The 459,506-nt window shown below is 60.7% G+C and carries 434 protein-coding genes and 3 riboswitches (2 of these 437 running past the window's edge); of the genes, 366 read left to right on the top strand and 68 right to left on the bottom strand.

The annotated features are described in order from the left end of the window. From CIC07_RS14800 to spoVM, 20 genes are all read left to right on the top strand, one after another. A protein-coding gene (locus tag CIC07_RS14800) for a calcium-translocating P-type ATPase, SERCA-type (RefSeq protein ID WP_076355087.1) crosses the window boundary here: on the top strand, positions 1–251 show its final stretch. The gene continues 2,542 nt to the left of window position 1, outside the view; 251 of the gene's 2,793 nt are visible here — the last part of the coding sequence; its start codon lies off the left edge, out of view; its stop codon occupies positions 249–251. Positions 252–393: 142 nt separating this feature from the next. Beyond that, complete coding sequence (locus CIC07_RS14795) at positions 394–915, top strand: GNAT family N-acetyltransferase (protein WP_076355089.1); 522 nt, start codon at positions 394–396, stop codon at positions 913–915. Positions 916–1,060: 145 nt separating this feature from the next. Further along, a complete protein-coding gene (gene dapF / locus CIC07_RS14790; protein WP_076355091.1) occupies positions 1,061–1,891 on the top strand; it encodes a diaminopimelate epimerase in 831 nt (276 codons plus the stop codon). A 509-nt stretch (positions 1,892–2,400) separates the two neighbouring features. Further along, on the top strand, positions 2,401–2,661 hold the full coding sequence (remA, locus tag CIC07_RS14785; protein ID WP_006036475.1) for an extracellular matrix/biofilm regulator RemA: 261 nt from the start codon (positions 2,401–2,403) through the stop codon (positions 2,659–2,661). Positions 2,662–2,675: 14 nt separating this feature from the next. Continuing rightward, a complete protein-coding gene (gene gmk, locus CIC07_RS14780) occupies positions 2,676–3,296 on the top strand; it encodes a guanylate kinase (protein ID WP_076355095.1) in 621 nt (206 codons plus the stop codon). A 16-nt stretch (positions 3,297–3,312) separates the two neighbouring features. Beyond that, positions 3,313–3,516, top strand: coding sequence for a DNA-directed RNA polymerase subunit omega (rpoZ, locus tag CIC07_RS14775; protein ID WP_048747187.1), 204 nt, complete (start codon positions 3,313–3,315; stop codon positions 3,514–3,516). Positions 3,517–3,674: 158 nt separating this feature from the next. Beyond that, entirely contained in the window at positions 3,675–4,895 is a 1,221-nt protein-coding gene (gene coaBC, locus CIC07_RS14770) for a bifunctional phosphopantothenoylcysteine decarboxylase/phosphopantothenate--cysteine ligase CoaBC (protein ID WP_076355097.1), read from the top strand. Continuing rightward, positions 4,892–7,525, top strand: a complete 2,634-nt coding sequence (gene priA / locus CIC07_RS14765) for a primosomal protein N' (RefSeq protein WP_076355099.1) — start codon at positions 4,892–4,894, stop codon at positions 7,523–7,525. Before coaBC ends, priA begins: the two co-directional genes overlap by 4 nt. A gap of 93 nt (positions 7,526–7,618) precedes the next feature. After that, positions 7,619–8,107 carry a peptide deformylase gene (gene def / locus CIC07_RS14760; RefSeq protein WP_076355101.1) on the top strand — a complete coding sequence of 163 codons (489 nt, stop codon included), beginning with the start codon at positions 7,619–7,621 and terminating at the stop codon, positions 8,105–8,107. Positions 8,108–8,115: 8 nt separating this feature from the next. After that, positions 8,116–9,084 carry a methionyl-tRNA formyltransferase gene (gene fmt, locus CIC07_RS14755; protein WP_076355103.1) on the top strand — a complete coding sequence of 323 codons (969 nt, stop codon included), beginning with the start codon at positions 8,116–8,118 and terminating at the stop codon, positions 9,082–9,084. 77 nt (positions 9,085–9,161) lie between these two features. Beyond that, positions 9,162–10,754 (top strand): 16S rRNA (cytosine(967)-C(5))-methyltransferase RsmB, encoded by a 1,593-nt coding sequence (rsmB, locus tag CIC07_RS14750; protein WP_083688069.1) that lies wholly within the window; start codon positions 9,162–9,164, stop codon positions 10,752–10,754. Between the two features lie 378 nt (positions 10,755–11,132). Next, positions 11,133–12,914, top strand: coding sequence for an LTA synthase family protein (locus tag CIC07_RS14745; protein ID WP_076355107.1), 1,782 nt, complete (start codon positions 11,133–11,135; stop codon positions 12,912–12,914). 227 nt (positions 12,915–13,141) lie between these two features. Beyond that, complete coding sequence (locus CIC07_RS14740; RefSeq protein WP_076355109.1) at positions 13,142–13,651, top strand: hypothetical protein; 510 nt, start codon at positions 13,142–13,144, stop codon at positions 13,649–13,651. 132 nt (positions 13,652–13,783) lie between these two features. Beyond that, complete coding sequence (gene rlmN, locus CIC07_RS14735) at positions 13,784–14,857, top strand: dual-specificity RNA methyltransferase RlmN (protein ID WP_076355111.1); 1,074 nt, start codon at positions 13,784–13,786, stop codon at positions 14,855–14,857. 19 nt (positions 14,858–14,876) lie between these two features. After that, positions 14,877–15,626: a Stp1/IreP family PP2C-type Ser/Thr phosphatase gene (locus CIC07_RS14730; RefSeq protein WP_327205365.1), complete on the top strand. Its 750-nt coding sequence runs from the start codon at positions 14,877–14,879 to the stop codon at positions 15,624–15,626. 10 nt (positions 15,627–15,636) lie between these two features. Then, entirely contained in the window at positions 15,637–17,826 is a 2,190-nt protein-coding gene (gene pknB / locus CIC07_RS14725) for a Stk1 family PASTA domain-containing Ser/Thr kinase (RefSeq protein WP_076355113.1), read from the top strand. Continuing rightward, the gene (gene rsgA / locus CIC07_RS14720) at positions 17,810–18,757 is read left to right on the top strand and encodes a ribosome small subunit-dependent GTPase A (protein ID WP_076355115.1); all 948 of its coding nucleotides are present in this window, start codon (positions 17,810–17,812) and stop codon (positions 18,755–18,757) included. Before pknB ends, rsgA begins: the two co-directional genes overlap by 17 nt. Positions 18,758–18,759: 2 nt before the next feature. Continuing rightward, on the top strand, positions 18,760–19,404 hold the full coding sequence (rpe, locus tag CIC07_RS14715; protein WP_076355117.1) for a ribulose-phosphate 3-epimerase: 645 nt from the start codon (positions 18,760–18,762) through the stop codon (positions 19,402–19,404). Positions 19,405–19,409: 5 nt separating this feature from the next. Then, positions 19,410–19,679: a hypothetical protein gene (locus CIC07_RS14710; RefSeq protein WP_076355119.1), complete on the top strand. Its 270-nt coding sequence runs from the start codon at positions 19,410–19,412 to the stop codon at positions 19,677–19,679. A gap of 218 nt (positions 19,680–19,897) precedes the next feature. Beyond that, positions 19,898–19,978 (top strand): stage V sporulation protein SpoVM, encoded by an 81-nt coding sequence (gene spoVM, locus CIC07_RS14705; RefSeq protein ID WP_040711006.1) that lies wholly within the window; start codon positions 19,898–19,900, stop codon positions 19,976–19,978. A 132-nt stretch (positions 19,979–20,110) separates the two neighbouring features. On the opposite strand, the gene rpmB is transcribed toward spoVM, so the two are convergent. After that, on the bottom strand, positions 20,111–20,299 hold the full coding sequence (rpmB, locus tag CIC07_RS14700; protein ID WP_048748286.1) for a 50S ribosomal protein L28: 189 nt from the start codon (positions 20,297–20,299) through the stop codon (positions 20,111–20,113). Positions 20,300–20,599: 300 nt separating this feature from the next. Between rpmB and CIC07_RS14695 the strand changes: the two genes are divergently transcribed. From CIC07_RS14695 to CIC07_RS14665, 7 genes are all read left to right on the top strand, one after another. Beyond that, a complete protein-coding gene (locus CIC07_RS14695; protein ID WP_049867603.1) occupies positions 20,600–20,959 on the top strand; it encodes an Asp23/Gls24 family envelope stress response protein in 360 nt (119 codons plus the stop codon). An 18-nt stretch (positions 20,960–20,977) separates the two neighbouring features. Continuing rightward, positions 20,978–22,786, top strand: a complete 1,809-nt coding sequence (locus CIC07_RS14690) for a DAK2 domain-containing protein (protein ID WP_094248053.1) — start codon at positions 20,978–20,980, stop codon at positions 22,784–22,786. A 78-nt stretch (positions 22,787–22,864) separates the two neighbouring features. Next, complete coding sequence (locus CIC07_RS14685; protein WP_076355121.1) at positions 22,865–23,722, top strand: DegV family protein; 858 nt, start codon at positions 22,865–22,867, stop codon at positions 23,720–23,722. Next, positions 23,719–25,785 carry an ATP-dependent DNA helicase RecG gene (gene recG, locus CIC07_RS14680; RefSeq protein ID WP_076355123.1) on the top strand — a complete coding sequence of 689 codons (2,067 nt, stop codon included), beginning with the start codon at positions 23,719–23,721 and terminating at the stop codon, positions 25,783–25,785. Before CIC07_RS14685 ends, recG begins: the two co-directional genes overlap by 4 nt. A gap of 297 nt (positions 25,786–26,082) precedes the next feature. Beyond that, complete coding sequence (locus CIC07_RS14675) at positions 26,083–26,370, top strand: stage VI sporulation protein F (protein ID WP_076355125.1); 288 nt, start codon at positions 26,083–26,085, stop codon at positions 26,368–26,370. A 152-nt stretch (positions 26,371–26,522) separates the two neighbouring features. After that, positions 26,523–27,560 carry a YeiH family protein gene (locus tag CIC07_RS14670; RefSeq protein WP_076356920.1) on the top strand — a complete coding sequence of 346 codons (1,038 nt, stop codon included), beginning with the start codon at positions 26,523–26,525 and terminating at the stop codon, positions 27,558–27,560. A 169-nt stretch (positions 27,561–27,729) separates the two neighbouring features. After that, on the top strand, positions 27,730–28,356 hold the full coding sequence (locus tag CIC07_RS14665; RefSeq protein ID WP_076355127.1) for an SGNH/GDSL hydrolase family protein: 627 nt from the start codon (positions 27,730–27,732) through the stop codon (positions 28,354–28,356). Positions 28,357–28,596: 240 nt separating this feature from the next. Here the strand turns inward: CIC07_RS14665 and CIC07_RS14660 are convergent, their stop codons facing one another. Then, on the bottom strand, positions 28,597–29,046 hold the full coding sequence (locus tag CIC07_RS14660) for a GNAT family N-acetyltransferase (RefSeq protein ID WP_076355129.1): 450 nt from the start codon (positions 29,044–29,046) through the stop codon (positions 28,597–28,599). 285 nt (positions 29,047–29,331) lie between these two features. Between CIC07_RS14660 and CIC07_RS14655 the strand changes: the two genes are divergently transcribed. Genes CIC07_RS14655 through CIC07_RS14645 form a run of 3 tightly spaced genes read left to right on the top strand, consistent with a single transcriptional unit; the run spans position 29,332 to position 30,723 of the window. Then, positions 29,332–29,703 carry a GNAT family N-acetyltransferase gene (locus CIC07_RS14655; protein WP_076355131.1) on the top strand — a complete coding sequence of 124 codons (372 nt, stop codon included), beginning with the start codon at positions 29,332–29,334 and terminating at the stop codon, positions 29,701–29,703. 4 nt (positions 29,704–29,707) lie between these two features. Continuing rightward, entirely contained in the window at positions 29,708–29,932 is a 225-nt protein-coding gene (locus CIC07_RS14650; protein WP_234992896.1) for a DUF4177 domain-containing protein, read from the top strand. Continuing rightward, the gene (locus CIC07_RS14645) at positions 29,929–30,723 is read left to right on the top strand and encodes a class I SAM-dependent methyltransferase (protein ID WP_234992897.1); all 795 of its coding nucleotides are present in this window, start codon (positions 29,929–29,931) and stop codon (positions 30,721–30,723) included. Before CIC07_RS14650 ends, CIC07_RS14645 begins: the two co-directional genes overlap by 4 nt. Before the next feature lie 120 nt (positions 30,724–30,843). Here CIC07_RS14645 and CIC07_RS14640 read toward each other — a convergent pair whose 3' ends face one another. Further along, complete coding sequence (locus CIC07_RS14640) at positions 30,844–31,518, bottom strand: SOS response-associated peptidase (RefSeq protein WP_076355133.1); 675 nt, start codon at positions 31,516–31,518, stop codon at positions 30,844–30,846. A gap of 279 nt (positions 31,519–31,797) precedes the next feature. Here CIC07_RS14640 and CIC07_RS14635 point away from each other — a divergent pair, with 279 nt between their 5' ends. The 5 genes from CIC07_RS14635 (at position 31,798) to CIC07_RS14615 (ending at position 38,769) form a co-directional block, all read left to right on the top strand. Beyond that, positions 31,798–33,372 carry a DUF2515 family protein gene (locus tag CIC07_RS14635; protein ID WP_076355135.1) on the top strand — a complete coding sequence of 525 codons (1,575 nt, stop codon included), beginning with the start codon at positions 31,798–31,800 and terminating at the stop codon, positions 33,370–33,372. A 202-nt stretch (positions 33,373–33,574) separates the two neighbouring features. Next, complete coding sequence (locus CIC07_RS14630) at positions 33,575–35,347, top strand: sensor histidine kinase (RefSeq protein ID WP_094248052.1); 1,773 nt, start codon at positions 33,575–33,577, stop codon at positions 35,345–35,347. Then, positions 35,325–36,665, top strand: a complete 1,341-nt coding sequence (locus tag CIC07_RS14625; RefSeq protein ID WP_076355140.1) for a response regulator — start codon at positions 35,325–35,327, stop codon at positions 36,663–36,665. The genes CIC07_RS14630 and CIC07_RS14625 overlap by 23 nt, the downstream gene beginning before the upstream one ends. 28 nt (positions 36,666–36,693) lie before the next feature. After that, positions 36,694–38,046 (top strand): extracellular solute-binding protein, encoded by a 1,353-nt coding sequence (locus CIC07_RS14620; protein ID WP_076355141.1) that lies wholly within the window; start codon positions 36,694–36,696, stop codon positions 38,044–38,046. 27 nt (positions 38,047–38,073) lie between these two features. After that, the gene (locus CIC07_RS14615) at positions 38,074–38,769 is read left to right on the top strand and encodes a GNAT family N-acetyltransferase (protein ID WP_076355143.1); all 696 of its coding nucleotides are present in this window, start codon (positions 38,074–38,076) and stop codon (positions 38,767–38,769) included. Positions 38,770–38,852: 83 nt separating this feature from the next. On the opposite strand, the gene CIC07_RS25190 is transcribed toward CIC07_RS14615, so the two are convergent. Beyond that, positions 38,853–38,984: a sporulation protein YjcZ gene (locus tag CIC07_RS25190; protein ID WP_200801146.1), complete on the bottom strand. Its 132-nt coding sequence runs from the start codon at positions 38,982–38,984 to the stop codon at positions 38,853–38,855. Positions 38,985–39,194: 210 nt separating this feature from the next. Between CIC07_RS25190 and CIC07_RS14610 the strand changes: the two genes are divergently transcribed. The 6 genes from CIC07_RS14610 (at position 39,195) to CIC07_RS14590 (ending at position 44,069) form a co-directional block, all read left to right on the top strand. Further along, a complete protein-coding gene (locus tag CIC07_RS14610) occupies positions 39,195–39,290 on the top strand; it encodes a YjcZ family sporulation protein (protein ID WP_121234964.1) in 96 nt (31 codons plus the stop codon). 226 nt (positions 39,291–39,516) lie between these two features. Then, positions 39,517–39,609, top strand: a complete 93-nt coding sequence (locus CIC07_RS14605) for a YjcZ family sporulation protein (RefSeq protein ID WP_083687926.1) — start codon at positions 39,517–39,519, stop codon at positions 39,607–39,609. A 226-nt stretch (positions 39,610–39,835) separates the two neighbouring features. Next, the gene (locus CIC07_RS25455; protein ID WP_217696598.1) at positions 39,836–39,934 is read left to right on the top strand and encodes a YjcZ family sporulation protein; all 99 of its coding nucleotides are present in this window, start codon (positions 39,836–39,838) and stop codon (positions 39,932–39,934) included. Positions 39,935–40,393: 459 nt separating this feature from the next. Beyond that, positions 40,394–41,134, top strand: coding sequence for a hypothetical protein (locus CIC07_RS14600; RefSeq protein WP_076355145.1), 741 nt, complete (start codon positions 40,394–40,396; stop codon positions 41,132–41,134). Between the two features lie 219 nt (positions 41,135–41,353). Continuing rightward, positions 41,354–42,064, top strand: a complete 711-nt coding sequence (locus CIC07_RS14595; protein ID WP_076355147.1) for a G1 family glutamic endopeptidase — start codon at positions 41,354–41,356, stop codon at positions 42,062–42,064. A gap of 160 nt (positions 42,065–42,224) precedes the next feature. Then, positions 42,225–44,069 (top strand): ABC transporter substrate-binding protein, encoded by a 1,845-nt coding sequence (locus CIC07_RS14590; RefSeq protein WP_076355149.1) that lies wholly within the window; start codon positions 42,225–42,227, stop codon positions 44,067–44,069. A gap of 537 nt (positions 44,070–44,606) precedes the next feature. Here the strand turns inward: CIC07_RS14590 and CIC07_RS14585 are convergent. Further along, the gene (locus tag CIC07_RS14585) at positions 44,607–44,771 is read right to left on the bottom strand and encodes a hypothetical protein (protein ID WP_157741917.1); all 165 of its coding nucleotides are present in this window, start codon (positions 44,769–44,771) and stop codon (positions 44,607–44,609) included. A gap of 69 nt (positions 44,772–44,840) precedes the next feature. Between CIC07_RS14585 and CIC07_RS14580 the strand changes: the two genes are divergently transcribed. Genes CIC07_RS14580 through CIC07_RS14565 form a run of 4 tightly spaced genes read left to right on the top strand, consistent with a single transcriptional unit; the run spans position 44,841 to position 48,546 of the window. Continuing rightward, a complete protein-coding gene (locus CIC07_RS14580) occupies positions 44,841–45,851 on the top strand; it encodes an ABC transporter permease (RefSeq protein ID WP_076355155.1) in 1,011 nt (336 codons plus the stop codon). A 1-nt stretch (position 45,852) separates the two neighbouring features. After that, a complete protein-coding gene (locus CIC07_RS14575) occupies positions 45,853–46,698 on the top strand; it encodes an ABC transporter permease (protein ID WP_076355157.1) in 846 nt (281 codons plus the stop codon). Next, a complete protein-coding gene (locus tag CIC07_RS14570) occupies positions 46,695–47,756 on the top strand; it encodes an ABC transporter ATP-binding protein (protein ID WP_076355159.1) in 1,062 nt (353 codons plus the stop codon). Before CIC07_RS14575 ends, CIC07_RS14570 begins: the two co-directional genes overlap by 4 nt. Continuing rightward, positions 47,737–48,546: an ABC transporter ATP-binding protein gene (locus CIC07_RS14565; protein WP_076355161.1), complete on the top strand. Its 810-nt coding sequence runs from the start codon at positions 47,737–47,739 to the stop codon at positions 48,544–48,546. Before CIC07_RS14570 ends, CIC07_RS14565 begins: the two co-directional genes overlap by 20 nt. A gap of 95 nt (positions 48,547–48,641) precedes the next feature. On the opposite strand, the gene CIC07_RS14560 is transcribed toward CIC07_RS14565, so the two are convergent. Beyond that, the gene (locus tag CIC07_RS14560; protein ID WP_076355163.1) at positions 48,642–50,747 is read right to left on the bottom strand and encodes a GxGYxYP domain-containing protein; all 2,106 of its coding nucleotides are present in this window, start codon (positions 50,745–50,747) and stop codon (positions 48,642–48,644) included. A gap of 345 nt (positions 50,748–51,092) precedes the next feature. Between CIC07_RS14560 and CIC07_RS14555 the strand changes: the two genes are divergently transcribed. The 8 genes from CIC07_RS14555 (at position 51,093) to CIC07_RS14520 (ending at position 63,354) form a co-directional block, all read left to right on the top strand. Further along, complete coding sequence (locus CIC07_RS14555; RefSeq protein WP_076355165.1) at positions 51,093–52,253, top strand: GntR family transcriptional regulator; 1,161 nt, start codon at positions 51,093–51,095, stop codon at positions 52,251–52,253. Positions 52,254–52,507: 254 nt separating this feature from the next. Next, the gene (locus tag CIC07_RS14550) at positions 52,508–55,642 is read left to right on the top strand and encodes an alpha-mannosidase (protein ID WP_094248051.1); all 3,135 of its coding nucleotides are present in this window, start codon (positions 52,508–52,510) and stop codon (positions 55,640–55,642) included. A gap of 162 nt (positions 55,643–55,804) precedes the next feature. Beyond that, positions 55,805–56,722 (top strand): ABC transporter permease, encoded by a 918-nt coding sequence (locus CIC07_RS14545; protein ID WP_076355169.1) that lies wholly within the window; start codon positions 55,805–55,807, stop codon positions 56,720–56,722. A 23-nt stretch (positions 56,723–56,745) separates the two neighbouring features. Next, positions 56,746–57,642, top strand: a complete 897-nt coding sequence (locus tag CIC07_RS14540) for a carbohydrate ABC transporter permease (RefSeq protein WP_076355171.1) — start codon at positions 56,746–56,748, stop codon at positions 57,640–57,642. 93 nt (positions 57,643–57,735) lie between these two features. Then, a complete protein-coding gene (locus CIC07_RS14535) occupies positions 57,736–59,397 on the top strand; it encodes an extracellular solute-binding protein (RefSeq protein ID WP_076355173.1) in 1,662 nt (553 codons plus the stop codon). A gap of 90 nt (positions 59,398–59,487) precedes the next feature. Beyond that, a complete protein-coding gene (locus CIC07_RS14530) occupies positions 59,488–61,881 on the top strand; it encodes a hypothetical protein (protein ID WP_076355175.1) in 2,394 nt (797 codons plus the stop codon). Positions 61,882–62,020: 139 nt separating this feature from the next. Next, positions 62,021–62,392 carry an STAS/SEC14 domain-containing protein gene (locus tag CIC07_RS14525; RefSeq protein ID WP_076355177.1) on the top strand — a complete coding sequence of 124 codons (372 nt, stop codon included), beginning with the start codon at positions 62,021–62,023 and terminating at the stop codon, positions 62,390–62,392. A 368-nt stretch (positions 62,393–62,760) separates the two neighbouring features. Next, positions 62,761–63,354, top strand: a complete 594-nt coding sequence (locus tag CIC07_RS14520) for a YdeI/OmpD-associated family protein (RefSeq protein ID WP_076355181.1) — start codon at positions 62,761–62,763, stop codon at positions 63,352–63,354. Between the two features lie 114 nt (positions 63,355–63,468). Here the strand turns inward: CIC07_RS14520 and CIC07_RS14515 are convergent, their stop codons facing one another. Together CIC07_RS14515 and CIC07_RS14510 are read right to left on the bottom strand one after the other, a co-directional pair. After that, on the bottom strand, positions 63,469–64,377 hold the full coding sequence (locus tag CIC07_RS14515) for a copper amine oxidase N-terminal domain-containing protein (protein ID WP_076355183.1): 909 nt from the start codon (positions 64,375–64,377) through the stop codon (positions 63,469–63,471). A gap of 108 nt (positions 64,378–64,485) precedes the next feature. Then, the gene (locus tag CIC07_RS14510) at positions 64,486–66,411 is read right to left on the bottom strand and encodes a glycoside hydrolase family 13 protein (protein ID WP_076355185.1); all 1,926 of its coding nucleotides are present in this window, start codon (positions 66,409–66,411) and stop codon (positions 64,486–64,488) included. A gap of 352 nt (positions 66,412–66,763) precedes the next feature. On the opposite strand from CIC07_RS14510, the gene CIC07_RS14505 reads away from it, so the two are divergent. After that, entirely contained in the window at positions 66,764–68,017 is a 1,254-nt protein-coding gene (locus CIC07_RS14505; RefSeq protein ID WP_076355187.1) for a DNA polymerase IV, read from the top strand. Further along, the gene (locus CIC07_RS14500; protein ID WP_076355189.1) at positions 68,014–68,490 is read left to right on the top strand and encodes a YhjD family protein; all 477 of its coding nucleotides are present in this window, start codon (positions 68,014–68,016) and stop codon (positions 68,488–68,490) included. The genes CIC07_RS14505 and CIC07_RS14500 overlap by 4 nt, the downstream gene beginning before the upstream one ends. Positions 68,491–68,630: 140 nt before the next feature. Here CIC07_RS14500 and CIC07_RS14495 read toward each other — a convergent pair whose 3' ends face one another. Continuing rightward, complete coding sequence (locus CIC07_RS14495) at positions 68,631–69,557, bottom strand: zinc-dependent alcohol dehydrogenase family protein (protein ID WP_327205366.1); 927 nt, start codon at positions 69,555–69,557, stop codon at positions 68,631–68,633. Between the two features lie 171 nt (positions 69,558–69,728). On the opposite strand from CIC07_RS14495, the gene CIC07_RS25865 reads away from it, so the two are divergent. The 11 genes from CIC07_RS25865 (at position 69,729) to CIC07_RS14445 (ending at position 79,728) form a co-directional block, all read left to right on the top strand. Continuing rightward, positions 69,729–70,046: a hypothetical protein gene (locus tag CIC07_RS25865; RefSeq protein ID WP_481855864.1), complete on the top strand. Its 318-nt coding sequence runs from the start codon at positions 69,729–69,731 to the stop codon at positions 70,044–70,046. Further along, positions 70,030–70,218 carry a hypothetical protein gene (locus tag CIC07_RS25860; RefSeq protein ID WP_442953334.1) on the top strand — a complete coding sequence of 63 codons (189 nt, stop codon included), beginning with the start codon at positions 70,030–70,032 and terminating at the stop codon, positions 70,216–70,218. The genes CIC07_RS25865 and CIC07_RS25860 overlap by 17 nt, the downstream gene beginning before the upstream one ends. Positions 70,219–70,331: 113 nt before the next feature. After that, entirely contained in the window at positions 70,332–70,970 is a 639-nt protein-coding gene (locus tag CIC07_RS14485) for a pyroglutamyl-peptidase I (RefSeq protein WP_076355193.1), read from the top strand. Between the two features lie 106 nt (positions 70,971–71,076). Then, the gene (locus tag CIC07_RS14480; protein ID WP_076355195.1) at positions 71,077–72,753 is read left to right on the top strand and encodes a spore germination protein; all 1,677 of its coding nucleotides are present in this window, start codon (positions 71,077–71,079) and stop codon (positions 72,751–72,753) included. Then, on the top strand, positions 72,750–73,988 hold the full coding sequence (locus CIC07_RS14475) for a Ger(x)C family spore germination protein (RefSeq protein ID WP_076355197.1): 1,239 nt from the start codon (positions 72,750–72,752) through the stop codon (positions 73,986–73,988). Before CIC07_RS14480 ends, CIC07_RS14475 begins: the two co-directional genes overlap by 4 nt. A gap of 4 nt (positions 73,989–73,992) precedes the next feature. Further along, positions 73,993–75,414: a GerAB/ArcD/ProY family transporter gene (locus CIC07_RS14470; protein ID WP_076355199.1), complete on the top strand. Its 1,422-nt coding sequence runs from the start codon at positions 73,993–73,995 to the stop codon at positions 75,412–75,414. Positions 75,415–75,489: 75 nt separating this feature from the next. After that, a riboswitch (TPP riboswitch) is annotated at positions 75,490–75,598 on the top strand. 142 nt (positions 75,599–75,740) lie between these two features. Beyond that, the gene (locus CIC07_RS14465) at positions 75,741–76,802 is read left to right on the top strand and encodes an ABC transporter substrate-binding protein (protein ID WP_083688079.1); all 1,062 of its coding nucleotides are present in this window, start codon (positions 75,741–75,743) and stop codon (positions 76,800–76,802) included. Between the two features lie 29 nt (positions 76,803–76,831). Next, positions 76,832–77,134 carry a thiamine-binding protein gene (locus CIC07_RS14460; protein WP_048749819.1) on the top strand — a complete coding sequence of 101 codons (303 nt, stop codon included), beginning with the start codon at positions 76,832–76,834 and terminating at the stop codon, positions 77,132–77,134. Next, positions 77,124–77,900 (top strand): ABC transporter permease, encoded by a 777-nt coding sequence (locus tag CIC07_RS14455; RefSeq protein ID WP_076355201.1) that lies wholly within the window; start codon positions 77,124–77,126, stop codon positions 77,898–77,900. The genes CIC07_RS14460 and CIC07_RS14455 overlap by 11 nt, the downstream gene beginning before the upstream one ends. After that, the gene (locus CIC07_RS14450) at positions 77,897–78,673 is read left to right on the top strand and encodes an ABC transporter ATP-binding protein (RefSeq protein WP_076355203.1); all 777 of its coding nucleotides are present in this window, start codon (positions 77,897–77,899) and stop codon (positions 78,671–78,673) included. Before CIC07_RS14455 ends, CIC07_RS14450 begins: the two co-directional genes overlap by 4 nt. Then, positions 78,670–79,728 carry a TatD family hydrolase gene (locus tag CIC07_RS14445; protein ID WP_327205367.1) on the top strand — a complete coding sequence of 353 codons (1,059 nt, stop codon included), beginning with the start codon at positions 78,670–78,672 and terminating at the stop codon, positions 79,726–79,728. Before CIC07_RS14450 ends, CIC07_RS14445 begins: the two co-directional genes overlap by 4 nt. 42 nt (positions 79,729–79,770) lie before the next feature. Here the strand turns inward: CIC07_RS14445 and CIC07_RS14440 are convergent, their stop codons facing one another. The 4 genes from CIC07_RS14440 to CIC07_RS14425 form a co-directional block, all read right to left on the bottom strand. After that, complete coding sequence (locus tag CIC07_RS14440) at positions 79,771–80,340, bottom strand: TetR-like C-terminal domain-containing protein (RefSeq protein ID WP_076355205.1); 570 nt, start codon at positions 80,338–80,340, stop codon at positions 79,771–79,773. Beyond that, positions 80,318–81,055, bottom strand: a complete 738-nt coding sequence (locus CIC07_RS14435) for an MBL fold metallo-hydrolase (protein WP_076355207.1) — start codon at positions 81,053–81,055, stop codon at positions 80,318–80,320. The genes CIC07_RS14440 and CIC07_RS14435 overlap by 23 nt, the downstream gene beginning before the upstream one ends. A 254-nt stretch (positions 81,056–81,309) precedes the next feature. Next, on the bottom strand, positions 81,310–81,882 hold the full coding sequence (locus CIC07_RS14430; RefSeq protein WP_076355210.1) for a GNAT family N-acetyltransferase: 573 nt from the start codon (positions 81,880–81,882) through the stop codon (positions 81,310–81,312). Positions 81,883–81,982: 100 nt separating this feature from the next. Beyond that, entirely contained in the window at positions 81,983–83,164 is a 1,182-nt protein-coding gene (locus CIC07_RS14425) for a YhgE/Pip domain-containing protein (protein ID WP_076355211.1), read from the bottom strand. A gap of 174 nt (positions 83,165–83,338) precedes the next feature. Between CIC07_RS14425 and CIC07_RS14420 the strand changes: the two genes are divergently transcribed. The 5 genes from CIC07_RS14420 (at position 83,339) to def (CIC07_RS14400) (ending at position 86,155) form a co-directional block, all read left to right on the top strand. Next, positions 83,339–84,013: a TetR/AcrR family transcriptional regulator gene (locus CIC07_RS14420; RefSeq protein ID WP_076355212.1), complete on the top strand. Its 675-nt coding sequence runs from the start codon at positions 83,339–83,341 to the stop codon at positions 84,011–84,013. Positions 84,014–84,046: 33 nt separating this feature from the next. Then, entirely contained in the window at positions 84,047–84,451 is a 405-nt protein-coding gene (locus CIC07_RS14415) for a hypothetical protein (protein WP_083687929.1), read from the top strand. A gap of 41 nt (positions 84,452–84,492) precedes the next feature. Further along, positions 84,493–85,029, top strand: coding sequence for a GrpB family protein (locus CIC07_RS14410; RefSeq protein ID WP_234992899.1), 537 nt, complete (start codon positions 84,493–84,495; stop codon positions 85,027–85,029). After that, positions 85,026–85,526: an NUDIX domain-containing protein gene (locus CIC07_RS14405; RefSeq protein ID WP_083687930.1), complete on the top strand. Its 501-nt coding sequence runs from the start codon at positions 85,026–85,028 to the stop codon at positions 85,524–85,526. Before CIC07_RS14410 ends, CIC07_RS14405 begins: the two co-directional genes overlap by 4 nt. A gap of 113 nt (positions 85,527–85,639) precedes the next feature. Next, positions 85,640–86,155, top strand: a complete 516-nt coding sequence (def, locus tag CIC07_RS14400) for a peptide deformylase (RefSeq protein WP_076355215.1) — start codon at positions 85,640–85,642, stop codon at positions 86,153–86,155. A 79-nt stretch (positions 86,156–86,234) separates the two neighbouring features. Here the strand turns inward: def (CIC07_RS14400) and CIC07_RS14395 are convergent, their stop codons facing one another. Next, positions 86,235–86,837, bottom strand: coding sequence for a TetR/AcrR family transcriptional regulator (locus CIC07_RS14395; RefSeq protein ID WP_076355217.1), 603 nt, complete (start codon positions 86,835–86,837; stop codon positions 86,235–86,237). Positions 86,838–87,120: 283 nt separating this feature from the next. On the opposite strand from CIC07_RS14395, the gene CIC07_RS14390 reads away from it, so the two are divergent. After that, a complete protein-coding gene (locus CIC07_RS14390) occupies positions 87,121–88,551 on the top strand; it encodes a DHA2 family efflux MFS transporter permease subunit (protein WP_083688081.1) in 1,431 nt (476 codons plus the stop codon). Positions 88,552–88,806: 255 nt separating this feature from the next. Next, entirely contained in the window at positions 88,807–89,208 is a 402-nt protein-coding gene (gene arr / locus CIC07_RS14385; protein ID WP_076355221.1) for an NAD(+)--rifampin ADP-ribosyltransferase, read from the top strand. 200 nt (positions 89,209–89,408) lie between these two features. On the opposite strand, the gene CIC07_RS14380 is transcribed toward arr, so the two are convergent. Then, complete coding sequence (locus CIC07_RS14380; RefSeq protein WP_076355223.1) at positions 89,409–89,813, bottom strand: DUF1259 domain-containing protein; 405 nt, start codon at positions 89,811–89,813, stop codon at positions 89,409–89,411. 485 nt (positions 89,814–90,298) lie between these two features. Between CIC07_RS14380 and miaB the strand changes: the two genes are divergently transcribed. The 5 genes from miaB (at position 90,299) to CIC07_RS14355 (ending at position 96,631) form a co-directional block, all read left to right on the top strand. Next, complete coding sequence (gene miaB, locus CIC07_RS14375; RefSeq protein WP_083688083.1) at positions 90,299–91,792, top strand: tRNA (N6-isopentenyl adenosine(37)-C2)-methylthiotransferase MiaB; 1,494 nt, start codon at positions 90,299–90,301, stop codon at positions 91,790–91,792. A gap of 212 nt (positions 91,793–92,004) precedes the next feature. Further along, complete coding sequence (locus CIC07_RS14370; RefSeq protein WP_083687931.1) at positions 92,005–92,757, top strand: glycoside hydrolase domain-containing protein; 753 nt, start codon at positions 92,005–92,007, stop codon at positions 92,755–92,757. A gap of 312 nt (positions 92,758–93,069) precedes the next feature. Continuing rightward, the gene (locus tag CIC07_RS14365) at positions 93,070–94,236 is read left to right on the top strand and encodes a phosphodiester glycosidase family protein (RefSeq protein WP_076355227.1); all 1,167 of its coding nucleotides are present in this window, start codon (positions 93,070–93,072) and stop codon (positions 94,234–94,236) included. 237 nt (positions 94,237–94,473) lie between these two features. Next, positions 94,474–95,910, top strand: a complete 1,437-nt coding sequence (locus CIC07_RS14360; protein ID WP_076355229.1) for an amino acid ABC transporter substrate-binding protein/permease — start codon at positions 94,474–94,476, stop codon at positions 95,908–95,910. Next, positions 95,903–96,631 (top strand): amino acid ABC transporter ATP-binding protein, encoded by a 729-nt coding sequence (locus tag CIC07_RS14355; protein WP_076355231.1) that lies wholly within the window; start codon positions 95,903–95,905, stop codon positions 96,629–96,631. Before CIC07_RS14360 ends, CIC07_RS14355 begins: the two co-directional genes overlap by 8 nt. Before the next feature lie 64 nt (positions 96,632–96,695). Here CIC07_RS14355 and CIC07_RS14350 read toward each other — a convergent pair whose 3' ends face one another. Continuing rightward, positions 96,696–97,127, bottom strand: coding sequence for a NucA/NucB deoxyribonuclease domain-containing protein (locus CIC07_RS14350; protein WP_076355233.1), 432 nt, complete (start codon positions 97,125–97,127; stop codon positions 96,696–96,698). Between the two features lie 190 nt (positions 97,128–97,317). Here CIC07_RS14350 and CIC07_RS14345 point away from each other — a divergent pair, with 190 nt between their 5' ends. The 3 genes from CIC07_RS14345 to CIC07_RS14335 all read left to right on the top strand — a co-directional run bounded on the left by CIC07_RS14345 (position 97,318) and on the right by CIC07_RS14335 (position 101,085). After that, complete coding sequence (locus tag CIC07_RS14345) at positions 97,318–98,142, top strand: hypothetical protein (protein WP_076355235.1); 825 nt, start codon at positions 97,318–97,320, stop codon at positions 98,140–98,142. 540 nt (positions 98,143–98,682) lie between these two features. Then, positions 98,683–99,165: a pyrophosphohydrolase domain-containing protein gene (locus tag CIC07_RS14340; protein ID WP_076355237.1), complete on the top strand. Its 483-nt coding sequence runs from the start codon at positions 98,683–98,685 to the stop codon at positions 99,163–99,165. A gap of 189 nt (positions 99,166–99,354) precedes the next feature. Further along, complete coding sequence (locus CIC07_RS14335) at positions 99,355–101,085, top strand: ribonuclease J (protein WP_083687934.1); 1,731 nt, start codon at positions 99,355–99,357, stop codon at positions 101,083–101,085. Positions 101,086–101,095: 10 nt separating this feature from the next. Here CIC07_RS14335 and rocF read toward each other — a convergent pair whose 3' ends face one another. Both rocF and CIC07_RS14325 read right to left on the bottom strand, forming a co-directional pair. Then, positions 101,096–101,998, bottom strand: a complete 903-nt coding sequence (gene rocF / locus CIC07_RS14330; RefSeq protein ID WP_076355239.1) for an arginase — start codon at positions 101,996–101,998, stop codon at positions 101,096–101,098. A 37-nt stretch (positions 101,999–102,035) separates the two neighbouring features. Next, positions 102,036–102,968 carry a proline dehydrogenase family protein gene (locus CIC07_RS14325; RefSeq protein WP_076355241.1) on the bottom strand — a complete coding sequence of 311 codons (933 nt, stop codon included), beginning with the start codon at positions 102,966–102,968 and terminating at the stop codon, positions 102,036–102,038. A 138-nt stretch (positions 102,969–103,106) separates the two neighbouring features. On the opposite strand from CIC07_RS14325, the gene pruA reads away from it, so the two are divergent. Further along, positions 103,107–104,654: an L-glutamate gamma-semialdehyde dehydrogenase gene (gene pruA / locus CIC07_RS14320; RefSeq protein WP_076355243.1), complete on the top strand. Its 1,548-nt coding sequence runs from the start codon at positions 103,107–103,109 to the stop codon at positions 104,652–104,654. A 145-nt stretch (positions 104,655–104,799) separates the two neighbouring features. Here the strand turns inward: pruA and CIC07_RS14315 are convergent, their stop codons facing one another. After that, positions 104,800–106,641: a fibronectin type III domain-containing protein gene (locus CIC07_RS14315; protein ID WP_076355245.1), complete on the bottom strand. Its 1,842-nt coding sequence runs from the start codon at positions 106,639–106,641 to the stop codon at positions 104,800–104,802. A gap of 390 nt (positions 106,642–107,031) precedes the next feature. On the opposite strand from CIC07_RS14315, the gene rsmD reads away from it, so the two are divergent. Both rsmD and coaD read left to right on the top strand, forming a co-directional pair. Further along, a complete protein-coding gene (gene rsmD / locus CIC07_RS14310) occupies positions 107,032–107,619 on the top strand; it encodes a 16S rRNA (guanine(966)-N(2))-methyltransferase RsmD (protein WP_076355247.1) in 588 nt (195 codons plus the stop codon). After that, positions 107,609–108,160 (top strand): pantetheine-phosphate adenylyltransferase, encoded by a 552-nt coding sequence (gene coaD / locus CIC07_RS14305; protein WP_083688085.1) that lies wholly within the window; start codon positions 107,609–107,611, stop codon positions 108,158–108,160. Before rsmD ends, coaD begins: the two co-directional genes overlap by 11 nt. A gap of 18 nt (positions 108,161–108,178) precedes the next feature. Here the strand turns inward: coaD and CIC07_RS14300 are convergent, their stop codons facing one another. Continuing rightward, positions 108,179–109,375: a hypothetical protein gene (locus CIC07_RS14300; protein ID WP_076355249.1), complete on the bottom strand. Its 1,197-nt coding sequence runs from the start codon at positions 109,373–109,375 to the stop codon at positions 108,179–108,181. 189 nt (positions 109,376–109,564) lie between these two features. Between CIC07_RS14300 and CIC07_RS14295 the strand changes: the two genes are divergently transcribed. Further along, on the top strand, positions 109,565–110,698 hold the full coding sequence (locus tag CIC07_RS14295; protein WP_076355251.1) for a S16 family serine protease: 1,134 nt from the start codon (positions 109,565–109,567) through the stop codon (positions 110,696–110,698). A 48-nt stretch (positions 110,699–110,746) separates the two neighbouring features. Here the strand turns inward: CIC07_RS14295 and CIC07_RS14290 are convergent, their stop codons facing one another. Further along, positions 110,747–112,012 carry a nucleotidyltransferase gene (locus CIC07_RS14290; protein ID WP_076355253.1) on the bottom strand — a complete coding sequence of 422 codons (1,266 nt, stop codon included), beginning with the start codon at positions 112,010–112,012 and terminating at the stop codon, positions 110,747–110,749. A gap of 134 nt (positions 112,013–112,146) precedes the next feature. Here CIC07_RS14290 and CIC07_RS14285 point away from each other — a divergent pair, with 134 nt between their 5' ends. From CIC07_RS14285 to CIC07_RS14170, 24 genes are all read left to right on the top strand, one after another. Beyond that, complete coding sequence (locus CIC07_RS14285) at positions 112,147–112,650, top strand: YceD family protein (protein ID WP_076355255.1); 504 nt, start codon at positions 112,147–112,149, stop codon at positions 112,648–112,650. Positions 112,651–112,705: 55 nt separating this feature from the next. Further along, positions 112,706–112,879: a 50S ribosomal protein L32 gene (gene rpmF / locus CIC07_RS14280; RefSeq protein ID WP_021880971.1), complete on the top strand. Its 174-nt coding sequence runs from the start codon at positions 112,706–112,708 to the stop codon at positions 112,877–112,879. A gap of 205 nt (positions 112,880–113,084) precedes the next feature. Continuing rightward, positions 113,085–113,675, top strand: a complete 591-nt coding sequence (gene fapR / locus CIC07_RS14275) for a transcription factor FapR (protein ID WP_048744880.1) — start codon at positions 113,085–113,087, stop codon at positions 113,673–113,675. Position 113,676: 1 nt separating this feature from the next. Beyond that, on the top strand, positions 113,677–114,678 hold the full coding sequence (gene plsX / locus CIC07_RS14270; protein WP_076355257.1) for a phosphate acyltransferase PlsX: 1,002 nt from the start codon (positions 113,677–113,679) through the stop codon (positions 114,676–114,678). Then, positions 114,675–115,661: a beta-ketoacyl-ACP synthase III gene (locus CIC07_RS14265; protein ID WP_076355259.1), complete on the top strand. Its 987-nt coding sequence runs from the start codon at positions 114,675–114,677 to the stop codon at positions 115,659–115,661. The genes plsX and CIC07_RS14265 overlap by 4 nt, the downstream gene beginning before the upstream one ends. Before the next feature lie 55 nt (positions 115,662–115,716). Then, a complete protein-coding gene (fabD, locus tag CIC07_RS14260; RefSeq protein ID WP_076356934.1) occupies positions 115,717–116,652 on the top strand; it encodes an ACP S-malonyltransferase in 936 nt (311 codons plus the stop codon). A 76-nt stretch (positions 116,653–116,728) separates the two neighbouring features. After that, on the top strand, positions 116,729–117,478 hold the full coding sequence (fabG, locus tag CIC07_RS14255) for a 3-oxoacyl-[acyl-carrier-protein] reductase (protein WP_076355261.1): 750 nt from the start codon (positions 116,729–116,731) through the stop codon (positions 117,476–117,478). 196 nt (positions 117,479–117,674) lie between these two features. Continuing rightward, positions 117,675–117,908 (top strand): acyl carrier protein, encoded by a 234-nt coding sequence (gene acpP / locus CIC07_RS14250; protein WP_021880976.1) that lies wholly within the window; start codon positions 117,675–117,677, stop codon positions 117,906–117,908. A 305-nt stretch (positions 117,909–118,213) separates the two neighbouring features. Then, complete coding sequence (gene fabF / locus CIC07_RS14245; RefSeq protein WP_076355263.1) at positions 118,214–119,455, top strand: beta-ketoacyl-ACP synthase II; 1,242 nt, start codon at positions 118,214–118,216, stop codon at positions 119,453–119,455. Further along, on the top strand, positions 119,445–120,149 hold the full coding sequence (gene rnc, locus CIC07_RS14240) for a ribonuclease III (protein ID WP_076355265.1): 705 nt from the start codon (positions 119,445–119,447) through the stop codon (positions 120,147–120,149). The genes fabF and rnc overlap by 11 nt, the downstream gene beginning before the upstream one ends. A gap of 144 nt (positions 120,150–120,293) precedes the next feature. Next, positions 120,294–123,872, top strand: a complete 3,579-nt coding sequence (gene smc, locus CIC07_RS14235; protein WP_076355267.1) for a chromosome segregation protein SMC — start codon at positions 120,294–120,296, stop codon at positions 123,870–123,872. Positions 123,873–123,944: 72 nt separating this feature from the next. After that, positions 123,945–124,940 (top strand): signal recognition particle-docking protein FtsY, encoded by a 996-nt coding sequence (gene ftsY / locus CIC07_RS14230; protein WP_076355269.1) that lies wholly within the window; start codon positions 123,945–123,947, stop codon positions 124,938–124,940. A 118-nt stretch (positions 124,941–125,058) separates the two neighbouring features. Continuing rightward, positions 125,059–125,439, top strand: a complete 381-nt coding sequence (gene ylxM, locus CIC07_RS14225; protein ID WP_076355271.1) for a YlxM family DNA-binding protein — start codon at positions 125,059–125,061, stop codon at positions 125,437–125,439. A gap of 69 nt (positions 125,440–125,508) precedes the next feature. Further along, the gene (ffh, locus tag CIC07_RS14220) at positions 125,509–126,885 is read left to right on the top strand and encodes a signal recognition particle protein (protein ID WP_076355273.1); all 1,377 of its coding nucleotides are present in this window, start codon (positions 125,509–125,511) and stop codon (positions 126,883–126,885) included. An 83-nt stretch (positions 126,886–126,968) separates the two neighbouring features. Continuing rightward, complete coding sequence (gene rpsP, locus CIC07_RS14215; protein ID WP_048748695.1) at positions 126,969–127,241, top strand: 30S ribosomal protein S16; 273 nt, start codon at positions 126,969–126,971, stop codon at positions 127,239–127,241. Between the two features lie 157 nt (positions 127,242–127,398). Then, a complete protein-coding gene (gene rimM / locus CIC07_RS14210) occupies positions 127,399–127,917 on the top strand; it encodes a ribosome maturation factor RimM (protein WP_076355275.1) in 519 nt (172 codons plus the stop codon). A 4-nt stretch (positions 127,918–127,921) separates the two neighbouring features. Then, complete coding sequence (gene trmD, locus CIC07_RS14205) at positions 127,922–128,707, top strand: tRNA (guanosine(37)-N1)-methyltransferase TrmD (RefSeq protein WP_076355277.1); 786 nt, start codon at positions 127,922–127,924, stop codon at positions 128,705–128,707. A 167-nt stretch (positions 128,708–128,874) separates the two neighbouring features. After that, on the top strand, positions 128,875–129,219 hold the full coding sequence (rplS, locus tag CIC07_RS14200) for a 50S ribosomal protein L19 (protein WP_048746497.1): 345 nt from the start codon (positions 128,875–128,877) through the stop codon (positions 129,217–129,219). A 142-nt stretch (positions 129,220–129,361) separates the two neighbouring features. Continuing rightward, positions 129,362–129,979 (top strand): signal peptidase I, encoded by a 618-nt coding sequence (gene lepB, locus CIC07_RS14195; RefSeq protein WP_076355279.1) that lies wholly within the window; start codon positions 129,362–129,364, stop codon positions 129,977–129,979. Positions 129,980–130,034: 55 nt separating this feature from the next. After that, on the top strand, positions 130,035–130,910 hold the full coding sequence (ylqF, locus tag CIC07_RS14190) for a ribosome biogenesis GTPase YlqF (protein WP_076355281.1): 876 nt from the start codon (positions 130,035–130,037) through the stop codon (positions 130,908–130,910). Between the two features lie 110 nt (positions 130,911–131,020). Further along, the gene (locus tag CIC07_RS14185; protein ID WP_076356936.1) at positions 131,021–131,635 is read left to right on the top strand and encodes a ribonuclease HII; all 615 of its coding nucleotides are present in this window, start codon (positions 131,021–131,023) and stop codon (positions 131,633–131,635) included. 321 nt (positions 131,636–131,956) lie between these two features. Next, positions 131,957–134,107, top strand: a complete 2,151-nt coding sequence (locus CIC07_RS14180; RefSeq protein ID WP_076355283.1) for a TP0910 N-terminal domain-containing protein — start codon at positions 131,957–131,959, stop codon at positions 134,105–134,107. Then, the gene (locus CIC07_RS14175; protein WP_076355285.1) at positions 134,104–134,424 is read left to right on the top strand and encodes an EscU/YscU/HrcU family type III secretion system export apparatus switch protein; all 321 of its coding nucleotides are present in this window, start codon (positions 134,104–134,106) and stop codon (positions 134,422–134,424) included. Before CIC07_RS14180 ends, CIC07_RS14175 begins: the two co-directional genes overlap by 4 nt. Continuing rightward, positions 134,421–134,846, top strand: coding sequence for a YraN family protein (locus CIC07_RS14170; protein WP_083687938.1), 426 nt, complete (start codon positions 134,421–134,423; stop codon positions 134,844–134,846). The genes CIC07_RS14175 and CIC07_RS14170 overlap by 4 nt, the downstream gene beginning before the upstream one ends. Positions 134,847–134,977: 131 nt before the next feature. Here CIC07_RS14170 and CIC07_RS14165 read toward each other — a convergent pair whose 3' ends face one another. Both CIC07_RS14165 and CIC07_RS14160 read right to left on the bottom strand, forming a co-directional pair. Beyond that, positions 134,978–135,397 (bottom strand): hypothetical protein, encoded by a 420-nt coding sequence (locus CIC07_RS14165; protein WP_076355287.1) that lies wholly within the window; start codon positions 135,395–135,397, stop codon positions 134,978–134,980. 93 nt (positions 135,398–135,490) lie between these two features. Beyond that, a complete protein-coding gene (locus CIC07_RS14160) occupies positions 135,491–137,041 on the bottom strand; it encodes a YifB family Mg chelatase-like AAA ATPase (protein WP_076355289.1) in 1,551 nt (516 codons plus the stop codon). Between the two features lie 269 nt (positions 137,042–137,310). On the opposite strand from CIC07_RS14160, the gene sucC reads away from it, so the two are divergent. The 97 genes from sucC (at position 137,311) to CIC07_RS13675 (ending at position 237,906) form a co-directional block, all read left to right on the top strand. Beyond that, positions 137,311–138,471, top strand: coding sequence for an ADP-forming succinate--CoA ligase subunit beta (sucC, locus tag CIC07_RS14155; protein WP_021879141.1), 1,161 nt, complete (start codon positions 137,311–137,313; stop codon positions 138,469–138,471). Positions 138,472–138,520: 49 nt separating this feature from the next. Then, positions 138,521–139,450, top strand: a complete 930-nt coding sequence (sucD, locus tag CIC07_RS14150; protein WP_076355291.1) for a succinate--CoA ligase subunit alpha — start codon at positions 138,521–138,523, stop codon at positions 139,448–139,450. Positions 139,451–139,625: 175 nt separating this feature from the next. Beyond that, a complete protein-coding gene (gene dprA / locus CIC07_RS14145; RefSeq protein WP_076355293.1) occupies positions 139,626–140,735 on the top strand; it encodes a DNA-processing protein DprA in 1,110 nt (369 codons plus the stop codon). Between the two features lie 27 nt (positions 140,736–140,762). Then, entirely contained in the window at positions 140,763–142,862 is a 2,100-nt protein-coding gene (gene topA / locus CIC07_RS14140; protein WP_076355294.1) for a type I DNA topoisomerase, read from the top strand. Positions 142,863–142,958: 96 nt separating this feature from the next. After that, positions 142,959–144,293 (top strand): FADH(2)-oxidizing methylenetetrahydrofolate--tRNA-(uracil(54)-C(5))-methyltransferase TrmFO, encoded by a 1,335-nt coding sequence (gene trmFO, locus CIC07_RS14135; protein ID WP_076356940.1) that lies wholly within the window; start codon positions 142,959–142,961, stop codon positions 144,291–144,293. 27 nt (positions 144,294–144,320) lie between these two features. Beyond that, positions 144,321–144,863, top strand: a complete 543-nt coding sequence (gene hslV, locus CIC07_RS14130; protein WP_048746485.1) for an ATP-dependent protease subunit HslV — start codon at positions 144,321–144,323, stop codon at positions 144,861–144,863. A 54-nt stretch (positions 144,864–144,917) separates the two neighbouring features. Next, a complete protein-coding gene (hslU, locus tag CIC07_RS14125) occupies positions 144,918–146,312 on the top strand; it encodes an ATP-dependent protease ATPase subunit HslU (RefSeq protein ID WP_076355295.1) in 1,395 nt (464 codons plus the stop codon). 25 nt (positions 146,313–146,337) lie between these two features. Next, positions 146,338–147,111 carry a GTP-sensing pleiotropic transcriptional regulator CodY gene (gene codY, locus CIC07_RS14120; protein ID WP_076355296.1) on the top strand — a complete coding sequence of 258 codons (774 nt, stop codon included), beginning with the start codon at positions 146,338–146,340 and terminating at the stop codon, positions 147,109–147,111. A gap of 262 nt (positions 147,112–147,373) precedes the next feature. Further along, positions 147,374–147,742 (top strand): flagellar basal body rod protein FlgB, encoded by a 369-nt coding sequence (flgB, locus tag CIC07_RS14115; RefSeq protein ID WP_094248393.1) that lies wholly within the window; start codon positions 147,374–147,376, stop codon positions 147,740–147,742. Between the two features lie 3 nt (positions 147,743–147,745). Continuing rightward, on the top strand, positions 147,746–148,192 hold the full coding sequence (flgC, locus tag CIC07_RS14110) for a flagellar basal body rod protein FlgC (RefSeq protein ID WP_021881388.1): 447 nt from the start codon (positions 147,746–147,748) through the stop codon (positions 148,190–148,192). Positions 148,193–148,213: 21 nt separating this feature from the next. Further along, positions 148,214–148,522, top strand: a complete 309-nt coding sequence (gene fliE / locus CIC07_RS14105) for a flagellar hook-basal body complex protein FliE (RefSeq protein ID WP_076355300.1) — start codon at positions 148,214–148,216, stop codon at positions 148,520–148,522. Between the two features lie 39 nt (positions 148,523–148,561). Beyond that, positions 148,562–150,127 carry a flagellar basal-body MS-ring/collar protein FliF gene (fliF, locus tag CIC07_RS14100; RefSeq protein ID WP_076355302.1) on the top strand — a complete coding sequence of 522 codons (1,566 nt, stop codon included), beginning with the start codon at positions 148,562–148,564 and terminating at the stop codon, positions 150,125–150,127. Between the two features lie 12 nt (positions 150,128–150,139). Further along, positions 150,140–151,153: a flagellar motor switch protein FliG gene (gene fliG, locus CIC07_RS14095; RefSeq protein WP_049867540.1), complete on the top strand. Its 1,014-nt coding sequence runs from the start codon at positions 150,140–150,142 to the stop codon at positions 151,151–151,153. Then, a complete protein-coding gene (locus CIC07_RS14090; RefSeq protein WP_076355304.1) occupies positions 151,146–151,997 on the top strand; it encodes a FliH/SctL family protein in 852 nt (283 codons plus the stop codon). Before fliG ends, CIC07_RS14090 begins: the two co-directional genes overlap by 8 nt. Beyond that, a complete protein-coding gene (gene fliI, locus CIC07_RS14085; protein WP_076355306.1) occupies positions 151,994–153,319 on the top strand; it encodes a flagellar protein export ATPase FliI in 1,326 nt (441 codons plus the stop codon). Before CIC07_RS14090 ends, fliI begins: the two co-directional genes overlap by 4 nt. An 8-nt stretch (positions 153,320–153,327) precedes the next feature. Next, a complete protein-coding gene (fliJ, locus tag CIC07_RS14080; protein WP_076355308.1) occupies positions 153,328–153,774 on the top strand; it encodes a flagellar export protein FliJ in 447 nt (148 codons plus the stop codon). 53 nt (positions 153,775–153,827) lie between these two features. After that, complete coding sequence (locus CIC07_RS14075; protein ID WP_076355310.1) at positions 153,828–154,727, top strand: magnesium transporter MgtE N-terminal domain-containing protein; 900 nt, start codon at positions 153,828–153,830, stop codon at positions 154,725–154,727. A gap of 15 nt (positions 154,728–154,742) precedes the next feature. Continuing rightward, positions 154,743–156,194, top strand: coding sequence for a flagellar hook-length control protein FliK (locus CIC07_RS14070; RefSeq protein ID WP_076355312.1), 1,452 nt, complete (start codon positions 154,743–154,745; stop codon positions 156,192–156,194). Between the two features lie 23 nt (positions 156,195–156,217). Beyond that, complete coding sequence (locus CIC07_RS14065; protein WP_076355314.1) at positions 156,218–156,715, top strand: flagellar hook capping FlgD N-terminal domain-containing protein; 498 nt, start codon at positions 156,218–156,220, stop codon at positions 156,713–156,715. 37 nt (positions 156,716–156,752) lie between these two features. Then, on the top strand, positions 156,753–157,568 hold the full coding sequence (gene flgG / locus CIC07_RS14060; RefSeq protein ID WP_076355316.1) for a flagellar basal body rod protein FlgG: 816 nt from the start codon (positions 156,753–156,755) through the stop codon (positions 157,566–157,568). 89 nt (positions 157,569–157,657) lie between these two features. Further along, the gene (locus CIC07_RS14055; RefSeq protein ID WP_021879168.1) at positions 157,658–157,876 is read left to right on the top strand and encodes a flagellar FlbD family protein; all 219 of its coding nucleotides are present in this window, start codon (positions 157,658–157,660) and stop codon (positions 157,874–157,876) included. A gap of 5 nt (positions 157,877–157,881) precedes the next feature. After that, complete coding sequence (locus CIC07_RS14050) at positions 157,882–158,364, top strand: flagellar basal body-associated FliL family protein (RefSeq protein ID WP_076355318.1); 483 nt, start codon at positions 157,882–157,884, stop codon at positions 158,362–158,364. A 36-nt stretch (positions 158,365–158,400) separates the two neighbouring features. Beyond that, entirely contained in the window at positions 158,401–159,402 is a 1,002-nt protein-coding gene (gene fliM / locus CIC07_RS14045) for a flagellar motor switch protein FliM (RefSeq protein WP_048745248.1), read from the top strand. Continuing rightward, the gene (gene fliY / locus CIC07_RS14040) at positions 159,392–160,657 is read left to right on the top strand and encodes a flagellar motor switch phosphatase FliY (RefSeq protein WP_076355320.1); all 1,266 of its coding nucleotides are present in this window, start codon (positions 159,392–159,394) and stop codon (positions 160,655–160,657) included. The genes fliM and fliY overlap by 11 nt, the downstream gene beginning before the upstream one ends. 24 nt (positions 160,658–160,681) lie before the next feature. Next, positions 160,682–161,044, top strand: a complete 363-nt coding sequence (locus CIC07_RS14035) for a response regulator (protein ID WP_021879164.1) — start codon at positions 160,682–160,684, stop codon at positions 161,042–161,044. 107 nt (positions 161,045–161,151) lie between these two features. Then, entirely contained in the window at positions 161,152–161,682 is a 531-nt protein-coding gene (locus CIC07_RS14030) for a FliO/MopB family protein (RefSeq protein ID WP_076355322.1), read from the top strand. A gap of 23 nt (positions 161,683–161,705) precedes the next feature. Next, on the top strand, positions 161,706–162,431 hold the full coding sequence (gene fliP / locus CIC07_RS14025) for a flagellar type III secretion system pore protein FliP (protein ID WP_442953341.1): 726 nt from the start codon (positions 161,706–161,708) through the stop codon (positions 162,429–162,431). Between the two features lie 24 nt (positions 162,432–162,455). Continuing rightward, on the top strand, positions 162,456–162,725 hold the full coding sequence (gene fliQ / locus CIC07_RS14020; protein ID WP_021879160.1) for a flagellar biosynthesis protein FliQ: 270 nt from the start codon (positions 162,456–162,458) through the stop codon (positions 162,723–162,725). Between the two features lie 10 nt (positions 162,726–162,735). Next, positions 162,736–163,533: a flagellar biosynthetic protein FliR gene (fliR, locus tag CIC07_RS14015; RefSeq protein WP_076355326.1), complete on the top strand. Its 798-nt coding sequence runs from the start codon at positions 162,736–162,738 to the stop codon at positions 163,531–163,533. A 14-nt stretch (positions 163,534–163,547) separates the two neighbouring features. Then, positions 163,548–164,642 carry a flagellar biosynthesis protein FlhB gene (gene flhB, locus CIC07_RS14010; RefSeq protein WP_076355328.1) on the top strand — a complete coding sequence of 365 codons (1,095 nt, stop codon included), beginning with the start codon at positions 163,548–163,550 and terminating at the stop codon, positions 164,640–164,642. A gap of 23 nt (positions 164,643–164,665) precedes the next feature. Then, positions 164,666–166,699 (top strand): flagellar biosynthesis protein FlhA, encoded by a 2,034-nt coding sequence (gene flhA, locus CIC07_RS14005; protein ID WP_076355330.1) that lies wholly within the window; start codon positions 164,666–164,668, stop codon positions 166,697–166,699. Continuing rightward, the gene (gene flhF, locus CIC07_RS14000; RefSeq protein ID WP_076355332.1) at positions 166,696–168,060 is read left to right on the top strand and encodes a flagellar biosynthesis GTPase FlhF; all 1,365 of its coding nucleotides are present in this window, start codon (positions 166,696–166,698) and stop codon (positions 168,058–168,060) included. The genes flhA and flhF overlap by 4 nt, the downstream gene beginning before the upstream one ends. Continuing rightward, positions 168,053–168,922 (top strand): MinD/ParA family protein, encoded by an 870-nt coding sequence (locus CIC07_RS13995; protein WP_076355334.1) that lies wholly within the window; start codon positions 168,053–168,055, stop codon positions 168,920–168,922. The genes flhF and CIC07_RS13995 overlap by 8 nt, the downstream gene beginning before the upstream one ends. Positions 168,923–168,952: 30 nt before the next feature. Continuing rightward, complete coding sequence (locus tag CIC07_RS13990; RefSeq protein WP_076355336.1) at positions 168,953–170,275, top strand: protein-glutamate methylesterase/protein-glutamine glutaminase; 1,323 nt, start codon at positions 168,953–168,955, stop codon at positions 170,273–170,275. Positions 170,276–170,313: 38 nt separating this feature from the next. Further along, on the top strand, positions 170,314–172,374 hold the full coding sequence (locus CIC07_RS13985; protein ID WP_076355338.1) for a chemotaxis protein CheA: 2,061 nt from the start codon (positions 170,314–170,316) through the stop codon (positions 172,372–172,374). Between the two features lie 23 nt (positions 172,375–172,397). After that, complete coding sequence (locus CIC07_RS13980) at positions 172,398–172,859, top strand: chemotaxis protein CheW (RefSeq protein WP_076355340.1); 462 nt, start codon at positions 172,398–172,400, stop codon at positions 172,857–172,859. 5 nt (positions 172,860–172,864) lie between these two features. Continuing rightward, positions 172,865–173,485, top strand: a complete 621-nt coding sequence (locus CIC07_RS13975) for a chemotaxis protein CheC (protein WP_442953335.1) — start codon at positions 172,865–172,867, stop codon at positions 173,483–173,485. Beyond that, positions 173,482–173,976, top strand: a complete 495-nt coding sequence (locus CIC07_RS13970; RefSeq protein WP_076355342.1) for a chemotaxis protein CheD — start codon at positions 173,482–173,484, stop codon at positions 173,974–173,976. Before CIC07_RS13975 ends, CIC07_RS13970 begins: the two co-directional genes overlap by 4 nt. A 2-nt stretch (positions 173,977–173,978) precedes the next feature. Further along, complete coding sequence (locus CIC07_RS13965) at positions 173,979–174,440, top strand: hypothetical protein (RefSeq protein WP_076355344.1); 462 nt, start codon at positions 173,979–173,981, stop codon at positions 174,438–174,440. A 72-nt stretch (positions 174,441–174,512) separates the two neighbouring features. Next, positions 174,513–175,301 (top strand): FliA/WhiG family RNA polymerase sigma factor, encoded by a 789-nt coding sequence (locus CIC07_RS13960; RefSeq protein ID WP_048747526.1) that lies wholly within the window; start codon positions 174,513–174,515, stop codon positions 175,299–175,301. A 13-nt stretch (positions 175,302–175,314) separates the two neighbouring features. Beyond that, a complete protein-coding gene (locus tag CIC07_RS13955) occupies positions 175,315–176,718 on the top strand; it encodes a flagellar assembly protein A (RefSeq protein WP_076355346.1) in 1,404 nt (467 codons plus the stop codon). A gap of 9 nt (positions 176,719–176,727) precedes the next feature. After that, positions 176,728–177,045 (top strand): hypothetical protein, encoded by a 318-nt coding sequence (locus tag CIC07_RS13950; protein WP_076355348.1) that lies wholly within the window; start codon positions 176,728–176,730, stop codon positions 177,043–177,045. Between the two features lie 33 nt (positions 177,046–177,078). Beyond that, on the top strand, positions 177,079–177,606 hold the full coding sequence (locus CIC07_RS13945; RefSeq protein ID WP_076355350.1) for a hypothetical protein: 528 nt from the start codon (positions 177,079–177,081) through the stop codon (positions 177,604–177,606). Further along, a complete protein-coding gene (locus tag CIC07_RS13940; RefSeq protein ID WP_076355352.1) occupies positions 177,596–178,258 on the top strand; it encodes an MltG/YceG/YrrL family protein in 663 nt (220 codons plus the stop codon). The genes CIC07_RS13945 and CIC07_RS13940 overlap by 11 nt, the downstream gene beginning before the upstream one ends. A gap of 191 nt (positions 178,259–178,449) precedes the next feature. Beyond that, the gene (rpsB, locus tag CIC07_RS13935) at positions 178,450–179,148 is read left to right on the top strand and encodes a 30S ribosomal protein S2 (RefSeq protein WP_048747535.1); all 699 of its coding nucleotides are present in this window, start codon (positions 178,450–178,452) and stop codon (positions 179,146–179,148) included. 141 nt (positions 179,149–179,289) lie between these two features. Further along, complete coding sequence (tsf, locus tag CIC07_RS13930; RefSeq protein ID WP_076355354.1) at positions 179,290–179,940, top strand: translation elongation factor Ts; 651 nt, start codon at positions 179,290–179,292, stop codon at positions 179,938–179,940. A gap of 154 nt (positions 179,941–180,094) precedes the next feature. Then, complete coding sequence (pyrH, locus tag CIC07_RS13925; protein WP_048747540.1) at positions 180,095–180,823, top strand: UMP kinase; 729 nt, start codon at positions 180,095–180,097, stop codon at positions 180,821–180,823. 1 nt (position 180,824) lies between these two features. Beyond that, positions 180,825–181,379 carry a ribosome recycling factor gene (frr, locus tag CIC07_RS13920; protein ID WP_076355356.1) on the top strand — a complete coding sequence of 185 codons (555 nt, stop codon included), beginning with the start codon at positions 180,825–180,827 and terminating at the stop codon, positions 181,377–181,379. 118 nt (positions 181,380–181,497) lie between these two features. Beyond that, on the top strand, positions 181,498–182,262 hold the full coding sequence (locus CIC07_RS13915; protein WP_076355358.1) for an undecaprenyl pyrophosphate synthase: 765 nt from the start codon (positions 181,498–181,500) through the stop codon (positions 182,260–182,262). Between the two features lie 29 nt (positions 182,263–182,291). Next, entirely contained in the window at positions 182,292–183,086 is a 795-nt protein-coding gene (locus CIC07_RS13910) for a phosphatidate cytidylyltransferase (RefSeq protein WP_076355360.1), read from the top strand. Between the two features lie 37 nt (positions 183,087–183,123). Then, positions 183,124–184,266, top strand: coding sequence for a 1-deoxy-D-xylulose-5-phosphate reductoisomerase (locus CIC07_RS13905; protein WP_076355362.1), 1,143 nt, complete (start codon positions 183,124–183,126; stop codon positions 184,264–184,266). 287 nt (positions 184,267–184,553) lie between these two features. Then, entirely contained in the window at positions 184,554–185,828 is a 1,275-nt protein-coding gene (gene rseP, locus CIC07_RS13900; RefSeq protein ID WP_076355364.1) for an RIP metalloprotease RseP, read from the top strand. 12 nt (positions 185,829–185,840) lie between these two features. Further along, a complete protein-coding gene (gene proS / locus CIC07_RS13895) occupies positions 185,841–187,289 on the top strand; it encodes a proline--tRNA ligase (protein ID WP_076355366.1) in 1,449 nt (482 codons plus the stop codon). A gap of 354 nt (positions 187,290–187,643) precedes the next feature. Next, a complete protein-coding gene (locus CIC07_RS13890) occupies positions 187,644–191,945 on the top strand; it encodes a PolC-type DNA polymerase III (RefSeq protein WP_076355368.1) in 4,302 nt (1,433 codons plus the stop codon). Positions 191,946–192,131: 186 nt separating this feature from the next. Further along, on the top strand, positions 192,132–192,593 hold the full coding sequence (gene rimP, locus CIC07_RS13885; protein WP_076355370.1) for a ribosome maturation factor RimP: 462 nt from the start codon (positions 192,132–192,134) through the stop codon (positions 192,591–192,593). 27 nt (positions 192,594–192,620) lie between these two features. After that, the gene (nusA, locus tag CIC07_RS13880; RefSeq protein WP_076355372.1) at positions 192,621–193,718 is read left to right on the top strand and encodes a transcription termination factor NusA; all 1,098 of its coding nucleotides are present in this window, start codon (positions 192,621–192,623) and stop codon (positions 193,716–193,718) included. A gap of 65 nt (positions 193,719–193,783) precedes the next feature. Further along, positions 193,784–194,101: an RNase P modulator RnpM gene (gene rnpM, locus CIC07_RS13875; RefSeq protein ID WP_076355374.1), complete on the top strand. Its 318-nt coding sequence runs from the start codon at positions 193,784–193,786 to the stop codon at positions 194,099–194,101. Next, positions 194,091–194,417, top strand: coding sequence for a YlxQ family RNA-binding protein (locus tag CIC07_RS13870; protein ID WP_021879640.1), 327 nt, complete (start codon positions 194,091–194,093; stop codon positions 194,415–194,417). Before rnpM ends, CIC07_RS13870 begins: the two co-directional genes overlap by 11 nt. Beyond that, positions 194,410–197,172: a translation initiation factor IF-2 gene (infB, locus tag CIC07_RS13865; protein ID WP_076355376.1), complete on the top strand. Its 2,763-nt coding sequence runs from the start codon at positions 194,410–194,412 to the stop codon at positions 197,170–197,172. Before CIC07_RS13870 ends, infB begins: the two co-directional genes overlap by 8 nt. Positions 197,173–197,186: 14 nt before the next feature. Beyond that, entirely contained in the window at positions 197,187–197,543 is a 357-nt protein-coding gene (gene rbfA / locus CIC07_RS13860; protein WP_048745314.1) for a 30S ribosome-binding factor RbfA, read from the top strand. Continuing rightward, entirely contained in the window at positions 197,540–198,523 is a 984-nt protein-coding gene (locus CIC07_RS13855; protein ID WP_076355378.1) for a DHH family phosphoesterase, read from the top strand. The genes rbfA and CIC07_RS13855 overlap by 4 nt, the downstream gene beginning before the upstream one ends. Beyond that, positions 198,523–199,440: a tRNA pseudouridine(55) synthase TruB gene (gene truB, locus CIC07_RS13850; RefSeq protein ID WP_076355380.1), complete on the top strand. Its 918-nt coding sequence runs from the start codon at positions 198,523–198,525 to the stop codon at positions 199,438–199,440. The genes CIC07_RS13855 and truB overlap by 1 nt, the downstream gene beginning before the upstream one ends. A gap of 81 nt (positions 199,441–199,521) precedes the next feature. Next, entirely contained in the window at positions 199,522–200,493 is a 972-nt protein-coding gene (locus CIC07_RS13845) for a bifunctional riboflavin kinase/FAD synthetase (protein WP_083687941.1), read from the top strand. Positions 200,494–200,683: 190 nt separating this feature from the next. Further along, positions 200,684–200,953, top strand: a complete 270-nt coding sequence (gene rpsO, locus CIC07_RS13840) for a 30S ribosomal protein S15 (protein ID WP_021878678.1) — start codon at positions 200,684–200,686, stop codon at positions 200,951–200,953. A gap of 198 nt (positions 200,954–201,151) precedes the next feature. Continuing rightward, positions 201,152–203,251 (top strand): polyribonucleotide nucleotidyltransferase, encoded by a 2,100-nt coding sequence (gene pnp, locus CIC07_RS13835; protein WP_076355382.1) that lies wholly within the window; start codon positions 201,152–201,154, stop codon positions 203,249–203,251. A 191-nt stretch (positions 203,252–203,442) separates the two neighbouring features. Further along, positions 203,443–204,426 (top strand): polysaccharide deacetylase family protein, encoded by a 984-nt coding sequence (locus tag CIC07_RS13830; RefSeq protein WP_076355384.1) that lies wholly within the window; start codon positions 203,443–203,445, stop codon positions 204,424–204,426. Between the two features lie 39 nt (positions 204,427–204,465). Continuing rightward, on the top strand, positions 204,466–205,731 hold the full coding sequence (locus CIC07_RS13825; protein WP_076355386.1) for a M16 family metallopeptidase: 1,266 nt from the start codon (positions 204,466–204,468) through the stop codon (positions 205,729–205,731). A gap of 40 nt (positions 205,732–205,771) precedes the next feature. Continuing rightward, a complete protein-coding gene (gene dut / locus CIC07_RS13820; protein WP_481855897.1) occupies positions 205,772–206,155 on the top strand; it encodes a dUTP diphosphatase in 384 nt (127 codons plus the stop codon). Between the two features lie 348 nt (positions 206,156–206,503). Beyond that, positions 206,504–207,400, top strand: coding sequence for a dipicolinate synthase subunit DpsA (gene dpsA / locus CIC07_RS13815; RefSeq protein ID WP_076355390.1), 897 nt, complete (start codon positions 206,504–206,506; stop codon positions 207,398–207,400). Next, positions 207,400–207,987, top strand: coding sequence for a dipicolinate synthase subunit B (locus CIC07_RS13810; RefSeq protein WP_076355392.1), 588 nt, complete (start codon positions 207,400–207,402; stop codon positions 207,985–207,987). Before dpsA ends, CIC07_RS13810 begins: the two co-directional genes overlap by 1 nt. Positions 207,988–208,304: 317 nt before the next feature. Next, a complete protein-coding gene (gene dapG / locus CIC07_RS13805) occupies positions 208,305–209,522 on the top strand; it encodes an aspartate kinase (RefSeq protein ID WP_076355394.1) in 1,218 nt (405 codons plus the stop codon). 107 nt (positions 209,523–209,629) lie between these two features. Next, positions 209,630–210,499, top strand: coding sequence for a 4-hydroxy-tetrahydrodipicolinate synthase (gene dapA / locus CIC07_RS13800; RefSeq protein ID WP_076355396.1), 870 nt, complete (start codon positions 209,630–209,632; stop codon positions 210,497–210,499). Positions 210,500–210,838: 339 nt separating this feature from the next. Continuing rightward, positions 210,839–212,518, top strand: coding sequence for a ribonuclease J (locus tag CIC07_RS13795; RefSeq protein ID WP_076355398.1), 1,680 nt, complete (start codon positions 210,839–210,841; stop codon positions 212,516–212,518). A gap of 335 nt (positions 212,519–212,853) precedes the next feature. Further along, on the top strand, positions 212,854–213,663 hold the full coding sequence (locus tag CIC07_RS13790; protein WP_234992901.1) for a ClpP family protease: 810 nt from the start codon (positions 212,854–212,856) through the stop codon (positions 213,661–213,663). Continuing rightward, positions 213,660–213,884 (top strand): YlzJ-like family protein, encoded by a 225-nt coding sequence (locus CIC07_RS13785; RefSeq protein ID WP_076355400.1) that lies wholly within the window; start codon positions 213,660–213,662, stop codon positions 213,882–213,884. The genes CIC07_RS13790 and CIC07_RS13785 overlap by 4 nt, the downstream gene beginning before the upstream one ends. A gap of 110 nt (positions 213,885–213,994) precedes the next feature. Further along, the gene (locus CIC07_RS13780; protein WP_157741916.1) at positions 213,995–216,646 is read left to right on the top strand and encodes a DNA translocase FtsK; all 2,652 of its coding nucleotides are present in this window, start codon (positions 213,995–213,997) and stop codon (positions 216,644–216,646) included. A gap of 109 nt (positions 216,647–216,755) precedes the next feature. After that, complete coding sequence (sleB, locus tag CIC07_RS13775; protein WP_076355402.1) at positions 216,756–217,565, top strand: spore cortex-lytic enzyme; 810 nt, start codon at positions 216,756–216,758, stop codon at positions 217,563–217,565. Between the two features lie 136 nt (positions 217,566–217,701). Continuing rightward, positions 217,702–218,973 (top strand): EF-P 5-aminopentanol modification-associated protein YfmF, encoded by a 1,272-nt coding sequence (gene yfmF / locus CIC07_RS13770; RefSeq protein WP_076355404.1) that lies wholly within the window; start codon positions 217,702–217,704, stop codon positions 218,971–218,973. 4 nt (positions 218,974–218,977) lie between these two features. After that, positions 218,978–220,267: an EF-P 5-aminopentanol modification-associated protein YfmH gene (yfmH, locus tag CIC07_RS13765; protein ID WP_076355406.1), complete on the top strand. Its 1,290-nt coding sequence runs from the start codon at positions 218,978–218,980 to the stop codon at positions 220,265–220,267. After that, entirely contained in the window at positions 220,264–221,013 is a 750-nt protein-coding gene (gene ymfI / locus CIC07_RS13760; protein ID WP_076355408.1) for an elongation factor P 5-aminopentanone reductase, read from the top strand. Before yfmH ends, ymfI begins: the two co-directional genes overlap by 4 nt. A 115-nt stretch (positions 221,014–221,128) precedes the next feature. Then, positions 221,129–221,380, top strand: coding sequence for a DUF3243 domain-containing protein (locus CIC07_RS13755; protein ID WP_048750011.1), 252 nt, complete (start codon positions 221,129–221,131; stop codon positions 221,378–221,380). Positions 221,381–221,559: 179 nt separating this feature from the next. Further along, the gene (locus CIC07_RS13750) at positions 221,560–222,324 is read left to right on the top strand and encodes a DUF3388 domain-containing protein (RefSeq protein ID WP_076355410.1); all 765 of its coding nucleotides are present in this window, start codon (positions 221,560–221,562) and stop codon (positions 222,322–222,324) included. 23 nt (positions 222,325–222,347) lie between these two features. Then, on the top strand, positions 222,348–223,286 hold the full coding sequence (locus CIC07_RS13745; RefSeq protein WP_076355412.1) for a helix-turn-helix domain-containing protein: 939 nt from the start codon (positions 222,348–222,350) through the stop codon (positions 223,284–223,286). A 239-nt stretch (positions 223,287–223,525) separates the two neighbouring features. Continuing rightward, positions 223,526–224,017 carry a YajQ family cyclic di-GMP-binding protein gene (locus tag CIC07_RS13740; RefSeq protein ID WP_076355414.1) on the top strand — a complete coding sequence of 164 codons (492 nt, stop codon included), beginning with the start codon at positions 223,526–223,528 and terminating at the stop codon, positions 224,015–224,017. Between the two features lie 134 nt (positions 224,018–224,151). After that, positions 224,152–224,727 carry a CDP-diacylglycerol--glycerol-3-phosphate 3-phosphatidyltransferase gene (gene pgsA / locus CIC07_RS13735; RefSeq protein WP_076355416.1) on the top strand — a complete coding sequence of 192 codons (576 nt, stop codon included), beginning with the start codon at positions 224,152–224,154 and terminating at the stop codon, positions 224,725–224,727. 207 nt (positions 224,728–224,934) lie between these two features. Next, entirely contained in the window at positions 224,935–226,185 is a 1,251-nt protein-coding gene (locus tag CIC07_RS13730; RefSeq protein ID WP_076355418.1) for a competence/damage-inducible protein A, read from the top strand. A gap of 285 nt (positions 226,186–226,470) precedes the next feature. Next, positions 226,471–227,535: a recombinase RecA gene (gene recA / locus CIC07_RS13725; RefSeq protein WP_076355420.1), complete on the top strand. Its 1,065-nt coding sequence runs from the start codon at positions 226,471–226,473 to the stop codon at positions 227,533–227,535. Between the two features lie 125 nt (positions 227,536–227,660). Continuing rightward, positions 227,661–228,341, top strand: coding sequence for a RecX family transcriptional regulator (locus CIC07_RS13720; RefSeq protein WP_076355422.1), 681 nt, complete (start codon positions 227,661–227,663; stop codon positions 228,339–228,341). 187 nt (positions 228,342–228,528) lie between these two features. Further along, positions 228,529–230,073 (top strand): ribonuclease Y, encoded by a 1,545-nt coding sequence (gene rny / locus CIC07_RS13715; protein ID WP_048746436.1) that lies wholly within the window; start codon positions 228,529–228,531, stop codon positions 230,071–230,073. A 64-nt stretch (positions 230,074–230,137) separates the two neighbouring features. Beyond that, positions 230,138–230,932: a TIGR00282 family metallophosphoesterase gene (locus CIC07_RS13710; protein ID WP_175619184.1), complete on the top strand. Its 795-nt coding sequence runs from the start codon at positions 230,138–230,140 to the stop codon at positions 230,930–230,932. Positions 230,933–231,058: 126 nt separating this feature from the next. Next, a complete protein-coding gene (locus CIC07_RS13705; RefSeq protein WP_048746433.1) occupies positions 231,059–231,319 on the top strand; it encodes a stage V sporulation protein S in 261 nt (86 codons plus the stop codon). A 120-nt stretch (positions 231,320–231,439) separates the two neighbouring features. Then, on the top strand, positions 231,440–232,408 hold the full coding sequence (locus CIC07_RS13700) for a dipeptidase (RefSeq protein WP_076355426.1): 969 nt from the start codon (positions 231,440–231,442) through the stop codon (positions 232,406–232,408). 152 nt (positions 232,409–232,560) lie between these two features. Further along, positions 232,561–234,312 (top strand): 2-oxoacid:acceptor oxidoreductase subunit alpha, encoded by a 1,752-nt coding sequence (locus CIC07_RS13695; RefSeq protein ID WP_076355428.1) that lies wholly within the window; start codon positions 232,561–232,563, stop codon positions 234,310–234,312. Further along, positions 234,299–235,171, top strand: coding sequence for a 2-oxoacid:ferredoxin oxidoreductase subunit beta (locus CIC07_RS13690; protein ID WP_076355430.1), 873 nt, complete (start codon positions 234,299–234,301; stop codon positions 235,169–235,171). The genes CIC07_RS13695 and CIC07_RS13690 overlap by 14 nt, the downstream gene beginning before the upstream one ends. Positions 235,172–235,518: 347 nt before the next feature. Then, positions 235,519–236,091, top strand: coding sequence for a phosphate propanoyltransferase (gene pduL / locus CIC07_RS13685; RefSeq protein WP_076355432.1), 573 nt, complete (start codon positions 235,519–235,521; stop codon positions 236,089–236,091). 135 nt (positions 236,092–236,226) lie between these two features. After that, positions 236,227–236,727 carry a YlbF/YmcA family competence regulator gene (locus CIC07_RS13680; RefSeq protein WP_076355434.1) on the top strand — a complete coding sequence of 167 codons (501 nt, stop codon included), beginning with the start codon at positions 236,227–236,229 and terminating at the stop codon, positions 236,725–236,727. A 15-nt stretch (positions 236,728–236,742) separates the two neighbouring features. After that, on the top strand, positions 236,743–237,906 hold the full coding sequence (locus tag CIC07_RS13675) for an iron-containing alcohol dehydrogenase (RefSeq protein ID WP_076355439.1): 1,164 nt from the start codon (positions 236,743–236,745) through the stop codon (positions 237,904–237,906). Between the two features lie 85 nt (positions 237,907–237,991). Here the strand turns inward: CIC07_RS13675 and CIC07_RS13670 are convergent, their stop codons facing one another. After that, the gene (locus tag CIC07_RS13670; RefSeq protein ID WP_234992903.1) at positions 237,992–238,609 is read right to left on the bottom strand and encodes a biotin transporter BioY; all 618 of its coding nucleotides are present in this window, start codon (positions 238,607–238,609) and stop codon (positions 237,992–237,994) included. A 131-nt stretch (positions 238,610–238,740) separates the two neighbouring features. Here CIC07_RS13670 and CIC07_RS13665 point away from each other — a divergent pair, with 131 nt between their 5' ends. From CIC07_RS13665 to CIC07_RS13615, 11 genes are all read left to right on the top strand, one after another. Continuing rightward, entirely contained in the window at positions 238,741–241,584 is a 2,844-nt protein-coding gene (locus tag CIC07_RS13665; RefSeq protein ID WP_076355441.1) for an ATP-binding cassette domain-containing protein, read from the top strand. Between the two features lie 154 nt (positions 241,585–241,738). Then, positions 241,739–242,953, top strand: coding sequence for an MFS transporter (locus tag CIC07_RS13660; protein ID WP_240923479.1), 1,215 nt, complete (start codon positions 241,739–241,741; stop codon positions 242,951–242,953). A gap of 251 nt (positions 242,954–243,204) precedes the next feature. Continuing rightward, complete coding sequence (gene lepB / locus CIC07_RS13655; RefSeq protein ID WP_076355443.1) at positions 243,205–243,762, top strand: signal peptidase I; 558 nt, start codon at positions 243,205–243,207, stop codon at positions 243,760–243,762. Positions 243,763–243,840: 78 nt separating this feature from the next. After that, a complete protein-coding gene (locus CIC07_RS13650; RefSeq protein ID WP_157741915.1) occupies positions 243,841–244,815 on the top strand; it encodes a DUF4184 family protein in 975 nt (324 codons plus the stop codon). A gap of 262 nt (positions 244,816–245,077) precedes the next feature. Next, complete coding sequence (locus tag CIC07_RS13645; RefSeq protein ID WP_076355447.1) at positions 245,078–246,541, top strand: sensor histidine kinase; 1,464 nt, start codon at positions 245,078–245,080, stop codon at positions 246,539–246,541. Next, a complete protein-coding gene (locus CIC07_RS13640; protein ID WP_076355449.1) occupies positions 246,538–247,230 on the top strand; it encodes a response regulator transcription factor in 693 nt (230 codons plus the stop codon). Before CIC07_RS13645 ends, CIC07_RS13640 begins: the two co-directional genes overlap by 4 nt. A 61-nt stretch (positions 247,231–247,291) precedes the next feature. Next, positions 247,292–250,459, top strand: a complete 3,168-nt coding sequence (locus CIC07_RS13635) for an efflux RND transporter permease subunit (protein ID WP_076355451.1) — start codon at positions 247,292–247,294, stop codon at positions 250,457–250,459. 115 nt (positions 250,460–250,574) lie between these two features. After that, positions 250,575–251,018 carry a DUF3889 domain-containing protein gene (locus tag CIC07_RS13630; RefSeq protein WP_076355453.1) on the top strand — a complete coding sequence of 148 codons (444 nt, stop codon included), beginning with the start codon at positions 250,575–250,577 and terminating at the stop codon, positions 251,016–251,018. A 40-nt stretch (positions 251,019–251,058) separates the two neighbouring features. After that, entirely contained in the window at positions 251,059–251,373 is a 315-nt protein-coding gene (locus tag CIC07_RS13625) for a YbjQ family protein (RefSeq protein ID WP_076355455.1), read from the top strand. Continuing rightward, complete coding sequence (locus CIC07_RS13620) at positions 251,370–251,762, top strand: DnaJ family domain-containing protein (protein WP_076355457.1); 393 nt, start codon at positions 251,370–251,372, stop codon at positions 251,760–251,762. The genes CIC07_RS13625 and CIC07_RS13620 overlap by 4 nt, the downstream gene beginning before the upstream one ends. Then, positions 251,752–252,060, top strand: a complete 309-nt coding sequence (locus CIC07_RS13615) for a rhodanese-like domain-containing protein (RefSeq protein ID WP_076355459.1) — start codon at positions 251,752–251,754, stop codon at positions 252,058–252,060. Before CIC07_RS13620 ends, CIC07_RS13615 begins: the two co-directional genes overlap by 11 nt. Positions 252,061–252,116: 56 nt before the next feature. Here CIC07_RS13615 and CIC07_RS13610 read toward each other — a convergent pair whose 3' ends face one another. Beyond that, positions 252,117–253,550 (bottom strand): sensor domain-containing diguanylate cyclase, encoded by a 1,434-nt coding sequence (locus CIC07_RS13610; protein ID WP_076355461.1) that lies wholly within the window; start codon positions 253,548–253,550, stop codon positions 252,117–252,119. Positions 253,551–253,755: 205 nt separating this feature from the next. Here CIC07_RS13610 and CIC07_RS13605 point away from each other — a divergent pair, with 205 nt between their 5' ends. Then, positions 253,756–256,005 carry a heavy metal translocating P-type ATPase gene (locus CIC07_RS13605; RefSeq protein WP_076355463.1) on the top strand — a complete coding sequence of 750 codons (2,250 nt, stop codon included), beginning with the start codon at positions 253,756–253,758 and terminating at the stop codon, positions 256,003–256,005. Between the two features lie 108 nt (positions 256,006–256,113). Then, positions 256,114–256,809, top strand: coding sequence for an MOSC domain-containing protein (locus tag CIC07_RS13600; RefSeq protein ID WP_076355465.1), 696 nt, complete (start codon positions 256,114–256,116; stop codon positions 256,807–256,809). A 59-nt stretch (positions 256,810–256,868) separates the two neighbouring features. Here CIC07_RS13600 and gluQRS read toward each other — a convergent pair whose 3' ends face one another. Next, positions 256,869–257,846 (bottom strand): tRNA glutamyl-Q(34) synthetase GluQRS, encoded by a 978-nt coding sequence (gene gluQRS, locus CIC07_RS13595; RefSeq protein ID WP_076355467.1) that lies wholly within the window; start codon positions 257,844–257,846, stop codon positions 256,869–256,871. 370 nt (positions 257,847–258,216) lie between these two features. Here gluQRS and CIC07_RS13590 point away from each other — a divergent pair, with 370 nt between their 5' ends. From CIC07_RS13590 to CIC07_RS13525, 14 genes are all read left to right on the top strand, one after another. Then, positions 258,217–259,218 carry a hypothetical protein gene (locus CIC07_RS13590; RefSeq protein ID WP_139334413.1) on the top strand — a complete coding sequence of 334 codons (1,002 nt, stop codon included), beginning with the start codon at positions 258,217–258,219 and terminating at the stop codon, positions 259,216–259,218. A gap of 116 nt (positions 259,219–259,334) precedes the next feature. After that, entirely contained in the window at positions 259,335–260,285 is a 951-nt protein-coding gene (gene corA / locus CIC07_RS13585; protein ID WP_076355473.1) for a magnesium/cobalt transporter CorA, read from the top strand. A gap of 240 nt (positions 260,286–260,525) precedes the next feature. After that, complete coding sequence (locus tag CIC07_RS13580) at positions 260,526–261,089, top strand: RNA polymerase sigma factor (RefSeq protein WP_076355475.1); 564 nt, start codon at positions 260,526–260,528, stop codon at positions 261,087–261,089. After that, the gene (locus CIC07_RS13575) at positions 261,086–262,642 is read left to right on the top strand and encodes an ABC transporter substrate-binding protein (protein ID WP_076355477.1); all 1,557 of its coding nucleotides are present in this window, start codon (positions 261,086–261,088) and stop codon (positions 262,640–262,642) included. Before CIC07_RS13580 ends, CIC07_RS13575 begins: the two co-directional genes overlap by 4 nt. Then, positions 262,629–263,987: an ABC transporter substrate-binding protein gene (locus tag CIC07_RS13570; protein ID WP_076552902.1), complete on the top strand. Its 1,359-nt coding sequence runs from the start codon at positions 262,629–262,631 to the stop codon at positions 263,985–263,987. Before CIC07_RS13575 ends, CIC07_RS13570 begins: the two co-directional genes overlap by 14 nt. Before the next feature lie 412 nt (positions 263,988–264,399). Beyond that, positions 264,400–266,958 (top strand): ATP-dependent helicase HrpB, encoded by a 2,559-nt coding sequence (gene hrpB / locus CIC07_RS13565; RefSeq protein ID WP_076355481.1) that lies wholly within the window; start codon positions 264,400–264,402, stop codon positions 266,956–266,958. A gap of 113 nt (positions 266,959–267,071) precedes the next feature. Next, positions 267,072–267,344 (top strand): DUF1294 domain-containing protein, encoded by a 273-nt coding sequence (locus CIC07_RS13560; protein WP_076355483.1) that lies wholly within the window; start codon positions 267,072–267,074, stop codon positions 267,342–267,344. Positions 267,345–267,495: 151 nt separating this feature from the next. Further along, positions 267,496–269,568 carry a HelD family protein gene (locus tag CIC07_RS13555; RefSeq protein ID WP_076355485.1) on the top strand — a complete coding sequence of 691 codons (2,073 nt, stop codon included), beginning with the start codon at positions 267,496–267,498 and terminating at the stop codon, positions 269,566–269,568. Positions 269,569–269,908: 340 nt separating this feature from the next. After that, positions 269,909–270,733, top strand: coding sequence for an EcsC family protein (locus tag CIC07_RS13550; RefSeq protein WP_076355489.1), 825 nt, complete (start codon positions 269,909–269,911; stop codon positions 270,731–270,733). 14 nt (positions 270,734–270,747) lie between these two features. Beyond that, positions 270,748–271,974 (top strand): nitric oxide synthase oxygenase, encoded by a 1,227-nt coding sequence (locus tag CIC07_RS13545; protein WP_083688091.1) that lies wholly within the window; start codon positions 270,748–270,750, stop codon positions 271,972–271,974. A gap of 288 nt (positions 271,975–272,262) precedes the next feature. Next, complete coding sequence (locus tag CIC07_RS13540) at positions 272,263–273,951, top strand: spore germination protein (protein WP_076355493.1); 1,689 nt, start codon at positions 272,263–272,265, stop codon at positions 273,949–273,951. Then, positions 273,948–275,048: a GerAB/ArcD/ProY family transporter gene (locus CIC07_RS13535; RefSeq protein WP_076355495.1), complete on the top strand. Its 1,101-nt coding sequence runs from the start codon at positions 273,948–273,950 to the stop codon at positions 275,046–275,048. Before CIC07_RS13540 ends, CIC07_RS13535 begins: the two co-directional genes overlap by 4 nt. Continuing rightward, positions 275,045–276,334, top strand: coding sequence for a Ger(x)C family spore germination protein (locus CIC07_RS13530; RefSeq protein WP_076355497.1), 1,290 nt, complete (start codon positions 275,045–275,047; stop codon positions 276,332–276,334). The genes CIC07_RS13535 and CIC07_RS13530 overlap by 4 nt, the downstream gene beginning before the upstream one ends. 2 nt (positions 276,335–276,336) lie before the next feature. Then, complete coding sequence (locus tag CIC07_RS13525; RefSeq protein ID WP_076355499.1) at positions 276,337–276,519, top strand: hypothetical protein; 183 nt, start codon at positions 276,337–276,339, stop codon at positions 276,517–276,519. A gap of 102 nt (positions 276,520–276,621) precedes the next feature. Here CIC07_RS13525 and CIC07_RS13520 read toward each other — a convergent pair whose 3' ends face one another. After that, on the bottom strand, positions 276,622–277,842 hold the full coding sequence (locus CIC07_RS13520) for an MFS transporter (RefSeq protein WP_442953336.1): 1,221 nt from the start codon (positions 277,840–277,842) through the stop codon (positions 276,622–276,624). Positions 277,843–278,020: 178 nt separating this feature from the next. On the opposite strand from CIC07_RS13520, the gene CIC07_RS13515 reads away from it, so the two are divergent. The 9 genes from CIC07_RS13515 (at position 278,021) to CIC07_RS13475 (ending at position 285,764) form a co-directional block, all read left to right on the top strand. Then, positions 278,021–278,602: a TetR/AcrR family transcriptional regulator gene (locus tag CIC07_RS13515; protein WP_076356952.1), complete on the top strand. Its 582-nt coding sequence runs from the start codon at positions 278,021–278,023 to the stop codon at positions 278,600–278,602. Between the two features lie 321 nt (positions 278,603–278,923). Continuing rightward, positions 278,924–281,776, top strand: coding sequence for a Na+/H+ antiporter subunit A (locus CIC07_RS13510; RefSeq protein WP_076355503.1), 2,853 nt, complete (start codon positions 278,924–278,926; stop codon positions 281,774–281,776). After that, on the top strand, positions 281,777–282,115 hold the full coding sequence (locus tag CIC07_RS13505; RefSeq protein WP_076355505.1) for a Na(+)/H(+) antiporter subunit C: 339 nt from the start codon (positions 281,777–281,779) through the stop codon (positions 282,113–282,115). It abuts the gene before it with no gap. Beyond that, positions 282,108–283,595: a Na+/H+ antiporter subunit D gene (locus CIC07_RS13500; protein WP_076355507.1), complete on the top strand. Its 1,488-nt coding sequence runs from the start codon at positions 282,108–282,110 to the stop codon at positions 283,593–283,595. Before CIC07_RS13505 ends, CIC07_RS13500 begins: the two co-directional genes overlap by 8 nt. Continuing rightward, complete coding sequence (locus CIC07_RS13495; RefSeq protein WP_076355509.1) at positions 283,595–284,074, top strand: Na+/H+ antiporter subunit E; 480 nt, start codon at positions 283,595–283,597, stop codon at positions 284,072–284,074. The genes CIC07_RS13500 and CIC07_RS13495 overlap by 1 nt, the downstream gene beginning before the upstream one ends. Beyond that, positions 284,071–284,346 (top strand): Na(+)/H(+) antiporter subunit F1, encoded by a 276-nt coding sequence (locus tag CIC07_RS13490; RefSeq protein WP_076355511.1) that lies wholly within the window; start codon positions 284,071–284,073, stop codon positions 284,344–284,346. The genes CIC07_RS13495 and CIC07_RS13490 overlap by 4 nt, the downstream gene beginning before the upstream one ends. Further along, positions 284,339–284,740, top strand: coding sequence for a monovalent cation/H(+) antiporter subunit G (mnhG, locus tag CIC07_RS13485; protein ID WP_076355513.1), 402 nt, complete (start codon positions 284,339–284,341; stop codon positions 284,738–284,740). The genes CIC07_RS13490 and mnhG overlap by 8 nt, the downstream gene beginning before the upstream one ends. 218 nt (positions 284,741–284,958) lie before the next feature. Next, a complete protein-coding gene (locus tag CIC07_RS13480; RefSeq protein WP_083687945.1) occupies positions 284,959–285,489 on the top strand; it encodes a GNAT family N-acetyltransferase in 531 nt (176 codons plus the stop codon). A gap of 89 nt (positions 285,490–285,578) precedes the next feature. Continuing rightward, positions 285,579–285,764, top strand: a complete 186-nt coding sequence (locus CIC07_RS13475) for a hypothetical protein (RefSeq protein WP_076355515.1) — start codon at positions 285,579–285,581, stop codon at positions 285,762–285,764. A 172-nt stretch (positions 285,765–285,936) separates the two neighbouring features. Here the strand turns inward: CIC07_RS13475 and CIC07_RS13470 are convergent, their stop codons facing one another. Continuing rightward, positions 285,937–287,436 (bottom strand): phytoene desaturase family protein, encoded by a 1,500-nt coding sequence (locus CIC07_RS13470; protein WP_076355517.1) that lies wholly within the window; start codon positions 287,434–287,436, stop codon positions 285,937–285,939. 161 nt (positions 287,437–287,597) lie between these two features. Between CIC07_RS13470 and CIC07_RS13465 the strand changes: the two genes are divergently transcribed. From CIC07_RS13465 to CIC07_RS13445, 5 genes are all read left to right on the top strand, one after another. Further along, on the top strand, positions 287,598–288,740 hold the full coding sequence (locus CIC07_RS13465) for a glycosyltransferase family 2 protein (RefSeq protein WP_076355519.1): 1,143 nt from the start codon (positions 287,598–287,600) through the stop codon (positions 288,738–288,740). Beyond that, positions 288,730–289,275, top strand: a complete 546-nt coding sequence (locus CIC07_RS13460) for a glycosyl-4,4'-diaponeurosporenoate acyltransferase CrtO family protein (RefSeq protein ID WP_076355521.1) — start codon at positions 288,730–288,732, stop codon at positions 289,273–289,275. The genes CIC07_RS13465 and CIC07_RS13460 overlap by 11 nt, the downstream gene beginning before the upstream one ends. Further along, the gene (locus CIC07_RS13455) at positions 289,265–290,413 is read left to right on the top strand and encodes a DUF3900 domain-containing protein (protein ID WP_083687946.1); all 1,149 of its coding nucleotides are present in this window, start codon (positions 289,265–289,267) and stop codon (positions 290,411–290,413) included. The genes CIC07_RS13460 and CIC07_RS13455 overlap by 11 nt, the downstream gene beginning before the upstream one ends. 45 nt (positions 290,414–290,458) lie before the next feature. After that, positions 290,459–290,818 carry a Lin0512 family protein gene (locus CIC07_RS13450; protein ID WP_076355523.1) on the top strand — a complete coding sequence of 120 codons (360 nt, stop codon included), beginning with the start codon at positions 290,459–290,461 and terminating at the stop codon, positions 290,816–290,818. Between the two features lie 69 nt (positions 290,819–290,887). After that, positions 290,888–291,685: an undecaprenyl-diphosphate phosphatase gene (locus CIC07_RS13445; RefSeq protein ID WP_076355525.1), complete on the top strand. Its 798-nt coding sequence runs from the start codon at positions 290,888–290,890 to the stop codon at positions 291,683–291,685. A gap of 204 nt (positions 291,686–291,889) precedes the next feature. Here the strand turns inward: CIC07_RS13445 and CIC07_RS13440 are convergent, their stop codons facing one another. Further along, complete coding sequence (locus CIC07_RS13440) at positions 291,890–292,063, bottom strand: hypothetical protein (protein WP_164762916.1); 174 nt, start codon at positions 292,061–292,063, stop codon at positions 291,890–291,892. A 719-nt stretch (positions 292,064–292,782) separates the two neighbouring features. Here CIC07_RS13440 and CIC07_RS13435 point away from each other — a divergent pair. Then, complete coding sequence (locus CIC07_RS13435) at positions 292,783–293,955, top strand: WD40/YVTN/BNR-like repeat-containing protein (RefSeq protein WP_076355527.1); 1,173 nt, start codon at positions 292,783–292,785, stop codon at positions 293,953–293,955. Between the two features lie 220 nt (positions 293,956–294,175). On the opposite strand, the gene CIC07_RS13430 is transcribed toward CIC07_RS13435, so the two are convergent. Next, positions 294,176–295,600, bottom strand: a complete 1,425-nt coding sequence (locus tag CIC07_RS13430; protein WP_076355529.1) for a hypothetical protein — start codon at positions 295,598–295,600, stop codon at positions 294,176–294,178. Between the two features lie 84 nt (positions 295,601–295,684). Beyond that, complete coding sequence (gene helD / locus CIC07_RS13425) at positions 295,685–298,048, bottom strand: RNA polymerase recycling motor HelD (RefSeq protein ID WP_076355531.1); 2,364 nt, start codon at positions 298,046–298,048, stop codon at positions 295,685–295,687. A 297-nt stretch (positions 298,049–298,345) separates the two neighbouring features. On the opposite strand from helD, the gene CIC07_RS13420 reads away from it, so the two are divergent. The 7 genes from CIC07_RS13420 (at position 298,346) to CIC07_RS13390 (ending at position 303,889) form a co-directional block, all read left to right on the top strand. After that, on the top strand, positions 298,346–298,786 hold the full coding sequence (locus CIC07_RS13420; RefSeq protein WP_076355533.1) for a hypothetical protein: 441 nt from the start codon (positions 298,346–298,348) through the stop codon (positions 298,784–298,786). A gap of 68 nt (positions 298,787–298,854) precedes the next feature. Next, positions 298,855–299,415, top strand: coding sequence for a macro domain-containing protein (locus CIC07_RS13415; RefSeq protein ID WP_076355535.1), 561 nt, complete (start codon positions 298,855–298,857; stop codon positions 299,413–299,415). Between the two features lie 158 nt (positions 299,416–299,573). After that, entirely contained in the window at positions 299,574–300,947 is a 1,374-nt protein-coding gene (locus CIC07_RS13410; protein ID WP_094248047.1) for a sensor histidine kinase, read from the top strand. Beyond that, complete coding sequence (locus CIC07_RS13405) at positions 300,937–301,596, top strand: response regulator transcription factor (protein WP_076355539.1); 660 nt, start codon at positions 300,937–300,939, stop codon at positions 301,594–301,596. Before CIC07_RS13410 ends, CIC07_RS13405 begins: the two co-directional genes overlap by 11 nt. Before the next feature lie 153 nt (positions 301,597–301,749). Continuing rightward, positions 301,750–302,199, top strand: a complete 450-nt coding sequence (locus tag CIC07_RS13400) for a thiol-disulfide oxidoreductase DCC family protein (protein WP_076355541.1) — start codon at positions 301,750–301,752, stop codon at positions 302,197–302,199. Further along, positions 302,196–303,185 carry a DoxX-like family protein gene (locus CIC07_RS13395; RefSeq protein WP_076355543.1) on the top strand — a complete coding sequence of 330 codons (990 nt, stop codon included), beginning with the start codon at positions 302,196–302,198 and terminating at the stop codon, positions 303,183–303,185. Before CIC07_RS13400 ends, CIC07_RS13395 begins: the two co-directional genes overlap by 4 nt. Beyond that, a complete protein-coding gene (locus CIC07_RS13390; RefSeq protein WP_076355545.1) occupies positions 303,182–303,889 on the top strand; it encodes a DUF4166 domain-containing protein in 708 nt (235 codons plus the stop codon). Before CIC07_RS13395 ends, CIC07_RS13390 begins: the two co-directional genes overlap by 4 nt. Before the next feature lie 129 nt (positions 303,890–304,018). Here the strand turns inward: CIC07_RS13390 and CIC07_RS13385 are convergent, their stop codons facing one another. Together CIC07_RS13385 and mprF are read right to left on the bottom strand one after the other, a co-directional pair. After that, entirely contained in the window at positions 304,019–305,137 is a 1,119-nt protein-coding gene (locus CIC07_RS13385) for a polysaccharide deacetylase family protein (RefSeq protein ID WP_076355547.1), read from the bottom strand. Between the two features lie 87 nt (positions 305,138–305,224). Further along, positions 305,225–307,933: a bifunctional lysylphosphatidylglycerol flippase/synthetase MprF gene (gene mprF, locus CIC07_RS13380; protein WP_346775642.1), complete on the bottom strand. Its 2,709-nt coding sequence runs from the start codon at positions 307,931–307,933 to the stop codon at positions 305,225–305,227. A 172-nt stretch (positions 307,934–308,105) separates the two neighbouring features. On the opposite strand from mprF, the gene CIC07_RS13375 reads away from it, so the two are divergent. Continuing rightward, on the top strand, positions 308,106–308,378 hold the full coding sequence (locus tag CIC07_RS13375; protein WP_083687949.1) for a hypothetical protein: 273 nt from the start codon (positions 308,106–308,108) through the stop codon (positions 308,376–308,378). A 210-nt stretch (positions 308,379–308,588) separates the two neighbouring features. On the opposite strand, the gene CIC07_RS13370 is transcribed toward CIC07_RS13375, so the two are convergent. After that, positions 308,589–309,032 carry a GNAT family N-acetyltransferase gene (locus tag CIC07_RS13370; protein WP_076355549.1) on the bottom strand — a complete coding sequence of 148 codons (444 nt, stop codon included), beginning with the start codon at positions 309,030–309,032 and terminating at the stop codon, positions 308,589–308,591. 96 nt (positions 309,033–309,128) lie between these two features. On the opposite strand from CIC07_RS13370, the gene CIC07_RS13365 reads away from it, so the two are divergent. From CIC07_RS13365 to CIC07_RS13310, 12 genes are all read left to right on the top strand, one after another. Then, positions 309,129–309,878, top strand: coding sequence for a metallophosphoesterase family protein (locus CIC07_RS13365; RefSeq protein ID WP_076355551.1), 750 nt, complete (start codon positions 309,129–309,131; stop codon positions 309,876–309,878). 93 nt (positions 309,879–309,971) lie between these two features. Beyond that, positions 309,972–310,553 (top strand): TraR/DksA C4-type zinc finger protein, encoded by a 582-nt coding sequence (locus CIC07_RS13360; RefSeq protein ID WP_076355553.1) that lies wholly within the window; start codon positions 309,972–309,974, stop codon positions 310,551–310,553. 97 nt (positions 310,554–310,650) lie between these two features. Further along, a complete protein-coding gene (locus tag CIC07_RS13355; RefSeq protein WP_076355555.1) occupies positions 310,651–311,403 on the top strand; it encodes a DUF421 domain-containing protein in 753 nt (250 codons plus the stop codon). Positions 311,404–311,474: 71 nt separating this feature from the next. Further along, positions 311,475–313,226 (top strand): ABC transporter ATP-binding protein, encoded by a 1,752-nt coding sequence (locus tag CIC07_RS13350; RefSeq protein WP_076355557.1) that lies wholly within the window; start codon positions 311,475–311,477, stop codon positions 313,224–313,226. Further along, on the top strand, positions 313,223–315,100 hold the full coding sequence (locus tag CIC07_RS13345; protein WP_094248046.1) for an ABC transporter ATP-binding protein: 1,878 nt from the start codon (positions 313,223–313,225) through the stop codon (positions 315,098–315,100). Before CIC07_RS13350 ends, CIC07_RS13345 begins: the two co-directional genes overlap by 4 nt. A 99-nt stretch (positions 315,101–315,199) precedes the next feature. Continuing rightward, positions 315,200–316,111, top strand: a complete 912-nt coding sequence (locus CIC07_RS13340) for a helix-turn-helix domain-containing protein (RefSeq protein WP_076355561.1) — start codon at positions 315,200–315,202, stop codon at positions 316,109–316,111. A 191-nt stretch (positions 316,112–316,302) separates the two neighbouring features. Continuing rightward, positions 316,303–317,295 carry a serine hydrolase domain-containing protein gene (locus CIC07_RS13335; protein WP_139334415.1) on the top strand — a complete coding sequence of 331 codons (993 nt, stop codon included), beginning with the start codon at positions 316,303–316,305 and terminating at the stop codon, positions 317,293–317,295. 55 nt (positions 317,296–317,350) lie between these two features. Then, positions 317,351–317,692 carry a hypothetical protein gene (locus CIC07_RS13330; RefSeq protein WP_076355565.1) on the top strand — a complete coding sequence of 114 codons (342 nt, stop codon included), beginning with the start codon at positions 317,351–317,353 and terminating at the stop codon, positions 317,690–317,692. Positions 317,693–317,855: 163 nt separating this feature from the next. Further along, entirely contained in the window at positions 317,856–318,245 is a 390-nt protein-coding gene (locus tag CIC07_RS13325) for a hypothetical protein (RefSeq protein ID WP_076355567.1), read from the top strand. A gap of 112 nt (positions 318,246–318,357) precedes the next feature. Next, a complete protein-coding gene (locus CIC07_RS13320; protein WP_076355569.1) occupies positions 318,358–318,792 on the top strand; it encodes an organic hydroperoxide resistance protein in 435 nt (144 codons plus the stop codon). 227 nt (positions 318,793–319,019) lie between these two features. Beyond that, complete coding sequence (locus CIC07_RS13315; RefSeq protein WP_076355571.1) at positions 319,020–319,772, top strand: GNAT family N-acetyltransferase; 753 nt, start codon at positions 319,020–319,022, stop codon at positions 319,770–319,772. Positions 319,773–319,880: 108 nt separating this feature from the next. After that, the gene (locus CIC07_RS13310; RefSeq protein ID WP_021878586.1) at positions 319,881–320,099 is read left to right on the top strand and encodes a cold-inducible protein YdjO-related protein; all 219 of its coding nucleotides are present in this window, start codon (positions 319,881–319,883) and stop codon (positions 320,097–320,099) included. A gap of 263 nt (positions 320,100–320,362) precedes the next feature. On the opposite strand, the gene CIC07_RS13305 is transcribed toward CIC07_RS13310, so the two are convergent. Next, a complete protein-coding gene (locus tag CIC07_RS13305) occupies positions 320,363–321,397 on the bottom strand; it encodes a HoxN/HupN/NixA family nickel/cobalt transporter (protein ID WP_076356962.1) in 1,035 nt (344 codons plus the stop codon). 180 nt (positions 321,398–321,577) lie between these two features. Here CIC07_RS13305 and CIC07_RS13300 point away from each other — a divergent pair, with 180 nt between their 5' ends. The 7 genes from CIC07_RS13300 (at position 321,578) to CIC07_RS13270 (ending at position 328,998) form a co-directional block, all read left to right on the top strand. Next, positions 321,578–322,042, top strand: coding sequence for an SACOL1771 family peroxiredoxin (locus tag CIC07_RS13300; protein ID WP_076355573.1), 465 nt, complete (start codon positions 321,578–321,580; stop codon positions 322,040–322,042). Beyond that, complete coding sequence (locus CIC07_RS13295; RefSeq protein ID WP_076355575.1) at positions 322,039–324,078, top strand: peptidoglycan D,D-transpeptidase FtsI family protein; 2,040 nt, start codon at positions 322,039–322,041, stop codon at positions 324,076–324,078. Before CIC07_RS13300 ends, CIC07_RS13295 begins: the two co-directional genes overlap by 4 nt. Positions 324,079–324,128: 50 nt before the next feature. Next, positions 324,129–324,437: an HNH endonuclease gene (locus CIC07_RS13290; RefSeq protein WP_094248389.1), complete on the top strand. Its 309-nt coding sequence runs from the start codon at positions 324,129–324,131 to the stop codon at positions 324,435–324,437. Between the two features lie 195 nt (positions 324,438–324,632). Then, positions 324,633–326,513 (top strand): LTA synthase family protein, encoded by a 1,881-nt coding sequence (locus CIC07_RS13285; RefSeq protein ID WP_076355579.1) that lies wholly within the window; start codon positions 324,633–324,635, stop codon positions 326,511–326,513. Between the two features lie 93 nt (positions 326,514–326,606). Continuing rightward, entirely contained in the window at positions 326,607–327,671 is a 1,065-nt protein-coding gene (locus CIC07_RS13280) for a lactonase family protein (RefSeq protein WP_076355581.1), read from the top strand. Positions 327,672–327,952: 281 nt separating this feature from the next. Beyond that, positions 327,953–328,111, top strand: a complete 159-nt coding sequence (locus tag CIC07_RS13275) for a hypothetical protein (RefSeq protein ID WP_157741914.1) — start codon at positions 327,953–327,955, stop codon at positions 328,109–328,111. A 98-nt stretch (positions 328,112–328,209) separates the two neighbouring features. Then, positions 328,210–328,998, top strand: coding sequence for an SDR family oxidoreductase (locus CIC07_RS13270; RefSeq protein WP_076355583.1), 789 nt, complete (start codon positions 328,210–328,212; stop codon positions 328,996–328,998). Positions 328,999–329,070: 72 nt separating this feature from the next. On the opposite strand, the gene CIC07_RS13265 is transcribed toward CIC07_RS13270, so the two are convergent. Further along, a complete protein-coding gene (locus CIC07_RS13265; RefSeq protein ID WP_076355585.1) occupies positions 329,071–329,547 on the bottom strand; it encodes a GNAT family N-acetyltransferase in 477 nt (158 codons plus the stop codon). Further along, positions 329,544–330,137: a CGNR zinc finger domain-containing protein gene (locus CIC07_RS13260; RefSeq protein ID WP_076355587.1), complete on the bottom strand. Its 594-nt coding sequence runs from the start codon at positions 330,135–330,137 to the stop codon at positions 329,544–329,546. Before CIC07_RS13260 ends, CIC07_RS13265 begins: the two co-directional genes overlap by 4 nt. 158 nt (positions 330,138–330,295) lie before the next feature. Here CIC07_RS13260 and CIC07_RS13255 point away from each other — a divergent pair, with 158 nt between their 5' ends. Next, positions 330,296–330,802: a DinB family protein gene (locus CIC07_RS13255; RefSeq protein WP_076355589.1), complete on the top strand. Its 507-nt coding sequence runs from the start codon at positions 330,296–330,298 to the stop codon at positions 330,800–330,802. Between the two features lie 54 nt (positions 330,803–330,856). Here CIC07_RS13255 and CIC07_RS13250 read toward each other — a convergent pair whose 3' ends face one another. The 3 genes from CIC07_RS13250 to CIC07_RS13240 all read right to left on the bottom strand — a co-directional run bounded on the left by CIC07_RS13250 (position 330,857) and on the right by CIC07_RS13240 (position 334,406). Next, positions 330,857–332,107, bottom strand: a complete 1,251-nt coding sequence (locus CIC07_RS13250; RefSeq protein WP_076355591.1) for a DNA glycosylase AlkZ-like family protein — start codon at positions 332,105–332,107, stop codon at positions 330,857–330,859. A gap of 356 nt (positions 332,108–332,463) precedes the next feature. After that, entirely contained in the window at positions 332,464–333,852 is a 1,389-nt protein-coding gene (locus CIC07_RS13245; RefSeq protein WP_076355593.1) for a PucR family transcriptional regulator, read from the bottom strand. A gap of 368 nt (positions 333,853–334,220) precedes the next feature. Then, on the bottom strand, positions 334,221–334,406 hold the full coding sequence (locus tag CIC07_RS13240; protein WP_076355596.1) for a hypothetical protein: 186 nt from the start codon (positions 334,404–334,406) through the stop codon (positions 334,221–334,223). Positions 334,407–334,580: 174 nt separating this feature from the next. Between CIC07_RS13240 and deoC the strand changes: the two genes are divergently transcribed. The 7 genes from deoC to CIC07_RS13205 all read left to right on the top strand — a co-directional run bounded on the left by deoC (position 334,581) and on the right by CIC07_RS13205 (position 341,501). After that, the gene (gene deoC / locus CIC07_RS13235) at positions 334,581–335,255 is read left to right on the top strand and encodes a deoxyribose-phosphate aldolase (protein ID WP_076355597.1); all 675 of its coding nucleotides are present in this window, start codon (positions 334,581–334,583) and stop codon (positions 335,253–335,255) included. 224 nt (positions 335,256–335,479) lie between these two features. Beyond that, positions 335,480–336,661 carry a phosphopentomutase gene (gene deoB, locus CIC07_RS13230; protein ID WP_076355598.1) on the top strand — a complete coding sequence of 394 codons (1,182 nt, stop codon included), beginning with the start codon at positions 335,480–335,482 and terminating at the stop codon, positions 336,659–336,661. 48 nt (positions 336,662–336,709) lie between these two features. After that, the gene (gene deoD, locus CIC07_RS13225; protein ID WP_076355599.1) at positions 336,710–337,426 is read left to right on the top strand and encodes a purine-nucleoside phosphorylase; all 717 of its coding nucleotides are present in this window, start codon (positions 336,710–336,712) and stop codon (positions 337,424–337,426) included. 168 nt (positions 337,427–337,594) lie between these two features. Then, positions 337,595–338,896, top strand: a complete 1,302-nt coding sequence (locus CIC07_RS13220; protein ID WP_076355600.1) for a pyrimidine-nucleoside phosphorylase — start codon at positions 337,595–337,597, stop codon at positions 338,894–338,896. Positions 338,897–339,101: 205 nt separating this feature from the next. Then, the gene (locus CIC07_RS13215) at positions 339,102–340,148 is read left to right on the top strand and encodes a M42 family metallopeptidase (RefSeq protein ID WP_076355601.1); all 1,047 of its coding nucleotides are present in this window, start codon (positions 339,102–339,104) and stop codon (positions 340,146–340,148) included. Positions 340,149–340,200: 52 nt separating this feature from the next. Continuing rightward, positions 340,201–340,812, top strand: coding sequence for a thymidine kinase (locus CIC07_RS13210; RefSeq protein ID WP_076355603.1), 612 nt, complete (start codon positions 340,201–340,203; stop codon positions 340,810–340,812). A gap of 428 nt (positions 340,813–341,240) precedes the next feature. Then, positions 341,241–341,501: an HPr family phosphocarrier protein gene (locus tag CIC07_RS13205; RefSeq protein ID WP_076355606.1), complete on the top strand. Its 261-nt coding sequence runs from the start codon at positions 341,241–341,243 to the stop codon at positions 341,499–341,501. Positions 341,502–341,595: 94 nt separating this feature from the next. On the opposite strand, the gene CIC07_RS13200 is transcribed toward CIC07_RS13205, so the two are convergent. Then, a complete protein-coding gene (locus CIC07_RS13200; RefSeq protein WP_234992905.1) occupies positions 341,596–342,507 on the bottom strand; it encodes a DMT family transporter in 912 nt (303 codons plus the stop codon). 142 nt (positions 342,508–342,649) lie between these two features. Between CIC07_RS13200 and CIC07_RS13195 the strand changes: the two genes are divergently transcribed. Beyond that, positions 342,650–342,973, top strand: coding sequence for an antibiotic biosynthesis monooxygenase (locus tag CIC07_RS13195; RefSeq protein WP_076355609.1), 324 nt, complete (start codon positions 342,650–342,652; stop codon positions 342,971–342,973). Positions 342,974–343,052: 79 nt separating this feature from the next. Next, on the top strand, positions 343,053–343,244 hold the full coding sequence (locus CIC07_RS13190; protein ID WP_076355611.1) for a hypothetical protein: 192 nt from the start codon (positions 343,053–343,055) through the stop codon (positions 343,242–343,244). 82 nt (positions 343,245–343,326) lie between these two features. Here CIC07_RS13190 and CIC07_RS13185 read toward each other — a convergent pair whose 3' ends face one another. Then, the gene (locus tag CIC07_RS13185) at positions 343,327–344,028 is read right to left on the bottom strand and encodes an HAD family hydrolase (RefSeq protein ID WP_076355613.1); all 702 of its coding nucleotides are present in this window, start codon (positions 344,026–344,028) and stop codon (positions 343,327–343,329) included. Between the two features lie 168 nt (positions 344,029–344,196). Between CIC07_RS13185 and CIC07_RS25680 the strand changes: the two genes are divergently transcribed. Continuing rightward, positions 344,197–345,240, top strand: coding sequence for a globin-coupled sensor protein (locus CIC07_RS25680; RefSeq protein WP_076355615.1), 1,044 nt, complete (start codon positions 344,197–344,199; stop codon positions 345,238–345,240). 68 nt (positions 345,241–345,308) lie between these two features. Here the strand turns inward: CIC07_RS25680 and CIC07_RS13175 are convergent, their stop codons facing one another. Next, a complete protein-coding gene (locus tag CIC07_RS13175; protein ID WP_076355617.1) occupies positions 345,309–346,772 on the bottom strand; it encodes an NAD(P)/FAD-dependent oxidoreductase in 1,464 nt (487 codons plus the stop codon). Positions 346,773–346,820: 48 nt separating this feature from the next. Then, a riboswitch (purine riboswitch) is annotated at positions 346,821–346,920 on the bottom strand. A gap of 292 nt (positions 346,921–347,212) precedes the next feature. Here CIC07_RS13175 and CIC07_RS13170 point away from each other — a divergent pair. Next, positions 347,213–347,899, top strand: a complete 687-nt coding sequence (locus tag CIC07_RS13170; RefSeq protein ID WP_076355619.1) for a Na-translocating system protein MpsC family protein — start codon at positions 347,213–347,215, stop codon at positions 347,897–347,899. A gap of 108 nt (positions 347,900–348,007) precedes the next feature. After that, positions 348,008–349,102 carry a sensor histidine kinase gene (locus tag CIC07_RS13165; protein ID WP_076355621.1) on the top strand — a complete coding sequence of 365 codons (1,095 nt, stop codon included), beginning with the start codon at positions 348,008–348,010 and terminating at the stop codon, positions 349,100–349,102. Here CIC07_RS13165 and glsA read toward each other — a convergent pair. Further along, positions 349,099–350,040: a glutaminase A gene (gene glsA, locus CIC07_RS13160; RefSeq protein ID WP_076355624.1), complete on the bottom strand. Its 942-nt coding sequence runs from the start codon at positions 350,038–350,040 to the stop codon at positions 349,099–349,101. The genes CIC07_RS13165 and glsA overlap by 4 nt on opposite strands. Before the next feature lie 203 nt (positions 350,041–350,243). Here glsA and CIC07_RS13155 point away from each other — a divergent pair, with 203 nt between their 5' ends. Further along, the gene (locus CIC07_RS13155; protein WP_076355626.1) at positions 350,244–351,593 is read left to right on the top strand and encodes a PDZ domain-containing protein; all 1,350 of its coding nucleotides are present in this window, start codon (positions 350,244–350,246) and stop codon (positions 351,591–351,593) included. Positions 351,594–351,649: 56 nt separating this feature from the next. Here CIC07_RS13155 and CIC07_RS13150 read toward each other — a convergent pair whose 3' ends face one another. Then, a complete protein-coding gene (locus CIC07_RS13150) occupies positions 351,650–352,720 on the bottom strand; it encodes a permease (protein WP_076355628.1) in 1,071 nt (356 codons plus the stop codon). Between the two features lie 181 nt (positions 352,721–352,901). Here CIC07_RS13150 and selD point away from each other — a divergent pair, with 181 nt between their 5' ends. Both selD and mnmH read left to right on the top strand, forming a co-directional pair. Then, entirely contained in the window at positions 352,902–353,951 is a 1,050-nt protein-coding gene (gene selD / locus CIC07_RS13145) for a selenide, water dikinase SelD (protein WP_076355630.1), read from the top strand. An 11-nt stretch (positions 353,952–353,962) separates the two neighbouring features. Next, on the top strand, positions 353,963–355,006 hold the full coding sequence (gene mnmH / locus CIC07_RS13140) for a tRNA 2-selenouridine(34) synthase MnmH (protein ID WP_076355632.1): 1,044 nt from the start codon (positions 353,963–353,965) through the stop codon (positions 355,004–355,006). A gap of 117 nt (positions 355,007–355,123) precedes the next feature. Here the strand turns inward: mnmH and CIC07_RS13135 are convergent, their stop codons facing one another. From CIC07_RS13135 to CIC07_RS13120, 4 genes are all read right to left on the bottom strand, one after another. After that, complete coding sequence (locus CIC07_RS13135) at positions 355,124–355,987, bottom strand: SDR family oxidoreductase (RefSeq protein ID WP_076355634.1); 864 nt, start codon at positions 355,985–355,987, stop codon at positions 355,124–355,126. Between the two features lie 79 nt (positions 355,988–356,066). Further along, on the bottom strand, positions 356,067–357,038 hold the full coding sequence (locus CIC07_RS13130) for an electron transfer flavoprotein subunit alpha/FixB family protein (protein WP_076355636.1): 972 nt from the start codon (positions 357,036–357,038) through the stop codon (positions 356,067–356,069). 36 nt (positions 357,039–357,074) lie between these two features. Beyond that, positions 357,075–357,842 (bottom strand): electron transfer flavoprotein subunit beta/FixA family protein, encoded by a 768-nt coding sequence (locus tag CIC07_RS13125; RefSeq protein ID WP_076355638.1) that lies wholly within the window; start codon positions 357,840–357,842, stop codon positions 357,075–357,077. Positions 357,843–357,875: 33 nt separating this feature from the next. Beyond that, complete coding sequence (locus tag CIC07_RS13120; protein ID WP_076355640.1) at positions 357,876–358,460, bottom strand: fatty acid metabolism transcriptional regulator FadR; 585 nt, start codon at positions 358,458–358,460, stop codon at positions 357,876–357,878. A gap of 346 nt (positions 358,461–358,806) precedes the next feature. Between CIC07_RS13120 and CIC07_RS13115 the strand changes: the two genes are divergently transcribed. The 6 genes from CIC07_RS13115 (at position 358,807) to CIC07_RS13090 (ending at position 369,219) form a co-directional block, all read left to right on the top strand. Then, positions 358,807–361,077, top strand: coding sequence for a (Fe-S)-binding protein (locus CIC07_RS13115; protein ID WP_076355644.1), 2,271 nt, complete (start codon positions 358,807–358,809; stop codon positions 361,075–361,077). Between the two features lie 156 nt (positions 361,078–361,233). Beyond that, positions 361,234–363,633, top strand: a complete 2,400-nt coding sequence (locus CIC07_RS13110) for a 3-hydroxyacyl-CoA dehydrogenase/enoyl-CoA hydratase family protein (protein ID WP_076355646.1) — start codon at positions 361,234–361,236, stop codon at positions 363,631–363,633. Positions 363,634–363,927: 294 nt separating this feature from the next. Beyond that, complete coding sequence (locus CIC07_RS13105) at positions 363,928–365,112, top strand: acetyl-CoA C-acyltransferase (protein ID WP_076355648.1); 1,185 nt, start codon at positions 363,928–363,930, stop codon at positions 365,110–365,112. Between the two features lie 144 nt (positions 365,113–365,256). Further along, positions 365,257–367,041: an acyl-CoA dehydrogenase FadE gene (locus tag CIC07_RS13100; protein ID WP_083687951.1), complete on the top strand. Its 1,785-nt coding sequence runs from the start codon at positions 365,257–365,259 to the stop codon at positions 367,039–367,041. A 25-nt stretch (positions 367,042–367,066) separates the two neighbouring features. Further along, complete coding sequence (locus tag CIC07_RS13095) at positions 367,067–368,758, top strand: AMP-binding protein (protein ID WP_076355652.1); 1,692 nt, start codon at positions 367,067–367,069, stop codon at positions 368,756–368,758. A gap of 26 nt (positions 368,759–368,784) precedes the next feature. Further along, positions 368,785–369,219 carry a PaaI family thioesterase gene (locus CIC07_RS13090; RefSeq protein ID WP_083688095.1) on the top strand — a complete coding sequence of 145 codons (435 nt, stop codon included), beginning with the start codon at positions 368,785–368,787 and terminating at the stop codon, positions 369,217–369,219. Positions 369,220–369,240: 21 nt separating this feature from the next. Here CIC07_RS13090 and CIC07_RS13085 read toward each other — a convergent pair whose 3' ends face one another. After that, positions 369,241–369,462: a hypothetical protein gene (locus tag CIC07_RS13085; RefSeq protein ID WP_139334836.1), complete on the bottom strand. Its 222-nt coding sequence runs from the start codon at positions 369,460–369,462 to the stop codon at positions 369,241–369,243. A 138-nt stretch (positions 369,463–369,600) separates the two neighbouring features. On the opposite strand from CIC07_RS13085, the gene CIC07_RS13080 reads away from it, so the two are divergent. The 6 genes from CIC07_RS13080 to CIC07_RS13055 all read left to right on the top strand — a co-directional run bounded on the left by CIC07_RS13080 (position 369,601) and on the right by CIC07_RS13055 (position 374,123). Beyond that, positions 369,601–370,278 (top strand): NAD-dependent epimerase/dehydratase family protein, encoded by a 678-nt coding sequence (locus CIC07_RS13080; protein WP_076355654.1) that lies wholly within the window; start codon positions 369,601–369,603, stop codon positions 370,276–370,278. A 29-nt stretch (positions 370,279–370,307) separates the two neighbouring features. Further along, the gene (locus CIC07_RS13075; protein WP_076355656.1) at positions 370,308–370,613 is read left to right on the top strand and encodes a hypothetical protein; all 306 of its coding nucleotides are present in this window, start codon (positions 370,308–370,310) and stop codon (positions 370,611–370,613) included. A 46-nt stretch (positions 370,614–370,659) separates the two neighbouring features. Next, complete coding sequence (locus CIC07_RS13070) at positions 370,660–371,403, top strand: hypothetical protein (RefSeq protein WP_076355658.1); 744 nt, start codon at positions 370,660–370,662, stop codon at positions 371,401–371,403. A 55-nt stretch (positions 371,404–371,458) separates the two neighbouring features. Beyond that, positions 371,459–373,381: an ATP-dependent DNA helicase gene (locus tag CIC07_RS13065; protein WP_076355660.1), complete on the top strand. Its 1,923-nt coding sequence runs from the start codon at positions 371,459–371,461 to the stop codon at positions 373,379–373,381. 1 nt (position 373,382) lies between these two features. Then, on the top strand, positions 373,383–373,682 hold the full coding sequence (locus CIC07_RS13060) for a DUF6509 family protein (RefSeq protein ID WP_076355662.1): 300 nt from the start codon (positions 373,383–373,385) through the stop codon (positions 373,680–373,682). A gap of 63 nt (positions 373,683–373,745) precedes the next feature. Further along, a complete protein-coding gene (locus CIC07_RS13055) occupies positions 373,746–374,123 on the top strand; it encodes an MGMT family protein (RefSeq protein WP_076355664.1) in 378 nt (125 codons plus the stop codon). Here CIC07_RS13055 and CIC07_RS13050 read toward each other — a convergent pair. Next, a complete protein-coding gene (locus CIC07_RS13050; protein WP_234992906.1) occupies positions 374,120–375,100 on the bottom strand; it encodes a DMT family transporter in 981 nt (326 codons plus the stop codon). The two genes, CIC07_RS13055 and CIC07_RS13050, sit on opposite strands and share 4 nt — an antisense overlap. Positions 375,101–375,222: 122 nt before the next feature. Then, a riboswitch (FMN riboswitch) is annotated at positions 375,223–375,376 on the bottom strand. Between the two features lie 132 nt (positions 375,377–375,508). Here CIC07_RS13050 and CIC07_RS13045 point away from each other — a divergent pair. Beyond that, positions 375,509–375,895 carry a hypothetical protein gene (locus tag CIC07_RS13045; protein ID WP_076355666.1) on the top strand — a complete coding sequence of 129 codons (387 nt, stop codon included), beginning with the start codon at positions 375,509–375,511 and terminating at the stop codon, positions 375,893–375,895. 244 nt (positions 375,896–376,139) lie between these two features. Here CIC07_RS13045 and CIC07_RS13040 read toward each other — a convergent pair whose 3' ends face one another. Continuing rightward, complete coding sequence (locus CIC07_RS13040) at positions 376,140–377,495, bottom strand: MFS transporter (protein WP_076355668.1); 1,356 nt, start codon at positions 377,493–377,495, stop codon at positions 376,140–376,142. 127 nt (positions 377,496–377,622) lie between these two features. On the opposite strand from CIC07_RS13040, the gene CIC07_RS13035 reads away from it, so the two are divergent. From CIC07_RS13035 to CIC07_RS13010, 6 genes are all read left to right on the top strand, one after another. Further along, complete coding sequence (locus tag CIC07_RS13035; RefSeq protein WP_076355670.1) at positions 377,623–379,104, top strand: aminotransferase-like domain-containing protein; 1,482 nt, start codon at positions 377,623–377,625, stop codon at positions 379,102–379,104. A 1-nt stretch (position 379,105) separates the two neighbouring features. After that, positions 379,106–379,822 (top strand): response regulator transcription factor, encoded by a 717-nt coding sequence (locus CIC07_RS13030; RefSeq protein WP_076355672.1) that lies wholly within the window; start codon positions 379,106–379,108, stop codon positions 379,820–379,822. Next, positions 379,819–381,204: a sensor histidine kinase gene (locus CIC07_RS13025; protein WP_076355674.1), complete on the top strand. Its 1,386-nt coding sequence runs from the start codon at positions 379,819–379,821 to the stop codon at positions 381,202–381,204. The genes CIC07_RS13030 and CIC07_RS13025 overlap by 4 nt, the downstream gene beginning before the upstream one ends. Positions 381,205–381,308: 104 nt before the next feature. Then, positions 381,309–381,989, top strand: a complete 681-nt coding sequence (locus tag CIC07_RS13020; protein WP_076355676.1) for an ABC transporter ATP-binding protein — start codon at positions 381,309–381,311, stop codon at positions 381,987–381,989. Next, positions 381,989–384,760, top strand: coding sequence for an FtsX-like permease family protein (locus CIC07_RS13015; protein WP_076355678.1), 2,772 nt, complete (start codon positions 381,989–381,991; stop codon positions 384,758–384,760). The genes CIC07_RS13020 and CIC07_RS13015 overlap by 1 nt, the downstream gene beginning before the upstream one ends. Before the next feature lie 205 nt (positions 384,761–384,965). Then, positions 384,966–385,211 carry a hypothetical protein gene (locus CIC07_RS13010; RefSeq protein WP_076355680.1) on the top strand — a complete coding sequence of 82 codons (246 nt, stop codon included), beginning with the start codon at positions 384,966–384,968 and terminating at the stop codon, positions 385,209–385,211. A gap of 1 nt (position 385,212) precedes the next feature. Here CIC07_RS13010 and CIC07_RS13005 read toward each other — a convergent pair whose 3' ends face one another. Beyond that, complete coding sequence (locus tag CIC07_RS13005) at positions 385,213–386,115, bottom strand: DMT family transporter (protein WP_076355682.1); 903 nt, start codon at positions 386,113–386,115, stop codon at positions 385,213–385,215. A 136-nt stretch (positions 386,116–386,251) separates the two neighbouring features. On the opposite strand from CIC07_RS13005, the gene CIC07_RS13000 reads away from it, so the two are divergent. Next, positions 386,252–387,130, top strand: coding sequence for a LysR family transcriptional regulator (locus tag CIC07_RS13000; RefSeq protein ID WP_076356968.1), 879 nt, complete (start codon positions 386,252–386,254; stop codon positions 387,128–387,130). Positions 387,131–387,198: 68 nt separating this feature from the next. Here the strand turns inward: CIC07_RS13000 and CIC07_RS12995 are convergent, their stop codons facing one another. Continuing rightward, the gene (locus CIC07_RS12995; RefSeq protein WP_234992907.1) at positions 387,199–388,455 is read right to left on the bottom strand and encodes an N-acetylmuramoyl-L-alanine amidase; all 1,257 of its coding nucleotides are present in this window, start codon (positions 388,453–388,455) and stop codon (positions 387,199–387,201) included. 125 nt (positions 388,456–388,580) lie between these two features. After that, positions 388,581–388,889: a hypothetical protein gene (locus tag CIC07_RS12990; RefSeq protein WP_076355686.1), complete on the bottom strand. Its 309-nt coding sequence runs from the start codon at positions 388,887–388,889 to the stop codon at positions 388,581–388,583. Positions 388,890–389,036: 147 nt separating this feature from the next. On the opposite strand from CIC07_RS12990, the gene CIC07_RS12985 reads away from it, so the two are divergent. The 3 genes from CIC07_RS12985 (at position 389,037) to CIC07_RS12975 (ending at position 390,946) form a co-directional block, all read left to right on the top strand. After that, entirely contained in the window at positions 389,037–390,116 is a 1,080-nt protein-coding gene (locus CIC07_RS12985) for a Rossmann-fold NAD(P)-binding domain-containing protein (protein WP_076355688.1), read from the top strand. 54 nt (positions 390,117–390,170) lie between these two features. Continuing rightward, positions 390,171–390,467: a hypothetical protein gene (locus tag CIC07_RS12980; RefSeq protein WP_076355690.1), complete on the top strand. Its 297-nt coding sequence runs from the start codon at positions 390,171–390,173 to the stop codon at positions 390,465–390,467. 104 nt (positions 390,468–390,571) lie between these two features. Further along, complete coding sequence (locus CIC07_RS12975; protein ID WP_076355691.1) at positions 390,572–390,946, top strand: hypothetical protein; 375 nt, start codon at positions 390,572–390,574, stop codon at positions 390,944–390,946. Between the two features lie 69 nt (positions 390,947–391,015). On the opposite strand, the gene CIC07_RS12970 is transcribed toward CIC07_RS12975, so the two are convergent. Further along, positions 391,016–391,378, bottom strand: a complete 363-nt coding sequence (locus CIC07_RS12970; RefSeq protein ID WP_076355692.1) for a DUF423 domain-containing protein — start codon at positions 391,376–391,378, stop codon at positions 391,016–391,018. 111 nt (positions 391,379–391,489) lie between these two features. On the opposite strand from CIC07_RS12970, the gene CIC07_RS12965 reads away from it, so the two are divergent. The 8 genes from CIC07_RS12965 (at position 391,490) to CIC07_RS12930 (ending at position 400,309) form a co-directional block, all read left to right on the top strand. Then, a complete protein-coding gene (locus CIC07_RS12965) occupies positions 391,490–392,038 on the top strand; it encodes a cysteine hydrolase family protein (RefSeq protein WP_076356970.1) in 549 nt (182 codons plus the stop codon). A gap of 110 nt (positions 392,039–392,148) precedes the next feature. Beyond that, the gene (locus CIC07_RS12960) at positions 392,149–393,444 is read left to right on the top strand and encodes an MFS transporter (RefSeq protein ID WP_076355694.1); all 1,296 of its coding nucleotides are present in this window, start codon (positions 392,149–392,151) and stop codon (positions 393,442–393,444) included. Between the two features lie 74 nt (positions 393,445–393,518). Further along, the gene (locus CIC07_RS12955) at positions 393,519–394,235 is read left to right on the top strand and encodes a class I SAM-dependent methyltransferase (protein ID WP_076355696.1); all 717 of its coding nucleotides are present in this window, start codon (positions 393,519–393,521) and stop codon (positions 394,233–394,235) included. 215 nt (positions 394,236–394,450) lie between these two features. After that, a complete protein-coding gene (locus CIC07_RS12950; protein ID WP_157741913.1) occupies positions 394,451–395,956 on the top strand; it encodes an FTR1 family iron permease in 1,506 nt (501 codons plus the stop codon). 35 nt (positions 395,957–395,991) lie between these two features. Then, on the top strand, positions 395,992–397,170 hold the full coding sequence (efeO, locus tag CIC07_RS12945; RefSeq protein ID WP_076355698.1) for an iron uptake system protein EfeO: 1,179 nt from the start codon (positions 395,992–395,994) through the stop codon (positions 397,168–397,170). A 22-nt stretch (positions 397,171–397,192) separates the two neighbouring features. After that, complete coding sequence (gene efeB / locus CIC07_RS12940; protein WP_076355700.1) at positions 397,193–398,422, top strand: iron uptake transporter deferrochelatase/peroxidase subunit; 1,230 nt, start codon at positions 397,193–397,195, stop codon at positions 398,420–398,422. A 132-nt stretch (positions 398,423–398,554) separates the two neighbouring features. After that, the gene (gene gnd, locus CIC07_RS12935; RefSeq protein WP_076355702.1) at positions 398,555–399,451 is read left to right on the top strand and encodes a phosphogluconate dehydrogenase (NAD(+)-dependent, decarboxylating); all 897 of its coding nucleotides are present in this window, start codon (positions 398,555–398,557) and stop codon (positions 399,449–399,451) included. Between the two features lie 48 nt (positions 399,452–399,499). Then, a complete protein-coding gene (locus tag CIC07_RS12930) occupies positions 399,500–400,309 on the top strand; it encodes an MBL fold metallo-hydrolase (RefSeq protein ID WP_234992908.1) in 810 nt (269 codons plus the stop codon). A gap of 65 nt (positions 400,310–400,374) precedes the next feature. On the opposite strand, the gene CIC07_RS12925 is transcribed toward CIC07_RS12930, so the two are convergent. From CIC07_RS12925 to CIC07_RS12915, 3 genes are read right to left on the bottom strand one after another with little or no spacing between them, the layout of a single operon-like run. Beyond that, positions 400,375–401,526, bottom strand: a complete 1,152-nt coding sequence (locus CIC07_RS12925) for a Ger(x)C family spore germination protein (protein WP_076355706.1) — start codon at positions 401,524–401,526, stop codon at positions 400,375–400,377. Beyond that, a complete protein-coding gene (locus tag CIC07_RS12920) occupies positions 401,523–403,049 on the bottom strand; it encodes a spore germination protein (protein WP_076355708.1) in 1,527 nt (508 codons plus the stop codon). The genes CIC07_RS12925 and CIC07_RS12920 overlap by 4 nt, the downstream gene beginning before the upstream one ends. Continuing rightward, entirely contained in the window at positions 402,994–404,139 is a 1,146-nt protein-coding gene (locus tag CIC07_RS12915) for an endospore germination permease (RefSeq protein ID WP_076355710.1), read from the bottom strand. Before CIC07_RS12915 ends, CIC07_RS12920 begins: the two co-directional genes overlap by 56 nt. Positions 404,140–404,235: 96 nt before the next feature. On the opposite strand from CIC07_RS12915, the gene CIC07_RS12910 reads away from it, so the two are divergent. The 5 genes from CIC07_RS12910 (at position 404,236) to CIC07_RS12890 (ending at position 408,008) form a co-directional block, all read left to right on the top strand. Next, positions 404,236–404,814 (top strand): DUF1697 domain-containing protein, encoded by a 579-nt coding sequence (locus CIC07_RS12910; RefSeq protein WP_083687959.1) that lies wholly within the window; start codon positions 404,236–404,238, stop codon positions 404,812–404,814. Between the two features lie 136 nt (positions 404,815–404,950). Beyond that, a complete protein-coding gene (locus CIC07_RS12905; RefSeq protein ID WP_076355712.1) occupies positions 404,951–405,880 on the top strand; it encodes an RluA family pseudouridine synthase in 930 nt (309 codons plus the stop codon). A gap of 130 nt (positions 405,881–406,010) precedes the next feature. Next, the gene (locus tag CIC07_RS12900; RefSeq protein ID WP_076355714.1) at positions 406,011–406,433 is read left to right on the top strand and encodes a DUF1801 domain-containing protein; all 423 of its coding nucleotides are present in this window, start codon (positions 406,011–406,013) and stop codon (positions 406,431–406,433) included. Positions 406,434–406,530: 97 nt separating this feature from the next. Further along, positions 406,531–407,409 carry a phosphotransferase gene (locus CIC07_RS12895; protein WP_327205371.1) on the top strand — a complete coding sequence of 293 codons (879 nt, stop codon included), beginning with the start codon at positions 406,531–406,533 and terminating at the stop codon, positions 407,407–407,409. A gap of 26 nt (positions 407,410–407,435) precedes the next feature. Beyond that, entirely contained in the window at positions 407,436–408,008 is a 573-nt protein-coding gene (locus CIC07_RS12890; RefSeq protein WP_076355718.1) for a histidine phosphatase family protein, read from the top strand. 98 nt (positions 408,009–408,106) lie between these two features. Here the strand turns inward: CIC07_RS12890 and CIC07_RS12885 are convergent, their stop codons facing one another. After that, positions 408,107–408,691, bottom strand: a complete 585-nt coding sequence (locus CIC07_RS12885) for a GNAT family N-acetyltransferase (RefSeq protein ID WP_076355720.1) — start codon at positions 408,689–408,691, stop codon at positions 408,107–408,109. Between CIC07_RS12885 and CIC07_RS12880 the strand changes: the two genes are divergently transcribed. Together CIC07_RS12880 and CIC07_RS12875 are read left to right on the top strand one after the other, a co-directional pair. Beyond that, positions 408,608–408,790: a hypothetical protein gene (locus tag CIC07_RS12880; protein ID WP_165895275.1), complete on the top strand. Its 183-nt coding sequence runs from the start codon at positions 408,608–408,610 to the stop codon at positions 408,788–408,790. The two genes, CIC07_RS12885 and CIC07_RS12880, sit on opposite strands and share 84 nt — an antisense overlap. A gap of 20 nt (positions 408,791–408,810) precedes the next feature. Beyond that, a complete protein-coding gene (locus CIC07_RS12875; protein ID WP_076355722.1) occupies positions 408,811–409,707 on the top strand; it encodes a methyltransferase in 897 nt (298 codons plus the stop codon). Positions 409,708–409,715: 8 nt separating this feature from the next. On the opposite strand, the gene CIC07_RS12870 is transcribed toward CIC07_RS12875, so the two are convergent. Next, positions 409,716–410,447 carry a class I SAM-dependent methyltransferase gene (locus CIC07_RS12870; RefSeq protein WP_442953342.1) on the bottom strand — a complete coding sequence of 244 codons (732 nt, stop codon included), beginning with the start codon at positions 410,445–410,447 and terminating at the stop codon, positions 409,716–409,718. A 188-nt stretch (positions 410,448–410,635) separates the two neighbouring features. Here CIC07_RS12870 and CIC07_RS12865 point away from each other — a divergent pair, with 188 nt between their 5' ends. The 8 genes from CIC07_RS12865 (at position 410,636) to CIC07_RS12835 (ending at position 418,105) form a co-directional block, all read left to right on the top strand. Then, positions 410,636–411,355 (top strand): YebC/PmpR family DNA-binding transcriptional regulator, encoded by a 720-nt coding sequence (locus CIC07_RS12865; RefSeq protein ID WP_076355726.1) that lies wholly within the window; start codon positions 410,636–410,638, stop codon positions 411,353–411,355. Between the two features lie 315 nt (positions 411,356–411,670). Beyond that, entirely contained in the window at positions 411,671–411,943 is a 273-nt protein-coding gene (locus CIC07_RS25435; RefSeq protein WP_076355728.1) for a hypothetical protein, read from the top strand. Beyond that, positions 411,922–412,506 carry a PadR family transcriptional regulator gene (locus CIC07_RS12860; protein ID WP_157741912.1) on the top strand — a complete coding sequence of 195 codons (585 nt, stop codon included), beginning with the start codon at positions 411,922–411,924 and terminating at the stop codon, positions 412,504–412,506. The genes CIC07_RS25435 and CIC07_RS12860 overlap by 22 nt, the downstream gene beginning before the upstream one ends. Continuing rightward, positions 412,503–414,242, top strand: coding sequence for an ABC transporter ATP-binding protein (locus CIC07_RS12855; protein WP_076355732.1), 1,740 nt, complete (start codon positions 412,503–412,505; stop codon positions 414,240–414,242). Before CIC07_RS12860 ends, CIC07_RS12855 begins: the two co-directional genes overlap by 4 nt. 4 nt (positions 414,243–414,246) lie before the next feature. Beyond that, positions 414,247–416,001 (top strand): ABC transporter ATP-binding protein, encoded by a 1,755-nt coding sequence (locus CIC07_RS12850; protein ID WP_076355734.1) that lies wholly within the window; start codon positions 414,247–414,249, stop codon positions 415,999–416,001. Further along, positions 415,931–416,947, top strand: a complete 1,017-nt coding sequence (locus CIC07_RS12845) for a LysR family transcriptional regulator (protein ID WP_234992909.1) — start codon at positions 415,931–415,933, stop codon at positions 416,945–416,947. Before CIC07_RS12850 ends, CIC07_RS12845 begins: the two co-directional genes overlap by 71 nt. Before the next feature lie 99 nt (positions 416,948–417,046). Then, positions 417,047–417,484: a rhodanese-like domain-containing protein gene (locus CIC07_RS12840; RefSeq protein ID WP_076355736.1), complete on the top strand. Its 438-nt coding sequence runs from the start codon at positions 417,047–417,049 to the stop codon at positions 417,482–417,484. An 84-nt stretch (positions 417,485–417,568) separates the two neighbouring features. Further along, complete coding sequence (locus CIC07_RS12835; protein ID WP_157741911.1) at positions 417,569–418,105, top strand: hypothetical protein; 537 nt, start codon at positions 417,569–417,571, stop codon at positions 418,103–418,105. 211 nt (positions 418,106–418,316) lie between these two features. Here CIC07_RS12835 and CIC07_RS12830 read toward each other — a convergent pair whose 3' ends face one another. Together CIC07_RS12830 and CIC07_RS12825 are read right to left on the bottom strand one after the other, a co-directional pair. Beyond that, on the bottom strand, positions 418,317–419,042 hold the full coding sequence (locus tag CIC07_RS12830; protein WP_076355740.1) for a response regulator: 726 nt from the start codon (positions 419,040–419,042) through the stop codon (positions 418,317–418,319). Between the two features lie 15 nt (positions 419,043–419,057). Further along, positions 419,058–420,650, bottom strand: a complete 1,593-nt coding sequence (locus tag CIC07_RS12825; RefSeq protein WP_076355742.1) for an ATP-binding protein — start codon at positions 420,648–420,650, stop codon at positions 419,058–419,060. A gap of 211 nt (positions 420,651–420,861) precedes the next feature. Here CIC07_RS12825 and CIC07_RS12820 point away from each other — a divergent pair, with 211 nt between their 5' ends. The 3 genes from CIC07_RS12820 to CIC07_RS12810 are packed head-to-tail and all read left to right on the top strand — an operon-like array spanning position 420,862 to position 423,922. Then, positions 420,862–421,875 (top strand): tripartite tricarboxylate transporter substrate binding protein, encoded by a 1,014-nt coding sequence (locus tag CIC07_RS12820; RefSeq protein WP_076355744.1) that lies wholly within the window; start codon positions 420,862–420,864, stop codon positions 421,873–421,875. Between the two features lie 46 nt (positions 421,876–421,921). Further along, the gene (locus CIC07_RS12815) at positions 421,922–422,383 is read left to right on the top strand and encodes a tripartite tricarboxylate transporter TctB family protein (RefSeq protein ID WP_076355746.1); all 462 of its coding nucleotides are present in this window, start codon (positions 421,922–421,924) and stop codon (positions 422,381–422,383) included. A gap of 12 nt (positions 422,384–422,395) precedes the next feature. Further along, positions 422,396–423,922: a tripartite tricarboxylate transporter permease gene (locus tag CIC07_RS12810; protein WP_076355748.1), complete on the top strand. Its 1,527-nt coding sequence runs from the start codon at positions 422,396–422,398 to the stop codon at positions 423,920–423,922. A gap of 449 nt (positions 423,923–424,371) precedes the next feature. Here the strand turns inward: CIC07_RS12810 and CIC07_RS12805 are convergent, their stop codons facing one another. After that, positions 424,372–425,928, bottom strand: a complete 1,557-nt coding sequence (locus tag CIC07_RS12805) for an S-layer homology domain-containing protein (RefSeq protein ID WP_076355750.1) — start codon at positions 425,926–425,928, stop codon at positions 424,372–424,374. Positions 425,929–426,143: 215 nt separating this feature from the next. Here CIC07_RS12805 and CIC07_RS12800 point away from each other — a divergent pair, with 215 nt between their 5' ends. The 9 genes from CIC07_RS12800 to CIC07_RS12760 all read left to right on the top strand — a co-directional run bounded on the left by CIC07_RS12800 (position 426,144) and on the right by CIC07_RS12760 (position 432,161). Then, entirely contained in the window at positions 426,144–426,338 is a 195-nt protein-coding gene (locus CIC07_RS12800; RefSeq protein ID WP_021881569.1) for a DUF3934 family protein, read from the top strand. Between the two features lie 86 nt (positions 426,339–426,424). Continuing rightward, positions 426,425–426,934 (top strand): zinc ribbon domain-containing protein, encoded by a 510-nt coding sequence (locus tag CIC07_RS25430; RefSeq protein WP_083687963.1) that lies wholly within the window; start codon positions 426,425–426,427, stop codon positions 426,932–426,934. After that, positions 426,931–428,040, top strand: a complete 1,110-nt coding sequence (locus tag CIC07_RS12790) for a DmpA family aminopeptidase (RefSeq protein ID WP_076355752.1) — start codon at positions 426,931–426,933, stop codon at positions 428,038–428,040. The genes CIC07_RS25430 and CIC07_RS12790 overlap by 4 nt, the downstream gene beginning before the upstream one ends. 268 nt (positions 428,041–428,308) lie before the next feature. Then, on the top strand, positions 428,309–428,734 hold the full coding sequence (locus CIC07_RS12785; protein ID WP_076355754.1) for a DMT family transporter: 426 nt from the start codon (positions 428,309–428,311) through the stop codon (positions 428,732–428,734). A gap of 42 nt (positions 428,735–428,776) precedes the next feature. Next, the gene (locus tag CIC07_RS12780) at positions 428,777–429,484 is read left to right on the top strand and encodes a Crp/Fnr family transcriptional regulator (protein WP_076355756.1); all 708 of its coding nucleotides are present in this window, start codon (positions 428,777–428,779) and stop codon (positions 429,482–429,484) included. Between the two features lie 6 nt (positions 429,485–429,490). Further along, positions 429,491–429,976, top strand: a complete 486-nt coding sequence (locus CIC07_RS12775) for a DMT family transporter (RefSeq protein ID WP_076355758.1) — start codon at positions 429,491–429,493, stop codon at positions 429,974–429,976. Between the two features lie 2 nt (positions 429,977–429,978). Beyond that, positions 429,979–430,680: a YjjG family noncanonical pyrimidine nucleotidase gene (locus tag CIC07_RS12770; RefSeq protein WP_076355760.1), complete on the top strand. Its 702-nt coding sequence runs from the start codon at positions 429,979–429,981 to the stop codon at positions 430,678–430,680. 260 nt (positions 430,681–430,940) lie between these two features. Beyond that, a complete protein-coding gene (locus tag CIC07_RS12765; protein WP_076355762.1) occupies positions 430,941–431,600 on the top strand; it encodes a FusB/FusC family EF-G-binding protein in 660 nt (219 codons plus the stop codon). A 75-nt stretch (positions 431,601–431,675) separates the two neighbouring features. Next, entirely contained in the window at positions 431,676–432,161 is a 486-nt protein-coding gene (locus tag CIC07_RS12760) for a GNAT family N-acetyltransferase (RefSeq protein WP_076355764.1), read from the top strand. Positions 432,162–432,276: 115 nt separating this feature from the next. Here the strand turns inward: CIC07_RS12760 and CIC07_RS12755 are convergent, their stop codons facing one another. Then, positions 432,277–433,434: an MFS transporter gene (locus CIC07_RS12755; RefSeq protein ID WP_076355766.1), complete on the bottom strand. Its 1,158-nt coding sequence runs from the start codon at positions 433,432–433,434 to the stop codon at positions 432,277–432,279. Between the two features lies 1 nt (position 433,435). Continuing rightward, complete coding sequence (locus tag CIC07_RS12750; protein WP_076355768.1) at positions 433,436–434,287, bottom strand: NAD-dependent epimerase/dehydratase family protein; 852 nt, start codon at positions 434,285–434,287, stop codon at positions 433,436–433,438. Between the two features lie 264 nt (positions 434,288–434,551). Here CIC07_RS12750 and CIC07_RS12745 point away from each other — a divergent pair, with 264 nt between their 5' ends. After that, positions 434,552–435,076 (top strand): VanZ family protein, encoded by a 525-nt coding sequence (locus CIC07_RS12745; protein WP_157741910.1) that lies wholly within the window; start codon positions 434,552–434,554, stop codon positions 435,074–435,076. Between the two features lie 116 nt (positions 435,077–435,192). Beyond that, positions 435,193–436,263, top strand: a complete 1,071-nt coding sequence (locus CIC07_RS12740) for an SDR family oxidoreductase (protein WP_076355772.1) — start codon at positions 435,193–435,195, stop codon at positions 436,261–436,263. A 49-nt stretch (positions 436,264–436,312) separates the two neighbouring features. Here the strand turns inward: CIC07_RS12740 and CIC07_RS12735 are convergent, their stop codons facing one another. Continuing rightward, positions 436,313–436,699 carry a winged helix-turn-helix transcriptional regulator gene (locus tag CIC07_RS12735; protein ID WP_076356980.1) on the bottom strand — a complete coding sequence of 129 codons (387 nt, stop codon included), beginning with the start codon at positions 436,697–436,699 and terminating at the stop codon, positions 436,313–436,315. Between the two features lie 307 nt (positions 436,700–437,006). Here CIC07_RS12735 and CIC07_RS12730 point away from each other — a divergent pair, with 307 nt between their 5' ends. Then, positions 437,007–438,287 carry a family 16 glycosylhydrolase gene (locus CIC07_RS12730; RefSeq protein ID WP_094248041.1) on the top strand — a complete coding sequence of 427 codons (1,281 nt, stop codon included), beginning with the start codon at positions 437,007–437,009 and terminating at the stop codon, positions 438,285–438,287. A gap of 96 nt (positions 438,288–438,383) precedes the next feature. On the opposite strand, the gene CIC07_RS12725 is transcribed toward CIC07_RS12730, so the two are convergent. Next, entirely contained in the window at positions 438,384–438,809 is a 426-nt protein-coding gene (locus CIC07_RS12725; RefSeq protein WP_083687966.1) for a tetratricopeptide repeat protein, read from the bottom strand. Positions 438,810–438,969: 160 nt separating this feature from the next. Between CIC07_RS12725 and CIC07_RS12720 the strand changes: the two genes are divergently transcribed. The 14 genes from CIC07_RS12720 to CIC07_RS12655 all read left to right on the top strand — a co-directional run. Further along, entirely contained in the window at positions 438,970–440,034 is a 1,065-nt protein-coding gene (locus tag CIC07_RS12720) for a serine hydrolase domain-containing protein (RefSeq protein WP_234992910.1), read from the top strand. Positions 440,035–440,369: 335 nt separating this feature from the next. Then, on the top strand, positions 440,370–443,825 hold the full coding sequence (locus CIC07_RS12715; protein WP_234992911.1) for a discoidin domain-containing protein: 3,456 nt from the start codon (positions 440,370–440,372) through the stop codon (positions 443,823–443,825). A gap of 117 nt (positions 443,826–443,942) precedes the next feature. Continuing rightward, positions 443,943–444,521 (top strand): class I SAM-dependent methyltransferase, encoded by a 579-nt coding sequence (locus CIC07_RS12710; RefSeq protein WP_076355774.1) that lies wholly within the window; start codon positions 443,943–443,945, stop codon positions 444,519–444,521. A gap of 279 nt (positions 444,522–444,800) precedes the next feature. Continuing rightward, positions 444,801–446,870 carry a bifunctional aldolase/short-chain dehydrogenase gene (locus CIC07_RS12705; RefSeq protein ID WP_076355776.1) on the top strand — a complete coding sequence of 690 codons (2,070 nt, stop codon included), beginning with the start codon at positions 444,801–444,803 and terminating at the stop codon, positions 446,868–446,870. Between the two features lie 12 nt (positions 446,871–446,882). Beyond that, positions 446,883–448,151, top strand: coding sequence for an L-rhamnose isomerase (gene rhaA, locus CIC07_RS12700; RefSeq protein WP_076355778.1), 1,269 nt, complete (start codon positions 446,883–446,885; stop codon positions 448,149–448,151). A gap of 17 nt (positions 448,152–448,168) precedes the next feature. Continuing rightward, positions 448,169–449,635 (top strand): rhamnulokinase, encoded by a 1,467-nt coding sequence (locus CIC07_RS12695; RefSeq protein ID WP_076355780.1) that lies wholly within the window; start codon positions 448,169–448,171, stop codon positions 449,633–449,635. 196 nt (positions 449,636–449,831) lie between these two features. Further along, positions 449,832–450,560: a (Fe-S)-binding protein gene (locus tag CIC07_RS12690; RefSeq protein ID WP_076355782.1), complete on the top strand. Its 729-nt coding sequence runs from the start codon at positions 449,832–449,834 to the stop codon at positions 450,558–450,560. Then, positions 450,557–452,062, top strand: coding sequence for a LutB/LldF family L-lactate oxidation iron-sulfur protein (locus tag CIC07_RS12685; RefSeq protein WP_076355784.1), 1,506 nt, complete (start codon positions 450,557–450,559; stop codon positions 452,060–452,062). The genes CIC07_RS12690 and CIC07_RS12685 overlap by 4 nt, the downstream gene beginning before the upstream one ends. Beyond that, positions 452,055–452,786: a LutC/YkgG family protein gene (locus tag CIC07_RS12680; protein WP_076355786.1), complete on the top strand. Its 732-nt coding sequence runs from the start codon at positions 452,055–452,057 to the stop codon at positions 452,784–452,786. The genes CIC07_RS12685 and CIC07_RS12680 overlap by 8 nt, the downstream gene beginning before the upstream one ends. Positions 452,787–452,875: 89 nt before the next feature. Further along, complete coding sequence (locus CIC07_RS12675; protein ID WP_076355788.1) at positions 452,876–453,652, top strand: DeoR/GlpR family DNA-binding transcription regulator; 777 nt, start codon at positions 452,876–452,878, stop codon at positions 453,650–453,652. A 141-nt stretch (positions 453,653–453,793) separates the two neighbouring features. Next, a complete protein-coding gene (locus tag CIC07_RS12670) occupies positions 453,794–455,296 on the top strand; it encodes an L-fucose/L-arabinose isomerase family protein (protein WP_076355790.1) in 1,503 nt (500 codons plus the stop codon). A gap of 46 nt (positions 455,297–455,342) precedes the next feature. Then, positions 455,343–456,386, top strand: coding sequence for an autoinducer 2 ABC transporter substrate-binding protein (locus CIC07_RS12665; RefSeq protein WP_083687967.1), 1,044 nt, complete (start codon positions 455,343–455,345; stop codon positions 456,384–456,386). Continuing rightward, a complete protein-coding gene (locus CIC07_RS12660) occupies positions 456,376–458,223 on the top strand; it encodes a cache domain-containing sensor histidine kinase (protein WP_076355792.1) in 1,848 nt (615 codons plus the stop codon). The genes CIC07_RS12665 and CIC07_RS12660 overlap by 11 nt, the downstream gene beginning before the upstream one ends. After that, positions 458,220–459,506: the 5' portion of a response regulator transcription factor gene (locus CIC07_RS12655; protein ID WP_234992912.1), read on the top strand. The gene runs 378 nt beyond the window's last position; 1,287 of the gene's 1,665 nt are visible here — the first part of the coding sequence; the start codon lies at positions 458,220–458,222; its stop codon lies off the right edge, out of view. Before CIC07_RS12660 ends, CIC07_RS12655 begins: the two co-directional genes overlap by 4 nt.

Raw genomic sequence — 459,506 nt, 5'->3', positions numbered from 1 at the left:
TGCTGCAGAACAAATATCTGGTCCTGTCGGTCCTTTCTTCGCTGGGCCTCATGCTGGCCGTCGTGTATGTTCCCGCCCTGCAGCCGATCTTCAAGACGGTTCCGATCGGCTTCCGCGAATGGTGCCTCGTCTTCGTGGCCGGCGGCATCCCGACGTTCCTGATGGGAGTGGGCAGCGTGCTGGGATCGTCCAAGCGGCGCAAGCCGAAAGCCCGCATCTCCTACACGGGCGGTCAGACCAGCGTCCGCTGAGCGGATTTCGGAGCGCGCGTCGTTGTGGCCGTTCAAAGCAAGCCCCCCGGCCGGATGCCGGGGGGTTTGCCGCGTTTTACCCCGGAAGTCCGAGGAGGCTATAATAAAGGAAACAAGGAAGCATCCAAGGAGGCCGTGCAGGATGAGAATAAGAACGGAAATGCCGCGGGACATCGGCGCCATCCATGAGATCAACGCCCTGGCGTTCGGCAGGGAGGACGAAGCCCTGCTGGTGGCGGCTGTCCGGGCTTCGGCCGCATTCGTCCCGGAGCTGTCGCTGGTGGCGGAAGAGGATGGCGCGCTCATCGGACATATTCTCTTCAGCGTCGCCTCGGTCGAGACGCCGGAAGGGAAGCCGGAGCCGACGCTGGCGCTCGCTCCGATGGCCGTCAAGCCGGAATTCCAGCAGCGGGGAATCGGTTCGGAGCTGGTCAGGGAAGGGCTCGAGCGAGCCGCGGAGCTGGGCTTCCGCCATGCCATCGTGCTGGGCCACCCGGAGTTCTATCCGAGGTTCGGCTTCCGGCCAGCCCGTCCATCCGGCATAGAAGCCCCTTTTCCCGTGCCCGAGGAAGCCTTCATGGCCGTCGAGCTGCTGGCGGGAGCGCTGGAAGGGATATCCGGGATCGTCCGGTACCCGGCTGCGTTCGACTCGGTCAACGGATAGACGCGGGGAAAAAGTACAAATCTTAGACGCAATCGGGAATAGCCTTGCCCGGCTTGATGCGCTATCCTAATTACGACGGCCGCCCGCAGCGGCGGCGACCAGCAGGCCATCAATGCTTCGGCATATCAAAAGGAGAGCATCTATCGTGGAATTCACCAAAATGCACGGCCTTGGCAATGATTTTATCGTCGTATTCGGAGAAAAGGACCTTCCGGCCGGAGCGGACGAGCTTGCGGTGTCCCTGTGCAACCGCTTCTTCGGCATCGGAGCCGACGGGCTCGTCTATATCCTGCCTTCCGCAAGGGCGGACTTCCGCATGCGCATCATCAATTCCGACGGCTCCGAGGCGGAGCAATGCGGCAACGCGATCCGCTGCGTAGCCAAGTATGTCTTCGACAACGGCCATACGGATAAGGAACGGCTGACGATTGAAACGCTTGGAGCCGGCGTGCAGCAGGTCGAGATCACCCCGCAAGACGGCAAGGCGGCGTTCATCCGCGTCGACATGGGGGAGCCGATCCTGCAGGGGCTGCAGGTTCCGACGACGGTCGATGCCGACCGGGTCATCGGGCATCCGGTCGAAGTGGACGGACGGGAGTTCCGGTTCACGGCCGTATCGATGGGCAACCCCCATGCGGTCATCTATGTCGACGACGCGGCCGGATTCGACCTTGCCGCCTGGGGCCCCAAGCTGGAGACGCATCCGCTGTTCCCGCGCAAGACGAACGTCGAGTTCGTGACCGTCAATACCCGCAGCCAGGCCGACATGCGCGTATGGGAGCGCGGCGCGGGCCCGACGCTGGCATGCGGCACGGGAGCCTGCGCGACCGTCGTCTCCTCCGTGCTCAACGGGCTGACCGACCGCAAGGCGACGGTTTCCCTCAAGGGCGGCGATCTGCTGATCGAATGGAACGAAGAAGACAATCATGTGTACATGACCGGACCGGCGGCGGAAGCATTCCGCGGAACCGTGTAGGGAGCTGTCCGAGCCCATGGAGAAGATCCGCCCGCGAGGGCGGATCTTTGCTTTGTCCGGATGAAGGCATCGCGCAGCGGAGATCATGAGCCGGCGGTTCCGCAAGATCCTCTTTGCGGCGAACAGGCTGCCGGAGGCCGTTTTTCCGGCGGACGGATAAGGCGGGCTTCATCCAAGAGCGGGCTGCCGGGGGATGATGGCCGGCGAGAGCAGAAGGCGGCGTTCAGAGGCGCAAATTACGCCTCGAATTCTATTTTTCTCGCGAAATCGCATTGAACCTTGTTCGTTTGGCGAATATCGATTAGAATAGGTACACGACTGTCCGCCTGGGCTTATGCCCGGGTGCGGAACGGGATGACGCTTGGGACGGCCGCCGGAGCGGCGGACGGAACGTTTGCGCCGTGTTTTTTGTGTCAACACTAGTTGCAATGGTTCTGCCCATTGCCAGATGGCGGGTCTTTTTGGGAAGACCGCTATCTGTTCCAATCTGTCCGGAGGGAGAACCTGACATGGCTATCAAGCTCATCAATATCGGCTTCGGCAACATCGTATCGGCTAACCGGATCATCTCGATCGTAAGTCCGGAATCGGCGCCGATCAAGAGAATCATTCAGGAAGCGCGGGATCGCCACATGCTTATCGACGCCACGTACGGCAGGCGCACGCGGGCGGTTATCATTACGGACAGCGACCATGTCATTTTGTCGGCCGTGCAGCCGGAGACGGTCGCGCACCGGTTGTCCGCGAAGGATGACGATCACGACGAATAATAGCGGGGAGTATTATGAATAAGGGATTATTAATCGTATTGTCCGGACCTTCCGGCGTCGGCAAAGGCACGGTATGCTCCGTGCTCCGCCACAAGATGCCGGAGCTGGTCTACTCGGTGTCGGCGACGACCCGCAGCCCGAGACAGGGAGAGACGGACGGCATCAATTACTTCTTCAAGTCGCGGGAGCAGTTCCAGGACATGATGGCTCGCGGAGCCATGCTGGAATATGCGGAGTACGTGGGCAATTATTACGGCACTCCCCGCGACTTCGTGGAGAGCACCATCAACAGCGGCAAGGATATCATTCTCGAGATCGAAGTCCAGGGAGCGCTCAAGGTCAAGGAAACGTTTCCCGAGGGCGTCTTTATTTTTCTGATGCCTCCTTCGCTCGACGTCCTGAAGCAGCGCATCACCGGACGCGGCACGGAAACCCAGGAGGTCATCGATTCCCGGATGTCCGTCGCCGCCGAGGAGATCAACCTCATCCGCTATTACGACTACGCCGTCGTCAACGACGAGATCGACGCGGCCTGCCACCGGATCCAGAGCATCGTCACCGCCGAGCATTGCCGCAAGGAACGTTATTTGGCGGGGCTCGCGCATGATATGCAGACCGCATCCGAAAAAGCCTGAAACGGAGTGATTAGCCATGTTGTATCCATCCATTGACGAGATGATGAAGAAAGTCGACAGCAAGTACTCCCTGGTCGTCGCGGCATCGCGCCGCGCGCGTGCCCTGAGGGACGGAGAGAAGACCGAGCTGCGCGGACAGAAATCCCATAAGCAGGTAGGCGTCGCCCTCGAGGAGATCTACCACGACCTCGTGCAAGTGGAGCAGCGCAACGAAGACTAGGACATGCCGGCCGCAGCCCGGCTGCGGAAGCGCATGATAGATAGCAGCATAGCGGTACGCTTAACAACCCTCTGCGGTTGTTATTTTTTTAGCGGAAGCAAACCCGGCGGAGTGGCCGGTGCCGGGTGGCATTTGCCGATGAGGGAGGAGAACACCCCATGCTTCAGGGAAAAAGAATCGTTCTGGGAATAACGGGAGGCATCGCGGCCTACAAGGGCGCCGCTCTATGCAGCAAGCTGGTCCAGGCCGGCGCCGAGGTGCATGTCATCATGACGGAATCGGCGGCGAAGTTCATCACGCCGCTGACGCTGCAGACGCTGTCCCGCCACCCTGTTTATCTGGACACCTTCGACGAGCGCGATCCCTCCGTCGTGTCCCATATCGAGCTGGCGGACAAGGCCGACCTGATCCTGCTCGCGCCGGCTACGGCCAACACGCTCGCGAAGCTGGCGGCGGGGCTGGCCGACGACATGCTTGGCGCGACGCTGCTCGCCGCGACGTCTCCGGTCATCGCGGCTCCGGCGATGAATGTCCACATGTACGAGCATCCGGCGACGGTCGCGAATATGGAGCTGCTCGGCAGCCGGGGAGTCCGCTTCATCGACCCCGGAACCGGCCAGCTCGCTTGCGGCTACGTGGCCAAGGGCCGCTTGGCCGAGCCGGAGGAGATCGTGCTGGCGGTCGAGCGGTTTTTCGCTTCGGGCAAGCTGCTGGAAGGAAAGAAGGTAGTCGTGACGGCGGGAGGCACGGTCGAGCGCTTTGATCCCGTCCGCTATCTGACGAATGATTCGTCGGGCAAAATGGGCTTTGCCATCGCGGAAGCCGCCCGCGATATGGGCGCGCATGTGACGCTGATCGCCGGCCGCGTGTCGCAGCCGCTTCCCGGAGGCATGAAGATCCTGCGCGTCGAATCCGCGCAGGAGATGCTGGAGGCGGCGGGCAGCGTCTTCGACGACGCCGACATCGTGGTCAAGGCGGCGGCAGTCGCCGACTACCGGCCCGTCGTGCGGCATACCTCCAAGCTGAAGAAGACGGGCGGCACGCTTGTCCTTGAGCTGGAGAAGACGGCCGACATCCTGACCGCTCTGGGCGAGCGCAAGAAGCGCCAGTTTCTGGTCGGCTTCGCCGCCGAGACGGAGTCTCTGGACGAGCATGCGATGGACAAGCTGCGCCGCAAGAACTGCGATCTCATCGTCGGCAACGACGTCTCGATGGAGGGGGCGGGCTTCAACGGCGACACCAATGCGGTCCGGATCTTCGACAAGGACGGTCTCGTTGAATCATTGCCCGTCATGAGCAAGCGCGGCGCCGGCGAGCGGCTGCTGCGCCTTGTCGCGGAACGGATCGGCTCGAAGGAGCCGGAGGGATCGGAATCATGATCGCCGGCGTCATCGTCGATGTGCCGAGCCGCCAGACAGACCGGCCCTTCAGCTACGAGGTGCCGCCCGCCATGGAGGAGTGGATCGAGCCGGGCAGCCGTGTCGGCGTTCCATTCGGCGGACGGACCGTGCAGGGCTTCGTCGTCAGCCTGTCCGACGAAGCCCCGGCCGACAGCGCCGGAAAGCTCAAGCCGATCGCCGAGCTGCTGGATCCGCTGCCGCCGCTCCTTCCCGATCTGGTCGAGCTCGCCCAGTGGATGAGCGGGAAGTACTGCTGCACCTGGACGGCAGCGCTGCAGGCGATGATACCTGCCGCGATCAAAGGAAAGGCCGAACGGTACATCCGCCTTGCGGAAGACGGAGACGGGAAGGCCAATCTCCTGCACGCCGAGCCGTCCGGGAACGCCGGATCGGCTTCGGGGCGGCAGGAGGGTCATTCCGCCGCCGCGGGAAACGCTGCGGCCGGCTGGAACGATGGCAAGGGCATGGTCCAGGCTGCGGTCGCCCAGCAGCAGCTGCCCCTGGAGCAGCTGCCTCCGGCTCTGGTCCAGGAGCTGCGGCGCTCCGGCGACATGCGTCTGGATCTCGTCGCGCAGCGGTACCCGGAAGCCGGCGCGGCGATCAAGCGGGCGCTCGCTGCGGGAGTGCTGGCCGAAGAGACATCGATCCGGGACCGGCTCGCCGTCCGCAAGCAGCTGACGGTGTATCCGCCCGAGGATCGGGCCGCCGCGGAGGCGGCGCTGTCCGCGATGTCGAAGCAGGCTGCCCGGCAGCGGGAGCTGCTGGAATATGTTCTTGAACTGAGCGGGCCGGTCACGCTGCAGGCGATGCTGTCGGAGACGGGCGCCAGCGCCTCCTCCGCCAAGGCGCTCGAGGCCAAGGGCCTGATCGCGATCCGCGAGGCGGAGCAGCAGCGGGATCCTTATGCCGGCCGCGAGTTCCGGCGCAGCGAGCCGCTGCCGCTGACGGATGCGCAGCGGGAAGTTTTCGTGCGGCTGAAGGCTGCGGTGGAAGCTCCGGAGCCGGCGACGTTCCTGCTGCATGGAGTGACGGGGAGCGGCAAGACCGAGATCTACATGCAGTCCATCCAGCGGGCTCTCGAGCTCGGCATGGAGGCGATCGTCCTCGTGCCGGAGATTTCCCTGACGCCTCAGATGGTGGAGCGGTTCAAGGGGCGCTTCGGAGACGAGGTCGCTGTCCTGCACAGCCGCCTCTCGAGCGGAGAGCGCTACGACGAATGGCGGCGGATCCGCCGCGGCGGCGCCAAGGTGGCGATCGGCGCGCGCTCCGCCGTGTTCGCACCGTTCGGCAAGCTCGGCCTGGTCATCATCGACGAGGAGCATGAATCCAGCTACAAGCAGGAAGAAACGCCGAAGTATCATGCCCGCGAGGTCGCCGTGCGCCGCGCGCGGCAGCAAGGCGCCGTCGTCGTGCTCGGCTCGGCGACGCCGTCGCTCGAAAGTTTCGCGGCAGCCGTCCGCGGAGGCGCGGGCGGCAACGGGGCTTTGCTGGAGCTCAGCGAACGGGTAGGGGCGCGGCCGCTTCCGCCCGTCAAGATTGTCGATATGCGGGATGAGCTGAAAAGCGGGAACCGCTCCATGTTCAGCCGCGATCTTCATGAAGGGCTGCAAGCCCGGCTCGAACGGGGAGAGCAATCCGTGCTTCTGCTCAACCGGCGGGGCTATTCCACCTTCGTCATCTGCCGCTCCTGCGGGTACACGGCCGTGTGCCCGCATTGCGACATCTCGCTCACCTACCACCAGAAGACGCGCGCGATGCGCTGCCATTACTGCGGCCATGCGGAGCTTGCGCCCCGGACATGCCCGTCCTGCTCCAGCGAGCAGATCCGGTATTTCGGAGCGGGCACGCAAAAGGTGGAGGAGGAGCTGGCGAAGCTGTTCCCGGGCATCCGGGTCATCCGGATGGACGTCGACACGACGACGGAGAAGAACGCCCATGAGAAATGGCTGACGCTCTTCGGCGAACGCAAGGCGGATGTGCTGCTCGGCACCCAGATGGTCGCCAAAGGGCTTGATTTCCCGTACGTGACCCTTGTCGGCGTCATCGCGGCGGATACGTCGCTCAACCTGCCCGATTTTCGGGCGGGCGAGCGGACGTTCCAGCTGCTGACGCAGGTCGCGGGCCGCGCCGGACGCCATCATCTGCCGGGGGAGGTCGTCATCCAGACGTACAACCCCGGCCATTACGCCGTCACGGCCGCTCAGCACCATGATTACGGAGGCTTCGTGGAGGAGGAGATGAAGCATCGCCGCATGATGGGCTACCCGCCTTTCTGCAGGCTTATCCTCGTCACGATGTCCCATGAGCAGCTCGCCACCCTCTCTTCGGTAAGCGACCGCTTCGCAAGCAAGCTGCGGGCTCTTGCCGCCGAGAGAGGCGTGCTGGCGCCGCTGCAGAGCGGCGGGGAGCGGGCGTTCGACCTGCTCGGTCCTGTCGCGTCCCCGATATCGCGGATGAAGGACAAATACCGGTTCCAGTGCATGATCAAATACAGGGGAGCCGTCGACGCTTCCATGCTCGTCAAGGAAGCGATAACCCGCACCGAAGCGGAGGCGGCGCGTTCCGGCGTGCTGTTCAGCGTCGATGTGGATCCCCAAATGATTTTATAGAAATAGGCCTTATCGCCTGTTGTCCCGACATATCCTTCTACATCCGGCCCAGGCGTCTACTACTACGAAGCAATCAAGGAAGGTGCATCCATCATGGCCATTCGGCTTATCGTTCAAAATCCCGACTCCGTCCTGCGCGAGGTCGCCAAGGAAGTCACGAAGTTCAACTCCAATCTCCATAAGCTGCTCAAGGATATGGCGGAAACGATGTACGACGCGGAAGGCGTCGGTCTGGCCGCGCCTCAGGTCGGCATCTCCAAGCGTGTCATCGTCGTCGACGTCGGCGACGAGAACGGCCTGATCGAGATGGTCAATCCGGAAATTCTGGAGCGCTCGGGAGAGCAGTTCGGACCGGAAGGCTGCCTCAGCATCGCCAACCTCAACGGGGATGTGCGCCGCGCCGAAAAGGTGAAGGTGCGCGGCCAGAACCGCGATGGCGAATTTTTCGAGGTGGAGGCGGAAGGCTTCCTGGCGCGCGCGTTCCAGCATGAGGTCGACCATCTGAACGGCATTCTGTTCATCGACCTGGCGGAAGAGCTGTACGACGGGTCCGCCCGCGACCGCCGCGAAGACGGGGAGTGAGGAAGCCGATGCGCATTGTTTTCATGGGTACGCCGGACTTCGCGGTCCCTTCGCTGCTGTGGCTGCTCGGGCCTGAAGCCCGCAGCCTCGGCTGCGAGGTGGTCGGCGTCGTGACTCAGCCGGACCGTCCGAAGGGCCGCAAGCGGGAGCTTACCCCTCCCCCGGTCAAAGCCGCCGCTTTGGAGCACGGCTTGCCCGTGCTTCAGCCGGAGCGCATGCGCCGGCCGGAAGCGGTGGAGGAGCTGAAGCTGCTTGCTCCCGAGCTGATCGTGACGGCGGCCTTCGGGCAGATTCTGCCGGTTGCGGTGCTGGAGATGCCCCGGTTCGGCTGCATCAACGTCCATGGCTCGCTGCTGCCGAAATACCGGGGCGGCGCTCCGATCCAGCGCTCCATCATGAACGGCGAGACGGAGACCGGAGTGACGATCATGCATATGGCGGAAGGCCTCGACACCGGCGACATGATCAGCCGCGTCGTCGTGCCGATCACGGACGGGGACGATTCCGGGACGATGTTCGCCAAGCTCAGCGACGCCGGAGCCCGGCTGCTGGCCGACACCTTGCCGCAGCTGCTGGCCGGAGAGGCTCCCCGCGTTCCGCAGGATGACAGCGAGGCGACGTACGCGCCCAATCTCAGCCGAGACGACGAGCGTCTGGACTGGAGCCGCGGTGCGCGCGAGCTGTTCAACCAGGTGCGCGGCCTCTCGCCGATGGCGGGCGGTTTCACGCTGCTGGGCGGCGAGCCTTTCAAGGTTCGCGCCTGCCGGGTCGAGCGTGAGGGCGGCAGCGGAGCGCCCGGCGAAGTGGTCGATGCCGGCGAAGAAGGCATCGTCGTGCAATGCGGCAGCGGCCGGCTGCTGCTGACGGAGATCCAGCCCGCAGGCAAGCGCGCGATGGCCGCCGCCGAGTGGCTGAAGGGCGCGAGGCTGCAGCGCGGCGCCGTCTTCGGCATCGAAGCCGGCGGAGAAGCGCTGTGAGCGGCCGCACGACCGGGCCGGGCGGACAAGCCGGCGGCCCCGGCGCGGCAGGCCGCAGCGGCGCCAAAGCCGGCGGCATGGCCAAGGCCGGCGGCCAGGCTCCGCCTAAGCCGGCGAAGGCGCAGGCCTCAGCCGGCCAGCGCGGCCGGCAAGGCTCGGCGCCGGTCCGGAACGCATCCGGACAAGCCGGCTCCGGTACAAAGCCTGCCGCAGGCAAAGGCGCAGAGCGCCAGGCTGCCGGGCAAGGACAGCATAGCCGCGGCAGCGCAGCCTCCAGGCAGCCTCGCAGCGCGCGCGAGCTCGCGCTCGACGCTCTCATCCGCGTCGAGCGGGATGGAGCCTACAGCAATCTGCAGCTCAACCGCGCGCTGCTGGACTCCGGCTTGTCCCGCGCGGATTCCGGCCTAGCGACCGAGCTTGTGTACGGCACGCTGCAGCGCAGGCTTACGCTCGACCACTGGCTGGCGGGCTTCATTCCCAAGGGGCTGCGCAAGCTGGAGCCATGGGTGCTCTCCCTGCTGCGGATGAGCCTGTACCAGCTCGTCTATCTGGACCGGGTTCCCGCTCATGCGGCTGTGAACGAGGCCGTCAACATCGGCCGCCGCCGGGGCCACTCCGGCATCGCCGGAATGGTGAACGGCGTGCTGCGCAGCGTCGTGCGGCAGTTGCCTCGGCTGAAGGCCGAAACCTTCGCTGCCGAAGCGGACGCGCCGCGCCGCTTGTCGCTGCGGCATTCCTATCCGCAGTGGCTGGCTGAGCGCTGGATCTCCGCTCTCGGCGAGGAGGCTGCGGAAGCGGTCATGGCCTCGGGCAACGAGGCGCCGCACGGCAGCCTGCGGCTCAATCCGCTGCGGACGACGCCGTCCGAGGCGCTGCGCCTGCTGGAAGAGGCGGGACTCGCCGCCCGGCCGGCATCGGCTCTGCCGGATTCCGGCATTGTCGTGGATCGCGGCGGCAATCTGGCCATGACCGACGGCTACGCCAAAGGATTATGGAGCATACAGGACGAGAGCTCGATGCTTGTCGCCGCTGCGGCGAATCCCCGGCCCGGCAGCCGCGTCCTGGACTGCTGCGCCGCTCCGGGCGGCAAGTCGACGCATCTGGCGGAGCTGATGGGCGATCGAGGCGAGGTCGTCTCGAACGACCTGCATGCCCACAAGCTGGCGCTGATCGAGGACAACGCCAAGCGGCTCGGCCTCCGGGCCGTGCATCCCGTTACCGGGGACGCCGCGGAGCTCGGACGGCTGTATCCGGCGGAGTCGTTCGATCTCGTCCTGCTGGACGCGCCTTGTTCCGGTCTCGGCGTCATCCGCCGCAAGCCGGAAATCAAGTGGACGAAGTCCGAGGGCGACATCAAGGACATCGCCGCGCTCCAGACCCGCCTGCTGGAGGCGGCGGCCGGCCTGGTCAAGCCGGGAGGAGTGCTGCTGTACAGCACCTGCACGATCGAGCATTCGGAGAACGCCGGACAGGTCGCCGCATTCCTGGGACGCCATCCCGAATATGCGCTGGATCCCGGCGGCTGGCCGGAGAAGGTGCTGGAGCCGCTGCGGGCGGCCGGAGTGGCCGGCGCGGAGGAAGCTGTCTTCGACGGCTCCCTGCAGCTGCTGCCCCAGCATTTCGGCAGCGACGGCTTTTATATCGCTAGGCTGACTAAAAAGGCTGATTGACTCCAAGAACCGCAAAAACCCGAATCCCATCGCTGGATTCGGGTTTTTTGCAGTGGAAATCGATAGGTCTGGATGGTGTCGACGGCCTCGGAAAATACATCTGCACAGACGGACAACTCTATTTTTTCCACCTAGAAGCCGGCAGGAGGACGTCGCGGCGAAGAGGGCCGAAATCCCCGGATTCCGGGCCTCCGAAGTCCCGGGTTTCGGGCTTCCGATAAGCCTTCCGGCCTTCCTTTCCCGAAATCCATGGTGCCGAGGTTGGCATCTCTTTTCTAGTATATTAAAATAAAGTAAAGGGAACTTGGGAGAATACCGGACAGGGAGTAGATGCACTTGCGAAGTTGGATCAAGCCTACGCGAAGGATCGTATTGACCATGCTTGCGCTTTATCTCGTCGCCATGCTGCTGAACGCGGGCATGCAGGCGGCGTCGATGGGAATGGATTACGGCGCGGTGAGACAGTGGATTTCCGGCCAGTACCCGCTGTTTTTCATGGGGAGCTTCATTTTCTTCTTCCTCCTCCTGGCTGCGGCATCCATCGTCCGCAATGTGTACGGAGGCACGGCGCTCGTGACCGCGGTCACCGCCCTTACGGGCACAGCCGTCTATCAGAAAATGAAAGCGACGGGAGAGCCGCTCTTCCCGTGGGATCTGCTGCAGCTGAAAAACGCCGGCGAAATGGCCTCCATGACCCGGGGAATGTTCTCGCCGCTTGTCATCGTGCTCACGCTCGCCGTCGTGGGCAGCTTCGGCTTCCTCGTATTCAAACTTCCGAAGCTGCGCTTTCCGCTCGTTCTGCGCGTCGTATTCGCCGCGTGCTCCATCACGGGGATCTTCTTCTTCGTCCATATCATGGAGAGCAAGGACAGCACGCTTCTGAACAGGATCAGCTACGAGGATATCTTTTGGGACCAGAAGCAGAACTACCAGTACAACGGCTTTGTCATCGCTTTCGCCTCCAACCTGACGGGGAGCATGATGGCCGAGCCCGACGGCTACAGCAAGGAGGCCGTCGAGGCGATCGCCGCCAAATACGCGTCCATTCCGGATGCGGAGCCGGCCGCCTCGCCGGCCGAAGCGCCCAACATCGTGTTCGTGATGAACGAGGCTTTCTTCGATCTGACCCGGGTGACGGACTACAAGCTCAGCGAGGACCCGCTTCCGTTCCTGCATGAAACGAGCAGGACGAAGCCGTCCGGCTACGTGCTTTCGCCTGAATTCGGAGGCAGCACGGCGAATGTCGAATTCGAGGCGCTGACCGGCCTCACCAACTATTTTCTGAATGACGGCTCCGTGCCGTTCCAGCAAAATCTGACCAAGCAGACGGACCTGCCCTCGATCGTCAGCATTTTGAAGCAGCGCGGATATGCGGCGCTGGCTCTCCATCCTTTCGATAAAACCTTCTACAGCCGAAACACCGTCTACCCGATGCTCGGCTTCGAGACATTCACCAGCTCCAAGGAAATGCCGAACCGGGAGTACCTGTCCTCCCGCAGCTACGTCTCCGACATGGCCGCGATGAAGGAAGCGGTGCGCGAGCTCAAGGAGCAGGAGAAGACCGGCAAGCCGGCGTTCCTTCATCTCGTCACGATGCAGAACCACTTCCCGTACACGAACAAGACCATCCACGGCATGAACACGGTGCGGGCGGCTGGCGTCGATTCCGAGTACAGCGATCAGGTGGAGACGTACGCCGAAGGGATCAAGCATACGGACGGCGCCCTGTCGTACTTGTCCTCGGCCATCCAGCAGCTCGGCAGGCCTACGGTCGTCATCCTGTGGGGAGATCATCTGCCCGGCCTTCCGGCCAAGGTGTATGACGATGCAGGCTGGACGGACGAAAGGCTCCGCCACGAAACGCCGCTGCTCGTGCTTTCCAATTACGAGGTGGGCAGCAAGCCGCTCGGCACGTTGAGCCCGTCTTTCATCGGACCCGAGATCTTCTCCTACGCAGGCCAGAAGCTGCCAGCCTACTACAAGCTGCTTCATGAGGTCAAGACGGCCATGCCGGGATTGAACAAGAAGGTGCTGCTCGGTCCGGACGGGAAGGTCGAGGAGCCGACGGCGGAGCAGCAGGCTCTTCTCGACGACTACAAGATGATCCAGTACGACCTGCTGGAGGGCAAGGGTTATGCCAAGGAAATCATGTTCAGCTAAAACCGACGCCGGCTTTTCGAAGCCGGAAGCCTCCAAGCCGGCGCTCCATGCGCCGGCTTCCTGTTTGCCAGGGAGCGGAATCCGTCCTTCCGCAGCGCATTGATTCCGGCCGGGAGGAGAGGGCGCCGCTCCCGGCTTCGCCGCAGGGGCAACAGGAAACAATTGCCGTTCCATGCTCGTCTTATCCATGTGCGAGCAATGGGATGGCGACGGGGGGCGATTGAAGGATGGACAGGAGAAGAAAACGGCTTCGGCAGGCGGCGCCGATTGCGGCGGCCGTATTGGTCCTGGCGCTGCTGGCGGACATGAACGGCTACTATGGACATCGCGTTCCCGGCGGCGCCGCAGAAGCCTTCCGGACGCGGCTGCTGGAGACGGTCGGACAAGGAGAGCAGGTCAGGCTGTCGGAGCTGACGGAGTTCGACTGGGATCGGATGGCCGTCATTCCTCCTTATATGAACTGGGAACAGATGGAGGCGGCCGCCGGGGCTGAATGGACGAACGCCAGGACTTATCCGGGCTACGTGCTCCTGCGGATGCTGCCCGATACGTGCACGATGTGCGACGAAGGAATGCACAGGCTCGTATTCGCCAAGGGAAGCCGTGTGACGGCGGACGTGCCGTTATCCCGGATGGACCTTGACTTTACCGGCTTGAGCGGCATCGCCCGCACGGAGGAGCCGATCGTCGGGACGAGGCATGCGGGAAGTCCGCTGGTCGTTGCCATCCGGCCCTGACAGCCGCGCGCCGGCAGGCTGTGGTCTTGCGAGGGACGTTTGTGGTAAACTAGAGCGACGAGCGTCCTGCGGCAACGGATTCCGGCAGCCGGATGACGGATTGAATGACAATGAAATGAGTGAAGCAACGAAATGAAAGCATTTGACCAGCCCTACATTGTGGAAACGCCTTTTATATATGATTTTTCGCTTGATCAGCTCCAGGCATGGATGAAGGAGCAGAGCCAGCCCGCCTTCCGCGCGGGCCAGCTGTTCGACTGGCTGTACGTGAAGCGCGTCGCCTCGTTCGAGGAGATGACCAACCTGCCCAAGGAGCTCCGGGACAAGCTGGCGGAATCGTTCCAGTTCGTCACGCTGACCGAGATCACCCGTTTCGAATCGAAGGACGGGACGGTCAAGTTCCTGTTCGGCCTTCATGACAATCATGCGATCGAGACGGTCATCATGCGCCACAATTACGGCAACAGCGTCTGCGTGACGACCCAGGTCGGCTGCCGCATCGGCTGCACGTTCTGCGCCTCCACGCTGGGCGGGCTCAAGCGCAATCTGACCGCCGGCGAGATCATCGCGCAGGTCGTCAAGGCTCAGCAGATGCTTGATCCGAGCGGAGAGCGCGTCTCCAGCATCGTCATCATGGGCTCCGGCGAGCCGTTCGAGAACTACGAGGCGACGATGGGCTTCCTGCGCACGATGATCCACGAGAAGGGGCTCAACATCGGGCAGCGCCACATTACGGTATCCACGAGCGGCATCGTGCCGAGCATGTACAAGTTCACGGACGAGAACACGCAGATCAATCTGGCGATCTCGATCCATGCGCCGAACGATGAGCTGCGCTCCAAGCTGATGCCGGTCAACCGCCGCTATCCGTTCCAGGAGGTCATCGACGCCTGCCGGAACTATATCGCCAAGACGGGCCGCAGGATCACATTCGAGTATGCCCTGATCGGCGGCACCAACGACCGGCCGGAGCATGCGCAGGAGCTTGCCGAGGTGCTCAAGGGCATGCTCTGCCACGTCAACCTGATTCCGGTCAACCATGTGCCGGAGCGCAAGTATGTGCGCACGCCGCGGGAGGATATTTTCGAATTCCAGAGAATTCTGGAGAAGAACGGCATCAACGCGACGATCCGCCGCGAGCAGGGCCACGACATCGCGGCAGCCTGCGGCCAGCTTCGCGCCAAGCATATGGAACTTACGCAGTGAGGTGACGGGATTGATAACAGTGAACCGCAGTGATATCGGCCGGATCCGGATGGCCAACGAAGACCGCTCCTGGGCGGGCGTGACGGACGGAGGCTTGACCGTCGCCATCGTGGCCGACGGCATGGGCGGCCATCAGGCCGGAGACGTGGCGAGCCAGCTTGCCGTCGACGCCTTCCGCGAGGAAGTGGAATCCGCAGGCGCCGGCATGACGGAGGAAGAAGCTCATGAGCTTCTGCGCCGGGCGATCCGCAAAGCCAACGAGGTCGTATTCGACATGGCCTCGCGCAACGAGCAGTACCACAACATGGGCACGACGGTCGTCGCGGCCCTGTTTGTCGAGGAGCAGCGGCTGATCGTCGGCCATATCGGCGACAGCAGGGCATACCGCATCTCCGAAGGCGGCATCACGCTGCTGACCGAGGATCACACGCTCGTCAACGAGCTTGTCCGCTCCGGGCAGATCAGCTATGAGGAGGCGGCGCATCATCCCCGCCGCAACGTGCTGACGCGCGCGCTGGGCACGGACTCCGAGACGGAGCTGGAGCTTCAGGCGCTGCCTTGGGCGGCAGGCGATATTCTGCTGCTGTGCAGCGACGGCCTGAGCGGAATGGTCGGCGACGAGGACATCCGCATGACAGTATCCGCCGAAGGATCCTCTCTGGAGGAAAAGGCCGAGTCTCTGATCCAGCAGGCGCTGGCAGCAGGCGGGGACGACAATATTACGGTAGTGCTGCTGCAATCCGGCTCCGGCACGGACGGAGAGGAGTGAGCGTAAGCGCATGATCGGCAGAGAATTAGGTGGACGCTATGAAATCCTGTCCCGCATTGGCGGGGGAGGCATGGCGCTCGTATACAAAGCCCACGACGTGCTGCTCAGCCGCAACGTCGCGGTGAAAGTGCTTCGTTCCCAGTATGTCCATGATGAGGAGTTCATCCGGCGCTTCCGCCGCGAGGCGCAATCCGCCGCCGCCCTGTCCCATCCCAACGTCGTCAGCATCTATGATGTGGGGCAGGAGGAAGACGTCCATTACATCGTCATGGAATATGTAGAAGGCCATAATCTCAATGAAATCATTCAGGAGCGGGCGCCGCTCCAGGCGGACGAGGCGGTGCGGATCTCCTCGCAGATCGCAGACGCCCTGGACCACGCGCATCAGAACCATATCATCCACCGCGACATCAAGCCGCACAATATTCTGATCGGCCGCAACGGCCGGGTCAAGGTGACGGATTTCGGCATCGCCCGCGCGGTGACGTCCTCGACGATCACCCAGACGGGCTCGGTGATCGGCTCCGTGCATTATTTCTCGCCGGAGCATGCCAAAGGCGTCAGCACGGGAGAAAAATCGGATATCTATTCGCTCGGCATCGTTCTCTATCAGATGGTGACGGGCAGGCTTCCTTTCCTCGGCGAAAGCCCGATCAGCGTCGCGCTCAAGCATCTGCAGGAGCCGCTTGAGGATCCGAAGTCGGTCAATCCGCTCATTCCGCAAAGCGTGGAGAACATCATCATCAAGGCGACGCGCAAAAACCCTTCCGAACGGTACCGGACGGCAGGCGAGATGCTGGAGGATCTGGAGACTTCCTTAAGGCCGGAAAGAATCCGGGAGCCCAAGATTACGTTTGCGCCAGGCGACATGGACGAGACGAGGGTCATGCCGGCGATCCGACCCGGCATGCTCGCGAACGAAGGCAAGCCATCATTCGAATATCCGGCCGGCGGGCAGGGATCCGCGGCGAAGGACACCGCGCGCATGGCGCCCGCCGAGGAGGAAGAAGAGGAGGAGCCTCCCCGCCGCAGAGGCTGGGTCAAGCCTCTCGTCATCATCCTGATCACGCTCGCCGTCATCGGAGCCGTTTACGGCGTATTCCGCGTCGTATCGGGATCCCTCGACGTGGCGGAGGTCGAGGTGCCTTATGTGGTCGGACAGACCGAGCAGCAGGCCCGCACGATGCTGGAGGACGCGGGGCTTATGATCGCCGAGCCTTCCATCCGCGCCTTCAAGGCGGACATTCCGAAGGACCAGGTCTTTGCCCAGTCCAAGTCCAACATGCGGGTGAAGAAGGGCTCGCGCGTCCAGCTGTCGGTCAGCGACGGACCGGAGCTGAAGAAGCTGGACAGCTACGTCGGCCAGAAGGTCCAGGACGTCGTCGCGGCCCTGCAGGATCTCGGCCTGGGATCCGGCCAGATCAAGCAGACCGAGGTGTTCGACGCATCGGCGGAGCCGGGAACGGTCATCAGCCAGAATCCGCCGCCCGATACCGACCTGGACCCGACAACGGCGACGGTGACGCTCACCGTCAGCAAGGGCCAGGAAACGGTGCCGATGCCGGATCTGGTCGGCAAGTCGATCGACGACGCCAAGAAGATGCTGCGCGATGCGGGACTTGAAGTCCGCGACGAGAACATCCTGAAGCAGGACAGCTACGAGAAGGAAGGAACCGTCCTGTCCCAGGATCCGTACGGCCCCGGCTCGAAAGTCTCCAAGGGCACCCAGATTTCGCTGACGGTCAGCGGAGGCTTCCCTAAGGATGCCTTGGATTATACGTTCAACCTGCTCATCTCCCCTTCGCGGGCGGGCAAGTCGAGCGAGATCCGGATCGTCTACAGCGACGCGACGGGCAACGACATCGAAACGCGGAAGACCAGCATCAAGGAGACCAGAAGCTTCGACGTCAAAGTCGTGCTCGCTCCCAATACGGAAGCGCTCGTGAAGATCTACCGCGACGGCCAGCTGGCCGATACGTTCTCGCGCTCCTACGAGGACGAGAAGGCGGGCAGGGACTCGGGGCCGATGGCCGTGCCGGGAACGGATCCGACCCCGTCGCCGACGCCTGAAGCGACGCCGACGCCGGATCTCGGAGCTGTCGCTCCTCCGGATGGAGAGAACACTTCGATGGACCCGGGCGGCAAGCAAGGCAAAGACAAAGACAAGGATAAGGACGGCGACCATGACGGAAACGACTGATTACTCCGGCACAACGGGCGAAGGCCTGATCGTCAAGGCGCTTAGCGGTTTCTATTACGTCATTCCGGACGGCGCCAGCGGGAAGCCTCTGCAATGCAGGGCGCGCGGAATCTTCAAGAAGCGGGGCGAGTCCCCGCTTGTCGGCGACCGCGTCGTCTACAGCGCGAGCGCGACGGGCGAAGGCACGGTGGAGGAGATTCTTCCCCGCAGCACGGAGCTCGTCCGGCCGCCCGTGGCCAATGCCGATCTGGCGGTGCTCGTGTTTTCCGTATCCGAGCCGTCGCTCAGCCTGACCCTTTTGGACAAATTCCTGGTCCATATCGAGCATTCGGGCCTAGAAGCGGTGTTATGCCTGAGCAAGCAGGACTTGTCCGCGGACGGTCCGGACGCGAAGGAAGCCCGCGAAGCCATCGATACGGTGGAGCGGGTATACCGGCCGATCGGCTATCGGGTCATCGGCACGAGCTCCAGGCAGGGCAGCGGGCTGGAAGAGATCCGCGCCGTGCTCAAGGGTCGGCTGGCCTTGTTCGCGGGGCAGTCGGGCGTAGGCAAGTCATCCCTGCTCAACGCGCTCGTTCCGGAGCTGAAGCTGGAGACGAACGAGATCAGCTCCAAGCTGGGCCGCGGCAAGCATACGACGCGTCACGTGGAGCTGGTCGAAGCCGGGTCGGAGCCGGGAGACGGCTATGTCGCCGATACTCCCGGCTTCAGCCAGCTGGACTTCCAGGAGCTCGGCATCGAGGACATGTCCTACGGCTTCAAGGAAATGCGGGAGCTGTCTCCGGACTGCAAGTTCCGGGGCTGCACGCATACCCATGAGCCGGGCTGCGCCGTTACGGCCGCGCTCGCGGAAGGAACGGTCGCGCAGAGCCGGTACGACAGCTATGTGCAGTTTCTGGGTGAAATGAAAGAGAAGAAGCGGAGGTACTGAACATGACCATCATCGCGCCATCCATCTTATCCGCTGATTTTTCCAAGCTTGGGGAAGAGATCGCCGCCGTCGAGAAGGCGGGAGCGGACTGGATCCATGTGGACATCATGGACGGCCATTTCGTCCCCAATCTGACCTTCGGCCCTCCGATCATGGGAGCGGTCCGGCATGTGACGAAGCTTCCATTCGACGTGCATCTCATGATCGAGCAGCCGCAGCAGTATATCGAAGACTACGCGAGAGCCGGCGCGGACCGCATCACCGTGCATCTGGAAGCGTGCACCCATCTGCACCGGGTCATCCACCAGATCAAGGAGCTGGGGCTTCCTGCGGGCGTGGCGATCAATCCCGGCACTCCGGTGCAACTGCTGGAGCCGGTTCTCGACGATGTCGACCTCGTGCTGATCATGACGGTGAATCCGGGCTTCGGCGGCCAATCGTTCATCCCATACTCGCTCGACAAGCTGAGGACGCTTCGGGGCATGCTGCACGAGCGCGGCCGCAGCGGCGTCCATGTGCAGGTGGATGGAGGCATCAATGCCGCGACAGCGCCGCTCGTGCGCGAAGCGGGCGCGGATGTGTTCGTTGCCGGCAGCTACGTATACGGGGCGGAGGATCTGGCGGCGGCGATAGCGTCGCTGCGGTAGGCGCCATGGAGACGGAGAGCAGATGGAGAGGATTCGCCGCGGCGATGCTCTACGGCATCGCCTGCGGCCTGCTGATGACTTTGTTCGTCATGGTGCCCGGCGTCATCCGGTTCGTTTTTTCCCTGTTGGCTTTATGGCTGGGTCTGCGTTTTTTCCGGACCCACGAGACGGTATGGAGGCGAGTCGGCTTCGTCTTCTTATCCGTTCTCTTCTTCATCCTGTCCGTCATCGCATACACGATGTACGTCTTCGTCAAGCACGGTACCGCTCCGTAAGGCAGGCGGCCGCCCAGGCTGAGGCGGAGGCGGAATAGGACAATGTCTTCCCGCATAGGATGGTTACATGAACTTCAGGTTCTTGTAGCCTTTTTTTGTTGTGCATGAAGAGATAAGGGGCGAATGTTCGCGGCTGGAGGCGGCCCGGCAGCCTCATTCGGGCGGAAGAGCGGCCCGGCAGTGAATACACGACCAGCGATTCCGAGGAGGGATGAAGCATGAAATTCTACACGATCAAGCTGCCTAAGTTTCTGGGCGGATTCGTCAAGGCCATCTTGAACACCTTCCAAAAAAGCTGACTTCCGTGAGCAGCTGCCGGCCCTTCCGAACTGAAAAGCCCGCAAAAAAGCACCTGGGCATAAGCCCAGGTGCTTTTTGTCGTCGGAAAGAAGGTACAGGCATGTCCCTTCTTGGACGCAAAGGCGTGTTCACTACACGCGGGTTACCTTGCCGGATTTCAGCGCGCGGGTGCTGACCCATACGCGTTTAGGCTTGCCGTCGACGAGAATGCGCACTTTTTGGACGTTGACGCCCCAAGTACGGCGGTTGCGGTTATTCGCGTGGGAAACGTGGTTTCCGGTGCCCGGAGCTTTGCCGGTTACGAAACATTTGCGAGACATGCGATACACCTCCTTTACAGCTTGCAGGTCGCCCTATGCGAACAACAAAGTCCGCATGAAAACATACTTGGATATCTTAACATACAATAGGCGCTTGATCAACCATCGTTTGGCAGGCGGGACGCGGCGCCGCAGCAGTCAAGAGCAGGCGCATTTGCGAGAAAAACGAAGGGAAGAGCGTTTCAGGCTTCATAAACGGGCTGAAATATAGTACAATGGATGTCAGTCCTTGTTCCCAGGGAATAGTAGGGCGTGCAGCTTGCCAAGTTCTGCCCGATACGAAGGAGTGTGTAACCTGCCATGCCCATGCAGCTATCGACCGAATTAGGTAAAATTTTTGTAACTGACGATGTCATCGCCGTCATTGCGGGATCTGCGGCGCTCGAATGCTACGGGCTTGTCGGCATGGCCTCGCGCAAGCAGCTCAAGGACGGCATCGCCGAGCTGCTCAAGAGGGACAACCTTTCCCGCGGAGTGGAAGTGCGGCGCGAGAACGAAGAATTTCACATCGACCTGCATATCATCGTAAGCTACGGCACCCGGATTTCCGAGGTCGCCCATAATATCCAGACCAAAGTCAAATACGTGCTGAACGAAGTGATCGGCCTGAGGGTAGACCATGTCCATATCTTTGTCCAGGGCGTGCGGGTCATCAGTTAGTGGAAGGGGAAATTTTGCTTGGGAAAGCGCTTTATTAACGGTTCGGACTTCGCCGGTATGGTTTTGCTCGGTGCGGAGAATTTGCAGCGGGGCGCGGAACGCGTCAACGCTTTGAATGTATTCCCCGTTCCCGACGGCGATACGGGTACGAATATGAACTTGACGATGGCTTCCGGAGTGCGGGAGCTGCAGAATAAGAAATCGGACTCGGTGGGCCGTACGGCTGAGGCTTTGTCCAAAGGCCTTTTGATGGGCGCCCGAGGCAATTCCGGGGTCATTCTGTCCCAGCTTTTCCGCGGAACCGCAAAAGCGCTGGCCGGCCTGGACGAGGCAGGTCCCGTGCAATTCGCCGCCGCCCTGCAGCAAGGAGTCGACATGGCCTACAAGGCCGTCGTGAAGCCGGTCGAAGGCACGATCCTGACGGTAGCCAGGGAGACGGCCCGCCATGCCCAGACGGCAGCACGGCGTACGGACGACATGGAATCCCTGATGAGGGAGGTGCTGTCTCAGGCGGAAGAGACGCTGCGGCGCACGCAGGAGATGCTTCCGGTGCTGAAGCAGGTCGGAGTCGTCGATTCCGGCGGCCAAGGGCTGGTGCTCATCTACGAGGGCTTCTTGGCCTACTTTGTCGAGAATCGGCTGCCCGCGCTTTCGGAAGCCGCCCCGGTCGAGGCCTTCCGCGAGCATGGCCGCTCCTCCGATCCTCTGCCGGCTTATCCTGCAAGCCCGCAGCCGGCAGGCCGTTCCGGAGCCAAAGCCCAGGCGCGGCTATCGACGAGCGAGATCGAATTTTTCTACGACATGGAGTTCTTCATCAAGCCCAAGCTTGCTCTGCCGGGAGCTCCGGCCTTCGATGAAGAAGGCTATCGGCAGCAGCTGGCGAAGGACGGCGACTCCATTCTGGTCATCGCCGAAGAAGACCTCGTCAAGGTCCACGTCCACTCCCGCCGCCCCGGCGACGTGCTGAATCTGTCTCTTCCATACGGCGAGCTGACGGATTTCCATATTCTCAACATGAGGGAGCAGCACCGGGAGCTGCTCGGCGAGGATGCCTTCAACGAAGCGGTACGCGGTCTGGACATGGCTGCGGACGAGGCGCTTGCCGTAGCGGAAGTGCTGGCGGGGTCGGCTTCCGCTCTGCAGACGCCTCCGGAATCCGTTCATGAATGGGCTCCTTACGGCATTATCGCCGTCGCGATCGGTGACGGCATCTCCGGCATCTTCCTCGACAACAACGTCGATGTCGTGCTGTCCGGGGGACAGACGATGAATCCGAGCACCGAGGATTTCGTCAACGCGATCGAAGCGCTGCCGGCCGAGCACATCTATCTGCTCCCGAACAACAGCAACATCATACTCGCCGCTGAGCAGGCAGCCGAGCTGTCCGGCCGCAGCGTAAGCGTCATCCCGACCCGTACAGTGCCGCAAGGCCTCGCGGCGGTGCTCGCCTTCAAGGAGAACGAGACGCCGGAGCGCAACAACGCTCTCATGGCCGGCGCGGCCAAGGCGGTGCGTTCGGGAAGCGTCACGCAAGCCGTCCGCAATACCGAGATCGACGGCGTGGAAGTCCGTGAGGGCGATTACATCGGCATCTTCGAGAAGGCGATCGTCGTCTCGGAGCCGACGCTCCTGGAGTCCTGCAAGGGACTTGTCGGACGCCTGCTGGCGGATGGCGGCGACCTGCTGACCATCCTTACGGGAGAAGATTCCACGGTAGAAGGCACGGAGGAGCTGGCGGCCTGGATCGCCGATGCCCACCCGGATGTCGAGCTTGAAGTGCATGAAGGCGGACAACCGCTTTACCCTTATTTGTTTGCCCTGGAATAACGGGGATATCCGGCTGGAGGACGGTTGGAACAGATCGTCCTCCAGCCGAACAGCAGCAGTCCGTGGAGGTTGACGTTAATGACGACGAAGGTTCGGATAGTAACCGACAGTACAGCGGATATTCCGCGCGAAGTCCGGGAGCGGCTGAACATCGAGATGGTGCCGCTCCAGGTGCTTTTTGGAACCGAATCCTATCTGGATTCCGTTACGCTCCAGGCCGATGAATTCTACGAGAAGCTGGAGAAGTTCAGCGGGCTGCCGACGACATCGCAGCCTTCCCCGTCCGAATTCATGAGCGTATACGAGCGGATTCTGGATGAATCTCCCGATGCGCCGATCATCTCCATCCATCTGTCCTCCCAGTTCAGCGGCACCTTCCAATCCGCTCTGCTTGCCCAATCGCTGATCGAGAGGGAGGCCGACATTACGGCGGTGGACTCCAAGTCGGCTTCCTACGGCAACGGCATGCTGGTCGTGAAGGCCGCCGAGATGGCCGAGGCCGGCGCGTCCAAGGAGGAAATTCTGGACGAAGTGTACCGGATGCGCAAGGAGACGGGGCTCTACTTCCTCGTGGATACGCTGGAATACCTTCAGAAAGGCGGACGGATCGGCAAAGCCTCGGCATTTTTCGGATCCATCCTCAATATCAAGCCGATCCTGTCCATCGATGACGAAGGCTCCATCACGCCCGTGGACAAGGTCCGCGGCACCAAAAAAGCGGTGCAACGCGTCGTTGACCTGCTGAAGGAAAAGTTCGGCGACGATCCTGTGGCGGTCCACTTCGCCTGGGGATACCAAAGAGGCTCCGCGCTCGATCTGTATGAAGCGATCAACGCTTCGTTCCAGATCCGCCATACGACCACCACGACGCTCGGTCCTGTCATCGGCGCCCATGTAGGCCCAGGTACCGCAGCGGTGTTCATGCAGAGAGCATGACCCATAATCCTCTTGCCCGGCTGGAAGAAATTCCGCTGAGGCAGATCAAAGGCGTGAGCGCTCCGAAGGAGCAGGAGCTTCACGCCTTTGGCATCTATAACGCAGCCGATCTGTTGAACTATTTTCCTTTCCGCTACGAGGATTACCGTCTCCGTTCCCTCGGAGAGGTGAAGGACGGCGAGAAGATCACCGTTCAGGGCGTAATCCGGGGGCTGCCGATGGTCGCCCGCTTCGGCAAAGGAAAGGCCCGCATCACCTGCAAGGCCGAAGTGGACGGGCAGCTGGTGACGGCGGTCTGGTTCAACCGGATGTTCCTCAAGGATCAGCTGACGCTGAGCCGGGAAATTACGCTCACAGGCAAATGGGACGCCCGGCGGATGCAGCTGACGGTGACCGACTCGGAGTTTCCCGACAAGGGAGTCGCCAAAACGGGCACGCTGCAGCCGGTCTATTCGGTCGGAGGCGGCATTACGCAGGCTTGGATGCGCAAGACGATCGGACAAGCGCTGGCTCAATACGGCAGCCTGCTGGAGGAGAACCTTCCGGAGAGGCTCGTGGCGAAGTACAAGCTCATGCCGAGAGCCGAGGCGGTGCTGCATATCCATCATCCCGAGCATCCGCAGGACGGGCAAGGCGCGCGCAGAAGGCTCGTCTACGAGGAGCTGTTCTTCTTCCAGCTCAAGCTGCAGGCATACCGGATGCTGAACCGCCGCCGCGCGGACGGCATCGTCCACCGGGTCGATCCGGAGGTCATCCGCCAGTTCGCGGCATCGCTGCCGTTCGAGCTGACGGATGCCCAGAAGAAGGTCGTCAATGAGATTCTTGCCGACATGCGCCAGCCCCATGCGATGAACCGCCTGCTGCAGGGCGACGTCGGCGCGGGCAAGACGGTCGTCGCCGCCATCGCTCTGCTCGCGGCCGTCAAGGCCGGGCATCAGGGAGCGCTCATGGTGCCGACGGAAATATTGGCGGAGCAGCATATGAGGTCTCTGACGAGGCTGTACGAGTCGGCCGGCGTCCAGACCGCGCTGCTTACCGGCAGTGTAGGGGAGCGCAAGCGCCGCGATCTGCTCGCCGGGCTGCAGATGGGGCTCATCGACGTGCTGATCGGGACGCATGCGCTGATCCAGGACGACGTCGTTTTCCGCTCGCTTGGTCTCGTCGTCACGGATGAGCAGCATCGGTTCGGCGTCAATCAGCGCAGCGTGCTCAGACGCAAGGGACCGAGTCCGGACGTGCTGACGATGACGGCGACGCCGATTCCGCGCACGCTCGCCATTACCGCGTTCGGAGACATGGACGTGTCTACGATCAAGGAACGCCCGAAGGGACGCATCCCGATCAAAACCTATTGGGTCAAGCATGGCATGATGGACCGGGTATTCGGGTTCATCCGCAGGGAGACGGCGGAAGGACGGCAGGCTTATGTCATCTGCCCGCTCATCGAGGAATCCGAGAAGCTGGACGTGCAGAATGCGATCGATCAGTTCGTGCAGCTGCAGCAGGCTTTCCCGGATCTGAAGGTCGGCCTGCTGCATGGCAGGATGACGACGGCCGAGAAGGACGAGGTCATGCGGGCGTTCGGCGAGAACGAGCTGCAGGTGCTCGTCGCGACGACGGTCGTGGAGGTCGGCGTCGACGTTCCCAACGCGACGCTGATGATCATCATGGACGCGGAGCGCTTCGGCCTCTCGCAGCTGCATCAGCTGCGCGGCCGGGTAGGGCGCGGCGCCCATGCCTCTTACTGCGTGCTCGTGGCGGATCCGAAGACCGAGACCGGCCGCGAGCGGATGGCCGTCATGCAGGAGACCGACGACGGCTTCGAGGTGGCGCGGCGCGATCTGGAGCTGAGGGGTCCCGGCGATTTCTTCGGCACGAAGCAGAGCGGCCTGCCGGACTTCAAGCTGGCCGACATGGCCGCTGACTTCGCCGTGCTGGAGGCCGCCCGGGACGATGCGGCGGACATCGCCGCCGAGCCTGATTTCTGGACCGCATCGGCCTACGCCGACATTAGGGCGATGCTTGCCAAGGATCCGATCTTCCAGGGAGCGCAGCTCGACTGAGCCTTGGCGTTTCCGTGCCTGGAGCGGCAGTCGCCAAGGATTCGAGGTATCACAGCAATCAGATTCAAGCTGGGCATCGACAACCGTGTCTTGTTTTGCCCGTAATATCTGGGTCTTGCACCTCAGCAGTTGGCGGCTGAGGTCCTGCCCCGCAGCTGCTGACCGGCTGCGGGGCGTTTTTGCGTCCCATGCGCTTAATTCGCCTTTCTCAGGAAACTCTCGGATGGGCCCGGCATAGGATAACATCGGTGGTTTTTGGGGTGTTGCCCGACCAAATCGATGGAGGTGCCTGGCTGCATGAGCTACGTAAAGTACGGAATACGGCCCGAATTCGTAGAACGCGTCAAGCTGAAGCTGAAAAATCCGGCGGTGAAGGATCGCATCAAGCTGCTCGTGAACGGAATTACGAAGTACGATCTGGCCGACCGCGCCAAAGTGAAAAAGCTGGTCCGCAACGGAGCCGGCATCCTGCAGGAAAAGCTGACGGATACTCAGGAGGAGCAGCTGGTCCAGTTCGTGCTGAGCCTCAAGATCGATCCGAACAATACTTTCCACCTCATCAAGCTATGGGGAATGTTTCGCTGAGCAGGACGGAGCGCCTGCATCCTTCATCGTCCGCATAAGCTTTCCTGATGACAGGCATAGAGGATCTGAATTTCACATCCCTCCCCAACTGTCCTATAGTGAAATCAACAACAGGACGGAAGGTGAAGGGTTTGACACAGGTTCAGGTACAGATACAGGCGGCATTCAAGCAGCTGCCCGGAAACAAGGGGTTCGCCTTCGGGCTTTTCCTGACGGCGATGCTGGCGGCTGCGGCGAAGATGATCGCCGAGCTGCCGGGATTCCAGGTATTCGGTCCGCTGGTGCTGGCAATCGTGCTTGGCATGGCCTACCGGCATTTTGCGGGAGGAGTGCCGGCGGCGGCAGGAACGGGCATCTCGTTCGCCTCGAAAACGCTGCTGCGGGCGGGCATCGTCCTGCTCGGCATGAGGCTGAATCTCGGCGACATCGTGTCGGCCGGACCCCGGGTGCTCGCCATCGACGCCATCCACATCGCGGTGACGATTCCATTCGTCGCCTGGATCGCTTCGCGTCTGGGAACAAGCCGGAATCTGGGACTGCTCACCGCCTGCGGAACCGCGATCTGCGGCGCGGCGGCCGTCGCGGCCATATCGCCGCAGCTCAAGGCCAAGGAGGAGGAGACGGCTGCGGCTGCAGCGGTCGTCGCTATCCTCGGCACCATCTTCACGCTGATCTACACGCTGCTCTATCCGGTGCTTGGAATGAGCGCTTCGGGTTACGGAATCTTCTCCGGCTCGACGCTCCATGAGGTTGCCCATGTGCTGGCTGCGGCGGCGCCGGGCGGACGCGAGGCGGTCGACATGGCCGTCGTCGTCAAGCTTGCCCGCGTGGCGATGCTGGTCCCGGTCGCGCTGCTGCTCGGCATGTGGACGGCCAGGAAAAGCCGCGCCGGCAGCGGAAACGGAGCCGCAGCAAAAACGCCGGTGACGATACCCTGGTTTATTTTCGGATTTCTGGCGGTCAGCGCCATCCATACGACAGGGCTGGTTCCGGAGGCTGCAGCTTCCGCGCTGGTCACGGCGGCTTACCTGCTGATCGCCATGGCGATGGCTGGACTCGGACTGGGCGTAGACGTCAAAATGTTCAGGCGGCTTGGACCAAAGGCTTTCGCGGCGGGGCTTGCCGGCTCGGTGCTGCTGACGGCGATCGGCTTCGGCCTGGTCCATCTGCTCGGACTCGCGCAGGGCTGAGCCTGCGCTCCTCGATGGCTGGAGTCGGCATTCGCAGAAGGATGGATAGTTGGGCGGCCTCGGTTCCGGGGCCGCCTTTCTGCTCTGATTATCCGCTTGATGTTCAACGGATGAATGCGTCTCCATTTTACTCGTCAAGGTGTATAATGGGCGATGGAGGTGTACATACATGACTTATATTGAAGATGGAGCCGTCGTATTGTTTCAGGGCGACAGCATTACCGACGCCGGGCGAGACCGCAGCCAGGGAGACAGCCTCGGTTCCGGATACGCTCTGATGGCAGCCGCTCAGTTCGGAAGAAAGCATCCGCTCAAGGACGTGAAGTTCCTCAACAGAGGCATCGGGGGAGATCGCGTCGTCGACCTCGCCAGCCGGTGGGAGGAGGACTGCCTGGAGCTGCGCCCGTCCTGGCTGTCGGTCTATATCGGCATCAACGATACTTGGAGACGGTTCGACAGCGGCGTGCCGCTGAGCGCGGAAGCGTACCGGGACACGTATCGATCCATCCTGGAACGGGCGCTGGAGAAGAACGCCCCGAAGCTCATTCTCGTGGAGCCGTTCGTGCTGCCGGTGAATGAGGGGCAGAAGGCGTGGCGCGAGGATCTGGATCCCAAGATCCAGGCCGTGCGCGAGCTTGCGGGAGAATACAAGGCTCTCTATGTTCCGCTCGACGGCCTGTTCGCCCAAGCGGCGGCCGCGACAGGACCGGCTTACTGGGCTCCGGACGGCGTCCATCCTTCCCCGGCGGGCAACGCGCTGATCGCCGAGGCCTGGCTGAACGCGGTGAAGGCGTAACCGTTCTTCTGGGGTGCTGAAAAGTATCGGCAGAATTAGAGCGACAAAAGCCGAATGCACAGGCAAAGATCGGCGACAAGCGGCAGGCATTCCGGCTTGAGAGCGGAGCTGGACTCTGCTGGCGGATCGCCCCACAACGAGCAGAAGCCCGCCGGAGGAGGCGGGCTTCTTCCTTTGCTTCAGCCTTTTTCTGCCTGCGCAAAGGTCGGCGGTCAAGGCCGCTTCTGCGGCAAGCCTGCATCAGGCAAGCGGACGCAGCTTCTTCTTGAAGCCGGCTTCGCGGGCGAAGCCGACCGATTCATAGAAGGCATGCGCTTCGCTGCGGCGGGAGCCGGACACGAGAATCATATACGTGCATTGATGCGCGTTCGCGAAGCTTTCCAGATCCGCCATCAGCTTTTTTCCGACGCCGCCGCCCCGGCAATGAGCCGAAACAACAACGTTCTCGATCAGCAAATAGGGGCGGAGGCCGCCGACGAGATCGGGGCAGATTACGCCCATCGCCGTGCCGACGAGCCGCTCTCCGTCGGAGGCTACGGCTACCCGGATGCCTTCGCTGCCGGCCAAGCTGTCCAGCCGCTCGGCCAGAGCCGCCGGATCGGTATCCGTCCCGGTCAGCTCCAGCAGCAGCTCCGCCAGGGACGCGGCATCCGCAGGCACGGCGCCGCGCAGTTCAATGGAATTCGACATGGTTGTCGAGGCCGCCTCTCTCTGTTCAATTTTTCTACAGCATACCAAAATCGGCTTTATCCGTCTTGTCCCGAAGGAAGAAGCAGCTCCAGGGCGAATTGAAGAGTATGGGAACGAGAGGGGAGCATGGAGTTCATGAGGGTGGTGGCGTCTCCAGACGGAGGCTGGCCCCGCACCTCGAGCTTCGGTGTGAAGAGAAATTGACCTTGATCCAATAAGCTCTGATGCGTGGAGAGGAGAAGAGGCCGTGAGCGGATCTCAGCAGGGCCGAGGGGCGGATATCCATTGCGTGCCGACGAGCTTGAGGCTGCGGCGGCTGAACGCATCTGTCCGACGCTGCTGACCGAGGCCGTGGACGGGACGCCCGCAGCTTATGCGAATCTGTATGAATCGGAAGGGAAGTTATGGCTCGGCAATGTCATCGTAAGTCCCGATTACCGCGGCAAGGGAGCCGCCGCAGCGCTTCTGGAAGCGATGGAGGCGGCTGCCGCGGAGCGGGTGCGGGAGCTCCATCTGACCTGCCACGGCCCCAATGGAAAGGCTCTGTTGTTCTATGCCGGCGCAGGCTGGATGCCTTGGGACATCCGCAAGATGGAGGGGCCGGATGGAACGCCGATCGCGGCCATCCGTATGAGGAAGCGGCTGGCGCAGGATTGAAAGGATGACGATCGAAAGGATGATGGAAATGGGACGCTGGGAATACAAAACGCTCAAGCATCAATTCGGAGGCTGGACGGGCACCAAAATCAACATCGAAGATCTCGACGGCCGGCTGAACCTGCTTGGAGCCGAAGGGTGGGAGCTGGCCTCGTCCTTCGATACGAGCCGTTACGAGGGAGCCTCGACGGGAATCGTAATGATCTTCAAGCGATGGGTGGAGGCATGATCGGCAGCAGGGAGGATGCCATGTTCGGCGGCCGGCTGAGGATGGGCTTCGATGAAAGCCTGCAGGATTCCGGCGAGGCCTTCTCGGGCTGGGACTTCGGGTATTTGACGGCAACCGGCCGCATGATCGAGTATCCTCTCCCATGGAGTTACCGCAATCTGCTGGAGCCTTATAAAAAAGCCGCTTCCTCCATGCTCGACATGGGCACGGGAGGAGGGGAGTTCCTGCAGCGGCTCAAGCCGCTGCCTCCCGACACCAGGGCGACGGAAGGATATCTGCCCAATGTGGAGGTCGCGCGCCGAAGGCTGGAAGAGGAAGGCGTGCAAGTGGCCTACATCGAGCGAGTCGATGACATCCCCTATCCCGATGAGTCGTTCGACTTGATCATTAACCGGCATGAGTCGTACTGCGCCTCCGAGCTTCGCCGCGTGCTGAAGCCCGGAGGCATATTCATCACCCAGCAGGTAGGCGGCAGCAACGACCGCGAGTTCAACGAGCGCCTCGGACAGGCGCCGCCGGCCCATGCGGACTGGACGCTGGACAAAACATGCGGAGAGCTGGAAGCGGCGGGCTTGCAGCTGCTCTGGCAGGACGAGGCTCTCACGCACACCCGGTTTTACGATATCGGGGCCATCGTCCGCTACTTGACCATTATCGAGTGGCAGGTCGAAGGCTTCTCTCCGGACGCATACCGCGACGCGCTGAGAGGGATCCATGAGGAGATCGAAAGACGGGGCTGGATGGACGTCACCTGCCACCGGTTCGTGCTCGCGGCAGCCAAGCCGGCATGAGGCGGCGGGCAGAAACGGAGGCTGACGGAGCCGGCAGCCGCGGAATATCCTGGAGAGCCGTCATGGACGCCTCTCCAAAAAAGCGAAAAGCCTTTCGGATGTCCGAAAGGCTTTTCGAGGTCAATCCACAAGCGGCTCGATGCATTCATGCGAGTCGTTCTTGACGCTGCCGACGCCGGCGCCGACCGGATAGGCGTGCATCTCTTCCTCCGGATAGGGGACGAGCAGCGGCGACAGGAGGGCCGCATCCTGGACGCCGCGGTCCAGCCACAGAGGCTCGTCCTCCCGCCGCAGGATGACCGGCATCCGGTCGTGAATGGAGGCCATCAGCCCGTTCGGAGACGTCGTCAGCACCGTGCAGGTGGACAAGCGTTCCCCAGCCGGCGATATCCACGTCTCGTAGAGGCCGGCCATGGCAAAGGGCTCCCGGCTGCGGAGCGTAATGCGCATCGGCTGCTTACCCGAATCCGTGCGCTGCCACTCGTAGAAGCCGTCGGCAGGAATGAGGCAGCGCTTGCGGCGAAGCGCATCCCGGAACGCCGGTTTGGCAGCGGCCGTTTCGGCTCTGGCGTTGAGCATGCGGCTCCCGATCTTCGGTTCGCCGGCCCAAGGCGGGACCAGTCCCCACTTCAGCTCGCCCAGCCGGTTGTGCTTGCCGTCGCTGACGACGGCCATGACCATCTGGCCCGGAGCGACGTTGTAGCGGGGCTCCAGCTGCGGGATCGTCGTTTCCCCGATCAAAAAACGGAGCATGAGCTCTTCCAGCGTGACGGTCAGCGTATAACGTCCGCACATGGTTGTCCCTCCTCAAGAAAGTCGAAAGCCGGATGCTCGCAGCCCTTCAGCTTCCATAAGCATAGTATGTCCGCTGACTTTCGGCAAATCTCCGATCGGCGGCCCCGGTGCCCGGCTGCCGGTCATGTGCGCTCCATTATGGCGCAGGTGCCGCGTGGACGTCTGGCCTGCCGTCCGTCTCCGCCCTGTCGCCGATGAACGGATGTCCGGAGGATTAAGCGGGAAGCTTTCAGACTATACTGGGAACAGACTGATTCGGTGCGGGAGGAAGACGGGCATATGAAGGAACGCAAGGCCGGAAACGAGAACGGACAACGGCAACGGCCCGGTAAGCAGGACTTTGCGGCCGATATCCGGGAAGCGGCGGACGGAGGGGGCGCGGATGGCGGCATCGACGCTGCGCCTGACGTCAAAAACGCTCCTGCCCCCCGCAAGCATCCGCTGCTGAGGCTGCTCCTGCTGCCGGCTGCGCTGCCTATGGCGGCGGCAGCCTACGCGGCCGCCAAGCGGCGCAGCCGCCGGGCTTCCCGCGAGCTGGCAGAGCGGGCCGCTCCGCTGACGCTGACCGCTCCGTCCGTCGCGGAGCTGCGCGCCGCCTGGCAGAAGCTGGAGCGGGCTGCCGCCAAGAAAGCCTCCTTCCCTGCCCCGGGCTGGCTGCCGCATCCTCATGCCGTCTCCAGCAAGCTAGGCCTGCCGTCGCCCGATCCGGCATGGGCGATCGAAGCCGCGGCCGCGCCGGGAACGCCGCCTCAAGCAGGCGGCCCTGCCGGAGATGCCGCGCTGCTGCAGCGCATCCGCGCCGAGACCGCGCGGATGAACCGCAACAACCTGACCCGGACGGAAGCCTACCGCCAGTTCTACCTGCGGCGCCCGGAGGTCCACTGGGCGCTGCTGGCCCATATGGTGAGCCGCAACGGCGGCTGGAACATGACCGATCTGCAAGGCGAATGGCTGCCCCGGCTGCTCGACACCGCCAAGCGAAGGGTATGCTTCGGGATGCTGGAGAGAGCCAACGCGCTTATTTTCCATGACGCTTATGCACAGCTGCTTCTGTACGAGGAGAGCAGGCGAAGCGGGCGCAGCCTGCTGCATCTGCTGCCGGCGCTCGGAGTGTCGGCCTTCATGCGGCCGGTCTGGCAGCAGTTCCTCCGCACGGGCGATGCGGCGCCGCTGACGATCGGGCTGATCGTCAACGAGCAGAACTTCATCGAGAGCCGGGTCGTCCAGAACGCCTACTACCGGCGCAAGGTGCTGGGCACGTTCTACTTCGGCATGCAGTCGGTGCTGCAGCTGAACCAGGTCGTATTTCCTTACGGCCGCGACGAGAACGGAGAACCGCTGCTCGCAGGGCTCATTCTCGAGGATTTCTCCGATCTTAAGGAGCGGATCGAGTTCGGCAAGCGGCTGTACGCGCTGCTGTTCGGAGTGCCGGGTGTGGCGGAGGGCGTCCTTGAGTTCGTCAAAAAAAACCGTCATACAGGGTCGCGCAGCGACTACGCCCCCGAGATGTACGCATCCGTACGCCGTTCCCCGCCGACCGCCGCCTACCGGGAACGCCTCTCCGGCGGACGGCTGCGCGAAGGAGCGGAGCCCCTCTACAGCCCGCCGCTGCAAGCGGCCTGGTCGGATCGTCCCGTCGATGATCCGGAGCCGGGGGACTGGTTCGCGGGCGCCGCTTCCGTCCTTCCTTATTTCCGCGGCTTGCCGCTGCCGCATCCGTTCGAGATGACGGCCGACTACCGCATCGCGCTCGGCAAGGTGGAGCTTGCCGTGCTTGCCGCGCAAGCTGCCGGCGCCGCGGCCAAGCCGTCTCTGCGGCCCGCTCCTCCCGCAGAGGAAGAAAGCATGGACTAGGCATTCCAGCCGGCTCCGGATCCCGTCCGGACCGGCTTTTTTTGTCCAGCCGGCTGGCTGCGGGCATCTCCAGGACGGCCGCCCGGTCAGCGGCGGCCGAAGCAATCACTTGTTCGCTTGGCGCCCGGAGGGCGATGGCGTATGATAGGAGCACAACCGAGATCAAGCCCTGCCATCCATTCCAGCTTCGGGCGGTGAGACGATGGGAAGCAGACGGTTTTTCAGCCTCAGATCCAAGGTTCTGCTGTTCACCGTGGCGGTGGCCGTTATTCCGCTTGTAATTGTAAGCGGTTTCTCGACCTTTGAATCGACAAAGCTCATTCAGAGCCAAGTCGCCCAGCTGAAGCTGGAAAGCGCGCGTGCCGTATCCAGCCATCTCGACATGATGATGAACGACGTCAACACCGTTTCCCTGAATCTCATCCAGAATCGGGATGTGTCCGCCTATCTGTCCTCGAAGGATCCCGCCGCCCGGCAAAAGCAGCTCTCGCGAATCCTGTCCATCTGCAACGAGCAAGCCTTCAACAAGCCTTATCTGTTCTCGATCTATTTGCAGGATCTCGGCGAGAAGGGCATCGACACGAGGGGCGCGCTCAACGCGATTCCTCCCGACCGGCTGCTGCGCGCCAAGGAGCTGAAAGGAGGCGACAGCTGGTATCCCGACAGCGTCTACGTCCAGAACAAGGAGATCAAGGTCATCACCATGATCCGGGACATCCGGGATATCAACGATGTCGGCCGCTCGCTGGGCGTGCTCAAAATCAATATTCCGCAAAGCAGCATCCTCGAGCTGTATCGAAGCGGCATGCCGGGAGAGAGTCCCTTCTACTTGCTGGACGGCAGCCGGATCGTGCTCACCTCGGAGAAGACCGGTCCGGATGGAGGCGCCGCGCCTCCGCCGCTGCCAGCCGGCGGGCTCGGCTCCGCGGACGAGGGCCAGTACGCCGCGGAGCTGGACGGAGCGAGCTACCTGGCGGTGTACTACCGGATGAGCCGTCCCGATTGGCATATCGTGGAGCTGACGCCGCTGCGGCAAATAGCCGAGCCTGCAGCGGTGATCCGGCGCTTCGCCTACGCCTCCATGCTGGCGAGCCTGGCCGTCTGCCTGGCCTTCATCCTCATCTTCGCCTCCAAGGTGCTGAAGCCGCTGAAGAAGATCCGGGTGCTCATGCGCCATGTGGAGCGAGAGAACTTCGGCGGGCAGATGGAGGTGAAGGGCAGCGACGAGATCGCCCTGCTGTCGCATGGCTTCAACCGGATGTCGCGCAAGCTGGATGAATTGATCAACGAGGTCCATGTGTCGCGGATGAAGCAGAAGGATGCGGAGCTGAAGGCGCTCGAGGAGCAGATCAATCCCCATTTCCTCTACAACACGCTGGATATGATCTACTGGATGTGCCGGATGGAGCGCGCCTTCGAGACGTCGCTCATGATCAATTCCCTCTCCCAGCTGTTCCGGATCGGCCTGAACAGCGGCAGCCGCTTCACGACCGTCGAGAAGGAGGTCGAGCATATCCGCCATTACATGGCGATCCAGCAGAAGCGGCATGACGGCGGAATCCGGTTTCTGGAAGAGATCGATCTCTCCGTCCTTCCCTGCAAGGTGACGAAGATCGTGCTGCAGCCGATCGTGGAAAATGCGGTTCGCCACGGCATTGAGGCGGGCGGCGGGGAAGGCGTGATCCGGCTGCGGATCTACCGCCAGGGAGGCGATCTTCTCTACGAGGTCGCCGACGACGGCGCCGGGGCGGATGAACGGGAAATCCGGAACCGGCTGGAGGCTGGCGAGTCCGGCGAGGGAAGCCGCAGGGAGGGAGGCCTTGGCTTGCCCAATATCAGGGATCGGATCCGGCTGAACTACGGCGCCGGCTACGGTCTCGAATTCCGTAGCATTCCGGGGAGAGGCACGGTCGTTACCGTGCGCCAGCCATGCACAGAGGGGGAGGCTGTCCATGTTCAGGGTCATGCTGGTTGACGATGAGAAGATGGTGCGAAGAGGAATACGGATGTCCATCGATTGGCAGCGTTACGGCGTCGAGATCGCATCCGAAGCCCGCAACGGGGCGGAAGCCTTGGAAAAGCTGCGGGAGGAGCCGGTCGATCTCATCCTCTCGGATATCCGGATGCCGGTCATGTCGGGCATCGAGCTGGCGCGCACGGTCAAGCAGCAGTATCCCGACGTGGAAATGGTGCTGCTGAGCGGCTATGAAGACTTCGCCTGCGCCAAGGAGGCGATGGCGCTCGGCATCCGGCATTACCTGCTCAAGCCGGTGCTGGCCGACAATCTGGTGGAGACCGTATCGGGACTTCGCGACGAGGAGGAGGAGCGCAGGCTCCGGCGGCAAGGAGAGCAGCTGAGAGGACAGCTGTTCCGGGCGAGCGCTCCTCTGCTCAAGTCGAGGCTGGTCGCGGGGATGCTGGAAGGCAGGATCGGCCGGAAGGAGCTTCTCGAGCAGGCGCGCCTGCTGGGCATGGAGCTGGGAGCTCCTCCCTACGCCGCATTCGCAGCCGAAGTGGACGGCTACCGGCAGCTGCAGGAGCGTCTCACGCCCTCGGAGCTGGATGCTTACGGATATGCCTTGCTGAACATCGCCGAGGAAACGCTCGCCGCCGCATCCGGGAACCCGGTCTGCATAACGGCGATCCGCCCCGGCAGGCTGGCAGGGATCATCCCTGTGCCGAGCGGGAAGCTCGCTTTGGAAGCATTGGAACGGGTTGCGGAAAATGTCCACGCTTGCCTGGGCGTGTCCGTTGCGGCTGGAACCTCTCTTCCGCTCTGGAGTCTCGAGGATGCGGGACGAGGCTACGCCGAAGCTCTCGCCGCCCTTCGCCGGAAGGCTGATCCCGCGAGGGGAGGCGCTGTCGCGTGCTTGGCCTCGAATCCCGATAGCCGGCTTCCGGAGGCTGAGCCGGCTGCGCTTGCCGAAGAGGCGGATGGCCGGGCATGCGCGGAAGAGGCCGTCCGCAAGCCCAGCGCCGCAAGCCGTCTCGTCAAGGAGGTCATCGCCTTTGCCGCCGCGAACGGCGACAAGCCGATCGGACTGGCGGAAGCGGCGCATCATGCGGGAGTGACGGCGGCTCATCTGAGCAAGGTGTTCAAGGAAGAGACGGGGACGACCTTCATCAAATGGCTGACGAGGCACAGGATGGAGGAAGCGCAGCGGCTGCTGCGGGGCAGCCGCATGAGGACGGCGGATATCGCCTGCAAGGTCGGGTATCAGGACTACAAGTATTTCTCGCTGATGTTCAAGAAGCACGCGGGAATGTCCCCTCGGGACTACCGCAATCGATAGCCGGCTGGAGCCAAGGGGGGAATGCTTCATGATCAAGCGGATCGCGGCGGCGCTGCTGCTTGCGGTTCTGGCCGCGGCCGCCGCCGGCTGCCGCAGCGATCCGGAGTCGCCGCCGGCAGCGGCGCCTGCAGCGGGGACGGGAGATCCGATGCGGATAACGCTCACGGATTCCTGGCTGCCCACCTCTACCGCCGCCGTCGATGTCGTCCATCGCGAGCTGGTGGACCAGTTCCGCCGGGAGCATCCCGGCCTGGAGCTGGCCGAGGATGTGCTGGACAACAACGCCTTGAAGCAGAAAATCAAGACGCTGGCAGCAGGAAACGCTCTGCCGGATGTCTTCATGGTGCTCGGCTCGGATGCCCGGATGCTGCTCGGCAACGGCTTGATCCAGCCGGTGGACGGCGTTCTAGCGGCCGATCCTAGCTGGAGCGGCGGATTCAGGCCCGAGGCGTTCGACGACTTCACCTTCGACGGCAGGCGGGCGGCCGTCCCGATGCAGATTACGGCGACCTCGCTCGTATTCTACAACAGCGCCATGTTCCGCGAAGCGGGGTACGAACGGTTTCCGGACAGCTGGGAGGAGCTTCTCCAGGCGCTGGAGAAGCTCAAGAAGCTGGGCTATACGCCGATCTCGTTCGGCAACAGGGATGCCTGGGTAGCAGGCTCGTGCCTGTTCAGCACGCTGGCGGAACGTTATGTCGGAGAGGCGTGGATGAACGATGCCGTCGCCGGCACGGCCAAGTACAGTGACGCCCCGTTCGTGGAGGCGCTTCGGGCCGTTCGCAGCCTGGCAGACAAAGGGCTGCTGAACGCCGATCGGGGAACGCTCGACAACGTGCAGCAGCGGGAGCTGTACTATCAGGGCAAAGCGGCGGTCGTGCTGGAGGGCGGCTGGGCCGTATCGTCGTTCGCCGCGGATGCGCCTCCGCATGTAGCCGCGCAGACCAGGCTGGCGCTGCTGCCGGCGCCGGCCGCCGCACCGGACGGGCAAGAAGGCGGCGGCCTGACGGTATCCGGCGGTTCCGGCTGGGGCATCGCCTTCAAGGCGGGCTTGAGCGGCGAACGCCTTGAGAGCGCATTGGAGCTCGTGAAGCTGCTCACCGGCTCGGAGCAGGCCAATCGGGCCGCCGAGAGAGGCGACTTGTCCGGCTCGCATCCGACCGATTACAATGAGGGCGCGTCGACGCCGCTGTTCAGGGAGTATTTGTCGTTGATGCGCCAGGTCCGCCTGACGCCGGTGTTCGATGTCCGGCTGCCCGCCGGTGTCACCGAGGCGATGTATGACGGGATACAGGAGCTGCTGCGGACGGATTCGGAGCTGACTCCGGAGGCGCTGGCGGCAAGGATTCAATCAGCCGCTGAAGCAGATGCGGGAGGATGATTGAGCTTGCGGAAGGGGGAAGGAAGAATGGCGGGAAAGGCGGATAGGATCGGCGATTATGAACTGATGGCGATTCAAGCGGATATTTTGTTCAAGAGCGGTCGCTGCGGCAGGATGATCGCGGTCAACGAGCCGTCCGGCTCGGCTGCGCCGCTCTTTTTTCTCGGGAGGACGAGACAGGGAGATGTGATCCGCTTCGGCGAGGATTTTCCGGACGACCTGCGGGATGGTTTTGAGCGTGCGGCGGGGAGAGGCCGGACCGGGCTGGAGCTGGCGGAGCTGATTCGGAGCGGGAACGGCATTCGTGAATTGAAGTCGGTCTGGATGGGACCGGCTTATCTGTTCAAAAACCCTGTTCAGGCAGCCGGCGGAGCCATCCGAATTGCGAGCGAGAACAGGAATTTGCTTGATTCCGGATTTCCGGGCTTGGCCGAAGGGCTGGAGGACCGGCAGCCGGTTTTTGCCGTCGTCGCAGACGGGCGGGCCGTGTCGGTCTGCTTCAGCGCAAGAAAAAGCCCCCTTGGAGCGGAGGCCGGGCTGGAGACGCTGCCGGGCCATCGAGGCCGGGGGCTCGCGATCATGTGCGCGGAAGCATGGGCCCAGGCGCTGCAGGCCGGCGGCATGCTGCCGTTTTACAGCACCTCATGGGACAATTTCGCTTCGCAGTCGGTCGCCCGCAAGCTGGGCCTGCATGCATACGGCGTGGATATCCACGTTCGTTAGAGCTTTCATGTCCCTGCGGCAGGACGAAATCAAAAAAGAGGACCGCGGAGGTCCTCTTTTGCCTTAGAAAATGACATTCAGCACTAGCAAAGGAAAGCGCGTGTAATGATGACGAGCAGAATGAAGAGGACCAGGATCGCGGCCGTGCTCATGCCGAACCCGCCGTATCCGCAGCCTACGCCTTCTCCGCCTACTCCGCCGACTCCATAAGACATTTGTCATTTCTCCCTTCGGTAGACTGAGATATCCTATGCCGGCCGTTCCGGTTATGGCTGGACTCCGGGAGAAATGGGCGCGAAAATAGGCCCTTCCGCTTGAGGAGATCAGGCTGCCCCTAGCATAAGCACAACTATACCTCCCGTCCAAACATCGCTGCCGATAGATACATAAGGTAGGGTATACTCAAGTGAAAGGGGAAATGGAAGATGTCTGAAGTCGGCCACGTCAAATCCATCAGCACAGCCGCTGTTCTGGTCCTGTTCATTCTGCTGGTCATCGTAAGCGCCTCTTTCCTGTACTAATCAGGTAAAAATCAGCTTTCCAGATGAAGACGCGGAGCGAAAGCTTCCGCGTTTTTTCTTTTTTCCGTTTCCATTCCGGCATGGCGGCTGCGCCGTCACGCACCCCATGCAGCTGTCTATAAAACTGCGGAATACCCTAGCATAAGCACAAATATGCCTCCCGTCCAAACATCGTGCATGGGAGATACATAAGGTAGAGTAGCAAGAACGAAAGGGGAAATGAAAAATGTCCGAATATGGTCATGGCAGACTCAGCACAGGCGCCATCCTGGTCCTGTTCATCCTGCTGGTCATCGTAAGCGCCTCTTTCCTGAACTAGTTCAAGGAGCGGCATGAGGGCGCATGGGGAGACGCGGAATGCAAATTCCGCGTCTTTTTCATTTCGGCTCATGCATCCGCCTTGCTCCGGACCGCCATGCAGGCGGGGACGGCTGTCTATGAATCTGCCGAATTCCCTAGCATAAGCACAATTATACTTCCCGTCCAAACGTCGCGTACGGGAGATACATAACGTAGAGTAGAACTTGCGAAAGGGGTTTTGAATCATGCCGGAAGCTGGCTATGGCAATGCTTTCTCCAGCACAGGCGCCATTCTGGTCCTGTATGTGCTGCTCGTCATCGTCGTTAGTTCTTTCATGTCCTGATCCGTTTCAACAGGATGGCTTCAAAAGGAAGAGACGCGGAATGCTAGATTCCGCGTCTCTTTGATTTGGCTCCGATCGGGAATGCAGGGAGCCGACAGGGAATGCCGATATGGGCAACGAGGAGGATCACCCCGGCTTCCGGCTCTTGTCTGGCCGGAGACATGCCTAGGGAAGGAAACATTTGGGCGCAGCGGCACGTCTGGTTAAGAAGCGGTCCTGATCAGCTTGGAGGACCATGATGATGCCCAGCAGCCTGCCGAGGCCGAAGCTTCCGTTTCAGCCGAGGCCGCGCTCTGCGTATGCCGCATCCGTGCTTCCAACCGATCGGCGCAAGGGCGGCGGGATTCGGCATGAAATCATGGAGGCGATGAGCGTTGAATAGGACAAGATCCAGGGGCCTTTTCTTCGTTGCCGCCGTTCTGATTGGAGGGCCGCAGGCCGGCATAAGGGGGATGGAAAATGAACAGACGTATACGGGTTCGCCCGGCTGCCGTGGCGATGGCGTTGATCGCCTTGACGGTTTGCGCCGGTCTTCTATCGTTCAACGGCGCTAGGGGGGCGGCAGGAACGAAGTGCATGTCGATTCCCGAGTGGGTGGATATTCTGCATGTCAACGGGCTCTCCTATGTGCGCAATTCCGAAGCGGCGGCAGCCTTGCCGGTTGGACGGCTTGGTCCCCGCATCGGCAGCGTGAAGTTCAGGATGGCGGATAACGCCTGCACCGACTACAAAATGAAGGACGGGGACGCCGCTTTTCTGCCGATCGGCACCGAAATCCATGCCTTGAAGGGGTACAGGCCGGACTTCCGCCTGGCAGCGGGCGGCAAGATTTATGAAGTGCAGTCCAATCCCCGGGCGAGGACGATCGGGGAGCTGATGGATATTGAAGGCAAGGTCGTCGCCGTCAGCTTGCATAGCGGCATGGACGGCAAACGCATTGGAGATTTCACGCCGGAAGCTTCCGAGGCTTTTCTTAAGGCTTTGCTGCCGCTGCCTCTGTTGGACGATACGAGGGAGATGTTCAAGCATGCGGGCAGCGACCGCGCTCAGATCGCTCTGCTTCTGGAGGACGGAACGACTTCATGGATCGCCTTCTACACGGGCAACAACAGTTTTTCGGCCGGCGCTTACGGCACCGAAGAGCTGAAGCGGCTAGTCGTCGGCGAACGGGAGCGCATCAAGAAAGCAGCCGGCATGTAAAGCTCCTCCAATGGAGCCGTGAGGGACGGAGCTCAGCTCCGCATGGAGCGGGGTGCATGTCTTCGGAAAGGGATCGGCATTCCTTGTTGCCGGGCAGAGCTGCGCTCAAGCGGCATGGAACGGCTTGGGCCCGTTTTCTCGCTGGCAGCCGGATGCCCATGCAGGCTTCCTGGCCGATGCATAATGGATATAGCATCTCCCTCAAAAGGTTGTGAACAGATGCCCTATCGGTTATCCCGAGCAATGCAAGCCGCTTGCCGCGGCAAAAAAAATTCGCCTGTCCTCGCTAACGCAGGCTGGACCTCGTCGAACTGGAGCGGATACGCGGCAACCGGCAGCAAAGGCGCGTTCCGAAGCATCTCCGCCTCCTGGACCGTGCCGTTCGTGCTGCCCTCGGAGCGCTCCTCGTATTCCTCCGCCTGGATCGGCATCGACGGCTACAACAACAGCAGCCTGATCCAGACCGGTACCGAGCATGAATGCGTGAACGGCAAAGCGAACTATTACGCCTGGTGGGAAATTCTGCCCCGGGCCGAGACGAGGATCAGGCTGCCGGTATTTCCCGGAGACCTTATCGAGGCTTCCATCGTCAAGCTGAGCCTGTCCAAATGGCTCATCCGGCTGCGCAACGTCACCCGGGGCTGGCTGTTCCGGACCGTCCAGGCGTACAAGGGGCCGCAGACGTCGGCGGAGTGGATCGTGGAGGCTCCGGCCATCGGCGGAGCCATCACCCGCATGGCCCGCTTGACGCCGACAGCATTCCGCTGCTGCCGCCTCAACGGCCGGAATCCGGAGCTGACTGGGGCGGAGCGGGGCATTATGGTCCAGAACGGCATCGTCACGGCGATTCCTTCCCGTCCGAACCGCGCCGGGGACGCCTTCCTCGTCCGCAGCGTGCGCCTGCGCATGCCGGCGGCCGACGTTTCCTGAGAGCGGCTGCCGCAGATCGGAGGCTCTACCCCAAAAAAATAGATATAATCCCAAAACTGCCACCATTTACGGTCCTTCGGGGCCGTTTTATACTTATTTATGTAAACGCTTACTTATGGGGAAGGCATCCAATTTAGTTGAGGAATGGGGAGAGGAAGCCATGAAGCGTAAAGCGCTAGCCTTAACGTTCGCCTCGGTCATGATGACGGGGTCGCTGCTGGCCGCATGCAGCAATTCCACGCCGCCGCCGACAAGCGCGGCGAACACCGGAGGGACGGAGGCGACCAAGGAGCCGGCCGCGAGCGCCGATCCTTCGGCCAGCCCGCAGCCGACCGCGAGCACCGACAGCTCCGGCGGAGCCAAGGAAACGCCGCGCAACGAGACGCTCTATATCAACGGCCTGCAGTGGGGAGCGCCGACCAACTTCAACCTGCTGAGCGGCAACCCGGCTTTTCCGATCAACTACGGCAACTCCCGCGAGCTCGTGTATGAAACGCTGTTCATGATTAACATGATCGACGGAAAGCTCGAGCCTCTCCTCGGCAAGTCGTACAGCTGGACGGACGACAAGACGCTGCGCATCGAGCTGAACCCGGACGCCAAGTGGAGCGACGGCCAGCCTTTTACTTCCGATGATGTCGTGTATACCTATGGCCTCGGCAAAAAATACGAGCTCAACTGGTCCAGCTACTGGGATTACATCCAGGACGTCAAGGCGGACGGAGTCAATGCGGTCGTCATCAGCCTGAACCCTGCCAACGCCAACAAACTGACCGTAACCGAGAGCATCGAGCTGATGCCGATGCTTCCGAAGCATATTTGGGAAGCGATCGAGACGAAGTCGAACAACGACCTGGCGACGATCCGCAAGGAAATGAACGCCGATCCGGTCGGCACCGGACCCTACAAGCTCATGTTCTACAACGACCAGAAGATCACGCTCATCCGCGACGACAGCTATTGGGGCCAGAAGCTGTTCGGCAAGCTGCCTGCTCCGAAATATATCACGCATGTCATCTACAAGGACAACGCGGCCGGGGACCTGGCGTTCAAGAGCGGCCAGGTGGACGTCTCGCAGCAATTCACGCCGCAGGTGTGGAAGATGCAGGAGAACGCTCCGATCAAGACTTATTTGAAGGAGGCTCCTTATTATCTGCCGGGCTCGATGCCGTCCATCTTCTTCAATATGTCGAAGAAAGGCCTCGATTCGCCGGAAGTCCGCAAGGCGATCGCGATGTCCATCGACTACAAGAAAGTGTCGCAGCTGGCCATGAGCGGTTATTCGGGCGACATGAAGCCTTCGCTGACGCTCGATACGCCGGCGGAGTCCAAGTTCGTCGACCAGGACGCCATCAAGTCGCTGCAGTGGACGACGGACACGAAGGCCGCGAACGCGCTGCTCGACAGCATCGGGGCCAAGAAGGGCAAGGACGGCATTCGCGTGCTGAACGGCCAGCGCCTCGGCCCGTACGATGTCGAATGCCCGTACGGCTGGTCCGACTGGAACGCCGCGCTGGAGATCGTCGCCCAGAGCGCCAAGGCGATCGGCATCGAGATCCGCACGAAATTCCCGGAAGCTCCGGTATGGACGAACGACCTGCAGACGGGTAAGTTCGACATCATCATGAACACGCCGGCGGGCAACGTGACGCCGAGCAATCCGTGGAGCCGCGCACGCACGATCATGTATTCCAAAGGCGTGGCGCCGGCAGGCGAGATGGCCTTCTGGAACTGGGGCCGCTACAAAAACGACAAGGCCGACCAGCTGATCGACAAGATCCCGACCGCATCCGACGCCGAAGCCAAGACGATGTACACGGAGCTGACGCAAATCTGGCTGAAGGACGTTCCGTCCATTCCGCTGATGTACCGTCCCTGGGTGTTCTACACCGTGAACGAGTCGGTCTGGAAGGGCTTCCCGGTCGACGGGGACGGCAGCAACATTCCGCCGCAGATCGCGATGGACGGGGCGGGCATCAAGGCTCTCTATAAGATTTCGAACTGACGGAATTCAGTTCCTCCGGACCTTGAAGCTGCGCCGGCCGGCTCTGCTTCCGGACATTCGGACCGAACCGCCGCTGCGCGTGCCGATCTCTCTTCCGATCGCGGTTGAACTCGGATGCTCTGATTTCTGACCCCTGCCAGGGTAGGCATCCTCGTTCAAAGGCGAACGCGTTGCTTCTCCAGAGAGAACCGGCCCGCTCCGCTTCGGGCAGCCGGACCTTGAAGCTGCGCGGCCATCTCCGCTTGCAGCCGGACCGAACCGCCGCTGCGCGTGCCGATCTCTCCTCCGATCGCGGTTGAACTCGGATACTCTGATTGCTGACCCCTGCCAGGGTAGGCATCCTCGTTCAAAGGCGAACGCGTTGCTTCTCCAGAGAGAATCGGCCCGCTCCGCTCCGGGCAGCCGGACCTTGAAGCTGCGCGGCCATCTCCGCTTGCAGCCGGACCGAACCGCCGCTGCGCGTGCCGATCTCTCCTCCGATCGCGGTTGAACTCGGATGCTCTGATGGCTGACCCCTGCCAGGGTAGGCATCCTCGTTCAAAGGCGAACGCGTTGCTTCTCCAGAGAGAATCGGCCCGCTCCGCTCCGGGCAGCCGGACCTTGAAGCTGCGCGGCCATCTCCGCTTGCAGCCGGACCGAACCGCCGCTGCGCGTGCCGATCTCTCCTCCGATCGCGCATGCATGGTCAAGCCTTGTCCGCAATCATCGCCTCGCAACCACAGGGCCGCCGCAAATGCGGCCGGCCCTTTCCCTTAAAGGAAGGTGAAGCTCTTGAACGCCTACGCCCGCTATTTCCTGAAGAAGTCCGGCTGGTATCTCGTCACGCTGCTGATCGCGCTGATTCTCAATTTCCTGCTGCCGAGGCTCATCGAGGGCAACCCGGTCAGCACGATCGCCTCCCAGGTGTCGCAAGGAATGACGGACAGCGATTCCATCAAGAAGGTGTACGACAACTTCATGAAGGAGTTCGGGGTGGACAAACCGCTCCTCGCGCAGTTCGGCATCTACCTCCAGAAGCTCGTCACCGGCGACCTCGGAACGTCATTCGGCCTGTACCCGCGCAAGGTGTCCGACATCCTGATGGCCGCCGTCCCCTGGACGGTCGCGCTCCAGCTTCCCGCCATCCTCGTCGGCTGGATCATCGGCAACGTGCTCGGCGCGGTGGCCGCCTACCGCAAGGGCGTCTTCGACAAGGTGCTGTTCCCGGCGGCGCTGTTCGTGAATTCGATCCCTTTTTTCACCCTCGCCATCATCATGCTGTACCTGCTCGCGATCACGCTGAAATGGTTCCCGATGTCGGGAGGCTACGATTATCAGATGGTGCCGCATCTCAGCCTCGACTTCATCCTCTCGGTGCTCCGCCACCACACGCTGCCGTTCCTCTCGATCGTGCTCGTCACGATCGGCGGCCAGGCGATCGGCATGAGGGAGATGAGCATCTACGAGCTGAACTCCGACTATGTGCTGTACAGCAAGCTGCTCGGCATCCGCGATTCCCGAGTGGCGCGGTATGTGTTCAAGAATGCGATGCTGCCGCAAATTACGGGCCTTGCCCTGTCCATCGGCACGATGGTCGGCGGCTCGCTCATCTGCGAGATCGTCTTCAGCTACCCCGGCATCGGCACCTGGCTGTTCACGGCCATCCGGCAGCTGGATTACCCGCTCATCTCCGGCTGCACGCTGCTGATCGCGCTGACGGTGCTGCTGGCGAACTTCACGATCGAGATCGTCTACGGCATCGTCGATCCCCGCATCAAGGCGTCCCAAATGGAGGAGAACTGAGATGAAGCATTCCGTAGGCATTCTGATCCGTTCGCCCAAGTTCATGTTCGGCGCCATCATGCTGCTGCTGATGGTCGCGCTTGTCGTCATCGTGCCGCTGATCAACCGGGCCGACCCGCTGTCGATGGAGGCGCTGGCGTTCCAGCCTCCGGGCGGGAGGCTGCTGCTCGGCTCCGACAACTTCGGCCGCGACCTGTTCCTGGAGCTCGTCTACGGCATCCGCACCTCCATCATGGTCGGCCTCGTCGCGGGCGTCTTCGCCACGATCATCGGCCTGGCGATCGGGCTGCTGTGCGGATACGCCGGGGGCCTGCTCGACAATATCCTGACCGCGGTCACGAACATGTTCATCGTCATTCCGTCGTTCATCATCCTGATCCTCATCTCCGTCAGCATCAACTCCCGCAGCTCGCTGCTCGTCGCCGTCATCATCGGCCTGACGAGCTGGCCGTGGACCGCGCGGGCGGTACGCGCGCAGACGAGCTCGCTGAGGAACCGGGACCATGTCAATCTGGCCAAAATATCGGGACACAGCACACCGAAGATCATCGTCTTCGAAATCCTGCCGTATATCGCTTCCTATGTCGTCATGGCCTTCATCCTGCAGGTCGCCTCCGGCATCCTGTCGGAGGCTTCCATCTCGATGCTCGGCCTGGGGCCGTACAACACGATTTCGCTCGGCATCATCATGAACTGGGCGCTCGTCTTCGAGGCTCCGGTGGCCGGGGCGTGGTGGGCGTTCATCCCGGCGGCCTTCTCGATCGCCGTCATCACCTTCTCGCTGTACATGATCAACACCGGCATGGACGAGATCTTCAATCCGAAAATCAGGAGTGAGCGCGCATGAGCCGGAAGCTGGCGGATCTGCAACCCGAACTTGCCCCCGAGCCCCTGCGGCGCGTATTGGAGGTCGAGGGGCTCAAGACGTATTACCGGACGCGCCTGAACGAAAAGGTGTTCGCCGTCGACGGCGTCGACTTCGCGCTCGAGGAGGGCAAGGCGCTCGGCATCGCCGGCGAGTCCGGCTGCGGCAAGTCGACGCTGTCGATGAGCCTGATGGGCTTTTATTTCCCGCCTCTTTATTACGGGGAAGGCTCCATCTCCATCGGCGGCATCGATATCATGAAGCTCGGCAAGGAACGGCTGCGCAAGCAGATTCTCGGCCGGGAGATCGCCTACATTCCGCAGGCGGCGATGAACGCGCTCAATCCGACGCTGAAGATCATCCGCTTCATCGAGGATCTCATGAAGGAGCATCAGCCCAAGCTGACGAAGCCGCAGGTGAGGGCGATGGCGGAGGAGAGGTTCCGCACGCTGCATCTCGCTCCGGAGGTGCTGGACGCCTATCCGAGCGAGCTGTCGGGCGGCATGAAGCAGCGGACCGTCATCGCCATCTCGACCATTCTCAATCCGAAGGTGCTCGTCGCCGACGAGCCGACCTCCGCGCTCGACGTCACCTCGCAGAAGGCGGTCATCCGCCTGCTCAAGGAGCTGCTGGAGAAGAAATTCATCCGTTCCCTCATCTTCATCACGCATGAGCTGCCGCTGCTCTACCATGTGACGGACGACATCATGGTCATGTATGCGGGCGAGATCGTCGAGCGGGGCATGGCGCAGCAGATGGTGTTCGATCCTGTCCATCCTTACACCAAGCGGCTGATGGGCTCCATCATCGTCCCCGAGGAAGGCATGAAGGACCACAAGCTGTCCGCCATTCCCGGAGCTCCGCCCAACCTCAAGAACGTGCCGGAAGGCTGCCGCTTCGCGGAGCGCTGCGACTTCGCGCGGGAGGAATGCCGCAGCGGCAAGATTCCGATGCGCGGGGAGGCCGGCAGGACGTACCGCTGCATATTCGGCGTGGAAACCTTGAAGGAGTGGTATGCGGATGAAGAAGTTCAGCGATAAGGACATTCTGCTCGCCGGAGTCGGCGTCACCAAGGTGTTCGGCTACGGCAAAAAGAAGAAGACGGCCGTGCGGGAAGTGGACTTCGCCTTCCACAAGGGCGAGATCATTTCCATCGTCGGAGAGAGCGGCAGCGGCAAGACGACGCTCGCCAAGATGCTGCTCGGCCTGCTCAAGGAAACGGGCGGCAGGATACAATACGAAGGAGCTCCCAGACGGCTGAAGGGGCATAAGGAGCGCCGGAATTATTGGAAGGACATCCAGGCGATTTTCCAGGACCCGTTCTCCTCGTTCAATATGTTCCACCGGGTCGAGAAGCTGCTGCGGGACTGCATCGCCCTGCAGAATCTGCAGCTGACCAAGGACGAAGAGCGCAAGCGGATGATCGACGCCTGCTCGTTCGTCAACCTGAAATTCGACGAGCTGTACAACAAGTACCCGTTCGAGCTGTCCGGCGGGCAGATGCAGCGGCTCATGATCGCGCGCATCTTCATGATGCGGCCGCGCATCCTGATCGCCGACGAGCCGACCTCGATGATCGACGCCTGCTCCCGCTCCACCATTCTCGACATGCTCATGAAGCTGCGGGAGGAGAACGGGATGACGATCATCTTCATCACGCATGACGTCGGGCTGGCCTATTACGTGAGCGATACGCTCTATATTATGGAGAAAGGCCGCATCGTGGAAAAAGGGCCGGCGGAGCGGGTCATCCTGCAGCCGCAGCATGCCTACACGCAGCAGCTCATCGCGGATGTGCCGAAAATTCATGAGGAATGGAATCTGGCCTGAGAAGCGGCCGGGGATAAGCGAAAAAGCCAATTCGGCCTGAAAAGGGCTGGATTGGCTTTTTTTCTGCCAGCAGGAGCGGCCCAAACGGCTTCCGTTTATGGCTGCTCCTGCTGCTCCTGCTGCTCCTGTTCCGCCTTGCCGGACAACGGCCGCAGCCCGTTCGCCTCGCGGACGAGCGAGAAGTACTGATCGGCCCGGACGGCTTCGAATTCAGGACCGAGAGAGCTGTTCAAGGCGACGACGTCGCTCGGGGTCATGTTCCAGGCGAGCAGGCCGAGCGAGATGAAGAGGGGCGACTTGCCGTCCCACTTCGCCTTGGCTTCCGCCAGAATGCGCTGGCCGTCCTTGACCGTGCCGATGCCCTGGATCGTCGAGACCGGCAGCTTGTTTTTGGCCAGCTCGACGCCGAAGCGGTCTTCCCAGCTGAGGAACAGGCCGGGAGCATGGTATTCGTCGGCATAGGCTTCCGCCTTCGCGTCGCTGAGCGGAACGTTTTCGCTGTCGTTGCGGTTCAGCACGTACGGGATCGTCATGCCGGTTTTTTTCAGGTACGGATAGGTTGCCTTCAAATAGGACGGGAAGGTGCTGTCCGGCCAGGCGTTCGCATAGAAGTACCCGGCGCCGGAAGGTCCGGAGATGAGCTGGTCGCTGGACGTCGCCGTCTTCAGGTAGTAGTCCAGAATGGCCGGAGCGCCGTCGTACAGCAGCGGGCTGGACGTCCAGTTGAGCGGCACCTTGCCGCGGGAAGGATCGTCCCACAGGACGCGCATCCGATGCTGGTTGTACTGGAGGTTGTCGCCTTCGCTGAATGTATAGGTGACGTAGATCTTGTTCTGCAGCTTCGGAGCTTTGGCCGCCTTGAGCGGCGAAGCCGCCGATCTGCCGCCCGAGAATACGGTCATGTTGCTGAACCAGTCGGCGGCAAGCACGTACACGCTGTGCCTGGAGGTGATCTCCACGGAGCTGAATTCGCCGACGGTATCGTTGCTGAACCAGCCGAGATAAGGGGTGCCGGGCTGCACATCCGACAGGATGCGCTCGAACAGCTCCCGCTGCGCCGGCACGTTGGAGTCGAGCCAAAATACCATCGCCTTGTTCGCGACGGCGTAGTCGCGCAGGTAGCCGTAAGGCTCCCTCTGCCCGGAGGATGCCGGCTGCTCGCTGCCGGCGCTGACCTTGAACTGGTTCCACATCTCGACGGATGCCGTCAGCTGCCTGGTCCCTGCCGGAGGCGTGAAGCGGTAGACGAAGTAACGTCCGTTGTCGGCGAAGCGGTGGCCGCCGCTGCCGGCCGATACCTGGGAGCTCTGGGCGTCGTACAGGAACGGCTCCTCCTCGGGAGTGCCGGGAACGAAGCTCGCGATCGTCTGCCCGTCGGCCTTGACGGTAACCTCGTGCACGGCCGGTCCCCAGCCGTCCTCGGGGAAGGCGTCGTCGAAGCGCAGATAGACCGATTGCCCGCCGAGGAAAGGCGACAGGTCGAGGTCGTACACCTTGCGGTTGCCCGCGTCCCGCTCCTGCGACGTCTCCTGCGCGACCGTCTTGTACGAGGCCGGGATGCCGGTGGACGGCAGGCGGACGGACGTATCGGGGCTGAGGCCGACGAGCATCCGGTGGGTCGTCTGGCTCCATAGATGCTCGTACTGCCAGGCGTAGGCATCGAGCCGGTCCTTGAAGCGGCCCTGCAGGTCGTCGAGCACCTTGAAGGAATAAGGAGGAGCCGTCAGCTTTTTCGCCAGCTCGGGGCTCGCGACGACCGCATCCTTGATTCCCGCCAGGGTGGTCGCCACGTTGATGGAATCAGGCACTCCAGGGTCATAAACGACGATGCCCTTGACCTCGCTTTTGAACTTGTCCAGCAGCGACCATTCATTGTCGCGGACCTTGTAAGGGACGTCGAGATCGTTCAGCCAGGCGAACTTGCCCTCTTCCTTGCTCTCGAGCAAATAAATGCGCGGCTCGCTGCGGTTGACAAGGCCTTGGAGCGTGGCCAGAAGGAGCTTCACATCGCCGGGAGCGTCATAGATATCCGCCACTTCAAGCTGCTTGGCCTTGGCGAAGCGGGGGAGCTGCTGCTGCTGGGGCCAGGAGATGGAACCGGACGGGAGGCTCTTCTGAGCGTCCGGCTCGGCGGATGCGGCGAAGGAGAAGGACAATGTGCAGGCCAATGCGAGACTGGCTGCCGCAAGCTTGCGAATCATCACGAAACACCTCTTTTGTTCGGAATAGGTTGCTTTCCAAGCCTTGTTCGGGAGATCGGTCCCTGCGCTCCCGAGGCTCACCTCCTTGATGGGGAGTGGCGAAACGATTGGGTTTGAATGCGCTTGCATTTATATTAAATATATTATACATATATAATTCAAGCTATTCGACAAAGAATGCGGTGAAAACACGCCAAAAGGCTGGGGTTTAGTTCTAGCGAAGCAGGGGATATCAAAAGGGATTTGCGGCTCCGTGCCCAGGGAGGAGAAAAGGAAAACGGTTGCGCAACGATAAGCAAGAATATATTATATATACAAATCTCGGACCGAAACTGGTGATGGAAAATGAGCTCGACAGATCGAACTCCGCTGTATCAGAAAATTCAGGATTACATCCGCGACCTTGTCGATTCGAACGAGCTGAAGGAAGGCGAACGGATTCCGACGGAAAAAGAGCTGATGGAGCGGTTCAACGTAAGCAAGATCACGGTCGTCAACGCCTTGTCCGGCCTGGCCGCCGAGAAGCTGATCACCCGGGTGCCCGGGCGCGGCAGCTTCGTGAGCGGAAGGCAGCCCGAAGAGGCCGCCCCGGATGCCCCGCTGCTCCAGCCGGGCGCGGCGGCGGCTCCGGAGCGGGGAGCGGGGAGGCGGCGGAGCGGCCTGATCGGCCTCGTCATGCCGTCCATCGACGACTATTTCGCCATCCGGCTTATCGACGGCGTGCGCATGGCGCTCGAGGACAAGGGCTATCGAAGCGTGATCCTGCTCTCCGGAGGCCAGGTGGACCAGGAGAAGGAAGCGATCAAGACGCTGAAGGAAATCGGGGCCGAGGGGCTGCTGATCTTTCCCGTGGACGAGGAGCAGTACAATGAAGAAATTCTCGCGATGAAGTTCTCCGGATTTCCGTTCGTGCTGATCGACCGCTATCTGCCCGGGGTGGAGACGAATTACATCGCCGCCGACGGAAGGATGGGCACGAGTCTGGCGGTGGACCATCTATGGGAGCTCGGACATCGCGAGATCGCCATCTGCTCCGACTCGCCGATGCAGACCGTTACGGTGCAGGAGCGTCTCGAAGGCTACATGAACGAGCTGAAAAACAAAGGAGCGCTCATCAATCCCGCCCATATGATCACCGGCTTCCGGGTGGAAAGCCTCAAGCAAGCGGAGACGCATCCGCTGTTCCGATATATCCGCAACCGGATGGCGACCGCTTATATCACGCTGAACGGGCGGCTGGCGGTTCAGATCTACCAGATGGCGCTGCAGGCCGGGCTGCGCGTGCCGGAGGATCTGTCCATCGTCAGCTTCGACGATCCCACCTCGATCGTGGAGGAATTCAGCATGTTCACGCACATCCGGCAGTTCGAATTCGATATGGGCAGCCGGGCGGCCGACAAGCTGCTGGAGGTCATAGGCAAAGGCGGAGCTGGAGGCGGCTACACGAAAACGCTGCTGGAGCCCGAGCTCGTCGTCCGCCAGACGACATCGGGCCCGCCGCTTTAGAGATGCCCTGCGCGTCGCATCGGCCTGTCCGGCCCGCGCCGCCGATTTCCTGCAGACGGCTCCTCGCCTTCAAGGCGTCGGAGCCGTTTTTTGATGGCGCTTTTTTATGGATTCCGGTTCCTCCAGGGGGCCGGATTTTTTATTCCTTTATTTCCTAAAAAACATATTGAACATATACAATAGATATATTATAGTTGGTTTGAGCTTGAGGAAAGAATTAGAGGCTGAGCCTGCATAAAGGAGACGGTTAAAGCATGCCATACGAAGTCATCCGGCCTGAACAATTGAGAGGCGTGCTGGGACGCCTGCAGGCCAACATATACGAGCCCGTCGCCGAGCTTGCCGTATCGGCCTGGGTGACGCCCGAGCCGGTGCCGTACGAGGAGCGCAGGTCGGGAAGGCTCGTCCGGCTCCGGCCGGGAGAGCGCTGGGGAGAGCTGTGGGACTGCGCCTGGTTCCATTTCTCCGGCTCCGTGCCGGAGTCGGCCAAGGGCGGAAAAGTCGTGCTGCTCATCGACGTGAACGGCGAGCTTTGCCTGGTGGACGAGGAAGGGTCGCCGGTCCAGGGGCTGACCAACATCAATTCCGAGTTCGACTTTTCGCTCGGCCTGCCGGGCAAGCGGGTCGTGCCTGTAAGCGAGCGCTGCAGCGGAACGGAAGCCATCGACCTGTGGGGCGATGCGGGCTGCAACGACCTGTTCGGCCGCTACCGCAGCGGCACGCTCAAGGAAGCGGTCGTCGCCGTCTGCAGGGAGGAGCTGCGGCAGCTGTACTACGATTTCGAGGTGCTGCTGGAGACGGCGGAGCGGCTGCCTGCCGGCTCCGCGCGCAAGGAGCGGATCTTCCGCACGCTGCATGACGCCTTGCATCGGCTCGCGGGCCTGACGGACGAGGAGATCGCGCAGGCGCGGAGCCTGCTCGGCGAGCAGCTCGCCAAGCGCGGCGGCGATCCCGTGCTGACGATCAGCGCCGTCGGCCATGCGCATATCGATCTGGCGTGGCTCTGGCCGATCCGGGAGACGATCCGCAAGGGAGCCCGGACGTTCTCGACGGCGCTGTCCATGATGGAGCGCTATCCGGACTATGTGTTCGGAGCGAGCCAGCCGCAGCTGTACGAATGGATGAAGATCCATTATCCGAAGCTGTACGGACGGATCAAGGAGCGCGTAGCCGAGGGACGCTGGGAGCCGCAGGGCGCGATGTGGGTCGAGTCGGACACGAACGTTCCGGGCGGAGAATCGCTCGTGCGCCAGCTGCTCTACGGCAAGCGGTATTTCCAGCAAGAGTTCGGCCAGGAGATGAAGTCGCTCTGGATGCCGGATGTGTTCGGCTACACGGCCAGCCTGCCGCAGCTGCTGAAGAAGGCCGGCGTCGATTACATGATGACGCAGAAGCTGAGCTGGAGCGTGTACAACCGCCATCCGCACCACACGTTCATGTGGGAGGGGATCGACGGCTCGCAGGTGCTGACGCATATGCCTCCCGAGGATACGTACAACAGTCCGGCGGCGCCGCGCTCGATCGTGAAGGCGGAGCAGGAGTATTTGGACAAAGGCATATCCGACCGCGCGCTCATGCTGTTCGGCATCGGCGACGGCGGCGGCGGACCGGGAGAAGAGCATCTCGAGCGGCTCGCCCGGGAGCATGACCTGCTCGGGCTGAGCCCGGTCGAGCAGGAGCCGTCCTCGCGCTTTTTCGAGCGGCTCGCCGAGGGCTCGGAGCGCTATGAGACGTGGCGCGGAGAGCTGTACCTGGAGAAGCATCAGGGAACGCTGACGAGCCAGGGCCGGAGCAAGCGCTACAACCGCAAGCTGGAGAAGGCGCTGCGCGAGCTGGAATTCGCCGCCGTGCTCGCCGAGATGGCGGACGGCAGTCCGTATCCGGCCCGGGAGCTGGAGGAGATCTGGAAGGAAGTGCTTCTCTATCAATTCCACGATATACTGCCGGGCTCCTCGATCAAGCGGGTCTACGACGAATCGCTGGAACGGTATGAAGCTCTTCTGGAGCGGACGGAAGAGCTCATGACGGAAGCTTACGCCAGCGCGTCCGGCGGAGCGTCCGGCACCGCCGTCTTCAACTCGCTTCCTTGGGAGCGGGAGGAATGGATGCATCTGGACGGCCGCTGGCAGCTCGTGCGCGTGCCTGCGATGGGCTTCGTTTCGGTCGCAGGAGCTGCTCCAGAGGCGAAGGATGCCGCTGAATTCCCTGGCCTGCGGGTTTCGGCCGAGGGCCGGGCCATCGAGAACGGGCTGCTGGCGCTGGCCTTCGATGCGGAGGGAGGCATTGTCTCGATCCTCGACAAGGAGGCCGGCCGCGAGCTCGTGCAGCCGGGACGGGGCGCCAACGCGCTGCGCGTCTACTCCGATGACGGAGATGCCTGGGACTTCCGCCAGGATTACCGGGCAGCCGGAGGAACGGCGCTGCGTCTCGAGGAGATCGAAGCGTTCGCGGACGGGCCGAAGGCCGGCCTGATCATGCGGTATGCTATCGGCAGCTCGACCCTTGTCCAGCGGGTGATGCTGACGGACGGCAGCCGCCGGATCGACTTCGAGACGAAGGTCGATTGGAAGGAGTCGGGCAAGATGCTCCGCACCTCGTTCCCGCTCGGCATCCGCTGCGATTCCGTCAGCTGCGACATCCAGTTCGGCTATCTGAAGCGGCCGACGCATCGCAATACGATGTGGGATTACGCCAAGGACGAGATCTGCGCCCATCATTACGCGGATCTATCCGAGCCCGACTACGGCGTGGCGCTGCTCAACGACTGCAAGTACGGCCATCGCGCCGAGGGCGGAGAGCTGGATCTCAACCTGCTGCGCAGTCCGTCCTATCCCGATCCGGAAGCCGACAGGGCCGAGCATGAGTTCACCTACTCCCTGTATCCGCATTCCGGCGACCATGTCCAGGCCGGCATCTACCGGCGCGGCTACGAGCTGAACGTGCCTCTGCGTACCGTAGCTGCGGCATCGCCTGTTCCGTCCTCTCAGGACGGCGCCGCTCCGACAACGGCGCAGGCTGCGGCGGTGTCCGCAGGCGCCGCGGCGGCCGAGACCGCCGCAGCGGCCGAGACCGCCGCAGCGGCCGGCATGCCTTCGGCGGGAGCCGCCGGCTGGCAGGAAGGACGCTCGTTCCTGCTGCCGGACCATCCGCATGTGATGGTGGAGGCGGTGAAGCGCGCCGAGGATGACGGAGATCTCGTCATCCGGCTGTACGAGACGGCCGGCACGCGGCTGCGGACGACGCTGCAGGCGGGCTTCGCCCTCTCGGGAGCGTGGCTGGCCGATCTGATGGAGCAGAAGCAGGAGCGGCTGGAAGTAACCGGCGATGCCTTCGAGCTGGCCTTCGACCCGTTCGAGGTCAAGACGCTCAAGCTGTCTCTGCAGCCGTAAGCATCCGGTCAGCCGAGGCTTTCGGCTGGCCGCCAATCGAGCCCCATTCTGCGAAGCCGCGGCTTCCCCCGAACCGACTCACCGGAGACGCGGCGCCTGCCGAACGACAGCAGGCGCCGTCCGATCCGGCCGTTCCCCAACCCGACAAGGAGGTTGAATCCCATGATGGCTAACCCGCTGCTGAAGCGGATCTGGCGGCACAAGCTGTTCTATCTGTTCATGCTGCCCGGCATCGTCTGGTTTTTCCTGTTCTCCTACGTTCCTCTTTACGGCATTCAAGTCGCCTTCCGCGATTTCCGGTTTTCCGGCGGCTTTACCGGCAGCCCGTGGGCCGGCCTGAAATACTTCCATCAATTTTTCGATTACTACCAGTCCAGCCAGCTGATCCGCAACACGCTGCTCATCAGCGGCCTCAAGCTGCTGATCGGATTCGCGATGCCGATCCTGCTGGCGATCCTGCTCAACGAGGTTCGGATCCTTAAATTCAAGAAAACTTTGCAAACGCTTTCTTATCTGCCTTACTTCGTCTCCTGGGTCGTCGTCGTGACGCTCATGCAGCGCCTGCTCACTCCTTACGGCGGTCCGGTCAACGATCTGCTCCTCTCCTCCGGGGCCTTGAAGGACCCTGTCCAGTTCCTCAACAACACCACCTGGTTCTACCAGATCATCGTCGGCTCCGACGTATGGAAGAACATCGGCTGGAACTCCATCATCTACATGGCCGCCATCGCCGGCATCGACCAGCAGCTGTACGAGGCGGCGAGGATCGACGGCGCGGGCCGGTTCCGCCAGATCTGGCATGTCACGCTGCCGGGCGTCCGCAACATCGCGGTCATCCTGTTCATCCTCGCCACCGGCAGCCTCATGAGCGCGGGCTACGAGCAGCTGCTGCTGCTGAACGGGCCGGCGACCGCCGCCATCGGCAGCGTGCTCGACGTGCATGTCATCAGCGCCGGCATCGGCGAAGGACGGCTCAGCTATGCGGCCGCGGTCGGCTTGTTCCAGAGCTTCATCGCGCTCGTGCTGATCCTGACCGTCAACCGGATCGCCCGCAAGGTCAGCGACGTATCCCTTTTCTAATCCGAAAGGAGGCTCCGCTCAACATGGGAAGGCGCAAATTCTCCCTCTTCAGCGTGTTCAACTACACCGTCCTGACGCTGTTCGGGCTGTCGATGATCTACCCGTTCATCTATATTCTCGTCTACTCGCTGAACGACGGCAAAGATTCCATGATGGGGGCGCTCTACTTCTACCCCCGCCAGTTCACGCTCGACAACTACGCGCAGATCTTCGACAACGCCAAGATCTGGCAGGCCTACAAGATCACGCTGCTGCGGACGCTGCTCGGCACGTTCCTGCATGTGACGCTGTGCACGCTGATGGCCTACGCGCTCTCCAAGAAGACGCTGCCCGGCCGGACGTTCTTCACCTTCTATATTTTCCTGCCGACGATCTTCAGCGCGGGCTTCATCCCCTACTTCATCACGCTCCAGAAGCTCCATCTCATCAACAGCTTCTGGGTCTACGTCATTCCGATGCTGTTCAGCTTCTTCCACATCGTCATCATCCGCACGTTCCTGCAAGGAATTCCGGAGGAGCTGGAGGAGTCGGCCCGCATCGACGGCTACGGCGACTTCCAGATCTTCCTGAGGATCATTCTCCCTCTGTCGGGACCGGTGCTGGCGACGATCTCGCTCTTCATCGGCGTCTCCCACTGGAACGACTGGTTCAGCGGGGCCTACTACGTCTCCGACAAGAGCCTCATTCCCGTCCAGACGCTGCTTCAGCAGATGCTCACCGAAGCGGAAGCGCTGTCGTCCTCCATGCAGCGGGCGGCCCAGCAGGGCGGCCAGACGATGAACGTCAACGTGGCGGGAGCGACGCCGGAATCGCTGCGGATGGCGCTGCTGGTCATCACCGTGTTCCCGATCCTGTGCATCTATCCGTTTCTGCAGAAATACTTCGTCAAGGGCGTCATGATGGGCTCGGTCAAAGGCTAGGGTAAACGTCCCGCAGCCGGCGGATCGGGCTCAAGCCGGCCGGCCGGGAAGGGACTTTATCATATACCACTTACGAATATCGGAGGGGTTACCATGAGGAACAAGCGGACGAAGGCTGCGGCGGCGCTGCTAGCGGCGGCGGTGATGGGCGGCACGCTCATCGGCTGCAGCAACGGCGGAGGCAACGATGCGGCAGCGGGCAATGGCGGCGGGGACGGCGGCTCGGGCAAGGAAGTGACGCTGAAGATTTTGCACAACTGGAACGGATCCGGCACCGGGGATGTCGATCCGACGCCCGTCGCCAAGGCGATCGAGGAGAAGACCGGCGTCAAGGTGAAGATGGATTACACCAAAGGCAGCGAGGTCGAGAAGGTGAACCAGATCTTCGCGACGCAGGATCTGCCGGACATCTACACGGGACCGGCCTGGGGCGGGGAGCTGGACGGCATCATCAAGGCGGCCAATGAGGACCAGCTCGTCGACATCTCCGGCAAGCTGGGCAACTACCCGAACCTCGCCAAGGCGATCGCCAAGGAGAACGTGCCGCCCGCCCTGTACGACAAGGCGATCGGAGCATTCGGCGACAAGAAGTACATGATGTACCAGAACCAGCCTTCGACCGACAAGGACGCCATGGACTGGCTGTACGGCTTCTACGTGCGCAAGGACATCGCCGAGAAGGTCGGCATCGATCCGCAGTCGGTCAAGACGAAGGACGACATGTACAATTTCCTCAAGAAAATCAAGGATGCGGGACTGAAGGAGAACGGAATGCCGGTCATCCCGCTCGGCGGCTTCCACAGCGGCTGGGCCGTCGGCATCGGCAGCACGATGTTCTACGGCTCCGATTACGTCGACAAGGGCGACGGCACGCTTGAGCATGTGTTCTTCACCAAGCCTTACGAGGATTACACGCTGTACTACCGCAAGCTCATCTCCGAGGGGCTGCTCGATCCGGAGGCGTTCACGCAGACCGACCCGATCGCCAACGAGAAGATCAAGCAAGGGCGCATCGCCGTCCTGGCCGCGCATCTGCCCGCGATCATCGACGCCTCCAAGGATTATGTGAAAGCGCATCCGGGAACCGACTATGTCCCGGTAGGCCCGCTGGAGCGGGCCGGCGCCGAGCCGGATCGTCCGGTCGATCTGGGCATCCAGGGCAACAACGTGACCGTCATCACCAAGGCATGCAAAAACGTCGACGCCGCGCTGAAGCTGCTTGACTTCCTCGCCTCGGACGAAGGCTTCAGGCTGGTCCATTACGGCGTGGAAGGGGTCCATTACGACATGGTGGACGGCAAGCCCGTCGCCAAGCCGGACTACTTCGACAAGTTCGCCGGCGACACGACGGGCAAGGCCAAGAAGAACGAAGGCTTCGCCATCGGCTACGAGGACATGACCGGCCAGGACCGCACGAACACTCTCGGAGGCGACATCTGGGCGGATCAGGACCGGATCTCCAAGATGGACAATGCGCGCAAGATTTTGCGTCCGAACGGCATCTCGGTCATCTCGGCCTACAACCCGGGAGACGTCATGGCCAAGTCGCCTCAGTGGGAGGCGCTCAAGCCGTCCATGGATCAGATCGGGGACGTGTGGAAGGAAGCGATCTTCACCAAGTCCGACGACGCGGCGCTCAAGGTCATCGGCGCGCTGCGCGACCAGCTGAACAAGACCGGCTATCCGGAGGCGATCAAGTACGTGAACGACAACCTCAAGGGCAAGGAAGTCGTCAAGCTGGCGATGCCGAACTGACGCTGGTCCGCAAGGCTGCGGGGAGGCCGGAGCCGCAAGGGGAAGGCTGCGGGCGAGCTTGAGACCGAACGGGAAAGGGGACGGACGCATTTGAACCGGAACGGGCAGGAAAGGCAGGAATGGACGGGATTCCAGGAATCCCGTCCCTACGGGCCGAAGTACGATCTGCGCACCGATTTCGTCATGGTGTACGGCATCTCGGAGGATCTGCCGCGGCGGATCGAAGGGTGGAAAAAAGCCGGCTACAGGATCCATCTCATGACCGGCGTCTCTTGGGGAGAGTACCAGGATTATCTGTACGGCCGCTTCGACGGCCGGGAGCATTGGGATGAAGCGCAGACGGAGCGCTCCGGCGGCCATCTGCTGCATGGCAAGGATGTGCCGTACATGGTGCCGACGATCTCTTTCGCCGACTACCTGGCCGCGCATATCAGGAAGGCGATCGACTGCGGCGTCGAGGCGATTCATCTGGAGGAGCCGGAGTTCTGGGCGCAGGCGGGCTACGAGGGAGCGTTCAAGCGGGAGTGGCTGAACCATTACGGAACGGAGTGGCAGGAGCCGCATTCCTCGCCGGATGCCCAGTACCGCGCCTCCAAGCTGAAGGCGGCGATGTATTACCGCGCTCTCGACCGGATCTGCAGCGAGATGAAGGAATACTCCCTCGTCGCCTACGGACGGCGGGTCCGGTTCTACGTGCCGACGCACAGCCTGATCAACTACACGCAGTGGCGGATCGTCAGTCCCGAGGCGCTGCTCGTCTCGATGCCGTCCTGCGACGGCTTCATCGCCCAGATCTGGACCGGAACGGCGCGCACGGCCAACGTCTACAAGGGAGTCCGCCGCGAGCGGACTTTCGAGACGGCGTATCTGGAGTACGGCATCATGCAGGAGCTTACGCGCGGAACAGGGCGGGAGATGTGGTTCCTGCACGATCCGATCGAGGACAATCCGCGCTACAGCTGGAGCGACTACCGCCGCAACTATCGGGCGACGGTAACCGCCTCGCTGCTACATCCCGGAGTCAGCCGGTACGAGGTCTGTCCTTGGCCTTGGCGGGTGTTCGAGCTTCCCTACCCGACCGAGGACGGGAAGGGCAAGGAGACGATTCCCGGCGGGTACGCCACCGTTCTGCTGACGGTCATGAACGCGCTGCGCGACATGCACAACCACAACGAGGTTTCCGGGGCCGACGGGGAATGGGCTGCCCGGACGGGAGGCATCGGGCTCTGCCTCGCCAACTCGGCCATGTACCAGCGCGGAGACGTTCTGGCGGAGGGGGAGGAGGAAGAGGGCTTCAATTATGACGGCACCGCAGCGGCAGACGGCCTGACGGAGCGGCAGCAGGAGCTGCTCGACTGGTCGGCGTTCTACGGGCTGGCGCTGCCGCCGGTGAAGAAGGGCATTCCTCTCCGTCCTGTCCAGCTGGACAATATGCTGACCTTCCCCGGTTATCTGGAGGGCTACCGCGTGCTGCTGCTGAGCTATGAATTCATGAAGCCGGAGCATCCCGGCATCCATCAGGCGCTTGGCCAGTGGGTGCGCGAGGGCGGCGTGCTGATCTACGCCGGCGACGGCTCGGATCCCTATCACGGCGTCAGGGAATGGTGGAACCGCGGCGCAGGCAGCCGGGTATATGAGCGTCCGGAGGAGCATCTGTTCGAATCGATGGGGCTCGGACGAGACCCGGAGGAAGGCGAGCATGCCGTGGGGGACGGAGCGGTCCTGCATCTGAACCGCCATCCGGCCGAGCTGTCCCGTTCTCCGGAAGGCGCAGAGAAGGTGCTCGCCTTGATCCGGCGCGCGCTGGAGCTGCGCGGAGAAGCGGATGCGTACAGGGAAAGCGGCGTTCTGCGCATCCAGCGCGGCCCGTATGTGATCGCGCATGCGCTGGACGAAGCGGAGACAACGGAAACAACGGAAACAACGGAAACGGCTGCCGTCTTCGCGACGGAGAAGAAGGCCGCGCAGACGGTGCTTCAAGGCGGCTTCATCGATCTGTTCGAGGCCGACCTGCCCGTTCTGCGGCGGGTCGAGCTGGCGCCGGGCGAGGATTGCCTGCTCTATGACTTGAGCTATGCCGGAACATGCGCCGAAGCTTCTGCGGGCTCTGCGCCGGAGGGAGGGAGCCGTGAGGCCGGAGAGGCCGGCGGCTGCGGGGCGGCACTGCTCGTCAGCTCGTCGCGCATCCGGGACGAGCGCCGGGAAGGCTCCTGCTTCTCCTATGTGTCGGAGTCGCCGGCCGGCATCCTGGTGAGCACAAGGCTGCGGGTCCCTTCCAGCCCGGCCCGGGTTTCGGCTGAGCCGGCCGATGCCGGAGCGTCCGGGGAAACATCCGGCTCCTCCGCGGGCTTATCCGGCCGGGATGCGGCCGTAGAGGCCGATGAGCTTTCCGTGGAGACCGTGTTCGATTCGGCATCGTCGACGCTGCTTCTGCGGCATCCCGGCCGTCCGTCCGGCGTCCGGATCACGATGGAATGGGTTTGATGAATAAGGAGAAGCCGCCTTTCCCCGGGAAGGCGGCTTTCGTTTTTTTTAATTCTCTAGGCAAAAAGACCTAAGAATTTGAGCCGGATCTTCCGTTAATAAAGAAGTCGGTAGAGTAAATTCATTCAAGAGGTGGATTATGAGTTCCGTCAAAATCATTCATAAGGCCAAGCGTATTCTGGAAATCGTCTGGGACGGCAATGTGGCTCCCGAAGAAGTCGACGCCATCAATTCCCAGCTGCTGCAAATGGTGAAGGACGAGGGGATGGACGATTTCAGCCTTATCGTCGACATGCGGGAGATGAAGGCCTTCAATCCAGCGGCACGGGAGCGGCTGGTGGAGCATCAGCGCGACATCAAGGCTGCGGGCTTGAGCGCGGCTGCTGTTGTCGTCGCCAGCAAGATCAGCGAGCTTCAGCTGCGCCGCACGGCTGCCGAATCCCAGCACTCGACCGAAACGCATTGGTCCTCCTATGAAGAGGCGCTTCAATATTTGACTGAAAAAGCCTGATCGACGGGAAAGGCGAAGCGGCCCTTGCGGAGATCCAGTCTTGAATCGGCGGATGGCGAAGAAGAAATATCCGAACCAGGCCCGTTCGCTCCGTGGAGCGCTCGGGCCTGGTTTTTTATTCCTGGCCGAGACGGAAGGCGCTGGCCGCATCGCCCGGCGGCGGTGTGCGTCCATCCTCAGCGGCGCGGGAGCGGAAGGCTGCGCCGCCTATCCTGCTGGAAAATTTTATGGCATGATAGGGCTGGAGGGGATTCTGTGAAAGCAAGAGCGGCCTGGACGGCTCCCGTTCCCCAGAGACGGCCGTGAAGAGATGGCTGCGGGACGTTTGGATTGACATTCGATTACGACTTGGAAAAGGAGGGGCAGGCATGCCGAAACCAAACGGACCAGGAAAGCCGATCCTGACGTTCGCCGATGCGGCTCGATTCGACGCCTGGCTGGAAGAGTTCCACGGGGATTCGTCCGGAATCAGGCTGAGGATCGCCAAAAAAGGAGCCGCGGACCATTCGATTGCTTACGAGGCGGCTCTGGAATGCGCCTTGCGCTGGGGGTGGATCGACAGCCGCAAGGAGAAGGCGGACGAGGACAGCTGGCTGCAGCATTTCACGCCGCGCCGCTCCGGGAGCGTCTGGTCGCGGATCAACCGCGACAAGGCGGAGCGGCTCATCGCCGAAGGGCGGATGCAGCCGCCCGGCCTGGAGGCGGTCGACGAAGCCCGCCGCAGCGGCTCATGGGACAAGGCTTACGACAGCCAGAGCGGCATGGAGCTGCCGGAGGATTTCGCGGCGGAGCTGGAGCGGCGGCCCGCGGCCCGGGATTTTTTCGCCGGGCTGGACAGCCGGAACCGGTATGGAATGCTGTATCGCGTCCATCAGGCCAAAAAGCCGGAGACGCGCGCGGCCCGTATCCTCGCGTTTGCCGACATGCTTGAGCGCGGGGAACGGATCTATCCCAAGAAGTGATAACCAGCTGGATTTCCCGGGCGCTGGAGGCTTTCCTCGGCGGCCTGGCCGAAAAGTGAAAAGAGCGCCGTCCCTTCCGAAGGAGGGACACGCTCTTTTTTTGCTTGCGAAGAGTTATTTTCCGTCGGTGCGCTTTTCCCCGTCAATCGGGACGATGAGCTTGTTCTTGTACTCCGGATGGCTGGCGCGCTCGATGGCGTCGAGCTCCTTGGCGTCGCCATTGGAATCGATGGAGCCGTAATACATATAACCGGCCATGACATTGTCCGTGAAATAGTAGCCGGGAGCGATGCTTTTCGGCTTGGTTCCCTTTTCCTTGGGCGGCTGGCCGTAGATCTCGCTCCTCTGATAGACGGTCTGAGCGATTCCATCCGCGTCGATGACAACCGAGGAGAGCAGCTGCTTGTACACCATCTCGTAGCGCAGAGCCTCGCCTGCCGGGAAGCTGTAGGTGACGGAGAAGCCCTCGCCCTCCGCAGCCAGCGGGTCCTTCAGCGAGAGGGCTTTAAGGGCGATCGCAGCCTGGCGGGCCGCGGCGAGATCGCCGCCCATGAGCGCGTCGTACTTCCTTTGCCCGTTCGGCGTCCGGACGATGGTGCGGCTCTTGGCGCTGTCGTAGGCGACATAAGCCCCCATGCTCTCGCTTACGAACCGGACCGGCACATAGGTTTTGCCGTCCCGGATGACGATGGAGACGTCGAGCGGAACCGGCTTGCCGTCGACGATTGCCGTCCTGGAGCCCTCCTTCAGCTCGATGACCTTGCTGTTGTCCTTGCTGGCGGCCCGCACGGTGCGCGTCTTGGCATCGTACGAGTAGGTCAGCCAGTCCGGATCCTGGAGGGAGCGGAGCTGGAGCAGCATGCGCCCGCCCAAGCTGAGGGCGGACGGTTGGGCCTGCCCGTCGATGAAGAGGAGAGGGGCGGGAGCCGCCGCTTTCGCTTCGGCCACGCCGCTGCCCGGCAGGACCGCTCCCGCGATCAGCGCCGCAGCCGCTGCGGCTTTCATGGCTTTGACAGCTTTCATTTGGTTTCCCTCGCTTTCGAATGAGTGTCCGTATAACGGACGGGAATGAAAGGGAAATGTTTCAAAAAAGAATGATCCCGCGCCGGAGCCGGAGGAGAAGCCCGCTCCTCAACCGGCCTCCGCCGCCTCGAGGACGACAAAGCCGTAGGGCGGAAGCTCGACGGCAAGCAGGCCGTCGGCTTCCGTCCGGATGGAACCGCGTTCCTCGAAGCTGGAGAGGAGCGTCCTCCAAGCGGGATTCCGCCCGGCGGAATCCGTCCCGGACGGAGCGGCCGGGAGCGTCGGCGAGGCGGCTTCAGGGCGGACGGCTTGTCCGGGCGAAGGGCTGGAGGACGCGGATTCGCCCGGCTCGCCGAACCCGCGGAAGGAGAGGGGCTGAGCGGCATCGCTGCCGTGCGGAGGCGCCGCGCCGAACCGCAGGCTCGCCGTCTCGCCGCGGGCGTTCATCGCGATGAGCAGGCGCTGTCCGCCGCCCGCGCGCTCGTAGGCGAGAGCGCCTTCGCCCGGATCCGCCTGCAGGAAGCGGAGTCCGGCGCTCCGCAGCGCGGGAGAGGAGCGGCGCAGGGCGATGGCGGCCTTGTAAAAGGCGAGCAGGTCGGCGTTCTGCCGGCCGGCATCCCATTCCATGCATTTGCGGCAGCCGGGATCCCCGTCGCCGTCGAGGCCGACCTCGTCGCCGTAGTAGATGCAGGGCGCCCCGGGATAAGCGAGCAGGAACAGGGCGGCCAGCTTCATCCTGGGGACGCTGCCGCCGCATATCGTCAGCAGGCGCGGCGTGTCGTGGCTGCCGAGCAGATTGAACGCCGCCTCGGTCGCCTGGCGCGGGTAGGCGGCCAGCTGGCGGCCGATCGCATCGGCGAATTCGCCGGCGCCGATGTCCTCCTGGGCGAAGAATTCCAGCACGGCGCTGGAAAACGGGTAGTTCATGACGGCGTCGAACTGGTCGCCCTGCAGCCACATCATGGAATCATGCCAGATTTCGCCGAGAATGTACGCATCGGGTCTGGCCTCCTTGACGGCCAGGCGGAATTCGCGCCAGAACCGGTGATCGACCTCGTTGGCCACGTCCAGGCGCCAGCCGTCGATGCCGATCTCCTCGATCCAGTACCGAGCGACCTCCAGCAGGTACTTCCTGACCTCGGGATGAGCCGTGTTCAGCTTGGGCATGAGCGGCTCGAAAGCGTAGGTCTCGTAGGGGGAGGAGCCGCCGCTGCCGCTCGGCCATGGACGCCTGTGGAACCACCCGGCATAACGGGAGCGTTCCCCGTTCTCCAGCGCATCCGCGAACGGCGCGAACGATTGCCCGCAATGGTTGAAGACGGCGTCCAGCAGCACGCGTATCCCTCGCGCATGGCAGAGGTCCACGAGCTCCTTCAGCTTGGCGTTGGTGCCGAAGCTGCGGTCGACCCGCATGTAATCCTGCGTGTCGTACTTATGGTTGGTCTCGGCCTCGAACACGGGCGTGAAATAAATCGCGTTCACGCCGAGCTCCGTCAGATGGTCCAGCCGGTCCATCACTCCCTGGAGGTCTCCTCCGAAAAAGCTTTCCTCGGAAGGCTCCCCTCCCCAGGGCAGCGTTCCTTCCGGATCGAGGGACGGGTCGCCGTTCGCGAACCGTTCGGGGAAGATCTGATAGAATACCGCGTCCTTCACCCAGGCGGGGGGCTCGAACACATCCGCGGCGTTCAAATAGGGGAACTCGAACAGCGCCGGCGGATTGTCGGGAAGCTCCTCGACGAAGCCTGCTTCGGTCATATAGAGCGTCTGCCCGCCGGAATGGAGCCTGAAGGCGTAGCGGAGGCGGCGGAAGGCGGGGATGACCGCCGCCTCCCAGTAATCGAACATGGCGTCGCTGGCGAACACGCGCAGCTCGATGTCCGTTGCGGTCTGCTCCCATCCGTACTTGTCGCCGGCTACCGCCTGCACCCGGTCGATGTCGCCGCGCTTCGTGCGCAGGCGCAGATGCACTGTCTCCGTGTCATACGCATAGGCCCAATTCAGCTTGGGCCGGTGATAGACCGCTTCCCGCAGCATCGTCATCTCTCCTTGATCATCTGGTTGCGCCGGAGGCCGGCCCCGATCGGCGGCGGCCATCCGGCTTCAGACATAAAATACCATCCTGCTCCGCCTTCCAAACAAGGGAGAGGGCCGCGCCTCCGGCAAGCGGAAGCGCGAGTCCGGAGCGTCCGGCAGCCTCCGCCTCAAGGCCGCCGGACGTCGTCCTCCCAGCCGCGGCGCGGCTTCGGCGGCTGGATGATTTTTCTCCTTGCATAGGGAACATACATTCGGTATATAATACGTCTAGAGCAAGATGCGAACATACATTCGATCGGCAGGGAGAGGGGAAGTCTCCGCGAGCCCGCTCCCGCAGAACAGGAGGTGCCCGGTGGAGAGAGTGATCATGCTGGCAGACTGCCAGTCGTTCTACGCTTCGGTAGAGAAGGCGGCGCATCCCGAATATCACGACAAGCCGGTTGCCGTGGGCGACCCGTCCCGGATGAACGGCATCGTGCTGGCCGCCTGCCCGATGGCCAAGGCCCGCGGCGTGACGACGGCCTCGCGGGTCGGCGAGGCGCTGGCCCACTGCCCGGAGCTGGTCGTCATCCGGCCGCGGATGGCCATGTATATCGAAGTGTCCCTGTTCATCACGAAGATATTCGAGACGTACACCGATCTCGTGGAGCCTTACAGCATCGACGAGCAGTTCCTCGACGTGACCGGCTCGGCAGGCTACTACGGCTCGCCGGACGAGATGGCGCGCAATATCCAGAACCATATCCAGCTGTCCACGGGCATCTGGTCGAGGGTCGGCATCGGCCCCACCAAGATCCTCGCCAAGATGGCGACGGACAATTACGCCAAGAAAAGCCCGGAGGGCGTCTTCGAGCTGAACCCCGGCAAGCTGGAGTCGACGCTGTGGACGCTGCCCGTGCACCAGATGTTCATGGTGGCCTCGCGGATGACGCGGCATTTCACGCGGATGGGGCTGAATACGATCGGGGACATCGCGCGGCTGGACTTCTCCGAGTTCAAGCGGCGGATGCGGCTGGAGATGGGCAAGCAGAGCGACATCCAGGCGGGCTATTACTGGCAGACGGCGAGAGGGATCGATCCCAGCCCGGTCGTGACCGGCATCCGCCATCAGCTCAAGTCGGTCAGCCACGGCAAGGCGCTGCGCTGGCGGCTGTACCGCCATCTGCCGGACATCGAGGTCGTGCTGCTGGAGCTCGTCGTGGAGGTATGCCAGCGCACGAGGCGGCATGGCTGCATGGGCTCGGTCGTCTCGGTCGCCGCCATGGAGACCGACGGCGAGCGCTCGTCCTGGTTCAGCCGCCAGCTGACGCTGCCCCAGCCGACCTCGCTGACGCATGAGGTCGCCGCGGCGGTGCGGGAGCTGTTCGTCCGGCATTGGAGCGGCCTGCCGGTGGGCCGGCTGAACATCTCCCTGTCCGGACTGACGGATGACAGCGTCATGCAGCTGACGCTGTTCGAGGACCGCACCCGGGCGTACAGCAAGGAGAAGACGATCGACCGGATCAAGCAGCGGTTCGGATCCGATGCCATCATGCGGGCTTCCTCGCTGCTGGAATCGGGCGTGGCCCGCGAGCGGGCCGAACAAATTGGGGGGCATTACAAATGAGCAAGCTGGACGGCAACGAGCGCTGGAAGTCCAAGATGCTGCTGACAGAGCATGTGGAGCAGTACGACGGGCAGCATTCCGCCCGGGAGGCCAAGGTGACGACGGCGGAGGAGCGCGTCATGATCCGGGATTACATCCTGCTGCCCCATATGGAGAAGATGGTCCAGAAAAGCCTGTCCGAGCTCGAGAACTCGTCCAATCTGATGCGGCGCCTGTACGGGATGGCGGGCCATCGGGTGCTGGACCGGATCATGCAGGACCTGTACGCCCTGCGGCGGGAGCTCAAGGCGCGCAACATCCGCATCCTCGCGGAGGAGCAGTCGAACTCGGTCGTGTACCACCGCTATTACTGCCGGGGCTACGAGGAGCATTTCGGCATGACGCGGGAGGTCATGCGCTCGGAGATCAGCTGGCAGCTGTCCCGTTACACGACGGAGATCGGCGAGCTGCTGAAGGGCGGAGCGGGGAAGTGAAGCCGAATGAGGCGCGACAAAGCAAGGAGCCGTTTGCCCGGGGCAGACGGCTCCTTTGTTGCGTCAGGGTGTGCGCTCACTTCGCTTCGATCGGGATTGCACACCCTGGCCTGTTGAGCTGATCCGCGGAATGGATTCCATCATGTCAGCAGCAGTTTCCCTTGCCGTCCCGATCGTTCGGCTGCCTGCACCGCTTTTGCAATCTCGGCCAAAGGATACCTCGCTTCAATATTTCCCAGGACGAGCTGCTTTTGACGAAGCAATGCGAAAATTTGCAGGAAGGAGTGTTGCCATTCCTCGACGGAGATCCCTTGCAGCCAATGCCGCAGATGAAACAGTTTCGATCGGACATCAAGCTCCATCGCGATTCGCTTCCAATCCACTTGCAGCCCTGACAGCAGCCCGATGGACACAAAAAGGCCGCCCCGCCGGACAGCGCGCGCAAGATCATAGCCTTCTCCTCCGCCGACGGAATCGATCGCGGCCGCGACGCCCCGCCCCATCGTTATGTCCATCACCGTGTCATAGACTCCGCTCTCCGAACCGTCGACCACATGCCGCGCTCCTAATTGCAGCAGTTCTTGCGTAGAGTCCGAGCTCCGCACGACGGCGATGAGCCTGTATCCGAAAACAGCCGACAATTGGGCGAAAATCCGTCCGATCGCAGAGCTGCACGCATTGACGAGCAAGAAGGAATCCGGGGAGCGCTCCAGAAGCTCCTTGCAAATGATCCATGCCGTGAGAGGATTGATGTAGGATCGGGAAGCATCATCATCCGGGATGAAATGGGGGACCTCGACAGACAAGGAGGAAGAAGCCTTTACGTATTGCTGCCAGGTCCCTTCTCCCCGAAGGGGCAATACACGCTTGCCCAGCATGGATTTCTGCACTCTGCTGCCAACCGCGATGACGGATCCCACGCCCTCATAGCCCGGTATGCACGGCAGCGGGATACGGTGCCGGTAAGCGCCGCGGATCGGGATCAAGTCCGACGGATTGATCGGGCGGGCGATCATCTCCACCAGAATCTCATCCGGCTCCAGGCGGGCAGCGGTCCGCTGTTCCACGGCCAAGACGTCCTGCGGTTCGCCGAATGCATGAAAACAAATGCTTTGTCCTTCCATAGGCCCCATCCTTTGTGCTTTTTCATCAAACCGATACCATAAACATTGGGATCTAGTGTATCATGAAGCCGGCTGCAATACGTGTACTTTGTGAAAAGCGGGAGGCGAAATGGCGTGGCTCAGGATGAGGAAGTGTTAAAAGGCGGCAATATCAATCACATTGTCCGCATGGCGGACACCGTACGCCGCCCGACCGGCTATTGGAGTCCTTCTGTCCATCGGCTTCTGAGACAGCTGGAGCAACGAGGGTTCGAGGGAGCGCCAAGATTTCTGGGAATCGATTCCTCCGATCGTGAAATATTGACCTTTGCTTCTGGAGAGGTTCCAGGAAACGGCTATCCCGACCTTCAGCCGTACATGTGGTCGGACGAAAGGACGCCGCCGCAGAATTCGGCTGTTTTTCGAATCCTATGGAATGCCTGTACCCGATGATTTGCCGAAGTGGATCGTTCAGCGCCTGACGGCACTATGCGAGACATTGAAGACCGGTGCCGCCGAAGGGAATCCAGCCTTTCAAAAAATGGTCGATGAGGGACATCTGGCGCATGATGAGAACGAAATTCGCTTTGTGGAAGATCATGCTGAAGGCTGGATCAGGAATTAGCGGCCGAAGAGCGCATCCTATCGGGCATGCGCGGGGCGGCTATGTGAGGCCGTGCGGGTTCCCTGCGGAGCCGGCATGTCTTACTATGGAAAAGAAAAGGAGAGTGGGCGCATATGATCAAGGTGCTGGTATCCGGCTTCGAGCCGTTCGGAGGCGACGACGTCAATCCGACCGGCTGGCTGATGGAGAAGCTGAAGGAGGAGCGTCTCGAGGGCGTGGAGCTTCGCACGGTGCTGCTTCCGGTTCATTTCGACGAATGCGGCGACCGGCTCATCGGAGAGATGGACGCGTTCAAGCCTCATGCCGTCATCGCATGCGGACTGGCCAAGGGCCGCACGGCCATTACGCCGGAGCGGATCGCCGTGAACGTCAAGGATGTCCCGGTCCGTTCGCATGGCGACAACCGGGGCGCCCGGCCTTCCGACGAGCCGATTGCCGAGGAGGGGCCGGACGGACTGTTCTCCACGCTGCCGGTGCGCGCCATGACGCAGCGTCTGGCGGAGCTCGGCATCCCCTGCGAAATTTCCAATACAGCCGGAACCTACATATGCAACAACACGATGTACCGGGCGCTCCATCACATCCGCAGCCTCGGACTTCCGGTCTTGGCCGGGTTCGTGCATTTTCCCGCCTCGGCGGAGATGGCGGCCGCGCAGCCTTCGGTCCCGTTCATGCCGCAGGAGATGATGCTGCAGGGGCTGACGGCGATGATCGGGGTCGTAGCGAATTTGCGGCAGAAGGAAGGAAGCTGAAAAACGGCATCCCGATTGAAGCCGGCAGCCCGCCAGGAGGGCGGACGGATAATTAAGCCCCTCTCTGCCCAGAATAAGGTCATTCTGGATAAGGGAGGGGTTTGTTTTGTCTGCAGCCCAAAGCGGAAACGGCTCGGCGGAAAACAGCGCAAGCGGCAGCCAAAGCAGCGGGGGCGCCGGGGCAAGCGGCGGCAAGGACGGCAAAGGAAGAGCCGGCGGCGGCAACGGCGGCGCGCCGAAGCCCCCTCCTCTCGGAAGGAGGAAGACGGCCACCGCGCTGAGCCCGTCGCTGGCCGCCAACGCCCATGCGATCCGCATGCAGTTCCATCACAGCGGAGACCTGCGCCTGCGGCTGCTGTCCAGCGGGGCTCTGCCCGGCGTCCAGCTGGCCGCGCTGTATGTGCAGGGAATCGTGGACGAGGAGGCGATCCGCAAGAACGTCCTTGAGCCGCTGCAGGCGGCGGAGGAAGCGGAGCCCGGCAGCTTCAAGGGAAGGGGCCGGCTCAAGGAGCGCATCCAGCGGCTGCGCCTGAACGTGATCTCCACCGGCCTGACGGAGCCGGTGCGGACGCTGGAAGGAGCGCTCGACGCGCTGCTGCTCGGCTGCTGCCTGCTGCTCGTCGAAGGCAGCGACGAAGCCGTGGCGGCGGAGGCTGCGGGCGGGGAAACCCGCCCTGTCGGCGAACCGACGGCCCAGACGGTCATCCGGGGACCCCAGCATGCGTTCACGGAGTCGGCCCAGACGAATGTCGGCCTCATCCGCAGAATCATCCGCTCGGAGAGGCTGACGGTGGAGTCGCGGCGCATCGGGCGGGAGACATGCACGGAGGTGTCTCTGCTGTACATGAGCGGCATCGCGGATGCCGAGATCGTGCAGGAGGCGCGCAGTCGCCTGGACGACATCGACATCGACAGCGTCCTGGACAGCGGCTACATCGAGGAGTTCATCCAGGATTCCTCGTTCACCCCGTTCCCGACCGTGCTCAACACGGAACGTCCCGACCAGGCGGCAGCCGGGCTGCTGGAGGGACATTTCGCGGTCGTGGTCGACGGCAGCCCTTACGTGCTGCTCGGTCCCGTGACGTTTTTCCGGTTTTTCCAATCGCCGGAGGACCATTATCAGCGCTTCGACATCGCCAGCTTCCTGCGGCTGATCCGGATCGCGGCCTTTTTCATTTCCATGCATTTGCCGGCTCTCTATATCGCCATCACGACCTTCCATCAGGAAATGCTTCCGAGCAATCTGCTCATCGGCTTGTCCGCGCAGCGCGAGGGGGTCCCCTTCCCGGCCTTGGTGGAAGCGTTCCTGATGGAGCTGACCTTCGAGGTGCTGCGCGAGGCGGGGGTCCGCATGCCGCGCGCCATCGGACCGGCGATCTCCATCGTAGGAGCGCTCGTGCTCGGCACGGCGGCCGTGCAGGCGGGGCTGGTCTCCGCGGCGATGGTCATCATCGTCGCCTTCACGGCGATCTCCAACTTCGTCGTTCCGCAGATCAACATCGCCATCGCCGCGCGGCTGATCCGCTTCCTGCTCATGGTCAGCGCGGGAATTCTCGGCTTTGTCGGCATCATCTCGGTCGATCTGTTCGTCATCATCCACCTCGCCGGCCTGTATTCCTTCGGCGTGCCCTATCTCAAGCCGGTCGCTCCGTATGTCAAAGGCGAATGGAAGGATACGTTCGTCCGGGCGCCGCGCTGGAGCCTCGTCAGACGGCCGGTCATCGCGCAGAAGGGAGGCAGGCGCAGGCAGCCCGGAGGCAAGCCCAAGCGCCAGAATTCATGAGCCGGGGCATCGTCGGACGTTGGGCGCTGCTGCTGGCGGCGGCGCTGCTGCTCCTTCCGCTTGCCGGCTGCTGGGACCGGAAGGAGCTCAACGAGCTCGGCATCATCTCTGCGACCGGCATCGACCTCACCGAGGAGGGAAAGTGGAAAATCAGCTATCAGCTGGTCATTCCAAGCGCCATCTCTTCCCAGAACGGCTTCACGAGCACGACGGAATCTCCGGTCAACGTCTTCTCCACGGAAGGAGACAGCGTGCGGGGCGCCGTATCCCGGGCGACGCAGGAGATGTCCCGGAGCCTCTACTTCGGGCACAACCAAGTCGTCGTCATCGGCGAGCGCGCCGCCCGCAAGGGCATCGGCGGCTTGCTCGACGTCTATCTCCGCAACGGCAATTCCCGGGAGACGGTCATGGTGTTCGTGACCGAGGGCGAAGCCCGGCCCATCCTGGAGCAGCTGCTTCCGATGGAGAGGATATCGGGCACCGCCCTGACGAAGCTGATCGCGCTGGAAAAAGAGAGCGGGGGCAACTTCCGCCCCCAGACCGTCTATTCGATGCTGCTGCAGCTGCTCGGCCCTCTCCACGCTTCCGCCGCTCCCGGCATCGCGATCAGCGGATCGGGCGAGGGCGTGCGCAACGTGGACGCGAACAAGAACACGTCGACGCCTTCGAAGGTGAGGCTGCAGAAGCTGGCCTTGTTCCGGGACGACCATATGATCGGCTGGATCCGCACGCATGAGAGCCGGGGCCTGCTCTGGCTGCGCAGCGAAGTGTCCGGGACGACGATCTCCTTTCCATGCCGTGAAGGAGGGCCCAAGGTCAACAGCGCCCGGATCACCGGGCTCAAGACGAAGATGAAGCCCTCGCGGAGCGGAGACGGCTGGCTGCTCCAGGCGAATGTCGAGGCGGACGCAACCCTGTTCGAGTATACATGCGGCGGAAATCTTCATGATCCGGCTGCGGTTGCCGGCATCGAGCGCCTGCTCGGCCAGCAGGTCCGATCCGACATCGAGGACGGACTGAAAGCTTCCCAGAGACTGAAGGCGGATGTGGCCGGCATCGGCGAAGCGGTGCGGCGGAAGTATCCGCGCACGTGGAAAGGAATCGCTTCGGAGTGGAACGGCAGGCTCTACCCCGAGATGAAAGCCGAGATCAGGGTCGATGTCGGACTGATCAAGACAGGCCGGAGCAACCGCTCCTACGAGCAGGCGAGCGAGGACAGCCGGGAGAGGAAGTGAGGGCATGAAAGCCAAGGAAGCAAGCGTAAGCGCGGGGCAGATCGCCGTCTTTCTCGTGCTGTTCACCATCGGCAGCACGCCGATGTTCGAGCTCGGATCCGAGGCGGGACAGGATTCCTGGATTGCGATCGGCATCGCCGCCGCCGCGGGCTTCTGCCTGCTGCTCGTCTACCGCGCGCTCTACAACCGGGCCCCCGATACGAATCTGGCCGGACTGTACAAGCTGCATTTCGGCAAGCTGCTCGGCGGCCTGCTCGGCGCGGCGCTGGCTGTCGTCTTCGCCCTGGAATCGATGCGCAACGTGCGCGACTTCGGGGAGCTGATCTCCGCCACCTTGCTGCCGCAGACGCCGATGTGGTGCACGATGCTGGTCCTGACGGGAATCGTCTACTACACCTCGAAGCAGGGAGTAGAGGCGTTTTTCCGGGTCAACCAAGTGCTGATTCCGGTGCTGGCCGTCAGCTACATTTCCCTTCTGGGGCTGTTTCTGGCGTCGGGCCTGCTCGACCTCAACCGTCTGCGGCCCGTGCTGGAGCATGGCTTCAGGCCTGTCCTGCACGCGGCGTTTCCCGATATCCTGTCGTTTCCGTTCGGACAGGTCATGGTGCTGATGATGTTCTGGACCTATGCGAGGCGCTCTCCGTCCACGGGCGCGATGTCTTATGGCGCCTATGCCGGCGTCTCGCTGTTCCTGATTGCGGTCAACATGGTGCTGATCATGGTGCTCGGTCCGGAGCTGTATCGGCTCGCCGAGCTTCCGACGCTGGAGGCGGTGGAGCAGATCCGGCTGTTCAACTTTCTGGAGCGGCTCGATATTCTCGTGACGCTGCTGCTGTACATCGGGCTGTACGTCAAGGCGACCGGACTGTTTTTCGGTTCGGTCATCGCTTTGCGGACAGCCTGGGGAGTTCCCTATCGGGCGGGCGCCCTCGTCATGGCTCCGCTCATCTTCACGGCGAGCCTCCTGGAGCCTGTCCTGTCGCAGCATTTATGGACGGGCATGACCGTCTACCTGAAATTCAGTCCCTATTACCAGATCGCGCTTCCGCTGCTCATGCTGGTCATGGGAATCGGCTGGGTCAAAAAGAAAGCGCAGCGGCAGGCGGGGCAGGGCGGCGGAAAGGCGGGAGCCGGCGGGCAGGCCAAGGGCCGCGGAGCCGGCGGCCAGAGCGGCGGCGGCCAAAGCGGTGCCGGAAAGGCAGCCGGCGGCGCCGGGACGGGCCGAGGCGGACAGCCGGGGAACGGGCAGGAAGGCGCCGATGACAGCGCCAACAAGGCCGGAGGCCAGGACGGGCAGGAAGGCGCCGATCAAGGCTCGCAAGCCGGCAAGGACGGCGGGCGAAACAAGGCTCGCGGAGCGCCGGCCGACTCCGGCGCCAAGAAGCCGTCTTCAGGCTCGGAAAGTCCGGAGGCCGGCTCTACATGATGCCGCGCGCCCGCAAATTTCGACACGGAAGGTTGCAATAAAAGGCTCCTCTGCTATAATGGCTCTATTGACAACCGAATGAGCCTGGGGAGCTGGCGTACGCCGGCTGAGAGGGGAGAAGCATCCCGACCCGTTAAACCTGATCTGGATAATGCCAGCGTAGGAACCGCATGTCAGCCGAGCCTTTTGCCGCCCTCGGGCGCAAATGGATTCAAGTGACGAAGACGTCTTCCTTGGGAGACGTCTTTTTTTATTCCCTGACATGCTGGCGCTCCGGACAGGGCTCGGCCGGGCTCACGGCTGCGAGAGAAAGAAGGGGAAGCAACATGGGCATTCCAAGCAAGATGGGCAAAAAAGCGGGGCTGGCCGCGCTTGTTCTGGCGACGCTGCTGGCAGGCTGCGGCAACGGCAGCGGAAACGGCGCAAGCAGCGGGAACGGCGGCGCGGCGACGCCGGCGCCTTCCGGCACCGCCACGGCCGCGCCGGTCAAAAAAGTGAAGGTCGTCCTCGACTGGACGCCGAACACGAATCATACCGGGCTGTACGTCGCCCGGGACAAAGGCTTTTTCCTGAACCACGGCCTCGACGTCGAGATCGTGCAGCCGCCGGAGGGGACGGCCGCCGATACGCTGGTCGCCAAGGGGGAGGCTGAATTCGGCGTCGGCTACCAGGAGAACATCACGCTCGCCCGCAGCGAGGGCTTGCCGCTCGTGTCGCTGGCGGCCGTCATCCAGCACAACACTTCCGGCTTTGCTTCGCCGGAAGCCAAAGGCATCAAGGACCCGAAAGCATTCGAGGGCAAAACCTACGGCGGCTGGGGAGCGCCGGTCGAGCAGGAGGTCATCTCCTCGCTCATGCAGGAGCAGGGCGCCGATGTCGGCAAGGTCAAGATCGTCAACATGGGCAACGCGGACTTTTTCACCGCCGTGAAGCGGAATATCGACTTCGCCTGGATCTATTACGCCTGGACAGGGGTAGAGGCGGAGCTGCGCGGGGAGAAGCTGAACATGGTGTACTTGACCGACTACAGCAAAAAGCTGGATTATTACACGCCGGTGCTGGAAACGAGCGAGAAGCTGATCCAGGAAAGCCCTGATGTGGTGAAGGCATTCATGGCCGGAGCTTCCGAGGGCTATGCCTACGCGATCTCCGAGCCCGCCGCCGCCGCGGACATCCTGATCAAGGCCGTTCCGGACCTCAATCCGGAGCTCGTGCGCGCCAGCCAGAAGTGGCTGAGCCCCAAATATCAGGATGACGCTCCGCGCTGGGGCGAGCAGAAGGCGGAGGTCTGGACGAACTATGCCGAATGGATGCATGAGCACAAGCTGCTGGGCACCTTGCCGGATCTGTCCAAGGCGTTCACGAACGATTACTTGCCGGCATCTTGATGCCGGCTGACGGGGAGAGGGAACCGGATATGGCCAATGCACTCGTAAGCATTCAGATTTTGCCGACGACGCCCGGCGGGGAAAGCGTGCTTCCGTACGTGGACCGGGCGATCGAGATCATCAAGGAGGCCGGCGTTCCGTACCGTGTCGCGCCGCTCGAGACGACGATGGAGGGCGACCTCGTGCGCCTGCTCGCCGTCGTCGCGGAGATGAGCAAGGAGATGGCGGCGATGGGCTGCCCGTCCGTCATCTCTCAGGTGAAGATTTACTACAACCCGGAGAACGGCGCCTCGATGGACCGGCTGCTGGAGAAATACCCGGATGGACAGTAGAACGATCCGATGGGGGGCTCTGCTGCCCCCGGTCGTCGTCATGGCCGCCTTCCTGCTCTTGTGGGAGGCGGCCGTCCGTCTGTCCGGGACGGAGGCGTGGCTGCTGCCCGCCCCGAGCGATATCGCCCGCGATGCCTGGGCGGCCCGCCCGAGACTGGCAGAGCACACCGGAGCGACCTTGAGCCTGACGCTGCTCGGCTTCGCCGGCGGCGCGGCCGCGGGCCTGCTGCTGGGAGCCGTCCTGCACCTGCTGCCGCTCATGAGGTCGGGCTTCTATCCGCTGCTCGTCCTGTCGCAGAACATTCCCGTCATCGCGATCGGGCCTCTGCTCGTCATCTGGTTCGGCTTCGGGCTGCTGCCCAAGCTGCTGCTCGTCATGCTCGTCTGCTTTTTCCCCGTCTGCGTCGCGATGCTCGGCGGCCTCCAGGGAGCGGATCCGGGCCTGGAGCGGTACATGCGGATGATCGGAGCGGGGCGCTGGCGCCGCTTCCTCAGCCTGGAGCTGCCCGGCTCGCTGCCGCAGCTGTTCTCCGGCCTCAAGATCGCCGCTTCGTACAGCGTGACGAGCGCGGTCGTGGCGGAGTGGATCGGCTCCGACCGGGGGCTCGGCTACTTCATGCTGCTGTCCTCCAAGGGCTTCAAAACTTCGCTCGTATTCGCCGGAGTCGCGCTTGTCGTGCTGCTCAGCCTGCTGCTGTTCGCAGCTGTCGCAGGAGCGGAGAAGCTGGCGCTGTCCTGGCGGCCGCGCAAGGAGGGAGGACGATGAACATGCTTGAAATCCGGAATCTGCGCAAGTCGTTCACCGGCCGCGGCGGCGTCATCGAAGTGCTTGGCGGACTGTCCCTGACTGTGGGCGAAGGCGAGTTCGTCTCGCTCGTCGGCCCTTCCGGCAGCGGCAAAACGACGCTGCTCAGCCTCATCGGGGGGCTGGAGCGGCCGGACTCCGGCGAGATCATGCTCGCCGGGAAGCCGGCTACGGATGGAGCCGGCCGCGCCGCCTACATGCCGCAGCAGGCCGCGCTTCTGCCCTGGAGGACGGTCCAGGGCAACATCGAGCTGGCGCTGCGCATCGCGGGCAGAGACCGCGCCGGGGCGAAGCGTCTTGCCGAGGAAGGACTGCGCAGGCTCGGTCTGGAGGCCTATGCCCGCTCGTATCCGCATGTGCTGTCCGGCGGCATGCAGCAGCGCGTCTCGTTTTTGCGCGCCCTGCTGTCCCCGCAGCCGCTCATGCTGCTCGACGAGCCGTTCGGAGCGCTCGACGCGCTTACCCGGCAGCGGATGCAGCGCTGGCTGCTGTCGCTGTGGGAGGAGGAGCGCCGCTCGGTGCTGTTCGTCACCCATTCCATCGAGGAGGCGCTGCTGCTGTCCGACCGCGTTCTCGTCCTGTCGGCATCGCCGGCCGTCGTCGTACAGGAGCTCCAGGTGCCGTTTGCGCGCCCGCGCAGCGGAAAGCTGGGAAGCGATCCGCGATTCGGCGAGCTGAAGGAGTCGCTCTATGAATCGCTCGGAAGCCTGGAAGAGGGGGATATGCCGCTATGAACCCGTTGGGAGCAGATGCTGGATCCGGAAAGTCGTCATCGCCGCCGGCTGGAGCTGCCGTGAAGGGCTCCGAAGCTGGAGCCGTCGGGGAACGCACCGCAGCTGGAGCTGCCTGGAAGCGCTCCGAGCTGGAGCCGTCGGGGAACGCGCCGCGGCTGGAGCTGCCCGGCAGCGCTTCGGAGCCGGGGCTTCCGCAGACGCCGCAGAGCCGGGGCGACGCCTCCGACTGCCGGAATGAAGCGGCGTCGATGAGCGGGGCCCGGCTGCCGCTCATCGACACCCACATCCATCTGGAGCAGTATGCCGCGGATGAGCTCCAGAGCATGCTGGAGCAGTCGTTCAGCGGCGGCCTGACGGGGGCGGTCGCCGTGTCCATGGATCTGGATTCCGCCAAGCGGACGCGGGAGCTCGCCCGGGCGCATCCCGGCCGGATCATGCCGGCTTACGGCTGGCATCCGGAGCAGGAGCTTCCGGACGAGGCCGAGATGCAGGCGCTGCTGACCTGGATCCGGGAGCGCCATGAAGCCGGGGAGGCGTTCGCGATCGGCGAGGTCGGCCTTCCTTACTACATGCGGACGGAGGCCGAAGCGGCGGGACGGAAATTCGACGACGCGGGGCATTTGCGCATCCTGCGGGAATTCGTCTCCCTTGCCGCCGATACCGGACGAGTCATCATTCTGCATGCCGTCTACGAGGACGCCGCCAAGGCGCTGGAGCTGCTGCGGGAATTCGGCGTCGCCCGCGCGCATTTCCACTGGTACAAGGGAGACGAGGCCGTGACGCGAATGCTCGCGGATGCCGGATTCTACATCTCGCTCACTCCGGATGTGCTCTACGAGGAGGAAATCCGCCCGCTTGCCGTCTCGTACCCGCTGGAGCGTCTCATGACGGAGACGGACGGTCCGTGGCCGTTCGAGGGGCCGTTCGCCGGGCAGGCGACCCATCCGCTCATGATGCGGGAGTCGGTCGGGGAAATCGCCCGTCTGAGAGGGATGGACGAGAGAGAGGCTGCCTTTGCGTTGGCGGCGAACGCGCGCCGGCTGTATTTTTCCTGAGACACGAAGAGGCGCCCGGATTGTATCCGGGCGCCTCTTCGATTATTTTGCCCGTTGCCGAAGGCCTTCCATATACGTATCCACCAGCATGCGAAAAGTGGCGTCGGTGTCCAGCGGCATGCCGAAGCCGCCGACTCTCTCCAGCGAAACGAAGCCATGCAGCAGGCTGCGGATGCCGCGAACCGCATGGATGGCGGCATCGCCCTGCAGCTCGAAGCCGGACAAGGCATCGAGCGCAAGCCGCACAACGGTTCCGCCGGCCTGCTGAAGCTGCTCGTCCTCCGGCTCGGGAGCCCTTTGGACCGCTTCGTACAGTCCCGGATGCGTCCGCGCGAACTGAAGATAAGCGGCGCAGAACGAACGCATGGCCTCGTCGCCTTGCTTGCCGTCGAGCGCCAGCACGAGGCGGCCGTTCAGCCGCTCCAGCGCGTTCAGCGCGAGCAGCCGCCGGAGCTCGGGCAGGCCGGCCACATGGTTGTAGAGAGACGGAGAGCGGACGTTCAGCTTCTGGGCCAGCGACGCCAGCGTCACGGCCTCGAAGCCATGGGCGTCGGCAAGCTCGGCCGCCGCTCCCAGCAGCGCTGCTTGGTCAAGACCGATTCGCGGCGACATGGGCTTTGCCTCCTTGGCGGAATTCGGCTTGCCGGATGGCCTGTTGCAGAGCGGCTCCCGGCTGCTGCATCATGCGTCCGTGGCCGGCTGCGAGAAGCGTCGGCTTCAGAGCGGCAAGCTTGCGGGCGGACTCCAGCGCGACATCCGCGTTCCAGGTAGCCATGGCGGGAAACGGGAACAGGATCCGCATCTGGCCGCTGACGGCGAGGCCGCCGCGGACCTGGAACGCATCCCCGACCAGCAGCGACCCGTTGCGGCCATCGAGGAACGCCATCGAGCCGGGAGTGTGTCCGGGAGCGGCGATGGCGGTCAGCGAGCCGAGCGCGTCGCCGTCCCGCAGCAGCACGTCGGGGCGGGTCTTCAGGTTTTTCGGAATATCGCCGCGGATCGGAGTGGACGGCTCTCCTTCGTCAAGGGACAGATCCCCGACCAGCAGCCTTGCATCTCGGGCTGACAGATAGACGGGAACATGAGGCAGCGCCGACTTGAGAGCGTCCAGCGCTCCGACATGGTCGCCGTGGGCATGGGTCAGCACGATGCGGGCGATCGGCTTGCCGATCGAGGCGGCCGCCTGGAGGATGCCCTTCGAGCTGTACGGAAGCGCGGCGTCGATTAGCGTCAGCCCGTCTTCCTCTTCGACGAAATAAGCGTTGACCGGGAACAGGCGGGGGAGAAAGGCCAGCTGGCGAACCGTTTGGTTCCGAACCGTTTTCATAGGGAATCCGCTCCTTCATTAAAACTAATCTGATTAGTCTCAATATAACTAATGATATTAGTTTTCGCAAGCCCTTTTTTCGCAACCTGTGTATTTGATCGCTTTCTTGCCTTGCTGAGAGCGGACGGAAGCGGCAAAAGCCCCGTCCCTGTCGGCGGATGCCCCCGGCAAAAAAAACAGCGGCAGAACCGAATGGGCGTCAAGCCAGGTTCTGCCGCTGTTCAAGTTTCGCCGATGGACAAGCCGCAGCTTGCTCACCACAGCATTCTTTCGCCGAGCTCCAGCTGCACGCCGCCAGACCGGAAGGACTCGCGATGGTGGCGGGCCTTGGGAGAAGCCAGATGAAGCATGGTCGCGAGGCCGAGGGAATCGCTGCGCAAAGGCCGCTCCCGCGTGCCGCCGATCAAGGCAAGCCCGCCGGCCCGTTCCCATCCGCCCCGGGTATAAAAGGGGACCAGATCGGCATGGCAGGTGAACAAGCTTATATCGGCTTTTTGCGACATCGTATAGGAAAAGGCTTCCCGAATCAGCCTCAGTCCGAAGCCTTGCCGGCGGTAGAGAGGATTCGTCAGCACTTCGCTGATTCCGAAGGCTTCGTACGTCTCGCCCTCATGAAGCATCGTCATGCGGGGAATGGCGAGATGGCAGATGACGACGCCGTTGTCGGCATAAATCAGCGAATGGGGCCGGGTGGAGGGCTGGCCCGGCCAAGCGGCGGGCTCCCCGTCCCGGAACGCTTGGGGCCATTCCGTCCGCATGAAGGCGATGATCTGGTCTTTCAGGTGTGCAGGACAATCCTCCTGGGGAATTTGCAGCAGCTGCATCATGGCGTTCTTCTCCTTATCCGGTCAGGCTCCGACAATAAGAGTGGACGGCGGCCTGTCCTGTCAGAATACCCGAAGCCGGCTCGGAAAAGAAGCCCGGCCTTCACGCCGACGCCGGAACCGTGTCGGCCTTGCTGCCGGTCCGGGGTTTCCTCCATCCCGATCCCAGCAGCGCCAGAAGGCATCCGCCGGCGATGCATGCCAGCACTGTGGCGCTGCCGCCGGCTGAGTCCAGGCCGCCGAAGTACATCACTTCCCGCAAGCCGTAAGCCGCGAACCGCAGCGGAGTCCAGGAGTAGATCCAGAGCCGGGATGTCTCTGTCAGGAATTCCGGGGCCATGTTGAGCAGAGGCATGGAGAAGAACATGAGCAGGACGAGAATTCCCATCGCGGGGAACCCGATCCAGTTGAGCAGCGCGGACTGCAGCATATAGAAGGCGGCGGCGGCAAGCCAGAGGAACAGCCAGGTGTCCAGCGAGTGCGCGAGCTCCATGCCATACCAGGAGGAGGCGGTCCACACGAGGAATCCCGACGCGATGCCGGCGATGACGATGCCGATGACCGGCTGCCAAGCGACTGCCGCCGGCCTCCCCGCTCCTGCCTGGACGGCTTTGCCGCCGGCCAGGAAGAGCATCATGGCGCTGACCAGGCTGCCCATCCACATGATCTGGGTAAGCAGGCCGGGCGCGCTGCCGGAAGCGTTGTTGGCGCCGACCGGATGAACGGTTTCTTCCTGCACCCGGATCGGGGCCAGAAGCGCCTGAGCCGCGGCGATCGGAAGCTGCTGCGAGTTCGGTGCGATTCCGGCGAGCATCGATCGGGACAGCTCAGCTCCCGCCATGCTCATGACCTGCCCCAGTCCTTGCCGGACGACGGTCGAGGCTTGGGCGTTCAAGCCTTCGCTGACGAGAATCCGCGCGGTCGGCTGCTGCGGAGCGGCTCCGGATATCGAGGCGACGCCGGAGCTGAGATCGGCGGGGAGGATGAGCGCTCCGTACAATTCCCTGGCGTCCAAAGCCTCGCGGGCGGCTTGCTCCGAATCGAGGACGGTCCATTTGATCGGCAGCTTGTCATTGGAGAGCAGCTGCTCCTTCAGCTTCTCGCCGACCGCAAGCGAGCCTCCGCCGGGAAGCTCCGCCGGCCGGTCGAGAATGACCAGAGCCGCCGGCACCTCCTTCGGCTTCGTGCCGAGCACGGACCCCATCATTGCGGCACCGAACACGACGAGAACGGCAAGAACGACGATCATTCCAATCCATACCATTTTTTGCTTGAAGATGGCCATAACTCCTATCCGCTCCTTCTCAATGTGCAAATGAACACTATGTTGAATACAAAGCACGTTGTTAATTATAATGAGAGGAGCATAAAGCACAATCATCACATTTCACCGGAGTGTCGAGTATTCGTCATGATCGGCGGAAGTGTTCAGCAACAGCCTGATCCGGGAGGAATAGACATGCATTCAAACACAGGAAAGCCGGATCGGAGACGAGCCCGCACGAAGCAGCTGCTCTATGAAGCCCTTATGAGCCTCGTCCTGGAAAAGGGGGCGGAGAACGTGACCGTGACCGATATCGCCGGACGCGCCGACGTCAACCGGGGAACGTTCTATTTGCATTACCGGGACGTGCCGGACATGCTCCAGCAGCTGAAGGACGAGGTGTTCAACCGGATCCGGACCGAGGTGGAGAAGCTGGATAAGGCGGAAGCGTGGGCGTACGCCGATCGGGATGAGGCTTATCCCCAGAGCGTTGCCATCTTCGACACGCTGGCGGCGCATGCCGACTTTCTCCGCGCGATGTTCGGGCCGCTAGGCGACATGTCCTACGCCCTGCGGTTCCGCCAGCTGTTCACGGAGCATGTCTACGAGAAGGCCAAAGACATGCCGGAGCGCAAATCGAGCATGCCGCCGGATTATTTCGCCGCGTATGTGACGTCGGCGAACTTTGGTCTCCTCATGCATTGGATCGGATCGGGAATGAACCTGACCTCCGAAGAGATGGCGAGAATCATGATCCGCACCATGCACTATGGGCCGCTCGTCGCGCTCGGCTTGAAGGAGGCTCCCGCCGGCGGTAAGCGGGTGGGCGGGGAAGGAATGAACGGGGATGGACCGTCGGGTCCGTCCTGAATATCCAGATCGGCGGACAGTCCGGGAGGGAATATGAACCGATTGCAGCTCATCCGCGATTACGAAAAGAAATACCATGACGACTGCTACGAAAACCAGATTCTGTTTCAAAGCGGCTCCTGGCTGGAAAAGCCGGTGCGGACCGTGCTCGACCTGTTCGGGCAGCTGGAGCGCCGGCGCGGCATCCACGCTCTCATCGTCAATGCAGGCGTAAGGGAAGTCAGCCTGGCGACGGGGGAGGAGCTGGATCCGAAGTTCGAGCTGCTGCTGGATGCGGAGGAGCTGGGCTCCTTGCTGGCGGAGAAGTACCGGGGCTGGGAGCTGCTGCGTCACGCCGTGAAGCCTTACGCGCTGGAAATCGAGCGCGACGGGGTGCCGGTCTCCCTGAGCAGCGACGTCGTGACCTGGGCGGCCAGAAAAAGATCGGAAACAGGATAGGCAGACAGGACAGGAACATATATAGGAGGGGATGGAGCAAGTTGGGAACGAACCGAGTCATCGTCATGGAATACGATCCTTCATGGCAAATGGAATACGAAAGCGAAAAGGCTCACATTCTTGCCGCGCTGGCCGGGGAGAGCATAAGGGTGGAGCATATCGGCAGCACCTCGGTGCCGGGTCTGGCCGCCAAGCCGATTCTGGACATAGCCGTTGGCGTGGAGCAGCTGGCCGTCGCCGATTCATTCATCCAGCCGCTGGCTGCACTCGGCTATGAATATGTGCCCAAGCCACAATTCCCCGAGCGGCGCTTTTTTCGGCGGGGCCAATGGGGAAAGGGAACCCATCATCTGCATGTCTACGAGATCGGGAGCAAGGAGTGGAAGGACAATTTGCTGTTCCGCGACAGCCTACGCAGCGATTCGGGACTGCTGAGGCAGTATGCCGAGCTGAAGGCTGATTTGGCCAGCCGGCATCCGGATGACCGGGCGGCTTATACGGCTCATAAGGGGCCGTTCATCCGGACCGTGATGGAGCGGGCGGGGAGGCGGGCACAGGGCAAGGAGACAAATCCATGAAGCTGAGACAGATGGCCACCGCATTCATTAGCCGGGACGGACATTACATCATGATGGAGAAGGACAAGAGCCGCTGGTTCGGCTTCCCGTTCTGGACTGCGCTTGGAGGGCATCTGGAGCCGGAGGAAATTTCGGATCCGGACACGGCTGTGCGGAGAGAAATTCTTGAAGAGAGCGGCCTTCTGCTGGATGAGGTGACGGATCTGATGCTCCGGTATGTGCTGATGCGGCAAAAGGATGATGAAATTCGAATCCAGTATGTCTATTTTGGACGAACGGAGAAGGCAGAGCTCGTAAACTCCGACGAAGGCAAGCTTCATTGGATCGCCGAACACGAGCTGACGGGATTGCATCTGTCTGCAGTAATTCGGGAAATGCTGCTGCATTATTTTCGGCATCGCGACGAACGGCTTGTCTATTCCGGTACGATCAAGGCGGGCGAGGACGAAGAAGCGGTCATGCAATGGAGCGAGCTCAAGGATCCTCAAGTATTTTAGGTCGGTTCACCCTATGCCGGCATCAGCTGAAAGGAATCGGCATGGCGCAGGAGCGCATGCCGGTAAGCTTGCGGAGACATGCTCCACCGCAAAAATAGAAGGGAGCCTGAGTGATGGCCGTAAAAGAAATCCTGCCGTTCGGAGACCCCATTCTCCGCCGCAGGGCCCGCGAGGTCGACAGCGTCGATGAGCGCACGATCCGCTACCTCGACAGCCTCGCCGAGACGCTGTACGCACGGGAAGGCAGGGCGGGACTTGCCGCTCCGCAGGTCGGCATCCTGCGGCGCCTCATCGTCATGGACTGCGGAGAGGGCTTGATCGAGCTCATCAATCCGGAGATCATCCACCGGGAAGGCGAGCAGACGGGAGCGGAGGGCTGCCTCTCCTTGCCAGGGTATTACGGCAATGTGACGCGCTCGCAGAGGGTGCAAGTAAAAACGCTGACCCGGTCGGGCGAGACCGCCGTGCTGCACGGAGAAGGCTATCTGGCCCGCTGCATGCAGCATGAGATCGATCATTTGGACGGAATCCTGTATGTCGACCACGTCCGCGAGAACTGGCTGACCGAGGAGCACACGGGACGAAGGGCCAATCTCCTGCCGATCCTGCAGCTGAGCCGGAAGACTTGAGATTTCGACGGGCCGGAGCGGTTCTGGAGCCGATCCGAATTCCGTTCGAAGCGGCGCATCTGCGGAATCTTGCCGTTATTTATGATGCCCCCGCATCGTTCGTTTTCGTCATGATCGAGAAATGCTTGGCCAGAAAGGCCGGCGAATAAGGCATGTCGTTTCTCACCCAAGCTACGATCGTTCCGATCAGAGCCGCGGATCCGTACCAGATCGCAATGTCCTTAGGCGTGCCCGTTTTCGTGAGGAAAGCGTCGCTGCCCGACCTTTCGATTCTTAAGGCGATCGATTCCGACAGCATCTTGAGCAACCGTTCGGTAAACACCGGCGTCCGTTTCGAGCCGAGAACGATCTTATAGAACTTGGCATGCTCCGCGATATGCTGGAGAAGGTTGACCAGCTTGAGCGATTCGGCTTCTTCCGGCGATCGGTCGTTCACCTCGGATTGGTTCAATACCCGCTGGATATCATCTACCATATCGTCCGCCATCTTCTCCAGCATGTCGGGTATATCGCGATAGTGCAAATAAAAGGTGACGCGGTTGATCGTCGCGCGCTCCGCGATCCGGTTGACGGATATTTTTTCGAGATCCATTTCCTGCAGGAGATCGATCAAAGCATCCTTCAACAGCTGCCGAGTACGGAGCACCCGGGGATCGACACGAGGCTTGGCGGGTTCTGTCATGGTTTTCGGCTCCTTCATCAGATACTTTACAATAATTCGTTTTATGTCTGTTATGTGCGAACTGAACGACATATATCCACAATGTGATGACTAGTTTACATTTTGCCCCGATGCGTTACTTGTAAGATACTGCTTTCTGAATATAATCTAATTTATACAGTGTCGATTATCTTACACATTGTAAATTAAGTCTAGATTATAGGTTTGGAGAGGATGGAGCAAGTTGAGCACAAGCAAGGAATTAAACGCCAGTAACATAAAAAAGGGACCGATCTTGTTCATCATGATTTTGGGAGCCTTTTTAGCGACGCTGAATCAAACGATCATGAGCGTCGCCACTCCGGAGCTGATGAACGATTTCAACATTACGGCTGCGACCGCGCAGTGGCTGACGACGGGTTATATGCTCGTCAACGGGGTGCTGATCCCGATCACGGCTTTCTTCATGCAGCGGTTCACGACGAGGCAGCTGTTCCAGGCCTCCATGATGATCTTCCTTGTCGGAACGATCGTATCGGCTCTCTCGCATAGCTTCCCTGTCCTGTTGACCGGACGGATGATCCAGGCGGCAGGCGCAGGCATCATCATGCCGCTGCTCATGAATGTCATCCTGACGCTGTTCCCTCCGGAGAAGCGGGGAGCCGCCATGGGGATGATGGGTCTGGCCATCATTTTCGCCCCGGCCATCGGCCCGACTCTCGCCGGCTATATTCTGGAAAACTACGCTTGGGAAACGCTGTTCTACGGAATGATTCCCTTTACTCTTATCGTCATCGTCTGCGGATTCATCTTCTTGCGGAATGTATCGGAGCGGGGCCAGGCGAAGATCGACATGCTCAGCGTGCTGCTGTCCACCGTCGGCTTCGGCGCTTTGCTCTATGGCTTCAGCCGGGCCGCCGGCAAAGGCTGGTCGAGCGCGGAAGTCATCTCCACCATCGCTGCCGGCGTGCTGGCGCTCGTCCTGTTCTCGCTGCGGCAGCTGACCTCCAAAAGTCCGCTGCTTGACCTGCGGGCGTTCAAGTACAATATGTTCTCCTTGACGACGGTCATTAATGTCGCGATTACGATGGTCATGTACGCGGATATGATGCTGCTTCCGCTCTATCTCCAAAATGCCCGCGGCTATACGGCTCTCGAATCCGGCCTGCTGCTGCTTCCCGGCGCGCTTGTCATGGGCTTCATGATGCCGGTTGCCGGAAGGCTGTTCGACCGCTTCGGCGCCAAGTGGCTGGCTGTCGTAGGCCTAATCATCACCATCGTGACGACAATCGGCTTCACGGACCTGACGGACTCCACCAGCTATACGTATCTGGTCCTCATGTCCACAGGCCGCAGGATCGGGATGGCGCTGCTGCTGATGCCGGTGCAGACCGCAGGCTTGAACCAGCTGCCGAACCGGCTTAATGCGCATGGCACGGCCATCTCCAACACGGTGCGGCAGGTAGCCGGCGCCGTAGGCACTTCCCTGCTCATTACCGTCATGTCCAGCCGCGCCAAGACGCATGCTCAGGAGATGATGGCATCGGGCGCGGCCCAGACGAAGGAGCAGCTGGCGATGCAAGCCTCCATCCAAGGCATCAACGATGCCTACCTCGTCATCGTCGGAATCGGCGTTGTCGCGCTGGTCCTTTCCTTCTTCATCAAGAAAGTCAAGCAAGTGACGGAAGTGGAATCCACAAGCACGGCGACGAAGTCGGCCGTACAAGAAGCTTAACGGCCCGCCGCAGGCTGCTGCCGGTTTCCGCAAGACAGCCTATCCAGACGGCTTTCCTTTTCGCGAAGGAAGGCCGTCTTTTTTTTCTGTCCACGGGCCTCAAGGCCCAGCTGTGTTGTGAAAATAAAGTGTAAGACTGAAAAATAAAGGTTTGGACCGTGAAAGTAAAGTTGAAGACTGGCAGTCGGCATTAAGGTATCGGGCGGATTTCATGATAAAATTAGATTATCTGACTGAGATAGGGGTGGTGGCGAGATGGCTGAAAGTCTTGACAAAGGTCCTTATTATCATGGGACACGAGCAGATTTGCAGATTGGAGACTTGCTCACAGCTGGCTTTCGCTCCAATTACAATCCCGATGTTGTGATGAATCACATTTATTTTACGGCTTTGCGCGATGGGGCTGGGCTGGCTGCTGAGTTGGCAAAAGGCAATGGTGCACCGCGCGTGTATCTCGTTGAGCCGACTGGCGGCTGGGAAAATGATCCAAATGTGACGGACAAGAAATTTCCAGGCAATCCGACGCGATCCTATCGCAGCACAGCCCCACTGAAAATTGTTGGCGAAGTGAAAGATTGGGTGCGACAAACGCCTGAACAACTCGCAGTCTGGAGAGAACGTTTGGCGAAAATAGATAAAGGCGAAATTCTGAATTAGCTCAACTGTTAAATGGTCAGGAGACATCTATCAAACCCAATATTTGATCCTGACGGCCTCCATCGAGCTGTCGGGAAACGATAACACCAACAAAATGAAGGCTGCCGATCGCAATGGATCCGCAGCCTTCGCTCAACTAACAGGGAGAGATTAATTTAGGGAGGAATAAAAAAGGAGTGAAATCATTTGCAGCAGTGCTCTTACATCGCAGGGTAGCTTGTTAATGTTGAATAAGCATAGGCAACCTTTTCAGCAAAATTAAGAGGAGGCTCTACGGATTGAAAATGAATATACAACAGGTTTGGTTGAATGAATATCCAATGATTATGTAATGCGCTCACGATGATCCCTTGTTGAACCAATGCCCGATTAAATGCATACACTTCTTCTTCTAAAATGGCTACCTCCCCTATATTGAGAGCATTTCCTTTCTCGTCTAAAGATTCGAACAAAACATTTGCGAGCAAAAAACCTTTACTTGGACGTCCCATTACCATTACTGGAAAGTTCCGTTTTAATGAAACAGAGCATACACCATTTTCAAACTTACCCTCCCCTTTTAGAATCTGACCAAATTGTTGACAAATCATTTGGTGTCCATTCAATTCGATCACCCTTTTAAGTATTGATGAATTAAATCTTATCTTTGGTAACGAAATATAAAGTAATATATGACACCTGGAGCGATTTTATGAAGGTTGGATCATATTACTGATCATATGTTGTAACCGCAGACTTTCGGATGACTACACCACTAAGCTCATCCTTTCATAATGATATAATTAATAAAAGAATGTGAAAGATTGAACTTAAAGTAACGGAAAACGATAGTTCCATAAACCAGCAGCAGTCTAGGACTTATTTTCAGGTCCTAATCTGCCGCTGGTTTTATATTTGAACAGTCTAGAACTGCAGCGATCTCTGGGCGCACCTCCTTACTCCGGCATGCGGGGCATGGTAAGATGAAGCCATTCGGGATTCTGGATCAGAGCAGGGGAGCATCATGTCGGCCGATGCCGGTACATAAGAGGAGGAAACCATTTTGTCCAAGGACTACTCCAAGTATTTTGATTTTTCGAACGCCAAGCTTATGCGCCAGGAGGACGGCAAGACGGTCTACCGGATCAACGGCCGCACGATCCAGATCAGCTCGGCACCGTCCTACAAGGAGGAGAAGAAGCGCGGCAAGGAAGAGGTGGAGGTCCACCGGGAATTCCTCATTCCCGAGCGGATGAAGGATTTCGGCCGGGGCAAGCGCTATCTGATCCGCACCTACGGCTGCCAGATGAACGAGCATGATACCGAGGCGATGCGGGGAATGTTCGAGCAGATGGGTTATGAAGCGACGGACGAGTACGCCCTGTCCGACGTCATCCTGCTCAATACTTGCGCGATCCGCGAGAATGCGGAAGACAAGGTGTTCGGCGAGCTGGGGCATCTTAAAAAGCTCAAGACCGAACGGCCCGGCCTGCTGCTCGGCCTTTGCGGCTGCATGCCGCAGGAGGAGACGGTCGTCGGCCGCATTCTCCAGAAGCACGGCTTCGTCGACATGGTCTTCGGCACCCACAACATCCATCGGCTGCCCCGTCTGCTCGAGGAGGCGGCGCTGAGCAAGGAAATGGTCGTCGAGGTATGGTCCAAGGAAGGCGACATCATCGAGAACATGCCCAAGAAGCGCGAGGGGCTTCGGGCATGGGTGAACATCATGTACGGCTGCGACAAGTTCTGCACGTACTGCATCGTCCCCTACACGCGCGGCAAGGAGCGCAGCCGCCGTCCGGAGGATGTGCTGGCCGAGGTCCGGGAGCTGGCCGCTCAAGGCTACAAGGAAGTGACGCTGCTCGGCCAGAACGTCAACGCCTACGGCAAGGACTTCGAGGATATCCGTTACCGGTTCGGAGATCTGATGCGGGATATTGCCGGCATCGCCGTCCCGCGGGTCCGCTTCACGACCTCCCATCCGCGCGACTTCGACGATCAGCTGATTTCCGTTCTCGCGCAGCGCGGCAATCTCGTGGAGCATATCCACCTGCCGGTCCAGTCGGGCAGCACGGAGGTGCTGAAGAGGATGAGCCGCAAGTATACGAGAGAGGCGTATCTGGAGCTCACGGGCAAAATCCGGGCGGCGATTCCGGACGCGGTGCTGACCAGCGACATCATCGTCGGGTTTCCCGGCGAGACGGAGGAGCAGTTCGAGGAGACGCTGTCGCTCGTTCGCGAGGTCAGGTTCGACTTCGCCTATACGTTCATCCACTCGCCGAGGGAGGGAACTCCGGCTGCGGGCATGGACAACGACGTGCCGGAGGAGGTCAAGAAAGCCCGGCTGACGAGGCTGAACGCCTTGCTCGCCGAGATCGGCCGGGAAGCCCATGAGGCGCTGCTGGGGCGGACGGTTGAAGTGCTGGTCGAGAGCGAAAGCAAGAACCGGCCGGATATGCTGTCCGGGCGCACGCGCAGCAACAAGCTCGTTCATCTGGAAGGGCCGAAGTCGCTGATCGGACAGTTCGTCCAGGCGAGAATCGTCGATGCCCACACCTGGTACATCAAGGGCGAGCTCGTGGCGGAGACGAGCGAGGCGGGTTGAGATCCATTGGGAGCAGGCTGCGCGGCAGCCTGCTTTTTTTGGTAGGGGACCAAAAGCGGTGCACGCCTGTTTTGCCTGGACGCCGTTCGGTGAAGAGGTTCGCGCGGATGGCGCGACATATTTTTGAAGGACGGAGCGGCGTCAGCCCGAGAGAATCCGGCAGTCCCGTCATAGACTGATAGGGAGAGAACGGATGCAAGGAGGAGAGGAAGATGAAAGGAATCGATTGCGCGGTTCCGTTGACCGCTTCAACGGCCAAGGCGGCGGCCGCGGCCGGCTATGCTTTCGCCTGCCGCTACCTCGTGCCGGCGGCGTATGCCTGGAAGAGGCTGACGCGCGCCGAGGCCGAGGCCATCACGGGAGCGGGCATGATGATCGTCTCCGTATACGAGACGGCGAACAACCGCGCGGCATCGGGAGCGGCGGCCGGCAAGGCCGACGGAGCGGCTGCGCTTCTGGAGGCGCAAGCCGTCGGGCAGCCGGCCGGCAGCGTCATCTATTTCGCCGTCGACTATGATGCCCAGGCATCGGATTATGCCGCGATCGAGGCTTATCTGACAGCGGCCCGGGCGCAAATTCCGGCTTATCGGATCGGCGTGTACGGCTCCTATGCCGTCGTGGAGGAGATGGCCAGGCGAGGAGCGGCCCAGGCGTACTGGCAGACGTATTCCTGGAGCCGGGGCAAGCTCAGCAGCCGCGCCAATATCCGCCAGTACAGCAACGATCAGAAGCTTGCGGGCATGACGGTGGATTTCAACGAATCATTCGGTGGAGAAGGATGGTGGAATACGATGGCATCGGCATTCAAGGATGTTCCCGACAGCTACTGGGCGAGCTCGGCGATCGGGAGAGCGGTGAAGGAAAATCTGATGGCAGGTTACCCGGACGGAACCTTCAAGCCGGATCAGCCGCTTACGAGGGCGGAGATGGCGGTCATTCTGTCCCGTCTGCTCGACAGGGGCTGATTCCGTCGGGAGGCGAAGAGAAGAGCAAGCGGCAGCCGGAAGTTGATAGGCTCCCCATAAGGTAGACAGGTGAAAGAATAAAATGCCTGCTATCGCGAGGGGAGCTTTTTGTTATGCCCTGTTTTCAATCCTGATGAAAGCAGGAATGTTTTTGACAAGCAGTTTCTCCTTCGTTGCTTCCAAATCCTCCCTTTCATCAGGAAAAAGACTAACAGCGGCAAGCCTTGAGGTCGACATAAATAAAGGCGGTCCGCGGCTGCAGTGCGGTCGGACCGCGACTACAGCAAGGCTGGAACGAAAGGGAGTCAGGCAATGAAGACATCATCTGCAAGCCGAAAATCGAGGGGAATGCTGCTGCTGGCGGCAGCATCGCTGTTTCCGGGCCTGGCGCTGGGAGCCGCGCCGGCTCATGCGGCGGAGAAAACATACGGATACACGGACGCCGACGCGTCGTTCGTGCCGCTCCGCGCGCTCAAGCAGCTGCCCGGGATGAGCGTGTCCTGGGACGCAGGCAAAGAGACGGCCGAAATTGTGCGGGACGGCAGCAAGGCCGTTCTGACGATCGGCAAAAAAGAAGCCGTCGCGAACGGGGAGAAGGCCTCGTTGAATAGAGCTCCTTTTCTGGAAAACGGGGCTGCTTACGTGCCTCTTTCCTTTTTGAGCAAGCAATTCGGCATCGGGTCGGAGCGGCTCCTGTCGGCTAATGCCGTATCCCTGTCCCTGGACGGCGGGAAGCTCAGGCTGCCGCTTGTGCCGAGAGGCGCCTTCAGCGTGGCGAGAAAGCCGATCGTCATCGAAAGCAGGTCGGTCAAGGCGGCAGGCAGAAGCTTCTCCGTCCAGACGGCGAAGGTGTCGCTGATGGACCCCCGCGTCGACCTGGAGGTGGCTGTCGCCGGAGGCAAGGCGGGACGTACCGAGGAGCTGGCGGCGATGGCGAAGCGCGGAGGGGCGGTTCTCGCCGTCAACGGGGCTTTCTTCGACGCGTATACCGATTCCAGCGTCAAAAATCCATACGGATACCTGTTCAATGGAGGGCAGATGCTCTACAAGAGCTCCGGCGACAAAAAGACGGTCTTCACCTTCGATTCCAATATGCTGACCGAGCTGCTGTCCGGCGCCGAGTTCGAGGCCCGCTATCCGGACGGCGGTGTGGACGGAGCGGTGCAGGCAGGACCAAGGCTGCTGAAGGATGGAGCTGCGGCGATTGATCCGAAGACGGAAGGCTTCCGCGATCCGAAGATTTTGACGGGCGGCGGTTCCCGCAGCGCGCTGGGCCTGACCCGCGACCACAAGCTGATCATCGTGACGACCGGAGGCGCGACCATTCCGCAGCTGGCCGCCGTCATGAAGAGCCTCGGCGCCTGGCAGGCGATGAACCTCGATGGAGGCGCATCGAGCGGCCTTTATTACGACGGCAAGTACTTGACGAGGCCGGGCCGCCTTCTGAGCAACGCCTTGATGGTCCGTCTGGTGAAATGATTCGGGCGGATGCCTTCGATCCGCAGCTCCGCAAGGCGATGAGGAGCCCTTAGAACGGCAGGAACAGAATGAAGCTCGCCCCGGTATTCCGCCGGGGCTTTTTGGCATGCTAATCCAGAGGCCTTTCGCAAACGGCCGCGAAATTTGGTACAATGAAAAATCCCCGCCGAGTGCGTAAATCGTGGGGTATTCGTTTATAAACATCTGTACTGTTTGAAAAAGAATGCGGAGGTCTGTATGAAATCATTGCGCGCTTTATGGTTTACAATGGCAGTCATGCTGTTTGCCGCGACGGGACTGGCCGGGTCCGTACAGCCGGCGTCGGCGGCCGAGCAGGCCGTCAAAACGTATGACATCGCCACGGATGTCACGTTCGCTCCGTTCGAGTTCCAGGATGTCAACGGACAGTATGTCGGCATCGACATGGATCTGATCCGGGCGATCGCCGAGGATCAGAACTTCAAGGTCAACATTAAGCCGCTCGGCTTCAACGCAGCCGTGCAGGCGCTCGAGGCGAAGCAGGTGGACGGCGTCATCGCCGGCATGAGCATCACCGACGAGCGCAAGGCGAAGTTCGACTTCTCCACTCCGTACTTCACGTCCGGGGTCATCATGGCTGTCAAGGCCGACAACGACTCCATCAAGGGCTATGAAGACCTCAAGGGCAAGCGGGTAGCCGTCAAAACCGGTACGGAAGGTTATTCGTATGCGGAATCCATCAGCGCCAAATACGGCTTCAAACTCGTGCCGTTCGACGACTCCGCCCAGATGTACGACGAGGTCAAGGGCGGCAATTCGGCTGCCTGCTTCGACGATTATCCCGTGTTGGAGTATGGCGTCAAGCAGAACAACGGCCTGAAAACGGTCGGTGAGCGGACCGAAGGTGCTTCCTATGGGTTTGCAGTAGGGAAGGGCCAAAATGCCGAGCTGCTGGAAAAATTCAACCAAGGCTTTGCGAACTTGGAGCAGAACGGCAAGCTGAAAGAAATAAAAGAAAAATACCTCGTAGCGGCTGCGAACAAAACCGGCTGGGCGCTCGTCGTCGAATCGCTGCCGGCGCTGCTCAAGGGACTCGGCAAAACGCTGCTGTACACGATCGTATCGCTCTTCTTCGCCTTCATTCTGGGCCTGATCTTCGGCTTCATGAAGGTCGGCCGCAATCGCTGGCTGCGCGGCATCGCCACGGTATTCGTGGACATCTTCCGCGGCATACCGCTGATCGTGCTGGCATTCTTCATTTATTTCGGCATTCCGCAGGCGCTCGACTTCAAGATGCCGCTCTTCCTGGCGGCCGTCCTGACGCTCTCGCTCAACGCCGGCGCGTATATGACGGAAATCATCCGCGGCGGCATCCAGTCCATCGACCGCGGCCAGATGGAAGCGGCCCGCTCGCTGGGCTTGTCCTACCGCAAGGCGATGATCAAAATCGTCATTCCGCAGGCGGTGAAGGTCATGATCCCATCCTTCATCAACCAGATGGTCATCACGCTCAAGGATACGTCCATTCTGTCCGTCATCGGACTCGTGGAGCTGACCCAGTCGGGCAAGATCGTCATCGCCCGCACGTTCGAGTCGTTCATCATCTGGGCCACGGTAGCGGTCATGTACCTCATCGTCATCACGGTGCTGACGAAGATTGCCGACGGGATGGAAAGGAAGATCAAGAATGGGTAAAATCAGCGTCACCGGACTTAAAAAGAGCTTCGGCACGAACCATGTCCTCAAAGGCATCGACCTGAAGGTCCAGGAAGGCGAGGTCGTCTGCGTCATCGGACCTTCCGGCTCCGGCAAGAGCACCTTGCTGCGCTGCCTGAACCGGCTGGAGGACATCACGGAAGGCACGGTCATGGTGGACGAGATGGACATCAACGACCGCCGCACGGATATCAACAAGGTTCGCGAAAATATCGGGATGGTATTCCAGCATTTCAACCTGTTCCCCAATATGACGGTGCTGAAAAACATCATGTTCGCTCCCGTGGAGCTGAACAAGCTGAAGGCGGAGGAAGCCAGGACCGCGGCCTTGAAGCTGCTCGACCGGGTCGGACTGGCGGACAAGGCGAATGCCTATCCGGCCTCGCTGTCCGGCGGGCAGAAGCAGCGCGTGGCGATCGCCCGCGCGCTGGCGATGAACCCCGACATCATGCTGTTCGACGAGCCGACCTCGGCTCTCGATCCGGAAATGGTCGGCGAGGTGCTCGGCGTCATGAAGGATCTGGCCCGCGAGGGCATGACGATGGTCATCGTCACCCACGAGATGGGCTTTGCCCGCGAGGTGGCCGGCCGCGTCATCTTCATGGACGGCGGCTACATCGTGGAGGAAGGCTCGCCGGAGCAGGTGTTCGGCAGTCCGAAGCATGAGCGTACGATCAGCTTCCTGGACAAGGTTTTGTAGGGTGAAAAAAGCGTTCCGCCCCTGTTCGACAGGGCGGAACGCTTTTTTTGTGCGAGAGGGCTTCTCAGCGGACGACGATCCGGATTCTCGTCCCGTCCGGATAGTCGCTCAGCTGGTTGCCGATCCAGGAGCCGGCGCCCCGGTTGTCGGAGGATTTGACGTAGGCGACATCGGCGCCGCTGCCTCCTTCGCGGCACATGGCCATCGGCCATTCGTCCCGGTCGTATTTCTTTTTGGTCGGAATGCCTTTGAGCGACAGCTTGCGGTTCTCCTCCGCTCCTTCCCTTTGGATCGTACAGATGGGGGAGGCTCCTTTGGAGACGGCGCTGCGGATATGCTCCGCTGTCTCCGGGTAGCGGTCGGACGGAAAATAGATCGTGACGTCGTGGCCTGTTGGAGCGGGAGGCGCCTGCTCCCATTCGATGCTGCAGCCGCCTGCGAAGGCAGCCAGCAGGAGCAGCAGGGCCAGGCTCCATAACGGCAAAAGTTTCTTCATGTTGTCGATTCTGTTCCTTTCCGTGGCTTCGCCGCATGTATGTACTAGAAAAGTATACCAGCGCGGAGGAGGAAGAAAAGACTTGAATTGTCCCGACAGGCCCGAAAGGGCTAGTCTAAGCGGCTCCGGGCTTCTATAAACTATAGAAACGGCCTTTTGGGCAGATGCGGATCCGCTTGGAGGAGGAGGCATGGGCAAGCTGAAGATCGGAGTGGCGGCGAGAGCGCTTGCAGCGGCGCTCCTGCTATTGACATTGAGCACGGGGGCGGCAGCCGCTGCTGAAGGCAGGCTGATAACGGAAGCGGGAGTGCGGGGGATGCCGGCGGCGATGTCCTTGGCCACGAATTTCGTGGCGATGACTTCAGAGAGGGCGGACAGCGGAAATCATGGGCAAGCCAGAGAAGCTGCGGATGCGGCCGATACAGGTCGTGCGGCAGCGGATGCCGGCATGGCCGGCATGGACCATGGCCAGCCTCCCGGCGGCGGAACCGAGACGTTCGGATTTGCGGCGGCCAAAGTATTGTCCTTGCTGGCGGCCGGGATCGCCGTCATCTACTATACGCTTCGGATTCGATGGATGAGGAGCGCGCCGCGCATGCATCTCATGATGGCCAGCATGACGCTCGCGATGGCGGCGGGGCTGACGGGGGGGACGCTGCTCGCTCTCGTCACGGCCAGCTTTTCGCTCTCTGCGATGGCCGCAGCGGCGGCCTGCGCGGCAGCCGGTTATATGGCTGGCAGCCCGCACGGAGTCTTGCCTTCTCTTGAAGGAGCCCTTGCCGGGTTCATGGGCGGACTGATGGGAGGCATGATGGGCTACATGTCGCTCGGAGACCATCCAGTTGCCGTGCTGGCCTTCGTGGATGCGTCGCTTGCCGCGGCAGCCGTCCTGCTGTCGAGGCTGCTCCGGGAGTGCTCGGTCCTGCTTGCCGCCGCCGAACCGAAGGAGCAATGGCACGACGAGGAAGGGGAATCTTTCGAAGAGCGGCTGGTCCAGAAATTCGTGGGCGATTAGGTATAAATGTCCGGTAAGCGGGCATCATGAGGATATCGGCGTCGAGAGATGCCGTAGACACCGCGGAGAAGGCTTACGTTTCCCCATAAGCTCTTCGTCCGGTTTCTCCTCTCCCATGATAAGGGCGCCCCGCAAGGGGCGCCCGATTTTTGTTGCAAACGAAGGGCATTTATCTCATACAGCGGTGGAGGAGCCTGGTTGCCGTGTTTTTGCTCTTATTCATAGGCGTCTGTGCTGTTGATCCACATTAATGTGATTTCTGGATCCGGTTCATGGCCTGCGGGAGTCCTATTATGGGAGGCAAGAGACTCCTTACGTCCGCTGCTTCCCGGTCGATGGCGCAGACGGAAGACTTGCCTGCGGCCAAGGCGCTCCGGATAGGGGCGGCGGTTGCCGGATGCCGGTCGGAAGGAAGGTGGCCTTCGTGCCGTCAAAATGAACGGCGGACATGCAGCAGGGAAGCTCCTGGCCGTTCTCATCGCCTGCTCGCGATGGTACAATGAGGAACGTGAACTCATTCGCGAAGGGGTTAGGGGAACGATGAACAAGCATTACGAGCAGGTGAAGCAATTCCACGCCGCCTTCGGCGCTCCGGTCGCGGAAGCTCCGACGATGGCTTTCAGAGGAGAAGGGGAAGCCGTCGCCGAAGCCGGGCGGGCGACCGAGGAGCTGGCAGGCCGGATGAAAGCCGCCTCGCTTCAAGGGCAAGGCGGAAGGGCGCTGGCGAGGGCATCCTGGATGACCGAGGAGATCGGCGAGTTTTTGGCGGCGGAGACGGTCGAGGATCAGGCCGACGCGCTGATCGACCTGATGTACTTCGCGCTCGGGACCTTCGTCGAGATGGGCGTCGAGCCGGAGAGGCTGTTCGAGATCGTACATGCCGCCAATATGGCCAAGCTCGGGCCGGACGGCAAGCCGATCTACAACGAGCAGGGCAAGGTCGCCAAGCCGGCCGGCTGGCAGGCGCCGGAGCCGCAGCTGATCGCGGAGATCGAGCGGCAGAAGCGGACGGCCAAAGTCTAGCCGATGCAAAAAGGCTGTTTCAGATTCGAAGTGAAACACCGAACCCCTTCAGCTTGAGGGGTTTGGTGTTTTGTTTTTCATGGACCAAGCCGGCCGGTTCTGTTTTTTTTGCTCTTCAAGCGCATTTCGACCGGCTCAATCGGGAATCCCAATATCATCATCGGCTGGAAGCGAAGCGGAGGAAATGGGATGGATGGAGTCAAGAATGAACGGCGCGGATATGCGCCGGAAGCAGAGGGGGCCGGAGGGCAGCCGCGTCCTTCCAGGCTGCTCGCGGCAGCTCTCGGAGGCGTCAACGAAATCGGCAAAAACATGTACATGCTTCAGTGCGGAGAAGATATCGTCCTGATCGACTGCGGCTCCAAGTTTCCGGACGAGAGCCAGCCCGGCGTCGATCTGATCGTGCCGGAGCTGTCCTATCTGATCGAGCGCAGGGACCAGGTGCGGGCGCTGCTGGTTACCCACGGGCATGAGGACCATATCGGAGGCATTCCGTATTTATTGAAGCAGCTGCCCGTGCCGGTGTACGCGACGAGGCTGACGATGGGACTGATCGAGATCAAGCTGAAGGAGCATGGCCTGATGGGCGATGCGCAGCTTCATATCATTGACGCGGACTCGGCCGTCGAGCTCGGCGGCTGCTTCAAGGCGGCTTTTTTCACGATCAGCCACAGCATCCCGGACTGCCTCGGAATCGTCTTTGATACCCCTCAGGGAACGATCGTGCATACGGGAGATTTCAAGTTCGACATGTCACCGGTCAGCGGTCCCTATCCGGATCTGCATCGGATGGCCGACATCGGCAGCAAGGGAGTCCAGCTGCTGCTCTCCGAGAGCACCAACGCCGAAAGGCCGGGCTTCACCCCCTCGGAGAGGGTCGTCGGAGGCCATATTCTGGATGCCTTCTCCAAGGCGAAGCAGAGAGTGTTCCTATCCACCTTCGCCTCCAATGTGAACCGGGTGCAGCAGGTCGTCGACGCCTCGGCCGCGACAGGCCGCAAGCTCGTGCTGCTCGGGAGAAGCATGGTGAATGTCGTGGATGTCGCGGCCTCTCTCGGGTACTTGAACGTGCCGGAGGAGCTGATCATCGACGCCGGCGAAGCAGGGGATCATCCGCCGGAGCGGATTGCCGTGCTGTGCACCGGCAGCCAGGGAGAGCCGATGGCGGCGCTTGCCAGGCTGGCCGCAGGCAGCCACCGCCAGATGAGCATCGCTCCCGGGGACACCGTGATCCTCGCGGCCGGCGCGATTCCGGGCAACGAGCGGAGCGTCTCCCGGATCATCGATCATCTGTACCAGATCGGGGCGAACGTCATTTACGGAGCGGGAAGCGCGACCGGCATGCATGTGTCGGGACATGGCAGCCAGGAAGAGCTGAAGCTCATGCTGACCTTGATGAAGCCGCGATATCTCATTCCGGTCCACGGAGAGTTCCGGATGCTGCATCAGCATCGCCTGCTCGCGGCAGCGGTCGGTATTCCGCAGGAGCGCGTCTTCATCCTGAACAACGGCGATACGGTGGAGCTGGCCGGCGGCGAGGCCCGCAAGGGGAAATCGATTCCGGCCGGAAGCAGCCTGGTCGACGGCCTCGGACGGGATGTGGGCCAGATCGTGCTGCGGGACCGCAGGCAGCTGTCCGGCGACGGCATGCTCGTCGTCGTGGTGACGCTGAGCGAGTACGACGGGCGCATGCTGGCGAAGCCGGAAATCATCTCCCGCGGCTTCGTGTACGTCCGGGACAACGAGGAGCTGATGGCCGGCATCCAGGAGCTCGTGCTGAAGACGGTGAACGGCTTGGAAGAAGAGCGGCCGGGCCGGTGGAATCTCGTTAAGCGTTCGCTCAAGGATGATCTGGCCCGCCATATTTACGCTCGGACGAGAAGAAGGCCGATGATCCTGCCGATCGTCATCGAGGTATAGAGCTGGTCGGCTAGAGGATCTTCTCTCCGAAAAGGGAGGCCAGCAGCTCCACCGCCAGGCGGGCCGTCCGGTTCCCGCTGTCGAGCCGAGGATTGACCTCGACCAGCTCCGCCGAGGTGAGAAGGCCGGCTTCATGCAGCAGCTCCATGGCCAAATGGGCTTCGCGGTAAGACAGCCCGCCGCGCACCGGCGTGCCGGTGCCGGGCGCCTCTCCGGGATCGACGCTGTCGATGTCGAAGCTGAGATGGACGCCGTCCGATCCGTTCGAGACGATCGCGATCGCCTCCTTCATGACGTCGGCCATGCCCCTGCGGTCGATGTCATGCATGGTGAAGCAGGCGATGCCGAGCCTGCCGATGATTTCCCGCTCCCCCTCGTCGAGGGAACGGGCTCCGACAAGCGCGATGCGCTCCGGCTGGAGCTTCGGGGAATAACCCCCGACGGCGGCCAGGTCCGGATCTCCGAAGCCGAGGCAGGCCGCGAGCGACATGCCGTGAAGATTGCCGGACGGGGTGGTAGAGGGGGTATTGAGATCGGAGTGGGCGTCGATCCACAGGACGCCCAGCCTCTCCCGGCGGGAGGCCAGGCCGGCTATCGTCCCGATGGCGATGCTGTGGTCGCCGCCCAGTATGAGGGGGAAGCCCCCGTCGGCAGCGGCAGCCGCTGCCGCTGCCGTTTCTTCGGCCATTGCCAGCACCCGGCCCCAATGCTTCATGCCTGGGGCGCTTCGGAACTCGGCCTGCAGGCTTGCCGCCGGGACGCGGGCCAGCACAACGGCTTGCCGCCCCAGGCCGGCAAGCCGTTCGGCCAGGCCTGCCTGGAGCAGCGCTTCGGGACCGGATGCGGCGCCTCCGCGCCCGGCGCCGTAATCGAACGCCACGGGCAGGATGCGGACGGGCACAGTTGGATTCATCGACATTCTCCTCTCGTCGGGTCAGGGCGGCCTGAATTCAGCTCCGCTTGAACAGGTTCCTCAGGACAAAGCCGACATTTTCGGGGCGCTCCGCAAGCCTTCTGACGAAATACGGATACCACCGCTCTCCGTAGGGCACATAACAGCGGACGGTATATCCTTCGGCGGCAAGCTGCTCCTGCATCGACATCCTCATTCCGTACAGCATCTGGAACTCGAAGGCTCCCCTCGAGACTCCGCGCCGGGCCGCGTAAGCCTTGGTCCAGCGGATGATCTCGTCGTCATGCGTGGCCACGGCCGTGTAGACGCCGCTGTCCAGCCGCATCCGGATCAGCCGCTTGAAGCTGGCCGCGACCGTATCCGGCTTGGCGAACGCGATCGCCCGGCTTTCCTTGTACGCCCCCTTCACGAGCCGGAGATTGATGCGGGCGTTGCTGAGCTTGCGCACATCCTCGGCGCTTCGGTACAAATAGGCCTGGATGACCGTTCCGGTATTGGTCAGCCCTTCCTTGTGCAGCCTGCGCACGAGCTCGATGGTGCGTCCCGTATAGGGACTGTCCTCCATGTCCAGCCGCACGAATGCGCCTCTGGACTTGGCTTCCCTGGCGATCGCCGTGATCCGCTCCCGGCAGGAGGCTTCATCCAGGGCAAGCCCCATCTGCGTCGGCTTCAGCGACACATTGCCGGACAGCCCTTCCAGATGCAATCGCTGCAGCAGCAGAATATAGGCATCCCGGTAGGCATCCGCTTCTTCCAGCGTCTTGATTCCTTCCCCGAGATGATCCATCGACACCTGAATGCCTTTGTCGCGCAATCGGCATGCGGCTGCGACCGCTTCGTCCAGCGTCGTTCCGGCGACGAAGCGGGAAGCTCCGAGCTTCATGCCGACTTTATGGGCGGCAGCTTCTACGGCGCCGTTGCCGGCGAGTCCAAGCAGCACCGAACGGTATATTTTGTTGCCCAATCCCATCGAGCCCTCATCCTCCCTCCGCCGGCGCTTGTGGCGCGAGCGGCTCCAAGTCATGTTCAAGGCCGGTCATGATTATATATAGGCAGAGTGCCCGACACCCATGACTGCAAGCCAAAAGGACATACGGAGGCGAATGAGATGCTGGAACCGTTCCGCAACGAGCCGCTCACCGATTTCCGCGACGACCGCAACCGCTCGCTGTTCCATGCGGCGCTCGATGAAGAGCGCGGACGCCAGGGCCTGACCTATCCGCTTCTGATCGGAGGCAGGGAGAGGATGGAAGGCGCGACGGCGGATTCCGTCAATCCCGCACGGTATGGAGATGTGATCGGACGGGTCGTCCAGGCGGACCTGCGCCAGGCGGCGGAAGCGGTGGAGGCGGCCCACGCCGCCGCAGCCGGCTGGGCGCGGGAGCCGTTCGCCGTGAGGGCGCGGATCCTATACCGCGCGGCGGCGCTGCTCAGAAGGCGCAAGCATGAATTTTCCGCGCTCATGGTGCTGGAGGCGGGCAAGCCCTGGGGGGAAGCCGACGCCGATACGGCGGAGGCGATCGATTTTCTGGACTATTACGGCCGCGAGGCCGAGCGCATCGGCGCGCCGCAGCCGCTGATCCGCCTGCAGGGGGAAGACAACGAGCTTCTCTATATTCCGCTCGGAACCGGGGTCGTCATTCCGCCGTGGAATTTCCCGCTCGCGATCATGGCCGGCATGACGGCGGCCGCGCTCGTCTGCGGCAATCCGGTCGTGTTCAAGCCGGCCAGCCCGACAGCGGTCATCGCAGCGAGGTTCGTCGCGCTGCTGCTGGAAGCGGGACTGCCGGAGCAGGCCATCCAGTTCGTGCCGGGACCGGGATCGGTCATCGGCGACGCGCTGGTGGATCATCCCCTCACCCGGTTCATCAGCTTTACGGGATCGCTGGAGACGGGGCTGCGGATCCATGAGAGAGCGTCGCGGCTGGCCAAAGGCCAGCGCTGGATGAAGCGGGTCGTCGCGGAGCTTGGCGGCAAGGATGCGATCGTCGTCGACAAAAGCGCCGATCTCGAGGCGGCCGCGGAGGCGATCGCGGCTTCGGCCTTCGGCTTTTCGGGGCAGAAATGCAGCGCCTGCTCCCGCGCGATCATCCATGCCGGCGTCTATGACCGCGTGCTGGAGGACGTGGTGCGCCGCGCTTCGGGGCTGCGGGTCGGCGATCCGGCCGAATACGGCACCGACATGGGGCCGGTCATCGACAAGGCGGCGCTGCGCAAGATCGCGGACTATGTCGAGATCGGCAGCGGCGAAGGCAAGATCGTCTGGGGCGGCGGCACCGACGACAGCTATGGCTATTTCGCCCAGCCGACGATCATTGAGGGGGTGGACCGCAAGGCGAGAGTGGCCCAGGAGGAGATTTTCGGGCCCGTGCTGGCGTTCATTCGGGCGGACGATTATGGCGATGCGCTCGACATCGCCAACGATACGGCTTACGGCCTTGCCGGCTCGGTATTTTCAGGCAAGCGGGCGCATCTGGAAGAGGCCCGGCGCTCCTTCCATGTCGGGAATCTGTACTTGAACCGCAAATGCACCGGCGCGCTCGTCGGCGTGCATCCGTTCGGAGGCTTCAATCTGTCCGGCACCGATTCCAAGGCCGGCGGCAGCGATTATCTGCTGCAGTTCACGCAGGCGAAGGCGATATCGGAGAAGCTGTAGGGAGCGGCAGGGACGCTGCGGCACTGCCAATGCAGAACTGAGAACCAGAGCAGCGGACATGGCAAAAAAAGTCCGGACCGCCGGCGGAAGACCGCCGGCGTCCGGACTTTTCATCGTTCTCAGGCTGCCCTGGATGTCTCCGGCTCTAGGCTTGGAGCAGCCAAAGGGCGGGAACGTTCGGAGGCTCCCAGCCTTGGAGGGAAGTGTGCGGCTGGCGGCATGAATACGTCTTGCCGCCGTAGGTGGCGAGATCGCCGGTTTTGTAGGCGACGCCCGCAGCCCAAGCCTGCGCGCCGGCGGCATCGGTGGACGCCGTCACGGCAGCGGCGGCGGAGACGTTGCCTGCGGCGTCCCTGGCCTTGACCGTGAACGTATAGGAGGTTCCGGCGGCCAGGCCCGACACGGTGACGCTCGTGCCGGATACGGCCAGCTGCTGGCTGCCGTAGGCGACGGTGTATCCGGTCACGCCGATATTGTCGGTCGAAGCGGTCCAGGACAGCGAGATGGAGGAGGAGGTCTTGCCTGCGACAGTCAATCCCGCAGGCGCGCTCGGAGGCGTCGTGTCGCCCGAAGCCGCGCTCGTGCGAACATTCAGCGCCGCGCTGGCGGCGGATAGATTGCCGGCGGCATCCTTCGCCCTGACGGTGAACGAATAGCTTGTATCCGGAGCGAGGCCGGCGATGACGGCGGAAGTTCCGGAGACATTGAGCTGGGTCGAGCCGTAGCTCACGACATAGCCGGCCACCCCGACGTTGTCGGTCGAAGCGGACCAGGACAGCGACACGCTGGTGGAGGACACGCCTGTCGACGCCAGACTGGCCGGGGCGGACGGCGGCTGCGTATCCGGCGCCTGCGGAGCGATCGCGTTCAGATAGGCCCGGTGCTTGGTGGAGAATTCGAAGCTGTTGAATTTATCCCAATTGATCGACCAGGTCATCAGGCCGCCGAAGTTCGGATAGCCGGTCGAGCTGCCTCTCGTTTTGTACGAGGACAGCTGCTTGCCCTTGATGAGGGCATCCAGCGCCGTCTGCACGTCCGCAACGGATGTGAATCCGCCGCCGGCATTGCCGTTGGCCGGCAGTCCGAGAACGACCTGCTCCTGCTTGAGCGCAGGGAATGCCTGGCTGGCGTTTTTGGCGACGGGGAAGCCGGTCAGCAGCATATCGGCCATCGCGACATGGAAGTCGGCGTTGCCCATCGTGTGGTATTGGTCGTCCAGGCCGGTGATCGGGCCGGAATTGTAATTCTGCACCTGCAGCCAGTCGAGGATGTCCCGGGTGGCGTGGATGACGGGCAGATAAGCGCCGGCGCGCGAATCGCAGCTGATGCAGCTGCCGCCGTAGAACGAATAGCCGAGCTGGACGAAAAACGTTTCCGGGGCCATCGTCAGAATGAAGCTGTCGGTCCCGTATTTTCCGTTGATGGACCGCAGGGCGCTGATCAGGTTGACGATGACCGGCGTCGTCGGATTGCGGAAGTCCGAATCGCCTGCGTTCAAATAGAGGGAATGTCCCTCGAAGTCGACGTCGAGGCCGTCGAAGCCGTATTTATCGATGATTCCGGTCACCGAGGATACAAAGGCGTCTCTTGCCGCGGCGGTCGCCAGCTGGACCTGCCCGTTGGCGCCCCCGATGGAGATGAGCACTTTTTTGCCTTTGCTTTTCAAATAGGCGACATCCGCCTTGAAGTCCGCTTCGGTATAGTTGTAGGGAGCGAAGCCGATGCTGCCCGTCGTGCTGCCTCCGACCGGCTCCGCGAAGGAAACGTTGACGACGTCGAAGTCGGGCGAGACGTCGCGCAGGCGGATGAAGCCGGAGCCGTTGTCGAAGTTGTGCCAGTAGCCGACGATTTTGTAGCCGCCGGCAGGAGCGGCCGAGGCGCGGGACGGAATCGCGGCCATGCTCAGAATCGACGCAGCCAGGACGGCCAGGCAGAGCCAGGCGGCCAGCAGCGCTCTGCGCGGCATGGAAGATGGATAAGCGTACATGATGAAGCCTCCTCTAAAGGATTCGGGATGGGGTAAACGGGCTTAGCGCCGCTGCATTCAAGCGGCTGAACCTGTTCGCGGGCTGCCGTTCGGGCTGCCGGACCGAGCCTCCTTTCGCAGGGAATGGAACGAGGGGGAGACGATGCGTCTTCGGCGCTGAATCCTTGACGCTGATTCTATTATCAGGGGCTCGGACTGCGGACAGAAGGGAGAAGTTACGATCGTGCAGGGGATAATTTCCTCTTGGGCTGCATGGAGAGCCGCCGCTGCGGTCCCGGGGACAGGCCGGCGCGGGCTGCCGGACGCGCTTCCAAACGCATCCGCGGTTGTGGTACGATAGCAGGGCAAATGGGCGGCTGAAGCCGTTAGAAGCAGGAGGGGCAGGCACGAATGAGAGTAATCGCGGGCGAGGCCAAGGGCAGGCCGCTGAAGGCGGTGCCGGGCATGAATACGCGTCCGACGACCGACAAGGTGAAGGAAGCCGTGTTCAGCATGATCGGCCCTTATTTTGAAGGGGGATGGGCGCTGGACCTGTTCGCCGGCACGGGAGGCCTCGGCATCGAGGCGCTGAGCCGCGGCATGGAGAAGGCGGTCTTCGTCGACCAGGACCGGACGAGCATTGCGGTCGTCAAGGCCAATGTGGAGGCGGCAGGCATGTCCGGACGCGCCGAAATATATACGAACGACGCCGGAAGGGCGGTCAAGGCGCTCGCGAAGCGGGGAATATCGTTCGCGGCCGTATTCCTTGATCCGCCCTATCGGCTGACCCATATGGATGCGCAGATCATGGAGCTGCTGGAGCGCCGGCTGCTCGCTGACGATGCGGTGATTGTGGTGGAGCATGACGCAGGGCGCGCATACCCCGAAGTCATCGGCGGCTGCGAGCAGACGAGAAGAGTGCAATATGGCGAGACGGCCGTGACCGTATATCGGTATCGGCCTCAACAGACGGAGGTTGCGGATGCAGATGGGAACTAATTCGGGCGGCACACAGGACGGCTTGAAGGATGAGGACGGATTGATCCTGAGCGGCAGGGTGGCTGTCTACCCGGGAAGCTTCGACCCTGTCACTTGCGGGCATCTCGACATCATCCAGCGGGCGGCCAGGCAATTCGATACGGTGATCGTGGCCGTTCTGAACAACACGAGCAAAAACCCGCTGTTCTCCGTCGAGGAGCGTCTGGAGCTGCTGGCGGAGATCACGCGGGACATCCCCAACGTGGAGATCGACAGCTTCCGCGACCTGACGGTCCGCTTCATGCGCTCGCGCGGAGCGCGCACGATCGTGCGGGGCATCCGGTCGGTGACGGATTTCGAATACGAGCTGCAGCTGGCGTCGATGAACCATCAGCTTGACGGCGACATCGAGACGATCTTCATGATGACGAATCCCAAATACTCCTACCTCAGCTCCAGCATCGTCAAGGAGATCGCCCGCTTTCATGGAAGCGTCAAGGATCTCGTTCCGCCGGAAGTCGAGAGGGAGCTTGAACGCAAATACGCAGACCGGCAGCCTTGAGCGGCCGGTCTGTCGTCGCTAGGCTCGGCGGCGCAGTCCGCGGACGGCGGCCGAGAGCAGGAGCAGGGCGGCCAGAATGGCGGCCCAGGCTGCGGCGGAATAAGGAAGGGATGGCCAGAGGGAGGCCGGCAGAGCTTCCCCCCAGCCGGACATGCCGCGAGTGAGGAAGGCTGGACGCGCGGCGGAAGCGGCCGTCTCGGCGAAGGCGGCCAGCGCGCTCAGCGGTCTCCATAGAAGGAGGGTCAAGCCGGCGGCGATGGCGGAGGCGAGCAGCCTGGCTCCGGCCAGCGGGAGCAGCCGCAGTCCGGTTCCCGACGACGCTCCGGCCGCTTGGAGCAAGGAGCAGAGCCCGCCCCACGAGAGCGCTGCGGCGATGGCTGCCGCCTGCAGCAGCGAGGCCGGCTCGGGAGCGTGCCAGCTTGCGAGGGCGTTCGTGCCGAGATGGACTTCCGTCAGCGAGACCATAAGCGGCCCTTGAACGGCCTCGGGAAGAAACGGCTGAAGCAGCCGGATGACGACGGCGGCCAGGATGATGAGTCCGCCGGCGTTCATGAGCTGCTGCACCGCTCCGGCGACGCCGTCGCCCAAAGCTTTGCCGAAGGAGCGGCCGTCCCGCTTCCGGCCTTCTTCCATCGCGAGCACGATGCGCCAGGCCGCTCCTTGGCCGCCCTCCGGCGGTGTCTGTTCCTCCGAGGGAAGGGCCGGCTGAGGCTTCCGCGTCCCGATGCTGACGATCATGCCGGCGGCGAGGCTGGACAGCCAGAGCAAGGGCATGAGCATGAGCCCGAACCGGGGCTGGTGGAGGAAGCCGGCGCCGACGACGACGATGACGAAGAGCGGATTGGGCAGATGGGCTGCGGCGAGCAGCCGCTGTCCTTCCGATCGGGTCAGGCGTCCGCTGGACACAAGCGATGCCGCTGCCTGGGCTCCGGCAGGGAAGCCTCCGGTCCAGCCTTGGACGAGGCCCCAGCCTGCCGCTCCGGGAAGCCGCAGCAGCCTGGTCGTCAGCGGAGCCAGCATGGCTCCGATGGCGTCGACGAGGCCGAAGGCGAGCATCAGCTCCGCCAGCACGAGGAAGGGCAGCAGCGAGGGGAAGACGAAGTTCCACCAGAGGGAGAGGCCGGAGAGCGAGGCTTGAAACGCTTCGGACGTTCCTCCGACGATGGCTGCGACGAGCAGGACGGCGGCGCAGGCGGTGAGCAGGGTACGCAGCATGAGGGAGCCTCCTGGCGGGTTGGAATGGTCTGCCGATGGTTTGTCCGCTTTGTCCGCGTCCAAACAGTACCTAACTATACGCCTCGCGCGGACAGGTTAGAACGCCACTTGCCTGGGAGCGGGCGGTCCGTCCGGAGACGCCCGCCTCGCTGCCCGCAGCTGCGATCAACAGGAAGGAGGGCTTGCTCCATGCGTTTCAATCCAGCCCGCTTGCCGGCCGCCGGATCCCGCCGTCGAACGGGAGCCGCCCGCAGGCTGCTTCCGTTTGCCGCTTTAGGGGCGGTCCTGCTTCTTTGCGCCGTGCCGCGTCCCTATTACATCGTGAAGCCGGGCTTTGCGCTGGATGCGGCCGAGCTGCTCCCGCCGGGCCAGCCGGAGAGCGGCCAGGGGAGCTGGCTGTATACGGCCATCCGGGTCGACGATGCCAGCGCCGCCGAAGCGGCGGCCGCATGGCTTATCCAAGGCCGTCAGGTGATGGAGAAGAGAGCTTTGCTGAAGGGCGAGTCGGAGGCCGACTACATGGCCGGCATGAAACGGGTCATGGAAGCGTCCCAAGCCGATGCCGCGGAGGCTGCCTACCGGCTGTCCGGGGCTTCTTATCTCCCCGTTCCGGAGAAGGTCGTCGTTCTCGAAGGGGGGCGCTTGGGAAAAGGAGCCGAGCTCGTCGCGGGCGATCTCGTCATGAGCTGCGCCGGAAATCCCGTCGAATCCCTGTCGGCTCTGGCGTCTTGCCTGGACGCCAGAGCCGCCGCTGGCGGAGGCGCCGGCTTGGAGCTGACGCGCGGTTCGCGGACGATCGCCGTACAGGTCGAGATGAGCCGGGATCAGCTGAGCGCGCATGCCGAAGGGCTTCGGAGAACGGCTTCCGGCAGGGAGCCGGCAGCCGGGTCGGAAGCCGAAAAAGCGCCCGCCGCAAATGCGGCGGGCGCTCCGGCATGGGGAGAGCTGCGAGTCATCCGAGACGGGCAGACCGGACTCCCGCTGGAATGGAAGGAAGCCTCCGCCGGCGGACCGTCGGCGGGATTGATGATGGCGCTGGCCGTGTACGATCGCCTGACGGCGGGAGACGGCACCGGCGGCCTGAAGGTTGCCGGTACCGGAACGATGTCGCCGGACGGCTCCGTCGGAGCTGTCGGCGGCGTCGCCCAGAAGGTCGCAGCCGCAGCGGCTGCCGGAGCCGATCTGTTCCTCGTCCCTCCGCAGGAGAGGCGGGAGGCGGAGGCGTCGGCGCAGCGGCTGCGAACGCCGATGAAGATCGCCGCGGCCGCGACGCTGAAGGCTGCGGCGGAGGCTGTCGCCGCGCAGGCGGCGCAGCGGAAGTAGCCTTCTTTCCCGAAGCAGCGGCATCGCGTATCCTCGGCCTGCTGCCGATCACTCCAGGCGGACGGGAGGCTCGTAATAGTCGCGGAACAGCTCTTTCGGCCCGGGCGGGGCCGTTCCGCCGCGGCCGGCGGACGCGTACACGGCTGTCGCCCGCACGTCCAGCTCCAGCATGGAGAGCCCCTGCGGAGCTCTCGCGGCGCTGAGCAGAACGGGCGCCGAAGCGGAGCGCCGCATCCGCGCCAGCAGCTCCCGTCCTTTTGGGGTGAAGCCGAGCACGCGGATGTAGCCGGGTCCTCCGCTCAGCCGCTCGGGAGACAGCTCGTCCTTGCGCAGGTCCAGCAGCACGCCGAGCAGGGCGCGCTGGAGCCTGGTTCTCGTGTAGCGCTTCGTTTTCATCGCCTGCAGCAGCGCCTCCATGCCGGCTGAGGGCAGCTGCCGAAGGCTTGCCAGCAGGCGATGCTCCAGTCCTTCGCCCATGCCGAGGATGCCTGCGAGCGAAGCCGGCGTGCCGGTCAGGATCCGGTGCAGCAGCTGGGGGAAATAATCGTCCCAGGAGCGCGGAGCGTTGCCGTCCCGCCACTGGCGCTCCAGCACCTCGATCGTGCCGGGAGGCACGAACGGAGCAAGCGAAGAGAGGCTGCTTCCTTCGGAGAGCATTTTTCTGAGGGCGGTCGCGCTTGCGATGGAGCCGGATTCCGCCAGCGGATCGTGGTAGCCGGCTCCTTCGCGGCGGATCGTGAGCGGCTCCATCGTTCCCTTGAGCCGCCGCAAGGCGATGAGGTAGTGAAGGCCGAGCGTCTGGTTCGGAAGCGCAAGCTCCTCCGGAGCCAGTCCCAGATCGGCGGCGTCTCCGGACAGGGACATATAGTCCATCAGGGCCGATGAATACGCGGATGGATAGGGCGCGCCTTCTCCGAGGCGATGGCGCAGCAGGGCGCGGAATTCGGCCGGCTCGTCCGCCAGCAGGCCGGCTGCGCGGCTCAGCGGCTCCAGCCTTCCGCTCTCGCTGCCGAAGCAGAACGCGTCGACGACGCCGGTCGACTCCAGCACCGCGACGGCGCCGTGCGCGAACCATTCGGCAGGCTGCACGGAGTAGGCGAGCGGAAGCTCCAGCACGAGGTCGCAGCCTCCGAGCAGAGCGGTGCGGGCCCGAGCCCACTTGTCCATGAGCGCGGGCTCGCCGCGCTGCAGGAAATGGCCGCTCATGACGGCGACGACGGCATCGGCGCCCGCGGCCTCTACGGATTTTTGCAAATGATAGGCATGGCCGTTGTGAAAAGGGTTATACTCGACGATAAGACCAGCTGTGCGCATAATACACCTCGACAGATCGGCAGATTTCCGCTTTACTATAGCATGAAATGTCCCGAGCGGTAATCGGAGGGCTTTTGGTTGACAAATGGTTCCCGCGCTCGATATAATAAATTTTGTTTGTTTGGAGTGATCTTATGGAATTTCGTGTTATGGAAGTTGTTTCCAAAGGGGTCGAGCACAGCTTCAACGAAGAGCTGGACATGCAGGAGCTTTTGGGCGACCGCAAGGACGTCCTGTCCGCTAGTCCGCTTCGCGCCAGCCTTGCCGTACGTCCTTTTGACGGGACCGCGCAGGTAAGCGGAGAGCTTAGCGCCGATTTCAAAATGGCTTGTTCCCGATGTCTGGAGCCGGCCGAGGAGCATATCGTCATTCCGATCGAAGAACGGTTTGCCCATGTTTCCGCGGTGAAGGACATGAACGAGGACGAAGATCTGATCATCGTGGACGAGGACAAGGTCGACCTGAAGCCTTATGTCGAGGGCACCATGCTTCTCTATCTTCCGATGTCTCCGCTATGCAGCGACGACTGCAAGGGGCTTTGTCCGGATTGCGGGATCAATCTCAACGAGCAATCATGCGGCTGTTCCCAGGATAGGATCGATCCGAGGTTCGAGGCGCTTAAGAAGCTTCTGGAGTAGGACTTGGCATGATTGTCGGCTGAAGCCGCCCATTCTTTTAAGGAGGTGTTAGACAATGGCAGTACCACAACGTAGAACGTCCAAAACCCGCCGCGACAAACGCCGCACGCACTTCAAGCTTGCAGTGCCGGGCATGGTGAAATGCGAGCAGTGCGGAGAGCTCAAGCTGGCTCACCATGTTTGCAAAGTATGCGGATACTACAAAACCAAAGAGGTTATTTCCCAGTAGTCTCTTGCCGTTCCCGTCACGGGGACATTCTCGAAGCGCTCCGCCTCAGTGGCGGAGCGTTTTTTATTGCCCGGGGCAGGCGCCGCGCGGCTTTCGATGACGTCTGGAGGCAGGGCGCGGGCAGTCCATTGCGGCCATCGGCGATTTTCTATATACTGAATTGGTACCAGGTGTTAAAAATGAGACGGTCGAAGGTGGTGGCGGTATCGAGCGCCTACCGAAGAAGCAGCGGCACCAGCAGCTGCTGGGCCTGTTGGACGACAACCCGTTCGTCACGGATCGGGAGCTGACAAGGCTGCTTAGAGTAAGCATACAGACGATCCGGCTGGACCGGATGGAGCTCGGCATTCCGGAGCTGCGCGAGCGGATGAAGCTGATGGCGGAGCGCTCCTACGATGCCGTGCGCTCGCTTCCGCTGGACGAGGTCATCGGCGAGATCGTGGACCTGCAGCTCGACAAAAGCGGGATTTCCCTGTTCGAAATCGGCGAGGAGCATTCGTTCTCGCGGACCGGCATTGCAAGGGGCCACCATATTTTCGCCCAGGCCAACTCTCTTGCCGTCGCCGTGATCAACGACGAGATCGCTTTGACGGCTACCGCCGACATCCGTTTCCTCCGGTCCGTCCGGCTGGGGGAGAAATGCATCGCCAAAGCGTACGTCCGCTCCAATACCGGGCAGCGGAGCAAGGCGAAGGTGGAGGTATTCTCCTATGTCGGAGACGAGATGGTGTTCGAAGGCCATTTCGTCATCCATCGTTCCGGGGGAGAGGCGGCCGCGCCAGAAGGAGGAGAATAGCGTGAGAATTGCCATCGATGCGATGGGAGGCGACCATGCGCCTGGCCAGATCGTGCTGGGCGCGCTGGAAGCGGCCCGCCAGTGGCCGGATACGGAAATCCTGCTGGTGGGGGATGAGGCTGCGATCGAGGCTGCCCTTGGGGGGCAATCGGCGGCCAACCTGACGGTTCAGCATGCATCCGAGAAAATAGAGAGCGACGAAGAGCCGGTGAAAGCGGTCCGCCGCAAAAAGGACGCCTCGATGGTGGTGGCCGGACGGATGCTGAAGGAAAAATCCGTCGATGCCATGCTGTCTGCCGGCAATACGGGCGCCTTGATGACAACCGGCCTGCTTGTCGTCGGCCGCATGCCCGGAATCGAGCGGCCTGCGCTGACGACCGTGCTGCCGACGATGGACAACAAGGGCGTGCTCGCTCTGGATCTCGGCGCCAACATGGATGCCAAGCCGGAGCATCTGATGCAGTATGCCGTGATGGGGAGCATTTACCGCTCCAAGGTCGAAGGCATCGAGCGGCCGCGTGTCGGCCTGCTCAACGTCGGCACCGAAGCTTCCAAGGGCAACGAGCTGACGAAGGCGGCCTACGGCTTGATCGAGGCGGCGTCCGTGCATTTCATCGGCAACGTGGAGTCCAGGGACGTCATGCAGCGCAACTGCGACGTCCTGGTCTGCGACGGATTCGCCGGCAATATATTGCTCAAGACGATGGAGGGCACGGCAGGCGCCGTCATGAAGGAGATCAAGGGAGCTTTCACGAAATCCCTCATGACGAAGCTTGCCGCAGCCATCATGATGCCGGGGCTCAAGGGCCTTCGCGACAAGATGGACTACTCCCATCACGGGGGGGCTCCGCTTCTCGGCTTGAACGGCCTTGTCGTCAAATGCCACGGCTCCTCCAATGCGGCCGCCGTCAAGAACGCGGTCCGGATAGCCCGGACCGCGCTGCAAGCCGGCCTCATCGAGACGGTAGCCGCGGAAATCAGCGGAAAAGAGGACTTATCATGAATCTAATCCCAGTCGGTATTATCGGTACGGGCAAATACGTTCCGGAACGAGTGTTGACCAATAAAGATCTCGAACAGATGGTGGAGACGAACGACGAGTGGATCGTCACCCGCACCGGCATGCGGGAACGCCGCATCGCGGCGCCGGAGCAGGCGACCTCCGATCTCGCCTACGAGGCTTCCGTCAAGGCGCTTGACAGCGCTGGCATCGCGGCGGAGGACCTGGACCTGATCGTGGTGGCGACAATCACCCCGGACATGTTCTTCCCGTCCACGGCCAGCCTGCTCCAGGATCGGCTAGGCGCCAAGCGCGCAGCCGCTTTCGACCTGTCCGCCGCATGCTCGGGCTTCATCTACGGCCTGGCGACGGCAGCCAACATGGTGGCGACCGGAATGTACAAGAACGTGCTGGTCGTCGGGGCCGAATGCCTCTCGCGGATTACGGATTACACGGACCGCAACACATGCATCCTGTTCGGCGACGGAGCGGGCGCCGTCGTGCTCGGCGAAGTGCCGGCCGGCCGCGGCTTTAAGTCCTTCGATCTCGGGTCGGACGGCTCGGGCGGCCATCTGCTCAAGATTCCCGGCGGCGGATCGCGCATTCCGTCCACGGCGGAGTCGGTCGAGGAGAAGCATCATTTCCTCAAGATGGCTGGAAACGACGTCTTCAAGTTCGCTGTCCGGGTCATGGGCGCCGCAGCCGACGACGCGCTGCGCAAAGCCGGCCTGACCAAGCAGGACATCGACCTGCTGATTCCGCACCAGGCCAACATCCGCATCATCCAGGCGGCGCTCAACCGGCTCGACCTGCCGGAGGAGAAGGCCGTCATCAACCTCGACCGCTACGGCAACGTGTCCGCCGCATCGATTCCGCTTGCCCTTTGCGACGCCGTCGAGCAAGGCAGAGTATCCGAGGGAGACACGCTGCTCATGGTGGGCTTCGGCGGCGGCCTTACGTGGGGAGCGGCCGTCCTGGTCTGGTAAGCAAGCCTTTCAGGGTAATTTCCGTGAAGGAAACCATTTGATCGGAGGAGCATCTTTGAGCAAAATCGCATTCGTATTTCCGGGGCAGGGAGCTCAGGCCGTCGGCATGGGGCGGGATCTGTACGAATCCAACGCCCGCGCCAAAGCCGTATTCGACGAAGCCGACGCGGCACTGGGCTTCCCGCTGTCCGACATTGTATTCAACGGTCCCGACGAGGCTCTCAAGCAGACGGCCAACACGCAGCCCGCGCTGCTGACGACGAGCGTTGCCTTCCTGGAAGCGTTCAAGGAATCCGGCATTTCGCCGGCTTACGCCGCGGGCCACAGCCTGGGCGAATACAGCGCGCTGGTGGCCGCAGGCTCGCTCGGCTTCGCCGATGCGGTCCGCACCGTCCGCGCCAGAGGCGAGTTCATGGAGCAGGCCGTTCCTGGCGGACAGGGAGCCATGGCGGCCGTTCTCGGCGCCGAGCGCGGACCGCTCGCGGATCTGTGCGCTTCGATCACGGCCGAAGGCAAGCCGGTGGAGCTGGCCAACGTCAACTGCCCGGGACAGATCGTCGTGTCGGGCAGCGCGGAGGGCGTAGCGGCAGCTGTGGAGAGGATCAAGGAGGCCGGAGCCAAGCGGGCGATTCCGCTCGAAGTGAGCGGCCCCTTCCATTCCTCTCTGATGAAGCCTGCCGCTGCGCGGCTGGCCGAGGTTCTGGAGCAGGTCGAGTTCAAGGACGCGTTGTACCCTGTCGTCGCCAATGTGAACGCGGCAGCCGTGCAGGCGGCCGGCGACATCCGCAGGCTGCTGGTGGAGCAGGTCTATTCTCCCGTGCTGTGGGAAGATACGGTCCGGATGCTGATCGCCGAGGGTGTGGACACCTTCGTCGAGATCGGATCGGGCAGCGTTCTGGCCGGGCTCATCAAGAAGACGGACCGCGGAGCTCGCGTCATCAGCGTGAACAGCGCCGATTCGCTCGCGTCCGCGATCCAGGAGCTTGCCTAGCATACAGCTTGCAGCGGCGTCAGGCCCAAGCCTGCGCCGGCGGCATCAGCAGTCATTTAGATAGGAGGAACACGCCATGTTTGCAGATTTGTCGGGCCGCACGGCCCTCGTGACAGGCGCTTCCCGCGGCATCGGACGCGCGATCGCGATCGCTCTGGCCGAAGCCGGAGCCGACGTCGCGGTCAATTATTCCGGCAGCGAGGCGGCGGCGGCGGAAACGGCAGCCGCTATCGAGGCCCTCGGCCGCAAAGCGGTGATCCTCAAAGCCAACGTAGGCAAGGCCGCCGAGTTCGACGAAATGGTCAAGTCCGTCCTGGACGCCTTCGGGAAGCTCGACATCCTCGTCAACAACGCCGGCATCACGCGCGACAACCTGATCATGCGGATGAAGGAAGAGGAGTTCGACCAGGTCATCGAAACGAATCTGAAGGGCGTCTTCAACGGCATTAAAGCCGTCACGCGTCCCATGATGAAGCAGCGTTCGGGCCGGATCATCAACATCTCTTCCGTTGTCGGTGCGTTGGGCAACCCGGGTCAGGCCAACTATGTCGCCGCCAAGGCCGGCGTCATCGGCCTCACCAAGTCCGCCGCCCGCGAGCTGAGCTCGCGCGGAATTACGGTGAACTGCATCGCTCCGGGCTTCATCGAGACGGAAATGACGGACAAGCTTCCCGAGGACGTCAAAGGCTCCATGATGGGCGGCATTCCGCTCGCCCGTCTCGGCAAGCCGGAGGACATCGCGGCTGCCGTCCGCTTCCTGGCGTCGTCCGAGGCTTCTTATATGACCGGCCAGACGGTGCATGTCGACGGCGGCATGTACATGTAATGACGGCATTGGGGAAATGATAAGTCGCTGCCGGCGATCGGCGGGCATTCCACGCGCCTGGCGGGACGGGACAAGCCGATAGACCGGGGCTGTCCCGGCCTTCCGGGCGGAAAGCGGCCGCCGGCGGCAAGGAAACGTTTGCGGTCTGGCATTTTAAATTGGATTCTCGTATAATACCATGGAGGAGGTGAACCGGATGTCCGAAGTAGTGGATCGCGTCAAACGCATCGTAGTGGATCGTCTTGGCGTAGACGAGGCGGAAGTTACCCTCGAAGCTTCTTTCAAGGATGACCTCGGCGCTGACTCGTTAGACGTCGTTGAACTCGTCATGGAGCTTGAAGATGAATTCGACCTGGAAATCTCTGATGAAGATGCGGAGAAGATCACGACGGTGGGAGAAGTAGTCAATTACATACAATCTCATACGTAATTGTCCACGAGAGTCCCGTTTCACGACGGGACTTCTCTCTTCATCACCGCAAGATTATTCCGCGGCCCCATCAAGCCGTTTGATCGGCGGCCATTCTCTCCCTGATTCTCCAAACGTCATCCGCACATGCGCTCGTCCCGGATCGGGATCGAGGCGCCATATCCGAACTCACTAACCTGCATGCTGCAGCTGCGATGGACAAGCCCGCTGCCTAGCGGAGCAAGGCCCGCATGCTGATGGATAGATATAGTTGCAAGACGGCGCAAGACGTGCCGTCCACATTGCCGTTCTCCGAGGTGAATTGAATGAATAAACGAGTGGTAGTAACAGGCTTGGGCGTACTGACCGCCCTTGGCGACAACAAAGAGCAGTTCTGGGGCAGCCTGATGGAAGGCAAATCCGGCGTATCGGAGATCGAATCATTCGATATTTCCGAATACCCGACCAAGATCGCGGCCGAAATCAAAGGCTTCGACCCGGAGAGCTACGGTCTCGACCGGAAAGAAGCGCGCCGCATGGACCGCTTCGTCCAGCTGGCTGTCGTGGCGAGCCTCAAGGCTGTCGAGGACTCCGGCCTGCGCATCGGCGAGAACAGCGATGCCGAGCGCACAGGCGTCATGGTCGGCTCCGGCATCGGGGGCCTCGGCACTTGGGAGGACCAGCACAGCGTGCTGCTGGAAAAAGGGCCCAAGCGCGTCAGCCCGTTCTTCATTCCGATGATGATCGCGAACATGGCTTCCGGCCAAGTATCGATGGCGACCGGCGCCAAAGGTCCCAACACGACCGTCGTAACGGCCTGCGCGACGGGCACCCATACGATCGGGGATTCGTTCAAGATGATCCAGCGCGGCGACGCCGACGTCATGATCTGCGGCGGCGCGGAATCCACGATCCGTCCGATGGCCATGGCCGGCTTCTGCTCCATGCGCGCCATGTCGGTGCGCAACGACGAGCCTCAGAAGGCGAGCCGTCCATTCGATGTCGACCGCGACGGATTCGTCATGGGCGAAGGGGCAGGCGTCCTCATCCTGGAATCGATGGAGCATGCCGAGGCGCGAGGCGCCCATATCTATGCCGAGGTGATCGGCTACGGCATGAGCGGAGACGCCCATCATATGACGGAGCCGGATCCGGACGGAGCGGCCCGCTGCATGAAGATGGCGCTGCGCGACGCGAAGCTGGAGCCGGAGAGCATCGATTACATCAATGCGCACGGGACTTCGACGCCGGTCGGCGACAAATCCGAGACGACGGCGATCAAGAATACGTTCGGAGAGCATGCCTACAAAGTCGCCGTCAGCTCCACCAAGTCGATGACGGGACATCTGCTCGGCGCCGCAGGCGGCGTTGAGGCGGTCATCCTGGCGTTGACGCTGCAGAACGGCGTCATCGCTCCGACGATCAACCTCGACAATCAGGATCCGGAATGCGATCTGGACTACGTGCCGAACGTTCCGCGCCAGGCGGATGTCCGCACGGCGTTGTCCAACTCCTTCGGATTCGGAGGCCACAACGCGACGATCATCATGAAGAAATATGAAGCGTGAGCGATTTCAGGACCTGCAGCGCCAGCTAGGCTTCACCTTCGCCAAGCCCCAGCTGCTGAGACAGGCTTTCACGCATACTTCTTATGTGAACGAACACCGCGATGCCGTAACCGAAGACAATGAACGGCTCGAATTTCTCGGCGATGCCGTGCTTCAGCTGCTCGTGTCCGAGCATCTGTTCCAGACTTATCCCGAGCGCCCGGAAGGGGATCTCACCCGGATGCGGGCGGCGATCGTCTGCGAGCCTTCGCTGGCCCGATTCGCCGAGCGGCTTGATTTCGGCTCGTTCGTCCGTCTCGGCAAAGGCGAGGAGCAGCTTGGCGGCAGGCAGCGTCCCGCGCTGCTGGCCGATCTGTTCGAGGCTTTTGTCGGGTCGCTTTATTTGGACGCCGGGGTCGACACGGTGAGGGACTTTCTCCGCCGGGTGATGTTCGCCAGGCTGGAAGGCAACGAGGGCCTCTCCGGCAAGGATTACAAGTCCAAGCTGCAGGAGCGCGTGCAGAACCTTTCCCTTGGCGGCGTTGAATACCGCGTTGCCGAGGAGCGCGGTCCGGCCCATGACCGGGAGTTCGTCGTTCATGTCCTTGTCGGCGAGGAGATTCGCGGGCGGGGCATCGGACGCACCAAGAAGGAAGCGGAGCAGAAGGCCGCCGAGGAGGCTTGGCAGGCTGTTTCGGAGCCGCAGGCCGAGTAGCACCGCCAGCCATCCAGGGCCCGGCACCGTCAATTCAGGTGCCCGGGCTTTTTTTACTGCCTATGGAAGGATTCGATGCGCCAAGCACGCTGACCAGCCGCCCTGCCGTATGGTACAATAGCCACAAGAGGTGAACCGCTACCCATGTTGTTGAAACGGATTGAATTATCGGGCTTCAAATCCTTTGCGGACAAAACCGAAATGGAGTTTGTGCGCGGCATTACCGCCGTCGTCGGGCCTAACGGCAGCGGCAAGAGCAATATTTCCGACGGCATCCGGTGGGTGCTCGGCGAGCAGAGCGCCAAGAGCCTGCGCGGCGGCAAGATGGAAGACATCATCTTCGCCGGAAGCGACGCCCGCAAGGCGGTCAATTACGGCGAGGTCTCGCTGACGCTGGACAACTCGGACGGCACGCTGTCGCTCGAGCATCAGGAGGTGACAGTGACCAGGCGGGTGCACCGGAGCGGCGACAGCGAATACATGATCAACCGCCAGTCCTGCCGGCTCAAGGACATTACGGAGCTGTTCATGGATACGGGCATCGGCAAGGAGGCCTATTCCATCATCGGGCAGGGCCGCATCGAGGAAATCCTCAGCACCCGTTCGGAGGACCGGCGCGGCATCTTCGAGGAAGCCTCCGGCATCGTGAAGTACAAATCCCGCAAGCGGGAAGCCCAGCGCAAGCTGGACGACACCGAGAGCAACCTGCTGCGCATCTACGACCTCGTCTCGGAGCTGGAGGATCAGGTCGAGCCGCTGCGGGAGCAGTCGGAGCGGGCAATCCAGTTCAAGGCTCTCAAGGAAGAGCTCAAGAGCAGCGAGATCGGCTTGTACGTCCATCAGATCGATCAGGTGCATCAAGGCTGGAACGAGAACAACGCCAAGCTCGAGGTTCTCCGCAAGGAGGAGCTGGAGCTGTCCTCGGTCGTCAGCAAGCATGATGCGCTGCTGGAGAAGGACCGCATGCAGCTGCGCGAGCTGGAGTCGCAGCTGGAGGAGCTGCATGCGGCGATGCTGCAGTACAGCGAGGACTACGAGAAATGCGAAGGCTACGGCGAGGTGCTCAAGGAGCGCCGCCGCAATCTCGACGGCAACCGCGACCAGCTGGAGCAATCGCTGGAATCGCTGCGCGGCCGCCAAGAGCAGATGGCCGCGGAGGAAGAGGAGATCCGGGCCAAGGCAAGCGCCTTGGAGGCTGTCCTCATCGATCTGCGCAGCCGCATGCAGGGAGAGGAAGGCCGCCTGGCGGGAGTCGCCGGGGGCACTTCGACCGAAGCGGGCGAATCGCTCAAGGGGGAATTGCTGGAAGTGCTGAGCACGATGGCCCAGCTGCGCAACGAAATCCGCTATTCCGAGCAGCAGAAGGAAGCGCTCCAGCGCCGAATGGACCGCCTTGGCGGCGAAGAGGGCAAATGGCAGGAGAATTCGGAGCGGCTGGAGAGCCGCAGGGCCGAGCTTGAGCTGTCGCTCAAGGAGACGGTGCAGGAGCTGGAGTCCGTCCGGAACCAATACATACAGCAATCCCAGCGGGTGCAGGAAATCCAGCGTCTGCAGGAAGAAGCGGCTTCCGCCTTGCGCAAATGGGAGCAGCGGCTGGAGGCGCTCACCTCGCGCCGGGACACGATGAAGGAAATGCAGGATGCGCTGGACGGCTTCATGCACGGCGTCCGCGAGGTGCTCAAGGCGTCGCGGCGCTCTTCCGGAGGCCTCGAGGGCGTGCACGGCGCGGTAGCCGAGCTCGTCCGGGTACCCCAGCGGATCGAGACCGCGGTCGAGACTGCACTGGGCGGAGCGCTGCAGCATGTCGTCATGCAGGACGAACGGACCGCGCGCGCGGCCATCGCGTTCCTGAAGCAGCGTCAGCTGGGTCGGGCGACGTTCCTTCCCCTGGATGTGATCAAGGGCAGATCGGTGCCCGAGCAGGACAAGCGCCAGGCCGCATCGATGGAAGGCTACATCGGCGTTGCCGCCGAGCTGGTGAGCAGCGAGCCGCGATACGAGAACATCGTGAACAATCTTCTCGGCAACGTGCTTCTGGCCGAGAATCTGGAATGTGCGAACCGGATCGCAGCCCGCTGCGGCTACCGCTTCCGCGTCGTGACGCTGGAAGGCGACGTCGTCAATGCCGGCGGCTCCATGACCGGGGGCAGCCTCCAGAAGAAAGGCGCAAGCCTGCTCGGCCGCCAGCGGCAGATCGAGCAGCTGGACATGGAAGCGTCCGACATGCAGAAGCAGCTCGATCGGCTTCGGGGGGAACAGTCGGACTTGCGCAAGGAAGCGTCCATCGCCGCCCAAAATCGGGACGAGCATCGGGAGACGGCGGAGCGGCTGAACGTGCAGGAGCAGCAGCGGCGCACGGAGCTGCAGCATGTCATGAGCGAAGCCGCCGCGCTAGCCGAACAGGGCGCGGTCTTCAGTTCCGACCGCAGCGGCAACGAAGAGGAGCTGCGCCAGCTGGACCAGGCCGCGGCGGAAGCCGCCAGCCGGCTGGATGAGCTGGGCATACGCGAAGCGGGCCTGCAGGAGGCGATCGCGATGGCGGAGCAGCGTCGCAAGGCGAGCGAGTCGGCCAAGGAGGAGCTGCAGGGGCAGCTGACCGATCTCAAGATCCGGGTCGCGAAGGCGGACCAGGAGCGGCTTGCCGTTCAGGACGTGCTGAACCGGATCAAGGGCGAGAGCGGACGGGCGCGTTCGGAGGCGGCCTCCCTGGAGGCTGCGCTGCGCGACCGGCTTCAAGAGCAGGAATCGCTCGAAGCCGAGTCGGTGAAGCAGATCGAGGAGCTCAACCGGCTGCGGCTGCGCAAGGAGGAATGCTCCGCGCAGACGGATCTCAAGCGGTCGGCGCGCGCGGACAAAAGCAAGGAGCTTGAGCTGGGCGAAAGCGAAACCCGCGAGCAGCGCAGCGGACTGAAGCGCGTCGAGGAGCAGCTCCGGCAGACGGAAATCGCCGTCAACCGGCTGGATGTGGAGCTGGACAACCTTCTGCGCAAGCTGAGCGAGGAATACGGCCTCAGCTATGAGCTGGCCAAAGCCCGCTATTCCATGGCGGGAGAAGCCGCCGAAGTGCAGACGGCGGTGCGCGATCTGAAGCGGCGCATCGCCTCGCTCGGCGAAGTCAACCTCGGCGCCATCGAAGAGTACCAGCGGGTCCGGGAACGCTATGAATTCCTGGATGCCCAGAGGCTGGATCTGGTCGAGGCCAAGGCGACCCTTTATGAAGTCATCCGCGAGATGGACGAGGAGATGTCGAAGCGCTTCCGAATCACCTTCGAGGAGATTCGCCGCCATTTCGTCGTCGTATTCTCCAAGCTGTTCGGAGGAGGACGAGCCGATCTCGTGCTCGTCGATCCTGAACGGGTGCTCGAGACGGGCATCGACATCGTAGCCCAGCCTCCGGGCAAGAAGCTGCAGAACCTGCAGCTGCTCTCCGGCGGCGAGAGGGCGCTCACCGCGATCGCGCTGCTGTTCGCCATCCTTCAGGTCAAGCCCGTTCCGTTCTGCGTGCTCGACGAGGTGGAGGCTGCGCTCGACGAGGCCAACGTCGCCCGCTTCGCCCAGTATTTGCGGGAGTTCTCGGAGCTGACCCAGTTCATCGTCGTCACCCACCGCAAAGGCACGATGGAGGAAGCGGACGTGCTGTACGGCGTCACGATGGAGGAGGGCGGCGTCTCCAAGCTCGTATCGGTGCGGCTTGAGGACGAGGACGCGGCCGTATCGGCCTGAATGGCGCAAGAGAGGGCGGCAGCCGCATGGCTGCCTGCCCCGACCATAGAATGAAGGACCGGAGGAAACGGCATGGGATTTTTCAAGAAGCTTAGAGAAAGCATCGCCTCCAAGACGGAGTCGGTCACGACGATATTCAAGGACGGGCTGGCTAAAACCCGCACGGCTCTCGTGGAGCGGGTGGAGGAGCTCATCACCCGCAGGAAAAAGATCGACGAGGATTTCTACGAGGAGCTGGAGGAAATACTCATCGGCGCGGATGTCGGCGTCAATACCGTCATGGAATTGATCGACGACCTGCGCTCCGAAGTGAAGAAGCGCAAGATCGAGGACGCCGCGCAGCTGCAGCCGGTGCTGTCGGAGAAGCTGATCGGCCTGCTCGGCAGCGACAGCGGCAGCGGGCTGCGCATGGCGGACGAGGGGATCACGGTCATCCTGTTCGTCGGGGTCAACGGCGTCGGCAAGACGACGACGATCGGCAAGCTCGCCCACAAGTTCAAGAGCGAGGGCAAATCGGTGCTGATGGCGGCCGGCGACACATTCCGGGCCGGCGCGATCGAGCAGCTGGAAGTGTGGGGCCAGCGCGTCGGCGTGGACGTCATCCGGCAGCAGGCGGGCTCCGATCCGGCTGCGGTCATGTATGACGCCGTCCAGGCGGCCAAGCAGCGCAAGGCGGACGTGCTTCTGTGCGACACGGCGGGCAGGCTGCAGAACAAAAGCAACCTGATGGAAGAGCTGAACAAGATCTTCCGCGTCATCCAGCGCGAGATTCCTGGCGCTCCGCATGAGGTGCTGCTCGTTCTGGACGCCAATACGGGGCAGAACGCGCTCAGCCAGGCCAAGATGTTCGGCGAGAAGAGCGGCGTGACCGGCCTCGTGCTGACAAAGCTCGACAGCACGGCCAAAGGCGGAATCGTCATCGCGATCCGCCATGAGCTGGACCTTCCCGTCAAGTTCGTCGGCCTCGGAGAGAAGATGGAGGATCTCCAGCAATTCGACTCCGAGCAGTTCGTGCATGCGTTGTTCGCAGGCCTTATCCGGGATCAGGATTCCGGCTCGGAACAATAGCCGATTGCTGACAAGGTCAAAAGCTTGACACCTGACCCGGCGTAGGGTATGATAAGTTTCGCTAACGCAGGATGACCGGCGGCGGCCGGCCTGCAGGATCTGGAAGGAGCTGCTGCCGATGGCTGCCGATCAGCGCGATGCGCTGGAGAAGACGACGCGGATCAACATGCTGTTCGATCTGTACGGTCTGCTGCTTACGGAGAAGCAGGTGTCCATCCTGACTTATTATTTCCTGGACGATTTCTCGCTCGGAGAGATCGCCGCCGAGCTCGGCGTCAGCCGCCAAGCGGTATATGAGCATGTCAAGCGCGGCGCGGCGCTGCTGGAGGATTACGAGTCGAAGCTCGGACTGCTGTCCCGCTCGCTATCGGCGGCCAGGCTGCTGGACGAGCTCCAGGCAGGGCTTGGAGAGCTCTCTCCCACGCCGGCCGGAGCCAAGCTCGCCGAGCTCGCAGAGGCTCTCCGGGAGTCGTTGATGCCGGGAGAGCAGGAGAACTGAAGAAGGACCGCCTTGGAGCGGCTTGAATAAATACATGATACGCATGGAAGCGGACAGGAGGTGGCGGGAATGGCTTTTGAAGGGTTGTCTAGCCGGCTGCAGAACGTATTCGGCAAGCTGCGGGGCAAAGGCAAGGTAACGGAAGACGATGTGAACGAAGCCATGCGCGAGGTCAGACTCGCACTGCTGGAAGCCGACGTCAACTTCAAGGTCGTCAAGGAATTCATCGCCAAGGTGAAGGAGCGCGCCCTCGGCCAGGAGCTGCAGAAGAGCTTCACGCCGGGCATGGTCATCATCGACATCGTCAACAAGGAATTGACGGAGCTGATGGGCGGCACGCAGAGCAAGCTCGCCAAGGCGAACCGTCCTCCGACGGTCATCATGATGGCGGGCCTGCAAGGCGCCGGCAAGACGACGACTTCCGGCAAGCTCGCCCTGATGCTGAAGAAATCCAACCACAAGCCGCTGCTCGTGGCGGGCGACATCTATCGCCCGGCGGCGATCAAGCAGCTGCAGGTCGTGGGCGGAGGCATCGGCGTGCCGGTGTTCAGTCTCGGCGACCAGACTTCTCCGGTCGAGATCGCCCGCCAGGGCGTCGAGCATGCCAAGGAGAACGGCCTGGATTATGTCATCATCGATACGGCCGGCCGCCTTCATATTGACGAAGCGCTCATGGACGAGCTGAAGCAGATCCATGAGGTGACGAAGCCCGATGAAGTGCTTCTGGTCGTGGATGCGATGACCGGCCAGGAAGCGGTCAACGTCGCCCAGAGCTTCCATGACCAGCTCGCGCTCACCGGCGTCGTGCTGACGAAGCTCGACGGCGATACCCGCGGCGGCGCGGCCCTCTCGGTCAAGGCCGTCACGGGCTGTCCGATCAAGTTCGCCGCGACCGGCGAGAAGATCGAGCCGCTGGAGCCGTTCCATCCGGAACGGATGGCTTCCCGGATTCTCGGCATGGGCGACATGCTCTCCCTCATCGAGAAGGCTCAGTCGAGCATCGACGCCGACAAGGCTGCCGAGATGGAGCGCAAGATGCGCAACGCCGAGTTCACCTTCGAGGATTTCCTGGAGCAGATGGAGCAGGTCCGCAGCATGGGCCCGCTGGATCAGATCATGGATATGCTGCCCGGCATGAACAAGATGAAGGGCATGAAGGATCTCAAAGTGGACGACAAGCAGGTCGGCCGTGTCGAAGCGATCGTGAAGTCGATGACGATAGAAGAGAAGCGCAAGCCCGAGCTTCTCAACCACAGCCGCCGCAAGCGGATCGCCGCAGGCAGCGGCACCTCGGTGGCGGAAGTCAACCGGCTGATCAAGCAGTTCGACGACATGCGCAAGATGATGAAGCAATTCTCCTCCATGATGGGTCCGAAAGGTCCCAAAGGCGGCATGAAAGGCCTCAAAGGCTTGCTCGGCAAAAACATGAAGTTCCCGTTCGGCTGATCTTCAGCCTGCGATAACGTCCAGAACGCATTCCCTCCAGGGAAAGCCGAAGACGTCTTATTCTTTCAAGGAGGTGAAGTATAATGGCAGTACGTATCCGTCTCAAACGCATTGGTGCCCATAAAGCCCCGTTCTACCGTCTGGTAGTTTCTGATTCCCGTTCGCCGCGTGACGGCCGTTTCATCGAAGAAATCGGCACTTATAACCCGGTTGCACAACCGGCTCAAGTGAACATCGACGAAGAAAAAGCCCTCAAATGGCTGCAAACCGGAGCTCAAGCATCCGACACCGTCCGCAACCTGCTTTCCAAAGCAGGCGTGCTCAAGAAATTCCACGAGCAGAAACTTCAAAAGTAAGGATCTTCCCCGCAAGGGGATTTCCCGAATATAAGCTCGGAAAAGGGTTAGGATGAATATCCTAGCCCTTTTGCTTCCGAATTTATATCTTGTCGGCGCCAGGAGCGATCGTCGTGATCATTCGGATCGGGCGTCAATAACCAAGGAGGAACTGAGCATGGCGGATCAGTGGTTTACAGTCGGCGAGATCGTGAATACGCAAGGCATACGCGGCGAGCTTAAGGTCGTGCCGCATACGGACTTTGCCGATCAGCGCTTTGCCCCGGGAAGCAGGCTTTCCTTGCAGAAGGATGGCGCTCCCGGCAGCATTCAGGTCGAGGTTCAAAGCTCCAGATCCCATAAGAACGTGTACATCGTCAAGCTGAAAGGCTACGAAAACATCAACGAGGTCGAAAAGTTCAAGGGCTATCTGATGAAGGTGTCCGATTCCCAGCGCGAGCCGCTTGCAAAGGGCGAATTCTACTACACGGACATCATCGGCTCCGAAGTCGTCACGGAAGAGGGGGAAAGCCTCGGTCTCGTGACCGAGATTCTCCGTCCCGGCGCCAATGATGTCTGGGCGGTGGAGCTGAAGGACGGCAAAGAGCTGCTGCTTCCTTACATCGACGACGTCGTGCTCGACGTGAACGTGCGCGCGAAGCGAGTAACGGTGCGGCTCATGGAAGGATTGATGTAAGGAGATGCGCATCGACGTTTTGACGCTGTTCCCGGAAATGTTCGACGGCGTGTTCGGAGCGAGCATTCTCGGCAAGGCCAGGGACAAAGGCATCGTTTCGCTGCAGGCAGTCAACTTTCGGAATTATGCCAACAACAAGCACAATACCGTCGATGATTATCCCTACGGAGGCGGCGGCGGCATGGTGCTGAAGGCCGAGCCGGTGTTCTCGGCGGTCGAGGATCTGCTCGCGGGCTCCAGCGGCGACGCCGGCGAGTCCCAGGCGGCGGAGAACAAGCCTCGGGTCATTCTGATGTGTCCGCAAGGCGAGCCGTTCAGCCAGCGCAAGGCGGAAGAGCTCTCGCGCGAGGATCGCCTGATTTTCATATGCGGCCATTACGAGGGCTACGACGAGCGCATCCGGGAGCATCTCGTGACCGACGAGCTGTCGATCGGCGACTACGTGCTGACCGGAGGCGAGCTGCCGGCGATGGTCATGATCGACAGCGTCGTGCGGCTGCTGCCTGGCGTGCTCGGCAACGAATCGTCCGCCGTTACGGACTCCTACAGCACCGGACTGCTTGAATACCCGCATTATACACGTCCGGCCAGCTTCCGCGGCTGGGATGTTCCCGAGGTGCTGATCTCCGGACATCACCGCAACATCGACGCCTGGCGGCGCCAGCAATCGCTGCACCGGACGCTCCAGCGCCGGCCTGATCTGCTGGAGACGGCGGAGCTGACGGACAAAGAGCGGAAATGGCTGCGGGAGCAACAGTCCCGGGCAGCGGGTCCGGAATCTTTTTCCTGAAAGACGGCTCGATTCATGAAGACGAGGTTGTTTTCCGGGCTTGGATATGGTATGATTTGAAATGTTGTTTTAATGACTCGGACGGTCCTCTATCGGCCATGATCCGGCTCACAAGGCGAGCCGGTTAGCTTATATGAACGTCTATGGTGGAAGGAGTGACTAAACTCATGAATCTTTTACAAACGATTGCTCAAGAACAGCTTCGCACGGACATCCCTAGCTTCCGTCCAGGCGACACGCTGAAGGTGTACGTAAAGGTTATCGAGGGTTCCCGTGAGCGGGTTCAGCTGTTCGAGGGCGTTGTTATCAAACGTCGCGGCGGCGGAATCAGCGAGACTTTCACAGTCCGCAAAATTTCTTACGGCGTTGGCGTGGAGCGTACGTTCCCGATCAACTCGCCTAAGATTGACCGCATCGAAGTTACCCGTCGCGGCAAAGTTCGTCGCGCGAAACTGTACTACCTGCGCGAACTGCGCGGCAAAGCGGCCCGTATCAAGGAAATCCGCCGCTAAGAATGGAACGTCAAGAGGGGCTTGCCGCAAACAAGCCCCTTTTCGTTATTTTAAGCCATTATTTCCGAAGGCCTCTGCGCCCCGGCAATTCTTTTTATAAACCAATACCCTATTCGTGTGACGAAAGAAGGCTGAACTGCAGATGGCTGAAGAGCAGTTTCCAGAAGAGCAGAATGCGGCAACGCGCGGCGGCAAAGCCCGCAAGGAAGTGTTTGAATGGGTCAAGGCGCTGGCGATCGCGGCCATTCTCGTATGGCTGATCCGCTGGTTCCTCTTCGCTCCGTTCGCTGTCGACGGACCTTCCATGCAGCCTAACTTCCACACGGGTGAACGGCTGATCGTCAACAAGATCATCTTCGACATCAGGCAGCCGCATCGCGGTGAAGTGGTCGTATTCCATGTTCCCCAGGAGGGAAGGGATTTCATCAAGCGCGTCATCGCGCTCCCGGGCGACAAGGTCAAGGTCGAGGGCGACGACGTCTTCGTCAACGATGTCAAGCAGGACGAGCCTTACCTGAAGCAAGCCATCGAGGAAGCGAACAAAAAAGGCGAGCTGTGGAACCAGAGCGGACCGAACTTCCCCAACGAGAACGTGACCGAAGGCACGGTTCCCGCCGACTCCTTCCTGGCGATGGGCGACAACCGCAGCAACAGCGAGGACAGCCGCAGAATCGGCTATATCCCTTACAAGCAGTTGATCGGACGCGCGGACGTCATTTTCTGGCCGCCATCCGACATGAAGATCATCAAACACGGTTAACCTAGAGGAAGCTCTGCTTCCCAGGTTCCGACGATAGAACAAATGAGGTGCTGGCATGACGATTCAGTGGTTCCCCGGACATATGACGCGGGCAAGAAGGCAGATCGAAGACAAGCTCAAGCTGATCGACATCGCGATCGAGCTGCTCGACGCCCGCGTTCCCATGTCCAGCCGCAACCCTATGGTCGACGACATCCTGAGGGGCAAACCACGTCTCATCCTGCTGAACAAGGCAGACCTGGCCGATTCCCGAGAAACGGAACGGTGGATGCAATACTTTGCTTCCAAAGGGTATGTGAGCCTGGCCGTCGATTCCTCGACCGGTTCCAGGGTGAATGAGATTCCCGTCAAGGTGAGGGAAATCCTTCATGAAAAAATCCAGCGCATGCTGGACCGGGGCATGAACCCGCGCGCCATGCGCGCGCTGATTGTCGGCATTCCCAACGTCGGCAAGTCCACCTTGACCAACCGGCTGGCCGGCAGGCATATCGCCGCCACCGGAGACCGTCCCGGCGTCACCAAGGGGCAGCAATGGATCAAGGTCGGCTCGGAGATGGAGCTGCTCGATACGCCGGGCATCCTGTGGCCGAAGTTCGAGGATCAGCTTGTAGGCTACAAGCTCGCCATGACCGGCGCGATCAAGGAGCAGGTGCTCAATATCGAAGACGTGGCGTACTTTGCCGTCCGCGTGCTCGTAGAGAGATACTGGCCCGAGATGCAGGAACGTTTCGGCCTGGAAGAACAGCCGGAGGATTTCGATGACAACTTGCAGATTGTCGGGGTCATGGAACAGATCGGCCGCAACCGCGGTTGTCTGCTCAGCGGCGGCCGAATCGATCTGGAAAAGGTATCCGGAATCATCCTGCGGGAGCTTCGTGCCGGCAAGCTCGGACGCCTCACGCTGGAAGCGGCGCCTCCGGCAAGGCCATGACGCCGCGCCGCAAAGCGGATCAGCCGAATCCGGAAGCTTCTCCTTCATTATGGGAGGATGGATCGGCATCCGGTGAAGCCGCTGCCGCCGGCTCGGGCGAGCCGGCGGATCTGCTTTCCTACGAGCGGCAGCTCTGGGAATCGGGAGCCGAGCATGTCTGCGGCGTGGACGAAGTCGGGCGGGGCTGCCTGTTCGGCGATGTCGTCGCTGCGGCGGTCATTTTGCCGCGAGGGCTCGTCCTCGACGGAGTCGACGATTCCAAGAAGCTTTCGGAGAAAAAGCGCGAGAGGCTCTACGAAGTCATCCTGGACTCCGCTCTTGCCTGGGCGGTCGCGAGAATCGATTGCGAGACGATCGACCGCATCAACATCCGCCAGGCTTCGCGTCTGGCCATGAAGCAGGCGGTGGAATCGCTCGGCGTACGGCCTTGCCATCTGCTGGTCGATGCCGAGACCGTCGATCTGGACTTTCCGCAAACGTCCATTATTCATGGCGATGCGGTGAGCCAGAGCATCGGGGCGGCATCCATCCTGGCCAAGGTGACCCGTGACCGTCTCTGCAAGGAGATATGGGATCTGCATTATCCGGCTTACGGGATTGCCGTACATAAAGGCTATGCGACCAAGCATCACCGCTCCATGCTGCTCGAGCACGGACCGAGCCCGCTCCATCGGCGTTCGTTCCTCGGCAAGATATTGCCGGGGGAGCAGCTGGCGCTGTTTTAGACCGATTGGACCCTTGCGGAAACGCAAGGGTTTTTTGATTATCTCAGTTGTCAGGATGCGCCTTCCTGTTTGCCGATGACGCCAGACGAGATTTTGTCCGGCGTTCGATTGTAGCCTCAGTCGAGATCGGGAGCTCAAGCCTTCCTTGCGTAATGTTGCCGATGCAGATTGGAAATGTAGAAACGGGCTAGATGACATGGTCGGCTTGGAATAAGAATAGAACTAGCGATCCTGATCGACAACCATTATGTTTTACCGCGTAAATGTCGATAAAGGACTACAGAGAAATTAGGACTTAAGCGAGCGGAGGCCGTAACGACGATGAATATCGGAAGTCTCATCAAACTGATCGGCGACGTGCAGCCAGCTGCCAGCCGCACGCTGGAGCTGCGCCCCGGCCAGACGGTCCGGGCCCAGGTCGTGGAGCTGATGGGGGACAATGAAGCGCTTTTGCAGATCGGCGGCACACAGCTCGTCGCCAAGTTGGAGACGCCTTTGAAGCAAGGGCAGACGGCTGTCCTCCAGGTGCAATCGGAAACGGCTGAAGGCAAGCTGGTTTTGAAACGGCAGGAGCCGGGCAAGACGGCCTCTGAACCGACCGATGAACTCTGGAAGTCGCTCGGATTCAAGTTCGGTGTCGGCGGCAAGGAACAGGCCGGTCAAGCTCTTGTGCGCGAGTTGAAGGCGATGGGTGTCGCGATCGACGGCGCGACTGCCGGCGCTCTGGCTGAAGCGGCCGAATTCATGCCGGAAGGCGAGAATCCTCAGTTATGGCTGAAAGCCGCCGCGGTCGCCATTCAGCGCGGGTTGCCGATGACGGAAGCGACGGTAGCGTCGCTGCGCCAGATCCAATCCGGACCGTCTGCGCACGAGCTTTTGGAGCAATTGTCATCGGCATTAAAGGCGATGGTCGAGCATGCTTCCGGAGAGGACGGGGCGGCTAAGCTCCACGCAACCCGCTTGCTGGAGCTGCTGGAAGGCAGCGGGAGCTGGCCGGATGCCAAGCAACTTGCCAAGCAGCCGGCGGATAGCGGCAGCATGAAATCCAACCCGCCCGCTGATTTGAAAGCCGCTATGTCCCCAGACGTGAAAGCGGCTCCGGAAACAACGGCGGACACCGCAGATATAAGGCCGGCAAAGGTTGCAGCGGGCGACCAGCAAGGTGTGCATGCACTGAGCAGAGAGCTCCTTCAAGCCGCCAGGACGGCGAATGTCGGAGGGAAGCCGCTTCCAGCCGAGGGAGCGGGACTCCACGCAGAGCAAGTCAACGGAGCCGCTGCCGATTCGGCTTTGATGGCGAAAGAAACCCAAGCATCTGAACCGGTCCGGAACTGGGCGCGACAAATGCTGGATTGGATGGGAGCGGGCCATGAAAACCAGCTGCGGAACCAGCTGTCGGCGGAGCGTGCTGCCGGAAGCGCGGTCCGTACGCCGCAGGCCGGAAGCGCGGACATCCTGACAGGACACATGGAGCGCGATCCTGCTCATGCTTCTCATAGCTCCGCTTCCATGACATCGGCAGCTTCAGGAGGAGCGCCGCCGATCCCAGCGGATACGGTGGCGAAGGGAATGGGAGCAGCAGGCGGCGGCAAGGAAGCTGTCTCTGCTACATCAGAGGGAAAGCAGGCGCCGTCTGCATCCGGTCCGTTGGATGAAATGGATAGCGGGGAGAAGGCAGGCGGTCCGAAGGCTGCCTTATCGATGAATGCCGCTTCAGCCGTAGAGCCAGCCGACGCCAAAGCGAATCCGTTGAAAGGCGCTCAAGGAGCCCATGGAAGCGAACGGGCAGCTGCCGATCCGGAAGCTTACCCGGCGAATGGAAAGCCTGCAGACGAAGGACCCGCGAGACCGCTTGCCGTTCCCGTTCGCGGAGAATCAGGCCTTCCGGCTTTGGCGCCCGGCGCCAAGGAGGCGGCGGTTCCGGAAACGGCGACAATCAAGTCCGCGCTGCTCTCGCTGCTGCAGTCGGCGGACTTGCCGCCCGCGGTAAAGGACTCGGCCCAGCAGCTGCTGCAGCATATTACCGGGCAGCAGCTGCTGCTGTCGCCGGAGCGCAGCGGAACGTTTTTCTCGCAGCTTACCTTGCAGATTCCTCTGCAGACAGCTAACGGCGGTCAGACTGCTTCCGTGCATGTGCAGTCGAGACGGAATGGAAAGGGCGGATTGGACGCATCCAACTGCCGTCTCCTTTTCGACCTGAAAATGGATGTGATCGGGGACACGGTCGTCGACGTGGCTGTCGCGGACAAAGTCGTCAGCCTGACCGTATTCAACGGCCATCCTGCCGTTCCGCTGCTGGCCGACGCCGGAAAGACGGCGTTGTCCGAGCTGCTGCATGCTTCGGGCTATCGTCTTCTCGGCATGAAAGTCGTCCATCCGGAAGAGCGGCGGGCTGCGGAGAAGAAGATGAGTGCTTCCGATCCGGCGCTTGCAACTGCAGAGCCGTACAAGGGAGTTGATCTAAGGGTATGAGCGAGGATGAGCGCAAATATGGTAGTGCGGGTACGGACGAGCCTGAGCCGGAGAAGAAAAAGGCTGTCGCGCTCAAATACGATCCGCTGGAAGGCGGAGCTCCGGCCGTCGTGGCGAAGGGAACCGGACATTTGGCCGACGAGATCCTGCAGCGGGCTCGGGAGAGCGGAGTGCCGGTGCAGGAGGACCGCTCTCTCGTAGAGGTTCTGTCCAAGCTGGATCTGGATCAGCAGATTCCCCCGGAGCTGTACGGCCTGGTCGCTGAGATCCTCAGCTTTCTCTATCGGGCTGACCGCGAAGCGGGGGACAGCGCATGAAGAACGGACCCGGAAACGCCGAGCCGGACAAGTCCCGAAAGGCGGGGACCCGCATCGGAGCTGCCAGGAGCCTCTCTGGAAGGATCGGCGAGGATGCAGCCGCTCAATGGATGGAAGCCGGCGGCTTCAGGCTTCTGGAGCGCAATTGGCGCTGCCGCGAGGGGGAGCTGGATATTATCGCCGTTGAAGGCGGCTCCCTCGTCGTGACGGAAGTCCGTTCGCTGCGGCAGGGCAGCCGGTTCGGGACCGCGCTGGAATCGATCGACGCCCGCAAGCAGCATAAGGTGCGCAGGATCGCCCGCCAGTATTTGAGTCAAAAGGGGTGGCAGGAGAAGACGGTCCGCTTTGATGCCGCTGCCGTTACGCTTGATTCTGCCGGCCTAAAGCCGATAGAGGTCGCTTATGTGCGAAATGCCTTTTGACTTGAGCGGGCTTCCATTTAAACGAAAAAGGCCGATCCGGGCATCAGGATCGGCCTTGCCGTTTCAAGGCACATGGGACTTGCCCTGCCGTTTCAAGGCCGTTGAACGGTTTTTCCAGACTTGAGAAGGGTCTAGATCATTCCCGCCATCACGATATCATAATCATCGGCGAGGTCGCTGAGGTCATTCTCGCTGATGCGGCTTCGGCCCGCTTCGATGAAAAGGCTATGTGCGGGATGGTCCTCTCCGACAACGACCTTGCCTTGCATGCCCGGCAGCTGGTCGGCCGTGATGTCGATGAAGAGGCCCTCATGCTCCAGCCAGGCATGGCTGGAGCCGCTGCGGTCGGATGCGGCCACATAATCGCAATCGACCCCGTGTTCGTTCAGCAGGTAGATGCCGAGCAGCAGCGACGCGTCGCTTGATGCGCCTTTGGGGTAGTCGTTGCTTCCGAGCTGCGCGCTTTTGAACTCATGCCTCCGGACAGAATCCAGGGCGGAGCGGAAGCGGCGGCTGCTGGTATGAATCGTTTCCGTATTGATGATACCCATCCCCTCCAATATGATTATACCCGTTCCGATTGAAGCGTGCCAATGGGTTGGGAGTCCTCATCGCTCCAAAGCGTGCCGATGGGTTGGGAGTCCTCATAGCTCCAGCCTGCGGTATTGAATCGCTTCAGCGACATGGGCCGTCTGGATTTGCGTGGAGCCTTCCACGTCCGCGATCGTGCGCGCGAGCTTCAGGATCCGCTCATGGGCGCGCAAGCTGATGCCAAGCCGATCATAGGCTTGCTGAAGCAGGCGGGCGCCTTCGGCTTGAAGGGGGGCGGCTTGCTTCAGCGATTTGCCCGCCAGATCGCCGTTCCACGCTACGCCCGTCTCCTGCTCCCGATCCTTCTGGCGCCTGACGGCGCCAGCAATCAAATTCCTCATGTCCGCAGTGCTCATGCCGGCTTGCATGGCATCGGCATGCTGCGGCCGAGGAACCTCGATGAGCAGGTCGATCCGGTCGAGCAGCGGGCCGGATATCCGCGATCGGTAACGGGCGATCTGCACCGGAGAACAGATGCAGCCGCGCTGCCCCGGAACGTCGGAGCCATGCTGTCCGCACGGGCAAGGATTCATCGAGGCGGCCAGCTGAAAATGAGCCGGGAAGCGGAACACCGCTCTCGCTCTGGCTATCGTCACTTCCCGATCCTCGAGCGGCTGGCGCAGCACTTCGAGCACGGAGCGGGGGAATTCCGGCAGCTCGTCGAGAAAGAGGACGCCCCGATGGGCGAGTGTAGCCTCGCCAGGACGGGGGGTGGAGCCGCCGCCGATAAGGCCGCCCGTGGAGATCGTATGATGCGGAGTGCGGAATGGACGCTCCAAGATGAGGGAGCCTGAGGCGGCGAGCTTGCCGGAGACGCTGAAGATTTTGGTCACCTCAAGCGCCTCTTCCTCGCTCATGGGAGGGAGAATGCCGGGCAGACGGCGGATGAGCATCGTCTTGCCGGTTCCAGGCGGCCCGCTCAGCAGCAGGTTGTGCCTGCCGGCGGCGGCGATCATCAGCGCACGCTTGGCATGGTGCTGACCGAATACGTCGGCGTAGTCCGGAGAGGCTGCTCCTTCGCCGCTGGATGCCGTCTCCAAGGACGCTGGAACGGTGTCTGTAGGATGCCAGGTAAGCCGGTTCCAGCCTTCTCCGCTTCCTCCGCAGCCAGCCAGGGAAGCCAGATCGGCCGCCGCGTAGATGTCCATGCCGCCTACGAGAGCGGCTTCGCAGGCGTTGTCGGGAGGCAGAAGCACGCGCCTGAGGCCGCGTGTCCGCGCTTCCTCGACCATGGGAAGCACGCCGGGCACGGGACGAAGCCCGCCGTTGAGGGCGAGCTCGCCGATGACGAGCATGCCGTCGAAGGCATCGGCTTCCATCTGCCCGCTGGCCGTCAGGATGGCAGCCGCGATAGCGAGATCGAAAGCTGTCCCTTCCTTGCGCAGATCGGCGGGCGCGAGGTTCACCGTCACTCGCTCCAGCGGGAATTTGAAGCCGGAATTCCGCATGGCGGCGCGGACGCGCTCCACCGATTCGCGGACGGATGGGTCGGGAAGGCCGACCAGATTCACTTGAGGCAGACCGCTGGACAGGTCGACCTCCACGGTAATGCTTTTGCCGTCGACGCCGAGCACGCTCGCGCTTATGCATTTGCTGTAGGGCATGACAAAGAAACACCTCCCGAAATAAGACGGCGAAGGTGCTTCCTCACATTCCATCTGTAAACAAACTTGTTAGCTACAGGATAGGCATGCCGGCTGAATTTGTCAACATTTGGATCGATTGTCGCCATGCGCGGCAAAATCAAAAAATAATTTACATGATAAAGATTATTTTGCAGGAAGGCTTGCTTCGATTGTGTTATAATGACAGATGTTTGTTTGATAGTTTCCCAGCTGTTCCACCTGAGTCAGAGGATTGGAGGATGTCGTGAATGAATATTCATGAGTATCAAGGCAAAGAAGTCTTGAAACAATACGGGGTAGCCGTACCTGAAGGCAAAGTCGCCTTCACGGTAGACGAGGCTGTCGAAGCCGCCAAGGAACTTGGCACTTCCGTCGTAGTTGTCAAGGCACAGATCCATGCGGGCGGCCGCGGCAAGGCAGGCGGCGTCAAGGTTGCGAAAAACCTGGACGAGGTCCGCGCATACGCGTCCGAGATTCTCGGCAAGACGCTCGTTACGCACCAGACGGGACCGGAAGGCAAGGAAGTCAAGCGCCTCTTGATCGAGCAAGGCTGCGACATCAAGAAAGAATACTATGTCGGCGTCGTTGTCGACCGCGCTACGGGCCGCGTCGTCATGATGGCATCCGAAGAGGGCGGCACGGAGATTGAAGAAGTCGCCGAGCATTCCCCGGAGAAAATCATCAAGGAAGTCATCGATCCGGCTGTAGGCCTGCTGCCTTTCCAGGCGCAACGCCTCGCTTATGCGATCAATATTCCGAAGGAACTGGTCCGGAAGGCGGTTCAGTTCATGACAGCGCTTTATACCGCTTTCGTGGACAAGGACTGCTCCATCGCCGAGATCAATCCGCTCGTCGTTACGGGTGACGGCAACGTCATGGCTCTCGACGCCAAGCTGAACTTCGATTCCAACGCCCTGTTCCGCCACAAGGACATCCTGGCGCTGCGCGACCTCGAAGAGGAAGACGCAAAAGAAATCGAAGCTTCCAAATACGACCTGAGCTACATCGCTCTGGACGGCAACATCGGCTGCATGGTCAACGGCGCAGGCCTTGCCATGGCGACGATGGACATCATCAAGCACTACGGCGGCGACCCTGCGAACTTCCTGGACGTAGGGGGCGGCGCGACGAAGGAGAAAGTAACGGAAGCGTTCAAAATCCTGCTTTCCGACGCCAACGTCAAAGGCATCTTCGTCAATATCTTCGGCGGCATCATGCGTTGCGACGTCATCGCCGAAGGCGTTGTCGCGGCTGCGCGCGAGCTTGGTCTGGAGCGTCCGCTTGTCGTCCGCCTGGAAGGCACGAACGTCGAGCTCGGCAAGAAGATTCTGAACGAATCGGGCCTGAATCTGGTCGCGGCGGACAGCATGTCCGACGGCGCCCAAAAAATCGTTGCGCTCGTAAAATAATGCCCTTGGGGCTGCAGATACGAATTCTGTTAGGGGATGTGAATTTGCGATGAGCATTTTGATCAACAAAGACACCAAAGTGATCACCCAGGGCATTACCGGCCAAACCGGTCTGTTCCACACGAAGGGCGCTCTTGAATACGGCACCCAGATGGTTGGCGGCGTAACTCCTGGCAAAGGCGGCACGTCCGTCGACATCACGCTTGAAAACGGCGAGACAAAATCGCTGCCGGTCTACAATTCCGTTCGCGAAGCGGTTGCCGACACGGGAGCGACGGTATCCGTCATCTACGTGCCGCCGGCATTCGCGGCCGACTCCATCCTGGAAGCGGTAGAGGCGGAGCTCGATCTCGTCATCTGCATTACGGAAGGCATTCCGGTTCTGGACATGGTGCGCGTGAAGCGTTACATGGAAGGCAAGAAAACCCGCCTGATCGGACCCAACTGCCCGGGCGTCATCACGCCGGACGAGATCAAAATCGGCATCATGCCGGGATATATCCACAGAAAAGGCCATGTAGGCGTCGTTTCCCGCTCGGGAACGCTGACGTACGAGGCGGTTCATCAGCTGACGACCCGCGGCATCGGCCAATCGACGGCTGTCGGCATCGGCGGCGACCCGGTCAAAGGATCCGAGTTCATCGACATCCTGAACCTGTTCAATGAAGATCCGGACACCTATGCGGTCATCATGATCGGCGAGATCGGCGGCACGGCTGAGGAAGAAGCGGCCGAGTGGGTCAAAGCCAACATGAAGAAGCCGGTAGTCGGCTTCATCGGCGGCGCGACGGCTCCTCCGGGCAAACGCATGGGCCATGCAGGTGCCATCATCTCCGGCGGCAAAGGAACGGCGGCGGAAAAAATCGCGACGCTGGAAGCTTGCGGCATCAAGGTTGCTCCGACTCCGTCCGACATGGGTTCGACTCTCGTCGGCGTTCTGGAAGAGCAAGGCCTTCTGGAGAAATGCAAAACCCACTGAATCACATCAAATTCGTTCACTGAAGGCAGGCAGCCTTCTTCGACCCGTCATGGGTTGGGGAAGGCTGCCTTTTGTTTTGCGGCCCGCCTGCGCTTGCAATCTCCATTCTTGTGCCCCACAATAGGAAGGAGCGCGGAGCCGGCCGATCCTTAATGCGAGAGGACGAATCCGCCAGATGGTGACTTGGCTCCCTAATCATGACAACGAACCGCTTACACGAACATTCATCGTGACGCTGAGCGAGACTCCGGGCGTCGGCTGGGCATCGGTCAACAAGGTTCTGATGTCCGGCATGAGCCCGAAGGAAACGATGACAGCCGACAAGCTGATCCGGCTTGGCATCAGGGCGCAGCCGGCCGAGGAATTCTGCCGGCGCTGGAACGGACAGATCGAGCCGGCATGGGAAGCCGCCCTGGCCGGTCAAGGAGGCTGGAGGCTGACGCCGCTCGATTCGGATTATCCGGAGCTGCTGCGGCAGATTCCGCAGCCGCCATGGGTATTGTACGGAATCGGAGACCGGGGCCTGATGGGCACTCCTTGCCTATCGGTCGTAGGCACCCGCAACCCGAGCGCCTACGGCAGGCAGGCCGCTACAGCGCTTGCCGGAGGAATCGCCCGGCAGGGCTTTACCGTCGTCAGCGGCATGGCCAAGGGCATTGACGGCATTGTCCATCAGGCTGCCCTTGATGCTGGCTGCGGCACGATCGCCGTCCTGGGGACGCCGGTCGATACGGCATATCCGCCGGAGAACCGGCCACTGTACAAGAGGATCGCCCGCGACGGCCTGCTGCTCTCGGAATATCCGATTGGAACGCCGGTTCATCCCGGCATGTTCCCGCAGCGCAACCGCATCATCGCGGGGCTGAGTCTCGGAACCGTCGTTGTGGAGGCCGCTTCGAGGAGCGGCTCCCTGATCACGGCGGAGCAGGCGCTCGAGATGAACCGGGATGTGTTCGCGGTGCCGGGCCCGCTCGGCTCGACCCGCAGCGAGGGCTGCAACGAGCTCATCCGCTGCGGTTATGCTCGTCTTCTCAGCGACGCGCGCCAGATCGGCGAGGAATATCCGGACAGCCGCAGACGCAAGCCCGAACCCGAGCGAGAAGGCGACGCGTTGACGGCTGAAGAGAAGGCGGTGCTCCGCCTCCTGCAGGATGGGCCGCGATCTGCGGATGGATTGCTGGAGGCTTTGAACATGCCTTTTGGACTTTTGCAGGCAGTTCTGATAAATTTATCTTTAAAACATAAGATTGAACAGCAAAGCGGTTCCATATATATGGCATTGTAATTACAGCTGTGGAAGGAGGACGCCAGAATGGCCGACTCACTTGTCATTGTCGAATCACCGGCAAAAGCAAAGACGATTGGCAAATATTTGGGAAGCAAATTCATTGTGAAAGCCTCCATGGGCCACATCCGAGATTTGCCGAAAAGCCAGATCGGCGTCGAAGTCGAGAACGATTTCAACCCCAAATATATTACGATTCGCGGCAAAGGCTCCGTCCTCAAGGAACTTAAGGACGCGAGCAAAAAAGTCAAAAAAGTTTATCTGGCGGCTGACCCGGATCGCGAAGGGGAAGCGATAGCCTGGCATCTGGCGCATTATCTGGACATCAGCGAGACGGACACCTGCCGCGTCGTCTTCAACGAGATTACGAAGCAGGCCGTCAAGGACGCCTTCAAGACTCCGCGCAAGATCGATATGGATCTCGTCAACGCCCAGCAGGCGCGCCGTATTCTCGACCGCCTCGTCGGCTACAAGATCAGCCCTCTATTATGGAAGAAAGTCAAAAAAGGCCTCTCGGCCGGCCGCGTCCAATCGGTAGCGGTGAAGCTGATCATCGACCGCGAGCATGAGATCGATGCCTTCATTCCGGAAGAGTACTGGTCGATTACAGCGGGCCTCGCCAAGGGCAAGTCCGAATTCGAAGCGAAGTTCCACAGCCTTGCCGGCGAAAAGGGAGAGCTGCGGAGCGAAGCCGAGATGCAGCGCGTTCTGGATGCCATCGGCAGCAAGTCCTTCACGGTAGCCGAAGTGAAAGAGAAGGAGCGCCAGCGCAATCCGGCTCCTCCGTTCATTACCAGCTCGCTCCAGCAGGAAGCCGCGCGCAAGCTGAACTTCCGCGCCTCCAAGACGATGAGCGTCGCCCAGCAGCTGTACGAGGGCGTCGACCTCGGCAAGGAAGGCACGGCGGGTCTTATTACGTATATGAGGACCGATTCGACCCGGATCTCCCCGATAGCGCAAGAGGAAACCAAGGAATATATCACATCGAAATACGGCGCCGACTATTATCCCGAGCAGCCTAGGGTGTATCTGAAGAAGAACAGCAACGCCCAGGATGCGCATGAAGCGATCCGCCCGACTTCGATGGCCTGGGAGCCGGATGCGGTCAAAGAGTTTTTGAGCCGGGATCAGTATCGCCTGTACAAGCTTGTCTGGGAGCGCTTCGTAGCGAGCCAGATGAGCTCGGCCGTGCTGGATACGATGACGGTGGATCTCGCCGCAGGAGAAGTCGTGTTCCGGGCGGCGGGCTCCAAGGTGAAGTTCCCCGGATTCATGAAGGTGTATGTCGAAGGCAATGACGACGGGACGACGGAAGAGGATAAATTCCTCCCTGCACTGTCGGTCGGAGACGCGGTGAAGACGGATTCCATGGTTCCCAAGCAGCATTTCACGCAGCCGCCTCCCCGCTACACGGAAGCGCGTCTCGTAAAAACGCTGGAAGAGCTCGGCATCGGCCGCCCGTCCACCTACGCTCCGACGCTGGAGACGATCCAGAAGCGCGGCTACGTCGCGATCGAAGAGAAGAAATTCATGCCGACCGAGCTTGGCGATCTCGTCATCCAGCTCATGGAAGAGTTCTTCCCCGAAATTCTGGATGCGGAGTTCACCGCCCATATGGAAGGCGACCTTGACCATGTCGAGGAAGGCAAGGAGGACTGGGTCAAGGTGCTCGCCCAGTTCTACGATTCCTTCGAGAAGCGTCTGGAAGTAGCCGAGGAAGAGATGAAGGAAGTCGAGCTCCAGGACGAGGTTTCGGATGAGACCTGCGAGAAATGCGGCATGCCGATGGTCTACAAAATGGGCCGCTTCGGCAAGTTCCTGGCCTGCTCGGGCTTCCCGGACTGCCGGAATACAAAACCGATCGTCAAAAGCATCGGAGTCGTATGCCCGAAATGCGAGAAAGGCCACATCATTGAGCGCCGCAGCAAAAAAGGAAGAATCTTTTTCGGCTGCGATCAATATCCTGAATGTGACTATGTCTCCTGGGACCGGCCGTCCGGCAAGCCATGTCCTCAGTGCGACAGCATGCTCGTCGTGAAGCGGAACAAGACCGGAGCCCGTCTCCAATGCCCTTCCTGCGACTATACGGAAGAGCTTCCCGAAGACCAGGATCCCGATCAGCTGTAACCTATATCCACGTGGAAGCGGAAAGCCGTCTCGACATGCTTTCCGCTTCCCTGCGGTTATGAAGTCCTTTGAAGCAAAGAAAGCGAGGAATTGCAAGTGTCCACACCACAGCACGTTACCGTCATTGGAGCCGGCCTGGCCGGCAGCGAAGCCGCCTGGCAGATCGCTTCCCAGGGAGTGCCGGTCCATCTGTACGAAATGCGTCCGGTTACCCGTACGCCTGCGCATCATACTGACAAATTCGCCGAGCTTGTATGCAGCAACAGCTTGCGCGCCAACGGCCTCACCAATGCGGTCGGCGTCTTGAAGGAAGAAATGAGGAGGCTCGGATCCCTCGTTCTCGAATCGGCCGACCGCAATGCGGTGCCTGCCGGCGGCGCGCTCGCCGTTGACCGCGACGGATTTTCGGGAGATATTACGCAAACGCTGCGCAATCATCCGCTGATTACGGTAAGCAACGAAGAGATCACCTCGATTCCGGAGGACGGAATTACGGTCATCGCTACCGGCCCTCTGACGGCGCCGGCGCTCTCCGGAGCGATCAAGGACCTGATGGGCGAGGAGTATTTCTACTTCTACGACGCCGCCGCTCCGATCGTGGAGAAGGACTCCATCGACATGGAGAAGGTGTATCTGGCTTCCCGTTATGACAAGGGCGAAGCGGCCTATCTGAATTGTCCGATGACGGAAGAGGAGTTCGAGATCTTCCACGAAGCTTTGATTACCGCCGAGACGGCCGCCTTGAAGGAATTCGAGAAGGAAGTCTATTTCGAAGGCTGCATGCCGATCGAAGTCATGGCCCAGCGCGGCAAGCAGACGGTTCTGTTCGGCCCGATGAAGCCGGTCGGGCTCATCGATCCCCGTACAGGCAAGCTGCCGCATGCGGTCATCCAGCTGCGCCAGGACAACGCCGCCGGCACGCTCTACAATCTGGTCGGCTTCCAGACCCATCTGAAATGGGGCGAGCAGAAACGAGTGTTCTCCCTCATCCCAGGTCTTGAAAATGCGGAATTCGTCCGTTACGGAGTCATGCACCGCAATACGTTCATCAACTCGCCGAAGCTGCTGGAGTCGACGTACCAGTTCAAGGGCCGCGAGAATCTCTTCTTCGCCGGCCAGATGACCGGTGTCGAGGGCTACGTGGAATCGGCGGCCTCCGGCCTGCTGGCGGGCCTCAACGCCGGAAGGCTGGCCAAGGGGCTGGAGCCGCTCGTCTTGCCTGCGGAGACGGCTCTCGGCAGCATGGCGGGATATATCACGACGGCCGACTTCCGCCACTTCCAGCCGATGAACGCCAACTTCGGCCTGTTCCCTCCGCTGGAGAAGCGGATCCGCAACAAGAAGGAAAAGAACGAGATGATCGCCGCAAGAGCGATCGAGGCTGTTGAAACCTTCAAGCGCGATGTTCTAGAAGCGGTTCCGTCCGTTTAGGAGCCAGAGACGAAGGGAGACATGTTCATGGAAATGCAGTTCCACGCGACGACGATTTGCGCCGTCCGCCATAATGGAAAAGGCGCCATAGCGGGTGACGGTCAAGTGACCTTCGGCAACAGCATGATCATGAAAGGCTCCGCCAAAAAAGTCCGGCGCCTGTACCGCGGCCAAGTAGCCGCGGGCTTCGCCGGCTCGGTCGCGGATGCGATCACCTTGTTCGAAAAGTTCGAAAGCAAGCTCGAGGAGCATCACGGGAACTTGCAGCGCGCTGCCGTAGAGCTCGCCAAGGAATGGAGATCGGACCGGGTGCTTCGCCGGCTCGAGGCGATGCTGCTCGTCATGGACACCACCGGGCTGCTCCTCATTTCGGGCAACGGGGAGGTCATTGAGCCGGATGACGGCATTTTGGCGATTGGCTCCGGGGGCAGCTTCGCCCTTGCTGCGGCAAGGGCATTGAAGCGGCATGCGCCTAATCTCAGCGCGAGGGAAATGGCCCAGGCAGCGCTTGAGACGGCGGCGGAAATTTGCGTATTCACCAATCACAGCATCATCGTGGAAGAAGTCTGAAGATTCCTGCCCTTAACGCAATAGCGATTATTAGTATGCAGAGGGAGTGAGCCTGTGAAGGAAGATTTGACGCCAAGGCAAATCGTTGCTGAGCTGGACAAATATATCGTAGGCCAGAAGCAGGCCAAGCGCTCGGTCGCAGTCGCCTTGCGCAACCGTTACCGCCGCAGCAAGCTCGACGAAGCCTTGAGGGACGAGATCGTTCCGAAAAACATGCTGATGATCGGTCCGACCGGCGTCGGCAAAACGGAAATTGCAAGGCGTCTGGCCAAGCTTGTGGGAGCGCCGTTCGTCAAGATCGAGGCGACGAAATTCACCGAGGTCGGCTATGTCGGCCGGGACGTGGAATCGATGATCCGCGATCTCGTCGAAGTGTCGATCCGCATGGTCAAGGCCGAACGGACCGAAAGGGTGAAGGACAGGGCGGAAGAGCAGGCCAACGAACGGCTCGTCGAGCTTCTGGTACCGTCTCCCGTCAAGTCCAAGGGCGGCAAAAATCCTCTCGAGATGCTCTTCGGCAATCAAGGGTCCAAGGACGATGAGGAAGAGAAGGTGAACGATCCCGACCTTATCGGTAAAAGGCAGGTTGTCCGCGCAAAGCTCAAAGCCGGAGAGCTGGAGAACGACCTGCTGGAGCTTGATGTGGAAGATGCTTCGCCGACGATGATGGATATGATGTCGGGGCAAGGCAATGAAATGATGGGCATGAACATGCAGGAGATGCTGGGACAGTTCATGCCGAAGAGGACCAAGCGCCGCAAGCTTACGGTCAAGGAAGCCCGCAAGGTATTGACGCAGGAAGAAGCGGCCAAGCTGATTGATATGGACGAGGTCATCGGCGAATCGGTGAGAAGGGCGGAACAGTCCGGAATCGTCTTCCTGGACGAGATCGACAAGATCGCGAGTCCTTCCAAGGGTTCGGGTCCTGACGTGTCTCGTGAAGGCGTTCAGCGCGACATCCTGCCGATCGTCGAAGGCTCCACCGTCATGACCAAATATGGAGCGGTCAAGACCGATTACATCCTGTTCATCGCCGCCGGGGCGTTCCATGTTTCCAAACCGTCCGATCTCATTCCTGAGCTTCAGGGAAGATTTCCGATTCGGGTGGAATTGACGTCGCTGACGCTGGAGGACTTCGTGCAGATTCTCAAGGAGCCCAAAAACGCTCTGACCAAGCAATACACCGCTCTGTTGGCCACGGAAGGGATCGCAATCGATTTTTCGGATGAGGCGATTGCGGAGCTTGCGTCCATCGCGGCCGACGTCAACCGCAATACAGAAAACATAGGCGCGCGCAGGCTCCATACGATACTGGAGAAGCTGCTCGAGGACTTGTCGTTCGAGGCGCCGGACCTAACGCTGGAAAGTCTGCTCATCACGCCGGAGTATGTGAAGGAAAAGCTATCCTCCATTGCGCAGGACCGGGATTTGAGCCAATATATATTGTAGGGTAGTTCGGGGGGCAAGCAGAAAGATGACATTATTGACCAAAACAAGATCGCTGAACCGGCTGCTGCAAAAAGCGGCCGGCAAGGCACTCAGCTTCAGGGAGATGGCGGAAGTTCTCAGCTCCGTCATTCAAGCCAACATTTTCGTCGTCAGCCGCAGAGGCAAAATTTTGGGCTGCGCCGCAGTCGACCGTTTCGACCATGACCAGTTCCGGAGTCTGGCTGCCGAAGCCGAGCTGCGTTTTCCTCAGGAGACGAACAGCCGCTTCCTGCAGATGAGGGAGCCGGAGACCAACGTCGTTCCCGATCCCGGCATCGGAGATGTATTCCGCTTCATGAACGCCCAGGAGATGATGTGCGTCGTTCCGATCACCGGCGGCGGGGACCGGCTCGGCACTGTCGTCCTGACGCGTCTGAACGGAGTATTCGACGATGAGGATCTCATCCTCGCCGAATACGGGTCCACGATCGTAGGCATGGAAATCCTGCGGGAGAGGGCGGAGGAAATCGCGCTTGAGGCGCGCAGCAGAGCTGTCGTCGCCGTTGCGATCGGCTCGCTTTCCTTCAGCGAGCTGGAAGCTGTCGAGCATATTTTCGAGGAGCTGGAAGGCAAGGAAGGACTGCTCGTTGCGTCGAAGATCGCCGACCGGGTCGGTATAACTAGATCCGTCATAGTGAACGCGCTCCGCAAACTCGAGAGCGCTGGAGTTATCGAAACGCGATCTTTGGGAATGAAAGGCACCTACATCCGCATCCTGAATCATCAACTTTTGGAAGAATTAGGCAAGATGAAGAAATAAAAGAGGTCCTTTATACCCAGGAAAGCCCTATCTTTATATAAAGATAGGGCTTTTTTCTCATTGTAATAAATATGAAATTTTAGGAAGATTATCGTACTCGGCAAATCTCGACATCGATCTCTCATTTTTTTAATTATTTTATGTCGAAGATGCAGGAATGCCTGAAGATTTGTTGAATAAGTGATAAACCATTAAGGAAGAAAGTGGTGAAACAGCATTGAATGTCTTGAACGGCGCGGATTTCAGCAGACTTGCAGGGGCAATGAGAGCCGCTGAAGCAAGGCAGCAGGTAATCTCGGATAATATTTCCAATGCTGACACGCCGCACTTCAAACGTTCGGAACTGGTATTCGAGGAGCTGCTGAATGACCAGCTGAACGGCCAGAAAAACCACGATTTAGCAGGGATAAAGACCCAAAAAATGCATATGGATATAGGTCTAAATGACCAAACTCCAACCATGCAGCTAGTCACGGATGAAAAATCTGTCATGAATAACAACGGAAACAACGTGGACCCTGATCGCGAGATGGCTTTGCTTGCGAAAAACCAGCTCCGCTACAATTCCTACATTCAACAGATCAATCATGAGATCAAGATGATGCGGACTGCCATCGACGGGAGAGGGTAAGAAATGAAGCTGACCAACGGATTCGACATCAGTGCCTCCGCATTGACCGCCCAGCGGCTCCGAATGGATGTGATCTCATCCAACATCGCGAATGCCGAGACGACTCGAGCCTCCTATGTAAATGGCGAGTTCCAGCCCTATAAGCGCAAAATGGTCGTATTGGAGCCCATGAAGGAAGGCAGCTTCGCATCGATGCTGCAGAACGAGATGGGGGAGGCGTCCAAAGGGGTTAAAGTCAGCCGGATCCAGGAGGATCGCACACCGGACAAGCTGGTCTACAATCCTTCTCATCCCGATGCGGACAAGAACGGCTATGTGAAGATGCCGAACGTGGACGTGACGAAGGAAATGGTGGATATGATCTCGGCGTCCCGTTCCTACGAGGCGAACGTGACCGCATTGAACGCAACGAAGACGATGTTCGTCAAAGCGCTTGAAATCGGAAAATAAAAGCCGAAAGGATAGTCCACAATGATCCAGCCTATAACGCTTGCACAGGTCTCTCCTCTGAACACGCCGGCTATCACGGCCAAGACGCAAGCCGCATCGCCGAGCGAAGTGACCGAAAGCTTCGGGACGATGCTCAAAAACGCCCTGGACAGTGTCAGCGCGCAAGAAAAAGCCGTGCATCAAGTCAACAACCAATACTTGGTTGGCCAAGCGGATATCTCACAAGTCATGATTGTCTCGCAGCAGGCTGAGCTCAGCCTTCAGCTGGTGACGCAGGTCCGGAACAAGGCGGTAGAGGCCTATCAGGACATCATGCGCATGCAAATTTAAAGCTGACTGCATTGCAATAGCATTCTGCGGGGTGAAGATGTGAACGAAAAGATGGCCCGCCTGCGCGATTCCGCCAAAAATTACTGGGGAGCGATGGGCAAGAAGCAAAAGATTTGGCTGGGAGCGACGATCGGGGTATTGCTGCTGACGATCATCCTGCTGACTTCGATCCTGACCAAAACACAATACGAAACAGTGTTCAAGGATCTCGATACAACCGATGCCCAGGCAATCATGAACTATCTGGACAGCAGCAGCATTTCTTACCGGCTTGGAGACGGCGGCAATTCGATCGCCGTGCCTAGCAGCGAAGCAGACCGCGTGCGGGTCGCTGCCGGATCGCAAGGTCTGGTCCAGAATGGATCGATCGGATTCGCGGCGTTCAATACGGGTTCTTCTCAGTTCGGCATGACCGACAACGAATTCAACGTCAAATACCGCAGCGCCTTGAACGGAGAGATCCAGCAGCTGCTCAACGGCATGCAGGGAGTCGCTTCCAGCAAAGTCGTCGTCAATCTTCCCAAGGAAAGCGTGTTTGCCCAAACGGAAGAAGCGAGCGGCGCGTCGGCTTCTATCGTCATGAAGTTCAAGCCGGGATTCCGGCCCAGCCAGGATGAGATCGACGGATATTTCAATCTCGTCAAGACATCGGTGCCGAATCTTAAAATCGCGGACATCACGATCACGAGCCCGCAAGGCGAGCTGACAGCCTCCTCCAAAATCGGCGGCACGCTGAACAACTCGGGCAGCGCGAACTCTCAATTCCAGATCCAAAAGAAATACGAGAGCGACCTGAAGCGGAATATCGAGCAGTTCCTCGGAACGATGGTAGGCAGCGAGAACCTTGCCGTCAGCGTGCTTAGCAGCCTGAACTTCGATCAGGTCAGCCGGGAGGAAAGCCTCGTCAAGCCGCTGGACAACAACAACAACAACGGTCTCGTGATTAGCCAGCAGCAATCGAGTGAAAGCTCGGAAGGAACGGAAGGGAACGCCGGCGGCGTCGCAGGCACCGGAGAAACCGATGTTCCCGGATATTCCTCGACATCGGGCGGAGGCAGCAGCACGTCAGAGAAAACCTCCAGCACGACCAACTATGAGCCTAACCGCTACAAGAACACGATCATTGGCGGCCCTTACGCCGTCAAAGACCTCAGCATCAGCGTCGGCATTCCTACCTCATTATTAAACCAGGAAACAAAGGATCAAATCACCCAATATCTAACTTCTTTCGTCCGTTCCCAGCTCGTGGAATCCGGACAGGATGTTAGTAATGACGCGATCATCGCCAAAAAGGTTTCTGTCATCGGGCAAAATTTTGCCGCAGCAGGAGCTTCCGCTTCCGGCAAAGGCCTTACGGCCGGATGGATTGCCGCGATCGCTGTCGCCGCTGCCGCGCTTATCGGCGGAATCGTGCTCGCCGTTCGCCGACGCCGCGCCAAGGAAGAGGAAATCATCGAAGAAATGGCGCCGAGAGTCGAATATCCTTCGATCAACCTGGAGAGCGTCACGAACGAGAATCAAGTGCGCAAGAATTTGGAAACACTCGCCAAGCGGAAGCCGGATGATTTCGTCAACCTTCTTCGCACCTGGCTAGTAGAGGAATAGAGGTGGCAACTCATGGTTAAAGCGCTGCAAAGCTTGAGCGGGCGCCAAAAGGCTGCCATTCTGCTGATCACGCTCGGCCCCGATGTATCGGCCCAGATCTTCAAGCATCTGAGGGAAGAGGAAATCGAGCAGCTGACTCTGGAAATCGCCAACGTGAGGAAGGTCGACAGCTCGGAGCGGGACACGATCATGAGCGAATTCTATCAGATCTGCCTCGCCCAAGAATATATCTCCCAAGGCGGCATCGCGTACGCGAAGGATATTCTCGAGAAGGCGCTCGGCTCGCAAAAGGCTTTGGAAGTCATCAGCAGGCTTACGGCGACGCTGCAAGTGAGGCCATTCGATTTTGCCCGCAAGGCGGAGCCGACCCAGATCCTGAACTTCATCCAGAACGAAAATACCCAGACGATCGCACTCGTGCTGTCGTATCTCCAGCCGGAGCAGGCTTCCCATATTCTTTCTTCGCTTCCTCAAGAGAAGCAGGCGGAAGTCGCCCGCAGGGTCGCGCTCATGGACAGCACCTCTCCTGAGGTCATCTCCCAAGTAGAGAGAGTGCTGGAGCAGAAGCTGAGCGCGACCGTGACCCAAGACTACACGAACGCGGGCGGCATCGACTCCATCGTTCAGATTCTGAACGGCGTCGATCGCGGCACCGAGCGGACGATTCTGGATTCCCTGGAAATTCAGGATCCGGAGCTGGCGGAAGAAATCAAGAAGCGGATGTTCGTCTTCGAAGACATCGTCAGCATCGACAACCGTTCGATCCAGCGCATCATCCGCGATATCGAGAGCGCCGACCTGCAGCTTGCGCTCAAGGTGGCAAGCGAGGAAGTGCGCGAAGCGATCTTCCGGAACATGTCCAAGCGGATGGCCGAGACCTTCAAGGAAGAAATGGAATTCATGGGTCCCGTGCGGCTGCGTGACGTCGAGGAAGCCCAGACGCGCATCGTAGGAACGATCCGCAGGCTGGAGGAATCCGGTGACATCATCATCGCCCGCGGCGGAGGAGATGACATCATTGTCTAATCTGTTCAAATCCTCGCAGGTTGTTCCTCAGGAACAGCATCAGCGGCTGGAACGGTTTTACCGGAAGCCTGCAGCGGCAAGCGATGCCGACACCGCGCCGGACGGATTCGGCGAGCAGGCCTATCGCGGCGAGCTCCGCCCGGATGCGGCTACGGAAGCTTTGCGCAGCCAGATCCTCGGCGACGCCCAGAGCGTCGCCGAGGACACGCTGGCGGATGCGGCCAAGCAAGCCCAGGAGCTGATCGAACAGGCCCGTCAGGAAGCCGAGGATTGGTGGCATGCCAGAAGGGCGGACGATGAACGAATCGCAGAGGAAGCCCGCCTGGCCGGATATGGGGAGGGCTTCAGCCAAGGCAGCCGGGAAGCCGAAGCCGCGCTGCGGAAGGAATGGGAGCAAAGGATCGAGGAATCCTCCTCCATCCTTGAAGCCTCCTTCCGAATGAAGGAGCAGATCATCCAGGAGGCGGAGCCGTTCCTCGTCGAGCTGAGCTGCGCCATTGCGGAGAAGCTGGTCGGCAAGCAGCTGGATCTCGAGCCTGACATCGCCATCGACCTTATCCGCAACATGCTTTCCCGGCGAAGAGAGAATGGCAGCATCGTTCTATGCGTCAGTCCCGCGCAGCTGTCGTCCGTTCTAGCCGCCAGGGACGAGCTGGAGCTGTCGATCGATTCTCAGGCCGAGCTGCAGATTCTGCCCGACGCGTCGGTCAAGGATCACGGCTGCGTCATCCGGACGGCATTCGGCAGCATCGATGCCCGCATCGACACGCAGCTGTCCGAAATCAAGCGCGAGCTGATGGGAATCGCTTCCCAGCGTGAAGGTCAGGAGGCGCCAGCTTCATGAGCTCCAGGATTCCCAAGGCTTCGAGATATGCGGAGCAGCTCGCCGGCATCGATCCCGTGCGCATCAACGGCAAGGTAACCCAGGTCATCGGGCTTACCGTCGAAAGCGAAGGACCCGATGCCGGCATCGGGGATGTCTGCCAGATCTATCCCGGAAGAGGGGCGCCCCCGCTCCTGGCCGAAGTCGTCGGTTTCCGGGACAACAGATTGATTCTCATGCCGCTCGGAGATCTCAATTCGATCGCGCCCGGATGCGACGTCGTAGGCACAGGCAAGCCGCTTACGGTCCAGGTCGGGGCGGAGCTGCTCGGAAAAGTGCTTGACGGCCTCGGGAGGCCGCTTGACGGAAGCTTCATTCCCAGCCGCATGATCCGCTATCCGACGACCGCTCCTCCAAGCAATCCGCTCTTCAGGCCGCGTGTCCAGCAGCCGCTCGGCATCGGGGTCCGCGCGATCGACGGCCTGCTTACCGTAGGCCAAGGCCAGCGCGTCGGGATCTTCGCCGGATCGGGTGTCGGAAAAAGCACGCTGCTGGGCATGATCGCCCGCAATACGGCTGCCGACGTCAACGTGATTGCTCTCATCGGCGAACGCGGACGCGAGGTGCTCGAGTTCATCGAGAAGGATCTGGGACCGGAAGGACTGGCCCGTTCCGTCGTAATCGTAGCCACATCCGATCAGCCGGCCTTGATCCGCATCAAGGGCGCGGTGATCGCGACGACGATCGCGGAGTACTTCCGGGACCGCGGCATGAACGTCATGCTGATGATGGATTCCGTCACCCGGTATGCGATGGCTCAGCGGGAAGTCGGTCTGGCGGTAGGCGAGCCTCCGGCGACGAGAGGGTACACGCCGTCGGTGTTCGCCGGACTTCCGAAGCTGCTTGAAAGAGCGGGCACAGGGCCGACGGGTTCCATAACGGCTTTTTATACCGTTCTCGTGGACGGGGACGACATGAATGAGCCGGTAGCGGATGCCGTGAGAGGCATCCTCGACGGACATATCGTCTTAAGCCGGGACTTGGCTCAGAAAGGCCATTTTCCGGCGATCGACGTGCTTGCCTCGGTGAGCCGGGTCATGAAGGAGATCATAGAGCCCGAGCATCAGGAGGCGGCTTCCGCTCTCAAAAAGATGCTTGCTGTCTATAAGGATTCGGAGGACTTGATCAATATCGGGGCGTATCAGCCCGGATCGAACAAGGAAATCGACCAGGCGATGGACCAAATGGACGGGATTCTGGATTTCACGCAGCAACGAACGAATGAAAAAGCCCATTTTGACGAAACGCTGGACCATTTGATCCGGCAATTCAACGGGAGCTGAACAGAGACGTGACCGCATTCCGCTATGCCTACCAAAGCATTGTCAACTTGAAGCAAAGCGAGACGACGCAAGCCAAATGGGGTCTGACGGCCGCGCTCGATCTGCTGCACGCGGAGGAGATGTCCCTGTCCGAGCTGAATGCGGAGCGTCTGCGCTGGGAAGGGAAGCTGGAAGAGCTCGGCATGCAAGGCAGCCCGCTCATGGAGCTGCAGGCGATCCAGCGGTTCCTCTCTCATCTGGATGCCTGCATCGGAAGCAAGCAGCAAGTCGTGCAGGCGGCGGAGAACGAGGTCGAATCCTCGAGGCATCGTCTTGCTGAGCGCAAGATTCAGGAGAAGATCTGGCTGAAATCCAAAGAAAAAGCCTTGAACCGATTCAAGGCTGCACAGCTTGCCGGAGAGCAGGCGGAACTCGATGAAATCGCAGTCCAACGCCATTCGCGCGCTGCGCTTTAGCAGAAGGCAAGATGAAGCAGTCGGGGACGACCCATGCCCCCGGGAGGGATGAAATGTTGGCAGAAGAACGTGAGAAACAAAGCTACAGCGGGATGGAACGCTTCCTGTTTTTTGTGACGCCGTTGCTGTTCACGCTGGTGCTGGTGCTTGTGCTTCTAGTGGTGTTCAACCCGTCGCTGCGCTCGCGGCTGATGGATACCGGTCGCAGCATTCCGGTTGTCGGGTCGTTCATTCCGGAGAGCCAGAGCGCATCCGGCGCCCCCGCTCCGGACAACGGCGCTGCTCAGCGCAAGCAGATCGCCGGCCTGCAGGTAGATTTGCAGACAGCCAAAGGGCGGCTTCAAGCCGCAGAGTCGGAAAAAGCATCGCTTGAGAAGGAAATCAACGACCTGCAGGACAAGCTCGACCAGCTGATCAAGAGCGACGAGCAGAAAAAGCTGAGCAGCAGCGAATATCAAGCCAAAATAACGGAGCTCGGGGGAATGTTCTCCTCGATGACGCCGAGCAAGGCGGCTCCAATCATTCAGAATATGACCTTGGATGAAGCTGTGCTCGTCCTGAACACGATGGACAGCCGGTCCCAAGGAGCGATTCTGGCCAAGATGGATCCGAAGCGGGCAGCCGAAACGGCAGCGAGGCTGAAGGATTCCGTTCCGGTCCAGGATCAGCAGATTGCCGCGCTGCAATCGAGAGCCCAGCAGGCTTCCAGCGCAGCTCCCGCATCCGGCTCCGCGCTGCTCAGCGAAGACCAGCTCAGCAAAACGTTTGAATCGATGGATCCGGCGAAGGCGGCGCAGCTGCTGCTGGCGATGTCGGATGTGAGCCCGAGCAAAGTGCTTCGGATTCTCGGCTCGGTCAGCGATTCCAAACGCTCGTCGATCGTTCAGGAGATGTCGGCACTGAACAAAAAGCTGACGTCGCAGCTTGTGAGCAAGCTCATGGCGGGAAAATAGAACAGGAGGTGAACAATGGAGATCACGACTACTCAACCGACTGCCTCGACCGGCTCGGGAGCGTCTGTCCAAGCGGCCGGAGGCAAGGCCGCCGGAGCCGTCCCGTTCAGCCAAGCAATGGCTGGAGCCTTGCAGACGGGCGTCCAGGGGCAAGCGTCCTCGAACGCGGGAAATGCTCCGCAGGACGCCGTTGCGGCAGCTGCGGCATTGGCCGCCGCAATGGCGCTGAGCGCAGCTTCCGCGCAGCCTGACGGCGCGGAGCCGAGCGCCCCGGCTCAAGCAGACGGACCGTTGTCGGAAGCTCTGCCGACTGGAGAAGCAGCTCCAGCCGCGACTTCCTCCTCGGAGCAGGCGGCCGAGCCGCTGCTTGCCAAGTTGGAGGATCTGCTCGATCTGCTGTACGAAGGCAAGGAAGAGGATGGCTCCATTCCGCTCGAGGATTGGCAGCAGGCCGCGTCCGAGCTCGGAGCCCTGCTCGCGCTGCTCGGCATTCAGCCGCCTCCTTCAGCGAAGCTTGCAGGCGGCGGCCAGCAGGGGCAGGATGAGCCGGCAGCGGTTTCCGCAACGGCAGCCGCCAAAGGCGAAGTCGGAGAGCTGCTGCTGGCGCTGAGGCAGCAATTGCCCGACGTTCTCGCCAAGCCATCCGGCAAGGTCGATTCCCAGGCGCTGGCCCAGGCGCAGCTGACCAAGCTGCAGAGCCTGCTCGAAGCGCCGCATACGGCCAAGTCCGCTCCAGGGGGAACGATCCCGGACGGTCAGCCCGACGGGACTTCTTTTGCAGGGATTCCGGCTTCCGGCACAACGCTGCTGGCGAAGCTTGAAGCATCTTCGGCCCACATCCGAGCGGCCGTAAGCTCCGTGGCGGGAAGCGCTCAGGCGGATGAAGCCGTGCAGCCGGCCATGCTCATGGCGGAACCGAATGAGCAGCCGTCGTCGGCCGCGACCCTTACAGCAGGAAATGTCCAGCCGGGAGCTGCGGTTCCGGACAGCGCGGAAGCGACCGTGAAAGTGCCTGTCCATCGCTTTGCCCAGGAGGTGGCCGGGCTTGTCCTGAAGAAGCTTGATGTCTCGTCTTCATCGGGCATGACGGAAGCGAGACTGACGCTGACCCCGGAAAACTTGGGACAGGTGGACGTCAAGCTTCAGATCCACAACGGCCAATTGACGGCGCTGTTCGCGGCGGATTCGCCGGCGGCGAGGGAAGCGATCGAGAACCAGCTGGGCCAGCTCAGGATGTCCTTGCAAAACCAGGGTTTCCAGGTTGATCGGCTTGATGTATCGGCCTCGAGCCAGCTGCAGACCTCGCTTTCATTCGGCCAGCAGAGCCGGGGCGGAGGCGAGCAGGGCGGCCAGTCCGCACGAAACGGCTCCGACCGCCCTGAAGAGCAGGGCATGCAAGAAGCTGAAGTCGTCCAATCCGCCATCCGCGAGCTTGGATACGGCAGGGCAATTAACGAAACGGCATAAGCCGGTTTCGAGGGGGATCAACGATGGCAGCATCCGTGAACGCCAATTCCATTTATCCGTTCGTGAGCCAAAAGAATTCCAAGGCGGCGTCGACAAGCATGGACAACTCCACGCTCGGCAAGGATGCTTTCCTGCAGCTTCTGGTCGCACAGCTGAAATATCAAGACCCGATGAATCCGTCCGACAACACGACTTACATCGCTCAGCTCGCCCAATTCTCTTCCGTCGAGCAGTTGTCGAACATTTCCGGACAGCTCAACATCCAGGGACAGAATCTGGGGCTTACTTCCGATCTCATCGGGAAGCAAGCGGAATGGGACATCTTTGACGCTGCCGGCAAGCTGACGGCCGAAAGCGGCCTCGTCGATTCGGTCGTGCTGAAGGACGGCATCCAGTATATCGTCTCCAGCGGCAATTATGTTCCGATCGACGCGCTGAAGTCCATCCGGTCCGATGCGGCGGAAGAGGCTCCGGAACAGACGCCGGATGAGCCTTCCGGCGAACAGCCGGCAGGAGCCTGATCGAGCAGTATCCATCCATTTAGGAGGTTGATAGATTATGTTGAGATCTATGTATTCAGGCGTTTCCGGCATGCGGGGCTTCCAAACCAAGCTTGATGTCATCGGCAACAATATTGCGAACGTGAATACCGTCGGCTTCAAAGCGGGACGGGTCATGTTCCAGGATATTCTGAGCCAGACGGTCGCAGGGGCGACACAGCCGGAAGACGGAACGCGCGGCGGCAAAAACGCGCAGCAGATCGGTCTGGGCGTGACGGTAGCCTCCATCGATACGTTGCACACGGCGGGCAGCGCCATGACGACCAATGTGCCGACGGATCTGCGCATTGACGGAGACGGATTTTTCGCCGTCCGTCCGGCGGGAATGGAAGACGGCTTCTACCTGACGCGTGCCGGCAACTTCTCGGTCGATGCCGCGGGACAGCTGGTCAACGCAGACGGCGCTCTCGTGCTGAGCTCCGACGGCGAACCGATTTCGCTGGCCGGAGTCAGCGCCTTCACGATCGGCAAGGACGGATCGGTGACAGGCGTCAATGCGGACGGAACGACAGGAGATGTCATCGCCACCATCGGCGTCGTGAAAGTGACCAATCCGAACGGCCTGGAAAAAGTCGGCGGAAACCTTTACCGCTCGACGGTGAATTCCAATGCCGAGGAGCTGGCTATCGGAGCTCCCGGAGATCCGGAGACCGGAACAGGCAATATCGTAGCCGGCCAGCTGGAGATGTCCAACGTCGACCTTACGAGCGAGTTCACGGAAATGATCGTTGCGCAGCGCGGTTTCCAAGCCAACTCCCGAATCATTACGACATCGGATGAAATTCTTCAGGAGCTCGTCAATCTGAAGAGATAATTGATCTAGCCCTATCGGCTTGGATCCGCCGGCCGAGCTCCGCTCGGCCGCATCGGTTCCGCCGAGGGCGCAGCCGCGGGAGGGTTCACATGATTGAAGTAACAAGGCTCAACGGCAGCAAGCTGATGATCAATGCCCTGTTGATCGAGCTCCTGGAAGAAACGCCGGATACGCTCGTGACGATGACCACCGGCAAAAAAATGGTCGTTGTGGAGTCGGCTGCCGTTCTGGCCGGGCGGATGACCGATTTCTACCGCTCCATCGGCCTCGCGGCATCATCTCATAAGAGTGGATATACGGAGGAATAGGCGCTATGAAAAAAATGCTTCCCTGGCTGATCACCACGCTGCTGGCCATCTCGCTCATCGCTGTGGTGGCGGTCATCCTGTACAACTCGCTCCTGAAGGATCCCGCAACGGCTTCGGGAGGGGATACGGCCAAGACAACGGCGGCAGCCGCCAAGGTCAAGCCGCTTACGGCTGACGAACGTGTCTCGGTCACATCCGAGCTCAAGGATATCAAGCGGAACCTGAAGGACGACAACAAATTCCTGCTCGTGAGCTTCGCTTTCCAGCTGGACAAAAAAGCGACGAAGGAAGACTTCGACAAGATCAAGGATATCGTCGTGAAGCCGATCATCAACCGTACGCTGGCCGATACGGAAGCCCAGGCGCTGCAAGGCTCAGCCGGACAGGATGCGCTCGAGGCCAAGCTGCTCAACCAAATCAATGAAGTTCTTCCCAAAGGCAAGCTGATCAAGGTTTCCATCACGGACTATACCTTGACGGAAATCTAGGACGGCCAAGTGAGATAAGCGAAGGAGGTGAGAGTGATGGTGGATGTGCTTTCCCAGAATGAGATCGACGCCCTGCTTGCCGCCTTGTCGTCTGGAGAGATGGATGCGGAGGAGCTGAAGAAGGAAGAAAGCCAGAAGAAGATCCGCGCGTACGATTTCAAGCGGGCCGTCCGTTTTTCCAAGGACCATATTCGAAGCTTGACCCGGATTCATGAGAACTTCGCCCGATACTTGACGACTTATTTCTCGGCGCAGCTGAGAACGTTCGTGCAGATCAGCGTCGTGCAGGTCGAACAGCTGCCGTACGACGAATTCATCCGCTCGATTCCCAAAATGACCATTCTGAACATCTTTGAGGCGGAGCCGCTGGAAGGCAGGATGGTGCTTGAAGTCCATCCCAACGTGGCCTATTCCATGGTCGACAGGCTGCTTGGAGGCACAGGAACCGCTCCCGCCAAGATCGGGGCGCTCACGGAGATTGAAACCATGATCATGGAGAAAATCTTCAGCCGTGCCTTCGAAAGCCTGCAGGAAGCCTGGAAAACGGTGTACGACATTTCGCCCAGGCTGGATTCGCTTGAGACGAACCCGCAGTTCATGCAGATCGTTTCTCCCAACGAAACGATCGCTTTGATTTCATTGAGCACGAAAATCGGGGATACGACCGGCATGATCAACTTGTGCATTCCGCATGTGGTCATCGAGCCGATCATGCCGAGATTGTCCGTGCATCACTGGTTCGTCTCCCAGAAGAAGTCGCGCGCCCCTGAAGAAGTGGAGATCCTGGAGCAGCGCGTACATAAAGCGAAGCTGCCGATCATCGCCGAGCTCGGAGAATCCTCCATTACGGTGAGAGAGTTCATGAGCCTCGCCGCAGGAGATGTCATTTCCTTGAAGAAGCCGGTCGGCGAAGGCTTGCACATCAAGGTTGGAGAAAAGCTGAAGTTCATCGGCAGCCCGGGGTCGGTCCGCGACCGCCTCGCCGTCCAGGTGGACGAGATCGTAAGCGAAGGAGCAGACGAAGATTATGACGAGTAAGGATTATTTGTCCCAGGAGGAGATCGATGCCCTGCTCCGGCAGAGCTCGGACGGTTATTCCGCCGCTCCTTCCGATACGGCAGGCGAGGCGCAGATCTCCCAATACCTGAGCTCCATCGAGCAGGATGCACTGGGCGAGATCGGCAACATCACGTTCGGAAGCGCGGCAACCGCGCTGTCTACCCTGCTGGGAAGAAAAGTGGACATCACGACTCCGCAGGTGGCCTTGATCAAGCGGGAAGATCTCGCCGACGAGTTCCCCCGGCCTCATGTCGCGGTGTCGGTCAGCTATGTAGAAGGCTTCCAAGGCATCAATTCGCTCGTCATCCGGACAAAGGATGCCGGCGTTATCGCCGATCTGATGCTTGGCGGCGAAGGCGACGTCGGCCAGACGGAGCTCAATGACATCCATATCAGCGCCGTGCAGGAAGCGATGAACCAAATGATGGGCTCCTCGGCGACATCGATGTCGACCATCTTCAACCGGATGGTCAACATCTCGCCTCCCGGCATCGATATCCTCGATGTGGAGCAGGGCGGAGGACTCGCCCAGCTGCCGCCGGATGACGTCTTCATCAAAGTCAGCTTCCGGCTGATGATCGGAGACTTGATCGATTCGACGATCATGCAGCTGCTGCCGGTCAACTTCGCCAAGCAGATGGTCGACACGCTGATGGGCGGAAGCGGAGATGAGGCCGCCGCGTCATCTGCGGCTCCGGCGGCCGAATCGGCTTCGGCAGCTCCGCATTCGGAACCGCTTGCGCAGCCTTCCGTCCAGCAGCAGCCGGTCCACGAACAGCCCGTCCATCAACAGCCTGCGCAGCAGCAGCCTGTCCACGAACAGCAGGCCTATCAGCAGCCGGCGGCCGATATGTACGCCGCAACCGCTAACCACAACCAAGGCCCGCAGACATTCGGCGCTCCGGCAGGCCGCAACGTCAACGTCCAGCCGGTTCAATTTTCCGGTTTCCAGCCGGGATATCCTCAGGGAGACGAGAGCAATCTCGGCCTGCTCCTCGATATTCCGCTGAAAGTAACCGTAGAGCTTGGACGCACGCAAAAACAGATCAAGGATATTCTTGAGCTGTCGCAGGGTTCCATCATCGAGCTCGACAAGCTGGCAGGCGAGCCCGTAGACATTCTGGTGAACAACAAGCTGATTGCAAAAGGCGAAGTTGTCGTCATCGATGAGAATTTCGGGGTCCGGGTCACGGATATCGTGAGCCAGTGGGACCGCATGACCAAAATTCAATAAGTGCATCCAGGGAGGAAATGACAAATGGCAAACCGTATTCTGATCGTTGATGACGCTGCATTCATGCGAATGATGATTCGCGATATTCTGACTAAAAATGGCTACGAGGTCGTGGGCGAGGCTCAGGACGGATCGCAGGCAATTGAAAGATACAAGGAAGTCAAGCCGGATCTGATTACGATGGACATCACGATGCCGGAGATGGACGGCATCGCCGCATTGAAGGAAATCAGGAAAATCGACCCGAACGTTAAAGTCATCATGTGCTCGGCCATGGGCCAGCAAGCGATGGTCATCGATGCCATTCAAGCTGGGGCGAAGGATTTCATCGTGAAGCCGTTCCAGGCTGACCGGGTCATCGAGGCCATCAAGAAGACGCTTGGGTAACGGAAATGCCATTGTTAGCCGGATTGGCGGCTCAGGCGGCCGCTCCTTCCGCTTCACCAAAGCCTGATGGAACGCTTGATTATCCCCTTCCTTCCGGAGGGAGCGAGGTGCCGCACTTCGCGAGCGGGGGCATGACGGGGAGCGTCGTCTGGGTGCTCGTCTCGCTTGCTCTTGTCATCGGATTGATCACCCTCCTCATTCGCTGGCTCTCCAAGCGAAGCCAGCTGATGGGGGGCGCAAGAGCTCTTGAACAGCTTGGAGGGTTGACGCTCGGACCGAACAAGTCGATCCAGGTCATTGAAGCGGCTGGCAGAATCTATGTTGTCGGCGTCGGCGAGAACGTGACGCTTCTGGACCGGTTCCCGGCAGGGGAAGAAGCGGACAGCCTCCGCAGCCAGCTGCTGGAGAAGCGCAATGCCGCATCCGGCGTACCGCTGGGGGAATGGATGCGCAGAATCCAAGGCAAGGCAGGAGAAGGGAACCGCTCTGTTCAAGCTTCGGCCGATGACGGCAAGGAAGAGGCGAAGCGGTTCCAGAAGCTGCTGAATCAAAAGCTCGAGCAGCAATCCAGACAGCAGGAAGAGCTTGAACAGCTGTTCCAGGAATCTAGAGACAGGGATCGGTTGAGGGACGAATGACAAGAAAACGTATGCTTTCGCTGATGACTGTCCTGGCCATGTCGCTCGCCTGGCAGAGCGCCGCTTATGCCGAGCCTCTGCCGGGCATCGATATCAATATTGGCGGGGACAGCGCCGGAGGAACGAGCGCTGTATCCATCCTATTGATGGTGACCGTTCTGACGGTTGCTCCTTCCTTCCTTATTCTTATGACCAGCTTCACCCGGATCGTCATCGTGCTTGGTTTCGTGCGTACTTCGCTCGGAACCCAGCAGATGCCTCCAAATCAGGTTCTGATCGGTCTGGCGTTGTTCCTGACGCTGTTCGTCATGTCTCCAACGCTGTCGCAAGTGAATGATACGGCTCTGCAGCCTTATATGAAGGGCGAGCTGACTCAGACGGAGGCGCTTGAAAAAGCGGCTGTGCCGATGAAAAAGTTCATGTTCCAGCATACGAGGGAAAAAGACCTGCTGCTGTTTCTGAACTACACCAAGGCGGAAAAGCCCAAAACCTATCAGGATATTCCGATCACGGTGCTGGTGCCGGCTTACGCGATCAGCGAGCTGAAGACAGCGTTCCAGATGGGATTCATGATCTTCATTCCCTTTTTGATCATCGACATGGTTGTTTCCAGTACGCTGATGGCGATGGGGATGATGATGCTGCCGCCGGTGATGATATCGCTTCCTTTCAAAATTCTGCTGTTTGTTCTCGTAGACGGATGGTATTTGGTCATCAAGTCGCTTCTGCTCAGCTTTAATCCGTCATGACCGCAGAAGAAGGAGGGGAATGTCATGAGTTCCAATTTCATCATCGGCTTGGCGGGTCAAGCGATGTTCGTCATGCTGAAAGCGAGCGCGCCCATGCTCATTCTCGGGCTTGTCGTCGGACTGGCCGTCAGCATTTTTCAAGCCACGACCCAGATCCAGGAACAGACGCTTGCGTTCGTCCCCAAGATCGTCGCCGTATTGGCCGCGGTGCTGCTGTTCGGCCCGTGGATATTGAACACGCTGGTGGATTTCACCTACAACCTGCTGAACAACCTGCACAACTATATCGGGTAGGCAGAGGCTGATGGAACAATTTCTGAACGGGTTTCCTATTTTTTTGCTGATTTTTTGTCGAATGACCTCTTTTTTTGTAGTCGCGCCTGTCTTTTCCACTCGAACCGTGCCGGCGAGGCTCAAGATCGGTCTCGGTTTCGCCGTTTCGCTTCTTGTGTACTTCTCGTTCGGAATCAAGCAGACGGCTGCTGCCGATGCGGGCTTTATCCTGCTGATCCTCCAGGAAATCCTGATCGGCCTCCTGCTTGGATTCATCGTCTACCTGTTCTTCACCGTCGTCCAGACGGCCGGCGCCTTCATCGATCTGCAGATGGGTCTCGCCATGTCGAACATCATCGATCCGCTGAGCGGAACCTCGGCGCCTATTACCGGCAATCTCAAGTATATGGTGCTGACGCTGCTGTTTCTGACGATGAACGGCCATCTGTACATGCTGCAGGCGTTGATGAACAGCTACAGCTGGCTGCCTCTGAAGCTGGGACTCATGGAGCATATCTCCAGCGGCTTGATCTCGGACTTCCTCGTCAGGGCGTTCTCCGAGTCTTTCCTGCTCGCCCTGCAGATCGCGGCGCCGATCGTCGTAGCCATGTTCCTGACGGATGTCGGCCTTGGCTTCCTGGCTCGGACAGCGCCTCAATACAATGTATTCGTCATCGGCGCCCCGCTCAAAATTATGCTCGGCATCCTGCTGCTGATGCTGCTGATGCCGTCTCTCGGCGTACTGTTCGGGCATCTGTTCAGCCTGATGTTCGAGAAGCTCGGCGAGCTGTTCAACGCTGTCGGCAGCCAAGGCGGGACAGGCTCTTGAGGAGGGACACGGTTATGAGGCTCCGGTTCAAAGTCGACCTGCAGCTGTTCAACGGCGAGAAGACCGAAAAAGCGACGCCGAAGAAGCGCAGCGAGGCTCGCGACAAGGGCCAGATCGCCAAAACCCACGAGCTTCCCGGCGCTTTCATCATTCTGTTCGTCATCGGAAGCTTCCTCGTGCTCGGAGGGTATTACAAGGAACGGATCTACCGTATTTTCGGCAGCCTGTTCAACGACTGGCTGACTCTGGATCTGACCTCGGGCAACGTCATGTCGCTGTTCTATCACGTCATGATGGAGCTGCTCATGCTGCTGGCCCCGATTCTGCTGCTCGCGTTCGTGGCGGCTGCGGCATTCAACTACGTGCAGGTAGGGTTTCTGCTCACGGGGACGCCGCTCAAGCCGGACTTCAAGAAGCTGAGCCCGATCAGCGGCTTCAAGAACATCTTCTCGATGCGGTCGGTCGCGGAATTCTTCAAGAGCATCATCAAGCTGATCGTTGTCGGAGTGGTCGTGTTCTACACGATCTGGGGAGAATGGGGACGCATTCTCATGCTGGGACATTCTCCCGTCGAAGACATCTTCACGTTCACAGCCGGCCTGACCTTGAAGCTCGGCCTCGAATTCGCCTCGCTCATGATCGTCATCGCGGCGGCGGACTATTTCTATCAGAAATACGAGTACGAGAAGAATCTGCGGATGTCCAAGCAGGACATCAAGGATGAGTACATCAAGAGCGAGGGCAACCCGCTCATCAAAGGGAAGATCAAGGAGCGGCAGCGGAAGATGGCGCTTCAGCGCATGATGCAGGAAGTGCCCAAGGCCGATGTCGTCATTACGAACCCGACCCACTTCGCCATCGCCATCCGTTACGACGGCGCGCGCATGCAGGCTCCGGTCATTCTGGCGAAAGGCATGGATTACGTCGCCTTGAGGATCAAGGAAGTCGCGAAGGAGAACGGAGTCGTCACGATGGAGAACCGTCCGCTGGCGAGAGCCTTGTACGACAGGACGGAAATAGGGGACAGCATCCCGCCGGATTTGTTCCAAGCGGTCGCGGAAGTGCTGGCCTATGTATACAAGCTGAAAGGCCGCAGCAAATCATCTTAATTCAGTAAGCGGAGGCATTCGTCATGAAACCGAGGGACCTGGCAATCTTGGTAGGGATTATCGGCATTGTCCTAATGATGGTCATCCCCATCCCTACTTTTCTGATGGACTTCCTGCTCGTAATCAACATATCGGTCGCTCTTATCATTCTCTTAATAGCGATGAATACAAAAGAAGCGCTGGATTTCTCCATCTTCCCGGCCCTTCTGTTGATTACGACCTTGTTCAGGCTCGCCCTCAACGTATCGACAACCCGCAACATCCTTGTCCATGCCCACGCGGGCGAGGTGGTCCAGACATTCGGAAACTGGGTTGCCGGAGGCCAGGTCGCCATCGGCTTTGTCGTGTTCCTGATCTTGGTTGTCGTGCAGTTCATCGTCATCACCAAAGGCTCGGAGCGGGTCGCGGAGGTCGCGGCAAGGTTCACTCTCGATGCGATGCCGGGCAAGCAGATGAGCATCGATGCGGATCTCAACGCCGGCATGATCAACGAGCAGCAGGCCCGGTCCCGCCGCTCCAAGATCGAGCGGGAAGCCGACTTCTACGGCTCCATGGACGGCGCGAGCAAATTCGTCAAGGGAGATGCGATCGCGTCGATCATCATCCTCATCATCAACCTTCTCGGCGGCTTCATCATCGGGATGGCGGTGCACGGGATGGGCTTCTCCGAGGCTCTCAACACGTATTCGATCCTGACGATCGGCGACGGTCTCGTCAGCCAGGTTCCGGCGCTGCTCATCTCTACGGCTGCCGGCCTGATCGTGACGAGAGCGGCTTCGGAAGGCAATCTGGCCCATGACCTGACGAGTCAGATTCTGCGGTATCCGCAGCTGCTGTTCGTCGTAGCGGGCACCATCGCCCTGCTGGGCCTGTTCACTCCTATCGGCATCATCCGCACGTTCCCGATCGCGGGGCTGCTTGTCTACCTCGGGTGGAAGATGCAGGGCGAGCAAAGCCGCGCGATCGCAGAGCAGGAGCAGATGGTGGAGGAGAAGGAGATCGAGGAGGTGCGGAGTCCGGAGAGCGTCGTGAACCTGCTGCATGTGGACCCGATCGAGTTCGAATTCGGCTACGGCCTCATCCCGCTCGCGGATACGCAGCAGGGCGGCGATCTTCTGGACCGGATCATCATGATCCGCCGCCAGTGCGCGCTCGAGCTCGGGCTTGTCGTTCCGGTGATCCGGATCCGAGACAACATCCAGCTTCGTCCGAACGAATACATCATCAAGATCAAAGGCAATACGGTCGCTCGAGGCGACCTGCTCCTGAATCATTATCTGGCGATGAGCCCGGGCTTCGAGGACGAATCCATCATCGGCATCGAAACGATGGAGCCGGCCTTCGGACTTCCGGCATTATGGATCGACGAGGCGACCAAGGAGCGGGCCGAGATGTCCGGCTACACCGTCGTCGATCCGCCGTCGGTCGTCGCCACCCATCTGACCGAGATCATCAAGCGCCATGCGCATGAGCTGCTCGGCAGGCAGGAGACGAAGGCGCTCATCGACAACATGCGGGAAGCCTATCCGGCGCTTGTGGAGGAGCTCATTCCTTCCGTCATGACGATCGGAGATGTGCAGAAGGTGCTGGCCAAGCTGCTCAAGGAAAAAATTTCGATCCGGGACCTTGTCAGCATCTTCGAGACCCTGGCCGATCACGGGCTGTACTCGAAGGATACCGACATTCTGACGGAGTACGCCCGCCAGGCGCTCTCCCGCCAGATTACGCAGCAGTACAGCACCGGCGGCAACTCGATGCGGGTCATTACGGTCAGCCCGGCGCTGGAGAAGAAGATCGCCGAAGCCGTCCAGCAGTCGGAGCATGGCAGCTATCTGGCCATGGATCCGATCGCCACCCAGCAGATCTGCAATAAGGTCAGCGAGCAGGTCAACCGCCAGATCCAGTCCGGGCACCAGCCGGTCGTGCTCGCATCGCCGACGATCCGCATGTATCTGCGGCAGATGATCGAACGGGTGATGGGAGACATTCCGGTGCTGTCCTACAGCGAGCTGGAGCCTTCCATTGAAGTTCAGAGCATAGGGACGGTGAGCCTGTGAGAGTGAAGCGCTACGTCGTATCGTCCATGCCGGAGGCTATGGCGCTTATCCGAGGAGAGCTGGGCAAGGATGCCGTGATTTTGAGCACGAAGGAAATCAAGACCGGAGGATTTCTAGGCATGTTCGGCAAAAAGGGCATAGAGGTCGTTGCGGCGGCGGAAACCGTCAGCCCGCCGCCTTCCGCCGCATTGGCCGATACCCTCCAGTCGCTGGCAGCAGCGGCGACAAGGAGGACGGCCTCGCCCGACTCGGGGGCAGCGCCTGGGCAGCCGGCCTCGCCGGCTTCTGCGGCAGCCCCGTCTGCTCCGGCCTCGCTGGCAGCGGCCAAGTACAAGTCGGTCGCGAAGCCTGCGGCCAGTCCGCCTGCATTTGCAGGCGGAACGACTCCTGAACCTGCTGTATCCGCCGGGGATGCCGCCGCGTCGAACGGCTCCGCCGCTCCCGCCCCGGCCAGCGGCCTCCGCGAGCCGGCCACCCAAGGAATGGAGCAGGATCTGCTCCGGGAGGTCCGCGATCTCAAAACGTGGATCCGTCAGCTGTCCGGCGCCCAGGCAGCCGAAATGGCTCCGGCCCATGTATCCAGCCTGATGGATAGGCTGGAAGCGCAGGAGGTCAAGGCCGCTTGGCGGGAAAGGCTTCTGGCCGACTTGCAGGCCAAGCCGGACTACAGCCTTCTGAGCGAAGATCCGCAAGCCCTATGGGCGGCGGCCGCGGAGCATTTGCAGCTGTGGCTGGAGCCTTATATGGGAGAGAAGCCGGCCGAGCATAGCCGGGTGCTGCATTTCGTCGGGCCGACAGGCGTCGGCAAAACGACGACCATCGCGAAGCTGGCCGCGGATCTTACTTTGCGCCGTCGCAAGGCGGTCGGCCTGATCACCGCGGATACCTACCGCATCGCCGCTGTCGATCAGCTGCGGACCTATGCGGATATATTGGGAATCCCGCTGGAGGTCGTCTTCTCCCCCGCGGAGGCGGCAAGGGCATTCCAGCAGCTGGAGCAGAAGGATGCCGTGCTCATGGATACGGCCGGCAGGAATTACCGAAGCGAGCTGCAGATCCACGAGGTCAACAGCTTGCTGAGAAGCAGCGAGGATGCGGATACGCTGCTGGTGCTCAGCCTGACCGCCCGCACGCCGGATATGGAAGCGGTGGCGCAGCCTTTCATCCGGCACGGGGTGGACAAGGTCATCTTCACCAAGCTGGATGAAACGACGGTGTACGGCGCGGCCTTCAATCTGATTATGGATCACGGTCTGAAGCCGGCTTATCTGGCCTTCGGCCAGACCGTCCCGGACGATCTCGAGCCGTTCCGGTCGGATCGGTACGTGAAGCTGCTGCTGGGAACCCATCCGAATGAATGACCAAGCCCAGGCGCTTCGCAATCTGATCAAGCAGCGGACGGGCGGGCAGATGGAAAAGAACGCGCGGCTGCTGACGGTGACGAGCGGGAAGGGCGGAGTCGGCAAGTCCAACTTCAGTCTGAATTTCGGGCTCGCGCTGCAGTCTCTGGGCCGAAAAGTGCTCGTCATCGACGCGGATATCGGCATGGCCAATCTGGACGTTCTGATGGGCATTCCGGCCCCGTACTCTCTCTACCATCTGTTCACCGGCGACAAGAGCATCCGAGACATCATCCAGCTGGGACCGTCCGGGCTCCATTTCATCGCCGGAGGGTCCGGATTCCGGGAGCTGCTTCATCTCACGGACCGGCAGCTTCAGGAAGCGGACGAGCAGCTCGGCATGCTCCAGGGGGAATACGATTTCATCCTGTTCGATACCGGCGCGGGACTGACACGGGAATCGGAACGATTCATCCAGGCGGCCCACGAAACCTTCGTCGTGACGACACCCGAGCCGACATCCATCACGGATGCTTACGCGCTCGTCAAGATGGTTTCGGGCAGCATGCCGGATACGCGGTTCCGGGTAGTCGTCAATCGCGCCTTCGATGAGCAGGAAGGACGCCAGACGGCGGCCAAGATGGACATGGCGGCAGACCGCTTTCTCGGCATCCGCCTTCCTTACGGCGGCTACGTTGCGGATGACGGCAAGGTGGGCAAAGCGGTCCGGACGCAGAAGCCTGTCCTCATCGCTTATCCGGACTCGGACGCGGCAAGGAACATCATGCAGATTGCCCGGCAATACCTCGATTTGCCGGCAGACAGTCTTCCTCATCGCAGCGTCAAAGGTATTCTACAGCAGTGGTTCAGTCGGAAACGTTAACCTTTGGCTTCAGATGGGAGAGATAGGGAGATGGAGAAGTTCCGTATTTTGATCGTGGACGATTCCGCCTTCATGCGTGCCATTATTCGGGATTTGATCCTGCAGGACCCGGCTTTTGAGGTTGCCGGGACGGCGGCGACAGGCAAGGAGGCGCTGGAGGCCGCAAGGCTTCTCGCGCCCGATGCCATGACACTGGATCTGGAAATGCCCGAAATGAACGGGCTCGAAGCTCTCGTGGCGGTCATGGAGAGCCGTCCGCTTCCGGTGATCATGTTCTCCGGCATCAGCGAGGAGCATACCTCGCTCACGATTGCCGCGCTGCAGCAGGGGGCCTTCGATTTCATCCGCAAGCCTTCTCCCGCTTCGCCCCCTGGGGAGATCGAGACGATCGGACGCTTGCTGAGGGAGAAGCTGCATACCGCACTTCAATTCCGAGGCCGCCTGGTCCAACCTCGCCTTCCGGCGCGGGAGGCGATAGGGAAGAGGGAGCAGCCGGCACGCAGGCCGGCCGGCGATGCCGCCGGCCATGCGAAGCCCTCATCCGCTCCAGGCCCGCGCAGCGCAGCCCGCGAGGCGCCGGACGAGATCCGCAAGACGCGGATTCCACCTGGTGCGGATGCCAAGCGCAAGTCGGCAAGCGCAAGCGAAGCGCCTCTTTCCAAAGCACGGCCGGCATGGCCGGCTTCAGGCGCCTCGCGGCCTGCGAAGACGGGGACGACTTCCGTTCCTCAAGTCACAGCCGGGGAATCGTCCCCCAAATCTCTGGCTTCCAGAGAAAGGTGGACGCAGCTCGTCGCCATCGGCACATCGACCGGCGGACCGCGTGCGCTCAGCGAAGTGATCGGCTCGCTGCCGGCAGACTTGCCGGCCCCGGTGCTGGTCGTCCAGCATATGCCTCCCCGGTTCACGGCATCGCTGGCCAAGCGGCTCGAAGCCGGCAGCATGATCGAGGTGACGGAGGCGGAGCAGGGCGAGCGCGTCCTTGCCGGCCGTGTCTACATCGCCCCCGGCGGAAGCCATATGGAGCTCGAGAAGGATGGATCCGGCTACCGGATCCGGCTGACCCAATCGCCGGCAGTCAGCGGACATCGCCCGTCGGTGGACGTGCTGTTCCGCTCCATCGTCCCCTATAGGGAGCTGGAGCGCCATTGCGTCCTGCTTACCGGAATGGGCAGCGACGGCGCGAAAGGCATGCTGGAGCTCCGGGAGAGCGGCGCGGCGAGCACGATCACCGAGGCGGAGGAAACCTGCGTGGTGTACGGAATGCCTCGAAGCGCGGTTGAGCTCGGAGGCTCGCAGACGGTGCTGCCGCTTTTCCAAATTGCTGGAGAGCTTGCCCGGCGCTGCCGGTAGGGCAGGACAGCAAACTTAGTTCAGGAGGTGGACCTGTAATGGATATGAACGCTTATCTGTCTATGTTTATCGATGAATCCAATGATCATCTTCAAGCACTCAATGAAAATCTCCTGAAGCTCGAAAGCGATCCGGCCGACATCGGCATTGTCCAGATCATCTTCCGCTCGGCCCATACGCTGAAAGGAATGTCGGCGACGATGGGCTTCGAGGATCTTGCTTCCCTTACCCATGAGATGGAAAACGTCCTTGATCTTGTCCGCAACGGCAAGCTGACGATGGACGCTTTCATCTTCGATGTGCTTTTCAAAGGGTTGGATGCCCTCGAAACGATGGTCGCCGACATTACGGCCGGAGGGGCCGGCAAAGCCGATGTCGCCGAGCTGCTGTCCTCCCTGAAATCCATCGTCGACGGCAGCTATCTGGCCAAGGAGTCGGCAGCGGGAGCGGGAGCTCAAGCCGCTTCCAAGAAAGAGAACGGAGCCTCCGCCGATCTGGACGAGTTCCAGCTGTCGGTGCTCAAGCAGTCGGTCGAAAGCGGGCTCAAAGCCGTGCGGCTCGATGTCGAGCTGGAGGATTCCTGCGTGCTCAAGGCAGCGCGTTCGTATATGGTCTTCAATTTCCTGGAACAGCACGGCGAAGTCATCAAATCGATTCCGTCGGTGACGGATCTCGAGCAGGAGAAGTTCGACAAGTCCTTCACCGTCATTCTCGTCACTTCCTCCGACGAGCAGGCCATTGCGGAAGGAGCCGGCAACATCTCCGAAATTGCCGCAGCCGCAGCCAGCCTGCTGGACGAAGCCGCTCTGGAAGCGCTGGCCCACCCGGAAATTCCTGAAGCCGCAAAAGCGGCGGACGCAAGGACAGCGGACGTTCAAGCCGCTTCTTCCGCAGCGTCGGAAGCCAAGCGGCAGACGGCGGCGGCTTCGGCTCCCGCAGCTCAGGCCGCATCGCGGACGATAAGGGTGGACATCGACCGGCTGGATTCGCTGATGAACCTGTTCAGCGAGCTGCTGATCGACCGGGTCCGGCTGGAGCAGCTTTCTTCCGAGATCGGCCGCACGGAGCTGAGCGAGACGGTCGAGCATCTGTCCCGCATCAGCGGCGATCTGCAGAACATCGTGCTCAAGCTCCGCATGGTTCCGATCGATTCCGTCTTCAACCGCTTCCCCCGCATGGTGCGGGATCTGGCCAAAAACCTGAATAAAAAGGTCGATCTCGTCATCGTCGGCGCCGACACCGAGCTGGACCGGACGGTCATCGACGAGATCGGCGATCCTCTCGTCCATCTTCTCCGCAATTCCCTCGACCATGGCCTGGAAACGACGGATGGCCGCCTGGAGGCAGGCAAGCCGGAAACCGGCACGATATTCCTGCGGGCTTACCATAGCGGCAACCACGTCTTTATCGAGGTGGAGGAAGACGGCAGGGGCATCAACTCCGAGAAGGTCAAGGCCAAGGCTGTCGAGAACGGGGTGCTCAGCGGGCAGGAAGCGGCGCGGATGACCCAGGACGAAATCAACAACCTGATCTTCGCTCCCGGCTTCAGCACGGCGGATGCGATCTCGGACATTTCGGGCCGCGGGGTCGGACTCGACGTCGTCCGCTCGAAGATTCTTTCCTTGGGCGGCAATGTTTCGGTCGAATCCAAGGCCGGCATCGGCTCCAAGTTCAGCATCCAGCTTCCGCTCACGTTGTCGATCATCACCGCGATGCTGATCAAGCTCGGCTCCGAGAAATACGCCATTCCGCTTTCTTCCATCGTGGAAACCGGCATTCTCAGCAGGGACAGCATCCTGAACGTGCATGGCAGCCGGATGATTACATACCGCAACGCGGTCATTCCGCTCGTATCTCTCGGCAATGTGCTCGAAACAGCCGACTTCAATGAAGAAGAAGAGCTGGAGAGCGAGTACCTCGTCATCCGCAAAGGCGATAAATGGGCGGCAGTCATCGTGGACGACTTCATCGGCCAGAGCGAGATCGTGCTGAAGTCGATGGGCGGTTATCTCGGCCAGACTCAGGCCGTATCCGGAGCGACCATTCTTGGCGACGGCCAGGTCGCCCTCATCATCGATCCGAACGCCCTGTTCAAATAATCTATCGGAGGAGGCACACGGATATGGGAGAAGAACTGAAAGTAATCGTGTTTGCGCTTGGAGAAGAAGAATACGGCATCGAAGTCGATAAAGTGAAGACGGTGGAAAGGCTCATGCCGGTCACTCGCGTGCCGAAGACGCCTGCATTCGTGAAGGGAGTCGTCAACCTGCGCGGCGTCGTCGTGCCGGTCATCGATCTCCGCGGCCGCTTCGGGCTGGAGGAGACGGAGTCGACGGACCAGACCCGCATCATCATCGTGCGCTCCGGAGAGCTGGAGGTCGGATTCATCGTCGACCGCGCCAACGACGTGACGGACATCAACACCGACGACATCGACCTGCCGCCTGCAGTCGTCGGCGGCATCCAGGCCAAGTATTTGCGCGGAATCGCCAAGACGCCGCAGGGCAGGCTTCTCGTCATGCTCAACCTGTCGGAAGTGCTGAACAAAAACGAAATCGTGCAGCTGGAGCAAATGGAGGCTTGACCGAATTGAGCACACTCGACAAGCTGGCCGACTTCGAAATGGATGTCCTGAAGGAAGTCGGCAACATCGGCTCCGGCAATGCGGCGACGGCTCTGTCCACTTTGCTGAACAAGCCGGTCGACATGGCCGTGCCGAAGGTGAGCCTGGTGCCTTTCGAGGAAGTCGCGGAACGGGCCGGAGGCGCCGAGGAGCTGGTCATGGCCGTGTTTCTCCGCGTGGAAGGCGAGGCTCCCGGCAATCTCTTCTTCCTGATGAATCCGGTCGCGGCTAAGAAGATGCTCCGCAGGCTTGCGGCGATGGAAGTCGAAGAGGATCTCGAATATTCGGATATGGAATTATCCGCCATCGGAGAGATCGGCAACATTCTCGCAGGCTCCTATCTGTCTTCGCTGGCCGATCTCACCAAGCTGAGCCTGGCGCCCAGCGTACCCGCCGTCGCGATGGACATGGCGGGAGCCGTTCTCGTGTACGGGCTCATGCAATACGGAGAAATGGGCGACACAGCGCTGCTGATCGAGACCAAATTTCTTGACGGGGGGGAAGTTCTGGATGGCCAGTTCTTCCTGATTCCGGACCCGGAATCGTTTTCCACTATCTTCCGCTCGCTAGGAGTGCCGCTCGAATGATCCAGCAGCAAGTCGTGAAAGTCGGAATGGCCGACCTCAATATCGCTCTCGACGGCAGCGCTATCCGCACGACGGGGCTCGGCTCCTGCGTCGGGCTGACCTTGTACGATTCAGAGAAGAGGATCGGCGGAATGGCCCATGTCATGCTCCCGAATTCATCGATCGCCAGGGAAGCGGATTTCAACCGGGCCAAATATGCCGACACCGCTCTTCCCTTGTTGATCGAAGAAATGCAGAAGGCGGGTGCCCGCCTTGGCCGGCTGTCGGCCAAGATGGCCGGCGGCGCCCAGATGTTCGCGGCCTTGTCGGCCAATGATTCGCTGCGGATCGGTCCCCGCAATGTGGAAAGCTGCACGGCCGTCCTGGCCAGCTACGGCATTCCCATCCTCGCCGAGGATACAGGCGGCAGCTACGGCAGAACGATCGAGCTGGATTCAGGCACGGGCATCCTGCATGTCCGCTCCGTCCAGCAGGGCACAAAGGAGTTGTAGGCGTGATAGGTACATGGCGCATCAATGCATGGTCGGCGGCGCTCGGAGCGGTCCTGACGGCGGCGATCAACCTGGGACGCAATCCGATCGATGCCGCGGCGACGCGGGCTCTGGCGGCAGCCGCGGCGTTTTGGGCGATCGGGTACGCATTGCGGGTTCTGCTGAAGCAGACCGTCCCTCAGCCTCTCCGGGAAGCCGGGGAGGAACCGGCAGCCGGGCAGCATCTCGACCTTTCCGCGAACGGGGAGGATTTGAACGAGCTGCTGCTTCAAGGGCTGCGGCCGCCTCCAGGCGGATCGAGGCAGCCGGACGGATCCGGGGGCGTCGACGCCTCCTTGGCTCCGGAGCAGCAGAACGGCGGCTTCCAGCCGCTGCAGCCTGCCCGGCTGAAATCGGTTCCTTCCGGCATGGAGCCGGACGAGCTTGCACAGGCTGTCCGTCATATTAGCAGTGAAGAAGAGTAGCATTAGGCTGCAGGCATGCATCCTAACGGCTGGAATAACCGCGAGGTGAATCCTGAAGGAGGCTTGGAAGCCATGACAGAGCCGAAAGCGCCTCATTTGTCCAACATGGCGATGTGGGAGAAATGGAAGGAAGAGCAGGATATAGACGCGAAGAAGGCTCTGATTGAGCAGTATTTGCCGCTGGTCGATTACGTGACGAACCGAATGGCGATCGGCCTGCCCAAAAATGTATCCAAAGACGATCTTGCGAGCAACGGCGCGATGGGGCTGATTGACGCGATCGATAAATTCGATTATAAACGAGGCCTTCAATTCGAGACCTACGCTTCCTGGCGCATCAGAGGGGCCATCATCGACGGCCTCCGGCAAGGCGACTGGGTCCCCCGTTCGGTCCGCGAAAAGGCCAAGCGAATAGAGGAAGCCTACCAGCATCTGGAGCAGCAGTATTTGCGGTCCGTATCCGATGCTGAGATCAGCACCTATCTTCAAGTGTCGGAGAGGGAGTTCACGACGATGCTGCAGGAAATCGCCGTCACGACGGTCTGCTCCCTTGAGGATCCGATCCGCGAGGAGGAGAGCGAGACAAGAATGTCCTTGCTGGTCGATGAGAAAGCGAAAAATCCGGACCATAAAGTGCATGAATTTTTCCTCAAGGAATCCCTCGTGAAAGGAATCGAGCGATTGACGGAAAAAGAACGGATCGTCGTCTCTCTCTTCTATTATGAGGAGCTTTCCTTGAGCGAGATCGCAGAAGTCATGTCCCTGTCCCCGTCTCGCATTTCCCAGCTTCATTCCAAGGCGATCCTTCGCCTGAGAGGAGCGCTTTCCAAGCAGAAAGATCAACTGATGCAGAACTCCTGAAGGAGGAAAAGCGATGAACCAGCAGCTTGATTTGGAATCTTATCTCAAAGTAAGCCTGTCGCCTGACCGAATGACCGGGTACATTCATTTTCAACGCTGCGACGACGACTTTTCGGTTACGGCTCAAGAACTGGAGCGGCTTGTCCGGCAGGCCGGAATCTCCTACGGCATCCTGCCGGAAGCCCTGCAAGCGATCGCCAGCGATCCTGCGGCATGCAGCATCAAGGAAACGGTCGTGGCCAAGGGATTGCCAGCCAGGCAGGGCACGGATGCCCGCGTTCTGTTTGCAATCGACTTGAGCGACGGCTTCAAGCCGGAGGAGAACGACAGCGGCAAGGTGGATTTCAAGGAAGTCAACCGCATCCGCAATGTGCAGCGCGGGCAGCTGGTCGCGCGCAAAATAGAGCCGGGCGACGGAGAGGCCGGCATAAATGTCGCCGGCGAGCCGGTTGCGGGCAAGCGGGGCCGCGATATGCGCCTCAAGGTCGGCAAAAATGTGGTGTGCAATCCGGAGCGCACGATGGTGTATGCCGCACTCGACGGCGTATTCACGCTGACCGGCAGCGAGACGATCAACGTGTTCCCGGTCTATGAGGTCAACGGAGACGTCGATTATCGTACGGGCAATATCGACTTCGTCGGCACCGTCGTTATCCGCGGCAACGTGCTGACCGGCTTCAAAGTAAGGGCAGCCGGCGACATCCGGGTCGTCGGGGGCGTGGAAGGCGCCGAGCTCGAATCGGACGGATCGATCGAGATTACGGGCGGCATCATGGCCGGCAACAAAGGAAGCGTCAAATCCGGCAAATCGCTCCGCTGCTCATTTGTCCAGGATGGAACCGTATCGGCGGGCGAGGATGTCCAGGTCAGCCAAAGCATCATGCACTCCCAGGTCAAAGCGGGCGACAATGTCCTTTGCCTTGGAGCGAAGGGTCTGATCGTCGGCGGATCCGTACAAGCCGGCGAAGCCGTCAAGGCCCGGACGATCGGCAACGGGATGTCGACGGCGACCTCCATAGAAGTCGGCGTCAGGCCGGAGCTGCGGCAGGAGCTGCTCAATCTCCGCAAAACCATGAAGACGCATGGCGAAGCGCTCGACAAAACGGAGAAGGCTCTCACTCTTCTCGACCAGCTGGCTGCTTCCGGCCAGATTTCTCCGGACAAGCTCGCGCTGCGGATCAAGCTCGGAGCGACCAAGAAGCAGACATCGGCCGAGCTGGACGAAGTGCGCGACCGGGTGCTGGAGATCGAGCGTTCGCTGGAGGATTCCAGCACGGCACGGGTCGAGGTGTCCGGAACCGTGTATGGAGGGACTCGGATCGTGATCGGAAGGTATACCCGATTCATCAAGGATCCCGCATCGCGTGTCAGCTTCCGCTACATCGACGGGGAAATCACGATGGGCTCCATGGTGTAGGTGGCGCTGATGACCTATCGACCGGTCGACCTGCAGGTTTCCGTTCCGAAAGTTCATGAGACAGGAACCCAGCAAGGCTACTATCAGACCCGGCTTGCCGCAGAAGCCCGCTCTCAGGAGCAGGATACGGCCAAGCGGAGCGAAAAGAACCGCAGCAGTCCGACAGAAGTGGAGACAAAGGGAAATCTGCGCACGGGCAAGGACAGGTCCGGGAACGGAGCCGGCCGCGGCAAGGCGGCAGGGAATCCGGCTGGCGGCAAAGAGGATGGAGCTCAGGCGGAAGGGGTTCATCCGTTCAAGGGAAAGCATGTGGACTTCAGCTTGTAGCTGAAGCCCGGCAGCAAGGAGGACAGATCGTACATGCAGCCATGGCAGTATATCGTTTTGCTGGGGGCGGTCGTCCTGGTATGGGCGTTCGCGGCGCCCCGCCGAGGAAAGAAACCTTCAGCGGAGAGCGCATCCCGCGACAGCGGGCTTGAGCAGATGGAGAACGCGCTGGAGCAGTTCATGGAAGATATGGAAGAAAGCAACCGGAACCTCGGCGAGCTCGTCAAGTCCTCCAGAGAGCAGGGTCAGGCCGAGGCAAGGCTGAGGGAACAGCGCATCGAGGAGCTGGAGAAGCAGTGCCGGCTGCTTCAGGAAGCTGTCGCTGCAAGCGCCGTCTCCGCTCAGGCGGAAGCAGACGGAGCCGCGCCTATGCAACAGGAGGAAGCAGCCCGGCCGCTGGAAGCGCCGGAATCCATCCGGGCTCGCTTCAGGCAGCTGTTCGACTTGGAGCGGCAGGGGAGATCCGTGGACCAGATCGCCAAGGAGCTCGGCATCCACAAAGGAGAGGTGCTGCTCATCCAGCAGCTTGCAAGGCAGGAGGAATCGGCGAATGCGAGGTAAGAGGTCGTTTTGGATCGGACTGGGCGTCGGCATGATGGCCGGGGCTCTTTTGCTTCAATTAATGAATGCCGGCCAAGCGCAGTCAGCGACTTGGGCGGGCGTCGAATCCGGGACATCGGATCCGGGCGGCGGGGAGAGCGCGGTCTATACGCAGGAGGAAGCCGATCTGCTTGTCCAAGCCGCCGTCGACAAAGCGCTGCGGGAACAGGAAGCCGAGAGCGGCCCCGAAGGCGCTTCTCCGGAAAGCGGCCATCAGCCGTCTCCGTCCCCGCTCAACACTGGATCTGGTGCTGACGGCGCTCCTTCGAGTCCAAGCCCGTCTCCAGCTCCGGCGGCCAAGCCTTCTCCCGCCAAGCAGGACTCCTCGTCCAAGAAGGCGGAGAACAGCAGCGCGAACGGGAAAACAATCATCGTGAGAATTCCGCCGAATTCGAATTTGACCTCGGTCGGCAAGCTGCTGGAAAGCAGCGGTGTCGTCGAACAAGGAGAAGACTTCGTGGCCTACATGCAGAAGGGCGGCTCTCCGGGCACGGTCCGGGCCGGCTATTTCTCGTTCAAGGGATCGCAGGATCTCGCCGCCGTGAAAAAAATCGTGACGGGACAGCCCATGGACCCTGACGAGGCGAAAAAAAGGATCGGCTCTGGCGGCTAAGAGGCCTTGATGGGCAGCCCGCAGAAGCAAGCCTTGAAGGTTGCAAGCGGGCAGGCAGTATGCTATAGTAATTGACGGTGTTAAAAACACACGCCGGTTAATTTCGACAAGGGTGCTTCCTTATAGGGAGTCTTGCCGGAAGATGACGTCGGCGGAGGACACAAATAAAAACCAATCAGGAGGTGTTGAGGATGGCAGTGATCTCCATGAAACAGCTGCTCGAGGCTGGTGTGCACTTCGGTCACCAAACTCGCCGCTGGAACCCTAAAATGGATCGCTATATCTTCACGGAACGTAACGGAATCTACATTATCGACCTGCAAAAAACAGTCAAGAAAGTGGAAGAGGCTTACAACTTCGTCCGCTCCGTGGCTGAAGACGGCGGAACGATTCTGTTCGTAGGTACCAAGAAACAAGCCCAGGACTCTGTGAAAGAAGAAGCAGAGCGTTGCGGCAACTACTACATCAACCAACGCTGGCTCGGCGGCACGCTGACCAACTTCTCCACGATCCAAAAACGGATCGACCGTCTCCGCCAACTGGAGAAATGGGAAGAGGACGGCACGTTCGAAGTCCTGCCTAAAAAAGAAGTCATCATTCTTCGCAAAGAAAAAGACCGTCTCCAGAAGTTCCTCGGCGGCATCAAGGGCATGCGCAAGCTGCCTAGCGCGCTGTTCATCATCGATCCGCGCAAAGAACGCATCGCCGTGGCTGAAGCGCGCAAGCTGGGCATTCCAATCGTCGGCATCGTAGACACCAACTGCGATCCGGACGAGATCGACTACGTCATTCCGGGCAACGACGACGCTATCCGCGCTGTCAAGCTGCTTACGGGCAAAATGGCCGATGCGATCGTAGAAGCCAACCAAGGCGAGCAAACAACCGCGTAAGAACGGCTCAAGCTGTTCGGAGCAGGTTGACAGGATGAAGACAACAAAGGGTGGTTAGAAGGTGAAAGCCTCCTCGCCGCCCTTTTTTTGAGAGAATACACGAACATAACGCCTGACAAGGGCAATCAGGAGGAATAACTCATGGCAGTCAACGCAAGCGCAGTTAAGGAACTCCGTGAAAAAACGGGTGCAGGAATGCTCGATTGCAAAAAAGCATTGGAAGAAGCGAACGGCGATCTGACGAAAGCAGCCGAGCTGCTTCGTGAAAAAGGCCTCGCAGCCGCTGCCAACAAAGCCGGCCGCGTTGCTACGGAAGGCGTCGTTGAATCCTACATCCACGCTGGCGGCCGTATCGGCGTTCTCGTTGAAATCAACTGCGAGACGGACTTTGTTGCCAAAACGGATCAATTCCGCGAATTCTGCAAAGACATCGCGATGCAAATCGCAGCTGTAGGCGCCAAATACGTCCGCCGTGAAGAAGTCGATCCGGCCGAACTGGAAAAAGAGCGCGAAATCCTTAAAGCCCAAGCTCTCAACGAAGGCAAGCCTGCCCATATCGTTGAGAAAATGGTTGAAGGCCGCCTGAGCAAGTACTATGAGGAGTTCTGCCTCATGGAGCAGGCTTTCATCAAAGATCCGGACAAGACGATCACGACGCTGCTGAACGAAAAGATCAGCACGATCGGCGAGAATATCTCCATCCGTCGCTTCGCTCGTTTCGAGCTCGGCGAAGGTCTGGAGAAAAAAGTCGACAACTTCGTTGAAGAAGTCATGGCGCAAGCCAAACTGTAAGTCGTCTCCAGGCGTTCCGTGTCCGCACGGAACGCTTTGATCAACCGAACGCAGCAGGCGGGGCGGGGCGTCCGCCCCGCCTCTTGCTTTGTCCGCGTACAGAGCTGAAGCAAGCAAATAAAGCAAATCTGGGTATTACATGGGGGTATTGACGTTGGAGAATCCCGTCTACAAACGGATCGTCCTGAAGGTCAGCGGTGAATCGCTGTCGGGGCAAGCTGGCTATGGCATCGAGGCAGAGATCATTTCGTCCATCGCGCAGCAAATCAAGGAAGTCGTGGAGCTTGGCGTCGAAGTGGCTATCGTAGTCGGAGGAGGGAATATCTGGCGCGGTATCGCGGGCACAGCCAAAGGAATCGACCGTGCGACAGCCGATTACATGGGCATGCTGGCTACAGTGATGAATTCGCTGGCTCTGCAGGATGCGCTTGAATCCATCGATGTGCCGACCCGTGTCCAGACCTCGATCGCCATGCAGCAAATCGCAGAGCCGTATATTCGCCGCCGCGCGATCCGCCATCTCGAGAAGGGGCGCGTCGTCATCTTCGCGGCCGGCACCGGCAATCCGTTCTTCTCGACGGATACGACGGCTGCGCTGCGCGCGGCTGAAATCGAAGCCGAGGTCATTCTGATGGCCAAGAACAAAGTGGACGGGGTTTATTCCGCCGATCCGTTCAAGGACGAAACCGCGGAGAAATTCGATCAGCTGTCTTACCTCGATGTGCTCAACCGCAATCTTGGCGTCATGGATTCCACATCCACTTCGCTCTGCATGGACAACAATATTCCGCTCGTCGTATTCGCCATAACGATTCCAGGCAATATTAAGCGGGTCATCCTGGGAGAGAAAATCGGAACGATCGTGAAAGGAAGTGCACAATAAGATGCCGCAAGGAATCAAAGCAGACGCATCCGAAAGAATGGAAAAGGCCATCGGAGCCTTGAAACGCGATCTCGGCACGCTTCGTGCCGGCCGTGCGAACCCGGCTCTGCTGGACCGCATTCAAGTCGAGTATTACGGGGCGTTGACTCCCCTCAACCAATTGGCGAACATCAATACGCCGGATTCCCGCACGCTGTTCATTCAGCCTTGGGACAAATCGTCGCTCAGCGATATCGAGAGAGCGATCATGAAATCGGATATCGGCATGACTCCGTCCAATGACGGAACATCGATCCGGATCGTCGTGCCGATGCTGACCGAAGAGCGTCGTTCGGAGCTCGTCAAAATGACGAAGAAATTCGGCGAGGAAGCGAAAATCGCCATCCGCAACATCCGCCGCGATGCCAACGATGCGATCAAGAAGCTGGAGAAAACGGACATTTCCGAAGACGAGTCCAAGCGCCATCAGGACGACATTCAGAAAACGACGGACAAGTTTGTCGCTGAAGTCGACAAGGTGCTTGCGGTCAAAGAAAAAGACATCATGGAAGTTTAGGCCGGTAATGCCGGCACAGGTCAGATCCAAGCCCCTCCGACAGGTGGGGTTTGCCTGCATCATGGCTCCTACGAGGAGCCTGCCAGCCTAAAGTCATTGCCGGCGGGGAGGAATCAGGATGATTGAGCGGTTATGGTCGAAGCGCGGCAAGGCATCTCCGCAGGTGGCGGACCCCACGAGCCTGGACAATATTCCGGAACATGTGGCCATCATTATGGACGGCAACGGAAGATGGGCCCAAAACCGGGGATTGCCGCGGATAGCCGGCCATCACTCGGGCATGAAAGCGGTCAAGAAGGTGACGATGGCCGCCGACCGGGCCGGAGTCAAATATTTGACTTTGTATGCTTTTTCGACCGAGAACTGGAAAAGGCCCAAGACAGAGGTCGATTTTTTGATGCGGCTTCCGCAAGAGTTCCTTGCGCTGGAGCTCGAAGAGCTCGTCGAGAACAATGTCCAGGTTCGAATGATGGGCTATCGGGGCAATCTGCCGGATTTCACCTTGGCAGCGCTCGATGAAGCGATCGAAAAAACAAAAGCCAATACCGGATTGGTTCTCAACTTTGCCTTGAATTACGGAAGCCGCTCCGAAATGCTGGATGCGGTCAAGTCGTTGGCGGAGGATGTGAGGAACGGCGGTCTGGAGCCGGGCGACATCACGGAAGAGATGATGGCGGAGCGCCTTCTCAGCAGCGGCCTGCCGGATCCGGATCTGCTCATCCGGACGAGCGGAGAGCTTCGTCTAAGCAACTTCATGCTCTGGCAGATGGCTTATAGCGAACTGTGGTTCACCGATGTTTACTGGCCGGCGTTCACGGAAGAACTGTTCCAGGAAGCCATTGCGGAATATCAGCGGCGAGCAAGGCGATTCGGCGGCATTTAACGATCCGCTATTGAAAGAGGACCTTACCCATGAAACAACGCATCGTTACCGGAGCTTTGGCGGGAGCCTTGTTCCTGCTTCTGCTTGTCGTCGGGGGCCAAAGTTATAACGTGCTGCTGCTGCTTCTTGCCCTCATCGGCTTTTATGAATATGTTCGCTTGAACGGATTTCGTCCCCTGCACCCGGCCGGGCTGATCGGCTACGCCGGGATGCTTTTTTTTCTGCTTCCTTGGGAGCAGATGGGACTCGACATGCCGATGGACGGGTATGCCGTATGGATTCTGATGTTTCTGCTGCTCGCGGTGACCGTTGTAAGCAAGAATGAGACGACGCTTGACGGGGCCGCCTTGCTGATGCTTGGAGCACTCTACGTCGGCTATGGCTTCGGTTCCATGCTTCAGGTCCGGGCTCTCCATGAACATGGGCTTTTCTTTTCCTTCCTCTGCTTCGGCTGCATATGGGCTTCCGACATCGGAGCCTACTTCATCGGCAAGGCGATCGGAAGGACGAAGCTGTGGCCGGCAATCAGCCCCAACAAAACGATCGAAGGCTCGCTTGGCGGCGTGCTGGCCTCCATCGTTGTCGCAGCGGTGTTCCACTTCGCCGCGCCGGAATGGATCGGACTCGGCCATGCGGTCCTGATCGGACTTGTGGCGGCAGTAGCCGGGCAGTTCGGAGACTTGATCCAGTCGGCCTACAAGCGTCTGCGCGGCGTGAAGGACAGCGGACGGCTGCTGCCCGGCCACGGCGGGGTGCTCGACCGTTGCGACAGCTGGATTATCGTGTTCCCGCTTCTTGTGCTGACGGGCCTCGTTCCCGTCTGACAGCGGCGCCAATACATATGTAGAAAGAGATGGTTCGGTGAAAAAAGTTACGCTTCTCGGATCGACCGGCTCGATCGGCACCCAGACGCTCGATGTGATGGCAGCCCATCCGGATGAATACGAGCTGGAGGGCTTGGCGGCAGGCTCCAATGCCCGGCTGCTTGTCGAGCAGGCGCTGAAATTCAAGCCCAAGCGGGTCTGTCTCGCCACGGAGGAAGGAGTGCGCTACGCCAGGGAGGCTCTGCCTCCTAGCGTAGAGGTGCTGTTTGGCGAAGAGGGCTTGGTTGAAATGGCGGGCGGAGGCAGCTCCGATGTCGTCGTGACGGCCATCATGGGAAGCCGCGGCCTCCCGGCTACGCTTGCGGCCATCGAAGCGGGGCGCACGATCGCTCTGGCGAACAAGGAAACGCTCGTTACGGCGGGGCATTTGGTCATGGACGCCGCGAAGCGGCGCGGAGTGAGCATCCTTCCCGTGGACAGCGAGCATTCGGCATTGTTCCAATGCTTGAACGGAGAGCGGCGCGAGGATGTGCTCGGCATCACGCTGACCGCATCCGGCGGCTCGTTCCGGGACCGCACGCGGGAGCAGCTCGGCGGAGTCACGGTCGCGGAAGCTCTGAACCATCCCAACTGGTCGATGGGCGCCAAGATTACGATCGATTCCGCTACGATGGTCAACAAAGGCTTTGAAGTCATCGAAGCCCGCTGGCTGTTCGACCTGTCCTACGACGACATTTCCGTGCTGATCCATCCGGAGAGCATCATCCATTCGTATGTCGAGTTCAAGGACCATAGCATTATCGCGCAGCTTGGCATGCCGGACATGAGGGTGCCGATCCAGTACGCCCTCTCCTATCCGGCGCGGCTGACGAGCCCGTCGGAGAGGCTGGATCTGGTGCAGGCCGGCAGCCTCACCTTCCGGGAGATGGACTACGACCGCTTCCGCTGCCTGCGCATGGCGTTTCAATGCGGACGTGCGGGCGGCACGGCGACGACGGTGTTCAATGCGGCCAACGAGGTTGCGGTCGACCGTTTCCTGAAGGGCGAGATCGAATTCCTCCACATCGAGCGCATTCTCGAGAGCGTTCTTGAAAGGCATGAAGTCATTGCTGTCCCGGGGTTGGAAGAGATCGCCGAGGCCGATGCCTGGGCCCGGCGGCAAGCTTTCTCAGCGGTTTAGCCTCCCTCTATTGCCCCATATTCGTTTGTTCTCCTGCGGCCGCATCAGAACCGGACGGCCTTCGAGCCAAGCCTCATCTGCCCGGGTTCGAAGGGTCTGCCTGAAGGGGCTTCAGCCCCGCTTCCTTCCGCTGGAAGCCGGTTTTATCCGCCGGCAGCCGAGGTTCCGTATCGGGACGGAGGATATCTGGCGGACGTCTGACGGCGAAGGGCGGTTCTCTTGTGTCTGCCGGGAGAATAATGATAATCTAGGTACAGGCCGTTAACCGACTGGAGGCACTGACAGCTATGGGTACAATTCAGGTCATCTTCATGACCGTTCTCGTGTTTTTCGTCATTGTCACCATCCATGAATGGGGACATTATTTTTTTGCCAAGCGCGCAGGCATTCTGGTCCGTGAATTCGCGATCGGATTCGGCCCGAAGCTGTTCTCCATCAAGCGGGGGGAAACCCGCTATACGCTCCGTCTAGTGCCCGCCGGCGGATTCGTCCGCATGGCAGGCGAAGATCCGGAAATTTCGGAAGTCCAGCCTGGACAGACGGTCGCGGTCCGTGTCAAGGATGGACGCGTGACGCGGATCTATCTCGATAAGCTGGATGAGCGCAGCGGAGTCATCCGAGGCGAAGTGGAACAGATCGACCTTGAGCGCAAATTGTTCATTCAGCTGCATGTGGAAGGCGAAGCGGAACGTTACGATGTCCATCCGCAGGCGCTTATGATCGCGAAGAGCCGGGAAACCCAGATTGCGCCCATCGACCGGCAGTTCGGCAGCAAGACGGTCGGACAGCGGGCTCTGGCCATCGCAGCCGGTCCTTTCATGAACTTCATCCTGGCGTTCGTCCTGTTCGCTGTCTACATCCAGATGGCGGGCGTCGTTCAAGACAATCCCAAGCATCTGCTGATCAACAGCGTCGTCGCAGGCATGCCGGCCGAGAAGGCGGGCTTGCAGAAGGGCGATGTCATCGAGACGGTGGGAGGCACCGACGTCGGGACCGATTATGCCAAGATGATCGAGATCATCGGCAAGTCGGCGAACAAGCCTCTTGAATTGAACATCATCCGCGGCGGAGAGCCTCTCTCGCTTACGCTGACCCCGGTTCCCGACAAGGAGAGCAAGGCCGGCAAGGTCGGCATCACGGCCGGGTATCCGATGCGGTCCGCGACGCTCGGAGAGACGGTCACGCAATCGGCCGTCACGATGAAGGAAGTGACGGTGCAGATCTTCAAAAGCTTCGGCCAGCTCATTACGGGCAACTTCAAGTTCGACGATCTTGGAGGTCCTGTGAGGACGGCTGAGGTTACCGGACAGATCGCGCGGCAAGGCCTACCGTCGCTTACGAATTGGGCGGCCGTGCTCAGTCTCTATCTCGGCATCTTCAATCTGCTTCCGATTCCGGCTCTGGACGGCAGCCGGCTCGTCTTCATCGGGCTGGAGGGACTGAGGGGACGTCCGGTCGATCCCGCGAGGGAGAGCATGGTCCATGTCATCGGCTTCATGATGCTGATGCTGCTCATGCTTGCCGTGACTTACAATGATATTTTACGTTTAGTACGAGGGTAGAGGGGAGCCTTTATGTCGAAGGATAAGCAATTCGTATCGGAAATAACGCCTCAGGGGGAAGACTTTTCCCGCTGGTATATAGACGTCATCAAAAAAGCGGAGCTGATGGACTACTCGCCTGTGCGCGGATGCATCGTATTCCGCCCGGACGGCTACGAGATCTGGGAGCACATCAAGGACGAGCTGGATCGCCGCTTCAAGGAGACCGGACACCGCAACGCCTACTTCCCGCTGTTCATTCCCGAGAGCTTTTTCCAGAAGGAAAAAGAGCATGTCGAGGGCTTCAATCCGGAGCTTCCTTGGGTAACCGAGGCCGGAGGCGAGATTCTCGAGGAGAGGCTGGCGATCCGTCCGACTTCGGAGACGATGATTGGCCATATGTACAGCAAGTGGATCCATTCCTACCGCGATCTGCCTGTGCTCATCAACCAGTGGGCGAACGTCGTCCGCTGGGAGAAGCGCACGCTGCCGTTCCTGCGCACGAGCGAATTCCTCTGGCAGGAAGGGCATACGGCGCATGAGAACGAAGGGGAAGCTCGCGAGGAAACGATGTCCATGCTGGAAACGTACCGTTCATTCGTCGAGGACTACCTCGCGATTCCGGTCATCAGCGGCGAGAAGACGCCGAGCGAGCGCTTCGCCGGCGCGGTGGACACGTATTCCATCGAAGCGATGATGAAGGACGGCCGTGCCGTGCAGGCAGGCACCTCCCATTACCTCGGCAACAAGTTTGCCGTCGCCTTCGACATCAAGTTCCTTGACCGCGACAACCAGCTGCAGTTCGCGCATACGACTTCGTGGGGAGTCAGCACCCGTCTGATTGGATCGCTGATCATGGTGCATGGCGACGACCGCGGGCTCGTGCTGCCGCCGAAGGTAGCCCCGACCCAGGTCATCATGATTCCGATCGGCCCTCCCAAGACACGCGATGCCGTCATCGCGAGAGTGGACGAGCTGTACGGCGAGCTCAAGAAAGCCGGTGTCCGCGTAAGAGTGGACGACCGCTCCGATATGAGCCCGGGCTGGAAATTCAACGAGTACGAGATGCGCGGCGTGCCGATTCGCCTCGAGCTCGGACCTCGCGACATGGAGAACGGCGTCTGCGTGCTCGTATCCCGCGTGAGCGGCGAGAAGCGCGTCGTGAACCAGAGCGATCTGACGGACGAAATCCAGCGCATGCTGGAAGAAATCCACCGCGACATGTTCGAGAAGGCGAAGAGCTTCCGCGAGGAGAATACGCATGCGGTCGACACGCTGGATGAAATGAAGGCGCTGCTCGACCAGAAGCGCGGCTTCGTGACGGCAGGCTGGTGCGGTTCGGCCGCCTGCGAGAAGCAGGTCAAGGAAGAGACCGGCGCGACGAGCCGGAACATTCCGTTCGAGCCGGCCGAACGCAAGGCGACCTGCCTCGTCTGCGGCGGGAAGGCCGAGCATACGGTCGTTTTCGCCAGAGCCTACTAATCTGAGCGGCGTCGTTTTCCGCAGCTATCAACAAAGCCCCGGCATGGGGCTTTGTTTTTTTCTCTCTTCTCTTTGCTTCATGGAAAGTCGGCGGCAGAAGAAAGAGGCCGGAGCATGCGGAAAACCCCTGCAGAAACGTAGTGGTCGCCTTTGAAGACGGATTCCAACCTTGAATTTCCAACTAAAAAAGGGAATCCGTATTCAACAGCGATCGAAAGGGGTTTCCGCCGGCGAGCGGCGCTTCTTTCGTTTCTTTGCCGCGCATTGCTGCCAACTTTCTATGTTCTTCCCCTTTATTCGACGGTATAATAGATTCCATTGACGATTCAAAGCTGCATTTCCAGGAGGGACTACATGAGCGCCGACAAAAGACAACGCTTCGAGCTGCTGACGAAGCAGGCCGAGCTTCCGCCGGAGCTGATCGGAACCCATTTCCAGGACGCGATCATCGAGAAGGTGCTGGTAAGCGAAAGCAACCGCGAGTGGACGTTCTGCATCTCCGTCCGCACGCTCGTCCAGCGCGATTACTATAGTATTTTTTGCAAGACGGTCCGGGAGAAGTTCCGCCATATCGCCGAAGTTTCGTTTTGCTTTACGTATGAGGACCATATTCTGAGCGACAGCCTATGCCTGGAATATTGGCCTCTGTTCGTGGAATGGGCGCAGCAGGAGATGGCTTCGGTCAACGGCTGGCTGGCCAAAGGGCAAGCCTCGGCCGAGAACGGCGTGCTGCTGCTTCAGCTCATGGACAAGGCGGGGCTGGAGCTGGCGAAGCGCAAGAAGCTGGACGAGGCGATCGTCCGCTTCTATGAGGAACGCTTCTCGCGCACTTTGCGCGTCAAGCTCGCTGCAGGCGAAGCGGCCCGCGAGCTCTATGAGGAGTTCGCCCAGCGCGTCGTTCAGGAGAACAACGACGCCGTCATGCAGATCATGACGAGCGCGGCGAGCGAGGTTCCGGAGCCGGAGGAAGGCGATGTCCGCCTCGCTGTCGGCTACGATATCCGCGAGGAAGCCGTGCCGATGATGAACATCGTGGAAGAAGAGAAGAAGATCGCCGTCCAGGGTACGGTATTCGGGCTCGAGGTCAAGGAGCTTCGCAACGGCAGCACCCTGTTTACGTTCAACGTGACGGATTTCACCGATTCCATCGCCATGAAGATGTTCGCGAAGACCAAGGAAGACGTGAAGGTGCTCTCCAAGCTGTCGAACGGCAAATGGATCAAGGCCCGGGGGCGCGTCGAGTACGACCGCTTCATGCAGGAGCCCGAGCTCGTCATGATGCCCAACGATCTGCATGAAGTCGTCGCGCCCAAGGAGCGGACCGATGCCGCCGAAGTGAAGCGGGTGGAGTTCCATCTCCATACGACGATGAGCACGATGGACGCCGTCACCTCGGTGGATACGTACATCAAGACGGCCGCCAAATGGGGACATGAGGCGATTGCGGTCACCGATCACGGCAACGTGCAATGTTATCCCGAAGCGTTCAAGCACGGAAAGAAAAACGGGATCAAGGTGCTGTTCGGCGTAGAGGCCAACGTCGTGAACGACGCCGTTCCGATGGTTTTGAATCCGCGTCCGGAGACGCTGAAGGATGCCGAATACGTCGTTTTCGACATCGAGACGACCGGCCTCTCCATCACGAACTGCAAGATCATCGAGCTTGCCGGGGTCAAATACAAGAATGGCCAGGAAATCGACCGCTTCGCCACCTTCATCAACCCTCATGAGCGCATTCCGTACCATATCGAGCAGCTGACCAACATTACGGATGACATGGTCCGCGGAGCGCCCGAGCTGGAGCCCAAGCTTCGCGAGTTCGCGGATTTTGTCGGCGACTGCGTCCTTGTCGCCCACAACGCTCGTTTCGACATGGGCTTCATTCAAGCGTCATGCAAGATGATCGGCATTCCGGAGCTGAAAAATCCGGTTCTCGATACGCTGGAGCTGGCCCGCTTCCTGCATCCGGCTATGAAGAACCATCGGCTCAACACGCTGGCCGACAAATACAAGGTCGGACTCGAGAGCCATCACCGCGCGGTGGACGACTCCGTTGCGCTGGCCGGGGTTCTGTACGGACTGATCGGCGACGCCGCCCAGCGCAGCGTGACCGGGCTTCATCAGCTCAACGACTATGTGGGCATGGACCTCTCCAACAGCCGTCCGTTCCACTGCATGATCTACGCTCTCAATGCGGCGGGCAAAAAAAACCTGTTCAAGCTCATTTCGCTTTCGCATACCGAGCATTTCAAGCGTGTCGCCTGCATTCCGAAGAGCAAGCTCAAGGACATGAGGGACGGCCTGCTCATCATTTCCGGCTGCGAGAAGGGCGAGTTTTTCGAGGCCGTCCTGAACAAGACGGTGGAGGAGGCGGAGGATGTCGCCGATTTCTACGATGTGCTGGAGATTCAGCCCGTCGACTTCTACATGCATCTGGTGGACAAAGGGCTTGTGGGCAGCCGCGCCGAGATCGAGGACGCGATGCGCAAGGTTTGCCGGATCGGCGAGAAGCTCGGCAAGCCCGTCATCGCCACCGGCAACGTCCATTATTTGAACCCGCGCGACAAGATGTACCGCGACATTACGATCATGGGCATAACGGGCTTCAGCCCGCTGAAGAGCCAGCGTCTCCCCGATGCCCATCTGCGGACGACCGACGAGATGCTGCAGGAATTCCGCTTCCTCGGCGAGGAGCTTGCCTATCAGGTCGTCGTCGCCAACACGGTGGAGCTTGCGGGCCGGTTCGAGCCGTTCGAGATGTTTCCGGACAAGCTGTTCACGCCGATCATGGAAGGGGCGGACGAGGAGATCCGCGATACCTGTTATTCGACTGCCCGCAGCATGTACGGCGAAGAGCTGCCGCAGGTCGTCATCGACCGTCTGGAGAAGGAGCTTGTGCCGATCATCAAGTTCGGCTTCTCGGCCAACTATCTCATCTCCGAGCGTCTGGTGAAGAAGTCCAATGCGGACGGCTATCTGGTCGGATCGCGGGGATCGGTGGGCTCTTCCGTCGTCGCGACCTTCCTGGGCATATCCGAGGTCAACCCGCTTCCTCCCCATTATCTGTGCCTGAATGGAGACTGCCGGCACAGCGAATGGATTCTGGACGGCAGCGTATCCTCCGGCTTCAATCTGGCGGACAAGGATTGCCCGCATTGCGGCAAGAAAATGAAGGGCGAGGGCCAGGACATTCCGTTCGAGACTTTCCTCGGCTTCAAGGGCGACAAGGTTCCCGACATCGATCTCAACTTTTCCGGAGAGTACCAGCCGATCGCGCATAATTTCACGAAGGAGATCTTCGGCGAGAAATGCGTGTTCCGCGCCGGCACGATCGGAACGGTGGCCGAGAAGACGGCCTACGGCTTCGCCAAGAAATACGAGGAGGAAAAAGGCCGGAAATGGCGCGGAGCGGAGCTCAGCCGGCTGGCGTCGGGCTGCACCGGAGTCAAGAGGAGCACCGGCCAGCATCCGGGCGGCATTGTCGTCGTGCCGGACTACATCGACGTCGAGGACATCACGCCGGTCCAATATCCGGCCGATGATACGGGAGCGGAATGGAAAACGACCCATTTCGATTACCATGCCTTCGAAATGAACCTGCTCAAGCTCGATATCCTCGGCCATGACGATCCGACGATGATGCGGATGCTCCAGGATCTGACGGGCATCGATCCGACGACGATTCCGATGAACGATCCCAAGGTGATGAGCATGTTCAACTCCACGACGGCGCTCGGAGTGGCTCCGGAGAAGATCCGCTCCAGCGTCGCCACCTATGGCGTTCCGGAGATGGGGACCAAGTTCGTCCGGCAGATGCTCGAAGAGACGCAGCCGACTTCATTTGCGGATCTGCTCCAGATTTCCGGCTTGTCGCATGGCACCGGGGTATGGCTGGGCAATGCCCAGGAGCTGATCAAGAACGGAACCTGCTCGATCAAGACCGTCATCGGCTGCCGCGACGAGATCATGCTCTATCTGATCTACAAGGCGGGCATGGATGCCGGGCTCGCCTTCAAGATTACCGAGAGCGTCCGGAAAGGCAGAGGGCTGACGCCGGAATGGATCGAGGAGATGAAGCGGTGCAAGGTGCCGCAGTGGTATATCGATTCCTGCCTGCGCATCGAGTACATGTTCCCGAAGGCGCATGCCGCGGCCTATGTCATTTCCGCTGTGCGCACCGCCTTTTTCAAGCTCTATCACCCGATCGAATTCTATGCCACCTACTTTACGGTCCGCGCGGAAGACTTCGATCTGGAGCTGCTGTGCCAGGGCTACGAGCCGATTCTCAAGAAGCTGGTGGAGATCGAGCAGAAGGGCTTCGCGGCGACGCCTAAGGAGAAGGCCTCGGTATCGATGTTCGAGATGGCGCTGGAGATGACTGCGCGCGGGTTCTCGTTCAAGCCGATCGACCTGTACCGCTCCGACGCGACCAAATGGACGATCGACGGCGACAGCCTGATTCCACCGTTCGCGGCGATCGCCGGCATCGGCGAAAACGCGGCGAGGAACATCGGAGCATCGAGGGACGGCAGCGAGTTTCTCTCGATCGAGGACTTCCAGCAGCGGTCGAAGGCGACCAAGACGATTATCGAAGTGCTGACCGGAATGGGCTGCTTCCGCGGTCTGCCGGAGTCCAACCAGCTCTCGCTTTTCTAAGCCCCGCAAGGGTTTGCAGCCATCCATGGAAAGTCTTCTAAGGAAAACAAATCTTGTCAGTGTACACGGGTTATGATATAATTTTTTTGGTAATCATGAGGATAGAGGTACTTCTGAAGAGTGGGGAAACCCACTCTTCACGTTTTGTCCACTACTTTTTCGGACTGATCGGGAGGTCAATTGGATTTGAGCACATCCAGAATCAAAGCCGTCGTGGAAGAGATGGTCGGCCCATTTCTCAGCGACAACGGATTCGAGCTTGTGGACATCGAATACGTGAAGGAAGGCAGCAACTGGTTCCTTCGCGTATTTGTTGATAAAGAAGGCGGTATTGACATCGACGAGTGCGGACGCATCAGCGAGTTTCTGAGCGAGCAGCTGGATCAGAACGATCCGGTATCGGACGCTTACTTCCTGGAAGTTTCGTCGCCGGGCGCCGAGCGCCCGCTGAAGAAGCCGGAAGACGTAAGCAAGGCGGTCGGCAAGCACGTGTTCGTCACGACGTACGAGCCGATCGACGGACTCAAGGAGTTCGAAGGACCGCTGGTTTCGTTCGACGGGGAGACCGTCGTCGTCAGCACCGGACGCAAGAGTCATGCCATTCCATATGCGAAGGTGGCCAGCGCCAGGCTGGCTATCGTTTTCTAATCATTGAAAGGGGGATCCGTGGTTCCAATGAGCATGGATTTTATTGAAGCCTTAAACGAGATAGAGAGAGAGAAGGGGATCGCCAAGGACATTCTCCTTGAAGCGATCGAAGCCGCTCTCATCTCCAGCTACAAGCGCAACTTCAACACCGCTCAGAACGTGCGCGTGGACATCAACCGCCATACCGGCGTCATCAAGGTATACGCGCGCAAGAACGTGGTGGAGGAAGTGCTTGATCCGCGCCTCGAGATATCGGTGGAGGCGTCACGGGAAATCAATCCTCACTACCAGCTCGACGATGTCGCCGAAATCGAAGTCACGCCTCGCGACTTTGGACGGATCGCCGCCCAGACGGCCAAGCAGGTCGTTACGCAGCGCATCCGCGAAGCGGAGCGCGGCCTCATTTATAATGCGTACATCGACAAGGAAGAGGATATTGTCAACGGCATCGTCCAGCGCCAGGATACGCGCCATTTGTTCATCGATCTCGGCAAGGTCGAAGCGGTGCTGCCGCTGACCGAGCTGATGCCGACGGACAAATTCAGGCATGGCGATCGCGTGAAGTCGTTCATCACCAAGGTGGAGAATACGACCAAAGGGCCGCAGATCATCCTCTCCCGCACCCATCCCGGGCTGCTGAAGCGGTTGTTCGAGCTGGAGGTTCCGGAAATCTACGACGGCGTGGTCGAGATCCGTTCGGTGGCGAGGGAAGCGGGCTTCCGCTCCAAGATCGCCGTCCATTCCCGCAATGCGGAAGTGGATCCCGTCGGCTCCTGCGTAGGCCAGAAGGGCATGCGCGTGCAGACGATCGTGACGGAGCTGAAGGGCGAGAAGATCGATATCGTCCGCTGGTCCGACAGCGTCGAGGAATACGTGGCGAATGCTCTCAGCCCATCGAAGGTGCTGGAAGTCATCGTGTTCGAACAGGAGAAGATGGCCCGGGTCATCGTGCCGGATTACCAGCTGTCGCTGGCGATCGGCATTAAAGGCCAGAACGCCCGTCTTGCCGCCAAGCTGACCGGCTGGAAGATCGATATCAAGAGCGAGACGCAGGCGGAGCAGGAATACGGCCGTGAACGGACCCAGGGCGTCGCGATGCATCAGGACTCCATAACGATCGACTGAGTTCCAGCCGCCTGACGTCTGGAGTTGCTGGAAGCACGGCTGTCTGCCGCAAGGGGGGACTACGCTTGAAACCTAGAAAGATACCGATGCGCAAATGCGTGGCAAGCCAGGAGATGCTGCCCAAGAAGGAGCTGATCCGGGTCGTCCGGACTCCGGAAGGGGATATCGTCATCGACCTGACGGGCAAAAAATCCGGAAGAGGCGCCTACTTGCGGGGGACAGCGGAATGCTTCCGCCTCGCCAAGAAGAGCCGCGCGCTCGACCGGGCGCTCAAGCAGGCGGTTCCGCCGGAGATTTACGATCAGCTCGAGCGGGAATTCATCTCCGTCGAAGAACAGTTCCTTGCCGCCAAAGAGCAGGAGGCGGATGAGGATGACGAATAAAGCTCTTTCCAACCTGGGCATGGCGATGCGTGCCGGCAAAGTCATCACCGGCGACGAGACGGTTCTCAAAGCCGTACGCCAAGGCAAAGCCCGGCTTGTGCTAGTCGCTGCCGACGCTTCCGATAATACGAAGAAGAAATATCGCGATAAATGCTCGTCCTACGGCGTGCCGTTGGCCGAAGCATTCACCCGGGACAGCCTCGGGCAGGCTCTTGGCAAGGAAGAGCGGGTCATCGTGGCCATTACCGATTCCGGGTTCGCGAACATGATTCGGGGGCAACTGAGCCAGAATACGGAGGTGGAGTATATTGACTAAACCACAGGATGGCAAAGACACCAAAGAGAAGCTGCGCGTATATGAATACGCGAAGTCCCTTAACATGAGCAGCAAGGAAATCATTACGATTCTTAAGCGTCTGGACACGCCGGTCAACAACCACATGAGCGTGATGGAAAACGACATGGTCAACAAAGTGGAAGGTTTCTTCCGCGACATCAAAGCGAACGCCGCAGCCAAGCGCGCGCAGGGCAACCCGCAGGTATCCGCCTCGGCCCCTTCCAAGCGCCCCGCCGACAAGCGGCCGGAGCAACAAGGAGTGCATACTATTCAACGTCAAGAGCAGTCTACAAACCAAAATCAGCAGGAACGACAGGTGACTATGAATACGACTTCGAATACACAAGGCAGCGGCTCGTCCGCTGGAACTCAGCAGCGTCCGGCTTCTCAAGGACAAGGCGGCGGCCAAGGACGCGGACCGGGCCAAGGACGTCCGCAAGGACAAGGCGGCCAAGGACGGCCTCCGGGTCAAGGCGGCGGCCAGGGACGTCCGCAAGGACAGGGCGGCCAAGGACGGCCTCCGGGCCAAGGCGGCGGCCAGGGACGTCCGCAAGGACAGGGCGGCGGCCAGGGACGGCCTCCGGGCCAAGGCGGCCAAGGACGTCCGCAAGGACAGGGCGGCCAAGGACGGCCTCCGGGCCAAGGCGGCGGTTACGGCGGCAGCAGGCCGCAGGGCGCCGGGCAAGCGGCGTCGGCGACCGGCCCGCGCGGTGAAAGCCGCAGCACGGCTGCCGCTCCGCGCACGTTCACGGACAACAAGCCTGCCGGCGGCACGCGCGACTTCTCCCGCGGCGGCAGCGCTGGCGGAGCGGGACGCACAGGCGGTCCCGGCGGCAACAACAACAACCGCAGAGGCGGCGGCAAGCCCGGCCAAGGCGCGGGCGGACGCTTCGACGATCGCGGCGGCAGCTACAAGAGCCGCGGAAGAGGCGGCAAGGGCGGCCGCGGCCAGCAGCCACAGCGCGAGAAAATCGACAATACGCCGAAGAAGATCATCGTCCGCGGCAGCATGACCGTCGGCGATCTCGCCAAGCTGCTCCACAAGGACGCTTCCGAAGTCATCAAGAAGCTCATTTTCCTTGGCGTCATGGCTACGATCAATCAGGAACTGGATATCGAGACGATCCAGCTCGTCGCATCGGAGTTCAAGGTCGAGGAAGTCGAGATCAAGATTCCGGTCGAGGAAGACGATTTCGAGACGGTCGAAGAGAAGGACGAGGAAGAGAATCTCATCGCCCGCGCTCCGGTCGTGACCATCATGGGCCACGTCGACCACGGCAAAACGACTCTTCTGGACGCCATCCGCTCCACGAACGTGACCGGCGGCGAAGCCGGCGGCATCACGCAGCATATCGGCGCTTACCAGGTCGAGATCAACAACAAGAAAATTACGTTCCTCGATACTCCGGGCCACGCCGCATTTACGATGATGCGCGCCCGCGGAGCCGAGGTGACGGACATCACGATCATCGTCGTGGCAGCCGATGACGGCGTCATGCCGCAGACGGTTGAAGCGATCAACCATGCCAAAGCGGCGAATGTGCCGATCATCGTGGCGGTCAACAAGATCGACAAGCCGGATGCGAACCCGGATACGATCAAGCAGGAGCTGACCAAATACGAGCTCGTTCCGGAAGAGTGGGGCGGAGACACGATCTTCGTCAACATTTCCGCCAAGCAGCGCATCAACCTCGAAGAGCTGCTGGAAATGATCCTGCTCGTGGCCGAGGTCAACGACTACAAGGCCAACCCGAACAAACGCGCCCGCGGCACTGTGCTTGAGGCCGAGCTCGACAAGGGCAAAGGCCCTGTAGCCCGCGTGCTCGTGCAGCACGGCACGCTGAAGATCGGCGATGCATTCGTAGCCGGCAATACGTTCGGCCGCGTGCGCGCCATGATCAACGACAAGGGACGCCGCCTCAAGGAAGCCGATCCTTCGACTCCGGTCGAGATTACGGGCCTGACGGAAGTTCCGCAAGCCGGCGATCCGTTCATGGTGTTCGAGGACGAGCGCAAAGCCCGCGACATCGCGGAACGCCGTTCGATCAAGCAGCGCCAGTCGGAGATGGGAGCGAACTCCCGCGTGACGCTGGACGATCTCTACAAGCACATCACGGAAGGCGAGATCAAGGATCTCAACGTCATCATCAAAGCCGACGTTCAAGGCTCCCTGGAAGCTCTCCGCGGCTCGCTCGAGAAGATCGAAGTGGAAGGCGTCCGCGTGAAGAGCATCCACAACGGCGTCGGCGCGATTACGGAATCCGACATCACGCTGGCATCGGCCTCCAACGCCATCGTCATCGGCTTCAACGTCCGTCCTGAGACTCAAGCCGCCGTGGCGGCCGAGCAGGAGAAGGTCGACGTCCGTCTGCACAACATCATCTACAACGTCATTGAAGAAATCGAGCAGGCCATGAAGGGCATGCTGGATCCGGTCTTCAAGGAAGTCGTCATCGGCCACGCCGAAGTGCGCAACCTGTTCAAAGTGAGCAAGGTCGGCACGATCGCAGGCTGCATGGTCATCGACGGCAAGATTTCCCGTTCGGCGGAAGCCCGCATCGTCCGCAGCGGCATCGTCGTATACCAAGGCAAAATCGACACGCTCAAGCGCTTCAAGGATGATGTGAAGGATGTCGCTCAAGGCTACGAGTGCGGCATTACCGTCGAGCGCTTCAATGATCTTCAAGAGGGCGACGTTATCGAAGCCTTCGTGCAGGAAAAGGTAGAACGTTAAAGAGGTGAATCACCATGGCTAAGATCCGCGTAGGCCGGGTGGGGGAACAGATCAAGAAGGAGCTCAGCCAGATCATCCAGGCTGAGCTCAAGGATCCCCGCATCGGTTTCATCACGGTGACCGGCGTTGAAGTCACGAACGACATGTCCCAGGCGAGAGTGTACCTGAGCGTGCTCGGAAGCGACGATCAAAAGGAAGAAACATTGAAGGCGCTCGCGCGCGGCACCGGATTCATCCGTTCGGAGCTCGGCAAGCGAATCCGTCTGCGCCATACGCCGGAGCTGCTGTTCAAATTCGACAGCAGCATCGAGTACGGCAGCCGCATCGAATCCCTGCTCACGGACATCAACCGTGACAACGGAGGCCAATGACCGGCGCGGGGCAGGATCTATACGAAGCTGCTCTGCAGTTCATGAACGAGGGAGACGACTACTTGGTTGTCTCCCATGTTCAGCCTGACGGGGATGCGGTGAGCTCCACGCTTGCTGCGTCCTGGCTGCTGGGCAAGCTGGGCAAGAAGGCTGTCCTGGCCAATGAAGACCTCGTCCCGGACAGGCTGCGCTTCATGGCCGGCTCGGAAGGCATTCTCCGGTACGGAGATAATCAAGGACGCACGTTCAAGCGGATCATCGCCGTCGACTGCGCCGATTTCAAACGGATCGGACGGATCGCGGAATGGTTCGAGGACGGGTACGAGCTGCTCAACATCGATCATCATCCGACCAACAATGGATATGGAGCCGTCAATCTTGTCGTTCCCGACGCCGCGGCCACGGCGCAGATTCTGTACGGGCTCGTCCGCACCGCTTGCATGCCTCTGGAGCAGCCGGCGGCGGAAATGCTCTACACCGGATTGCTTACGGACACGGGAGGCTTCCGTTATTCCAATACAGATACGCGGGTCATGCAGGCAGCTTCGGAGCTGCTTGAGGCCGGGGCAGGCGGCCATGCCATCGCCGATCGGCTGCTGGAGCGCATGTCGCTTCCCCAGCTGAAGCTGCTTCGGCTCGGGCTGAACCGGATGGAATTCCATTTTGGGGACCGCGTCTGCACGATGCATATTTCGCCCGAAGACATGCAGGAGACAGGGGCTGCTCCAGAGGATCTGGAGGGCCTTGTCAATTATGCCCGCAATGTCGAAGGCGTGGACGCGGGCATCCTGTTCAAGGGCTTGCGTGACGGCGGCGTCAAGGCAAGCCTGCGCTCCGGGGGCACGCTCGATGTGGCGGCAATCGCTTCCCGCTTCGGCGGAGGCGGCCATATCCGGGCGGCCGGCTGCCGCCTTGACGGCCCGATCGGAGAAGCGATGAGCTCCCTGTTGGCCGTTATAAGGGAGGAACTGAAAGACTGATGGATGGAATTTTGGCAATCTGGAAGCCTGCCGGCTGGACGTCCCACGACGTGGTGGCCAAATGCCGCAGGCTGCTCCGGACCAAACGCATCGGCCACGCGGGCACGCTGGATCCTATGGTGACCGGCGTGCTTCCTTTATGCGTCGGACAAGCGACACGCGTGGTTGAATACATGCAGGAGCTGCCCAAGGCTTACGAGGCTGTCCTGCAGCTCGGCATTTCGACGGATACGCTCGATTTGACCGGCGAGATTCTGGAGCAAGTGGATTCCGTCGAGTTGAATGAGCAGGATATCACGCAAGCCCTTATGTCCTTCCTGGGCGAAATCATGCAGCTGCCGCCGATGTATTCGGCCGTGAAGGTCGACGGCAAGCGGCTCTATGAATTGGCGCGTGAAGGCAAGACGGCGGAGCGCAAGCCCCGTCAAGCGACGATCCATTCGCTTGATGTGCTGTCGATGGATCTGGACAGGCCGCACCCGCTGGTGTGGTTCCGGGTCGTCTGCTCCAAAGGGACGTACATCCGCACGCTCTGCGAGGATATCGGCAGCAAGCTCGGTGTGCCCGCCGCCATGGCGGAGCTCAAGCGAACGCTGTCGGCGGGCTTTTCGGAAGAGGATTGCCTGACGCTTGAGCAAGTCCAGCTGTCGATGGAGCAGGGGACGCTGGAGCAGCGGCTGCTTCCCGCGGAGGCGGCGCTTGTCCACATGCCGCGCTCCAGCGCCGCGCCGCCGGCTATGCGCCAAGCCTTGCAAGGACGCCGGATTCCGGTCGAGTGGCTGGACGAACGTCCTGCGGAAGGAAGCCAATTCCGGCTCTATGGCCAGGATGGCGCCTTTGCCGGCCTGTTTGAAATTACGGAAGACGGAAGCATGGTGAAGCCGGTGAAGGTGTTCGCCCGGCCCGATTCGGAATAGCGGATCGCCATGCGGGCCGCAGCGCCGGGATTTGTTTGGAACCGGGGCTGCAGGCATCCAGAATAAAAGGAATGCGGGTGAATGGAAGTGGAGATTTACGAACTGAGCTACCCGATCAACGGCAGCAATGAACCGGCGTTTTCCCCGGCGCCGTGCTGTCTGGCAATCGGGCATTTTGACGGCGTCCATCTCGGGCACCGCCATGTGATCGACCGTGCTGTCGCAGAGGCCCGCCGATCGGGAGCCCGCGCCGCGGTGATGACGTTCCACCCGCATCCCCGCGAAGTGCTCGGCATCGGCAGCGGTTTCGCCGAATGCCTGACGCCGCTCGACGCGAAGCTGGAGCTGTTCCGGGAGGCAGGGGCGGATGCCGTCTTCATCATGCAATTCGACCCCGCTTTCGCCGCCATCAGTCCGGAAATGTTCGCCAGGGAGGTGCTGGTGCCGCTCGGCGTCAGCCATGCCGTCGTCGGCTTCGACTTCACGTTCGGCAGCCGCGGCGCGGGAACTCCGCAGATGCTGGCTGAGCTTGGAAGCGGAAGCTTCACGGTCGACATCGTTCCGGCCGCCCAGAGGGACGGGCTCAAGGTCAGCAGCACCTATGTGCGGGAAGCGTTGGAGGAAGGCCGCGTCGAGCTCGCGGCCGAACTGCTGGGAAGGCCTTACCGGGTCAGCGGCATCGTCGTGCACGGCGACGCCCGGGGGAGGCTGCTCGGCTTCCCTACGGCCAACCTGAGTCCGGACCGGCCTTACGTCCTGCCCCGGCTTGGCGTCTATGCGGTCAAGGTCAGGATTCTTTCTCCCCTGGGGGGAGAGCCTTCTGTCCATGATGCGGTGCTGAACCACGGGATGAAGCCTACGTTCAACAAGGACAAGATCGTTCCCGTGCTGGAAGCCCATCTGCTTGATTTCGAGGGGGATCTGTACGGGAACAGGCTGGAGATCGACTTCGTTCATTTCCTGCGCACGGAACAGAAGTTCTCCGGAATCGACGAGCTCGTATCCCAGCTTGGCCGCGACAAGGCTCGCGCCAGGCAATTGCTGCAGGACTGAGCGGCGCTGCCGAAGAGGCTTCCGAACGGCAGGCGTTTACATTGGTTCCCGTTGATGCTATACTGTCTAATGTTGTCCGGAGTTGCTCCGGCCATCACGGCCTTGGCTTGGCCTGTCCGCTCTCACCGGCGGCGGCGAGGCTGACGGCGGCTACTCAAGCAACCTATTACGCAATTGGAGGTGAACTAGGATGGCACTTACGCAAGAACGGAAGCAAGAGCTCATCGAAGAGCACAAGACGCATGCAAGCGACACTGGCTCTCCAGAAGTTCAGGTCGCAATCCTTACTCAGAACATCGTGAACCTTACGGATCACCTGCGGACGCACAAGAAAGATCATCACTCGCGCCGCGGCCTTCTGAAAATGGTCGGTCAGCGCCGCAAGCTGCTGGCATACCTGAAAAACAAGGATGTTAGACGTTACAGCGCTCTGATCGAGAAGCTCGGCCTTCGCCGCTAAGAAGCTGTTGAAGAAGCAACCTGGTTGTCCAGCTGTCCGGGATTCCCGGAAGGGCTGCAGCCCGGTTGCTTTTTATAATCAATTCGACAAGTCTATCTTTACATATCCGGACAAGGCTTCAGGAGAGGGTCGGGCGTCCGCGCCGGGCAGGATAACCCGAGGCTGCGCCGAATATTTTTCTAGATTAGGAGGGATATCATGCACCAGGTTCAAATGACACTGGGGGGTCGCCAGCTGACCCTCGAAAGCGGCCGCCTGGCCAAGCAGGCCAATGCCGCCGTTACGGTACGGTATGGCGACACCGTCGTCCTCTGCACCGTTACCGCTTCTTCGGGTCCGAAGGATCTGGACTTCTTCCCGCTTACGGTCAACTACGAGGAGCGCCTCTATGCCGTGGGCAAGATTCCTGGGGGCTTCATCAAGCGCGAAGGACGCCCGAGCGAGAAGGCCATCCTTTCGAGCCGCCTGACCGACCGTCCGATCCGTCCGCTGTTCCCGGAAGGGTTCCGCAACGATGTTCAAGTGCTGAACCTCGTCATGAGCGTGGACCAGGACTGTCCGCCCGAGATTGCCGCGATGATCGGCACAGGCGCTGCGCTGAGCATCTCCGACGTTCCGTTCAACGGACCGATCGGAGGCGTCATCGTAGGCCGGGTGGACGGCAAGTTCATCATCAATCCGACGGTGGAGCAGGAAGAAGCGAGCGATCTCAAGCTCGTTGTTTCCGGCACGAAAGACGCCATCATGATGGTGGAAGCCGAAGCCAACGAGCTGACTGAAGAAGTCATGCTCGAAGCGATCATGTTCGGCCATGACGAGATCAAGAACATCGTGGCTACGATCGACGAGCTGACGGCTCAATGCGGCAAGGAAAAGATGGAGGTTGTTCTCCATACCGTCGATTCCGAAGTCAACGACGCTGTGCGGGCGTTCGCTTCGGCGCGTCTGGTCGAAGCGATCCGCATCGAGGAAAAGCATGCCCGCCAGGAAGCGATCGATCTCGCGAACAGCGAAGCGGTCGCCCACTTCCAGGAAGTCTATGCGGAAACTCCGGAGCTCATGGGCGACGTGAAGGAAACGCTGTACGACATCGTCAAGGAGGAAGTGCGCCGCCTCATTACGCATGACAAGGTTCGTCCGGACGGACGCGGACTGGACGAGATCCGTCCGATCGACTGCGACGTATCGGTGCTGCCCCGCACGCACGGCACAGGCCTGTTCACGCGCGGCCAGACGCAGGCGCTCAGCGTCTGCACCCTGGGAGCGCTCGGCGATGTCCAGATTCTGGACGGCATCAGCCCGGAGACGACCAAGCGCTTCATGCATCACTACAACTTCCCGCCGTTCAGCGTCGGCGAAGCACGCCCTCTGCGCGCGCCTGGCCGCCGCGAGATCGGACACGGAGCCCTCGGCGAACGCGCCCTTTCCAAGGTTCTTCCTTCGGAGGCCGACTTCCCGTACACGATCCGCCTCGTATCCGAGGTGCTGGAATCCAACGGCTCCACTTCGCAAGCGAGCATCTGCGCCAGCTCTCTGGCCATGATGGACGCAGGCGTGCCGATCAAGGCGCCGGTAGCCGGCGTGGCGATGGGGCTGATCAAGGACGGAGAGCATTTCTCCATCCTGACGGACATTCAAGGCATGGAAGACCATCTCGGGGATATGGACTTCAAGGTCGCCGGCACCGCCGAAGGCGTAACGGCCATCCAGATGGACATCAAGATCGACGGCATCGACCGCGCGATTCTGACCCAAGCGCTGGAGCAAGCCCGCGTAGGCCGCATGCATATCCTGGACAAGATGAACGCCACCATGAGCAAGCCGCGCGAGAGCCTGTCGGCATACGCGCCTAAGATCATGACGCTCCGCATCAATCCGGACAAGATCCGCGATGTCATCGGCGCAGGCGGCAAGATCATCAACAAGATCATCGAGGAGACGGGAGTCAAAATCGATATCGAGCAGGACGGCATGGTCTACATCGCTTCCTCCAACGAAGAGATGAACAAGCGCGCCCGCGCCATCATCGAAGGCATCGTCAAGGAAGTCGTCGTCGGCGAGATCTACACCGGCACGGTCAAGCGCGTCGAGAAATTCGGGGCGTTCGTGGAGATCCTCCCGAACAAGGACGGACTGGTCCATATTTCCCAGCTGTCGACGGAGAGGGTTGCCAAGACGGAAGACGCCGTCAACATCGGCGACGTCATCACCGTCAAGGTGACGGAGATCGACCAGCAGGGACGCATCAACCTGTCCCGCAAAGCGGTTCTTACGGCCGAGGCTCCTTCCCAAGCCTGATTCCGGCTGGAGGTCCAGACGGTCAAAAACTCAGAGCCAGAGACTTTCTCTGGTTCTTTTTTTATTTGCCTGCCCGGCCATGCAGGGAGACTGCATCGCGATGCGGAACCCTCCGGACCCAAGGAGTCCAAGCCGCATAAATTGTCCCTCTCATTCATAGGAATCATGGAGAAGAGTGGAGGGATGTAGCGATGAAACTGCGGCAATGGGGCTTGTCCGCCGCCTTCGGCGCAGCCGTCGTCCTGCTTGCGGTCAGTTATGGCGGCGCCGGAGGGTACGTTCAGGCTGTCAAAAGCGGGGAAAGCCGGTCGGCGATGCTGCTGACAGACAATGAAGAGGCGCTGCGGACGGAAATCAAGCTGGAGGCGGAAAAGCGCTATATCCCGCCTGTGGATGCGAAGGTCGACCGTTGGTTCCGGGCGATACCGGGCTATGACGGACGCGAAGTCGATATCGAGGCTACCTACCGGCAAGCGCAGCTTCGTCCCGACGGCCCTGTTCAATATGTGTACAAGGCGGTCAAGCCGAAGGTAAGCGTGGAGAATTATCCGCTGGAGCCGATCTATCGGGGCAATCCCGCGAAGCCGACCGCCTCGTTCATGATCAATGTCGCGTGGGGCAACGAATATTTGGAGCCGATGCTGGCGACTCTCGACCGGTTCGGAGTGAAGGCGACCTTTTTCCTGGATGGATCCTGGTTGAAGAAATATCCGGAAGAAGCGCGTAAAATCCAGGCGGCGGGCCATGAGATTTCCAATCATGCCTACTCTCATCCCGATATGAGCAAGCTCGGAATGGAGCAGCAGACGTTGCAGATCACGCGCACCGAGCTGCTGCTCAAGGAAACGCTGGCTGTCAGCAACCGGCTGTTCGCCCCGCCATCGGGAAGCTACAACGCCTCGACGGTCAAAGCGGCGCGCGCGCAAGGACTGAGGACCGTCATGTGGACGCTGGATACGGTGGATTGGCGCAAGCCTTCGCCGGGCGCGGTCGTCGACAAGATCGCACGCGGCATCGGGCCGGGATCCCTCATTCTGATGCATCCGACCGCAAGCTCGAGAGATGCGCTCGAAGGCATGATCAAGGCGGCCAAACGGAAAGGACTGCTGCTTGTGCCCGTCAGCGAGACGATCTCGGAGGAGCGGATCGAGGCTCCGGTTGAGGCCAAACCTTAATTTTGTTATGATGATAATCAAACTCAAGGAGGAGATCCGGTGAATATATATAGACTCAGCAACGGTCTGCGCGTCGTCGCGGAACCGATTCCCACCTGCCGTTCCGTTTCGTTCGGCATTTGGGTCAAGACGGGATCCCGCAGCGAAACGCCGTCCAACAACGGCATCTCCCATTTCATCGAGCATATGCTCTTCAAAGGCACCGATACACGCAGCGCCAAGGATATCGCCGATCTGTTCGACGGCATCGGAGGCAATGTGAATGCCTTCACGGCGAAGGAATATACCTGTTATTTCGCCAAGGTGCTCGACCAGCATCTGCCGCTTGCCGTCGATGCTCTTGCGGACATGTTCTTCAACTCCAGGTTCGACGAGGAAGAATTGGCGAAGGAAAAGAACGTCATCTTCGAAGAGATCGCCATGTACGAGGACACGCCGGACGACAAGGTCCACGACGAGGCTTCCCGGGCTTCCTACGGCGACCATCCGCTCGCTTATTCGATCCTGGGCTCCGAGGAGCGGCTGACTTCCATGGGGCCGGCTGACCTGCGCGGTTATATGAAGGAACAGTATACGCTGGAGAACACGGTCATCAGCGTCGCGGGCAATATCGAGGAGAAGGGGCTGCTGGAGCTTCTGGAAGCCAAGTTCGGCGGCTTCTCCGACAGCGGGCTCGGACGGAGCCTGGAGGCTCCCGAGTTCAAGGGAGAGTACCTGTTCCACCCGAAAAAGACGGAGCAGAACCATATCTGCCTCACCTTCCCGGGCTGCTCCATTTCCGACGACAACCTCTACGCGATGATCCTGCTCAACAACGCCCTCGGCGGCGGCATGAGCTCCCGGCTGTTCCAGGAAATCCGCGAGAAGCGGGGACTCGCCTATTCGGTCTATTCCTACCATACCTCCTATGCCGATTCGGGACTGTTCACCGTCTATGCCGGGACGGCTCCGCGCCAGACGGCGGATGTGCTTGACCTGACGATGGAGCTGCTCGGCGACGTTTCGGCCAAGGGCCTGACCGACGCGGAGCTGACGAGGGGCAAGGAGCAGCTGAAGGGCAGTCTGATCCTCAGCCTGGAAAGCACGAGCAGCCGGATGAACCGCAATGGCAAAAACGAGCTCATGCTCGGCCGCCATTACACGCTCGACGAGATGATCGAACGGATCGAAGCGGTCAAAATGGAAGATATCCGCGCCGTGACGGCTTCGATGCTGAAGGTTCCGTTCGCCGTGGCGATGGTCGGCTCCGAAGAAGGGCCGGCCGCCAAGCTGAGGAGGGACCAATTTGTTTCCGGTAGAGTTTAAGCGTCTACCCGGCAGCGAGGATGTGCCTCTGCCGCTGCGGATGTCGGAAGCGGCGGCTGGCTTCGACCTGCATGCCTCGGTAGCGGAGCCTTTACGGCTTCAGCCCGGAGAGCGCGCGCTTGTTCCGACCGGCTTCGCCATGGCGATGCCGGAAATACTGGAAGCGCAGATCCGTCCCCGCAGCGGGCTTGCGTACAAGCACGGCATTACGGTGCTCAATTCCCCAGGCACGATCGATGCCGACTACCGTGGAGAGGTGAAGGTGCTTCTGGTCAACCTGGGCCAGCAGCCGTTCACGATCAACCGGGGAGAACGGATCGCCCAGATGGTATTCCAGGCCGTTCCGGCCGTCTCCGTCTCCGAGGTCGAAGAGCTGAGCGAGACGGTTCGCGGGGCCGGAGGGTTCGGACATACAGGCGTTTGAAGCCGTTGTCCCCGATGTCTCATCCTGACCAAAAGGCTGTCCGGCGCCACCCCCATGGGTGGCGCCGGACAGCCTTTTGCATGAACCGGACTTCCGTTCCGCGGGCGATCCCACTTGCCGCCCTTGCATATGCTTCCGCTTGAGAGGGCGGCCGGGCACCGGAAGGAATGCCCGATTCCGCAGTAACCCTCGTATGCGCCGCGGCATACCATGATCTAGACGCACGAAAGCGACTGGAGCGGAGGCGGGGGAGCCTTTCCCAAGCTTGAGTGAGTGCAGCGGCATCGGCCGGTGCAGCCGGCCATGTGCCGCTTAAGGGCGATCAAGGTGAGAGGAAGTGACGCCAGCATGCTGACCGGCGTTCAGGTGCTGCTGATCGGCGGCGACGCAAGGCAGCTAGAGGTCATCCGCAGGCTGTCGGAACTGGATGCAGCCGTTACGGTGTCCGGATTTGACGGACTCCGCACCCTTCCGGACGGAACCGTGGACAATGAGCTTCGCGACGAGCTGTTCGACAAGGCAGACGCCATTCTTCTGCCTGCGGTAGGGACGGACGACAACGGCATAATACCCGCTGCTTTCAGCAATTCCGAACTGCGCCTGACGGATGCGCAGCTTGCGCGTGTCCCCGACCATTGCAAGGTCTATGCCGGCATGGCGAGGCCTTATTTGAAGTCGTTGTGCGCCAGCCGCGGAATCGAGCTTGTCGAGCTGTTCGAGCGGGACGACGTGGCGATATCGAATTCGATTCCGACGGCGGAAGGCGCCGTCAAAATGGCTATCGAGAATACGGACTTCACCATTCATGGCTCCTCATGCATGGTGCTCGGCCTCGGGCGGACGGGGCTTACGCTTATCCGCACCCTTCAGGGCCTGGGGGCCCGGGTGCTTGCCGGAGTGCACCGTCCCGAGCATTTCGCAAGAGCGCAGGAAATGGGCGCAAAGCCTTTCTACACAAGGGATTTGCTCGATTACGCAGCCAATATCGACTTGCTTTTTAACACAATTCCAACTATGATAGTCACAGCGCAAATGATTGCTAGAATGCCCTCCCGCGCCGTCATTATCGACCTGGCCTCCAAGCCTGGCGGTACGGATTTCCGCTTTGCGGAGAAGCGCGGACTGAAGGCGATTCTTGCTCCCGGATTGCCGGGAATCGTTGCCCCTGTGACAGCCGGCCGAATCATAGCTGATTGTGTCACTCAGCTGATTATGGAAGACATCAGCGCGCGGGGGAATGAATGATGAACTGGAACGGACTAACGGTCGGTTATGCCCTGTCGGGCTCTCACTGCACGTTCGCGGAGGTCATGCCTCAGATTCAACGCTTCGTCGATGCCGGCGCCAATGTCGTGCCGATCGTCACGCAGAGCCTGATGACGACGGACACCCGCTTCGGTACAGCCGAGGAGTGGAAGAGCAAGCTGCTTGAGATCACCGGCAATGAGATCATCTCGACGATCGTCCAGGCCGAGCCGCTCGGACCTTCCAAGCTGATCGACGTGCTGCTGATCGCGCCATGCACGGGCAATACGACGAGCAAGCTTGCGAACGCCTTGACAGACAGCGCCGTGCTTATGGCGGCCAAGGCGCAGATGCGCAACGGCAGGCCGGTCGTCATCGGGATTTCGACCAACGACGGCCTTGGGCTGAACATGGCGAACATCGCGAAGCTGATGGCGGCGAAGAGCATCTTCTTCGTGCCGTTCGGCCAGGATGATCCGGTGAACAAGCCGAATTCGCTCGTCGCCAAGATGGACCTTGCCATGGAGGCTTGCGAGCATGCCTTGCAAGGCAAGCAGATGCAGCCCGTCCTGATCGAGAGAAGATAGGCATGGCGCCTCGGCCGGCCGATGGAGACATCGCGGCTGCGGCGGATGCATAAGGTTGCTAATAGGCCATACGATGCCGGCTCCTCCACACGGGAGCCGGTTTCAACAAAGACAGGCACGGCACGGAGAACCGGCTCTCAAGACAGCTGCCCGGAATTCTCCAGCCGCCATGCGGCGCGGAACAAGAGAACGCCAGCCGGCAGCATGCTGCCGCTGGCGGCTTTTCTATGATTCAGCCATAAAGGATTTCAACTGCATGCTATCAGGGAGAGGAGCGGCTTCCAGGAAGAAGCCGCTTCAGCGAAGGGATGTCATCCATGGGGGTACGGGTTTTAAAATTCGGCGGTACTTCGGTGGCGACCAAGCAGACCAGGGAGCTGGTCGTCCGCCATATCCAGCGCGAGCTGGGCGAAGGCCATCGTCTTGTCGTAGTCGTTTCGGCGATGGGGCGCAGCGGGGATCCGTATGCGACGGATACGCTGCTGTCTCTCGCCAGTGAAGAAGGCGGAGAAATTCCGGCGCGCGAACGCGATCTGCTCATGGGCTGCGGAGAAATCATCTCGGCAGTCGTCTTGAGCACGGCTCTGGCATCCAGGGGAATTCCCTGCGTCGCCTTGACGGGCGGCCAAGCCGGAGTCGTGACAGGCAGCCAGTTCGGCGAAGCCCGCATCGAGGAGATCCGCACCGACCGCATGACCGGGCATCTGGACCGGGGAGAAGTGGTCATTGTGACCGGCTTCCAGGGACAGAACGGACAGGGAGACCTGACGACGCTTGGCCGCGGAGGCAGCGATACGTCCGCCACGGCGCTCGGGGCGGCGCTGCATGCCGAGATCGTCGACATCTATACCGACGTGAACGGGATTCTGACAGCGGATCCAAGAATTGTGAAAGACGCCAAGCCGCTTACCGTAGTCGGCTATGCCGAGATATGCAACATGGCTCGTCAAGGGGCGAAGGTCATCCATCCCCGGGCGGTCGAGATCGCCCAGCAGGCCAGAATTCCGCTCCGAGTCCGCTCCACATTCTCGGATGACGAGGGGACGCTCGTGACGGATATGCCGACGGCTCTGAGCATCGCATCGCCGCTGCGCGACCGCCATGTGACGGGAATCGCGCATGTCCAGGGCGTCACGCAGATATCCGTCCGGACGGTCGAAGGCATCGCGGACATGCAGCTCCAGGTGTTCCAGTCGATGGCCCGCAGCGGGATCAGCGTCGACTTCATCAACGTGACGCCTGCGGGTGCTCTTTATACGGTATTCGACCGCGACGCGGACAAGGCGGTCCAAGTTCTGCAAGGGCTCGGCTTCGAGCCGGAGACGGTGAACGGCTGCGCCAAAGTATCCGTCATCGGCGGCGGAATGAACGGCGTTCCCGGCGTCATGGCGCGCATCGTCGAGGCGCTGACGGAGCAAGGAATTCCGATTCTCCAGTCGGCGGATTCCAATACGACGATCTGGGTGCTCGTCCGCGAGGAGCATATGGGCAACGCCTTGCGCGCCCTGCATGCGAAGTTCGAGCTTCATTTATAACCTAGAGCTGTGCGGGCGGGCGGCATCCGCCTGCCGCTTTTGAGAGCGAGACAGATGCAGCGGGTCTGGCCGTCATGGTTGTCCGCTGGAACAGGGGAGGAACAGAGATGGATTATGGCAGATTGATTACGGCAATGGTAACTCCGTTCCACAATGACGGCAGCATCGACTGGAAGACGACGGGGCTGCTCATCGACCATCTTATCGAAGCGCAGGGAAGCGATTCCATCGTCGTCAGCGGCACGACGGGCGAGTCTCCGACGCTTGCCGAAGCGGAAAAGCTGGAGCTGTTCCGCTTCGCCGTCAAGCATGCGGCCGGACGCGCCCGCATCATCGCCGGCACGGGCAGCAATGATACGGCCCATTCCGTCCACTTGACCAAGCTGGCCGAGCAGGCGGGAGTGGACGGCATTCTGCTGGTCGTTCCTTATTACAACCGGCCAAGCCAGGAGGGCATGTACCGCCACTTCAAGACGATCGCCGAAGCGACCGCGCTTCCCGTCATGCTGTACAATGTGCCGGGCCGGACCGTGGCGAGCATGGATGCGCGGACGACGGTCCGGCTCGCTCGCGATGCGGCCAATATCGTCGCGACGAAGGAATGCCATTCGCTGGATCATGTATCGGAGATCATTTCCGGAGCTCCTGCCGAATTCCGGGTCTATACCGGCGATGACAGCGCGACGCTGCCGGCGATGGCGGTCGGCGCCTACGGAGTCGTCAGCGTTGCGAGCCATATCGTCGGATCCGAGATGAAGGCGATGATCGAAGCTTATTTGGACGGACGGACGGCCGAGGCGGCCGCGTCGCACCGCAGGCTGCTTCCCGTGTTCAACGGATTGTTCAAGGCTCCGAATCCCGTGCTCGTGAAAAAGGCGCTGGAGCTGAAGGGGCTGCCTGTCGGCGGCGTCCGGCTGCCGCTCGTCGAAGCGGACGATGTCGAAACCTCCGCCCTGGTCCAGTTGCTCGGCCTATAGAAGATCGTTTCCTGCAACCGATGCGCTCAAGCGCATCGGTTTTTTTGTCCGGCCGAGCGGGAGCATCCATGTCTCCCTTCCCATCCGCGCTTTCGTTCTCGGCTCCAGTCGATGAATTTGCGGCGGAGACAATAATTGCGGCTGGAATTTCCAATCGGCTTGTGTTCCATCTTTTGCATCATGTATAATATTCCTAAGTGAATGGTGCGGCAAAGTGAATATCGAGTCAAGCCCGGCCGCGTGGCGGCATTGCGGGTGGAGTCCGTGCATCTCATGGAAGAGTTTTCTTAACCATAGATCTCATTCTATCTTCACATCACATAGGAGGTAAGAAATCCCTTGTCAAAAAAGAATACCCAGGACAAGCTGCTCATCTTCGCCCTCGGCGGCGTTGGCGAGATCGGCAAGAATATGTATGTCATCCAATACGGCAATGACATCGTAGTCGTTGACTCAGGCCTCAAGTTCCCGGAAGAGGACATGCTCGGAATCGACATCGTCATCCCGGACATCACGTATCTCACCGATAACCGCGACAAAGTCCGCGGCATCGTCATCACCCACGGACACGAAGACCACATCGGCGGCCTTCCGTACGTGCTCCGCCATCTGAACGTTCCGGTATATGGAACGAAGCTGACGCTCGGCCTGATCGAGAGCAAGCTGAAGGAAGCGGGCCTGCTTGGAGAGACGAAGCGGATTCTCATCAATGCCGACTCCGAGCTTGAGCTCGGCGAGATCCGCACGACGTTCTTCAAGACGAACCACAGCATTCCGGATTCGGTCGGCGTATGCCTCGAGACGCCGGAAGGCACTGTCGTCCATACGGGCGACTTCAAGTTCGACTTCACGCCGGTCAACGACCAGTTCGCCGACCTGCAGCGCATCGCCGAGATCGGCAAGCGCGGCGTGCTCGCTCTGCTGTCGGACAGCACGAACGCGGAGCGTCCGGGCATGACCCCTTCGGAGAGCAACGTCGGCGTGGAGCTGACGGAAATTTTCCGGAAGTCCCCGCAGCGCGTCGTCGTCGCCACCTTCGCCTCCAACGTGCACCGGATCCAGCAGGTGTTCAACGCCGCGATGGCTACGAAGCGCAAGGTCGCCATCGTCGGCCGCAGCATGGTCAACGTCGTGACGATTGCCGTTGAGCTCGGATACCTGATCGTGCCTGAAGGCATGATCATCGAACCCGAAGAAGTGAACAAGATGGCGGCAGACCGCGTCGTCGTCCTCTGCACAGGCAGCCAAGGCGAGCCGATGTCGGCTCTGACCCGCATGGCGCGCTCGACGCATCGCAAGATCGACATTTTGCCGGGCGACACGGTCATCATCGCGGCGACGCCGATTCCGGGCAATGAGAAGGATGTTGGCCGTACGGTGGACGAGCTGTTCCGTCTTGGCGCCAACGTCATCTACGGACCGGGCTCCGTATCCGGCGTCCACGTATCCGGCCACGGCAGCCAGGAAGAGCTGAAGCTGATGCTCAACCTGATCAAGCCAAAGTACTTCATTCCGATCCACGGCGAGTACCGGATGCTGCGCCAGCACGCCAAGCTTGGCGAAGCTGTCGGCGTCGAGCCGAACAACATCTTCCTGATCGATATCGGCGACACGGTCGAGTTCCAGAACGGCGAAGGCCGCAAGGGCTCCAAAGTTCCTTCCGGCAACGTGCTCATCGACGGCCTGGGAGTCGGCGACGTAGGCAACATCGTTCTGCGCGACCGCAAGCTGCTGTCCCAAGACGGCATTCTCGTTGTCGTCGTCACGCTGAGCAAGCAGGACGGCACGATCAAGGCCGGCCCGGACATCATTTCCCGCGGTTTCGTCTATGTCCGTGAATCCGAAGGCTTGCTGGACGAGGCGAACCGGATCGTAACGACGACCCTCAACAAGCTGATGAACGACAAGGTCAACGAATGGGCCTCGCTCAAGACGAACGTCAAGGATGCCCTTGGCCGTTTCCTCTACGAGCAGACGCGCCGCCGTCCGATGATTCTTCCGATCATCATGGAAGTTTAATTCAACTCCTGAACTGCCTCCGATTTCGGAGGCAGTTTTTCTTGTTTACAAGGCGCAGACGTTTCCTATTCCGCAACCCTCCGCCAGAGCACTCTCCGAACACTCGCCATGGCTCACTCTCTCCAAGGCTCTCTGCATAAGCCCCTCCATAACCCTCACCTTGGCTCTCTGCATAAGCCCTCTCCATAACCCTCACCTTGGCTCTCTGCATAAGCCCTCTCCGTACCCAGCATTTGAAGCCGGCGGAATATCCGCATTGCCCTCTCTTTGAATGGGATAAAGGGCTGCACCCCATACTACGATGGCAGCTATTCCGGCAATCAGGAGGGGTTAAGTTGAACAAGTACCAGGAAGCGGTCGCCTCGGAGCAGGCGGAGCCGAGCGCAGCGGACAAAGCCAAGCTGGAGGCGATCCAGCAGCTGGGGCAGATGTCCGTTCCCGCCGCCGATCCATCCAACATCTTCTGCATGACGATCATCGGCCAGGTCGAGGGGCATATGGTTCTGCCCCCCCAGAACAAAACGACGAAATATGAGCATCTGATCCCTCAGCTCGTCGCCGCTGAGCAAAGCAATAAGATCGAGGGCATCCTCATCGTCCTCAATACGGTCGGCGGCGACGTCGAAGCGGGCCTGGCCATCGCGGAAATGATCAGCTCCCTCAGCAAGCCTTCGGTTACGCTCGTGCTTGGCGGCGGGCATTCCATCGGCGTGCCGATCGCGGTCGCCGGCAACCGCAGCTTCATCGCGGAAACGGCCACGATGACGATCCATCCGATCCGGATGAACGGCCTTGTCATCGGCGTTCCGCAGACGTTCGAGTATTTGGAGAAAATGCAGGAGAGGGTCGTCCGCTTCGTCACATCACATTCCAAGGTGAAGGAGGAGACGTTCAAGCAGCTGATGTTCAAGACAGGCGAGTTGACTCGCGACATCGGCACGACCGTAATCGGGGAGGATGCCGTCAAGCATGGCCTAATCGATGAGGTCGGAGGTCTTGGACAAGCTCTGCGGGAGCTGAACCGGTTGATTCAAGCCGCGAAGCCGGCTGCGTCAAGCACGCTGCCGATCGCGGCGGCAGAGAGCGCCATCATGGAAGCTTCCCGAGCGGCGGATATCGGAGCGGGGGGAGGGCTTCCCCAATGACTTTGTATACGATCATGCCTCTGGAGCAAGTGCTGGAGGGAATCCAGGAGGAGAGAGCTCCATCGCTTGAAATCCAGCATGAAGGCATGCTGCTGCAGGTCGAGCCGATCGCTCCGGGCGCAGGAAAGCTGATCCGGATCGTTCAGGCGGATCTGGAACGGTATCTGAATCCGGCCTATAGTCCGGGCACGCTGATTCATTACGGCTCCGGCAGCAAATAAGAAAGGTTTCCATTTTCATAGAGATGGCTGCCTGCCGAAATCATCCCGAGCGTCCAGCGCGATAGGAACATTTCACCTCCTATGGTATAATAGTGAACCAGAGGTGAGGGATGTTGGCCAAGAAACGTCGGCGCAAAAGACGCACTTTCGGCGAAAATTTAAAATATGAAGTTTATGGAATATTGCTCATCACGGTTTCGGTAATCGCCTTGTCCGGCGAAGCTACGGTCGGCAGATCGCTGTCCAAGCTGTTCGAGCTGTTGTTGGGCAAGTTTTATTTTGTGCTTGCGCTTGTCGGAATCGCTGTCGGACTGTACGTGATGGTGACCCGTTCCTGGCCGACCGGCTGGACCTACCGCCGGACCGGAATCCTTCTGCTTGTGTTCGCGTTTACGCTCATGAGCTCGATGTCGGAGATCGACCGCAAGCTCGGTCCCGGCGATCTCATCAGCGGATCGGCCATCATGCAGCAGCTCGGCCAGGATATCAGGGAAGGCGTGCTCAGTACGGGCGGATCAGCGGCGGCGCCCGCTGCCGGATCGATCAGCGGCGGCTACCTCGGAGCGATCCAGTATTCATTGCTCTACACGCTGTTCGGCTACTTTGGAGCCAAGCTGCTCCTCATCGTTATGTTCGCGATATCCTTGATGCTCATAACAGGGCGCTCCTATGTCGATATCGGCCGCGTTGTCCGCATCAGGGCTGTCCATATGATCAAGCTGCTTCAGGCCAAAGCAGCGGCGAGGCCGCGCAAGCCGAAGCCTCCCGCCGCGGCTGCGCAGCCTTCGGCCACAACGAGCGGCAGGACTGCCGCTGCCGATCATCTCGGCTACGGGCTGAACGGCGACGATGACGATGACTATGGAAGCACGGCCGTGTCTCCATCGCCGCGCAAAGGACGCTCTCTCTTCTTCAGCTGGGGCGGTCAAAGCCGGGACAGTCAAGAGGCTGATGCGGATGGGGAATGGATGATCGACGAAGAGCCTGCCGGCAAGCCTGCCGCCGCTCCGGCCGTCTCGATCAAAGCCAGGGAAGCGAAAGAACGTCCCCCTGCAGCCGATCCGGCTCCATGGGACGACCAGGACGAAGAAGGAGAGGATTGGGAGGACGCATCCTTCCATGGGAATGCCTTTCCTGCCGATCCGGTTCCAGGCGGTCAGACCGCCGGTCTGGTTGCCGAAGCCGATGGAACGGACCCAGGCGAATGGCTGGCGGAAGACGACTTCCCCGCTCCGGCGCCTTCCCGCCATCCTGCCGAGATATCGGAGGCATTGGCAGGTCCGGAGGGGGATGGGGAGCCATCGCCTGCTGCGGCTTCGGCCGTACGGGAATCGAAGCCTTACCGGCTGCCGCCGCTTTCCCTGCTGGCCAAGCCCGCCAACTCGGGCAGAGGCGCCGATACCGGCGATCTGAACGATTCGCGCCGCAAGCTCGAGGCGACGCTGGAGAGCTTCGGGGTCCGGGCCAAGGTGCTGGATGTCGTGCCTGGACCGGCGGTCACGAGATACGAGGTCCAGCCGGCGACAGGGGTCAAGGTAAGCCGGATCGTCAGCCTTACCGATGACATCGCGCTCGCGCTGGCCGCCAAGGATATCCGCATGGAAGCGCCGATTCCGGGCAAGTCCGCGATCGGAATCGAGGTTCCGAATGCCGAGGTCGCGGTCGTGACCATGCGCGAAGTCATGGAGACGCCGACGTTCTCCAGCGCGGCGTCCAAGCTGTCGATCGCTTTCGGGCGGGATATCGCCGGCCAGTCCATCGTCGGCAATCTGGCCAAGATGCCCCATCTGCTCGTCGCCGGAGCTACCGGATCGGGCAAATCGGTCTGCATCAACGGCATCATCACGAGCATCTTGTACAAAGCGGCGCCGGACGAAGTGAAGTTCATGATGATCGATCCCAAAATGGTCGAGCTGAACATGTACAACGGCATTCCGCATCTGCTCGCTCCCGTCGTCACCGATCCGCGGCGCGCTTCGCTGGCGCTCAAGAAGATCGTCGTGGAGATGGAGAAGCGGTATGAGCTGTTCTCGAAGTCGGGCACCCGCAACATAGAAGGCTACAACGGTCTGATGAAGGACAACCCTGCCGCCGTGCTGCCTTACATTGTCGTCATCGTCGACGAGCTGGCGGATCTGATGATGGTCGCAGCCAAGGATGTCGAGGATTCGATCACCCGCCTCGCGCAGATGGCGAGGGCGGCCGGCATCCATCTCATCATCGCTACCCAGCGTCCGTCCGTAGACGTCATCACAGGCGTGATCAAGGCCAATATTCCTTCCCGGATCGCTTTCGGCGTCTCGTCGCAGGTCGATTCCCGGACGATTCTCGACATGGTCGGAGCGGAGAAGCTGCTGGGACGGGGGGACATGCTGTTCCTGCCTGTCGGCATGTCCAAGCCGATCCGGGTCCAAGGGGCGTTCCTGTCCGATTCCGAAGTCGAAGCCGTCGTCGATTACGCGAGATCCCAGGCTGCGGCGGAATATAAGGAAGACCTCGTGCCGGAGCTGGACGACAGCGGCGCCGGGGCAGACGGGGAAGTGCTGGACGAGCTGTTCGACCAGGCGATGCAGATCGTCGTCGATGCCCAGCAGGCTTCCGTGTCGCTCTTGCAGAGGCGAATGCGGGTAGGCTATACACGGGCCGCCAGGCTGGTGGATCAGCTTGAGGCCAAAGGTGTCGTCGGCCCTTACGAGGGCAGCAAGCCGCGCGAGGTGCTGATGACCGCGGACCAGTTCCAGGCGAGCCAGAAACATGCATAGAAGGAGACCTGCTTTCTCATACTAGGGACTGTCAAACGCTTTGGCGAAGCGGCCGCAAAGCCGCGCATCGCTTAAGGCGCATCCCGCTAGAGAAAGGCAGATCCCGACTATGAAGATACGTTTGATCGTCATGACGATCGCGGCCATGCTGCTGGTGCTCAGCCTTTATACGCTCAAGGACGAGCTGCCCGGCAGGTCAAGCGAAACGTTCAGCAGCGCCACCATCCGCCAGGGCTCATCGGGCAAGGATGTCGTGGAGCTTCAAGGACGTCTCCGATATCTAGGCTATTACGAGGGCAAGATCGACGGAAGCTTCGGACCGAAGACGAAAAACTCCGTCACCTGGTTCCAATGGAAGTTCGGCATGAAATCCGACGGAGTCGTCGGAGCGAAGACGAAGCTCAAGCTATGGGAAGCGACGAAAAACTGGAAGCCGACGGCAGCCGATTTTCCGGGCGGTGAATCCGGCGCTGCCGCTGGCGGCAATGCCGGGAACACCGGCAATGCCGGCAATTCCGGCAACGGTTCCGGCGGAGACATCGGCAAGTCGAACAAGCTCAACCTGTCGGCCAACGACATCAAAATCATGGCCAATGCCGTATACGGTGAATCCCGCGGCGAGCCTTATGAAGGCCAAGTCGCCGTCGCCGCGGTCATCCTGAACCGTCTCAAGTCGCCCGAATTCCCGAACTCGATATCCGGCGTCATCTTCCAGAGCCTCGCTTTCACCGCTGTCGCGGACGGCCAGATCTGGCTGACGCCGAACGAACGGGCCAAGCAGGCGGTTGAGGACGCCATCAACGGCTGGGATCCTTCGGACGGCTGCCTCTATTACTTCAATCCGGAAACCGCCACCTCCAAATGGATCTGGTCGCGCCAGCAAGTGAAGACGATCGGCAAGCATATTTTCTGCATGTAAGCGAAAGCTCGGAAGCAGCCGGCCAGGGCAAGCCTGACCCCGGTTGCTTCTTCTGTTTAGGCTGAGATAGAATGGAATGGCATACAATATGGAATAGATTACCTATCGCCAACATGGCGCGGAAAGGGGTTCGGATATGGCGTTTCAGCAAGGGAGCCACGGCCGCATCCGGCTGCATGTGCTGCCGACCAAAAGGTTCAAAACCTTCGCCGTCTCTTTATTCGCGGGCATTCCGCTGCAAGAGTCCACCGTCACGGCGACCGCGCTCGCTCCGTTCGTGCTGCGGCGCGGCACGGCCTCGCATCCGGAGACGATCCAGTTCCGGGAGCAGCTGGACAACTTGTACGGCGCCGGCTTCGGCTTCGATATTTACAAGCGGGGCAATTCCCAGATCGTCCAGTTCCGGATGGATGTCATCAACGACCGCTTCGTCGCCGCGGAGCAGTCGCTGCTCGCCGCTTCGATGAAGCTGCTCGGAGAAGCCGTCACTCAGCCGGCACTGGACCATGGAGCCTTCCGGAGCAAGTACGTCGACAGCGAGAAGGTCACGCTCACCAAAAAGCTGGAGAGCATCATCAATGATAAAATCCGCTATGCGGCGGAACGCTGCATGGAAATCATGTGCGCCAACGAGCCCTATCGGCTGCATGCCCTCGGGCGCATCGCCGATGTGGGAGCCATCACCCCGCAATCGCTGTACGATTCGTACCGCCGCTGGCTGGAGACCGCCGTTTTCGACCTCTATGTCGTCGGCGATACGACGCTTGAGGAAGTGAAGGAGCTCGCGTCGGCATCGTTCAAGCTTCCGGATACGGCTCCCTCGAAGTACGGAAGCCCGGATATCCGCTTCCCGCAAGAAGGGGTGAAGAATGTCGTCGAAAGGCTGGAGGTGGCCCAAGGAAAGCTGAATCTCGGCTTGCGCACGGGAGTCGCCTACGGCGATGACGACTATGCCGCCGCATTGATGTACAACGGCATTCTGGGCGGCTACCCGCATTCCAAGCTGTTCATGAATGTAAGGGAAAAAGAAAGCCTGGCTTATTACGCATCCTCGAGGCTGGACGGCCATAAAGGGCTGTGCACGATCCAGTCCGGCATTGAAATCGCCAACTACGACAAAGCGGTCGCCATCATCCAGGAGCAGCTGGAGAGCATGAAGCGCGGCGAGCTGTCGGAGCTGGAGATCAGCCAGACCAAAGCGATGCTGACGAATTCCTTGCGGGAGCTCCAGGACTCCGCCTACGAGATGATCGCCTACGATTTCAACAGCGTCCTGTCCGGCAAGGAAAGGTCGGCCGGCGAGCTGCTTGAGGACGTGCGCGCCGTGACGCCCGAAGACATCGTGAGGGTTGCGGAAGGCGTCAAGCTGGATACGATCTACTTCCTGCGCGACAAGAAGGAGGCCTGACAACATGCAGAAGCTCAGTTATCCCGGCGTCGAAGAAACGCTTTATCACGAACAGCTGCCGAACGGGCTGCAGGTTTACGTGCTGCCCAAGGAAGGGTTCCAGAAGACGTACGCGACCTTTTCGACCCGCTACGGCTCGGTAGACAATCATTTCGGCATCGGCGACGGACCGCTTGCCCGCGTTCCGGATGGAATCGCCCATTTTCTAGAGCACAAAATGTTCGAGGAGCCGGCCGGAGACATTTTCGCGACTTTCGCCTCGCAGGGCGCTTCCGCGAATGCGTTCACGAGCTTCGACCGGACGGTCTACCTGTTCTCGGCGACAGAGCAGATCGAGGCCAACCTGACGACGCTGATCAACTTCGTCCAGAATCCGTACTTCACGGACCAGAACGTCGACAAGGAAAAAGGAATCATCGCGCAGGAAATCAATATGTACAGCGACAATCCGGACTGGCGGGTCTACTACGGCCTGATCGAGGCGCTGTATCAGGTGCATCCGGTCCATATCGACATCGCCGGAACGGTGGAATCGATCTACAAGATCGACAAGGAAATGCTTTACCGCTGCTACGAGACCTTCTACCACCCTTCCAACATGCTGCTGTTCATCGTCGGCGGCGTCGATGCGGAGAAGGTATTCGAGCTGGTGCGGTCCAACCAGGCCGCCAAGACGTATGAGCCTCTCGGCGAAATCAAGCGCTTCTTCGATCCCGAGCCGCAAGGCGTGAATACGCCGCGCAAAGAGATCCGGCTGCAGGTCTCGCTGCCGAAGTGCCTGTTCGGCTTTAAGGAGAAGACCAACGGCCTCGACAGCGCTGCGCTGCTGCGCCGGGACGTCACGACCAAGCTGATGCTGGAAACGATTCTGGGCTCCAGCTCCCCGACCTATCAGCAGCTGTACGACGATAATCTCATCTCCGATTCGTTCGGATACGAATACAACTGCAGCACCGATTACGGCTTCTCCATCATCGGGGGCGATACCAAGGACCCGGATGCTCTCGTCGCGAGAGTCAAGGAAGCGGTGGCGTCCATGCAGCAGAGCGGGCTTGATGCCGAAGCTTTCGAGAGAACGAAGCGCAAGCGGATCGGGAGCTACCTGAGAATGCTCAATTCCCCCGAGTCGATCGCAGGCGAATTCACCCGGTACAAATTCCGCGGACAGGATCTGTTCGAACTGCTGCCGGCTTACGAGAGCATCACGCTCGACGAAGCCGACGCCCGGCTGAGAGAGCATTTCGACTTCGGCCAGCTGGCCGTGTCCGTCGTGCTGCCTCCGGCGGAAGCATGAAAAGCCTGCAGGAGATGACCGTCCTCATCACCGGGGGAAGCCGGGGCATAGGCGCCGCCATCGCGCGGCGCTTTTCCGCGGAAGGGATGAATGTGGTCATCCATTATTTGAATTCGCATGAGCGCGCCAATGAAACGGCCCGGGAATGCATCGCTCTCGGCGGCGGCAGGGTCATGACGGTCTCCGCCGACATGCGATCCAGGGAAAGCTTGGCCAGAATGAAGGAGAAGCTGGAAGCGGCAGGGCTGCTTCCGGATATTCTCGTCAACAACGCGGGCATTTCGCATTACGGCATGCTGGCGGATCTCACCGAGCAGGAATGGGACGACGTGACCGCGGTCAATCTCAAGGGATTGTTTCTCTGCACGCAGCTGTTCATGGCTCCGATGGTCAGCGCGCGCTGGGGGAGGATCATCAACGTTTCCTCCGTATGGGGCATCTCCGGCGCATCCTGCGAGGTGCTGTATTCCGCGACCAAAGGAGGGGTCAACGCCTTCACGAAGTCGCTCGCCAAGGAGCTGGCGCCGTCGGGAGTGACGGTCAACGCAGTCGCTCCGGGAGCGGTCGACACGGAAATGAACAGCCATCTCGATCAAGGCGAGCTTCAGGCGCTCGAAGAGGAAATTCCGGCCGGAAGGCTGGCCCATCCGGACGAGATCGCTTCGCTGGTCTACTTCCTTTCCTTGCCGGAATCATCCTACATAACCGGACAGGTCATCAGTCCGAACGGCGGCTGGATCACATGAGTGGTCCGGCCGCAACTTTTTTCCAGCCCTGGTCGTCGTATAGGGAAGATGGCCTCCGCACACAATAGGGTCGTTGATGATTTCTTTCTCTATTCGACCAAGGAGGCGACGAAGCATGTCTACTGTACTTTCGAGCTTTGAAGGATGGAAGGAATTTCTGTCCGACCGCGTGGAGCAGGGCAAAAAGATGGGGCTTACCGAGGAGACTCTCGGCAACCTCGCTTATGAGATCGGATCTTTCCTCGATGAGAAGGTCGATCCGAAAAACGAAGAGCAGCGCGTGCTGAAGGAGATCTGGGACGTCGGAGACGAGGAAGAGCGCAAGACGATTGCCCGCCTCATGGTGAAGCTGGTCAATCACGGTTAATCATCGACTTTTGGCGGAGAGCTCCCATTCGGGGGCTTTTCTACTTGGCTGTGGACACCAAGTTTCCGCCGTCGAAAAATCGTCGGCATGATCATTGCGGTTTTTTGCCGAATCATGTAGAATGTAGGCTTATAATGAAGGGCATAAAGACAGCTCATTCCCCCAGGACGGTGTGATTAATGGAATCCAAACAGTGGTATATGGAGTACAAAATACATAAGAACCGGCCTGGCCTGCTTGGGGATATCGCCTCCCTGCTCGGCATGCTCAACGTCAACATCATTACGATCAACGGGGTGGAGGACCGCACCCGCGGCATGCTGCTCCAGACCAACGACGACGAGAAGATCGAGATTCTCGGCAAGATGCTTGCCAAGGTCGAGAACATCACCGTCAACAAGCTGCGTCCTCCGAGCCTGGTGGATCGGCTCGCGGTGCGTCACGGACGTTATATCGAACGGGATTCGGATGATCGAAAAACCTTCCGCTTCACGCGGGACGAGCTCGGGCTGCTGGTCGATTTCCTCGGCGAGATCTTCAAGCGGGACGGCAACCAGGTCATCGGGCTGCGCGGCATGCCGCGGGTCGGCAAGACGGAATCCATCATCGCCGGCAGCGTCTGCTCCAACAAGCGCTGGACGTTCGTTTCCTCCACGCTGCTCCGCCAGACGGTCCGCAGCCAGCTGTCGACCGAGGAAATGAATCCCGACAACATCTTCATCATCGACGGCATCGTCAGCACGATCCGCTCCAACGAGCGCCATCACGCCCTTCTCCAGGAAATCATGGAGATGCCTTCGACCAAGGTCATCGAGCATCCGGACATCTTTATCCGCGAATCCAATTATGATTACAGCACTTTTACGACGATTATCGAGCTTCGCAATACGCCGGACGAAGAAATCTCCTATGATTCCTTCACCGTCAATTATAACGATTTTTAATTTGAGAGGAGGCATGGCCAACCATGTCTGAATTGGGCCAAACCCTGCGCACGGCAAGGGAAGAAATGGGACTCTCCCTGGACCAGGTGCAGGAGATGACCAAAATCCGCAAGCATTACCTGACGGCGATCGAGGAAGGCAATTACGCCGCGCTTCCAGGCAGCTTTTATGCCCGTGCATTCGTCAAGAACTACGCGGAGGCGGTCGGCCTCAACGCCGACGAGCTTCTGAACTACTACAAGAACGAGCTTCCCGCGGCTCCGGCGGCCTCGGCTGTAGAGCCGGCTGCCGCCCCGCAGCCGCCGCGCAAGGCATCGACTTCGCGGGCGACCTCCGAACGGGTCGGCAAGCTGGGATTTTCCGTGCTGATGTGGGCTTTTCTGGCGCTGATCGTCGTCTTGATCTGGATTTTCGTCATTAAGCCGGATCGGCAAACGCCGACCGCAGACGAAACGCCGATCACGACGAATACGCCCGGCCCCGGACAATCGCCGTCTCCGGGAGACGCTGCCGGAGGGGCGAGCCCGACGCCTAGCCTGACTCCGTCGCCGACGCCGACCCCGACTCCGGAAGGGGCTGTCACGTTCGACCGCAAGTCGGGCAAGATCGATTACTACAAGACCAACGGAGCCGTCACCATTGAACTGAGCTTTACCGGCACCGCATGGATCGAGGTCCGCAAAGGCGGTCCCAAAGGCGAGTTCCTGTACAACAAGGCGGCCGAAGCCGGCGATACTCTGTCCGTACCGGTGGATGACGTCATTTACCTCAATACCGGACGCGCGGACAATACCGAGATTACGGTCGGCGGCCAGCTGATCGACGACGGAGACCGTCCAAGCTCGAAGAAGATCCAGTTTGAGCCGGCATCCGGAGCGGATGCGTCATCCGGGAGCGGCGATGCCGATTCGGCCGGAACAGCCGACGGCGCGAGCGGCTCCGATTCCGAGAACAGCCACTAGCACACGACAAGGCATCCCTTTGCGGGATGTCTTTTGTATTTCGCGGTTGGAAATGAGGGCGGAACGGAAAGATAGAAGGATGAACGGAAGCCGGTGATGCTGTCCGTGCTCGGTGCAAAAGGGAAGCTGGCCCAGGACCGCAGGCTTATTGCTTGGGAATCCGGCGGCGGCCCCGCCGGTTATACTTTCGCAGCCGGATGTTTTATAATAAGAGGAATGCCATGTAAGGAGGATTTGCCATGAGTTCCGAAAATTCGTTTGATATCGTATCGAAGGTCGATCTGCAGGAGCTGAACAACGCGATTGTCCAAGCGGAGAAGGAAATCGAGAACCGCTTTGATTTTAAAGGAAGCAAGAGCAGCATCAAGCTCGAGAAAGAAGAGCTGGTCGTCCAGTCGGACGACGAGTACAAGCTCAAGAGCGTCATCGACATTCTCCAGACCAAGATGATCAAGCGGAACGTCCCGATCAAGAATATGGACTTCGGCAAGATCGAAGCCGCCTCGCTCGGCACCGTGCGCCAGCGCATCAAGCTGAAGCAGGGGATCGGCCAGGACGACGCCAAGAAGATCAATATCCTTATCCGCGACTCCAAGCTGAAAGTGAAGAGCCAGATCCAGGGAGACCAGCTGCGCGTGACCGGCAAGAGCCGCGACGACCTGCAGGCTGTCATGGCGTTGCTACGCGGCGCGAACCTCGAGCTGGACCTGCAGTACACGAATTTCCGGTAACAATTTTGACAGCGGGTTTTCGGTTCGTTTATACTTTTATCGTATAGGAACCGGCTATGTCCGTTCTTTTGAGAATGGCCTCCCGGGTAGCGTACATACTTTAGGTTAGAGTTTTGTCAGGGAGGGGAACCCGCGTGAATTTGGCCAACAAGATCACGCTTGCGCGTATTTTTCTCGTGCCTGTAATCATGTTCTTTTTGCTGATCCGTCTTGATCTGGGATCCTTTAAGTTCGGGGACTATCAAATTACGTACACGCAGATGATCGCCACGCTGATATTCATTATCGCGGCCAGCACGGATGGCCTGGACGGATATTTGGCCCGCAAGAACAAGATGGTGACCAATCTGGGCAAGCTGCTCGATCCGCTCGCCGACAAGCTGCTCGTCGCAGCCGTGCTTATTTCGCTGGTCGAGATGGACAAGCTGAGCGCTTTGTTCGCCATCGTCATCATCAGCCGCGAATTCGCCGTGACCGGCCTTCGGCAGATCGCTCTGCTGGAAGGCTCCGTACTCGCCGCAAGCACTTGGGGCAAGTGGAAGACAGGCGTCCAGATCGCCATGATCATTGTGCTGCTGCTCAACAACTTCCCGGGTGCATTCCTGGACCTGCCTCTGGATCTGATCCTGAGCTGGGCTGCCGCATTGATTACGGTATGGTCGGGCATCGACTACTTCATCAAAAACCGCAATCTTATCCCGGTTGAATAACCGGCTGGACAAGGCCATCGATCCCCGCCGGGATCGGGGGCCTTTCTTGTACGCTGGAGGATGGCGCCGCCGGCTCCATTCTTCATTTTGCCTTGGAACGCTTGACCGGCATCGAGGAGCCTGTGCATGGACTACGCTCCCGCCGATTGTCTCGCCGTCATGAGCCTCTTGCTGCGACAAACCCAATCCTGGAGGAGAAATGCCATCATGAAAGCCGAAATCATTGCGGTCGGAACGGAACTGCTGCTTGGCCAAATCGTCAACACCAACGCGCGCTATTTGTCCCAAGGGCTGGCAGCCCTCGGCATCGACGTGTTTTTCCAGACGGTCGTCGGCGACAACGCCTCCCGGCTGAAAGAAGCCATCTCAATCGCTGCTTCCCGGGCCGATCTGCTCGTCTTCACGGGAGGCCTAGGGCCGACGATGGACGATCTCACCAAGGACGTGCTTGCCGGCATGCTCGGGCGCAAGCTGGTGATCCACGAGCCTTCCCTGGCGAGAATGGAAGCCTTCTTCGCGAGCCGCGGCGCCCATATGGTGGAGAGCAACCTCAGGCAGGCGAACTCGATCGAAGGAAGCGCCGCGCTGGACAACGAAGCGGGACTCGCCGTCGGCAACGCCCTTGAACAGGACGGCATCCGCTATATTCTGCTCCCCGGACCGCCGATGGAGATGAAACCGATGTTCGAGGGGCCCGCGACAAGCTGGATCCTTCAGGAATACGGCCGTGGAGCGACGCTTCACTCCCGCATCCTCCGATTTGCCGGCATCGGCGAATCCAAGCTGGAGCATGAGCTGATCGATCTCATCGAAGCGCAGACCGATCCGACGATCGCTCCTTACGCCAAGGAGGGAGAGGTGACGATCCGCCTGTCGTCCAAATCGCCGGATGAAGCGGAAGCTCTGAAGCGGATCGACGATATGGCCGCGACGATCCAGTCGAGGGTCGGCAGCTATCTGTATGCGCAGGAGGACATCCCGCTGGAGGAAGCGGTCCTGCGGCTTCTGCGCGACCGCCGGCACAGGCTGAGCAGCGCCGAGAGCTGCACCGGCGGGCTGCTCGCCGAGCTGATCACCTCGAGGCCCGGCAGCAGCGGAGAGTTCCTGGGAGGCGTCGTCACGTACACCAATGTGCTCAAGCATCGGCTGCTCGGCATTCCGATGGAGATGCTGGAGGGCGCGGGAGCGCCGGGGGCGGTAAGCGAGGCGACGGCAGCCTTGATGGCCCAGCGGGTGTCCGAGACGACCGGCAGCGACTGGGGCGTATCCATAACGGGCGTAGCGGGTCCAGGAGAGTCCGAGGGCAAGCCGGTCGGACTTGTCTACATCGGCATCTCGCGCAAGGGCATGGAGGCTTCCGTATACACGCTGCAAGCCGGCGGCAGCCGGGAAATGGTGCGGATGCGGGCGGCCAAGCACGCCTTGTACCGGCTGTGGACATTGCTGAAGGAATCCTGAGCCGCGGATTTCGGAGCAACGCGCCCGGCGGCAGCCGGTCCGGCTCCGGCTGCATTCCATGTGCTCTTTTCTCGGCATCGGGAATGGTCTACAATGGAGACAGTTAACGGAAGAACCGTAGCTTGCATGCGCAGCTGCGGTTCTTTTTCGTCCGGATGCCGCAGCGGATACGGAGGTGGCGCCGCGGACAAGAAAAGCGAATGTATGTTCGAAAAAAAGCTTGGCAAAGTGATGCAAACAGGCTATAATAGAACTATAAAATGATGAATGAAGGATGTGGATCTCTTGTCAGATCGCCGCGCAGCTTTAGATATGGCTCTCCGCCAGATTGAGAAACAATTCGGAAAAGGCTCCATTATGAAACTAGGCGAGTCCACGCATATGACCGTAGAGACGGTTTCCAGCGGTTCCCTCGCATTAGATATCGCACTCGGCATCGGCGGATTCCCGCGAGGCCGCGTCATCGAAGTATACGGTCCGGAATCCTCCGGCAAGACGACGGTCGCTCTCCACGCGATCGCGGAAGTGCAGCGCACGGGCGGCCAAGCCGCCTTCATCGATGCGGAGCATGCGCTTGATCCGCTTTATGCGAGCAAGCTCGGCGTCAACATCGACGAGCTGCTGCTGTCGCAGCCGGATACCGGCGAGCAGGCTCTCGAGATCGCCGAGGCGCTCGTGCGCAGCGGCGCGGTAGACGTCATCGTCATCGACTCCGTCGCCGCTCTCGTGCCGAAGGCCGAGATCGAAGGCGAGATGGGCGATTCCCACGTCGGCCTTCAGGCGCGCCTCATGTCGCAGGCGCTGCGCAAGCTGTCCGGCGCCATCAGCAAGTCGAAGACGATCGCGATCTTCATCAACCAGCTTCGGGAGAAGGTCGGCGTCATGTTCGGCAATCCGGAGACGACTCCCGGCGGCCGCGCCCTGAAGTTCTACTCCAGCGTTCGTCTCGACGTGCGCCGCATCGAGAGCATCAAGCAAGGCAACGACGTCGTGGGCAACCGCACACGGATCAAAGTCGTGAAGAACAAGGTGGCGCCTCCGTTCAAGCAGGCGGAGATCGACATCATGTACGGAGAAGGCATTTCCCGTCAAGGCAGCATCATCGACATCGGCGTCGAGATGGACATCGTCAACAAAAGCGGCGCTTGGTTCAGCTACAACGGCGACCGTCTTGGTCAAGGCCGCGAGAATGCCAAGCAGTTTCTCAAGGACAACCCTGCCGTAGCGGATACGATCGATACCAAAATTCGCGAGGCGCATAACCTCAACGCTGCCGCCGAGCGGGCAGCCGCGGGTATCAATCCTCCTGTAGAGGAAGACGAGCTGGACGAGCTGGAGCTGGACGTTTAAGCCGTCCTGCAAGCATTCCAGGAGTTCTTGCACGGAATAGACCGGCCTGACAGGGAAGCACCTCTGAATCGTTCAGAGGTGCTTTTTTGCTCAAGCTATCCGATCGTGGATAGGAAGGAGGCACTATGCAGGACAGCAGCGAGAAAGTCGTGACCAAGGTAGAGCCTGACTCCCGCAAACGTTCCTATTACTGGATCTGCCTGGACGGGAATGAGGAGCCGGAGTTTTCCGTCCATGAGGATATACTCGTCAAGTATAGGCTGCTCAAAGGGAGCGTTCTCAGCAGCGAGGAGCTGGAGGGAATCCAATCGGAGGGAGACCGGTATAAGGCTTATGCCTCAGCTCTGTATTATGCCGGATTCAAAATGAGGACGGCCAAGGAAATGGCGGACTATCTGAAGCGCAAGGAATACACGGAGCCGGATATCCGCTATGCGGTCGAACGGCTGCAGCAGGAGAAGGTCATCGATGACCGCGATTATGCGAGAATGTACGCCGCCCAGAAGGTGAAGAGCAGCCAGAAGGGGCGCCGGCTGATCCGTCAGGAGCTGGAGCAGCGCGGGGTGTCGAAGCTGACCGCCGGCGAGACGATCGAAGCGCTCGATGTCGGAGCCGAACGGGATGCGGCATTCAAGGCCGCGGCCAAGAAATGGCGGAGCCTAAAAGGCGAGGATCGCGATAAGCGGCTGAAGCTGACAGGATTTTTGCTGCGCCGCGGTTTCCAGGGCGATCTGGTCCGGGAGGCCGTGCGGCATGTGTCGGAAGGGGAGGAGCTGGAGACCGAAGGGCTCTGGCTTGACAATTGAAATTGCGTAAAGCTACATTAATAGTGCATCCGCGAGTGAAAGGGATGTATTTCCTTTCGTAAATGGGTTCAAGATTATTAGTCTCCATTCTACAGTCTTAGACACGGTTTGGAACCGAATCGCAACAACTGAATATCATTCCCGGCTTTTTTTCAGCCTTGGTGAATGCAACGAGGAGGTGAACAAGATGAGCCCCGTTATTTGGTGGATCTTGATCGTTCTCGTTGTTGGCGCGATTACCTTTGGGATTGGTTACTTCGTCCGAAAGTCGATCGCCGAGGCTAAGATTTCCAGTGCAGAGCAGGCTGCCGTCCAAATCGTCGAGCAGGCGAAGAAGGAAGCGGATGCCCTGAAGAAGGAAACCGTGCTGGAAGCGAAAGACGAAATCCATAAACTCCGTTCTGAAGCGGACAAAGACATTCGGGAGAGACGCAACGAGAATCAGCGTCTCGAAAGACGGCTGCTGCAAAAAGAGGAGTCACTGGATAAAAAACTAGAAGCACTCGAACGCAAAGAAGAATTGGTAGCCAACAAGGAGAAACGAATCGAAGAAACACAGGATCAGATCGACTCCATCTACAGGCAGCAACAGAGCGAGCTCGAACGGATCTCCGGCCTGACCACGGAGGATGCCAAGACCATCATCTTCACCAACGTGGAGCAGGAAGTCCGCCACGAAACTGCTCAGATGATCAAGGAAATCGAGCAGCAGGCGAAGGAAGAGGCGGACAAGAAGGCGCGCGACATCATTTCGCTGGCTATCCAGCGCTGCGCCGCCGATCATGTGGCGGAGACGACCGTATCCGTCGTCACGCTGCCGAACGAAGAAATGAAGGGCCGGATCATCGGCCGGGAAGGCCGCAACATCCGCGCACTGGAAACTTTGACGGGTATCGATCTTATCATCGACGATACGCCGGAAGCGGTCATCTTGTCCGGCTTCGATCCTATCCGGCGTGAAATCGCCCGCACCGCACTTGAGAAGCTCGTTGCGGACGGACGTATTCACCCGGCTCGAATTGAAGAGATGGTGGAGAAATCCCGCCGCGAGGTGGACGAGCGGATCCGCGAGTATGGGGAGCAGGCTACTTTCGAAGTGGGCGTGCACGCCATCCACCCGGATCTCATCAAGATTCTCGGCCGCCTGAAGTACCGGACGAGCTACGGCCAGAACGTGCTCAAGCACTCCATGGAAGTCGCGTATCTGACCGGGCTGATGGCCGCCGAGCTGGGCGAGGACATCACGCTCGCCAAGCGCGCCGGACTGCTGCATGACATCGGCAAGGCTCTGGACCATGAAGTGGAAGGCTCCCACGTCGAGATCGGCGTCGAGCTGGCCCGCAAGTACAAGGAGCATCCGGTCGTCATCAACAGCATCGCATCCCATCATGGCGACTGCGAAGCGACTTCCGTCATCGCGATGCTCGTCGGAGCGGCAGACGCCTTGTCCGCAGCACGCCCTGGCGCACGCCGCGAGACGCTGGAGACGTACATCAAGCGTCTGGAGAAGCTGGAAGCCATCTCCGAATCGTTCGACGGCGTCGAGAAATCGTACGCCATCCAAGCCGGACGCGAAGTCCGCGTCATGGTTCAGCCGGAAAAGGTCGACGATACCGAGGCGTTCCGCCTCGCCAGAGACATCACGAAAAAGATCGAAGGCGAGCTCGATTATCCGGGACATATCAAGGTCACGGTCATTCGGGAAACGCGCGCGGTCGAATACGCCAAGTAACACCGTGGATCATCCCGCTCTCCGGAGCGGGATTTTCTTTGCAATCCGAAGGAGGCAAGTCATGTTGAAAGTCATGTTCATCGGAGACATCGTCGGCAACGTCGGCCGCACGGCGCTGCGCAAGGCACTGCCCGCTCTCCGGTCCAAATACAATCCCGACATCATCATCGTGAACGGCGAGAATGCGGCGGCGGGCAGGGGAATAACGGCCGCGATCGCCAAAGAGTTTTTTGATTGGGGCGTCAACGGCATTACGATGGGCAACCACACCTGGGACAACCGGGACATCTTCGAGTGGATCGACGATGAGGAGCGGATCGTCCGTCCGGCCAACTTCTCGCCGCAATCGCCCGGCCGCGGAGCGGCCGTCATCAAGGTGAACGGCAAGAAGCTCGGCATTCTGAACTTGCAGGGCAGGACATTCCTGCCGCCGAATGACGATCCGTTCCGTGTCGCGGACGAGCAGCTGGAGCTGCTGCAAGAAGAAACGCGCTGCGTCATGGTCGACTTCCATGCGGAGGCGACATCCGAGAAAATCGCGATGGGCTGGTATCTCGACGGCAGGGCGGGTCTGGTCGTCGGCACGCATACCCATGTGCAGACGAACGACGACCGGATCCTGCCGGGCGGAACCGCCTATCTGACGGATGTAGGGATGACCGGACCGATGGACGGCATCCTCGGAATGGAGCGGAACGCCGTGCTGCACAAGTTCCTGACCGGCCTTCCGTCGAGATTTATCGTGGATGAAGGCGACTGGCATCTGCACGGACTCATCGTCCACATGGACGAAACGACCGGGCAGGCCGCGAAGCTGGAGAAAATTCGATTGACCGAGACGTCTCTAGCGATGTACTGAAAGAACGATGGCGAATCCTGGAGACGGGTATCGGAATGGAAGAAGGAATTTTTTGTCCTCTCTCGAATAGGTTATGAAAGTAGTGTAGAGCTGCAGCTACCCATCATTCCCGAGGAGGTACTTTCCATGGAAGTATTGAAAGTTTCCGCTAAGTCCAATCCAAATTCCGTCGCAGGGGCACTGGCTGGAGTTCTAAGGGAACGTGGAGCTGCTGAGCTGCAAGCGATCGGGGCTGGAGCGATCAATCAGGCGATCAAGGCCGTGGCGATCGCTCGAGGTTTCGTCGCTCCCGGCGGGGTGGACCTCATCTGCATTCCCGCCTTCACCGATATCGTCATCGACGGCGAAGACCGCACAGCCATCAAGCTGATCGTAGAGCCGCGCTGACGACCGGACAACTTATCCCATTCGACCTGTTTACGGTGTAAGCAGGTTTTTTTGCGTCCATTCAAGGTTATGGCTTCATATCATGCAAGAGCAGGAAACGGAACAGGAGGCTGCAGCGCCATGAAACACCCTGTACTCGGAGTTGCGGATCTGCATTGCGACGTGCTCAGCAAGCTGCTGAGAAACCCGGAGCTCGACGTCTGCCAAGCCGCTGGCGGCTCCGGCAGCAGGCAGCTCGATGTGACGCTTGACCGTCAGCTGGCCGCAGGCTATATGCTTCAGGCCTATGCGATTTATTTGACGGAAAGCAGGCCGAAGACATTCGACGCCGTTCTCCGCAGCATCGACCTCTTTTACGAAAAGATCGTCTCCAATGATGCCTACCGGTTCGTAGGAACCAGGCAGGAGCTTGAGCGCAGCCTTGCCGCACGCCGGATCGCCGCCGTCCTGACGCTGGAAGGAGCGGACGGGCTGGAGGGCGACTTCGCGATGCTGCGTCTTGCGCGCCGGCTGGGAGTCCGCATGCTTGGCCTGACCTGGAACTACGGGAACTGGGCAGCGGACGGAGTCATGGAAGAACGGCAAGGCGGACTCACGGAAAAAGGGCGGCAGCTCGTCCGGCATTGCAACGAGCTCGACATCATTTTGGATGTGTCGCATTTGACGGAAAAAGGGTTCTGGGAGCTGGCGGACCGGACAGAGAGGCCGTTCATCGCCTCGCATTCCAACGCGAAGTCGGTCTGCGCCCATCCGAGAAACCTGACCGACGATCAGCTTCGGGCTGTCATTGCGCTGGGGGGAAGGATCGGCATGACCTACGTGCCTTATTTCGTCAGCAGCGCGGAGCAGGTGCGGATCAGCGACATCCTTCGGCATATCGAGCATATATGCGCCTTGGGAGGAGAGAAGCACATCATGCTGGGGTCCGACTTCGACGGCATCGAGCTGTATGTGCAGGGCCTTCGGCATCCCGGCGACGTCCGCTCGCTGCGCTCCGCTCTCGTCAGCGAGTTCGGAGCGCGGCAAGCCGCGGCTTTCATGAACGGCAACGCGATTTCCTTCCTTCTGAGCGAGCTGCCGTCGGAATGAGGCATCAGGCAACTATCAGTTTCTGTTATAGGTTCCATCGGATTCCTGTATGAGAACTTTTCTCGATAATGCCTTGCATTTTTAAAGGTGGAGGCATAAAATTTATGGAGATTGTGAAAAAGGTCTCATAGCAGATGAGGAGTTGGACGCAAGTGATCAGTCAGCTGTCTTGGAAAATAGGAGGCCAGCAGGGCGAAGGCGTGGAGAGCACCGACCGGATTTTCTCCACCGCTCTCAACCGCCTCGGCTATTATTTATACGGGTACCGTCATTTCTCCTCGAGAATCAAGGGCGGACATACCAATAACAAGATCCGCATCAGCACATCCCCCATCCGGGCCATCTCGGATGATCTCGATATTCTTGTCGCGTTCGACCAGGAAAGCATCGATCTCAACGCGCCCGAGCTCCGTCCCGGCGGCGTTGTCGTGGCGGACGCGAAATTCAATCCTGCCTTGCCGGAAGGAAGCGATGCGCGGCTGTTCGCCGTGCCGATCACATCGATCGCCGAGGATCTCGGCACTTCGCTCATGAAAAACATGGTCGCTTCCGGCGCATCCTGGGCGCTGCTCGGCCTTCCGCTCGAAGTGTTCAACAAAGCGGTCGAAGAGGAATTCGGCCGCAAAGGTCCGGCGATCGTCGAGAAGAACGTCGAAGCCGTGAAGCGCGGCGCCGAATTCGTGCTGGAGCAGGCGGGAGGTCCGCTCGAGGAGTTCGCTCTCGAACCGGCCGACGGCAAGCAGAAGCTGTTCATGATCGGCAATGAAGCGATCGGCCTCGGCTCGGTTGCGGCGGGCTGCCGGCTCATGAGCGCGTATCCGATCACGCCGGCATCCGAGATCATGGAGTACCTGATCAAGAAGCTGCCTAAGTTCGGCGGCACGGTTGTCCAGACGGAGGACGAGATTGCGGCGGTGACGATGGCGATCGGGGCAAATTATGCCGGCGTGCGCACGATGACGGCATCCGCAGGCCCAGGCTTGTCCCTCATGATGGAGGCGATCGGCCTCGCCGGAATGACCGAGCAGCCGCTCGTCATCGTGGATACGCAGCGCGGAGGACCTTCGACGGGACTGCCGACGAAGCAGGAGCAATCCGACCTCAATGCGATGGTCTACGGCACGCATGGCGAGATTCCGAAGGTCGTCATCGCGCCTGCATCCATCGAGGACTGCTTCTACGACATGGTGGAGGCATTCAATATCTCGGAGGAATACCAGGTGCCGGTCATCGTCATGACGGATCTGCAGCTGTCCCTCGGCAAGCAAAGCTGCGAGCCGATCGATTATGACCGCATCGAGATCCGCCGCGGCAAGCTGCAGCGCGAGCTGCCGGAGCTGGAGCAGCATCAGCTGTTCAAGCGTTACGAGCTTACCGAGGACGGGGTTTCCCCGCGCTCGCTGCCTGGCGACAAGGGCGGCCTGCATCATGTGACCGGCGTCGAGCATGACGAGACGGGAAGGCCGTCCGAAAGCGCCGCGAACCGCAAGAGCATGATGGACAAACGTCTGGGCAAGCTGGCCTCCCTGCAGATTCCGGAGGCGATCCGCGTCGACGCTCCCCATGAGAAGCCGAGCCTGCTGATCATCGGCATGGGGTCTACGGGCGGAACGATCGATGAGGCCCGCACGCGCCTGGAGAAGGACGGCATCGCGTCCAACCATGTGCAGGTGCGCCAGATCCATCCGTTCCCGACGGATCAGCTGTCTCCTTATCTGGACCAGGCTTCTCAGGTCATCGTGCTGGAGAACAACGCAACGGCCCAGCTCGCTTCGCAGATCAAGCTGCACTGCGGCTACTCGGACAAAATTCGCAGCGTGCTCAAATACGACGGCAATCCGTTCCTTCCGTCCGAAGTGTACGAAGCATCCAAAAAGGAGTTGACCCCCGTTGGCAACATTTAAAGAGTTCCGCAACAACGTCAAGCCGAACTGGTGCCCGGGCTGCGGCGACTTCTCCATCCAGGCGGCGATCCAGCGCGCTGCCGCCAACGTCGGCCTGGAGCCGGAGCAGCTTGCCGTCATTTCCGGCATCGGCTGCTCCGGCCGGATCTCGGGCTACATCAACGCCTACGGCCTGCACGGCATCCATGGCCGGGCACTCCCGATCGCGCAAGGCGTCAAGCTGGCCAACCGCGAGCTGACGGTCATCGCCTCGGGCGGCGACGGCGACGGCTTCGCGATCGGCATGGGCCATACGGTCCATGCGATCCGCCGCAACGTCAACATGACGTATATCGTCATGGACAACCAGATCTACGGCTTGACGAAGGGGCAGACGTCGCCCCGCAGCGCCGAGGGCTTCAAGACGAAGTCGACGCCGGAAGGCTCCATCGAATCCGTGCTGTCGCCGCTCGAAATCGCTCTGTCGGCAGGCGCGACGTTCGTCGCCCAATCGTTCTCCAGCGATCTCAAGCAGCTGACCGCGCTGATCGAAGCCGGCATCAAGCATGAAGGCTTCTCGCTCATCAACGTATTCAGCCCTTGCGTAACCTTCAACAAGGTCAATACCTACGACTGGTTCAAGGAGAACATCGTCAACCTCGACGGCGAAGCCGGAGAAGGCTACGACCCGTCGAACCGCCTCGCCGCGATGACGAAGATCATGGAGACGAACGGATTGGTTACCGGCCTCGTCTACCAGGATACGAAGCGCCGCTCGTACGAGAATCTCGTCAGCGGATTTGCGGAAGAGGGTCTTGCGAACCAGGATCTGAAGCTTTCCCGCGACGAGTTCGACAAGCTCCTGAAGGACTTTGTCTAGAACGTCAGCCGGCCCGGCCGCCTTCCTTATGGGAGCAGCCGGGCTTTTTTCAGCTTTTCGAGGCTCATGAATAGGATCCGAAGCGGAAGTCCTGCACGCTCTCCCTATTGGACGTCATCTCCTGGCTGGAGGACTGGGGATGGGACGCAGGACATGCTGGCCGTCGAGTCCAAAAAGTCCGGAAAAGTTCAACCATGGCGATTCGACATGGCTTCCGCCGCTTAGTATAATGATAGGAGCGAATTCAGGCATACGCTCCTCCATGAGCCGTATGCTTTTTCGCTTGGAGCCTGCCCCTAGAGAGGCGACGGCCTGTATAGAGAGAGTCACCGGAAAGGATGAGATCCATGAACAAAACCGTACCTGTAGGCGTCTCCGCGCGCCATATCCACTTGTCTCAAGAGCATGTCGAGGCGCTGTTCGGAAAAGGCTACCAGCTCACCGAATTCAAGCCCCTGTCGCAGCCCGGCCAGTTTGCCGCGAATGAAACGGTTGCGGTCACCGGTCCCAAAGGCTCCTTCCCCAAAGTCCGCATTCTAGGGCCTGCCCGCAAGGCGACCCAGCTGGAAATTTCCCGCACGGATGCTTTCGCGACGGGAATCAAGGCTCCCGTGCGCGAGTCCGGCAACATCGGCGGCTCCGCCGGCGTTACGATCACCGGTCCCGCCGGGGAAGTGACGATCGAGGAAGGCGTCATCGTGGCGGCGCGCCACATCCACTTCCATACCGACGACGCCGAGAAATGGGGCATCCAGGACCAGCAGCAGCTGAAGGTGCGGGTAGGAGGAGAGCGCGGACTCGTGTTCGAAAACGTGATCGCCCGTGTATCTCCGAGCTTCGCGCTGGACATGCATATCGATACCGATGAAGCGAACGCAAGCGGCGCCAAGACAGGCGACACCGCCGAAATCATCGGCTAGAAGGAAGAAGCTGCGGCTGCCCGTGAGGGCAGTCGTTTTTTGTTTCCGACTTTGGTATAATGAAACCTTGGAATAACCTGCACGGGGGACCATAATTCTCTGGCCGCAAGGCGGATGAGACAGGAGCGATTGGCAATGGCAGAGCAGAGCAGCACCTCGCCTTCGATGGCGGGACTCAAGCATTCCAGCATTCACGATCACGGGCCGAATTGCCCGGTTGAAGTGTACAATACCCGGGATTTGCTCGTACGGGACGATATCATGACCAAAGCCCGCGAGCTGGCGGGATTGATTTATTCCTCGGAGGAAGTCCAGGTGTTCCGCCGCGCGGAGAAGCAGATCCAGGGCAACGACCGCGTCCAGACCCTGATGGCCGGCCTCAAGAAGAAGCAGAAGGAGCTCGTCGCGTTCGAGCAGACGTTCAAAAACGCGTCGATGGTGCAGAAGATCGAAACCGAAATGGATCAGCTGCAGGACGAGCTGGACGGAATCCCGATTGTCGGCGAATTCCAGCAAAGCCAGGCCGATATCAATTACCTGCTTCAGATGGTCGTGTCGATCATCCAGGATACGGTTGCCGACAAGATCGCCCTCGACGGCGCGAAGCCCGAGGATCCCGAAAGCTGCGACGAGTAGAAAGGAGACGATCCGATGAGGAATTTTGTCTATCATAACCCCACCAGACTGTACTTCGGGGAAGGACAGCTCCAGCAGCTGTCCAAGGAAGCGGCCCAACTGGGCTCCAACGTGCTTCTCGTGTACGGGGGAGGCAGCATCAAGAAAAGCGGCTTGTACGACGAGATCATGACCGTGCTCGGCGAAGCCGGCTGCAAGATCACCGAGCTCGCCGGCGTCGAGCCGAACCCGAGGCTGTCGACCGTCCACCGCGGCGCCGAGTTGTGCCGGACGAACGGCATCGACTGGGTGCTTGCGGCCGGCGGAGGCAGCACGCTGGATTGCGGCAAGGCCATTGCGGCCGCAGCCAAATACGACGGCAGCTTCTGGGATATCGTCAGCCGCAAGGCTCAGGTGCAGGACGCGCTGCCGCTCGGCACGGTTCTGACGCTTGCCGCCACCGGCTCGGAAATGAACAGCGGCTCCGTCATCACCAACGAGGAGACCGAGGAGAAGCATGGCTGGGGCAGCCCGCATGTGTTCCCCCGCTTCTCTGTGCTGGATCCGGCCTACACGGCGACCGCTCCCAAGGACCACACCGTATACGGCATCGTGGACATGATGTCCCATGTATTCGAGCAGTATTTCCATCACGATCCGCTCACGCCCGTTCAGGACGGCTTCTGCGAATCGGTGCTGCGCGCCGTCGTGGGAACGGCTCCCAAGCTGGTCGGAGATCTCGGGAACCTGGAGCATCGGGCTACGATCCTGTACAGCGGCACCATGGCTCTGAACGGCGTGCTCGGCATGGGAACGCTCGGAGACTGGGCGAACCATGACATGGAGCATGCCCTGTCTGCGGTTTACGACATTCCGCATGGCGGCGGGCTGGCGATTTTGTTCCCGAACTGGATGACCTATGTGCTGGACGACAACGTCGGCAGATTCCGCCAGTTCGCCGTTCAAGTGTTCGGCGTCGAGCCGGATGGCAAGAGCGACAGGGAGATCGCGGAGGAAGGCATCCGCAGGCTGCGCGGGTTCTGGACTTCCCTCGGAGCCCCGTCCAGGCTGGCCGACTACGGAATCGGCGAAGAGCGTCTGGAGGAGATGGCGGCCAAGGCGGCGCCAGGCCGCCAGATCGGCAACTTCCGCAAGCTGGACGAGCAGGATGTGCTGAATATTTACCGGTTGTCCCTTTAGGGCAGACAAAGCAAAGAGCCGCGCTGGATGCGCGGCTCTTTGCTGTTGTTCAGGTCCGGACGGGCGCGGCTCGATGTGCCGGCCGTCAGGCCGCCTTGCCAGCTGAAAAGGCTCGGGAGCGGGACTTCAGCCGCATGACGGGCAAATAGGAGCGCAGCGCGACGGTGATGGCGGCCGCGGCGACATTTTTAAGCAGATCGGGCAGCAGGAAAGGATAGCAGCCGACCGCCATCGCTTTGTCGAACGGCAAGCCCGTAACCTGCATCATCCATGGGATGCCGCCTACATAGACGAACAGCGAGCCGAACGTTTCCATGACGACGAGAATGAGCGCGAACGCTGCGGCTGGATGTCGTCCCGCCTTGCTGCGAAGAATGGCCGTCACGAGCAGGCCGATAATAAGCGCCGAGATCGGAAAGAACCAGATGAAGCCGCCGGTAGGTCCGGTCATATGCGCGAGTCCTCCATGTCCCCGATAGAGGGGCAAGCCGGCCAGGGCGAGCAGGTTGACGAGCAGGATGCTCAGGAAGCCGTCCTTGCCTCCGATGAACGCGCCGACGAGGGCGACGGCCATCGTCTGCAGGGTGAACGGAACGAGCGAGGACACCCCGGTGCTGATGGTGATGGCATTGAACACGACGAACAGGGCTCCGAACAAGGCGATGAAGACGGCCCTGCGCAGCGATTGGGAAGACGACAGCATAAAATTTCACTCCTCAAATCTGTGGAATCAAGTTATAATGTTAACCAAGAACGAATTGAGTTTGGTTAACAAAACGGATTTTAGCACAGCTTGCCTTCGTTGGGAAGGGAAATTTGGGAAGGCGGGAAACGATGAGCAAGGCAACCGAAGAAAAGGCCGGTCCGGCAGAGGCCGGCAAATGGGACCCGGAGCGGGTTCATCGAGAGGAAACGGCAGGGCCGCCGGGTGAAGGAGATCGAAGGAGGAGGACGTTCCAGGGCTCGGAAGGGAGAACGCTCCTGTCTGTCGCCGGCCTGGTCGTTTATCCCGAGGCTCCCGTGCAGTCGGAACCGCTCCTTCAAGATATCAGGATTCAGATCAGGCAAGGGGAATGGGTCCATATCGTAGGGGCGAACGGAAGCGGGAAATCGACCTTGCTGCGCAGCCTGGCCGGCCTCGGCAGCAGCCCGCAGACGGAGCAGAGCATCACCCGCATGCTGCCTTCGCCTTTTGATGCCAGGCCGCTTCCCGTCGTTCTCCAGCAGCCTGAGGCCGCCATAACGGGATCCACGCCTTGGGAAGACCTCGTCATGGCTTTGGAATATGCGGGAATGAACGGAGCGGACATCATTCCGAGGGCGGAGGAGGCGCTGGCCGAGCTTGGCATGTCCGCCTTGATGCACGCTCCCGTGTCCTCCCTCTCGGGAGGGCAGAAGCAGCTGCTCGCGGCGGCCGGAGCGCTTGCGGCCGGCTCCCCGGCCATGCTGTTCGACGAAGCGGCGTCGATGCTGGACAACGATTCGGCCCGCTTGCTGATGAAGCATGCCCGCGCCATGCAGAGACGGGGCATCGCGGTCGTATGGGTGACGCAGAACATGGACGAGCTCGAAGCCGGCGACCGGGTTTTTGCGCTCAAAAACGGACGAATGGTATGGGAAGGAAGCTCGGAACGCTTTTTCAGCCCGCTGGCTTCCGGGGAATCGCCTTGCCGTCTTGCGGGTCTGGAAGCCCCTTTCGCCGCGCGGACGGCAATGGAATTGAACGCGCTCGGCTTCGGCATGGACGCCATGCCGCTGAACGCAGGAGAGCTCGCGGAAACATGGAGCGGGCATGGAACATCAACGGCTTCACATAGGTCCCGTAACGCCCCCTCTGCCGTCTTCCGGGAAAGCTCTCCCTCGCCGGCCATGCTGAAGCCGCGGTCCGTTCCCCGGGACTTGATTCTCACCGAAGCCGTTCCGAGAATTCCCGGAGCGGACGGAAGCCGCAGCTTCTCGGCATGCTTTCGCGGAGGCAGGCTGACGCTGCTGGTCGGAAGCAACGGATCGGGAAAATCGACGCTGCTGGAAGCTTCCGGGGGCGTCAGGCCGCTGGCGTCAGGGGACATTCGGCTCGGAGAAGAGCCGCTCTGGAGCGGCCGGCGTCCGAACCGCGACGTCCTGCTGTCGCTGGGGATCGCCCTGCAGCAGGCCGAGACGCAGTGGTTCGCCAAAAGCGTGAGGGAGGAGCTTCATTATTCCGCAAAGCCCTACAGGCTTGCGGGGGAGGAGAGGAGCCGCAGGATCAGGGAAGCGATGGAGGCGGCCGGCCTGGACGCGGAGCTGCTGGACAGGGATCCTTGGACTCTCAGCGGCGGGCAGCAGCGGAGGCTGGCGCTTGCCTGCATTGTTGCGGGGAGGCCGGAATGGCTGCTGCTGGACGAGCCCTCGGCCGGGCTTGATGCCGAAGGCACGGAGCGGCTATGCTCCATCCTCAAGGCGCACCGCGCCGCAGGGGGCGGCGCCGTCGTTGCCGCCCACAGCCTCGACGCGCTGCTGCCGATTGCGGACGAGGTCGCCGTCATGGAGGGCGGCGTTGTCCGCGAGGTCTTGGCGGCATCACACTATGCCCGGTCGATCGCCCTGGAGGACGGAGCACCGCAGGCTTTGCAGGCAGCCGCCTGCTTCGGACTGCTGGAAGCCGACTCCGTCCCGTGGCTCAGCCCGTCGGAGCTGGCGAACCGGCTTGCGTTCCGGAATCCGGCAGCCGCTCCGGCGACAGCTTCCGAGGGGAAGACAGAGAACAGGCAAGGAACACCTCCAGCGGGCATCCGGGAAGATCAAGCCGGAGATCGGGCAGCGAGGCATAGCGACGATCGGGAAGAGGCCAGAGCGGAGACTCGGGAACTGTCCGGGAAAGAGGCCCGAGCCGAGACACGGGAAGAGGCATGCAAAAAGGAGGCGCATACCGTGCCTCGAGAAAGGGATCCGGAGAGGAAAGGTACAGGCATAGGGAAAGGGCTCGATCCGCGCGCTCTGATCGCCGCCTATCTCATGGTCGCCGCAGGCGTCCTTTCCCAGAATGGCTGGCTTGGTATCGGGGTGTCCCTGGCATTGGCGCTGGCCATCCTTATTCCGCTGCGTTCCTCGCTCCGAATCTACGCGGGAGCCGTGAAAGGTTACGGCATGTTCGTGCTGACGCTGACAGCCGTCGCGGGCATCGGCCTCGCACCGCTTCAATTCCAATGGGAGCCTGCAGCGGACATGCTGCTGAGGATGCTGAGGCTCATGCTGGTCATGCTGCTCGGCTTGCCGCTGCTTGCCCTGCTGCCGCCGTTCCGGCTGCAGAAGGCAGCCGACCAGCTGCTGGCTCCGCTGGCCAAGGCCGGCTTGCCTGTAGCCCGGATTACCCTTCCGATCAGCCTGCTGTTCCGTTTCATTCCGCTGCTGGCCGAGGAGTGGCAGCGCTATGCGATGATCGGGGCCGCCAGAGGAAAGTTCGCGAGCCGTCCCGGCCGAGTGCCTCCGACCATGCTGTACCGGGCAGCCGTGCCGTACATGCTGTCGGTCCTCAGGCTTGGGGACAGGGCTGCGGATGCGCTTGAAGCGAAAGGGTTCGGGGCGGGAGACGGCGTCAAAAAATCCGCCTTCAAGCTGCGGCTGTCGATGCGGGACGCGCTGGCGCTGGCGGTCGGCGCCGTCCTGTGGGGGGGACTCCGCCTCATCGCCGCGATGTAGGAAAAACGCCTCTAATAGGGGTGTACACCCGACCGGAGATCGCGGATAATGGAGCATAATGGCAGAGGCTCATCACGGCCTCCGTCCGGCATCCGAGAGAGAAGCGAAGGTGTGCATCGTGGAGGAAAGAGGGCGAAGTACAAGAGCCCGCCTATTGAAGTTCGGCATGGTCATGAGTCCGCGCGTCTGGCTGAACGCCCGGATCGACCTTACCGCAGCCTGCCTGTTCAGCCTGTTCAATGTCGTCATGAACCAGTTCTACCTGCTGTTCGCCCTCAAGCAGGGAGCATCCGATTTTCAAGCGGGCCTGCTGGCAGCCGCTCCGGCAATCGGCCTTGTGTTCTCGCCGTTATGGGCTTCCCTCGTCGAGAGAAGCGGCCGGCCGATGCCTTTCGTCGTGCTGCCGAACCTGATCGGCAGGCTGCTGCTGTTTCTTCCTGCCTTGTTCCCGGAGCCGGGCGTATACGTCGCGGCAGCTGTCTTCTTCCAGCTCCTCATGGGCATCCAGGCGCCGGCCTACGCCTCCCTCATCTCGCGGGTCTATCCACCCGAGCTGAGAGGGCGTCTGATGGGATACGTCCGGATGGCCGCAGGGGCGGTCACCATTCCGCTGGCCTATCTCGTCGGCATCTGGGCGGATGCGTCGGGGCCATCCGGCCCACTGATGGCCGCCTCCGTGATGGGCGTATCGTCCATCCTGCTTTTCAAGACGATGAAGCTGCGCAAGCAGCCGCTGCGGGCGGCGCCGACGGCCCGCTTCAGCTTCCGGTCCCAGTGGCAGCTCGTGCGCTCGAACCGTCCGCTGGCCGTCTTCCTCGTCGCGACGACTTTTGCCGGCTTCGGCAACATGCTGGCCAATCCGCTGTACCAGATCGTGCAGGTGCAGGTGCTGAATCTGACGAGTACCGAGGCGGGCTATGCGCGGGTCGCCTATTTTGCAGCGCTGCTGCTCACGTACTTGATCGCCGGCAGGGTGCTGGACCGATTCGATATCCGCCACACGCTGTTATGCGGCATATGCGCTTATGCGGTCGTCCCGATGCTTTACGGCTTATGGGGCACATACGAGGCGGTCATCTTCGGCAACGCCGTGCAAGGAATCGGGGAAGCGATATGGGATATCGGCATACTCGCGTTCGTCTTCCGCTTGGCTCCCGGCCGCGAAGGAACCGTATTCGGCCTCCATCTCATGCTGTTCGGCATCCGGGGGTCGATCGGCCCGCTGCTCGGCACGGCTTTCTCGGGCCAGCTCACGCTCATGCTGCTGATCGCATCCGCATGCGGATGGGTCGGTACGCTGCTCTTCTTTGCCGGCAGCCGCAACAAGGCCGGTCCGGATTTGCCGCTCTCCGCCAGCCTGCGCGGATGAGTTGCGGACGGCTTCAAGGGCGCTTGACCTTATCCGGGTTGTTCCGCCGCGCGCTGGCGCGGCTTTTTTTATCGTGGCCCCCAAAAGGGATTACCTCCCACGGCCATCTTCTCCTCGATCCATGCCTTATGGATCCGGAAGGCCGTCCGACCGACCAGAAACTTTCGGAGCCTCCCCATCGTCAATGAATCAGATCCTATCGCTTGCCGCCAGCCTATGGGCCTGACGGCAAGCCCGGAAGGAGAACCGATATGCCTGACGTTCCGTCCGTCCCTCAGAGCGATCCGCAGCCGGCCGGCAAGCGCCGGCGCATGGCCGAGATGCTCCTGACGCTCCTGGCCGCGGCCATGGCCTCGCTGCTGCTCCAGCAGTTCGCTTTCGCGCAGACGGAAGTGCGCAACATCAGCATGCAGACGACTCTTACGGAAGGCGAGAGGCTGGTCGAGAACAAGCTGGCCTATGTGTTCGGGAATCCCCGGCGAGGGGATATCGTCATCATCTACGGACCGGAAAGCCCGCTCAGGCTCGTGAAAAGGGTGATCGGGCTGCCCGGCGACCGTCTGGATTTCCGGGATGGATCCGTGTATCTCAACGAGGCCGAGCTGACGGAGCCTTACGCCAAGGGGGCGACTTTCCCGGAAGGATTGAGGCTTCCGTACACGGTGCCGGAAGGGACGGTATTTGTCATGGGAGACAATCGCGAGCATAGCGAGGACAGCAGGGAGCTGGGGCCGATCCGCAGGAGCAGCCTGGAGGGCAAGATCGTATTCCGGCTGTGGCCGCTCGGCAAGGCTGGACCTTTGGACTGAAGCCCGTAGCCGGGTGGTCAAAAGAAAAGAGGAGCAATGAAAATCCTGTTCATTCGCTACCACCGAAGGGAGGCGCTCATGCCGTTCACTTTTTCCCATCCGCTCTACGCCGCGCCGCTGCGACGGCTTGCGCCCGCCTTGAGCTTGAGCGGGCTCGTTCTCGGCAGCATGATTCCGGACATGGAGTATTTCATCGCCATGAACTCCTATCGGAGCATCGGACATTCGCTGGCCGGATTCATATGGATGGGCATACCGCTGAGCCTTGCTTTCCTATCGGCTTGGGAGAACATCCTGAAGCCTGTCCTGCCGAAGCTTCTGCCAGCCCTGGGCGGCGTCGACCGATATGCCGAGACGCTGCTTGGACGCCGTAGCGGCACGCCGGGAAACGCCGCGGGCTGGGCACTCTTTCTTCTGTCCCTGTTCATCGGCTTCATGTCGCATCTCTTCGTCGACGGGATGACGCATACGAGCGGATGGCTGGTTGCGAGGCAGCACTCGCTGTACCGAATCGAAGCGGGGCTTCCCTTGTATAAATGGCTGCAATACGGGCTTTCCTTGCTCGGCCTGCTGCTGCCCGGCGTTTGGCTGCTCTGGAATTACATCACCTGGTACAGGAAGGAAGGGCGCGGCCGCAACAGAAGCAAGCCGGCTCCGAAATGGGGGGCAGCGGCCGCAGCAGCCGCCGGATTCCTGCTGATGGCAGGCAAGATCCTCTTCGAGCCGAGGGCGGACAATATCGTCCTGTGGCTCGTAGCCGGCTGCTCCTCGGCGCTCTTCGGCTTGTTCGTCGCGGGAGTGCTGTCCGCCGGAGCGGAAAGGAAGCGCCTGCCTGCCGCCATGACGGGACTGCTTCTGCTGGCTGTCGTGATTGCCGCCTTCAAGGGCTGCCGGATGGCCGCGGATTTGAACCCGGACATCCAGGGGCAGGGCACAGCCGCGTGGCTGCTGTACATATGGCTGTTATCCCTGGGGGTATGGCTGCTGTCACGGATCGGAGCGGGCGGCACGGTCCTCGCCGAACACAGAGGCGGCATCCGCATGTCCCGATAGTCCATGAATACAATCGCCGGGAGCTGCTCCCGGCTTTTTGCGGTTCCATTCCCCGTTTCTTCTGCCCGTCTGGAGAAAGTTCTCGGCGATGCAGCGTTTTCTTTCAAAGTCCCCGGGAAATTCGGTCCGGAAAGCTTCCTAATGGGATGGATGCAAGCGATAGTTTATAATTTTGTAAGAAATGGTACCCTAATGGTTTAGATCTATCCTTTAGAATGAACATTGAAGCTGCCGCAGCCGGCGCCCGGGAAGGAGGATCGCCATGTCGATCCGTTTCAAGCTGATGCTGTCCTACATTGCCATGGCGGCCGTTCCTCTCGTGCTGATGACTGCGGTCATGTCGTTCATGCTTTATATGATGGGTTATCAGGATTTGCGCGATTTCTTTGAAAAAAACAGGGACAAGGAGTACGGGCAAGCCGTCCAGTTCGGCGAGCTGTGGTACGTGCTTCACCATGATTCCGGCAAGCTGACGGACGATGCCTATCTCAAGCAGATCGACGGCCGGATGAACGAGGTCCGCAGCGGCTTCGTCCTGCAGAAGGACGGAGCGGTCGCGTACTCCTCGTCGCTCGCCTTGGACAGCGGCCAGCCGGAGAAGCTTCTCCTTCAGAACGGGGATAAACGCGATCCTTTGACGATCGGCTCGTACAGCTACGAGGTGTTCCATGCCGCCTTCACTTATCCGGACGGAACTCCGGGCAAGGCGGCGATGTTCAGGCTGAGCGAGGCCATACCGGTATATTGGCGGCCGCTGATCACGATGCTGCTGCTGCTGGCCGTCGGCCTGATGAGCGCCCTCATGGCGCTGGTCGTCTCCCGTTCCATCACCCGTCCTCTCTCGCGCCTCAAAAATGCGGCTCTCTCCCTCAAGGAGGGAAATCTGGAGCCGGTTCCGCTTCCGGCAGGCAACAACGAGATCGGCCAGGTGGGAACGGCTTTCGAGGAGATGCGCAGCCGCCTGAAGCTGACGATCGAGCAGATGCAGCAGTACGAGGAGAACCGCAAGATGCTGCTGTCCCACATCTCCCATGATCTCAAGACACCGATTACGGCAGTCAGAGGGTATGTGGAGGGCCTGCTGGACGGAGTCGCCGACACGCCGGAGAAGCAGGAGAGATATCTCCGGACCGTATTCCGCAAGGCGAAGGATATGGACAGGCTGATCGACGAGCTGTTCCTGTATTCCAAGCTGGATCTGCACAAGGAGGAATTTCTGTTCCGGCGAATCGATTTCAAGGCTTTTCTGCGGCACTACCTGGAGGAAAAAAGCTTCGAGCTCGAGAAATCGGGCATTCTGCTCTCGGCGCATATCGGCGGCGAGCACAGTCCGATGCATGCGATGGCCGATCCCGAGAAGCTCGGCAGAGCGCTGGACAACATGCTGGACAACAGCGCCAAGTACATGTCGCTCGCCAGCTCGGATGAGCGGAAGGTCGTCTTGAGGCTCGAAGCGGCAGCCGAGGCTGCCGATATCATCATCGAGGACACCGGGCCGGGGATCGACGAGGAGGCGCTGCCCTTCGTGTTCGACCGCTTCTACCGCGCGGAGATGTCCCGCAATCCCGAAACCGGCGGCAGCGGCCTCGGGCTCGCTATCGTCAGGCAGATCGCGGAAGGGCATGGAGGCGCCGTCACGGCGCGCAACAGGGCGGAGGGAGGGGCGGCGTTCATGATGAGGCTGCCTCTGGAGTCCGCCGGTCCCAAGGAGGCGAAACAACCATGAAACGCGTGTTGATCATCGAAGACGAAAGCTCCATTGCGGAATTGCAGCGCGATTATCTGGAGAGCCACGGATTCGAGGCGGATATCGAGCAGCGGGGAGACACCGGTCTCGCACGCGCGCTCCAGCATCCCTACGATCTCGTCATCTTGGACCTGATGCTGCCCTTTGCGGACGGATTCGAGATTTGCCGCAGGCTGCGCAAGGAAAAGGATGTCCCTATCCTCATGATTTCCGCCAAAAAAGAGGATATTGATAAAATCCGCGGCCTCGGGCTCGGAGCGGACGATTATATGACCAAACCGTTCAGCCCCGGCGAAATGGTGGCAAGGGTGCAAGCCCATCTGTCCCGCTACGACCGGCTGACCGGCAAGGCGGCGCCCGCCGAAGGCGAGAGGCTGCGCATCCGCGGGCTGCTCATCGACAAGTCCGCCCGCCAGGTGTTCGTCAATGGGGACGAGGCCGCTCTGACGAACAAGGAATACGAGCTTCTCCTGCTGCTTGCCTCCCATCCGGGCCGCGTATTCGGCAAGGAGGAGCTGTTCGAGAGAGTATGGGGCCTGGACTCCATCGGGGACATCGCCACCTTGACGGTGCATGTCCGCAGGCTGCGGGAGAAGATCGAGGAAGTCCCCTCCGAGCCCAAATTCATCGAGACGGTGTGGGGCATCGGCTACAGGCTGAGGGCGTAACGCGGCTGGCGCCGCTGTACCGCATAGAGAGAAATCATACGAATAGAGGAGTGAAGCCAGGTTGAAGAGCATAATCCGATTTTCGATCAACAACAAATTCGCGTTGTGGCTGATGACGCTGATCGTGGTGTTCGGCGGGGTCTACGCCGGAACCAACATGAAGATGGAGACGCTGCCCGACATTACGGTGCCGATCGTCAGCGTCACGACGGTCTATCCGGGCGCCTCTCCGGAGGAAGTGCTTGAATCCGTCACGAAACCGGTCGAGCAGGCGACCCGCAATCTCGATGGAGTGAAGGAGGTCAGCTCCACTTCCTACGAGAACGCTTCTTCCATCGTCATCGAATACGGCTTCGGCAAAGACATGGAGAAGGCGCAGCAGGAAGTGCGCGAGGCTCTGGGCAGCCTGAAGCTCAAGGACGGCGTCCAGGATCCATCCGTATCGAGGCTGAGCCTCAATGCATTCCCGGTGGCATCCCTCAGCATCTCGAGCAGCAAGGAAAATCTGGCCGCGCTGACCAAAACGGTCGAGGACGATATCGTTCCGGAGCTCAAAGGCCTGGAAGGCGTTGCTTCGATCCAAATCTCCGGCCAGCATGTCGAAGACGCGGAGCTCAGCTATAAGGCGGATGAGCTGGCCAAGTACGGCCTGACGCCGGAATCGGTCCAGAATGCGGTCAAAGCGGCTGCCGTGAACGTTCCGCTCGGCATCTTCACCTTCGGCAGCTCGGAGAAATCGATCGTCGTCGACGGCCAGATCATGACGGCGGACGATCTCCTGAACATCGAAATTCCGCTGATTCCTTCGGCAGCAGGGGCCGGAGCAGGGGGCGGAGCAGGAGCTGGCGCCGCAGCCGGCGGCGCCGGCCAAGCCGCACCGGACCAAGGCGGAGCGGCTGCGGCCGGCGGCATCACGCTGCCGACCGTCAAGCTGAGCCAGGTGGCCGACGTCACCGTTACGGGCAAGGCCGACTCCATTTCCCGGACGAACGGCAAGGACAGCATCGGCGTGTCGGTCGTCAAAGCGGCCGACGCCAATACGGTCGACGTCACGGAAGCCGTCAAATCCAAGATGGATGAGCTGACGGCCAAATATGACGGACTCACGTCCACGGTAACGCTCGACCAGGGCAAGCCGATCAAGGACTCGGTGGAGACGATGCTCACGAAAGCCATTCTCGGAGCGGCATTCGCGATCCTCATCATCCTGCTCTTCCTGCGCGACATCCGTTCGACGATCATCTCGGTCGTCTCGATTCCGCTGTCGCTGCTGATCGCCGTGCTCGTGCTGCAGGAGTTCGACATCACGCTGAACATCATGACTCTCGGCGCCATGACGGTGGCGATCGGGCGGGTCGTGGACGATTCCATCGTCGTCATCGAAAACATATATCGGCGGATGGCGATGTCCAGCGAGAAGCTGACCGGCCGGGAGCTGATCATCTCCGCGACCCGGGAAATGTTCGTCCCGATCGCGGCCTCCACGATCGTAACGATCGCCGTTTTCCTTCCGCTGGGATTCGTATCGGGCATGATCGGCGAGATTTTCCTGCCGTTCGCCCTTACGATGGTGTTCTCGCTGCTCGCTTCCCTGGTCGTCGCGGTGACGGTCGTTCCGATGCTGGCCCATATGATGTTCCGCAATGGACTCAAGGGCACGAAACATGAGGACAAGCCGAGCCGTCTGGCCAACGGATACAAGCGTGTCCTGCGCTGGTGCCTCGACCATAAAGGACTGTCGTTCGGCGCTGCCGTCCTGCTTCTCGTAGGCAGCCTGTTCCTGACGCCGCTTATCGGAGTCAGCTTCATCTCGAGCGGCGGAGACAACTCCATGATCATCACCTACAATCCGGCTCCGGGAGAGACGGCCGAGGACGTGGAAGGCTATGCGACGAATGCGGAGAAGGAGATCATGGGCCGCGAAGGCGTCGAGATCGTCCAGTATTCCATCGGCGGCAGCAACCCGTTCAGCCCGGGCGCTTCCAAGCAGGCGCTGTTCAATATCCGCTACAACAGCGACTTCAAGCATTTTGAGGACGAGAAGAAAGCCGTCGTCGAGCTGCTGCAGAAAAACACGAGCAAAGGCGAGTGGAAGCAGCAGGACTTCGGAGGCGGAGGCCTCGGCGGCAGCAGTCTGACTGTCACGGCCTACGGACCGGACATGAAGGAGCTGGAGCCGGTCGTGAACGAGATCAGCGACAAGCTGAAGTCGGTCTCCAACCTGTCGAACGTGGATACGAGCCTTTCGAAAACGTATGAGCAGTACCGCATCGCCGCCGATACCAAGAAGCTGAGCCAGCACGGCCTGTCCGCCGGCCAGCTGGCGATGGCGCTCAGTCCGGTGCGCGAGCAGCCTGTCTTGACGACAATCGAGAAGGATGGCGAGAAGCTGAACGTGCATGTCAAAACCGAGGTCAAAACGTACGCGGACAAGGCAGCTCTTGAAAACGCCTTGATTCCGACACCGCTGGGAGGCACCGTCAAGCTCGGAGACGTCGCGACGATCGAGGAAGGCACCACGCCGAATACGGTCACCCGCAAGGGCGACCGCATCTACGCCAGCGTGACGGCCGACGTCACCTCGTCCGACATCAGCAAAGCTTCCAAGGACGTGCAGAAGGTCATCGACGAGCTCAAGCTTCCTTCCAATGTCGACGTCGAGATGGGCGGAGTCACCGAGGATATCGGAGAATCCTTCAAGCAGCTCGGACTTGCGATCGCCGTCGCGATCGCCGTCGTCTACCTCGTCCTCGTCATTACATTCGGCGGCGCGCTGACGCCGCTGACGATTCTGTTCTCGCTGCCGTTCACCGTCATCGGCGCCTTGGTCGGCCTGCTCATCGCCAAGGAGACGATCAGCGTCACCGCGCTCATCGGCATGCTCATGCTGATCGGCATCGTCGTCACCAACGCAATCGTGCTGATTGACCGCGTCATCCACATGGAGCGCGAAGGAATGAGCGTCCGCGACGCGCTGCTTGAAGCCGGCGGAACGAGGCTGCGTCCGATCCTGATGACCGCTATCGCTACGGTCGGGGCTCTGCTCCCGCTGGCGTTCGGCTTCGAATCCGGCGCGCTGATCTCCAAAGGACTCGGCGTCACCGTCATCGGCGGCTTGACGAGCTCCACGCTGCTGACGCTGATCATCGTCCCTGTCGTCTACGAGTTCCTGAACCGCAGGCGCGCCAAGCGCCAGCGCAGCGGCTCGCTGGAGACGGCAGCCGAATAAGCTTCTTCCGATCCTGCCCCCACAAGGGCAGGATTCTTTTTTTTGGATATCGGGTGCAGTCGGCGGCGACACTACGGGGGAGCATCCATCGGACGCATAAGGAGGAAATGCAGGCATGATTAACCAAAGAGACCGACGCAGGCAGAAGCGGATTGGCCGGCTGCTGCTCCTTGCTTTCCCGATCCTGTCGCTGGCTTGGATGCTGGCGGTGGGAGAGGGTACGGCAAGCGCCCGCTTCCAGGAGACGTCCGAGGAGAATCCGACCTTTGTCCTGCCGCCGTCTGCGGCCGTGACCGCCGGCGGGCAGACGCCTTCGCATTCGCCGCCGGCATATGCGCGCTGGGGCAGGCTGGCCGTCGAGCGGACCAAGGAGAAGTACGCCGCAGGCATCTCCGACTATCGGTATGAAGGCCGTTTCGAGCTGGGAGGGGAGCTGGAGGAGTACCGCTTCAAGCTCGTCCTGCAGCCTCGTCCGGGCCTGCCTGCAGCCGTCCGGGTGTCGGTGACGGTTGCCGGCGATCGCCTCGCAGGGTTAAAATGGGAAGAGACCGGCTTATGAGCGCGCAGCCAGCAACTAAATCACAAAAGGGGATGCCGATATGCTGATTACGACGACACCGACGATTGAAGGAAGGCCGATTCAGGAGTATACCGGAATCGTGAATGGAGAAGCGATCATGGGAGCGAACGTCGTCCGCGATTTTCTCGCATCCATCACGGATGTGGTAGGTGGGCGCTCCGGCGCTTACGAGGGCAAGCTGAAGCAGGCCCGCGACATCGCCATCGAGGAGATGCGTCAGCAGGCGGCCAGGCTCGGCGCCAATGCCATCGTCGGGGTCGATCTCGATTATGAAGTCGTCCGCGACGGCATGCTGATGGTCACCTGCAGCGGAACTGCCGTAAGGATCCCATGAGCTTCCTGCACTGGCTGGCCGACGAAAAGATCAAGCTGGCCATCAAGGACGGCGAATTCGACGGCCTCAAGGGGCTCGGCAAGCCACTCGAACTGGATGACCTCTCCCATATTCCGGAAGAGCTCAGAGCTGCGTATCGGGTATTGAAAAATGCCGGCATCGTGCCCGAAGAGGTGCAGCTGAACAAGGATATCGCGACACTCGGGAGCCTGCTGGCGATGTGTGGCAGCGGCGAGGAGCGTACGAGCCTGCAGAAGGAGCTGTCCGCCAAGAGGCTGCGGCTGCAGTCGCTGACGGGGTCGAGAGGATGGGACCATCTGCAGGCCTTTGCCGACTACAAGGACAAAATACAGGCGAGACTGGAAGGGGAACAGCGGCATGAGCGCTGAGATCACGACGGAGGAACTGCAGCATCTGCTGGAAACGGGGGAAACCCCGCGCCTGTTCGATGTGCGCGAGGATGACGAATGGGAAGCGGGACATATTCCGCAAGCGCGGCATGTCGCGCTTTCCCGTCTGACGGACAGCCTCGGCGAGCTTGAAGGCGAAGGACCGCTGCTGCTGATTTGCCGCAGCGGCGGCCGCAGCGGCCGGGCATGCGAATATTTGCAGGCGCTCGGCTACGATGTCGTCAACGTGCAAGGCGGGATGCTGGCCTGGAACGGAAGCGTCGTCGAAGGCGAGTAGGAGCCAATCGGAAAAGGCCTTTCCCGGGCGATCGGGAAAGGCCTTTTTTCATGATGTTATTCCTCTTCCGCAGCGGTTGCGCGATTGCGGCCTTCGGCCTTGGATTTGTAGAGGGCGCTGTCCGCACGAAAGATCATTTCCTCGCGGCCCCAGGCTTCTCCGCGATTGTTCGTGCAGGTTCCGATGCTTGCGGTGACGCGCGGGGCGACGAGAGAGGATTCATGAAGGAGATCCGCGTCCTGGATGGCCTCCAGAATTACTTGCGCCATGCCGAGAGCTCCCGCGCGGTCGGTGCATGGAAGCAGGACGGCGAACTCCTCGCCTCCATACCTGGCTGCGACACTTTTGCCGTCCCGGAGGCAGCCGTCGATGAGCTCAGCGACCTTCTTCAGGACCAGATCGCCCTTCTGATGGCCGTATCGGTCGTTGTACAGCTTGAAAAAATCGATATCCAGCAGCAGCAGCGAGAACGGCTGCCCCTTGAGGCGGGATTCCTGCAGCATGCGGTCGAGCAGCTCGTCGAATCTGCGGCGGTTCGAGATGCCTGTCAGTCCGTCCAGATTGGTGAGCTGCGTCAGCTGCTCGTTCATGGCGCGGAGCTCCTCCTGGGATTCGACCAGGTCCTTCTGCTGCTTGACGAGCCGGACATACAGGCGGTTGACCTCGTAGATGATGGCGCAAATGAGGACGAAGGCGGACACGAGCGAGTTGAATCTGGACATGTACCAGCCGAACGTGTACCTGGAGCCGGCAGGCAAGGAGACGACGATGTCCATCAGAAAAGCCAGAAGGGCGACGCTCAGCCAGAGGCTGAGGACGGTCTTGCCTTTTTTCATTCCTACCAGCATGACCAGAGCGGCGGCGTTCAGCCCCAGCATCAGCGGCTTGATGACGACGTTCGTGAGAGGGTTGAACTTGTCCTGCTGCACGAGCACAGGCAGGCGGTCATGGGCTGCTGTCGTCACGACAGCGGCGGCCGCGACGAGGATGAGGATGCCGGAGGTCAGCATGAACGCCCACAGCGCATTCCGGCGGAACTCGACGGGACGCTTCTCCCAGCGGTCGGCGAGCAGATAGGAGATGATGCCGGCAGGAAAGCCGGCATGCCAGCATACCCACAGCCAGGAGGAGGTCTGTGGGCCGGCGGACAGCATTCCATTCTCCGTGAAGACGCCTGGATACGTCAGGATATAAGGGATCATGATCAAGGCCGTGAACAGGTACGTGCAGGCCAGAATAAGAATCGAGAGGTTGCCGATGGCCCTGTACTGGCTGTAGAGCAGATGGGCGGTGAGCAGGTCTCCGAACAGGAACCAGGCGATGAAGGCGGGCAGGAAGGGCTTGACGACCGACAAAGAGAGGTCGCCGAATGGCAGTGCCGCCGCCGAGATGAGAAGCAGCAGCAAAGTCGCCGAAATCGCGGCCGCGTATTGTCTGCGGGTCGTGGCGATCGTCAGCACTTGATTGGAATAGGGAAGCGGTTCGTTCATCGTCTTACTCCTCCGGGCTCGCTCCTCCGGGTAGAATGGGGCGCGTATATGGACTTCTGCATGGGATTCGCAAGCAGAGCTAGAACCTATATCGGCAGCAGCCATGCAAATACTGAATCGGAATGGAATGAAGGGCCGGCGGCAGCCATATAGTTGATAGGGACGGTTCTATGAATCTAGCTATCGGCAAGGGAGGAGCGCCGGGATGAACGAAGGAACGACGGCTGCGCTGGATCTCGGCATCCAGGGCATGAGCTGCACCGCCTGCGCGGCAAGGATCGAGCGGGCGCTGGCCAAGATGGAAGGAGTGACGGAAGCTTCCGTCAGCTATGCATCCCGCATGGCCTGGATCCGGTATGAGGCCGGCAGGCAGCAGCCGGATGCCATCAAGGAAAGAGTCCGCCGGCTCGGCTTCGCAACCTCCGAGCCGGGAGACCGGACAAGCCATATGAAGGAAATGGCGGAATTGCGGAACCGCTCGCTGCTGTCGCTGCTGCTGTCCATCCCGCTCTTGTGGGCGATGGTCTCGCATTACAGCTGGCTGGGCGGCGTTCCGGTTCCGGAGCTGGTAGGCAATGCATGGGTCCAGCTTGCTTTGGCGACCATCATCCAGCTTTGGATCGGGCTTCCTTTTTACCTCAACGCCTGGAGCGCGCTCCGCGAGCGTACGGCCAATATGGACGTTCTGGTCGTGATCGGGACGTCATCGGCGTATCTGTACAGCCATTATATCGTCTTCACCCAGGGAAGCCACGGCTCTGCCAGCCCAGGGGGAGGGCATGGAGCGCTTCTGCCCGTCTACTTCGACACCGGGGCCATCGTCATTACGGCGGTGCTGCTGGGCAAATACATGGAATCCCGCTCCAGCGCCAGGGCGCTTCGCGAAAGCGACGGATATGCCAAGCTGGCCTCGCGGGACGTCACGGTCCAAAGAGCGGATGAAATCAGCCGCATTCCGGCCGAAAGCGTCCGCGACGGGGACATCGTGCTCGTCGGTCCCGGAGAGCTGATTCCGGTCGACGGCATCGTCACCGGCGGCCACTCGGAAGCGGACGAGTCGCTGCTCACGGGAGAGAGCCGTCCGGTGCCCAAGCTGCCGGGCAGCCTCGTATGGGCAGGCACGTTCAACCGCGGCGATACGCTGCGGATCCGGACGGAGAAGACCGGAGAAGGCACGATGCTCAGCCGGATCGGCGCGCTGCTCCGCCAAGCCCAGGCAGCGAAGACGGGAATCCAGAAGAAGGTGGATGCCTGGTCGGCCCGGTTCGTTCCCGTCATGCTGCTGCTTGCCGCACTCACGTTCGTTGGCTGGATTCTCTCCGGAAGCGGCGCCAGCCTGCGCAGCGCGATGCTGAGCGCGCTGTCGGTGCTGCTCGTCGCCTGTCCTTGCGCGCTTGGACTCGCGACGCCGATCTCTCTGGTCATCGCATCCGGCAAGCTGGCCCGCCAAGGAATCGTGCTGAAGGAGGCGGGCGCGCTGGAACGTCTGGCCCAGCTGGACACCGTCCTGCTGGACAAGACAGGCACGCTGACGGAAGGGCGTCCCGGCGTGACGGCCGTCCATGCTCCCGCTTCCGGCTTCGGCCCGGCTGCCGTGCTGCGGCTGGCCGCCGCGGCAGAAGGAGATTCGCGGCATCCTTATGCCCTGTCCATCCGAGGCGAAGCGCGCAAGCGGGGGATCGTCATTCCGGCCGTGGAGCAAGCCCTCGAATGGCCCGGGTTCGGGGCGGCGGCAACCTGTGCGGAAGGACGGGCCTCCATCGGGGGCAGGCAGCTCGCAGCGCAGGAGCGTTGGAGGGGCATGGGGGAAGCCGCCTCGTTCGCGCAGGCGCGCGAGGAGTCCGGAGAGACGGTGCTGTTCGTCTCGCTGGACGGCGCATGCATCGGGGCGGTCGCGCTAGGCGACCGGCTCCGTCCATCCTCGGCGCGTGCCGTCGAAGCGCTGCGGCAGGATGGGCTGGAGCTTGTGCTCGCTACCGGAGACAGCCCCGGTCCCGCCGCCGCCGCCGCGCGCGAAGCCGGCATCCGCAAGGTGAAGTCCGGCATGCTTCCGGAAGGCAAGCTGGAGCTCATCCGCTCGCTCCAGAAGCAGGGACGCGTCGTGGCCATGGCGGGCGACGGCTGGAACGATGCCCCGGCGCTGGCGGCCTCCGACGCCGGATTCGCCATGGGCGACGGCACGGACGCCGCTCTTGACGCCGGGCATATCACGCTGCTGAGGCCGAGCCTGACCGGCATCCGGGACGCGATCGGAGTCAGCCGGCTGACGGTGCGCAATATCCGGCAGAATCTGGCGTTCGCGTTCCTCTACAATGCCGTCATGGTCCCGGTCGCTGCGCTCGGCCTGCTGGAGCCGTGGATGGCCGGCGCCGCGATGGCGCTCAGCTCGGTGACCGTCGTCGCCAATTCGCTGCGGCTGTCGGGAGGCATCCGCCGGCTGCTGTCGGACCGCTGAGGCGGAGGAGCCCGATTGGGCCTTGGGCTTCCGGGGTAATATCATTCGGTTTAGGGCAGGCACGTCAGTCAAGCGTTATTAATCCCTTTTTGGGAAGGAGGAAGCGGCATGGAAACAGAGCACGCGGCGGGATATCTGGTCTCCATCCAGACAGGCCGGCCGCAGCGCCTCGATTTCAAAGGGCGCTGCGTCTCCTCCGCCATCAACAAGACGCCGCGCTCCGGCGCGGTGCCGGTCCGCTTCCGCCAGGTCGACGGCGACTTCCAGGCGGAGCCTTCCGTCCACGGAGGTCCGGACAAGGCGGTGCTCATGTTCTCGGCCGACCGTTATCCTTATTGGGAGGACAGGCTCGGCATCGAGAGCAGGCCGGGATTGTTCGGAGAGAACTTGACCGTGGCCGGCCTGCATGAGGAAATCGTGTGCATCGGAGACAAGCTGCGCATCGGAACCGCCCTGCTGGAGGTGACGGAGCCCCGCCAGCCCTGCTACAAGCTGGGAGCGTGGCTGAAGCAGCCCAAGCTTCCTCTATGGGTGAAGGAAACCGGGTATGGAGGCTATTACCTGCGGGTTCTGGAGGAAGGCGCGGTCGAGGCCGGCAACTCGGTCGAGCTGCAGCGGCATCCGCTTCAGGTGACGGTGAAGGAAGCGTTCGATGTGTTCTATGACCGTTCTCCGGGCTGGAGCGCCAAGGCGGAGCGGGTGCTTGCCGTGGAAGCGCTCGGAGCGGACTGGCGCCAGGCGCTGCGGAAGCGGTTTGAAAAAGGAGCTGTCGTCCTGCCCGTGGAGCTTCCGGAGCAGGCTTAGCGGGCGTTTCGCCGAATGGCTGATTCCTTCATTTGCTGCGGCAGTCGTTGGATCGGTGGTTATAGGTGCGGAATTGCGATCAGCCGCAGGTCCTCCCCGCTCACGGCGACCGGCGCCGCGGGGACATGCTCCAGGCGGAAGGCCGGCGCCAGCTCGCGGGCGGCGACGGCCTCCGGGCGGTCCTGGAGGCCGCTCCAGTAGGCGAGCAGGCCGACGACCGCTTCCGGCCTTGCGCCGGATTCCCGGATGGCGGACAGGGAGATGCCGCCATGGCGCTTGGCCAGCCGCCTGCCGTCCGGTCCCATCAGCAGCGGAACATGGGCGAACCGGGGAGGGGCGAAGCCGAGCGCTTCATAGAGCAGCAGCTGGCGGGGAGTGGAGTCCAGCAGATCGCTCCCGCGCAGCACATCGGTCACGCCCATCAGGGCGTCGTCCACCGTTACGGCCAGCTGATAGCTGTAGATGCCGTCCGCCCGCCGGACGACGAAGTCGCCTCCTGCGCCCGGCGCCGTATGCTGCTGTCCGGCGGCCAAGTCTTCGAACGATACGACGCGCCCGGCATCGACGGCCATCCTCAGCGAGGGCTCCTTGGCCTTGCCGCGCTCCCGCCTCTGCGCCTCGCCAAGATGCCTGCATGTTCCCGGATAGGCGGGGCCTTCCGACGAGAGGCCGTGAGGGGCGCTGGCGACGGCGGCGAGCTCTGCGCGGCTGCAGTAGCAAGGGTAGAGCATTCCCGCAGCCGCAAGCCTGTCCAGAGCTTCCTTGTAGCGAGGAAGCCGTTCGCTTTGCGTGTACGGTCCACGGGGGCCGCCGATGTCCGGGCCTTCGTCCCAGTCGATGCCGAGCCAGCGCAGATCCGTAAGCGCCGCTTCCGCGTATTGTGATCTGGAGCGAGGGCCGTCGATATCCTCCATGCGCAGGATAAACGTTCCTCCGGCGGCCCGTATTTGCAGCCATGCCAGGAGGGCGGTCCTCGCATTGCCCAGATGCATGAGTCCCGACGGGGTCGGAGCGAATCTTCCGATTGTGGCAGCCATTTCATCACTTCTCCTTGCCTTGCGGCTTATGCCGTCAATTAAGGCGGCCAAGTCCGATTATGCTTGGTATAATAGCATTAGCCGCCGCGGCGACACAATGGCAGGGAATGAATCCGGCCGAGCTGGACAAGGCTTTTTGAACCATAGCTTCGCATGCATGGGCAATCGGGACATGCCGGCAAGGTCCGGCGTGCGGTTGAAGCCGGACATGCCAAGCAAGCTCTGGAGTTCAATGGAGACGGGCATGCCAAGCAATAGCAACGACATAGGAAACCGGGCCATTCCATTCATAGAATCTTTCATCCTTGTTCCTAACCGGGATGCCATCGGACGAGGAAGGCCGGGAATGCCGGAGGAGGAAGCGGGAACAATGACCGATAAGAGCGATGATTTCAACCGCCTGCCAGAAGCGGGAACGGACAGCGAGCTTCGAAGCCTGACGAAGCAGCTGGAGGAAGCGGAGCGCGCCGCAGCCGAGCTTTCCTTCCACGAGAAGCGCAGGGACAAGCTGCGCCAGGATATTTTCGCTATGGAACGCCAGATTTACGAGCTGGAGGATATGAGCCGCAAAGAGCATGAGGATGTGGAGCAGCTGTCCCGTCTCGGCTGGAGCGCGCTGTGGCTGAAGCTGACGGGAGGTCTCGAAGAGCAGCGGGAGCTGGAGCGGCAGGAGGCGGCCGATGCCCTGCTCCGCTTGAAGGAAGCCAAGGAGCAGCTGGACAGGCTGAAATCAGGCCTTGCGGAAGCCGGCCTCAAGCTGGCGGAGCATATCGGCCCCGCCCGCATGCTTCCCGTCCTGAAGCAAAGGAAGGAGGAGCTGATCCGGCTGCGCCTTCCGGAAGCGAAGGAGGAGCTGGACAGGCTGGATGCGGAGCTGGCTGGGAAAACGAGCCTGCTGGCCGAGCTTCGTGAAGCATGTACGGCCTGCTCCGATCTGAACGGCAAGCTGCAGCAGGCGCTGTCCAGCCTCGAGTCGGCTTCCAGCTGGGGCACTTACGATATGCTTGGAGGAGGCATGATATCCACGCATATCAAGCATCGGAGGATGGACGAGGCGCAGGAGGCGCTGGGGGCCGCCCGCAGCGCGGCAAAAAGGCTGGAATCCGAGCTGAAGGATCTTGGGCGCGAAGAAGCGTTCCGCATTCCGGTCGGCAGCGGCGCCAGGCTGGGCGATTATTTGCTGGATGGATTTCTGATGGACTGGTTCGTGCAGAGCAAGATAACGGCTTCCCTGGAAAGTACCCGCGGGCTGCACGGCGAAACCCGCGCTCTGTACCGTTCGCTTGATGGGGAGCGGACACGTCGGGAGTCGGAGCTGTCCGCTCTCCAGCGGCAGCGGGAACGGCTGATCATGGAGGCCGGCCGGGAATAGAAGCTGTCGCTGATAGGGCGGAAGGCGCGGATGCCAGATCGGGATAAGCAGCAAGGACTGACAAAGGCCGGAAGGCATAGATCCCGAAGCGGATCCGCATAGAGAGGAAGACACAGATGATTCGAGTCATGGCGATGGATGCGGCCAAAAAATTGCATAAAAATATCAGTCTGGACGATCTCGACGCGATGGAGGCGCTGTGGTATTGGGTGGACATGGACCGGCCGAGCGCGGAGGAGATTTCCTTGCTGGACGAACGATTCCACTTCCATCCTCTGGCGATCGAGGACTGCCTTCACCTGCTGCAACGGCCCAAAGTGGACCACTACGAGGATGTCCATTTCTTCGTCATGCATGCGCTTATTCCAGAGACGCTGCATGTCGACGAGGTGAATCTGTTTCTGGGATCGAACTACGCGGTGACGTTCCATTTCGCCTCGTCGCAGGAAGTCGACGAGGCCTGGGAGACGCTCGCCGTTCATCCGAAGCATCCCGGCAAGGGCCATCTGCTCGCAGCCTACAGCGTGACCGACAAGCTGGTCGACCGGTATTTTCCCGCCGTATACGGCATCGAGGACCAGCTCCTCGACGCCGATCTCAACAGCTCCGGCTACTTGAAGCAATCCGGCATGGACGAGATCTTCACGATCAGGGCCAAGCTGCTGAAGCTGCGCAAGACGATCGTTCCGATGAGGGATCTGCTCTACCGGCTCACCTCCACGGAAGCTCTTCCGAGCTTCAAGGACTTCAAAGCGTTCTATCTGGACATCTACGACCATCTGCTGAAGCAGACCGAAACGCTGGAAGCCTGCCGCGAGATGACGGCCGACCTGCGAGACAGCTTCATGAGCTACAATTCCAACCGGATGAACGGCATCATGAAGACGCTCACGGTCATTACGACGATCTTCATGCCGCTAACCTTCATCGCGGGCGTATACGGGATGAACTTCGTCAAGATGCCCGAGCTGGAGTTCCGCTACGGCTACTTCATCGTGCTGGGAGCGATGGGGCTGATCGCGCTGGCCATGTTCGCCTGGTTCAAGCGCAAGGGCTGGTTCGACTGAAGGCGGACACCGCATCGATGCGGTTCATGCCTGTAAAATGGACCTCATGGCGGCGGGCCTTTGCCGAATGTTCATGCTTGCCATCCAGGATCAAGCAAGGCGGCTTCTTTCCATCCGGAAAGGAGCCTTTTTCCATTAAATCCCCCTTTTTTCGGCCGCTTTCGATAGGATAGGGAAAGAAGCAGGAAATAAAGGGAACCATTTCTTTCCTTTCCCGTCCACTTACCCGAGGTGAACCTATTGGAATTCGATTATTTGCAATACACGGCCCCGGAGTACAATGCGGGCTCTGCGCTGGATCAGCTCATGAAGGCGTACGGGAAGGACGTCTGGAACTTTGCGCTCATGCTTACCCGGAACCGGGACCTGGCGGACGACATCGCCCAGGATGTCTTTCTCAAAGTGTATGAGAAGCTTCCCGAGTTCAGGGGACAGAGCTCGGTCAAGACGTGGATTTTGACGATTACCCGGCATGCTGCGCTTGACCATATGCGTTCCTCCTGGGTGCGCAAGGTGATGCTGCTGGATTTTCTGCCCGGCGGCCCTTCCCATCCTTCCGCGGAAAAAGAGCTGCTGCGCAAGCTTCAAAGCGAGGAAGTGTGGCATGCGGTGCTCAGCCTGCCGCTGAAGCTGAGGGAGCCGCTGCTGCTGGTCTGCCACTACGGGATGACCATGGAAGAGACGGCCGGGCTGCTCGGCGTCGCCAAAGGAACCGTGAAATCGCGGCTTCATCGGGCACGGGCGGCCATGAACCGCAAAGTATCGGCCAGCGAAGCTCTGAATGTGGGGGGCGAGTGGATATGAACCATTGGGAGAAGTCATTGTCCGGCTCCTTGCCGGTCGCGAACGGGTTCACCTCGGAACTTGAACGCAAAGTGAGGGAGCGGGTCGCGATGGAAAAAAAGAAAAGCCGGAAAGCATGGCTGAGGGTGCTGCCGCTGGCAGCGGCGGCTGTGCTCGTCGTCGGGCTGTGGAGATTCGGAGACGTCCGGCAGCCGCTGCAGGCGGACGGGATCGGAGCGTTGTCGGACGACGCCTTCGCGGACAAGGAGTTTACCTTGAAGGTGTATGGCGGCAGCAGCATGAACGTCGATACGCTGAAGCGTCAATTCATCATCCGCCATCCCTCGGTTGACATCAGCATGAGCGGGCTCTGGGACGGCAAGAGCAGGAGCTTGGCGGACTACCGGAGCGCTCTCGATCGAGGAGAGGATGTGCTTGTCGTCCCGACGGCCATTTACAGGCAGCTGGCCGCCGAAGGAAGGATTCTCCCGCTGGAGCCTTACCTCCTCAAGGACAAGCTTGATCTCAGCGATATGCACGCGCCTGTGCTGGATGCTCTCAAGGCCGTCGGAGGCGGGGAGCTGCAAGGGCTGGCGGGGGAATTCAGCTCCAGAGTGCTGTTCGTCAATCCGGATCTGTTCGCGAAGAACGGGGTAGCGCTTCCGAGGGAAGGCGCGACGGTGCAGGAAATTCTTGAGACCGCCAAACGCTTCGAGGGTACCGGGACGACGGGACTTGCAACGGATACGAGGGACAACGGGAATCCGGCGGAGACGGCGCTGAAGCTCGGCCAGGCCAGCGGCCTCCAGCTGTATGGTGGCGATCCCATGCTCCAGAGCTCGTATTCGGCCTTGTCCGGCAAAGGGTGGATCAAGCTGTTCGACCAGGTTGCGGCCGGCTTCCGCGAAGGATGGATCGCTCCCTCTCCTGATCTGGATTTTGGCGGCAGAAAAGGCATTCCGATGAGCGAGGTCGTGCAGAACGACTTGTTCGGCGGCGGGAAAGCGGCTATGCGCTTCGGCGATACGTCTTTCTACAGTCAGCTCGCCTCAACGGAGATCGAGCGTCCGTCCGTGGCCGGAGTCAAAAGCGAAGCCGTCAAAAGGAACTGGAAAACGTTGCCTTACGAGCAAAACATCGACTCCGTCAATGCGTCTGATCTGCTGGACATGAGCCGGATCTACGTCATCAACGCCAAAAGCGTGAACAAGGACGCCGCTTGGGAGCTGGTGAAGGCGGCTGTGCTCATGTCCAAAACGGAAAGGAATGCCGACAATTCGATGGATATGCCGGTTTTCGAGGAGGCGATGAAGAGCCAGCAGGAGGAGCGGTGGAAGGCTTTTTATACGGAGAGCGGCTCGAAAAAGCTGAACGAGAACAGCTTGCCTGTTTACGATGGCGACAGCTATCTGGGCTATCTTTCGATCGAGTACGGACCGCAGATGAAACAGTGGTCGCAAGGAAAGCTGTCCTCCGAGGAGGCGCTCCGACTGATCGAGAACGTTTTGGCGAGGAATCTGATCGCTCTGGAAAGGAATTTGATCAAGGAGGGGATCGTCCGTGGCGAGGACTAGACGTTTTTGGACAGCCGCGCCGTTGATCGCCGCCTTGATCGGCTCCGGCGCCATCGCTGGATGCAGCAGCTCCTCCGCAGGTCCGGCTCCGCGCCCGAGCATCAAGGTCGTCGCCGACAGCAAGAGCCAATTCGACGCCATGTACCGGGATTACATCGAAGCCGCTTATCCGGAGCTGTCTGTCGAGGTGGTGGAAATGAACCCCGATTACACGAGCTCCCTCACCCCCGAGATGTACGAAAAGGTGTTGAAGGAGCAAAAGCCGGATCTGCTCCTGACATGGGATGTCTTCTATTCGCAGCTGGGCGGCAAGCAGCTGCTGGAGGATCTGACTCCCTACATGAAAGACTCCAGCCTCCGCAAGGAAGACCTTTACGGCGGAATGCCGGATCTGCTGAGCGCGGCGGGAGGCGGCAAGCTGCTGGGACTTTCGCCGGAAGTCACCTTCAGCGTTCTCCGCTACAACAAGGAGCTGTTTGAGAAGGCGGGGGTCGAACCGCCCCGGGACGGAATGAGCATCGAAGAGGTGTTCGAGCTGGCTGGCCGCTTCGATGGCATGAAGGCTGGCGGGAAGCCGGTGACCGGCCTGCATTTGGGAGTCAATCATACGCCTTCCGACCTGGTCGGCGCTTATCTCTATAGCGAAGGCATGTCGGATTTCAGCCCGGACGGCACCAAGCTGTTATGGAATAGTCCCGAGCTGGGCCTGGTTCTGGACAAGATCGTGCAGCTGTACCGGAACGGATCCTTGTCTCTGGAGGAAGACCGGGCGAAGATCGTGAACGGCGTCAAGGTGTATGATAAGGAAGCGGTCGAGGCGGGGGAGCAGTTCGCCAAAGGCAGGGCGGCGATGACGCTCGAAAATTACGGCGGCCAGCCGTATCAATTCGAGACCGGAGAGACGACGCCGCCGGTCTTGTCCCGGGACCGGAGCCGCAGCGCTCATATCAGCGCCGGCCAGATCATGTCCATACCGCGTTCGTCCGAACACAAGCAGGAGGCATGGAAGATCATCCGGCTCATGCTCAGCGAGCATATCGCCAAAGCCAAAATCAAGCTGGGGTACGCGCCGGTTCCGATCGCCGCCTATCCCCGACTGAAGGGCGATCCGCTGCTGGACAAGCTGTTCGAGCTTGAGCCCTGCATCAATCCGCAGCTCGTCGATATTCCGCGAGGCTGGAACAGTCCGAAAAGACTGGAATTCGACGGCATGTATACGGAGCTGAAGAACGAAGAGATATCCGCCGCGGCTAAGGGAAGCCAGACGGCAGCGCAGGCGGCGGCCCATATCCAGAAACGGGGACAGGCGCTGCTGGACGATGCGCTGCAGGCGGGTGGGAAGTGACTGCTGGTGCAGGAAAACCTTCAAAACTCAGCCGCTCAACGCTTCAGAAGCGCTCAAGAGAGTTTAGAATTCCAGCCGCTTCCCTATCCAGCACTTGACCTTCCCAAGCTTCATAAACGGCTGAAGAGATTCTCCTCCTGCAATGATATCAAACTCAAGCCTTGATGATTGAAGCCGTCCCGCCGGGGCGGCTTTTGTTGTCGTTGGCTTGAAGGAGGCCAAGTCATGGCGATGAAAGGAATGCTGCGTTCTTTGTGCCCCGGGCAGCGATTCGGCACCGCCGCCGGACTGCCCGGCTGAATCGAGAAGACGCCGATCCCCGAGTGAATTCCGGGCCGGCGGCTTGGCGCCGAAGGCTTCCGGTGTGGTAGAGTAGAGTCCGTACATCGCGATAGAAACCGGAGGGAATGCCATGGCGGAGGCAGATAGACTGCCCATAGACGAAGTGATGCCGGAGCTGCTGGAGGCGCTGGATTCCGGTACGCGCGCCGTGCTGGTCGCCCAGCCCGGAGCGGGCAAGACGACCCGCGTTCCGCTCGCCTTGCTGGAGAGCCGCTGGCTGGAAGGGCGCAAGCTGCTCATGCTGGAGCCCCGCAGGCTCGCTGCGCGCTCGGCTGCGGCCTACATGGCGCGCATCCTCGGGGAGAGCGCGGGGGAGACGGTCGGCTACCGCGTCCGGCTGGAGACGAAGGTAGGCCCGGGCACAAGAATCGAGGTCGTGACGGAAGGCGTGCTGACGCGCATGCTGCAGGAGGATCCGGCACTCGAGGCTTACGGGGCCGTCATCTTCGACGAGTTCCATGAGCGGCATCTCAGCAGCGATCTCGGCCTTGCCCTGTGCCTGCAGTCGGCTTCCCTGCTGAGGGAGGACCTGAGGCTGCTCGTCATGTCGGCGACGCTTGCGGCAGGCAAGGTATCGGAGCTTCTAGGAGGGGCGCCGGTCATTCTCAGCGAAGGCCGCCAATACCCGGTCGAGACTTTCTACCGGCCGCGGGGAGGCAGCTCCAGGCTGGAGCAGGACGCTGCCGCAGCCGTGATGGAAGCGCTGCGGCGGCAGGAGGGCGACGTGCTCGTCTTCCTGCCGGGCATGGCCGAGATCCGGAGGACGGGAGACGCGCTGCGCCGGATGGGCTTGCCGGAGGGAACGGCTCTGCGCCAGCTGCATGGAAGCATGCCGCTGCGCGAGCAGGACGACGCAGTGGCGCCATGCCCGCCGGGGAGCCGCAAGATCGTGCTGGCGACCGGCATCGCCGAGTCCAGCTTGACCGTCGCGGGTGTGCGCGCGGTCGTGGACGCGGGCCTTGCGCGCGTGCCGAAGTTTTCGCCGCGCACGGGCATGTCGCGGCTGGAGACGGAGCCGGTATCGCGCGCCTCCGCCGACCAGCGGCGCGGCCGGGCTGGCCGCACGGCGCCTGGAGCCTGCTGGCGGCTGTGGGGCGAGGAGGCGCATCGCCATCTGCCGCCTTTCGCCGTGCCGGAGCTGATGGAGGCGGATCTGGCTCCGCTTGCGCTGGAGCTGGCGGCCTGGGGCGTCCATGATCCCGCCGAGCTGGACTGGCTCGACGAGCCGCCGGCCGCCGCCTACGGGCAAGCCAACGAGCTGCTGCAGCGGCTCGGCGCGCTCGCGGACGACGGGCGGATCACGCCGCATGGCCGGCGGATGGCCGCGCTCGGCGGCCATCCGCGCCTCGCGCATATGGCGCTTGCCGCCGCCGGGCTCGGCTGGGGCGACGCCGCATGCGAGCTCGCCGCGCTGCTCGGCGAGCGGGATCTGCTGCGCGGCGAGCGCAGCGCAGACCTGCGGCTGCGCCTTGCCGCGCTGCGCGCGGGAGCCCGCGGCGAAGGCGACGCGGCGCTCGCAGCCGCTGCGGCCAAGGCCGCGGCGGAAGCGCGCCAGTGGCGCCGCTCGCTGGCGGCGCAGCTGGCGCCCGGCTCCGCCGAGGCGGCCGGGCGCCGGGCGCCTGCAGGCGCGGCCGCCGGCGGCGAGCCGGGCTTCGCCGCGGCGGAAGCGCCGGGCGGCCTGCTGCTCGCGCTTGCGTATCCCGACCGCATCGCCCAGCGGAGGCCGGACGGCCGCTTCCTGATGTCCGGCGGCCGGGGGGCGGCGCTGCCGAATCCGCAGCCGCTCTCGCAATGCCAGTATCTCGTCGTCTGCGAGCTGGATGATTCCGGCACGGAAGGCCGGATCGACCTTGCCGCATCCGTCGAGCTCGAGGAGCTGGAGACGTATTTGCCGGAGCTGTTCGATACCGAGGAGCTGGTCCTCTGGGACGATGGAGCGCAAGCCGTCCGCAGCCGCAAAAAGCTGAAGCTCGGCGCGATCACGGTCCGCGAGGCGCAGCTTCAGCAGCCGGATCCGGCCCGGGTTTCGGCCGCGCTGATGGACGGAATCCGCAAGCTTGGCCTGCGCATCCTTCCGTGGAACCGAGCGTCCAGGCAGCTCCAAGCCCGCATGAGGCTGATGCATGCGATGCGCCCGGACTGGCCGGACGCATCCGACGAGGCGCTGCTGGAGAGCCTGGAGCATTGGCTCGCGCCCTATGCGGGCGGCATCCGCAGCGCCTCCGGCCTGCAGAAGCTGGAGCTGACGGCCGCTCTGGACGCGCTGCTCGGCTGGGAAAAGCGCCGGCAGCTGGACGACTATGCCCCGACTCATCTCTCCGTGCCTAGCGGCTCCCGGATCCCCGTCGATTACAGCGATCCGGAGGCTCCTTTCCTGGCGGTTCGGCTCCAGGAGCTGTTCGGCATGAAGCATTCGCCGAAGGTCGGCGGCGGACGGCTTCCTGTCGTCCTCCATCTGCTCTCTCCGGCGCAGCGGCCCGTGCAGGTCACCCGCGATCTGGAGAGCTTCTGGTCTTCGGTTTATTTCGAGGTGCGCAAGGAGCTCAAGGTGCGGTATCCGAAGCATTACTGGCCCGAGGACCCGCTGCAGGCGCAGGCGACGAGCCGCGCCAAGCCCAGAGGCACCTGATCGGGGCTCTCTTCCTGCCAACTCGATCAATGCCTTCCATTTGGCCTGCGCGGACTTCACAGCCCGAGCTATCATCACTCATGTTATGAGTTCCTGAAAGGAGCGGACCCCCTATGACATCTGCATTCCTGGCCATCTATCTGCTGCTGGCCAACCTGCTGGCTTTCGCCATGTTCGGCATCGACAAGGCGGCCGCGAGAGCGGGCAGGCGCCGCATCCCCGAGAAGAGGCTGTTCGCCGTCAGCCTGCTGGGAGGCGCTCCCGGCGCATGGGCGGGCATGAAGGCATGGAGGCATAAGACGCTCCATGCTTCCTTCCGGCTGGGCATACCCTTGCTCATCGTCGTGGACGCCATCTGGGTGTATGCCGTATTGAAATGGTTGTAGCAGCACTGATTCCGGGCTTATGGCCCGGTTTTTTCATTCCGCCCCGCAGGAAATGAAAGCGGCGGCATTTTTCCGATTGCTGCCAGATCGCCTTCTGTGCTATAGTTACCTTTCGCTTTTTCCAATCACCCACCCTTAGGAGGTAACTGGCATGAATGCTCAAAGTGCCTATCAAGAGGAAGAATCGCGGCTCGAAAGCGCCGTGAAGGACATCGAAGTCCAGCTGAAGGGAATCGGCCCCCGCTATACCGGCGACGATTTCACCGAGCAGATGCTCGATCTGCAGCGGGAGGAACGGGAGAGAAGGCTGGAGCTGGCACGCAAGGAAGCCTACTTCGGCCGGATCGACTTCCAGGAGGAGGGCAAGGCCGATCCCAGCCCTCTCTACATCGGCAAGGCCGGAGTGGCCCGTTCCGGATCGGATGAGCTGCTCGTCATCGATTGGCGGGCTCCGGTCGCAAGCCTGTTCTATTCGTTCAGCGGCGGGGAAGCCCCGGTCAACTACCAATCGCCGGATGGGGAAATCGAAGGCACGGTCCATCTGAAGCGCAACCTGATGGTGCGCAGGGAAGAGCTGCTGCGGCTGGTCGACAGCTTCGTGCGCGGCCAGGAGGACGATGCGGTGACGGACGAGTTCCTGCTCTACCGGCTCGGCGAGAGCAAGGACAACAAGCTCCGCGACATCGTCTCGACGATCCAGCAGGAGCAGGACAAGATTATCCGCGCGGACAAAAATCTCGCCTTGTTCATCCAGGGCGTGGCCGGCTCGGGGAAAACGACGGTAGCGCTGCACCGCCTCGCCTTCCTGCTGTATCAGTACGCGGGACGCATCCGCTCGGAGCGGATGATCATATTCGCCCCCAACCGGATGTTCCTCGATTACATCTCGGGCGTGCTGCCGGAGCTCGGCGTCGGCGATATCGTCCAGACGACGTTCTCCGAATGGGCGGTCGAGCTGCTGCAGAACGAGGTCACGCTGCGCTCTCCGGCGGATACGATGGAATATTGGTTCGAACGTCCCCACACGGCCGAGGAGTGGCGGGAGGCTTCCGGCTTGCTGAAGGGAAGCCTTGCCTTCAAGGATGCGCTTGAGGCGAAGCTGGCGGATCTCGAAGCCGGCATGGTGCCTTCGGAGCCGTTCGAGCCGCTGCCCGGCTTCCGCCTCATGCCGGAGCAGATGAGTCAATGGTTCCATACCGATTACGGCGAGGAATCGATCATGCGCCGGCGCGACCGGCTCGCGAGCCGGATCAGCCGCTGGCTGGAAGGCGAGCTCAAGAGCCGCGGGGTAACGGATAAGAAGATCCGCTCCAAAGCGCTCGCGAAGCTGGCTTCCTTCACCAAGAAAATACCGTCCTACTCGGCGCCGGCCCTCTATCGCGCTCTGCTGGACGGCAAGACGGCCGCCGGCGCGCTGCCCAAGGCTCTGGCCAAGGCGACCGCGCAGAGGATCAAGGCCGGAGAAGCGGAACAGGAGGATCTCGCTCCGCTCGTCTACCTTCATATCCGCCTGCATGGACTCGGCCTGCCGCATTATGACCACATCGTCATCGACGAGGCGCAGGACTACTCTCCGTTCCAGATCGAGGCTCTCAAGCTGTGCCAGCGCCAGCCGTCGATGACGGTGCTCGGCGATCTGCAGCAGGGCATCCACGCTTATGCGGGCATAACGAGCTGGAGCCAGCAGCGGGAGCTGTTCGCGGCCGAGCAGACCGGTTATTACGAGCTGGACCGAAGCTACCGCTCCACGATGGAAATCATCGACTTCGCCAACCGCGTGCTTGCCGGCATGTCGGGCGAGGTGAAGCCTGCCGTCCCGGTGTTCCGCAGCGGCGATCCCGTCGAGGAAGTGGCCTGCGGCGGCGGAGATTGGGCGAAGCGGCTCGCGGACACGGTTCGGGAGTGGCAAGAGGAGAAAATGTTCCAGACGATCGCCGTCATCGGGAGGACAGAGGCTGAATGCGCCGATATCCACCGGATCCTCACGGACGCGGGCCTCGAGGCGGCGCTCGTCCATTCCCGCCAGCCGGCGTACGGCGGCGGCCTTACGGTCGTGCCGGTCTATTTGTCCAAAGGTCTTGAATTCGACGCCGTGCTCATTGCCGACGCGGGCGAAGCGGCCTACGGCCCGACCGACGCGAAGCTTCTCTATGTAGGCTGCACGAGGGCTCTGCACCGTCTGCGGGTTCTGTATCAAGGCCGGCTGACCGGCTTGCTGGCCTAATGGCGTTCTGCTCCAGCCGTTGGGCGGAGCTCCCCGAGCCGACAGGATTCCGCTTGGAGCGATGAGCGCATCCGTTCCGCGTCAGCCATCGACACGCTGTGTCTTCAGCCTGGGAACCCTCAGGCTTGAGGCATGGCTTTTTCGCTTCCGCAGCTTGCCGCATGGCTTTTTCGCTTCTGCAGCTTGCCGCATGGATTGCCGGGTTGGTTTCCGGGTAAAAAAAGCATAACCGCAACCTGGATGGCGGCTTCTCCGTACTTGGAGAGCGGGATGAGCCGGCAGGTCCGCCGGCGATCCGTCCGCAGCAGGCAAGCGTTGCACACAAGGAGGATTGGCTCTGATGTCCATTCATGCGGGAGGCGGCCTCGAGACGGCTGCGCAATTGAAATCGGCCTTGGCTGAAGTGGAGAAATGGGAAAAGGATCAAAAAAACCTGATGATCTGGGACCGGCTGTCGCGGCTGCCGTTCAAGATGCTCGACAAGATCACCCCCAGAATCATTCATGAGAAGCTGGGCGTCGCGCTGGACGAGCTCGGCGGATATATACAGAACGGAGGAAAGTATCTGGTCGCCGGCCGGAAGGTCGGGCAGCTGCTGGCATCTTCGAATGCGAAGCGCGGCGGACCGGAGACGGGCCCTTACTCGCTGGCGGTCATGGACGAGGCGGCCCGGAAGCTCGCCGGCGAGAGGACGCTGTTCGCGACGGCGCAAGGCGCGACGACCGGCATCGGGGGGATCTTCACGCTCGCCGTGGACATTCCGGCCGTGCTCGGCCTTTCGCTCAAGGCGATCCAGGAAATCGGCCTGTCGTACGGCTTTGACCCGACGCTCAAGGAAGAGCGGATCTTCACGGTCAAGGTCATGCAATTCGCATCCTCGGATATTGTCGGGAAACGTGCTATTCTGGAAGAGATCAATCAACAGGCATCGGCCGGGGAGGAAGCCGCCCAAGCCGCGATTTCCCGCATCCAGGGATGGAGGGAAGTCATCAGCGTGTACCGCGACAACTGGGGCTGGAAAAAGCTGCTTCAGGCGATTCCCGTCGCGGGCATCTTTTTCGGAGCCTACACGAACCGGGGGATGCTGAAGGACGTGACCGAAGCGGCGGAGATGCTGTACCGGAAGCGGAGAATTCTGGCCAGACTGGCTGAAAGCGGGGAATAGACAGCATGAGCAGCATGGAGGGCATGGACACGGTATGCCGGGAGGCGGAATCCTTTCTGCGCCGGTATTTCGGGGAGAGGGACAAGCCGCCCGCGGAGGCGGAGGAGCGGATCCGGGAGGTCCTCTCCGCCATACGCCGGACGGGCGGTTATGACCATACGGCGGAGGAGCTGGTTTATGGCGGCAAGGCGGCCTGGCGCAACAACAGCCGCTGCATCGGCCGCCTGTTCTGGAATTCCCTCGAAGTGATCGATGCCCGCCATGCATCCACAGAGGACGAGGTGGCCGAATGCCTGTTCCGCCATCTGGAGAAGGCGGGAGCGGAAGGCAGGATCCGCCCGCTCATGACGGTGTTCCGCAGCCGCTCGGAAGGCTCGGAAGAGATATCCATCTGGAACCACCAGCTCATCCGGTATGCGGGATATCCTTCGCCGGACGGCTCCTCGCCGCGCCGCGGCGATCCGGCATCCGACGAGTTCACGTCCATATGCCTGAGTCTCGGATGGAAAGGAAGCGGAGGCGACTTCGACGTGCTGCCGCTCGTGATCGGCATCGGAGCCAGGGAGCCGAAGCTGTATGAGATTCCGCCGCATCTGGTTCAGGAAGTCGAGATCCGCCATCCCGAGACGTCTGCTTTGGATTCTCTGGGCCTTCGGTGGTATGCCGTGCCGGTCATATCCGACATGAGCCTCGAGATCGGCGGCATCCAGTATCCGGCCGCTCCGTTCAACGGCTGGTACATGGAAACGGAGATCGGCGCCCGCAATTTCGCGGACGCCGGCCGGTACGACAGGCTTCCCGACGTTGCCGACGCCCTCGGCCTCGACCGCAGCAGCAACACGACGCTGTGGAAGGACCGGGCGCTGGTGGAGCTGAACCTGGCCGTCCTCCATTCCTTCAAGCGGGACGGAGTCAGCATCGTGGACCATCATACGGCGGCGGACCAATTCATGCGCTTCCAGCAGCAGGAACGGGAGCAGGGCAGGGACGTGTCCGCGCGCTGGAGCTGGCTCATCCCGCCGATATCGCCTGCGGCTACTGCGGTATGGCATGACAGCGCCATGCAGGAATACGATCTCAGCCCAAGCCTGAGCTATCAGCCGCCGGCCTGGGTGCGCGCAGGCACCTCTGCTGCCCGTCCGGCTCCGCCGGAATCTTCGGGAGCAGCGCAGCCGCCTCTCTACGCCGAGGCGGCAGGAGGCAGGAGCGGCTGTCCCTTTCACGTCAGCGGCGGCAGCTAGCTGCCGCGATGCAACCAATAGCCAGCCGACCTCAGCAATGAGGTCGGCTTTTTGCCGTGCTTTCATCTCCTTGTTATTGATGACACCTCTTTTTACCATGGGCTCACATCCGATATGCTGCTCTCCAATCCCTTAGGAGGGCCTCTTCAGGTCTTGCAGATGCCGGCCGCCTCAGACTTATCGGGAAGATGGGAATAAAATCGGCATTCCAAGCAGATGTTATCTTTATCCAGTCGGCCGAAAAACAGGTAAGTTTCTGAAGGCTTGCCAACCAGGGGGTGAAGCGAAATGAAGGGATGGGCAAAGCTGAAAAAATATGTCGTCGCGGATCTGTCGAACGAGCCTTCCAAATCCTTCTCTCTCGGGAGCTGGGAGGGGGACGGAGAGTCGCAGGCAGAGCCTCCGTCTTCTGCAGCGGCGCTTCCCTTGGTCCCGCCGCTGTTGGATAAGGAAGGAAATCCGCTGCTTCTGCATGACAAGCTGGAGGAGAATGTCGCGTGGCTGAAGAGGCATTTTTCCTATCCGCTCAACAGCGGACTCATCTTCCGTTCGATTTCATTGGGCAAGCAGTCGAGACCGGGGATGGTCGTATACCTCGACAGCCTGATTGAATGGCAGCATCTGAGCCGGACGGTCATCTCGCCGCTGGTGGAAGCCGATCTTCCGGAAGACGAGGCCGATGCGTTGGACATGGCCGCTTCCGTTTTTACGAACGGAGAAATGGAATTCTCCCACCGAATGGGAGATATCGCGGACGCCATCGTCATCGGCTCGGCGGTCGTGCTCGTCGACGGCGCCGGCTCGGCGGGAATTCTGGATGTCGAGGGCATGGAGAAGCGGGCGCTGGAGGCTCCCAAAACCGAGAATGTCGTGCTCGGCCCCCAAGTAGGCTTCACGGAGGATATCCGCACGAACATATCCTTGATCCGGCGCCGGCTGAGCACGCCAGATCTCATCGTCGAGTCGGGAGTGGCAGGCAGCCTCTCGAGAACGCGGATTTCCTTCGTCTACTTGAAGTCGATCGCCAACGAGGAGCTCGTGAACGAGGTGCGCCGTCGCATAGCCGCTATCGACATCGATTACATCGGCGACAGCGGGATGGTGGAGCAATTGATCGAGGACCATCCCAATTCCATCTACCCCGGCATTCTCAGCACGGAGAGGCCCGACCGGACGGCGGCTCAGCTGGCCGACGGCTTCGTCGGCATCCTGGTGGACAATTCTCCGTTCGCGCTGATCGTGCCCGCCCAGTTTCCGTTGTTTCTGCAGACGGCCGAAGACGCCTATCTGCGCTGGCATTACAGCACCTTTTTGCGGATCGTGCGGACGGTCGGCTTTTTCATGTCCCTCTACTTGCCGGCTCTCTATGTGGCCATCGCCAATTATCACCATGAGATGATTCCGACGACACTCGTGCTCGCCATTGCCGGCACCCGCGAATCCGTGCCGCTTCCCGTCTCGGCCGAAGCCTTCCTGCTGGAATCGATGTTCGAGCTGATCCGGGAAGCCGGCGTCCGCATCCCGAGCGTCATCGGTCCGACCATCGGCATCGTCGGAGCGCTGATTCTCGGGCAAGCCGCGGTTCAAGCGAATATCGTCAGCCCGATCATCGTCATCATCACCTCGGCTACGGCGCTGGCCTCCTATACGATCCCGAACTACAACATGCAATTCACGACGCGCATCCTGAGATTCGTCTATTTGGCCTGCGCCTCGTTCCTCGGCCTGGTCGGCGTCATCCTGCTGTCCATCATGCTGTGGACGTACTGGATGTCGGGCAACCGGTTCGGAGTGCCGAGCCTGTCGCCTCTCTCCCCCCGCCGCCCGAGCAGGGATACGCTGATCCGGGCTCCCTTGAAAAAGCAGACGAAGCGGCCGATCTCGATCCATCCGCAGGACATGGATAAAATTCCGGATGAGCGCAGCGGAGACGGAAGCATGGAAGCCGCTCCCGTCAAAGGAGGGGATTCCGCTTGAATACGCATCATATCGGCGTGCGTGAAGCCGCCTCCATCGGGATTATCTTCATCATTGCCAAGATTTTCCTGCCGTTTCAGAGATCGCTGGCGGAATCCGGCGGGACGGCCGGCTGGATCATCGCGCTCATCGCCGCCTTGCTCTGTCCGCTAACCTGGTGGGCGATCCGGGGCGTCCTGCGCCATGCTTCGGGAGGCTCGACGCTGATCGAGGCGACGGAGGAAATATGGGGACCGTGGCTGGGGACGGCATGGAATCTCGTCTATTTCAGCTTTTTCTTCGCCATTACGTTTCTCGTTCTCCGCGAGTTCTCGGAGCTGCTGGCCTCGGATATCCTGCCGCGCACGCCGATGAACATCATCATGATCGCCATGCTGATTCCGATCGCTGTCGTCGCTTATGCAGGGCTTGAAGGAATAGGCCGATTCTGCTGGTCGGCCGCAGGCTTGATCGTCGCAAGCGTCGTCGTCGTGCTCCTCGGCGGCTTGATGACCCATTTCGAGCCGAACGCCTTGCAGCCCTTCTGGGGAACGGGGCGCACGAGGGTCCTTTCCCTCGGCTTGGTGAAGAGCTCCTTGTTCTCGGAAATGCTCGTGTTCGGGTTTCTGCTTCCGCGGCTGCGGAAAAAGGGGCAATGGGGAAAGGCGGCCTGGTGGTGCATGGGAGTATCGGCTTTCACGATTTTCATCACCACATTCGTGTATTTGTTCGTCTTTCCTTACCCGACAGCCGTTCGGCTGAACGTGCCGATGTTCGAGCTCAGCCGGCTCGTCATCTTCGGCAGATGGATCCAGAGGCTGGAAAGCGTGTTCCTCATCGCTTGGCTGATCTGCGCCGTCATGAAGCTGGCCATCGGCTTGTACTGCTCGGCGGCGACTCTGTCCCAAGTAATGAAGCTGCCCAAAATCCAGCCGGTCATCTTCCCGCTGGCGCTGCTCGTCTATGCCTGCTCGATCATTCCCGGCAGCGAGATGGAGGCGGTCTCATGGGACGGGCAATTCCTGAGGACGTACGGCTCGCTCGTCTCGATCGGCATTCCGATGCTGACTTGGCTTCTCGGCATGATCAGGACCAAGCTCAAGGGGAGGCAGGCATGAAGCGGTTGCTGCGGGCTTTCCTGTGCCTGCCGATTGCAAGCCTGCCTTTGCTGTCCGGATGCTGGGACCGGCTAGATCCCGAGAACATGGCCTTCATCATGGCTGTCGGCGTCGACCCGGGGCCGAGCAACGATTTCATTTATACGTTCGCGGTTGCCATGCCGAAGTCAAGCAATGCCGCCGCAGGCGGAGACACATCCGGCGGCAGCGACAAGATCGTCGACGTTTTTTCGCAGGAGGCATCCAATCTCACCGCGGCGCTCATGACGAGCCAGAGCTATGTCGCCCGCAGGCTGACCCTGATCCACTCCAAAGTGTTCGTTCTCGGGGAAAGCCTTGCCCGCAAAGGCATCATGCCGGTCATGGGCGAGGTCGTGCGCAACGATGAGTTCAGGAGAACCGTCAACGTCATTACGACAAAAGGAAGAGCGGATACGTTCATCCATTCCATCAAGCCCAGGATGGAGAAGGACATCAACCTCTGGTTCGAGCTGGAGCTGGATCCTCATAATATCGGCGCGGTGACTCCCCATCACTCCCGGTTCCATGATTTCATCGTCGACATGGAGCAGCCTGGGACGGGCGCGACGACGATCTTGTCGGCAGCGCGCTCCGACATCGAGAAGGGGAAAGCCCGAATTCCGGATGGGAGCTCGGAGAACCGGGATACCGCGCAGCCGATGACGGAGGACGAGTACGCAGGGGAGCCGCACAGGTCGGGCGAGACGCCGATCGACTTTTTCGGCAGCGCGGTATACCGGGGGCAAAGGATGGCCGGCTTCCTTACGGCCTACGAGACGGTCATGCTGAACATGCTCCGCGGAGAGTTCGAGAAGACGACGCTGGAATTTCGCGATCCATCCGAAAAGAAGCTTACGATGAGCATCATCATGAGCGCGCAGAAGAAGCCCGACATCCGCATCGAGAGGCGCGGCGACGAGGTTCAGGTGTTCTTCAAGGTGCGGATGGAGGGGGACCTGATCGGCTCGTTCTCGGAGCTGGATTATACGCTTCCGCGCAATCAGGTCATGCTTGAAGCTTCCGTGGAAGAGCAGCTGAGAGAGCGCGCGTCCAAAATGCTGGACAAGACGATGCATCAATGGAGCACGGATTGCTTCCATATCGGCAATCGCGTCCGCAGGACCTTCCCCACGCTGAAGGAATGGTATGCCTATAAATGGAGGGACCATATCAAGGACGCCAAATATCGGCTGGATATCCGGTTTCAGATGCGCAGGCATGGAGATCAGGTCGGACCCGCCGTGGAAGGAGACAAAATGAACTAGAAATGATCCAAAACATCAAGATCGTGTTCATTGCGCTGTTGTCCCTATGGGCATGTGTATTTGCCGGAAGCCTGATGACGTCGCTGTGGAGGCAAAAAAACTACAGGGGGGCGGTCATGTCCGCGCTTCTGGCCGCTTCGGCCTTGATCTTGCCGGTGGCCATCACGTTGATCAAGGAAGGCTGAGGCAGCCGGAACAATCGAGGCCGGCAGGCAGCGGGATCGATAAGCGAAGCGCGCCGTTTCGACAGCGGGCCCCCTTGCGGCGGCTCGCTGTCTTTTCTTTGTCTATCGTGGAGAATGTTCAGTTCCCCGTGAGCTGGAATCAGTGAAGAAATAAACAAGGGCGATCAACGGAAGCGAGACGCCGAGCCAGGCCGTCGCCACCCAGCCTCCATGCGCATACGACAAGCCGCCGAGGAACGATCCCGCGGCTCCCCCGATAAAGAAGATGGCCATGAAAAGGCCGTTCAACCTTCCTCTCGTTTCATTCCCCAAGGAGTAGATCGTCCTCTGACCGACGACGAGGTTCCCGGATACGGCCATATCCAATGTAATGGCTGCAAGGAAAAGCAAGGCCAGCGAGAAACCGGAGCGGCCGTGGATGAGAGCGGGGACGAGAAACGAGAGGATGGCAACGGACATCGCTCCCAGCGTCAGCGACCGGGTCCACCCTCTGTCTGCCAGTCTGCCGGCAATTGGCGCTGCGACGGCTCCTGCGACGCCAACCAATGCAAACAGAGCGATGCCTTTTTGCGACATACCGTATTCATCCGCCAATCTTAGAGGCACCGTCGTCCAGAACAAGCTGAAGGAACCGAACAGGAAGGCTTGATAGAAGGCGCGGCGTCGAAGGATCGGGGTGTTTTTGAACAGGTGGAGCAGAGAGGCCAGCAGCTGTCCGTAGTCCAGCGTCCGGACGGGGCGGCGATCCGGAAGCATGGATGCGAGCAGGATGGCCAACAAGGCCATCAGCCCGGCGGAGAAGGCGAAGATCGCTTGCCATCCCCAAAGACCGGCTATGAGGCTCGCTGCCGGACGAGCCAGCATAATGCCGAGCAGAAGCCCGCTCATGACATTGCCGACTACGCGTCCCCGCTGCTCTTCGGCGGAGAGGAACGCTGCGAAGGGCACTAGAATCTGCGCAACGACGGAGCCGACGCCGATCATCAGCGCCGAGGCCATGAAAAGAACGGGCCCGGGGGAAAAGGCGGCTCCAAGCAAGGCCAATACGACAAAAGACAGCGCTCCTGCGATGAGACGGCGATTCTCGAGCATGTCGCTCATGGGAACAATGAACAGCAGGCCGGCGACATACCCGATTTGCGTAATCGTGACGATAAGTCCAGCCGCTCCGGACGAAAGGCCGAGGTCGGCGCTGATTGGACCGACTAGCGTTTGGGAATAGTAAAGGTTTGCGGCGGTCAGTCCGCATGCTGCGGCCAAAAGAAACATCATGCCGGTCGAGATTTTCTGCTTGTTGCCGATCGTCTGTGCCATCGAAATCATCTTCCCTTCGGAGTAATGTCCAGCATCCATGCAAATCGTTAATTAATATACGATGCGTTCACTTATTCGGATGCGTTCACTATATACTGAACGTTGCGTATTGTAAATAGGCAGTTCCGCTTTATCTGCTTTTGGAAAATGACTATACTAGTTGAATAGCGGAATGAAGGAGGCGCGTCTGATGACGAAAAGAGGTCGACCGCGTGATCCGGCCATTCAAAAATCCATCTTGGCGGCATCCTACGACCTTTTGTTGAAGGACGGCTTCAAAGGGGTCACGATGGAAAAGATCGCTGAACAAGCTGGGGTCAGCAAAGTCACCGTGTACAAGTGGTGGCCCAACAAAGCGGCAGTGGTGATGGATGGTTTTTTGGATGCGGCAACGGACAGGCTCCCAGTGCCGGATACGGGAAGAGTGATCGATGACATAAAGATCCATGCCTCGAACCTATGCAGGTTCATGACCGGCCATGAAGGGAAAATGATTGCCGCGCTCATCGGCGAAGGCCAGGAGGACAAGGTTTTGATGGAGGCCATCCGCTCCCGCTATATCCAACCCCGCAGGATGGAAGCGATCGAGATCCTGAGAAAAGGGCGGGAGCGGAAGGAATTGAGAGAAGGCGCCGAATTGGGCCTTTGCGTCGATCTGTTATACGGGCCTCTGTTATATCGCATGCTTGTTACAGGAGAGCCCTTGCATGAAGAGTTCGTCCGGCAGCTCGTCGACTCAGCGTTCAGAGGACTCATGCCTCCGCAATGAGCGCAGCCTCCGTCTCTTCCTCTCCTTCCGGCTTTCGCGAATCCATGCCGATGCTTCCATGAAGGCGTTCTGAGCCTTCAAGTCGAGGCTGTCTTCAAAGGGCTCATGGCCTTGCCTTCTTGACAAGTCGATCGCCAGGACGGTAAACTAAACGGAATTGTTACTCTTCTCACCCAATCGCATACAAGTTTTTTTCGGAGGAGCCTGCCACCAGCGGGCTCTTTTTGCGTTTTTTCGGGTATCTAACAAGAAATGCAATTACTTTGGCCTGCGATTGGGAACCATTGGTAGAGAACGAAGTCCGCAAGAGGAGGTAAGCAGTTGATCTTCATCGTCGTCTTTTTCCCTTTCCTGCTGGCCGCCTTGCTGCCGCTCCTGTCCCGTCTGTTCGGACGCGTCCATGCCGGCTGGCTCGCGCTGCCTGCGCCAGCGCTGCTGCTGATCTATTTTGCTTCGCTGCTTCCGGAAGTGAGCGGGGGGAAGGCCGTCGAGGCATCCTTGCCATGGATGCCATCGCTGGATATCCGCTTCGATCTGGCGGTCGACGGCCTCGGCATGCTGTTCGCGCTTCTCATCGGGGGCATCGGAGTGCTCGTCACCTTGTACTCGGTGTTCTATCTCGACCGGAACAAGGAAGCGTTGACCCGCTTCTATGTATGCCTGCTGCTGTTCATGGGAGCCATGCTCGGCGTCGTGCTGTCCGATCATCTCATCGCGCTGTATGCGTTCTGGGAATTGACCAGCGTATCGTCGTTCCTGCTCATCGCCTTCTGGCATCATCGGCAGCAGTCCCGCGACGGAGCGATGAAATCCATGCTGATCACCGTGCTGGGCGGATTGTCCATGCTGGCAGGCTTCCTGCTGCTGTACCTGCAGACGGGCACGTTCAGCATCCGGGAAACCATCGCTCTCGCTCCCGGGCTTCCGGGACATTCCCTGTTCGTCCCGGCCATGCTGCTCATCCTGCTCGGCGCGTTCACCAAATCGGCGCAGTTTCCTTTCCACATCTGGCTGCCGGATGCCATGGAGGCTCCGACTCCGGTCAGCGCCTATCTGCACTCCGCGACGATGGTCAAGGCCGGCTTGTACCTGGCCGCCCGCATGACGCCGGTTTTCGCCGGGCAGGCGGTCTGGTACACCATGCTGATCGGAGCCGGCCTGCTCACGCTCTTTTACGGATCGTTCCGCGCGTTCAAGCAGACCGATCTCAAGGCGCTGCTCGCCTACTCGACGATCAGCCAGCTCGGTCTCATCATGGCCCTGATCGGGCTCGGCTCCGTCCATTCCGGATCGGAAGGAGGGCTGGAATCCATGCTCTCCGCAGCGGCGCTTGCCGCCGCCATCCTGCATCTGGTCAACCATGCCGCCTTCAAAGGAACGCTGTTCATGGCGGTCGGCATCGTCGACCACGAGACGGGAACGAGGGATATCCGCAAGCTGGGGGGACTGATGGCTCTGATGCCGGTCACCTTCACGATATCGCTGCTGGGGGCGCTGTCCATGGCGGGAGTGCCGCCATTCGGCGGTTATATCAGCAAGGAGCTGTTCTTAGCCTCCGCGCTGGACGCCTGGAGGCACGGCTTGCCTCTGCGGACTCCGGTCGTTCTCGTGCCGCTCGTCGCCTGGCTCGGCAGCGTGTTCACATTCGCCTACAGCCTGCGGTTCATTCTCCGCACCTTCGGCGGACGGGAGAGCGGCCGACTGGAGAGGCGGCCGCATGAAGCTCCTGCCGGCTTGCTGCTGCCTCCTGCCTTGCTCGGGGCGGCCGCCCTGCTGCTGGGCCTCGCCCCGGGCTTGACGGCGTCTCCTCTCGTCGCTCCGGCTCTTGCGTCGATCCATCCCGCAGCGGCGGAAGCGGAAATGCATTTCACGCTCTGGCATGGGCTCACCACCGAAGTATGGATGACCGCCGGCGTCTTCGCGCTTGGCACGGGAATCTTCTTCCTGCAGCGCAGAGCGGCGCTGCTCCGCGATCCGCTGCCGGCGCCTGTCACCCTGAACGGATTGTATGGGGGAGTTCTCGGAGGCATGGACCGGGCAGGGCGCCGGCTGACGTCGCTCTATATGACCGGCTCGCTCCGCCATTACACGATGTACTTGTTCGGCTTCCTCATCCTGGCTCTGGCCGCTACAGCGGCGGCGACGGGAGGAATCGCGATTTCCTTGAGGGGGCTGGCGCCGGTAACGGTCTATGAAGCCGTCATCCTGACTGCTCTCATCGCCGCTGCCGCCGCCGTGCCGTTCGCCAGATCGAGGCTGATGGCGATCATCCTGACCGGCGCGGTCGGCTACATGGTCGTCCTGTTCTTTGTCGTCTTCCGAGCGCCGGATCTCGCCCTCACGCAGATCATCGTCGAAACGGTATCGGTCACGCTGTTCCTGCTCTGCTTCTACCATCTGCCGGCCTTGAAGAGGGACCGGGAATCGCTGCGGTTCCGACTGCCCAACTTCATCATCGCGCTGGGAGTCGGGGCCGTCATGACGCTGATCGCCCTCGCGGCGTTCAGCGGACGCTCCTTCGAGTCGATCTCGGACTATTACCTCAAGGAAAGCTACCGGCTGGCCGGGGGCAAAAACGTCGTCAACGTCATCCTGGTCGACTTCCGGGGCTTCGATACGATGCTGGAGATCGTCGTCCTCGGCGTGGCCGCTTTTGCGATCTACGCCTTGATCCGCCTGCGCCTGCCCCAGGATGAGCCGCGGGAGGGGGCGGACGCCAGGGAGAAGGAGTTCCGCCTCGTCTACGAGGACGTCCGCAGCAACGACGTCATCCTGCGGACGCTGGCCAAGGTCATCATCTTCATCATCCTGACCTTCTCGCTCTATCTGCTCTTCGCAGGCCATCACGAGCCTGGAGGAGGCTTCATCGGAGCGCTGATGACGTCGTCCGCGCTTGTGCTGCTGTCCATGGCGTTCGGAATCAAGACGGTGCGCGAGGCGATGCCGGTCGACTTCCGCCTGCTGGCGGCGGCCGGCATCGGAGTGGCCGTCCTGACCGGTGTCGGCTCGATCGTGCTCGGCGTCCCGTTCCTGAGCCATACGTTCGGTTATGTGGACCTGCCTGTGTTCGGTAAAAACGAGCTGGCAACGGCCGTAATCTTCGATCTAGGCGTCTATATGACCGTCGTCGGCATCACCATGACCATCATCCTGGCCATCGGGAGGGACAAGTAAATGGAACTGTTCATGTCTCTAGCCGTCGGCATCCTGTTCGCCGTAGGCGTCTATCTCATCTTGTCCAAAAGCCTTCTGCGCATCGTGCTCGGAACTTCGCTGCTCACGCATGGAGTGCATCTGCTGCTGCTGACGATGTCCCGGCTCAAGGCGGGCTCCGCGCCTCTGCTCGGGGAAGGGGCGGAGCGGTACACCGATCCGCTGCCGCAGGCGCTCATTCTCACCTCGATCGTCATCAGCTTCGGGGTGACATCCTTGTTTTTCGTCCTTGCCTATCAGACGTACAAGAAGCTCGGGACCGACGATATGGAACAGCTGAGGGGGCAGGAGCATGAATAACCTCGTCGTCCTGCCGCTCCTGTTTCCTTTATGCACCGCCATCATCCTCTTCTTCTTCAAGGAGAAGATCCGGCTCCAGCGGGCCATCGCCGCCGCCGGCATGGGAGCGACGCTGCTTGCATGCGGCCTGCTCCTGACTCAGGTGCTGCGCAGCGGCACGCAGACGCTGAACATGGGAGGCTGGATGCCGCCCTACGGCATCGTCTTTGTCGCCGACCCCTTCGCCGCGCTGCTCGCGGCTGCGGCGACGCTGGTGTCTTCGTTCTGCCTGCTGTACGCCTTCGGCACGGTAGGGAAGGAGCGGGAGAGATTTTACTTCTATCCGTTCTTCCATCTGCTTCTTGCCGGAGTCAACGGCTCGTTCCTGACCGGGGATCTGTTCAATCTGTTTGTCTGCTTCGAGGTGATGCTCATCTCCTCCTATGCGCTCATCGTGCTCGGCGGAACGAAGATCCAGCTTCGGGAGACGATCAAATACGTTCTCGTCAACATCATCTCCTCGACGCTGTTCGTGGCGGCGGTCGCTTATCTGTACGGTGTGGCGGGAACGCTCAACATGGCGGACCTGTCGGTGAAGGTCGCGGCTGCGGGGCAGGGGGGAATCCTGAATGTCATCGCCGTCTTTTTCCTCGTCGTCTTCTCGCTCAAGGCGGGCCTGTTCCTGTTCTTCTGGCTGCCCGGCTCCTACAGCGCGCCGCCGATGGCTGTCGCGGCGCTGTTCGGCGCCCTGCTCACCAAGGTCGGGCTGTACGCGCTCGTCCGCACGTTCACGCTTATATTCCCGAACGATCCGGCCATTACCCATGCCTGGATCGGCTGGATGGCAGGAGCGACGATGGTGCTCGGCGCCGCCGGCGCCCTGGCCTACCGGAGGGTGCTGTCGGTGCTCAACTACAACATCGTCATCAGCATCGGCTTCATCGCCTTCGGGCTTGCGGTGTCGAACCGCTCTTCTCTTGAAGGCGTCGTATTCTACCTGCTTCACGACATGGCTGCCAAGGCTCTGCTCTTCCTGCTGGCCGGCCTCATCCTCCAGGCACGGGGAACCGACCAGGCGGCTAGGCTGGGCGGGCTCATCCGCAGCCAGCCCTGGATCGGCTGGATGTTCTTCGCGGCCGCGCTCGCGATTGCCGGGATACCGCCGCTCAGCGGCTTCGGCGGCAAGCTGCTGCTCGTGAAAGGGGGCCTGCAGGGGGACAGCTTCGTGCTGACAGCCATCTCGCTGGCCTCGAGCCTGATCGTTCTGTACACGCTGATCCGCTTGTTCATGGATGTGTTTTTCGGAGAACCGAAGGAAGAACCGGCTGCCGCGGCCGCCGCCCCGATGCGCGGACATGTCGTCCTGGCGGGTGCGCTGTGCGCAATCGTCGTGCTGATGGGGTTCGGCTCGGAGTGGATCTATCAGGCCGCCAGCGCCGCCGCCGGCACGCTGTCCGATCCATCGAAATATATTGAAGCCGTATTGAAGGAGCCGGTCTGATGGCATCCCAATTCCTGATCAACCTCATCATTGCATTTCTCTGGATGTTTCTGTACAACGACTTGACCTTTCCGAGGTTTCTGGCGGGTTACGGCCTCGGCCTGCTGTTCATCGCCGTCCTGAACCGTTTCCTCAAGAAGGAATTCTATCTGCGCAAGGTGCTGGCCGTCATCAGGCTGCTCGGCATCTTCATCCGCGAGCTGTTCTCCTCCAGCTTCAAGGTGCTCTACCAGATCGTGAAGCCGCGGCTGGACATGCGTCCGGGCATCGTCGCCATCGATACGGAGCTGAAGTCGAGCTGGGAGCTGACTCTGCTCGCCTGCCTCATCTGCCTGACGCCGGGCACGCTGACGCTGGACGTATCGGATGACAACCGGGTGCTGTATATCCACGCCATCGACATCGGCGACGCCGAGCAGCTGAAGGAGCAGATCCGCAGCACCTTTGAAAAAGCGATCATGGAGGTGACGAGAACATGATGAACTCTATGCTTGAGATCTCGCTGGCGCTGCTGTCCCTCGCAGCGGCCGGCTGCATGTACCGGCTGCTCAAGGGACCGTCGATATCGGACCGGATCGCCGCACTGGATACGATCGGCATCCTGCTGCTGTCGATGATCGCCGTGCTCGGGATGCTGGAGGGAACGTCGGCCTACTTCGACATCATTCTGGTCATCGGAATCGTCACCTTCATCGGCACGACGGCTTTTGCGAGATACATCGAGAGAGGGGCGGTGATGGAGGATGAATGACCTCTGGTCCGCGGCATCAGGGCTCATGGTGCTGTTCGGCTCCATCATCAGCCTGTTCAGCGCGTTCGGCCTCATCCGCCTGCCGGATGTGTATCTCCGGTCGCATGCGGCTACCAAGAGCGCCACTCTCGGCGTCCTGTTCATCCTGACCGGCGCTTTCCTGTATTTCGCCGCCGTGCAAGGGCAGTTCAGCGTCAAGCTGCTGCTCGGCATCGTGTTTGTCTTCCTCACCGGACCGGTGGCGGGCCATTTGAATGCCCGCGCCGCATACCGGACGGGTGTAGGCATGTGGGACAGGAGCGTGCGCGACGATCTCAAGGCCGCCTTGAAAAAGGAGCGCGAGGAAGCCGAATCGAAGAGGACGGAGCTCATCCGCCGCTCGGAGGCGGACTGATTCCCTTGTCCAAGGAGCAGCGGAGGCTGCTGCCAGTCAACCGAAGCCGGCTGCCGCAGCCGGCTTTTTTTTTCGACTTCAAGCCGGCCAGGAAGAGCCGGCTCTGTTCATTCTGCCGTCCAAGAAAGAAGTCCAGCATCCTCCGTCCCCGAGCTGGAAGACTTTCCCTAACCGTCCCGTTATGGTAGAGTGGGAAAAAAACTTGCGGGGGTGCGGAGATGGAATCCGAAGCGCTGATGGGCATCCGCGACGCGAAGCCCGGCGATGGGGCAGGAATAGCCGCCGTTCAGGTCGGCAGCTGGCGGACGACGTACAAGGACATCGTCGATCCGGCCTATCTGCAGGCGATGGAGGCCGGACCGAGACAAGCGATGTGGGAAAGGACTCTGGCCGTTCCGGATTCAGGCTCCTGCACGCTCGTGCTGGAGAACGGGGATGGAAGGATCGTCGGATTCCTCAAGGCCGGCAAAAGCCGGGACCTGGCGGAGGAAGGCAGCGCGGAGCTGTACGTGCTTTATTTGCTGGAGGCGTACCAGGGAGCGGGATGGGGAACGGAGCTGTTCCGCACGATGCGGGGAAGGCTGCAGGATTTGGGCTACCTCACTCTGCATGCATGGGTTTTGGAAGGCAACCCGGCGATCTTCTTTTATGAAAAGATGGGGGCGAGGGATTACGGCATGCAGGAAACGGTCGAGATCGGAGCAAGGACCCATATCGAGCGCTCCATGGAATGGAAGACCATTTTCTGATTAAAAAGAAGCATGCATAGAGAAACAATAGCAGGTATGGTAAAATATGCCTCATTGCTGCCTGTTGTAGTGATGGGAGAGTTGAATGGATGATAGCGCTCTTCGGGCGTGTAGCCGTGTTGCTATGCACATATGTTCTGATTTTGCTTGGCCCGTTCGGCTTTTATTTGGGAGGCCTGTTCCTGCTTCTGCTGGGCATCCACCTCGGCTGGATGTATATCGATGAAGCCGACAACCGGCCCCACATCAAGTACGGCCGCAAATGGAAGCTTTGAACGGCCGGAGCTGATCCGGCCAGAGCCGGAATCGGGCTCGCCCGCGCAGAAGCCCGCTTGCGGACCGGATGGTCCGGCAAGCGGGCTTTTTGTCTGCAAGGCGATTCCATGCCTGCCGCGCATCTTCTTTCAAGGCTTCGCTGTCATCCGGTTGAACCTGAAGCGAGAAGCTCTACATCGCCTGATAGCGGGCGAGATCCTCGCGGATGAGATCGGCGGTCAGCTGTCCGCTCAGAGTGACCATCGGCACGCCGCCGCCGGGATGGGTCGAGCCGCCGACGAAATACAGCCCTTCGAGCGCCGTGCTGCGGCTCGGAATCTTGAATCCGCCATTCAGCTTGCGGTCGGTCACCGTGCCGTAGATCGAGCCGCCGTTGGCCCCGTACAGGCTGCGCAAGTCATCGGGGATGAACTGCTCCTCGTAGACGATATGCCCGCGGAGGCCTTCGGCGCCCATCCGCTCCAGCTTGTCGAGCACGAGGCCGCGATAGCGCTCGCGGTGCCGCTCCCAGCTCTCTCCTTCGGCAAGCGGCGGCACATGGGTCAGCACGAACCAGTTCTCGCAGCCTTCCGGTGCCTGGCTGGAATCCGACTTGGACGAAATTCCGACATAGACGGTCGGATCGTCCGTCGGCATCCTGTCGACGAACATGTCGCGGAATTCCCGCTCGGGATTCCGGGAGAAGAAGAAATTATGATGCTTGAATGCCTCGTAGCTGCGGTCCACGCCGAGCAGCAGCACATGGCCGGATACGGACGGCTCGTATTTGTCGAGCTTCTCGGCGGCGCGCCGGCTGCCGGGAGCCTGCGCCAGCAGGGAGCTGTGCGCCGGAATCGCCTCCAGATTGCAGACGACGAGATCGGCCTCCACCGTTTCTCCGCCGGCCAGCTCCACACCGGCCGCCCGTCCGTTGGAATCGAGGATGCGGACGACTTCCGCTCCGGTGCGCACTTCGGCTCCAAGCTCGTTCAGCAGCTTGAGCTCGGCCTGGGCGATGCCGTACATGCCGCCCGTGACGAAGTAGATGCCGAGGCCCATCTGCACGTAGACGAGCTGCGATAGGACGGCAGGCGCCGCATAGGGGGAAGAACCGACATACATCGCGAAAAATTGGAAGATTTGCCGCAGATGCGGATGCTTCATGTAGCTCTCCGTGACCTGGGCCATCGATTTCATCGGATCCATCGCCAGCAGCTCCTTGAGGGAATGCTGCTGCCTGAGATCGGACAGACCGCTCAGGGAGCGGCTGTAGAAGCTTTTCATGCTGAGATCGTACTGCTTTCTCGAGTAATCGAGGAACGTCAGGAAGCTTTCACGGTCCTGCGGAGACAGCTCTGCGATGCCGTCCAGCATAGAGGGCAGATCGCCGACGAGATCCAGCATCTTGCCGTCCTCGTATATTCCGCGCCACTGCGGCTCGATTCTCTGGATGCCGATATAATCATGCAGATTGCGCCCGGCAGAGGCGAACAGCTTCTCAAGCGTCCAGGGCATCGTCAGGATGGACGGTCCGGTATCGAAGGAATACCCCATTCCGGAACGGACATTCAGCTTGCCGCCCGCCCGCTCGTTTTTTTCCAGCACTGTAACCTTATGCCCGTCGGCGCTCAGCCGGATCGCGGCCGAGAGTCCGGCCAGGCCGCCTCCGATGACGACGATGTCTTTGCTCATTTGTTCTTTCCTCCTTGGATTAGGGATGCCGAAACCGTCGATACTGGTTAACATCCGGCATATATACCATTTTTAACCATTGTGGACCGTATTCTCTCTCTCGATACGGGGGGAGCTTTCAAAGATTTCGAGAATGCCGCCAAAACAAGGAGGAGATCGGCATGTGGATGGGATGGATCTGGCAGGGGCTGCTCATCGGTTGCGGCCTGCTGCTGATCGGCTGGGGGAGAGGAGGAAGGAACAGCCTGGACCGTTTCGGGAGCAAAACCTTTGCGAGCGCTGGCTCGTCAACCGGAATGGAGATCAGCGTCATCGTGCCTGCGCGTGATGAGGAAGCCAACCTGGAGGAGCTGCTTCCGCTGCTGCAGTCGATGGTACCGGCTCCAAGGGAAATCATCGTGGTTGATGACGGATCATCCGACGGGACACGGCAGAGCGCCGTCTCCCGCGGCGTCGCTCTGGTCGAAGCCGGCCGCCTGCCGGCCGGCTGGCAGGGCAAAGCCTGGGCTTGCGCCCAGGGAGCGGATGCCGCCGCGGGAAGCCGCCTGCTGTTTCTGGATGCGGATGTGCGGCCCGCGCCCGATCTGCTGCGGCTGCTTGCGGAAGCCGCCGGTGAGGGCGGCTGCGTGACCGTGCAGCCGTACCACCGGATCGGGAGCGCCGCAGAGCATTTCTCCGCCTTTTTCAATGCGGCCGTGCTGGCCGGCTCCGGACGCTTCTCTCCGGTAGCGCGGCGCGGCCGGGAAGGCTCGTTCGGACCTTGCCTGTTCTGCAGCCGGGATGAGTATAGGATGGCCGGAGGCCACGCGTCCATTCGCGGCGAGGTGCTGGAGAATGACCGCCTTGCGGCGCGTTTCCGGTCGGCAGGAATGCCTTGCCGGGCTTATGCGGGCGGGAGCAGGCTGTCGTTCCGCATGTATGAGGGCGGCTTGAAGGAGATTGCGGCGGGCTGGGCCAAAAGCATCGCGCTAGGCGCGGCGTCCGCGCAGAAGCGGATGCTGGCGCTGACGATTCTATGGATATCCGGGTTGTCGGGCGCCGCGATCGGAGCGGTGTCGGCCGCCGCGAAGGCTGTTTCCGGACAGCCGCAAGCGGCTGAGCTGGCCGCCTGCCTTTTCCTGTACGCCTTGGCCGCTTGGACCTGCCGCAGGGCGTTCCGTCTGGCGGGATCGTTCAGCGTCTGGACATATGCGCTCTATCCGCTCGGCCTGGCTTACTTCTGCGGCGTATTCGCGTACGGCCTCTACCGTTCCTTTGTCAGGCGGCGCGTATCGTGGAAAGGCAGGGATATCGATGTGGCTTGAGCCTGGAACGACGGCTACGATCTTGCTGGACGCAGGCGTCCTGGTCCTGCTGCATGCCGGTTCGGTGGCTTCCGCGCTGAGGCGTCCCTGGCAGCGGTACGACAAGGATGCCGGCATGACGCGGCTGCTGCCGTTCGAGCGGGATGGGCGCTGGTATGAGAGGAAGCTCGGCATCCACAAATGGAAGGACAGGCTTCCCGACGGGGGAGGCTGGATCCGGAGCGGCTTCGCCAAGAAGCGGCTGCTGTCGGCCGATCCGGATTACCTCCGGCGCTTCGCTGCCGAGACGAGGCGCGGCGAGCTGGCGCATTGGCTGATGTTCCTGCCGCTTCCGCTGTTCGCCGTCTGGAACAATGGACTCGGCGTGGCGATCATGGCGGCCTATACGGTCGCGGCCAATCTTCCTTGCATTCTCGTGCAGCGCTACAACCGGGCCCGGCTGCTGAAAGTCATGTCGCGCCGGGAAAGGTTGTGCTATCCTAATAGGACAGACCAATACAGCGCGAAGGAGCTGCCCGGAGACCATGGAATTTGATGTGCAGTTTTTGAGCTTCTTCGTCATCCAGACCGATGGGGAGAGCGCGGACAGCGGCAAGCGGTTCAAGCATTTCCAGACGATGGACGGAGAAGATTACGAGGACAGTCCGCTCAAGGATTTCCTCACCGGCGAATTCGCCCGTATCGTCAAGCGCAAGGCGGAGCGCAATCCCGCTTCGGAATCGGTGCCGACCAAGATCGGACGCTTCCGCGTCGAGCCGGGGTACGAGCTGGACAGCAATCCCGACTACAATCTGCTGCAGCGGCTGCGCAGCGCCGAGGATGCCGAGCGGTTCCACAGCATAGCCGACGAGCTTGTCCGCATCTATATGGATACGTCGGCAGTCCGCGGCGGCGCGCTCATCGCGGTGCAGGCCACGCTGTCCAAGCTGTTCGACCAGCCGTTCCTGTTCATCCTGAAATGCGATTTCGAGCCGAAAATAGCCCGCATCGCGGACGAGAGAAGCCTCATCTCCACCGTGGAGATGGCCATCAGCGCGCGCAGCATGAAATCGATCCTCTATCCGCATATGCCGGAGGAGGGAATGATGGATTCCTGGGAGGTCAAGCTTCACCAGGCCTCGCATGCGAGATACTTCGAGGATTTCCTGAAGTTCGTCAGCTATGAGCGTCCCCTTCCCGAGGTGATGGGCGAGCAGGTGCTCGAAATGGTGCAGCAGTACATGGAGGACAAGTGGCAGGATGATCAGGGCCATCTGCGCAAGGAAGAGGAGGAGGCGGTCGAGATCTGGGCCGCATCGGACAAGCGCGAGCTGCTGGAGAGATGGACCCCGGAGCAGGTGTTCGCCGCTTCGGCCGTTCTCGTGGAGCAGAAGGAGGATCTGGCGCTCAGCTTCAAGCTTGGCGGAGTCCAGGTCAAGGGACTGCTGTCCGACTTCGGCAAATCGCTGCATTTCGCCCGTCACAACGGCCGTTACGTGGCCGTCCTGGAAGGAGACTTCTTCCAGTTCGAGCGCGGGATTTCGCCCGTCGAGCTCATCCATCCGCCGGAGCTTGAGGAAGTGATGAAAGTGATCGGCGCGGAGGAGAGCGGGACCGCCGTTCCGGAAGGCGATGGCGCGGCCGGACAGGCCCAGGCGGCCGCCTCTGCGGAGGATGACGACGTTCCCTGGTAAGCGTCGAGGGCAGCGGTCCGAAACCACATGGGGAGGAGTGAATTCATGCGGCAAGTAATGTTCATCGAGCTCGGCATGGGGACGGATCTGCATGGACAGAACGTGACCAAGGCTGCGGTAAGGGCTGTGCAGGATGCGATCCACCGCAATTCCATGCCCGGCATCCGCACCGTGCTGCCGGAAGGCAAGCTGGAGAATATGAAGGTGAGGGTGCGGCTGGCCGTGCCCTGCGACGAAGAGAAGCTGGATCTGGAAGCCGTTCGCGCGGAGCTTCCCTACGGGGAGGTTTCCATCGAGGTCGTGGCCGGAGGCATGCTCACGTCGAGCGGCATCGTGCTGGAAGACAAGCAGGACGTGAACGATCTGATCTATGTCGTGCTTGCGTCGGTCGAGGCCGGCTACTGAAGGCGGAGGCGGCAGGCCGAGCCTGGCGCTGCCTGCCGAGTCCATACATAGGAAGTTAGGGGAGCGGATATCTTGGATTATATCAAAGCGATCATATTGGGCATTATTGAAGGATTGACCGAATTTATTCCCGTATCGTCTACCGGCCACATGATTCTGGCCGCCAAGCTGCTCGATTTCGTCGGCGATCGGGCCACGGTGTTCGAGGTCGTCGTCCAGCTTGGAGCCGTTCTCGCCGTGTTCGTTCTTTATTTCAAGCGTTTCGTCGGGTTCCTCAAATTCGATTTCTCCAAAAAATCCGGCCTCAATCTGATCCACATCATTCTGGGCATGATTCCGGCAGGCATACTGGGCGTCCTGCTGCATGGCTTCATCAAGGAATACCTGTTCAACTTCAAATCGGTTCTGGTCGCCTTGATCGTGGGAGGCATCCTGATGATTTTCGCGGAGCGGTACCAGAAAGGCCGCCTGCCTTCCGCCGAGACGGTAGACGACATCACGTACAAGCAGGCGTTCGGGATCGGCATCTTCCAAATTCTCGCGCTGTGGTCCGGCTTCTCCCGGTCCGGCTCCACGATTTCCGGAGGCATCTTCATGGGAACGAGCCAAAAGGCGGCAGCCGACTTCACCTTCATCCTGTCCGTTCCGATGATGATCGGCGCTACCGGCGTCGATCTCATCAAGAGCCGCGACCTGCTCGTGCCGGAGGATTACGGCCTGTTCGCAGTCGGCCTGGTCGTCTCCTTCATTGTCGGCCTCATCGCGGTGACCACGTTCATCAACCTGATCAAGAAGCTCAAGCTCAGCTGGTTCGCTTATTACCGCTTTGCGCTTGCGGCGGTTTTCTTCCTGTTCGTCGTCCTGTAGGACTGCGTCGGCAGGTCGCGGCATCGATTGCATCCATGGACGGGCCGGTTCCTTTCTGGGACCGGTCTTTTTGCCGGCATCAAAATGGAAATGAGGAGGGGAAAGCAGATCCAAGCATCCGACAAGAGGTGCGGATGGGCTGTCCCGGCTCCCGAACGGCAAGACAGCCGGCCATCGCAATGGATGGACCGGCTGCCAGCTGGATTACTTGGCCGTTTCGTTCAGCGGCCTTTCCGTCCCCGTTGCTGCAGGACGGCTGCCCGAAGCTCCGGAAGCCAATGATTTGACGGTGCTGAACAATTTGTCGCGGGCGGACTTGTTGCGCATCAAGTAGGTGACTCCGGCGCCGACGGCAGTAGCGAGCAGTTTTTTGTTCATCGTTGTTCCTCCTTGATTTCGGTTGGATATGTGCTCATTAACCGATTGGACGAGGCGGAAAACGAGACCGCTGAACCTCTTGCAACCGAAGGATCGCCGTTTCGCCGGGAATGCCTGGCATGACTTCGGGCAAAACGTTGTTTTATCAGGCTCCATAGGGGCAAATAGAACGATAGCTCCCGGACCATAGACTCCGTCCCGCAAGCGGGAAATGAAGAGACTGTCCGTTTGGAAATGCAACATGTCGGCTTCAAATCGCGTTATCAAGATGTCGGGGAAGCCCGTTCGGGAATGGAACGCTGCTGCCGTGATCGCAAGACTCCGCTGCATGAGCGGCCGAATGCGGCGAGCGGTTTTCCCATGCATTTTCCATCTATGTGCGTTGGGCATGATCCCGTGCATCCGGCAGCTATGTATGCGGCAGCATGATCCTGCGCATCCGGCATCTATGTGTGCCGCAAGCATGATCCAGCATCCGGCAGCTATGTGTTCGGCAAGCATGATCCAGCGAATCTGGCAGTTATGTGCGGCAAGCATCGCAGGAGAGTTCCTGCGGTCGAGCAGCTAGCCGAGCTCGAGAATATTCGCATGGACTCTGCATGTCGCCATCCAAGCAGCAAGGAATGCCGCGAATGCCCGCGCCGATGCACGCAAACAGCTTCATGCCCAATCAACCACACCCTGAGAACAGGGTTGCCACAAGGAGAGGTCGCTCAGTCATGAAATCCATTCAACGCTCGTTCATTGCTTCTGCCGCCATTCTCGGCGTTCTCCTGGCTTCGGCCGGTCCCATCGGCAGCCTGGGCAAACCCGGCTTGGCCGATGCGGCGGCTCCGGTCTGCACGGACGGAGACCATGGCATCTTCGCCGGCGAGCCCGCAGGAGGCGGGAGCTTCCGCTTCTCGTCTCTCGACTTCCTGAATCCGACGACCGGAAGGGCCGCCGGCAACGGTTTTTTGATCGGCACCTCCGACGGCGGCTGCAACTGGCAGTCGATCTATCAAGGCACTTGGCAGTTCTCGCAGATGGACTTCGTGTCCAATACGACCGGATGGGCGCTGGCCCGATCCGCGGCGTCCGGACCGAACGCGCTGATCAAGACGGCCGACGGCGGATCCGCATGGGAGAAGCTCAAGCCGGGGACGGCCGATCTGGAGCGGATACGGTTTCTGGACGCATCGCGCGGATTCGGGTACAGCCGCGCCTTTTCCTACTATACGTCGGATGGCGGGATCAGCTGGAGCAGGATTCCGACGCCTCCGAACACGCGGGGCGCTGAGTTCTCCAGCCGCAACACCGGCTGGGCGGTCGTCGTCGATCCATCCAAGGGATACCGGCTGGAGCAGACGCTGGACGGGGGCAGGAGCTGGGCGGCCAAGCTGTCGGTCTCGTCCGACGCGCCGACCGGAGGCGTCGTGCGCGTGTCCGGGCAAGCCGTGTGGGTGATGCTCATGGGAGGAGCGGGCATGTCGCAGCAATCGTATTCGCTCTATGCTTCCTCGGATTCGGGATCGACATGGATCCGGACGATCGGACAGAATACGGCCGGAGGCGGACACGCCCCCGGCGAAGGAGAAGCCGTCACCGGCATGGGGCCCGCTTCTCCGGGAGGGCATCCCGGCGAGCTGGAGCTGATCGGCGCCACGGCCATTCTGTCCGGCTACTCTCCTGCGGCCGGCAAGGTCGGCATCGGCCGCTCCTCGGATGGTGGCAGGACTTGGAGCAGCGGCGGCATGCTGCCGGGATTCGGAGGCGCGGCGATCAGCTTCGCGAGTCCCGCCATCGGCTGGATCACCGTCGACGGCGACGGCGGGACGGCGGTCTACTCCACCAGGGACAGCGGCAAAAGCTGGACCAAAAACATTGGAGTATCGGCAAAGCCATTCTTGTAGGAGAAGGGCCGGAAGCCTGGAGCGATGCAGAGGGCCGAGCCTTCATGCTGGCGGGCATGAAGGCCTAGATGTCGTGAAACGACGGGAAATTTGAAGCCTGGGACGAAAAAGCCCGATTCCCAACAGGATGATAAAGCCTGAATCCAATCAGGACGAAAAAGCCTGAAGCCCCTTTCATGGGCTTCAGGCTTTTGTCGTTCGGCGGGCAGCAACAAAGATCTTAGAGCAGGAAGATCGCCGCGACCGTCGTCACGGCGAGTCCGATCAGCACCGGCTTCAAATTGCGGCGCGCGAGCTCGAACGGGCTGACGCCGCAAATCGCCGCCGCCGGAATGAGCGCCCACGGCACCAGCGTGCCGCCGCCGACCCAGATGGCCGCGATCTGCCCCAGCGCGGTCAGCGTGTCGGTTCCCGAACCGATCGCCGTGCCGAACAGATGGGCGATCGAGCCGGCCAGCGAGATGCCGGAGAACCCGGAGCCGTCGAGGCCGGTTATGGCGCCGGCCGCCGTCAGCGTCACGGCTGCGACGGTTCCGTTGACCGGTACGGCGTGGGCCAGCGCGACGCCCAGATCGTTGACGATGCCGTGGGAGCCGGCGGGGAGGGCGGCTTCGCCGAACAAGGACGGCAGGGCGGAGTCGCCGAGGTAGAAGAATGCCGCGATCGGGATGACCGGACCGAACACCTTGAAGCCGAACAGAAAGCCGTCCACGATGTAGGCGGTCGATTTCTCCAGTCCCGCGCCGCGGTGGGCAAGCATGGACAGAACGACCGTGATCAAGGCTGCGGTTCCTCCGATGAGAGCGGTCGCGTCCCCTCCCTGCAGCTTGAGGGCGAACATGACCGCGACGTCGGCGGCGAACAGGAGCGGGATGAGGACGGCGAGCGCTCTCTTGGCGCCGATGCCAAGGCCGGCGGACTGCGGTGACGGCCGGTCATGCGCATCGCTGCCGAAAATCGAACCTGCGGAGCCGGAGCCGACAAGACCGTCGCGCCAGGCGCCGGACTTCTGGTCGCGTCTCATGAACCAATAGGCCGTTACAGTCGTGACGACGCCCATGACGATGACGAGCGGCACGCTCGCTTCCATGACCTGGGACACCGGCAGGCCGGCCGCGTCCGCCGTCAGCTTGGGAGCGCCCTGGATGATGTAATCTCCCGACAACGCGATGCCGTGGCCGAACAGGTTCATCGCCATGGCAGCCCCGAGAGCCGGAAGTCCAACCCGCAGGGCGACCGGCAGCAGGACGGCTCCGATCAGCGCGACGGCTGGAGAAGGCCAGAAGAAGAACGATACGACCATCATGATGAGGCCGATTCCCCAGAAGGCCATTCCCTGAGAGCGGATCAGTCCCGTGAACGGCCGGATCATCACCTCGTTCACGCCGGTTTCCATGAGCAGCCGGCTCATGGCGACGATGATGGAAATAATGAGGATGGTTCCGGACAGTTCCTTGATCGCATAAATAAGGCTGTTGAACGTTCCGCTGACCGCGCCGCTCAGCGTGCCGCTCGCCAGCAAGCCGATGATGCCGATGCCGAGCACGCAGACGACCGTCGTATCGCGGCGCATCGCCATGAAGGCGACGATGACGCCGATCAGCAGCAGGTAAACCCAATGGATGGCTGTGAGCGTGAGCTCCATGAATCCGTCTTCCTCTCCCGACAGGATGTCTGTCTATGACATCCTATGCGGAAGCGGAACTGGGCGTTCATCCGGGCTGCGCGTTCAATTTTTCGCTGACAGGGAAGTCTCCAGCCTGTAGGTACCATCCGCCGCCTCGAGGATGAAGCGGCTTGGTTCGCCCGGGCTGAACAGCAGCAGGCGGTGCATCGCTCTCGTGCAAGCCGTGTAGAACAGCTTGCGCAGCCGTTCTTCTCCGTACGCTTCGGCCGAAGCGTCATGGATGAGCACGGAGTCGAATTCGACGCCCTTGGCCAGATAAGCGGGAATGACCATAAGGCCGCTCTGGAATGTGGCGGTATCCTTCGTGACGAGGCGCAGCTCCTCCAAGCCCGGATAGGAGCGCAGCGCTTCCCACGCCGCCTTGCTTTCGGCCGCCGTTTTGCAGATGACCGCCGCGGAGCCGGACCCGGCTTGCCTCAGCTCCAGCAGGCTGGCGGCAAGAAGGCGGTCCCGCTCGGCCATGCCGGCGGAGGCGAGCACCTCGGGCAGCTCCCCGGGACGGTCGAATGGAATGATGGCATCGCCCCCCGGAAGCATCGAGCGGGTGAACTCGACGATCGGACGGGTAGAGCGGTAGCTACGGCTGAGCAATATCGTTTCCGTTTCCTCGGCCCCGTATAGACCGGCCAGCAGGGCATTGCCTTCGAGTTCTGTGGAGTGGGCGAAGATGGCTTGGTTGAAGTCGCCGAGCGCCGTCATCTTCGCGAATGGAAACAGCCGTTTCAGGAACTGGAACTGGAACGGGGAGTAGTCCTGGGCTTCGTCGACGAGCACGTACCGGATGCCGGTATTGGTGCGGAAGCCCTGGACCAGCTCCGTCAGATAAAGCATGGGCGAGGCGTCCTCGTAGGGAAGACAGCGTTCGGCAAGCCGTTCGCGAGTGAAGCGGCATACATCCGCCCAGGACGGCGGCAGGCCGGGTCCGGCGGCATCTTCCCGGAACAGCTGCAGATAAAGGTTGTGCATGTCGATCCACGCCAGCCTTGCGGCCATCCGGCGCAGCGGCTTGAAAGCCTCGCGGACGAGCTGCTCCCGCAGCAGCCTTTCCTCCAGCGCGCTCTCGTCAAGCTCCCCGCCGCTCTTTCCCCGCTGCTTGCGCATTTGATTGTAGATGCTCTGATAACGGTCATTGTCGAGATATTCGATTTCGTTGCGCACCCATTCCTCGGCGCATTCCTCCTGCTCCAGCCTAGCCAGCTCCTCCAGGAGCCAGTCGCGCAGCAGCTCGATGCGGTTCGGCAGCCGGATATGGGGCTCGCAGCCGTAGAAGCGGGTGCCGATGTCTTCGCGGCTGATGAGCAGCTTGCCCCTGAACTTGAAGCCGCGGAATTTCATGCCGGACTGAAGCAGGCTGTCCGCGAACGATTGAATCGATTCCAGGAAGCCCGCGGAGTTTTTGTAGCGGATGGCCTCGAGGCGCAGGCTGCGCCGGGCGGCGTCGCCGGAATCGTCCAATATCGCTTCGAGCTGGTCATTGATGTCCTCGATGTCGTACCGGCGGCCCAGACGCGACTCCACATACTGCTGGAATGTCGTTTGCCGGATATTCTCCTCGCCGAGCTCAGGCAGCACCGAGGAAATATAGCTGTTGAACATCGGATTGGGGGAGAACAGCACCATCTGGTCCGCGCCGATCCGCGTGCGGTGCTTATACAGCAGGTATGCCACCCGCTGCAGAGCGGCGGATGTCTTGCCGCTGCCGGCGGCGCCCTGGACGATCAGCAGCCTGGAGAGGTCGTTGCGGATGATGGCGTTCTGCTCCCGCTGGATCGTCCCGACGATGGACTGCATCTGGGAGGTCGAGCTGCGGCTGAGAGCTTCCTGCAGCAGCTCGTCGCCGATGGTCATCCCTGTGTCGAACATGGCCTTGATGACGCCGTCGCGAATGGTGAACTGCCGCTTCAGCGTCATTTCGCCTTCGATGAGCCCCCCAGGGGTGTCGTAGGAAGCGGGCCCGGGTCCGTAATCGTAATAAAGGCTGGCTACAGGCGTTCTCCAATCGTAGACGAGGAAGCTCTCCCCGTCTTCGGTGAGGAAGGAGGCGGTGCCGATATAGACCGGATCGGTGCTGCCGCCGGCTTCATTTTCTTGAAAATCGATGCGGCCGAAATAGGGAGACGGCAGCAGGCGGCGCATTTTCGTCAAACCTTCCCGCAGATGGCGGTGGCTGCGCTCGCGCTCGGAGAGGATTTCCGCCTGCTGCTTCATGCTTATCGCCGTCTCCAGCCGATCGTCGCCGGCCGTCAGGTTGACGGTCACATCATCCCAGAAGTCGGCGCGGATATCGACGACCTGCGTTTTGAGATCCGATACGAGCGGCTCGTCGCGAGCGATCCTCGTCTGCAGCTCCCCGCGCACGGCATCGACGCGGTCCTGCTCCTGCTTCCATACCTCGCGGTTTGCCATGGGGCACTTCCTTTCCTTGGTTCGTATTCACCGGCTGTCAGCCTGCCGAAAAAAAGATTGACGGCAGGGGAGAAGGGGTGTATAATACGATTGAGATAAATGTGATTTAGCTCATTTCTTTTGACCATCTAATGGATCATATCATTTATTGGCTTCTATTTCAATATACACAGGTCGGATCCCTTGATCCGGCCTTTATTTATGTTCGCCCTTGATTATGATTCTCCTCCGTCCTGCTCGGGAATATAACGGCCTTCCTTCGGATATGTATGAGCGAGAATGGAGGGGGGATGGACGGTGATCCGGTTCAATTCGGTCTGGATAACGACCCCCGCTCAGGCTGAGCGCTACGGCCGTCAGCTGGAGCTTCCGGCAGGCAGGCAAGATGAGGACTTCCCGCGGATGCGTCTGCTGCTCTCCCGCAAGCTCATTCCTTTTATCGCCTACGGGCAGCTCACGCTTGGTGACAAGGAAGCGGCCTTCGAGCCGCTCAACCCGACCTTCTCCTCCGTGGCGGTGTATCAGTTCTACAACCTGAACAGGCGTCTTGCTTTCAGCTATGAATACAGCGACCTGATCGTGAGGAAATTTCCGCAGCCGGTGCCGAATCCGCTTCCCGTCTATGGAGACTGGGTATCGATCGCCAGCCGCTCCAGCAGCGTGGAATACTGGCTGGCATCCTCCAGTCCCGGCGCTCAGCTGTACCCTTGGCTGGTCAAGAGCGGAAAAAAACGGTAACTCCGATTCAACGGCGTCCTCCTGGAGTAAGTACTGGGTAGAATGTAAGCGGGAGGAAGGCGAAGACGATGACGATCCAGATCAATTCCACGCTGCTCGAGACGGTCCAGGGAGACATTGCCCGCATAGAAGCCGATATCATTGTCAATGCCGCCAATGCCAGCCTTTCCGGCGGCGCGGGCGTAGACGGGGCGATCATGCAGGCTGGCGGCATCGCCATACACGACGAGCTGATGCTGATCCGCAACGACAAGGGAGGCTGCTCCACCGGAGACGCGGTCATTACGACGGCGGGCAAGCTTCCGGCAGCCTATGTCATCCATGCGGTCGGACCGGTCTGGCAGGGCGGCGGCCACGGAGAGAAGCGTCTGCTCGCCAGCTGTTACCGCAGAGCGCTGGAGATCGCCGACGCCAGCAAGGCTTCCAGCATCGCTTTTCCGGCCATCAGCACCGGCATTTACGGATATCCCAAGGAAGAAGCGGCGGCGATCGCTTTTGCCGAGGTGAAGGCATATATCAAGAGGCGCGAGGACACTTCCATCAAAAGAATCACGTTCGTCTGCAAGGATGAGGAAAATTGCCGTTGTTACGGCATGCAGATGAAGCAGGCCTATCTGGCCTCCGGCTAGGCCTGCTTCTGGACCGGCATCCGTATAGACGGGTGCCGGTTTTTTGATTTTCTGTCCTTGCCCGATCGGGCTTGGCCGCCGCATTGCCGAATTCCTCCAAGCTGCTCCGGCCACTTATCCGATATAATGGCAGTATGAGCTGACAAAGGGGTGGATCCGTGCTTTATTATTTCGCGGCTCTTACAGCCGCAGGGGCGGCAGCCTGGCTGGCGCGGCCGCAGGAAGCGGTCAACCGCTGGGCTGCCATCTTCATGCTGACGGCGGCTTCGGGAGGCTTGACGGAGCAGCTTCGGCAGCGGGGACTGTCAGGCTTCGCGGAGGCTGCCGGATTGTTCAATGCATGCCTGACTCCTTACGCGGTCCTCATTTTCTACCTGCTGTATGGCGGCTTCCTGCCGTCAAGCAGGCAGCGGACGGCCGCCAAGCTGCTGCTGCTGGCGCCGCCGGCTGCATCTGCCGCCGGCGCTTGGCTGCTGGCGCCCGCACATGCCCCGAACTACGGCATGCTGCTGGTATGGGCGGGGCCCTATTACGCCGCAGCCTGCGCATGCCTCCTCGTGTCGCTGCACAGGGAGCGGCATGCCGCCAGCCGCAGGAGCAGACTGGCCTTGACGGCCGTCATGGTGCCGACGCTTCTCGGAGTCCTGGGCTTTATCAACGTCGGCCGCGCGCTGCGGCCCCAGTACGATTTCTTTCCCTATGTGGCCATGTTCATCGCCTATTCGATGGGAGCCGCTCTGGTCGCCATTTTTCTTTACGGCGTTCTTGGCATCAGGCTCCGCGTAGAGCGCGATCCCGTCGAGAGCGCGATGCGGACGGCAGGCATGGGCGCCTCGATGCTGAGCCATTCCCTGAAAAACGAAATCGGCAAAATCAAGATCGGAGCCGAGCTGCTCGATCGGGAGCTGAACATGGCGGAGCCTCGGCTCGCGGCGGAGGGCAGCGCGGCAGAAAGCCTGGAGCTGATCCGGGATTCCGCCGATCGGATGCTGGATGCGGTGACGAGAATTCACGGCCAGACGAGGGAGATGGATTGGCGGGAGCAGCATTGCCGCCTGGACGAGCTGCTGCTGCGTTCCGTTGCCCGATGCAGCGCCGCCGCCGCTCTCCGCGGCGTCTCGCTCGCTGCAGGCGATATCCGTTCTGCTGCGCATGTGAGCTGCGATCCGTTCCATCTCGAGGAAGCGCTCGTGAACGTCATCTCCAACGGAGTCGAAGCGGCTGGTCCGGGAGGGACCGTCTCGGCAAGCCTGCTGCGGGAGCGGAGAAAGCTTGTCGTTCGGATCGCCGACGACGGCCCCGGCATCGCCGCCGTCCATCTGCCCTATCTGTTCCTGCCCTTCTACAGCACGAAGCAGGGAAGGAGCAATTATGGAATCGGCTTGTCGTATGTGTACCAGGTCATGAAGCGGGCCGGAGGCAGGGTCCGCGTCAGCACAGTCGAAGGAACCGGAACGACGCTCGAGCTGACGATGGCGCCAAGCCGTATGCCGGATGGAAAAAGGGAGGCTGGACCAAGGAATGGGAAATGAGCATGACAATCGGCTGATCCGGATCTTGATGGTGGAAGACGACCCGGACTGGATCCGCGCGATGAGCCGCTTTCTGAGCGCCGAGCCGGATATGCTCCTGGCAGCTTCCGCGCGTGGGCCGGAAGAGGCCCTTAAGGTGGCCGCCGCCTTGGAATATGATGTCGTCCTGATGGACATCCAGCTCGGCGAAGGTGTCCGGGACGGAATAAGAGCAGCCGCCGACCTGCTGGAGCTGCGGAATTCGCCGATCATCATGCTGACCTCCGTAGGCGAGGAGTCGGCGATGACCCGGGCATTCGGTTCCGGCGCGGTGCAGTACATCGAGAAGACGGACTACCGGGAGCTGCCGGCCGCGATCCGCAAGGCCGTCCATCAGCCGGCGCCCATGCAGGCGCTGCTGAAGGAATTCCGCAGGCTCAAGCGTGAGGAGCAGCTTCAGCCGCTGACTCCATCCGAGCGGGAGGTGTATGAGCTGATCGAGAGCGGCACGACTCAGGCCGAGATCGGCAGAAGGCTCTACAAGAGCGAGAGCACGCTGAAAAACCAGGTGAACCGGATCCTCAAGAAGCTCGGCGCGCGCAGCAGCCGCGAAGCGGTGCGCAAAATCAAGAGAGGGGACGGGGACGGCGCCGGAAGCGAGCGGGATTGAGCCGGACGCGGCGGCATATGCATGGCAAAGAGGGCCTACGCAATGTAGGCCCTCTTTGCCGTTCCCTCCTCTTCTTTTGAGGCCTGATGCTGTCTGCGCAGCCGCGGTACGATAGAAGCATCAGGAAAAGGCGATGAAAGGGAGGGCTGTGCAATGAAACGATCGATCGCGCTTGTTGACGGAAGCTGCGCGCTTTGCGGAGCGTTGACGCGATTCGCCGCCAATCGGGATCCGGAGGACAGGCTGCGGTTCGCTGCGCTGCAATCCGAGGCGGCTCGCGTCATTCTGGAGCGGCACGGGCAGCCGGCGGCGGCACGGAACAGCTTCGTCCTGGTGACGGAGGAGAGAGCATACACGAAAGGAACGGCTGCCATGCTCCTGCTGTCCATGCTCCGAGGCGGCCGGGTGCCCGCCGCCCTTTTGCAGGCGCTGCCTTCCGGCATCCGGGATGCCGGCTATGACGCACTGGCCAAGCTCCGGCATCGGCTGGCGCCGCAAGGAAGCTGCAGCCTGCTGGATGCGGAACGAATCCGCGGCAAGCAGGTGGAAAGCGCCGAAGAGGCTCTCCGGCTGCTGGATGAGCCGGAGGAGGCGGGAAAATGAGCCGGTCCGGGGGCAGCCATGTTAAGGGGAAGGAATCTCTCCCGCCGATCTACGTTGAAATGAAGATGCGCTGCGGCATTGAGGAGCTTTGGCGGCTGACCCAGCAGCCCAAGCTTCATGAACGCTGGGATCTTCGGTTTACGTCCATCGATTTTCTGCCGCAAGCGGAGGGACGGACAGGAAGGCTGTTCCGCTACCGGACGCGGATCGGCTTCGGAGCGGCTGTCGAAGGCTTCGGGGAAACGAAGACGCGGCCGGACGCCGCAGCCGGCCGGAGGATGTCGACGTTACGGTTCTCCTCCTCCCAAAAATGGGTCTTGCTCCGGTCTGGAGCGGGTTACTGGCAGTATGAGCAGACGGAGGAAGGGCTGCGGTTCATGACCCGCTACACGTACTCGACCCGGTTTGGAATCGCCGGGAAGCTGGCGGACCGATATTTGTTCCGGCCGCTAATGGGGTGGGCGACAGCGTGGAGCTTCGATCGGCTCCGGATGTGGGCCGAGAAGGGGTGGCAGCCGGAGCTGGTCATCGCCATGGCAGCCATTCATCTGTTGTCTATAACCGCTCTTGCGGGCATGTGGCTCTACGAAGGTATCGTGCCGAAGCTGCTCCACGACTCCGGCACGGAGCTCGGCATGCTGGCGGGGATTGGTTTGGCATCGCCGGAGCAAACGTCCGCCCTGCACCTGCTCGGCTGGGCGGAAGCTGCCGCAGCCGTCCTTTTAGCGGTCTGCAGGCATTCCCGAGCGGTCATCGCCATCCAGGCCGCCTGCATGCTGCTGCTGTCCGCATGCGGAGCCGCGCTCCGTCCGGAGCTGTTGTCCGAGCCGTTCAACCCGCTGACGACAACGGTTCCGCTGCTCGTGCTGTCGGCGGCTGCGGCGATTGCGGTCCCATATTGCCCCCGGGCTTCGAGATGCCTGCGCAAGCAGCCGAGGGCAGAAGAGAAACGGAGTCTAGGAATAGGAAGGAGACCGACGTCATGAACAGGTTCCAAGATGCCGGCCGGAATGCCGGCAAGTCGATCTACGAGCTTGCGCTCGGAAAGGAGTTCGGCAAGCTGCATCCCCGAGTCCGGGAGCGCTTCTCCTTGCACAGCGGCTCCGCCGCCGCGGCAGTCGGCAGCGGCTGCATGGATGTCGTCTGGCACAACCGGCTGGCCAAGCTTCCGCTCCATATCGGCACCCGGCGCCATATCCTGTTTCCGGAGAGCGGTGCGGCCGTTCCGTTCACGGTGGAAAATTACAGCTACAAGGACCGGTTCGGGAGGGAGACCGTCACCTGGATCCGCACCTTCCGCTTCCCGAAGCGGATCCGCCGCTTCGATGCGACGATGGTTTTCAGCCGCAGCCGGGGCTGCATCGTCGACTATCTCGGGAACAGGCAGCATCTGGCGGTCGATCTGGAGATCGAGCCGACAGCGGCCGGCGGCATCCGGCTGCGCTCGGGTGCGCAGAGGTTCTACGAGGGCTGGGCGGGATTCCGCTTTCCGGATGCATTTACCGGCCGAGCGGATGTAGAGGAATGGTTCGACGACGAGGCGGGTCTGTTCCGGATCCGTGTCGGGGTGAAAAGCCCGCTTTTGGGCGATGTGTTCCGCTACGAGGGCCGTTTCGAGAACAGGATGGAACGGGCCGCAGCCGCCGTGCCTCCGCATGCGCTTCCGATCCGCACGGAGCGCCGGGAATGAAACAGCCCCCGGATGCGGGGCATCCGGGGGCTGTTTAGGGTCATCTGACGGCTGTTAGAGTCTTTCGATGGCTGTTAAGGGGCATCCGACGCAGTTAAGACATCGCGGAGGCTGATCGCCAGCTGTCCTTCAAGAGGCTTGGAGCGCGCTGGGTGCGGGAGTAGACAGCCTTCCCGTACCGGCGTGAGGCGCCGTAGGGCTCGGAGCCTGCGCAGCGACCCCCGCCCCCTTGCGCAGCGGCGGCATGGCGGCGGCAAGCCGGTTCAGCTCGGCCGCGATCGACGCGGTCGAGATCGCCGGCGATCCGGCATTGACCCGAGGCAGAAGCATCGCGTCGGAGTTGCGGCTTGCGAGCCCGGGAGCGGTCGTGAAGGCGTATTTGATTTCTTGCGCGCGCAGCAGGGAAACCGCCTCGGGTGTATGCAGGCCGTAAGGATAAGCGAACGAATCCACCGGATGGGAGTTGAGCGGCCGCAGGGCGGACAGGCATTTGATCGTGTCGGCTGTAATTCGGGCCCGATAATCGGCATCGCTTTCGAGCCTGCCGGCACGGAGAATGCGGCCCGTGAGCAAGTCATGGCGGCGGTCGATTTTGACATGCAGCGCGTCGGAGTGCGCCTGGACCTCCATCACGGGATCGTCGGATTCCATCTTCGCTATCTCCGCGGGCGTCATATGCGGCGTGTAGACGAGAGCCGAAGGGCTGAAATCGCCGGTAACGACAAAGCAGGCTCCGCTTAGGCCGCGCTGCTTCAGAATGGGATAGGCATAACGGTAAAAGCTCTCGTAGCCGTCGTCGAACGTAATGAGCAGCGAGCCTTGCGGCACATCTTGCTTGCCCTGCATGAACATGCGGAACTGCTGCAGCGAGATGATCCGGTAGCCGATCTTGCGGAGACCGTCGAGCTCGGAGGCGAACTGCCCCGGCGTGATCGAGTCGGCTCCGGCTGCGGCCGGCTCGATGTCATGGTACATGAGCACGCCTACTTTGCCTTGGAACGAAGCCGGCACGGATGCCGGAACCGGAATTATGGGGACCGGAGCGGCGCCTCCGTTGGGCGAACGGCCTCCCTTATGCTTGCTTCGGGCAGGCTGTTGGCTCCAGCCTTTGGATGAGGGGAGCTGCGCGGCGGAGGTATGTCCGGCAAGGGGCTTGCCGACGACGCCGCGGTACAGCATGAGGCCAAGCAAGGCTGCAGCTGCCAGCAGGGCGGCAGCGCTTGCCGCCGCAGGAACTTTCCATTTCATATCGTCTGCCTTCTTTCGCATCCGTGTCGTAACGGAGCGTACCATCCCAAGCTTAAGGAAAGCTGAAAATCGGGCGGCGATCACGCTTCAGCGCTTGTCCGCCTTCCGGGAGACGAGCTGGACGAGATCGAGCAGCAGCAGCGGCAGGCTCGTCGCTTCCGGGTAAGCCAGGTAACGCGGCTCCCAGACGGGGTCGAACTTCTCCTTGTAGCGGCGCAGCCCCTGGAATCCGTACCAGTGCCCACCGTACTGGAAGACGAGCCGGGCGAGCTTCTCCTCGCGGAAGGATTTGCTGCTGCCGCCGACGCTCGCAAGCGGAGCCATGCCGAGATTGAAGCGGTCGAAGCCTGCGGCCTTGCACCATTCCAGCAGACGGATGAACAGCAGGTCCATCACCCCGTTGGGGGCTCCGGGCAGATGCCTCATCAGATCGACCGACATCGTCCTGCCGCCGTCCTCCGACGGGGCGAGCGAGGCGAAGGCGGCCGTCCTGCCGTCCGGGCCGCTGATCAGCGCAATCGGAAAACGCTGCAAATAATCGTCCTTGAACCAGCCGAGCGAGAAGCCCTTCTCGCGGCGGCCGCCAAGCCAGGCGTCGGACACCGTCCGGAGCTCGTCCATGAGCTCGCGGCTGTGCGGAGGCGCGGCCATGCGGAAGCTGAAGCCGTCCCGGTCGAAGCGGTTGCGGACGCTGCGCAGGGCGGCCTGGCTTTTGCCTGCAAGCGTGAAGGCGGCAGGATCGGCGAACGCTTCTTCCCCTAGCTTGAAAAACCGCAAGCCGTTCTCGTGGTAGACGGGGAGATAGTCCGGACTTGCCTGGTAAAAGACCGGCGTCATCGCATACCGGTCGGCGTACGTCTGGAATTCCTGCACGGCCCGGCTCGCAAGCTCCATCGGACCGAGCGGATCTCCGAGAGCGACCAGCCTGCCGCGGATCCGGGCATAGGGAATAAGGGCTGCGCCGTCCGCCGCCCAGAACAGGCTTTTGTCGCCTGTATACAGAATCGGAGTGAGAGGATTGCCCTGCTTGCCTCCGACGAAGGTGCGAAGCTTCTCAAGGTCCCGCTCGTCCGGCGCGGAGCCCGGCGGCCGTCCGGGACGCAGCAGCATGAGGGCGGCGAGGAAGATCCAGGCTCCGGCAAGTCCCAGGGCGGCGCCTGCCGCATGCTCGCCGGATGACAGGAGCAGGCTGCGGTCGAACGAGCGCGGGAGATGATGCAGGAATCCTTTGCCGGAATGGTCGGCGACAAAGCTGTACAGGAACGCCACGACAGCGGATATGCCCAGCATGGCTCCGAGCCGGCCGGCCCCGAGCGGCGCGCTCCGGCGATAGAAGCGCGAACGGGAAATCCACAGCAGCAAGGCGACGAGGAGCAGGAAGACGGCTTCCTCGTAGTCGAACGCCTTGGCGAAGGTGAAGACTGCGCCAGCGACGAGCAGGACGAGGACGGCGATGTAGGCCCGCTTCACCTTGAGAGAAATTCCCCTCGACAGCATGACGAGCACGATTCCGATCATGACGGAAAGATGATGGGAAATGTGCATGACCGGCAAAGTGAGCAGCCCTTCGGTCAGCTCCAGCCTGCCCAGCAAGCCCGGCGTCGCCGCGGACAGCAGCAGCACCGCTCCGGCCGCGAGCACGAGCTTGGATAGAGCCCAGACGCCGATATCTCCGATATAAGCGTTCTGTCCGGGCCAGGACCAGAATCGCTGCCAGGCGTTGAATGCGTTCTGCAGCTTCTCGTTCTCAGGCACGGGATCGCGTCTGCGCCGGGGAATGAGCTCGATTGCGGCCAGGATGAGGCCGATGATCCATGGAATCAGATAATAGAAGATGCGGAACAGCAGAAGGATGGCCAGCGCCCGGTTGGCATGGCCGCCGTACAGCTGCAGTCCCAGCACGGCGATGAGGTCGAAGGCGCCTGCGCCTCCCGGCGCCATGCTCACAAGGCCGGCCACTGCGGCCGCGACATAGATGCCGAGCACCGTATCGGCAGGCAGCTCCGGCAGCATGATGTCCGCCGCGAGCGTGAATACGGCCGCCGCCGACAGCCATTCCAGCAGCGACGCGCCGAGGCTTGCCGTTATGACGCGCCAGGGCAGCTGGCTTTCCCCCCTGTTGAACCAGCGGGCGTACAGCTTGGAGCGCTGCATGGCCAGAAACAGCGGCACGTACAGCGCCATGCCCCAGACGGCCGGGTACAGCCAAGGATGCGCATCGAACAGCTTGGAGGCATGGAGGAGGCCGAAAGCGTCTCCCCAGGCCATGATGGACAAGCCGGCGATCATGACCGGCGACAGGAAGACGACGGCTTTGGCCGCCGTCTGCACCGGCACGCCCTCGCCCCGGTAGAGCAGCGCCCTGAGGCCGGCTCCGGTGAATCCGGCGAAGCCGAGCACGTTGTTGGACGTATTGGCGATCCATCCGAAGCGGAAGGTCGTCCACCGGCCGATCTCGAGCCGGAAATGGCGGCGGACGACAAAGTCGTAGCCGCTCATGGCAGCCGCGGCCGCAAGGCCTGCCGCCAGCAGCAGCAGCATGTCCCGATCCGGCAGACGCCGCAGCTCGCGGAGCATCGTGCCGGCGGACATGTCATGGAACAGATGCCTGCCTTCGAAGAAGACGAGTCCGATGACGAATACGGGCAGCAGCAGCCGCAGCGCCTTGATCCGATAGATCGGCTCAAGCGCCTTGAGAGCCTTCATCCATGGACGGGATTCGGCCTTGCCGCTTTCCTGTTCTTCCTCGCAGGCTTTATTTTCGTCGGTCGGGTTGGATGGATGGGATGGATTCATTTGCGATTGTCCGCCTTTCCCTGAATATACCGGATGACTTCCTGTCCTTCGTATGTTAACACACCCTTCCCGCCATTTCTTCCGTCCGTCGCCGCTTCGGGGGCAAATGCGCTGGAAATCCGGGACAAGGTTAAGTATGATAAGGTCATGAACGACGAGGGGGAAGCAGCAAGTGAAGTGGGAAATCATCCATGCCGAGATGACGGTCGCCGAAGACGGCGGTTATGTCGGACAAGTTCAATTCAAGATCGAAGGACATAAGAAGGCCTACGAAATCGCGCTGCAGAGCAACAAGAGAGGCAAGGACTGGGCATACGGCTTGTTCTTCAAGGACGAGGCAGGGCCGGAAACGGAGATCGAGGCGGTGGAGGAGGAGCTCGAGGACAACGACGAGTTCTACGACGCCTTGATCGCCGCCGCCAAGGACGCGCTCAAGCAAGACTGAACGGAAGCAACTGAAAACCCGCATGCGAGGGAGAATCCGCATGCGGGTTTTTGCGCTCTGTTCCTTATCCTTTCCGATTTTTTGCATCGCCGGGAAGGAGGGCGGGAGGAGAGCCGATGAAAAGAGATAATGGCGCTGTTCCAAAATGGGAAATTATGCGAGAATCAGTGAACAACGAATTGCTGGAGGCCGTTCTCCCTCCGCCCGGAACTAGCCCAGCTCCTTGCTCATCCTGACATGCGGAATTCCTGCATCGAGGAAGATATCGGGCGACACCGGCTTGTACCCGAGCTTGGCGTAGAACGGCTCCGCCTGGCATTGGGCGTCAAGCACGGCGCGGCCGTACCCGGCCTCCCGAGCGGCTTGCTCCATCGCCTGCACGATGGCGGAGCCGGCGCCGCGGCCGCGCATGGAGGCCAGGACTGCGATCCGCTGCAGCTTGGCGCTGTTGCCCTCGAACGACTTGACCCGGCCCGTTCCGACCGGCGCGGCGTCGTCGCTCAGGAGAACGTGGATGCACGATTCCGGAGACTCGTCGTAACGGTCGAGCTCTTCTTCGATGGAAACTCCCTGCTCCCGGACGAACACTTCCCTGCGGATGTGGAGGCATTGCTCCAGCTGTTCTTTACTTTGGACTATGGTTGCAGACAACATTCGTCATCATCCCTTCCGCTGATCGCTTCCGGTGTATTGTAGCAAATCGGCGCCGGCAACCGCAATCATGAGGGCGACAACAAGGAGGGCTCCAACATGGATAGATTTCGAACGATCGCCATCAGCGACATTCACGGCTGCAGCCGGGAGCTTGGAGAGCTTCTGCAGAAAACCGGTTATCGCCCTGGCGAGGACAGGCTGATCCTGCTCGGCGATTATGTGGACCGAGGACCGGACAGCTGCGGCGCCATCAACGCCGTCATGGCTCTGCTGCGGGAAGGCGGAGGCCGGGCGACCGCGCTGAGAGGCAATCATGACCAGCGCTTCCTGCAATGCCTGCGCCATCCCGAGCCCGAGCTGCTCGACAAGTTTCTCGGTCAAGGGGGGCACGAAACGCTGCGGAGCTACGCTCGCGCAGCCGGCATGGAATACCGCGGGGCTGCAGACGCCTCCGACATGCTCCGGCTTATCCGCACCGAATTCAAGGAGCATGTCGAGCTGCTGGACAGCCTGGAGCTGCATGCGGAGGATGAAGCCTACATTTATGTCCATGCGGGAATCGATCCGGCTGCCGGGGCGAGCTGGAAGGACCAGCCCAGAGAGCTGTTCATGTGGATAAGGGAGCCGTTCCACCACGCTCCGGTGACGGCGGGCAAAACCGTCGTCTTCGGCCATACGCGGACGATCAAATTCCAGAAGGGGCCGTCGGTCTGGTTCGGCGGAGACAAGATCGGAATCGACGGCGGCTGCGCGGCGGGAGGCCGTCTCAACGCCCTGCTGATCGACGCCGCCGGCGGCGTAAGCGAGGATGCCGTCATCGCTGGAGAATTCCCGTCAGGCTGCTGAGGCATGCGGCCGTTCCGCTGGAGACGCTTGCTTCATTTGTATCTTCCCAAGGGTATAGGTAGCTATAGAACGAATTGCTTAGGAGGAGACAGCATGAAACATCTCAAGCCATCCCAGCTGGACTTTCTGAAGAACAGCCTGCTGCAGGAGAAGAAGGAGCTGGAGGCCCACTTCGACCTCAATCGGGAAACCGATCTGGAGGGAGCGCCTCTGGCCGCGTCGGACTCCGACGGAGAGCTGTCCAGCTACGACAATCATCCGGCCGATTCCGGGACCGTGACGTTCGAGAAGGAGCGCGACATGGCGCTCGATGAAAAGCTGGGCAAGAAGCTCGCCCAAGTGAACCGCGCGCTGAGCTTGATGGAGGAAGGCAGGTACGGCCTGGACGCTTCCACCGGAGAGCCGATTCCTTACGAGCGGCTCGAAGCGATCCCCTCGACCCGGCATACGGTCGACAACGTGCCTCATCAGGAGATGGGGGACTACCGTCCCGTCGAAGAAGAGGTCATGACGCTGCCGCCGACGGGAGCGGGCGAGAGCAGGCAAGCCCATGCCGGCCGCTTCGACGACGCGGATGCATGGAAGACGCTGGAGGAATACGGCAACGCCTCCGACACGGTCGCCGCCCAGCCGGAAGGCGCCGAGGCCGCGAATGAAATGGAGAAGCTCCGCTAGGCGAAGCGTTCCTGGCGCTGCCATTGCCATATCTAAGAAATCGGACCGTTCCGCGGTCCGGTTTTTTTTCGGATTGATACCGGGAGGGAGAGACGGAATGGATCCATTATTCGGGCAAATCGCGCTCAAGCTGCTGATCGCCCTGGTCAGCCTCATGATCATGACCAAAGTGCTGGGCAAAAAGGAGATCTCGCAGCTGACCGCATTCGACTTCGTTTCTTCGCTTATGCTGAGCGAGCTGGTCGGCAATACGATCTACGACAAGGAGGTCGGCTACGGCCATCTCGTGTTCGCCTTGGCAGTCTGGACGCTGCTGTCCTACGGCACGGAGAAGCTGCTGAACCGGATTCCATGGCTGGCCAGGCGGGTGACGGGCTCGCCGGATCTGGTCATCCGGGAAGGAATCATCGACCGGGCGGCGATGAAGAGGAACAATCTGGACTTCGGCCAGCTGAGCATGCTGCTGCGCGAGAACGGCGTTTTTTCCGTGCGCGATGTCGCCTACGCGCTGTTCGAGACGAACGGCAGCATCAGCGTCCTGAGCAAGCCGGCCGCAGGCGGCCATCAACAGGAGGAGACGCCGGACAGCCCATCCTTGCCGGAGAGCGTGATCGAGGACGGAGACATCGTCGACAGGGCGCTGGAGCGGCTGGGCAGGGACCGCCGTTGGCTGCTCGGATTGCTCGCGCATATCGGCATCGGCGATGAAAGGGAAATCCTCTATGCGGAATGGTCGGACGCCAGCGGCTTGTTCTATCAGCTTCAATCGCAGCGGCCTCCAGAGCCGGGAGCCAGGAAGCTTCAAAGCACGGATCGGTCGGCTGAAAAAGCCGGAGAAGACCTTGTTTGACAGAAGATTTCGGGGAAGCTTAAGATGGGTAGGAATGAATTGGTTTAGAAGTAAAATAAGGAGGGGGAGCCTTGTTCAAGCTGTTTCGGCTGCTGAAGCCATTCCGGCTCCAGATTGCGGCCGTATTGGCGCTCGTCTTTTGCCAATCGTTGTCCGACCTGTATCTTCCGACGCTGCTGTCGGACATCGTGGACAAGGGCATTTTGAAGGGCGACGTGCCTTACATCTGGAAAATAGGCGGCTTCATGCTGCTCGTGTCCGCCGCAGGGGCGGCCTGCATCATCGCCTCCAGCTACATGTCGTCCCGCGTCGCCTCCGGCTTCGGCCGCAGCGCCCGCTCGAAGCTGTTCGGACATGCGGAGAAGTTCTCGCTGCCCGAGTTCGACCGGATCGGGACGGCTTCGATGATCAACAGGACGACGAACGACGTCAATCAGGTGCAGCAGGTCCTGATCATGATGATGAGAATGATGGTCAGCGCGCCGATGATGTGCATCGGCGGGCTGATCATGGCCTTCTCCAAGGATGCGAAGCTTTCCCTGCTCCTTGTCGCGGTCATTCCGGTCATCGGCCTTACGATCTTCGCCGTCATGCGCAAGGCGATACCGCTGTTCAGGGCGATGCAGGTCAAGCTCGACAGGCTGAACCTCGTCCTGCGCGAAGGCTTGACCGGCATCAGGGTCATCCGCTCCTTCAACCGCGAGGATTACGAGCAGGGAAGATTCGACACGGCCAGCCGCGATCTGGCCGATACGGCGCTGCGCGTCAACCGGATGATGGCGATCCTGATGCCGACGATGATGCTGATCATGAACCTGACGACCGTGCTCATCGTCTGGTTCGGAGCGAAGCGGATCGATGCGGGAGACATGAATATCGGCAGCCTGATTGCGTTCATCCAGTATGCCAGCCAGATCATGTTCTCGCTCGTCATGATGTCCATGATGTTCGCCATGGTGCCGCGCGCAGCGACGTCCGCAGCCCGGATCAACGAGATGCTGGCTATCGTTCCGACGATTACCGACGGGCAAGCCGCGAAGATATCGTCTCCAGCCTCGCCGAGCGCAGGCGCGCTCCGCGGGGAGGTTGAATTCCGCGAAGTCAGCTTCCATTATCCCGGAGCCGAACGGCCTGCGCTGGACCGGGTCAGCTTCACGGCCAGGGCGGGAGAGACGACGGCTGTCATCGGCGGAACCGGCTCCGGCAAGACGACCTTGCTGAACCTCATCATGCGGTTTTACGATGCGGGCGAGGGAGAGGTGCGGGTCGGGGGCAGGGATGTCAAAAGCTTGCCCCAGGGGGAGCTTCGCGCAGGAATCGGCCTCGTGCCGCAAAAGGCGCTGCTGTTCTCCGGCTCGGTCAGCGACAACATCCGCTACGGCAAGGAGGATGCGACGGATGCCGAAGTATCCCGTGCCGCCGAGGTCGCGCAGGCCGCCGGCTTCGTCGAAGCGATGCCGGAAGGCTTCTCGACGGCCATCGCCCAAGGCGGAGCCAACCTGTCGGGAGGGCAGAAGCAGCGGCTCTCGATCGCGAGGGCGCTTGTGCGCCGTCCCGCGCTGTATCTGTTCGACGACAGCTTCTCGGCTCTCGATGCTTCGACGGAAGCCAGGCTTCGCGCTGCCCTGGCGGAAGAGACGGGAGGGGCCGCCGTGCTGGTGGTCGCCCAGCGGGTGAGCTCCGTCATGGCTGCGGACCGCATCCTGGTGCTCGAGGAAGGGCGGCTGGCCGGCGACGGAACCCATGCGGAGCTGATGGAGTCCTGCGGCGTATACCGCGAGATCGTGGAATCCCAGCTCCGGACAGAGGAGGAATCGGCATGAGTCAGGAACGGCGGATGCCGCCGGGGCGCCATCCGGGCGCCATGCCGCGGATGGGCGGAGGGCCGGGCCCCGGTGCGATGATGCCCGGGGAGAAGCCCAAGGAATTCAAGAAAACGATGCTGCGCCTGCTGCGCTTCCTGAAGCCGTACCGGATGCGGCTGCTCCTTGTGCTGTTAAGCGCGATCGCCGCTTCGGTGTTCTCGATCGTCGGTCCCAAGCTGCTCGGGCACGGGACAGACATCATTGTGAAGGGCGTCGTGGCGAGGATGAATGGAGCCGCCGGCGCCGCGTTCGATTATGCCGGCTTGCTGCATGTGCTGGGATGGCTGGCAGGCTTGTATGTCCTCAGCTTCCTGTTCGGGTACGTCCAGCAATATCTGATGGCCGGCGTTACCCAAGGAGCGGTATATCGGCTGAGGAAGGAAGTGGACGACAAGCTGCAGAGGCTTCCTCTGCAGTTCTACGACGCCAAGTCGCACGGCGATATTCTGAGCCGGGTCGTCAACGACGTGGACAACATCAGCGGCACGCTGCAGCAGAGCTTGACGCAGCTCATCACCTCGGCCGTCACGCTGGTCGGCGTCATCGTCATGATGCTGACGATCAGCCCCTTGCTGACGCTGATCGTCTTTGTCACGCTGCCGCTCAGCTTCCTGGTCACCAAGGCGGTTGCCAAGCGGTCGCAAAAGCATTTTGCCGGCCAGCAGCGGTCGATCGGCGAGCTGAACGGCCATGTGGAGGAAATGTTCACCGGACATCGGATCGTCAAAGCCTTCGGCCGGGAGAAGGATTCGCTGGAGCGCTTCGAGGCGATCAACGGCAAGCTGTACCAATCCGCCTGGCGCGCCCAGTTCATCAGCGGCACGCTGATGCCGCTCATGTCCTTCGTCGGCAACCTGGGCTATGTGCTGATCAGCGTCGTCGGCGGTCTGATGGTGACCCGGGGCGGCGTCTCGATCGGGGATATCCAGGCGTTCATCCAATATGCGAGGCAGTTCACGATGCCGATCACGCAGCTGGCGAACATCGCCAATATCATCCAATCGACCGCGGCTTCGGCGGAGAGGGTGTTCGAGCTGCTGGACGAGCAGGAAGAAGAGCCGGACGGCACGATGGAAGCCGGACGCGGCATCCGGGGCGATGTCGCCTTCGAATCCGTGGATTTCGGCTACAAGCCGGAGGTTCCCTTGATGAAGGGGCTGTCGATCGAGGTGAAGAGCGGGCAGACGGCGGCGATCGTAGGTCCGACGGGAGCGGGCAAGACGACTCTCGTGAACCTGCTCCTCCGCTTCTACGAGCTGGACGGCGGCAGGATTACGATCGACGGCCGGGATATCCGCCAGCTCGCCCGAGGGAGCCTGCGCAGCCTGTTCGGCATGGTGCTGCAGGATACGTGGCTGTACAAAGGAACGATCCGGGACAATATCGCCTACGGCCGCAGGGAGGCGACCGACGCCGAAATCGAGGATGCGGCCCGTGCGGCGCATGCGGATTTCTTCATCCGCACGCTTCCGGAAGGCTACGAGACCGTGCTCAACGAGGACGCCAGCAACTTGTCCCAAGGGCAGAAGCAGCTGATTACGATCGCGAGGGCGCTGCTCGCCGACCCGGCCATCCTCATTCTCGACGAGGCGACCAGCAGCGTGGATACGCGCACGGAAGTGCAGATCCGGCATGCGATGAAGGAGCTGATGAAGGGCCGGACGAGTTTCGTCATCGCCCACAGGCTCTCCACGATCCGGGACGCCGATGTCATTCTCGTCATGGACAAAGGCTCCGTAGCGGAGCAAGGCACGCATGAGGAGCTCATCGCCCGGGGAGGCATCTATGCGGAGCTGTACCGGAGCCAATTTTCTGGAAATGAAGCCTCCTAATATGAGAATCGTTAGAGGTTCATGAGAGAACCTTAACCGCCTATGCCCCCTGAAGTCCTGTACACTGGGACGAAGGGTTTGGTATTGGAGGGAATCATCATGTATACAAAGAGATGTTTGTTTTGCGATGCGATCGTGCCGGTGAAGGCCGGCCCGGCGCAGGAAGAGCGCTTCATCGGCTGCGACTGCGCGCCGGGGGCCGAATATTCGCTGGCTGCAGGAACGTACGACCAGCTGGGCATGCTCCCTTATCCGCGGCAGCGCGAGCTGTTCCCGCTGGCGTCGGCATATATACGGGAAATGGCGGATTGCGGCAAGGAGATCCGGCTTGGCCGCGAGCAGGTCGAGACGCTGCCGGCATCTCCGCAGGTGCCTGCGACGGTCGAAGCGAAAGCCGACAGGCTGCTGGCCTTCTTGCGCAGGAACAGCGAGTCGCCGGGCGACCCGGTCGTCATCCACCGCCTGTCGCGCAGCTACAACCTGACCTACTCCCAGAACCTGCAGGAGATGGTCTATGTCATCGAGATGCTGCGCGAGCGGGAGCTCATCGAACGGACGGGCTCGACGTTCAGCCTGACGGAAGGCGGATGGAGCCGCGCGGAGCTGGCCGTGTCCGGCCGCACGGCGAAGACCTGCGCGCTGGTGTTCGCCGACAAGGGCGGAGAGCTGCCGGAGTGGACGGGCCATGTGCTGCCGCTGCTGCAGCAATGCGGCTACATCCCGAGCATCCTGACCCGGGATGAAGAGGACGGGCGCAGCTTGCTGCAGCAGGCTGCGGATGCCGACCTGCTGCTGGCCGACTTGACCGGCAATCCGCCGGAAGCCTATCTCGCGACTGGCAGCGCCGCGGCTTCGGGCGTGCCGGTCATCTGGACGGTGCAGGACGGCGGCGCGGAGCGGCAGCCTCTTCTGGAAGGGCTGTCTCCGATCGTCTGGAGCCGGCCGGAGGAGCTGTCGGCCATTCTGCTTCAGCGTCTGGGCAGCGGCAACCAGCTGCGCAAGACGGGCTGATCGCCTCCGCGGATCAACTCGGGAAATCGACGGAAGGCTTCGCGCTTCGATAATCGGAGCGCGGAGCCTTTTTTGACTTGGATCGTCCCGACTGTTTCAATAAAGCGGGGGATGTGTATTGGAATCCATTCGCATAAGCCGGAGCATCCGGCATCATTCTACTAGCAGGAATCGATAAGGGGGTGTCCATCGTGACGGAAGCGGCAACGTCCCGATGCGGTTCGGCCATCATGCTGACGGACAGGCAGGCCACGCAATTGGCAAGCTGGAAAATCAAAGGCATCTATGCGGAGCAAGGCGGCAAGAGCCTGCTGGAGTGGACGGCCGGAGGCCCGGATCGTCCCGCTTCCATCTATTCCTGCACGAAGAGCGTGCTGTCGGCCTTGATCGGAATCGCGGTCGGACAGGGACTGATCGGCAGCATCGCAGACCCGGTCTTTTCTTATTTGGACATGGAGGAGGAAGGGATCGGCCGAATCATCGCGGACGATCCCCGCAAGCGGGACATTACGATCGAGCATCTCCTCACGATGACGAGCGGCCTCGATTGGCCGGATTTCGACAAGCCGTATTGGGAGATGAAGAAGGCCGCTTCACCGGCCGCCTTCGTCATGGGCAGAGAGCTCGCGCATGAGCCGGGAACGGCATTTACGTACAATACGGGAGGTTCCCAGCTGCTCGCCATCATTCTGACCCGAGCCGCGCAGGAAAGCCTGCCCTCGTACGCCCGCAAGTATCTGTTCCGTCCGGCCGGCATCGGCAGCGCCAGATGGAACCGGCTGGGAGAGGGGCATGAGGCCGGCGCGGGGCTGTCGATGGGCATGAAGGACCTGTCCCGGTTCGGAAGGCTTTATCTTCAGCAGGGAATGTGGAACGGCCAGCAGATCATTCCCCCAAAATGGATTGCGGACTCGCAGAAGCCCCATCATAAAGGACTCCTTCACTACGAGCCGGCGATCTACGGCTGCTACGGATACCACTGGTGGGTGTCTCCCGAGGGCAGGCAGGACGGTCCCGATTACTTTTTCGCCTTAGGCTACGGGGGGCAATACCTGTTCGTCATTCCGTCGCTGGACATGACGGTCGTTGTCCGCAAAAGCCTGGACGGACGAAGCAAGTCGATCTATTCCCGCCGCGTCCTTACGGAACTGGTCCTCCCGGCCGCCGCTGGACATATTTGGTGAGAAAGCGGGCACTCTAAGGATATCCAGGCAGCAGCCCCAATAGGAGGAGTCAGAGATGAACATGAATGGACAGCAGGGAGCTTCCGGCTCGGAGGAGATCAACAGCCTTTCGATGAGCTATGAGCAGTTCCAGGAGCAGGTGCGCATGAAGCGCATCCAGGAGCAGGAGGCCGGCAAGGCTGCCCTGCACCGTGCGGGAGCGGACAGCAGCGGCGAGAAGGTTCGCGGGCTGGTGAACACGATGCAGGAGCTCGTCCACGAGCTGAGCATGATGGAAAATCAGATCCAGGTGCAGGCGGACGCGCAGCTGAGGCAGATCCGCAAGCTGAAGGAACGAGTGGGCGCGGCGGAGCAGGAAGTCCGGAGCAGCATTTCCGGCGGCCAGCAGACGCATTAGACGTCCCATACAGCAACGGAACCGCCTTTCAATCGGAACGGCGCCTGCTGGCATCCGGCCTCTGCCGGTCCCTCCGCAGGCGCTGTTTGGCATGAGGCCCGGACTTTGGCCGCCGGCGCCGGTTTATGATATGCTGGTACCTAACCGAAAGGAGGCAGCGCCCTTGAATTCCGATTTCATTCCCGTTCGCGAGCTGGAGGGAACTCTGCTCTTATCGATCAAAAAGCCGGATTTCGGCATGACCGTCACCACTTCCGAACTCATCTATCATAAGCCCCATGCCAACTATCATCTGAAGCTGGAGGACATGGTGAGCATCGTACCGTTCGCCAATCCCAAGAAGCCCGCGGCTCCGTTGCGCGCCTACCAGGACCAGACCGCCGAATATGCGGTCAGCTTCACGGAGGGACCGTCCTACCGCATCCAAGTCGCCGCGGCGACCATGCACAACCGGAGCGGACGCTTTCCGCTGGGCGCGATGCAGTTCGTGCTGCCGCTCCCGAACCGCATGCTGCAGCTGATCGGAACCTACAGCGGCATGAAGCCGGTCTGAACGTTATCCTCCGGGGATGTGCCCCGGAGGATTTTTTTGCGATTAAAATCGGGTCCGGAAGGTTATATTCAAGCATGTACAAATGAATGAACCGAAAGCGAGGAGAGGCAACATGGACGCACTCTATACTGCAGAGGTAACGGCCCGCGGCGGCCGTCAAGGCAGCGTCAAATCTTCGGATGGCGTGCTGGACTTGCCGCTGGCGATGCCGAAGGGGCTGGGCGGCAGCGGCGCCGCAGCGACCAATCCGGAGCAGCTGTTCGCGGCCGGCTATTCGGCCTGCTTCGAAAGCGCGCTGCAGCTCGCGGCCCGCAAGCAAGGAATCGATGCCGGCGGAGCCGAGGTGACCGGTCATGTGTCGATCTTCAAGGAAGGGGAAAGCTTCGCCCTGGCGGTGAGGCTGGACATCTCCATTCCGGGAGCGGAGCTGGAGCAGACCCGCAAGCTGGCCGAAAAAGCCCATGAGCTATGCCCCTATTCCAAGGCGACGAGAGGCAACATCGAAGTGGAGCTCAATGTGCTGAAGAGCCAATCCGCGCAGGCGTGAAAAGACCTAAGACCTAGACCTCGATCAGACCCCCGCATGCCCGAAGAAAAGGCGCCAATGCCGGCCCGGGCTAGAAGAGTCATCGCACAAAGCATCCTTCCCTCAGGGGAGGATGCTTTTTTTGCCGTTATCCAGGAAAGCGGTCCTAGGAAAAAGAAAATTGAATAAAAATAAATAATAAAGTATATTTATACTTATGAGATTCAGTCAGATTCGGAGGGACTCCATTGAAAGCCTACTATGAAGTGGAAGAGGCGGCGCTCAACAGCTGGCCGGCTCTGCAGACAAGAAGCCTGGGCGGATGGCTCGTCAAAGCCAATCAAGGGTATACGAAGAGATCAAACTCGGTTCAACCGCTGCATCATTTCGGTCCGATGGAACAGGACCTGGACCATAAAATCAGCCGCTGCGAGCAGTTTTACCGGGAGAGCGGCCAGCCTGCCATCTTCAAGATCACGCCGTTCACGGAACCGGATCATCTCGATTCCGTGCTTGCGCGCCGCGGATACCGGATCGCGGATCCATCGACCGTGATGGTGGCGCCGATTCCGGCCGCCGTGCCGGCAGGGTCGGGCGAGCTCGTGCTGGAGGAGCAGCCGAGATCCTATTGGCTGTCCCTGCTGGTGGAGTGGAACGGGCTCAAGGCGAACGATGGGAAAACCTTCGTCTCCATGTTCGATTCCTCGCCTCTGCCTCGCGTCTTCGCCGTCCTGTACGCGCAAGGCCGGCCGGCCGCGCTTGGAGTCGGAGTGCTTGACGGGGATTACCTGGGGCTCTACGACATCGTGACGGCTCCTGACTGCAGGGGACGAGGACATGCGGCGGAGCTGATCCGCGGCTTGTACCGCTGGGCTTCGCAGCGCGGTGTGCGCCAGAGCTATCTTCAGGTCGTTACCGGCAACAAGCCGGCAGAAGCATTGTACGCCAAGCTCGGCTACCGCGAGGCTTATCCGTATTGGTACCGGGTGCAGCCGGAATAGCTGTCAAGTCTTTACTTTGCTCGGGGCGCAGGTGTATAGTAGTCAGGCTGTCTCTGCGACGGGACGGCGTCAACAGACTGACCCGACAGAAGAAAGGAATGCACCCTCTTGACGACTTCCGAAGATACGAAACCCGAACTGATTCCTACGAAAATATGGAAATGCCGCAACGCCGACTGCAAGGCATGGGTCCGCGACGAATTCGCGGCCGAGTCGCAGCTGTGCCCGATGTGCAAAGGTCCGATGCTGCGCAGCATGAGGCATCTGCCTGCCGTACAGAATAAAATCAAGCGCAAGCCGAAGCCGAAGGACGAGTACGGCTTGTAATCCGGCAGCATACATGATTTCGCCCCCGGCTGATGGCATGCCGGGGGCGAGTTTTGTTTCGTGATGCCGGCCGTACAGACATGATCCACGCGATGCGATATGGTACAATAAGACGAGCAAAACAGCCGGAGCCGGGCAGTGCGGTGACGGGGCCGCAGCGCCATGACGCCTCTCTGCGCCTGATCGGACCGCCGGGCCGGGAGGATGCCGGAAGACGCGGTCCAGCGGCGCAGGCTGGAAACTTTTCGCTGCTCCTATTCGTCTCAAACTCTGGAAGCTTTGGCCTTCGCGTCGGCAATTCTCCATGCCAGCCAGGATATTCCCCAGGATAGGGCGAACAAGGCCGCGAGCATATAACCGAGCTCGGAAAATTCCAGTCCGGCGACTGCTTTCATGAACGGGGACCGCCAGTGCAAGTAGCCGTCCAGCATCTGAACGATTTCGACGCCTCCGATGAACAGGGCGCTCGCCACGGACAGGAACGTCACGGTCAGGTTGTAGCGAAGATGCCGCACAGGAGACTGCACCGCCCATCTGTAGGCTCTCGTCATGAAGATTCCGTCCGCTGTATCCAGCATGCTCATGCCCGCCGCGAACAGGATCGGGAGCGACAGGATGCCGAGGACGGGCAGCTCGCCCGCAGCCGCCGTAGCCGATATCGCGAGCAGTCCGATTTCGGTCGCCGTGTCGAAGCCGAGTCCGAACAGGAAGCCGAGCGGATACACATGCCAGCTCTTGCTGACCAAGGCGGTCAGCGGCTTGACGAGCCTGGCGATCCAGCCGCGCGACTCCAGCAGCCGGGAGAGCTCTTCCCGATGCTCGGCTTCCCGGTATATCCGGCTCAGCTTGAAGAGCTGGATGAGGACGGCCAGATTGGCCAGGCCGATGACGAGCAGGAAAGTGCCGGAGACGGTGATGCCGATCCGGCCTCCGATTTCCTGCATGGCCGGCAGGCGCTCCTGCGCCCATTGGAAGGACAGGGCGACGGCGAGCACCAGGAGGAATACGACGCTGGAATGGCCGAGGGAGAAATAGAAGCCGACGCCCAGAGGACTGCGGCGGAGCTCGACGAGCTTGCGCACCGTATTGTCGATCGCGGCGATATGATCCGCGTCGAAGGCATGCCGGAGACCGAGCGTATAAGCCAGAATTCCGAGTCCCCAGAAAGCGGGATGATGGCTCGCGGCCATGAGCAGGCCGGCGAGCCCGGCTGCATGGAGAAGCAGGACGACAGCCGCGTATGCGGCCCAGGAGCGGTCTTTGCGGACGGATGTCGGCGCAGATGAGGATGGAAGCATGGACATGTCAGGTTTCATCCCTTCGAGGCGGGTTTTACAGCGGATGGACGCTGCGCATCGCTAAAAGTTTTAGAAAATGTACCATCCCATTTCGATGCGGTCAATGATGATGTCAGCTTTTATTTCATCTTGGATGCAATCGTTCACTAATTTCATGCTTGGTCATAGAAGGAGCGCGAGATGGAACATCTTTTTACACTTCAAGCCGAATGGCAGGGGGGAAGAGGAGGAGAGGGGACGATAGCGGCCGGCGGGCTGAATGCGGCTGTCTCCATTCCCGCCGCCATGGACGGCCCGGGCATCGGAACGAATCCGGACGAGATGCTGCTCGGAGCGGCATCGACCTGTTATATGATCACGCTCGCCGCCATGCTGGAGCGTTCCGGCATCGAGACGGAGAGGCTGTCCCTGCGGTCCGAAGCCGTCGTCGATACGACAAGCGGCGTATACACATACGTGTCGATTACGCATAGGCCTGCAATCCTGCTGCCTGCTTCTGCTTCTGTCCGCCAAGCGGACACGGCGGGGAAGCTGGCGCAGAAGGCCGAGCAGACGTGCATGATATCCAAGGCCCTGCGGGGAAATGTCGCCGTGTCGGCTGTTCCTGAGATCGTGATCGGGCAAGAGAAAGGAGGCAATCCATGAAGAACGGCAACGGCAAGCCGCCGCAGATCGTCGGCAGGGATGAAGAGAAGGACTATGTCATCCGCAGGCAGTTCATGTTTCGGCTCAATGCGTTCTTTTTTGCCGCGTTCGTCCTTTTCGGCATCCTGATCGTCCGACTGGCGGTGCTGCAGTTCGTGGAGGGACCTACCTTGAAGGCGCAGCGGGAATGGCAGGGCACGAGCAAGGTCGCCATTCCTCCGTTCCGGGGGGACATCCTCGATTCCGACAAGAAGCCGATCGCCTTCTCGACGTCGACCCAGACGCTTACGTATACGGTCCAGGACGAGCATAAGCCGGAGATCGCCATCGAGATGAGCAAGAAGCTGGCCGAGGTGTTCGCGAGGCTGACGGACAAGGATGATCCCGAAGGCAAGCTCACCGCGGAGGAAATCCAGAAGAAGATGGACCTTCATTTCCGGACCAATACGATCTCCGTGCCGCGGAAGATCAAGTCGGATCTCAACAACAAGGAAATCGCCTATTTCCTGGAGAACAAGGAGCAGTTCAAGGGCGTCGACATCGTCGAGGAAAATGTGCGCAACTATGACGCCGACAATGTCGCGGTACAGCTCGTCGGTTACTTGCGCAGCTACCGCACCGCCCCCGAGACGCTGACCAAGTACAACGCGATCAAGGAGATAACCGACCCGACCGAAAAATACTCGCCGGAGGAAACGGTCGGATATGACGGGCTCGAGTACTTGTACCAGGAGCAGCTGCGCGGCAAGAACGGCGTCAAGACGTTCCCGGTCGACCGCCTGCAGCGGATCATCGGCCCGCCGGAGGTCGAGGCGCCTACCCGCGGCAACGATCTCGTGCTCACGATCAACCGCTCCGTGCAGCTGACGGCGCAGAAGGCGATGACGGAGCAGATCGACAAGCTCCGGCATTCGACGACGAAGCCGGAGAATGCCGGCAACAAGGCGAAGATCGGCTTTGCCGTGGCGATGGAGGTCGATACCGGCAAGGTTGTCGCCATGGCCAGCATGCCGGACTACGATCCCAACCAGTGGAAGGACGGAACGCCTTCCAAGGAGGAGCTGTTCTACTTTACGAGGAACGGCACGATCCGCTCGGTGTCGCCTCCGTATGCGACGGACAAGGAGCAGACGAAGCATACGCCTTCACTCGTCTACCTGGGATCGACGCAGAAGCCGCTCTCCATCCTGATCGGCTTGAACGAGGGCTTGTTCTCGGCCACGGAGGAGTACCATGATATCGGCTACTACAAGTTCGGTTCCACCGGCTCCGAGAGGACGATCCGGAATGCGAGCAACAAAGCGAACGGATACATCAACGCTTCGGAAGCGATCGCCCATTCCTCCAATGCGTTCATGTCCGCCATGGTCGGCGAGCGGCTGCTGAAAAAATACGGCAAGGATGCTGTCGGCGTATGGGATAAGTACATGAAGGAATTCGGCCTCGGCGTTTCGACGGAAAGCGGGCTGCTCGGCGAGCAGAAGGGCGTAGAGGACTATACGCATGACGCGAAGGAGTCCAGCAATATTTCCGCGCTGGTGGGATCCTCGTTCGGGCAGCTCGGCAAATATACGACGCTGCAGCTGGCCCAGTACGCCTCCATGCTCGCCAACAAAGGCAAGCGCATGAAGCCGCAATTCGTGAACGAAATTCTCGATCCTTCGGGCAACGTCGTCCAATCGTACAAGCCCGAGGTGCTTAACCAGGTCAGCTTCCCGGATTCCTATTGGAATACGATCTACAAAGGAATGGCCAAAGTAAGCGTGCAAGGCTTCGATGGAGTCAGCTATTCGTTCCTCCGCAAGACGGGAACGTCGCAGCAGACCGTCGCCGGCGGCGTGAAGGTGGAAAATTCCGTGTTCATCGCCTTCGCTCCCGCAGACAAGCCGAAGCTGGCCGTCGCGATCGTCATTCCCGAGGGCGGATACGGCGGCTGGGGAGCCGCGCCGGTCGCCCGTCAGATCTTCGACGCCTACGACCAGGCGGTCGGACTGAGCGGCGTGCCGAAAAAAAAGGAAGCATCAACCAATCCCTGATCGGGCAAGCTGATGGAAATGTCCATGAAGGAGCTTGACACACCATGCCAATGGAGACCGGGACGGCGCAGGGCCGCTGCGAGCTGTGCGGGAGATCCGGAGTCGGCTTGACCGAGCATCATCTTACGCCGCGGGAGCAGGGAGGGACGTTTAAAGGCACGGCTCTTCTCTGCCCTCCCTGCCACCGCCAGATCCACGCGCTCTACACCAATGCGGATCTCGTGCAGCGGGAGCTGACGACAATCGAAGCTCTGCGGGCGGACGAAGCCATCGCCGTTTTCATCCGTTACATCCGCAAGCAGCCTCCATCCTCCATGCCCAAGCTCCGCAAATCAGCCCGCGTCCGCAATAAGCATTGATCCAGGCATGCCGAAAAGACAAAAACCGCCATTCGGGCGGTTTTTGTTTTTGGCTTGACGGATGGTATTCAGGCAGAGGCAGGAAAGCGCGGCCTCCTTCCAGAGCCAGGCGTCCGTTCATGCGCAGCAATCCTGCGTTGTGATATACTGATACGGTGAAAAATGGCAGTACGCCACCAGGAAGAAGGATACGAGATGTTGAAAGCTGTTGGAGCCGGCTCCCGATCGCATGGGCGCAATCTATTCTATTATTTGTTCGTTCTGATGCTGGCCAAGCTGGAGTGGATGCGGTTCAACCTGTTCGGCGGATTGGATCCGCTCGCCGTCGTCGCCGACTTTGCGTCCCTGCTCGCGCTGGCGGGGCTGCTGGAGCTGCTCACCCCGCGCCGCGGCAAAGGACCCGCCTACTGGGCATTCAATCTGGTCTATTCTCTCGTTTTGTTTGCGATCACGTTGTATTTCAGCCATTTCGGCTCCGTGGCCACTTATACCGCGCTCGGAAACCTCAACCAGGTGTACGGGATCCGCGAGAGCGTGGACGCGACCATCCGGCCGATGGACTACATCTACTTTGCGGACGTCGTCCTGATTGCCGTGATTTGGATGCTGCGTCGGACGAGCCGAAGGACGATCGAGGGACGCAAAGGATTATGGAAGCCGGCGGCGGCTCTGCTGACGATTGCCGGACTCGCCGGCAGCTTCTGGTTCATCCGCGATGCGGAGGCGACCCAGAGCGAGCTGGCGCAGGCCGAAAGCGTCGGCGTCTTCAATTATCAGGTCGTCAGTGCGATCAAGATCCACGAGGAGAACAAGGAAATCGCGTCCGGCGATATCGGCAAGACGATCCAGGAGATCGGGGAGCTCCAGGCTTCCTATCCGTACCGCAAGGACGAATCGGCGCCGCTTCAGCAGTTCGGCGCCGCGAAAGGAACGAATCTGGTCATCATCCAGATGGAGGCGTTCCAGAATTTCCCGATCCATCTGAAGCTGCAAGGCCAGGAGCTGACCCCGAACCTGAACAAGCTATCGGACGAGGGCTATTACTTCCCTCGCTTCTTCCAGCAGATCGGTCAGGGGAACACGTCGGATGCCGAGTTCATGACGAATACGTCCATCTACCCGACGGGCACGATCGCCATGTCCACCGGCTACGGCAACCGCAAGCTTCCGAGCCTGCCGAGACTTCTCCAAGGCCAAGGCTACGAGGCGAATACGTTCCATATCAACAGCGTGGGCTTCTGGGATCGGAACAAGCTGTATCCGGCGCTCAACTTCGACAAGTATTACGACAAGCCGTTCTACAACAACGACCATTTCAACAGCTTCGGCGCATCGGATGAGGAGCTGTACCGGGTCGCAGCAGAGAAAATGGCGGAGCTGAGCGGAAAAGGGAAGCCGTTTTATGCCCATCTGATCACGACCTCGAGCCATTTTCCGTTCCAAATCCCGAAGGACAAGCAGACTCTGGACGAAAATGAATCCCTGTCCGGCACGCAGCTCGGCGATTACCTGCAGGCGATCCATTACACGGACGATGCCGTCGGCAAGCTGGTGGACAGGCTGAAGGCCGAGCGGTTATGGGATAAAACGACGCTCGTCATTTACGGCGACCACTTCGGCCTGCAGCCGCAGAGCAACGATCCGGACTTCATCCGGCAGGAGCTCGGAATTCCTTATCACAATCAGATTTCCCGGTTCAACATTCCGCTCATCATCCGAGTTCCGGGACAGCAGGGCAAGGTGGTCGAAGGAGTCGGAGGCCAGCTCGACATTCTTCCGACCGTCGCCAACCTGATGGGGATCTCGCTGAAGCAAGAAGGCTTCACCGCATTCGGACGGGACCTGCTGAATACCGACCGCAATATTCTCGGGGAGCGTTATTACTTGCCGTCGGGCTCGTTCATCAACGAGGATATTCTGTTCGTCCCGGGCAAAGGATTCGAGGACGGAAAAGCGGTCTCCTTGAAGACGCTGCAGCCGGTCGGCGATTTCTCCAAGTACCGGAGCGATTATGATTATGCGATCAAGCTGCTCGGGCTGTCGGATACGTATGTGAAGCTTCTGCCCAAGCGGTAGCTGCAGGAGGAGCTTGAAGGACATGATGGACTTGATGGCCTGAAGGACTTGAAGGACAAATCGAACATGAAGGACAGAAAGGATGGTTGAATCATGGATCCACTGTATGTATTCGTCGGCTCCTATGCGGAACCGGATGGAAGCGGCTTGTACGCCTACCGCTGGAATGAAGAAGAGCTCAGCCTGGATCTGCTGGCGGAGGCGGACGGCCTCAAAAATCCGACCTTCCTGAACGTCGATCCGGCCGGCCGTTTTGTGTACGCCATTTCCGAGGGGAAGTCGCCGCAAGGAGGCAAAACGGGCGCAGCCGTCTCGTTCCGATTCGATCCGCTGGAAAAATCTCTGAAAAGGCTGAGCGAAGCCGCCACCACGGATGGACCGACCTGCCATATCCAGAGAGCCCCGGACAACCGCCATCTCGTCGTCGTCAGCTATCATGGCGGCATGGTGGGCTTGATGGAGCTGGATGCGGACGGAAGAATCGGTCCGAGGCTCGACCAGCAGCAGCATGCGGGCCATAGCGTGAACGAAGAACGGCAGGACCGCCCGCATCCGCATTCCTCGCAGTTCAGCCCGGATGGCCGGTATGTGTTCGTCCAGGACCTTGGACTTGATCTGATCCGCACCTATGCCATTGAAGACGGCGTTCTGAAGCCGGTGCGGGACAATGACATCCATGCGGGAGCCGGACCGCGCCATCTGGCGTTCCATCCGAACGGCCGCATCGCTTATGTCATCAACGAAGTGGACTCGACGGTCAGCGTGCTGGAATACGATGCGGAGACGGGCGGCTTGACGGAGCTCCATTATATTCCGACGCTGCCGGAGGGCTACGAAGGGGAGAACACCTGCGCCGAGATTGCCGTCTCCAAGGATGGACGCTTCGTCTACGGCTCGAACCGGGGACATGACAGCATCGTCGTTTATGAGGGATCGGATGAAGGCCGGCGGCTGGAGCCGATTCAGCATATCCACACCGAGGGAGAGCATCCAAGGCATTTCGCCCTGGCGCCGGACGGGAACTGGCTGTTCGCTGCGAATAAAGATACGAACAACATCGCTCTCTTCCGTGTCGACCGCCAGTCGGGCAAGCTCCAATATACAGACCGGAGCTTTGAAGTCTCGCAGCCGGTCTGCGTCATGCCTTTCCATCTTTAGCCGTTGTTAAGCGACAGGCAAGCAGTTCTCTGCTTGCCTGTTTTTTATTGCACAAGAAGCGGAAGGGGAGAGAGTGAAAAGGATGCATTGAATCCGGCAGAAATCGCGAGGTCACGTGAAAAAGGAGAGGGAGCCCTGATGTCGGCATCTTTTGTTCGTATCGAAAATTAAAATGGTAAAAATGATTGAAAGATGCAGGAAAATGATTGTTAAAGTCGAAATGTTAGAATCAGTGAATGTGAATTGTTTGTATGGGAAGAGAGGCTATTGTGATGCGGGACATGCCATTTGCGAAATTGCTTGCTGTCATCTTCTTGCTGCTGGCGGGAATCGCGGGCACCGTGCTGCTCGTCCCTCCGGCTTCCGACGCTCCGGCGGCGCCGACAGTGATGCCGGAACTGCAAGGAAGCGCGGCCCGCACCCATCCGGTCTACCGCTGATCGGGCGATTCATCCGTTATCGGGATGATTAAGTATTCTATAGAGGAATGAAAGCCATTCTATAAAAATAGGATACATACTCGAAAGGATGATGAAGGATGACCGTCAGCCGGCTGCTGGAAGGGAAAGTGGCGATCGTTACAGGAGGGGGCTCCGGCATCGGGAGAGCCGCCGCGCTTGATTTTGCCCGGCATGGAGCAAAGGTCGGTTTTCTGGACCGCACTCCGGACGACGCCGAGAAAGTCCGGGACGAAATCCAACGCGAAGGCGGAGAAGCCATCGTGACGGCGACCGACGTCAGCGACGCCGCTGCGGTCGAGGCGGGAATCCGTTCCGTTTACGAGCGTTTCGGACGAATCGACGTCGTGTTCGCAAACGCCGGCATCAACGGGGTGTGGACGACGATCGAGGATCTGGATGTGGACGATTGGGACGAGACGCTTGGCATCAATCTGCGCGGCACCTTCCTCACGGTGAAGTACAGCATCCCGCATCTCAAGAAAAACGGCGGCAGCATCATCATTACGAGCTCCATCAACGGCAACCGGATCTTCAACAATACCGGCGCGAGCGCGTACAGCTCCTCCAAAGCCGGTCAGGTCGCCTTCATGAAGATGGCGGCGCTTGAGCTCGCCCCTCACAAGATCAGGGTGAACGCCGTCTGTCCGGGAGCGATCAAGACCCATATCGACGACAGCACGATCAAGACCAAGGAAGCCGAGGAAGCCGCGATACCGGTGGAATATCCCGAGGGCTCCCATCCGCTCGCCGGCAAGCCGGGAAGGGCTGCCCAGGTCGCGGATCTCGTCACCTACCTGGCATCCGATCTGTCCTCCCACGTTACGGGCACCGATATTTATGTGGATGGAGCGGAATCGCTGCTGTAAGCCCCCAAAAAAGCATGGCGCCATGAGTGCCATGCTTTTTTTTGGTTTTGGACAAGCCGGATTGAACAAGGTTTACGGACGAGGGCTCCTGCGGAGACGGGTGAGCCAGACGCCTGGAACGATCTCCAGCTGGCCGTTCTCCTCGAAACCGAAGCGGAGATAGAGCAGCACAGCGGGTTTGTTGGCCGTGCCTGTCGACACCCGGTATTCGGAATCCGGGTACAGGCTCAGTGCAAAGCGGACAAGGAAGCTGCCTAATCCGCGCCTGAAAAAATCGGGATGGACGACAAGGCGGGCGATCGTGGCGATGCCCGATGGCTCGCGCTCGACGGCGACGGCGCCGGCCAGCCTGCCGTCGAGACGGCAGCCGTAGAAGTCGGCAGGGGAGGCGAGCAGGGCTTCATGGGTTTCTCCGATCTGAGGAATGCCGTCGAAGCCGATCAGACGGGCTTCTTCCCGATAGGCGTCCGTCTGCAAGGCGCGCAATTGCTCCGATACGGCTGCATCGGTTGTGTCGAGACGTTCGGCATGGAAGTTGAATGCGTTCACTTTTCATCCTTCTTTCGTCTGCTTGTGGTGGAAGCGGTTTTGGCCCGTTCGCGGAAGCGCCGGACCTTCATCAGATTGCCGCAGCATTTATCGTCGCAATAGCGCTTCGAGCGATTGCGCGTCGTATCGTAATAAATCCAGCGGCAGTCGGGATTGTCGCATATTCGGAACCGTTCCGGCTCCCCGTGGGCAAGAGAGTCCGCGTAGGAACCGGCTATTTTCGCCATGATGCCCTGCCAGCCCGATTCCGAGGGAATCTCGCTGAGCGAGAGGGCTCCATTTCCGGCGGACAGCTTTTTGGTATAGGGGCTGGAGAGGAGTGCGCAGTTGAGGCGGGCAAAGTCGGCATCGGATAACGGAGATGCATTCTCGACACGGACAGAGTCGCTGATCCGCGAAGTCAGCTCCCTGAGGCTGCCGCGGAGCGTCCGCATCGCTTGAAGCTCCTCGGGCGAAGGCGGACCGGGATCGTCGAGGCCGTGCTCGGTCAAAAACTGAGCTCTCCAATCGGGGCGCTCGAGCCGGTCCTCGCTCGCGCCGCTTCCTCTCCAGTCGTACCACTGGCTGTTCAAGTAATCTTCCCAGATCATGATGCTTGTCCTCCATGCCCTTTCAGTATGTAACGTTCTAAATGAAAATAGATCGTTACATCGGGAGCGGTTTCGGGTATACTATCGTCAGCACCACGTAACCGGCTATACGACATTATATCGTTACATCCCAATCTCTACAAGGAGGACGACAACCGATGGTCCGAATCAAAACGGAGTTGCTGCAGACAGGCTGGGAGCATGCTTACGACAAGGAGGACTGGCAGCCGCCGCTCGGCATGGCGCTGGAAGGCGTGACGGAGGAGCAGGCGGATTGGCGGCCGCAAGGCGAGTCGGGGAATACGATCCGCGAGAACGCGCACCATCTGATCTTCTACAAAGAGCGTTTCCTGAACAAGTGGAACGGAGTGGAGGATCCGGCTCAGCCGCGGGTCAGCAACACCGATACGTTCCAGCCGGCTGCGATCGGCGCCGAAGGCGAAGCATGGGAGGCGACGAAGAAACGTCTGGCCGAGGCCCATGCGAAAATCGGATCCATCATTGAAGCGATGGACGACGCGGTGTACGACAAGGATGTTGTCAAGGATAGTCCGGCCGGGCCTTGGCTTACAAGCTTGTACGTGCATGACGCTTATCACTGCGGCCAGATCATCCTTCTGCGCAAGCTCCAGGGCTCCTGGTCTCCTACCCGATCATTCGAATAAACCATGGACTTGAAAAAGCCGCCGGCAGCGCAAGATGCAGCCGGCGGCTTTTTGTCATGGGAAAGGAGCGTTCACGAGCGCATTGAGCTCGGGATCGGCGGCAAGCGCGGCAGGCGACAGCTCGAACGTCTCGCAGCCAAGAAAACGGCGGAAGGAGGCGAAGCCTTGCCTTACGCTGTGCCGGATGTCTTCATTCCATTCGACTCCCGGCTCCGGCCACCACCCGAGAATGATCCGGCGATCCTTGCTTCCCTTGATCCGGCCAGGCTCGAAACGGGCGACCATGCGGTCGCCGCACAGGACAGGCAGCACATAGTAGCCGTACAGCCTTGACGCTGCGGGCTTGTACACTTCCCATACATAATGAAAACCGTACAGCTCCTTGACCAGCCTGCGGTCCCACAGCAGATTGTCGAGGGCGGCCAGCACGCTTGTCCGCGGCGGTCGGCTGGACCAGCGCGACGCCGGCGAAGAGGAGCTCCAGCGCTCCCAGTCGACGCTGCGGACAAAATGAGGGGCGGTCAATCCTTCGGCTTCGATCTGCACGAGCAGCCCTTCTTCCAGAAGCTCCAGAAATCCCCGCTTACGGTCGGCCGTGTTCATGAAGAGCGTGCCTACCCATGCATCGGAAGCGCGGTTAGGCAGCAGGCCGACGCCTCCGATCCGGCGCATCAGCCTCCATTTCTGGTATTCCTGCTCGGAAGGATTCGGATCGGGCGCTTGCAGGAGGGCTTCCGGAAAATGCTTTTCAGCCAAGTCATATGCTTTCTGGTTGCGCTGCTTGTGATGGACGATCAGCTCGCCCCATAGATTCATGCTTTCCATAACGGCTCTCGACACCCTCGCCGGAGCCCAGGCCCAGTCCATCTTCTCCTTGTGCTCCAAATCCCGGGACAACAGCGGCCCCCGATCCCGGAAAGCTTGGCGGACGGAAGGAAGCAGCTCGCGGATCTCCTTGATATCGGCGTAACGGTCATGGGCCTGCCGGCGCCCCCGTGCGAAATAGGGCCAATCGCCGCTGCTGTAGATGCTCATGACCTTGTCCCAGCCATCCAGCAGCAGCCTGTCGTCATATAGAAGCTCCTCCAGCATCGCGGGGCTGAAGCCGGGAATCCTCGACTGCAGGACAAGCTCGGCGTTGCGTCCGGCTTGGTCCAGGGGATCGAACTGGATGCAGCCGACGCGCGAGATGAACGAGAGGATGCCTTCCTTGCCCCCGAATTCCGGCGTCGGTCCCAGGCCTTGATGGTCCAGCATGAAGCGGCGCGCTTCGGCTGAGGATAGTTGAACGGTGTTTGTCCCCATGGTTCAAGCCTCGCTTTCCTGTATCCGTTCGCGTCCGGCTTCCTATGGCTCGGAAACGGGGAACGGATGTTCCTGATTTGGATTATACCGTACTGTCATGCATACCGAAAGGCCTTTCAAGCATTATTTTTCCAGCCATGCCGCGTCAGCTTCATGTCCGCTTCAAGCCGATGGCGGCATCCGCCGAGCCGGTTCTTTAGACAGGATGACCCATTGGAATTGACCGACCTGTCTACTGCTTTGGAGTGGCTTCCGGAGTACGATTAGGGAGATGGCAGCAATGCCGTGCAGGGAATCATAAACGGCTGCCGGCGCCGGGGGCTCATCATCGGGAAGGACGGAGATACCGTCGCCGGCTACAACAGCGTGCTTGCGCTGGCGCCGCCGCTGTCGAGCACGGACGAGGACTTGGATTTCCTGCTGGCGGCGCTTCTCGAAGCGCTGGAGGAAGCGTCTCCGGATGGACGGGCGTCCGGCGTCTGCGGCTCTGGCTCCCGCAGCGAGCCCGGGTGCAGCAGCATATAGGCGCGCAGTGCGACCTGCACGGCCAGTCTCCTTTCCGGCATGAGCCATAGGGCTCCAAGCAGCTCGCCGATGCGCTCCAGCCGGTAATAGAGCGACTGGCGCACGATGTACAGCCTGCGGGCAGCCTCCTGCTTGTTGCCCTCCGCGTCGAGATACACTTTCAGCGTCAGCAGCAGCTCGCTGCCTTTGAGGCGGTCGGCCAGAAGCAGAGGCCCTAGATGCCTGTCGACGAAGTCCTCCAGCCTGTTCCCGTCGTTGAGGGCGGGCAGCAGCTGCAGCACTCCGAGCTCCTCGTAGAACAAGCAAGGAGACCTGCCGCGGCTGGCTGCGCCGGCGAGATCGAGAGCGAGCTGCGCCTGCCGGCGGCTCTCGGCCGCTCCTTGACGGCCGGACAGCGCTTCGCCTGCGCCCGCAGCCTGCGGCAGCCATTCGGCCAGCTTGAGCAGCGCGCTTTCGAGAAGGCGGCGGCAAGTCTCGGCAGGCGAGGCATCGGCGATGACGATAGTGATGATCGAGCCGTCGCCGTCCGCAAGACAGTGCGAGCCGTTCCGTTCCAGCTCGCGCTTCAGCAGACATGCAGCTTCGGTGATGCAGGCAGCATTTCCGGAGAGGAGAGCGGCCGTATCGCGGCGGCGGCCGGTGGCCCCTCCGAGCTGCAGCAGCACCGTGCGGCATGGCAGCCGCTCGAAGGGCTGCAGCAGCGGATCGCGTCGCCACGCCTCGGAGCCGGGACCGTACTCCCTGGCTTCGAGCAGCCAGCCCAGCCTCTCCTTGTCAGGACGCTCCCGGGCTTGCGGCGGCTGACTGGGGCTGCCGCTCCGATGCCCGAGGATGAGGCGGTGAAGATCATGGGTGATGTCGACGTAGCGCGCTTTGCCGGAAAAGACAATGAGCGGGAAGCCGGCATCTTCGGCTTGGAGGATCCATTCCTCGGGAAGGCAGGTCATATAGGCGCCAAGCTCGATGCACAGGCATGCGGCTCCGCGGCGGATCAGCGCAGCCAGGAAGCGGCGCCGTTCGGCCGCCTCTCCCCGACAGCCGATCCCGGTCGTCAAAATCATTTCTCCGCCGTGCAGCAGCTCGTCGGCTTCGGATATTTCCAGAATGTGGACACAGCGGATCTCGCGATCCAGGCCGCTGGAGCCGGCTGCCACGTAGGCTTGGGCAAAGTGGGGGTTGTCTAGCGTGTCGCGGACGGTAAGAGGGCGTTGTACCGGCATGAGCATCCTCCTTATTCCTTATGGGAATATAAGCTTCCGATCTGTGGCTGTCTCTGATCTGGGAAACTCGCATGTCGGCATGGATGAATGGGGGTGAGGAAAGGGTGTCGAGTAAGCTTATTTTACATCAAAAGATAAAAATGGAAATAACAGTTCAAAAAATTCTGAGAATTGAGCAAGATGCGTTATGTAACCTCGCATCAAGCTTCGAGTGAGACTGTTCGACCCGTCGGCCAAGCGGATCCTATCGTCCGATGGCATCATCTTGAGGTCGATTACAGCGATTTTTGAAGGAATGGAGGCGACCGCGAGCCGGTATCGGTTCTTCTGCGCGGGCCGTTCGTCGTTCGCGACGGCGAGTTCGCCGGTCAAGCCGGCTGCCGGGGGAAGGCCGGAGCATCCTGGACGTGCGCGAGGATTTGGACGGGACTGTCGTCCGCTTCTCCGCTCCCGGCGTCCGGGCCGGCCGGCAGGCTCCAGCCCCTTGCGTCATCCGGCTGCAATCGGCCGATTCCCGCAAATACGTCGCCGATCGGGCCATCCTCCAGATTCATGCGGCCGAGGCATCCGCGGGTAGAGACAGTCGATCGGATTGAATAATCGGCAGGCTTTTGATGGCATTATAGGAATAGGAAACCGGTTGAACATATGCTTATCTACCGTTTTACAATTGTTCAGAGCGGTGATATGATGAAGGAAAGCATGCATAAATAGGGGATGATGAGCACATGGAGCATAAGCAACTGGCGGGCATGATCGACCACACGCTGCTTCGCGCGGACGCGGTCAAGGAAGAGATCCTCAAGCTGACGGAGGAGGCGAAGCAATACGGCTTCGCTTCGGTCTGCGTGAACCCGGCATGGGTTGAGGCTGCGGCGGCGCAACTTGGCGGAACGAACGTGAAGGTATGCACGGTGATCGGCTTCCCGCTCGGGGCGTCGACGAAGGAGACGAAGGCTTTTGAAACGTCGGACGCGATCGCCAAAGGCGCCGGGGAAATCGACATGGTCGTCAATATCGGCGCGCTCAAGGGCGGAGACGACGGTCTTGTCGAGGCCGATATCCGCGCTGTCGTCGAGGCGGCTGCGGGCAAAGCTCTCGTCAAGGTCATCATCGAGACTTGCCTGCTGACGGACGAGGAGAAAGTCCGCGCCTGCGAGGCTGCCGTGCGCGCCGGAGCCGGCTTCGTGAAGACGTCTACGGGCTTCTCCACGGGCGGCGCCACTCCGGAGGACGTGGCGCTGATGCGCCGCACGGTCGGGCCTAACGTGGGCGTCAAGGCATCGGGCGGCGTCCGCAGCCTCGAGGATATGCAGCGGATGGTATCCGCAGGCGCAACCCGCATCGGAGCAAGCTCCGGCGTCAAGATCATGCAGGGCGGCCAATCCACCGCTGCTTACTGAGGAGCTCGATCAGAAGCAAGGCTTCCATGAAGCCGGAAGAACCGGAAGGTTTTTCCGGCTTTTGATTTTGCGCGCGGAGCGGCTTCGAGCCGGCATTTGCCGCGAAGCCTGCCTCGGGCTATGATGGAAGAAGCGGCCGCCGAGATGCGGCGCCTGCCGGCCATTCCTGCAGGAACCGCATCAATCGTCCGCCTACTTACGGAACTTGGAAAGGAAGGGCCAAGATGCAGCCATTCAAACGCATTCATGTCGTCGTCATGGACTCCGTCGGCATCGGAGAAGCTCCGGATTCGGCCGATTTCGGAGATCATGGCGTCAACACTTTGGGACATATAGCGGATCATATGGGCGGGCTCTCGATGCCCAACATGGAGAAGCTGGGGTTGTCCAATATCGCTCCGATCCTCGGAATCGAGCCGTCGCCGGCTCCGCAGGCCTATTACGGCCTCATGCAGGAAGCGTCCAGCGGCAAGGATACGATGACGGGCCACTGGGAGATGATGGGGCTTCGCATCGACACGCCTTTCCGCGTGTTCGAGCATGGATTCCCGCAGGAGCTCATCCAGCGGATCGAGGAGCATGCCGGCCGCAAGGTCATCGGCAACAAGCCGGCCAGCGGCACGGAGATCATCGACGAGCTGGGCGAGGAGCATATGCGCACCGGAGCGCTGATCGTGTATACATCGGCGGACTCGGTGCTGCAGATCGCTGCGCACGAGGAGATCTTGCCGCTGAAGGAGCTGTACGGCATCTGCGAATTCTGCCGCGAAATCACGCTCGAGGATCCGTATATGCTCGGTCGGATCATCGCCCGCCCGTTCATCGGCCAGCCGGGGACGTTCAAGCGAACGGCCGGACGGCATGACTATGCGCTCAAGCCTTTCCAGCCGACAGTGATGAACTCGCTCCAGGAAGCGGGGCTTGAAGTCGTCGCCATCGGCAAGATCTCCGATATTTTCGACGGGGAAGGCGTAACCCGCTCTATCCGTACGGCTAGCAATATGGAGGGCATGGACAGGCTGGCCGAAGTATGCGGCGAGGACTTCGCCGGCATGAGCTTCCTCAACCTCGTCGATTTCGATGCCCTGTACGGGCATAGGCGCGATCCGCAAGGGTACGGTGAGGCGCTGCAGGAGTACGATGCGCGCCTGCCCGAAGTGATCGGGAAGCTTGGCGAGGATGATCTGCTCGTCATTACGGCGGATCACGGGAATGATCCGACGTATTCCGGCACCGACCATACCCGCGAATACGTGCCGCTGCTGGTCTATTCTCCGCGTTTTCAAAGCCGCGCCGGCGCTCTGCCGCTCAGGACGACCTTTGCGGACGTAGGGGCGACCATCGCCGACAACTTCAAGGTGAAGGCTCCCGAGCACGGCCATAGCTTCCTGAGGGAGCTGCAGTAGCTCTCCCGCTTCCATTTTCAAGACCGACATTGCAAAGGAGAAATGAGCATGAGCGTACATATCGGAGCCAAGGAAGGCCAGATCGCGGAGACGGTGCTGCTGCCCGGAGACCCGCTGAGAGCCAAATACATCGCCGAAACATACTTGTCCGAGGTGGAGCTGTACAATGAAGTCCGCGGAATGCTCGGTTATACGGGCATGTACAAGGGACAGCGCGTCTCCGTGCAGGGTTCGGGCATGGGGCTGCCGTCCATAAGCATCTACGCCCAGGAGCTGATCCGCAGCTACGGCGTCAAGAACCTGATCCGGGTCGGCACCTGCGGAGCGATGCAGCAGCATGTCCGGGTGAGGGACGTCATTCTCGCCCAGGCATCATGCACCGACTCCAGCATGAACCGCAACCAGTTCCTCGGCTACGACTACGCCCCGATCGCAGACTTCCAGCTGCTGAGAAAAGCGTACGAGCTGGCTTCGGCAGCCGGCATGAATGTCCATGTCGGCAACATCTTCAGCACCGACGTCTTCTACAAGGAAGACACCTCCGCGGTCCAGCGCCTGATGGATCATGGCGTGCTCGGAGTGGAGATGGAGACGACGGCGCTGTACACGATCGCAGCCCGCCACGGCGCCAGGGCGCTCACCGTGCTTACGGTCAGCGACCATCTGCTTACAGGAGAGGAAACGACGGCTCAGGAGCGCCAATCGACTTTCAACGACATGATGGCGGCAGCTCTCGATACCGCCGTGTCGATCGATCCGAACTAGCTGTCGCCTCCAGGATTGATGCCGTTAAGTTTCGACAGGATGCTCCGGATTTCGATGGCATCAATTAACGCCATGAATGATTGGAGAGAGGCTCTGCAAGGGGATGGAATAGGAGTTCACCGCATTAATCATTTAAGACATTAATTATTGAAGGGATGGTCTTCGTTCATGAGAATGGTAGACTTGATCGAGAAAAAGCGCGACGGGCATGAATTGAGCGAAGAGGAAATCGCCTTCATCATCCAAGGCTATACGAACGGAGATATTCCCGATTATCAGATCAGCGCCTGGGCGATGGCGATCTTCTTCCGCGACATGTCCAGACGCGAGAGGGCGGATCTGACGATGGCGATGGTCCGCTCCGGTGATTCCATCGACCTGTCCGACATCGAGGGCATCAAGGTGGACAAGCATTCGACCGGAGGAGTCGGCGATACGACGACGTTGGTGCTCGCTCCGCTGGTCGCTGCGGCAGGAGTCCCGGTAGCCAAGATGTCGGGGCGCGGGCTCGGCCATACGGGCGGCACGATCGACAAGCTGGAGGCGGTGGAAGGCTTCCATGTGGAGCTGACCAAGGAAGATTTCACCCGTCTCGTCAACGAGCATGGCATCGCCATCATCGGCCAGAGCGGCAATCTGACGCCGGCCGACAAGAAGCTGTACGCTCTCAGGGACGTCACGGCTACGGTCGATTCCATTCCGCTGATCGCGAGCTCCATCATGAGCAAGAAGATCGCGGCCGGAGCCGATGCGATCGTTCTCGACGTGAAGACCGGCGCGGGCGCGTTCATGAAGGATGAGAAGGATGCCAGGGAGCTGGCGGAAGCGATGGTCGCCATCGGCAACGAGGTCGGCCGCAAGACGATGGCCGTCATCTCCGACATGAGCCAGCCGCTCGGCCTCGCGATCGGCAATGCGCTTGAAGTGAAGGAAGCGATCGATACGCTGCGCGGGGAAGGACCGGCCGATCTGCTGGACCTGTGCCTCGCTCTCGGCCGCCAGATGGTCTATCTCGGCGGCAAGGCGGCATCGCTCGAGGAAGCGGAGGACAAGCTGCGCGGCCTTATCGCGAGCGGCGCGGCGCTGGACAAGTTCAAGGAGTTCATCGCCAACCAAGGCGGAAACCCTGCCGTCGCCGACAATCCGGAGCTTCTGCCGCAGGCGCCGTACCGCATCGAGCTGCCGTCCAAGGAAGACGGATTCGTCGCCGAAATTACGGCTGACGCCGTCGGCACGGCCGCAATGATTCTGGGAGCCGGCCGCGCGACAAAGGAGTCCGAGATCGATCTGTCGGTTGGCCTCGTCCTGAACAAAAAGGTCGGCGACGCCGTCAAAGCGGGCGACTCCCTCGTCACGATCCATGCTTCCAGCGAGGACGTCGCAGAGGTCAAGGAGCGCCTGTACAAAGCGATCCGCGTTGCGGGCAGCGCCGAGGCGCCTGTGCTGGTCAGGGGAATCGTAACCGAATAAGTGATTCCGGAGTCAAGTCGCAGGCTGCGCCGGCAAGCCGCGGCCGTCATGTCCCTTTCGGTCAGCCTGCTTGGACGGCTGGCCGGAAGGGACTTTTCCATGCTCTCCCGAAGCCGCCTTGGACGGCGGTCCGGCCGAGCGAAATATGGTACAATGTCGAAGGATATCAGGATGATGAAGCTTAGTTGGAGAGGGGAATGTCGGAATGGCTGTTCTGAAGGAGAAGCTCGATCGAGCGTACATTCTTGATTTTTTGCAAAAGCTTCTGGAGACGCCCAGCCCGAGCGGCTTCTGCATGAATATTATGTCGCTGGTCCAGCGGGAGGCGGAGCGCCTCGGCTACAAGATGGAATTGACGCCTAAAGGAAACGGCATCTTGACCGTCCAGGGGACGGGAAGCAAGGCTCCGCTGCTGCTGTCCGCCCATGTCGATACGCTCGGCGCGATGGTCCGCTCCGTCAAGGGCAACGGCATGCTCCGCATGACGCCGATCGGCGGTTATGCGATGCATACGGTCGAAGGGGAGTACTGCCAGGTGCATACCCGCAGCGGCCGGGTTTACGAGGGCACCGTGCTGTCGACGGCGACGTCCGTGCATGTGTATCCGGAAGCCCGCAGCCAGAAGCGCGAAGAGGCGACGATGGAAGTGAGGCTCGACGAGACGGTGTTCAGCAAGGAGGACACGCTTGCGCTCGGAATCGCGCCAGGCGACTTCGTCTCGTGGGACCCGCGCGTGCGCATCTTCGACAACGGCTGGGTCAAGTCCCGCCACCTGGACGACAAGGCCAGCGTGGCAGCGCTGTTCGGCATTCTCGAGGCGTTGAAGCGCGAAGGGCTCCAGCCGGCGGGCAGCGTCACCTTCCTCATCTCGACCTACGAGGAGGTCGGCCACGGAAGCGCCCATATTCCGGCCGACATCGTCGAGATGATCGCGGTCGACATGGGTGCGCTCGGCGACGATCTGTCCGCGACGGAGCTCGATGTATCCATTTGCGCCAAGGATTCCTCCGGACCCTACGATTACGGCATGACCTCCAAGCTGATCGAGCTCGCCCAGCGCGAGCAGCTTCCGCATGCGGTGGACATCTATCCGTTCTACGGCTCCGATGCCTCGGCCGCACTGCGCGGCGGAGCGAACATCAGGGCGGCGCTGATCGGTCCCGGCGTCCATGCCTCCCATGGGATGGAGCGCACGCATGCGGATGCGATACTCCATACAGGCGCGCTGCTGCTCGCTTACATGATGGAATAGGAAGCTGCCGCCCGGCAGCGCGGAAGGATCGATTGAAGAGGGGGAAGCCGTTTTGGCCCAGCTGTACTACAAATACGGGACGATGAACAGCGGCAAGTCCTTCGAGATCATCAAGGTTGCCCATAATTACGAGGAGCAAGGGAAAGCCGTCCTGATCTTCTCTCCGGCCATGGATACGCGAAGCGGTGAAGAGCAGGTCGGGTCGCGCGTCGGCTTTACGCGCAAGGCGCTCCCGGTCCGCGAAGAAACCGACCTCTACGAGGAGGTGCTGCGGCATCAGCCAGCGGGAGCGCCGAAGGCAATCTACTGCGTGCTCATCGACGAGGCGCAGTTCCTGAAGAAGGAGCATATCCTGCAGCTGACCCGGGTCGTGGACGAGCTGAATGTGCCGGTGATGGCGTTCGGGCTCAAAAACGATTTCCGCAACCAGCTGTTCGAGGGCAGCTACTATCTCCTTGCACAGGCGGACAAGATCGAGGAGATCAAGACGATCTGCTGGTATTGCGACCGCAAGGCGACGATGGTGATCCGCTTCCTGAACGGAGTTCCCGTGAATGAAGGGAATCAGATTCAAATCGGAGGCAACGACGACTACAAGCCCGTCTGCCGCAAATGCTACAACGCGGCTTTCTCGGCAAGCTTGGAAATTCAACCCGATAAATGAGCGAAGCCGGCCTCTTCAACGCCTGGAAATGGCGTTGAAGAGGCCGGCTTTCGTTTCGAATCCGCTTGAGCTGCCGCTTCTCCAGTCAGCGGCTTTTCCTTTTCGCTTTTCTGCTGAGCCAATATATCCACCCGCCGACGCCGATTACGACGGCAGCGGCGAGGATGTAAAACAACACGGCATACATCCTGTCCTCGAATGGGGACATCATCATCACAATCGCCTCCCTTATGTAGGTATTCTTTACCCAATTGCGGGGGATTTAAGTCATGCCGCAGCGATCAGGGACGAATTCAGCCGTCGACCGCGGAAGGCCGTTCCTTATTTTGGCGAATGCGCTTCAAGCAGGAACCCGGCTGAAAATTTCGAATATAACGTACACATGCGGTGATTCGATTCTATCCCGAGGAAAAGAAGGTCAATGCAGGATGAGAGTTCATGAATTTGTGATTGCTGCCGATTTTACCCGCGAGGATCTTGCCCGGCTGTCCTCGGAATCCGCCCGCTTCCGCTCGGACATCAAGCTTGAGTTCGCTCATGGGGACGGCACCAACATCGTGGACGTGAAAAGCTTGCTCGGCATGCTTCTGCTGCCGATCCGCTCCGGCACGCGCGTCATGCTGCGCGTCAAAGGAAAGGATGAGGAGGAGGCTTTCCTCCACATGCTGGAGCTGCTGGAGAAGGAATAAGCAGGAAGAAGCTTGCGCATGCAACAATCGTGAGGATAAAAGAAAGGCCGGCCCGGAAGCGGGCTGGCCTGTACGGCTTGATCGTCCAGCTGGTTCAGGAAACGGCGCCGCTCGTCGCGTCGAGAGCAGGATCTCCCTGCTTGGCGGCGGAAGGGCGTTCCTCCGACTTGAGATAAAGGATGAAGCCGGCGATCATGAAGACGCCTCCGATCAGCTGGAAGCCTGTGATCAGCTCGCCGAACAGCAGGAGGCCAAGCAGGCTGGCGCCGATCGGCTCCGCCAGCACGGCCATGGAGATCGTCGTCGCCTTGACCGATTGCAGCAGCCAGTTGAAGATCATATGGCCGAAGACGGTCGGGATGATGGCGAGCAGCAGGAACAGGCCCCATTCCTTCGGCTCGTATCCGCTCATCGGTATGCCTCCCGCGACGTTGTAGACGGCGAAGCAGAGCGCGGTGACGCCGAATACGATCAAGCTGTAGACGTAGGAGGGAATCCGCTCCATGAGCTGCTTGGCCAGAATCATGTTCACGGCCACGGCAACCGTTCCGAGAAGGGACAGCGTATCCCCGTAAAAAGCGCTCCGCGACAAGCCGAAGTCGCCCGAGCTGACGAGAATGGCTCCGGCGATCGAGACCGACATGCCGATGACGGCGGAGCGGCGCAGCCTTTCCTTGAAGACGAGGTAAGCGCCTATCGCGACAAAGACCGGCTCCAGGGTGAGCAGAATGGTGGAGCTTGCGATCGACGTATAGGATAAGGAGGCCATCCAGAGCAGGAAGTGCAGCGCCAGGAAAAAGCCGGCGACGGTCAGCTTGACCCAGTCCCGCATGCTGATCGTTCGGATGGCATGGCGATATTTCCAGCCGAAGGGAAGCATCATCAGAAACGTGAAGAGCATCCGGTAAAACCCTTGGACGGATACGGGCGCACCGGAATAACGGACAAGTATGGGGGCGCAGGAAATGGCGGCCATACCGACGGCAAGAGGCAATAGAATCGACAAAGTTGACTTCCGCTGCAAAGTATTCATCCGAATAGTTTAATCCTTCCGAGGCTTTGCTGCAATTCCTTTTTTATTGACAATGAGAATTATTATCAATTATGATGGATAGCAGAGTGGAGACTATCGAAAGGGGACAAGCCGCATGCTCGTCATTCAACGCCGGATCAAAGTGAAGGAAGGTTTCTCCGGACAAGTCGTGGAGAGGTTCAGCAAGCCGGGACCGGTGCAGGAAATGGACGGATTCGTCGATATGAGCGTCCTTGTGAAGGCTGTGCGCCGGGGCGAGGAAGAGGTCATCGTCCAGATCCGCTGGGAGTCGGAGGAGGCCTGGAAGGGTTGGGAGAAAAGCGATGTCCATATCCAAGGCCACCGCGAGAGCCGCGGCAAGACGCCTCCGGATTATGTGCTGGAAACGGAAGTTTCCCGATATGAGGTTGCGGCGGTGAAGGGTCCTATCGCCCGCTGATTGTCACATTTATAGCCCGAAAGAGTCATACGCATGCTCCGGCTCCAAGCTAAGCTAATGGTGGAAGGAGCTGCTGCCCATGCATGTAGGCGAGGATACATCCTTGACGGACTCGCTTTATTTGATCTTTTTTGGACTTCTCATGATCGGGACGATCATATTGTTCGTGTACGGCTTCAAAAAGATGGATGACTCCGGCGATGACGAGGAAGAGACAACGACTGCCTCTGCGCCGCCTCATCGTCCCCAGGACAGCCAGGCTCAGGATTAGGCCGGCATCCGCAGCATCCATGGACATAATGAAAAGCCAAAAAAACCGCCTCCGGGCGGTTTTTTTATGCGCTGCATGCCCGTCAGGAGGCGGGGGCCGGATCACAAGGCTGCCAGAGCTCGAGCCAGCCAGCCATTTCGCCGATATCCTGTATCGTGCCGCTTGGCTGGAGGGAGGGAGAAGGGCTGGACTGGTTCAAAGCCAAGCCTTGGCGGACCCAGAGGGCATGCATGCCGACCTGGCGCGCGGGAATGATGTCGTTGTCGATCCGGTCTCCTACCATTAAAGCTTTGCAGGGAGGACAGCCCGTCGTTTCGAGCGCATGCTCGTACAGGCGCGGATCCGGCTTCACCAGGCCGGTCTCCGCGGAGGAGAATACGGCTTCGATATGCTCCATGAGCCCGTAGGACTCCAGACGATGGACGGTTCCGGCGCTCTGATTGGCGATGACTCCGATCCGGTAGCTTCCGCTTAGCGTCTGCAGGAGGCTCTTCGCATCCGGGAACGGCTTGTCCAGCTCCTTGCGGTATTTCATTTCCTTCCAGATCGCTTGGCGAAGCGCGTCGTCGGGGAACAGCCGCAGCAGGACATCGGCCATCGGAAACGGTGAGAACCGTTCATGGGCTTGGATCCAGGCTTCCCTGATGTCCCGCTCGCATACCGCGATGCATCGGCGCCCGGCTGCACGGATGAGCTGCGAGATAATGTCGGCGATCGGCGCGGATTCATCCACGAGTGTCTCGCCGACGTCGAAAAAGATCCACTCCACCGGATTGCTCTTCACTTGTTTTCTTCCTTCCCGTCGCTTGCAGTCGATTTCTATATCGTACCATGACGGAAAGCGGGCCTCAAGAACGGAGGCAGCGTTTTCAATTTGCTGCGGCACTAAACTATTTCAACGCATCTTCCGATAAAGACAAGATTAGGTTAACAATGGCAAGGAGATGGGGACATGATTGCCGTTACGGCGGAAAGAGAAGCCCAGCTACAATTCATCGGGTTGAAGCAAGAAGACCTGAACCTGCTTCAGGGCAGCAGGGCCGTATTCGAGAGAATCGTGGACAGGCTCGTGGACTCGCTGTACGGGCAGATCGCGGCGAAGCCCGAGCTGAAGACGATCATTGAAGCCCACAGCACGCTGGAGAGGCTGAAGGCGACGCAAAGGACCTACTTCCTTTCGATGACGGACGGAACGATCGACGAAGCCTATTTCAACAACCGCCTCCTGGTAGGCAAGATCCATTCCCGAATCGGGCTGACGACCCAGTGGTATCTAGGCGCCTACATGATTTATTTGGATCTCGCCGCCGCCCACCTGGCAGCGGAGCTTCCGGGACAGTGGACGCCGGTGCTGCATTCCTTGACGAAGATGTTCAACCTCGATTCGCAGCTCGTGCTCGAAGCCTATGAGAAGGACGAGAAGGCCAAGCTGGAGAGAGTGCTGGACAGCCAGTCCCATATTCTGACGGGCGTCAGCGAAGCGATCCGCCAGCTGGCGGCCGGAATGGAGCAGGTAAGCCGCAGCACGGCGGCCGTCAACAGGCTGGCCCGGGCCACGGTGCTTTCGCAGGAGCAGACCGACGCCGAGCTCGGCTTGCTCGGCGAGCAGATCGGCTCCATCGAATCCATGGGCGCGCTCATGGGCGACATTTCCGACCGGACGCATCTTCTCGGTCTCAACGCCGCTATCGAGGCGGCGCGGGCCGGCGAGCAGGGACGAGGATTCGAGGTCGTCGCGGGGGAAGTTCGCAAGCTTGCCCGACATTCCAAGGAATCTCTCGAGCTGATACAGGAGAAGGTCGAATCGATCGGCGAGGTGCTGCACAAAGTTCAGGCGATGTCGAGGGACACCGCCCAAGCAGCCGGAGAACAAGCCGCAAGCTCGGAGGAGCTGGCTCTGTTCATCCGGATCATCGAGAAAGTGTCGGTGGAGCTGGAGCAATTGAAAAGCCAGGCGGAGCGATCCATTGCGGATGGAGTCGCGAGTGACGGTTGAAGACGACAGCAATCGGATCTTAAAAAGAAGGCAGACCGGATTTTCCGGTCTGCCTTTTTGAATCTGAATCAGGACAGCGCAGCGGCCGGAGCGGATGCCGTGCCGATCCGCTCCAGCATGGAGCGGGCGATCCAGACGCCTGCGGCGCCGGCCTGAGCCAATCCGCGCGTAATGCCGGCACCGTCGCCGCCGCAGTACAGGCCGCGGATTTCCGTCTCAAGCTTCGTGTCGAGCTTCGGCCTGGCGGAGTAGAACTTCGCTTCGACACCGTAAAATAAGGTGTGCTCCGAAGCAATGCCGGGTGTTACCTTTTCGAGCGCTTCCACCATCTCGATCAGGCTGCGCATCGTGTTGTAAGGCAGCACGAGTCCGAGATCGCCGGGGACGGCTTCCTTCAAGGTCGGCTCCAGAAAGCCTTCGGAGATCCGGCTTGCCGTCGAGCGGCGGCCGCGGAGGATATCCCCGTATTTCTGGACGATGACGCCGCCGCTGGAGAGATCGTTCGCTCTCTTGCATATTTCCCTCGCATATTCGTTCGGCTTGTCGAACGGCTCCGTGAACGTATGGGAGACGAGCAGCGCGAAATTGGTATTCGGGGATCCGAGGCTCGGATCCTTGTAGGAGTGGCCATTGGCGGCCATGACGCCGCTGTGGTTCTCGACGACCACATGTCCGGATGGGTTGCTGCAGAACGTGCGCACCCGGGTGCCGACCGAGGTGTTGAAGACGAATTTGCCTTCGTACAGATGCTCGTTGATTTCCCGCATGACGACATCGGAGGTCTCGACCCTGACTCCGACATCGACCTGGTTGTTGTACATGTTGAGCCTGCGGCGCTTGAGCACCGACGTCAGCCAGGACGATCCGTCGCGGCCTGGAGCGATCATGACCAGGTCCGCTTCATGCACGGTTCCGTTTTTGAGCGAGATTCCCGTGACGCGGTGGACTCCGTCCTGCTTCTCGGTGACGATGTCCTCGACTTCCGTTTTGAACGACATCTCGATGCGCGTTTTCAAATATTCATAAATGGACTTGAGGATGTCCAGATTCTGCTCGGTTCCCAGATGCCGGACTTCCGCCCGCAGCAGCTTGAGTCCGGCGGCATAACCGCGCTGCTCGATGCTTCGGATCGTATCCGTCGTCGGATCGGTGATGGCGGTTGTCGCTCCGTGCTCCAGGTTGATGCGGTCCACGTAGCGGATCAGCTCCAGAACCTTGGAGGGGGCGAGGTAATCCGTCAGCCAGCCTCCGAATTCGGTCGTAATGTTGAATTTGCCGTCGCTGTAAGCTCCTGCGCCGCCGAAGCCGGCTGTGATGGAGCAGGCCGGCAGGCAGCCGGCAAAGTCTTTCTTGCCTGCCGCTGGCGGGCAGAGCTGGATCTTTTCTTCCAGTATGGGACAGCTGCGGCGGTAAATATCATGGCCTTTGTCCACAAGCAGAACGTTCAGTCCCGGATGCCGCAGCGTCAGCTCATAGCTGGCAAAAATGCCGGCGGGACCGGCTCCGACAATGATCACGTCATATTTTCCCATCCTAATCATCCTCCCGGCTTCATCAAAAAATCCCGGCTGCAAACGGGTATGCGAAAGCATCCCGTTCGTAGCCAGGAATTTGAGGTTCCTTGTAGAGACCCCCGAACCTTATTATCGGGGATATACGAACGCGCCGGGTAAGGCGACAAGTGAAATGATAACCGGGAATTGCGTATGTGTCAACGTATTCGGGCTAAAATATTCGTAAATAATCACAACAGTTACCTTCATCACTGTTAGAATCGGGTATATTCAATCAAAACACGAACATTGATGACGGCATCGCCTGATGTCCCAGCCTGTTTCCATATCAGCCGGGACAGGATCCGGGCGCTCATTCTGTCGATAAGCATCTCTATCTATCGATGGCATTATATGCTATAATGGCGACGTCCAAGTTCAAAATCGTTTTTGATACTAGCTAAAAGGATGACTACAGGTTGGAGAACCGTGCCGCTCTGTCCCAATTGACCAGCCAAATGGGCAAATTGCTCCGAGACCGCTTCGGCAAAGGTCCGGAATCGATTTTCGTTTCAAGCAATGAAGTATGCGTGACCATGCATTTCCGCCAGTTCGTCAGCGTGGTCGAGAAGATCATGCTGCAGCAGAACAAGGACGAGGCTGTCAGGGAAATGCGCCAGCTCGTAATGGATCTCCTTCTGCCGGATTTCAAGGCTCTCGTTCAGGAGTCGCTGGATCTGGAGATTATGGATGTGTATTACGACTGGAACCTGGACAACCACTCCGGAATCATGGTCGGGTTGGTCGACAGCACCAAATTCGAAGCGCATCAGGAGAAGTACAGAGGCAAGCCGTACATACACGAATCGGTGAGAAGGATATCGGAAGAAGCCGAGAAGCTTCCTGACAAGCTTTATTCGTTCTGGACGAATCCACGGACGTTGATCGTGTTCCGGTCCGGCATTCTGATCAAGCTGGAGAAGGAATTGCTCCGGGCCGGCTACGAGCCGGCGCTTCGCGTAGCGAAGCGCTCGCTGGAAAAATCCATGCTGCTCACGGAAGTCGACATGAACCGCGCGGTGGGCCGCACCCCCGACGGTCTGTACCTCGACTGGAAGTTCGACAAGGATCAAAGCATTATCGTTTACACGTTTCCAAACGAATAGCGGACTTTATGACCAGATATTACGATACGCTGTTCATGAGCCAAGAACCGGCGCCGGGAAGGCGCCTATTCTTGGCTTTTATTTTTTTTCGGGGTGGGCGTTGATGCGATGACGGAAACAACACAGGATCATTCGGCGGAAGAAGAAAATGTCCGCTTGCCGATGGACGCGCTGCTGACGGGGATCTCGAAGCTGATCGATGCCGATGCCTACTTCGTTTCCGAACGACAAGGGAACGAGGAGCATGTCGCGCACTTGCATCACAAGGGGGAGCCGATCCTGCACTGCGGCCGGGAGGTCGATGAACCGGAAGCTGGAGCCGAGGGAGATACCTGGCTCGGGTTTCATTACTGCGGGCTGCCGGTGAGTCCCGGCGGCAAGGCATCGGGGGGGACGCTAGGACTGCTGCGGAGAGAAGCGGCTTTCACCGAGATGGAGAAGGCCGTCCTGCGGATGGCGGCGGCCAGATGGCTCCACAAGGAATCCGGAATCGCGGAGGAGAGCCTGGAAAACAAGCGCCGCCTTGAAGAGATGAGCACCGCCAATGCCAGGCTGGAAAAGGATAAGGATCAGCTCTACGAACTTGGACTTGAGATGATCACTCCTATGACCGGCATATCCGGCATGGCGGAGCTGCTGGCGGAAACGGAACTGAACGACGAGCAGAGAAGCTACGTCGACACGATTATTGGGAGCAGCGGCTACCTCATTCAGCTGATCCAGCATATGATGGCCAATTCGCGGATGGCGGCCGGTTCCGTCGACCGCCGGATAACGCCGTTCTCGCTTCATGTGCTGCTGGCCGAGCTTGCCGCCGGACTTCACGACGGGCTCAGCCAGCAGCTGCAGCTCAGCTGCTGGCTGGATCCCGAGCTTCCGATCCGGGTAGTCGGGGACGAGGAGCTGCTCCGCGAGACGCTGATCATCCTGCTCTCGGCAGCCGCCTTCGGCGCAGAGCCGGGAACGGTCGGGGCCCGTGTCCATGTGAATTCCCGAAGCATCGGCAACGACATGCTCGATCTGCTCTTCACGATCTGGCATCCTCATGAAGCCGAGAGCCGCATACAGCCTATATCCGTCGTCAGGGACCGGATCGAGGCGATGGGCGGCGAGCTGTGGTTCGAGCATGACGGCGAAGGCAGCCGCATCCGCTTCACCGTCCAGGTAAGGGAAGGTGAGGCGGAAGACGAGGCAATCGGCTAGAACATGCTCCAATCGAATTCACGGGACAGGGAACGAAGCAGATGAACCCCGGCCAGGCTGTTGCCATGCGGATTCAGCGCGGGACCGATGACCCCGATTCCCGCCAAGCCCGGCACGAGCGCCAGAATGCCGCCCGATACGCCGGACTTGGCAGGCAAGCCGACATCGATGGCGAATTGTCCGGAGCCGTTGTACATGCCGCAGGTGACCATGAACGTTTTGGCGATCTGCACGTATCGTCTTGGGATCAGGGCTTGTCCCGTGCCGGGATCGATGCCGTCGTTCGCCAGGATGACGGCCATCCTCGCGAGATCGCTGCATGTCGCCGAGATGGAGCAGTGCCGGAAATAGACTTCCAGAACTTCCTCGACTCCGCCTCGGAGGACGCCGTTGTCGGTCAGGAAATACGCCATGGACCGGTTCAGGTTGCCGGTTGCGGATTCGGAATAATAGGTAGCGTCGTCTACAGCCAGATCAGGATTCCCTGCAAGCCCGGAGATGAAATCCAGGATGCGCCCCGCCTTCTCGGCGGGGCTGTTTCCGTTGATCAAGGAAGAAATGACGATGGCCCCTGCGTTGATGAGCGGATTGAAGGGAATGCCCGGCTGCACGAGCTCCAGCTTGAGCATCGAGTTGAAATTGTCTCCGGTCGGCTCCATGCCGACTTTGCTGAATACAACTTCCTCTCCGTTGTCCATGAGAGCCAGTATCAGGGTGAATACCTTGGATATGCTTTGCATGGTGAATCGGGTCCCGCAATCGCCTGCCGAGACGGATCCGCCGTTCATGTCGGCGATATGGATGCCGAGAGTGTCCGGATCCGCCTTGCTGAGCTCGGGAATATAGGATGCGGTCTTGCCGTCTGCCGTTCGGGCGCGGCTGTTTTCCAGCCATTGCGGCAGGCCGGCCTGCAGGGCGTTCCAGGTTGCGATGTCCATAGGCTGAATCGATCTCCTTGGTGTGCCGGCACCGGTCGGGCCGGCATGGATGGTAGCGAACTCCTTCATTGTATCGGCATTGGCCGGGTCTGTAAAACGATGGATCGGATGGGCTCATTGAATGTAGGGCTCCCTCTTGTGTATCCTAATAGAGAAGGAAGACATTGGAAAGCCAGACGCAGTCATTTGGGGAGGACGAGGAAATGGGCAAAAGCTCCCGCTGGTACGCAGCATCCCTGATCGCCGCAGCGGTTGTTTCAGTTTGTGGAGAACTGATCTGGATCGGGGATCCCTTGCGGCTGGGCAGCTATTATTGGATGGATCTGATCCAGATCCTGTCCCGCATCGCCGCGGTCATTCCTCTGATGTGGGCTGCCGGCGCTTATTCCTCCTGGCTCCAGAGGGGAAGAAGCTGGCTTGGCGTCATTAATCTGCTCGCCGTTGCCGGAGGCATCCTGACAGGGCTGCTGCTGCTTACGCGGCCGGACCGCTTCGAGGCTGCCGCTGCCGCAGCGGCGGCTACCGGAGCTCTCATCCTCGTCGACGCTCTTGTGAGCGAGCGCGCAAGACGGGGTGGCTTCCCATGGAGATCGCTGACGACCGCCTTGGCAGCGGCGGCGATCGGAGCGTTCCTTTTTTACCCGACGTCCTATGGCGTCACCACTCCGGGATTCACGATGAACATGAACCGCTACGCCCATATCCAAGGCGGCACGGACAGAGGGAGCCTGGAAGGCGTGCTGGTCATCGAGCGTCCGGCTTTTCCGGTGGACTGGATCTACGCCGAACTGTTCCCTCATTTGCATCTTGAAAAGAGGGATACGAGCATTTCGCTGGGTGAGATCCAAAGGCAGGTGTTCATTCAGCGGGCAGGCGCCAACGATGTCGGAACCGCCGTCGCGCTCAAGAAGCTCGGACTCGGCCGAGGAGTGATTCCGACCGGGGTCCAAGTGCTCTCCTTGCTCAAGGACAGTCCCGCTGAGGGGCGGCTTGAGCCCGGCGATGTGCTGACCGGCTTGAACGGCAAGGAGATCGGCACGACGGCCATGCTGGCGAAGGCCATGAGCTCCGTCAAACCGGGCGATACGGTCCGGGTAGGGCTGAAGCGGGGCAATCAGGAGCTGTCGGCGGATATCGGGACGAGGGAGAATCCCGAGCAGCCGGGCCGCGCGGCATTCGGCATCCAGGTGCAGGACCGGACGACGGCCGATCTGACGAGACAGGCCGACTACCGCTCCTATCTCGTCTACCAGGGAGGTCCGTCGCATGGGGCGATGCTGGCGTTGACGGTCATCGACCAGCTGACTCCGGGAGGCATTACGTACGGCAACCGGGTGGCCGGCACCGGCACGCTGGACGGGAACGGGAACGTAGGGGAGATCGGCGGCATCGAGCAGAAGGCCTATACGGTCGCACGAGCAGGCGCGGATGTGTTCTTCGTCCCGCAAGGCCAGGAGCAGGATGCCCGCAAGGGCAGCGCCTCGCTGGAGATCGTGCCCGTCCGCACACTCGACGACATGCTGTCCTGGCTCAAAGCCCATCCGAAGAAATGAATCGGAAAAGGCCTTCTCCGACATAGGTCGGAGAAGGCCTTTCTGGCGTGGTTCGGCTATAGGAAGAAGGAGCCGATGATGCCGCTCAGCACGCCTGCGACGACGACCGACCCGAAGACGAGCCCTAATACTTTGGCCGGGAATGCGCGGCGGATCATCAGGAGCGACGGCAGGCTGACGGCGGGCAGCGTGATGAGGAGCGCGCCGGCGGCGCTGGCGCCGAAGCCGAGGGAGGTGAACGCCTGCACGATCGGAATCTCGGCTGCGGTCGGAATGACGAACAGCGTGCCTGCGATTGCGAACAGAAGCAGCGTCAGGATCGTCATGCCGGTCCCTTCGCCGAGGCTCGGGAACAGCCAGGCGCGGGCGGCGCCGAGCAGCAGAACGGCGATGATGTAAGCCGGCACGACGTTAAGCAGCATGTGGCCGAGGCTTCGCAGCCAGCGCAGCCAGAACGGACGGTCGTCCTCGGCGGGCACGGCGGAGAGCACCTGATCCTCCGGGATGGCGGCGTCCTTGACGAAGCGGTTCGCGAAGTAGCTCACGCCGAAGGTGATGGCGATGCCGAACAGCAGGCGCAGCAGCGTGAATTTCCACGTGAGCACGAACGTCATGAAGATGAGCGTCGCCGGATTCAGCAGCGGATTGCCGAGCCAGAAGGCGAGGGCGGCGCCGGCGGAGACGTTTTTCTTGCGCAGGCCGACAGCGATCGGAGCGGCGCAGCAGGAGCACATCATGCCGGGCAGCGAGGCGAGGCCGCCGATGGCCGTGCTCTTGAAGCTGCGTCCGCCGAGAACGCGGAGCAGCCAGCCCGACGGAATCAGCACCTGGACGAGGGAGCCGAGCAGAATGCCGAGCACGGCCGCCTTCCAGACCGCCTTATAATAAGCTTGGGCATAGTCCCAGGCGGATTGCCAGGACGGAGACGGAATGCTCTCCGAGCCCCCGGTCAGGATCGAGCTGCCGATCGTATGGTCCGTGATGGCTTTCAACGCTTTACCGTAATAAGGCCACCATTTTACATATGTCAGGCCGGCGACGGTGATCAGAATGAATGCGACAGCAAGCCAGGCGGCCTTTTTGCCGCTCATCGACGGACGCGGAAGAGTTCCTTGGGAAGGACTCATGGTTACGACCTCCTAAGATGGAATGGAAAACTTGATTATTATAGCATATCCCGCTATCCGTTCCTTCCCTTTTTTGAGGAGATGCGGCTGAAGCGGCGAGTGCGGCGCGCCTTTTTGGTTTTTGAGCGGCCTTGGCGTATACTTGAGGAAGTAAAGTACTAGCCATCTGGGAGGATGAACCATGCCGGAATCCAATGTGATCAAATTGACCTCGCTCTCCACCAAAGGCGGCTGCGGCTGCAAAATCGGACCGTCCGACTTGTCGGAGGTGCTGAGGCAGCTGCCTCCGGCGCTGCCCAACGCCGATCTGCTCGTCGGGCTGGATACGAGCGACGATGCGGGCGTCTACCGGCTGAGCGACGAGCTCGCGCTCGTGCAGACGGTCGATTTCTTTACTCCGATCGTCGACGATCCGTATTCCTTCGGCCAGATCGCGGCCGCCAACGCCATCAGCGACATCTACGCGATGGGCGGCAAGCCGCTGACGGCGCTCAATATCGTCGCCTTTCCGATCGCGACGCTCGACAAAAGCCTCCTCGCCGATATTCTCCGCGGAGCCGCCGACAAGCTGGCTGAAGCGGGCGCTACGCTCGTCGGGGGCCATTCCATCGACGACAAGGAGCCCAAGTTCGGCATGGCCGTCACCGGTCTCGTCCATCCCGGACGCGTCCGCACGAATGCCGGCTCCCGTCCGGGAGACAAGCTCATCCTGACGAAGCCGATCGGGGTAGGCATCTATACGACGTCGATCAAGAAAGACCGGCTGACGGAAAGCGATGTCGCCAAGGTGACTTCCGTCATGGCGGCGCTCAACCGCAAGGCGGCCGAAATCATGGACGGCTACGACGTCCGCGCCTGCACCGATGTGACCGGCTTCGGGCTGCTCGGCCATGCTTCGGAGATGGCCAAAGGAAGCCGAGTCGGCCTGAACATCAGGCGCAGCGACGTTCCGGTCCTGCCGCGCACCCGCGAGCTCGCCGAAGAAGGCTTCGTTCCGGGCGGAACGAGAAACAACTATGCGCATGTGCAGCCGGCGGTCACGTTCGGTCCGGAGCTCGACGAGCTCGACCGCCTCATCCTGTGCGACGCGGTGACTTCGGGAGGACTCCTCATTTCCGTTGCCGGAGAAGAAGGGGATTCCCTGCTCGGCGAGCTGCTTGCGGCAGGCCTTGAGGCGGCTGTCATCGGAGAAGCGGTCGACGACCATCACGGCATCATCGAAGTATCGTAAGGAGAGATTCCATGTTTCAGGATTTGACCGTGCAAGAGCTGAGAGCGAAGAGGGATTCGGGAGAGCTCGTCATCATCGACGTCCGCTCCCCGTCCGAATACGAGGAGTCCACGATTCCCGGAAGCATCAACATACCCTTCTTCGACGACCGCGAGCGGGCGGAGATCGGCACGCTGTACAAGCAGGTCAGCGTCCAGGATGCGAAAAAGCGGGGGCTGGAGATCATTTCGGCCAAGCTGCCGGCATTCATCGCGCAGTTCGCTGCCATTCCCCAGAAGAAGGCCCTGTTCTGCTGGAGAGGGGGAATGCGGAGCCGGACGACGGCGACTTTGCTTTCCTTGATGGACATCCACGCTTACCGGCTGTCGGGCGGATTCCGCGAATACCGGCGCTGGGTCGTCGAGACGCTGGCGGAGTTCTCCTTCGATCAGCGCGCCTATGTCATTCACGGCAATACGGGAACGGGCAAGACGGCGATTCTGTCCGAGCTTGAACGCCGCGGCTATCCGGTGCTGGATCTGGAAGGGATGGCGGGGCATCGCGGCTCCATCTTCGGCCAGATCGGGATGCGCGCCCACAACCAGAAGACGTTCGAGTCGCTGCTGCTTGAGCGGCTGATCGCCCTGCGGCATTCGCCTTACGTCCTTATGGAGGCGGAAAGCCGCCGCATCGGCAAATGCGTGCTTCCCGAATTCCTCATGGAAGCCAAGGAAGCGGGAATTCCGATCCGGGTCGAGCTGCCGATCGGGGAGCGGATCCGGCATATTCTGGAGGATTACCGTCCGGAGGAGCACAAGCAGCAATGCATGGCCGCCTTCCGCGTCATCAAGCCGAGAATCCATACCCCTGTCGCGGCGGAGATCGAGCAGAGCATCCTGAACGATGACTTCGGCCGCGCCGCGGAGCTGCTGCTGACCGCTTATTACGATCCGCGCTACGAGCACGGCTCCGACCGGTATGACAGCGAAAAGGAACTTTTCGTGCAGGCCGACTCGGCCGTCGCCGCCCTGGAGCCGATCATCGCGGCGCTCCCGTCAAGCGGAGTTCCGGTCTAGCTGTGCAGGAAAAAGCCCTCGCCGGGCAGAAGCTTGAGCCCGGCGAGGGCTTTTTGGCGTATGCGGCTGCTTCCGATATGGACGGAAGGTCCCGGGCGCAAAAGGGAAGCGGAGGCGTTATTGCCCTTTGCCGCCCTTGCGGGTAAGCTCGGCAAGCCGGTCCCATTGGTCCGCCGTCACCTCCAGCAGGCTGTTGAACTGTCCGGCGCCCTGGAGCCATTCGCCGCCGTCGATCGTGACGACCTCGCCGTTGAGATAAGAGGCGTAGTCGGAGACGAGGAATGCGGCCAGATCGGCAAGCTCTTGCTTGTCGCCCACACGCTTGAGCGGAATGCGGTCGGCCATCCGCGCGGCCAGCTCCGGCGTCGGAGCCAGCCTTGCCCATGCGCCCTCCGTCGGAAACGGACCTGGCGCGATGGCGACCTGGCGGATGCCGTAGCGCGCCCATTCCACCGCCAGCGAGCGGGTGAGAGCGAGCACTCCGGCTTTGGCCGCGGCCGACGGCGCCACGAACCCGGAGCCGGTCTCGGCATAGGTCGTGACGATGTTCAGCATCGTTCCGCCGCGTCCGGCCGCGATCCAGCGCTTGCCGAACTCAAGCGTCGCATAGAAGGTTCCGTGCAGCACGATGTTCAGCACGGCGTCGACGGCGCGGGGCGAGAGACGCTCGGTCGGACTGATGAAGTTGCCGGCGGCGTTGTTGACGAGCACGTCGACGCCTCCGAAGCGCTCGTCCAGCGCATCCGCCAATGCGGATAGGGAAGAGGGCTCCCGGACGTCGCAGCTTTGGACGAATACGTCATGGCCGGCCTCGCGGAACGCCTCGGCCGCTTCCTGCAGCTTCTCCTCGCGCCGTCCCGCGAGCGCGATGGAGGCTCCATGCGCGGCGAAGCCTTCCGCCATCGCGCGTCCCAGTCCGGTCGCGCCGCCCGTCACGAGCACGGTTTTGCCTTTGAGCAGATCGGGTCGAAAAGGTCCCATAACAAGCTCCTCCTTAGGAAGGTCCGTATCCAATGGAAAACCCGCCCGTACGGACATCATCCGGGCGGGTTCATGGCGTCTACGCGAGCACTTTGCGGAATTCTTCCGTCAGCAGAGGCACGACCTCGAACAGGTCGCCGACGATGCCGTAATCGGCGACTTTGAAGATCGGAGCTTCCGGATCCTTGTTGATCGCGATGATGACGCGCGACTGGCTCATGCCGGCCAGATGCTGGATGGCTCCGCTGATGCCGCAGGCGATGTAGACCTCCGGCGTGACGACCTTGCCGGTCTGGCCGATCTGCAGCGCGTAGTCGCAGTAGCCGGCGTCGCAGGCACCGCGGGAAGCGCCGACGGCGGCGCCGAGCACATCGGCCAGCTCCTCGAGAGGCTTGAAGCCGTCGGAGCTCTTCACGCCGCGTCCGCCCGAGATGACGATCTTCGCCTCGGACAGGTCGACCTTGCCGCCGGCTTTGCGCACGACGTCCTTGACGATCGAGTGGAGATCGGAGGCTGGAGCGTAGTCGCGGTCGACCACTTCGGCCGGCGCGGAGGCTAGTTCGGCTGGCGGCAGGTTGTTCGGGCGGACGGTCACGACGCCGGCGCCGCCGGCGAAGGCTTTTTCCTCGAAGGCTTTGCCCGCGTAGAGCGGACGGGTATAGAGAGATCCTTCCGCGGAATCGCTTACAGCAATGACATCGGAAATTTGTCCGGCTCCGAGATGGGCGGCTACAAGCGGCGCCAGATCCTTGCCTTCCGCGGTATGGCCGAGGAAGACGCGGCCGGGCTTCAGCTCGTCGAGAAGGCCTTTGACGGCCGCCAGATAAGCCGGAGCGTTGTAGGAGGCGAGCTCCGGATGATCGACGGCGTAGACTTTGCCCGAGACGTAAGCGGCCAGCTCGGAGGCGGCTGGAATGATGCCGCTGCCGATGATGACGGCGTCGACCGGAGCTCCGCCCGCGGACTGGTTGGCGGCATGGACGGCTTCAAGCGATACCCGGCGCAATTTTCCCGCGCGGATTTCGGCGATGACAAGAACGGATTGGCTCATGGTTTAACCTCCTTGGATAGGAAAAAAATGATGGAATCAGATCGCTTTGGCTTCCGTGCGCAGCAGCTCGACGAGGCGAGCGGCCTGCTCGGCCGGCGTTCCCTTGATGAGCTGGCCGGCTCCGCGCTCGGGCGGCAGGGAGAGGCTCAGCCGCTTGGTCAGCGGGGCGATGGCGGCGGCGTCGACGCCGAGATCGTCCAGAGAAAGCGTCTGGAACGGTTTTTTCTTCGCCTTCATGATATTCGGCAGCGACGGGTAGCGCGGCTCGTTCAAGCCTTGCTGGGCGGTGAACAGCGCCGGAAGCGTCAGCTCGAGGGACTCCGTGTCTCCTTCGGCATCCCGCTTGACGCTGGCGGCCGTACCGTCGATGTCAAGGCTCGTGATGGAGGCGGCATGGGGAATGTCCAGGCCCGCCGCAAGCCGGACCGCAACTTGGCCGCCGCCGGTATCGACGGAGAAGTTGCCTCCGAGGATGACGTCATAGGCTTGCTTCGACAGATAGGCTTGAAGCAGATAGGAGATTCCGGCTTCGTCGGATTCGATGCGCTCGTCGGAGATGAGCACCGCTTCGTCGGCTCCCATCGCCAGCGCCGAGCGGAGCGCTTCGGCTGCTCGGGCCGGGCCGACGGAGACGACGGTCACCGATCCGCCGTGCTTTTCCCGGAGCTGGAGCGCTTCCTCGACCGCATATTCATCGTAAGGGTTGATGACATATTTGACGCCGTCGTCCGAAACCCGGCCGTTCTGGATCACGATCCGTTCTTCCGTATCAAAGGTTTGCTTCAGCAGGCAGAAAATGTTCATCTCGATTTTCCTCCTCGAATGGTTGAGTACCTGTTATTTTTTGAGGCCATGCAGGAAAAATTCGACGGTTTTGTCGACTTGGGCCGTCAGGGAGAACTTCTGCCCGGATATGAGCCAAGAGGATACCGCCTCATCCATCGCTCCGAATATAAGATGCCGGGTCAGCTTGACGTCGAGATTGTCCCGGAACGCTCCTTCTCTCACCCCTTTTTCCAGAATCTGCTCGATGAGCTGGATGTAAGGCCGCACGGTCAGGCCGATCGCCTTGCGCAGCTCCAGCGAGCTCTGCCTCAGCTCGATCTGGGTCACGTACGCGAGATTGATGTTCTGCTCCAGGACGGAGTAGTGGATCTCGCATATGGCGCGCAGAGCTTCCTCGGCAGTCGCCGTGTCCTCCAGCCGGGCTTCGAACCGTCCGACCAGATCCCCGAGCCTTTCCTCGAACAGGGAGATCAGGATATCTTCCTTCTTCTTGAAATATAAATAGATCGTGCCGTCGGCGACTCCAGCCTCCTTGGCGATTTTCGACACCTGCGAGCCGTGGAACCCGTTTTCGGCAATGACTTTCTGGGCGGCTTCCAGGATCTGATAATATTTTTCCGGCTTCCTACTTGTCATGATGGCACCTCGGTGGTAGTATTTACGTATGGTGAATGAATGCTCATTCATTTTCTTCATCTTAGGGGATATCACACGGATTGTCAACGATTTATCCGGAATTCAGCCGCTTGGCCGCCATTCAGAAGGCGGACCGTGCCTGGGACAAGAGAAGAAGGAACAGGAAATCTTCCTTCTTGATGGCCTCGTACGGGAGCGGAGGATTTGGAGACGTATGCAGCCGCGCCGGGACAGCATGATCAGGCGGGATACCACTAAGATTTTTTCGAACCGACCTTGTAAGCGCTTCATCTAAGATGCCCGGCGAACGGCCGGCGAAAGGAATTTGCAGAAAGGGTGAGTCGCAATGGCAGGACAGCTGATCAATCTCATCTTGTTTTTGGCACTGACGGGCTGCGGAATCTATCTGTTCTACAGGGCGGTCTACCACCGCTGGCTTTATATGAAGCTGGGGAAAAAGACAGCCGTTCCTCTCAAGGGAGAGGGCAGATGGGGCGAGTTCCTGTCTCAGGTATTCGGCCAGACGAAGCTGCTCAAGGATCCGCGCAGCGGCATCATGCATGTCGTCATCTTTTATGGATTCGTCATTCTGCAATTCGGAGCGCTCGACCTGATCATCAAGGGCCTGACGGCAGGCAAGCACCATCTGCCGGTTCCCGGCTACGACTGGTTCAGCCTCATGCAGGAAACGACCGTATTTGCCATTCTGGCCGCAATGGGTTATGCGGCGTACCGCCGCTACGGCGAGAAGCTCGCCCGTCTGAAGAGAGGGTGGAAGCCGAGCATCGTCGTGTTCTTCATCTTCGGACTGATGGCATCCGTCCTGTTCTCCCTTGCATTCGAGCGGATCTGGCTCGGCATGGCATTTTCCGGCTATGCGCCGATCACCTCGCTGATGGCTGAAGGCATGCAAGGAATCGGAGCCGGAGCCGCGCATGTGCTCTTCATGGCATCCTGGTGGGCGCATCTGGCCATCCTGCTCGCGTTTCTCGTGTACGTGCCTCAGTCGAAGCATTTCCATATCCTCACCGCGCCGGTCAACATCTATCTGCGCAAGCAGGAGCCGGCCGGAAGGCTGAGCAGGATCGATCTGGAGGACGAGGAAGCGGAATCGTTCGGCGTCGGCAAGATCGAGGAGTTCAATCAGAAGCAGATGCTCGACTTCTATGCCTGCGTGGAATGCGGCCGCTGCACGAATGTGTGCCCCGCGTCGAATACCGGCAAGGCTCTCTCTCCGATGCACATGATCGTGAAGCTCCGCGACCACTTGATCGACAAGGGAGCGGCCGTCACCGGCAAATCTCCTTGGGTTCCCGAATTCGCCTTCGGCACGGGAAGCGCCGGAGGAGGCAGGGCGCATGCCTTTGTCCCGCGTTCGGCGGAAATGCCCGGCTCGCTGCTCGAGATGGCCGGAGGAAGCGCGGAGGAGGTGGCGGCCGGCGCGGAAGCATCGGCTTCCGTCGCTTGGCAGGATCCCGGCGGCGCCATCACGGACATCCGGCCGACGATCGGCTGGCAGAAGGCTTCCTGGCATGAGGAGGAGCGCAGTCCGCAGGAGGTCGAGCTCATCGGCGAAGTGATGACCGAAGACGAGATCTGGGCGTGCACGACATGCCGCAACTGCGAGGACCAATGTCCGGTCGGCAACGAGCATGTCGACAAGATCATCGACCTGCGCCGCCATCTCGTCCTCATGCAGGGCAGCGTGCCGCATGAAGGCCAGCGCGCGATGCAGAACATCGAGCGCCAAGGCAATCCGTGGGGCATCAACCGCAACGACCGCGTGAAATGGACCGGAGACGTGGAAGGGGTCAGCGTGCCGCTCGTCAAGGAAAACCCGGAGTTCGACTATCTGTTCTTCGTCGGCTCCATGGGCTCCTACGATCTCCGCAGCCGCAAGATCTCGAGGGCTGTCGCCCGGCTGCTGAACGAATCCGGCATCCGCTTCGCGATTCTCGGCAACGAGGAGAGAAATTCCGGCGACACGCCGCGCCGCATGGGCAACGAGATGCTGTTCCAGCAGCTGTGCATGGAGAATATCGAGACGTTCCGGAAGCACGGCGTGACGAAGATCGTAACGGCATGCCCGCATACCTTCAACACGCTGAAAAACGAGTACCCGGACTTCGGTCTCGAAGGCGTGGAGGTGCTTCATCATACGCAGCTGCTCGACCGGCTGCTGAAGGAAGGCAAGCTGCAGCCGAAGCATGAGGTCAACGAGCGGATCACCTACCATGATTCCTGCTATCTGGGCCGCTACAACAACGTGTATGACGAGCCGCGCGATGTGCTGCGGGCCATTCCCGGCGTCGAGCTGGTGGAGATGGCGCGCAGCCGCGAGAACGGCATGTGCTGCGGAGCGGGCGGCGGCATGATGTGGATGGAGGAGACGGCCGGCAAGCGGGTCAATCTGGCGCGCACCGAGCAGGCGCTGGAAGTGAATCCGACGCTGATCAGCAGCGCGTGCCCGTACTGCCTGACGATGCTGGAGGACGGCACGAAGCTGAAGGAAGTCGATGACAAGGTGAAGGCGCGCGACATCGCCGAGATTCTCGAGGAAGCCGTATTCGGACGCGCCGGCAGCGCTCCGGCCGGCAGCGAAGGGATGGCCGTATAACGCATGGAGGCAGCCAGAGCCGGCAGCATAAGGGTACGCGCTCCTTAGCGGACCGTCCTTTCCCTGATCGGCCACGAAGAGGAAGAGAAGCATCCGACCCTGCATGAAGCACCGTTCTTGAACGCCGAAAAACCTTATTCAAGGAGGCAAGCAACGATGAGCATTTCGATCCGCAAAGCCGCTGTCATCGGCTCCGGCATTATGGGGTCCGGCATCGCCGCCCATCTGGCCAACGCAGGCATTCCGACGCTGCTCCTGGACATCGTGCCCAAGCAGCTCACCCCCGAGGAAGAGAAGAAGGGCCTGACGGCACAGCATCCGGCCGTCCGCAGCAGGCTGGCGACAAGCGCCATCGCGAAGCTGAAGAAGACGAATCCGGCGCCTCTCTACGATCCGGCCTTCGCGGGCCGCATTACGCCGGGCAACCTGGAGGACGATCTCCACAAGATCGCGGATGTCGACTGGATCATCGAGGTCATCGTCGAGAACCTGGACGCGAAGCGCAGCCTGCTGGACCGCATCGAGCAGCACTGGAAGCCGGGAACGGTCGTAAGCTCCAACACTTCCGGCATCTCCATCAACGCGATGGCGGAAGGACGCAGCGAGCCGTTCCGCCAGTCGTTCATGGGCACCCATTTCTTCAACCCGCCCCGTTACATGAAGCTGCTGGAGATCGTTCCGGCGGAGGGGACGGATGCGGGACTTGTGAACGACATGAAGGCATTCGGAGAAGCCGTCCTCGGCAAAGGCGTAGTGATCGCCAAGGACACCCCGAACTTCATCGCCAACCGGATCGGGACATACGGACTGCTCGTGACGCTGCAGGAAATGGAGAAGGGCGGCTTCACCGTCGAGGAAGTGGATGCGATCACCGGACCGGCCATGGGACGTCCCAAGAGCGCCACATTCCGCACGCTCGATCTTGTCGGCCTCGATACGTTCATCCATGTCGCGGACAATGTCCGCCTGAATGTCGACAACGAGGCCGAGCGCAAGGCGTTCACGCCTCCTGCCGCCCTGACGCAGCTCGTCGAGCGCGGCTGGCTGGGCGAGAAATCCGGCCAAGGCTTCTATCTGAAGCGCAAAGGAGAGAGCGGCAAGAGCGAAATCCTGTCGATCGACCTCGGCACGCTGGAGTATACGCCGCAGAAGAGAGCGGCTTCAGGTTCCCTGGAGGCGGCGAAGAGCGTCAAAGGCGCCCGCGAAAAGACGAAGGCTCTCATCGGCGCCGGAGACAAGTATTCGGAGCTGGCCTGGAATATTTTGAAGCAGGTGCTGGTCTATTCCGCCGACAAGGTCGGAGAGATCGCCGACTCCATCCAGGAGATCGACGAAGCGATGAAATGGGGCTTCAACTGGGAGCTGGGCCCGTTCGAGACCTGGGACGCCATCGGGCTGGCGAAATCGGTGCAGCGGATGGAGAAGGAAGGCCTCGCCGTTCCGGCATGGGTCAAGGAATGGATCGAATCCGGCCATGCGAGCTTCTACAAGAAAGACAACGGCAAGCGCTTCTATGTGAGCGGCAGCCAGTACAAGGAAGCCGAAGCCCCCGTTCAAGAGATCGACCTGCGCTCGCTCAAGGAGCAGAACAAGGTCGTCAAATCCAATACGGGCGCGAGCCTGATCGATATCGGCGACGGCGTCGTCTGCCTGGAATTCCATTCCCCGAACAACGCCATCGGCGACGATATCCTGACGATGATCCAGCAGAGCGCGGAGGAGGTCCGGCGCAACTGGAGCGGCCTCGTCCTGGCGAACCAGGGCCGAAACTTCTGCGTCGGCGCGAACCTGATGCTGCTGCTCATGGAAGCGCAGGACGAGGAATGGGACGAAGTCGACGAGATCATCAACCTGTTCCAGCAGAGCATGTATAAGCTGAAGCGGCTGGAGAAGCCGGTCGTCGCGGCTCCCCACCGGATGACGCTCGGCGGCGGTGTCGAGGCCTGCATGCCGGCGGACCAGGTCATCGCCGCGGCCGAGACGTATTACGGCCTCGTCGAAGTCGGGGTCGGCCTCATCCCCGCAGGCGGCGGCTGCAAGGAATTCGCCTTGCGCGTCAGCAGGCAGGCCGGGCATCCGGAAGCGGATCTGCTGCCCCTGCTCGGCCAGGTGTTCGAGACGGTCGGCTCGGCGAAGGTTTCCTCGAGCGGCCATGATGCCAAGCGGCTCGGCTACCTCCGCAATAACGACCGCATCCTGCCGAACGCCGACCATCTGATCTACGAGGCGAAGCAGGCTGTCCTGCAAATGGCTGCGGACGGCTACGCGCTGCCTCCGGAGGAGAAGATCCGCATCGCCGGCGCCGAAGGCAAGGCCGCGCTGCAGCTCGCGGCGATCGGCATGAGGGAAGGCGGCTACATCAGCGACCACGACCTCCTTATCGCCAAGAAGCTGGCGCATGTGCTGAGCGGCGGCGACTTGCCGGCCGGCACGCTCGTATCGGAGCAATACCTGCTCGATCTGGAGCGCGAGGCTTTCCTCAGCCTGACGGGCGAGCCGAAGACCCAGGCCCGGATGCAGCATATGCTCTCCAAGGGCAAGGCGTTGCGGAACTAGCATATCGCTCGGCACAGGAACGACACATTCGTGTGGAATCAAAGCAGTCCAGGTTCAAGAGCAATGTGATCGCTCAGAATTCCGGAGGAATTTGGGACGGCTGTGCGGAGAGCGCAGGAAATGAAAGTGCCCTGGAGAAGCGGAGCGGTCGCATTTGCAGCCGGATTTCCACATTCATGTGGAATCAAAGAAATCCGGGGGCAAGAGCGATTGAAAGGGCCTTTCATTTCCGGAGTCGGATGCACAGCAAGCTTGAACGTGCAAGCATGCCTGACCACTAAGGAGCGTGAAGTCATGAGAGAAGCAGTAATCGTATCCATGGCCCGGACGGCGACCGGCAAAGGCAAGAAAGGCAGCCTTCGCCAAACCCGCGCGGACGACCTCGGCAAAATCGTGCTGCAGGAAGTTGTCGAGCGGGCGCCGGGGCTGAAGAAAGAAGATGTGGAGGATATCATCATCGGCTGCGCGATGCCCGAAGGGGAGCAGGGGCTGAACTTCGCCCGCATCATGTCGCTGTACGCCGGCTTCCCGGTGACGGTGCCGGCGCTGACCGTCAACCGGTTCTGCTCCTCCGGCCTGCAATCGATCGCCTTCGCGGCGGAGCGCATCATGACCGGCAACGCGGATGTGATGATCGCCGGCGGGGTGGAGAGCATGAGCCATGTTCCGATGACCGGCTTCAAAATTTCCCCGAATCCGAAAATCGTCGACGAATACCCGGAAGTCTATATCGGGATGGGACATACGGCGGAGCGCGTCGCCGAGAAGTTCGGCGTCAGCCGCGAGGACCAGGACCGCTTCGCCGCCCGCTCCCATGAGAAGGCGGCGGCGGCCATCGCAGCGGGCAAGTTCTCCGATGAGATCGTTCCGGTCGAAGCGGAGCTGAAGTCGATGGAAGACGGCGGCAAGGTGAAAACCGAGAAATTCATCTTCAGCACCGATGAAGGCGTCCGCGTCGATACGACGCCGGATACGCTCGGCAAGCTGCGCCCGGCATTCAAGCTGAACGGCTCGGTGACGGCGGGCAACTCCTCGCAGATCAGCGACGGAGCGGCTGCGGTCGTCATCATGAGCCGCGAGAAAGCCGACGAGCTCGGACTGAAGCCGCTGGCGACGTTCCGTTCGTTCGCCCTTGCGGGCGTCGAGCCGGAAATCATGGGCGTAGGCCCGGTCGAGGCGATTCCGAAGGCGCTGAAGCGCGCCGGCATTTCCCAGGAGCAGGTCGACCTTTATGAAATCAATGAAGCGTTCGCCTCCCAATGCCTTCATATCATCCGCGAGCTCGGCATCGACGAGGAGAAGGTCAACGTCAACGGCGGCGCGATCGCGCTCGGCCATCCGCTCGGCTGTACCGGCACGAAGATCAGCGTCTCGCTGATCAACGAGCTGCGCCGCAGGGGCGGAGGCTACGGAGTCGTTTCGATGTGCATCGGCGGCGGCATGGGCGCGGCAGGCGTCTTCGAAGTCCATCCCGCTTGAGCGGGCAGGCAGCAGGCAGGGGAGGCTGCGACGGGGCGTGCAGCCGGCTCGCGCGTAGAGGAGCTCCGCGGCGGCCGCCCCGGCGATGAGGAAACCGAGCACAGCAAGGCTCACCAATCCAACCCATTCCAAGGAGCGATTATCATGACGACCAAAAGCAAAGTGCTTGGCGGAAGCTTCATCATCGAGGATATCGACGCGAGCAGCATTGTCATCCCGGAGGAAATAACCGAAGAGCAGCGCATGATCGCCGAGACGACGGAGGATTTCGTCGCGGGCGAGATCGCGCCTGTCGACGAGGCGATCGAAAAGCTCAATTATGAGCTGACGGTCGAAAAGCTGCGCAAGGCCGGAGAGCTCGGCCTGCTGGGAGCCGACGTGCCGGAAGCCTACGGCGGCCTCGGGCTCGACAAGGTCAGCTCGACGCTGATCAGCGAGAAAATGACGAAGGCGTCGGCATTCGCCCTGTCCGCCGGCGCGCATGTCGGCATCGGCACGCTGCCGATCGTCTATTTCGGCAATGAAGACCAGAAGCAGAAGTATCTGCCCAAGCTCTCCACCGGCGAGCTGATCGCGGCTTACTGCCTGACGGAGCCGTCCTCCGGATCCGACGCTCTCGGCGCCAAAGCGACGGCCGTCCAGAGCGGGGACGGCAAGCATTATGTGCTGAACGGCACGAAGCAGTTCATTACGAACGCCGGCTTCGCCGACGTGTTCATCGTGTATGCCAAGGTGGACGGCAAGGACTTCAGCACGTTCATCGTCGAGCGCTCCATGGAAGGCGTGAGCATCGGTCCGGAAGAGAAGAAGATGGGCATCAAAGGCTCCTCGACCTGTCCGCTCATTCTGGAAGACGTCAAGGTGCCGGCCGAAAACCTGCTGTGGGAGGTCGGCAAGGGCCATCTGATCGCCTTCAATATCCTCAACATCGGCCGCTACAAGCTGGCCGTAGGCTGCGTGGGCTCCTCCAAGGACGCCATCGAATACTCGGCCAAGTACGCGAATGAACGCACCCAGTTCGGCCGCCCGATCAGCAGCTTCCCGCTCGTGGCGAAAAAGCTGGCCGACATGAACATCCGCACGTACGTCATGGAGTCGATGGTCTACCGCACGGCCGGCCTGTTCGACGTCGGTCTCGCCGACGTGGACTACTCCGCCGCCGACGTCGGCTATCAGTCCGCCAAGGCGATCGCGGAATACCAGCTGGAATGCTCCATCAACAAGGTGTTCGCCTCCGAAGGTCTCGACTTCGTCGCCGACGAAGGGGTGCAGATCCATGGAGGTTACGGCTTCACCCAGGAATACCGCGTCGAGCGCATCTACCGCGACTCCCGCATCAACCGCATCTTCGAGGGCACGAACGAAATCAACCGGCTGCTCATTCCCGGCACGCTCATCAAGCGCGCCATGAAGGGCGAGCTGCCTCTCATGCAGAAAGCGATGAAGCTGCAGGGCGAGCTTCTGGAAATGCGCTCCTCGCTCGGCGAGAAGTTCGAGGGAACGCTGGAGCTGGAAGCCCATCTGCTCTCCAACGCCAAGAAGATCTTCCTGATGGCGGGAGCAGGAGCCGTCCAGAAATACCAGATGAAGCTGGATCAGGAGCAGGAAATACTGAGCAACCTGGCCGACATCATGATCTCGATCTTCGCGATGGAAAGCGCCGTTCTCCGCACCCAAAAGCGCATATCGCTCCAGGGCGGAGCGAAAGCCCAGCTCGGCGTCGACATGACGACCGTATTCGTGCAGGAGGAGTTCGCCCGCATATCGGAGCTTGCGAAGGAAACGCTCGCCGCCATGGAATCCGGGGATACGCTCCGCACGCAGCTGTCCGTGCTGAAAAAGCTGACGAAGTCGAATCCGGCCAATACGGTGCAGCTGAAGCGCCGCATTGCTTCCCGCGTCATTGAAGCGGAGCGCTACGTTCCTTAATCGGGCAGGAAATGGGGTGAACGGCATGTCAAACCGGCCATGGCTCAGCCATTATCCCGCCGAAGTACCGCCGACCTACGACTACCCGGACCAGAACCTGGCGGAATTCCTGGTCCAGACCGCCCGCAGGCATCCTAAGCGCACCGCGCTGGAATTCATGGGTGCCCGCATCTCCTACGATAGTTTATTGAATCAAACGTACCGCTTCGCAGCTGCCATGAACGGGCTCGGTCTCCGCAAGGGAGACCGGGTCGCGGTCATGCTTCCCAACTGCCCTCAGGCCGTCATCGCCTATTATGGCGTCCTGCTCGCAGGAGGCATCGTCGTCATGACGAATCCGCTGTATATGCCTCGGGAGCTGGAGCATCAGCTGACGGACAGCGGGGCGAAAATCATCGTCACCCTGAACCAGCTCGTCGGCCGCGTGAAGCAATCGATGGCCAAACAGCCGATGGAGCGGATCATCGTCACTTCCGTGGCGGATTATCTGTCCTTTCCGAAGAATCTGCTCTACCCGATCAAGGCCAAAAAGGACGGCGCGCCGATTCCTTCCATCGACTATGACGGCGAGGAGCTGATCTCGTTCCGCAAGCTGCTGAAGCAGTCGGAGCCCATGCCGGCCGCAGTGCCGATCGACGCCCGCAACGATTTGGCACTGATCCAGTACACGGGCGGCACGACCGGCTTCGCCAAGGGCGTCATGCTGACCCATCGCAATCTGATCGCCAATACGATCCAGTCCAAGCTGTGGAACTATCGGGCCGGAGGCCCGGAGGAGCGCTATCTCGCCGCGCTGCCCTTTTTCCACGTCTTCGGCATGACCGTGCTGCTCAACCAGGGCATCCTGAACGGCTCGACGCTTGACCTGCTCCCGAGGTTCGAGATCAAGCAGGTGCTCCGGGCGATCGCCAGAAACAAAGCGACTGTCTTTCCAGGTGCGCCGACGATGTACATTGCCGTCATCAATTATCCCGATATCAAAAAATATGATCTTTCTTCGATTAAAGCCTGCATCAGCGGAGCAGCGTCGCTGCCGCTCGAGGTGCAGGAGAGATTCGAGCAGCTCACGGGAGGCAAGCTGATCGAAGGGTACGGCCTTACGGAGGCGTCGCCGGTCACCCATGCGAACAACATCTGGGAGAAGCGCAAGCCGGGCTCCATCGGCATTCCTTTCCCCGACACGGAAGCGAGGATCGTCCACCCCGATACCGGGGAGGACGTCGGGGCGGGCGAGATCGGAGAGCTGATCGTCCGCGGGCCGCAGGTGATGTCCGGTTATTGGAACCGTCCCGAGGATACGGCGGGCACGATCAAGAACGGCTGGCTCTATACGGGCGATCTCGGCCGGATGGATGCGGACGGCTATTTCTTCATCTTGGACCGGCGCAAGGATCTCATCATCGCGGGAGGGTATAATATCTATCCCCGGGAGGTGGAGGAAGTGCTGTTCGAGCATCCCGACGTCGAGGAGGCGATCGTCGCCGGCATCAACGACCCTTACCGGGGAGAGACGGTGAAGGCTTATATCGTGCTCAGGAGCGGCGCGCAGGAGGATGCTCAGGCGTTGAAGGCGTTTTGCAAGGAAAGGCTTGCCGCCTACAAAGTGCCCAAGGTGTACGAATTCCGCGCGGCGCTGCCCAAGACGCTCGTAGGCAAGGTGCTTCGGCGCAAGCTGATCGAGGAAGAGCAGGAGAAGGAGAAAACGGCAAAGGATTGAAGCGCCGTCTGAAGGGAGAATGCCGGATGGACAACAAGTTGGAAGCGGATTCATCGATCCTGGCCAAACAAATGGCGATCTGGGAGGAAGCGGCGAAAGAATCGTTCTGGGGCTTTCTCGGCGCCGAGATGCAGCAGCTGGAAAACGGCAAATGCGTCGTCTGCCTCGATGTCCAGCCGCATCATATGAACCTGATCGGCATTCTGCATGGCGGGGTATATGCGACGCTGATCGATTCCGCGATGGGGATGGTCGCGATGGCTGCCCATCCGGAGACGGCTGTCGTGACGACGAACCTGAACCTTAATTATGTCTCGCCGATCAGGGAAGGGCGGCTGGTCGTCTCGGCGGAGATCGTCCATCAATCCCGCAAGATGATCAGCACGCAGGCATACGCTCGTACGGAGCAAGGGGATTTATGCGCCTTCGGCACCGGAACCTTCCGCGTGCTCGGGAAGTAGGCTGTCCGCTTCGCTTGGATTTCACCGCTTCTGCCGCCGCAGAAGCGGTTTTTGCGTTTGCTTGAGCTTATTGCAGGCAGCCGAGTAGCTGCCGAGCCTGTCCGGAATGAAGTCTCGGCGGCGGGAGCAGCTAAATAAGCGGGCGGTCGGAGCAGCGGAATAGGCAGGTAAATCCGTCCAACCCGGAGCTTCTGCGGTTGAAGCAGCCATCTGAGCAGAAAACCCGTTCACCTTATTTTTCATGCCGTTTACTGCTCGGATAGGCTGCATCCGAACCCTTTTGCTTCTTCTGCACGTCTGTTTCCAAGTAGAGGGTCAAATTGCTTTCCGAGCGGCGAAATGAAATAAATGGATATCATGAGGCGGAAAGGAGATCGCACTATGGGAGAAACTGCGGTTGTTGCAGGAGGAACCGGCCTTGTCGGCCGCGAGCTGCTCAAGCTGCTGCTTGCCGAAGGCAGCTACGCCAACGTCGTTGCGATCGGACGCCGTCCAACGGGCCTGTCGGATCCAAGGCTGGAGGAGAGGACGATGGAATCCGGCCAGCCGGAGCAATGTCTGGAAGGCATCCCGGCAGGCTACGACCTGTTCATCGCCACGGGCACGACGATCAAGAAAGCGGGTACGCAGGAGGCGTTTCGACGGGTGGATTACGAGCTCCCGCTGCGGCTTGCCGAAGCGGCGGCTTCGCAGGCAGCCGGCGCGCTTGTCATCGTATCGTCGATCGGCGCTTCGCCGGGCTCCCGGTATTTCTATCTCCGGGTCAAGGGAGAGCTGGAGCGGCAGCTGGAGAAGCTGAGTCTGCGGCGTCTGATCCTGCTCAGGCCTTCCCAGCTGCTCGGGGAGCGCCAGGAGCGGAGGCCGGGCGAGAAATGGGCAGCGGCTCTGGCGCTGCCGCTGTCGGTGCTGATGGTCGGCAAGCTGGCCCGCTACCGGCCCGTTCATGCGGCGACGGTAGCGTCAGCGATGCTGGAGGCGGCGAAGAGCGCTCCCGCAGGAGTGACGGTGCTGGAGTCGCAGCAGATTGCCGCCATCGGCTCGACACGGAAAGGAGACTGACAAATGACAGGAATCCGCAAGGCTGCATTGTGCGCGGCAGCGGTCTTGCTCGCGGCGTCGCTCTCCGCCTGCAGCGGAGGAGACAACAAGGGCGGAACGCCAGGAGGCAGCACCGGCATGGATGCAGCTTCAATCGCTCCATCCTCCTCGCCTGGTCCGAGCAGAGACGGACAGGAAGCGCCAGAATCGCCATCACCGTCAGCGAGCGCGCCGAATGCGGCAGAATCGCCGTCACCGTCAGCGAGCGCGCCGAATGCGGCAGAATCGCCGTCACCGTCAGCGAGCGCGCCGAAACCGGCTGCATCCGGAAAGCCGTCCGCTTCGCCGCCGCCTGATTCCGGGAGCTCCGCGTCAGCGGCTCCTGCTCTTGGGGAAAAATCCTTGTCCCCCTACTTCAGCTTTGCCGACGAGACGGGAACGAAGCTGATGATCGTGCCGGATATCCGGGGAGAGATCGATCCGGATGTCCTGTCTTCGATCAAGACCGCTGCGGGAGCAGGCGGCAAGACGCTGCCGGTGTCTTACGCGGGAGTGGAGCAAGGAGACGAGAAGGATAACGGGAGGCAGACGGCATCCAACTTTGTCCATATGAAGGGATACGTGTTCCAGGTTGAACAAGGGACTGCCCAGCCGAACGCTACCTATTATATGCTTCGCGGCCGAGCCGCGCCGGAAGCCTTTATCCCGGTCGAGGATAAGAAGGATGCCAAGCCGGACGCCGCTCTGCTGAAGGCCATTGCCCAGCAAAAGAAACGGAAGGTCGACCAGGCCTGGACGATCGGCCGGATCGGCAGAAACGGAAATGCGATGGATCTGCTGCTGATCCAGTTCGCGCGGGATCAAAAAAGCATGCTGGCGAGCCTTGTTCTCGTACCGGAGGAATCGAAACCCCTTTACAAGGACTTCCCGGCGGATTATGATGAAAATTCTACGTGGACCGTGGATGACGGCGGCAGCATGAGCCCGGAATCCTTTTCCTTGCGCTTTGTCGCGCGTACCGGCGAAGGCATGGTTCTGGGCATGGAATGGAATGCCGCCGAGGGCAGCAATTCCTTTTTGCTGCAAGCCGATTCCGGCAAGCTGGCCGATCTCGGCATCAGCGGCGGAAGATACATGAGTCCATGACGGGGCATGACGCTGCCCCGCAGAAATCTAGAACCAAGCGGAGGCTGCAGCGCATTTGACCCCATATCCTTTTGAATTTGATCCGACCCGTCCCTTCATCGAGCAAGCCAGCGACTGGATCTCGGATGTTTTCTACGATATTCTGCCTGAAGCCGGCTTTGAAGTCCGCGATGAGCAGATTTACATGGCTTTCCAGCTGGAAAGGGCCTATAAGGAAAAGAAAACGCTGTTCGCCGAGGCCGGCGTCGGCACGGGTAAAACACTCGTCTACCTGCTCTATGCCGTCGCATATGCGAGGTATACCCGCAGGCCCGCTGTCATCGCTTGCGCCGACGAATCGCTGATCGAGCAGCTGACGAAGGCGGAGGGAGACATCGCCAAGCTGGCGGCTTACCTGGACCTGCAGGTGGACGCCCGGATGGCGAAGTCGCAAAGCCAGTATTTGTGCCTGAACAAGCTCGACGACGTACGGGGCGACGAAGGCTACGAGGCGATTTACGAGTCGCTTCCCGAATTCGTGCGCAAGCCCGACACGCTGCAGGCCTTCCACCCGTACGGCAGCCGCAAGGACTATGCCGGGCTCGACGACGCCCGCTGGTCGAAGATCGGCTGGGACGTGTTCCAGGACTGCTTCGTCTGCCCGCAGCGCCATCGCTGCGGCATGACGCTGTCGCGCGACCATTACCGGAAGTCGCCCGATCTTATCATCTGCTCCCATGATTTCTACATGGAGCATGTGTGGACGGCCGAAGCGCGCAAGCGGGAAGGCCAGCTGCCGCTGCTGCCCGAGCACAGCTCGGTCGTATTCGATGAAGGCCATCTGCTGGAGACGGCGGCTCAGAACGCATTGACCTACAAGCTCCAGCACTCGGTATTTGAATCCATCATCAGCCGTCTGCTGCAGAACGACATCCGCGAAAAGCTGGCATATGCGATCGAGGACGCCATCACCCGCAGCGAGGAGCTGTTCCGTCGCCTGCAGCAGGCCAGCTCTCCCGTCGAAGGCTCCGAACGTCTGGAGTTCGAGCTGACGCCGGGCTTGCTCCGGGAAATCCGCGCATTCCGCTCCTTGCTGGAGGAGATCGAGGAGCAGCTCGTATTCGAGAGCGGCTTGTTCACCCTGGACGGCTATCACCTGACGATCGTGGAAGAGCATCTCGATATGATCGGCACGGCTCTGGCGCTGTTCGAGAAGCCGGAAGGGCTCATCACCTGGCTGCTGCCGGATCCGGACGGCTTGACGCTGGTCATGATGCCGAGGCTGGTCAAGGAAGTGCTTCGGGAGCGGGTATTCGCCAAATCGATGCCGATCATCTTCTCCTCGGCTACGCTGTCGGCGGGTGGCTCCTTCCATTATGCGGCCGATACGCTCGGAATCGAGGATTACTTGAGCTTCAGCACTCCGTCTCCGTACGATTATGCTTCCCAGATGGAGATCCATCTCGATCCTGCCGCGGCAGCGGAGGACAAGAGGCGGCGCACGGTCGATGCGCTCCGCCACAGCGGAGGAAGGGCGCTCCTTCTCTTCCCGTCCCGCAAGCAGCTGGAGTCGTTCCGGGACTGGGCCGCCGGAGCGCCGGAGATGATGGATTACCGCCTGCACTTCGAAGGCACGGCGGAAATAAGCAGCCTGATCACGGCTTTCCAGCAAGACGAGGAAAGCGTCCTGTGCGCCCATACCCTATGGGAAGGACTCGATGTGCCGGGTCCGTCGCTGTCGCTTGTCGTCGTCTGGGATCTGCCTTGGCCGCCGCGTGATCCGGTCTTCAACGCCCGGCGCCAAGCGGCGGAGAGCGCCTTCGAGGAAATCGAGGTTCCGTTCATGCAGCTGAGGCTGCGGCAAGGGATCGGGAGGCTGATCCGGTCGCGCGGCGACAGCGGGGAAGTCGTCATCCTGTCCTCGCAGCTGCTTGACCGTCAAGTTCGGGAAGCCGTCGTGTCGGTATTGCCCGAAGGAACGTTACAGGAGGAGAATTGACATGGAAATTACGGAATTCAGCGTGGAGAAAATCAAGGATCCGTTCGGCATTCTGGACGGACAGCGGTATGAATACCTGCTTCAGATCGAGGTCGACGAAGAGGACGAGCTGTACTCGCCGAGCGGCCTGTACGTGCGCGCGGTGTACAAGCAGGAAGGAGCGGGAGGCTCCATCATCCGCCATGAAATCCGTGAGCGGGGCAGCGACCGGCTGCTGGACTTCGGCCTTGAGGATGAAGAGCTCGCCGAACTGGAGACGTTCTGCATGGCACATATCGCCGATTCCGAAGCAAACGGATAAACAGGCAAGAGCCCGCGGCTGCTGGTCAGCGCGGGCTCTAGCTCTACTTATGGGGGAGAGAATATGCAGCCTTTTACGGAGAAAGTGATCCGGGTCGTCGGCGCCATCCCGGAAGGCAAGGTCATGACCTACGGCTCGGTCGCGGCAGCGGCCGGAAGCCCGCGCGCCGCCCGCCAGGTCGTCCGCATCCTCCATTCCATGGGGGAGAAGTACGGGCTGCCCTGGCATCGTGTCGTCAACGCGGCTGGCTCCGTGTCGCTGCCGGGAGATGCCGGCGAGCTTCAAAGGGCATTGCTGGCCGCGGAAGGCATCGAAGAAGGCTTGCGCGGAGCGATCGATCTCGAGCGGCATCGGCATGATGCGGACGGAGAGGCAATCGATGGTGAGCGGCATCGGCATGATGCGGATGGAGAGCAGTCCGGCGGCGAAGCCGGACATTAGGCGGCGGGCTGCTCTGCGGCGGCTCTGGCCGTGCTGCGGCTGAGCATGACGAGCACGCCCCAGATGAGCAGGAAGCCGATCAGCTCATGGACCTTGAGCACGGATCCGAAAGCGATCCAGTTGATGAGGACGCCGACGGCAGGGAAGGCGAGCTCGGCCAGCGTGGCGATGGAAGCCTTGGTCGAAGAGAGCCCTTTATAATATAGCAGCATGCTCAGCAGCCCGGGAATGAAAGCCTGGAAGAGCAGGTTGACAATGAGGATCGCAGCCGTGCCCGAGCTGCCGAGCGGCTTCCAGGCATCTCCGGCGGCCAGCAGCAGAACGCCGAGCAGCGGGATGGCGAGCAGGAAGCGGAGCGAAGTGACGATATGGAAGCCGAGCTTCTTCTGCAGCAGGTATTTGCCCATGACGGTCGATCCGCCCCATAGGAAAGCGGCGCCGATGGAATACAGGGCTGCCTGGGAGCCGAGATCATGCAGGCCGAGCTGCGGAGCATGGAAGCCGAATGTAAGCAGGTACGTTCCGGCGAGCGCGACGAGCAGATACCAGGAAAAGCGGGCCGGGAAGGATTCCTTGAGCATGAAGCGGGCGAGAATGATGGCCAGCAGCGGCTGCAGCTTCTGCAGCAGCAGGACGGCGTTGAAGTTGCCCATCGTGAACGCGGAGGTGAACAGCACCGTCGCGATGGCGGAGCCGCCCCAGGAGACGAAGAACAGGGCTCCGACGACGCCGAGAGTGAGCTTGCCGGTGAGCTGATGACGATAATGGATAAGGACCGGTACGGCATAGAGAGACAGCAGAAGATGCTCCAGGAAAACGATCTGCGGAGACGTGAAGGTTTTCAGGAGCAGGATGCGGAAGAGGGGATCGACTCCCCAGAGCGTCGCGCCGAGAACGACGTACCAAATGCCGCGGCTGCGGGTGAACAGGCCTTTGTCCGCGCTGAGCGGACGGTCGAGCGTAGCTGTGTCTTTCAATTCAACAACCTCCAGTGGCGGGTTTTTGAATTGAACCTCGTAGAAGCTCATAACCCCCGCCAGAAGACAAATGGCGGGGGCACGAAATAATACGCCTCGCCATGATCGTGGCACGAAGCGCATTAAACCTTCTCTCATCCGGACTGTCACCGTCGGCCTTGGATTCTCACCAAGTCAGTCCCGGATCCGCATTCGCAGTTCCGGGAGTCGCGGGCTTCGGCGCGCGTTCGCGCCGTCACCGCCGGTAGGGAATTGCACCCTGCCCCGAAGGTTCATATTCAGTTGCGTGAATTATATCACAAGGCGACAGCACTCGACAAGAAAAGTTCATGGTTGCAAGGAGCAGCAGCGCTTCTGCCCAGGTATAATAAGAAGGACAAGCGCAACAGGGAAAGGGGAATACAGGTCATGAAGAAATGGACATTCGCGGCGCTCGCGGTTCTCATGCTTCTGGTCGCGGCGGGCTGCGGATCTTCCGGCAACGCTCCATATCAGGACGAATCGGCGGTCAAGGTCGCGATTACGAGCGACCCGGCAGCCGTGGCCGGAACGCCGCTGCAGCTGACGGCGGCGATCGAGGGACTGGTTACGGAAGAGAACCTGAAGATCGACTTCGACATCCGGGAAGAAACGGAGCAGGAGCTCCCTATTCTGATCACATCCAAGAAGAAGGCCCAGGGACAGTACGAGGTCACGCATACGTTCGATAAGCCGGGCAAATACGTCATCTACATCCATATCTATTCCGGAGACGATCTCCATATCATCAAGCGCAGCACGTTCGACGTCGCTTGATCCGGAAGCCGGCCAAGGGCTGTCCCCATCGTGGGACGGCCCTTTTTGCATTCCCGCTGGAGGCGCGGGACAGGCAATCCATCCTTGGCTATGGCGGATCGGGATGGTCCTTTCCTCGCTATCGCGGCTCCGCATGCCGCGGGTATTCGTTCCCGGATCGTAAACATCTCGTCCGCACCATTTCCGCAGGCTGCTGTCCATGAAACCGCATGCGAAGCGGGCCGCGGCTCGCCCGGCTGCGGCGTCAGCCCGAGGCCTCCAGCTTCGATGAGCTGCCGCTCGATGGGCGGCGTCTTGCGGCAAGATGCCGGGAGAGCAGGAGAAAGAAGAGGAAAGACAGCGCGCTCAATATCAGATTGACGGTTATGACGGTCTGGTACGAATGCTGAAGCCGGTAAAGGATGCCTCCTCCGAGCGCGGCAGCCGCTCCTCCGAGCTGATGGACGAGCAGCAGAAAGCCGGTGCGCAGCCCGCCCGGTCCGCCGGCGCTCTCCTCCGCGAGCAGAATGCCGCCCGATACGGCGCCAACATAGCTTGCGCCGAAGAGCAGCGAGAAAAATACAGGCGACAGCTGCAGATGGGGAAGCAGCAGGGAGAAGGCGAGGACGCGGACTCCAAACAGCAAAGCCAGCGCTGAAGATCGGGAGGAGCGGTCCAGGAAATAGGAGAACAGGAGCCCGCCGCAAACTTCGAGGACGCCGAGCAGGCTGAGGGAGGCGGCGATTGCCGCTGCCGGCACATGCGAGTGCTGATGGATGGCTGCCAGGTTCATTTCCACGGTGCCCATGCTGAAGCCGCAGGCAAGGAGAGAGAAGGAGACGGCGAGAAACACGCGGTTTCGGGCCATGTCCAGCAGCGCGGCGGACTTCTCCAGCCAGCTCCGGGGAGAGACCGCGGGAGCGGCGCCGGAGCTTCCGGACGGAGCTGCGGCAGGCGGCTTTTGGCCGTCCTCACGTGGAAGGGTTGTTGCAGGAGCTGCGGAGAGCCCATTGTTCTCGGGGGGAGGAGCCTGTTCCATATCGCCATGCCGGCTTGCCGCCCGGCTCCGGAAGACGAGCGCCGCCAAAGGCAGGAACAGCAGGTGGACGAAGAGCAGCACACCATAGAGCTGTCTCCACTCGTACTTGTGGCCTTGCGTCAGCAGCGGCGTCAGCACGGCCAGGCCGAGCGATCCGGCGCTGCCGAGCAGAGCGAGCGCCTTCGCTCGATGATGGCGGAACCAGTCCTGCACGAGCATGTAGGCCGAGGTGGCTCCGAGCCCGCTCAATCCGGCAAGCAAGCCGTTCCCGAGCCAATATCCGAGCGTGCCGGGAATGAACAGCACCGAGGCGGCGCCGAGGACGTTCATCGCGGCGGAGGTTCCCATCGCCGCTGCGTAGCCTTTGCGGTCGGCGAGAAGGCCCCCGAGCGGCGCGCATACGGCGGTCAGCACGATGGCGGTCGACCACGTAAAGCCGAGAAAGTCCCGTTCGACGCCGAGATCGGCGGTAATTTCCGGCTGGAAAAAGGCGATGACGATGCGGCCCAGCGAGCCTGCGAAGGTAAAGCACCACAAGACGGCCAGAAGCAGCCAGGCGAATTTCGGTTCCTTGAACAGCATGACGGTCCCCCCTCTGTTTTGTTGCCATCATAGCGGTTCGGCTGGCTGGGCGCACCAGCCAATTGGAGGAAATTTTGCCCATCCAATTCATGGAGGCGCTATAATGAAACCGAAAGGGGGGACGCCCATGTTCTGGAAACCGGATCCAACCGGCTCAGACTCCGTCTATATCCAGATATGCCGGCACTATGAGGAGCAGATTCGCAGCGGGCTGCTGCCTCCGGGCTCGAAGCTTCCGGCCGAACGGGATCTTGCCCTCAGGCTGGCGGTCAATCGCAGCACGGTCCAGGCGGCCTACGGCGAGCTGAGGGCGCTCGGCCTCGTCCAGTCGCGCCCGGGCAGCGGGACGAGCGTCAGCGACTCGATGTGGGAGCAGGGGGAGCGGCAGCCGGATTGGATCCGCTATTTGCGCCGGAGATACAATCCTTCCTGCCGGCTGCAGGAGGCCGTCAACGAGGCGCCGGGAGAAGGCGTGATCGACCTCACCCAAGGAGAGCTGCATCGCAGCCTGATGCCTCTGGAGCTGCTGGAGCGGCTGTCGGGAGAGCTTGATTGGAGCCGGCCGTTCAGCTACAGGGACGATCCGCTGGGCGATCGCGGCTTGAGAGAAGCGCTCGCCTACCATCCGTCGCTCGGCCCTTCGCTGGCGGCGAAGCCGGATGAGCTGCTCCTGACAGGCGGCGTCAAGCATTCGCTCGGCCTCGTCGCGAGGGCGATGCTGGAGCCGGGGGACGCCGTAGCGGTCGAAGGCCCGTCTTATTTGTACGCGATGGGCGTATTCGCGGAAGCCGGCATCTCGATGGTCCGGCTGCCGGTCGACAAGGACGGCCTCACGCCGGAAGCGCTCCCGGAGCTGCACCGCCGCCACCGGATCCGGCTTGTCGTCACGAATCCGACGTTCCAGAATCCGACCGGATCAACGCTGTCGCTGGCGAGACGGCTGCAGCTCCTCGCCATCTGCAGCGAGCTCAGGCTGCCGATCATCGAGGACGATCCCTACTCCTTGCTCGGCAGGCCGGGCTGGACGGCTATTCCTTCGCTGCGCTCGCTGCCAGGAGGCAGGGAACGGGTCATCTCCTGCGGGACGTTCTCCAAGATCGCCACTCCCGGCATGCGGACAGGCTGGATCGCGGCGCCAAGGGCGATGATGGCGCCGCTGAAGGCCGCGCGCCATGCCTCGGGCTTGACGACGAGCCGTCCGGGAGAACGTCTGGGAGCGGCGCTGCTGGGCAGCGGCCGGTTCGATGCCGGGCTGGAAGCCGTGCGCGCCGCGCTCGAACGCAGAAGAGAGGCGGCCGCGGAAGCCGCAGCGGCATGCCTTGCTCCGCATGCGGCCAGCCACGCGCCGATTCCGGAAGGAGGCTTTTATATCTGGCTGAAGCATGGCCTGGCGCGCTCCGGAATGGAAGTGCTGCAGGGATGCCTGGAGCAAGGCGTCGCCGTCAGTCCCGGGGAGCTGTACGGGGAGCGTCCCGGCTGGATGCGCATCAGCGTCGCGGCGGCCGAAGAGGACATGATTGCCGAGGGAATCCGGCGGACAGCCGCTGCGCTGGAGCGGCTGTCCGGCAAGGAAGGCCATGGGAATAATCGGGCAGGGGGGAGGATCTGAGATGACAAGGATTGTTTGGGTCGAGGACGAGCGGGAGCTGGCGGAGCAAGGGGCGGCGTATTTGCGCCGAGAAGGCTGCGAGGTGTTGACGGCTGATTCGGCCGATGCGGCGATCGTCCTGATCGAGAAGGAGAAGCCGCAGCTGCTGCTAGTGGACTGGCTGCTGAAGGGCGAAGGCACGGGCCTCGACTTATGCCGCCGCAATGAAAGGCTGTGGCAGCTGCCGATCCTGATGGTGACGGCGCGAAGCGACGAGTTCGACCGCATCCTGGCGCTTGAGATCGGCGCGGACGATTATATCCAGAAGCCGTTCAGCCTGAGGGAGCTGCATGCCCGGATCAAGGCCGTGCTCCGCCGTGCCGGCAGGACGAAGGAAGGCGAAGGCCCGCCGCCGGCAGGGGCGGAAGGGCTCGTCCGCGGCGACCTCTCCATCTCTTCGGAACGGTTCGAGGCCAGCATCGGAGGAGCTCCGGTGGAGCTGACCCGAACCGAGTTCGCGCTGCTGCTTAAGCTGGCCTCCCATCCGGGAAGGGTATTCACTAGGACACATCTGCTGGAGGAGGCTCTCGGCGAAGCGTATGCAGGGTACGAGCGGACGATAGACAGCCATATCCGGAATCTGCGGCGCAAGCTGGGCGACGATTCGGCCGAGCCTCGTTATATCGGGACGGTATATGGCGTCGGTTATCGCTTCCTCCAGGAAGAGAGGCGCGAATGAAGGCGCGCTCCCGATTCCGGGCTGCCTGGCTGCGGATAGCCTGCGGCTCGGCCGCTGCGGCGATGGCGGCTGCCGCGGTGCTGCTGGCGGCGCCGCAAGGGTCCAAGGAGCCTGACGAGGCGAAGCGGCTCGCACTGTATTGGAGCGGCTATGCGGCTGCCTATGCGGGCATGCACGGTTCGGCGGCCGGCATCGAAGAGGCTCTCCGGCGGGATGCGGCTGCTTATCCGGCCGGCGGCGACTATCGCCTGGAGGTCCGGACCGCCGCTGGCGAGACGATCGCAGTCGCCGGAGAGGATGGAAGTCCGCGCGGCAGCCGTCTGACGTCGGTGAAGCCTTTCATGCTTCACGGACGCATGGCGGGAACGGTCGAAGCCTCCGTCGCCTCCTCTGCTGGCGGGCATGCGCTGGGATGGGCCGCCGCCGCCGGCATGGCCGCGTTCGCCTGCGCCTGGGGGCTGATGAGGCTGGAGGCCGCTCGCGGCCAGCAACGGCTGAGGCTGTGGGCCGCCCGGGCAAGTCTCCTTCGGCCGAGCGTTAGCGGGCCTGCAGCTGCTGTCGGGAATGGAGCGCGCCTGCATCGTGCGCCCGCCGCTGCGGCAGGCCATGAAGTCCGCCTGCATCGCGCGCCTGCCGCCGAGAATCCCGCCGAAGCGGAGCTGTCCGGGCATCTGTCCGAAGCGGCCGATTATATCCAGCATCTGCATACGGTGCGCAAATCGATGGTGGGCGAAGTCGCCCATGAGCTGCGGACGCCGCTCGCCGTCCTGCTGACGTCGCTGGACAACGCCCTGTACGAGGAGCGCGGGCTGGATGCGTCCCAGCTCGCGCTGCTGTCGGAGCAGGCGAGAGGGATGGCGCGTCTCGTCCAGGATCTGCAGGATCTGTCGCTCGCCGAGAGCGGACGGCTGGCGCTGGACAAGCGCTGGTTCGCTCCGGCCGAAGCCGCCGCGGTCATCGCGGAGCTGCTGGAAGCGGAGGCCGGGGAGAAAGGAATCCGCGTCCGCACGGAGCTCGACGGGGAGGCGACGGTATTCGGCGACGAGAAGCGGTTCCGCCAGCTCCTGCTCAATTTGGCGGACAACGCTCTGCGGCATGCGCGCACGACGATGACCGTCCGAGTCGCGGCGGCAGGCGGTGGAGTGAGGATCGAAGTCGAGGACGACGGCTGGGGGATGGAGGAGGAAGAGCTGGATCAGCTGTTCCAGCGCTATGTCCGCAGGCGGACCTACGCGGACGGAAGTCCCGCGCCGCGCGGGCTCGGATTGGGGCTGGCCGTCGTCAAGGGCATTGCCGAAGCCCATGGAGGCTCGGTCGGCGTCAGCAGCCGCTTCGGAGCGGGGGCTCTTTTTTATGCCGAGCTTCCTGCCTATCGCGAATAGCCGCCTTCTGCACAATGTCTGCATATCGCGTCGACGGCTGCTGCACATAAGCCTGTTAGTCTACTGGCGTACCCGCTGCGCGGGAGAAAGGGGCTGGCGCCGGAATGCTGAAGGCGAGGCAAGTGAGCAAAACGTTCGGGACAGGCAGCGAGGCCGCCCGGGCGCTCAAGGAGATCAACCTGCAAGTCGAGAAAGGGGAGACGGTGGCGGTCACCGGACCGTCGGGCTGCGGCAAGACGACTCTGCTGCATGTGCTGGCCGGCCTGGAGCCGCCCGGGAGCGGCGAGGTCTGGCTGGGAGAGAGCGCTCTCCACAAGCTCGGCGAGAAGGAGCTGGCGGAGGCGAGGCTGATGCGGATGGGCTTCGTTTTTCAATCCTATCATCTGGTTCCCGTCCTGAGCGCGGCCGAGAACGTCATGCTGCCGCTCATGGCGAGAGGCCTGTCGAGAAAAGAGGCGCAAGCCGCAGCAAAGGAAACGCTGAAGCTCGTCGGACTGGAGAACAAGGCGGCGGCGTTCCCGGCGCAGCTGTCCGGGGGCCAGAACCAGCGCGTGGCGATCGCCAGGGCGGTCGCCGGCCGTCCGGACATCCTGTTCGCGGACGAGCCTACGGGCGCGCTCGATTCCGATACGGCGGAGCAGATATTGGGCTTGCTGGAAATGCTGAATGCCCGCTACGGCACGACGATCGTGCTCGTGACGCATGATGCGGGCTTCGCAGCCCGCATGAAGAGGCAGATCCGCATGTTCAACGGGCGGATCGTGCATGACGGAGGGCCGGTCTGATGCTGGCGAAGGGATTGAGCTGGCGGATAGGCCTCCTGTATCTGAGAAGGCTAAAGCGGCAGACGCTGCTCAGCCTGCTGGCCGGGGCGATCGGGGCGATGCTCATCTCGATGTCCTGCTTTCATTATATCGCCGTCAAGGGCAGCGGAGACGCATGGGTGCGCGCCCACTTCGGCCCGATCGACTGGGTGTTGATGCCGAAGCAGGGCAAGCCGTTCAGCGGCGAGCAGGCCGGCACACTCCGGACCGAGCTGGAGTCGATGCCCGGCGTCCGCTATCGCAGCCTGCCGGTCGTCGCCGGCGCGACGACGCTGTTCGCTTCCGCCCGGCAGGATGCGGAAGTCAAATCCCTGCAGCAGGTCCAGCTGCTCGGACTGGATCCGCAGCGGGCGAAGCTCTTTGATGAAGGACAAGCCGCTTTGTGGAGGACGGGGCTGCCTTCCGGTCAAGCCATTCTGGATCGGGAAACCGCAGGCAGGCTCGGACTTGAGGCCGGAGACGCGGTGTGGGCGGCGGATGCCGCCGGGGAGCGCAAGCCTCTGATCGTCCGGGACGTCGTCGAGGCGACGGGAGTGACCGGGTATCGAGGCGACCGGGGCAGCCGGAACGGAACCGTCCTGATGAACGAGATTGATGCGGCGGCGCTTGCCGGCAGCCCAGAAGGCAGCTACAGCCTCGTGCTGGTCGGGAGGACGGATCCGGCCGACAGCGTCCTGGGAATGAACTACAGCAACAAGATGAATGAGCTGACAGAGACTCGGCTCGTCAAATACGAGGCGTTGTCCAGGGCCGGCGGAGAAATGGTCACGATCGTTCTGGCGATCAGCCTGACAGCGGTGTTCTCCAGCGCCTTCCTGCTTCGTCAGATCGTCCACATGATGGCCGAATCGAGAAGCGAGCTGTACGGCGTGCTGAGGGCAATCGGAATGAACCGGCGGCAGGTGCGGGGGCTGTTCGCGGCGGAGGCGCTGCTGCTCGGGCTGCTCTCCGGCCTGATCGGGCTGCTGTCGGGTGCGGCGGCCGGATGGGGAATGGTGAAGCTGCTCTATGGAGGCGGATACGGCCATGCGGTCAGCTCCACAGGCATTCCCATCACAGCCTCCATTCCCCCTTCCATGGCGGCCGCCGCAGCGGCAGCCGTGCTTTTGTATCAAAGCCTGATCGTCCTGCTCGCCAGCCGCAAAGCCGGCGCGGGGACGATCGTCGCCGCATTGAGGGGAGGGGCGACAGAAGGCGGCAAGGAGAGCAGGGGGTGGAAAAAGGCGGCCGGAGCCGCGGCGCTTCCGGTCATGGCGGCCGCTTTTCTGGCGGCTCATCTCTATCAGGCGTTCATGTGGGAGCCGGCAGCGGTTTCCGGAGCAACCATGCTGGCGCTGCTGGTCGTCTGGCTCGGCGCCTCGGCATCAGCGGTGTACGCGGTATTCGGCCTGCTGCTCGGCGCCGGGCGCCGGCTGGCGGGACGCCTCGGCCTGTCCATGCTGCTCGCCGTCCGGTATGCCGGGCGCCGGCCGGGAAGGACGTTCACCGTCATGCTGCTGTTCGGCATCGCGATGATGACGGTGACCTTCACCGCAGGGCTGAGCAGCCTCATTCTCAAAAACATGAATACGGAACATACGGTCCAGACGATGCTCGGATACGGAGGCTACGTTCCCTACCAGTCGGAAAAGGAAAAGGAAATCGTGCTGGAGCTGCTGAGGACGGACGAGGAGCTGAGCCGGACGGTTACGGGGCACGCCGCTGTCGAGCCTGTCATGAGCGGTGTTCAGCTGGAGGGGACGGGTTCCCGATTCAGCCAGGCGTTCGTGCCGGTCTCGCAGGAGCTGCTCGCCGGAGGGGGCTGGAAGCTCGCCGAACGCTCGCCGGAATTCGGCAGCGATGCAGAAGCCTGGAACAAAGTGGAGGCGGACGACGGTTATGTCGTCCTGCCACTTCGCTACAGGAAGACGGCAGACGATAAGCCCTCTTCGTTTTACGGATCCGAAGCAGCTTATGCAGCGGGAGATTTCATCCGAATGGGCTTTTACAAAAATAACCTCGTCGGTTCCCGGGACAAGCCCGACCTCACCGTCGAGCTGAAGATTGCCGGCTTCGCGGCTGAAAATTCGGAATCCAGCATCCGCACTGAATATGTATATTCGACGACTTACGTAAGTCCCGGACTGTTTGCCAAGCTCAAGCCCTATCACCATCGCTGGCCGAACCAGTCCCATCAGGGGCTGCTGCTCCTTCAGTTCGATTACCGCGACCTGGAGCTGGACCGCGAGATCAGCAGCCGCCTCGTGTCGGGCGGGGCGTCGTCGGCGGGCATACCCTATTTGACGGGCAGCGAGAAGTATGCGGAGAACAGGCAGCTCGTGAACGGCTTCATCGGCTTCACGGTTTTGTCCGCTGTCATCGGACTGCTGGGGCTGGCGGTGCTGCAGAAGCGCTCCATAGGAGAGAGGTCGCGGGAGATCGCGATGCTGCGCTGCGCCGGCGTTCCCCCGCGCAAGCTGTTCCGGTCGTTCCTGCTGGAGGGCACGCTGCTCGGAGGATGCGGCCTGCTCGCCGGCACGGCTGCCGGAGCGACGGGCGCCCATGCCTTCATCCGGATTCTGCAGAGCGATCTCAGGCCGGGGGAGACGCCGGCAGACATCGCGTTTCCATGGCTGCTGCTGTCCGGCGTGCTGGGCCTGCTGCTGGCGGCGGCGTTCCTGTTCAACATCGGGCCCGCGCGCGGGGCATTGATCCCCCCGCCGACGGAACCTTTGCGTTCCGCCGACGTCTAATGAAGGAAGGAGCGCTTCGCCGATATCGCGGCGAAGCGCTCCTTTTTCCAGCAATCTTAAGAAAAAACTCAGATTTCGTAAATACTTTGTTACTTTTTGTCTGGTAGAATTCCCTTATACTGGTTTTGTGCGTATGTAGGTGCTACATAATGGCGGTATCATTCGTCTTATAGATAGAGCAATGCCACGGGGGAGAGATTGGATCATGAGCAAGAGGGATCAAGCCGACAGGATTCGCCGGCTGCGCGCCGCCGAGCTGGACTGCTACAGCGTATGCATGTATCTGCTGCAGAACGAGAAGCTCGCGGTGCAGGCGGCGCAGGATGCGCTCTGCGAGATGTTCAGCCGCGACAGCCTTCATCCGGACGAGATCAAAAAAACGGCCATGGAGCATGCGCTCGCGGCGGCGGGCAAAGCCCGCGCGGCAAACCAGGCATGCGCCATGGCGTGAATCAGGTCTCGGCCGGAACGGCCGGCTGGCCTGGTTTTTTTTTGCGCAGCCCCGACAGCCAGCGCCCTCCGTATTCCGATACGAGCACGCCGGACAGGACGAGCAGGGCTCCGATATAGCCTTGAACCTTCAGCACCTCGTCTGCGAACAGATAGCCGAACATGGCGGCGAAGACGGGTTCGAGCGCGAAGATGAGGCCGGCCCGGGCCGGAGAGGTATACCGCTGGGCGAGCGGCTGCGCGATATAGCAGAAGGCGCTGCACACGACCGCCAGCGCGCCGACGGAGAGCCAGCCGTCCAGCGAATGCGGCAGGGAAGGCTTCTCCAGGAGAAAGGCCAGGATGAAGCCGTAACCGCCTGTGAACGCCAGCTGCAGGATGCCGAGCTGGAACATGTCGACCTTTTTCCGGACAGCCCGCGAGGTGACGAGCACATATACGGCATACAAGAATGCCGCGGCGATGCACAGAATGTCTCCCGGCTGCATGCTGAGAGGCATCTTCAGCGTGAGCAGGCCGATGCCCGCGATCGCGAGGCTGATGCCGGCCGTCAGCTGCGGCTTCATCTTCTGGCGCATGAACACGGCGGACAGGATCGGCACGAAGATGACCGTCAGGCTGACGAGAAAGCCGGCATTCGACGTGCTCGTCGTCTTGAGGCCGTACGTGATGGAGACGAAGACGCCGAGCAGCAGCGCTCCCTGCAAGGCTGCATAACCGGTCGTATGCAAGGACAAGCCTTTCAGCTTCCGATGGAAGAGCACGGCCGTAAGCGCGAAGGCTATGCCGAACCTCAGCCCGATCAGCGTCATTTCTCCGACTGAGTCCAACGCCAGCTTCATCAGGAGGTAGGAGGATCCCCAGCATATCGTTACCATTACGAGCAGCCATTCCGACTTCTTCATGTTCGTGTTCCCGTCCTCTTCTTGTCGTATCTTCCGATGGTAAAGTATACTAGGAACCATAACATAAGGGAATTGAATGTTATTCATGATTTGCATGAAGGAAATTCATGATTATGAAGGAATGGAGCACCCGCTCATGAGTCTGGTCAAATACGAAATATTCAGCGCTGTCGTCGAGCTCGGAAGCTTGACAAAAGCATCGGAGACGCTGGGCTTGACCCAATCGGGAGTGAGCCATGCGCTCGGCAGCCTGGAGAAGGAATTCGGCATCCAGCTGCTCACCCGCAGCCGTTCGGGCATCCGGCTCACCGTCAACGGGGAGAGGGTGCTGAAGCCGATGCGCGAGATGCTGTCCTGGCAGGAACAGCTTCAGCAGGAGATCGCGGCGATCAAAGGGCTGCAGGCGGGCACGGTGCGGCTCGGCACGTTCACGAGCGTGTCGGTCCACTGGCTGCCGCAGATGATCAAGGAGTTCGACCGCGACTATCCCGGAATCGAGATCAAGCTGATCGAGGGGGATTACCGGGATATCGAGGAGGGCATCACCGACGGGAGCATGGATATGGGCTTCTTGAGCCTGCCGGCCCGGGAGGGCCTCGACACGCTGGCGCTGAAGAAGGACCGCATGCTCTGCGTGCTGCCGGCCGACCATCCGCTCGCCGGCCAGCCGTTCCTGTCTCTCCAGCAGCTGCAAGGCGAGGACTTCATCATCCCCAAGGAAGGCTCCGACTATGACGTCCGGCGCATTCTTGAGGAGGTCATCCAGAGGCCGCGCATCAAGTACGAGACGGCGGATGATTATGCCATCATCGCCATGGTCGAGCACGGCCTCGGCATCAGCATCCTTCCTGAGCTCGTGCTGCAGGGCAGGGATCATCACGCCGCAATGGTCGAGCTGGAGGATGGGCGCTACCGGACGCTGGCGATCGCAGCCTCCTCGTTCAAGCTGCTGTCTCCCGCAGCCCGCCGATTCCTGGACTACATCAAGCGATTCATGGAATCCAGGCAGCTCTGAAGGCAGTCCGATGCGCAACGCGAGGACGGCTTCCTTATGTAGGCGCCGCTGTCGCGGCGCTTGCAGCATCAGGACAACAGCCGGCTGTGCAGCCGTTGAAGGACGAGGGCTTCCGCCCACAGCGGCAGCGGAGCTTCCGGCTGCTGCTTCCAGGCCGGGTCTGTAAGCAAGCCTTGGGCATAGAGCCAGTCGATGGCTTCCTGCTTGTACGATTGCGCAGCCGCCGCAGATACGGGCTTAAGCGACATGGCGGCCGCGATTCCTTCGCCGATGGCGGCAGCCAGGTTCTGGCGGACGGCGGCATCCTTCAGCAAGCCGGCGTCGAACGACTGGTCGACGAACAGGTTTTCGAGCAGCAGGGCAGGCATCGAAGTCTCGCGCAGGACAGCGAAGTTCGCTTCCTTCTTGCCCCTGTCCGCAACGCCCAGCGGCTTCAGGTAAGCCATGATCGCGCTATGGACGGCGTCCTGGCTGCGGCCGGAGGCGCCGGTGCGGGTTCCGGGATACACATAGGATTCGTAGCCTTCCCCTCCCCCTGCGTTATGATGGATGGAGACGAAGTAGGCCGCCCCCCAGCCATTCGCCAGGCTTGCCCGGTCGCTCAAGGCGACGAACAGATCGCTGCTGCGGGTGAGGCGGATATCGACGGCGTACTTGCTCCTCAGGTAGGAGGCTGTCTTCAGCGTCAAGTCGAGGGCGCTGTCCTTCTCGACGATGCCGTTGCCGGAAGCGCCGGGATCCGTGCCTCCATGGCCCGCGTCCAGCGCGAGGATGGGAAGCGCCGCGGACGGCGCTGCGGCCATCGCCTGGTAGAGTGTCAGGATCCGCTGTCCGTAAGTCTCGCCGGCGGCCATGGCGTCTGCGAGGCTGGCGTACTTGGTCCGGTCGTAACCGGGTACGGCCCAGCGGCCGGCAAGGTCTTCCCACGCCGGCGCCGAGCCGCGCGCCACGAGCGGGAAGCGGGGGTCGACGATCGTTTCCCCGGCAGGCACGGCCGCTGTGGAAGCGTAGGCGAACAGATGCTGGATCTGCGCCGTGACGCCTTCGGCGACCGTAGCGAACGAAGCGCCCGGATTGCCGCCTCCCGTCGCGCCGATGCCGGCGAAGTTGTTCTGCGACGGCTGGACGTCTCCGCCGAAGCGGAACCAGTTCGTCTCATGGATCGATTGGCACAGGGCGATGTCCCCGCGCACGCCGTAGCGGGCGCCGACGGCCAGGAACTGCCTGGCGATCTCACCGTTGAAGGAAGAATTCACGCCCGCCACATACCGGATCATCGTGTCGGCCGATACGGACTGGGAGCCCAGGATGGGTGTTTTGGCCATAATCAATCACTCCTTTCGGTCATGCATTACTCTATTCCTGGAGTGGACAAGGAGTGAGGGCGGACGGCCCCGCCAGGCAAAAATGAAAAAAAGCCTGCCCCGGCGGGGCAGGCAGGCGCAGGCCGTCAGTCGACCCGGTCGTAAAACTTCTTCCAGTCTTTCTGGCCTTTGTGGATCAGGTCGGATACGGTCCGTTCGATGACCGTATGCACGGCATTGCGGAAAAACTCCGTTTCTTGCCGGATCGCGGCCTCCACCTCGCCGTTGGATTTCTCGCTGTTGGTGCTGCGGGCTCCGATCTCGACGCGGTGATACTGCTCATGTTCTTCAAGGAGGTCGAGAAGATGGTCGAAAGCGATCAGGACGCCTTCATGCCCGGTGAGCTTGTTCTCGTTCTGCAGCGCCTGCTTGAATCTTTCCAGGTTTTTGCGCATCGGTTGATCACTCCTTGTAGAAATTGGATACCGCTATATTCTCACAAGGTGCCCGCTGTGCGCAATAGGATGCTTTCGAGCCATTCCGCTTTTGGCCATGGCGTCCCTAGGGTATGAATGCATATTGGAATGAAAGGAGGCGGGGCTTTGGAAAATTCCATCAGGCCGGAAGGGCCCAACGCTGCTGGCATAGCAGGCGTGCGAAGCCGCCGCCCGGTCATCGCGATCGCCGGCGCTGGCGGAGCGGTAGGGAGCAGGCTCGCCGCCATGCTGCCGCCCGAGGCGGCTCTCGTCGGCATTGTCAGGCATCCTGCGGCGAGCGGCCATGCCGAGAGCATGGAGTGGCGGACCTGCGACTTCTTTTCGCAGGAAGAAGCCTTGCACGCTCTGGCGGGAGTCGATACGGCCATATACCTGCTCCATGCAGGGAAGCCGTCTGCAGGTCTGACCCAAGGGACATCGCGGGACCTGAACGCCCTGCTGGCGGAGCATTTCGCGTTTGCCGCGGCGGCAAGCGGCGTGGGGCGGATAATCTGCCTGAACGGAAATACCCCGCCGGGAGCGCCGAGGCAGAGGTGGGCCGGCAACCTTCAAGAGCGCCGGGAAGCGGAGGGCATTCTCGCTTCCCACGGAGTTCCGCTGACGATCATCTCAGCGGGCGGCGCAGAGCCGCTTCATGCCGCAGCGGCCATTTGCGCCGCGTTGGGCTATGGCGCGGACGCAGGGGAGGACGGAACTGGAGAGGCCGTCCGCGAGGCGTCCGGGCAAGCGGAATGCGCACATGAAGCAGACCGCAGGCGGGATGTCCGATCCGTCCAGAGATTCAGTCTGCCGGACGGCATGGACGCGGAGCAAGCGGCCCTCCATTATGTGGATTGGCTGTCCCGCATCGGCCGCCCGCTGCTGCGGGTAGACAGGAATGCAGCGGGGGAATGCCGAATCTATGCGGCAGGGATTCCGCGTCCGCTCCTGCAGCTGACTGAGCGCAGACAAGCGAGCGCTTCCCGCTGCTTCGCCTTCGGGATCAGCGGAGGGCTGCTGTCCCGCAAGGGAACAGCGGGACGGGGGAGGCTTGAATTTCTGCTGCTCCCGGGATCAAGGGAATGCCTCGCGGCCATCCACGATTTCATCCCGTCGCTGCCTTGGCTGCTGTATAAGTCCACGCAAGCGCAACTTCATTTGCTCGTCATGTATGCTTTTGGGAGACATTTGAAAAAATGGAGATAGAGCCTTGTTCGTTCGAACAGGTTGAACGTATCCATTGGCATGGAGGAGAAGGCAATGATCGGATATTGGATAGCCGGGGCGGCGATCGCGGCAGCCGCAGCATGGGTTTGGAGCCGTTCGAGGGCAGCGGGCACGCAAGGCAAGAGCAAGGTCGTCCGCATGAACGCATACCGTTCCCGGAAAGGCGCAAGCGGCACCGCAGCCGCTATGAAGCCGGGATCTCAATTATGCTCCTCATGCCGCAAGCCGGCTGGGCGGCTGAGCTTTTATTCCGACGAGAACGGCCGCGTGGTCGGCTTGTGCCGGGAATGCAAGCCGAGCGCGGAGCGCAGGCAGCTGGATCGGCTGTAGGACGCGAGCGGGGCAGGCATTTGCCTGTCATTGCTGTCGACCGTGACCTCATCAACGCCTTCCGAATAGAATAGGACAGGTCATGGTGGAGGAGAGTGGTCGGCATGTCGACATATACAACCGGTTTGATGGCGAATGTGGCTCAGGGGGGGACTGCGGCGGCACAAGCTTTGCTTTATGCCCGGAACCTGGGTCCGGACGAAGCGCTTGTCGTCGTTCAGGTGTTTGGAATCCCGATCGGAAGCTCGACCTTGTCGCCGATCTATGTGGCAGGGTTCATGGTGCCTTCGAACTCGGCGGTCTCCCGTTCGTTCGTCGTGTCGGGACTGTCCGTCTACGAGATGCAGCTGAACAATGTGGACGATCTCTCGGAAATGGCGATGTCGGTAAATGGAGTGGATTCGGCAGGCAATCTGGTGCCTTCCCAACGGATTCTGCCGCTGGAGCTGTCACCGATGCTCGGTCTTGCCGGAGCTTGAGACGGCGTTCTGCGCCGATGGCCCGATTTCCGCCTGGGCGGAAATCGGCATCCTTACATAAGCCGCGCGCTACAGCCAGAAAGCGGCGGCCATCAGCGCCCAGCCGGCCAGGAAAGCAAGGCCGCCGATCGGCGTGACGATTCCCAGCTTGCGGATTCCGGACAGGCTCAGGGCATAGAGGCTTCCCGAGAACAGCAGGATGCCCGCCGCCAGCAGCCAGCCGGCGGCTTCCAGCAGGGCGGAGTCGGAAACGAATCCGGCAAGACCGATGCCGAGAAGGCCGATTCCATGGACAAGCTGGTACAGGACTCCCGTCTGGTATACGGCCAGCTTGTCCTCGCTCAGCTTGCGCTTGAGCGCATGGGCGCCGAAAGCGCCGAGGGCGACCCCGACGAACAGGACGGCGGCTCCCAAACCTATGAATGCATTCATTTCTTCAACGCCTCCTCCATCACGAATCGTAGCGGATCAGGGTCGATCCGTCAACGAACGGGAGAGCGGCCGGGTATATCCGGCATGGAAGATCCGATAGAGAGGATGAAGATCATGAGAGCACTGATCAATATCGATTATACGTATGATTTCATAGCGGATGACGGCGCGTTGACATGCGGCAAGCCTGGACAGGCCATCGAGGCGGAGGTCGTCCGGCTTACCCGGGAATTCGCGGAAGCCGGAGACTTGGTCGTATTCGCGGTCGACGTCCATGAGGCGGGAAATCCGTGGCATCCTGAAACGAAGCTGTTCCCGCCCCACAATCAGAGAGGGACGAGGGGAAGGGAGCTGTACGGCTCGCTGGCCGATACGTACGAGAGCATCAAGGAGCTGCCCAACGTCGTTTATATGGACAAGACCCGTTACTCGGCTTTTGCCGGCACCGACCTGGATCTGCGGCTGCGGGAGAGAGGAATCACCGACCTGCATCTGGTCGGCGACTGCACGGATATTTGCATCCTGCACACTGCCGTAGACGCCTACAATCTCCATTACTCCCTGTTCATCCATGAGCATGCGGTCGCGAGCTTCGACCAGGCCGGACATGAATGGGCTTTGCGGCATTTCCGCGCTTGCCTGGGAGCGGAGATACTCTGATCCCGGCTTTCCGGAGCTTGTTCCTTGTCGAACAAGCTCTTTTTTTGCGTTTCGGGCTTGACTGTTAGGGAGTATTGTCGGAATCTGCCGCTTGAGGTAGTATGGGTAACATGTCCAACTTCATGAGAGAATGGCAGATGCAAATCCAGAGCTACAGCCGGAATATCCGGTTGTTTTTTGTGTTCAACATGCTCTGGAACGTGGGGCTCGGCATGTACAGCCTCGTCTACAACTTATATGTGAAAGCGCTTGGCTACGAGCCGACGATGGTCGGCCAGATCGTCGGCATGACCGCGCTGGCTTCCGCGCTCATCCTGATTCCCGCCGGCCTGGCCAATGACCGCTTCGGACCGAAGCGGATGATCAGCATCGGGGCTGCCGCAGTCGTGGCGGCGCTCATCCTCCGCGCCTGGCTGCCGGGAGCGGGCGGCTTGACCGGATCCGCGTTCGCGGGAGGCATCGCCCAGGCGATCGTATCGGCAACGATACTGCCTTTCATGGCGAACAACTCGACCGCAAGGCAAAGGATTCATCTGTTCAGCTTCAACATGGCGCTCGTAATGGCGGCCAACGTGGTAGGGAATTTGGCCGGCGGCTTCATCACCGACCTGCTGCAGCATACGGGTGTGGGCGAGGTGCTCAGCCTGCGGCTTACGCTGCTGATCGGCACCGCGATAGCCGGGGCGGGACTGATTCCCGTCCTCCTGTTCGGAGAGGAAGAGCAGGGGACATCCATCCCGCAGGAAGAAGTCCCGCAGCCGCCGAGCCCCGTGAAGGGTGTGCGGCTCAAGGCGGCCATGAAGGAGCATCGCTCCTCGCTCTACGCCATCGGCGCCTTCACGCTGCTCAGCCTGCTTTCCGCGATGGCGGGAGGAATGGTTGTACCTTATCTGAACGTTTATTTCGAGGATCGCTTCGAGGCGTCCAAATCGGTCATCGGCCTCGTCGTTGCGCTTGGCCAAGGCGCGACGGCGGTCGCCTATCTGCTTGGTCCGGCCATCGCCCGCCGGATGGGAGAGGTCAAGGCGGTCGTATGGCTTCAGCTCAGTTCCATCCCGTTTCTTGTCCTGACCGCTTATACGCATCAATTCTGGCTCGCCGGCGCAGGATATTTGTTCCGCCAGGCGCTGATGAATGCCGCGAATCCATTCTACAATACGATCAAGATGAAGTATGTGCATCGCTCGCTCCGGGGGCTGGCAGCGAGCTCGGGCGAAGCGATGTTCAATCTGGGGTGGTTCATCGCAGCTCCGATCAGCACGGGCCTTGTCGCCAAATACGGACCTTACCAAGGGTATGCTTGGGCCTTTTCGGTTACGGCAGTCATTTATACGCTCATCGCCGTCATGTTCTGGTATCTCTTCTCCAAGGACCGCTTCAAGCCGGCGGAGGAGGCCGAAGCTTGAGACAGTTCCATTTTCAACAGCGCCGAAGCAGGGTATGAAGGGATCATACACTTTGAATGCCAGGGAGGATCCCCATGTCCAAGACGGATTTTGAAGAAGCGAGGGAATCGGAGAAAGCTTATCATGCCCATCTGTATGAGACCGAGGAGATTCTGGAGCCGGGCAGCTGGCTGTCGGAACCGATCCCGGCTGTCATGGAATACCTGGAGCTCGTCATCGCCGGCAATCCGAATCCAGCTGTGCTTGACCTCGGCTGCGGATCAGGCCGCAATGCCATTCCTATCGCCAAGAGGCTGCAGGAGGCTGGAGACGGCCGGTTGACCGGAAGCGATCTGCTTGAGGAAGCGGCAAGCAAGCTGGCGGAAAATGCCCGCAAGTATGGAGTCGAGAAGCAAGTGGAGGCGGTCCGGTGTGATGCCGAAAAAGCGGATTACGAACCGGATGCCTATGATTATGTCGTCGCTTGCGGCTGTCTGGAGCATGTTTCCTCGGAGGATGCCCTTAAAGCCGTTATCGGGAGGCTGCAGCAGGCAACCCGGACCGGCGGCATTCACTGCTTGGCCATGAATACCGGAATCTCCGAGAGAGCGGCGGCGACAGGGGAGGAGCTTGACGCGAAGATCGAGCTCAACCTTCCGGAAGAGGAAGCGGACCGGTTGCTGCGGGATGCATACGCCGATTGGAATCTGCTCCGGGACGAGCGGAACGATGTCGCCGTTGAAGAAGAGAAATATGAGGAAAAAACAGAGTTCACAGCTCGTTCCGTGTTGATGGTTTTTCAAAAAAGCTAAGAGGCTGAAGAGAGAAGGGCCTGCAATCGATGCAGGCTCTCAATTTTTGCTTGACAATATAGTAAGCATAATTATGTAAACCATAGATCGAGTTTTTAAAAACCGGCGAAACCGTCAAGAAAAATACATTGACACTCAAACACGTATTCCATTATTATTTACTGGTTAACTGATAATGATTATCAATATGATTTGCAGTTCGGAGGCCGATGGAAGTGAACCTGGAAGCTGCGGCAAGTATGCGCATCGTCAGGCTGATGCTGCTCGGAATGCTGGCAGCCATGCTGATGGCCGGCCAGACAGCATGGGCAAGCGGAGCCGGCGACAGCAATGCAAAAGGGAATATGCCCGCCATATCGGGACAAGCGGATCAAATATATGCGAGCCTTGAAGCGAAGGACAGCCAGGCGGCCGCAGAAGCATTCAAGGCCGTCAAGAAATGGTGGGCTCTTCATAAAGCGGAGGTCAAGGGCGAGTCTCTTGACCTCGCCCTAGAAATCGATAAGCAGATCGCCGATCTGTCCCTGTCCCTATTGACCAAGGATATGTCCGCAGCTCTCGATACTTCCGGCGCGTTGAGATTCTCCCTTCACAACTATGAAGACGGCGCTTACGCCGGCAACGACGGCAAGACGAGGATGACGCTGGCCGCCTACATCTCCAAGCTGGCCGAAGCCAGGAACAAGGCCGACCGTCAGGATTGGGCGGCAGCCGCGAGCCTGGTCAAGCAGCTCCAGAGCCAGTGGCTGGCCGTGGAGGGCGATGTCGTCAGCCGCTCGCAGAAAGCATACAACGACACGGAACGGGATCTCGTCCTTGCGGATGCCTACTTGGCCAACGAAGGCCAAAGACCGCAGGCATCCGGGGTCTTGAAGAGAATGGCCGACAGTCTTGCGCCTCTTGCGGAGGCTGGATACAGCTGGTGGGACGCCGCCCTGATCCCTCTGAGAGAAGGTCTCGAGGCGGTTCTTGTCGTCGGCGCGCTGCTCGTGGCCGCAGGCCGATCCAATTCGGCGTCGGCGAAGCGGTGGGTAATCGGAGGATCGACGCTGGGCATGCTTGTCTGCCTCGCGGCCGGTTTTGCCATTGCGATCCTGTTCTCTTCGGAGGCATTTGGAGGGAGCAACTCGCTGATCAACGGCTGGACCGGCATCCTTTCCAGCCTGCTTCTGCTCTATGTGAGCTACTGGCTCCACCGCAATGCGGATATCGGCCGCTGGAACAAGTTCCTGAACCGCCAGAGCGACAAAGCCGCCTCGAGCGGCCGGATGGTCAGCTTTGGCCTTCTCGCTTTCTTCGCCATCCTGCGTGAAGGCCTGGAGACGGTCATTTTCCTGATCGGACTGGCAGGCAAGATGAGTCCGGGGACGCTCGCAGCCGGCATCGGGGCAGGGTTCGGACTGCTGTTCTTCCTAGCATTCGTCATCCTGAAGGCAGGACAGAAGCTTCCGGTGCGGCCGCTGTTTCTGGCGTCCAGCCTCGTTGTCTTTTATCTCTGCTTCAAATTTCTTGGATCCGGCATCCACAGCCTGCAAATGGCAGGGGTAATCCCTTCCGACGTGAAGGATTACTTGCCTCAGTGGGCTTCGATCAGCCTTTATCCTTCCTGGTACAGCACGCTTCCACAGCTTGTCTTCGTGCTGCTCGCGCTGGCAGGATCCGCGCCTGGATGGCTTAAGCGGCTCGGAGGCCGTGCAGGCCGGACTGAAACCGCAACCTAAAAAATGATTGATTATCGACAGGAGATCTGAATTCGATGAAGAAACGCGCTCAAGCTCTGACGGCATTGTCTCTTGGCGGCATTCTGCTGCTCTCCGCCTGTTCTTCGGCAAATACAGGAACAGGCGGACCCGCGGCCGATTCCGGAGCCTCCAATTCGTCGGCTGCAGCAGGCGGCAACCAGGCTGTACTGGACGGCACCTCCAAAATGAAGGAACAGACGGGCAAGCTTCAGGATGCTCTGTCCAGGAAGGACCTGGACGAAGTCAAGAAGCAGGGCAAAGCCATCAACGACATCTGGCTGTCCTATGAAAATACGGTCCGAACGGCTTTCCCGCTTGAGTACACGGAAGTTGAAAAGCATGAAATTCCGATCTTCTCGGCATCGGCTTACGACAAAGTGGATTTCGATGCTCTCGCGGCAACCGCTCAAAAGCTGATGCAGGCTCTGGATGCGCTGCAGCAGGCCAAGCCGTCCAGCAGCAGCTCCTCCGAGCTGCTGGACAAGGCTGTCGCCAACTACGAGGCTTTTGTCAAGGAGCAGGCCAAGGCGCTTGCGGCTTCCACCAAGGTGTTCGCGGAAGCCGTCAAATCCGGCGATATGGAAGCGGCCAAGTCGGAATATACGAAAGCGCGCGTTTATTTTGAAACGATCGAGCCTGTGGCGGAAAGCTTCGGCGATCTGGATCCACGTATCGACGCCCGCTTGGCGGATGTGGAGAACGAGAGTCAATGGACGGGCTACCACCGGATCGAGAAAGCTCTATGGGCCGACGAATCGCTGACCGGCATGGATGTCTATGGAGATCAGCTGGTGAAGGACACCGAGGAGCTGGCTGCGAAGGTGCAGGATATCAAGCTTGATGCCAAGACGATGGTTGCCGGAGCGATCGAGCTGATCAACGAGGCGGCGACCTCCAAGATCACCGGCGAAGAAGAGATCTATTCCAAAAGCGATCTCGTCGACCTCGCAGCGAATGTCGACGGCTCCAAAACGGTCTATCTGGCGATCATCCCTGCCCTCAACGAGCACAATACGGAGCTTGCGGACAAGCTCGACAAGCAGTTCCAGGACATGGAAGCGATGCTGCTCACCTACCGCAAGAGCGGCGAATATGTCGCCTACGACAAGCTGACGACCGACCAGATCCGGGAAATCAGCGACAAGCTGAGCCAGCTGTCGGAGCTGATGACCCAGACCGCGGCTATTCTGTAATCCGAACCGCAGCGAAAAGGAAGTGGACAGAGTGGACAAGAACCCGTCCAAAGTATCGCGAAGAGATTTTCTGAAGCTGTCCGCAGTCGCCGGCGCGGCGCTCGCTCTCGGTGGAGGAGGGGCGGGAGCCGTGCTGTCCGCTCTCGGCCAGAAGAAGGCTTCGGCGGAAGCGTCTCAGGAAACGGCTTTTTACGGGCCGAATCAGGCCGGAATCGCAACGCCTCAGCAGACCTACATGTATCTGGCAAGCTTCCGCATCCTGGATATCGGCCGAGCCGAGCTGATCGCCATGCTCAAGGAGTGGACGCGCTTCAGCGACCTCAGCGCTTCGGGCGGATACAGGCAGAGCAGCGGCAACGGGCTGCTGCCGCCGGCGGATACCGGCGAGGCGATGGATCTTGGAGCTGCCGGCTTGACGATCACGTATGGGTTCGGCACTTCCTTCTTCCTCGACAAAGGCTCGGACCGCTTCGGCATCGCCTCGCGCAAGCCGCTGCATCTGGAGGAGATTCCCCGGATGCCCAAGGACCATATCGAGGAAGGCTTCAAGGGCGGAGACATCGTCGTCCAGATCTGCGCGAACGACCAGCAGGTCGCGTTCCACGCGCTTCGCAACCTGATCCGGCTCGCGACCGGCTCCGCCGTCGTCAACTGGACGGAAGAGGGCTTCATCAGCGCGCCGGAAGGCAAGACGCCGCGCAACCTGTTCGGTTTCAAGGACGGCACCGCCAACAGCCTGCATCAGACTCCGCAAGGTTATGGCGAGGTTCTGTGGGCGGGAGCGGATGAGCCGGATTGGATGAGAGGGGGATCGTATCTCGCCTACAGGAAAATCCGCATGCTGCTGGAAGTATGGGACCGTTCATCGCTGCAAGCCCAGGAGGATACATTCGGCCGTTCCAAGGACAGCGGAGCCGCGTACGGGACGAAAGCCGAATTCGACCCGGTCGTGAAGGCCGAGCTGCCTGCCGATTCCCATGTCCGGCTGGCAAAGGATTCCGGACAGAGCATTCATCGGCGCGCATATTCTTATACGGGAGCGATCGATTCCAGAACCGGCCAGCTCGACGCGGGGCTGCTGTTTCTCAGCTATCAGCGCGATCCGTCGAAGCAGTTCATCCCCATGCTGCGCATGATGCAGAGCAGGGACAAGCTCAACGAGTATACCCAGCATATCGCAAGCGCGATGTATGCCTGTCCTGGAGGAATCCGGGAAGGGCAGTACATCGGACAGGCGCTGCTGGAAGGATAGGTTAAGGAGCTTCAGCCTTGATGGCGGAAGCTCCTTTTTTTGCATGGCGCGATCTGTACCGGGAAGACTAAGCTTCCCCTTCCTTCTCTCCGGGTAAGGAAAGGAAGACCAGGACAGAGGAGGAATCGGATCATGCATATCGGCTTGATCGGGCTTGGCAAGATGGGCATGAATATGGGAAGGAACTTGATGGATCACGGCTATCGAATCACGGCGTTCGACGTGAATCCGAAGGCAGTGGAGGAGCTCCGGAATGAAGGAGCGCAGGGTGCCTTCACCTTGAAGGAGCTCGCGGACTCGCTGCCGATGCCGAGAATCGCGCTCATCCTCGTTCCTCACCAAGTCGTCGACGGCGTGCTGGAAGAGCTTGGGAGCCTGTTCGCAAAAGGAGACATCATCATCGAAGCCGGGAATTCGCATTACAAGGAGACGATCCGCAGATACGAGCGGATGAAGGAAGCAGGCATCTCGTACGTGGACGCGGGAACTTCCGGCGGCATGGAAGGGGCGAGGAGCGGCGCGTGTTACATGGTCGGCGGCGACGCGGATGCATGGGAGACCGTGGAGCCGATCTTCAGGGACACGTCGGTTCCGGACGGCTATCTGTATGCCGGCAAGTCAGGCAGCGGGCATTTTCTCAAGATGGTCCATAACGGAATCGAGTACGGCATGATGGCCGCGATCGGCGAAGGCTTCGAGGTGCTCGAGAAGAGCGGCTTCGACTTCGATTACGAGAAAGTGGCGCGGGTATGGAACAACGGCTCCGTCATCCGTTCATGGCTGATGGAGCTGTCCGAGCGGGCTTTCGCCAAGGATGCGGACCTCGAGGAGCTGCGAGGCGTCATGAATTCCTCCGGAGAAGGGAAATGGACGGTCGAGACGGCTCTCGATCTCCAGGCGGCGATTCCGGTCATCGCCATGTCGCTCATGATGCGGTATCGCTCGCTTGAATCCGATACGTTCACCGGGAAGGTGGTAGCGGCGCTGCGCAACGAATTCGGCGGCCATGCCGTCGTCAGATCGGAGTGAATGCGGCAGGCGGCTGAGGTGCATACTGGGGAAAAAGGAGCTGGACATATGACCGCGCTTCCGGAAGACCTGGATCTGAAGAGAACGATGATCGCGAATGTCGTCATGATCGGCAAGCCGGGTTCCGGACATTGGGTGCTCGTCGATTGCGGAATCGCGGGATTTTCCCGGTCGATTCAGGATGCGGCCGAGGAGAGGTTCGGCTCGGCTCCCCCGAAGTCGATCGTGTTGACGCATGGCCATTTCGACCATGTAGGCTCGCTCGAAAAGCTGCTGGAGGAATGGGATGTTCCCGTCTACGCCCATGAGCTCGAGCTCCCCTATGTCCGTGGGACGCAGGATTATCCGGAGCCGGATCCGGCGGCGGGAGGCGGGCTCATGACGGCGGTCTCGCCTCTATATCCTCGTCATGGACTCGGACTTGGCGGCCGCGTCCAGCCGCTTCCTTCCGATGGACATGTCCCGCATCTGCCGGAATGGCGGTGGATTCATACCCCTGGCCACACACCCGGCCACATCTCCTTGTTCCGGGAACGGGATCGCACCGTCATTGCCGGCGATGCCTTCATCACCGTCAAGCAGGAGTCGGCCTGGGCGGTCCTGACGCAGGAACAAGAGGTGCATGGACCTCCGGTCTATTTTACGCCGGACTGGCATGCCTCCAAACTCTCGGTGCGCCGCCTGCGCGAGCTGGACCCTGCCCTTGCGCTCACCGGCCATGGAGTGCCCATGGATGGGGAAGCTCTCCGAAAAGGCTTGTCGACGCTTGCGGAGAGTTTCGATGAGATCGCGGTGCCGAGCCATGGCCGATATGCTGGGGATCGTCATGCGGCTGAAGACAAGCGTCCATTCGTCTGAAGCCCGTCTGAATTCCGGACGCCGGCCAGCCAAAAAAAAACACCCCTTGGAGGGTGTTTTTTTGGCTACAGCGAGCGGCCTTTGGATTTCTGCGTGCTGTCCAGATGGACGTGGACGCGAATCGAGCGGATCGACTTCTCGTTCAGGAAGTAATCCGACTTGCCGAGAAGCTTCATATACTGGCCCGGATGTCTCCGGTACAGCTCCAGCTGGAAATGGTACGGATCGGTCTTCATGGCGACCGACTTCAAATGCGTCGCCATGATTTCCTCCTTGACGACTTCCTCAGCCTGTTGCTCCATCGCCCGAATGGACAGGTTCGTGTTCATATCGACGACATAACCGCTGCATTCTACCGCGACATCGTAAAGAGGCTCTCCGCCGACCTCGGCAATCTTCATGACGAATTTGGGGTGGGAGAGCATGAGGACGCCGGTCGCCTTGCCCCGATAGGGAATCTTCACCGGCGTCAAGTCCAGCTTGGCGTTTCGCCAGCGGATGCCCTTGAGATCATCCATGCGCATTCGTGCCGTCATGGCATAGTCCTTGAAGAAATAAGCGCCATTGATCATGAACATCGATTTGGGGCTCCGGTCCTCCATCCACAGCTTGTGGTCGATGGCGATTTCCGGAATCATTCCGATGTTGCCCGGCTCGTTCATGTAGCTCCACACCTCCCGGCTTGTCATCGGCAGGATGAACGACTTCTGCGTGTTCATCTGGACGGCGGTGAACATCATCGTATCGAGCGGCGACAGATTGAACATTGACTTCTGCACGAGAATGTCCTCGATTTTCTCGCGGGTTCCGTAGACCAGGAAGTTGTACCGCGCTTCCCGGTGCCGGTTCAGCACCTCGAAAAAATCCTTCACGCCCCGTTTCATGATGTTCTCGGACAGGATGACGGTGCGCACATGCCCCCAGAAGATGGGCGATTGGGCCGTGGCGTTGGTTTCAAACAGGGCTCCCGGAATCGTCTCGCCGTCTCCCTTGCCGATCCAGATCGGTACCGGCTTGCCCAGCTCGACGTTTTCGGTGCGGGCGACGTTGGAGAAGTTCAACACTTGGATGTAGCCCACGTACTTGCCGTTTTTGTAGTCCATCGCGATGGCGGTCGCATAAGCCAGGCTTTGGATGTCTCTGGAGTTGCCGCAGCCTGTCAGGCAGAGCGCGGCGGAGAGCAGCATGGCGGCCAGCCTCATGATGACGGGCCTCATGACTGCTCCTCCTCTTTCTGATGGTCGCCGTCCATGCCCTGCTCGGACAAGCTCGCGGGCCTGCGGCGGATGAAGTACCACGGAGCGCGCAGGAACGAGTTCAGCACATCCCGAGGGATGAGCGGAGACAGAGGAGCCAGGTAATTCGCGCCAAAGGACTGCAGCTTCGACATATAGGCGACGAAGAGCACGATTCCGAGAATCAAGCCGTAGAGGCCGAAGACGGATGCCAGCAGGAAAAAGAACAGCCGGATGATGCTGATGACCGTGCTCAGCGACTGGTTGACCAGCGTCACTCCCGATACGGCTGTGATCGCTCCGATGACGACGACGGAGGGCGAGACGAGTCCTGCCCTGATGGCGGCGTCCCCGATGATCAGGCCTCCGATCGAGGTCAGCGTCTGCCCGATCGGGTTCGGCAGCCGCACTCCCGCTTCCTTGAATATCTCCAGCAGCATGAGCAGCAGGAACATCTCCATCTGCGAGGACAGCGGCAATCCAAGCCTCGATACCGATATCGTCGCCATGAGCCGGAACGGAATCTGATCCTGGTGGAAGGCCATCAAAGCGACCCAGATGCCGGGCAGGAAGATGGATATGAACAGGCTCAGAAGCCTGACCAGCCTCGCGAACGAGACGTAGGAATAGTTGAAGTGGACATCCTCCGGCGATTTCATGATGAGGCTGATGCCGGAAGGAGCGATCAGCACCATGGGGTTGCCGTCCACAAAAATGATGAATCTGCCTGCCAGCAGGCAGGAGACGACGTAATCGGGCCTGCCGGTGAAGTCCATGAGCGGCAGGATCTTGAGACGGTTCTGTGTCAGCAGGTCCTCCAGCTGATTGATGCTGTACAGGCCGTCGATATCGATATGGCCGAGTCTGGTGCGGACCTCCTCGAGCGTCTTGGGCTTCAGGATATCCCGAAAATACATGAGGACGACCTTGGTCCGGGTTCTCCTGCCGATCGTATACCGCTCGGTGACGAGCGAGCTGCTGCGGACCCTCTTGCGGATAAGGGCGACGTTGACGTCGACATCCTCGATGAAGCAGTCCTTCGGCCCTTTGATGGATATCTCGGTGCTGGATTCATAGGGCGTGCGGTTCGGCTTGTCGGACAAGTCGATATAAGCGAGGCTTCCTTCCTGGACGAACAGAAGCAGGAGCATGCCGTCGTAGACGATGTCCTCCACCTCCTGCGCGCCAGGAGTGCGGTCGAAGCCCTGCAGCGTCAACGCTTCGGACAGCTGCAGCAGCGGCCGGGAGAAGGAGCCGAGCTTTCGGTAGCTGGCCCCAAGCTCCGGAAGCACGAATTTGTTGATCGAGATTGTATCGCATAACCCGGTATTGTAGAGAAGCACGACTTCCTTTTCGTTGTTCTCGCCGAAATAGGCGCTGCGGACAATGACGTCCTCGGAGCCGTTGAACTGCTTCTCGAATTCCGCTTTGCTCCATGCCCGGGGAGCTTCAGCCTGTCGGCTGGGGGGCTGCCGGGGGTCCGGTGTCTGGCTTGGACGATTCATTCGCATTCCTCCTGTCCGGTTTGGCAAGTGCGGCGCAAAGCGTCCATATCAAGGATAATGGAAGCAAAACGGCGAGCGAGATCGGCATGAAGTAATCGAACATCAACAAATACAGCGTCCAGTTGTTCGCCGGCAGTATCGTGTAGGCGAGATAGCTGGCCATGACCGCCAGGATGAAGATCGCTTTCTTTCTCGAGCTGCGAAGCGGGAGGACATCCGCGAGAATGAAGACGGGCAGACTGACCCGGATCGATGCTCCCGAGAGCCACTGGAAGATCGAGAAGAAATCCAGATGCTCGACATACTGCCCGATGCGCAGCAGCCTCCACTGCTCGTAGGGCGAGGTCATCTGCATCGCCGCTTCGAGCGGTCCGAACTCGGTAATCGCCCCGATGATGGGACCGTTCATCATGATGACGATGCAGGTGCTGTACAGAAGCAGATGCCAGGGCTTCACCCTGCCTCGGATATGATGCTGCAGCAGCAAGAGGGCCAGAAGCTCCATATAAGCCGATCCGGCATACACCAAGCCGTTGATGACCGGCCTCCAGCCATGCTCCAGGACCGGCATGAGCAGGGTGTAGTCCTTGACCGATGAATTCGAGATGCTGACGAAAAAGCCGAGGATGATGACGACCGGAAGCAGGACGCCGGAGGCGATCGCGATAATGCGGATTCCCCAGGAAGCGAGCAGCAGGCAGATCAGCACGAGCAGGACCGCAAGCTGGAAGGCGCTGCTTGCGGGGAGATAATTGCTGACGCTCCAGTTCGCGGTCTGAATCACGGTGCTGAATCCCATTAAGTAGAGATGGATGCAGATGGGAGCCAGCAGGATCCACGACAACGCCGGGTGGGTATGCCGGGCAAGCCACGACTGCCAGTTCTGCATGGACGACTTCTTCATCATGAAATAGAGCAGGAGGCTCCATGGAATGAAGAAAGCGCCTGCGGTGATGACGGTGATCCAGGCATCCCTTCCCGAAGCGTCGAGCAGCATCGGATTGACGATGACATGGCAGGCCAGGCCGTTGGAGAGCATGAGAATCATAAAGGCTTGAAACATGTTCATTTTGTAGGACGAGGTTGACATAGGCTCACATCCGGTCAAGAATTGATAAGCGATAGTTTGCGCCATCCATTTTTTTCTATACCTGAGGTTCAGACAATCAGGAGGGAAGGGGAAACCATGATGACGGCAGCCAGCGATTGGATCATTTTGCTGAGAGGAATCAACGTAGGCGGAAAGGCGCGGGTCCGCATGGCCGATCTCAAGGAAGCTCTGGAGGAAGCGGGACTTGAAAACGTCCAGTCGTATATTCAGAGCGGCAATCTGATCGCGGGCCGCGGGGGGATGGAAGATGAAGTGAAGGCTGTTGTCGAGCGCGCGTTCATGGGGAAGTTCGGGTTTCATTCGGAGGTCATGCTGCGTACAGTCGAGCAGTGGCGCTCCGTCCTTGAGTCGCTTCCATTCCGGTTGCCGGAGATCGAGGAAGCCGAGTCCAAGGGACAAGGAGAAAGCCTCTATGTCTGCTTCCTGCACGATGCTCCCGCAGAGGAAGCGGCAGGCATGCTGCGCGAGCTCGAATCGGCCGAGGAGAGGTTCGCGGTCCGCGGACGGGAAATCTATCTGCTGTTCCACGGAAGCATCCGGGACTCCAAGCTCGCGGTCCGGCTTGGGCGCATCGCTCCGAATTCGACGGTGCGGAACTGGAAAACCGTATCGAAGCTGAAGGAGCTTGCCGACGGACGCCTCTCCCGCCATTAGGCGAGGCGCCCAGGATGGCTTGCGGACTTGCGAAGGCTGTTTTTAACCGGACTGCCTGTATGGTATAGTTGTAGGGCTGATTATGCACATCTTGTCCTTTATTCCTATATAGGCCCATACCGGAGGTTTCCTTGAGATGAACAGAAAGAAATTCAACGCCCCAAAAGCCAAGCCGCCGGCATCCAGGCAGTATGCCGTCCTAGAGCCGGCGGAATTGCTCGCCTTTTTATTGAACAAGCTGTCCGGTGCCGGCCGCAACTCGGTGAAATCCATGCTCGCGCGCGGACAGGTTTCCGTTGATGGCCGCCCTTCGACCGCATACAACCTGCCCTTGGTCCCCGGCCAAACCGTAACGGTGCAAACCGAAAAAACGGTGGAGGCTCCGCCCCTCGCAGGGTTGTCGATTCTCCATGAAGACGATCATGTCATCGTCATCCGCAAGGACGCGGGACTGCTGTCCATCGCATCGCCGAAGGAAGCGGAAATGACCGCCTACCGCCAGCTTACGGCCCATGTCCGCGCCAAGGATCCGGCCGGCCGGATCTTCGTCGTGCACCGCCTTGATCGGGATACTTCCGGCGTGATGATGTTCGCCAAGAGCGAGGATGTCCAGCAGCAGCTCCAGAACAACTGGCAGGATGCGGTGAAGGAAAGAACGTACATCGCGTTGGTGGAAGGCAGAGTGTCCAAGGCGCAAGGGACGATCTCTTCCTGGCTGAAGGAAAGCAGCACGCTGAAAATGTATTCCAGTCCGCATCCCAACGGCGGGCAGCATGCCGTGACCCACTACAAAACGATCCAGTCCAGCGCCGGCTTCTCGCTGCTGGAGGTCAACCTGGAGACCGGACGCAAAAACCAGATCCGCGCCCATATGGAAGAGCTGGGGCATCCCGTCGTCGGCGACAAGAAATACGGCTCCAAATCGAAGGCCATCGGAAGGCTCGGCCTGCATGCCAGCGTGCTCGCTTTCACTCATCCGGTGACGGAGAGCCTGATGCGCTTTGAGGCTGACATGCCGAAGTCCTTCTTGAGTCCGTTTCGGACCGCACCGGAAAAGAAGAGCTGATTCGATTCCTTGGCGGCATGCCGAGTTCGACTTGTCCAGCAGGAAAGCAGAGCCGTTTGGCAGAATGGATGCTGAACGGTTTTTTCTATTTGTTGGCGATGGCCTCAATCGAATAAGGAGGATTCCGCTCATGCCTGAACCGAAAACGAAAGAAACCGACGACAGCGTGCTGGAGTTCATCGAAAACGTCGATTCGGTCAAAAAACGCGAGGATGCCTTCAAGCTGCTGCGGATCTTTGCCGAGACGACGGGTTGCCCGCCGAAAATGTGGGGACCAAGCATCATTGGATTCGGCAGCTATCACTACAAATACAAGTCGGGTCATGAAGGCGACGCGCCATGGGTCGGCTTCTCGCCCCGCAAAGCCAAGATCAGCCTGTATTTCGCGACGGGCGATACCGAGCGGGAAGCCATGCTGAAGGATTTCGGGAAATACACGGCAGGAAAAGCATGCGTCTACATCAATAAGCTGGAAGACATCGACACGGATGTCTTAAAGGCTTTGATTGCCCGATCGGTTGCCTTTTTGAAGGAGGCTTATCCGGTAAAGTAACCGGTGCCATCACCTTCCTTGAAGGAGCCGCATTCGCAAGGATCATGGAAGGGAGAGAGCGAAGATCAGCGCCAATCAATGGGATGCCGAATGGGATGTGACGGAGAGTCTGGCTCGAAGATTGATCGACAGCCAATTTCCGGATTTATCCGGAGAACCTATCGAAGCCATCGGGTATGGATGGGATAATATCGTCTTCCGGATAGGATCGGATACAGTGTTCCGTTTTCCGAGAAGAAAAGCCGCCATAAACCTGCTTGAGCGAGAATGGAGAATTTTGCCTCAGCTTGCAGCTCATGTATCGATTCCTTTTTCCAGACCGATGTATCGGGGTGAAGCGAGTGTCGATTTCCCCGTATCGTTTCTTGGATACAACTATTTGCATGGCCGCTATCCTATCGGACTGAACGATGAGCAGCGCATCCTGTCGACAACAGCTCTGGCTGTATTTTTGCGGCAGCTGCATGCGTTCCCTCTTGGAACCGCCTTGGAATGCGGTGCGCCGCTCGATCATCGGAATCTGCTCGACCTGGAATCCCGGAGACGCAGGATGCTGGAGCTGCTGCCCAGTCTTGCCGGACATATGGGAGAAGAGGCTTATTGCGCTCTTCGCCAGTACTTGCTTGCTGGAGGCGTGAATCAAGCAGCGGATAAAAGGGTGTTCCTGCACGGAGATCTTCACTTCAAGAACATGCTGGTCGACGAGGACGGCCTCGTTTCGGGAATCATGGATTGGGGCGATATGAATGTCGGCCATCCGGCTTGCGATCTCAACGTCGCTTACAGCTATCTGCCTTCCAAGGCCAGGCAGCGATTCTTTGATGAATACGGCGTAGTCGATGAGGAAACGAAAGAGCTGGCTCGATTGATTGCGGCATACATTCCGATGCTCATCATGCTGCAGGCTGCCGACAAGAAGGATGCGAGAATTACCGCGGCGGCCATAGAAACCATTCAGCGGGCGCTATCGGATTGAGCCGATGCGCGGTAGGAGAGATGAGGATGAACTCGATTTTTATCGTCAGGCATTGCGAGGCCGACGGGCAGGCGCCTGAAGCCTCATTGACGTCGGAGGGGCTCCGCCAAGCGGATAGGCTTGCGGACTTTTTGTCTGGACATGCGATTGACCGCATCGTGTCCAGTCCGTTCGAACGGGCACAGCGATCGGTCGCTCCGCTTGCGCGAAGCCTTGGAATAACAGTCGAGCTGGATGGCAGGCTGGCCGAGAGGATACTCACCGATCAGGCCATGCCGAATTGGAAAGAAATGCTGCGCAGGACATTCGATGAGCCGGAATTATGTTATCCCGGAGGCGAATCCAGCCGTGAGGCGACGAATCGCGGAATCAGCGTGCTGAACGAAATCATGGAGAAGGAAGGGCGGGACGCGGTCGTTGTCTCTCACGGCAACCTGATCTCGCTTCTCCTCAAGCATTTCAATCCGGACAGCGGATTCAAGGAATGGGAAGTCATGAGCAATCCGGATCTGTTCCAATTGAGCGCAGATGGGGGGAGAATGAGCATGAAGAGGATTTGGGCGGACGAATCCCGCATGCTCGATGGTGAACCCGAATGAAATATCCGGAGCTGTTCTCATAGGAATCCCTTCGGATAAAAAACCGCGCAGGACCATGAGGTTCTGCGCGGTTTTGTTGAACATCAGCGGATCCGGTGTTAGAATTCGATCCCTTTCACTTTGGAATAGACCCTCGTATCCCTGGAGTCTCCGCTCGTATCGAGCATTTGGCGGCGAAGAGTTCCCTCCAGCATGAAGCCGCAGCGCAAGGCGACGGCAGCGCTCCGTCCGTTCCGCGAATCGCAGCGGACTTCAATCCGGCTTGCCTGGAGCTCGCGGACGGCAAACTCCGTGATCGCATGGACGGCTTCGGTCATATAGCCTTGTCCGGTGCAGGAAGTTCGCAGCCAATAGCCGATTTCGAAGCAGCGCGCCTGCCAGTCGAGCCGATGGAGACCGCTGCAGCCGACCAGCTGGCCGGTTTGCTTGTGGAAGAGCAGATAGGCCATATCCTTGCGTTCCAGATAGTTCAGTCTCGACCTTCGGACATAAGCCTCCGAATCGTCTGCGGATGGAACTTCCTTTGCCCAAGGCATCCATAGACGGAGGTCATCGATGCTTTCCGCAATAGCTTCGTTCAATGGGAGCCCGTCCCCCCATTGAGCGGCGCGGATCAGCAGGCGGTCGCTTTCAAAGCTTTCGGGCACTGGCAGCAGCAAGGCATCGAGGTCATCGATCTTCATGGCAATCCGCCTTCCGAAAAAATTTCTTCCCAGCATAGCATCGACAGCGATGAATGGGAAGACATATCTGAGATTTTAATTTTCGTGGCTGAAACATGAAACAGGGAGGCGCTGAATAGATGAGCGGTTATGAATGGGATGAGAGGATTCAATACCTTCGTCGATCGAAGGAGCTCTTCTACAATGACGACTACCTTGAATTTCTAGTTTCCAAGGTATGGAAGATCGAAGCCGCGGTGAACCTGTTCGATTTCGGCTGCGGCTTCGGATACCTTGGGCTCAAGCTGCTGCCGCTGCTTCCGACAGGCTCGACCTATACCGGCTTGGATCTCGGCTCCAAGCTGCTGGAAGAAGGAAGGAGATTGTTCGCTTCTCTCCCTTATGAGGCTGAATTCCTGCATGGAGACATCCAAGAGTACGAGCCGGAGCGGAAATACGACATCGCTCTTTGCCATGCTTTTCTTCTGCATATGCCGAATCCAGAGAAGATCATCGGCAAGATGATTGCCAGCGTCGTGGATAGCGGCATGGTCATCGCATTCGAGCCTCATTGGATCGCCAATTCGGCGAACTTCCATCTGGACGGGCATCCGCAATCGAGCGTCGTTCAGCTTGGAATGCTCCAGAAGCTGTATGAAAGAGACGCCGCGGGCAGCGGAAAGAATGGCAATATCGGCATTCAATTGCCGGCTTATTTCAGCCGGGCTGGTCTGCGCGATGTCGGGTGCCGGGTTACCGACAAGGTCAATGTCCTCCATCCTGGTCTGGCAGAGGACAGCCGGGAGCGTCTCTATCGCTTGTTCCAGGAAAACGGCTACGCGGATGCCCCCGACGCCGACAGGGACGCCTGGATCGATAGGCTTGTCGGGCGGGGAGCCAGCCCGGAGGAAGCGCAGACGCAATATGAGAACGAGCTTCGCCTATCCCAGGCCTTGAACAAGGACAGCTGTCTGACTTATGCCCCCAACATGATGATTACATACGGCAAGGTGAAAGCCGCCGGCGAAGCGGGATAGCGACCGCTCTAGAGAGAAGGCCGCGATGCCGAGAAGAACAAGAAAAGCGGGATTCTCCGGCGCCTCTCGTAGGCATCCGCGGAATGGAACCGTTCCCGGACGGGATTCGACTCGCGCAGGCTCTCGACCTGGAGGCCGGCCGCTTGAAGGGCGGAGAAGTAATGCTCGAGAGTGCGATGCATTTTCTTTACCGTCGAGCCCAGCCATTGCTGCTCCCGGAAGCCTTCGTCGAAGTACCGGTCGACGGTCCAGTCGGTCCGGGTCCCCGAAGGCTGAAGAGTCGAGGTGATGACCGGGTGCTCGACGGAGAACACCAGCCGGCCGCCGGGCTTCAGGGATTGGACAATCCGTGCCAGCACGGCTTCCAGGTGTTCCACATAGTGCAGCGCCAGCCTCGACAGCACCAGATCGCAGCTTGCCTGCGGATAGCTCCAATCCTCCATCGAGCCGAGGATGACCGTGCCGGCTGTACCGGCAAGTGTCCTCCGAGCCAGCTCCGACATCGCCTTGCTGCCTTCGAGTCCGGTGTAAGAGGCGCAGTTCCGCTCCAGCAGCTCCGCGCCGAAGCGCGCGTCGCCGCAGCCCAGATCCAGAATGCGCAAGCCTTCCGGGTTCCCGATCAGCTCCAGCATGACAGGTTTTTCCAAAGTATCGTTGGCATTGTCCACAAGGCTTCTGCGGCTCAGGTAAGCCTTCAGAAAGTCCTCCTCATCATAATAGCGATGTCCTCGTTCCGATATGGGAATCCCTCCTGTTCGGTCCACATTATACCAATCCCATCGATATTTAGATACGGAAAAGAATAGCGAAGTCCCTGTTTCTGTCGGTGGCTTTGAAAGATAGCGAGCATCTCTCCGCGGGCATCTGTCCATTGACGGCCTGAATCGGTTATAATGGTTGGGACAATCCACAGGAAAGCGGGAGTACAATGGGTCGCAAATGGAATAATATCAAGGAAAAAAAAGCCTCGAAAGACGCCAATACCAGTCGGATCTATGCCAAATTCGGCCTTGAAATCTATGTAGCCGCCCGCAAGGGAGAGCCGGATCCGGAGTCGAACCGCGCCCTGCGCGTCGTGCTTGAGCGCGCCAAAACGTACAACGTGCCGAAAGCGATCATCGACCGCGCCATCGACAAGGCGAAGGGAAGCTCGGACGAAGTGTACGAGGAGCTCCGCTACGAGGGCTTCGGCCCGAACGGCTCCATGGTCATCGTCGACGCGCTGACGAACAACGTGAACCGGACGGCTTCGGCCGTGCGCGCGGCATTCAGCAAAAACGGCGGCAACATGGGCGTCAACGGCTCCGTCGCCTACATGTTCGACGCGACTGCCGTCATCGGGGTGGCGGACAAGTCCCTGGACGAGATCATGGAGATCATGCTTGAAGCCGACGTGGACGTGCGCGATATCGTCGAGGAGGACGAGAACATTCTCGTCTACGCCGAGCCGGATCAATTCCATGCCGTGCAGGAAGCGCTCAAGGCCGCCGGCATCTCGGAATTCACCGTCGCCGAGCTGACGATGCTCGCTCAGAACTACGTGACTTTGCCGGAAGAGGCGGAGGCTCCGTTCGAGAAGATCATCGATACGCTGGAGGATCTCGAGGACGTGCAGCAGGTGTATCATAACGTGGAGTATGAAGAATAGAATGGCAACTAGAAGACCGTCGGCTCCCTCCCTGGGAGCTTGACGGTCTTTTTTGCAAGCATGGCGACAACGTCGGATCAGCCATCCCGGCAGCGGCTTGCGGTGCAATGATCGGCATATTTCCGGGACTCAGGTGGATGACAGCGCTGGCGGCTCCTGCGCGCTGCATGTATCGAAAAGAATGATTTGACGCTCGATGCGATATATCGTAATCTCAAGCTAAGAAGTTAGCGATATATCGTAATGGAGGCTGGACTGCGATGAGAGATATGAACCGAAGCCGGGACGGACAGAGGTTCCGGAGCGCCCGGCGGCATGCAATGGCAAGCGGAGCTGCCGATTTCCGGCATAAGCATGGACATGGCCTCGGCGGGGGCAGGGATCAAGCTGGACGCCTGGATAGGGAAGGACTCGGAGAAGGAAAGGGACAGGGAACCAGACCTGATTTCGGACATAAGCCGGGCAAAGGCCATGGACATGGCCGTCATCCAGGCCGCGGAAACGGCCGCCAGGATGGCGGCCGTTTCCGCGGCAGAGGCGGACGGGGAGGCGACGGCGGAGGTCGGATGTTCCACCGGGGACACTTGAAGTATGCCGTGCTCCAGCTGCTGAGCCGGGAGCCGATGCATGGCTATCAGCTCATGAAGACGATGGAGGAGGAGAGCGGCGGCAGCTATATCCCAAGCGCCGGCTCCGTCTATCCCGTGCTGCAGAAGCTGGAGCATAAAGGGCTGATTTCGTCCGAAGCCGGGACGGACAGCCGCCGTTCCTACCGGATCACGGAGGAAGGGCTGGAGGATCTGGCCGAGCACCGCCGCAGGCTCGGAGAAGATGCGGATGCAGGCAAGCCTTCCTGGCAGGATTGGAGAAAATCCCATGCGCAGCGGATGAAGGAGATCTATCGGCGCTCCCTCGCAGCTGCGGAGGAATACGGCGGCGAAAAGGGGCCCGATCTCAGCCTGCTGGATTGGAACAGCATGGTCCAATACGGGGTTGAATTGATGGCTGCGGCATCTGCCTCGCCTGAGGAGACAGGAAAGGCTTCGCCTCTGGCGGACGCATACGCCGTTCTGAAAGCCTGGCTGGATGGACTGGAGCAAGGCGAAGAAGATGACGTTCAGCCGGGCGAGGCCGAGGCACCCGGCAAATGATCAAGCTCCTGTCAGCGAAGCTCGCGCCTTATCGGTGGGCGGCCGTCGCAGCGCCGCTGTTCATGCTGCTCGAGGTCGCGATGGATTTGCTGCAGCCGACATTCATGGCCGCGATCGTCGACCAGGGCATCATGAAATCGGATCCGTCGCAGGTGCTGCGGACAGCTCCTTACATGCTCGGCGCAGCCCTTGTCGGCCTGGCAGGCGGAGTGCTGTGCACGGTCTATTCCACGCTCGCTTCGCAGAATGCCGGGCATGATCTGCGCGCCAGCTTGTACGGCAAGGTGCAGCGGCTTGGATTGGACACCGTCGACCGCTTCGGAACGGGCAGCCTGATGACCCGGCTCACCGGTGACATCGCCCAGCTGCAGCAGGTCATCCTTGTGGCGCTGCGGATGCTTGCCCGCAGCGTGTTCATTGTTGCCGGCAGCATCGTCATGTGCATCGTCATCAGCCCGAGGCTGTCCCTCGTGCTGATCGTCATGATTCCGCTGCTCGCGCTGCTGCTGGCATTCACGACCCGCCGCTCGGTTCCGCTGTTCGGATCGGTGCAGAGAGCGATGGATCGGGTCAACGCGATTCTGCAAGAGAATCTGTCCGGCATCCGGGTCGTCAAGGCGTTCGTGCGCGCCGCTCACGAGCGGGAGCGGTTCGGCGCCGCCAACAACCGCTTCCTGGATGCGAGCCTGCGCGCGGCCCGGCTTGCCGCGCTCAACGGTCCGCTGCTCGCCATCGTGCTGAATTTCAGCACGGTGGCGGCGCTCTGGTACGGCGGGGCGCTGACCCGCAGCGGCGGCCTGCAGCCCGGTGAGCTGGCCGCATTCTTGACCTATATCAGCCAGCTTCTGTTCGCCACGATGAACCTCGGCAACCATCTCATGACGATCGGCCGGGCTCAGGCATCCGCGCGGAGAATCCGGGAGGTGCTGGAGGCGGAAACGAACAAGTCGGCATCCGCCCAAGAGACCGTGATTCCGGCGAGGACCGGAAGAGAAGAGTCTTGCCTGGAGCTTCGTGGGGCGGGGTATCGGTATCCGGATAGGGATGGGCGTCCGCAGCCGGCTGCGCTGGCAGGAATCGATCTGTCCGTCCGCGAAGGAGAACGGATCGGCATTGCCGGCATCAACGGAGCGGGCAAGTCCACGCTTGCAGGGCTGATGGCCGGCTTGCTGGAGCCCACCGAGGGCGAAGTGCTGCTGGATGGACTTCCATTGAAGCAGTGGGAGCGCGGAGAGCTTCGGAAGCGGGTTGGAATCGTCCTGCAGCAAGCGCATCTGTTCAGCGGCTCCATCCGCGACAATATCGCCTACGGCTGTCCAGGCGCGGCTGACGATGCCATCGAAGCGGCTGCCGTCGATGCGCAGGCCAAGGCCTTCATCGATGCGATTCCTGAACGATATGAGGCGATGCTCGGGCAGCGCGGCGTGAACCTCAGCGGCGGACAGAAGCAGCGGGTGGCTATCGCCCGTACGCTGCTCCTGCAGCCGGATATCCTCATTCTGGATGACAGCTCGAGCGCGCTGGACGCCTCGACGGACGCCAGGCTGAGAGAGAAGCTGGAACGAAGGGACGATACGACCCTGATCGTCATCTCGCAGCGCATCTCGGCGCTGGCGGGAATGGACCGCATCGCGGTTCTCGAAAATGGAAAATTGACCGCAGTCGGCAGCCATGAGGAGCTTCTCGCCAGCAGCGTCCTGTACCGGCAGCTGGCCGACTCCCAGCAAGGAGCGTGACGTCATGTCCAAGCCCCCATCCCCTCTCAAGAGGGTCGGTTCCTATCTGAAGGGACAACATCGTTCCCTTCTCTTCATTGCCGTCTTCACGATCGCCGCTTCCGCCTTGACGCTTGCCGGTCCTTATCTGCTCGGGCGAGCCATCGACGGCTTCATCATTCCGAAGGAGAGGGCGGGCCTTGCGCGGGCCTGCCTGCTGCTGGCCTCCGTTTATGCGGCATCCGCTTTTGTCGCCTGGATTCAAGCGCGCCTGCTCGCTTCGGTGTCCCAGAGAACGGTCTGGAAGATGAGAGGCGATCTGTTCGGCCATATCCAGAATCTGCCCCTGCGCTATTTTACCGGCAAAAAGCAAGGCGACCTCATGAGCCGGGCGACCAACGACATCGAGAACGTATCCAATACGTTGAACCAAAGCCTGGTGCAGCTGCTGTCGAGCGTGCTCTCGATCGTCGGCAGCTTCGCGGTCATGATCTGGCTGCAGCCGGTGCTGACTGTGATCGCCATATCGACGGTTCCTCTGATATTCCTCGCATCCAGGCGCATAGGCGCCGCGACGAAGAAGCAGTTCCGGCTGCAGCAGCTGGAGCTGGGCGCCATCAACGGCTACACGGAGGAGACCGTCTCCGGAAGGCGGATCGTCACGCTGTTCAATCAGGAAGAGCGTGCGGAGCAGGAGTTCGGCGAGATGAACGGCAGGCTGAGAACGGCGGGCGTCAAAGCCCAAATCATCTCCGGCCTCATGGGACCGTCCATGAATGTGCTCGGCCATCTGAACTACCTGCTCATCGCCGCTGCCGGAGGCTGGCTGGCCGCCGGCGGCCATGCATCGGCCGGCGTCATCGTCAGCTTCCTGGCCTATTCCAAGCAGTTCAGCTCCCCAATCAACGAGCTGGCCAACCAGTACAATCTCATCCAGGCCGGAATCGCCGGGGCGGAGAGGGTGTTCGAGACGATGGATGTCCCGTCGGAGCATGACGGGCCGGAGCCGTCAGAGCCATTGCCGGGCACCGGCCGTTCGCTGCGGAATTCCGCGGTGGTCTTCGACCGGGTCGGGTTCGCCTATTCGCCGGAGGCCTCCATCCTCGAGGAGATCAGCTTCCGCTCGGAGCCGGGCAGTATGACCGCTCTCGTAGGACCGACCGGAGCCGGCAAGACGACGATCATGTCGCTGCTGGCACGCTTCTACGAGCCGACCTCGGGCGTCATATCGATCGGCGGCGAAGAAATCGGGAAGATGGACAAGAGAACGCTCCGTTCCCGCATCGGCATCGTCCTGCAGGACAGCGTCCTGTTCAAGGGGAAAGTCCGCGACAATATCCGCTACGGCCGTCTCGACGCTTCGGATGCAGAGATTGAACGCGCGGCCAAGGCCGCATCCGCCCACGAGTTCATCATCCGAATGCCGGACGGCTACGACACGGAGCTGTCGGCTGACGGCGGCAGCCTCAGCCAAGGGCAGCGGCAGCTGCTCTCCATCGCCCGCACGCTGCTGGCCGATCCCGATATTCTGATCCTGGACGAGGCGACGAGCAGCGTCGATACGCTGGCCGAGCTGCGCATCCAGCAGGCGATGGGGGTTCTGATGGAAGGAAGGACGAGCTTCGTGATCGCCCATCGGCTCAGCACGATCCGGGCTGCGGACACGATACTGGTCGTGGACGGAGGCCGGATCGTTCAGCAGGGCAGTCATGACCAGCTCTCTTCGGTTCAAGGGCTGTATCAGGATCTGCACGCCCGGCATTTCCAGAGCGTATCTTGAAGGCTGCATCTCGGAAGCAGGGAAGGAGGAGAAGAATATAGAGCTTACGTATCTTCGCACCTTTGTCGAGGTCGCGGACAGAGGCAGCTACACGGAAGCCGCCGAACGGCTCGGTTATGCCCAGTCGAGCGTAACGGCCCAGATCCAGAAGCTCGAGGAGGCTTATGGAGCCGTCCTGCTGGAGCGACGGGGGAGGAAAATGGCTATGACCGAGTCCGGGGAAACGCTGCTGGGCTACGCCAGGCAGATTCTCAGCCTGCATGCGGAATCGAGGGATGCGGTCGCTTCGGGCGGCAAAGGCACGCTCACGATCGGGACGATCGAGACGGTCGCCTCTTATTACTTGCCCAAGCGGCTGCAGATTTTCGGCCAAGGCCATCCGGATATGAATGTGGCTCTCGTTCCCGGCAATGAACCGCAAATCATCAAAATGGTCAAGGAGGGCAGTCTCGACGCCGGTTTCATTCTCGACCCGCCCTATGCCGATCCCGAGCTTCATGTGCGCTTGGTCCAGGAGCAGGATCTGCTCATCGTGACCTCTCCGGAGCATCGCTTCGGCACTCGGAACACGCTGTCGCTGCGGGATCTGGAGGGTGAAACCGTCATTCTTACCGAGGAGGGCTGCACGTACCGGGCCTTGCTGCTGCAATCGCTTCGCAGGGAAGCAGTGCCATGCAGGCTCTCGTATGAATTCGGCAGCCTGCAGGCGATCAAGCAGGGCGTCGGCTACGGGCTGGGAATCGCTCTTCTGCCGAGAATCGCCGTCGAGGAGGAGATCGCAAGCGGCAAGCTTCATGCCGCAAGTCTGGATCATCCCGGGTTCCGCTTCTGCATTCAGCTGCTGTACGCCAAGCGGAGAAGGGTCTCGCAAGCGTTCGAGGCCTTTGTTGATGTCATGAGCGACTCTTTCAGCGGGAAAGAGACGGCTATCCATCGAAACGAATGATGCCTGGAATCGAAAACGGCCGATAACGGCAGCAGTCGGGTTCATGGTAAGCTGTCTTCACGAAAGGTTCCCCGAGGACCGACAGGAGGCTGAAGGATCATGACAAGCTCATTCGCATCATCTCTCGTTGAAGAAACCCCCTTCGCGCCGCCGCTTGAGGCCGGCCGCCATTTTGCCGCCAAGCTGGCGGTAGAGACGGATCCATCCGACGTCCGCCACGATCGGGTGCATGGCATCGGGTCGTTCGTGCTGCTGGATGCCCGCTCGCCGGAAGCTTATGCAGACGGCCATATTCCCGGCGCGGTCAGTCTCCACCACAGGCTGATCAACGCCGAATCGGTCCAGTCCCTGGACCTCCGGACGCCGATCGTCGCCTACTGCTGGAGCCCGGCCTGCAACGCCGGAACGAAGGCCGCCGCCAAGCTCGCCGCGCTTGGATTCCACGTGAAGGAGATGATCGGCGGCATCGAGTACTGGCGCCGCGAAGGCTTCGAGATCGAGGGCAGGCTCGGAGTGGACGCGCCGCTGATCGGATAGCGGATCGAAGGTGAAGGAAAAGAAGCCGCCTGCGCAGACGGCTTCTTTTTCTTTCTATGGCCTCCGATACGATGAGTAACCCGCATGCATGCAGCGGCAACATTTTTCATGCGAATTCAAACGAAGCAGGCGAGTAACGAAATGATGCGTACGGGAAACACCATTACGGATCTGCAGATGAACGTATGGACCCAAGGCTTCCTGCCCCAATATGAGCCCTTAGGTCTGGTGTATCGGTGGGACTGGCTGGAGCAAAGAGGGATCGTACCCGTGGATTCCATTCATCGGATCCAAGTTGGCGATGCTGAATGGATGCAGCTCACTTACGGACTTTGGCAATCTCTGTCCGCAGATATCCAGGAAAAATGGCTGTTATGCTGGCTGGACGAGCAGCTTGGCTTCCAGCCGCAGGTCGTCAGCCCGGAAATTGCGAGGGAAATGACGGCTTTATCCGGTTCCCTGATCAACAGGTACAACGGACGATTCCCCGATACGTCAGGAGCCAACTGCTTCGCGGCGACGCTGGCGATGGCAAGCGGCACTCCGGAACGAGCCGATTCCATCGTCGGTCTCTGGCTTCATGAAGGACCGTTCAAACGTCATCTCTCCTTCCTGGGTTAGGCAGAGGAGTTAGTGGCCGAAGGCCAGGAGGATATGGCCAAGATCGGTTCCGGTGCCGTCCTTGTCTGGGTGGATAGTCAAGGAAAAACCGGCATGCCGCTTATTGCACGGCTGACGGAAATCGAGGATTACGGCGGAATCCGCAGTGAAGGCGGAAACATCGTGGTGCACCAAAGGACATCATCGGGCGGAGGAGAGGCTGCCGTCCGGTCTACGAGCGACCCTTGCGGCAGCGGTATACCCGTTCCGGCCGCCCGACTCCGTAGGCGAGGTCCGCGTCGATCGTACCGAGACCGACCAGATACTCCAAATACCTGCGGCTGGTAGAGCGGCTGAATCCGATCAGCTTGGCGACTTTTTCGGCAGACATGCCGTTCTTGTCGCCGGCGATAGCTTGGGACACCTTGTCGAGCGTCAGCCTGTCGATCCCCTTGGGCAGCGGCGACAAGTCGGCCGGTCCAGGGAGCTCTCCCGCCCGGGTGAGCAGGCGGTCCACGTCATGCTGTCCGATGCTGTCGGCTTCGTGCAGGCGCGAGAGCTCGCGATGGTAATGGGCGTATCTTTCCAGCGTTTCCTTGAGCCTGTCGAACACGACCGGCTTCATCAAATAGTCGAAGGCCCCGCAGCGGATCGCCTCCTGCACCGGTCCGATCTCGCGGGCGGCCGTTATCATGACGACATCGGTGCTTCGGTGCAGCTGCCGAATATGCCGCAGAAGGTCCAGGCCGCTTGCCGGCGGCAGGTAAATGTCGAGAAGCACAAGCTGAGGCTCCAGAATTTCAAGCTGGATCTTGGCCTGTGCTTCGTCGGTAGCGATTCCGCATACCCGGAAGCCGGGAATCTGCTCCAGAAACCGCCTGTTGATCTCGGCGATGCGCAGATCGTCTTCGATGATCAGCACTTCGATCGGCATGTCGGGCTTATTTTGCTGTTCCATGACTTCAACCTCCTGTTAGTCCGGATGCTTCGGCACCGCCGCGATAAAAATCGTTCCTCCGGTAGGCTTGCGGCTGTAAGTCGCCATGCCCCCGAGCCTCGTCACGGCATCATGCACAAGATAGAGGCCGATTCCCCGATCCTCGCCTTCTTTGGTGGAGATGCCTTTATGGAAGACCGTCTCGCCGAGCCCCTCCGCCACGCCCGCGCCGTTGTCCTCGCATTCGACGATGAGATCCTTGCCGAGATCCGTCAGCAGCAGGCTGACCCGCCGCTCCTGCGGCGAAAGGCCGCTGCGTGCCAGCACGGCTTCCATTGCGTTGTCGACAAGATTGCCGATGATCGTCACGAGCAGGCTGCGGTCCAGCTGCTCGGGCACATCCCTGAAGCTGCTCTCGGCATCAAGAGTGAAGCTGACCTTGAGCTCTCTCGCATGATTGAACTTGCCGATCAGGAATCCGCCGATGATCGGATCCGGAATCTCGCGCATGATGAACTGCACGAGGTTCTGCTGCATGCCGGCTTCGCTGTGGATCAGCTCGACCGCTTCCTGGTGCGAGCCCAGCTGGATAAGCCCGGAGATGACATACAGGCGGTTGGAGAATTCATGTGTCTGGGCGCGCAGGGAGTCCGCGAACAGCTTGACCCTCGACAGCTCCTGCGCAAGGCGATACAGCTCCGACTTGTCCCTGAAGCTGGATACCGCTCCGGCTACTTCTCCCTTGCCGTCCAGCAGCGGCACCCGGTTGGCGACGACATCCTTGCCGCGCATCTGCATTTCCCGGTCCAGCTGGATCTCTCCGCTCCGCACGACTTCAAGCAGGCCCGTATTCGGAAGTACCTCCTCAATCGCCCTGCCGGTCAGATCCTCGTTCTCGGGAACCTGGAGAATGTCCATGGCGATGCGGTTGGCCATCGTAATCCGGCCCTCCCGATTGACGGCGATGACGCCTTCCCGGATCGATTCCAGAATCGCTTTCTTCTCCATATATAGCGCTCCGATTTCCTTGGGCTCCAGTCCATGGATGGAACGGCGCACGCTGCGCGCGATGAAGACGGCGCCGGCAGCCCCGAGCAAAAGCACGAAGGCGCATACGGCATAGACCTTATGCTGGTAAGGGTCGTCGATCCGGTCGATCTCCGAGGCGAGGAATCCGACGCTGACGATTCCGATGACTTGTCCTTTCCCATCGAGGATAGGGGCCTTGCCGCGGAGCGACAGCCCCATGGAACCGATCGCTTCGGATATGATCGCTTTTCCCTCCAGAACAGGTCCGTTGTCGCCTCCGACCATCGGCTTGCCGATCCGGTCCGCGATAGGATGGGAGAGGCGGATTCCGTTGCGGTCGCCGATGACGACGTATTCGGCTTTCGTTTTGAGGCGGACGCTTTCCGCGATCGGCTGGATGACACGGCTCGGATCGGGGGACAGCAGCGCCTGCCGTATTTCGGGCATGACCGCCAGCGACTCTGCGACGGTCAAGGCCCGTACGCCGATCTGCTGCTCCACGACGCGGGTTACGACATAATAGAACGTTCCCCCAAGCGCGAGAATGAGCAGGGTCAGGAGAGAGCAGATGATGAGGATCAATTTGGTTTGCAAGCGCATGATGAAGGCAGCCTCCGTTGGCTCAGGCCGGCATTCCCGGGAAGAGAGAGCGGCGTGAACAAAATGAACAAAACGCCCGAAACGAATTCAATTCGTTTTATGTCCTTAACGTGGTTGGGCATGCAGGCGGATGGTATTATGAAAGCGCTTTATAAGATGGGGAAATGAGATCGATCAGCTAAACTATACTACATGCAAAGGGGTTTTTGAAATGAATAAAAGACTGCTGAAGACAGCGGCTGTCCTGACTCCGCTGCTCGTCCTGAGCTTAGGGCTTGCAGCTTGCGGCGATGGAGGAGGCGGAAGCTCCGCAAGCTATCCGTCCAGGTCGCTGACGCTGGTCGCACCGTCGGGAGCCGGCGGAGGATGGGACATGACCGCACGCACCATTTCCAAGGTGCTGACCGAAAGCAAGGCCGTCACGAAAGCGATTACGGTCGAGAACAAGCCCGGCGGCGGCGGCGCCGTATTCATGGCCGAATATGCGACGAAAGACAAGAAGGACGATTACAAGCTGTTCGTCAATTCGCCTCCGATTCTGATCAACAACTTGAAGAAGGAAGGCAATTCGCCTTACGGTTACGCGGATACGACGCCGCTGGCGCAGCTGACCAAAGACTACGGGGCCATCGCCGTCGCGGCCGACTCCAAATACGGCGATCTGAAAACCCTGCTGGACGACATCAAGAAGGATCCGACCGCATTCACGGTGGCGGGCGGCTCGGCGCCGGGCTCCATGGATCATCTGGTCTCGATTCTCCCGGCCTACAAATATGGAATCGATCCCAAAACGATCAAATATGTCTCCTACGACGGAGGAGGGGAAGCGCTGACCGCCCTGCTGGGCGGCAATGCGGACGTGCTCGGCACCGATGCCTCTTCCCTGGACCAGTATGTGAAGTCCGGCAAGATCAAAGTGCTGGCGGTCGCGGCGCCGGAGCGGCTGGACAATCTGAAGGATGTGCCGACGATGAAGGAGCAGGGCATCGATGCCGAGTTCCTGATCTGGCGCGGCATTTTCGGACCGAAGGAAATGAGCGAGGGGGCGAAGGCCTTCTGGGACGAAGCGCTTGCCAAAATGAAGGATTCGCCGGAGTGGGCGGCCGAAATGAAGGCGAACAACTGGCAGACGGACTACCGGAACTCGGATGACTTCAAGACGTTCCTGGAAGACCAGAACAAGCAGCTGCACGATATGCTGGCAGCGCTCGGCATGCAAAAATAAAGCTTTTCGAACCGCGGCTATCCGCCCGGAGAAAGGAGGAATCCCGGTGAACCACAGCTTTGACCGATATGCAGGCATCGTGTTCGGCGCCATCGGCATCTTTTTCATGGCAGGCAGCAGCACCATCTCCTCCAGCGCTTACGGCAGCAGCATCGGAGCCAACATCTTTCCGCTTTTCCTGGGGGGATGCCTCCTGCTGCTCAGCGCCAAGCTGATCTATGACACGTTCCGCAAGGAGCGGGCCTCATCGGCAAAAGCTCCTCTGGACTACAAGCGCTTCGGCATCATATTCATCGCGGCGGTCCTATACGCCCTGCTGCTGGAAAGCGTGGGATTCGTCATCACGACCTTCCTGTTCCTGCTGACCGGGTTCCAGACGATGCAGAAGGGTCGCCTGGCCGCCTCGATCCTGATTGCAGCCTGCTTTTCATTCGGCATCTACTATCTCTATGTCCATGTGCTCGACGGATCCCTTCCGGGTTTTCCGGCATGGCTGGGCTTATCCTAAGGGGGCGGCAACATGAGCACGATCGATTATTTGCTTCACGGGCTTGCTACGGCCATGCAATGGCATAATCTTCTCTTCGTCTTCTTCGGCGTGCTGATCGGCACCGTCGTCGGAGTGCTGCCCGGCATCGGTCCGATGAGCGGCGTGGCGCTGCTCATTCCGATCACGGCGACGATGACGTCGGGATTGTCTCCCGAAGAGGCGGCGACAAGCTCCATCATTCTGCTGGCGGGCGTCTATTACGGCGCGATGTACGGAGGCTCGACGACTTCCATCCTGCTGAACACGCCGGGAGAATCGTCGTCGGTCGTCACGACGCTCGACGGCTACCAGATGGCGAAGCAGGGCAGGGCGGGTGCGGCGCTTGCGATCGCGGCCATCGGATCCTTCGCGGCGGGAATCATATCCCTGATCGGCCTCATTTTTCTGGCGCGCCCGCTGTCTGCCGTCGCGATCAAGTTCGGTCCGGCGGAATACTTCTCGCTGATGATTCTCGGCTTGCTGGCGATCAGCGGCCTGGCCGGCAAGTCGATGCTCAAATCCTTGATCATGACCGCATTCGGCCTGCTTCTGGCGACGATCGGCATCGACAGCGTGTCGGGAGTGGAACGGTTCACCTTCGGCGTGCCGGAGCTCTATCAAGGCCTTGAGTTCCTGACCGTTGCCGTCGGCTTGTTCGCTGTCGGCGAGGTGTTCAAGACGATACTGGAGAAGGACAGCAATGAAGGGGAAATGGCGAAGATCAACCGCATCCTGCCGACGAAGCAGGACATGAAGGACAGCGCCGCTCCGATCGCCCGCGGCTCCGTGCTCGGCTTTTTCATCGGGCTGCTTCCCGGAGCGGGAGCGATTCTCGCTTCCTTCTTCGCTTATATCATGGAAAAGAAGATCAGCAAAAATCCCGAGCAGTTCGGCAAAGGCGCGATCGCCGGCGTCGCGGCGCCGGAATCGGCCAACAACGCCGCATCAGGCGGAGCGATGATCCCGCTGCTCAGCCTCGGCATCCCATCCTCCGGCACGACGGCGATTCTCATGGGCGCCTTCATCATGTACAACGTCCAGCCCGGTCCCTTGCTGTTCCAGGATCATCCGCAGCTCGCCTGGGGAGTCATCGCCAGCATGTTCGTCGGGAATCTGATGCTGCTCATCCTCAATCTGCCGCTTGTCCGCATCTTCGCCAAGGTCATCCAGACGCCGGCGAAGTATCTGATTCCCTTGATCATCGTCTTTTCCGTATTCGGAGTCTACGCAGTGCAATATTCCACCTTCGACCTGCTGCTCATCATGGGATGCGGCCTGGCCGGATATTTCCTCGCCAAGAACGATTATCCGCTGGCGCCGCTCGTGCTCGGCCTCATTCTCGGACCGATGATGGAGAACAACATGCGCCGGGCGCTGACGATATCCAACGGGAATTTCATGATCTTCCTGGAAAAGCCGGTATCGCTGCTGTTCCTGTTCATCGGACTGCTGTGGGTGACCATTCCGCTCGTACTGAAGCTGAAGGGACGGAAGGTGCTGATCAACGAAGAAGCCTGACACGGAAGGAATGGAGGGCAAAGAGAGCTGATCGACGATCAGCTCTCTTTCAGTTGTTCCGGAGCCATCCTATATTTCGGTGCCGAATCCAGGCCGAGGAAGCGGCAACGGCCATAGAGGATGGGTCGATTTTCGAAACGCGTGGGTCATGCCGGATCATCCGCAGCTCGGACCGCAATGAATCCATGGCATAAACTATTTATGATGTTAAAATACATGGACATTAATTGCATCGAATTATCATCATGTCCATAAAGGATTGTCGACAGGATTTCAATAGGAAATCATTCGGAGGATGAGTTCAGGAACTCAGGAACTCAGGAACTCAGGAACTCAGGAACTCAGGAACTCAGGAACTCAGGAACTCGGGAAGCCCAAAAAAGGCCGTTCCGGCATCAATCGCCCGGAACGGCCTTTTTATCAGGCAGGAGTGCATGATCGCGTGGAATTCATTGGAATGCATATCCGGCATAACGGATCGCATTGCGCTGGGCAGCCCACACATCCGAGCTTTCACCGCCCATATACCAGTAGGCGAATCCGGCAGCGCCGCTCTGAAGGGCCAGGCTCATTTTGGCCGACAAGGACCGGCTGTCTTCAAGCCAGATCTGGTGGCGCACGGCGCCGATAGAATAACTCGTGCCGTATGTCGATGAGCCGGAGCTCCAAGCCGGACGCAGGCCGAGCGATTGGACGATGCCGTTCTGCTGGGGAAGGCTGAGATCGGCCGATGCCACGATGCCGCTCGCGCCAGTGCTCCAATCCCTCGTATAAAACGGCAGGCCGAGAATCGTCTTGGCGGCCGGCACATCGCCCTGCAGCTTGCCAAGCCCTCTGGCCACCCAGGGAAGGGAAGCGACGGCTCCTGCATTCTGGCCCCCGCTCCAATGCTCGTCATATCCCATCAGCACGATGTAATCTGCGCTTGAACCCAAGGCGGCATAATCGAACGCTTCGGTCCAATCGCTGCTTGTATCCGGAGACACGCTTACGGACAGCACGTCGCCGACGGCATGAAGAGCCTTCGCCAGCTCGGTGACGAACAGCGTCAAGCTCTGCCGGTCTTCGGGAGCGACATTCTCGAAGTCCAGGTTGATGCCGTCCGCTCCGCTCGCGCGGATGCTGGCGGCGAGTTGCTTGACGGCGGCCGAGCGGCTCGCCGGCTGGCTCAGCAGGGTATGCGTATCCTCCTGCCTGGATCGGTTGCCGACCATGACCCATACTTTCTTGCCTTTGGAATGGGCCCATTGGACGAGCTTGGCATCGGAGGCATCGGAGGATAAGCCCTGCGGACCGACGAACAGCCATCGGGGCGACAGCGTGTTGATTCCGCTGGACAATGCCTGCTGCTTGAACTGTTCCGTCGTGGAGCCGTACTGCCAGCCCATCTGGACGGGTGCTGCGGGCACGGCCTCGAACTGCTGCGACCATACCGCATGGCTTCGGATGCGGTCCAGCAGCACAGCGGCTTCCGCCCGGCTGATCGCCGCCTTGGGACGGAAGTAGCCCTCATCTCCGGCCATCAGCGACAGCCGGTTCATCTCCAGTACGGATGCTTCCGCCCACGGGGAGATCCGCTCTTGATCCCGGTAGACGGTTTGGCCGCTGACGGGAGCGCCCCGCTTCAAGGCGCGCAGCAGCATGACGGCGGCTTCCTCGCGGGTGACGCTTGCCGAAGGCTCGAACCGGTCGGCGGAACGTCCGCCGATCCAGCCAAGATTGACCGCGGCCTGGATCATGGGATAGAAGGCAGAGGAGCGGGGCAAGTCGCGGAATGCGGGAATGGCGGCCTGAACCGGCTCGAGGCCAAGCGTTCTTGCGATCAGGGTCGCAAGCTCGGCTCTGGTGACGCTTCGCGCTGGAGAATAGCGGTCGGCAGAAGTGCCGGACACGATTCCGAGCTCGGCCAGGCGCAGGATGGCGCTCTCCGCATAGCTGCCGGAGATGTCCTTGAACGCCGGAGAGGCGGCAGCGGCTTGGGCGGAAGGAAAGAGCGGCGCCGTCATGGCCGCTCCCAGCAGGAGGAAGGCTCCTTTCCGGGCTAATCGTCGAATATGTAGGCTCATCATCGGTCTTCAACTCTCTTTCGGGCGGTCTATCACCCATCGTAAACAAAAAGAGAGAGCAGCCCCATGCTTAAATATTGGTAAGGAAACAGGGGCGGATTTGCCGTAAACAGGTTGACAGAGTATGATAGAAGCACGATTGGAGTGAAGGAAGCATGAGCAAATCCAAAGGCGGAGGCACCGGGCGGGGTACGGGCAAGAAGGGCTGGAACCGCTGGCAGGCCGGCGCCAAGCGCGCCGCAAGCAAACCGAAGCCCTATGTGAGCAAAGGCTTGCAGAAAAAAGCGGAAGAGGCCAAGACCGCTCGTCTCGCCGCCAAAGCCGAAGCAAACAATCCCGGCAGCAGCTAAGCGCAGCCTCAGCATTTCGGAAGCATTTCGAAAAAAGCTGGGGTTTTTCTTTTGCCCGCCAGCCGGTCCGGAAAGGAAGGATCCAAATGGAAGCCAACGTATGCTGTCCTTGGTGCGGAAACGGCATGCTGCTTGAACAGCGTGTATGCCCATCATGCCTCCACGAGGTGCTGCCTCAGCATTTGGAAGGCATTGTAGAAGACGGAGTGCCGGAGCCGGAATTCCACTCGGCCGATGCGGGCTTGTTGTCCGCAGAAGATTCGGAAGACATGGCGAATGGCAGCGGGGCCGCCCATGCAGGCATGCTGTCCGTGGAAGAGATCGAAAGCATGACGCTTGAGGAGCTGCTGGCTGCAAGCTTCCGATGCGGCCGCTGCGGCAGCCGCGATTGCTCCGTCAATGAAGCGGCGATGAACGGGACAGGGCTGAGCAGGCTGTTCGACCTCGATTACATCCACCTGATGCATGCCAGCTGCGAGGAGTGCGGGAAGGTCGAGTGGTACGACTCCGACGTGCTGAGAAGAAAATCGCCGGCGGAGATGTCGAGCCTGCTCGCCAAGCTGTTTCCGGCAAGAACGAAGGAGGGGCGGGAATGAACCGGCGGAGATTTCAGGATTACGGCTTGAAGGTCGGCCGCATGAGAACGGGACCTCTCAACAGCATCGAGGACGTTCCGGGAGTGAGTGCGGCCCATGTGACGCTGCGCTCGGACGGCGGCGGGCAGCCGGTCGTGCGGACGGGCGTCACCGCGATTTTGCCGCATCAGGGGAATCTGTTCCGGGAGAAGGCTGCTGCGGCATCCTATGTCGTCAACGGCTTCGGCAAAACGGCCGGACTCGTCCAGGTCGACGAGCTCGGCACGCTGGAGGGGCCGGTCATGCTGACCAATACGTTCGGCGTGCCCGCCGCGGCCGAAGGCGCGCTGCGCCACATGATGGAGCATGACGAAGGAATCGGCGGGGATGCCGGCTCCATCAATATCGTAACGGGCGAATGCAACGACAGCTACTTGAACGACATGCGCGGCCTGCATGTCCGGCCGGAGCATGCGATGGAAGCGATCCGTCTGGCCAAGAAAGCCTGGGAGGAGGGGAGACCGGTCGGAGAAGGCGCCGTAGGCGCCGGCACCGGCATGGTGTGCTTCGGCTGGAAGGGAGGAATCGGGACCTCTTCGCGGGCGGTCGTTGCGGCGGGGCGGCAGTACCATATCGGCGTCCTCGTCTTGACCAACTTCGGCAGCGGCAGCGACCTTTCCATTCTGGGCGAGCCGATCGGACAGCTGCTGGCCAGGAACGAGGCCGACGAGCGCAAGGAAGACGGCTCCGTCATCATCGTGGTTGCGACCGATCTGCCGCTCGATTCGCGGCAGCTGAAGCGGGTGGCGAAGCGTGCCGCCTTCGGGCTTGGACGGACCGGCTCGATCGCCCACCACGGCAGCGGCGATATCGTCATCGCCTTCAGCAACGGCATGCTGACGCCCCATGATCCGGAGCAGGACCTGCTTGCCGTCCAAGCTGTCCGCGAAGACGGTCCGCTCATCTCCGAGTGCTTCCGTGCCGCAGCGGATGCGACGGAGGAAGCGGTCTACAACTCCTTGTTCGCGGGGACGGATGTCAGCGGAAGATCGGGAAGAGAGGTCCATGCGTTCCCCGTCGAAAGGGTGCTCGATCGGCTGACGCAGCGCAGCGGCTTCCGAGCTTGACCGCTTGGCCAATAGCTTGTGGCACAACGAAAAAGGACAGGCTGACGAAGCCGTCCTTTTTTGCTGTCCGAGCAAGGTTGCGCGAGAAGATTGGCTTTCGTTTGTTCGGTTGTCGGACCCGGAAGCAGGAAGCACTCCGATAATCGTCCTGCTCGAGGACACCGAAAAGCGAAGAAGCGGGCTGAAAAGGACATATGTCCTTTTCAAATGCATCCCTGATAGCGTGTAATGGGGGAGTAAGCCACGAGCACAAGAGGGGAAGATAGAGATGAAGGGTATTCTGTTCGCCGCAGCAGCGGGCATGTTCATTACGCTGCAAGGAGTAGCCAACTCGAGAATCGGCGCTGCGATCGGCACCTGGCAGGCGGCTGCGCTGACGCAGCTGACGGGCTTCATCGCGGCGCTGCTCCTGCTCGGCCTTTTCCGCCGTTCGGCAGGCACTGGACTCCGCGGGGTGAAACCGCTCTACTTGACCGGAGGAGCGATGGGAGCGGTCATCGTATTCAGCAATGTGCAGGCGATCCATGCCATCGGAATCACGATTACCGTAGCCGTGCTGCTCATCGCGCAGCTCAGCCTGACCTTCCTTATCGACGGCAGAGGATGGTTCGGCGTCGTGAAGCAGACGATGAGCCTGCCCCAATTTCTCGGCATTGCCATGATGATCGCCGGCGTCCTCATCCTGAGGGTATAATGAAAGGACAATGCGACGATGGAAGGCAGGAAGGACTACGGAATGAAGCATGAACATCACGACCGGCAGCTGCTGGATGAATACTTGAAGCTTCACGGCCTCGAGGCCGTCTTCGGCAAGCCGCTGCTGCCGCATCTCACCTTGCGCCGGTTCGAACAAGGCCAGCTGATCTGCAGCCAGGGAGATGCCGCCGACAGCGTATATGTGCTGGTCAAGGGGAAGGTGAAGATCTTCACGACCTCGGAAGAGGGGAAATCGCTCATTCTTTCCTTCAAGACGCCGCTGGAGGTGATCGGAGATCTCGAGTATGTGCAGAAGGCGGATTTCCTGAATACGGTCGAGGCGGTGTCGCCCGTCGCCATGATCGGCATCCATCACCGCTGGCTTGCCCTGCATGGAGACGATCATCCGCCGTTTCTGAGGTTCCTGCTCGATATCATTACCAAAAAATTTTATGCCAAGTCGAATTCCTTGAGCTTCAATCTGATGTATCCGGTGGAGATCAGGCTTGCCAGCTATCTGCTCTCGGTATCGTACGACGAGACCGATCCGTTGTTCCACGGGGAGCTTCGGGCTTCGATGCTGAAGGATGCCGCCAATCTGATCGGAACGAGCTACCGGCATGTGAACCGGGTATTGAAGCAGTTTGCCGCGGATGGGTGCATCCAGCGCTCCAAGGGTCTGATCTCGATTGTGGATCGAGGGAAGCTCGAGGCTCTCGCCAGCCGCAACTTGTATGAAAGGAGCTGATTCAAGATGATGACGGGAATCGCTTTGTCGATTTTGGCCGGCTGCCTGCTCAGCCTGCAAAACATTTTCAACAGCAAAGTCAGCGAAAAAACCGGCACCTGGGTGACGACGGCGCTTGTACTCGGCCTCGGCTTCGCGGCTTCCTTGACGCTGGGCCTGCTGTCGCAGGGAACAAGGATGTTCCATCTTGGAAATATGGAAACCTGGTTCGCCTTCAGCGGCCTGCTCGGAGTCGGCGTCGTCGTCTGCATGGTTCAGGGAATCAAGCTTCTGGGGCCGACCTACGGCGTTCTCGTCGCTCTCAGCTCCCAGCTGATTCTGGCGCTCATGCTGGATTCGCTCGGCTGGCTCGGCCTGGAAAAGGTGGATTTCACGATGAAGCAGCTCATCGGCGTGCTTGTCGTCATCGGAGGAGCCGCCGTATTCAAGCTGTCGGGCAACAAACGGAACGTTCGCGGCGGCGTTCGTGAACCCGCTGAAATGGAGGGCTGAAATTGAAAGCATACAAAACGCTGCTTTTTGATGTGGACGACACCTTGCTCGATTTCGGCGCCGCCGAAAGGATGGCTCTGGGCCTCTTATGCTCCCAGCACGGCCTTGCGCTCGATGAAGAGCTTCATTTCCGCTACAAGGAAATCAACGGCGGCTTGTGGAGGGCATTCGAAGAAGGAAAGCTCACCCGGGATGAAGTCGTGAACACGCGTTACTCGCTGCTGTTCAAGGAATATGGCCGGGAAGTGGACGGTGTCGCTGTGGAAGCGCAGTACCGCAAGCTTCTGGAGCAAGGCCATGACGAGATCAAGGGCGCTTTGGCCTTGATCACCGCCCTTGAGCCCCGGTACGACCTGTTCATCGTCACGAACGGAGTTTCTGCGACCCAGCACAGGCGGCTGCAGGCCTCGGGGCTGTTCCCGATGTTCCGCAACGTCTTCGTCTCCGAAGACACCGGGTTCCAGAAGCCGATGAAGGCTTTTTTCGATTATGTGTTCGAGCGCATTCCCGGCTTCGTTCCGGACGAGGCCTTGATCATCGGAGATTCGCTCAGCGCGGACATCAAGGGAGGGCAGAACGCCGGTCTGGATACTTGCTGGTTCAATCCGGAAGGCAAGCCGGCCGGCTCCGGCATCGTGCCGACTTACGATATCCGCCAGCTGGATGAGCTGTATGTGCTGCTCGGACTGGACAAGCCGTTCTGAAGCTCCGCAGCCGTCTCCTAGCCGAATGGGGCATTGCCCCGGCCGCCTGCTATCGCCTATACTGGTTTTAGAGGGAGGCTGGTAGGGATGGCAAATCACTTTGCCGGGAATAGCTCCACCCATGCAGAGCCTGTTTAAGGGGCGATTCTTTGCATGGGGCTATTGAAGAAGGAACGGAACCAATCGCCCGATCGATCGTTTCCATAAATGGGCTTTGCACCTTATTTGCTTGAATCCAAAAAATAAGGGGCTGAAAAGCGATGGGCCAACCATTTATTCGAAACCATGAATTCAATCTTATTCAAAAACAAGTCAAGCATCTGCAACATACTTGTACGACCGCAGCCGATCCGAAGGTGGTGGAGTCGGTGCGGATGAGCGTGCACGCCGTGCTGGAGGAAGCTTTCCAGGCTGCCGATCCCGATCAGCGCCTGCTGGTGCTTGGATTGGCGGAGCTGAGCTCTCCGCAGCAATTCGCAAAAGGCATGGAGGCGCTTGAGCCTTGCCGCTCGAGTTTTCCCGCCGTTACGGAAGGACAGCTGAAAAAGCTGTTCCCAAAAGCGAAAAAGCTGAAGGTGCCCGATCTCGACAAGATCGATTTCCGAAAAGTCACGTATCTCGGATGGACGGATATCGGCAGCGGCAAGATGTTCCTCGTGCATGAGCTCGACGGCAAGACGGCGGGAATCGAAGGCAGGTTCTCGCCTGCAGGCACGAAAAAGAATACCTGCTTCCTATGCCGGAGCCACGGCGAGGTCGCGCTGTTCACGGCGGTGACCAAGCATCGGCCGCTGCACGCCTCGCCCGATTATTACAAGGCCATCGGCAATTATATGTGCCTGAGCAGCGACAGCTGCAACGCCCGGCTGACGGATCCGGCTGCGCTGGACCAGTTTTTCCGGGATGTGCTGACCAAATAATCCTCCGCCCGCAGGGCATGTCCCTGCGGGTTTTCTGCTTGGCGCAGATCAGGATGGGAAAAAGGAAGTGGACTCATGTTCATCCGCGAGCTTGAAGAGCGCGACAATGCCGCCATGGCATCGATCATCCGCCAATGCCTGATCGAGTTCGGAGGGAACCGGGAAGGACTGGCCTGGGCCGACAAGAGCTTGGACAATCTGAGCGTTTATTACGATGTCCCGGGGCGAAAGTATTGGGTCATCGAGAAGGACGGCATCATCGAAGGGGGATGCGGAATCGCTCCATTCGCGGATTCTAGCGAGGTGTGCGAGCTGCAGAAGATGTATCTGCTGCCCGGCGCAAGAGGCTCCGGCATGGCGGCGAAGCTCATGGAGGCCGCGCTGGACTTCGCAGGCATCCATTATGAACGCTGTTATCTCGAGACGCTGACCTCGATGAAGGCGGCCGCGCGATTTTATGAAAAGCATGGCTTCGCCGGATTGAATGCGCCTCTCGCAGGCTCGGAGCATTATGCCTGCGACGCTTGGTACATAAAGGAATTGAAGCCCATGGAGCCGTAATGTCCCTTCCTTTCGCAAGGAATCGGGAAGGAAGCATGCGTTGAAACCGAAAAGGGGCTGTCCCTGGAGTCATGAAAATGACTACGGGCAGCCCCTTTTGTTATGCATGCCTCTCTTACGGCTGGATTTCGATGGAGCTGCGGCTCTTCCTCATCTCCATGCCGGCAAAAAACGCGAGGCTGACGAACGTAACGATCGCGCAATAGAGGAATACGGACTTCATCCCTGCGGCTTCGCTGGCGAAGCCGCCGACATAGCTGCCGATGATCCGGGCCGCGCCGAGATTGAGCAGAGCGTTCAGCGTCTGTCCGCTCGCGCGCAGCTCCTGCGGCACTTCCTTGTTGATGAAGACGGACATCGTCACCGAGACGACGATGAAGATCATGCCGTGCAGAATCTGCACGGGCAGAATGGCGTAGGGATTATCGATCATCCCGAACAGCAGCCAGCGGGCGGCTGCTGCGCCCGATGCAGCAAGCAGAATGGAAGATATGCTGAACCGGCTGAACAGCCGGGACGACAGAAGCAGGAACGGCACCTCGCTCAGCGCCGAGATGACCATCGACCAGCCGAGCAAGCCGTTGTCTGCGCCGAGCTCCTTGTAGTACAAGGGGAAGAACGCATAATAGTAGCCCAGCGTGACGTTGACCGCGAAGCAGATGCCGAGGTAAAGCACGAGCTTGCGGTTTTTGAACAGCTCCCAGATCCTCATCCGCCGGCCGGCGAACTGATGGCCTCCGATCGTCGGATAGCGGAGCAGCAAAAGCAGGGAGACCAGCATGACGGCCGCATAAACCGGGAACATGCTGTCGACATGCGACTTGGCGTAAGATCCAAAGACGATCGACATCAGCGCGAAGCCGAGCGTTCCTCCGAGCCGGATGATGCCGTAGCTGGAAGCCTGGCTGCCGAGCGCCTCGAGCGTGATGGCATCTCCGATAGCCCCGGTCGACGTCTGGAACAAGGTGAAGACGCCGATCAGGATCATCAGGTAGACGAAGGAATCCGACAGCGGGTACAGCAGCATCGAGACGCCGCTGCCGATGAGCAGAATCTGCAGCACCCGGTTTTTGGTGCGGGACTTGTCGCTGACCGCCCCCCACATCGGCTGCGCCAGTACGGCGATGAACGGACCGATGCTGAGCAGGGTGCCGATCTGGGAGGCCGAGAAGCCCTTGTCCTGGAAATAGACCGGAATGAAGGTGCTGTAGAGAGCGTTCCCCATGAAAAGAATGAAGTAAAACGAGAAGAACAGCGCGACGGACCGGTTCATGTCACGATTCCTTGACGTACGTTCTCCATGCATGCTTAGGCTGCCAGCCGAGGAGCCTCTTCGCCTTGGCATTGCTGAACAGCGTCTCATGGCCGTCGAGCGGGTGGCGGATATCCTTCACAGCCGGATACCGGGCAGCAAGCAGCTCCCGGCTCGGAATGGCGCTGCTCGTATCGTCTGCCGCCAGATTGAGCGCCACCGAGCCCAACCCGTCCGTCTCGATGGCGAGGCGGCAGGCTTCGGCGATGTCCCGGGCATCGATATAGCTCCACATGATCGTCTCGCGCTGCTCCGGATCATGGATGAAGGAAGGGAAATCGGCGTAGCGCTCCGGAATGATGACGTTGCCGATCCGCATGGATACGACTTGCATCCCGGTGCGCCGGTGGAACATGTCGGCCGTCTGCTCGTTGACGACCTTGGAGAGGCCGTAGCTGTCCTGCGGCAGCTGCGGATGATCCTCGTCGATCGGCACATAGGCCGGTTCGAGCCTGTTGACGGCGAATACGATGCCGTAGGAGGACTCGCTGGAGGCGATGACCGCCTTGGCGATGCCGAGTCCGGCAGCCGCTTCCAGAACGTTGTAGGTCGATACGACGTTGTTCTCGAAGGTGACTTCGGCCGTCCGGATATGGGCGGCCGGGATCGCGGCCAGATGCACGACGGCATCGGCTCCGGCCAGAACGCTGTACACCTCGCCAAGATTGGTGAGATCCGCGATCAGGGTAGGGCAGATATGTTCCTTGGGACGGACCGCATCGACGTTGAGCACCTCGTAGCCTTGATCGACAAAATGCCGCAGCACATGCTGACCCAGCATTCCGCTGCCACCGGTAATGACCACTTTCGGCATGATGATACCTCCTGGAATGATGACACTGAATTATAGGCTGAAACGCTTGCAAAAGCTTGTCTTCATTATAGGCACTGAAGGCGGATTCCGGTAGTAGTGAAGAAGTTTTACGTTAAGTATCTCCGGTATACGTACTATACTTTTTTATAGCGGGTCCATCCTGGACATCGGATTTAAGAAAAACCTTATCTTTTGACGAGCATGGCTTAAGCTTTCACTCTTATGCTTATCGGACAACCGAAGACGGAGGAGAAGCTCATGATCATGACGACACGAAAAAGAGCGCCGATGCTCTTGCTGCTTGCTGTCTATGCGTACGTTCTGGTCAAAATCATCCTGTTCAAATACGGTCCGGTCGATCTCCGGTTATTGGGGGAGCAGCTGATGCATATCCCGGAGCGGGCGGAATCGATTCGAAGCCGTTTCATGCTGACGGCGAACCTGAAGCCTTTCGAATCCATCCGTCAAAATCTGCAGCATCTTCAAAGCAGCCATCAATTCGTGAATTTTGCCGGGAACATCGCGATCTTCATGCCGCTCGGCGGGTTCGTCCGTCAGGGAACGAGGCTTAATGCTCTGGGGGCCGCGGTCGCTGCGGCTGTGGCAAGCTTGATGCTGGAAAGCTCTCAGGCCCTGTTCATGATGGGAACCTTCGATGTGGACGACATCATCCTGAACGGTTTTGGAGGCCTGCTCGGCTACGCGGTATGGGCAGCGGTTGCTTCGCTCGGACGGAAGGGGCCTGCCGGGAAATCGGCGCTGGCCGATCCGGAAGGCAGCGCCGGCTGAATTCGCGGACAGGGACAGGTACCTGAAGGTGCTTGAGTGACCTTGAAGTGCGGACTTACGGCATCGTTCGAAAAGCTCCATAATCGGCTTATGACAAGTCAAGGAGCTGAACGAAATTGAAGGAAAGCCAGGACAGCAAACGCAAGGTCGCTCTGGTAACAGGAGCTTCTGGAGTAATCGGACGGAACCTGATCGATCATCTGGCATCCCTGCCGGACTGGGAAGCGATCGGAGTGTCGCGCAGGGGCGGCGAACCGTCGCCCCGTCTCCGCTATGTAGCCGCAGACCTGCTCGACCCCGCCGATTCAAGGGAGAAGCTCGGCGGCCTGAGCGAGGTGACGCATGTCTTTCATGCCGCCTATCAGGACCGGCCGACATGGTCGGAGCTGGTGGAGCCCAATGTGGCGATGCTGGTCAACACGGTCGATGCCGTCGAAGCGGCCGCTCCCGGCCTCCGCCATGTCAGCCTCATGCAGGGCTACAAAGTCTATGGAGCCCATCTTGGACCGTTCAAGACGCCGGCCAAAGAAACCGACGCCTACCATATGCCGCCTGAATTCAATGTGGATCAGCAGCAGTTCCTGGAGGAGCGCCAGATCGGAAAGCCATGGACATGGTCGGCCATGCGGCCGTCCGTCGTCACGGGGTTCGCCCTCGGCAATCCGATGAATCTGGCCATGGTCATCGCCGTTTATGCCTCCATATCCAAGGAACTGGGCATCCCGCTGCGGTTTCCCGGCAAGCCTGGCGCATACGGCAGCCTGCTCGAGATGACCGATGCCGGCCTGCTTGCCCGCGCGACCGTATGGGCGGCGACGGATGCGGGCTGCGCCAATCAAGCTTTCAACATCGCCAATGGAGACCTGTTCCGTTGGGACGACATGTGGCCGCGCATCGCTTCCTATTTCGAGATGGAGGCCGCTCCTCCGCTCCCGATGTCACTGTCGACGGTCATGGCGGACAAGGAGCCGCTCTGGAACCGGATGAGGGAGAAGTACGGCCTGGAGCCGCATCGCTACGAGGAGGTGTCGTCCTGGGGATTCGGAGATTTCGTGTTCTCCTGGGACTATGACTTTTTTGCGGACAGCTCCAAGGCCAGACGCTTCGGCTTTCATGAATTCGTCGATACCGAGAAGCGGTTCCAGGAGATCTTTGATGAGTTGCGCCTTCGCCGGATCATTCCATGATTTTTGTTCTTCCACAAAAAACCGTGCCGAGGCACGGTTTTTTTGTGGATCATAAGCCGCCGTCGTCGTCCTGGCTGTCGGGGGAATGCAGGACGACCGCCGTTTCCCCGTAAGCCTCGCTGATATAGGACTCTCCCCACAGGCACATCGAGTGCAGGAGCGGCTCCAGCGTCCGGCCGAACCCGGTCAGCTCGTATTCCACCCGCGGAGGGATCTCGTCGTAGGAAATCCGTCTCACGATGCCGGCATCCTGAAGCTCCCGCAGCTGCTGGGTCAGCACCTTCTGGGTGATGTCCGGAATGAGCCGGAGCAGCTGGCCGTTCCGTTTCATTCCGAAGGTGAGATGAAACAGGATGACGGGCTTCCACTTTCCGCCGATCGCTTCAAGCGCGGCCTCGACAGCCGTTCGGAAGATTTTGGGTTCTTGACGATTCATAACGGTCACCTGCGCTTCGAGGAATGGATATGCCTTCATGCTAACAAAGCTCGCGGGGAAGGACAATAGCCGGAAGCTCCGGCCCGGAAAAGGAAGGGGATACCATTTCCGATGCCGGAGCGGTCCCGCACCCGAAATCGAGTGACCGAAATAATGGGAATTTACTTTTATGGAGATAGGTTCATAATAAAATAGCATCCGTTATTAGTTTCCATTTTTTCGAGAGGGAGGTGCGAATGGCCTGAAGGGCGAACAAATGAATCCTTTTGAAAGCGCTTCATAATGGAATGGAAGAGGAGGAAATGACATGAAAGCAAAAACGAGAATGAGAACGATTGCGATGCTTGCGATGGCCGCCGTTCTTCTGATCAGCCTGGGAGGTGTCCGTATGCCTTCAGCCCAAGCGGCGCCGACCTGGAACCTGTCCTGGAGCGATGAATTCAACGGAGCTTCCGGCTCCGCGCCGGACGGAAGCAAATGGGGCTATGACATCGGCGGCGGGGGATGGGGCAACAACGAGCTGGAATATTACACGAACAGCCGCAACAACTCCTACCTCGACGGCAGCGGAAATCTGGTCATCAAAGCGATCAAGGAAAATGTCGGCGGCATGTCCTACACTTCCGCCCGGCTGCTGACAAAAGGAAAATTCAACCAGGCTTACGGCAAATTCGAGGCCCGCATCAAGCTCCCTTACGGCCAAGGCATCTGGCCGGCCTTCTGGATGCTCGGCAACAACCTCGATACGGCCGGCTGGCCGGGCAGCGGCGAGCTCGACATCATGGAATACCTGGGCCATGACACCAGCACCGTGTACGGAACGGTGCACGGTCCCGGATACTCCGGGGCCGGCGGCATAAGCAAATCCTACAGGCTGCCGAGCGGCTCGTTCGCAGACGCGTTCCATGTCTTCGGAGTCGAATGGGAGCCGACGCAGATCCGCTGGTACGTAGACGGCAATCTGTATCATACGTTCAACAAGAGTCAGCTCGGAGCGGGCCAGACTTGGGTATTCGACCATCCGTTCTTCATGATCATGAATCTCGCTGTCGGGGGCAACTGGCCGGGCAACCCGAATGCTTCGACGGTATTCCCTCAGACGATGACCGTCGATTATGTCCGTGTCTATACGCAAGGAACGCCGACCTCTTCGCCGATCGAAGCCGGAGCGGTATACAAGCTGATCAACGTCAACAGCAACAAGGCGCTTGACATCTATGCCGCAGGAACTGCGGACGGCACCAATGTCCAGATCTACTCGGACAACGGAACCGGAGCCCAGCGCTGGCAGGCGGTCGCCAACGCGGATGGATCGTTCAAGCTGATCAATCCGGCGAGCGGCAAGGCGCTCGATGTCGCTGGGGCGGGGACAGCCGACGGCACGAATGTGCAGATCGCGAATCAGAACGGCAACAACGCCCAGAATTGGAGAATCGTCGACAACGGGGACGGCAGCTTCAAGGTCATCGGCGTCGGCAGCAACAAGGCTCTGGACGTCTCCTCGTCGGGAACCGCGGACGGAACGAACGTGCAGATCTGGACCGACAACGGCACGGGAGCGCAGAAGTGGCGCTTTGTGAAGGTATAAGCAGGATAAGGAATGCTGAAAAGAACGCCGCGGACCGCGGCGTTCTTTTTTGTCCGTACCTATGAGCTTCATGGAGGATGATGCCGTTTCGGGCGATTACTTGCGGCTGTCTTTCGCGGCTGTTTCATCCAGGTCTTCCGCCGCTGTTTCATCCAAGTCTTCCGCATAGGCTAGAATTCCGCGTTTGAAGTACTGCAAGATGCCATCGTCGGTCGACTCCATCAGATTGGCGATGAGAAGCTCGACGCTCTCCTTGTATTCCCGGGTATTGTAGAGAGCCATGGAGAGGTACGCCTGCAAGGCCCGGTTGCCGGGAAATTCCGCGACTCCCTGGCGCAGGACATGCACAGCCTCGGTATAACGCCCCCAATATCGGTAAGTGCTTCCCAGTCCAAGCAAGCATCGTTCCCGGTCCGGCCCCGAGAGTCCAAGCTCCAGAGCCCTTTCATAATAGGGAATGGCCTCCCGACCCAACCCGGAATTGTCATGGGCGATGCCGCATTGATAATGGACCGCATCCATTTGTCTTCACACTAGCAGATTTCAGTCGTGCCGGACAGGGAACATTCCCCTATAACAGAGTCGGCATTGCCATCTGCCGCGTATTGATGGAAGATACAAGGAGAAGCATCATTCGCCGCAGCTCGCGGCGGCCGAAACGGCCAAAGGAGGAGGCAGGTTCATGGGAGAGATGGACAAATCCCGCATAGACGCATTCATGGAGCAGGAAATCAGGGACGGACATTTGCCGGGAGCCGTGCTTGCCGTAGCCGTCCAGGGACATCCTGTCCTGAGGAAAGCCTACGGCTGCCGGGCCGTCTATCCGCAAAGGGAAGCCATGGAGTGGGACACCGTATTCGATATGGCTTCCTTGACGAAGGTGCTGGCCACACTGCCGGCTATCCTCAAGCTGGCCGGAGAGGGCAGGCTTTCCTTGGACGACACGATAGCCGGCCATATCCGGGGTTATGCAGATAACGCCGAGAATCCCATCACGATCCGCCATCTGCTGACCCATACATCCGGCCTTCGAGCCGGGCTGCCTATGAAGGAAGTCATGGCGATGGGCAGGGAGGAGCTGCTGGATCGCGTTCGGAGCGAACGTCCCTTGAGCGCGCCGGGCGAGGAGGTCGTCTACAGCGATCTCGGCTTCATTCTGCTGCATCTTATCGCGGAGCAGGCTGCCGGGGAGCCGTTCACGTCGTTTTTGGAGAGGGAGATCTACGCTCCTTTGGGGATGAAGGATACAGGATTCCTTCCGCCATTCGATCCTTCCCGATATGCCTCCACGGAATACTCCGAGGAAGCTGGAGCCTACAAGCGCGGTGTCGTCCATGACGAAAAGGCGGAGCGGATGGGAGGAATAAGCGGACACGCGGGACTGTTCTCCACCGCGGAGGATGTGCTGAAATTCGCAGCCATGATCCATGCCGGAGGAAAGCATGAAGGGAGGGAGATCTTGGCGGAATCATGGCTGGCTGAAGCTCGGCGGAACCAGACTCCCTTTGCCGGCGATTTCCGCGGCTTGGGCTGGCAGCTCGTCAATCCCGACAGTCCGAATTCGGCCGGAAGCCTGCTGTCGCAGACGTCCTATGGCCACACCGGCTTTACGGGAACGAGCATTTGGTTCGATCCGGAGCGGGAGCTGCAGATCATCCTGCTGACCAATCGGGTCCACTTCGGCCGCACGGACGCTATTCTGCGCATCCGGCCCCAGCTTCATGATCTGATCTCGTCTGGTTTCTAGAGTGGTGGATTCAAAAAAAACGATTTCGATAGGCCCGATGACACAGGCATCGAGGCCTTTTGTTTGCTTCCAGCGCCATCGTCGGGAAAAAAACATAGAATCGCACCTCTTTTCCGTAGGATCGCCACTCCATCATTTGGCAAATCAGCCTTTATAATGAGGATGCATGTCCGTGAAAGGAGGATCGCCAAGCAGCAATCATCCCGCAAAGAAGGTGATGGCAGCCCAACAATTGAAAGCGCTTCGAATCAGGGATCCACGGATTTGGCCGACCTATTATTCAGTCGTATTCAAGCGATTATGCCGCGAACCAAACGAACCCGAGGAGGACTATAATGCATATCCGCACTAAATATATGAATTGGCTGTTGGTGCTCGTCCTGATCGCCGCCGGCTTCTTCCAGGCTGCCGGCCCGATCGCCCCTGCAACCGCCGCAGGAGGCGCGAACCTGACGCTCGGCAAAACCGTCACCGCCAGCGGCCAGTCGCAGACGTACAGCCCCGACAATGTCAAGGACAGCAATCAGGGAACTTATTGGGAAAGCACGAACAACGCCTTCCCGCAGTGGATCCAAGTCGACCTTGGCTCCAGCACGAGCATCGACCAGATCGTCCTCAAGCTTCCGTCCGGATGGGAGACCCGTACGCAGACGCTCTCGATCCAGGGCAGCGCGAACGGCTCGACGTTCACGAACATCGTCGGATCGGCGGGGTATGCATTCAATCCATCCGTCGCCGGCAACAGCGTCACGATCAACTTCAGCGCCGCCAGCACCCGTTACGTCCGCCTGAATTTCACGGCCAATACGGGCTGGCCTGCAGGCCAGCTGTCGGAGCTTGAGATTTACGGGGCGACGGCCCCAACGCCTACCCCAACGCCAACGCCTACCCCAACACCAACGCCAACGCCAACGCCGACACCGACACCGACACCGACACCTACGGCAACCCCTACTCCTTCGGCGACGCCGACGCCGACTCCGGCGGGCGGCAACATCGCCTTGGGGAAATCGATTACTGCTTCTTCCAGCACGCAGACCTACGTAGCCGCGAATGCGAATGACAACAATACATCCACCTATTGGGAGGGAGGCGGCAACCCAAGCACGCTGACCCTCGATTTCGGCTCCAACCAGAGCATCACCTCCGTCGTGCTGAAGCTGAATCCGGCTTCGGAATGGGGAACTCGCACGCAGACGATCCAAGTGCTTGGAGCGGATCAGAACGCCGGCTCCTTCAGCAATCTCGTCTCGGCCCAGTCCTATACGTTCAATCCCGCAACCGGCAATAGCGTGACGATTCCGGTCACCGCTACGGTCAAGCGCCTCCAGCTGAACATCACGTCGAACTCCGGCGCTCCGGCCGGCCAGATCGCCGAGTTTCAAGTGTTCGGCACGCCCGCGCCTAATCCGGACTTGACCATTACCGGCATGTCATGGACTCCGGCCTCTCCGGTTGAGAGCGGCGACATTACGCTGAACGCCGTCGTCAAGAACATCGGGACTGCAGCCGCTGGCGCCACGACGGTCAATTTCTACCTGAACAACGAGCTCGCCGGCACCGCGCCGGTAGGAGCGCTTGCGGCAGGAGCTTCTGTGAATGTATCGGTCAACGCAGGCGCCAAAGCAGCCGCAACGTACGCGGTAAGCGCCAAGGTCGACGAGAGCAACGCCGTCATCGAGCAGAATGAAGGCAACAACAGCTACGCGAACCCCACTAATCTCGTCGTAGCTCCTGTGTCCAGCTCCGACCTCGTCGCCACGACGTCATGGTCGCCGGGCACGCCGTCGCAGGGAGCGGCGGTCGCCTTTACCGTCGCCCTCAAAAACCAGGGCACGCTGGCTTCCGCCGGCGGAGCCCATCCCGTAACCGTCGTTCTGAAAAACTCCGCCGGAGCGACGCTCCAAACCTTTACGGGCACCTACACAGGTTCCCTTGCAGCAGGCGCGTCCACGAACATCAGCGTGGGCAGCTGGACCGCTGCGAGCGGCACTTATGCCGTCTCGACGACTGTAGCCGCTGACGGCAACGAAATTCCGGCCAAGCAAAGCAACAATACGAGCAATGCGAGCCTCACGGTCTACTCGGCGCGCGGCGCAAGCATGCCGTACAGCCGGTACGACACGGAGGATGCGGTGCTCGGCGGCGGAGCTGTCCTGAAAACGGCGCCGACGTTCGATCAATCGCTGATCGCTTCCGAGGCATCGGGACAGAAATACGCCGCTCTTCCGTCCAATGGCTCCAGCCTGCAGTGGACCGTCCGTCAAGGACAAGGCGGAGCAGGCGTCACGATGCGCTTCACGATGCCCGACACCAGCGACGGCATGGGCCAGAACGGCTCGCTCGACGTCTATGTCAACGGAACCAAAGCCAAAACAGTGCCGCTGACCTCCTACTACAGCTGGCAGTATTTCTCCGGCGACATGCCGGCGGACGCTCCGGGCGGAGGCAGGCCGCTCTTCCGTTTCGACGAAGTCCACTTCAAGCTGGATGCCGCACTGAAGCCGGGAGACACGATCCGCGTCCAGAAGGGCGGAGACAGCCTGGAGTACGGCGTCGACTTCATCGAGATCGAGCCGATTCCGGCAGCCGTCGCCCGTCCTGCCAATTCGGTGTCCGTCACCGAATACGGAGCTGTCGCGAATGACGGCAAGGATGATCTCGCCGCCTTCAAGGCAGCCGTGACCGCAGCGGCAGCGGCAGGAAAAACCCTCTATATTCCGGAAGGCACCTTCCATCTGAGCAGCATGTGGGAGATCGGCTCGGCCGCGAACATGATCGACAACTTCACGGTTACCGGCGCAGGCATCTGGTATACGAACATCCAGTTCACGAATCCCAACGCATCGGGAGGCGGCATCTCCCTGAGAATCAAAGGAAAGCTTGATTTCAGCAACATCTACATGAACTCCAACCTGCGTTCCCGCTACGGCCAGAATGCCGTCTACAAAGGCTTCATGGACAACTTCGGAGCCAATTCGACGATCCATGACGTATGGGTCGAGCATTTCGAATGCGGCATGTGGGTCGGCGACTATGCCCATACTCCAGCGATCTATGCGAGCGGCCTTGTCGTGGAGAACAGCCGCATCCGCAACAACCTTGCCGACGGCATCAACTTCGCGCAGGGAACGAGCAATTCGACCGTCCGCAACAGCAGCATCCGCAACAACGGCGACGACGGACTGGCCGTCTGGACGAGCAACACGAACGGCGCTCCCGCCGGCGTGAACAACACCTTCTCCTACAACACGATCGAGAACAACTGGCGCGCGGCAGCCATCGCCTTCTTCGGCGGCAGCGGCCACAAAGCGGACCACAACTACATCATCGACTGTGTCGGCGGCTCCGGCATCCGGATGAATACGGTGTTCCCTGGCTACCATTTCCAAAACAACACCGGCATCACCTTCTCGGATACAACGATCATCAACAGCGGCACAAGCCAGGATCTGTACAACGGCGAGCGCGGAGCGATTGATCTGGAAGCTTCCAACGACGCGATCAAAAACGTCACCTTCACCAACATCGACATCATCAATGCCCAGCGCGACGGCGTCCAGATCGGCTACGGCGGCGGCTTCGAGAACATCGTGTTCAACAACATCACGATCGACGGCACCGGCCGCGACGGGGTGTCGACATCCCGCTTCTCGGGACCTCACCTTGGCGCAGCCATCTATACGTACACGGGCAACGGATCGGCGACGTTCAACAACCTGGTGACCCGGAACATCGCTTATGCAGGCGGCAACTACATCCAGAGCGGATTCAACCTGACGATCAAATAAGCCGCAAAAAAGGAGGCTCTGCGGAGCTTCCTTTTTTTGCTTGTTCGCAGCGGGATGAGGGATAATGCATCTGAGAGAGGCCGGCATCGGCTAATGTAAAGTGAAGGAGAGAGGTCTATGAAAGAAAAGTTCAGTCCTTCTCTGATCGAAAGAATGGAGAGCGCGGAGCGGAGGGAGCAGCTGCCTCCCGGCTTGCTGCTCCAAGCTCTGAAGATCGGGAGTGACATGACGGTGCTGGATGTCGGGGCAGGAACGGGCTACTTCTCCTTTCCGGCCGCAACCCTTACAAGCGGGCAAGTTGTCGCGGCTGACCCGCAAGCGGAGATGATCGGCTACATGCAGGCCAAGGCGGCGGAAGAACAGGTCCATAATCTTCAGCCGGTGCTGGCGTCCGCAGAACGGCTGCCGCTCCCGGACCGATCCGTCGACCGGGCGATCGCCTCGCTGGTGCTTCACGTGACCGATACGGTCGAACAGCCCGTCCAGGAGCTGGCCCGTGTGATGAAGCCCGGAGGCCTGCTGTTCATCCTCGAATGGATGAAGAAGGAGGATGAAGCCCGGGTTCCGCCTCCGAGCCGGGTCGAGCCGCAGGAGATGGAGGAGCTGCTGATCCGATACGGCTTCAAGACCGTCAGGCTCGACTATCCGACGGATAGGCATTACCGGATGATCTCGGAAAGGGAGATGGACCGGTAAGCAAGGTCTTTTATTTCCCTATGCGGAGAGCCGAATCTTGCATGGCAGGCGGCGCCACGACGCCCCGCATCGGGCGGTCGGGAGGGGGTCAGCCGTCTGCAAGGAAGCGAATGTTCCGTTGAAAGAGCCGTGTCGGAAGGCGCGGCTCCTCATTTTCGCATCCAAATGCGGATAAGGACTTGAATTTCTTTGAATACAGACATAAACGGATCTATTCAAATATAAACGGATGTGATAGAGTGGTCATATACACAATATCAAAACATTCCGGAGGTCAATATGATCGAAAACAAATGGAATTCAGAAGAAGCCGGGCAATGCGGAAGCACGCTTGAGGAGCTTGTCTACCGGTCCAATCTCATCGGTTCCGACCGCCGGGTATGCAACTGGGGCGGAGGCAACACTTCCAGCAAGACGGTCGTCAAGGATTTCCGCGGCCGCGACGTGGAAGTCATGTACGTCAAAGGAAGCGGCTCCGATCTGGCGACGATGAAGGCGAACAACTTCACCGGCCTTCGTCTGGAGGATATCCGCCCGTTGATGGAGCAGGAGGACATGAGCGACGAGGAGATGGTCTCTTACCTGTCCCATTGCATGATCGACGCCTCTCATCCGCGCGCATCCATCGAGACGCTTCTGCATGCGTTCCTGCCGTTCAGGCATGTCGACCATACCCATCCGGATTCCATCATCAGCATCTGCTGCGCCGACAACGGCAAGGAAATCGCCAAGGAGATCTTTGGCAGCCGATTTGTATGGGTGCCTTACATCCGCCCCGGCTTCCGCCTGTCCAAGCTGATTGCCGAAGGCGTCCGCAGCAATCCCGACGCCGAGCTCGTCCTGATGGAGAAGCATGGCCTCGTCACCTGGGGAGAGACGGCGGAAGCCAGCTACGCCAAAACGATCGAAATCATCGATGAGGCGGCCGCATTCATCGAGGCACGCGTGGATGAAGGTAAGCTGTTCGGCGGCGCGGAGCACGAAGCCTTGCCGCAGGAGCAGCGCCGCGCCGCGGCGGCGGCGGTCATGCCGCTCATCCGCGGAGCTGTCGGCGATTCCCGCAAGATGCTGCTGGCCTTCGACGATGCCGACGATGTGCTTCAGTTCGCAGGCGGCCGGGATGCTTCTAGGCTGTCGCAGGTCGGCGCCGCCTGCCCCGATCACCTCGTCCACACGAAGGTTGTCCCGCTTTATGTAGACTGGACCCCTGATCCCAACGACATCGACGGACTCAAGGCCAAGCTGAAGGAAGGAATCGGAGCTTACAAGGAGGAGTACAAAGCGTACTTCGAGCGCAACAAGAGCGAGGGCGACGTCATGTTCGAAGCGGCTCCGCGCGTCATCCTGATTCCAGGCGTAGGCATGATCAATACGGGCAAAAGCAGGGCGAACGCCGAAATCAGCGGAGCGCTCTACCATCGCGCGATCGCCGTCATGCGCGGCGCGGCGGCTCTTGGCGGCTTCGTATCGCTGAGCGAGGAAGAATCCTTTCAGGTCGAATACTGGCCTTTGGAGCTGTACAAACTGTCGCTGGCGCCGCCAGAGGCCGAATTTTCCCGCAAGATCGCCTTCATCACCGGCGGAGCCGGCGGCATCGGCAGCGAGACGGCCCGCAGGCTGGCGGGCGAAGGCGCGCATGTCGTGCTGGCCGACCTCAACCTGGAGGGAGCGGCCGCGATCGCGGAAGAAATCAACGACGTCCACGGTGCTGGACGGGCGATCGCGGTCAAGATGGACGTGACGAGCGAAGAAGCCGTCATGGCAGCCTATGCGAAGACGGCGCTTGCCTACGGCGGCGTGGACATTATCGTCAACAACGCAGGTCTGGCGACGTCGAGCCCGTTCGACGAAACGACGCTGAAGGAATGGAATCTCAATCTGAATGTCCTCGGCACGGGCTACTTCCTTGTCGCCCGCGAGGCGTTCAAGCTGATGAAGGAGCAGGACATCGGCGGCAGCATGGTGTTCGTCGGCTCCAAGAACTCGGTCTATGCAGGCAAAAACGCTTCCGCCTACAGCGCGGCCAAAGCGCTGGAAGCCCATCTGGCGCGCTGCATCGCAGCCGAAGGCGGCAGCCACGGCATTCGCGTCAACACGATCCTGCCCGACGCGATCCTGCAAGGGTCGGCGATCTGGAATTCCGGCTGGAGAAACGAGCGCGCGGCCGCGTACGGCATCGAGCCGGATGAGCTGGAGGAGTACTACCGCAAGCGGACGACTCTCCTGGTGAACATCTATCCGCGCGACATCGCGGAGGGGATCGCTTTCTTCGCCTCCTCCAAATCGGAAAAAACGACTGGCTGCATGCTGACCGTCGACGGCGGCGTGCCCGCTGCATTCACAAGATAAGGAGGCCAAGCGATGACGACCATACCAACGGAAACAACCGAAGCTTACGAAGCGGCAAGGAAATTGTACGCCAGGCATGGAATCGATACGGATTCCGTTCTCGAAGAGCTGGAGAAGGTCAAAATCTCCGTGCATTGCTGGCAAGGAGACGACGTGCGCGGCTTCCTCTTCCGGGACCGGGATCTCAGCGGCGGCATCTCCGTCACCGGAAGCCATCCGGGAGCCGCCCGGACGGCGGAGGAGCTGCGGGCGGATATGGAGCTTGCGTTCTCGCTCATTCCGGGCAAGCACAAGGTCAATCTGCACGCGATCTACGCGGATACCGACGAGCAGGTCGACCTGGACGGGCTGGAGCCGCGCCATTTCCAGAAGTGGGTCGTCTGGGCCAAGGAGCAGGGACTGGGACTGGACTTCAATCCGACTTGCTTCTCCCATGACAACTCCGCCGACGGCTTCACGCTCAGCCATTCCGATCCGGCCATCCGCCGGTTCTGGATCGAGCACTGCAAGGCATCGCGCCGCATCGGCGCTTCCTTCGGCGAGCAGCTCGGCCAGCCATGCGTGACGAACATCTGGGTGCCCGACGGCTACAAGGATGTTCCGGTCGACCGGCTGTCCCCGCGCCGCCGGCTGAAGGAGTCGCTGGATGAGATTTTCGCGGAGGACATCGATCCCGCCCATAACCTGGATGCCGTCGAGAGCAAGCTGTTCGGCCTCGGCTCGGAAGCCTATGTCGTCGGCTCGCATGAGTTCTACATGGGCTATGGAATGACGAGCGGCAAGCTGATCTGCCTCGATGCCGGCCATTTCCATCCGACGGAGGTCATCTCCGGCAAGCTGTCCGCGCTGAGCCTGTTCACCAGCGGAATCCTGCTCCATGTCAGCCGCCCGATGCGCTGGGACAGCGACCATGTCGTCGTTCTCGACGACGAGCTGCTGGAGATCGGCCGCGAGCTTGTTCGCGGCGGCCTTCTGGATACGACCCATATCGGACTCGATTTCTTCGATGCCAGCATCAATCGCGTCGCGGCTTGGGTCATCGGAACCCGCAATACGATCAAATCGCTGCTGCGCGCCAAGCTGGAGCCGGTCGAGCAGCTCAAGGCGGCCGAACTTGAAGGCGATTACACGACCCGGCTTGCGCTGACGGAAGAGCTCAAGAGCTATCCGCATGGAGCGGTCTGGGACTACTACTGCGCTACCCGGGGCGTTCCCGTTCGCGAGCAGTGGCTCGATGAAGTCAAATCCTATGAGCGGCAGGTTCTGCTGAACCGGGGCTGAAGAGAGGGGGGGCAGCGATGTCGGATATTCTCGCCTTCGACCTCGGAGCGGGCAGCGGCAGGGCAATCGCCGGGCGCATCCGCGGCGGCCGCATCGAGACGACAGAGATCCACCGCTTCCGGAACGAACCGGTCTTAGTTGCCGGACGGCTGCACTGGAATCTGCTCGGACTGCATCAGGAGATCAAGAACGGGCTTCGCAAGACGCTGCGGCAAGGGATTCCGGTGTCCAGCCTCGCCATCGACTCCTGGGCGGTGGACTTCGGCTTCATCGGAGCGGACGGGGCTCTGCTGGGCAATCCGCTGCATTACCGGGATGAAGGGACGCTCGGGATGATGGACGAGGTGACGAGCCTCGTCTCCGCACAGGAAATCTTCTCCCGCACGGGCATCCAGTTCCAGCCCTTCAACACCATCTATCAGCTGTACGGACTGGTCCGCCGGCAGTCTCCGCAGCTGGCAGCTGCGGAGCGGATGCTGATGATTCCGGAGCTGCTGCGTTATTTCCTCACCGGAGAAGCCGTGGGAGAATTCACCACCTGCAGCACGACCCAATTGTTCAATCCGTCCACGATGGATTGGGACGGGGAGCTTATCGCCAAGCTCGGCTTGTCGCCGTCCTGGTTCGGCCGCGTGGCGCAGCCGGGCTCGGCGGCGGGCAGCCTGCAAGCTTCCGTCCGCAAGGAGCTCGGCGCCGGTCCTATCGCCGTCTTTACCGCCGCGGAGCATGACACCGCATCGGCCGTCGTGGCCGTGCCTTCGCTGCAGCGGAATTTCGCCTATCTCAGCTGCGGCACCTGGTCGCTGCTCGGGACGGAGCTCGATGCCCCGATCTTAAGCGAGGAAGCACGCAGCCTCAACTTCACCAACGAAGGCGGCGCCTGCGGCACCTTCCGGCTCCTCAAGAACATCATGGGCCTGTGGCTGCTGCAGGAATCGCGGAGGGAGTGGGAACGGGCCGGACTGCCGCTGGAGTTCCCGGAGCTGGTGTGCATGGCGGCGGAGTCGATGCCTTTCGCCTCGCTCATCGACCCGGATGCGCCGTCGTTTCTGCCTCCCGGCGACATGCCGGGGCGGATCCGCGCATACTGCGAGGCGACCGGACAGAGAGCCCCTCGCGGACCCGGGGCGACGGCCCGCTGCATTCTGGAGAGCTTGGCGCTCAAGTACCGCCAGGTTCTGGAGCAGACCGAGCAGCTGTCCGGACAGGCGTTCGACGGCTTGCATATGGTCGGCGGCGGCATCCACAACGAGCTGCTCTGCCAATGGACGGCGAATGCAATCGGGCGGCCGGTCTGGGCGGGCCCTGCGGAAGGCAGCGCCATCGGCAATCTGGCCGTGCAATGGATCGCCTCCGGCGAGCTGGGCGGCCTCGGCGAAGCCCGCGGCCTGATCCGGGATTCGTTCCCGGTCCAGGTCTACGAGCCTCGGGACCCGGAGGCCTGGGACGAAGCCTTCGGCAGGTTCAAGGCCCTGATCGGCTAGAGAAGGGTCGTTCGAGATCAAAAAAGAAGATCGAACCCGCCTCAAGCCAAACGAATAAAAATCGATGGGATCTGGAGAAGCGTCAGCGTTCGTTCTTGAAGACGGATTCCCCCCAGAGAGGGGCGGATCCACCAAACCGTCTTCAGCAGCGATCGGAGGACGCCTCCATTCTCGAGTCAAGAAGGAGGGGATTCAGATGAAAGTTTCGCTGTTCATCACCTGTCTCAGCGACGCGCTCTTCCCGCGCGCCGGAGAAGCGATGGTCAGGCTGCTCGCCCGCTGCGGCGTCCAGCTCGACTTCCCGACCGTGCAGACCTGCTGCGGCCAGCCCGCTTACAACAGCGGGTATTGGGAGGAGGCGCGGGCGACGGCGCGGACGATTCTGGATGCTTTCGAGGACAGCGACTTCGTCGTGTCTCCGTCCGGCTCCTGCACGTATATGGTCCACCATTATCCGGAGCTGTTCAAAGACGAGCCCGCCTATCGGGACAAAGCCCGCGCGCTGGAGCGCAAGACGTTCGAATTCACCCAGTTTCTCGTCCAAGTGCTCGGAATCACGGATCTCGGCGCCGAATTCCCCCACAAAGTAACGTATCATCCCTCCTGCCACGGCAGCCGCCTGCTCGGCATCAAGGACGAGCCGATGGAGCTGCTGAGCAATGTCAAAGGGCTGGACTTCGTTCCGCTGCCCTATGCCCAGGACTGCTGCGGCTTCGGAGGCACGTTCGCCGTTAAGATGGGCAATATCTCCGGCGCGATGGTGACGGAGAAGGCCGATCATGTGCTGGAATCGGAGGCCGAGGTGCTCGTAGGGCTCGATCTGGCCTGCCTGATGAACATTGCCGGCAATCTCCGCTACCGCGGCGAGCCGGTGCGGGTCATGCATCTGGCGGAGCTGCTGGACGAGGGGGTGCGAGCGGGATGAAGGCGGTCAAATCAAGCGTCAAGGAAAGAGCGGATGCCGCGCTGGGAGACGAGTTCCTCCGCAATGCGGTCAAGTTCACGACCGAAAGGCTGCGCAGCGGCAAGCTGCTGGCATCGGAGGAGCACGGCAATTGGGAGTTGTGGCGGGAGCGCGGGCGCCAGATCCGGCTCCATACGGTCGCTCATCTGGATTACTACCTGGAGCGGTTCGTTGCGAACGCCAGGCTGAACGGCGCGCATGTCCACTTCGCCTCCGATTCCGCCGAAGCCGTCCAGCTTGCGCTTGCGGTGGCTGCCAGCAAGAAAGCGCGCAGCGTCGTCAAATCCAAGTCGATGGTGACCGAGGAGCTCCATCTCAACCACGCGCTGGAGGAGCAGGGCATCGAAGCGATCGAGACCGATCTCGGCGAGTACATCATCCAGCTGGCGGGGGAGACTCCGTCGCATATCATCATTCCCGCCATCCACAAGAACAGGCATCAGATCGCCGAGCTGCTGTCCAAGGAAGCGGGCCGCACGCTGGAGCCGGATACTGCGGTTCTGGCCGGCTTCGTGCGGCAGAAGCTGCGCGATAAATTCCTGGAGGCCGATATCGGCATGACGGGCTGCAATTTCGCCGTCGCGGAGACCGGCTCGATCGTGCTGTTCGAGAACGAGGGCAATGCGCGCATGGTCAGCACCGTGCCGAAAACACAGATCACGCTGATGGGCATGGAGCGGATAGTGCCGTCCTGGGACGATCTCGAGGTGATGGCGACGCTGCTGCCGCGCTCCGCGACCGGGCAGAAGCTGACCGTCTACATGTCCGGCATCAGCGGGCCGAGGCGGGACGAAGATGCTGACGGTCCCGAGGAGATGCATGTCATCATCGTGGACAACGGCCGCTCGAACCAGCTCGGCGATCCGGAATTCCAGGAGCTGCTCAACTGCATCCGCTGCGGCGCCTGCCTCAACGCCTGTCCGGTCTACCGCCATATCGGCGGACACGCCTACGGCGGCACCTACAGCGGCCCGATCGGCGCTGTGCTTGCTCCTTCGCTCAACCGCAACGTGGCGGAGTGGGACGACATCGCCAACGCCTCTAGCCTGTGCGGAGCCTGTTACGAAGCCTGTCCGGTGAAAATACCTCTGCATGACATGCTTGTCTATCTGCGCAGACGCAAGGTGGAAAGCGGACATGGCAGCAAGGCGGAAGCGATCGGCATGAAAGGCTTCGCCGCCGTCGCGGGCGGCTCGGGCCGAATGGGCGCCGCGCTGAAGCTCGGCAAGATCGGCCAGAAGCTCATTGCCAAGGACGGAGGCATCCGAATCCGGCTTGGACCGCTCAAGGACTGGAATGCTTTCCGGGTGACGCCGGCCTTGCCTAGCCGCTCGTTCAGGGACGACTGGGGAAGAATCCGCAAGGAAGCGGAGCAGGCTCCGATTTTCGCGGAAGCGGATGTGCAGCAGCGGATGCGGGATTACCTTCATTTCCGGGACGAAGGGAAGGATGGACATGGCTGAAACGCATAAGCAGCTTCTGGAACGGCTCGAGATGCAGTCGCGCCGCAAGCAGGAGAAATTTTTCGGCATGATCGCCGGCCGGATGGGGCGCGGCCGGCTGACCGAGCCGCCGGAGCATCCGTACAAGGGAGCACCCGACTTCTGGAACGGCCTGGAATGGACGGCTCAGGAGAAGATCGAAAGGTTCGTCTCGCAGTTCATCTCCGTTGGCGGGCATGCCGCCTATGTATCGACGGAGGCCGAAGCCGGCGCTTACATCGCCGCCAAGGCCATGGAAATGAAAGCCCGGACGCTGCTCCGGCAAAATCAGCCGGGTCTGGATCGGCTCTCCCTGGAGGCTCGCCTGCCTCATACGGATATCCAAGTGTGGAACAGCCGCGAGCGGGAGGACTGGAAGGCAGTCGCGGCCGCGGCCGATTTTGGCGTCGTGGAAGCGGACTACGGAGCGGCCTATACGGGCTCCGTCATCGTCCTGTCGGACGGCGGCAAGGGCAGATCGGTCAGTCTGCTGCCGGCCGTGCTCATCGTCCTCATGCCTCTGAGCCGGCTGTTTACGAGAATGGGCGAGGTGCTGGAGAAGGTTGCCACCGGGGGGCGGGAAGGGATGCCGGCCGGCATGCATTTCATCTCGGGTCCGAGCCGCTCGGCCGACATCGAGAACGACCTCACGATCGGCGTGCACGGTCCCGGCATCGTCCATGTATTGATCTGCGGAGACCGATAGAATAAAATTGGAGTTTATGGAGAAATGAAACTGTCCGGCCATGGCGAGCAAATCGGGTCCGGCAGCGAATCAAAGGGAGGAACGGCAGCATGCTAGTTGCTGAGCGCTACGAGAAAATCATCGGCCTGATAAACGAAAACGGCAGCATGCGGGTATCGGAGCTCAGCCGTCTGTGCGAAGTAACGGAGGAGACGATCCGCCGCGATCTCGCCAGGCTGGAGGCCGCCGGACAGCTGCGCCGTTCGCATGGAGGCGCGGTCAGCCTGAAAAACCAGAACCTGCAGCCTGAAATTCCCTATGCGCTGCGCGAAGTGGCCCATGCCGCGGAGAAACGCCGGATCGCCGAGGAAGCGATCAAGCTGATCCTTCCCCGCGACCGCATCTTTCTCGATGCCAGCACGACAGCCTGGTACATGGCCTCGATGCTGCCGGATATGGAGATGACCGTATTGACCAATTCGGTGAAGGTGACGATGGAGCTCGCCTCCAAGGAGCAGATCCGCGTCATTACAGCGGGCGGGATGCTGACTCAGAGCTCGCTGTCCTTTGTCGGACCGCTTACCGAACGGTCGCTGGAATCCTATTACGTGGACAAGCTGTTCTTCTCGTGCCGGGGTATCCATCCCGAACGGGGAATCAGCGAATCCAACGAGCTTCAGGCGCGGATCAAGGCGATGATGGTCGAGCGGGCAGGCCAGGCGTATCTGCTCGCGGACAGCAGCAAGTTCGGCGTCCAGGCGTTCACGCATGTCGCCGCGATCGGAGATGTCAGCATGATCGTCGCGGACGATGGCCTCGGAGAGGATATGGCGGAGTCTCTGCGCAAGCAAAATATTCCGCTTACGCTGGTCGGCATGGAAGAGTGACCTGCAGACGGCTTTCCAGACCTGCCAGGCAGGAAACGGAAAGTCAGTCTTATTGCTGCAAACGCTTACATTAAGCGGACAATCGTATTGATGAGTGCTCCTGATAAATCAGAATCTAATTTACCGGATCGAGGTGCCCGAATGACCGTTGCTGAACCGATCAAGCCCGCCCGCAAAGCCCGGGTCGGCCTATATTCCGTAGGATTGAGGGCATACTGGGAGCAATTCCCTGGCTTGCGGGAGCGTCTGGAGAGCTACGGACGCTTCATTGAGAACAGGCTGTCCGAATGGGCGGAGGTCTGTCATTACGGCCTGGTCGATACCGAAGCGGAAGGCCGGCTCGCAGGGGAGTGGTTCAACCGCCAGGACGTGGATCTGGTCTTCTGCCACGCGGCCACGTATACGACGAGCTCAGCCGTATTGCCCGTCCACCAGCTGAACAAGGCTCCGGCCGTGTTCCTCAACCTGCAGCCCGCCGCAAGGCTCGACTACGAGGAGACGACAACCGGAGAGTGGCTGGCGCAATGCGGCGCATGCCCCGTGCCGGAGTTCTCCAATGCGTTCAACCGGGCGGGCATCCCGTTCCGGGTCGTGAACGGCCTGCTCGGTCTGGACTTCACTCCGCCTGAAGCGATGGCGAGCGAGACGACCCATGAGCGCATCGAGGCGGTCCGTGCCTGGCATGAGATTCGGGAATGGGCGCTCGCTGCCGCCGTGCCCCGCACGCTGAAGCGCAGCCGGTTCGGATTCCTCGGAAATACGTACAGCGGAATGCTGGACATGTACAGCGACTTCACGATGATCCAGGCTCAGACGGGATTGCATGTGGAAGTGCTGGAAATGTGCGATCTGGACCGGCTTCTGCGCACGGTCGCTCCGGAGGAGATCCGCAGCAAGCGGGAAGAAGTCGCCGCCATGTTCCAAGTGACGGGCTCTTCCTCGACCGATCCCATCGCGGGCATGCCGAGCGAGGAGCAGCTCGACTGGTCCTGCCGCGTCGCTGCGGCCCAGGAGAAGCTGGTGCGGGAATACGATCTCGATGCGCTGGCCTACTATTACCACGGGGCGGCGGGGGGCGAGTACGAAAAGCTGCAGGGAGGCTTCATCGTCGGCCATTCGCTGCTGACTGCAAGAGGCATTCCTTGCGCCGGCGAAGGCGATCTCAAAACGGCGCTTGCGATGAAGATATGCGATATTCTCGGAACCGGAGGCAGCTTCTCCGAAATCATCGTGACGGATTATGTCGACGGGACCATTCTGCTCGGGCATGACGGTCCTTTCCATATCGACATCGCCGAGGGCAAGCCGCTGCTGCGGGGAATGGGGCTGTATCACGGCAAGCAGGGAACCGGCGTCTCGGTGGAAGCCAAGGTCGCTCCCGGACCGGTGACGACGCTGAACGTGACCCAGACGGGTGACGGCCGGCTCAAGCTGATCAGCAGCGAGGGTGAGTCGACCAAGGGACCGATCATGAGGATAGGCAATACGCAGACGCCGGTCCGCTTCCGCGAGCATCCGGACGCCTATATGGCTAGGTGGTTCGCAGAAGCGCCGACCCATCACTGCGCGATGTCGGTCGGCCATAACGCGAGCCTGTTCGCCAAGGCGGCCGAGCTGCTGAATCTGAAGCATATCGTCATGTGACAGCCCGGGCGGCAGGCAAGCGGGCCAAAGGAGGACGGAAGCAGCCGTGGCGAGGAAAACGATGCTGTTGGGCTTGATTTTTCTGCTGATGTCGGCTTGTCAGGCAAGGAGCGGCCCCCCTTACGAAATCATCTATACCTTGAACAAAGGAACGGAGGCCCCCTCCCAGGAGCGGTCCTCAGCCGCCCCGAAGCCGAGAATCGCGCTCGTGGCCAAGGGCATCGATATTCCCTATTTCATCTATGCGGGAGAAGGGGCCAAGCAGGCAGGCAACGATCTCGGAGTCGACGTCATCTACGCAGGACCCAAGACGGCAGGGGCTTCGGGCCAGATCCAGGTCATCGAGGAGCTCATCCGGCAAAAGGTCGACATGATCGCCGTGTCGGCGGCAGATCCGGACAAGCTGCTGACCGTGCTTCGTCAGGCCCGGGCAGCCGGCATCCGCGTCATCACCTGGGATGCCGACACGCAGTCGAGCGGACGGGAATTCTTCGTCAACATGGCCGATCCCGAGACGGTCGGGCGCCATCTGATGGATTTGCTCGCTGGCGCGATGGGCGACAAAGGCAGCTTTGCCGTGATGACAGGCTCGGAATCGGCGGCGAACGCCGGCGAATGGCTGCGCTGGATCCGTATCCAGCAGCAGGAATACTATCCGGCGATGAAGCTGGTGGAGGTCGCCTCCATCGACGAGGACCCCGTCAAGGCCAAGCTCGCCGCGCGGCGCCTGCTGAGCGCTTATCCCGATCTCGGAGGCATGATCGGCATCTCCTCCGTCGTCCCTCCGGCTGCAGCCGAGGCACTGGAGGAAGCGGGCAGGCAAGGCAAGGTCAAGCTGACCGGCTTGTCGAATCCGCTGCTGATGAGCCCTTATCTCAAGCGGGACACTGCGCAGACGGCGACTCTCTGGAGCCCGAAAAAGCTCGGTTATCTCACTATCGCCATGGGGAACAACCTGTTGAACGGAATCCCTCCTGCGGATGGACAGAATATTCCCGGCGTAGGCAAAATCCGGATGTCCGGCAATACGGTCGTCATGGGAGAGCCGCTCGACTTTACGAAGGAGAACGTGGACGAGTATGATTTTTGACCGCTTGAAATCGCTCCGGCCGCGGAATCTCCGCCTCGGCTCCAAGCTCATGATTACGTATCTGCTCATTACGGCGATTCCGCTCGCTATTCTCGGGACGATCTCTTACGCCCAATATGCGGACTCCGTCGAGCGCCAGGCGGGCGAGTACATGCCCAAATTCCTGGAGCAGGCCAATGCCGACATCGACAAGCGCCTGGCTGCATTGGCGGACATGCCGGAGAGGCTGTTCGCCTCCGAGAAGATCCTGTCCATCCTCCGCAGCGGAGGCAGCCAGAGCATATCCGACTACAACCGCGACGCGACGAGGATGAACAGCTTCCTGGCAGACGCCTTCGTCAACGGCAGCAATCCGGAAGTGCTGGGAGCGTATATCCTGTCGAGCCAGAGGCTGTTCCACAGCGCCAAGTGGGTGTTCCAGGAAAAGGATTGGGAATGGCAGCTGAGGCGCTACGCGGGGCAAGAAGCGAAGCCCGACGAGATGAGGCTGATCCTGCCGGGCGAGCTCAAGCTGCATTTCGCCAACAAGATTCCGTATGCGATGATCAAGAAGACCATCCTCGACGCCGACAATCGGAAGGTTCTCGGAAGCATGTTCATCGCCGTCGACCTCTCCTTCATCGATGGGATCTTCCGCCAGTTCAACGCGGACGACCAGGCAAGCATCTGGTATATGAACGAGGCCGGGGTCATCATCTACAGCGGCGACCGGGAGCGCATCGGAACGGTCGACGAGGAGAAGAGTCATTATCCGGTCGGCAGCGGCAGCTTCCGCACCCGCGGGGGCGGGGGAGAGCTGATCAGCGTCAACGAATCCCCGCTCGGCCTGACGCTGGCCCACAGCGTCCCTGTCCGCCGGCTGCTGGCCGGCGTCGACAAGGTGCGCGATGCGACGCTGGCTGTCTTTTTCGGAATCATCGTCGTCACCTCCGCCGTATCGGCCTATCTGTCCTGGCGGTTCATCCGCCCGCTCAAGAAGCTCGGCGGATTGATGAAGAACGTCGAGATGGGGCATTTCGAGGTGGATTATTCCCTGCAGAGCCCCGACGAGATCGGGTCGCTGGCGCGGAGCCTCAACTCGATGATCGAGACGATACGGGACTTGATCCAGAAAAACTACCAGATCGAGATCCGCCAGAAGGAGGCGGAGCTGTACGCTCTTCAATCCCAGATCAATCCGCATTTCATGTACAACACGCTGGAGACGATCGGCATGGCCGTGGAGGACGGGGAGAAGGAAGCGGTCGTGGACATGGTGACGCTGCTCGGCCGGATGCTCCGCTTCTCGGTGAGCAACTCCTCCAAGTCGGTGCTGATCGCCGAAGAGCTGCAGCATGTGCGCGACTACCTGGCGATCCAGAAGTTCCGCTTCGAGGGCAGGCTCTCCTACGAGATCGCCGTCCATTTGCGGGAATGGACCGAGCAGCAGCTGTACGCGCCCAAGTTCATCCTGCAGCCGCTCGTGGAGAACGCGATCAAGCACGGCCTGGAGAAGAAGCGCCAGCTGGACATCCAGCTGACGATCAGCCAGGAATTCGGCGCCCGCTCCGGCAAGGAGGATATCGTCTTCCGGCTCCGCGACAACGGTCCGGGCATTCCGGCCGAACGGCTGACCGCGCTGGAGCAGTCGCTTCAGGACCGCTCGATCCAGCCCAAAGGCTCCCAGTTCGGACTCAGCAACGTCAACTCGCGGATCGCCATGCTGCATGGCGAGGAGTACGGACTGCAGCTGCACAGCATCGAGGGACTGGGCACCGAAATCATCGTCCGCATACCGGTCGAGCTGAGCCCGCCGCTATCGGGCGGCGCCGCGCAAAAGGAGGAATCCTCATCATGAGCATGCCGATCCGAACGATGATCGTGGATGACGAGCCCCGCATCCGGCGGGGAATCCAGCGTCTCGTCCTTGCTCTCGGAGAAGGATGGGAGGTCGTCGGCACCGCCGGAGACGGGAAGGAGGCGCTGAGCCTCATCGACGGGCTGAACGGTGCCGTCGATCTCGTCATTACGGATGTGAAGATGCCCGAAATGGACGGGCTGGAGCTGATCCGGGAGCTGGGCAAGTCCTATTCCTGCCGCACGCTGCTGATCAGCGGCTTCGACGATTTCGTCTATGTGCAGGCCGCTTTGCGGGAAGGGGCGCTGGACTATATCCTGAAGCCTGTCGACCGCGACCAATTCCGCAGCAGCATGACTCAGCTCGGAGATACGATCCGCAATGACCGCTTCAAGCTGCACAAGCAGGCGGAGACGGAGCGGGAGGCGGAAAAGTTGAAGAAGAGCCGGCAGGTCCAGACGCTGAGTTATATCGCTTCCGCCAATATCGACAGCACCGCGCTCGGATATGGGGTGGACGAGTTTCCGAAGGGAAGCTATCTCCTTCTGCTTGTCCGGCTGGATGCGATGCCGGTGAAGACGCGTGCGTACACGTCCAGAGACTGGAAAGCGTATTACTACGCTCTGGAAAACATCGTGGCCGAAACGGTGGAAAGCGAGATGCTCGGCTCCGGGCGAATGGGCTGGAGCTTTCTCGGCGCCGAATCCGACTTCTGGGTGCTGCTTCATTTCCCTCCCCATGAAGAGGAGATCCGGCGGACCGTTGAAGGTGTGGCGGAGCAGATCCGCGTCTCGATCCAGACGTTCACGCCATTCACGGCGACGATCGCATACGGCGACCGAATCGAGGATCTGCATCTGCTGCCGGAGGCGAGGCGCCAAGCGATGGCTCTCGTGAATTTCCGTTTCCTGCATGGAGGCAACCAAGTCTTCCACTGTGCTCCTCCGCTCGGCGAGCCGTTATCCGGGCCGCAGGAGAAGGAGGTGATGGCGCTCACGCAGAAGCTGAAGCGCTACGTGGACCAGTGCAGCGGCAAGGAAGCGCTGGAGGCGGTGCGTTCCCTGTTCGGGCTGCTCGAGAAGATTCCGTCGCCCGCCCATCTTCAGGCGTCGGTCATGAATGCCGTCATCCTGCTCCATACCGCTTGGCTGGAAACCAAGCTCGGCATAGGCGAGGGGATTTCGATCGAAGACGAGATCCGGAAGGTCAAGCGGGCGAACAGCCTGCAGGAGCTAAAGGCCGGCGTCGTTTCATTGACCGAGAGGGTGCTGGACGAGATCCGC

This window comes from Paenibacillus sp. RUD330 (genome assembly GCF_002243345.2).
Taxonomy (GTDB): Bacteria; Bacillota; Bacilli; order Paenibacillales; family Paenibacillaceae; genus Paenibacillus_O.
The sequence above is the reverse complement of the archived record's forward strand: the minus strand, read 5'-3'. Positions and strand labels throughout refer to the sequence as shown.

What these genes read in the sequence shown, in the direction of transcription:
- ffh (WP_076355273.1), top strand. Translation starts at nt 125,509, where the DNA reads ATGGCTTTTGAAGGGTTGTCTAGCCGGCTGCAGAACGTATTCGGCAAG.
- rsmB (WP_083688069.1), top strand. Translation starts at nt 9,162, where the DNA reads ATGGCCAAGGCCGGCGGCCAGGCTCCGCCTAAGCCGGCGAAGGCGCAG.
- CIC07_RS13080 (WP_076355654.1), top strand. Translation starts at nt 369,601, where the DNA reads ATGGGAGAAACTGCGGTTGTTGCAGGAGGAACCGGCCTTGTCGGCCGC.
- rny (WP_048746436.1), top strand. Translation starts at nt 228,529, where the DNA reads ATGAGCCCCGTTATTTGGTGGATCTTGATCGTTCTCGTTGTTGGCGCG.
- CIC07_RS13520 (WP_442953336.1), bottom strand. Translation starts at nt 277,842, where the DNA reads ATGATTTCGATGGCACAGACGATCGGCAACAAGCAGAAAATCTCGACC.
- CIC07_RS13320 (WP_076355569.1), top strand. Translation starts at nt 318,358, where the DNA reads ATGGACGCACTCTATACTGCAGAGGTAACGGCCCGCGGCGGCCGTCAA.
- CIC07_RS13045 (WP_076355666.1), top strand. Translation starts at nt 375,509, where the DNA reads ATGAAGAAATGGACATTCGCGGCGCTCGCGGTTCTCATGCTTCTGGTC.
- CIC07_RS14075 (WP_076355310.1), top strand. Translation starts at nt 153,828, where the DNA reads ATGTTGGCAGAAGAACGTGAGAAACAAAGCTACAGCGGGATGGAACGC.
- CIC07_RS12885 (WP_076355720.1), bottom strand. Translation starts at nt 408,691, where the DNA reads ATGAAGATCGATGACCTCGATGCCTTGCTGCTGCCAGTGCCCGAAAGC.
- CIC07_RS13990 (WP_076355336.1), top strand. Translation starts at nt 168,953, where the DNA reads ATGGAGAAGTTCCGTATTTTGATCGTGGACGATTCCGCCTTCATGCGT.
- CIC07_RS13390 (WP_076355545.1), top strand. Translation starts at nt 303,182, where the DNA reads ATGAACAGGTTCCAAGATGCCGGCCGGAATGCCGGCAAGTCGATCTAC.
- helD (WP_076355531.1), bottom strand. Translation starts at nt 298,048, where the DNA reads ATGGCAAACCGCGAGGTATGGAAGCAGGAGCAGGACCGCGTCGATGCC.
- ylxM (WP_076355271.1), top strand. Translation starts at nt 125,059, where the DNA reads ATGGCTGCCGATCAGCGCGATGCGCTGGAGAAGACGACGCGGATCAAC.
- CIC07_RS14665 (WP_076355127.1), top strand. Translation starts at nt 27,730, where the DNA reads ATGACTTATATTGAAGATGGAGCCGTCGTATTGTTTCAGGGCGACAGC.
- lepB (WP_076355279.1), top strand. Translation starts at nt 129,362, where the DNA reads ATGGCTGAAGAGCAGTTTCCAGAAGAGCAGAATGCGGCAACGCGCGGC.
- sucD (WP_076355291.1), top strand. Translation starts at nt 138,521, where the DNA reads ATGAGCATTTTGATCAACAAAGACACCAAAGTGATCACCCAGGGCATT.
- CIC07_RS13130 (WP_076355636.1), bottom strand. Translation starts at nt 357,038, where the DNA reads ATGAGCCAATCCGTTCTTGTCATCGCCGAAATCCGCGCGGGAAAATTG.
- CIC07_RS13400 (WP_076355541.1), top strand. Translation starts at nt 301,750, where the DNA reads ATGAAACGATCGATCGCGCTTGTTGACGGAAGCTGCGCGCTTTGCGGA.
- CIC07_RS12865 (WP_076355726.1), top strand. Translation starts at nt 410,636, where the DNA reads ATGGGTCGCAAATGGAATAATATCAAGGAAAAAAAAGCCTCGAAAGAC.
- CIC07_RS13280 (WP_076355581.1), top strand. Translation starts at nt 326,607, where the DNA reads ATGGATCCACTGTATGTATTCGTCGGCTCCTATGCGGAACCGGATGGA.
- CIC07_RS13605 (WP_076355463.1), top strand. Translation starts at nt 253,756, where the DNA reads ATGAACGAAGGAACGACGGCTGCGCTGGATCTCGGCATCCAGGGCATG.
- CIC07_RS13640 (WP_076355449.1), top strand. Translation starts at nt 246,538, where the DNA reads ATGAAACGCGTGTTGATCATCGAAGACGAAAGCTCCATTGCGGAATTG.
- rocF (WP_076355239.1), bottom strand. Translation starts at nt 101,998, where the DNA reads ATGAATCCAACTGTGCCCGTCCGCATCCTGCCCGTGGCGTTCGATTAC.
- CIC07_RS13440 (WP_164762916.1), bottom strand. Translation starts at nt 292,063, where the DNA reads ATGAACAAAAAACTGCTCGCTACTGCCGTCGGCGCCGGAGTCACCTAC.
- CIC07_RS13090 (WP_083688095.1), top strand. Translation starts at nt 368,785, where the DNA reads ATGGACAACAAGTTGGAAGCGGATTCATCGATCCTGGCCAAACAAATG.
- flgB (WP_094248393.1), top strand. Translation starts at nt 147,374, where the DNA reads ATGAGAGCCGCTGAAGCAAGGCAGCAGGTAATCTCGGATAATATTTCC.
- dut (WP_481855897.1), top strand. Translation starts at nt 205,772, where the DNA reads ATGTCGGAAGCGGCGGCTGGCTTCGACCTGCATGCCTCGGTAGCGGAG.
- CIC07_RS12975 (WP_076355691.1), top strand. Translation starts at nt 390,572, where the DNA reads ATGTCGACATATACAACCGGTTTGATGGCGAATGTGGCTCAGGGGGGG.
- CIC07_RS14675 (WP_076355125.1), top strand. Translation starts at nt 26,083, where the DNA reads ATGAGCTACGTAAAGTACGGAATACGGCCCGAATTCGTAGAACGCGTC.
- deoB (WP_076355598.1), top strand. Translation starts at nt 335,480, where the DNA reads ATGCAGCCATTCAAACGCATTCATGTCGTCGTCATGGACTCCGTCGGC.
- CIC07_RS13030 (WP_076355672.1), top strand. Translation starts at nt 379,106, where the DNA reads ATGACAAGGATTGTTTGGGTCGAGGACGAGCGGGAGCTGGCGGAGCAA.
- CIC07_RS12715 (WP_234992911.1), top strand. Translation starts at nt 440,370, where the DNA reads ATGCATATCCGCACTAAATATATGAATTGGCTGTTGGTGCTCGTCCTG.
- pknB (WP_076355113.1), top strand. Translation starts at nt 15,637, where the DNA reads ATGATCGGCAGAGAATTAGGTGGACGCTATGAAATCCTGTCCCGCATT.
- CIC07_RS13855 (WP_076355378.1), top strand. Translation starts at nt 197,540, where the DNA reads ATGACCGGCGCGGGGCAGGATCTATACGAAGCTGCTCTGCAGTTCATG.
- gnd (WP_076355702.1), top strand. Translation starts at nt 398,555, where the DNA reads ATGCATATCGGCTTGATCGGGCTTGGCAAGATGGGCATGAATATGGGA.
- CIC07_RS14160 (WP_076355289.1), bottom strand. Translation starts at nt 137,041, where the DNA reads ATGCCCTACAGCAAATGCATAAGCGCGAGCGTGCTCGGCGTCGACGGC.
- CIC07_RS14710 (WP_076355119.1), top strand. Translation starts at nt 19,410, where the DNA reads ATGGAGACGGAGAGCAGATGGAGAGGATTCGCCGCGGCGATGCTCTAC.
- CIC07_RS13890 (WP_076355368.1), top strand. Translation starts at nt 187,644, where the DNA reads ATGAGCGCCGACAAAAGACAACGCTTCGAGCTGCTGACGAAGCAGGCC.
- CIC07_RS12690 (WP_076355782.1), top strand. Translation starts at nt 449,832, where the DNA reads ATGAAAGTTTCGCTGTTCATCACCTGTCTCAGCGACGCGCTCTTCCCG.
- CIC07_RS13590 (WP_139334413.1), top strand. Translation starts at nt 258,217, where the DNA reads ATGACCGATAAGAGCGATGATTTCAACCGCCTGCCAGAAGCGGGAACG.
- CIC07_RS13010 (WP_076355680.1), top strand. Translation starts at nt 384,966, where the DNA reads ATGAGCAAGAGGGATCAAGCCGACAGGATTCGCCGGCTGCGCGCCGCC.
- flgG (WP_076355316.1), top strand. Translation starts at nt 156,753, where the DNA reads ATGTTGAGATCTATGTATTCAGGCGTTTCCGGCATGCGGGGCTTCCAA.
- CIC07_RS13845 (WP_083687941.1), top strand. Translation starts at nt 199,522, where the DNA reads ATGGAAGTGGAGATTTACGAACTGAGCTACCCGATCAACGGCAGCAAT.
- CIC07_RS14610 (WP_121234964.1), top strand. Translation starts at nt 39,195, where the DNA reads ATGTCTGAAGTCGGCCACGTCAAATCCATCAGCACAGCCGCTGTTCTG.
- CIC07_RS14055 (WP_021879168.1), top strand. Translation starts at nt 157,658, where the DNA reads ATGATTGAAGTAACAAGGCTCAACGGCAGCAAGCTGATGATCAATGCC.
- frr (WP_076355356.1), top strand. Translation starts at nt 180,825, where the DNA reads ATGCCGCAAGGAATCAAAGCAGACGCATCCGAAAGAATGGAAAAGGCC.
- CIC07_RS13505 (WP_076355505.1), top strand. Translation starts at nt 281,777, where the DNA reads ATGGAACTGTTCATGTCTCTAGCCGTCGGCATCCTGTTCGCCGTAGGC.
- CIC07_RS14645 (WP_234992897.1), top strand. Translation starts at nt 29,929, where the DNA reads ATGATCGGCAGCAGGGAGGATGCCATGTTCGGCGGCCGGCTGAGGATG.
- CIC07_RS13165 (WP_076355621.1), top strand. Translation starts at nt 348,008, where the DNA reads ATGACGGAAACAACACAGGATCATTCGGCGGAAGAAGAAAATGTCCGC.
- priA (WP_076355099.1), top strand. Translation starts at nt 4,892, where the DNA reads ATGATCGCCGGCGTCATCGTCGATGTGCCGAGCCGCCAGACAGACCGG.
- CIC07_RS14175 (WP_076355285.1), top strand. Translation starts at nt 134,104, where the DNA reads ATGAGCGAGGATGAGCGCAAATATGGTAGTGCGGGTACGGACGAGCCT.
- def (WP_076355101.1), top strand. Translation starts at nt 7,619, where the DNA reads ATGGCCATTCGGCTTATCGTTCAAAATCCCGACTCCGTCCTGCGCGAG.
- CIC07_RS14435 (WP_076355207.1), bottom strand. Translation starts at nt 81,055, where the DNA reads ATGAAAACGGTTCGGAACCAAACGGTTCGCCAGCTGGCCTTTCTCCCC.
- CIC07_RS13560 (WP_076355483.1), top strand. Translation starts at nt 267,072, where the DNA reads ATGACATCTGCATTCCTGGCCATCTATCTGCTGCTGGCCAACCTGCTG.
- CIC07_RS14570 (WP_076355159.1), top strand. Translation starts at nt 46,695, where the DNA reads ATGAGCCGGAAGCTGGCGGATCTGCAACCCGAACTTGCCCCCGAGCCC.
- CIC07_RS13360 (WP_076355553.1), top strand. Translation starts at nt 309,972, where the DNA reads ATGAAACATCTCAAGCCATCCCAGCTGGACTTTCTGAAGAACAGCCTG.
- CIC07_RS13305 (WP_076356962.1), bottom strand. Translation starts at nt 321,397, where the DNA reads ATGCTTCCATCCTCATCTGCGCCGACATCCGTCCGCAAAGACCGCTCC.
- CIC07_RS14390 (WP_083688081.1), top strand. Translation starts at nt 87,121, where the DNA reads ATGATTTTGGGAGCCTTTTTAGCGACGCTGAATCAAACGATCATGAGC.
- CIC07_RS12695 (WP_076355780.1), top strand. Translation starts at nt 448,169, where the DNA reads ATGTCGGATATTCTCGCCTTCGACCTCGGAGCGGGCAGCGGCAGGGCA.
- flhA (WP_076355330.1), top strand. Translation starts at nt 164,666, where the DNA reads ATGAAACCGAGGGACCTGGCAATCTTGGTAGGGATTATCGGCATTGTC.
- CIC07_RS13540 (WP_076355493.1), top strand. Translation starts at nt 272,263, where the DNA reads ATGAAGGGATGGGCAAAGCTGAAAAAATATGTCGTCGCGGATCTGTCG.
- CIC07_RS14520 (WP_076355181.1), top strand. Translation starts at nt 62,761, where the DNA reads ATGCCGAAACCAAACGGACCAGGAAAGCCGATCCTGACGTTCGCCGAT.
- CIC07_RS13190 (WP_076355611.1), top strand. Translation starts at nt 343,053, where the DNA reads ATGCATGTAGGCGAGGATACATCCTTGACGGACTCGCTTTATTTGATC.
- fliE (WP_076355300.1), top strand. Translation starts at nt 148,214, where the DNA reads ATGATCCAGCCTATAACGCTTGCACAGGTCTCTCCTCTGAACACGCCG.
- CIC07_RS14285 (WP_076355255.1), top strand. Translation starts at nt 112,147, where the DNA reads ATGGAATTTCGTGTTATGGAAGTTGTTTCCAAAGGGGTCGAGCACAGC.
- CIC07_RS13255 (WP_076355589.1), top strand. Translation starts at nt 330,296, where the DNA reads ATGGTCCGAATCAAAACGGAGTTGCTGCAGACAGGCTGGGAGCATGCT.
- CIC07_RS12960 (WP_076355694.1), top strand. Translation starts at nt 392,149, where the DNA reads ATGTCCAACTTCATGAGAGAATGGCAGATGCAAATCCAGAGCTACAGC.
- CIC07_RS13955 (WP_076355346.1), top strand. Translation starts at nt 175,315, where the DNA reads ATGAACCAGCAGCTTGATTTGGAATCTTATCTCAAAGTAAGCCTGTCG.
- CIC07_RS14535 (WP_076355173.1), top strand. Translation starts at nt 57,736, where the DNA reads ATGAGGAACAAGCGGACGAAGGCTGCGGCGGCGCTGCTAGCGGCGGCG.
- CIC07_RS25455 (WP_217696598.1), top strand. Translation starts at nt 39,836, where the DNA reads ATGCCGGAAGCTGGCTATGGCAATGCTTTCTCCAGCACAGGCGCCATT.
- rsgA (WP_076355115.1), top strand. Translation starts at nt 17,810, where the DNA reads ATGACGGAAACGACTGATTACTCCGGCACAACGGGCGAAGGCCTGATC.
- CIC07_RS13745 (WP_076355412.1), top strand. Translation starts at nt 222,348, where the DNA reads ATGTCTGAATTGGGCCAAACCCTGCGCACGGCAAGGGAAGAAATGGGA.
- CIC07_RS25430 (WP_083687963.1), top strand. Translation starts at nt 426,425, where the DNA reads ATGGAAGCCAACGTATGCTGTCCTTGGTGCGGAAACGGCATGCTGCTT.
- CIC07_RS13940 (WP_076355352.1), top strand. Translation starts at nt 177,596, where the DNA reads ATGCGAGGTAAGAGGTCGTTTTGGATCGGACTGGGCGTCGGCATGATG.
- fliQ (WP_021879160.1), top strand. Translation starts at nt 162,456, where the DNA reads ATGAGTTCCAATTTCATCATCGGCTTGGCGGGTCAAGCGATGTTCGTC.
- CIC07_RS13465 (WP_076355519.1), top strand. Translation starts at nt 287,598, where the DNA reads ATGTGGATGGGATGGATCTGGCAGGGGCTGCTCATCGGTTGCGGCCTG.
- CIC07_RS13610 (WP_076355461.1), bottom strand. Translation starts at nt 253,550, where the DNA reads ATGAACGAACCGCTTCCCTATTCCAATCAAGTGCTGACGATCGCCACG.
- CIC07_RS13705 (WP_048746433.1), top strand. Translation starts at nt 231,059, where the DNA reads ATGGAAGTATTGAAAGTTTCCGCTAAGTCCAATCCAAATTCCGTCGCA.
- CIC07_RS13785 (WP_076355400.1), top strand. Translation starts at nt 213,660, where the DNA reads ATGACTTTGTATACGATCATGCCTCTGGAGCAAGTGCTGGAGGGAATC.
- CIC07_RS13675 (WP_076355439.1), top strand. Translation starts at nt 236,743, where the DNA reads ATGAGGAATTTTGTCTATCATAACCCCACCAGACTGTACTTCGGGGAA.
- mnmH (WP_076355632.1), top strand. Translation starts at nt 353,963, where the DNA reads ATGTTTCAGGATTTGACCGTGCAAGAGCTGAGAGCGAAGAGGGATTCG.
- CIC07_RS13125 (WP_076355638.1), bottom strand. Translation starts at nt 357,842, where the DNA reads ATGAACATTTTCTGCCTGCTGAAGCAAACCTTTGATACGGAAGAACGG.
- CIC07_RS13000 (WP_076356968.1), top strand. Translation starts at nt 386,252, where the DNA reads ATGAGTCTGGTCAAATACGAAATATTCAGCGCTGTCGTCGAGCTCGGA.
- CIC07_RS14430 (WP_076355210.1), bottom strand. Translation starts at nt 81,882, where the DNA reads ATGATGCAGCTGCTGCAAATTCCCCAGGAGGATTGTCCTGCACACCTG.
- CIC07_RS14540 (WP_076355171.1), top strand. Translation starts at nt 56,746, where the DNA reads ATGGGAAGGCGCAAATTCTCCCTCTTCAGCGTGTTCAACTACACCGTC.
- CIC07_RS25860 (WP_442953334.1), top strand. Translation starts at nt 70,030, where the DNA reads ATGCCTGTACCCGATGATTTGCCGAAGTGGATCGTTCAGCGCCTGACG.
- rpsO (WP_021878678.1), top strand. Translation starts at nt 200,684, where the DNA reads ATGGCACTTACGCAAGAACGGAAGCAAGAGCTCATCGAAGAGCACAAG.
- CIC07_RS13455 (WP_083687946.1), top strand. Translation starts at nt 289,265, where the DNA reads ATGGAATTTGATGTGCAGTTTTTGAGCTTCTTCGTCATCCAGACCGAT.
- CIC07_RS14565 (WP_076355161.1), top strand. Translation starts at nt 47,737, where the DNA reads ATGAAGAAGTTCAGCGATAAGGACATTCTGCTCGCCGGAGTCGGCGTC.
- CIC07_RS13300 (WP_076355573.1), top strand. Translation starts at nt 321,578, where the DNA reads ATGGAACATCTTTTTACACTTCAAGCCGAATGGCAGGGGGGAAGAGGA.
- CIC07_RS12850 (WP_076355734.1), top strand. Translation starts at nt 414,247, where the DNA reads ATGTCCAAGCCCCCATCCCCTCTCAAGAGGGTCGGTTCCTATCTGAAG.
- CIC07_RS13330 (WP_076355565.1), top strand. Translation starts at nt 317,351, where the DNA reads ATGAACATGAATGGACAGCAGGGAGCTTCCGGCTCGGAGGAGATCAAC.
- CIC07_RS12705 (WP_076355776.1), top strand. Translation starts at nt 444,801, where the DNA reads ATGATCGAAAACAAATGGAATTCAGAAGAAGCCGGGCAATGCGGAAGC.
- CIC07_RS13915 (WP_076355358.1), top strand. Translation starts at nt 181,498, where the DNA reads ATGATTGAGCGGTTATGGTCGAAGCGCGGCAAGGCATCTCCGCAGGTG.
- fliI (WP_076355306.1), top strand. Translation starts at nt 151,994, where the DNA reads ATGAGCTCCAGGATTCCCAAGGCTTCGAGATATGCGGAGCAGCTCGCC.
- CIC07_RS13490 (WP_076355511.1), top strand. Translation starts at nt 284,071, where the DNA reads ATGATGAACTCTATGCTTGAGATCTCGCTGGCGCTGCTGTCCCTCGCA.
- CIC07_RS14170 (WP_083687938.1), top strand. Translation starts at nt 134,421, where the DNA reads ATGAAGAACGGACCCGGAAACGCCGAGCCGGACAAGTCCCGAAAGGCG.
- CIC07_RS13270 (WP_076355583.1), top strand. Translation starts at nt 328,210, where the DNA reads ATGACCGTCAGCCGGCTGCTGGAAGGGAAAGTGGCGATCGTTACAGGA.
- CIC07_RS13730 (WP_076355418.1), top strand. Translation starts at nt 224,935, where the DNA reads ATGAAAGCCGAAATCATTGCGGTCGGAACGGAACTGCTGCTTGGCCAA.
- CIC07_RS14180 (WP_076355283.1), top strand. Translation starts at nt 131,957, where the DNA reads ATGAATATCGGAAGTCTCATCAAACTGATCGGCGACGTGCAGCCAGCT.
- arr (WP_076355221.1), top strand. Translation starts at nt 88,807, where the DNA reads ATGGCTGAAAGTCTTGACAAAGGTCCTTATTATCATGGGACACGAGCA.
- CIC07_RS13750 (WP_076355410.1), top strand. Translation starts at nt 221,560, where the DNA reads ATGGAATCCAAACAGTGGTATATGGAGTACAAAATACATAAGAACCGG.
- CIC07_RS14475 (WP_076355197.1), top strand. Translation starts at nt 72,750, where the DNA reads ATGAGCCGGGGCATCGTCGGACGTTGGGCGCTGCTGCTGGCGGCGGCG.
- CIC07_RS14325 (WP_076355241.1), bottom strand. Translation starts at nt 102,968, where the DNA reads ATGGGATTGGGCAACAAAATATACCGTTCGGTGCTGCTTGGACTCGCC.
- rhaA (WP_076355778.1), top strand. Translation starts at nt 446,883, where the DNA reads ATGACGACCATACCAACGGAAACAACCGAAGCTTACGAAGCGGCAAGG.
- CIC07_RS13365 (WP_076355551.1), top strand. Translation starts at nt 309,129, where the DNA reads ATGGATAGATTTCGAACGATCGCCATCAGCGACATTCACGGCTGCAGC.
- CIC07_RS13650 (WP_157741915.1), top strand. Translation starts at nt 243,841, where the DNA reads ATGCCGTTCACTTTTTCCCATCCGCTCTACGCCGCGCCGCTGCGACGG.
- CIC07_RS14555 (WP_076355165.1), top strand. Translation starts at nt 51,093, where the DNA reads ATGAGCTCGACAGATCGAACTCCGCTGTATCAGAAAATTCAGGATTAC.
- CIC07_RS13830 (WP_076355384.1), top strand. Translation starts at nt 203,443, where the DNA reads ATGAAACTGCGGCAATGGGGCTTGTCCGCCGCCTTCGGCGCAGCCGTC.
- CIC07_RS12840 (WP_076355736.1), top strand. Translation starts at nt 417,047, where the DNA reads ATGACAAGCTCATTCGCATCATCTCTCGTTGAAGAAACCCCCTTCGCG.
- CIC07_RS13155 (WP_076355626.1), top strand. Translation starts at nt 350,244, where the DNA reads ATGGGCAAAAGCTCCCGCTGGTACGCAGCATCCCTGATCGCCGCAGCG.
- CIC07_RS25435 (WP_076355728.1), top strand. Translation starts at nt 411,671, where the DNA reads ATGCAATGGCAAGCGGAGCTGCCGATTTCCGGCATAAGCATGGACATG.
- ylqF (WP_076355281.1), top strand. Translation starts at nt 130,035, where the DNA reads ATGACGATTCAGTGGTTCCCCGGACATATGACGCGGGCAAGAAGGCAG.
- fabF (WP_076355263.1), top strand. Translation starts at nt 118,214, where the DNA reads ATGAATAAACGAGTGGTAGTAACAGGCTTGGGCGTACTGACCGCCCTT.
- CIC07_RS14510 (WP_076355185.1), bottom strand. Translation starts at nt 66,411, where the DNA reads ATGCTGCGGGAAGCGGTCTATCACCGGCCCAAGCTGAATTGGGCCTAT.
- CIC07_RS14420 (WP_076355212.1), top strand. Translation starts at nt 83,339, where the DNA reads ATGCATTCAAACACAGGAAAGCCGGATCGGAGACGAGCCCGCACGAAG.
- CIC07_RS12980 (WP_076355690.1), top strand. Translation starts at nt 390,171, where the DNA reads ATGATCGGATATTGGATAGCCGGGGCGGCGATCGCGGCAGCCGCAGCA.
- CIC07_RS12670 (WP_076355790.1), top strand. Translation starts at nt 453,794, where the DNA reads ATGACCGTTGCTGAACCGATCAAGCCCGCCCGCAAAGCCCGGGTCGGC.
- rpmF (WP_021880971.1), top strand. Translation starts at nt 112,706, where the DNA reads ATGGCAGTACCACAACGTAGAACGTCCAAAACCCGCCGCGACAAACGC.
- sleB (WP_076355402.1), top strand. Translation starts at nt 216,756, where the DNA reads ATGAAGATACGTTTGATCGTCATGACGATCGCGGCCATGCTGCTGGTG.
- rpmB (WP_048748286.1), bottom strand. Translation starts at nt 20,299, where the DNA reads ATGTCTCGCAAATGTTTCGTAACCGGCAAAGCTCCGGGCACCGGAAAC.
- CIC07_RS14035 (WP_021879164.1), top strand. Translation starts at nt 160,682, where the DNA reads ATGGCAAACCGTATTCTGATCGTTGATGACGCTGCATTCATGCGAATG.
- CIC07_RS12805 (WP_076355750.1), bottom strand. Translation starts at nt 425,928, where the DNA reads ATGACGGCGCCGCTCTTTCCTTCCGCCCAAGCCGCTGCCGCCTCTCCG.
- deoC (WP_076355597.1), top strand. Translation starts at nt 334,581, where the DNA reads ATGGAGCATAAGCAACTGGCGGGCATGATCGACCACACGCTGCTTCGC.
- CIC07_RS12810 (WP_076355748.1), top strand. Translation starts at nt 422,396, where the DNA reads ATGAGCACGATCGATTATTTGCTTCACGGGCTTGCTACGGCCATGCAA.
- CIC07_RS14450 (WP_076355203.1), top strand. Translation starts at nt 77,897, where the DNA reads ATGAACATGCTTGAAATCCGGAATCTGCGCAAGTCGTTCACCGGCCGC.
- CIC07_RS12750 (WP_076355768.1), bottom strand. Translation starts at nt 434,287, where the DNA reads ATGCCGAAAGTGGTCATTACCGGTGGCAGCGGAATGCTGGGTCAGCAT.
- CIC07_RS12995 (WP_234992907.1), bottom strand. Translation starts at nt 388,455, where the DNA reads ATGGCCAAAACACCCATCCTGGGCTCCCAGTCCGTATCGGCCGACACG.
- CIC07_RS12875 (WP_076355722.1), top strand. Translation starts at nt 408,811, where the DNA reads ATGAGCGGTTATGAATGGGATGAGAGGATTCAATACCTTCGTCGATCG.
- CIC07_RS14620 (WP_076355141.1), top strand. Translation starts at nt 36,694, where the DNA reads ATGATCAAGCGGATCGCGGCGGCGCTGCTGCTTGCGGTTCTGGCCGCG.
- CIC07_RS13500 (WP_076355507.1), top strand. Translation starts at nt 282,108, where the DNA reads ATGAATAACCTCGTCGTCCTGCCGCTCCTGTTTCCTTTATGCACCGCC.
- rpe (WP_076355117.1), top strand. Translation starts at nt 18,760, where the DNA reads ATGACCATCATCGCGCCATCCATCTTATCCGCTGATTTTTCCAAGCTT.
- CIC07_RS12930 (WP_234992908.1), top strand. Translation starts at nt 399,500, where the DNA reads ATGACCGCGCTTCCGGAAGACCTGGATCTGAAGAGAACGATGATCGCG.
- dprA (WP_076355293.1), top strand. Translation starts at nt 139,626, where the DNA reads ATGGTGACTTGGCTCCCTAATCATGACAACGAACCGCTTACACGAACA.
- CIC07_RS13100 (WP_083687951.1), top strand. Translation starts at nt 365,257, where the DNA reads ATGACGACCAAAAGCAAAGTGCTTGGCGGAAGCTTCATCATCGAGGAT.
- CIC07_RS14300 (WP_076355249.1), bottom strand. Translation starts at nt 109,375, where the DNA reads ATGCTGCGTACCCTGCTCACCGCCTGCGCCGCCGTCCTGCTCGTCGCA.
- CIC07_RS13345 (WP_094248046.1), top strand. Translation starts at nt 313,223, where the DNA reads ATGAGTCAGGAACGGCGGATGCCGCCGGGGCGCCATCCGGGCGCCATG.
- CIC07_RS12800 (WP_021881569.1), top strand. Translation starts at nt 426,144, where the DNA reads ATGAGCAAATCCAAAGGCGGAGGCACCGGGCGGGGTACGGGCAAGAAG.
- CIC07_RS12910 (WP_083687959.1), top strand. Translation starts at nt 404,236, where the DNA reads ATGATGACGGCAGCCAGCGATTGGATCATTTTGCTGAGAGGAATCAAC.
- CIC07_RS13240 (WP_076355596.1), bottom strand. Translation starts at nt 334,406, where the DNA reads ATGAATCTGGAGGATGGCCCGATCGGCGACGTATTTGCGGGAATCGGC.
- CIC07_RS13475 (WP_076355515.1), top strand. Translation starts at nt 285,579, where the DNA reads ATGATAGCGCTCTTCGGGCGTGTAGCCGTGTTGCTATGCACATATGTT.
- mnhG (WP_076355513.1), top strand. Translation starts at nt 284,339, where the DNA reads ATGAATGACCTCTGGTCCGCGGCATCAGGGCTCATGGTGCTGTTCGGC.
- CIC07_RS14425 (WP_076355211.1), bottom strand. Translation starts at nt 83,164, where the DNA reads ATGGCCATCTTCAAGCAAAAAATGGTATGGATTGGAATGATCGTCGTT.
- rsmD (WP_076355247.1), top strand. Translation starts at nt 107,032, where the DNA reads ATGAGAGTAATCGCGGGCGAGGCCAAGGGCAGGCCGCTGAAGGCGGTG.
- CIC07_RS12785 (WP_076355754.1), top strand. Translation starts at nt 428,309, where the DNA reads ATGAAGGGTATTCTGTTCGCCGCAGCAGCGGGCATGTTCATTACGCTG.
- CIC07_RS12720 (WP_234992910.1), top strand. Translation starts at nt 438,970, where the DNA reads ATGGGAGAGATGGACAAATCCCGCATAGACGCATTCATGGAGCAGGAA.
- CIC07_RS13625 (WP_076355455.1), top strand. Translation starts at nt 251,059, where the DNA reads ATGCTGATTACGACGACACCGACGATTGAAGGAAGGCCGATTCAGGAG.
- CIC07_RS13530 (WP_076355497.1), top strand. Translation starts at nt 275,045, where the DNA reads ATGAAGCGGTTGCTGCGGGCTTTCCTGTGCCTGCCGATTGCAAGCCTG.
- CIC07_RS13250 (WP_076355591.1), bottom strand. Translation starts at nt 332,107, where the DNA reads ATGGGGACAAACACCGTTCAACTATCCTCAGCCGAAGCGCGCCGCTTC.
- CIC07_RS13055 (WP_076355664.1), top strand. Translation starts at nt 373,746, where the DNA reads ATGCAGCCTTTTACGGAGAAAGTGATCCGGGTCGTCGGCGCCATCCCG.
- CIC07_RS13275 (WP_157741914.1), top strand. Translation starts at nt 327,953, where the DNA reads ATGCCATTTGCGAAATTGCTTGCTGTCATCTTCTTGCTGCTGGCGGGA.
- CIC07_RS13550 (WP_076355489.1), top strand. Translation starts at nt 269,909, where the DNA reads ATGTCCATTCATGCGGGAGGCGGCCTCGAGACGGCTGCGCAATTGAAA.
- CIC07_RS12755 (WP_076355766.1), bottom strand. Translation starts at nt 433,434, where the DNA reads ATGAACCGGTCCGTCGCGCTGTTCTTCTCGTTTTACTTCATTCTTTTC.
- CIC07_RS14650 (WP_234992896.1), top strand. Translation starts at nt 29,708, where the DNA reads ATGACGATCGAAAGGATGATGGAAATGGGACGCTGGGAATACAAAACG.
- CIC07_RS13450 (WP_076355523.1), top strand. Translation starts at nt 290,459, where the DNA reads ATGCGGCAAGTAATGTTCATCGAGCTCGGCATGGGGACGGATCTGCAT.
- CIC07_RS14050 (WP_076355318.1), top strand. Translation starts at nt 157,882, where the DNA reads ATGAAAAAAATGCTTCCCTGGCTGATCACCACGCTGCTGGCCATCTCG.
- CIC07_RS13085 (WP_139334836.1), bottom strand. Translation starts at nt 369,462, where the DNA reads ATGAAAAATAAGGTGAACGGGTTTTCTGCTCAGATGGCTGCTTCAACC.
- CIC07_RS13205 (WP_076355606.1), top strand. Translation starts at nt 341,241, where the DNA reads ATGAGAGTTCATGAATTTGTGATTGCTGCCGATTTTACCCGCGAGGAT.
- CIC07_RS13555 (WP_076355485.1), top strand. Translation starts at nt 267,496, where the DNA reads ATGAATGCTCAAAGTGCCTATCAAGAGGAAGAATCGCGGCTCGAAAGC.
- CIC07_RS12845 (WP_234992909.1), top strand. Translation starts at nt 415,931, where the DNA reads ATGACCAGCTCTCTTCGGTTCAAGGGCTGTATCAGGATCTGCACGCCC.
- CIC07_RS12955 (WP_076355696.1), top strand. Translation starts at nt 393,519, where the DNA reads ATGTCCAAGACGGATTTTGAAGAAGCGAGGGAATCGGAGAAAGCTTAT.
- def (WP_076355215.1), top strand. Translation starts at nt 85,640, where the DNA reads ATGGCCGTAAAAGAAATCCTGCCGTTCGGAGACCCCATTCTCCGCCGC.
- ymfI (WP_076355408.1), top strand. Translation starts at nt 220,264, where the DNA reads ATGAAAAGCCTGCAGGAGATGACCGTCCTCATCACCGGGGGAAGCCGG.
- CIC07_RS13670 (WP_234992903.1), bottom strand. Translation starts at nt 238,609, where the DNA reads ATGCTGTCGTCTTCCCAATCGCTGCGCAGGGCCGTCTTCATCGCCTTG.
- CIC07_RS13680 (WP_076355434.1), top strand. Translation starts at nt 236,227, where the DNA reads ATGGCAGAGCAGAGCAGCACCTCGCCTTCGATGGCGGGACTCAAGCAT.
- CIC07_RS14630 (WP_094248052.1), top strand. Translation starts at nt 33,575, where the DNA reads ATGGGAAGCAGACGGTTTTTCAGCCTCAGATCCAAGGTTCTGCTGTTC.
- CIC07_RS12685 (WP_076355784.1), top strand. Translation starts at nt 450,557, where the DNA reads ATGAAGGCGGTCAAATCAAGCGTCAAGGAAAGAGCGGATGCCGCGCTG.
- sucC (WP_021879141.1), top strand. Translation starts at nt 137,311, where the DNA reads ATGAATATTCATGAGTATCAAGGCAAAGAAGTCTTGAAACAATACGGG.
- CIC07_RS13150 (WP_076355628.1), bottom strand. Translation starts at nt 352,720, where the DNA reads ATGAGTCCTTCCCAAGGAACTCTTCCGCGTCCGTCGATGAGCGGCAAA.
- CIC07_RS13110 (WP_076355646.1), top strand. Translation starts at nt 361,234, where the DNA reads ATGAGCATTTCGATCCGCAAAGCCGCTGTCATCGGCTCCGGCATTATG.
- CIC07_RS13095 (WP_076355652.1), top strand. Translation starts at nt 367,067, where the DNA reads ATGTCAAACCGGCCATGGCTCAGCCATTATCCCGCCGAAGTACCGCCG.
- truB (WP_076355380.1), top strand. Translation starts at nt 198,523, where the DNA reads ATGGATGGAATTTTGGCAATCTGGAAGCCTGCCGGCTGGACGTCCCAC.
- CIC07_RS13245 (WP_076355593.1), bottom strand. Translation starts at nt 333,852, where the DNA reads ATGCCGGTACAACGCCCTCTTACCGTCCGCGACACGCTAGACAACCCC.
- CIC07_RS14440 (WP_076355205.1), bottom strand. Translation starts at nt 80,340, where the DNA reads ATGTCGCCGCGAATCGGTCTTGACCAAGCAGCGCTGCTGGGAGCGGCG.
- fliR (WP_076355326.1), top strand. Translation starts at nt 162,736, where the DNA reads ATGGAACAATTTCTGAACGGGTTTCCTATTTTTTTGCTGATTTTTTGT.
- CIC07_RS13960 (WP_048747526.1), top strand. Translation starts at nt 174,513, where the DNA reads ATGACAGAGCCGAAAGCGCCTCATTTGTCCAACATGGCGATGTGGGAG.
- deoD (WP_076355599.1), top strand. Translation starts at nt 336,710, where the DNA reads ATGAGCGTACATATCGGAGCCAAGGAAGGCCAGATCGCGGAGACGGTG.
- CIC07_RS13430 (WP_076355529.1), bottom strand. Translation starts at nt 295,600, where the DNA reads ATGGAGCTCACGCTCACAGCCATCCATTGGGTTTACCTGCTGCTGATC.
- CIC07_RS13395 (WP_076355543.1), top strand. Translation starts at nt 302,196, where the DNA reads ATGAGCCGGTCCGGGGGCAGCCATGTTAAGGGGAAGGAATCTCTCCCG.
- remA (WP_006036475.1), top strand. Translation starts at nt 2,401, where the DNA reads ATGGCTATCAAGCTCATCAATATCGGCTTCGGCAACATCGTATCGGCT.
- mprF (WP_346775642.1), bottom strand. Translation starts at nt 307,933, where the DNA reads ATGAATCCATCCCATCCATCCAACCCGACCGACGAAAATAAAGCCTGC.
- CIC07_RS14265 (WP_076355259.1), top strand. Translation starts at nt 114,675, where the DNA reads ATGAATCTAATCCCAGTCGGTATTATCGGTACGGGCAAATACGTTCCG.
- rlmN (WP_076355111.1), top strand. Translation starts at nt 13,784, where the DNA reads ATGAAAGCATTTGACCAGCCCTACATTGTGGAAACGCCTTTTATATAT.
- CIC07_RS14575 (WP_076355157.1), top strand. Translation starts at nt 45,853, where the DNA reads ATGAAGCATTCCGTAGGCATTCTGATCCGTTCGCCCAAGTTCATGTTC.
- CIC07_RS12890 (WP_076355718.1), top strand. Translation starts at nt 407,436, where the DNA reads ATGAACTCGATTTTTATCGTCAGGCATTGCGAGGCCGACGGGCAGGCG.
- CIC07_RS14485 (WP_076355193.1), top strand. Translation starts at nt 70,332, where the DNA reads ATGATCAAGGTGCTGGTATCCGGCTTCGAGCCGTTCGGAGGCGACGAC.
- tsf (WP_076355354.1), top strand. Translation starts at nt 179,290, where the DNA reads ATGGCAGTCAACGCAAGCGCAGTTAAGGAACTCCGTGAAAAAACGGGT.
- CIC07_RS13985 (WP_076355338.1), top strand. Translation starts at nt 170,314, where the DNA reads ATGGATATGAACGCTTATCTGTCTATGTTTATCGATGAATCCAATGAT.
- fliG (WP_049867540.1), top strand. Translation starts at nt 150,140, where the DNA reads ATGGTTAAAGCGCTGCAAAGCTTGAGCGGGCGCCAAAAGGCTGCCATT.
- rimM (WP_076355275.1), top strand. Translation starts at nt 127,399, where the DNA reads ATGGCGGATCAGTGGTTTACAGTCGGCGAGATCGTGAATACGCAAGGC.
- CIC07_RS13470 (WP_076355517.1), bottom strand. Translation starts at nt 287,436, where the DNA reads ATGAGCAAAGACATCGTCGTCATCGGAGGCGGCCTGGCCGGACTCTCG.
- CIC07_RS13810 (WP_076355392.1), top strand. Translation starts at nt 207,400, where the DNA reads ATGAACTGGAACGGACTAACGGTCGGTTATGCCCTGTCGGGCTCTCAC.
- gmk (WP_076355095.1), top strand. Translation starts at nt 2,676, where the DNA reads ATGAATAAGGGATTATTAATCGTATTGTCCGGACCTTCCGGCGTCGGC.
- CIC07_RS13645 (WP_076355447.1), top strand. Translation starts at nt 245,078, where the DNA reads ATGTCGATCCGTTTCAAGCTGATGCTGTCCTACATTGCCATGGCGGCC.
- CIC07_RS14335 (WP_083687934.1), top strand. Translation starts at nt 99,355, where the DNA reads ATGGATGGAGTCAAGAATGAACGGCGCGGATATGCGCCGGAAGCAGAG.
- CIC07_RS12775 (WP_076355758.1), top strand. Translation starts at nt 429,491, where the DNA reads ATGATGACGGGAATCGCTTTGTCGATTTTGGCCGGCTGCCTGCTCAGC.
- CIC07_RS12660 (WP_076355792.1), top strand. Translation starts at nt 456,376, where the DNA reads ATGATTTTTGACCGCTTGAAATCGCTCCGGCCGCGGAATCTCCGCCTC.
- CIC07_RS13385 (WP_076355547.1), bottom strand. Translation starts at nt 305,137, where the DNA reads ATGAAATGGAAAGTTCCTGCGGCGGCAAGCGCTGCCGCCCTGCTGGCA.
- CIC07_RS14685 (WP_076355121.1), top strand. Translation starts at nt 22,865, where the DNA reads ATGACGACGAAGGTTCGGATAGTAACCGACAGTACAGCGGATATTCCG.
- acpP (WP_021880976.1), top strand. Translation starts at nt 117,675, where the DNA reads ATGTCCGAAGTAGTGGATCGCGTCAAACGCATCGTAGTGGATCGTCTT.
- CIC07_RS13405 (WP_076355539.1), top strand. Translation starts at nt 300,937, where the DNA reads ATGGGAAATGAGCATGACAATCGGCTGATCCGGATCTTGATGGTGGAA.
- CIC07_RS12990 (WP_076355686.1), bottom strand. Translation starts at nt 388,889, where the DNA reads ATGCGCAAAAACCTGGAAAGATTCAAGCAGGCGCTGCAGAACGAGAAC.
- CIC07_RS14605 (WP_083687926.1), top strand. Translation starts at nt 39,517, where the DNA reads ATGTCCGAATATGGTCATGGCAGACTCAGCACAGGCGCCATCCTGGTC.
- CIC07_RS12825 (WP_076355742.1), bottom strand. Translation starts at nt 420,650, where the DNA reads ATGCGCTTGCAAACCAAATTGATCCTCATCATCTGCTCTCTCCTGACC.
- CIC07_RS13575 (WP_076355477.1), top strand. Translation starts at nt 261,086, where the DNA reads ATGAACCATTGGGAGAAGTCATTGTCCGGCTCCTTGCCGGTCGCGAAC.
- CIC07_RS14560 (WP_076355163.1), bottom strand. Translation starts at nt 50,747, where the DNA reads ATGATTCGCAAGCTTGCGGCAGCCAGTCTCGCATTGGCCTGCACATTG.
- CIC07_RS14295 (WP_076355251.1), top strand. Translation starts at nt 109,565, where the DNA reads ATGCGTTTCAATCCAGCCCGCTTGCCGGCCGCCGGATCCCGCCGTCGA.
- CIC07_RS14500 (WP_076355189.1), top strand. Translation starts at nt 68,014, where the DNA reads ATGAGCAAGCTGGACGGCAACGAGCGCTGGAAGTCCAAGATGCTGCTG.
- CIC07_RS14445 (WP_327205367.1), top strand. Translation starts at nt 78,670, where the DNA reads ATGAACCCGTTGGGAGCAGATGCTGGATCCGGAAAGTCGTCATCGCCG.
- CIC07_RS12905 (WP_076355712.1), top strand. Translation starts at nt 404,951, where the DNA reads ATGAACAGAAAGAAATTCAACGCCCCAAAAGCCAAGCCGCCGGCATCC.
- selD (WP_076355630.1), top strand. Translation starts at nt 352,902, where the DNA reads ATGCCGGAATCCAATGTGATCAAATTGACCTCGCTCTCCACCAAAGGC.
- CIC07_RS13005 (WP_076355682.1), bottom strand. Translation starts at nt 386,115, where the DNA reads ATGAAGAAGTCGGAATGGCTGCTCGTAATGGTAACGATATGCTGGGGA.
- codY (WP_076355296.1), top strand. Translation starts at nt 146,338, where the DNA reads ATGACATTATTGACCAAAACAAGATCGCTGAACCGGCTGCTGCAAAAA.
- CIC07_RS13995 (WP_076355334.1), top strand. Translation starts at nt 168,053, where the DNA reads ATGAATGACCAAGCCCAGGCGCTTCGCAATCTGATCAAGCAGCGGACG.
- CIC07_RS14370 (WP_083687931.1), top strand. Translation starts at nt 92,005, where the DNA reads ATGAAAGGAATCGATTGCGCGGTTCCGTTGACCGCTTCAACGGCCAAG.
- trmD (WP_076355277.1), top strand. Translation starts at nt 127,922, where the DNA reads ATGCGCATCGACGTTTTGACGCTGTTCCCGGAAATGTTCGACGGCGTG.
- CIC07_RS13035 (WP_076355670.1), top strand. Translation starts at nt 377,623, where the DNA reads ATGTTCTGGAAACCGGATCCAACCGGCTCAGACTCCGTCTATATCCAG.
- rbfA (WP_048745314.1), top strand. Translation starts at nt 197,187, where the DNA reads ATGGCTAAGATCCGCGTAGGCCGGGTGGGGGAACAGATCAAGAAGGAG.
- CIC07_RS13480 (WP_083687945.1), top strand. Translation starts at nt 284,959, where the DNA reads ATGGAATCCGAAGCGCTGATGGGCATCCGCGACGCGAAGCCCGGCGAT.
- CIC07_RS12970 (WP_076355692.1), bottom strand. Translation starts at nt 391,378, where the DNA reads ATGAATGCATTCATAGGTTTGGGAGCCGCCGTCCTGTTCGTCGGGGTC.
- CIC07_RS13615 (WP_076355459.1), top strand. Translation starts at nt 251,752, where the DNA reads ATGAGCGCTGAGATCACGACGGAGGAACTGCAGCATCTGCTGGAAACG.
- CIC07_RS13545 (WP_083688091.1), top strand. Translation starts at nt 270,748, where the DNA reads ATGGAGGGCATGGACACGGTATGCCGGGAGGCGGAATCCTTTCTGCGC.
- fabG (WP_076355261.1), top strand. Translation starts at nt 116,729, where the DNA reads ATGTTTGCAGATTTGTCGGGCCGCACGGCCCTCGTGACAGGCGCTTCC.
- CIC07_RS13260 (WP_076355587.1), bottom strand. Translation starts at nt 330,137, where the DNA reads ATGATCTGGGAAGATTACTTGAACAGCCAGTGGTACGACTGGAGAGGA.
- dapA (WP_076355396.1), top strand. Translation starts at nt 209,630, where the DNA reads ATGGATTATGGCAGATTGATTACGGCAATGGTAACTCCGTTCCACAAT.
- CIC07_RS12730 (WP_094248041.1), top strand. Translation starts at nt 437,007, where the DNA reads ATGAAAGCAAAAACGAGAATGAGAACGATTGCGATGCTTGCGATGGCC.
- CIC07_RS13970 (WP_076355342.1), top strand. Translation starts at nt 173,482, where the DNA reads ATGATCCAGCAGCAAGTCGTGAAAGTCGGAATGGCCGACCTCAATATC.
- CIC07_RS14350 (WP_076355233.1), bottom strand. Translation starts at nt 97,127, where the DNA reads ATGAAGAAACTTTTGCCGTTATGGAGCCTGGCCCTGCTGCTCCTGCTG.
- CIC07_RS12820 (WP_076355744.1), top strand. Translation starts at nt 420,862, where the DNA reads ATGAATAAAAGACTGCTGAAGACAGCGGCTGTCCTGACTCCGCTGCTC.
- CIC07_RS14635 (WP_076355135.1), top strand. Translation starts at nt 31,798, where the DNA reads ATGAAGGAACGCAAGGCCGGAAACGAGAACGGACAACGGCAACGGCCC.
- CIC07_RS14360 (WP_076355229.1), top strand. Translation starts at nt 94,474, where the DNA reads ATGAAATCATTGCGCGCTTTATGGTTTACAATGGCAGTCATGCTGTTT.
- CIC07_RS13910 (WP_076355360.1), top strand. Translation starts at nt 182,292, where the DNA reads ATGAAACAACGCATCGTTACCGGAGCTTTGGCGGGAGCCTTGTTCCTG.
- CIC07_RS12735 (WP_076356980.1), bottom strand. Translation starts at nt 436,699, where the DNA reads ATGAATCGTCAAGAACCCAAAATCTTCCGAACGGCTGTCGAGGCCGCG.
- smc (WP_076355267.1), top strand. Translation starts at nt 120,294, where the DNA reads ATGTTGTTGAAACGGATTGAATTATCGGGCTTCAAATCCTTTGCGGAC.
- CIC07_RS13600 (WP_076355465.1), top strand. Translation starts at nt 256,114, where the DNA reads ATGGAAACAGAGCACGCGGCGGGATATCTGGTCTCCATCCAGACAGGC.
- CIC07_RS13220 (WP_076355600.1), top strand. Translation starts at nt 337,595, where the DNA reads ATGAGAATGGTAGACTTGATCGAGAAAAAGCGCGACGGGCATGAATTG.
- CIC07_RS12835 (WP_157741911.1), top strand. Translation starts at nt 417,569, where the DNA reads ATGCATGCAGCGGCAACATTTTTCATGCGAATTCAAACGAAGCAGGCG.
- CIC07_RS14550 (WP_094248051.1), top strand. Translation starts at nt 52,508, where the DNA reads ATGCCATACGAAGTCATCCGGCCTGAACAATTGAGAGGCGTGCTGGGA.
- CIC07_RS12855 (WP_076355732.1), top strand. Translation starts at nt 412,503, where the DNA reads ATGATCAAGCTCCTGTCAGCGAAGCTCGCGCCTTATCGGTGGGCGGCC.
- coaD (WP_083688085.1), top strand. Translation starts at nt 107,609, where the DNA reads ATGGGAACTAATTCGGGCGGCACACAGGACGGCTTGAAGGATGAGGAC.
- CIC07_RS13435 (WP_076355527.1), top strand. Translation starts at nt 292,783, where the DNA reads ATGAAATCCATTCAACGCTCGTTCATTGCTTCTGCCGCCATTCTCGGC.
- CIC07_RS14455 (WP_076355201.1), top strand. Translation starts at nt 77,124, where the DNA reads ATGGACAGTAGAACGATCCGATGGGGGGCTCTGCTGCCCCCGGTCGTC.
- CIC07_RS14465 (WP_083688079.1), top strand. Translation starts at nt 75,741, where the DNA reads ATGGGCATTCCAAGCAAGATGGGCAAAAAAGCGGGGCTGGCCGCGCTT.
- CIC07_RS13370 (WP_076355549.1), bottom strand. Translation starts at nt 309,032, where the DNA reads ATGTTGTCTGCAACCATAGTCCAAAGTAAAGAACAGCTGGAGCAATGC.
- CIC07_RS13040 (WP_076355668.1), bottom strand. Translation starts at nt 377,495, where the DNA reads ATGCTGTTCAAGGAACCGAAATTCGCCTGGCTGCTTCTGGCCGTCTTG.
- CIC07_RS13755 (WP_048750011.1), top strand. Translation starts at nt 221,129, where the DNA reads ATGTCTACTGTACTTTCGAGCTTTGAAGGATGGAAGGAATTTCTGTCC.
- CIC07_RS14600 (WP_076355145.1), top strand. Translation starts at nt 40,394, where the DNA reads ATGAACAGACGTATACGGGTTCGCCCGGCTGCCGTGGCGATGGCGTTG.
- CIC07_RS25680 (WP_076355615.1), top strand. Translation starts at nt 344,197, where the DNA reads ATGATTGCCGTTACGGCGGAAAGAGAAGCCCAGCTACAATTCATCGGG.
- spoVM (WP_040711006.1), top strand. Translation starts at nt 19,898, where the DNA reads ATGAAATTCTACACGATCAAGCTGCCTAAGTTTCTGGGCGGATTCGTC.
- CIC07_RS14365 (WP_076355227.1), top strand. Translation starts at nt 93,070, where the DNA reads ATGAAGACATCATCTGCAAGCCGAAAATCGAGGGGAATGCTGCTGCTG.
- hrpB (WP_076355481.1), top strand. Translation starts at nt 264,400, where the DNA reads ATGGCGGAGGCAGATAGACTGCCCATAGACGAAGTGATGCCGGAGCTG.
- CIC07_RS13290 (WP_094248389.1), top strand. Translation starts at nt 324,129, where the DNA reads ATGGAGACCGGGACGGCGCAGGGCCGCTGCGAGCTGTGCGGGAGATCC.
- CIC07_RS14345 (WP_076355235.1), top strand. Translation starts at nt 97,318, where the DNA reads ATGGGCAAGCTGAAGATCGGAGTGGCGGCGAGAGCGCTTGCAGCGGCG.
- fliP (WP_442953341.1), top strand. Translation starts at nt 161,706, where the DNA reads ATGACTGTCCTGGCCATGTCGCTCGCCTGGCAGAGCGCCGCTTATGCC.
- CIC07_RS13780 (WP_157741916.1), top strand. Translation starts at nt 213,995, where the DNA reads ATGTTGGCCAAGAAACGTCGGCGCAAAAGACGCACTTTCGGCGAAAAT.
- CIC07_RS13525 (WP_076355499.1), top strand. Translation starts at nt 276,337, where the DNA reads ATGATCCAAAACATCAAGATCGTGTTCATTGCGCTGTTGTCCCTATGG.
- CIC07_RS12760 (WP_076355764.1), top strand. Translation starts at nt 431,676, where the DNA reads ATGTTCATCCGCGAGCTTGAAGAGCGCGACAATGCCGCCATGGCATCG.
- dapG (WP_076355394.1), top strand. Translation starts at nt 208,305, where the DNA reads ATGGGGGTACGGGTTTTAAAATTCGGCGGTACTTCGGTGGCGACCAAG.
- CIC07_RS12780 (WP_076355756.1), top strand. Translation starts at nt 428,777, where the DNA reads ATGAAGCATGAACATCACGACCGGCAGCTGCTGGATGAATACTTGAAG.
- CIC07_RS13015 (WP_076355678.1), top strand. Translation starts at nt 381,989, where the DNA reads ATGCTGGCGAAGGGATTGAGCTGGCGGATAGGCCTCCTGTATCTGAGA.
- CIC07_RS12745 (WP_157741910.1), top strand. Translation starts at nt 434,552, where the DNA reads ATGACGACACGAAAAAGAGCGCCGATGCTCTTGCTGCTTGCTGTCTAT.
- CIC07_RS14695 (WP_049867603.1), top strand. Translation starts at nt 20,600, where the DNA reads ATGCCCATGCAGCTATCGACCGAATTAGGTAAAATTTTTGTAACTGAC.
- CIC07_RS13700 (WP_076355426.1), top strand. Translation starts at nt 231,440, where the DNA reads ATGAAACACCCTGTACTCGGAGTTGCGGATCTGCATTGCGACGTGCTC.
- CIC07_RS13630 (WP_076355453.1), top strand. Translation starts at nt 250,575, where the DNA reads ATGATTAACCAAAGAGACCGACGCAGGCAGAAGCGGATTGGCCGGCTG.
- topA (WP_076355294.1), top strand. Translation starts at nt 140,763, where the DNA reads ATGGCCGACTCACTTGTCATTGTCGAATCACCGGCAAAAGCAAAGACG.
- CIC07_RS14590 (WP_076355149.1), top strand. Translation starts at nt 42,225, where the DNA reads ATGAAGCGTAAAGCGCTAGCCTTAACGTTCGCCTCGGTCATGATGACG.
- CIC07_RS12710 (WP_076355774.1), top strand. Translation starts at nt 443,943, where the DNA reads ATGAAAGAAAAGTTCAGTCCTTCTCTGATCGAAAGAATGGAGAGCGCG.
- CIC07_RS14625 (WP_076355140.1), top strand. Translation starts at nt 35,325, where the DNA reads ATGTTCAGGGTCATGCTGGTTGACGATGAGAAGATGGTGCGAAGAGGA.
- pruA (WP_076355243.1), top strand. Translation starts at nt 103,107, where the DNA reads ATGCTGGAACCGTTCCGCAACGAGCCGCTCACCGATTTCCGCGACGAC.
- corA (WP_076355473.1), top strand. Translation starts at nt 259,335, where the DNA reads ATGATTCGAGTCATGGCGATGGATGCGGCCAAAAAATTGCATAAAAAT.
- nusA (WP_076355372.1), top strand. Translation starts at nt 192,621, where the DNA reads ATGAGCATGGATTTTATTGAAGCCTTAAACGAGATAGAGAGAGAGAAG.
- CIC07_RS12725 (WP_083687966.1), bottom strand. Translation starts at nt 438,809, where the DNA reads ATGGATGCGGTCCATTATCAATGCGGCATCGCCCATGACAATTCCGGG.
- CIC07_RS13415 (WP_076355535.1), top strand. Translation starts at nt 298,855, where the DNA reads ATGACGATCCAGATCAATTCCACGCTGCTCGAGACGGTCCAGGGAGAC.
- CIC07_RS12790 (WP_076355752.1), top strand. Translation starts at nt 426,931, where the DNA reads ATGAACCGGCGGAGATTTCAGGATTACGGCTTGAAGGTCGGCCGCATG.
- CIC07_RS25190 (WP_200801146.1), bottom strand. Translation starts at nt 38,984, where the DNA reads ATGTCTTATGGAGTCGGCGGAGTAGGCGGAGAAGGCGTAGGCTGCGGA.
- CIC07_RS14640 (WP_076355133.1), bottom strand. Translation starts at nt 31,518, where the DNA reads ATGTGCGGACGTTATACGCTGACCGTCACGCTGGAAGAGCTCATGCTC.
- CIC07_RS14070 (WP_076355312.1), top strand. Translation starts at nt 154,743, where the DNA reads ATGGAGATCACGACTACTCAACCGACTGCCTCGACCGGCTCGGGAGCG.
- rseP (WP_076355364.1), top strand. Translation starts at nt 184,554, where the DNA reads ATGGGTACAATTCAGGTCATCTTCATGACCGTTCTCGTGTTTTTCGTC.
- CIC07_RS13870 (WP_021879640.1), top strand. Translation starts at nt 194,091, where the DNA reads ATGACGAATAAAGCTCTTTCCAACCTGGGCATGGCGATGCGTGCCGGC.
- CIC07_RS13295 (WP_076355575.1), top strand. Translation starts at nt 322,039, where the DNA reads ATGAAGAACGGCAACGGCAAGCCGCCGCAGATCGTCGGCAGGGATGAA.
- gluQRS (WP_076355467.1), bottom strand. Translation starts at nt 257,846, where the DNA reads ATGGCTGCCACAATCGGAAGATTCGCTCCGACCCCGTCGGGACTCATG.
- CIC07_RS13115 (WP_076355644.1), top strand. Translation starts at nt 358,807, where the DNA reads ATGGCAGGACAGCTGATCAATCTCATCTTGTTTTTGGCACTGACGGGC.
- lepB (WP_076355443.1), top strand. Translation starts at nt 243,205, where the DNA reads ATGCCTGACGTTCCGTCCGTCCCTCAGAGCGATCCGCAGCCGGCCGGC.
- CIC07_RS13495 (WP_076355509.1), top strand. Translation starts at nt 283,595, where the DNA reads ATGGCATCCCAATTCCTGATCAACCTCATCATTGCATTTCTCTGGATG.
- CIC07_RS12680 (WP_076355786.1), top strand. Translation starts at nt 452,055, where the DNA reads ATGGCTGAAACGCATAAGCAGCTTCTGGAACGGCTCGAGATGCAGTCG.
- rpsB (WP_048747535.1), top strand. Translation starts at nt 178,450, where the DNA reads ATGGCAGTGATCTCCATGAAACAGCTGCTCGAGGCTGGTGTGCACTTC.
- CIC07_RS12925 (WP_076355706.1), bottom strand. Translation starts at nt 401,526, where the DNA reads ATGAGGCCCGTCATCATGAGGCTGGCCGCCATGCTGCTCTCCGCCGCG.
- CIC07_RS14745 (WP_076355107.1), top strand. Translation starts at nt 11,133, where the DNA reads ATGCTTGCGCTTTATCTCGTCGCCATGCTGCTGAACGCGGGCATGCAG.
- CIC07_RS13120 (WP_076355640.1), bottom strand. Translation starts at nt 358,460, where the DNA reads ATGACAAGTAGGAAGCCGGAAAAATATTATCAGATCCTGGAAGCCGCC.
- CIC07_RS12900 (WP_076355714.1), top strand. Translation starts at nt 406,011, where the DNA reads ATGCCTGAACCGAAAACGAAAGAAACCGACGACAGCGTGCTGGAGTTC.
- CIC07_RS14740 (WP_076355109.1), top strand. Translation starts at nt 13,142, where the DNA reads ATGGACAGGAGAAGAAAACGGCTTCGGCAGGCGGCGCCGATTGCGGCG.
- flgC (WP_021881388.1), top strand. Translation starts at nt 147,746, where the DNA reads ATGAAGCTGACCAACGGATTCGACATCAGTGCCTCCGCATTGACCGCC.
- CIC07_RS13620 (WP_076355457.1), top strand. Translation starts at nt 251,370, where the DNA reads ATGAGCTTCCTGCACTGGCTGGCCGACGAAAAGATCAAGCTGGCCATC.
- CIC07_RS14615 (WP_076355143.1), top strand. Translation starts at nt 38,074, where the DNA reads ATGGCGGGAAAGGCGGATAGGATCGGCGATTATGAACTGATGGCGATT.
- miaB (WP_083688083.1), top strand. Translation starts at nt 90,299, where the DNA reads ATGCGCCAGGAGGACGGCAAGACGGTCTACCGGATCAACGGCCGCACG.
- CIC07_RS14165 (WP_076355287.1), bottom strand. Translation starts at nt 135,397, where the DNA reads ATGGGTATCATCAATACGGAAACGATTCATACCAGCAGCCGCCGCTTC.
- flhB (WP_076355328.1), top strand. Translation starts at nt 163,548, where the DNA reads ATGAGGCTCCGGTTCAAAGTCGACCTGCAGCTGTTCAACGGCGAGAAG.
- proS (WP_076355366.1), top strand. Translation starts at nt 185,841, where the DNA reads ATGTCGAAGGATAAGCAATTCGTATCGGAAATAACGCCTCAGGGGGAA.
- CIC07_RS13025 (WP_076355674.1), top strand. Translation starts at nt 379,819, where the DNA reads ATGAAGGCGCGCTCCCGATTCCGGGCTGCCTGGCTGCGGATAGCCTGC.
- CIC07_RS14595 (WP_076355147.1), top strand. Translation starts at nt 41,354, where the DNA reads ATGCCCTATCGGTTATCCCGAGCAATGCAAGCCGCTTGCCGCGGCAAA.
- CIC07_RS12915 (WP_076355710.1), bottom strand. Translation starts at nt 404,139, where the DNA reads ATGTCAACCTCGTCCTACAAAATGAACATGTTTCAAGCCTTTATGATT.
- CIC07_RS14395 (WP_076355217.1), bottom strand. Translation starts at nt 86,837, where the DNA reads ATGACAGAACCCGCCAAGCCTCGTGTCGATCCCCGGGTGCTCCGTACT.
- CIC07_RS13285 (WP_076355579.1), top strand. Translation starts at nt 324,633, where the DNA reads ATGTTGAAAGCTGTTGGAGCCGGCTCCCGATCGCATGGGCGCAATCTA.
- CIC07_RS14355 (WP_076355231.1), top strand. Translation starts at nt 95,903, where the DNA reads ATGGGTAAAATCAGCGTCACCGGACTTAAAAAGAGCTTCGGCACGAAC.
- CIC07_RS14795 (WP_076355089.1), top strand. Translation starts at nt 394, where the DNA reads ATGAGAATAAGAACGGAAATGCCGCGGGACATCGGCGCCATCCATGAG.
- CIC07_RS13740 (WP_076355414.1), top strand. Translation starts at nt 223,526, where the DNA reads ATGAGTTCCGAAAATTCGTTTGATATCGTATCGAAGGTCGATCTGCAG.
- CIC07_RS14460 (WP_048749819.1), top strand. Translation starts at nt 76,832, where the DNA reads ATGGCCAATGCACTCGTAAGCATTCAGATTTTGCCGACGACGCCCGGC.
- rpsP (WP_048748695.1), top strand. Translation starts at nt 126,969, where the DNA reads ATGGCAGTACGTATCCGTCTCAAACGCATTGGTGCCCATAAAGCCCCG.
- fliY (WP_076355320.1), top strand. Translation starts at nt 159,392, where the DNA reads ATGACGAGTAAGGATTATTTGTCCCAGGAGGAGATCGATGCCCTGCTC.
- CIC07_RS14340 (WP_076355237.1), top strand. Translation starts at nt 98,683, where the DNA reads ATGAACAAGCATTACGAGCAGGTGAAGCAATTCCACGCCGCCTTCGGC.
- coaBC (WP_076355097.1), top strand. Translation starts at nt 3,675, where the DNA reads ATGCTTCAGGGAAAAAGAATCGTTCTGGGAATAACGGGAGGCATCGCG.
- CIC07_RS14415 (WP_083687929.1), top strand. Translation starts at nt 84,047, where the DNA reads ATGAACCGATTGCAGCTCATCCGCGATTACGAAAAGAAATACCATGAC.
- CIC07_RS13135 (WP_076355634.1), bottom strand. Translation starts at nt 355,987, where the DNA reads ATGGGACCTTTTCGACCCGATCTGCTCAAAGGCAAAACCGTGCTCGTG.
- yfmF (WP_076355404.1), top strand. Translation starts at nt 217,702, where the DNA reads ATGGCGTTTCAGCAAGGGAGCCACGGCCGCATCCGGCTGCATGTGCTG.
- CIC07_RS13665 (WP_076355441.1), top strand. Translation starts at nt 238,741, where the DNA reads ATGAGCAAGGCAACCGAAGAAAAGGCCGGTCCGGCAGAGGCCGGCAAA.
- CIC07_RS13460 (WP_076355521.1), top strand. Translation starts at nt 288,730, where the DNA reads ATGTGGCTTGAGCCTGGAACGACGGCTACGATCTTGCTGGACGCAGGC.
- CIC07_RS14470 (WP_076355199.1), top strand. Translation starts at nt 73,993, where the DNA reads ATGAAAGCCAAGGAAGCAAGCGTAAGCGCGGGGCAGATCGCCGTCTTT.
- CIC07_RS13175 (WP_076355617.1), bottom strand. Translation starts at nt 346,772, where the DNA reads ATGGGAAAATATGACGTGATCATTGTCGGAGCCGGTCCCGCCGGCATT.
- glsA (WP_076355624.1), bottom strand. Translation starts at nt 350,040, where the DNA reads ATGGACATCGCAACCTGGAACGCCCTGCAGGCCGGCCTGCCGCAATGG.
- CIC07_RS14515 (WP_076355183.1), bottom strand. Translation starts at nt 64,377, where the DNA reads ATGAAAGCTGTCAAAGCCATGAAAGCCGCAGCGGCTGCGGCGCTGATC.
- CIC07_RS13340 (WP_076355561.1), top strand. Translation starts at nt 315,200, where the DNA reads ATGTATACAAAGAGATGTTTGTTTTGCGATGCGATCGTGCCGGTGAAG.
- CIC07_RS12765 (WP_076355762.1), top strand. Translation starts at nt 430,941, where the DNA reads ATGGGCCAACCATTTATTCGAAACCATGAATTCAATCTTATTCAAAAA.
- yfmH (WP_076355406.1), top strand. Translation starts at nt 218,978, where the DNA reads ATGCAGAAGCTCAGTTATCCCGGCGTCGAAGAAACGCTTTATCACGAA.
- CIC07_RS13060 (WP_076355662.1), top strand. Translation starts at nt 373,383, where the DNA reads ATGGAAATTACGGAATTCAGCGTGGAGAAAATCAAGGATCCGTTCGGC.
- rplS (WP_048746497.1), top strand. Translation starts at nt 128,875, where the DNA reads ATGAATCTTTTACAAACGATTGCTCAAGAACAGCTTCGCACGGACATC.
- CIC07_RS14315 (WP_076355245.1), bottom strand. Translation starts at nt 106,641, where the DNA reads ATGTACGCTTATCCATCTTCCATGCCGCGCAGAGCGCTGCTGGCCGCC.
- CIC07_RS13215 (WP_076355601.1), top strand. Translation starts at nt 339,102, where the DNA reads ATGGCTGTTCTGAAGGAGAAGCTCGATCGAGCGTACATTCTTGATTTT.
- CIC07_RS12860 (WP_157741912.1), top strand. Translation starts at nt 411,922, where the DNA reads ATGTTCCACCGGGGACACTTGAAGTATGCCGTGCTCCAGCTGCTGAGC.
- efeO (WP_076355698.1), top strand. Translation starts at nt 395,992, where the DNA reads ATGAAGAAACGCGCTCAAGCTCTGACGGCATTGTCTCTTGGCGGCATT.
- dpsA (WP_076355390.1), top strand. Translation starts at nt 206,504, where the DNA reads ATGCTGACCGGCGTTCAGGTGCTGCTGATCGGCGGCGACGCAAGGCAG.
- ftsY (WP_076355269.1), top strand. Translation starts at nt 123,945, where the DNA reads ATGGGATTTTTCAAGAAGCTTAGAGAAAGCATCGCCTCCAAGACGGAG.
- fmt (WP_076355103.1), top strand. Translation starts at nt 8,116, where the DNA reads ATGCGCATTGTTTTCATGGGTACGCCGGACTTCGCGGTCCCTTCGCTG.
- fliM (WP_048745248.1), top strand. Translation starts at nt 158,401, where the DNA reads ATGGTGGATGTGCTTTCCCAGAATGAGATCGACGCCCTGCTTGCCGCC.
- CIC07_RS12830 (WP_076355740.1), bottom strand. Translation starts at nt 419,042, where the DNA reads ATGGAACAGCAAAATAAGCCCGACATGCCGATCGAAGTGCTGATCATC.
- CIC07_RS14290 (WP_076355253.1), bottom strand. Translation starts at nt 112,012, where the DNA reads ATGCGCACAGCTGGTCTTATCGTCGAGTATAACCCTTTTCACAACGGC.
- CIC07_RS14545 (WP_076355169.1), top strand. Translation starts at nt 55,805, where the DNA reads ATGATGGCTAACCCGCTGCTGAAGCGGATCTGGCGGCACAAGCTGTTC.
- CIC07_RS14525 (WP_076355177.1), top strand. Translation starts at nt 62,021, where the DNA reads ATGAGTTCCGTCAAAATCATTCATAAGGCCAAGCGTATTCTGGAAATC.
- CIC07_RS14065 (WP_076355314.1), top strand. Translation starts at nt 156,218, where the DNA reads ATGGCAGCATCCGTGAACGCCAATTCCATTTATCCGTTCGTGAGCCAA.
- CIC07_RS13720 (WP_076355422.1), top strand. Translation starts at nt 227,661, where the DNA reads ATGCAGGACAGCAGCGAGAAAGTCGTGACCAAGGTAGAGCCTGACTCC.
- CIC07_RS13195 (WP_076355609.1), top strand. Translation starts at nt 342,650, where the DNA reads ATGCTCGTCATTCAACGCCGGATCAAAGTGAAGGAAGGTTTCTCCGGA.
- CIC07_RS13980 (WP_076355340.1), top strand. Translation starts at nt 172,398, where the DNA reads ATGGGAGAAGAACTGAAAGTAATCGTGTTTGCGCTTGGAGAAGAAGAA.
- pduL (WP_076355432.1), top strand. Translation starts at nt 235,519, where the DNA reads ATGAACAAAACCGTACCTGTAGGCGTCTCCGCGCGCCATATCCACTTG.
- CIC07_RS13105 (WP_076355648.1), top strand. Translation starts at nt 363,928, where the DNA reads ATGAGAGAAGCAGTAATCGTATCCATGGCCCGGACGGCGACCGGCAAA.
- CIC07_RS13950 (WP_076355348.1), top strand. Translation starts at nt 176,728, where the DNA reads ATGACCTATCGACCGGTCGACCTGCAGGTTTCCGTTCCGAAAGTTCAT.
- CIC07_RS14405 (WP_083687930.1), top strand. Translation starts at nt 85,026, where the DNA reads ATGAAGCTGAGACAGATGGCCACCGCATTCATTAGCCGGGACGGACAT.
- rpoZ (WP_048747187.1), top strand. Translation starts at nt 3,313, where the DNA reads ATGTTGTATCCATCCATTGACGAGATGATGAAGAAAGTCGACAGCAAG.
- recG (WP_076355123.1), top strand. Translation starts at nt 23,719, where the DNA reads ATGACCCATAATCCTCTTGCCCGGCTGGAAGAAATTCCGCTGAGGCAG.
- CIC07_RS14660 (WP_076355129.1), bottom strand. Translation starts at nt 29,046, where the DNA reads ATGTCGAATTCCATTGAACTGCGCGGCGCCGTGCCTGCGGATGCCGCG.
- CIC07_RS13355 (WP_076355555.1), top strand. Translation starts at nt 310,651, where the DNA reads ATGGATCCATTATTCGGGCAAATCGCGCTCAAGCTGCTGATCGCCCTG.
- hslV (WP_048746485.1), top strand. Translation starts at nt 144,321, where the DNA reads ATGGAAATGCAGTTCCACGCGACGACGATTTGCGCCGTCCGCCATAAT.
- CIC07_RS12920 (WP_076355708.1), bottom strand. Translation starts at nt 403,049, where the DNA reads ATGAATCGTCCAAGCCAGACACCGGACCCCCGGCAGCCCCCCAGCCGA.
- CIC07_RS13020 (WP_076355676.1), top strand. Translation starts at nt 381,309, where the DNA reads ATGCTGAAGGCGAGGCAAGTGAGCAAAACGTTCGGGACAGGCAGCGAG.
- CIC07_RS12675 (WP_076355788.1), top strand. Translation starts at nt 452,876, where the DNA reads ATGCTAGTTGCTGAGCGCTACGAGAAAATCATCGGCCTGATAAACGAA.
- CIC07_RS13945 (WP_076355350.1), top strand. Translation starts at nt 177,079, where the DNA reads ATGCAGCCATGGCAGTATATCGTTTTGCTGGGGGCGGTCGTCCTGGTA.
- pnp (WP_076355382.1), top strand. Translation starts at nt 201,152, where the DNA reads ATGCACCAGGTTCAAATGACACTGGGGGGTCGCCAGCTGACCCTCGAA.
- rnc (WP_076355265.1), top strand. Translation starts at nt 119,445, where the DNA reads ATGAAGCGTGAGCGATTTCAGGACCTGCAGCGCCAGCTAGGCTTCACC.